The organism is Marinococcus luteus (assembly GCF_034497705.1).
Taxonomy (GTDB): Bacteria; Bacillota; Bacilli; order Bacillales; family Marinococcaceae; genus Marinococcus; species Marinococcus luteus_A.
Genome location: NZ_JAXRUV010000001.1, coordinates 1 through 461373 on the forward strand (window position 1 = coordinate 1; position 461373 = coordinate 461373).

The 461373-nt window shown below is 48.2% G+C and carries 456 protein-coding genes, 1 tRNA gene, 2 pseudogenes, 3 riboswitches and 2 other annotated features (1 of these 464 only partly in view); of the genes and pseudogenes, 348 read left to right on the forward strand and 111 right to left on the reverse strand.

The annotated features are described in order from the left end of the window. Positions 1 to 128: 128 nt before the first annotated feature. The 5 genes from Q9M42_RS00005 to Q9M42_RS00025 form a co-directional block, all read right to left on the reverse strand. On the reverse strand, positions 129 to 902 hold the full coding sequence (locus Q9M42_RS00005; RefSeq protein WP_322524495.1) for a Cof-type HAD-IIB family hydrolase: 774 nt from the start codon (positions 900 to 902) through the stop codon (positions 129 to 131). Between the two features lie 81 nt (positions 903 to 983). Then, a complete protein-coding gene (locus Q9M42_RS00010) occupies positions 984 to 1868 on the reverse strand; it encodes a YihY/virulence factor BrkB family protein (protein WP_322524496.1) in 885 nt (294 codons plus the stop codon). Positions 1869 to 1958: 90 nt separating this feature from the next. Then, positions 1959 to 3197, reverse strand: a complete 1239-nt coding sequence (locus Q9M42_RS00015) for a DUF1565 domain-containing protein (RefSeq protein ID WP_322524497.1) — start codon at positions 3195 to 3197, stop codon at positions 1959 to 1961. 163 nt (positions 3198 to 3360) lie between these two features. After that, on the reverse strand, positions 3361 to 4335 hold the full coding sequence (locus Q9M42_RS00020) for a DUF4003 family protein (protein WP_322524498.1): 975 nt from the start codon (positions 4333 to 4335) through the stop codon (positions 3361 to 3363). A gap of 59 nt (positions 4336 to 4394) precedes the next feature. Beyond that, on the reverse strand, positions 4395 to 5690 hold the full coding sequence (locus Q9M42_RS00025; protein ID WP_322524499.1) for a globin-coupled sensor protein: 1296 nt from the start codon (positions 5688 to 5690) through the stop codon (positions 4395 to 4397). A gap of 114 nt (positions 5691 to 5804) precedes the next feature. Here Q9M42_RS00025 and Q9M42_RS00030 point away from each other — a divergent pair, with 114 nt between their 5' ends. After that, positions 5805 to 6026 (forward strand): DUF5683 domain-containing protein, encoded by a 222-nt coding sequence (locus tag Q9M42_RS00030; protein WP_322524500.1) that lies wholly within the window; start codon positions 5805 to 5807, stop codon positions 6024 to 6026. Positions 6027 to 6098: 72 nt separating this feature from the next. On the opposite strand, the gene Q9M42_RS00035 is transcribed toward Q9M42_RS00030, so the two are convergent. Together Q9M42_RS00035 and Q9M42_RS00040 are read right to left on the reverse strand one after the other, a co-directional pair. Then, positions 6099 to 6584, reverse strand: coding sequence for a macro domain-containing protein (locus tag Q9M42_RS00035; protein ID WP_322524501.1), 486 nt, complete (start codon positions 6582 to 6584; stop codon positions 6099 to 6101). A gap of 85 nt (positions 6585 to 6669) precedes the next feature. Further along, the gene (locus tag Q9M42_RS00040; RefSeq protein ID WP_322524502.1) at positions 6670 to 8022 is read right to left on the reverse strand and encodes a 5'-deoxyadenosine deaminase; all 1353 of its coding nucleotides are present in this window, start codon (positions 8020 to 8022) and stop codon (positions 6670 to 6672) included. Between the two features lie 39 nt (positions 8023 to 8061). Beyond that, a riboswitch (purine riboswitch) is annotated at positions 8062 to 8159 on the reverse strand. Between the two features lie 231 nt (positions 8160 to 8390). On the opposite strand from Q9M42_RS00040, the gene Q9M42_RS00045 reads away from it, so the two are divergent. Next, positions 8391 to 9281 (forward strand): SDR family oxidoreductase, encoded by an 891-nt coding sequence (locus Q9M42_RS00045; RefSeq protein ID WP_322524503.1) that lies wholly within the window; start codon positions 8391 to 8393, stop codon positions 9279 to 9281. Positions 9282 to 9354: 73 nt separating this feature from the next. Beyond that, positions 9355 to 10182 (forward strand): STAS domain-containing protein, encoded by an 828-nt coding sequence (locus tag Q9M42_RS00050; protein ID WP_322524504.1) that lies wholly within the window; start codon positions 9355 to 9357, stop codon positions 10180 to 10182. Positions 10183 to 10256: 74 nt separating this feature from the next. Here Q9M42_RS00050 and Q9M42_RS00055 read toward each other — a convergent pair whose 3' ends face one another. Both Q9M42_RS00055 and Q9M42_RS00060 read right to left on the reverse strand, forming a co-directional pair. Beyond that, positions 10257 to 10622 carry an IDEAL domain-containing protein gene (locus tag Q9M42_RS00055; protein ID WP_322524505.1) on the reverse strand — a complete coding sequence of 122 codons (366 nt, stop codon included), beginning with the start codon at positions 10620 to 10622 and terminating at the stop codon, positions 10257 to 10259. A gap of 102 nt (positions 10623 to 10724) precedes the next feature. Further along, positions 10725 to 11135 (reverse strand): RrF2 family transcriptional regulator, encoded by a 411-nt coding sequence (locus Q9M42_RS00060; protein WP_322524506.1) that lies wholly within the window; start codon positions 11133 to 11135, stop codon positions 10725 to 10727. A gap of 238 nt (positions 11136 to 11373) precedes the next feature. On the opposite strand from Q9M42_RS00060, the gene Q9M42_RS00065 reads away from it, so the two are divergent. From Q9M42_RS00065 to trhO, 3 genes are all read left to right on the forward strand, one after another. Next, positions 11374 to 11640, forward strand: a complete 267-nt coding sequence (locus Q9M42_RS00065; RefSeq protein ID WP_322524507.1) for a hypothetical protein — start codon at positions 11374 to 11376, stop codon at positions 11638 to 11640. 164 nt (positions 11641 to 11804) lie between these two features. Continuing rightward, positions 11805 to 12065: a holin gene (locus Q9M42_RS00070; protein ID WP_322524509.1), complete on the forward strand. Its 261-nt coding sequence runs from the start codon at positions 11805 to 11807 to the stop codon at positions 12063 to 12065. A gap of 326 nt (positions 12066 to 12391) precedes the next feature. Beyond that, entirely contained in the window at positions 12392 to 13366 is a 975-nt protein-coding gene (gene trhO, locus Q9M42_RS00075; RefSeq protein WP_322524510.1) for an oxygen-dependent tRNA uridine(34) hydroxylase TrhO, read from the forward strand. 46 nt (positions 13367 to 13412) lie between these two features. Here trhO and Q9M42_RS00080 read toward each other — a convergent pair whose 3' ends face one another. The 3 genes from Q9M42_RS00080 to fdhF form a co-directional block, all read right to left on the reverse strand. Then, positions 13413 to 14108, reverse strand: a complete 696-nt coding sequence (locus Q9M42_RS00080) for a phosphatase PAP2 family protein (RefSeq protein WP_440972295.1) — start codon at positions 14106 to 14108, stop codon at positions 13413 to 13415. Between the two features lie 106 nt (positions 14109 to 14214). Then, a complete protein-coding gene (locus Q9M42_RS00085; protein WP_322524512.1) occupies positions 14215 to 14751 on the reverse strand; it encodes a DUF1641 domain-containing protein in 537 nt (178 codons plus the stop codon). After that, positions 14751 to 17705, reverse strand: a complete 2955-nt coding sequence (gene fdhF, locus Q9M42_RS00090; RefSeq protein WP_322524513.1) for a formate dehydrogenase subunit alpha — start codon at positions 17703 to 17705, stop codon at positions 14751 to 14753. The genes Q9M42_RS00085 and fdhF overlap by 1 nt, the downstream gene beginning before the upstream one ends. Before the next feature lie 308 nt (positions 17706 to 18013). On the opposite strand from fdhF, the gene Q9M42_RS00095 reads away from it, so the two are divergent. Both Q9M42_RS00095 and Q9M42_RS00100 read left to right on the forward strand, forming a co-directional pair. Beyond that, positions 18014 to 18466: a Na-translocating system protein MpsC family protein gene (locus Q9M42_RS00095; RefSeq protein ID WP_322524514.1), complete on the forward strand. Its 453-nt coding sequence runs from the start codon at positions 18014 to 18016 to the stop codon at positions 18464 to 18466. Further along, a complete protein-coding gene (locus tag Q9M42_RS00100; RefSeq protein WP_322524515.1) occupies positions 18460 to 18705 on the forward strand; it encodes a Na-translocating system protein MpsC family protein in 246 nt (81 codons plus the stop codon). Before Q9M42_RS00095 ends, Q9M42_RS00100 begins: the two co-directional genes overlap by 7 nt. Before the next feature lie 28 nt (positions 18706 to 18733). On the opposite strand, the gene Q9M42_RS00105 is transcribed toward Q9M42_RS00100, so the two are convergent. The 3 genes from Q9M42_RS00105 to Q9M42_RS00115 all read right to left on the reverse strand — a co-directional run bounded on the left by Q9M42_RS00105 (position 18734) and on the right by Q9M42_RS00115 (position 20042). Continuing rightward, complete coding sequence (locus Q9M42_RS00105; RefSeq protein ID WP_322524516.1) at positions 18734 to 18916, reverse strand: hypothetical protein; 183 nt, start codon at positions 18914 to 18916, stop codon at positions 18734 to 18736. A 215-nt stretch (positions 18917 to 19131) separates the two neighbouring features. Beyond that, positions 19132 to 19449, reverse strand: coding sequence for a hypothetical protein (locus Q9M42_RS00110; RefSeq protein WP_322524517.1), 318 nt, complete (start codon positions 19447 to 19449; stop codon positions 19132 to 19134). A 146-nt stretch (positions 19450 to 19595) separates the two neighbouring features. Next, positions 19596 to 20042 carry a hypothetical protein gene (locus Q9M42_RS00115; RefSeq protein WP_091610069.1) on the reverse strand — a complete coding sequence of 149 codons (447 nt, stop codon included), beginning with the start codon at positions 20040 to 20042 and terminating at the stop codon, positions 19596 to 19598. Between the two features lie 238 nt (positions 20043 to 20280). On the opposite strand from Q9M42_RS00115, the gene xylE reads away from it, so the two are divergent. After that, on the forward strand, positions 20281 to 21666 hold the full coding sequence (gene xylE, locus Q9M42_RS00120; protein ID WP_322524518.1) for a D-xylose transporter XylE: 1386 nt from the start codon (positions 20281 to 20283) through the stop codon (positions 21664 to 21666). Positions 21667 to 21713: 47 nt separating this feature from the next. Here xylE and Q9M42_RS00125 read toward each other — a convergent pair whose 3' ends face one another. Next, a complete protein-coding gene (locus Q9M42_RS00125; RefSeq protein WP_322524519.1) occupies positions 21714 to 23336 on the reverse strand; it encodes a glycoside hydrolase family 43 protein in 1623 nt (540 codons plus the stop codon). A 248-nt stretch (positions 23337 to 23584) separates the two neighbouring features. Here Q9M42_RS00125 and Q9M42_RS00130 point away from each other — a divergent pair, with 248 nt between their 5' ends. From Q9M42_RS00130 to Q9M42_RS00175, 10 genes are all read left to right on the forward strand, one after another. Next, positions 23585 to 24757, forward strand: a complete 1173-nt coding sequence (locus Q9M42_RS00130; protein WP_322524520.1) for an ROK family transcriptional regulator — start codon at positions 23585 to 23587, stop codon at positions 24755 to 24757. A gap of 24 nt (positions 24758 to 24781) precedes the next feature. Further along, positions 24782 to 25375: a YesL family protein gene (locus tag Q9M42_RS00135; RefSeq protein ID WP_322524521.1), complete on the forward strand. Its 594-nt coding sequence runs from the start codon at positions 24782 to 24784 to the stop codon at positions 25373 to 25375. Positions 25376 to 25440: 65 nt separating this feature from the next. Continuing rightward, entirely contained in the window at positions 25441 to 26760 is a 1320-nt protein-coding gene (locus Q9M42_RS00140) for an extracellular solute-binding protein (RefSeq protein ID WP_322524522.1), read from the forward strand. A 95-nt stretch (positions 26761 to 26855) separates the two neighbouring features. Further along, entirely contained in the window at positions 26856 to 27734 is an 879-nt protein-coding gene (locus Q9M42_RS00145; protein WP_322524523.1) for a carbohydrate ABC transporter permease, read from the forward strand. 19 nt (positions 27735 to 27753) lie between these two features. After that, entirely contained in the window at positions 27754 to 28575 is an 822-nt protein-coding gene (locus Q9M42_RS00150) for a carbohydrate ABC transporter permease (protein ID WP_322524524.1), read from the forward strand. A 44-nt stretch (positions 28576 to 28619) separates the two neighbouring features. Next, on the forward strand, positions 28620 to 29954 hold the full coding sequence (gene xylA / locus Q9M42_RS00155; RefSeq protein ID WP_322524525.1) for a xylose isomerase: 1335 nt from the start codon (positions 28620 to 28622) through the stop codon (positions 29952 to 29954). 16 nt (positions 29955 to 29970) lie between these two features. Next, entirely contained in the window at positions 29971 to 31449 is a 1479-nt protein-coding gene (gene xylB, locus Q9M42_RS00160) for a xylulokinase (protein ID WP_322524526.1), read from the forward strand. Positions 31450 to 31633: 184 nt separating this feature from the next. Next, the gene (locus Q9M42_RS00165) at positions 31634 to 32371 is read left to right on the forward strand and encodes a ThuA domain-containing protein (protein ID WP_322524527.1); all 738 of its coding nucleotides are present in this window, start codon (positions 31634 to 31636) and stop codon (positions 32369 to 32371) included. Beyond that, positions 32371 to 33426, forward strand: a complete 1056-nt coding sequence (locus Q9M42_RS00170) for a Gfo/Idh/MocA family protein (protein ID WP_322524528.1) — start codon at positions 32371 to 32373, stop codon at positions 33424 to 33426. The genes Q9M42_RS00165 and Q9M42_RS00170 overlap by 1 nt, the downstream gene beginning before the upstream one ends. 143 nt (positions 33427 to 33569) lie before the next feature. Further along, positions 33570 to 34835, forward strand: coding sequence for an L-lactate MFS transporter (locus Q9M42_RS00175; RefSeq protein WP_322524529.1), 1266 nt, complete (start codon positions 33570 to 33572; stop codon positions 34833 to 34835). A 45-nt stretch (positions 34836 to 34880) separates the two neighbouring features. Here the strand turns inward: Q9M42_RS00175 and Q9M42_RS00180 are convergent, their stop codons facing one another. Next, positions 34881 to 35798, reverse strand: a complete 918-nt coding sequence (locus Q9M42_RS00180) for an aldo/keto reductase (protein WP_322524530.1) — start codon at positions 35796 to 35798, stop codon at positions 34881 to 34883. A gap of 141 nt (positions 35799 to 35939) precedes the next feature. On the opposite strand from Q9M42_RS00180, the gene Q9M42_RS00185 reads away from it, so the two are divergent. From Q9M42_RS00185 to Q9M42_RS00195, 3 genes are all read left to right on the forward strand, one after another. Continuing rightward, the gene (locus Q9M42_RS00185; RefSeq protein WP_322524531.1) at positions 35940 to 36167 is read left to right on the forward strand and encodes a hypothetical protein; all 228 of its coding nucleotides are present in this window, start codon (positions 35940 to 35942) and stop codon (positions 36165 to 36167) included. Positions 36168 to 36615: 448 nt separating this feature from the next. Beyond that, positions 36616 to 37014, forward strand: a complete 399-nt coding sequence (locus Q9M42_RS00190) for a DUF3942 family protein (protein ID WP_322524532.1) — start codon at positions 36616 to 36618, stop codon at positions 37012 to 37014. Between the two features lie 117 nt (positions 37015 to 37131). Next, on the forward strand, positions 37132 to 37353 hold the full coding sequence (locus Q9M42_RS00195; RefSeq protein WP_322524533.1) for a hypothetical protein: 222 nt from the start codon (positions 37132 to 37134) through the stop codon (positions 37351 to 37353). Positions 37354 to 37390: 37 nt separating this feature from the next. Here Q9M42_RS00195 and Q9M42_RS00200 read toward each other — a convergent pair whose 3' ends face one another. From Q9M42_RS00200 to Q9M42_RS00210, 3 genes are all read right to left on the reverse strand, one after another. Further along, positions 37391 to 37702, reverse strand: a complete 312-nt coding sequence (locus Q9M42_RS00200) for a hypothetical protein (protein ID WP_322524534.1) — start codon at positions 37700 to 37702, stop codon at positions 37391 to 37393. A 235-nt stretch (positions 37703 to 37937) separates the two neighbouring features. Then, positions 37938 to 38013: transfer RNA gene (locus Q9M42_RS00205), tRNA-Val, on the reverse strand. Between the two features lie 241 nt (positions 38014 to 38254). Then, positions 38255 to 38518, reverse strand: a complete 264-nt coding sequence (locus Q9M42_RS00210; RefSeq protein ID WP_322524535.1) for a hypothetical protein — start codon at positions 38516 to 38518, stop codon at positions 38255 to 38257. Positions 38519 to 38686: 168 nt separating this feature from the next. Between Q9M42_RS00210 and Q9M42_RS00215 the strand changes: the two genes are divergently transcribed. The 3 genes from Q9M42_RS00215 to Q9M42_RS00225 all read left to right on the forward strand — a co-directional run bounded on the left by Q9M42_RS00215 (position 38687) and on the right by Q9M42_RS00225 (position 41651). Continuing rightward, positions 38687 to 39799 carry a mechanosensitive ion channel family protein gene (locus Q9M42_RS00215; protein ID WP_322524536.1) on the forward strand — a complete coding sequence of 371 codons (1113 nt, stop codon included), beginning with the start codon at positions 38687 to 38689 and terminating at the stop codon, positions 39797 to 39799. Positions 39800 to 39891: 92 nt separating this feature from the next. Beyond that, positions 39892 to 40287, forward strand: coding sequence for an HPr family phosphocarrier protein (locus Q9M42_RS00220; protein WP_322524537.1), 396 nt, complete (start codon positions 39892 to 39894; stop codon positions 40285 to 40287). Positions 40288 to 40472: 185 nt separating this feature from the next. Next, positions 40473 to 41651: an MFS transporter gene (locus Q9M42_RS00225; protein WP_322524538.1), complete on the forward strand. Its 1179-nt coding sequence runs from the start codon at positions 40473 to 40475 to the stop codon at positions 41649 to 41651. On the opposite strand, the gene rraA is transcribed toward Q9M42_RS00225, so the two are convergent. Then, positions 41648 to 42121 carry a ribonuclease E activity regulator RraA gene (gene rraA, locus Q9M42_RS00230; RefSeq protein WP_322524539.1) on the reverse strand — a complete coding sequence of 158 codons (474 nt, stop codon included), beginning with the start codon at positions 42119 to 42121 and terminating at the stop codon, positions 41648 to 41650. The genes Q9M42_RS00225 and rraA overlap by 4 nt on opposite strands. Positions 42122 to 42270: 149 nt before the next feature. On the opposite strand from rraA, the gene dapD reads away from it, so the two are divergent. The 3 genes from dapD to Q9M42_RS00245 all read left to right on the forward strand — a co-directional run bounded on the left by dapD (position 42271) and on the right by Q9M42_RS00245 (position 45405). Beyond that, entirely contained in the window at positions 42271 to 42984 is a 714-nt protein-coding gene (gene dapD, locus Q9M42_RS00235; protein WP_091610108.1) for a 2,3,4,5-tetrahydropyridine-2,6-dicarboxylate N-acetyltransferase, read from the forward strand. A 91-nt stretch (positions 42985 to 43075) separates the two neighbouring features. Then, entirely contained in the window at positions 43076 to 44287 is a 1212-nt protein-coding gene (locus tag Q9M42_RS00240; RefSeq protein WP_322524540.1) for an aspartate aminotransferase family protein, read from the forward strand. Then, on the forward strand, positions 44287 to 45405 hold the full coding sequence (locus Q9M42_RS00245; RefSeq protein WP_322524541.1) for an N-acetyldiaminopimelate deacetylase: 1119 nt from the start codon (positions 44287 to 44289) through the stop codon (positions 45403 to 45405). The genes Q9M42_RS00240 and Q9M42_RS00245 overlap by 1 nt, the downstream gene beginning before the upstream one ends. Positions 45406 to 45459: 54 nt before the next feature. Here the strand turns inward: Q9M42_RS00245 and Q9M42_RS00250 are convergent, their stop codons facing one another. Next, positions 45460 to 46284 carry a mechanosensitive ion channel family protein gene (locus Q9M42_RS00250; RefSeq protein WP_322525233.1) on the reverse strand — a complete coding sequence of 275 codons (825 nt, stop codon included), beginning with the start codon at positions 46282 to 46284 and terminating at the stop codon, positions 45460 to 45462. 203 nt (positions 46285 to 46487) lie between these two features. Here Q9M42_RS00250 and Q9M42_RS00255 point away from each other — a divergent pair, with 203 nt between their 5' ends. The 3 genes from Q9M42_RS00255 (at position 46488) to Q9M42_RS00265 (ending at position 49084) form a co-directional block, all read left to right on the forward strand. Further along, positions 46488 to 47039 carry a peroxiredoxin gene (locus Q9M42_RS00255; RefSeq protein ID WP_322524542.1) on the forward strand — a complete coding sequence of 184 codons (552 nt, stop codon included), beginning with the start codon at positions 46488 to 46490 and terminating at the stop codon, positions 47037 to 47039. Between the two features lie 70 nt (positions 47040 to 47109). Then, positions 47110 to 47775, forward strand: a complete 666-nt coding sequence (locus Q9M42_RS00260; RefSeq protein ID WP_322524543.1) for a potassium channel family protein — start codon at positions 47110 to 47112, stop codon at positions 47773 to 47775. A gap of 115 nt (positions 47776 to 47890) precedes the next feature. Next, complete coding sequence (locus Q9M42_RS00265) at positions 47891 to 49084, forward strand: cation:proton antiporter (protein ID WP_322524544.1); 1194 nt, start codon at positions 47891 to 47893, stop codon at positions 49082 to 49084. A 96-nt stretch (positions 49085 to 49180) separates the two neighbouring features. Here the strand turns inward: Q9M42_RS00265 and Q9M42_RS00270 are convergent, their stop codons facing one another. Continuing rightward, a complete protein-coding gene (locus Q9M42_RS00270; protein WP_322524545.1) occupies positions 49181 to 49618 on the reverse strand; it encodes an OsmC family protein in 438 nt (145 codons plus the stop codon). 148 nt (positions 49619 to 49766) lie between these two features. On the opposite strand from Q9M42_RS00270, the gene Q9M42_RS00275 reads away from it, so the two are divergent. After that, a complete protein-coding gene (locus tag Q9M42_RS00275; protein ID WP_322524546.1) occupies positions 49767 to 50252 on the forward strand; it encodes an SRPBCC family protein in 486 nt (161 codons plus the stop codon). A gap of 71 nt (positions 50253 to 50323) precedes the next feature. Next, positions 50324 to 51388 carry an undecaprenyldiphospho-muramoylpentapeptide beta-N-acetylglucosaminyltransferase gene (locus Q9M42_RS00280; protein ID WP_322524547.1) on the forward strand — a complete coding sequence of 355 codons (1065 nt, stop codon included), beginning with the start codon at positions 50324 to 50326 and terminating at the stop codon, positions 51386 to 51388. Positions 51389 to 51441: 53 nt separating this feature from the next. On the opposite strand, the gene Q9M42_RS00285 is transcribed toward Q9M42_RS00280, so the two are convergent. From Q9M42_RS00285 to def, 4 genes are all read right to left on the reverse strand, one after another. After that, on the reverse strand, positions 51442 to 52389 hold the full coding sequence (locus tag Q9M42_RS00285) for an ABC transporter substrate-binding protein (RefSeq protein WP_322524548.1): 948 nt from the start codon (positions 52387 to 52389) through the stop codon (positions 51442 to 51444). A 117-nt stretch (positions 52390 to 52506) separates the two neighbouring features. Then, positions 52507 to 54174: a ribonuclease J1 gene (gene rnjA, locus Q9M42_RS00290; RefSeq protein ID WP_322524549.1), complete on the reverse strand. Its 1668-nt coding sequence runs from the start codon at positions 54172 to 54174 to the stop codon at positions 52507 to 52509. 3 nt (positions 54175 to 54177) lie between these two features. After that, positions 54178 to 54387 (reverse strand): DNA-dependent RNA polymerase subunit epsilon, encoded by a 210-nt coding sequence (locus Q9M42_RS00295; RefSeq protein ID WP_322524550.1) that lies wholly within the window; start codon positions 54385 to 54387, stop codon positions 54178 to 54180. Between the two features lie 523 nt (positions 54388 to 54910). Next, positions 54911 to 55456 carry a peptide deformylase gene (def, locus tag Q9M42_RS00300; protein WP_322524551.1) on the reverse strand — a complete coding sequence of 182 codons (546 nt, stop codon included), beginning with the start codon at positions 55454 to 55456 and terminating at the stop codon, positions 54911 to 54913. 135 nt (positions 55457 to 55591) lie between these two features. On the opposite strand from def, the gene Q9M42_RS00305 reads away from it, so the two are divergent. From Q9M42_RS00305 to lpdA, 5 genes are all read left to right on the forward strand, one after another. Next, positions 55592 to 56242: a YkyA family protein gene (locus Q9M42_RS00305; RefSeq protein WP_322524552.1), complete on the forward strand. Its 651-nt coding sequence runs from the start codon at positions 55592 to 55594 to the stop codon at positions 56240 to 56242. Between the two features lie 481 nt (positions 56243 to 56723). Beyond that, positions 56724 to 57764 (forward strand): pyruvate dehydrogenase (acetyl-transferring) E1 component subunit alpha, encoded by a 1041-nt coding sequence (gene pdhA, locus Q9M42_RS00310; protein ID WP_322525234.1) that lies wholly within the window; start codon positions 56724 to 56726, stop codon positions 57762 to 57764. Positions 57765 to 57767: 3 nt separating this feature from the next. Next, positions 57768 to 58745 (forward strand): alpha-ketoacid dehydrogenase subunit beta, encoded by a 978-nt coding sequence (locus Q9M42_RS00315; protein ID WP_322524553.1) that lies wholly within the window; start codon positions 57768 to 57770, stop codon positions 58743 to 58745. 89 nt (positions 58746 to 58834) lie between these two features. Next, entirely contained in the window at positions 58835 to 60193 is a 1359-nt protein-coding gene (locus Q9M42_RS00320) for a dihydrolipoamide acetyltransferase family protein (protein ID WP_322524554.1), read from the forward strand. A 3-nt stretch (positions 60194 to 60196) separates the two neighbouring features. Beyond that, a complete protein-coding gene (gene lpdA / locus Q9M42_RS00325) occupies positions 60197 to 61612 on the forward strand; it encodes a dihydrolipoyl dehydrogenase (RefSeq protein ID WP_322524555.1) in 1416 nt (471 codons plus the stop codon). A 150-nt stretch (positions 61613 to 61762) separates the two neighbouring features. Here the strand turns inward: lpdA and Q9M42_RS00330 are convergent, their stop codons facing one another. After that, positions 61763 to 63364 carry a BCCT family transporter gene (locus Q9M42_RS00330; protein WP_322524556.1) on the reverse strand — a complete coding sequence of 534 codons (1602 nt, stop codon included), beginning with the start codon at positions 63362 to 63364 and terminating at the stop codon, positions 61763 to 61765. Positions 63365 to 63750: 386 nt separating this feature from the next. Here Q9M42_RS00330 and Q9M42_RS00335 point away from each other — a divergent pair, with 386 nt between their 5' ends. After that, positions 63751 to 64551: a polysaccharide deacetylase family protein gene (locus Q9M42_RS00335; protein ID WP_322525235.1), complete on the forward strand. Its 801-nt coding sequence runs from the start codon at positions 63751 to 63753 to the stop codon at positions 64549 to 64551. Positions 64552 to 64668: 117 nt separating this feature from the next. Then, complete coding sequence (locus Q9M42_RS00340) at positions 64669 to 65106, forward strand: hypothetical protein (protein ID WP_322524557.1); 438 nt, start codon at positions 64669 to 64671, stop codon at positions 65104 to 65106. Between the two features lie 27 nt (positions 65107 to 65133). Here Q9M42_RS00340 and Q9M42_RS00345 read toward each other — a convergent pair. Both Q9M42_RS00345 and Q9M42_RS00350 read right to left on the reverse strand, forming a co-directional pair. Beyond that, positions 65134 to 65757, reverse strand: a pseudogene (locus tag Q9M42_RS00345) (transposase); the annotation flags it as partial. Positions 65758 to 65966: 209 nt separating this feature from the next. Beyond that, the gene (locus tag Q9M42_RS00350) at positions 65967 to 67442 is read right to left on the reverse strand and encodes an aminotransferase class I/II-fold pyridoxal phosphate-dependent enzyme (RefSeq protein ID WP_322524558.1); all 1476 of its coding nucleotides are present in this window, start codon (positions 67440 to 67442) and stop codon (positions 65967 to 65969) included. A 122-nt stretch (positions 67443 to 67564) separates the two neighbouring features. Here Q9M42_RS00350 and Q9M42_RS00355 point away from each other — a divergent pair, with 122 nt between their 5' ends. After that, positions 67565 to 67855: a UPF0223 family protein gene (locus Q9M42_RS00355; protein ID WP_322524559.1), complete on the forward strand. Its 291-nt coding sequence runs from the start codon at positions 67565 to 67567 to the stop codon at positions 67853 to 67855. Positions 67856 to 67869: 14 nt separating this feature from the next. Here Q9M42_RS00355 and Q9M42_RS00360 read toward each other — a convergent pair whose 3' ends face one another. After that, a complete protein-coding gene (locus Q9M42_RS00360) occupies positions 67870 to 68496 on the reverse strand; it encodes a DUF1054 domain-containing protein (protein WP_322524560.1) in 627 nt (208 codons plus the stop codon). Positions 68497 to 68869: 373 nt separating this feature from the next. On the opposite strand from Q9M42_RS00360, the gene Q9M42_RS00365 reads away from it, so the two are divergent. Together Q9M42_RS00365 and Q9M42_RS00370 are read left to right on the forward strand one after the other, a co-directional pair. Next, on the forward strand, positions 68870 to 69058 hold the full coding sequence (locus Q9M42_RS00365; protein ID WP_022792649.1) for a hypothetical protein: 189 nt from the start codon (positions 68870 to 68872) through the stop codon (positions 69056 to 69058). A gap of 128 nt (positions 69059 to 69186) precedes the next feature. Continuing rightward, entirely contained in the window at positions 69187 to 69978 is a 792-nt protein-coding gene (locus tag Q9M42_RS00370; RefSeq protein WP_322524561.1) for an inositol monophosphatase family protein, read from the forward strand. 20 nt (positions 69979 to 69998) lie between these two features. Here Q9M42_RS00370 and Q9M42_RS00375 read toward each other — a convergent pair whose 3' ends face one another. Next, positions 69999 to 70172: a DUF5325 family protein gene (locus tag Q9M42_RS00375; RefSeq protein WP_322524562.1), complete on the reverse strand. Its 174-nt coding sequence runs from the start codon at positions 70170 to 70172 to the stop codon at positions 69999 to 70001. Between the two features lie 309 nt (positions 70173 to 70481). Here Q9M42_RS00375 and typA point away from each other — a divergent pair, with 309 nt between their 5' ends. Further along, complete coding sequence (typA, locus tag Q9M42_RS00380) at positions 70482 to 72317, forward strand: translational GTPase TypA (RefSeq protein WP_322524563.1); 1836 nt, start codon at positions 70482 to 70484, stop codon at positions 72315 to 72317. Positions 72318 to 72408: 91 nt separating this feature from the next. Here the strand turns inward: typA and Q9M42_RS00385 are convergent, their stop codons facing one another. Then, a complete protein-coding gene (locus Q9M42_RS00385; protein WP_322525236.1) occupies positions 72409 to 72609 on the reverse strand; it encodes a YlaI family protein in 201 nt (66 codons plus the stop codon). 185 nt (positions 72610 to 72794) lie between these two features. Between Q9M42_RS00385 and Q9M42_RS00390 the strand changes: the two genes are divergently transcribed. Together Q9M42_RS00390 and Q9M42_RS00395 are read left to right on the forward strand one after the other, a co-directional pair. After that, positions 72795 to 73067, forward strand: a complete 273-nt coding sequence (locus Q9M42_RS00390) for a pyridoxamine 5'-phosphate oxidase family protein (protein WP_322524564.1) — start codon at positions 72795 to 72797, stop codon at positions 73065 to 73067. Positions 73068 to 73296: 229 nt separating this feature from the next. Beyond that, positions 73297 to 74619: a PhoH family protein gene (locus tag Q9M42_RS00395; RefSeq protein ID WP_322524565.1), complete on the forward strand. Its 1323-nt coding sequence runs from the start codon at positions 73297 to 73299 to the stop codon at positions 74617 to 74619. Positions 74620 to 74658: 39 nt separating this feature from the next. On the opposite strand, the gene Q9M42_RS00400 is transcribed toward Q9M42_RS00395, so the two are convergent. Further along, entirely contained in the window at positions 74659 to 75171 is a 513-nt protein-coding gene (locus Q9M42_RS00400) for a peptidyl-prolyl cis-trans isomerase (protein ID WP_322524566.1), read from the reverse strand. A gap of 216 nt (positions 75172 to 75387) precedes the next feature. Between Q9M42_RS00400 and Q9M42_RS00405 the strand changes: the two genes are divergently transcribed. From Q9M42_RS00405 to Q9M42_RS00425, 5 genes are all read left to right on the forward strand, one after another. Next, entirely contained in the window at positions 75388 to 75663 is a 276-nt protein-coding gene (locus tag Q9M42_RS00405) for a YlaN family protein (RefSeq protein ID WP_094907905.1), read from the forward strand. A gap of 24 nt (positions 75664 to 75687) precedes the next feature. Next, on the forward strand, positions 75688 to 75894 hold the full coding sequence (locus tag Q9M42_RS00410; protein ID WP_322524567.1) for a hypothetical protein: 207 nt from the start codon (positions 75688 to 75690) through the stop codon (positions 75892 to 75894). 61 nt (positions 75895 to 75955) lie between these two features. After that, complete coding sequence (gene pyc / locus Q9M42_RS00415) at positions 75956 to 79402, forward strand: pyruvate carboxylase (RefSeq protein ID WP_322524568.1); 3447 nt, start codon at positions 75956 to 75958, stop codon at positions 79400 to 79402. Positions 79403 to 79608: 206 nt separating this feature from the next. Beyond that, a complete protein-coding gene (locus Q9M42_RS00420; protein ID WP_322524569.1) occupies positions 79609 to 81036 on the forward strand; it encodes a cryptochrome/photolyase family protein in 1428 nt (475 codons plus the stop codon). A 3-nt stretch (positions 81037 to 81039) separates the two neighbouring features. Then, positions 81040 to 82209, forward strand: a complete 1170-nt coding sequence (locus tag Q9M42_RS00425; RefSeq protein WP_322524570.1) for a GNAT family N-acetyltransferase — start codon at positions 81040 to 81042, stop codon at positions 82207 to 82209. Positions 82210 to 82227: 18 nt separating this feature from the next. Here Q9M42_RS00425 and Q9M42_RS00430 read toward each other — a convergent pair whose 3' ends face one another. Then, positions 82228 to 83127: a COX15/CtaA family protein gene (locus tag Q9M42_RS00430; RefSeq protein WP_322524571.1), complete on the reverse strand. Its 900-nt coding sequence runs from the start codon at positions 83125 to 83127 to the stop codon at positions 82228 to 82230. Between the two features lie 253 nt (positions 83128 to 83380). On the opposite strand from Q9M42_RS00430, the gene Q9M42_RS00435 reads away from it, so the two are divergent. Then, positions 83381 to 83935, forward strand: coding sequence for a DUF420 domain-containing protein (locus tag Q9M42_RS00435; RefSeq protein ID WP_322524572.1), 555 nt, complete (start codon positions 83381 to 83383; stop codon positions 83933 to 83935). Between the two features lie 32 nt (positions 83936 to 83967). On the opposite strand, the gene ytvI is transcribed toward Q9M42_RS00435, so the two are convergent. Then, positions 83968 to 85032, reverse strand: coding sequence for a sporulation integral membrane protein YtvI (gene ytvI, locus Q9M42_RS00440; protein WP_322524573.1), 1065 nt, complete (start codon positions 85030 to 85032; stop codon positions 83968 to 83970). A gap of 97 nt (positions 85033 to 85129) precedes the next feature. Next, the gene (locus Q9M42_RS00445) at positions 85130 to 85642 is read right to left on the reverse strand and encodes a PaaI family thioesterase (protein WP_322524574.1); all 513 of its coding nucleotides are present in this window, start codon (positions 85640 to 85642) and stop codon (positions 85130 to 85132) included. A gap of 128 nt (positions 85643 to 85770) precedes the next feature. Between Q9M42_RS00445 and Q9M42_RS00450 the strand changes: the two genes are divergently transcribed. Both Q9M42_RS00450 and Q9M42_RS00455 read left to right on the forward strand, forming a co-directional pair. Beyond that, positions 85771 to 86211, forward strand: a complete 441-nt coding sequence (locus tag Q9M42_RS00450; protein ID WP_322524575.1) for a YlbF family regulator — start codon at positions 85771 to 85773, stop codon at positions 86209 to 86211. Positions 86212 to 86267: 56 nt separating this feature from the next. Then, positions 86268 to 86723: an SRPBCC family protein gene (locus tag Q9M42_RS00455; protein ID WP_322524576.1), complete on the forward strand. Its 456-nt coding sequence runs from the start codon at positions 86268 to 86270 to the stop codon at positions 86721 to 86723. Between the two features lie 18 nt (positions 86724 to 86741). Here Q9M42_RS00455 and cbpB read toward each other — a convergent pair whose 3' ends face one another. Then, positions 86742 to 87188, reverse strand: a complete 447-nt coding sequence (gene cbpB, locus Q9M42_RS00460) for a cyclic-di-AMP-binding protein CbpB (protein ID WP_322525237.1) — start codon at positions 87186 to 87188, stop codon at positions 86742 to 86744. 206 nt (positions 87189 to 87394) lie between these two features. Continuing rightward, positions 87395 to 87703, reverse strand: coding sequence for a MerR family transcriptional regulator (locus Q9M42_RS00465; protein ID WP_022792668.1), 309 nt, complete (start codon positions 87701 to 87703; stop codon positions 87395 to 87397). Positions 87704 to 88104: 401 nt separating this feature from the next. On the opposite strand from Q9M42_RS00465, the gene Q9M42_RS00470 reads away from it, so the two are divergent. Then, positions 88105 to 89472, forward strand: coding sequence for an aspartate kinase (locus Q9M42_RS00470; RefSeq protein ID WP_322524577.1), 1368 nt, complete (start codon positions 88105 to 88107; stop codon positions 89470 to 89472). A gap of 47 nt (positions 89473 to 89519) precedes the next feature. On the opposite strand, the gene Q9M42_RS00475 is transcribed toward Q9M42_RS00470, so the two are convergent. Continuing rightward, positions 89520 to 90329 (reverse strand): ion transporter, encoded by an 810-nt coding sequence (locus tag Q9M42_RS00475; protein WP_322524578.1) that lies wholly within the window; start codon positions 90327 to 90329, stop codon positions 89520 to 89522. Positions 90330 to 90419: 90 nt separating this feature from the next. Between Q9M42_RS00475 and Q9M42_RS00480 the strand changes: the two genes are divergently transcribed. Further along, on the forward strand, positions 90420 to 91409 hold the full coding sequence (locus Q9M42_RS00480) for an NAD(P)/FAD-dependent oxidoreductase (protein ID WP_322524579.1): 990 nt from the start codon (positions 90420 to 90422) through the stop codon (positions 91407 to 91409). Between the two features lie 38 nt (positions 91410 to 91447). Here Q9M42_RS00480 and proC read toward each other — a convergent pair whose 3' ends face one another. The 3 genes from proC to proB are packed head-to-tail and all read right to left on the reverse strand — an operon-like array spanning position 91448 to position 94655. Beyond that, positions 91448 to 92278 carry a pyrroline-5-carboxylate reductase gene (gene proC, locus Q9M42_RS00485; RefSeq protein ID WP_322524580.1) on the reverse strand — a complete coding sequence of 277 codons (831 nt, stop codon included), beginning with the start codon at positions 92276 to 92278 and terminating at the stop codon, positions 91448 to 91450. Beyond that, positions 92275 to 93537, reverse strand: coding sequence for a glutamate-5-semialdehyde dehydrogenase (locus Q9M42_RS00490; RefSeq protein ID WP_322524581.1), 1263 nt, complete (start codon positions 93535 to 93537; stop codon positions 92275 to 92277). The genes proC and Q9M42_RS00490 overlap by 4 nt, the downstream gene beginning before the upstream one ends. A 2-nt stretch (positions 93538 to 93539) precedes the next feature. After that, complete coding sequence (proB, locus tag Q9M42_RS00495) at positions 93540 to 94655, reverse strand: glutamate 5-kinase (protein WP_440972305.1); 1116 nt, start codon at positions 94653 to 94655, stop codon at positions 93540 to 93542. Positions 94656 to 94708: 53 nt separating this feature from the next. Beyond that, positions 94709 to 94911 (reverse strand) — a binding site (T-box leader). Positions 94912 to 94993: 82 nt separating this feature from the next. On the opposite strand from proB, the gene Q9M42_RS00500 reads away from it, so the two are divergent. Beyond that, complete coding sequence (locus Q9M42_RS00500; RefSeq protein ID WP_322524583.1) at positions 94994 to 95764, forward strand: SDR family NAD(P)-dependent oxidoreductase; 771 nt, start codon at positions 94994 to 94996, stop codon at positions 95762 to 95764. Here Q9M42_RS00500 and Q9M42_RS00505 read toward each other — a convergent pair whose 3' ends face one another. After that, complete coding sequence (locus tag Q9M42_RS00505; RefSeq protein WP_322524584.1) at positions 95765 to 97261, reverse strand: phytoene desaturase family protein; 1497 nt, start codon at positions 97259 to 97261, stop codon at positions 95765 to 95767. Between the two features lie 81 nt (positions 97262 to 97342). Here Q9M42_RS00505 and Q9M42_RS00510 point away from each other — a divergent pair, with 81 nt between their 5' ends. From Q9M42_RS00510 to Q9M42_RS00530, 5 genes are all read left to right on the forward strand, one after another. After that, positions 97343 to 97615, forward strand: coding sequence for a YlbG family protein (locus tag Q9M42_RS00510; RefSeq protein ID WP_322524585.1), 273 nt, complete (start codon positions 97343 to 97345; stop codon positions 97613 to 97615). A gap of 73 nt (positions 97616 to 97688) precedes the next feature. Further along, positions 97689 to 98888, forward strand: coding sequence for an MFS transporter (locus Q9M42_RS00515; protein ID WP_322524586.1), 1200 nt, complete (start codon positions 97689 to 97691; stop codon positions 98886 to 98888). A 15-nt stretch (positions 98889 to 98903) separates the two neighbouring features. Continuing rightward, positions 98904 to 99476 (forward strand): 16S rRNA (guanine(966)-N(2))-methyltransferase RsmD, encoded by a 573-nt coding sequence (gene rsmD, locus Q9M42_RS00520; RefSeq protein ID WP_322524587.1) that lies wholly within the window; start codon positions 98904 to 98906, stop codon positions 99474 to 99476. After that, the gene (gene coaD / locus Q9M42_RS00525) at positions 99466 to 99960 is read left to right on the forward strand and encodes a pantetheine-phosphate adenylyltransferase (RefSeq protein WP_322524588.1); all 495 of its coding nucleotides are present in this window, start codon (positions 99466 to 99468) and stop codon (positions 99958 to 99960) included. The genes rsmD and coaD overlap by 11 nt, the downstream gene beginning before the upstream one ends. Before the next feature lie 73 nt (positions 99961 to 100033). Beyond that, the gene (locus Q9M42_RS00530) at positions 100034 to 101095 is read left to right on the forward strand and encodes a SepM family pheromone-processing serine protease (protein WP_322524589.1); all 1062 of its coding nucleotides are present in this window, start codon (positions 100034 to 100036) and stop codon (positions 101093 to 101095) included. Here the strand turns inward: Q9M42_RS00530 and Q9M42_RS00535 are convergent. Next, positions 101092 to 102288 (reverse strand): nucleotidyltransferase, encoded by a 1197-nt coding sequence (locus Q9M42_RS00535; RefSeq protein ID WP_322524590.1) that lies wholly within the window; start codon positions 102286 to 102288, stop codon positions 101092 to 101094. The genes Q9M42_RS00530 and Q9M42_RS00535 overlap by 4 nt on opposite strands. Before the next feature lie 169 nt (positions 102289 to 102457). On the opposite strand from Q9M42_RS00535, the gene Q9M42_RS00540 reads away from it, so the two are divergent. Both Q9M42_RS00540 and rpmF read left to right on the forward strand, forming a co-directional pair. Continuing rightward, positions 102458 to 103000, forward strand: coding sequence for a YceD family protein (locus Q9M42_RS00540; RefSeq protein ID WP_322524591.1), 543 nt, complete (start codon positions 102458 to 102460; stop codon positions 102998 to 103000). Between the two features lie 54 nt (positions 103001 to 103054). Then, on the forward strand, positions 103055 to 103228 hold the full coding sequence (gene rpmF / locus Q9M42_RS00545; protein ID WP_322524592.1) for a 50S ribosomal protein L32: 174 nt from the start codon (positions 103055 to 103057) through the stop codon (positions 103226 to 103228). 64 nt (positions 103229 to 103292) lie between these two features. On the opposite strand, the gene Q9M42_RS00550 is transcribed toward rpmF, so the two are convergent. Beyond that, a complete protein-coding gene (locus Q9M42_RS00550; RefSeq protein WP_322524593.1) occupies positions 103293 to 103811 on the reverse strand; it encodes an N-acetyltransferase in 519 nt (172 codons plus the stop codon). A gap of 222 nt (positions 103812 to 104033) precedes the next feature. On the opposite strand from Q9M42_RS00550, the gene Q9M42_RS00555 reads away from it, so the two are divergent. The 32 genes from Q9M42_RS00555 to pyrE all read left to right on the forward strand — a co-directional run bounded on the left by Q9M42_RS00555 (position 104034) and on the right by pyrE (position 139540). After that, entirely contained in the window at positions 104034 to 104417 is a 384-nt protein-coding gene (locus Q9M42_RS00555; RefSeq protein ID WP_322525238.1) for a DUF3397 domain-containing protein, read from the forward strand. 33 nt (positions 104418 to 104450) lie between these two features. Next, positions 104451 to 106073, forward strand: coding sequence for a bacillithiol biosynthesis cysteine-adding enzyme BshC (bshC, locus tag Q9M42_RS00560; protein WP_322524594.1), 1623 nt, complete (start codon positions 104451 to 104453; stop codon positions 106071 to 106073). Positions 106074 to 106222: 149 nt separating this feature from the next. Then, on the forward strand, positions 106223 to 106654 hold the full coding sequence (mraZ, locus tag Q9M42_RS00565) for a division/cell wall cluster transcriptional repressor MraZ (protein WP_322524595.1): 432 nt from the start codon (positions 106223 to 106225) through the stop codon (positions 106652 to 106654). Between the two features lie 36 nt (positions 106655 to 106690). Beyond that, a complete protein-coding gene (gene rsmH / locus Q9M42_RS00570) occupies positions 106691 to 107650 on the forward strand; it encodes a 16S rRNA (cytosine(1402)-N(4))-methyltransferase RsmH (protein WP_322524596.1) in 960 nt (319 codons plus the stop codon). Then, positions 107650 to 108018, forward strand: coding sequence for a cell division protein FtsL (gene ftsL, locus Q9M42_RS00575; protein ID WP_322524597.1), 369 nt, complete (start codon positions 107650 to 107652; stop codon positions 108016 to 108018). Before rsmH ends, ftsL begins: the two co-directional genes overlap by 1 nt. Before the next feature lie 106 nt (positions 108019 to 108124). Further along, positions 108125 to 110413, forward strand: a complete 2289-nt coding sequence (locus Q9M42_RS00580) for a penicillin-binding protein (RefSeq protein ID WP_322524598.1) — start codon at positions 108125 to 108127, stop codon at positions 110411 to 110413. 176 nt (positions 110414 to 110589) lie between these two features. Next, positions 110590 to 112059, forward strand: a complete 1470-nt coding sequence (locus Q9M42_RS00585; protein WP_322524599.1) for a UDP-N-acetylmuramoyl-L-alanyl-D-glutamate--2,6-diaminopimelate ligase — start codon at positions 110590 to 110592, stop codon at positions 112057 to 112059. Between the two features lie 27 nt (positions 112060 to 112086). Continuing rightward, positions 112087 to 113058 (forward strand): phospho-N-acetylmuramoyl-pentapeptide-transferase, encoded by a 972-nt coding sequence (gene mraY, locus Q9M42_RS00590; RefSeq protein WP_322524600.1) that lies wholly within the window; start codon positions 112087 to 112089, stop codon positions 113056 to 113058. Beyond that, positions 113058 to 114413 carry a UDP-N-acetylmuramoyl-L-alanine--D-glutamate ligase gene (gene murD, locus Q9M42_RS00595; protein ID WP_322524601.1) on the forward strand — a complete coding sequence of 452 codons (1356 nt, stop codon included), beginning with the start codon at positions 113058 to 113060 and terminating at the stop codon, positions 114411 to 114413. Before mraY ends, murD begins: the two co-directional genes overlap by 1 nt. A 166-nt stretch (positions 114414 to 114579) precedes the next feature. Then, positions 114580 to 115500, forward strand: coding sequence for a UDP-N-acetylmuramate dehydrogenase (gene murB / locus Q9M42_RS00600; RefSeq protein ID WP_322524602.1), 921 nt, complete (start codon positions 114580 to 114582; stop codon positions 115498 to 115500). A gap of 29 nt (positions 115501 to 115529) precedes the next feature. Then, the gene (locus tag Q9M42_RS00605; RefSeq protein ID WP_322524603.1) at positions 115530 to 116429 is read left to right on the forward strand and encodes a cell division protein FtsQ/DivIB; all 900 of its coding nucleotides are present in this window, start codon (positions 115530 to 115532) and stop codon (positions 116427 to 116429) included. Between the two features lie 211 nt (positions 116430 to 116640). After that, positions 116641 to 117969, forward strand: coding sequence for a cell division protein FtsA (gene ftsA / locus Q9M42_RS00610; RefSeq protein ID WP_322524604.1), 1329 nt, complete (start codon positions 116641 to 116643; stop codon positions 117967 to 117969). A 38-nt stretch (positions 117970 to 118007) separates the two neighbouring features. Further along, complete coding sequence (gene ftsZ / locus Q9M42_RS00615; RefSeq protein ID WP_322524605.1) at positions 118008 to 119183, forward strand: cell division protein FtsZ; 1176 nt, start codon at positions 118008 to 118010, stop codon at positions 119181 to 119183. A 119-nt stretch (positions 119184 to 119302) separates the two neighbouring features. After that, positions 119303 to 120112 (forward strand): peptidoglycan editing factor PgeF, encoded by an 810-nt coding sequence (gene pgeF, locus Q9M42_RS00620; protein WP_322524606.1) that lies wholly within the window; start codon positions 119303 to 119305, stop codon positions 120110 to 120112. Between the two features lie 19 nt (positions 120113 to 120131). Beyond that, positions 120132 to 120809 (forward strand): YggS family pyridoxal phosphate-dependent enzyme, encoded by a 678-nt coding sequence (locus Q9M42_RS00625; protein WP_322524607.1) that lies wholly within the window; start codon positions 120132 to 120134, stop codon positions 120807 to 120809. Between the two features lie 60 nt (positions 120810 to 120869). After that, positions 120870 to 121298, forward strand: coding sequence for a cell division protein SepF (locus Q9M42_RS00630; RefSeq protein ID WP_322524608.1), 429 nt, complete (start codon positions 120870 to 120872; stop codon positions 121296 to 121298). An 18-nt stretch (positions 121299 to 121316) separates the two neighbouring features. Continuing rightward, positions 121317 to 121589 carry a YggT family protein gene (locus tag Q9M42_RS00635; protein WP_322524609.1) on the forward strand — a complete coding sequence of 91 codons (273 nt, stop codon included), beginning with the start codon at positions 121317 to 121319 and terminating at the stop codon, positions 121587 to 121589. Positions 121590 to 121605: 16 nt separating this feature from the next. Further along, a complete protein-coding gene (locus Q9M42_RS00640) occupies positions 121606 to 122394 on the forward strand; it encodes an RNA-binding protein (protein WP_322524610.1) in 789 nt (262 codons plus the stop codon). A gap of 109 nt (positions 122395 to 122503) precedes the next feature. Further along, a complete protein-coding gene (locus tag Q9M42_RS00645) occupies positions 122504 to 123016 on the forward strand; it encodes a DivIVA domain-containing protein (RefSeq protein ID WP_322524611.1) in 513 nt (170 codons plus the stop codon). A gap of 37 nt (positions 123017 to 123053) precedes the next feature. Further along, positions 123054 to 123285, forward strand: a binding site (T-box leader). A gap of 53 nt (positions 123286 to 123338) precedes the next feature. Continuing rightward, complete coding sequence (ileS, locus tag Q9M42_RS00650; protein ID WP_322524612.1) at positions 123339 to 126113, forward strand: isoleucine--tRNA ligase; 2775 nt, start codon at positions 123339 to 123341, stop codon at positions 126111 to 126113. 149 nt (positions 126114 to 126262) lie between these two features. Then, a complete protein-coding gene (gene lspA / locus Q9M42_RS00655) occupies positions 126263 to 126760 on the forward strand; it encodes a signal peptidase II (protein ID WP_322524613.1) in 498 nt (165 codons plus the stop codon). Then, positions 126741 to 127643, forward strand: a complete 903-nt coding sequence (locus tag Q9M42_RS00660) for an RluA family pseudouridine synthase (RefSeq protein ID WP_322524614.1) — start codon at positions 126741 to 126743, stop codon at positions 127641 to 127643. The genes lspA and Q9M42_RS00660 overlap by 20 nt, the downstream gene beginning before the upstream one ends. 220 nt (positions 127644 to 127863) lie before the next feature. Then, positions 127864 to 128400: a bifunctional pyr operon transcriptional regulator/uracil phosphoribosyltransferase PyrR gene (gene pyrR / locus Q9M42_RS00665; RefSeq protein WP_322524615.1), complete on the forward strand. Its 537-nt coding sequence runs from the start codon at positions 127864 to 127866 to the stop codon at positions 128398 to 128400. Between the two features lie 92 nt (positions 128401 to 128492). Further along, entirely contained in the window at positions 128493 to 129824 is a 1332-nt protein-coding gene (locus Q9M42_RS00670; RefSeq protein ID WP_322524616.1) for a solute carrier family 23 protein, read from the forward strand. A gap of 176 nt (positions 129825 to 130000) precedes the next feature. Next, the gene (locus tag Q9M42_RS00675) at positions 130001 to 130924 is read left to right on the forward strand and encodes an aspartate carbamoyltransferase catalytic subunit (RefSeq protein WP_322525239.1); all 924 of its coding nucleotides are present in this window, start codon (positions 130001 to 130003) and stop codon (positions 130922 to 130924) included. After that, positions 130921 to 132204: a dihydroorotase gene (locus Q9M42_RS00680; RefSeq protein WP_322524617.1), complete on the forward strand. Its 1284-nt coding sequence runs from the start codon at positions 130921 to 130923 to the stop codon at positions 132202 to 132204. Before Q9M42_RS00675 ends, Q9M42_RS00680 begins: the two co-directional genes overlap by 4 nt. Then, positions 132201 to 133289, forward strand: a complete 1089-nt coding sequence (locus tag Q9M42_RS00685; protein WP_322524618.1) for a carbamoyl phosphate synthase small subunit — start codon at positions 132201 to 132203, stop codon at positions 133287 to 133289. Before Q9M42_RS00680 ends, Q9M42_RS00685 begins: the two co-directional genes overlap by 4 nt. A gap of 13 nt (positions 133290 to 133302) precedes the next feature. Continuing rightward, positions 133303 to 136518: a carbamoyl-phosphate synthase large subunit gene (gene carB / locus Q9M42_RS00690; protein WP_322524619.1), complete on the forward strand. Its 3216-nt coding sequence runs from the start codon at positions 133303 to 133305 to the stop codon at positions 136516 to 136518. Beyond that, a complete protein-coding gene (locus Q9M42_RS00695) occupies positions 136515 to 137297 on the forward strand; it encodes a dihydroorotate dehydrogenase electron transfer subunit (protein WP_322524620.1) in 783 nt (260 codons plus the stop codon). The genes carB and Q9M42_RS00695 overlap by 4 nt, the downstream gene beginning before the upstream one ends. After that, positions 137294 to 138205, forward strand: a complete 912-nt coding sequence (locus Q9M42_RS00700) for a dihydroorotate dehydrogenase (protein ID WP_322524621.1) — start codon at positions 137294 to 137296, stop codon at positions 138203 to 138205. The genes Q9M42_RS00695 and Q9M42_RS00700 overlap by 4 nt, the downstream gene beginning before the upstream one ends. Beyond that, positions 138202 to 138924 carry an orotidine-5'-phosphate decarboxylase gene (gene pyrF / locus Q9M42_RS00705; RefSeq protein ID WP_322524622.1) on the forward strand — a complete coding sequence of 241 codons (723 nt, stop codon included), beginning with the start codon at positions 138202 to 138204 and terminating at the stop codon, positions 138922 to 138924. Before Q9M42_RS00700 ends, pyrF begins: the two co-directional genes overlap by 4 nt. Then, entirely contained in the window at positions 138914 to 139540 is a 627-nt protein-coding gene (gene pyrE, locus Q9M42_RS00710; RefSeq protein WP_322524623.1) for an orotate phosphoribosyltransferase, read from the forward strand. Before pyrF ends, pyrE begins: the two co-directional genes overlap by 11 nt. Before the next feature lie 53 nt (positions 139541 to 139593). Here pyrE and Q9M42_RS00715 read toward each other — a convergent pair whose 3' ends face one another. Further along, positions 139594 to 141330, reverse strand: coding sequence for an Rqc2 family fibronectin-binding protein (locus Q9M42_RS00715; RefSeq protein ID WP_322524624.1), 1737 nt, complete (start codon positions 141328 to 141330; stop codon positions 139594 to 139596). A gap of 315 nt (positions 141331 to 141645) precedes the next feature. On the opposite strand from Q9M42_RS00715, the gene remA reads away from it, so the two are divergent. The 12 genes from remA (at position 141646) to rpe (ending at position 153457) form a co-directional block, all read left to right on the forward strand. After that, a complete protein-coding gene (remA, locus tag Q9M42_RS00720; RefSeq protein ID WP_022792719.1) occupies positions 141646 to 141909 on the forward strand; it encodes an extracellular matrix/biofilm regulator RemA in 264 nt (87 codons plus the stop codon). Between the two features lie 26 nt (positions 141910 to 141935). Further along, on the forward strand, positions 141936 to 142550 hold the full coding sequence (gmk, locus tag Q9M42_RS00725; RefSeq protein WP_322524625.1) for a guanylate kinase: 615 nt from the start codon (positions 141936 to 141938) through the stop codon (positions 142548 to 142550). Continuing rightward, positions 142550 to 142804 (forward strand): DNA-directed RNA polymerase subunit omega, encoded by a 255-nt coding sequence (gene rpoZ, locus Q9M42_RS00730; RefSeq protein ID WP_022792721.1) that lies wholly within the window; start codon positions 142550 to 142552, stop codon positions 142802 to 142804. The genes gmk and rpoZ overlap by 1 nt, the downstream gene beginning before the upstream one ends. A gap of 98 nt (positions 142805 to 142902) precedes the next feature. Continuing rightward, the gene (gene coaBC / locus Q9M42_RS00735; RefSeq protein ID WP_322524626.1) at positions 142903 to 144099 is read left to right on the forward strand and encodes a bifunctional phosphopantothenoylcysteine decarboxylase/phosphopantothenate--cysteine ligase CoaBC; all 1197 of its coding nucleotides are present in this window, start codon (positions 142903 to 142905) and stop codon (positions 144097 to 144099) included. Positions 144100 to 144101: 2 nt separating this feature from the next. Continuing rightward, positions 144102 to 146510 (forward strand): primosomal protein N', encoded by a 2409-nt coding sequence (gene priA / locus Q9M42_RS00740; RefSeq protein WP_322524627.1) that lies wholly within the window; start codon positions 144102 to 144104, stop codon positions 146508 to 146510. A 72-nt stretch (positions 146511 to 146582) separates the two neighbouring features. Beyond that, complete coding sequence (gene fmt, locus Q9M42_RS00745; RefSeq protein WP_322524628.1) at positions 146583 to 147521, forward strand: methionyl-tRNA formyltransferase; 939 nt, start codon at positions 146583 to 146585, stop codon at positions 147519 to 147521. Beyond that, positions 147514 to 148896 (forward strand): 16S rRNA (cytosine(967)-C(5))-methyltransferase RsmB, encoded by a 1383-nt coding sequence (gene rsmB, locus Q9M42_RS00750; protein ID WP_322524629.1) that lies wholly within the window; start codon positions 147514 to 147516, stop codon positions 148894 to 148896. The genes fmt and rsmB overlap by 8 nt, the downstream gene beginning before the upstream one ends. 2 nt (positions 148897 to 148898) lie before the next feature. Continuing rightward, positions 148899 to 149996 carry a 23S rRNA (adenine(2503)-C(2))-methyltransferase RlmN gene (gene rlmN / locus Q9M42_RS00755; protein ID WP_322524630.1) on the forward strand — a complete coding sequence of 366 codons (1098 nt, stop codon included), beginning with the start codon at positions 148899 to 148901 and terminating at the stop codon, positions 149994 to 149996. Positions 149997 to 150001: 5 nt separating this feature from the next. Continuing rightward, entirely contained in the window at positions 150002 to 150742 is a 741-nt protein-coding gene (locus tag Q9M42_RS00760) for a Stp1/IreP family PP2C-type Ser/Thr phosphatase (RefSeq protein WP_322524631.1), read from the forward strand. Continuing rightward, the gene (gene pknB / locus Q9M42_RS00765) at positions 150730 to 151950 is read left to right on the forward strand and encodes a Stk1 family PASTA domain-containing Ser/Thr kinase (protein ID WP_322524632.1); all 1221 of its coding nucleotides are present in this window, start codon (positions 150730 to 150732) and stop codon (positions 151948 to 151950) included. The genes Q9M42_RS00760 and pknB overlap by 13 nt, the downstream gene beginning before the upstream one ends. Beyond that, complete coding sequence (gene rsgA, locus Q9M42_RS00770) at positions 151929 to 152810, forward strand: ribosome small subunit-dependent GTPase A (RefSeq protein ID WP_322524633.1); 882 nt, start codon at positions 151929 to 151931, stop codon at positions 152808 to 152810. Before pknB ends, rsgA begins: the two co-directional genes overlap by 22 nt. Positions 152811 to 152812: 2 nt before the next feature. After that, positions 152813 to 153457, forward strand: a complete 645-nt coding sequence (gene rpe, locus Q9M42_RS00775; RefSeq protein WP_322524634.1) for a ribulose-phosphate 3-epimerase — start codon at positions 152813 to 152815, stop codon at positions 153455 to 153457. A gap of 63 nt (positions 153458 to 153520) precedes the next feature. Here rpe and rpmB read toward each other — a convergent pair whose 3' ends face one another. After that, complete coding sequence (gene rpmB, locus Q9M42_RS00780) at positions 153521 to 153709, reverse strand: 50S ribosomal protein L28 (protein ID WP_022792731.1); 189 nt, start codon at positions 153707 to 153709, stop codon at positions 153521 to 153523. 211 nt (positions 153710 to 153920) lie between these two features. Here rpmB and Q9M42_RS00785 point away from each other — a divergent pair, with 211 nt between their 5' ends. From Q9M42_RS00785 to rnc, 9 genes are all read left to right on the forward strand, one after another. Continuing rightward, positions 153921 to 154289, forward strand: coding sequence for an Asp23/Gls24 family envelope stress response protein (locus tag Q9M42_RS00785; protein ID WP_322524635.1), 369 nt, complete (start codon positions 153921 to 153923; stop codon positions 154287 to 154289). Positions 154290 to 154316: 27 nt separating this feature from the next. Beyond that, entirely contained in the window at positions 154317 to 155969 is a 1653-nt protein-coding gene (locus tag Q9M42_RS00790) for a DAK2 domain-containing protein (protein WP_322524636.1), read from the forward strand. Positions 155970 to 156101: 132 nt separating this feature from the next. Beyond that, positions 156102 to 158147, forward strand: a complete 2046-nt coding sequence (gene recG, locus Q9M42_RS00795; protein WP_322524637.1) for an ATP-dependent DNA helicase RecG — start codon at positions 156102 to 156104, stop codon at positions 158145 to 158147. 68 nt (positions 158148 to 158215) lie between these two features. Next, positions 158216 to 158788 carry a transcription factor FapR gene (gene fapR, locus Q9M42_RS00800; RefSeq protein WP_322524638.1) on the forward strand — a complete coding sequence of 191 codons (573 nt, stop codon included), beginning with the start codon at positions 158216 to 158218 and terminating at the stop codon, positions 158786 to 158788. Between the two features lie 12 nt (positions 158789 to 158800). Continuing rightward, complete coding sequence (gene plsX / locus Q9M42_RS00805; RefSeq protein WP_322524639.1) at positions 158801 to 159781, forward strand: phosphate acyltransferase PlsX; 981 nt, start codon at positions 158801 to 158803, stop codon at positions 159779 to 159781. A gap of 11 nt (positions 159782 to 159792) precedes the next feature. Next, positions 159793 to 160740 (forward strand): ACP S-malonyltransferase, encoded by a 948-nt coding sequence (gene fabD / locus Q9M42_RS00810; RefSeq protein WP_322524640.1) that lies wholly within the window; start codon positions 159793 to 159795, stop codon positions 160738 to 160740. Further along, positions 160737 to 161483, forward strand: coding sequence for a 3-oxoacyl-[acyl-carrier-protein] reductase (gene fabG / locus Q9M42_RS00815; protein WP_322524641.1), 747 nt, complete (start codon positions 160737 to 160739; stop codon positions 161481 to 161483). Before fabD ends, fabG begins: the two co-directional genes overlap by 4 nt. A gap of 88 nt (positions 161484 to 161571) precedes the next feature. Continuing rightward, complete coding sequence (gene acpP, locus Q9M42_RS00820; protein ID WP_027847178.1) at positions 161572 to 161802, forward strand: acyl carrier protein; 231 nt, start codon at positions 161572 to 161574, stop codon at positions 161800 to 161802. Between the two features lie 154 nt (positions 161803 to 161956). Then, positions 161957 to 162640, forward strand: coding sequence for a ribonuclease III (gene rnc, locus Q9M42_RS00825; RefSeq protein WP_322525240.1), 684 nt, complete (start codon positions 161957 to 161959; stop codon positions 162638 to 162640). A gap of 51 nt (positions 162641 to 162691) precedes the next feature. Here the strand turns inward: rnc and Q9M42_RS00830 are convergent, their stop codons facing one another. Then, positions 162692 to 162916 carry a DUF1128 domain-containing protein gene (locus tag Q9M42_RS00830; RefSeq protein ID WP_298784279.1) on the reverse strand — a complete coding sequence of 75 codons (225 nt, stop codon included), beginning with the start codon at positions 162914 to 162916 and terminating at the stop codon, positions 162692 to 162694. Between the two features lie 234 nt (positions 162917 to 163150). Between Q9M42_RS00830 and smc the strand changes: the two genes are divergently transcribed. The 103 genes from smc (at position 163151) to Q9M42_RS01345 (ending at position 268732) form a co-directional block, all read left to right on the forward strand. Then, positions 163151 to 166714 carry a chromosome segregation protein SMC gene (gene smc / locus Q9M42_RS00835; RefSeq protein WP_322524642.1) on the forward strand — a complete coding sequence of 1188 codons (3564 nt, stop codon included), beginning with the start codon at positions 163151 to 163153 and terminating at the stop codon, positions 166712 to 166714. A 12-nt stretch (positions 166715 to 166726) separates the two neighbouring features. Next, positions 166727 to 167806 (forward strand): signal recognition particle-docking protein FtsY, encoded by a 1080-nt coding sequence (ftsY, locus tag Q9M42_RS00840; RefSeq protein WP_322524643.1) that lies wholly within the window; start codon positions 166727 to 166729, stop codon positions 167804 to 167806. Between the two features lie 89 nt (positions 167807 to 167895). After that, positions 167896 to 168243 (forward strand): putative DNA-binding protein, encoded by a 348-nt coding sequence (locus Q9M42_RS00845; protein ID WP_322524644.1) that lies wholly within the window; start codon positions 167896 to 167898, stop codon positions 168241 to 168243. Next, positions 168243 to 169586: a signal recognition particle protein gene (ffh, locus tag Q9M42_RS00850; protein ID WP_322524645.1), complete on the forward strand. Its 1344-nt coding sequence runs from the start codon at positions 168243 to 168245 to the stop codon at positions 169584 to 169586. Before Q9M42_RS00845 ends, ffh begins: the two co-directional genes overlap by 1 nt. 90 nt (positions 169587 to 169676) lie before the next feature. After that, entirely contained in the window at positions 169677 to 169949 is a 273-nt protein-coding gene (gene rpsP / locus Q9M42_RS00855) for a 30S ribosomal protein S16 (protein WP_079476141.1), read from the forward strand. A 164-nt stretch (positions 169950 to 170113) separates the two neighbouring features. Continuing rightward, on the forward strand, positions 170114 to 170353 hold the full coding sequence (locus Q9M42_RS00860) for a KH domain-containing protein (RefSeq protein ID WP_322524646.1): 240 nt from the start codon (positions 170114 to 170116) through the stop codon (positions 170351 to 170353). A gap of 54 nt (positions 170354 to 170407) precedes the next feature. Continuing rightward, entirely contained in the window at positions 170408 to 170827 is a 420-nt protein-coding gene (locus Q9M42_RS00865; protein WP_322525241.1) for a YlqD family protein, read from the forward strand. After that, positions 170814 to 171338: a ribosome maturation factor RimM gene (rimM, locus tag Q9M42_RS00870; protein WP_322524647.1), complete on the forward strand. Its 525-nt coding sequence runs from the start codon at positions 170814 to 170816 to the stop codon at positions 171336 to 171338. The genes Q9M42_RS00865 and rimM overlap by 14 nt, the downstream gene beginning before the upstream one ends. Then, positions 171335 to 172033: a tRNA (guanosine(37)-N1)-methyltransferase TrmD gene (trmD, locus tag Q9M42_RS00875; RefSeq protein ID WP_322524648.1), complete on the forward strand. Its 699-nt coding sequence runs from the start codon at positions 171335 to 171337 to the stop codon at positions 172031 to 172033. Before rimM ends, trmD begins: the two co-directional genes overlap by 4 nt. Before the next feature lie 125 nt (positions 172034 to 172158). Continuing rightward, positions 172159 to 172503, forward strand: coding sequence for a 50S ribosomal protein L19 (gene rplS, locus Q9M42_RS00880; RefSeq protein ID WP_022792749.1), 345 nt, complete (start codon positions 172159 to 172161; stop codon positions 172501 to 172503). A gap of 85 nt (positions 172504 to 172588) precedes the next feature. Continuing rightward, a complete protein-coding gene (gene lepB / locus Q9M42_RS00885; RefSeq protein ID WP_322524649.1) occupies positions 172589 to 173149 on the forward strand; it encodes a signal peptidase I in 561 nt (186 codons plus the stop codon). 19 nt (positions 173150 to 173168) lie between these two features. Beyond that, the gene (gene ylqF / locus Q9M42_RS00890; protein WP_322524650.1) at positions 173169 to 174032 is read left to right on the forward strand and encodes a ribosome biogenesis GTPase YlqF; all 864 of its coding nucleotides are present in this window, start codon (positions 173169 to 173171) and stop codon (positions 174030 to 174032) included. Between the two features lie 13 nt (positions 174033 to 174045). After that, the gene (locus Q9M42_RS00895; RefSeq protein WP_322524651.1) at positions 174046 to 174828 is read left to right on the forward strand and encodes a ribonuclease HII; all 783 of its coding nucleotides are present in this window, start codon (positions 174046 to 174048) and stop codon (positions 174826 to 174828) included. A 15-nt stretch (positions 174829 to 174843) separates the two neighbouring features. After that, on the forward strand, positions 174844 to 176394 hold the full coding sequence (locus Q9M42_RS00900) for a hypothetical protein (RefSeq protein WP_322524652.1): 1551 nt from the start codon (positions 174844 to 174846) through the stop codon (positions 176392 to 176394). After that, positions 176391 to 176684, forward strand: coding sequence for an EscU/YscU/HrcU family type III secretion system export apparatus switch protein (locus Q9M42_RS00905; RefSeq protein WP_322524653.1), 294 nt, complete (start codon positions 176391 to 176393; stop codon positions 176682 to 176684). Before Q9M42_RS00900 ends, Q9M42_RS00905 begins: the two co-directional genes overlap by 4 nt. A gap of 178 nt (positions 176685 to 176862) precedes the next feature. Further along, positions 176863 to 178023, forward strand: coding sequence for an ADP-forming succinate--CoA ligase subunit beta (sucC, locus tag Q9M42_RS00910; protein ID WP_022792755.1), 1161 nt, complete (start codon positions 176863 to 176865; stop codon positions 178021 to 178023). A 21-nt stretch (positions 178024 to 178044) separates the two neighbouring features. Continuing rightward, positions 178045 to 178959, forward strand: a complete 915-nt coding sequence (gene sucD, locus Q9M42_RS00915; protein WP_322524654.1) for a succinate--CoA ligase subunit alpha — start codon at positions 178045 to 178047, stop codon at positions 178957 to 178959. Between the two features lie 102 nt (positions 178960 to 179061). After that, positions 179062 to 179937: a DNA-processing protein DprA gene (gene dprA / locus Q9M42_RS00920; protein WP_322524655.1), complete on the forward strand. Its 876-nt coding sequence runs from the start codon at positions 179062 to 179064 to the stop codon at positions 179935 to 179937. Positions 179938 to 180130: 193 nt separating this feature from the next. After that, complete coding sequence (gene topA / locus Q9M42_RS00925; RefSeq protein WP_322524656.1) at positions 180131 to 182206, forward strand: type I DNA topoisomerase; 2076 nt, start codon at positions 180131 to 180133, stop codon at positions 182204 to 182206. An 82-nt stretch (positions 182207 to 182288) separates the two neighbouring features. After that, positions 182289 to 183602, forward strand: a complete 1314-nt coding sequence (trmFO, locus tag Q9M42_RS00930) for an FADH(2)-oxidizing methylenetetrahydrofolate--tRNA-(uracil(54)-C(5))-methyltransferase TrmFO (RefSeq protein WP_322524657.1) — start codon at positions 182289 to 182291, stop codon at positions 183600 to 183602. Positions 183603 to 183706: 104 nt separating this feature from the next. After that, positions 183707 to 184624, forward strand: coding sequence for a tyrosine recombinase XerC (gene xerC / locus Q9M42_RS00935; protein WP_322524658.1), 918 nt, complete (start codon positions 183707 to 183709; stop codon positions 184622 to 184624). Positions 184625 to 184627: 3 nt separating this feature from the next. Next, on the forward strand, positions 184628 to 185176 hold the full coding sequence (gene hslV, locus Q9M42_RS00940; RefSeq protein ID WP_091610303.1) for an ATP-dependent protease subunit HslV: 549 nt from the start codon (positions 184628 to 184630) through the stop codon (positions 185174 to 185176). A 27-nt stretch (positions 185177 to 185203) separates the two neighbouring features. Next, complete coding sequence (hslU, locus tag Q9M42_RS00945; RefSeq protein ID WP_322524659.1) at positions 185204 to 186616, forward strand: ATP-dependent protease ATPase subunit HslU; 1413 nt, start codon at positions 185204 to 185206, stop codon at positions 186614 to 186616. A gap of 23 nt (positions 186617 to 186639) precedes the next feature. Next, entirely contained in the window at positions 186640 to 187422 is a 783-nt protein-coding gene (codY, locus tag Q9M42_RS00950; protein ID WP_322524660.1) for a GTP-sensing pleiotropic transcriptional regulator CodY, read from the forward strand. 295 nt (positions 187423 to 187717) lie between these two features. After that, positions 187718 to 188113, forward strand: a complete 396-nt coding sequence (gene flgB, locus Q9M42_RS00955) for a flagellar basal body rod protein FlgB (protein WP_322524661.1) — start codon at positions 187718 to 187720, stop codon at positions 188111 to 188113. A gap of 2 nt (positions 188114 to 188115) precedes the next feature. After that, positions 188116 to 188562, forward strand: a complete 447-nt coding sequence (gene flgC / locus Q9M42_RS00960; RefSeq protein ID WP_322524662.1) for a flagellar basal body rod protein FlgC — start codon at positions 188116 to 188118, stop codon at positions 188560 to 188562. Positions 188563 to 188582: 20 nt separating this feature from the next. After that, positions 188583 to 188879 (forward strand): flagellar hook-basal body complex protein FliE, encoded by a 297-nt coding sequence (gene fliE, locus Q9M42_RS00965; RefSeq protein WP_322524663.1) that lies wholly within the window; start codon positions 188583 to 188585, stop codon positions 188877 to 188879. A gap of 29 nt (positions 188880 to 188908) precedes the next feature. Next, a complete protein-coding gene (fliF, locus tag Q9M42_RS00970; protein WP_322524664.1) occupies positions 188909 to 190501 on the forward strand; it encodes a flagellar basal-body MS-ring/collar protein FliF in 1593 nt (530 codons plus the stop codon). A 15-nt stretch (positions 190502 to 190516) separates the two neighbouring features. Further along, the gene (gene fliG / locus Q9M42_RS00975; protein WP_322524665.1) at positions 190517 to 191530 is read left to right on the forward strand and encodes a flagellar motor switch protein FliG; all 1014 of its coding nucleotides are present in this window, start codon (positions 190517 to 190519) and stop codon (positions 191528 to 191530) included. After that, a complete protein-coding gene (gene fliH / locus Q9M42_RS00980) occupies positions 191523 to 192266 on the forward strand; it encodes a flagellar assembly protein FliH (protein WP_322524666.1) in 744 nt (247 codons plus the stop codon). Before fliG ends, fliH begins: the two co-directional genes overlap by 8 nt. Further along, positions 192263 to 193579 (forward strand): flagellar protein export ATPase FliI, encoded by a 1317-nt coding sequence (gene fliI, locus Q9M42_RS00985; protein ID WP_322524667.1) that lies wholly within the window; start codon positions 192263 to 192265, stop codon positions 193577 to 193579. Before fliH ends, fliI begins: the two co-directional genes overlap by 4 nt. After that, positions 193579 to 194037 (forward strand): flagellar export protein FliJ, encoded by a 459-nt coding sequence (fliJ, locus tag Q9M42_RS00990; protein WP_322524668.1) that lies wholly within the window; start codon positions 193579 to 193581, stop codon positions 194035 to 194037. Before fliI ends, fliJ begins: the two co-directional genes overlap by 1 nt. Next, positions 194030 to 194584 (forward strand): hypothetical protein, encoded by a 555-nt coding sequence (locus Q9M42_RS00995; protein ID WP_322524669.1) that lies wholly within the window; start codon positions 194030 to 194032, stop codon positions 194582 to 194584. The genes fliJ and Q9M42_RS00995 overlap by 8 nt, the downstream gene beginning before the upstream one ends. Positions 194585 to 194600: 16 nt before the next feature. Further along, positions 194601 to 196343, forward strand: coding sequence for a flagellar hook-length control protein FliK (locus tag Q9M42_RS01000; protein ID WP_322524670.1), 1743 nt, complete (start codon positions 194601 to 194603; stop codon positions 196341 to 196343). Between the two features lie 16 nt (positions 196344 to 196359). Next, on the forward strand, positions 196360 to 196842 hold the full coding sequence (locus tag Q9M42_RS01005; RefSeq protein ID WP_322524671.1) for a flagellar hook capping FlgD N-terminal domain-containing protein: 483 nt from the start codon (positions 196360 to 196362) through the stop codon (positions 196840 to 196842). Between the two features lie 18 nt (positions 196843 to 196860). Continuing rightward, positions 196861 to 197241, forward strand: coding sequence for a TIGR02530 family flagellar biosynthesis protein (locus Q9M42_RS01010; protein WP_322524672.1), 381 nt, complete (start codon positions 196861 to 196863; stop codon positions 197239 to 197241). A gap of 73 nt (positions 197242 to 197314) precedes the next feature. Then, complete coding sequence (flgG, locus tag Q9M42_RS01015) at positions 197315 to 198112, forward strand: flagellar basal body rod protein FlgG (RefSeq protein ID WP_322524673.1); 798 nt, start codon at positions 197315 to 197317, stop codon at positions 198110 to 198112. Positions 198113 to 198165: 53 nt separating this feature from the next. Continuing rightward, on the forward strand, positions 198166 to 198375 hold the full coding sequence (locus tag Q9M42_RS01020; protein ID WP_322524674.1) for a flagellar FlbD family protein: 210 nt from the start codon (positions 198166 to 198168) through the stop codon (positions 198373 to 198375). 30 nt (positions 198376 to 198405) lie between these two features. Continuing rightward, positions 198406 to 198834: a flagellar basal body-associated FliL family protein gene (locus tag Q9M42_RS01025; protein ID WP_322524675.1), complete on the forward strand. Its 429-nt coding sequence runs from the start codon at positions 198406 to 198408 to the stop codon at positions 198832 to 198834. A 43-nt stretch (positions 198835 to 198877) separates the two neighbouring features. Next, positions 198878 to 199873, forward strand: coding sequence for a flagellar motor switch protein FliM (fliM, locus tag Q9M42_RS01030; RefSeq protein ID WP_322524676.1), 996 nt, complete (start codon positions 198878 to 198880; stop codon positions 199871 to 199873). Continuing rightward, positions 199866 to 201026 carry a flagellar motor switch phosphatase FliY gene (gene fliY / locus Q9M42_RS01035; RefSeq protein WP_322524677.1) on the forward strand — a complete coding sequence of 387 codons (1161 nt, stop codon included), beginning with the start codon at positions 199866 to 199868 and terminating at the stop codon, positions 201024 to 201026. The genes fliM and fliY overlap by 8 nt, the downstream gene beginning before the upstream one ends. A 22-nt stretch (positions 201027 to 201048) precedes the next feature. Next, positions 201049 to 201411, forward strand: a complete 363-nt coding sequence (locus tag Q9M42_RS01040) for a response regulator (RefSeq protein ID WP_322524678.1) — start codon at positions 201049 to 201051, stop codon at positions 201409 to 201411. A 22-nt stretch (positions 201412 to 201433) separates the two neighbouring features. Further along, entirely contained in the window at positions 201434 to 202075 is a 642-nt protein-coding gene (locus tag Q9M42_RS01045) for a flagellar biosynthetic protein FliO (RefSeq protein WP_322524679.1), read from the forward strand. Further along, positions 202075 to 202761, forward strand: coding sequence for a flagellar type III secretion system pore protein FliP (gene fliP / locus Q9M42_RS01050; RefSeq protein ID WP_022792783.1), 687 nt, complete (start codon positions 202075 to 202077; stop codon positions 202759 to 202761). Before Q9M42_RS01045 ends, fliP begins: the two co-directional genes overlap by 1 nt. Before the next feature lie 25 nt (positions 202762 to 202786). Then, positions 202787 to 203056: a flagellar biosynthesis protein FliQ gene (gene fliQ / locus Q9M42_RS01055; protein ID WP_022792784.1), complete on the forward strand. Its 270-nt coding sequence runs from the start codon at positions 202787 to 202789 to the stop codon at positions 203054 to 203056. Between the two features lie 7 nt (positions 203057 to 203063). Continuing rightward, on the forward strand, positions 203064 to 203846 hold the full coding sequence (gene fliR, locus Q9M42_RS01060) for a flagellar biosynthetic protein FliR (protein ID WP_322524680.1): 783 nt from the start codon (positions 203064 to 203066) through the stop codon (positions 203844 to 203846). Continuing rightward, entirely contained in the window at positions 203843 to 204925 is a 1083-nt protein-coding gene (gene flhB / locus Q9M42_RS01065) for a flagellar biosynthesis protein FlhB (protein ID WP_322524681.1), read from the forward strand. Before fliR ends, flhB begins: the two co-directional genes overlap by 4 nt. A 15-nt stretch (positions 204926 to 204940) precedes the next feature. Further along, on the forward strand, positions 204941 to 206974 hold the full coding sequence (flhA, locus tag Q9M42_RS01070; protein WP_322524682.1) for a flagellar biosynthesis protein FlhA: 2034 nt from the start codon (positions 204941 to 204943) through the stop codon (positions 206972 to 206974). 2 nt (positions 206975 to 206976) lie between these two features. Further along, positions 206977 to 208047: a hypothetical protein gene (locus tag Q9M42_RS01075; protein WP_322524683.1), complete on the forward strand. Its 1071-nt coding sequence runs from the start codon at positions 206977 to 206979 to the stop codon at positions 208045 to 208047. Further along, positions 208037 to 208915: a MinD/ParA family protein gene (locus Q9M42_RS01080; RefSeq protein ID WP_322524684.1), complete on the forward strand. Its 879-nt coding sequence runs from the start codon at positions 208037 to 208039 to the stop codon at positions 208913 to 208915. The genes Q9M42_RS01075 and Q9M42_RS01080 overlap by 11 nt, the downstream gene beginning before the upstream one ends. Positions 208916 to 208931: 16 nt before the next feature. Further along, the gene (locus Q9M42_RS01085) at positions 208932 to 209561 is read left to right on the forward strand and encodes a CheB methylesterase domain-containing protein (protein WP_322524685.1); all 630 of its coding nucleotides are present in this window, start codon (positions 208932 to 208934) and stop codon (positions 209559 to 209561) included. After that, positions 209558 to 210187 (forward strand): chemotaxis protein CheC, encoded by a 630-nt coding sequence (locus tag Q9M42_RS01090; protein ID WP_322524686.1) that lies wholly within the window; start codon positions 209558 to 209560, stop codon positions 210185 to 210187. Before Q9M42_RS01085 ends, Q9M42_RS01090 begins: the two co-directional genes overlap by 4 nt. After that, positions 210184 to 210687: a chemotaxis protein CheD gene (locus Q9M42_RS01095; RefSeq protein ID WP_322524687.1), complete on the forward strand. Its 504-nt coding sequence runs from the start codon at positions 210184 to 210186 to the stop codon at positions 210685 to 210687. Before Q9M42_RS01090 ends, Q9M42_RS01095 begins: the two co-directional genes overlap by 4 nt. Positions 210688 to 210703: 16 nt before the next feature. Then, positions 210704 to 211477 carry a FliA/WhiG family RNA polymerase sigma factor gene (locus Q9M42_RS01100; protein ID WP_322524688.1) on the forward strand — a complete coding sequence of 258 codons (774 nt, stop codon included), beginning with the start codon at positions 210704 to 210706 and terminating at the stop codon, positions 211475 to 211477. 15 nt (positions 211478 to 211492) lie between these two features. Beyond that, positions 211493 to 211867 carry a DUF6115 domain-containing protein gene (locus tag Q9M42_RS01105; RefSeq protein WP_322524689.1) on the forward strand — a complete coding sequence of 125 codons (375 nt, stop codon included), beginning with the start codon at positions 211493 to 211495 and terminating at the stop codon, positions 211865 to 211867. A 155-nt stretch (positions 211868 to 212022) separates the two neighbouring features. Next, entirely contained in the window at positions 212023 to 212811 is a 789-nt protein-coding gene (rpsB, locus tag Q9M42_RS01110) for a 30S ribosomal protein S2 (protein WP_322524690.1), read from the forward strand. A gap of 132 nt (positions 212812 to 212943) precedes the next feature. Further along, positions 212944 to 213825, forward strand: a complete 882-nt coding sequence (gene tsf / locus Q9M42_RS01115; RefSeq protein WP_322524691.1) for a translation elongation factor Ts — start codon at positions 212944 to 212946, stop codon at positions 213823 to 213825. A gap of 123 nt (positions 213826 to 213948) precedes the next feature. After that, complete coding sequence (gene pyrH / locus Q9M42_RS01120; RefSeq protein ID WP_091610312.1) at positions 213949 to 214683, forward strand: UMP kinase; 735 nt, start codon at positions 213949 to 213951, stop codon at positions 214681 to 214683. After that, positions 214670 to 215227, forward strand: a complete 558-nt coding sequence (frr, locus tag Q9M42_RS01125; protein ID WP_322524692.1) for a ribosome recycling factor — start codon at positions 214670 to 214672, stop codon at positions 215225 to 215227. Before pyrH ends, frr begins: the two co-directional genes overlap by 14 nt. A 227-nt stretch (positions 215228 to 215454) precedes the next feature. Beyond that, the gene (locus tag Q9M42_RS01130) at positions 215455 to 216216 is read left to right on the forward strand and encodes an isoprenyl transferase (protein ID WP_322524693.1); all 762 of its coding nucleotides are present in this window, start codon (positions 215455 to 215457) and stop codon (positions 216214 to 216216) included. 21 nt (positions 216217 to 216237) lie between these two features. After that, on the forward strand, positions 216238 to 217038 hold the full coding sequence (locus Q9M42_RS01135; RefSeq protein WP_322524694.1) for a phosphatidate cytidylyltransferase: 801 nt from the start codon (positions 216238 to 216240) through the stop codon (positions 217036 to 217038). A gap of 40 nt (positions 217039 to 217078) precedes the next feature. Further along, complete coding sequence (locus tag Q9M42_RS01140; protein WP_322524695.1) at positions 217079 to 218224, forward strand: 1-deoxy-D-xylulose-5-phosphate reductoisomerase; 1146 nt, start codon at positions 217079 to 217081, stop codon at positions 218222 to 218224. Positions 218225 to 218284: 60 nt separating this feature from the next. Then, positions 218285 to 219553 (forward strand): RIP metalloprotease RseP, encoded by a 1269-nt coding sequence (gene rseP, locus Q9M42_RS01145; protein WP_322524696.1) that lies wholly within the window; start codon positions 218285 to 218287, stop codon positions 219551 to 219553. 102 nt (positions 219554 to 219655) lie between these two features. Then, complete coding sequence (locus tag Q9M42_RS01150; protein ID WP_322524697.1) at positions 219656 to 221368, forward strand: proline--tRNA ligase; 1713 nt, start codon at positions 219656 to 219658, stop codon at positions 221366 to 221368. 107 nt (positions 221369 to 221475) lie between these two features. Then, a complete protein-coding gene (locus Q9M42_RS01155) occupies positions 221476 to 225771 on the forward strand; it encodes a PolC-type DNA polymerase III (protein ID WP_322524698.1) in 4296 nt (1431 codons plus the stop codon). Positions 225772 to 225960: 189 nt separating this feature from the next. Further along, the gene (gene rimP / locus Q9M42_RS01160) at positions 225961 to 226431 is read left to right on the forward strand and encodes a ribosome maturation factor RimP (RefSeq protein ID WP_322524699.1); all 471 of its coding nucleotides are present in this window, start codon (positions 225961 to 225963) and stop codon (positions 226429 to 226431) included. Positions 226432 to 226471: 40 nt separating this feature from the next. After that, the gene (gene nusA / locus Q9M42_RS01165; RefSeq protein WP_322524700.1) at positions 226472 to 227587 is read left to right on the forward strand and encodes a transcription termination factor NusA; all 1116 of its coding nucleotides are present in this window, start codon (positions 226472 to 226474) and stop codon (positions 227585 to 227587) included. Between the two features lie 36 nt (positions 227588 to 227623). Then, positions 227624 to 227881, forward strand: coding sequence for an RNase P modulator RnpM (gene rnpM, locus Q9M42_RS01170; protein WP_322524701.1), 258 nt, complete (start codon positions 227624 to 227626; stop codon positions 227879 to 227881). Beyond that, on the forward strand, positions 227871 to 228182 hold the full coding sequence (locus Q9M42_RS01175; RefSeq protein ID WP_322524702.1) for a L7Ae/L30e/S12e/Gadd45 family ribosomal protein: 312 nt from the start codon (positions 227871 to 227873) through the stop codon (positions 228180 to 228182). The genes rnpM and Q9M42_RS01175 overlap by 11 nt, the downstream gene beginning before the upstream one ends. Before the next feature lie 72 nt (positions 228183 to 228254). Further along, positions 228255 to 230123, forward strand: coding sequence for a translation initiation factor IF-2 (gene infB / locus Q9M42_RS01180; RefSeq protein WP_322524703.1), 1869 nt, complete (start codon positions 228255 to 228257; stop codon positions 230121 to 230123). Further along, the gene (locus Q9M42_RS01185) at positions 230120 to 230395 is read left to right on the forward strand and encodes a DUF503 domain-containing protein (RefSeq protein ID WP_022792810.1); all 276 of its coding nucleotides are present in this window, start codon (positions 230120 to 230122) and stop codon (positions 230393 to 230395) included. The genes infB and Q9M42_RS01185 overlap by 4 nt, the downstream gene beginning before the upstream one ends. An 11-nt stretch (positions 230396 to 230406) precedes the next feature. Continuing rightward, the gene (rbfA, locus tag Q9M42_RS01190) at positions 230407 to 230757 is read left to right on the forward strand and encodes a 30S ribosome-binding factor RbfA (RefSeq protein WP_322524704.1); all 351 of its coding nucleotides are present in this window, start codon (positions 230407 to 230409) and stop codon (positions 230755 to 230757) included. 99 nt (positions 230758 to 230856) lie between these two features. Continuing rightward, entirely contained in the window at positions 230857 to 231759 is a 903-nt protein-coding gene (gene truB, locus Q9M42_RS01195; RefSeq protein ID WP_322524705.1) for a tRNA pseudouridine(55) synthase TruB, read from the forward strand. Between the two features lie 35 nt (positions 231760 to 231794). Continuing rightward, positions 231795 to 232751 (forward strand): bifunctional riboflavin kinase/FAD synthetase, encoded by a 957-nt coding sequence (locus Q9M42_RS01200; protein ID WP_322525242.1) that lies wholly within the window; start codon positions 231795 to 231797, stop codon positions 232749 to 232751. A gap of 136 nt (positions 232752 to 232887) precedes the next feature. Then, positions 232888 to 233157 carry a 30S ribosomal protein S15 gene (rpsO, locus tag Q9M42_RS01205; RefSeq protein ID WP_022792814.1) on the forward strand — a complete coding sequence of 90 codons (270 nt, stop codon included), beginning with the start codon at positions 232888 to 232890 and terminating at the stop codon, positions 233155 to 233157. 260 nt (positions 233158 to 233417) lie between these two features. Beyond that, positions 233418 to 235520, forward strand: a complete 2103-nt coding sequence (locus Q9M42_RS01210; RefSeq protein WP_322524706.1) for a polyribonucleotide nucleotidyltransferase — start codon at positions 233418 to 233420, stop codon at positions 235518 to 235520. A gap of 84 nt (positions 235521 to 235604) precedes the next feature. Continuing rightward, complete coding sequence (locus tag Q9M42_RS01215; RefSeq protein ID WP_322524707.1) at positions 235605 to 236882, forward strand: M16 family metallopeptidase; 1278 nt, start codon at positions 235605 to 235607, stop codon at positions 236880 to 236882. 98 nt (positions 236883 to 236980) lie between these two features. Further along, positions 236981 to 238027 (forward strand): aspartate-semialdehyde dehydrogenase, encoded by a 1047-nt coding sequence (gene asd / locus Q9M42_RS01220; RefSeq protein WP_322524708.1) that lies wholly within the window; start codon positions 236981 to 236983, stop codon positions 238025 to 238027. A gap of 20 nt (positions 238028 to 238047) precedes the next feature. Next, positions 238048 to 239292: an aspartate kinase gene (dapG, locus tag Q9M42_RS01225; RefSeq protein ID WP_322524709.1), complete on the forward strand. Its 1245-nt coding sequence runs from the start codon at positions 238048 to 238050 to the stop codon at positions 239290 to 239292. 64 nt (positions 239293 to 239356) lie between these two features. Then, a complete protein-coding gene (gene dapA, locus Q9M42_RS01230) occupies positions 239357 to 240229 on the forward strand; it encodes a 4-hydroxy-tetrahydrodipicolinate synthase (protein ID WP_322524710.1) in 873 nt (290 codons plus the stop codon). Positions 240230 to 240492: 263 nt separating this feature from the next. Beyond that, complete coding sequence (locus Q9M42_RS01235) at positions 240493 to 242157, forward strand: ribonuclease J (protein ID WP_322524711.1); 1665 nt, start codon at positions 240493 to 240495, stop codon at positions 242155 to 242157. A 104-nt stretch (positions 242158 to 242261) separates the two neighbouring features. Continuing rightward, positions 242262 to 244643, forward strand: a complete 2382-nt coding sequence (locus Q9M42_RS01240; protein ID WP_322524712.1) for an FtsK/SpoIIIE family DNA translocase — start codon at positions 242262 to 242264, stop codon at positions 244641 to 244643. Between the two features lie 11 nt (positions 244644 to 244654). Next, entirely contained in the window at positions 244655 to 245929 is a 1275-nt protein-coding gene (gene yfmF, locus Q9M42_RS01245; RefSeq protein WP_322524713.1) for an EF-P 5-aminopentanol modification-associated protein YfmF, read from the forward strand. After that, complete coding sequence (gene yfmH, locus Q9M42_RS01250; protein ID WP_322524714.1) at positions 245910 to 247205, forward strand: EF-P 5-aminopentanol modification-associated protein YfmH; 1296 nt, start codon at positions 245910 to 245912, stop codon at positions 247203 to 247205. The genes yfmF and yfmH overlap by 20 nt, the downstream gene beginning before the upstream one ends. Then, on the forward strand, positions 247198 to 247923 hold the full coding sequence (gene ymfI, locus Q9M42_RS01255; RefSeq protein WP_322524715.1) for an elongation factor P 5-aminopentanone reductase: 726 nt from the start codon (positions 247198 to 247200) through the stop codon (positions 247921 to 247923). Before yfmH ends, ymfI begins: the two co-directional genes overlap by 8 nt. 77 nt (positions 247924 to 248000) lie before the next feature. Beyond that, entirely contained in the window at positions 248001 to 248774 is a 774-nt protein-coding gene (locus tag Q9M42_RS01260; RefSeq protein WP_322524716.1) for a DUF3388 domain-containing protein, read from the forward strand. Between the two features lie 24 nt (positions 248775 to 248798). Next, the gene (locus Q9M42_RS01265) at positions 248799 to 249707 is read left to right on the forward strand and encodes a RodZ domain-containing protein (RefSeq protein ID WP_322524717.1); all 909 of its coding nucleotides are present in this window, start codon (positions 248799 to 248801) and stop codon (positions 249705 to 249707) included. 154 nt (positions 249708 to 249861) lie between these two features. Beyond that, positions 249862 to 250440 carry a CDP-diacylglycerol--glycerol-3-phosphate 3-phosphatidyltransferase gene (gene pgsA, locus Q9M42_RS01270; protein ID WP_322524718.1) on the forward strand — a complete coding sequence of 193 codons (579 nt, stop codon included), beginning with the start codon at positions 249862 to 249864 and terminating at the stop codon, positions 250438 to 250440. Positions 250441 to 250462: 22 nt separating this feature from the next. Next, complete coding sequence (locus Q9M42_RS01275; RefSeq protein WP_322524719.1) at positions 250463 to 251716, forward strand: competence/damage-inducible protein A; 1254 nt, start codon at positions 250463 to 250465, stop codon at positions 251714 to 251716. Next, complete coding sequence (locus Q9M42_RS01280; protein ID WP_322524720.1) at positions 251700 to 253307, forward strand: DEAD/DEAH box helicase; 1608 nt, start codon at positions 251700 to 251702, stop codon at positions 253305 to 253307. Before Q9M42_RS01275 ends, Q9M42_RS01280 begins: the two co-directional genes overlap by 17 nt. A gap of 259 nt (positions 253308 to 253566) precedes the next feature. After that, complete coding sequence (gene recA / locus Q9M42_RS01285) at positions 253567 to 254652, forward strand: recombinase RecA (RefSeq protein ID WP_322524721.1); 1086 nt, start codon at positions 253567 to 253569, stop codon at positions 254650 to 254652. Positions 254653 to 254998: 346 nt separating this feature from the next. Next, the gene (gene rny, locus Q9M42_RS01290) at positions 254999 to 256561 is read left to right on the forward strand and encodes a ribonuclease Y (RefSeq protein WP_322524722.1); all 1563 of its coding nucleotides are present in this window, start codon (positions 254999 to 255001) and stop codon (positions 256559 to 256561) included. A gap of 63 nt (positions 256562 to 256624) precedes the next feature. After that, positions 256625 to 257422, forward strand: a complete 798-nt coding sequence (locus Q9M42_RS01295) for a TIGR00282 family metallophosphoesterase (RefSeq protein WP_322524723.1) — start codon at positions 256625 to 256627, stop codon at positions 257420 to 257422. 100 nt (positions 257423 to 257522) lie between these two features. Next, positions 257523 to 257783, forward strand: coding sequence for a stage V sporulation protein S (locus Q9M42_RS01300; protein WP_022792833.1), 261 nt, complete (start codon positions 257523 to 257525; stop codon positions 257781 to 257783). Positions 257784 to 257915: 132 nt separating this feature from the next. Continuing rightward, positions 257916 to 259595 carry an ABC-ATPase domain-containing protein gene (locus tag Q9M42_RS01305; RefSeq protein ID WP_322524724.1) on the forward strand — a complete coding sequence of 560 codons (1680 nt, stop codon included), beginning with the start codon at positions 257916 to 257918 and terminating at the stop codon, positions 259593 to 259595. 30 nt (positions 259596 to 259625) lie between these two features. Continuing rightward, on the forward strand, positions 259626 to 261275 hold the full coding sequence (miaB, locus tag Q9M42_RS01310; RefSeq protein WP_322524725.1) for a tRNA (N6-isopentenyl adenosine(37)-C2)-methylthiotransferase MiaB: 1650 nt from the start codon (positions 259626 to 259628) through the stop codon (positions 261273 to 261275). A gap of 4 nt (positions 261276 to 261279) precedes the next feature. Then, on the forward strand, positions 261280 to 261648 hold the full coding sequence (locus Q9M42_RS01315; protein ID WP_322524726.1) for a RicAFT regulatory complex protein RicA family protein: 369 nt from the start codon (positions 261280 to 261282) through the stop codon (positions 261646 to 261648). 196 nt (positions 261649 to 261844) lie between these two features. After that, positions 261845 to 264430, forward strand: a complete 2586-nt coding sequence (mutS, locus tag Q9M42_RS01320; protein ID WP_322524727.1) for a DNA mismatch repair protein MutS — start codon at positions 261845 to 261847, stop codon at positions 264428 to 264430. A gap of 3 nt (positions 264431 to 264433) precedes the next feature. Continuing rightward, positions 264434 to 266302: a DNA mismatch repair endonuclease MutL gene (gene mutL / locus Q9M42_RS01325; RefSeq protein WP_322524728.1), complete on the forward strand. Its 1869-nt coding sequence runs from the start codon at positions 264434 to 264436 to the stop codon at positions 266300 to 266302. Positions 266303 to 266324: 22 nt separating this feature from the next. Next, entirely contained in the window at positions 266325 to 267107 is a 783-nt protein-coding gene (locus Q9M42_RS01330) for a class I SAM-dependent methyltransferase (RefSeq protein ID WP_322524729.1), read from the forward strand. Then, complete coding sequence (miaA, locus tag Q9M42_RS01335; RefSeq protein WP_322524730.1) at positions 267104 to 268042, forward strand: tRNA (adenosine(37)-N6)-dimethylallyltransferase MiaA; 939 nt, start codon at positions 267104 to 267106, stop codon at positions 268040 to 268042. Before Q9M42_RS01330 ends, miaA begins: the two co-directional genes overlap by 4 nt. Before the next feature lie 47 nt (positions 268043 to 268089). Continuing rightward, positions 268090 to 268329, forward strand: a complete 240-nt coding sequence (gene hfq, locus Q9M42_RS01340; RefSeq protein WP_022792841.1) for an RNA chaperone Hfq — start codon at positions 268090 to 268092, stop codon at positions 268327 to 268329. 97 nt (positions 268330 to 268426) lie between these two features. Continuing rightward, complete coding sequence (locus Q9M42_RS01345) at positions 268427 to 268732, forward strand: hypothetical protein (RefSeq protein WP_322524731.1); 306 nt, start codon at positions 268427 to 268429, stop codon at positions 268730 to 268732. Here Q9M42_RS01345 and Q9M42_RS01350 read toward each other — a convergent pair. Next, positions 268718 to 269932, reverse strand: coding sequence for a restriction endonuclease (locus Q9M42_RS01350; RefSeq protein WP_322525243.1), 1215 nt, complete (start codon positions 269930 to 269932; stop codon positions 268718 to 268720). The two genes, Q9M42_RS01345 and Q9M42_RS01350, sit on opposite strands and share 15 nt — an antisense overlap. 231 nt (positions 269933 to 270163) lie before the next feature. Here Q9M42_RS01350 and Q9M42_RS01355 point away from each other — a divergent pair, with 231 nt between their 5' ends. From Q9M42_RS01355 to Q9M42_RS01405, 11 genes are all read left to right on the forward strand, one after another. Continuing rightward, positions 270164 to 270757 carry a hypothetical protein gene (locus Q9M42_RS01355; protein ID WP_322524732.1) on the forward strand — a complete coding sequence of 198 codons (594 nt, stop codon included), beginning with the start codon at positions 270164 to 270166 and terminating at the stop codon, positions 270755 to 270757. Positions 270758 to 270867: 110 nt separating this feature from the next. After that, complete coding sequence (locus tag Q9M42_RS01360) at positions 270868 to 272112, forward strand: hypothetical protein (RefSeq protein ID WP_322524733.1); 1245 nt, start codon at positions 270868 to 270870, stop codon at positions 272110 to 272112. Between the two features lie 36 nt (positions 272113 to 272148). Further along, on the forward strand, positions 272149 to 272880 hold the full coding sequence (locus Q9M42_RS01365; RefSeq protein ID WP_322524734.1) for an HNH endonuclease: 732 nt from the start codon (positions 272149 to 272151) through the stop codon (positions 272878 to 272880). Positions 272881 to 272895: 15 nt separating this feature from the next. Further along, positions 272896 to 273903 carry a restriction endonuclease gene (locus Q9M42_RS01370; protein ID WP_322524735.1) on the forward strand — a complete coding sequence of 336 codons (1008 nt, stop codon included), beginning with the start codon at positions 272896 to 272898 and terminating at the stop codon, positions 273901 to 273903. A gap of 212 nt (positions 273904 to 274115) precedes the next feature. Further along, complete coding sequence (locus tag Q9M42_RS01375; protein WP_322524736.1) at positions 274116 to 275078, forward strand: hypothetical protein; 963 nt, start codon at positions 274116 to 274118, stop codon at positions 275076 to 275078. Then, a complete protein-coding gene (locus Q9M42_RS01380) occupies positions 275056 to 276555 on the forward strand; it encodes a hypothetical protein (protein ID WP_322524737.1) in 1500 nt (499 codons plus the stop codon). The genes Q9M42_RS01375 and Q9M42_RS01380 overlap by 23 nt, the downstream gene beginning before the upstream one ends. Before the next feature lie 10 nt (positions 276556 to 276565). Then, positions 276566 to 280126 carry a helicase-related protein gene (locus Q9M42_RS01385; RefSeq protein WP_322524738.1) on the forward strand — a complete coding sequence of 1187 codons (3561 nt, stop codon included), beginning with the start codon at positions 276566 to 276568 and terminating at the stop codon, positions 280124 to 280126. Next, entirely contained in the window at positions 280127 to 282007 is a 1881-nt protein-coding gene (locus tag Q9M42_RS01390) for a DUF1998 domain-containing protein (RefSeq protein WP_322524739.1), read from the forward strand. Between the two features lie 633 nt (positions 282008 to 282640). After that, positions 282641 to 284785: a DNA (cytosine-5-)-methyltransferase gene (gene dcm, locus Q9M42_RS01395; RefSeq protein ID WP_322524740.1), complete on the forward strand. Its 2145-nt coding sequence runs from the start codon at positions 282641 to 282643 to the stop codon at positions 284783 to 284785. Positions 284786 to 285248: 463 nt separating this feature from the next. Then, entirely contained in the window at positions 285249 to 286145 is an 897-nt protein-coding gene (locus Q9M42_RS01400) for a hypothetical protein (protein WP_322524741.1), read from the forward strand. Between the two features lie 91 nt (positions 286146 to 286236). Continuing rightward, entirely contained in the window at positions 286237 to 286656 is a 420-nt protein-coding gene (locus tag Q9M42_RS01405) for a very short patch repair endonuclease (RefSeq protein WP_322525244.1), read from the forward strand. Positions 286657 to 286718: 62 nt separating this feature from the next. On the opposite strand, the gene Q9M42_RS01410 is transcribed toward Q9M42_RS01405, so the two are convergent. Continuing rightward, positions 286719 to 287897, reverse strand: a complete 1179-nt coding sequence (locus tag Q9M42_RS01410) for a DNA cytosine methyltransferase (protein WP_322524742.1) — start codon at positions 287895 to 287897, stop codon at positions 286719 to 286721. A 295-nt stretch (positions 287898 to 288192) separates the two neighbouring features. Beyond that, positions 288193 to 288816 (reverse strand): LexA family protein, encoded by a 624-nt coding sequence (locus tag Q9M42_RS01415; RefSeq protein ID WP_322524743.1) that lies wholly within the window; start codon positions 288814 to 288816, stop codon positions 288193 to 288195. Positions 288817 to 289344: 528 nt separating this feature from the next. Here Q9M42_RS01415 and Q9M42_RS01420 point away from each other — a divergent pair. The 3 genes from Q9M42_RS01420 to Q9M42_RS01430 are packed head-to-tail and all read left to right on the forward strand — an operon-like array spanning position 289345 to position 293093. After that, entirely contained in the window at positions 289345 to 291408 is a 2064-nt protein-coding gene (locus Q9M42_RS01420; protein WP_440972296.1) for a BglG family transcription antiterminator, read from the forward strand. Positions 291409 to 291425: 17 nt separating this feature from the next. Then, entirely contained in the window at positions 291426 to 291692 is a 267-nt protein-coding gene (locus tag Q9M42_RS01425) for a PTS sugar transporter subunit IIB (protein ID WP_322524744.1), read from the forward strand. A 33-nt stretch (positions 291693 to 291725) separates the two neighbouring features. After that, entirely contained in the window at positions 291726 to 293093 is a 1368-nt protein-coding gene (locus Q9M42_RS01430; RefSeq protein WP_322524745.1) for a PTS ascorbate transporter subunit IIC, read from the forward strand. An 81-nt stretch (positions 293094 to 293174) separates the two neighbouring features. Here the strand turns inward: Q9M42_RS01430 and Q9M42_RS01435 are convergent, their stop codons facing one another. Further along, positions 293175 to 293873, reverse strand: coding sequence for a DUF4352 domain-containing protein (locus Q9M42_RS01435; RefSeq protein ID WP_322524746.1), 699 nt, complete (start codon positions 293871 to 293873; stop codon positions 293175 to 293177). Between the two features lie 395 nt (positions 293874 to 294268). Next, positions 294269 to 295240, reverse strand: a complete 972-nt coding sequence (locus tag Q9M42_RS01440) for a PD-(D/E)XK nuclease family protein (RefSeq protein WP_322524747.1) — start codon at positions 295238 to 295240, stop codon at positions 294269 to 294271. Between the two features lie 259 nt (positions 295241 to 295499). On the opposite strand from Q9M42_RS01440, the gene Q9M42_RS01445 reads away from it, so the two are divergent. After that, positions 295500 to 297389, forward strand: a complete 1890-nt coding sequence (locus tag Q9M42_RS01445) for a GmrSD restriction endonuclease domain-containing protein (RefSeq protein ID WP_322524748.1) — start codon at positions 295500 to 295502, stop codon at positions 297387 to 297389. Positions 297390 to 297510: 121 nt separating this feature from the next. Here the strand turns inward: Q9M42_RS01445 and Q9M42_RS01450 are convergent, their stop codons facing one another. The 3 genes from Q9M42_RS01450 to Q9M42_RS01460 all read right to left on the reverse strand — a co-directional run bounded on the left by Q9M42_RS01450 (position 297511) and on the right by Q9M42_RS01460 (position 301529). Next, on the reverse strand, positions 297511 to 298641 hold the full coding sequence (locus Q9M42_RS01450) for a DUF418 domain-containing protein (RefSeq protein ID WP_322524749.1): 1131 nt from the start codon (positions 298639 to 298641) through the stop codon (positions 297511 to 297513). A gap of 128 nt (positions 298642 to 298769) precedes the next feature. Beyond that, positions 298770 to 300488: a gamma-glutamyltransferase family protein gene (locus Q9M42_RS01455; RefSeq protein ID WP_322524750.1), complete on the reverse strand. Its 1719-nt coding sequence runs from the start codon at positions 300486 to 300488 to the stop codon at positions 298770 to 298772. Positions 300489 to 300755: 267 nt separating this feature from the next. Then, complete coding sequence (locus Q9M42_RS01460) at positions 300756 to 301529, reverse strand: MBL fold metallo-hydrolase (protein WP_322524751.1); 774 nt, start codon at positions 301527 to 301529, stop codon at positions 300756 to 300758. 165 nt (positions 301530 to 301694) lie between these two features. Between Q9M42_RS01460 and Q9M42_RS01465 the strand changes: the two genes are divergently transcribed. The 4 genes from Q9M42_RS01465 (at position 301695) to Q9M42_RS01480 (ending at position 305420) form a co-directional block, all read left to right on the forward strand. Beyond that, complete coding sequence (locus tag Q9M42_RS01465; protein WP_322524752.1) at positions 301695 to 302468, forward strand: SDR family NAD(P)-dependent oxidoreductase; 774 nt, start codon at positions 301695 to 301697, stop codon at positions 302466 to 302468. 231 nt (positions 302469 to 302699) lie between these two features. Further along, positions 302700 to 303737, forward strand: a complete 1038-nt coding sequence (locus Q9M42_RS01470) for a LytTR family transcriptional regulator DNA-binding domain-containing protein (RefSeq protein WP_322524753.1) — start codon at positions 302700 to 302702, stop codon at positions 303735 to 303737. A 124-nt stretch (positions 303738 to 303861) separates the two neighbouring features. Continuing rightward, positions 303862 to 304710 (forward strand): ABC transporter ATP-binding protein, encoded by an 849-nt coding sequence (locus Q9M42_RS01475; RefSeq protein WP_322524754.1) that lies wholly within the window; start codon positions 303862 to 303864, stop codon positions 304708 to 304710. Between the two features lie 20 nt (positions 304711 to 304730). Then, positions 304731 to 305420, forward strand: coding sequence for an ABC transporter permease (locus tag Q9M42_RS01480; RefSeq protein WP_322524755.1), 690 nt, complete (start codon positions 304731 to 304733; stop codon positions 305418 to 305420). Between the two features lie 85 nt (positions 305421 to 305505). Here the strand turns inward: Q9M42_RS01480 and mqo are convergent, their stop codons facing one another. Beyond that, positions 305506 to 307002 (reverse strand): malate dehydrogenase (quinone), encoded by a 1497-nt coding sequence (gene mqo, locus Q9M42_RS01485; protein WP_322524756.1) that lies wholly within the window; start codon positions 307000 to 307002, stop codon positions 305506 to 305508. 252 nt (positions 307003 to 307254) lie between these two features. On the opposite strand from mqo, the gene Q9M42_RS01490 reads away from it, so the two are divergent. The 3 genes from Q9M42_RS01490 to Q9M42_RS01500 all read left to right on the forward strand — a co-directional run bounded on the left by Q9M42_RS01490 (position 307255) and on the right by Q9M42_RS01500 (position 310423). After that, the gene (locus Q9M42_RS01490; RefSeq protein WP_322524757.1) at positions 307255 to 308475 is read left to right on the forward strand and encodes an MFS transporter; all 1221 of its coding nucleotides are present in this window, start codon (positions 307255 to 307257) and stop codon (positions 308473 to 308475) included. A gap of 232 nt (positions 308476 to 308707) precedes the next feature. Then, entirely contained in the window at positions 308708 to 309535 is an 828-nt protein-coding gene (locus tag Q9M42_RS01495; protein WP_322524758.1) for an STAS domain-containing protein, read from the forward strand. A 393-nt stretch (positions 309536 to 309928) separates the two neighbouring features. Beyond that, entirely contained in the window at positions 309929 to 310423 is a 495-nt protein-coding gene (locus tag Q9M42_RS01500; protein WP_322524759.1) for a universal stress protein, read from the forward strand. Between the two features lie 656 nt (positions 310424 to 311079). Here the strand turns inward: Q9M42_RS01500 and Q9M42_RS01505 are convergent. Beyond that, the gene (locus tag Q9M42_RS01505; protein WP_322524760.1) at positions 311080 to 311934 is read right to left on the reverse strand and encodes a DUF975 family protein; all 855 of its coding nucleotides are present in this window, start codon (positions 311932 to 311934) and stop codon (positions 311080 to 311082) included. Between the two features lie 741 nt (positions 311935 to 312675). Between Q9M42_RS01505 and Q9M42_RS01510 the strand changes: the two genes are divergently transcribed. Next, positions 312676 to 313020, forward strand: a complete 345-nt coding sequence (locus tag Q9M42_RS01510; protein WP_322524761.1) for a general stress protein — start codon at positions 312676 to 312678, stop codon at positions 313018 to 313020. Between the two features lie 151 nt (positions 313021 to 313171). On the opposite strand, the gene Q9M42_RS01515 is transcribed toward Q9M42_RS01510, so the two are convergent. Then, positions 313172 to 313351, reverse strand: a complete 180-nt coding sequence (locus tag Q9M42_RS01515) for a hypothetical protein (RefSeq protein ID WP_322524762.1) — start codon at positions 313349 to 313351, stop codon at positions 313172 to 313174. Between the two features lie 93 nt (positions 313352 to 313444). Between Q9M42_RS01515 and Q9M42_RS01520 the strand changes: the two genes are divergently transcribed. Together Q9M42_RS01520 and Q9M42_RS01525 are read left to right on the forward strand one after the other, a co-directional pair. Further along, entirely contained in the window at positions 313445 to 313633 is a 189-nt protein-coding gene (locus Q9M42_RS01520) for a hypothetical protein (protein ID WP_322524763.1), read from the forward strand. 72 nt (positions 313634 to 313705) lie between these two features. Next, positions 313706 to 314014, forward strand: coding sequence for a MazG-like family protein (locus Q9M42_RS01525; RefSeq protein WP_322524764.1), 309 nt, complete (start codon positions 313706 to 313708; stop codon positions 314012 to 314014). A 116-nt stretch (positions 314015 to 314130) separates the two neighbouring features. Here the strand turns inward: Q9M42_RS01525 and Q9M42_RS01530 are convergent, their stop codons facing one another. Together Q9M42_RS01530 and Q9M42_RS01535 are read right to left on the reverse strand one after the other, a co-directional pair. Next, positions 314131 to 314634 (reverse strand): hypothetical protein, encoded by a 504-nt coding sequence (locus Q9M42_RS01530; RefSeq protein ID WP_322524765.1) that lies wholly within the window; start codon positions 314632 to 314634, stop codon positions 314131 to 314133. A gap of 67 nt (positions 314635 to 314701) precedes the next feature. After that, on the reverse strand, positions 314702 to 314941 hold the full coding sequence (locus Q9M42_RS01535) for a hypothetical protein (RefSeq protein WP_322524766.1): 240 nt from the start codon (positions 314939 to 314941) through the stop codon (positions 314702 to 314704). A gap of 237 nt (positions 314942 to 315178) precedes the next feature. Here Q9M42_RS01535 and Q9M42_RS01540 point away from each other — a divergent pair, with 237 nt between their 5' ends. The 3 genes from Q9M42_RS01540 (at position 315179) to Q9M42_RS01550 (ending at position 316263) form a co-directional block, all read left to right on the forward strand. Next, positions 315179 to 315397 carry a hypothetical protein gene (locus Q9M42_RS01540; RefSeq protein WP_322524767.1) on the forward strand — a complete coding sequence of 73 codons (219 nt, stop codon included), beginning with the start codon at positions 315179 to 315181 and terminating at the stop codon, positions 315395 to 315397. Positions 315398 to 315429: 32 nt separating this feature from the next. Next, positions 315430 to 315675 (forward strand): hypothetical protein, encoded by a 246-nt coding sequence (locus tag Q9M42_RS01545; protein WP_322524768.1) that lies wholly within the window; start codon positions 315430 to 315432, stop codon positions 315673 to 315675. A gap of 66 nt (positions 315676 to 315741) precedes the next feature. Beyond that, positions 315742 to 316263, forward strand: coding sequence for a GNAT family N-acetyltransferase (locus tag Q9M42_RS01550; protein WP_322524769.1), 522 nt, complete (start codon positions 315742 to 315744; stop codon positions 316261 to 316263). Between the two features lie 111 nt (positions 316264 to 316374). Here Q9M42_RS01550 and Q9M42_RS01555 read toward each other — a convergent pair whose 3' ends face one another. From Q9M42_RS01555 to Q9M42_RS01580, 6 genes are all read right to left on the reverse strand, one after another. Next, on the reverse strand, positions 316375 to 317124 hold the full coding sequence (locus Q9M42_RS01555; protein ID WP_322524770.1) for an ABC transporter permease subunit: 750 nt from the start codon (positions 317122 to 317124) through the stop codon (positions 316375 to 316377). Then, positions 317121 to 317972: an ABC transporter ATP-binding protein gene (locus tag Q9M42_RS01560; protein WP_322524771.1), complete on the reverse strand. Its 852-nt coding sequence runs from the start codon at positions 317970 to 317972 to the stop codon at positions 317121 to 317123. The genes Q9M42_RS01555 and Q9M42_RS01560 overlap by 4 nt, the downstream gene beginning before the upstream one ends. A 174-nt stretch (positions 317973 to 318146) precedes the next feature. Next, positions 318147 to 319142 carry a LytTR family transcriptional regulator DNA-binding domain-containing protein gene (locus Q9M42_RS01565; protein ID WP_322524772.1) on the reverse strand — a complete coding sequence of 332 codons (996 nt, stop codon included), beginning with the start codon at positions 319140 to 319142 and terminating at the stop codon, positions 318147 to 318149. Positions 319143 to 319267: 125 nt separating this feature from the next. Beyond that, positions 319268 to 319615, reverse strand: coding sequence for a DUF4260 domain-containing protein (locus Q9M42_RS01570; RefSeq protein ID WP_322524773.1), 348 nt, complete (start codon positions 319613 to 319615; stop codon positions 319268 to 319270). A 135-nt stretch (positions 319616 to 319750) separates the two neighbouring features. Then, the gene (locus tag Q9M42_RS01575; protein ID WP_322524774.1) at positions 319751 to 320005 is read right to left on the reverse strand and encodes a hypothetical protein; all 255 of its coding nucleotides are present in this window, start codon (positions 320003 to 320005) and stop codon (positions 319751 to 319753) included. Between the two features lie 77 nt (positions 320006 to 320082). Further along, positions 320083 to 320583 (reverse strand): NUDIX hydrolase, encoded by a 501-nt coding sequence (locus Q9M42_RS01580; RefSeq protein WP_322524775.1) that lies wholly within the window; start codon positions 320581 to 320583, stop codon positions 320083 to 320085. A 307-nt stretch (positions 320584 to 320890) separates the two neighbouring features. Here Q9M42_RS01580 and Q9M42_RS01585 point away from each other — a divergent pair, with 307 nt between their 5' ends. Further along, positions 320891 to 321946 carry a zinc-binding dehydrogenase gene (locus tag Q9M42_RS01585; protein ID WP_322525246.1) on the forward strand — a complete coding sequence of 352 codons (1056 nt, stop codon included), beginning with the start codon at positions 320891 to 320893 and terminating at the stop codon, positions 321944 to 321946. Positions 321947 to 322087: 141 nt separating this feature from the next. Here the strand turns inward: Q9M42_RS01585 and Q9M42_RS01590 are convergent, their stop codons facing one another. The 7 genes from Q9M42_RS01590 to Q9M42_RS01620 form a co-directional block, all read right to left on the reverse strand. Beyond that, positions 322088 to 322564: a hypothetical protein gene (locus Q9M42_RS01590; RefSeq protein WP_322524776.1), complete on the reverse strand. Its 477-nt coding sequence runs from the start codon at positions 322562 to 322564 to the stop codon at positions 322088 to 322090. 99 nt (positions 322565 to 322663) lie between these two features. Then, positions 322664 to 323515 (reverse strand): glycosyltransferase family 8 protein, encoded by an 852-nt coding sequence (locus Q9M42_RS01595; protein ID WP_322524777.1) that lies wholly within the window; start codon positions 323513 to 323515, stop codon positions 322664 to 322666. A gap of 57 nt (positions 323516 to 323572) precedes the next feature. Beyond that, positions 323573 to 324028 (reverse strand): universal stress protein, encoded by a 456-nt coding sequence (locus Q9M42_RS01600; RefSeq protein WP_322524778.1) that lies wholly within the window; start codon positions 324026 to 324028, stop codon positions 323573 to 323575. 429 nt (positions 324029 to 324457) lie between these two features. Next, positions 324458 to 324769, reverse strand: coding sequence for a hypothetical protein (locus Q9M42_RS01605; RefSeq protein WP_322524779.1), 312 nt, complete (start codon positions 324767 to 324769; stop codon positions 324458 to 324460). Then, complete coding sequence (locus Q9M42_RS01610; protein ID WP_322524780.1) at positions 324753 to 325253, reverse strand: hypothetical protein; 501 nt, start codon at positions 325251 to 325253, stop codon at positions 324753 to 324755. Before Q9M42_RS01610 ends, Q9M42_RS01605 begins: the two co-directional genes overlap by 17 nt. A 521-nt stretch (positions 325254 to 325774) precedes the next feature. Continuing rightward, a complete protein-coding gene (locus Q9M42_RS01615) occupies positions 325775 to 326332 on the reverse strand; it encodes an NADPH-dependent FMN reductase (protein ID WP_322524781.1) in 558 nt (185 codons plus the stop codon). Between the two features lie 12 nt (positions 326333 to 326344). Continuing rightward, entirely contained in the window at positions 326345 to 327403 is a 1059-nt protein-coding gene (locus Q9M42_RS01620) for an LLM class flavin-dependent oxidoreductase (RefSeq protein ID WP_322524782.1), read from the reverse strand. A 376-nt stretch (positions 327404 to 327779) separates the two neighbouring features. Between Q9M42_RS01620 and Q9M42_RS01625 the strand changes: the two genes are divergently transcribed. From Q9M42_RS01625 to Q9M42_RS01635, 3 genes are read left to right on the forward strand one after another with little or no spacing between them, the layout of a single operon-like run. Next, a complete protein-coding gene (locus Q9M42_RS01625) occupies positions 327780 to 328337 on the forward strand; it encodes a dihydrofolate reductase family protein (RefSeq protein WP_322524783.1) in 558 nt (185 codons plus the stop codon). A gap of 4 nt (positions 328338 to 328341) precedes the next feature. After that, positions 328342 to 328533 carry a hypothetical protein gene (locus tag Q9M42_RS01630; protein WP_322524784.1) on the forward strand — a complete coding sequence of 64 codons (192 nt, stop codon included), beginning with the start codon at positions 328342 to 328344 and terminating at the stop codon, positions 328531 to 328533. Positions 328534 to 328559: 26 nt separating this feature from the next. Then, entirely contained in the window at positions 328560 to 329609 is a 1050-nt protein-coding gene (locus tag Q9M42_RS01635) for a homocysteine S-methyltransferase family protein (RefSeq protein WP_322524785.1), read from the forward strand. A gap of 63 nt (positions 329610 to 329672) precedes the next feature. On the opposite strand, the gene Q9M42_RS01640 is transcribed toward Q9M42_RS01635, so the two are convergent. Next, positions 329673 to 330422, reverse strand: a complete 750-nt coding sequence (locus tag Q9M42_RS01640) for a DeoR/GlpR family DNA-binding transcription regulator (protein ID WP_322524786.1) — start codon at positions 330420 to 330422, stop codon at positions 329673 to 329675. A gap of 163 nt (positions 330423 to 330585) precedes the next feature. Here Q9M42_RS01640 and Q9M42_RS01645 point away from each other — a divergent pair, with 163 nt between their 5' ends. The 5 genes from Q9M42_RS01645 to Q9M42_RS01665 are packed head-to-tail and all read left to right on the forward strand — an operon-like array spanning position 330586 to position 334941. Next, positions 330586 to 331305: a ribulose-phosphate 3-epimerase gene (locus Q9M42_RS01645; protein WP_322524787.1), complete on the forward strand. Its 720-nt coding sequence runs from the start codon at positions 330586 to 330588 to the stop codon at positions 331303 to 331305. After that, positions 331286 to 331846 carry a 6-phospho-3-hexuloisomerase gene (gene hxlB, locus Q9M42_RS01650; protein WP_322524788.1) on the forward strand — a complete coding sequence of 187 codons (561 nt, stop codon included), beginning with the start codon at positions 331286 to 331288 and terminating at the stop codon, positions 331844 to 331846. Before Q9M42_RS01645 ends, hxlB begins: the two co-directional genes overlap by 20 nt. Before the next feature lie 11 nt (positions 331847 to 331857). After that, positions 331858 to 333021: a mannitol-1-phosphate 5-dehydrogenase gene (locus Q9M42_RS01655; RefSeq protein WP_322524789.1), complete on the forward strand. Its 1164-nt coding sequence runs from the start codon at positions 331858 to 331860 to the stop codon at positions 333019 to 333021. Between the two features lie 12 nt (positions 333022 to 333033). After that, on the forward strand, positions 333034 to 333471 hold the full coding sequence (locus Q9M42_RS01660) for a PTS sugar transporter subunit IIA (protein ID WP_322524790.1): 438 nt from the start codon (positions 333034 to 333036) through the stop codon (positions 333469 to 333471). Positions 333472 to 333498: 27 nt separating this feature from the next. Continuing rightward, positions 333499 to 334941, forward strand: coding sequence for a PTS mannitol transporter subunit IICB (locus tag Q9M42_RS01665; protein ID WP_322524791.1), 1443 nt, complete (start codon positions 333499 to 333501; stop codon positions 334939 to 334941). 177 nt (positions 334942 to 335118) lie between these two features. Here the strand turns inward: Q9M42_RS01665 and Q9M42_RS01670 are convergent, their stop codons facing one another. Further along, on the reverse strand, positions 335119 to 335931 hold the full coding sequence (locus Q9M42_RS01670) for a hypothetical protein (protein ID WP_322524792.1): 813 nt from the start codon (positions 335929 to 335931) through the stop codon (positions 335119 to 335121). Between the two features lie 442 nt (positions 335932 to 336373). Between Q9M42_RS01670 and Q9M42_RS01675 the strand changes: the two genes are divergently transcribed. The 5 genes from Q9M42_RS01675 to Q9M42_RS01695 all read left to right on the forward strand — a co-directional run bounded on the left by Q9M42_RS01675 (position 336374) and on the right by Q9M42_RS01695 (position 341738). Then, entirely contained in the window at positions 336374 to 337231 is an 858-nt protein-coding gene (locus Q9M42_RS01675) for an alpha/beta fold hydrolase (protein WP_322524793.1), read from the forward strand. Between the two features lie 563 nt (positions 337232 to 337794). Beyond that, positions 337795 to 338046 (forward strand): hypothetical protein, encoded by a 252-nt coding sequence (locus Q9M42_RS01680; protein ID WP_322524794.1) that lies wholly within the window; start codon positions 337795 to 337797, stop codon positions 338044 to 338046. Positions 338047 to 338622: 576 nt separating this feature from the next. Continuing rightward, complete coding sequence (locus Q9M42_RS01685) at positions 338623 to 339855, forward strand: hypothetical protein (RefSeq protein WP_322524795.1); 1233 nt, start codon at positions 338623 to 338625, stop codon at positions 339853 to 339855. Positions 339856 to 340057: 202 nt separating this feature from the next. Beyond that, the gene (locus Q9M42_RS01690; protein ID WP_322524796.1) at positions 340058 to 340234 is read left to right on the forward strand and encodes a hypothetical protein; all 177 of its coding nucleotides are present in this window, start codon (positions 340058 to 340060) and stop codon (positions 340232 to 340234) included. A gap of 187 nt (positions 340235 to 340421) precedes the next feature. Continuing rightward, positions 340422 to 341738, forward strand: coding sequence for an MFS transporter (locus Q9M42_RS01695; protein WP_440972297.1), 1317 nt, complete (start codon positions 340422 to 340424; stop codon positions 341736 to 341738). A 202-nt stretch (positions 341739 to 341940) separates the two neighbouring features. Here Q9M42_RS01695 and Q9M42_RS01700 read toward each other — a convergent pair whose 3' ends face one another. Beyond that, positions 341941 to 342255: a hypothetical protein gene (locus Q9M42_RS01700; protein WP_322524798.1), complete on the reverse strand. Its 315-nt coding sequence runs from the start codon at positions 342253 to 342255 to the stop codon at positions 341941 to 341943. Between the two features lie 280 nt (positions 342256 to 342535). On the opposite strand from Q9M42_RS01700, the gene fadX reads away from it, so the two are divergent. The 12 genes from fadX (at position 342536) to Q9M42_RS01760 (ending at position 358156) form a co-directional block, all read left to right on the forward strand. Further along, positions 342536 to 344134, forward strand: coding sequence for a fatty acid degradation protein FadX (fadX, locus tag Q9M42_RS01705; protein ID WP_322524799.1), 1599 nt, complete (start codon positions 342536 to 342538; stop codon positions 344132 to 344134). After that, positions 344124 to 345647 (forward strand): long-chain-fatty-acid--CoA ligase FadD, encoded by a 1524-nt coding sequence (gene fadD / locus Q9M42_RS01710; protein ID WP_322524800.1) that lies wholly within the window; start codon positions 344124 to 344126, stop codon positions 345645 to 345647. Before fadX ends, fadD begins: the two co-directional genes overlap by 11 nt. 45 nt (positions 345648 to 345692) lie before the next feature. Beyond that, complete coding sequence (gene fadE, locus Q9M42_RS01715) at positions 345693 to 346898, forward strand: acyl-CoA dehydrogenase FadE (protein ID WP_322524801.1); 1206 nt, start codon at positions 345693 to 345695, stop codon at positions 346896 to 346898. A gap of 46 nt (positions 346899 to 346944) precedes the next feature. Beyond that, entirely contained in the window at positions 346945 to 349203 is a 2259-nt protein-coding gene (fadB, locus tag Q9M42_RS01720; RefSeq protein WP_322524802.1) for a 3-hydroxyacyl-CoA dehydrogenase/crotonase FadB, read from the forward strand. Positions 349204 to 349235: 32 nt separating this feature from the next. Further along, entirely contained in the window at positions 349236 to 350423 is a 1188-nt protein-coding gene (locus Q9M42_RS01725; RefSeq protein ID WP_322524803.1) for a thiolase family protein, read from the forward strand. A gap of 227 nt (positions 350424 to 350650) precedes the next feature. Next, the gene (locus Q9M42_RS01730) at positions 350651 to 351628 is read left to right on the forward strand and encodes an ABC transporter substrate-binding protein (RefSeq protein WP_322524804.1); all 978 of its coding nucleotides are present in this window, start codon (positions 350651 to 350653) and stop codon (positions 351626 to 351628) included. A gap of 21 nt (positions 351629 to 351649) precedes the next feature. Then, complete coding sequence (locus Q9M42_RS01735; RefSeq protein ID WP_322524805.1) at positions 351650 to 352663, forward strand: FecCD family ABC transporter permease; 1014 nt, start codon at positions 351650 to 351652, stop codon at positions 352661 to 352663. Next, a complete protein-coding gene (locus Q9M42_RS01740) occupies positions 352660 to 353697 on the forward strand; it encodes a FecCD family ABC transporter permease (protein ID WP_322524806.1) in 1038 nt (345 codons plus the stop codon). Before Q9M42_RS01735 ends, Q9M42_RS01740 begins: the two co-directional genes overlap by 4 nt. A gap of 14 nt (positions 353698 to 353711) precedes the next feature. Then, positions 353712 to 354530 (forward strand): ABC transporter ATP-binding protein, encoded by an 819-nt coding sequence (locus Q9M42_RS01745; protein WP_322524807.1) that lies wholly within the window; start codon positions 353712 to 353714, stop codon positions 354528 to 354530. Next, complete coding sequence (locus Q9M42_RS01750) at positions 354499 to 355197, forward strand: IucA/IucC family C-terminal-domain containing protein (RefSeq protein WP_322524808.1); 699 nt, start codon at positions 354499 to 354501, stop codon at positions 355195 to 355197. Before Q9M42_RS01745 ends, Q9M42_RS01750 begins: the two co-directional genes overlap by 32 nt. Positions 355198 to 355740: 543 nt before the next feature. Next, on the forward strand, positions 355741 to 357147 hold the full coding sequence (locus tag Q9M42_RS01755) for a hemolysin family protein (protein WP_322524809.1): 1407 nt from the start codon (positions 355741 to 355743) through the stop codon (positions 357145 to 357147). Next, positions 357140 to 358156: a hemolysin family protein gene (locus Q9M42_RS01760; protein WP_322524810.1), complete on the forward strand. Its 1017-nt coding sequence runs from the start codon at positions 357140 to 357142 to the stop codon at positions 358154 to 358156. The genes Q9M42_RS01755 and Q9M42_RS01760 overlap by 8 nt, the downstream gene beginning before the upstream one ends. Positions 358157 to 358431: 275 nt before the next feature. On the opposite strand, the gene Q9M42_RS01765 is transcribed toward Q9M42_RS01760, so the two are convergent. Further along, entirely contained in the window at positions 358432 to 359619 is a 1188-nt protein-coding gene (locus Q9M42_RS01765; RefSeq protein WP_322524811.1) for an AI-2E family transporter, read from the reverse strand. A gap of 867 nt (positions 359620 to 360486) precedes the next feature. On the opposite strand from Q9M42_RS01765, the gene Q9M42_RS01770 reads away from it, so the two are divergent. From Q9M42_RS01770 to Q9M42_RS01785, 4 genes are all read left to right on the forward strand, one after another. Further along, complete coding sequence (locus Q9M42_RS01770) at positions 360487 to 360687, forward strand: DUF6440 family protein (RefSeq protein WP_322524812.1); 201 nt, start codon at positions 360487 to 360489, stop codon at positions 360685 to 360687. 636 nt (positions 360688 to 361323) lie between these two features. Further along, entirely contained in the window at positions 361324 to 363840 is a 2517-nt protein-coding gene (locus Q9M42_RS01775) for a GH39 family glycosyl hydrolase (RefSeq protein WP_322524813.1), read from the forward strand. 167 nt (positions 363841 to 364007) lie between these two features. After that, on the forward strand, positions 364008 to 366785 hold the full coding sequence (locus Q9M42_RS01780) for a beta-glucosidase (protein WP_322524814.1): 2778 nt from the start codon (positions 364008 to 364010) through the stop codon (positions 366783 to 366785). Positions 366786 to 366812: 27 nt separating this feature from the next. Next, positions 366813 to 369155 carry a beta-glucosidase family protein gene (locus Q9M42_RS01785; protein WP_322524815.1) on the forward strand — a complete coding sequence of 781 codons (2343 nt, stop codon included), beginning with the start codon at positions 366813 to 366815 and terminating at the stop codon, positions 369153 to 369155. A gap of 532 nt (positions 369156 to 369687) precedes the next feature. Here the strand turns inward: Q9M42_RS01785 and Q9M42_RS01790 are convergent. Then, entirely contained in the window at positions 369688 to 370944 is a 1257-nt protein-coding gene (locus tag Q9M42_RS01790; RefSeq protein WP_322524816.1) for a cytochrome P450 family protein, read from the reverse strand. Positions 370945 to 371198: 254 nt separating this feature from the next. Between Q9M42_RS01790 and Q9M42_RS01795 the strand changes: the two genes are divergently transcribed. Further along, complete coding sequence (locus Q9M42_RS01795) at positions 371199 to 371699, forward strand: TetR/AcrR family transcriptional regulator (RefSeq protein WP_322524817.1); 501 nt, start codon at positions 371199 to 371201, stop codon at positions 371697 to 371699. Between the two features lie 627 nt (positions 371700 to 372326). On the opposite strand, the gene Q9M42_RS01800 is transcribed toward Q9M42_RS01795, so the two are convergent. After that, positions 372327 to 372713: a DUF2255 family protein gene (locus Q9M42_RS01800; RefSeq protein ID WP_322524818.1), complete on the reverse strand. Its 387-nt coding sequence runs from the start codon at positions 372711 to 372713 to the stop codon at positions 372327 to 372329. A gap of 336 nt (positions 372714 to 373049) precedes the next feature. On the opposite strand from Q9M42_RS01800, the gene Q9M42_RS01805 reads away from it, so the two are divergent. Further along, the gene (locus Q9M42_RS01805) at positions 373050 to 373241 is read left to right on the forward strand and encodes a DUF6440 family protein (RefSeq protein WP_322524819.1); all 192 of its coding nucleotides are present in this window, start codon (positions 373050 to 373052) and stop codon (positions 373239 to 373241) included. Between the two features lie 72 nt (positions 373242 to 373313). On the opposite strand, the gene Q9M42_RS01810 is transcribed toward Q9M42_RS01805, so the two are convergent. The 3 genes from Q9M42_RS01810 to Q9M42_RS01820 all read right to left on the reverse strand — a co-directional run bounded on the left by Q9M42_RS01810 (position 373314) and on the right by Q9M42_RS01820 (position 374722). Continuing rightward, on the reverse strand, positions 373314 to 373757 hold the full coding sequence (locus Q9M42_RS01810) for an Lrp/AsnC family transcriptional regulator (protein WP_322524820.1): 444 nt from the start codon (positions 373755 to 373757) through the stop codon (positions 373314 to 373316). A 506-nt stretch (positions 373758 to 374263) separates the two neighbouring features. After that, a complete protein-coding gene (locus Q9M42_RS01815) occupies positions 374264 to 374458 on the reverse strand; it encodes a hypothetical protein (protein ID WP_322524821.1) in 195 nt (64 codons plus the stop codon). A gap of 69 nt (positions 374459 to 374527) precedes the next feature. Then, the gene (locus tag Q9M42_RS01820) at positions 374528 to 374722 is read right to left on the reverse strand and encodes a hypothetical protein (RefSeq protein WP_322524822.1); all 195 of its coding nucleotides are present in this window, start codon (positions 374720 to 374722) and stop codon (positions 374528 to 374530) included. 142 nt (positions 374723 to 374864) lie between these two features. On the opposite strand from Q9M42_RS01820, the gene Q9M42_RS01825 reads away from it, so the two are divergent. Further along, positions 374865 to 375338 carry a peptide-methionine (S)-S-oxide reductase gene (locus Q9M42_RS01825; protein ID WP_322524823.1) on the forward strand — a complete coding sequence of 158 codons (474 nt, stop codon included), beginning with the start codon at positions 374865 to 374867 and terminating at the stop codon, positions 375336 to 375338. Positions 375339 to 375369: 31 nt separating this feature from the next. On the opposite strand, the gene Q9M42_RS01830 is transcribed toward Q9M42_RS01825, so the two are convergent. Then, a complete protein-coding gene (locus Q9M42_RS01830) occupies positions 375370 to 375957 on the reverse strand; it encodes a hypothetical protein (RefSeq protein ID WP_322524824.1) in 588 nt (195 codons plus the stop codon). A gap of 320 nt (positions 375958 to 376277) precedes the next feature. Here Q9M42_RS01830 and Q9M42_RS01835 point away from each other — a divergent pair, with 320 nt between their 5' ends. From Q9M42_RS01835 to Q9M42_RS01855, 5 genes are all read left to right on the forward strand, one after another. Then, positions 376278 to 376469, forward strand: coding sequence for a hypothetical protein (locus Q9M42_RS01835; protein ID WP_322524825.1), 192 nt, complete (start codon positions 376278 to 376280; stop codon positions 376467 to 376469). Between the two features lie 232 nt (positions 376470 to 376701). Further along, positions 376702 to 379056, forward strand: coding sequence for a glycoside hydrolase family 31 protein (locus tag Q9M42_RS01840; protein WP_322524826.1), 2355 nt, complete (start codon positions 376702 to 376704; stop codon positions 379054 to 379056). A gap of 36 nt (positions 379057 to 379092) precedes the next feature. Next, entirely contained in the window at positions 379093 to 380082 is a 990-nt protein-coding gene (locus Q9M42_RS01845; RefSeq protein WP_322524827.1) for a TRAP transporter substrate-binding protein, read from the forward strand. Between the two features lies 1 nt (position 380083). Continuing rightward, the gene (locus Q9M42_RS01850) at positions 380084 to 380578 is read left to right on the forward strand and encodes a TRAP transporter small permease (RefSeq protein WP_322524828.1); all 495 of its coding nucleotides are present in this window, start codon (positions 380084 to 380086) and stop codon (positions 380576 to 380578) included. Then, positions 380575 to 381873, forward strand: a complete 1299-nt coding sequence (locus tag Q9M42_RS01855) for a TRAP transporter large permease (protein ID WP_322524829.1) — start codon at positions 380575 to 380577, stop codon at positions 381871 to 381873. Before Q9M42_RS01850 ends, Q9M42_RS01855 begins: the two co-directional genes overlap by 4 nt. 8 nt (positions 381874 to 381881) lie before the next feature. Here the strand turns inward: Q9M42_RS01855 and Q9M42_RS01860 are convergent, their stop codons facing one another. Next, positions 381882 to 383054 (reverse strand): ROK family transcriptional regulator, encoded by a 1173-nt coding sequence (locus Q9M42_RS01860; protein WP_322524830.1) that lies wholly within the window; start codon positions 383052 to 383054, stop codon positions 381882 to 381884. Positions 383055 to 383167: 113 nt separating this feature from the next. Here Q9M42_RS01860 and uxaC point away from each other — a divergent pair, with 113 nt between their 5' ends. The 9 genes from uxaC (at position 383168) to Q9M42_RS01905 (ending at position 394087) form a co-directional block, all read left to right on the forward strand. Then, entirely contained in the window at positions 383168 to 384565 is a 1398-nt protein-coding gene (gene uxaC / locus Q9M42_RS01865) for a glucuronate isomerase (protein WP_322524831.1), read from the forward strand. A gap of 14 nt (positions 384566 to 384579) precedes the next feature. Next, positions 384580 to 385617, forward strand: coding sequence for a mannonate dehydratase (uxuA, locus tag Q9M42_RS01870; RefSeq protein WP_322524832.1), 1038 nt, complete (start codon positions 384580 to 384582; stop codon positions 385615 to 385617). A gap of 3 nt (positions 385618 to 385620) precedes the next feature. Further along, positions 385621 to 386466, forward strand: a complete 846-nt coding sequence (locus Q9M42_RS01875; protein WP_322524833.1) for an SDR family oxidoreductase — start codon at positions 385621 to 385623, stop codon at positions 386464 to 386466. Between the two features lie 11 nt (positions 386467 to 386477). Beyond that, positions 386478 to 387107: a bifunctional 2-keto-4-hydroxyglutarate aldolase/2-keto-3-deoxy-6-phosphogluconate aldolase gene (locus tag Q9M42_RS01880; protein ID WP_322524834.1), complete on the forward strand. Its 630-nt coding sequence runs from the start codon at positions 386478 to 386480 to the stop codon at positions 387105 to 387107. 3 nt (positions 387108 to 387110) lie between these two features. Further along, the gene (locus tag Q9M42_RS01885; RefSeq protein WP_322524835.1) at positions 387111 to 388115 is read left to right on the forward strand and encodes a sugar kinase; all 1005 of its coding nucleotides are present in this window, start codon (positions 387111 to 387113) and stop codon (positions 388113 to 388115) included. Positions 388116 to 388455: 340 nt separating this feature from the next. After that, positions 388456 to 390402 carry a BglG family transcription antiterminator gene (locus Q9M42_RS01890; RefSeq protein WP_322524836.1) on the forward strand — a complete coding sequence of 649 codons (1947 nt, stop codon included), beginning with the start codon at positions 388456 to 388458 and terminating at the stop codon, positions 390400 to 390402. 58 nt (positions 390403 to 390460) lie between these two features. Then, the gene (locus tag Q9M42_RS01895) at positions 390461 to 392413 is read left to right on the forward strand and encodes a PTS fructose transporter subunit IIABC (RefSeq protein WP_322524837.1); all 1953 of its coding nucleotides are present in this window, start codon (positions 390461 to 390463) and stop codon (positions 392411 to 392413) included. A 239-nt stretch (positions 392414 to 392652) separates the two neighbouring features. Beyond that, complete coding sequence (locus tag Q9M42_RS01900; RefSeq protein ID WP_322524838.1) at positions 392653 to 393489, forward strand: DUF4397 domain-containing protein; 837 nt, start codon at positions 392653 to 392655, stop codon at positions 393487 to 393489. Beyond that, the gene (locus Q9M42_RS01905; protein WP_322524839.1) at positions 393458 to 394087 is read left to right on the forward strand and encodes a class F sortase; all 630 of its coding nucleotides are present in this window, start codon (positions 393458 to 393460) and stop codon (positions 394085 to 394087) included. Before Q9M42_RS01900 ends, Q9M42_RS01905 begins: the two co-directional genes overlap by 32 nt. Before the next feature lie 186 nt (positions 394088 to 394273). Here the strand turns inward: Q9M42_RS01905 and Q9M42_RS01910 are convergent, their stop codons facing one another. After that, positions 394274 to 394399: a hypothetical protein gene (locus tag Q9M42_RS01910; RefSeq protein ID WP_322524840.1), complete on the reverse strand. Its 126-nt coding sequence runs from the start codon at positions 394397 to 394399 to the stop codon at positions 394274 to 394276. Between Q9M42_RS01910 and Q9M42_RS01915 the strand changes: the two genes are divergently transcribed. After that, positions 394389 to 395696, forward strand: coding sequence for a TrkH family potassium uptake protein (locus Q9M42_RS01915; protein WP_322524841.1), 1308 nt, complete (start codon positions 394389 to 394391; stop codon positions 395694 to 395696). The two genes, Q9M42_RS01910 and Q9M42_RS01915, sit on opposite strands and share 11 nt — an antisense overlap. 187 nt (positions 395697 to 395883) lie before the next feature. Beyond that, on the forward strand, positions 395884 to 396180 hold the full coding sequence (locus Q9M42_RS01920) for a DUF4282 domain-containing protein (RefSeq protein ID WP_322524842.1): 297 nt from the start codon (positions 395884 to 395886) through the stop codon (positions 396178 to 396180). 117 nt (positions 396181 to 396297) lie between these two features. Here Q9M42_RS01920 and Q9M42_RS01925 read toward each other — a convergent pair whose 3' ends face one another. Further along, positions 396298 to 396732 (reverse strand): VOC family protein, encoded by a 435-nt coding sequence (locus tag Q9M42_RS01925; protein WP_322524843.1) that lies wholly within the window; start codon positions 396730 to 396732, stop codon positions 396298 to 396300. A 263-nt stretch (positions 396733 to 396995) separates the two neighbouring features. Here Q9M42_RS01925 and Q9M42_RS01930 point away from each other — a divergent pair, with 263 nt between their 5' ends. Continuing rightward, positions 396996 to 397883, forward strand: coding sequence for an SDR family oxidoreductase (locus tag Q9M42_RS01930; protein ID WP_322524844.1), 888 nt, complete (start codon positions 396996 to 396998; stop codon positions 397881 to 397883). Positions 397884 to 397940: 57 nt separating this feature from the next. Here Q9M42_RS01930 and Q9M42_RS01935 read toward each other — a convergent pair whose 3' ends face one another. After that, positions 397941 to 398300, reverse strand: coding sequence for a winged helix-turn-helix transcriptional regulator (locus Q9M42_RS01935; RefSeq protein WP_094908374.1), 360 nt, complete (start codon positions 398298 to 398300; stop codon positions 397941 to 397943). 248 nt (positions 398301 to 398548) lie between these two features. Here Q9M42_RS01935 and Q9M42_RS01940 point away from each other — a divergent pair, with 248 nt between their 5' ends. From Q9M42_RS01940 to Q9M42_RS01950, 3 genes are all read left to right on the forward strand, one after another. After that, positions 398549 to 399184, forward strand: coding sequence for an FMN-dependent NADH-azoreductase (locus Q9M42_RS01940; protein ID WP_322524845.1), 636 nt, complete (start codon positions 398549 to 398551; stop codon positions 399182 to 399184). Positions 399185 to 399385: 201 nt separating this feature from the next. Then, positions 399386 to 399610, forward strand: a complete 225-nt coding sequence (locus tag Q9M42_RS01945; RefSeq protein WP_322524846.1) for a hypothetical protein — start codon at positions 399386 to 399388, stop codon at positions 399608 to 399610. A gap of 19 nt (positions 399611 to 399629) precedes the next feature. Further along, a complete protein-coding gene (locus Q9M42_RS01950) occupies positions 399630 to 399980 on the forward strand; it encodes a DUF4181 domain-containing protein (RefSeq protein ID WP_322524847.1) in 351 nt (116 codons plus the stop codon). A gap of 49 nt (positions 399981 to 400029) precedes the next feature. Here the strand turns inward: Q9M42_RS01950 and Q9M42_RS01955 are convergent, their stop codons facing one another. Continuing rightward, a complete protein-coding gene (locus tag Q9M42_RS01955; RefSeq protein WP_322524848.1) occupies positions 400030 to 400356 on the reverse strand; it encodes a hypothetical protein in 327 nt (108 codons plus the stop codon). 129 nt (positions 400357 to 400485) lie between these two features. On the opposite strand from Q9M42_RS01955, the gene Q9M42_RS01960 reads away from it, so the two are divergent. The 8 genes from Q9M42_RS01960 to Q9M42_RS01995 all read left to right on the forward strand — a co-directional run bounded on the left by Q9M42_RS01960 (position 400486) and on the right by Q9M42_RS01995 (position 404947). Next, the gene (locus Q9M42_RS01960; protein ID WP_322524849.1) at positions 400486 to 400668 is read left to right on the forward strand and encodes a hypothetical protein; all 183 of its coding nucleotides are present in this window, start codon (positions 400486 to 400488) and stop codon (positions 400666 to 400668) included. Beyond that, complete coding sequence (locus tag Q9M42_RS01965; RefSeq protein WP_322524850.1) at positions 400668 to 400934, forward strand: hypothetical protein; 267 nt, start codon at positions 400668 to 400670, stop codon at positions 400932 to 400934. The genes Q9M42_RS01960 and Q9M42_RS01965 overlap by 1 nt, the downstream gene beginning before the upstream one ends. 151 nt (positions 400935 to 401085) lie before the next feature. Continuing rightward, the gene (locus tag Q9M42_RS01970) at positions 401086 to 401421 is read left to right on the forward strand and encodes a hypothetical protein (RefSeq protein WP_322524851.1); all 336 of its coding nucleotides are present in this window, start codon (positions 401086 to 401088) and stop codon (positions 401419 to 401421) included. 139 nt (positions 401422 to 401560) lie between these two features. Then, a complete protein-coding gene (locus tag Q9M42_RS01975) occupies positions 401561 to 401998 on the forward strand; it encodes an Hsp20/alpha crystallin family protein (RefSeq protein ID WP_322524852.1) in 438 nt (145 codons plus the stop codon). A gap of 468 nt (positions 401999 to 402466) precedes the next feature. After that, positions 402467 to 403132, forward strand: coding sequence for a 3D domain-containing protein (locus Q9M42_RS01980; RefSeq protein WP_322524853.1), 666 nt, complete (start codon positions 402467 to 402469; stop codon positions 403130 to 403132). 157 nt (positions 403133 to 403289) lie between these two features. Continuing rightward, positions 403290 to 403796, forward strand: a complete 507-nt coding sequence (locus Q9M42_RS01985) for a GNAT family N-acetyltransferase (RefSeq protein WP_322524854.1) — start codon at positions 403290 to 403292, stop codon at positions 403794 to 403796. A gap of 47 nt (positions 403797 to 403843) precedes the next feature. Beyond that, positions 403844 to 403987 carry a hypothetical protein gene (locus tag Q9M42_RS01990; protein WP_322524855.1) on the forward strand — a complete coding sequence of 48 codons (144 nt, stop codon included), beginning with the start codon at positions 403844 to 403846 and terminating at the stop codon, positions 403985 to 403987. A gap of 87 nt (positions 403988 to 404074) precedes the next feature. After that, positions 404075 to 404947, forward strand: a complete 873-nt coding sequence (locus Q9M42_RS01995) for an SDR family oxidoreductase (RefSeq protein WP_322524856.1) — start codon at positions 404075 to 404077, stop codon at positions 404945 to 404947. Positions 404948 to 404960: 13 nt separating this feature from the next. Here the strand turns inward: Q9M42_RS01995 and Q9M42_RS02000 are convergent, their stop codons facing one another. Then, the gene (locus Q9M42_RS02000; RefSeq protein ID WP_322524857.1) at positions 404961 to 405863 is read right to left on the reverse strand and encodes a DMT family transporter; all 903 of its coding nucleotides are present in this window, start codon (positions 405861 to 405863) and stop codon (positions 404961 to 404963) included. Positions 405864 to 406047: 184 nt separating this feature from the next. On the opposite strand from Q9M42_RS02000, the gene Q9M42_RS02005 reads away from it, so the two are divergent. The 4 genes from Q9M42_RS02005 (at position 406048) to Q9M42_RS02020 (ending at position 408609) form a co-directional block, all read left to right on the forward strand. After that, complete coding sequence (locus Q9M42_RS02005; protein WP_322524858.1) at positions 406048 to 406503, forward strand: Lrp/AsnC family transcriptional regulator; 456 nt, start codon at positions 406048 to 406050, stop codon at positions 406501 to 406503. Positions 406504 to 406574: 71 nt separating this feature from the next. After that, positions 406575 to 407012, forward strand: coding sequence for a MarR family winged helix-turn-helix transcriptional regulator (locus tag Q9M42_RS02010; protein ID WP_322524859.1), 438 nt, complete (start codon positions 406575 to 406577; stop codon positions 407010 to 407012). A 116-nt stretch (positions 407013 to 407128) separates the two neighbouring features. Further along, a complete protein-coding gene (locus tag Q9M42_RS02015) occupies positions 407129 to 407995 on the forward strand; it encodes a pirin family protein (RefSeq protein WP_322524860.1) in 867 nt (288 codons plus the stop codon). 41 nt (positions 407996 to 408036) lie between these two features. Beyond that, the gene (locus Q9M42_RS02020) at positions 408037 to 408609 is read left to right on the forward strand and encodes a nitroreductase family protein (RefSeq protein WP_322524861.1); all 573 of its coding nucleotides are present in this window, start codon (positions 408037 to 408039) and stop codon (positions 408607 to 408609) included. Positions 408610 to 408660: 51 nt separating this feature from the next. Here Q9M42_RS02020 and Q9M42_RS02025 read toward each other — a convergent pair whose 3' ends face one another. After that, the gene (locus Q9M42_RS02025; protein WP_322524862.1) at positions 408661 to 408798 is read right to left on the reverse strand and encodes a hypothetical protein; all 138 of its coding nucleotides are present in this window, start codon (positions 408796 to 408798) and stop codon (positions 408661 to 408663) included. Between the two features lie 273 nt (positions 408799 to 409071). Here Q9M42_RS02025 and Q9M42_RS02030 point away from each other — a divergent pair, with 273 nt between their 5' ends. Further along, positions 409072 to 409554, forward strand: coding sequence for a universal stress protein (locus Q9M42_RS02030; protein ID WP_322524863.1), 483 nt, complete (start codon positions 409072 to 409074; stop codon positions 409552 to 409554). A 439-nt stretch (positions 409555 to 409993) separates the two neighbouring features. Here Q9M42_RS02030 and Q9M42_RS02035 read toward each other — a convergent pair whose 3' ends face one another. From Q9M42_RS02035 to Q9M42_RS02045, 3 genes are read right to left on the reverse strand one after another with little or no spacing between them, the layout of a single operon-like run. Further along, positions 409994 to 410134 (reverse strand): hypothetical protein, encoded by a 141-nt coding sequence (locus Q9M42_RS02035; protein WP_322524864.1) that lies wholly within the window; start codon positions 410132 to 410134, stop codon positions 409994 to 409996. A gap of 36 nt (positions 410135 to 410170) precedes the next feature. After that, positions 410171 to 411055 (reverse strand): L-serine ammonia-lyase, iron-sulfur-dependent, subunit alpha, encoded by an 885-nt coding sequence (gene sdaAA / locus Q9M42_RS02040; protein WP_322524865.1) that lies wholly within the window; start codon positions 411053 to 411055, stop codon positions 410171 to 410173. Further along, positions 411052 to 411549: a serine dehydratase beta chain gene (locus Q9M42_RS02045; RefSeq protein WP_322524866.1), complete on the reverse strand. Its 498-nt coding sequence runs from the start codon at positions 411547 to 411549 to the stop codon at positions 411052 to 411054. The genes sdaAA and Q9M42_RS02045 overlap by 4 nt, the downstream gene beginning before the upstream one ends. Before the next feature lie 78 nt (positions 411550 to 411627). Next, positions 411628 to 411705, reverse strand: a riboswitch (glycine riboswitch). A 3-nt stretch (positions 411706 to 411708) separates the two neighbouring features. After that, positions 411709 to 411815: riboswitch (glycine riboswitch) on the reverse strand. 153 nt (positions 411816 to 411968) lie between these two features. On the opposite strand from Q9M42_RS02045, the gene Q9M42_RS02050 reads away from it, so the two are divergent. The 7 genes from Q9M42_RS02050 to Q9M42_RS02080 all read left to right on the forward strand — a co-directional run bounded on the left by Q9M42_RS02050 (position 411969) and on the right by Q9M42_RS02080 (position 417589). Further along, on the forward strand, positions 411969 to 412481 hold the full coding sequence (locus tag Q9M42_RS02050) for a GNAT family N-acetyltransferase (RefSeq protein WP_322524867.1): 513 nt from the start codon (positions 411969 to 411971) through the stop codon (positions 412479 to 412481). A 113-nt stretch (positions 412482 to 412594) separates the two neighbouring features. Continuing rightward, the gene (locus Q9M42_RS02055) at positions 412595 to 412720 is read left to right on the forward strand and encodes a hypothetical protein (protein WP_322524868.1); all 126 of its coding nucleotides are present in this window, start codon (positions 412595 to 412597) and stop codon (positions 412718 to 412720) included. A gap of 8 nt (positions 412721 to 412728) precedes the next feature. After that, positions 412729 to 413025 carry an RDD family protein gene (locus Q9M42_RS02060; RefSeq protein ID WP_322524869.1) on the forward strand — a complete coding sequence of 99 codons (297 nt, stop codon included), beginning with the start codon at positions 412729 to 412731 and terminating at the stop codon, positions 413023 to 413025. A gap of 47 nt (positions 413026 to 413072) precedes the next feature. Next, the gene (locus Q9M42_RS02065; protein ID WP_322524870.1) at positions 413073 to 413639 is read left to right on the forward strand and encodes a hypothetical protein; all 567 of its coding nucleotides are present in this window, start codon (positions 413073 to 413075) and stop codon (positions 413637 to 413639) included. Positions 413640 to 413672: 33 nt separating this feature from the next. Next, positions 413673 to 413846 carry a hypothetical protein gene (locus Q9M42_RS02070; RefSeq protein ID WP_322524871.1) on the forward strand — a complete coding sequence of 58 codons (174 nt, stop codon included), beginning with the start codon at positions 413673 to 413675 and terminating at the stop codon, positions 413844 to 413846. Between the two features lie 164 nt (positions 413847 to 414010). Further along, the gene (locus Q9M42_RS02075; RefSeq protein WP_322524872.1) at positions 414011 to 415744 is read left to right on the forward strand and encodes a SulP family inorganic anion transporter; all 1734 of its coding nucleotides are present in this window, start codon (positions 414011 to 414013) and stop codon (positions 415742 to 415744) included. Positions 415745 to 415945: 201 nt separating this feature from the next. Further along, the gene (locus Q9M42_RS02080) at positions 415946 to 417589 is read left to right on the forward strand and encodes a catalase (protein WP_322524873.1); all 1644 of its coding nucleotides are present in this window, start codon (positions 415946 to 415948) and stop codon (positions 417587 to 417589) included. 79 nt (positions 417590 to 417668) lie between these two features. Here Q9M42_RS02080 and Q9M42_RS02085 read toward each other — a convergent pair whose 3' ends face one another. Next, the gene (locus tag Q9M42_RS02085; RefSeq protein WP_322524874.1) at positions 417669 to 417980 is read right to left on the reverse strand and encodes a hypothetical protein; all 312 of its coding nucleotides are present in this window, start codon (positions 417978 to 417980) and stop codon (positions 417669 to 417671) included. A 388-nt stretch (positions 417981 to 418368) separates the two neighbouring features. Here Q9M42_RS02085 and Q9M42_RS02090 point away from each other — a divergent pair, with 388 nt between their 5' ends. From Q9M42_RS02090 to gudD, 8 genes are all read left to right on the forward strand, one after another. Beyond that, positions 418369 to 419439, forward strand: a complete 1071-nt coding sequence (locus Q9M42_RS02090) for an aldo/keto reductase (RefSeq protein WP_322524875.1) — start codon at positions 418369 to 418371, stop codon at positions 419437 to 419439. Between the two features lie 214 nt (positions 419440 to 419653). After that, positions 419654 to 420364 (forward strand): FadR/GntR family transcriptional regulator, encoded by a 711-nt coding sequence (locus tag Q9M42_RS02095; protein ID WP_322524876.1) that lies wholly within the window; start codon positions 419654 to 419656, stop codon positions 420362 to 420364. 15 nt (positions 420365 to 420379) lie between these two features. Continuing rightward, a complete protein-coding gene (gene kdgD / locus Q9M42_RS02100) occupies positions 420380 to 421309 on the forward strand; it encodes a 5-dehydro-4-deoxyglucarate dehydratase (protein ID WP_322524877.1) in 930 nt (309 codons plus the stop codon). A 26-nt stretch (positions 421310 to 421335) separates the two neighbouring features. Next, a complete protein-coding gene (gucD, locus tag Q9M42_RS02105) occupies positions 421336 to 422796 on the forward strand; it encodes an alpha-ketoglutaric semialdehyde dehydrogenase GucD (protein ID WP_322524878.1) in 1461 nt (486 codons plus the stop codon). 69 nt (positions 422797 to 422865) lie between these two features. Next, the gene (locus Q9M42_RS02110) at positions 422866 to 423933 is read left to right on the forward strand and encodes a hypothetical protein (RefSeq protein WP_322524879.1); all 1068 of its coding nucleotides are present in this window, start codon (positions 422866 to 422868) and stop codon (positions 423931 to 423933) included. Between the two features lie 62 nt (positions 423934 to 423995). Then, positions 423996 to 424403: a tripartite tricarboxylate transporter TctB family protein gene (locus Q9M42_RS02115; RefSeq protein WP_322524880.1), complete on the forward strand. Its 408-nt coding sequence runs from the start codon at positions 423996 to 423998 to the stop codon at positions 424401 to 424403. A gap of 13 nt (positions 424404 to 424416) precedes the next feature. Next, positions 424417 to 425916: a tripartite tricarboxylate transporter permease gene (locus Q9M42_RS02120; RefSeq protein WP_322524881.1), complete on the forward strand. Its 1500-nt coding sequence runs from the start codon at positions 424417 to 424419 to the stop codon at positions 425914 to 425916. Positions 425917 to 425948: 32 nt separating this feature from the next. After that, on the forward strand, positions 425949 to 427301 hold the full coding sequence (gene gudD, locus Q9M42_RS02125; RefSeq protein WP_322524882.1) for a glucarate dehydratase: 1353 nt from the start codon (positions 425949 to 425951) through the stop codon (positions 427299 to 427301). A 111-nt stretch (positions 427302 to 427412) separates the two neighbouring features. Here gudD and Q9M42_RS02130 read toward each other — a convergent pair whose 3' ends face one another. The 4 genes from Q9M42_RS02130 to Q9M42_RS02145 are packed head-to-tail and all read right to left on the reverse strand — an operon-like array spanning position 427413 to position 431568. After that, positions 427413 to 428165: a PHP domain-containing protein gene (locus Q9M42_RS02130; RefSeq protein ID WP_322524883.1), complete on the reverse strand. Its 753-nt coding sequence runs from the start codon at positions 428163 to 428165 to the stop codon at positions 427413 to 427415. A 13-nt stretch (positions 428166 to 428178) separates the two neighbouring features. After that, positions 428179 to 429006 (reverse strand): energy-coupling factor transporter transmembrane component T family protein, encoded by an 828-nt coding sequence (locus Q9M42_RS02135; protein ID WP_322524884.1) that lies wholly within the window; start codon positions 429004 to 429006, stop codon positions 428179 to 428181. Then, a complete protein-coding gene (locus tag Q9M42_RS02140) occupies positions 428993 to 430696 on the reverse strand; it encodes an ABC transporter ATP-binding protein (RefSeq protein ID WP_322524885.1) in 1704 nt (567 codons plus the stop codon). The genes Q9M42_RS02135 and Q9M42_RS02140 overlap by 14 nt, the downstream gene beginning before the upstream one ends. Next, complete coding sequence (locus tag Q9M42_RS02145; protein WP_322524886.1) at positions 430693 to 431568, reverse strand: cell division protein FtsQ; 876 nt, start codon at positions 431566 to 431568, stop codon at positions 430693 to 430695. Before Q9M42_RS02145 ends, Q9M42_RS02140 begins: the two co-directional genes overlap by 4 nt. A 173-nt stretch (positions 431569 to 431741) precedes the next feature. Between Q9M42_RS02145 and Q9M42_RS02150 the strand changes: the two genes are divergently transcribed. From Q9M42_RS02150 to Q9M42_RS02200, 11 genes and pseudogenes are all read left to right on the forward strand, one after another. Beyond that, the gene (locus Q9M42_RS02150; protein WP_322524887.1) at positions 431742 to 432578 is read left to right on the forward strand and encodes a MurR/RpiR family transcriptional regulator; all 837 of its coding nucleotides are present in this window, start codon (positions 431742 to 431744) and stop codon (positions 432576 to 432578) included. Positions 432579 to 432741: 163 nt separating this feature from the next. After that, positions 432742 to 433491 carry a helix-turn-helix domain-containing protein gene (locus Q9M42_RS02155; protein ID WP_322524889.1) on the forward strand — a complete coding sequence of 250 codons (750 nt, stop codon included), beginning with the start codon at positions 432742 to 432744 and terminating at the stop codon, positions 433489 to 433491. Between the two features lie 77 nt (positions 433492 to 433568). After that, complete coding sequence (locus Q9M42_RS02160; RefSeq protein WP_322524890.1) at positions 433569 to 433841, forward strand: hypothetical protein; 273 nt, start codon at positions 433569 to 433571, stop codon at positions 433839 to 433841. A gap of 324 nt (positions 433842 to 434165) precedes the next feature. After that, a complete protein-coding gene (locus tag Q9M42_RS02165; protein WP_322524891.1) occupies positions 434166 to 434597 on the forward strand; it encodes a MerR family transcriptional regulator in 432 nt (143 codons plus the stop codon). A 72-nt stretch (positions 434598 to 434669) separates the two neighbouring features. Continuing rightward, positions 434670 to 435519: pseudogene (locus Q9M42_RS02170) on the forward strand (aldo/keto reductase). Positions 435520 to 435691: 172 nt separating this feature from the next. Continuing rightward, a complete protein-coding gene (locus tag Q9M42_RS02175) occupies positions 435692 to 436726 on the forward strand; it encodes a zinc-binding dehydrogenase (RefSeq protein WP_322524892.1) in 1035 nt (344 codons plus the stop codon). Positions 436727 to 437326: 600 nt separating this feature from the next. Then, entirely contained in the window at positions 437327 to 437539 is a 213-nt protein-coding gene (locus Q9M42_RS02180) for a hypothetical protein (protein ID WP_322524893.1), read from the forward strand. A gap of 39 nt (positions 437540 to 437578) precedes the next feature. Further along, positions 437579 to 437845, forward strand: a complete 267-nt coding sequence (locus tag Q9M42_RS02185; RefSeq protein ID WP_322524894.1) for a hypothetical protein — start codon at positions 437579 to 437581, stop codon at positions 437843 to 437845. Between the two features lie 438 nt (positions 437846 to 438283). Further along, positions 438284 to 438568 carry a hypothetical protein gene (locus Q9M42_RS02190; RefSeq protein WP_322524895.1) on the forward strand — a complete coding sequence of 95 codons (285 nt, stop codon included), beginning with the start codon at positions 438284 to 438286 and terminating at the stop codon, positions 438566 to 438568. Positions 438569 to 438950: 382 nt separating this feature from the next. Then, complete coding sequence (locus Q9M42_RS02195) at positions 438951 to 439322, forward strand: ArsR/SmtB family transcription factor (RefSeq protein ID WP_322524896.1); 372 nt, start codon at positions 438951 to 438953, stop codon at positions 439320 to 439322. Continuing rightward, the gene (locus Q9M42_RS02200) at positions 439312 to 441861 is read left to right on the forward strand and encodes a heavy metal translocating P-type ATPase (protein ID WP_322524897.1); all 2550 of its coding nucleotides are present in this window, start codon (positions 439312 to 439314) and stop codon (positions 441859 to 441861) included. The genes Q9M42_RS02195 and Q9M42_RS02200 overlap by 11 nt, the downstream gene beginning before the upstream one ends. A gap of 52 nt (positions 441862 to 441913) precedes the next feature. Here Q9M42_RS02200 and Q9M42_RS02205 read toward each other — a convergent pair whose 3' ends face one another. The 7 genes from Q9M42_RS02205 to Q9M42_RS02235 form a co-directional block, all read right to left on the reverse strand. After that, complete coding sequence (locus Q9M42_RS02205) at positions 441914 to 442918, reverse strand: metal ABC transporter solute-binding protein, Zn/Mn family (protein WP_322524898.1); 1005 nt, start codon at positions 442916 to 442918, stop codon at positions 441914 to 441916. Positions 442919 to 442961: 43 nt separating this feature from the next. After that, positions 442962 to 443801, reverse strand: a complete 840-nt coding sequence (locus Q9M42_RS02210; RefSeq protein WP_322524899.1) for a ZinT family metal-binding protein — start codon at positions 443799 to 443801, stop codon at positions 442962 to 442964. A gap of 61 nt (positions 443802 to 443862) precedes the next feature. Continuing rightward, complete coding sequence (locus Q9M42_RS02215) at positions 443863 to 445098, reverse strand: NAD(P)-binding domain-containing protein (protein ID WP_322524900.1); 1236 nt, start codon at positions 445096 to 445098, stop codon at positions 443863 to 443865. Then, on the reverse strand, positions 445028 to 446254 hold the full coding sequence (locus Q9M42_RS02220; protein ID WP_322524901.1) for a GTP-binding protein: 1227 nt from the start codon (positions 446252 to 446254) through the stop codon (positions 445028 to 445030). Before Q9M42_RS02220 ends, Q9M42_RS02215 begins: the two co-directional genes overlap by 71 nt. Before the next feature lie 204 nt (positions 446255 to 446458). Further along, entirely contained in the window at positions 446459 to 447361 is a 903-nt protein-coding gene (locus Q9M42_RS02225; protein ID WP_322524902.1) for a universal stress protein, read from the reverse strand. A gap of 52 nt (positions 447362 to 447413) precedes the next feature. Continuing rightward, positions 447414 to 447641, reverse strand: a complete 228-nt coding sequence (locus tag Q9M42_RS02230; protein WP_322524903.1) for a hypothetical protein — start codon at positions 447639 to 447641, stop codon at positions 447414 to 447416. 48 nt (positions 447642 to 447689) lie between these two features. Next, the gene (locus tag Q9M42_RS02235; protein WP_322524904.1) at positions 447690 to 448013 is read right to left on the reverse strand and encodes a hypothetical protein; all 324 of its coding nucleotides are present in this window, start codon (positions 448011 to 448013) and stop codon (positions 447690 to 447692) included. A gap of 391 nt (positions 448014 to 448404) precedes the next feature. Between Q9M42_RS02235 and Q9M42_RS02240 the strand changes: the two genes are divergently transcribed. After that, positions 448405 to 448818, forward strand: a complete 414-nt coding sequence (locus tag Q9M42_RS02240; RefSeq protein ID WP_322524905.1) for a hypothetical protein — start codon at positions 448405 to 448407, stop codon at positions 448816 to 448818. A 95-nt stretch (positions 448819 to 448913) separates the two neighbouring features. On the opposite strand, the gene cls is transcribed toward Q9M42_RS02240, so the two are convergent. From cls to Q9M42_RS02255, 3 genes are all read right to left on the reverse strand, one after another. Further along, positions 448914 to 450359, reverse strand: a complete 1446-nt coding sequence (gene cls / locus Q9M42_RS02245; RefSeq protein WP_322524906.1) for a cardiolipin synthase — start codon at positions 450357 to 450359, stop codon at positions 448914 to 448916. A gap of 29 nt (positions 450360 to 450388) precedes the next feature. Beyond that, positions 450389 to 450727 carry a YrhK family protein gene (locus tag Q9M42_RS02250; protein ID WP_440972298.1) on the reverse strand — a complete coding sequence of 113 codons (339 nt, stop codon included), beginning with the start codon at positions 450725 to 450727 and terminating at the stop codon, positions 450389 to 450391. A gap of 313 nt (positions 450728 to 451040) precedes the next feature. After that, positions 451041 to 451601 (reverse strand): general stress protein, encoded by a 561-nt coding sequence (locus tag Q9M42_RS02255; protein WP_322524907.1) that lies wholly within the window; start codon positions 451599 to 451601, stop codon positions 451041 to 451043. 1026 nt (positions 451602 to 452627) lie between these two features. Here Q9M42_RS02255 and Q9M42_RS02260 point away from each other — a divergent pair. The 3 genes from Q9M42_RS02260 (at position 452628) to Q9M42_RS02270 (ending at position 456420) form a co-directional block, all read left to right on the forward strand. Continuing rightward, complete coding sequence (locus tag Q9M42_RS02260) at positions 452628 to 453323, forward strand: DUF2294 domain-containing protein (protein WP_322524908.1); 696 nt, start codon at positions 452628 to 452630, stop codon at positions 453321 to 453323. Positions 453324 to 454257: 934 nt separating this feature from the next. Beyond that, positions 454258 to 455538 (forward strand): hypothetical protein, encoded by a 1281-nt coding sequence (locus Q9M42_RS02265; RefSeq protein WP_322524909.1) that lies wholly within the window; start codon positions 454258 to 454260, stop codon positions 455536 to 455538. Between the two features lie 63 nt (positions 455539 to 455601). After that, positions 455602 to 456420 carry an STAS domain-containing protein gene (locus Q9M42_RS02270; RefSeq protein ID WP_322524910.1) on the forward strand — a complete coding sequence of 273 codons (819 nt, stop codon included), beginning with the start codon at positions 455602 to 455604 and terminating at the stop codon, positions 456418 to 456420. A gap of 77 nt (positions 456421 to 456497) precedes the next feature. On the opposite strand, the gene Q9M42_RS02275 is transcribed toward Q9M42_RS02270, so the two are convergent. After that, positions 456498 to 457457 (reverse strand): tyrosine-type recombinase/integrase, encoded by a 960-nt coding sequence (locus Q9M42_RS02275; RefSeq protein WP_322524911.1) that lies wholly within the window; start codon positions 457455 to 457457, stop codon positions 456498 to 456500. A gap of 109 nt (positions 457458 to 457566) precedes the next feature. On the opposite strand from Q9M42_RS02275, the gene hflX reads away from it, so the two are divergent. The 4 genes from hflX to glnA all read left to right on the forward strand — a co-directional run. Beyond that, positions 457567 to 458856, forward strand: a complete 1290-nt coding sequence (hflX, locus tag Q9M42_RS02280) for a GTPase HflX (protein ID WP_322524912.1) — start codon at positions 457567 to 457569, stop codon at positions 458854 to 458856. Then, a complete protein-coding gene (locus tag Q9M42_RS02285; RefSeq protein ID WP_322524913.1) occupies positions 458853 to 460085 on the forward strand; it encodes a methionine gamma-lyase family protein in 1233 nt (410 codons plus the stop codon). Before hflX ends, Q9M42_RS02285 begins: the two co-directional genes overlap by 4 nt. A gap of 185 nt (positions 460086 to 460270) precedes the next feature. Next, the gene (locus tag Q9M42_RS02290) at positions 460271 to 460666 is read left to right on the forward strand and encodes a MerR family transcriptional regulator (protein ID WP_322524914.1); all 396 of its coding nucleotides are present in this window, start codon (positions 460271 to 460273) and stop codon (positions 460664 to 460666) included. A gap of 88 nt (positions 460667 to 460754) precedes the next feature. Next, positions 460755 to 461373 carry the beginning of a type I glutamate--ammonia ligase gene (glnA, locus tag Q9M42_RS02295; RefSeq protein ID WP_322524915.1) on the forward strand. 728 nt of this gene lie beyond the right edge of the window, so the window shows 619 of its 1347 coding nt (coding positions 1-619); its start codon is at positions 460755 to 460757; the stop codon falls past the right edge of the window.

Below are 461373 nucleotides of genomic sequence, written 5' to 3' on the forward strand. Positions count from 1 at the left end.
CTTTTTCCCTCAATGGCACAAACAAAGGCCTCCGAAAATGAATTTCGGAGGCCTTTGTCTACAATCTGAGCCACCTTTTTTTACAAAGGGGCTTCCTATCATTATTCGCTGTAAATAAATCCGGAACGTTATAGGAGTCCTACTTTTTCCAAACCGCGCGCGATGCCGTCATTTCCCACGTCAGCCGTAATATGGCGGGCGTAGCTTTTAACCTCATCAGGGGCGTTTCCCATGGCAACGCTGTTTGGCACATACTGAAGCATTTCCACATCGTTGTAATTATCCCCAAAGGCATAACAGTTCTCAAGCGCAATGCCGGCTTCAGCGATTAGGTTTTTGATTCCGTTTGCTTTCGACCCTCCAGGAGGAATAACGTCGAGTGAATAAGGGTGCCAGCGCACAAACCGCAGATCCTGCATCTGATCTACATAACGGTCTTCCTCGTCTTCGCGGGCAAACAGAAGGGCCTGATAAATATTGTTCTGTTCGGCAAACGTAGCATCAAATTCTGGATGCTCTACGCCGAGCGTCGTAATGCTGTCATGAATATCATGATGGAATTCAATATTAGCTTTCATGGCATTGCTGCCCATAAATACAATCGGATGCTCTTTTTCAGCAGCGAAGAACTGCAGAGACTGAAGTTTTGCGGTTGGAATAGTGTTTTGGTAAATAGCATTTCCATTATATTTCACAAATTGACCGTTAAACGAAATAAACGTGTGGATATCGAGTTCTTCCCGGAGATCGTCGAACAAATAAGGGGCTCTTCCAGTGGATATCGCGATTTCATGGCCTTTGCTCCGGAGCCTCTGAATAGCATCTCTGGTGGAAGCCGGCAACTGTTTATTTTCATCGTACAGCGTTCCGTCGATATCGAAAAAAATCATTTTTTTACTCATGTATGGGCTCTCCTTTTCTACACTTTTGCTCGTTTAGTATACTACAATCACTCACGTTGTACCAATGCACAGCAAGATAGGTTAATAGTAATCATGAAGCAGAGGAGCGGGATGTTTTCTTTTCCTCTCTCGGTAGATAAGAGCATTAATTTCTCCGCCGGTGACTAGAATCAGTCCCACAAGAAACAGCCACAGCATTAGCACAATGACGCCGCCAAGGCTGCCATACGTGGAGGCATAGTTGGCAAAGTTGTTGACATAAAAGGAAAACCCCAGCGAAATTACCTGCCAGAGTAGTGTAGCTGTCATTGCCCCCGGCAGAACAGACCAAAAGGGCATATTATTGTTTGGTGCAAGATGATAGAGCATGGCGAGAATGACGGAAGTGATCGAAATAGTAATAAGCCAGCGCAGAAGCTGCACAAGAAAAACAGTATCTTCCGGAACATAAATAAATGATTGCACCGCCGATAAAATCAAATTGCCGAAGACGGGCAAAAAGAGCGCGAGAATGACGGAAAGCATTAATCCAAAGGTCAAACCGACAGACAATAGCCGCACCTTGAAAAAGGACCGCGTTTCGATAACATCATAAGCCCCGTTCACCGCCTTGATAAAAGCATTCAGCCCGTTGGAGGCTGTCCATATTGTGCCAATGACCCCAATAGTAAGCAGCCCGTTGCTTGAGCTGTTTATCGTATCTTCAATCGTGTCCTGAAACAGAGAGGCAGCCTCTGCGGGAACGAACTGGTACAAAAGTGATACAGCCCGGTCGGCATCGATATTAAAGTAGGGAAGAAGTGATAGAAACAAAATAAGCAGCGGAAAAATGGATAAAAGGTAATAAAACGCCTGCTGAGCAGCAAGGCCCGCAGCGTTGTCCTTCATTAATTCTGAAAATAAATTTTGAATAAAAGCAGTTATCCTTTTGATACTATCACTCCTTCGGACGGTTCTTTCTATCATTATACAATAGGCTGGAAATAGAAAGAAAAAACCTGTGCACAGCTGCTGCACAGGTTTTGTACATTGGGTCCCCCGCAGCTGTCAGAGCCGCTACTCAGTTTCTTCAGAAGAGGAGGAGGGGGCGTCCTGTTCGATATATTGCTGGAATGTAACGAGATCCCTGAATTCACGCCCCTCCCATTTCCATTCAGCTCTGGAGGAAGAAGGGAAGGAATTATCCTTCAGGGTAACATAGTTACTAATGTCTTCAGTGGCATCAATATAAAATCCGTTGAATGTAGAGCCTTCAAAATCGTTATTGATGACGCTTAAATGTCGTATGGAGGACTGGATACGCAGCTGGGCGGAGTCCCGGCTGCCGTGCGCGTTTTTCCAAGTGTTCTCTGAAAAAGAGACGCGGCTGATTGGACGTTGAGCAGGTCCCTGAACAAGAGCCGTTCCGGCCGACGTTTGGTCCCGCCATACGTTATTTTTGAACGAGAGATCCTCTGTTTCTGCAAAGGAGGTATTACGGATGAATGTCCCAACAGACCCTCCGCTTATAGTGTTATGTGAAAAAGTGATCTCATCGGCCCCCTTGACTGCGACAGCTGGATCGGTACTTCTGTTCGAGGAATTAATAATATTGTTTTTCACAACACCTCCGGAAGGAGCTCGGCCGTTTACTTCTCCGGGCACTGCCTGAAGATCGAGAGATGTTCCGGAAGTTTTCTCAAAGCGGTTATGGGAAACTGTAAACGAAGCTATGTTGCCCTCCAGTGCAAAGCCTGGAGCATGCTTCCATCTTTCGACAGTGTTGCCGCTTATGATTGTATCCTCGTGGATGCTGTCTGCATCTGAACTAGCTATATGGATTGCTGACCCAGGCTCTTCTTCCGCTTTTTGAGACGATAAAAAACGGTTATCGAGTATTTGAAGGGCCCGGGTCTCTCCGGAGGAAGCAATCACAGAGGCCGTATTTTCCTGATGAAAGGTGAATTTTTTAATCGTTATGTATTCGGTGTCTTCTAAAGAGAAAAACGGCTTATCGCTAGCGGTTTTTAAATGAACGTTTTCATTTTCAAACGGACGGACGGTGATGGGAAGCTGTTCTTCACCCTGCTCGCTCACTTTCACATTTTCCTCATAAGTGCCTTCCCGTAAGTAAATAGTATCTCCGGCTTCCGCGGTATCAGCGGCCTTTTGAACAGACTGAAAAGGCGTATCGATAGTACCGTTTTGCTCATCATTTCCTGAAGGGGAAACGAATATTCCCTTATCGCTCTCGCCGGAATCAGCAGAAAAAGGAAGCATGCCGCAGCCGCTTATAAATAGCAAGAAAAAAAGCATTATAATAACAGAATAAAAACGCGGTATCTGAATCCCCTCCCTGTGAAATGATGTGACGTTGAATGTATGTAAATAAGCAGAAACTATCGTAGCACAATTGTAATAATTGCAACAGTTATAAATTGGAAGAAGACGCACGGGTAGTGTGCGCCTTCAGTTTGTTTTAAAGGGTTATCGCTGCTGAAGCAGAAGTTGAGGAATTCAGTGCCTGTAGAGCGACAGCCCGCTGCGCGTCGATTAATGCTGAAGGCAGACTGCCGACTTGCGGAGAAGCGCGATGAGCCACAGCAATCTGTATGGAGATATGAACCGCAAAATGCTGAAACCGCCGGAAGTCACTCTGCTCAGCCAGCATGGTATGAACGCTGCGGGCGTCATCAATAATGGAAGAAAAAGAAGCTGTAAATCCGAGCACTCCGAGGAGCGAGTAATAGAACGGACGTACGTGCCACTGTCCGGACTGCCAATAGCCAAGGATGTCGTCGAAACGTTCAAAGTATGCAGTTTCGTTTATACTTTCGAGATTCAGGGCAGCTAAAAAGGAAAGGTGCTGAAGTTGAGTTCCTTTTTTAAAGTCCCGCTCGAGCAGCTGGTGATGGGTGCTGTTCATATGCTCAATCATCTGTTCCTTGTTTCCGGGAAACTGATGAATATAAAGCGTGTGCAGAGGATAATAATCCGCACTAGTTAAATCCGGAAAGGATTCCTGCAGAAACTCGTACCAGGCAGTAAACGCCGGTACAGCAGAAAAGTCGTCCCGAAAGAAGGTGTAATATGATAAAGCGGCAGCGTACGTAGAGGTGCCGCGCCCCCAAGGTCCCTGAACCAACTGGCTGTATAGCTGCTTAAAACCGGTCCAGCTGTCTTCGGGGTTCTCAGCCAAACAGTCAAGCATACCAGCGATTGGAAAGCGCTGGTGAGACCGCAGCGGTGAAAACCAGCTGTTGTTCTTTTTAATCGTCTGCTGGAAACGGTCAAACCGCTCAATGTCAAACGACTTGTGGTGCAGGGAATACATCGATGCCATCAGCATGAACATACGGGCGTCCGAATGATGCCACGGATATTTTTTCTTTAACGCCTCATAGGTGTTCAAATACTGCTTTGTAATATCTGTAAGCTGTTCCTGAGTTTCCATCTGAGGGCCTCCTTTTCTCTGGCTATAGTGTAAGTATAGCATGAGACAAGGGGGGCTGATTATTCCTGGGTTAAATCATGGAGTGAGGAGACAGAGCTGCCTACCCGGGAAATGGCCTGTTCGACTTCACGCAGCTCCTGAATAAGTGAATGAACTTCTGTCTCAGTTTCATTGCTCTGCTTTCGGCTTTTTGCCATTTCCTGCACAATCCCGTCAAACATGCTGTTAATTTCATGGACCCGTTTTGTGCCATCACTAATCTGATTGTCCGCATTCTCAATGTGATTGCTCACAAGCTGGATCTGGTCATTTGTTTTCCGGACAAGTTCAGATACGGTGTCTACCGACTTTTTTGTTTCACCGGAAAGCTTACGGACTTCTGTGGCTACTACTGCGAATCCGCGGCCGTGCTCGCCGGCCCGGGCAGATTCAATGGAAGCATTCAGGGCCAAAAGATTCGTCTGCTCAGCAATCCCTGTGACGATGTTTGTGATATCATCAATTTTAGCGGCAATTGCTTTAAGTTCCCCTGTTTCCGTGCGCATAAAATCCATGAGCTCCTGGAGGCTTTTCATATGCTTTCCGTGCTGTTCGAGTTCGTGCTTGCCTTCCTCGGACTGGGAAGCGGCCCCGGAGCTGCTTTGAACATTTTCTTTTGAAATGGTAACGACCCTATTGGACGTCGCAGTAAGCGAAGCCAATGAGTTGTTTGTCTGGTTAAAAACCTCGCGGAGCGAGCAGGTGGTAACAGAAATTTGCTCATGCAGGTGATCCTTCACAGCCTGTTGTTCTTTGTGAAGCGTAAGGTGGGCCTCCTCGTAGGCTTCAAGCACAAGCTGCTGTTCGAGGTTAATGATTTTCGTAACTGCAAGAACCGCTGGAAGAAAATCAGCCCGGCTGGTAAGGTGCTGGTCGACAAAATGAAGGATGGACTGCTCCATGTCTTGAAACGAGGACATATACCATTTTGGCAGAAGGCCAATATGTAAATGAACCTGGGCAATCTTCAGCCTCTTTTGAATAAAAGTATCCTCTATCGTCCCTTGAAACATTTCCTGCACGTGGACAGCAAGCGTCCGACTCAGCCGTTCGACCGAGCTGTGCTTTTCAATGATAGCGCGCAGGCTTGGTTCATTCTTAAGGTTGCGGTAAAAGGCATCAACAATAGCTTCAATGTTTTCAGCAATGACCGGCTGAAGTGCGGATAGTATATAGAGGTCATTGTCGGTTAGATGAATCAGCTGTAGCTGACGGTGCAGATCGCTCCCGGGGGAAAGCCTGACCCGGCTGCCGGAATGGACGTCCCCTGGAAATTGTGAAGCTGGTGCAGATGATGATTTTGCTGAAAACAGCATATTAATAGCCTCCCGATGCAATAAAAGTATGGGTGATACAGTATTTCTTATATCGGCTGAAGAACTATTAATATTCATGAAGAATTAAAAATTTTTAGGAAGCAGGGATAGAATATGAGAAACAAAAAGATGTGGATAGCGGGGCTGTTGTCGCTTATCATTCCAGGGGCGGGACAGGTGTATGTAAAAAAATATCTCTGGGCGGTGTTGTTTTTTGTGCTGTACGTAAGTCTACTCGTTACGGTGTACGTGCCCTCCATTTTCGTGGCTGCCATTGCTGTCGTCCATGCAGTGCAGACTGCAGGCCGGCAGGAAGCAGAAAATACGGGGGAATAAAGGACAGGGAGCAGGTTTGAAAAAATTATTTGAAAGGCCCCGGGGTAAAAACCCCGGGGCCTTGTATCTATGCTATTCGGCTTGGAGCGCCTGAATGAACGTTTCGTCCATATCGACAGCGATAAATTGAATTTCCCGTATGTTGTGCAGCAGCTCCCGGTAGTAAATCGCGACGGTCTCGGGGTCAAGGCCGCCGGTGGCGGTGCCAAGCGCCGGGAGGGCGACCCGGTAGATGTGATGCTCCTGGCAGTAACGTATTAACGATTGCAGACAGGAATAAACCACGTCGTAGTTCGACTTTTCCTCCGGGGCTTCCATCGTCACTAAATGAAGGACGGCTTCATACGGTAGACTGGCAGCCGTGGTCGTGTAAAGCTCGCCACGCTTCGGTCCGTGCTTTTTGCAGTAGGCTTCTGCTTCCTGTTCAATAGTCTCTCCGCCAGCTTTTTTGATGGCAGCGGCAACGCCGCCGCCCATCGACCCCTGTCCGTTTGCAGCATTGCAAATATAATCGACATTGGTGACAGTGGTAATATCTCCTCGTTTTGCACTAAGCATATCTTCTCTTCCTTTCCTTCTGCGCTATTATTCCGTCATCAGCATATCAGAATTTCCAGCCGGCAGGGAGGAGATTGCTCATAATTTATGCAAAAGAATTAGACATATACCGGGAAGCCCGATGGAATAACTGCTTTGCTTCTTTGTTCGCATCACTAAGCACGTGGTTCTTATTCATGGTCTGCATATTGTGGTCTTCCATTACAATCCGGCCGTTTACGATGGTGGTTTCCACCTGGTCTTTGGAAGCAGCATACACAATACGGGAATATGGATCTGCTCCTTCGCTCGGATATGTATGAAAATCATAAAGGTTGAGGATAGACAAATCCGCTTTTTTGCCAATTTCGATACTGCCAATTTCCTGGTCAAGACCGACCGCTTTCGCCCCTTCGATGGTTGCCATGCGAAGAACCTGTCTGGCATTCATGGCGGTCGGACCATAGGAGGGTTTATGAATAAGGGCGGCCATCCTCATTTCCTGAAACATGTCGAGCGTGTTGTTGCACGGGGCTCCGTCGGCGCCGAGACTGACATTGTGGTGGTGGTCAAGCAGGTCCGGAATCTCCGCGAATCCGGAAGCAAGCTTCATATTGGAGCTTGGGCAGTGGCTAATATGGGCTCCCTTTTGTTTAATAATCTGCTTTTCATGGTCATCGAGCCAGACACAGTGGGCGAGAATAAGGCGCGGGTGTACAAGGCCAAGGTGATCGAGATATGTTACGTTGCGCATACCGGTATCAGCTTCAACAATTTCTATTTCTCCCTGGCTTTCTGAAGCGTGTGTATGCACATACGCTCCGTAATGAGTAGATAGCCGGGAAACTTCGCGCAGCAGTGGTTCAGAGCAGGAGACAACAAACCGGGGTGAAAATGCGTATCGTATTCTATCATTATCCCGACCGTTCCATTTTTCATACAAATCGGCGCTTTCCTGCACGGACTGGCTCGTGGTTTCAAGCAGGGGAGCAGGCAGTTCATCGCCCTTATCCATCATAACTTTGCCGGATAGAGCCCGGATGCCGGAAGCTTCTATGGCTTCGAAGGCAGCGTTTGTATGGTGGACTGTTTCCATGTCGACGATCGTTGTCGTGCCGCTCCGGATCAATTCGCCGATGCCGAGCATCGCTGAGGCATAGATAGAATCGGGAGTGTGGGCAGCTTCCATTGGCCATATGCGTTCCTTCAGCCAATCCATCAGCTCAAGGTCATCCGCCTGACTGCGAAACAGTGCCTGGCAAAGGTGAATATGGGTATGGATAAAGCCTGGAAGCACAGTTCGCCCCTGGGCTTCAATCACTTTTTCACCCGGATGAGGAGTTAAAGAAGGTCGGATTTCTTTAATGTATTCATTTTCAATTCGTATATCTCCGTGCACAATGTCATTGTTTTCGTTCATCGTCATGATTTCAGCCTGCCGTATTAAGATCGTGGTCATTGTAAACACTCCTTTGTATGCATAAAAAAACGAAGAACGCCCGCAAAAGGCGTTCTTCGTAGTTGGAAATTACGGTTTCCAGTAGAAACGTTCAACCCAATTGTTGAATATATACGAAGGGTAAGTGGTAATACCTGCATCGTACCGGGGAATGAAAAAAACTTCAATAGAGTTGGAAGATAATATGACAAAAGATTTACTGGGCAGTGTACGAGTTTGACTTGCTAGCTTCTATTTCTTTTACGAATGTTCCTGTTTATTTCAAATAGAAAAAGATTAATTTTCAGAAAATATACAGTGCAAAGAGTGAACAATAGCAGCAATGGGTATAGGAAAAGCAACAAAACTATTCCAGAGGAGAATAAATTATGGAGAAAACAGCCATCATTACCGGAGCAAACACCGGAATGGGATTCGAAACAGCGAAACAGCTTGCCGTGAAAGGATTTAATGTCATCATGGCCGTGCGGGACGAAAAGCGCGGAGGAGAAGCGATGAGGCAGATAAAGGCCAGCACCGGAGCTTCACGTGTGCGGGTGATGCGCTGTGATCTGTCCTCTCTTCAGGATATACATACCTTTGTGCGTCAACTCGAACAGATCGTCCCCTGTGTGGACGTACTGGTTAACAATGCCGGCGTGGTATCACTGAAAAGAGAGCTTACCGAAGATGGTTTTGAAAGCATGATCGGCGTGAATCATCTGGGGCACTTCGCCCTGACACTGCAGCTTCTGCCTCTTCTTGAATGTTCGGCAGAAGAGTCACGGGTCGTGAACGTTTCTTCAGGAGCTCACAAATACGGAAATATTCATTTTCCGGATCCTCATTTAACCAGGGGATATGGCACATGGAAAGGGTACGCCCAGTCAAAGCTGGCGAACGTTTTGTTTACATACGCCCTTGCTTCTCGTCTCGAAGGAACAGATATTCGCGTTAATGCCCTGCATCCAGGCGGGGTAAGTACTATGCTTGGAGTGGACCGGTCTACAGGCTTTGGGCGCCGTATTCATCAGGCTATCCGGCCGATGCTTCGCACAGCTGCAGAGGGTGCGGAAACATCGGTGTATCTTGCCGCTTCCCGTGAAGTGGAGGGCGTGCACGGCCGATACTTTATTGATTCTTTTGAAGAAGATACGGCTCCTCATGCCCGTGACAGAGAGCTTCAGGAAAAGGTATGGGAATGGAGCATGGACCAGACGAATGTGGAACGACTGCTTGAGGCGGAGTGGATTAATAGATTAAAGCGCGAAAATCAGTAAGACAGCTTTATTTTTTTGATTATGTATTTTAAAATATATTAAATATAGGAAATAGCAGAAAGGATTATTGGCGTTGAATAAACAACTGTACGAGTTCATGCTAAACCATGCCGAAGAGATCGTGACTACATGGATGGAAGATATTGAAGCACAATCGGAAGGTATCTACCCGAACGATACCGATCGAAGAGAGGCCTTCCGGGGAAGACTCAAAGGATTCATTCAGGAAACGGCAAAGGCAGTAATAGGAGAAGAACCATTACTTACTGATTGGGCTCAGCTTACGGCGATGGACGGGCTTGAAAACCAGGGGCCGAGGTTTTACTCGGTAGAGTTTTTCAGGGTCGGGCGTGTCGACCTTTGGAATCGTCTGTCCACCTATTTTAAAGAAAGGGAGGACGAGATTTCCCCGCTGCAGGTGGCCGAGTGGGCCGAGAAGATTCAGTCGGTGTTTGAAAAGGGACTGGAGCTTGTGAACCAATACTACTATCAGATGAACGAAGCCCAGCTGGAGGCGCAGCAGCAGATGATGGTGGAACTGAGTGTGCCGATCATTAAATTAATAGGTGATATTGGTGTCCTCCCGCTTGTCGGAGATATTGATACGCATCGGGCGAAGATGATTGAAGATGTGACCCTTTCAGAGGTGGCAAAGCTTGAACTCGATGTACTGATTATTGATATGTCCGGAGTGCCGATCATCGATACAATGGTGGCTCAGCAGCTGTTTAACCTGCATCACGGGCTGAGTTTAATCGGCACGGAAATCATCATTACCGGCATCCGTCCGGAAATTGCAGAAACGGCCGTTCGGCTTGGGATTGATTTCAGTAAAGTAAAAACCTTTGCTCATCTGCAGCAGGCCCTCGAACAGAAGATGAATATTCAAATTAAGGAATAACAAGTATATAGATGCAAAATAGCCCTTTGCAGTAAATCTGCAAAGGGCTATTGTAGTAAATATGCCGGAATTTCCTAGTACTCGCTGTAATTCGACAGCGCGTAGGAGGAATCGTTGGATGACCGGACATTTCCTTTATTATTCAATTCGGCAGTGAGTTCGAGAAACCATTGTTTATCATTGGTGACCAATGCAAGATCAATCAAGTCATACAATTCATCTTCTGAAACAGGCTGCACGGTATTCAATTTACTTACTTTATGGAGCAGCAGTTCAGCTGATTTTTCCATTATATCCTGATTATCAGAGGAGATGACTTTTACTTTAATTGTTTGGTAAGATTCTTCAATTGCTTCTACATAGCCTACAACCAATTCACCATAAATGGTGGTTCCTCGAACCCAATCTCCTACCGAAATAATATCGTTTGTTGGTAACATTCGCGTAACCTCCTAAGGATTACCTATTAATTAATAGTGTTGTAATCTGAATTATCTATAACTATACATTTCCCTGTTTTTGATTGCAAAAACATTGCTCAGTTAATTTGTGATACATTTTTTCAGCATGTCGGCAATAGTAAACTGATCAAGGTGTTCTCCAAAAACGTGTTCGCCCTCAGAAAAAACACTGCCCAGCACATGTTTCATGTTAGCCCCAACGGAGCAATCGGGGTTTTCATCCGGGCACCGGGGCTGCAGAGTGCCTTTGGATGTGACCTGGTATACATCCCACAATGTGATGGACTCTGGAAGGTGGGAAAGGACAAAGCCTCCGCCGGCGCCTTCCTTGGACTGAATCAAATCATGCTGCTTCAGCAGGCTTAACACCTTGCGGATCCGCACCGGATGCACAGAGGCACTTTCAGCAATGAAAGAGCTTGAGGCAGCTTTCTCCGGCTGGTGGGCGAGCAGCGTCAAGCTGTGTACAGCTAAAGAAAAGTGGCTGTTCATACGTATCTCTCCGGGTAAAAAGAATTGTTAATGTTTATACTGTAATTATAAATATTACAGTTTTGTTTGTCAACTTTTGATGCCTTCGGAAAATAGACGGAAGCTGCTCGACACGGAGAAATATTATCACAGTTCTGGCCAACTCGTTATGATTCATAAGCCTTTTCGTGTTATAATATACTTCTATTCATGTATTGTACTTTTCCGTGTCATTGATCCTATGAAAAGGAGTGAAGACATGAAAACATTTGAAGAGGTGGTCCGTACTTTAGCGGACATTGAAATGCAGTCTGTTGCTCAAACGAGATCAAGACACGAATTCCAGAACGAGCGCGAATACTATTCCCATTTTCTCCGTAATAAAGATCTTTCTTTTTATTTGGAAACTGTCGAAGAGATGTTTCCATTAGAGGCAAAGAAATACGGAGCAGAGGAAATTGTTCGTGGCATGGCTGAATATATCGAAGCAGGTGCCATGCCTGCGCAGGAACCGCTGACTGAATAAAGGGGAAGCGGAAGACAAAAAGCCAAATTAAATAGTATATACAAAGGGGCCGGTGGTACCGGGCCTTTTTTATTTTTTGTAAATTCAACTTAAAAAGACGGTTTAAAAACAGAGGCATACATGCCTTTTGCAGGGAGAATAAAAACAAAGGGGAGGCGGAGAAAATGGAAGTCAGTCCGGAATTTCTTCTGTACATGTCATTCATCGGTACGGCAAGTACGGCACTGATGCAGCTGTTAAAGCAGGCGCTCCCGCTGCCGAAAAAGTATATCCCCCTTCTCACGCTCGGGATCGGGGCCGCCCTGGCACTTGTTCCTTTTCCGTACACGAATGCTGTGCTGGCAGAACGGGTATGGGCAGGAGTGCTTGCTGGACTGGGAGGCGCCGGGATTTTTGAAAATGTGCAGAAAAGCAGAAAACAGTAAAATATTCTACTGAAAACTGAATGAGGACACAGATAGAAAAGGAAAAAAACCGATTCTCTCCTCTTGTTCAGAAAACTTTTTCATTTGCGGGGACAGGAAAATTTTTATATAATATGTCTGCGCACAACAAGAATCCCCCGCTTGCAGCAGGGGATTTTTATTGAGGCTTTGTTTTACGTTTTTAAATTACGTGGGCGCTGTGTGGGCGTTTTTCATAAAAATTTAAAGAAGTAGGAAACAAAATCCTTGTGTGACAAGGCTTCCTGATTGCAAGACAGGGAGTCAGGAATGTATCTTGCAAATATATTCCGGATAGGTGAGAACAAATGACAGAAGAAAATCAATCGTACCGGGTGTTATTGTATTACAATTACACGTACGTGGAAGACCCTGAGACCTTTGCTGCAGAGCATCTGGATTTCTGCAAGGAGCTTGGTCTGAAGGGACGGATTATTGTTGCAGAGGAAGGCATCAATGGTACTGTTTCCGGCACTGTAGAACAGACGGAGGCATACATGCAGGAGCTGACAGGCGATGAGCGGTTTAAAGATACCGAATTCAAGGTGGACGATGCCAATGGGCACGCATTCAAAAAAATGCACGTACGTCCGCGTTCAGAGCTGGTCTCACTGTATCTTGAAGATGACATTAATCCAAATGAACAGACTGGGGAACATCTGAGCCCGAAAGAGTTTTACGAAGCACTTCAAAGCGATGAAACTATCGTTCTTGATGCCCGGAATGACTATGAATATGACCTTGGGCATTTCCGGGGAGCGATCCGTCCGGACATTAATGCCTTCCGGGAGCTGCCGGACTGGGTCAGGGAAAACCGGGAACAGCTTGAAGGTAAAAAAATATTAACCTATTGTACCGGCGGTATCCGCTGTGAGAAGTTTTCCGGATTTTTGAAAGAAGAAGGGTTTGACGATGTGGCACAGCTGCATGGCGGCATCATTTCCTACGGTAAGGATCCTGAAGTAAAAGGGGAGCTGTGGGACGGAAAGTGCTATGTGTTTGACCAGCGTATCAGTGTGCCAATCAATCAGGTCGAGCATCGCGTAATCGGAAGGGACCACTTTGACGGGGAACCGTGTGAACGATACGTTAACTGTGCAGATCCTGACTGCAACAATCAAATTATCTGCTCCGAGGAAAATGAGCATAAATATATGAGAAGCTGCACAACGGAATGCATGACTCATCCAAGAAACCGGTATATGGAAGAGCATGGGTTGACGGCAAAAGACGTGCAGGAAAAAATCGAAGCGAGAAAAGCAGAACAGATGCAAAACGCATAAATGGATAATAAATGAAGCCTCCGGCCTGTTGGGCCGGAGGCTTCATTTAGGTTTGTCTGCGGTATTTGTTCCAAAGTGTAAGCTCCAGGGCGATGATGCAGATGAGCAGCCAAAATAAGCCCACTGAAACGCCTGCGAGCACATCTGTAAAATAATGAACGTCTAAGAACATACGGCTGACAGCGACAAGCATAGCAGCGAGCGACAGCAATGCTCCGAATACCCACTTCCATACAGTTGCCATTGTACTTCGGATAACCAGATAGGCAAGAAAGCCGTAAAAAGTAATGGCTCCAGTAGCGTGGCCACTCGGGAAGCTGTATCCGGTCCCGTCATAGGCTGCGAGCACTTCCGGGCGCTGCCGGGAGAAAAAGTTTTTTAAAACAGTGGTGATGATGCTGATGCCGATCATATTTAAGGTAAAATAAACAGCAGTCCATCTGCTGAAAGGTGAAAAAAACAACAGATAGATTGTGGTAATTGCGGCACCGATTGTCAGCCAGGTTACCGATCCCGCCTCCGTAATCAATCCCATCATAGACTGCAGGATATCAGCGTTGAGCGCTGATACAATATCTTGAGCTGTTTGATCGATTTTAAAAGTTTCCTGTTCGAGTACCTCTTCACCCATCTCCAAAAATAGAAAAGCTGTCGTAAACAGCGTGAGCAGGCCGGCAATGATAAGTATCCAGGAACTTTTTGGAACGTCGGACAGTTGAAGACTCTTGAAAGACAATGACATTTGCTCCCTTAGTTTATTTTCAAATCTATTCCCTTGAGGACAATGTTTTTAAACAAAAAGCTCCAGGCTGCGAGGGGGCAGCCTGGAGTGTATTGGGTAGTGCCTGTTAAACCTTCGTGTCTGGTTTCCTGTCCTGCTGTTCTTTTTCCATTTCGGGTTTGCCGGTTTCGCCCATGCCGCGCATAAAAGCAATGCCAAGCGAAAGCGTGTGATTTACTTCCGGGTCCCGGAGCAGCTTTAACAATTGGAAAATATTAACGTTTTGCTTTTCCTGCTCTTTTTCTTCTTCCATCTTCGCCACACGCTCAAGTCCTTTATTTAATTTCAACAGGAGCGGCTGCATGCTTTCAATATCGAGTTTGCCGGCTTCACCTGCGAGTAGAAGCAGGTTTTTGATCATATTAGTGCTGCCCTCGGTATTCATCGCGTTTACTGCAACGTTCAACACCTTATCACCTTCGCTTAGAAGTCCATTTGCCATATCAAGCAGGCCGGACTCATCAAGAAGGTTCGCGGTGCGCATCATCTTTTCCAGGCTTTCTTTGTTATTAAGCAGATGGGACTGGAGCTCTTCCATGTCCCGCTGTTTGATTTCTTCTTCGGAGAATTTCAGCTTCTCAATATGAGTTATGCGCTCAGCCATTAGCGGTTCTCCTTTCTAACCATGTCACCAGGGAAGATGTAATCATTACGTTTCCATTTCCGTTCAACTTCCACACCGTTCTGCGGATTAGGATTTCCGTAACGGAAATTGTTTTTCGGCATCGGTGCTTCGCCGTCCGTACTGAGTATTTCCATGAATACCTGCGTTTCCTTGTAGGCCGGTGTATCCGTATCCTTGTCAGCTTCGCTGCTCGTGAGGCGGTTGATGGCCGATTCGCCGGAATTATTCATTGGAATGTAAAGCTGTTTTTCTTTCACGCGGTCAGTGACAAGCGCCTGGATGCGTACAGCCCCGTACGGCGATTTCAAGCGAACAAGAGCTCCGCTTTCGAGTCCGCGTTCTTCGGCGAGTTCCGGAGAAATTTCCACGAAATTGTCCGGAGTTTTCAGCGTGATCCCTTCCGTTTTGTACGTCATATTGCCTTCGTGGAAGTGCTCAAGCATCCGTCCGTTGTTCACATGCAGGTCGTACTGCTCGCCGAAGGTTTGCGGTTCGGTCCAGTGAACCGGATGGAATCTTGCTTTTCCGTTCGGAAACTGGAAGCGGGATTCGTAAAGAAGCGGCTCATCCTTGCCTTCTTTTGTTACAGGCCATACGAGAGAGTTGTATCCTTCAAGCCGTTCGTAGGAGACTCCTTCGAAGAACGGGGAGAGCGAAGCAGCTTCTGCCATAATTTCAGACGGGTGGCTGTAGTTCCAGTCTGCGCCCATCCGGTTGGCCACAAGCTGAAGAATCTCCCAGTCCGGCTTGGAGTTACCGAGTGGATCAAGCGCCTTGTATAAACGCTGAAAACGGCGCTCGGTGTTTACAAACGTGCCGTCTTTTTCGAGACTTGGGCTTGCAGGAAGTACAACGTCCGCAAACTTGGCGGTTTCGGATAAGAAAATGTCCTGGACCACGAAGAAATCAAGTTTTTCAAAGCCCTGCTGTACATAGTTAATGTTAGAGTCTACAAGTGCCATTTCCTCGCCTTTCAAATACAGGCTTCGCAGTCGGCCTTCGTGCATGGCATCCACCATTTCGTGGTTGGTCATGCCGACTTCACTGGAGAGCTCTGTGTTCCAGCCCTGTTCAAACTTGCGGCGGACGTTTTCGTCTTCCACAGATTGATAGCCGGGAAGCAGATTCGGGGCGCTGCCGAAGTCTGTAGCACCCTGGACGTTATTATGTCCGCGAAGCGGGTAGGAGCCGGTGCCGTGACGACCATAGTTGCCGGAGACAAGCAGGAGGTTCGATATTGCAGTACTTGTATCCGCGCCCCCGGAGTGCTGGGTAACACCCATCGCCCACAGGGCACAGGTAGTATCTGCTTCGTGAATGCTTTCAGCAATGCCAATCAATTCTTCACGGGAGAGACCGGTCTGCTCTACAGCGTAATCGATGGTGTACATCTCGAGTTCTTTCACAAAGTCGTCGTAGTAATCCACGCGTTCATTAATAAACTCTGTGTCTTCCCAGCCCTGGTCGATAATGTATTTTGCTACTGCGTTCAGCCATACAAGGTCCGAGCCTGGTTTCGGCTGGATAAACATGTCCGAGCGTTCCGCCATTTCGTGTTTTCTGATGTCGGAGACGATCAGCTTCTGGTTGCGCAGCTTATGGGAGCTTTTAATCCGCGTGGCAAGAACCGGGTGGGATTCAGATGTATTTGTCCCGACGGTAATAATAAGCTCCGCGTTTTTAATATCTTCTATCGTTCCGGTGTCCCCGCCGTAGCCGACTGTGCGGAAGAGGCCCTGAGTAGCAGGAGTCTGGCAGTACCGGGAACAGTTATCAATGTTGTTCGTGCCCATGACGGCACGGGAGAGCTTCTGCATAAGATAGGACTCTTCGTTCGTTGTCTTGGAAGAGCTGATAAATGCAAGAGAGTCGTTGCCGCTTTCTTCTTTAATGGAAGTGAAGTTCTTCTGAATAACATCTAAAGCATGCTCCCACGTGGTTTCGACAAATTGGCCGTTTTCACGGACGAGCGGATTCTGCAGACGTTCTTCGCTGTTTACAAAATCCCAGCCGAATTTGCCCTTCACACAGGTGGAAATGCCGTTTGCAGGTGCTTCTGCCTGCGGCTCAATTTTAAGGATTTCACGATCCTTCGTCCAGACATCAAAGCTGCAGCCAACCCCGCAGTAAGTACAAACTGTTTTCGTTTTTTCAATACGGTCGTCGCGCATTTTGGATTCCATGTTGGAAAGGGCGAGAATCGAGCTGTATCCGGTTTCAACGTCCTTGGTGATATCGATCATCGGACGAAGGGTATCTTCTTTGATCCCGGTCATGTAGCCGGCTTCGCCTTCCATGTTTGTTTCGATTAAAGCGTTACATGGACAGACAGTGGAACAGTGGCCACAGGATACACAGGAGGATTCGCCAATAGGAACATCGTTGTCCCAGATGACGCGGGGGCGTTCACGTTCCCAATCGATGGAAAGGGTTTCAGTCACCTGAACGTCCTGACAGGCTTCCACACAGCGTCCGCAGAGGATGCACTGATCCGGGTCATAGCGGTAGTGAGGGTTCGTATAATCTTTTTCATACGGCTTAGTTTCAAAGGGAACACTCTGGTGTTCGACACGCATTGCTTCCACCGTATTATGAATTTCACAGCCGCCGTTATTGTAATCACATACGGTACAATACAGCTCGTGATTGTGCAGGATCCGGTCCATCGCAATTTTTTGTGCCTGATCGACGTCAGGGGTGAGGGTTTCGATGACATCATCTTCTTTAAATTCGGTGGAACAGGCACGGACAATTTCTCCGTTTACCTTCACCATACAGGTGTCACAGGTTTCAATTGCACCTAAGCTCGGATGATAACAGACGTTTGGGACTTCTTCATTGGTGCCGCGCGTGTAGTCGAGGATGGTAGAGTCATCCGATACTTTGCGCTCGGTGCCATTCATCGTTACTCGAATAATCGACAAAATAATCATCCTTCCATTTTGGAAATAAAGTTGGACTAAAGGAATAAAAAAGTAGTGGACGGTAGATGAATGCAGCACTCGCTTATGTAATAGACAAGGGAGTGCACCTTTATTCTAGGGATTACAGACGAAAATGTAAAAAACAATAAAGGTATACTTCCACACTTCCACGAAACTAGAAACTTAAAACAATATTTTAATAATGATCAGCCGCCCTGTTGACCCGGGTGGCATTTGTGATTAAATCAAAACTAGATTATAATGCTTTTGGATAGTAAATATGTGAATAATACTTAAATTAAAGGACACTGATAAACATGAGGCCAACAGAAAACGAAAAGGATATCGCAAGCTTTGCCGGCAGACTGCTTCGGGAGAGATTCGGCAAAGGCCCGGAAGCTGCCCATGTCGTAATGCAGGGACCGTTCATCACCATCTACCTGCGTCATTTCCTGAGCCCAATGGAGCGGGTTATTCTCGAGCAGGAAGGTGAACAGGCAATTTTCCGTCTGCGTGAAAGCATGATGCACAAAATTGTTCCGGAAATTAACGGATATGTGCAGTCGGTCACCGGTCAGGTGTATAAAAACTTTTACCACGACAGTGATTTTAATAAAGAATCCAGTATTTTTGTCGGAATCGACGAAAATGCGTATGATGGCGAAAATCCGTTTAAAGAATACCCAGGTAAAAAGAAGCTGGAGGAAAGGGTTCGGCAGGTCACTGCAGAAGCGGAAAAGAACCCGACAAAGTCTTTTCAGGCATGCTGAATAATAAGACTGTTCTCGTGATCCGGGAAGGACTGCTGATTAACATTGAAAAAGAGTTAGTGCAGCAGGGATATGAAGAACAACTGAAGGTAACTAAACGCAAGCTGGAAAAACGGCTGTTAACAGAAGGGAAGTCATTTACATCCATTGCGGGAATGAACATTGCTGATGTGTTTGTTGACTGGGATTTCGAACGGGACCGCAGCGTCATCGTCTTTATTATGAGCGGGTCCGGCTAGAACGAGGGAACCCCTCCAACCTTCTGTATCAGCCCGCATATGCCTGAAAACAGTGGACGCAGTAAGAGTAGTTCTTTTGAGTGAGTGACTGCAAAGCAGCTTCTTCCAGCAGGCTTTCCCAGTCTGAGGGCCTGCTGTTGGTCATACAGCGGTCATTAACAAATACCGACTTGTGAATTTTTTGGCCGTCGTGATCAATTAAAAATTTCATAAATTAAAAAGATACTCCTTTCATAAAACAAATAAAAAAAGCCAAAAAGATAAACAGGAGGCAGGTACCTCGTGTTTCTTTTTGGCTTATGGGAAATAGCGCCATTGTCTATCCATTTCCACCGTTTATTTAATTGCTCTTAAGTAATTGCTTTGTATGTACACCCTAAAGGATATGGCGTTTAATTGCAACCATGATAAAAACAGGCAGCAATGCTAATCGGTAGCCGGGGTGTCGACTAATCCAGTGAAGCGAAGGCGGAAAGACGTTTCGTCTTCATCAATATAGCCCCAGGCAATACGATCTTTTTTCCAAAAGATCTTAAACTGGTTACGGTCAACAATTTCAAAGCTGTCGCACTCTGAAATGATTCCAAGCGTCTCCAGTTCACGGCAGATTCTCTTTGTCTCTGATAAATACCACATATTCTCCCAGCGAGAGTGTTCAAAACGGCTTGTTATTTCTGCAATAACTTCAATAGAGCCATTTTGGAGAACACGGTACCGGCCGAAGGAAGCTGCTTGATATTCCATGTATTTCTCCCCATTCGTTTTTCTTTTATTATGCATGAAAAACTAGGTAATTTCTACTTAAAAAACTCCCGGCCGAAGCCGGAAGTAAAAAGTGTTGGAGAGAAAGTGATGCTCGAATTAAATTTTTGAATCAGTGAAAAGCTGTTTTATTTCCATTTCATGACGACCTTCAATTTGTTCTGCTCAAAGTAGTAGGAGTCTATTTTTCCATAAGGAACTTTTTTCATAGGCTCAAATACTTCCAGGTGAAAACCTGCCTGCTGCTCCTGAGCAGAGAAATAAGGCGGACGGTCGAAGATTTCCCTGAACACGTCGTCCGCTTCTAAAGGGGAGATGGATTTTAACGTAAAGTAAAGGGTCCGCTCTGAAGCGTGGGAAGGTTCAAGCAGCATGCTGAAGCGGCTCTGGCTGCTATCATTTTTAACGCCTTCAATACGCAGGACCTGGTCCTGGATATGAACGGCGGAAATATCCACATTGTCCATTTTTTTTACCTGAAGCACCTTTAAAAACATTTTTTCTGTTACTGGAATGGTTACTCCGTTTTCTTTTGCGTCAGTTACACGTTTTTTAATAGATGAAAAAAGACTCACTATTGATTTCCTCCTCATAAATTGGCTACTTATATACATTCCCGGATAAGACTCTGAAGGAACGTCTTTTTTAGTTCAGAATGAATTTTCATTTACTTAATCAAAAGAAACAATAAAAGTATTCCTGCAAAGCTGTGTTTTTATAAAGTTTATTGATTAAACAAACAAAGAATTTTACCCTAACTTGTGATCGCTTACATAAAGGAAGGGGGGAAGAGTAGCATGTCTACTCAAGTATATGAATTCTAAACGAACGATGTATGTAGTATTAGTTACAATGGTAGCTACGCTTGGCGGCTTATTGTTTGGTTACGATACGGCTGTGATTTCCGGAGCGGAAGGCTCACTCCAGACCTACTTTGCCGACAGTCTGAACCTAAGTCCGCTTATTCACGGTCTGACGGTTTCAAGCGCGCTTATCGGATGTATCATTGGCGGACTGATTTCCGGCTTTTTTGCAAATCGGGTAGGAAGAAAATTCACATTGATTATAGCAGCGGTTTTGTTTCTTCTTTCCGCATTGGGTTCAGCCTATCCGGAGTTTCTGTTTTTTGAAGCCGGGGATCCTTCTGTTGCCCTTTTAATTGTATTTAATATTTACCGGATTATCGGGGGTATCGGAGTAGGACTAGCCTCAGCGGTCGCACCTATGTATATTGGTGAAATGGCGCCGCCTAACATTAGGGGAAGACTTGTTTCTCTTAACCAGTTTGCGATTATTTTCGGTCAGTTTGTCGTGTACTTTGTCAACTGGGGGATTGCCCGCGGACAAACAGCGGAATGGGTCGATGCGCTCGGCTGGAGGTATATGTTTGCTTCAGAAGCTATACCAGCTGCTTTGTTTTTGCTTTTTATGTTCATGGTGCCTGAGACGCCGAGGTATCTGGTTTCCAAAAACCGGGATGACAAAGCCATGAAAATTCTCTCAAGAATCTACGACCAGACAATGGCCAAGGCTACGTTTTATGAAATTAATCAATCGTTTGATAAAAGTAAAGAAAAATTATTTGCTTACGGAAAATTGATTATTATTGTCGGTATTCTTTTGTCGGTTTTCCAGCAGTTTGTCGGCATTAACGTTGCCCTGTATTATGCCCCGAGAATATTTGAAAGCATGGGAGCGGCAAGAGACGCTTCTTTATTCCAGACCATTATTATGGGGGCCGTCAACTTAATATTTACAGCCATTGCGATTATGACGGTGGATAAATTCGGACGTAAACCGCTGCTTATTATTGGCTCTATTGGTATGACCATAGGCATGTTTGGTGTTTCGGCTCTTGCTTTTACCGGCACGATTGGTATATCAACACTCGTATTTATCATCATTTATACTGCTTCGTTTATGATGTCGTGGGGACCGGTGGTATGGGTGCTTTTATCTGAAATATTTCCGAACAAAATCCGTGGCCAGGCTCTCGCTATTGCGGTGGCAGCCCAGTGGGCAGCGAACTATTTTATTTCTTCCACGTATCCAGCCATGATCGAGTTCAGCGGCGGATTAACTTACGGATTTTACGGTCTCATGAGCATATTGTCCGCTCTGTTTGTATGGAAATTTGTTCCTGAAACGAAAGGGAAGACGCTTGAAGAAATAGAAATGGGATTAAAAAAAGTGAAGTGATTAAAAAAGAGGCCCGGCTGCACAAATGCAGCCGGGCCTTCTTAGTGTTATGCGTCGTTCTCTTCTTTAGGAGCGTAATGAAAATATTCAAAATCTGCAGGCTTGGAAGAAAAACTGTCCTGGCACTGCATACCGACAAAAGCGCCTGTGAAAAAGCCGTCGCCCTGGATATGGTCATCCGATAGTTTAGCGGAAGGAAAAGAAATATCCACTGTAGTCCAAGTGCTGCCATCAAAGGAGTAGGAAAACCAGTATTTGTCCATACGTACAGAGACTTTAAGATAAATCGTTTCTACATTGTGGTCAACCTCAATATCGCTGTCTCCAAGCGGCGTGTCAAACTGATAATGGTCATTAGTCAGAAGGGTTAAAATCCTTCCTTTACTTTCATCGTGGGTAATGTAAAAGTAAACCCAGTTTTGCGTATTGTAATAGCAGACCATGCCTGCGGACTGCTGAAAATGATCCGGATCAAATTGAATGGCGGTTTCAGCATCAAAATAAAAGTGCTGCCACCTTCTTGCGACAAATGCCTGGGTGAATTTAGAAGTCAGGGAGTCTTTACCGTACAGCCGCAAATAGCCTGGGCGGTCTTTAAGCGATAACGTATTTTCTTCTAAAGGGATCCGCAGTGTCTGGAAGCTTTTATCCAGATTACCGGTGTTAAAATGACTGTAAACAGGAGACGCTGATTGCTGTGGCTCTTCCGAAAGACCAGGGCCCTCCACGTATAGCGAAGGCTCATTGCCGCCGGCTATGTAAGGCCAATCTTTTTCCCAATAAACCTTTTGAATAGCAGTCTCCCGGCCGAGAGGGCAGAAGCCACGCGGATCCAACAAAGGTTTTTGCTCCTCTTTTAACGGACGACCGGTCAGATGCACAAAATACCAATCGCCGTTCTGCGTTTCCACAAGAGAGCCGTGCCCTGCTTTCTGCAGAGGGTTTCTCGGATAGGGCCAGGACGTAATAAACGGGTTTTCCGGGTGGACCTCGTAAGGGCCGAATAGTGATTTGGACCGTGCGATGGTAGCTGCGTGGTCAAAGGTAGTGCCCCCTTCTGCGGTAAGTAGATAATACCATCCATTAACTTTATATATATGTGGGCCCTCGGTCAGCTTGATATCTGTACCGGTGAAAATAATCTGCCGCTCACCGATCAGTTTTTCAGCTTTGGCGTCGTATTCCTGCAGAGCGATACCGTAAAAGCGGTGATTGCCCGGCCGGTAATCCCAGACCATATTCAGCAGGTATTTTCTGCCGTCATCGTCATGGTAAAGGGAAGGGTCAAAGCCTGAACTGTTCAAATACACAGGGTCGCTCCATTCACCGTCAATCGTATCGCAGGTGACGAGGTAATTATGGCCGTCCTTCCAAATGCCGTCGATTTGTTTAATATCTGAATAAATAAGCCAGAACTGGTTATCGTGCCAGGAGAGAGCGGGCGCCCAAACGCCGCCGGAGTCCGGATTGCCAGCCATATTCAGCTGGGAGATCCGCTCAAGAGGATGTTTGACGACTTCCCAGTTTTTTAAATCCTTTGAGTGATGAATCTGCACCCCGGGGAACCATTCAAACGTGGAGGTAGCGATATAATAATTCTCTCCAGCTCTGCAAATACTCGGGTCAGGGTTAAAACCAGTTAAAATTGGATTAGTAATTTGATCATTCACGAAAGTAGCCTCCTTAAATTGGTAACGCTTTCAAAATAGATTGTATAAGCAATAAACTAAATATAACTTAATTCCTGATTCTGCTCAACGGTCAATTTGTTTTAAAGCGAAAAAGTGGATGAAATCATAAATTATTGCATATAGATAACCTTAACTTTGTTTAATTAAAAAACTATATAATGACCAAAAGAAAATGTATGCTATTATGTACGTAAACCGATCAAAATTGAGACGTAGGAGAAGATAATATGCGCACAGGAGACCAAACTCTAGTAAAGCAAATAAATAAATCAATCGTGCTGACGACCGTTCAGCAGAAAAGCCCAATCTCGAGAGCCCAGATTTCAAAAGATACCGGGCTGAATAAAGCTACAGTTTCAAGTCTGGTAGCCGACCTTCTGGAGGGCAAACTCGTGGAGGAGATGGGGGCAGGGCTTTCCAATGGAGGAAGAAAGCCGACGATGCTTTTTTTTAATAATAAAGCCGGCTATGCTATTGGGATCGATCTTGGAGTAAATTATGTTCTTGGTATACTGACAGATCTGCAGGGATCGATCGTTGCTAAAATTAATGAACCGCTGATTTCTATCGATGAAGGAGCTGTGTTTAATAAGGTCGAGGAAGTCATTGAGGATCTTACGGAACAGGCGCCTAAAAGTGCCTATGGCATAGTAGGAATCGGCGTAGGTGTTCCGGGGCTGATCGATAACGAAGGTACCATTTTGTTCGCCCCGAACCTGGAATGGAAAAATGTGCATTTAAAACAGCATCTGGAAAGAAAATACGAACTGCCGGTATTCATTGAAAATGAAGCAAAGGCTGGTTCGCACGGTGAAAAACGTTATGGAGCTGGCCAGGGCGTTTCGAACTTTATCTATGTAAGTATCGGTATTGGTGTCGGCGCAGGTATTTTTATTAATGACCAATTATATAAGGGCGGCAGCGGTATTTCCGGAGAAGTCGGTCACTTCACCATTGAACCAAATGGAAGGAAATGCCGGTGCGGCAATAAAGGCTGCTGGGAGCTGTACAGCTCGGAAGGTGCCCTGGTGGAAAAAACAGCTCATCTCTTTTCGGACCGGGAAGAAGTAACGACCGAATGCCTGATCGCAAAGGCAAAGGAAAGAAACCTGGAAGTGCTGAACGCTTTTGATCAGGTGGGAGAATATATCGGTATTGGACTTACGAATATTATCAATATATTCAACCCAGAAAAAATCATTATAGGCAACCGTTTTGCAGAATTGGAGCAGTGGCTTCGCAATCCTATTGAAAGAGTGTTTCAGCAGCGACTTCACGAGGAATTTCGAGACTCTTTCACGTTATCCTTTTCCGAAAATAGCATTTATTCCTGCGCGCTGGGCTCTGCAGCTTTTTCAATTGAAACATTTTTTTCGACCAGCAGAGTAACGGTTGTATAAGTATGGAAAGGAGTTTGTCCGAAAATGAATAGTAAAATTTATCAAGCGCTTACATGGGTGATGAATTTTGCCTACGTGCAGGTGCTCTGGGTTTTTTTTACGCTGATGGGCGCTGTAGTGGCAGGTGTATTTCCGGCTACAAATGCTTTGTTTGCAGTAGTGCGTAAATGGGTGAGCGGAGAGAAGGATCTGCCAATTTTTTCTTATTTCTGGAAGGTATATAAACAGGAATTTATTCAGTCTAATAAACTGGGGGCCGTAGTTCTGGTTTTATTCGTGCTGGTTGTACTCGATATTCAGTTTATCGCAGCAAGTGACACGCTGAACTGGCTGCACATACCGTTATTTGTTTATATCCTGTTTGTGTTTATATTTCTGTTATTTCTGTTTCCGTCCTTTGCTCATTTTGATGATAAATTAAAAAATGTTTTTAAAAATGCATTTTTTATTATGCTGACTCATCCCGGTCACTTATTCTTTTTAATGTTAAGTTTATTTCTTCTAGGAATTATTTTTTACCTGGTTCCGGCGCTCGGTTTTATATTTGGTATAAGCGCCACAGCGTTTGTTGCTACCGTGGTCAATAAAAATATTTTAAGGAAAATTATAAAAACTTAGTTTGTTTACTGGACAAATGATGTAGGGGGTGTTACTTTAGTATTAAGAAAAGGGGGAGACAACAAATGAAAAAGATGAAAGCGGTTTCGTTTTTGGCGGCAGGTTGTGCAACGGCAATGGTGATGACAGGTTGTAACTCGGAATCTTCGGGGTCTGGCGATGGGGGCGGGGACGGGGATCAAAAAACGATTGAATTTATGCACTTATGGCCAGAAGGAAGTTCAAAGGATCATTATGATATTGTAAACGAAATCATAGCCGATTATGAAGAGCAGAATCCGGATACTAAAGTGGAGCTTGAAGTATTGAGTAATGAACAATATAAGGAAAAGCTGCAGGTAACTTCTACATCAGGTGAACTTCCGGATGTGGGCATGACCTGGCCGGGGGGATTTCTTGAGCCTTACGTTGACGGTGAAATGTTTGCACCACTCGATGATGTGCTTGATGAAGACGACCTGCGGGATTCATATGTGGAAGGCACCACGGAAGCATATGAGATGGGCGGAAGTACTTATGGACTGCCACTCGAACTGAACGTAGCCCAGGTTTTCTATAATAGTGCGATATTTGATGAATACAATTTAGAGGAACCAGAAACATATGAAGAACTTCAAGAAATTATTAGTACGCTTCAGGAAAACGACGTGGCTCCGATTGCATTAGGAAACCAGGACAGATGGACCGGTTCACTCTGGTACATGTATATGGCAGACCGGCTTGGTGAAGACAACCTATTAAATCAGGCAATCAATGGAGAAGCATCCTTTACGGAAGAGCCACTGGTGAATGCGGCGGAAAAAACACAGAACTTGGCTGAAAGCGGAGCTTTCACCGAAGGATTTAACGGTCTTTCCGACCAGGAAGCAAAAAGCATGTTTACGAGTGAACAGGCAGCAATGTATTTAATTGCTACATGGGATCTTCCGAACTATACAACCGATGAAACCGTGTCTCAGGACTTCCGTGATGCAGTTGACTACTTCGATTTCCCAACAGTGGAAGGTAAAGGCAGCCAGGAAAGTCTGGTAGGCGGTCCTGGCGTAGGGCTGTTTGTTTCTGAAGAGTCTGACGTAAAAGAAGAGTCTAAAGACTTTGTTAAGTACTTCTCTGAAGAGTGGGGCGAAAAATCCGTCAGTGATGCGGGCGTTATTCCAGCTACGAAAGTAAACACGGATAACGTGGATCTTCCGGATATGTACCTCGAAGTACTGGAGGACTTAAACAACGCAGAAAACCTGACATTGTTTGCAGACGTACAGATGAGCCCGGATGTTGCCGAGACTCACCTCTCAGCCATTCAATCTTTATTCGGTGGAGAAATTACGCCGGAGGAATTCGCTGAAATGCATGAAGAAGCAATAGAAGAAGAAGAAAACGAGTAAATAAAAATGAATAAAGGGCATTCCTTCAGGGTGTGCCCTTTATATCATTCATGAATGCATTATGGACGTAAATGCAGAGCTTGGGGGCAAGTGAAATGAATAAAGTTATGTCGAATAAACTCATGATTACGCTTTACATATTCCCAGCTTTATTTCTCATTGCCGTGCTTATTATAGTTCCGCTCATACTGACCGGCTATTACGGACTTATGGACTGGAACGGTATCGGCTCAATGACTTTTATTGGTATGGAAAACTACATCAATGCCATTCAGGATGTGGAGTTCTGGGACAGCGCATGGCATTCCCTGCTGCTGGCTTTATTTTCAACCTTAAGCTTAGTGGTTTACCTGGCGGTATCCATGATTTTGGCTTCCAAAATCAAAGGAGCGGATTTATTAAGAAAAATTTATTTGATTCCGATGCTTTTGTCTTCTGTCGCGATCGCACAGCTGTGGATTAAAGTGTACAATCCCGCGAACGGTATTCTGAATACGATACTCCGTGGTATTGGCATTGAAAATCCTCCATCGTGGCTGGCGAATCCGGATGTCGTGCTGTACGCCATATTCATACCGATTCTCTGGCAGTACGCAGGCTTTTATATCCTTATATACTATGCTGCGCTGAAAAACATCCCGGAATCCTTGATTGAATCGGCAAGAATTGACGGGGCTACCCCATTGCAGATTGCCTACAAAATAAAACTTCCTTTAATCATGGGCGTAGTAAAAGTAACCATCGTTCTGGCCATCGTCGGGTCGCTGAAATATTTCGACCTGATCTACGTGATGACCGGAGGCGGGCCTAGTGGTTCGAGTGAAGTAATGGCATCGTACATGTATGATCTTGCTTTTAGTACGAATAACTTCGGTTACGGCAGTGCCATCGGCTTTTTACTGCTGATTATCACACTCGTCGTTACGGTCGTCATCAGAAAATTAACTGCATCTAAGGAAGATATTCAGTACTAGTTGAAATGAGGTGAACGTTATGGGTCGAATTGGATATATTTTGTTGTACGTATGTTTGGCATTGGTAGCGGCATTCCAGATCTTTCCGCTGCTATGGCTGGTATTGTTTTCTCTTAAGGATAACGCTCAGATTTTTTCGGGCTCCCCGTTTGCACTGCCGAGTGATCCGCAGTGGGGGAATTACCTGAACGTCTGGCAGGGTGGTATAGGGCTGTATTTTTTCAACAGCGTCTGGATTACCGGTCTGGCTATTGTATTAACAGTACTTTTTGCCAGCATGGCGACATTTGCGATTACACGCATGAACTGGAAGCTGAATAAATTTGTGCTGGGGCTGTTCATGGTGGGACTAATGATTCCTATTCACTCTGCGCTGATTCCTTTGTTCAGTATGTTTCTCAGCGTGAACTTAATCGATAATCCATTATCAATTGTTCTCACATACACAACGTACAATCTACCGATTACGATTATGATTCTGCTCGGCTTCTACTATACGTTGCCGAGAGAAATTGAAGAAGCGGCAGTCATGGACGGCTCTTCGATTAACCGGTTGTTTTTCACGATCATCCTGCCGATGACAACACCGGTAATGGCTACAACAGTTATCATCAATATGATCTATAACTGGAACGAATTTGTATTTGTGAATACATTTATCAGCTCAGATGAATACAAGACACTGACCGTCGGAATTCAAAATTTCATCGGGCAGTACATGACAGACTGGGGTTCCATCGGAGCTACACTTGTTATCAGTATCATTCCAGTTCTTGTGGCTTTTCTGTTTTTCAGCAACAAAGTGGTGGAAGGCATATCGTCAAGCGCTGTTAAAGGCTGATACACCAAAGTAAAGATTTTAACTAACAATTAGGAGGATGCATAATGACTGTATTTAACAACGTACCAACTATCAACTTCGAGGGTGCCGCTTCGGCCAATGACTTTTCTTTTAAGCACTATGACAAGGACGCAACCGTCATGGGAAAATCGATGGACGAATGGCTTCGCTTTTCAGTAGCCTACTGGCATACACATACTTTCGGCGGGGAGGATCCTTTTGGCGGGCCGACAATGGAGCGTTCCTATCAGAAATACAGCGGCATGGATCTCGCAAAAGCACGGGTGGAAGCAAACTTTGAACTGCTGAATAAGCTGGGGATCACCCGTTTTGCATTCCATGATATCGATATTGCGCCGGAAGGTAATTCTTTAAAAGAAACATATCAAAATATTGATACCATCACAGCGATGCTGAAGGATAATATGAAAGAACATGGTATCGGCCTTTTATGGAATACGGCGAATATGTTTGTGGACCGCCGGTTTATGCACGGGGCAGCGACGACAAATAATGCGGATGTTTATGCCTACGCCGCAGCTAAAGTAAAGAAGCAGCTTGAGGTAGCGAAAGAGCTTGGCGCGCAAAACTACGTGTTCTGGGGCGGCCGCGAAGGGTACGAGACCCTGCTTAATACCGATATGAAGCGGGAAATGGATAACCTGGCACGTTTTTATCATATGGCCGTGGATTATGCGAAGGAAATAGGCTTTGAAGGGCAGATGCTGATCGAGCCAAAGCCACGTGAGCCGATGAAGCATCAGTACGACTTTGATGTCGCTACCGCCTATGCCTTCCTGCAAAAGTATGATCTCGACAGCCATTTTAAAATGAACATCGAATCCAACCACGCTACGCTCGCCGGCCATACGTTTGAACATGAACTCCGCTATGCGAGAGAAATGGGCATTCTCGGCTCGGTGGACGCAAACCAGGGCGACCTTTTGCTCGGCTGGGACACCGACGAGTTCCCAACTGACATTTACGATGCGACCCTTGCGATGTACGAAATTCTGAAAAACGATGGCCTCGGCAGCGGCGGCTTAAACTTTGATGCCAAGGTGCGGCGTCCATCTCATAAGCCGGAAGACCTGTTTCATGCACACATTGCAGGAATGGACACCTTTGCGTATGGATTAAAGGCAGCCTCCCAGCTAATCGAAGACCGTGTATTTGAAAACATTGTGGAGGAGCGCTACAGCAGCTTTGATAAAGGCGTGGGAAGCGACATTCTTGCCGGGAAAACAAACTTTAAAGAGCTCGAAGCCTATGCACTTGAACTCCAGGAGCCGATCGAACACCAGTCGGGTAAACAGGAGCTTATTAAGGCAAAGCTGAATCAGTATATTTTAAACGCCAACAATAAAGTAAAAGTTTAAGTAAAGAGGTGCTGGCATGACTTACGTAATAGGGGTCGATTTAGGAACGAGTGCAGTGAAATCCCTGCTTGTGAACCGGAATGGGGACGTGACAGCATCTGTATCAAAGTCGCTGTCTGTCCAGCAGCCTGCAGCAGGGCATTCTGAGCAGAATCCTGATGAATGGGTAGACCAGACGAAAGCATCGATTCAGGCACTGCTCGAGGAGACAGGAATAAAGGTAGAGGAAGTGGAAAGCCTCAGCTTCTCCGGGCAGATGCATGGCCTCGTGCTCCTGGACGACAGCGGCCAGCCGCTGCGTCCGGCTATACTCTGGAACGATACAAGAACCTCGGAGCAGTGCGAAACGATCCGCCGCACGATCGGGGAGAAAGAGCTGATTGAGGCAACGCAGAACACAGTTCTCGAAGGCTTTACTCTTCCGAAAATGCTCTGGGTGCAGGAAAATGAGCCGGAGGTTTGGAGCAGGGCAGCATCTTTTTTGCTGCCAAAAGACTACGTACGGTACAAGCTGACAGGCAGTATGCAGATGGAGCTATCCGATGCTGCCGGGACGCTTCTGCTGGACGTAAAAGGGAAAACATGGAGCCGTACGATGCGGGAAAGCTTCAATCTTTCCGCCTCGTTCTGCCCTCCGTTGATTGAGTCCCATGAAAGCGCGGGAACCCTGACGAAGGAGGCGGCAGCACAAACGGGGCTGCACGAAGGAGTGAACGTTATAGCCGGCGGGGCCGATAACGCCTGTGGTGCCTTAGGAAGCGGAATTACAGAACCGGGGGAAGGCCTTTTAAGTATAGGAACTTCCGGAGTGCTTCTGGTGCCGGATCACGGCGAAGCAGTGCCGGATGGACGCCTGCATTATTTTAATCACGCGTCAAAGGACCAGTATTATTATATGGGAGTCACTCTGTCCGCCGGGAACAGCCTGCAGTGGGTAAAGGACAACCTGTTTTTTGACGAAACGATTGAACAGCTCGTTGAACGGGCCTCCCAGGTGCCACCAGGGGCGGACCAATTGCTGTTCACCCCGTTTTTGACCGGTGAAAGAACGCCATATATGGACGCAGGAATCAGGGGCAGCTTTATAGGCCTCGATATCCGTCATACGAGAGGCCATATCGTCCGGGCCGTGATGGAAGGGATAACGTATTCTCTAAAGGAGTCTCACGAAATCATCCTTCAGCAGGGCTTTCAAATAGATTCCCTCGTATCGATTGGAGGGGGAGCAAAAAGCTCCTTCTGGCTTCAGATGCAGGCGGATGCTTTCGGATGCCCTGTGCGCAAGCTCGCTCATGAACAGGGTCCAGGGCTCGGGGCAGCAATGCTTGCAGCCTACGGCACAGGATGGTTCGCTTCGCTTGAAGAATGCAAAAAAACGTTTGTTAAAGAAAGCGAAACGTTTTATCCTGATCCTGACCAGTCGCTAATATATGAACACTCATTTCAGGCATATAAGAAAATTTATGGACAGACATCGCCGTTAAAGAGGTCCTGATTTACAGGCAAAAGCCGAAAAGGCTTTTGCCTGTTTTAATAAAAAGCAATTGAAGATTGCGATCCGAAACGTTTTGGATTACTATGAAATGGAAGCGGTTTAATAATCTCGAACCGGATGAAAAATATTTAAATATTTTTGGTAACGTATTCAGTAAGCGTTTAACGACTAAAGGAGGTACCGCATGAACATTACCGTATGGAACGAAAACAGGCACGAAAACAAAAACCCGGACGTCGCAAAGGTTTACCCAGATGGAATTCACGGCGCATTGGCTGACTTTCTGGGGGAAGAGGCAGACGTTGTACGCACAGCAACACTCGATGAGCCGGAGCATGGACTAACGGAGGAAGTGTTAAACAACACCGATGTGCTTTTATGGTGGGGCCATATTGCCCACGAAGAAGTAGAGGATGTCATTGTCAGACGCATTCAGGCTCGTGTGCTGGACGGGATGGGACTGATTGTGCTTCACTCCGGCCATTTGTCAAAGATATTTCGTACGTTGATGGGCACAGGCTGTGACCTGAAGTGGCGGGAAGCAGACGAGCGTGAACGTCTCTGGGTCGTAGAGCCCGGCCATCCGATTACAGAAGGACTCGGAGAGTATATCGAAATGCCGAAAGAGGAAATGTACGGCGAACACTTTGATATTCCTGCACCGGATGAACTCGTGTTTATCAGCTGGTTTGAAGGCGGAGAAGTATTTCGCAGTGGCGCAACATTCACCCGGGGAAGGGGAAAGATATTTTATTTCCGTCCGGGGCACGAAACGTATCCAACATACTATAATAAAGACATTCAAACGGTGATTAAAAACGCTGTCCGGTGGTCAACTCCGAAAAATACGCCAGTGCCTGTTTATGGTAATGCCAGTCCTTTGGAATCCATTTCGGGTAAAGATACGGAGGTATGTGACTAATGGGAAAACTGCAGATAGGCATTATTGGTGCAGGCGGCATTGCCCGGGGCAGACACCTCCCTGCTTTTCAGCAAATGGAAAACGCGCACGTAACCGCTGTTTTTGATACAGACCTCAGTAAAGCCGGAGCGGCTGCTGAAGCATTTGATATTCCGGCTGTATACAGCACTGTGGAAGAATTGCTCGCTCATGTTGAAGCAGTCATCATTTGTACACCGAATAAATTTCACGCAGAACTTGCCGTGCAGTCCCTGGAAGCAGGAGTGCACGTGCTCTGTGAAAAACCGATGGCGATGACCACCGCTGAATGCAGAGACATGATTGATGCCTCCAGGCGTTCAGGGGCTGTGTTAACGATTGGTTATCATTACCGTTATATGCAGGAGTCCCTTACAGCCAGACAGATGGTGCAGGAGGGAGAAATTGGTGATCCGCTGGTTGTACGCCTTCAGGCGATGAGAAGACGGAAGGTGCCCGGATGGGGCGTGTTTACGAATAAAGAACTTCAGGGCGGAGGCAGTCTGATTGATTACGGCTGTCATCTGCTGGATCTGGCTCTCTGGCTTTTGGATGATCCACAGCCGGTGGAAGTGAACGGAAGAACATACGACCGTCTGAGTAAAACCCCTGGCCAGATTAATGAATGGGGTGCCATCGATGCGGAAAGCTTTTCCGTGGAGGACCATGTGACGGGCTATATTACATTTGAAAATGGCATGACGCTGCTCCTAGAGTCATCCTGGGCAGCGAATATAAAAGAAGATAAGGAAGAATTAAGCATTTCCGGGGTGGATGGAGGACTCCAGGTCTTTCCGCTAGAGCTTTACCAGTCAAAATTCGGTTCGATGATGAGTACGGAGCCGCACTTAACAAACTCTGAGCGTGAGGACATACTGCAGGCGAAAAACTTTACTGAAGCTTGCCTAGGAAAAACGGCGGTCGTCGTTAAGCCCGAGCAGGCTTTGCGTGTAACCCGGATTATTGAAGCTATTTATGAAAGCAGCAGAACTGGAAAAAGCGTCCGTTTGGACAATGTATACGCCGACGAAGTATAAGCATCCACCCGGGTGCTTTTTTTCGTTATTTTAAAGCTATTCTTAATAGAGAATTTTTACAATTTTTTTGGGAATAGCCGTTTGAATGCACACACAGAGGGAATGAGAGGGTTGTATTATTACAGAAGGGGGATTTACTAATTATGGAAGCAGATCGAAATCGTTGGTTGATGGCTTTATCAGCTGTGGCGATTCATTTATCGATCGGTTCGGTTTATGCGTACAGTGTGTACCAGAACCCGCTGAATGAGTCACTTGGCTGGAACATTTCCGACGTAACACTCGCATTTACCATTGCAATTTTCTTCTTGGGGATGTCGGCCGCTTCACTAGGGTTCTTCGTGGAAAAATACGGGCCGAAAATCTCAGCGGCTATTGCGGCCGTGCTGTTTGGTGCCGGGACAATGGGGGCCGGACTTGCGGTCCAGCTTGAAAGTCTGCCATTATTTATTGGTTCTTATGGTGTTCTCGGCGGCATTGGTCTTGGTATCGGGTACATATCCCCGGTTTCTACACTCGTTATGTGGTTTCCAGACCGCAGAGGAATGGCTACTGGCATGGCAGTTTTGGGATTTGGTGCCGGGGCGCTGATTACGAGTCCCATAGCTGAATGGCTGATGAACGCAGTATCGATACCGGGAGCATTTTATATTCTGGGTGCTTCGTACTTCGTTCTTATGCTTGCCGGGGCAAGCTACATGAAGAAGCCGCCAAAAGACTGGATGCCTAAAGGTTATAACAAAGAAGACCTCAAAACGAACCAGAAAGGCGGGGACCTGGCACAGCTTTCAGCGAAAGAAGCACTCCGGACGATGCGTTTTTACCTGCTGTGGCTCGTGATGTTTATTAACATTTCTTCAGGTATCATGCTGCTCGCGGTGGCGTCGAACATGACCCAGTCCATTACCGGCACCAGTGCAGCAGTAGCCGCTACCATCGTCGGCGTAATGGGCTTTTTCAACGGAGGTGGAAGGATTGTCTGGGCGTCGCTCTCGGACTATCTTGGAAGAACAAATACGTTTACGCTGTTCTTTCTTATTCAAATCGTTGCTTTTTTCCTGCTCCCTTTAACGACTAATGTGGTATTGCTCGCAATTCTCTTATTCATTATTATCACCTGCTACGGTGGCGGCTTTGCCTGTCTGCCGGCGTATATCGGTGACCTGTTTGGCACGAGACAGCTTGGCGCTATTCACGGCTTTCTTTTAACCGCCTGGGCTCTTGCCGGGGTAGCCGGGCCGACAGCTGTTTCGAGTATCGTTTCGGCTACAGGAAGCTATACCTTATCGTTCTATCTGTTTAACATTCTTCTCGTAGTCGCCCTGGCAGCTATGATTGTAATGCGATTTAATATTAAAAAGATCAGAAAGAACACAGAAAAAGAAAGCACAGAAGCAGCGAAAGCATAAAGAAAGACCCCTTTTCCTTGAATAGAGGAAAAGGGGTTTTTATTGTTATGGAAGTTCATTGCCGGCGGTCTGATACAGGTCGTACCATTCTTCGCGTGTCAGAGTTATCTCAGAAGCTTCGGCGATACCTGCCAGTCGTTCTGGATTCATCGTTCCGACAATGGTTTGGATGCGGGCAGGGTGACGCAGAATCCAGGCTGCCGCTACCGCCGATTCAGTGACACGGTAGCGTCCGGCTAGTTCGCTGAGTTTTTTATTTACTTTCGGAAATTTGTCATTTCCGACAAAAACGCCTTCCATCATGCCGTACTGAAACGGAGACCAGGCCTGAACAGTCATATTGTTCAACTGGCTGTACTCAAGCAGCCCGCCTTCACGCATTACAGCAGCATCGTTTTTCATATTTACATTCAATCCCTGGTCTACCATGAGGGAGTGCATCAGCCCAAACTGCAGCTGATTAGCTATCAGGTCCTGCTTGACGTGCTGCTTTAAAAGCTCAATCTGCATTGGATTCTGGTTGCTGACACCAAAATGCCGGACTTTTCCAGAGTCTCGAAGACTGTCGAACGCTTCCGCTACTTCTTCAGGCTCCATGAGCGCATCGGGGCGATGAAGAAGCAGTACATCCAGATAATCTGTCTGAAGACGCTTCAGACTTTCATCGACGGTTTTTAGAATATGGGACTTGGAAAAATCGAAAGAATTCTCGCGAATGCCTGCTTTGGACTGTAGAATTACTTTTTCCCGCAGGTCATCGTTCATGCCGGCGGCCCTGGCGAAGATGTCTTCAGAATCGCCGCCGCCATATATGTCAGCATGATCAAAAAAGTTCACACCCGCTTCAAGAGCGGCACGGAAAACTTTTTCAGCATCATCGATGGATAGCTCATTCATGCGCATACACCCGAGTGCTATATTGGATACGTGAAGAGAACTGCTTCCTAACTGTATTTGTTTCATCTGAGCACCTCTTTTTTTCAGGATAAGATTAGTGTAACATGACGGATGTGCGACAGGGATGATAACGCTATCAAAAACATGAAAAATGACTTTCACACATAAATATGGTAATTTGTAGAAAAACGTTAAAGGATGTCAGAAATGAAACGAAGAACAATAAACAGTTATTTTATCCTATTCTGGCTTATTATCGGTATATGGAATATCGGCCTCGGTATAATTGTCGGCCTGGTATTGCAAAGCTATTTATGGGCGTTCATTCATGTACTGGCCGGAGCGCTATGCTTAACCATAACGGAAGCTATACGAAGAGGGAAATTACAGGTTAAACAGGAGAAAGAAAACCACATGCGTGAGGGCGACCAGTAGTTTTATTTCCCCATATTTAAAAGTTGTAATAATTTGATGATTACCCCGGAGACTTTTCGGAAATAGAATATCAATGATAAGTAAAGGGGTGAACATTATATTACAAACCAGAGGGGCAAAAACAATAAAAAATATCATTCAGGATAATGAAAAGCCACTGACTAATAAAGATGTCGCCGCTATATTAAAAGATAGAAACAGTATTGACAGTTCTTTTGCTTTGAAAACTATTGATTCGATGGTGGGCAATGGACAGTTGATGCTGATCCGATATGTTGACGCCGGGGTGTATGTAGTAGAAGTAAAATAAATTATGTTAACTGTTTTTATGAGCAGTTAACATAACTCTTTCTTATAAAAAATTTTTACATAATTTTTCCGCTGCAGTAGTGGAGAAGCCGTATAACCTGTAGAATGGGGAATTACTTTAAAGAAGAGGGTGATGGCAATGAGTTTTGAAGATGAGTTCGTAGCTAAAGCAAAAGAGTATTTAAAAGAGGATAAAGATGCAAATATTATGAACGAAGTAAACTGGGAAATTGCCAAGTACTTCAACAATTTGAATAAGGAAATCGGCGAAGTGAAAAACGATTCGTTTAGCAGCTATGGTTCGAAGCACCGCAGCTATATGACCATCGATAACCGCAAAGTAATTTTTGAAACTATTACAGAGGATGGGAATTATCACATTCAAGTCACTCAAGGCACCGATGATACCACGAGTGAGTTGGATATTATATATGTACAGGAAGGTAAAATGTACAGTCAAAAAGAGGAAAAAGAGTTCGATATGGATATCGTCCGGAACCATCTTCAAAGTACATTCGGTGATATACTGGGATTATAGAATAAAGAAGCGTCCACTGCGGCGCTTCTTTATTTTGAAAAAATATTAAATAAATAGCCGGGAAATAAGTCTTGATTCACCTCGAATGGGTATATTGTCATTAAGGGGGTATACGCCATGGGGGTAGTTTATATTGACCGGCATATTCGTCAGGTGCAGGTAATTATTTGTAGTGAAGGGCACATGCTGCATTGCCTTGTTTGGCCGGGGGAAGGGGGATGGGTCGCCGATATACACTCCATGCAGGACAGCGGTTTTCATCCGACGTTTGAGCGGGTTTATTTTCCTGAGAATGAAGAAATTATCCAGCTTGGGCGGCACATATACGTTCTGCGTTAAAAAGGCAGAAGCCAGCAGCTTTCTGCCTTTGCCTGTGCTAAAGAGTATTTGGGTCCGTATAGCCGATAGGCCCCCTTGATTCGGCATGCTCCACTACAGTAAGAATAAAACGCATAGGAACAAAGATGGTTCGGCTACCGCCGGAAGTGTTCCTGGCTTTTTCCTGATAGAAGTAGATTCCCGCTTCTTCAATACCGTAGTTCTCCGATGACACTACTGCTTTAACATAGCTGGAATGTTCTTCGAAGGTGCCCTCGCTCTGGAATCCATTCAGTTCAAAAAGCGGAATGGCGGAAGGGTCAAAATACACCTCGACGAAATTCGAACTGTCTATTGATGATGAATTCATCCGTATGCCTCCTTTCAGTATTTGTTTATCATAATATACCCTCGAACGTTTTAATAAAAGCAGAGGATACAGAAGAATGGCACAGGAATATACATAAATTTTATGGAGAGTACTAATTATTGTAAAATAATGGGTGGGGCAATAGATGTACCAAAGAAAGTGGTGGCGATAAACAGCCCGGGCTATGCAAATTAAAAAACAGAAGCCAAAGGCTCCTGCTGTAGTTTATTATTTATGGTGTCCCGTACTGGGCTCGAACCAGTGACCTCCACCCTGTCAAGGTGGCGCTCTCCCTACTGAGCTAACGGAACAAATGATATGGAATGAAGCGACAGAAATAATATACAATAGGAAAAGAATGGTGTCAATCCTTCTGCGACCAATTTAATCAGGGAAAGCAGGGGTTTATGCTGGCCATTCATTTTCCTCTGGGCGATGAAGCTTAAAGATCCTGCCGTATTCCTGTTTCTGCCGGATATATTAAAGACGTATAAGCAACTGCGGCAGAAACAGAAATCTTTATCGATCACGATATATCCATTAAAAAATGAATTACTTTTCCTTTTGCTGTTTTTCTTTCCGCTGCTGAAGGAATAGAAATAAGCAGAAGGCGAGCATGCCCAGACTGAGATTGGAAAGAATGAAGCCGATCGGGCCCTGGTTAAGAATGCCAAGCGACAGTGCTCCGAAAAAAGCAATGTAAGTGATACCCAGAAGCGGAAGACTTCGCCCGGAGACTTTTTGCATCAAACGGGCAAGCTGGTATATGAGCGTATTTACAGCAAAACCAATTAGCAGTAAAATAAGTAAATCCATGCGACTATCTAAACCTTCCTTTGTGATGATGTCTTTTTCCGACTTACATGCTACCATACCTTAGGTTTGAAAGATATCCACGAATGTGAAAAGTGGGAGTCCTGCAGTAAACTGCCTGGCGGCAGCATTAAAATATAGAGAGAACGGGACAAAGGTGGAGGGATGTTCATGCAGGCATATGCAGACTTTTGGATGGAATGGCAGACACGTATTGTAGAGCTGCCCTGGATTGATATAGGCGTAGCCGTTTTGATTGCACTTCTCGTGTTTGCTTTTCGGAAGCTTTTTACTAAATACATTTTCAGGTTCATTTTAAAAATGACTCACCAATCGAGATCTCAGCTGTTTACGAATGTTTTAGTATCATTTGAACGGCCGATCCGCATGTTTTTCGCCGTGTTCGGCATATACTTAGCGCTGTTGTATCTGCCTATACCGTGGGATTCCATGACAATCATCAACCGCCTGTACGGTTCAATTTTAATCGTACTCGTAGCATGGGGCACATACAAGCTTCTGAACACGTCTTCGATGCTCTTTAACCCGATGATTAAACGGCTCGAGGGAAAAGAAGATAATATGCTGGTACCTTTTCTTTCCCGGGTGCTGCGGATTATTATCGTGGCGCTTGCATTCACCATTATTCTCTCTTCCTGGGGCTTTAACATTAACGGCTTCGTGGCAGGTCTCGGCCTTGGCGGCCTGGCTTTTGCTCTCGCTGCCCAGGACATGGTGGCTAACTTCATCGGCGGAATAATTATTGTAGTGGAGCGCCCGTTTAAGCGGGGGGACTGGATTTATACGCCGACGGTGGAAGGAATCGTGGAGGATATTTCATTTCGGAGTACGAAGGTGCGTACCTTCGCTGACTCGATCGTCATCGTTCCAAACAACACACTTGCTCACGAAGCGATTACGAACTGGAGTGAAATGCGTAAGCGGGAAATAGATATGACGCTTGGCATTGAATATCAGACGCCGAGGGAGCAGGTGCTGCAGCTGCGAGAGCGTCTTGAGGAGATGCTGAATAACCGTGATGACATTGATAAAGAGCTGATTCTTGTGCAATTTAAAGAATTTAACAGCTCCTCGCTCGATCTGTGGGTTTACTGCTTTACTAAAACGACCGCATTTTTGGAATGGGCGGAAATAAAAGAAGAGCTGAATCTTGAAATCATTCGTATCCTTCAGGAGGAAGGCGTTCAGTTTGCCTATCCAACACAGTCTATTTATATTGAAAAATCGCCTGAAGAAAATTATCACATCTCCGACAATAATTAAGCGTGCTTTACGGTTGGAAACTGAAACGTACATGTTATAATAAGAATGTTTGTCAGAAGGAATATGTACGAAAAAAGGAGCCGATGCATTCGATGGAACGAGTGGAAACATTCGTGTTAACCCGTGGACTGAATGCCAGTCAAGTATTGTCATTTGTGCATGAGCTGGAAACGTTTAAAGCAGATGTGTTTTTTGAAAAGCGGAGAACCTCCGCAAACGGAAAAAGCGTACTCGGCATGATGTCTTTGTTTACAAGCATCAGACTCGGGGACAAAGTGGAACTCAGAGTACATGGAGAAGAAAAAAAGGCAGTCGCCAGAGTGGCAGCTGAATATCTTGGAGCAGCAGTTGAGCACGAGAATAGCAACGGCTATTGGGAAGACGAAGCAGCAGAGCATGTGGAACGGGCAATGGCCGGATGCATGACCCATTGGAATCCCAATGTACGAAATATTGCGCGCTCGTATCTGAAAACGACACGCAGTTAACAAGAAGACCCGACGCCGGAAAAAGCGTCCGGGTCTTCAGCTGTATCAGGAACGGTTTTTCTAAAACCCGGGTAATGCTCAGCATATAACGAGCCAAAACGGGTAAATAAAAAAAGAACGAATCATACATACTGGTTGTATAATACAAGCAGCAACGACGAATGAGACGGAAGGACGAATGCTTTATGATTGACCGGCATACTGGAACGTTTTGGCGGGCTTCCATTGCCCTAGGGCTTGCATCCCTGCTCATTTTTGCCAATATGTATTATCCGCAGCCTCTGCTTCCATTGTTTACCGGAGAATTCAATGTAAGCGAAGCGACAGCGAGCTTTGTCATTTCATTATCGCTGCTGATGCTTGGAGTAAGCTTCTTTTTTATCAGCGCGATTTCCGACGCAAAAGGGAGGAGAAAAATCATCGTGTATGCGATGATCTGGGGGACGATAGCTACGCTCCTCATTCCGTTTGCCGGCTCCTTCTGGCTGCTTTTGCTGATGCGGATGGTACAGGCAGTGGGGCTTGCCGGAATTCCCATTGCGGCTATGTCCTATATCGGGGAAGAATTCACGCCGAGGGCAATGACAGTAGCGATGGGATTTTACGTGAGTGCAAACAGTCTTGGGGGGATGGGTGGAAGAGTGATGAGCGGCGTGCTTGCTGATTGGTTTGACTGGCGGACGGCTTATTTTTTCATGGCCGGGGCAAGCGTACTGCTGGCCGTGCTCGTGATTCTTCTACTTCCGGCTTCGAAAAACTTCAAGCCAAAGCCTCTGGAGTGGAGCGATACTTGGAAAAATGCGCTGTTTCACCTTAAAGATCCAGTCCAGCGGCTCGCTTATATTATCGGCGGATTGAATTTCTTCGTGTTTATCGGCACGTTTAACTTTATTACGTACCGCCTGGACGGGGACCCTTTTTTCGTCAGCACGGCGGTCCTGGGCCTGCTATTTTTAACATACGGGGCGGGCACATTCAGCTCCAGCCTTGCCGGAGAATTGACACAGCGCTTTAAACAGACAGACTGTATGCAGACCGGCATTTTCATTATGGCCGGCGGTCTGATGCTGTCGCTTGTACCTCAGCTATGGGTGGTTATTGCATCGCTTGCAGTACTGAGTTTTGGCTTTTTCTTTGCGCATTCCACCTCAAGCTCATGGGTGACAAAAAACGCCAAAAAAGCCCGGGCGAGTGCCTCAGGACTTTATTTGACCTCTTATTATCTGGGCGGAAGTCTCAGCAGTATTTATTTTGGACTTCTTTGGCCTATAGCTGGCTGGATCGGTGTCATTGCAGGCGGTCTGCTTCTGTTAATAGTTACACTTACAAGCGTGCGCCGCCTCATGCCGGTGGAAGCGGGCTAGCTTTTGGCAGGCAGAAGCACAATACCGTCGCTGTCGGCATAGACGTAATCTCCGGGCGTCCAGGTAACGTCGGCAAAATCGACTGGAATGGAGCGCTCTCCGCGTCCTTCCTTGACGGACTTCCGCGGGTTGGTGAAACGGGAAAACACCCGGACATTCATTTCGCGCAATTCATCGCTGTCACGGATGGCCCCGTTCACGATAATGCCCGCGAGTCCGCGTTTAACAGCAATTTCTGCCAGGTTGTCCCCAAGGAGAGCGCGCCGGGATGAACCGCCTCCGTCAACTACAAGGACGCTGCCGGCGGGAATATCGCCAAGCGCCTGCTCAACAAGAACGTTATCCTCAAATACTCGTACTGTTTCTACCGGACCTTCGAAGGAAAGTACTGGTCCGTGCGATAAAAACGGTTCATTGGCGACAAAAACCTCGTTTCCGTATTCGTCACAGATGTCAGCTGTTCTACCCATATGTATGCCTCCTTTTGTTATTTTCATTGTAAGGCTTTCCCAGAAGAAAGAAAATAGCAGAAGAACAGAAAAAAGATGTCACTATCATTTTGCTTTCAAAGGGCGATATGATAATCTAGGAAAGAGAAATTTGAAGGAGGATGTAAAACATGAATCAAATGGACGCAAACGAAATTATCCAGTTCATTTCAGATAGTAAGAAATCCACTCCGGTTAAAGTACATATTACCGGCGAGTTGGACGCTATCGGATTTGGAAATGAAACGAAGCGGTTTATTACAGGAAACACCGGTGTATTGTTCGGTGAATGGGAAGATATTAAAGAGGGAATCGAAGCGAATGCAGACAAAATTGAAGATTTTGTCGTAGAAAATGATCGCAGAAATAGCGCGATCCCGATGCTTGACCTAAAAGACATTGAAGCACGTATTGAGCCGGGCGCGATTATCCGTGACCAGGTGGAAATTGGTAAAGGCGCCGTCATCATGATGGGTGCAAGCATCAACATTGGCTCCGTTGTCGGAGAAGGCACGATGATCGACATGAACGTTGTCATGGGAGGACGTGCCACCGTGGGTAACAACTGCCACATCGGTGCAGGATCAGTTCTCGCCGGCGTCATTGAGCCGCCGTCCGCACAGCCGGTCATTGTTGAAGACGGCGTTGTGGTTGGCGCCAACTGCGTAATCCTTGAAGGAGTCACTGTTGGTGAAGGCGCAGTCGTAGCTGCCGGCGCGGTAGTAACAGAAGACGTGCCGCCAAATACGGTCGTTGCAGGTACACCTGCACGCGTCATTAAAGAAATTGACGAGCAGACAAAAGGAAAAACAGAAATTAAACAGGAACTGCGCCGCTTAAAATAACAACGCGACAACGTAACGGTGAAAGGCTGCCTTTTGGGACGGGTTCCAAAAGGGGCCTTTCTTTTTCATTTATGCGAAAGGGGCAAACAGCATGAACTGGCTTGAAAAAGACCAGCACTATATAATGTCTACGTACCAGCGTCTTCCAATTGTAGTGGAAAAAGGGGAAGGCAATTACTTATATGACAGCGAACAAAACAAATATCTCGATTTATTTACCGGTCTGGCCGTCAATATTGTTGGCCATTCGCATCCTTATCTGCTCGATAAGCTGAAGGAGCAGGCAGACCAGTTTCTGCATATTTCCAATATGTTTATTAACAAACCGGCCGTCCGCCTGGCGGAACGGCTGATTGAACTCAGTATTCCGGGAAAGGTATTCTTTGCAAACTCCGGGGCGGAAGCCACTGAAGCAGCGGTCAAGCTAGTGCATAAATGGGGGAGCAGCCAGGAAATCCCCAAAAAAGGAATCGCCGTTCTGGAAAAAAGCTTCCACGGCCGGACGCTGGGCGTTATTCAGCTGACGCGCCAGCCCGGAATTTATCAGGATTTTCCGGCAGCGGACTATCCTGTATATGAAGTGGAAGCAGAAAACCTGGAGGCGTTGGAAGAAGTGCTTAAAACGAAGCAGCCGGCCGCATTTTTATTCGAGCCGGTATTAGGCTCAGGCGGTATTCAGCCGGTTTCTCCTTCTTTTATGGAAAAAGCAAAAGCTCTCTGTGAGAAATACAACGTGCTGTTTATCGTGGATGAAATTCAGACCGGCATTGGTCGCACAGGCACATTTTTCGCCTATGAGCGGGCGGATATTACGCCGGATGTTATTTTGTTTGCCAAAGGCATCGGCGGCGGCCTGCCGCTTGGAGGGATGATTGCAGGAGAGCATGTGCAGGAAGTATTTCACCCGGGCGATCACGGTACAACGTTTGGGCCTTCCCCGCTCAGTGCTGCGATGGGAAATGCAGTGCTTGACGTTCTGTATGATCAAAACGAATTGGAAAATGGGCGGAAACGTTCTGAATACTTGTGGTCCCGTCTGGAAGACTGGAAGAACGAAAGCGAAGGATTTGTGCAGGAAATCCGTGGACTCGGCATGATGATCGGTGTAGTGCTGGAGGCCGACGCTTCATTTGTCAAAGCACTGCAGGAGAGGCTGCTTGCGAAAGGGTTTATGTTTAATATTACCCAGCAGCGTATTATCCGCCTTCTGCCGCCGCTGACCCTTGAACGCGCTGAGGTGGATTCCTTTATTGAAACCCTTGCCCAAGAAATGAACGCCCTGAAAGAAAGGAGTGTGCAGTAATGACCTCCACTGATTTAACGAAATTCCGCCGTGATCTTCACCGCATTCCGGAGCCGGGGTTTCAAGAAGTCAAAACGCAGCAGTATCTGCTTGATGCGATTCGCGCTCTGCCTCAGGAACACCTGTCATGTAAAACATGGGAAACAGGTATTCTCGTTCGTATCGAAGGCTCTGACCCGGTAAAAACCGTTGGCTACCGGACGGATATGGACGGCCTGCCGGTTCCGGAGCAGTCAGGTCTGGAGTTTCCATCCGAGCACGAAGGAATGATGCACGCCTGTGGACACGACATGCACATGGCAATTGCGTTCGGCATACTGCAGAACCTTGCGGAGCACCGGCCGGTTCAAAACGTGGTGATGCTATTTCAGCCGGCAGAAGAAGGACCCGGGGGAGCAGAGCCTATGCTCCGCTCCGGGGAATTCAAGGCGTGGAAGCCGGACGAAATTTATGCGCTTCATATCGCTCCGGAGCACCCGGTGGGCACGGTTGCGACAAAACCGGGAGTACTGTTTGCTAATACCTCGGAATTGTTTATTAATCTCCGCGGCAAAGGCGGACACGCGGCACGTCCCCACCAGACAGAGGACATGGTAGTGGCTGCGAGCCACTTTGTGACTCAGCTTCAGTCAATCGTGGCAAGAAACATTGATCCACTCGATCCGGCCGTGGTAACCATCGGTACAATTGAAGCAGGCACGAAGCAGAACATTATTGCGGAATCCGCCCGGGTGGAAGGGACGATCCGCACCTTTTCGATGGACAACATGAAGCTGATTAAAGAGAGAATAACCGGAATGCTGAAAGGGGTGGAAGCTTCCTTCCATTGTGAAACAGATGTGGACTGGGGGGCGAATTACTGCCAGGTGTATAACGATGAAGCAAAAACAGCTGAGCTGGCTGCATTTGCAGAGAGTCACAGGGATGTTGACTTTGTGGAAAGCCGGGAAGCAATGACCGGGGAAGACTTTGGCTATTTTCTCCGGGACATCCCGGGGACGATGGTCTGGCTCGGGGTGGACACGCCGTACGGTCTGCATGACAACCGGATCAGCCCTTCCGAAAAAGCGATGGAGACTGCGGTAAAGTTTTTCACTGATTTTCTGCACAGCAGGTAATAAACGATAAAAGACGGCGGGGGCTCTGAAAGCCTCCGTCGTCTTTTTTTTGCTTTATGCTTCTTTGCTGATGTTCACCTGGTGCGGGTAAGGAATTTCGATATTATGGGCATCAAGGTCTTCTTTGCAGGCCTTCAGCAGCTCCCGCTGCATGGCCCATTGCATCATGTTCTCTGTTTTGGCGATAATACGAATCGTTACCTCCGAAGCACCAAGGGCGTTTACTCCTACAACATCAGGGCCTTCTTTGAAAATACCCTGCTCCTCAGCTACGCGGTTGCAGGCTCCCTGAATGACGGCAATCGCTTTATCCACATTCTCTTCATAAGCGATGCCGATATCGACAATGGCTTGCATGTTCCCGCGTGAATAATTGCTCACAACGCTGATTTCCCGGTTTGGTACGAAATGCAGCGTGCCGTCAAAGCTTCGCACCTGAGTTGTGCGCAGTCCGACCTCCTCGACAATCCCGTCTATTCCGGCAATCGCAATGTAGTCTTCAACGTCAATCTGCTTTTCAAGCAGAATAAAAAAGCCGGTAACGACGTCGCTGACAAGGCCCTGGGCCCCGAAACCTATCGCAAGCCCGACGATCCCGGCACTGGCGATCAGTGGAGCAATATCAAGATCAAACAAGCCCAAAGTAATGGTAATCACGATAAATAACAAAATGTAAGTAAAGATGCTTATAGCGAGCTTCGAAAGGGTTTTAACCCTGCCGGGGTGCATATTCCGCTGTTTTTCCATCCGGTTAAAGGCGCGATGAATGATTTTGCTCCCGATGGCGCGTATTATAATATAACCGATGAGCACACCAATTAGCTGCACCATTAAAATAATGGCAGCTGTCCAGAAAATTCCTTCATTAAACGATTCCATATCCAACTTATACCACTCCCCAGCCTATAGTTTCCATTTCAACCTGATTAGTATAACATAACCGATTGTGCCAAAAAATATGCAATAGTAATGAATCAAACTGCCGTAAAAACAGGAGCGGAGCGTTTCGTTGACTTTGAAATTGGCGGTCCATATAATGAAGGATAGAATGCAGGATCGTAATTATTAAAGGAGTGGAATGCATGAGTGAAAAGCGTATGGTAGCAAAGCAGGCTCCGCGCTTCGAGATGAATGCCGTCATGCCAGACACCTCGTTTGGCACGATCAGCCTTGAACAAATAATGAAGGAAGATAAATGGACGGTGCTCTTTTTCTATCCGATGGATTTCACCCACATCTGTCCGACAGAAATTACAACAATGAGTGACCATTATGAAGAGTTTGAAGAACTTGATACAGAAATTATCGGCGTCTCGACGGATACGATCCACTCGCATAAAGCATGGATCAATATGACACGGGAAGAGAACGGGCTCGAGCAGCTGAAGTTTCCGCTTGCAGCTGATACAAACCACCGGGTGAGCCGGGAGTACGGCGTGTTAATCGAAGAAGAGGGAGTGGCGCTGCGCGGTTTGTATATTATTAACCCGGACGGAGAACTGCAGTATTCAATGGTTCATCACAACGATGTCGGGCGCGATGTGGATGAGGTGCTTCGCGTACTCCAGGCTTTGCAGATGGGCGGAATGTGTCCGGCGAACTGGAAGCCGGGACAGGACACGCTGAACACGTGACCTTCCCTGGTTCCGGCTAAAGAGGATTGCCAAAAAGCTGAAGGACTCGAGAAGAATAGGGGAGAACGGAATGAAGAAACAGTTTGCAGTCATTGGCCTCGGCCGGTTCGGTGGAAGCATATGCAACGCTTTGGCCGACGAAGGAATGGACGTGCTTGCTATTGATTCCAATGAACACCGGGTCAATGAATTTGCCCAGGTCGTCGCCCAGGCGGTCATTGCGGATGGTATGGATGAAAAGGCGCTGCGCGGCCTTGGGATCCGTAATTTTGACAATGTCATTGTAGCGATCGGCGACAATATCCAGGCAAGCATTATGACGACCATCGTGCTTGATGAAATTGGCGTCAAGCACATTACGGTAAAAGCACAAAATGATTATCATGAAAAAGTACTGCGGCGCATCGGCGCCCATGAAGTTATCCACCCGGAGCGCGATATTGGAGTAAGAGTGGCGCACAGCATCGTGTCTAAAAGCGTGCTCGACTACCTGGAGCTTTCCGAGGATTACAGCATCGTAGAACTTGAAGCCGGTCAGCTGCTTGACGGGAAATCTCTTCTCGACTTAGATATACGTGAAACGTATGGATGTAACGTCCTCGCGATTAAACGAGGGGAGGACGTCCACGTGTCTCCGCGCCCGGAAGTGGATATCAGCGAAGGAGATATCTTGATTATTGTGGGTGCGGATGGGGACATTGCGAGACTCGAGGCCCGGTGGATAGATGATAACTGAAAATGGCCAAGGCTCTTCCGTATGATTCATGCGGAAGGGTTTTTTTAGTTTTTCAGTTTACAAAAAGGGTAAATAAGGATGTTGGCTGCATATATTATTACAGGAGGTGAATTAGTTGCTGCTGTATGCGTCATTACTCGTAACACTGTTGGCCATCGGGCTGATTGTTTATATATTTGATGTTAAAAGCAATTATTTCCCGGTGCCGATGGTGCTTTTGATTATTGGACTCGGGCTCTCCTTCATTCCCGTTTTCAGCAGGCTTGGTTTAAATCATGATATTATTTTTGATCTGCTGCTTCCGGCGATATTATTTGTCTCTGCCTATAGTTTTCCGATACGTTCATTAAAGAAAAACATCTGGCCGATTGCGACACTTGGAACACTTGGGCTAATGGCCACCGTTTTTTTAATGGCAGTGCTTATATATCTTGTAGGGGGTCCGGCTGTCGGTCTGTCTTTCGTGGCGGCATTTTTAATTGCTTCGATACTGACACCGACCGATCCGGTATCCGTAACGGCTATCCTTGAAAATGTGTTCGGAGATTCGGATATCCCGAAAGTAGTAGAAGGGGAATCGATGATCAATGACGGCACAAGCGTGGTATTGTTCGGGATAGCTTCATCCATGTTTTTGTATAATGAATCCTTTTCTATATTTTCGTTTCTGGGTGAATTTCTGCTCGTTTCGTTTGGCGGTGTTGCCGTCGGTACGGCCGGGGGATGGCTTGTCACAAAAGCGGTACACGTCATGCATAATCACGTGTACCAGGTGATGCTCAGTATAATTCTTGCCTACGGCGGCTTTTATATTGCTGAAGGCCTTGGAGCTTCCGGAGTTTTAGCAACAGTTTCCGCAGGTATAATGCTCTCCCGGGCCTTCCAGAAGTCAGAAAAGGAGGAGGAACTTCACTCCTATTTGGATGGCTTTTGGAAAGTGGTGGAGCCGGCTGTATTGTCACTTCTCTTTTTATTGATCGGTATTCAGTCAGCGGATTATCTTGCGTTCGGTCACTGGCTGCTTGCGATTGGGGTATTTATAATTTCGTTGATCGTCCGTTTCATTGTGTTGGGAGGTTTCCTGAAATTATCCCCGCATATCAAAGAACGGTTTCAGTGGTCATCCGTGTTTATGATGACCTGGTCAGGGCTGAAAGGAACTGTTTCTGTGGCTCTGCTGCTGAGCATTGAAACGCAGTCAGGCAGCAGTGCGGATCTAGTTGTTTCGCTGACGTTTGCAGCCATCCTGCTGTCGCTTGTGATTCAAAGCCTTGGGGTCTATCCACTGGCACAGAAATTTTCTTCCTAAGAGAGTATGGATGCACCAGGTGACATGAAAAGCAAGCAATATGTATAAGAAAAACACGTCCGGAGAAATACACCGGGCGTGTTTTGTGGTTTCCGATTAAGCTTTACTCCAGTCAGCATTCATTTCTACGCCGGCTGCGTGCAGAGTAGTAAATACCGGACAGCGGGCATCAACCTTCTCCTGAAGCTCCTGAACACGTTCATCGCTTTCAGATGTCCGGACCTTCGCTTTTACCGAAACAGTCTGAAAATACGGACGAACATCAGGATTGCCCATCATACCTTCTGAATCAATGTTGCCATTTACCTGAAATGAAATACCCTGCAGGTCAAAATCCATCTCCTTAGCCACGAAATTAGCTACAGCGTTTTCGCAGCCTGCCAGGGAAGAAAGAAGAGCGGATAAAGGATCCATACCCTGATTGCTTCCGCCAAGGTTTTCCGGCTCATCGATCGTAATTTCATGAGAACCTGTAGATAGATCAGTCTGAAAGTTTTTAGCGTTTCCTTCTACGTTAAATTCCATATTAGCCATATTTATTCACTCCTTTAGGTAGAACTACCGTACTATACCCATGCCCCTATTAAGTTAAACAAGAAGGACAGCCAATCCCCAAGTTGCGTTTTTTCAGCTATCGTTTAGGGAATGGGATAAAAAGCAAACTGTAAAGGAGAAATTGATTATGGCAAAGTACAGTAGAATTATCGCCCAGGCAGGGTGCCACATCCATCATGCAGAGCCTGCGCAGGTATATGAAGCCTGGACCAATCCTGAGCTGATGAAAACGTGGATGTTTCCGTCAGGTGGAGACAAAGAAGCAGAAGCGGAGGCTGATGTAACAGAAGGGGGAGCATGGAGCGTCGTGAACGAAGGCCAGGAGGAAGCGTACCGGGCTTACGGAAAATATCTGGAAATAGATCCGCCGGAACGAATCGAAAAAACGCTCATCCGTAAAGAGACAGGCGGGCAGGACGAAAAAATCACAGTAGAAATTAACTCAATTTTAAACGGGAGCCAGCTGATTGTAACCCAGGACGTAGTTTTTCTTCATCATGAACAGCTGGAGGGGAAAGTAGTCGAAGAGCATTTAAGAGAAGAAAGGCTCCGGACGGAAAAATATTGGCACGAAATGTTTTCGTTACTATCGAAACAACTTACACCTTCGTAAGCGTATGATATTATAAAAGGCGGGAGAATATTTCCCCAACAGACTTAACGACGTATAGGATGATGAGGAAAATGCAGAAAAAGATCGTATTTACCGGCGGTGGCTCCGCCGGTCACGTTACGCCGAATATTGCTGTGATTAATGAACTCGATCAAAGTGATTGGGACATTTATTATGTTGGCTCTAAAGAAGGTATTGAAAAAGAGCTGATCGAGCGCAGAGGCATACGGTACCACTCTATCAGTTCGGGTAAACTGCGCCGTTACATAGACTGGCAGAACATTACTGATATTTTCCGTGTGGCAAAAGGCTGTCTCGAAGCCCGTAAGTATTTAAAAAAGGTTAAACCGAATGTGGTATTTTCCAAGGGCGGCTTTGTCACTGTGCCGGTGATTATCGCAGCCAAAACATTGAATATTCCCGTTATTATTCATGAAAGTGACATTACGCCGGGACTTGCCAATAGAATAGCCCAGCGGTTTGCGACAAAAATATTCACTTCATTTGAGGAAGCGACAGCTCATTTTCCTTCCGGAAAAGCAAAAGCTCTCGGCTCACCGGTGCGAAAAGAAATTACACGTGGAGACAAAAGAAAAGGACTCGAATTCCTTCAATTCGGGGAATCCCGGCCGGTACTTACCGTTATGGGGGGAAGCCTCGGAGCAAAAAAAATTAATGAAACGGTACGGACGGCGCTTCCGTGGCTCACGGATAAATATCAAGTAGTGCACCTTTGTGGCAAAGGCCATACAGACGAGAGTCTGGAAGGTCAGCCAAACTACCGTCAGTTCGAATACGTCAATGAAGAGCTGCCGGATGTGTTGGCTGCCACAAACACAGTCATTACCCGTGGCGGTTCCAATTCTATTTTTGAATTTCTGACGCTGCATCTGCCAATGCTGATTGTGCCGTTAACACGTGCTCAAAGCAGAGGAGACCAGATCCTGAATGCTGAGTCATTTAAGGAAAAAGGATATGCAGCTGTCCTAGAAGAAGAACAGTTGAACGAAGAAACGCTGCGAGAAGCTCTACAGAACATTGAAGACAATCGGAACGATACGATCGCCCAGATGAAAACATATATGGCTGAAAATCCTTTGGATCTTATTATCAAAGAGCTGTATGTCTACCACTAAATAAAAGCCCCCGGCAGCGCCGGAGGGCTTTTTTAGATATGAAAGGCGGCTTATTATTCAGTGAGTTCATCGGCGATCAAATCGATTTGTTCATTCACAGAAATGGGATCATACGGATAGTAGGTGTCAAAATCAAGGAAATAAAATTGTTCATTTTGGACAGCGTCCAGATTGGCCCAGACATCGGAATCCTGAATCTTTTCCTTGCTTTCACCCGTGTCTTCGGGATCATAGGTAGTCATAAACATATGGTCAGCGGAGTATTCCTCGAGAACCTCCATTGAAATTTCCTGCGCATTTTCTCCCATAACTTCCTCCTGAATTTTTTCAGGAGCGTTTAAATCAAGGGCGTTATAAATAGCCTGGCCGCCGCGGCCGCCATTTGCACCGAAAACGTAAAGCTCGTCATTGTCGGTCAGTTCGTAAATTCCAAAGGTATCGTCTTCATCTATGGTCCCCTCAAGACGTTCTTTTGCATCTGCCGCGGTTTCCTCAATAGTGTCTTTAAAATCTTCAGCTGCTGCCTGGTTATTAGTTAATTCCCCAAAGGTATCAAGCGTTTCCTGTACATCTGTGTCCGGGTTGTATGGAATATGAACTGTTGGGGCGATCTCTGATAACTGCTCGTAATTATCATCGTACATTACAACAATTAAATCGGGATCGAGTTCGAGCACTTCTTCAGGATCAATCGGATCTCCAACATTTTTTGCACCGCTCAGCTGTTCTTCAAGAAAAGGGTTGGAAAAAGCGTCAGGACCGGAACCGGAAACATCTGCATCAACTGCAAGCAGCTCCCCGGCATAATAGTCTGTCACAATCGTTTCTGGTTCCGAGGGGATGGAGACCTCGCCTTTTTCTGTTTCGTATTCTCTGGTTTCCTCGCTGCTCTCTGTATTATCTGCTGAAGAGCTGCTTTCATCCCCACTGCTGCAGGAAGCGAGCAGGACCGTGCCAGCTGTAAAAACAGCAAATTGTCCAATTGTCGTATGTAAACGCATTAGAATCCCCCTATATTAATGATAATGATTTTCAATATCACCATTATAACCAAAGGAAAAAGAAAAATCTACATAAAAAAGCCTCCGCATGTATTGCGGAGGCAGAAGCAAAGTGGTTTACACTTCCATAATAATAGGGAGAATCATTGGGCGCCGCTTCGTGCGTTCGTATAGATAAGGCGCCAGGCTGTCTATAATTTCTGATTTAATTTCAGACCACTGACTGGTTTTACGTTTCATCACTTCATCAAGATGCCTGCTTAATGTTTTCTGGGCATCGTTAATCAAATCTCCGGATTCACGCATATAAACGAAGCCACGTGAAATTAAGTCCGGACCGGCTGAAACCTTAAAGTTTTTCATATCGATACTTACGACCACTACAACAAGCCCTTCTTCGGATAAAATGCGGCGGTCCCGAAGCACAATATTTCCAATGTCACCGATACCGTGACCGTCGACATAAACAGCACCGGAAGGCACCTTACCTACGACAGAAGCACTGTCCCGGGTCAGGGCGAGAACTTCACCGTTTTCCATAATAAAGGAATTTTCGAGAGGCACGCCGCAGTCCCGGGCAAGCCTCGAATGCATTTTCAGCATACGGTATTCGCCGTGAATTGGCATGAAATATTTCGGGCGCATTAAGCGCAGCATAAGCATCTGTTCCTGCTGACTCCCGTGACCGGAAGTATGAATGTTGTTAAGCGATCCGTGGATGACACGTGCACCTGCCCGGTAAAGCTGGTTAATGATTTTATGCACCGACGTGGTATTTCCGGGAATAGGAGAGCTCGAGAATACGACAGTGTCTCCGGGAATAATCTGAATTTGACGGTGGGTGCCGTGGGCTACCCGGGAGAGAGCCGCCATCGGTTCGCCCTGGCTCCCGGTACATAAAATGGCTGCCTGATCGTCCGGCAGTTTATTTAGTTGGGAGGGCTCCACGAACGTTCCTTTTGGTGCATTAATATATCCGAGCTCCTGGCCAATCGTAATGGATGATTCCATACTACGGCCAAATACGGCAATTTTGCGCCCGTCTTTTACAGCCGCATCAATGGCTTTTTGAAGACGGTATATATTGGAAGCAAATGTTGCAAAGATGATTCTTCCTTTGGCCTGGCGGAAGATGGAACGGATATTGTCCCCGACTTTTCGTTCGGATACAGTGAACCCTGGAACTTCCGCATTCGTGCTGTCCGAGAGCAGGCACAGAACGCCTTTTTCGCCGATGTCAGCCATTTTGGCTAAATTGGCCGGCTCTCCTACAGGAGTAAAGTCAAATTTGAAATCACCGGTATGGACAACATTCCCTTCAGGAGTGTGGACATTGATCCCGAGAGAATCAGGAATGCTGTGGGTGGTCCGGAAAAAATCCACTTTTAAATGGTTAAATGCAACAGGCTGGTCTTCCTGGATAGTATTTAATTTTGCTTTACGTAAAAGCCCGCGTTCTTCGAGCTTTCCTTTTAACAGACCAATAGCCAATGGGCCACCATAAATAGGGACATTTAATTCTTTCAGCAGAAACGGCACGCCGCCGATATGGTCTTCATGCCCGTGGGTGATAAAGACACCTTTAATTTTTTCTTTATTCCGCACCAGGTATGTGTAGTCGGGAATAACGTAGTCGATTCCAAGCAAATCATCTTCTGGGAACATGATCCCGGCATCGATGACTATAATTTCATCCTGGTATTGAACCACGTACGTATTTTTGCCGATTTCGCCTAACCCGCCCAGGGCAAAAACAGCAACTTGATTTTGGTTTATTTGTTTCATACGTTATAAATTCTCCACTTGGAAGTCTTCAGATCTTTTTTCGAATTCAAGCTGCTTATCAGTAAGCCCCTGAACGAATTCAATGTTAAATTGTTTGTCGGCGAGTTTGCGGCGGACTTCCCGCTCCGAATCTGCTTCTACATATAGTGAATGAGTGTTTTCCCGTACAGGGGCTTCTGTGAAATTGTTCTGGTAAAAAACTTTGTAAATCATCGTAAATATCTCTCCTTCTTGAAATGTAAATGCGGCGTTTATAGCTGATTTAGAAAAAAATGGTTTTTTGGCATAAACTAGTACTGTAAATAGAAAAAAGCAAAATAATGCAGGAAGGACAGGAAGTAATCGTTGCAACAGCCTGGCTGTTTAATCAAAAATGACTTCATATCCAGAGCGGTTCTACTCAGCTTCCGGCCAAAGAACTCAAGCTGAACAGCACCACAGTGTACGTACCAACCATTAATAATTCATATTATAAAGCATGAAACTGTTTTTTTCATCCTTTTAATCACTTCTGTCTAAAAATCATCCGGGTGCAGGGTAAGAAAAAGACAAAAGAAAGTAACTATACGGGTACTAAAGAACCATGATAGTATAGAAAAGGAATAATTTATCTATAAATACACAAAATTTATTTTATAGAAATTATTACCAAACAAAACAGGGAGAGAAAAATTCACAGAAAAATACTGATGAGATAAAAAAGCATTTTCCCGAAGGAAAACGCTTCTTTAGCAGGCTATAGCTTTGGCAGTTCCCGTTTGTACTCGTCCTCGTAATCTTCAATCCGGTCGTAAAACATAACCCCGTTCAGGTGATCAATCTCGTGCTGGGCAACAATAGCCGGCAGTCCCCGGAGACGCAGCTTCACTTCTTCGTTTTCAAGAGTCTGTGCCTTTAATGTGATACGCGAATATCTTGGAACGTTTCCAGGCACTTCCCGGTCTACCGAAAGGCATCCTTCTCCGCCCTCTAAATGAGTGGTTTCTACAGAATGGCTCAGAATTTTTGGGTTAATGAAGCCGTAGCTGTACAGCTCATCTTTATCGTCGGTCACATGCATGGCAAACATTCTTTTGTTAATGCCAAGCTGGGGTGCTGCTACACCGACGCCGGAACGGAGCTCATATTTTTCAGCGATTTCCTCGTCCTGGCTGTTTTTTAAGAAATCCAGCATTTCCTGCAGGGTATTCAGATCTTCAGCAGACGGAGGAACCGGGACTTCTTCAGATACTTTGCGGAGCGCAGGGCTTCCCTCACGCTTAATATCTTTCATTGTTAACATGAATCAACTGCCTCCAATCAAACTTACATATGATAATCGTTAATAACAGTTTATTAGTATAGCAAAAAAAATTCAGCTAAAACAGCTTTAAAGTGTGAAATGCAGTAAGAATATGAACATACGGGAGGAATACATATGTACAAAATGAACAAAAAGTTGACAGGAGCGGCAGTCGTTACATTATCGGTTTTCGTATTATCGGCATGCGGCTCCCCGGAGGGAAGCATCCAGAATCAGTGGAGTGAAGCGGCCGGGGTTGAAGAGGATTTTGCCGAAAAAGATGAAGAAATGACCGAACTGGCCCAGGCAGAACAAAAAGTATTTGAAAATTTAACCTCCTATGAAAGCGATGAACAGAACAAAATAGAGTCATCTGTGGAGGAAGCTGTAAGCTCGGTGAACGAGCGTAAAGAATTGATGGAAAAAGAACAGGAAGAGATCAATCAGGCTTACGACGAAACGGTGGAAGCGGGTGACCCTATTGAAAACCTGGAAAATAAAGAAATGACGGAAGAAGCAAAGAAGGCTCAACAGGCTATGGAAAAGAGGAACGAAGCATTTAACGGCGTTCACGATGCTTATATGGAAGCAGCGGATGAAGAAATTGATATGTACGAATCATTTAATGACGGGAATTTAGAGCTTGAAGCACTCGAGGAACAGCTTGACACTATTAACAGTTCCTATGAAGAGGTGGAGAATTACAGGGAAACATTCAATACAGAAACGGAAGTATTCAATGAAGCTAAAAATGCATTCGGGGAAATGACGGAAGAAGAGAGTTAATTCAGTTTTATAACAAGCCGGCGGGATGAGGAAGCTTATGGATAAAAACGGCTGAACTGTGTATATACGCATAGACCAATGATATATAACAGATTTGCTTATTTACAAAAAATAGAAGATGCCAAATGACAGGATAATCCTTTGAACAAAAAGGATTGACGTATCTTTTTCGTTTGGTATATTCTAACTATTGAAAAGTATTGTTTCATTGAAATGATATAATAAACTGAAACAGTTACTTATTTGTTCTTTGTTAAAATTATCCTTGATTACATTACGCTTGTGAAGGGTATTAAAAAATGATGTGGTCCTATAATCCGCATGCGTAAAATACTTTAGCAGCAGATGGGGAAATTCAGACGATAATTGAAGAACAGATAAAACACAACTACTGGATACAGCCGGTGTATTTTAAGAAGAGAGGAAGAGGTGAACATTTGTGGCGACCAAAACGATTGAACAAGTTGAAAGTCACTTTGAAATGTTTCAAATTTTAAATGAAAACGGAGAGGTAGTTAACAAGGACGCAATGCCTGACCTTTCCGATGAGCAGCTTCAGGAAATCATGCACCGCATGGTTTATACGCGCATCTGGGACCAGCGCGCAATTTCCCTGAACCGTCAGGGACGGCTCGGCTTCTACGCGCCAGTAGCAGGACAGGAAGCTTCCATGATCGGCTCCCACTATGCACTGGAAAAAGAAGACTGGATTCTTCCAGGCTACCGGGATGTACCACAGGTAGTATGGCACGGCCTTCCGTTGTATCAGGCGTTCCTTTATTCCCGCGGTCATTTCCACGGCGGCCAGATTCCGGAAGGCGTCAACATTCTCCCCCCTCAAATTATTATCGGGGCGCAGATTGTACAGGCAGCAGGCGTCGCGCTTGGTTTGAAGCGCCGTCATCAGGATAATGTTGCTATTACTTATACCGGGGACGGCGGCGCTTCCCAGGGCGACTTTTACGAAGGTATGAACTTCGCAGGTGCCTATGAAGCTCCAGCTATCTTTGTTGTTCAGAACAACCAGTTTGCCATCAGCGTGCCGGTAGAAGAACAGTCCGCAGCTAAAACAATTGCCCAAAAAGCAGTAGCTGCCGGGATTCACGGCGTACAGGTTGACGGTATGGATATCCTTGCCATGTACTCTGTTACGGAAACAGCCCGTAAGAATGCTTTAAACGGAGAACCTACCCTGATTGAGTCTGTTTGTTACCGTTACGGCCCGCACACAATGGCCGGTGATGATCCGACCCGTTACCGTACAGAAGAACTCGATAACGAATGGGAAAAGAAAGACCCGCTTATTCGTTTCCGGAAGTTTCTTGAGGATAAAGACCTTTGGAATGAAGATAAAGAAAACGAAGTAGTAGATCAGGCGAAAGCCGATATTAAAGCAGCGATTAAACAGGCGGACGATACACCGAAACAAAAAGCCTCCGATTTAATCGAAATTATGTATGAAAAGCTTCCGCAGAACCTGCAGGAACAGCTCGAAGAATACAGAGAGAAGGAGTCGAAGTAAGCCATGGCGCAAATGACGATGATTCAAGCAATTACAGATGCAATGCGTACGGAACTGAAAAATGACGAGAACGTCCTCGTCTATGGTGAAGACGTAGGCCAGAACGGCGGTGTCTTCCGTGCTACGGAAGGACTGCAGGACGAATTTGGTGAAGAGCGTGTATTTGATACTCCGCTCGCAGAATCTGGTATCGGGGGTTTAACGCTCGGTTTGGCTGTTACTGGCTTTCGTCCGGTAATGGAAATCCAGTTTTTCGGCTTCGTATTTGAAACAATGGACGAAGTTGTCGGCCAGATTGCCCGCCTGCGCTACCGCACAGGCGGTAAATACGGAGCACCGGTGACTATCCGTACACCTTACGGCGGCGGAGTGAAGACTCCGGAGCTTCACGCAGACAGCCTGGAAGGGCTGATTGCACAGTCCCCAGGCATCTCTGTCGTTATTCCGTCGACTCCTTATGATGCAAAAGGCTTGCTCATTTCTGCGATCCGCAGCAATGATCCGGTCTTTTACCTCGAGCACATGAAGCTGTACCGTTCTTTCCGGGAAGAAGTACCGGAAGAAGAATATACAGTGGAAATCGGCAAAGCGGATGTGAAGCGTGAGGGAAAAGACGTTACTCTGATTGCTTACGGCGCTATGGTCCATACATGCCTGAAAGCAGCTGATCAGCTTGCAGAGGAAGGATTCGAAGCAGAAGTAATCGATCTCCGTACTGTAAGCCCTATTGACATGGACACCATTGTTGAATCCGTGAAAAAGACCAACCGTGCTGTAATGGTGCAGGAAGCACAAAGACAGGCAGGTGTCGGCTCTAACGTTATGGCCGACCTGAATGAGCGTGCCATTCTGCACCTTGAGGCACCGGTACTTCGTGTAGCAGCTCCTGACACTGTTTTCCCATTTGCAGCAGCTGAAGACGTATGGCTGCCAAATGAGAATGACGTGATCGAAAAAGCGAAAGCTGTACTCAACTTCTAAATTTGTAAATGACTGCAACAGGTTGATGGCTGAAATCAACCTGTTTGCTACGCGTAATATCGAATGTAAACTAAAAGGAGGCATTTGTTTTGGCTTATGAATTTAAACTTCCCGATATTGGTGAGGGAATTCACGAAGGCGAGATCGTTTCATGGCAGGTTAAGCCCGGCGATGAAATCAAGGAAGACGACGTACTCTGCGAAGTACAAAACGATAAAGCAGTTGTGGAAATTCCTTCCCCTGTAGACGGAAAAGTTTTAGAGCTTAAAGTGGATGAGGGAACAACGACTACAGTCGGTGAAGTGATTCTCACTATCGATGATGGCAGTGGAGATGAGTCCTCTTCAGACGATTCCGCGGAAGAAGCTTCCGGGGATGAAAGCTCCGAAGGTAAATCAGAAAGAGACGAGCAGGAGCAGAATGATGCTCAGCCGGCTTCCACGGAAGCAGAGAAAGAAAGCCCGGCGCCGGCAGGCGGCGAGAGCGCCAGTACTTCAGGAGAAGCAGATGTAGACGAAAACGCACGCGTTATCGCTATGCCATCTGTACGCAAATATGCCCGCGAAAATGACGTAACGATTCAAAAAGTCAAAGGGACGGGCAAAAATGGACGTATTCTTCGTGAAGATATCGATGCATTCCTGAGCGGCGACCAGTCAGCGGAAGAAGAAACAACAGAAGCTGCTTCCGGTGCTGAAGAAAGCAAAACAGCAGCGAGCGCAGCAGCACCTTCCCAGGACCAGGGCGCTATGGAAGAACGCGTGCCGCTTAAAGGTATCCGTAAGGCTATCGCTCAAAAAATGGTACAATCAAAACAGACGGCTCCACACGTTACTCATATGGACGAAGTGGACGTCAGTGCGCTGGTTGACCACCGTAAAAAATTCAAGCCTATAGCTGCAGAGCAGGACACCAAGCTTACGTACCTGCCATACGTAGTAAAAGCTCTGACTTCTGCAATTCGTAAGTTCCCTGTACTGAATGCTTCTATCGATGATGAAGCTTCTGAAATCGTATATAAGCATTACTTCAATATCGGCATTGCAGCTGATACAGAGCAGGGACTTGTCGTACCGGTTGTTAAAGACACAGATCGCAAGCCAATCTTTACACTGGCTGACGAAATCAACGAGCTTGCTACAAAAGCAAGAGACGGAAAGCTTTCCTCAGCTGAAATGAGCGGAGGCTCTGCTACGATTTCGAACCTGGGCTCTGCAAAAGGTGCTTTCTTTACTCCGGTTATTAATCATCCGGAAGTAGCTATTCTTGGTATAGGCCGTATTGAAGAAAAAGCGGTAGTGCGCGACGGCGAAATTGTTGCTGCACCAATGCTTGCTCTTTCATTAAGCTATGACCACCGCCTAATCGATGGCATGACAGCACAGCACGCATTGAATCACATCAAACGCTTGTTAAATGAACCAGAACTAATCTCAATGGAGGGATAATTCATGGTAGTAGGAGATTTTGCAGAAGAAATTGACACGCTAGTTGTAGGTGCCGGTCCGGGTGGCTATGTTGCAGCCATCCGTGCCGCCCAGCTTGGACAAAAAGTAACGATCATAGAAAAAGGGAATCTGGGCGGAGTCTGCTTAAACGTAGGCTGCGTACCGTCCAAAGCATTAATCCAGGCGGGGCACCGTTTTCACGAAGCCAATGAAGGCGCAGAAAACATGGGTATCACCTCGAAGGGTGCCGACGTGGATTTCACAAAGGTACAGGAGTGGAAAGGGAGCGTTGTTGAAAAGCTTACTGGCGGTGTCGAATCCCTTCTAAAAGCAAACAAGGTAAACATTGTAAAAGGGGAAGCTTACTTCTCCGACAAGGATCAGGTAAAAGTTTCCACGGATGAATACAGCTCTCAGACGTATAAATTTAACAACTGCATCATTGCTACGGGCTCCCGTCCGGTGGAACTCAAGCCGCTTCCGTTCGGAAAACGTGTACTTGACTCCACTGGCGGCTTAAACCTCGAAGAAATTCCGAAAAGCATGATTGTGGTCGGCGGCGGCTACATCGGCATCGAGATGGCTGGTGCCTACGCAAACCTAGGTACAGAGGTTACGGTGCTTGAAGGCGAGAATCGTATTCTTTCCCAGGGCTTTGAAAAGCAGATGACTCAGCCGGTGCAGAAGAAATTAAAAGCACAGGGTGTTGATATTCAAACAGAAGCATTTGCGCAGGGCGTTGAAGAATCTGAGGACAGTGTAACCCTGACAGCTGAAGTAAAAGGTGAAGAAAAAACGTTTGAAGCAGAGTATGTACTCGTTGCTGTTGGACGCCGTCCAAATACAGAAGAACTTGGGCTTGAGCAGATTGGCGTAGAGATAGGCGAACGCGGCCTGATCCAGGTGGACGAGCAGTCCCGCACAAGTGTAGATAACATCTACGCCATCGGTGACATTGTACCTGGTCTCCCGCTTGCTCATAAAGCTTCCTACGAAGCGAAAGTAGCTGCAGAGGCTATAGCAGGAGAAGCAGCAGCAGTCGATTATCTCGGCATGCCAATGGTTGTTTTCTCAGATCCGGAGCTTGCAAGCGTTGGATATACAGAAGAAGATGCGAAAGAAGCAGGCTTTGATGTAAAATCTGCGAAGTTCCCGTTCCAGGCTAACGGACGGGCGTTGTCTCTGGATGTCTCTGAAGGCTTCATGAAGCTGATTACACGCAAGGATGATGGATTAGTCATCGGGGCCCAAATCGTTGGCCCTAACGCTTCTGACATGATTGCAGAAGCAGGCCTGGCAATTGAAGCAGGCATGACAGCAGAAGATGTGGCGATGACCGTTCATGCTCATCCAACGTTAGGTGAGATTACGATGGAAACGGCAGAAGCAGCACTTGGCATGCCAATTCACATCACTTAATAAAAATAAGAAGGCCGCGGCTTATCACAGCCGTGGCCTTCTTGTGTAAAGGAGAAGGGTATCTGCTCAAGGAAGCAGAATATTTCGTGCCTTCTCAGTATAATGAAATCCCCGGCGCAGAGGCCGGGGATTTCTTATTTTGTTTAGAAGCTACTCTTTGCCAGTCAGGTCTTTTTGAAGCTCTTCCTGTTCTTTGCGAAGCTGCTCACGTTCGCGACGGGAAAGTCCTGTTTCATCATCCTGACGAAGCTTGCGTTCTTTATTAAGAATGGTGCGGTCGGTCTGGAGAGCTTTCAGCAGTGATACACACATCAGTATCATTACCACCGTAAACGGCAGGGCTGCAATGGTCATAACGATCTGTACGCCTTCAATACCTCCGGAGGCAAGCAGCATCGCTGCAGAGCCGGAAATAACAAGTCCCCAGATGAATTTAATGGAAACCGGTGGATTCAGGCTCCCGTTTGTCGTCTGCATCCCCAACACAAACGTTGCCGAGTCTGCGGAAGTAATGAAAAAGCTCATAATCAAAAGAAGTGCTATAAACCCTGTGATTGCACCCAAAGGAAGGGTGTCAAGCAGGCCGAATAGAGCAATTTCATCACTCTGGCTCGTCATTAAGTCGTACAAACCGCCGTTTTGGGCATTGTCTTCAGCAATACCGGTAGTTGCAAAAACGGCAAACCACACAAATGAAAATAGTGATGGCACGAGCAGAACGCCGGTTATAAATTCACGGATAGTCCGGCCGCGGGATACGCGGGCAATAAAGGTACCAACAAATGGTGCCCACGCAATCCACCATGCCCAATAGAATATCGTCCATGAATCAAGCCATGCCCGATCCCCTGTATACTCATAAGTGGTAAAGCTTTGATCAGGAAACGTCTGCAAATAAGAACCAATACCGGTGGTAAAAGAGTTTAAAATACTTGCAGTTGGGCCGGCGAGAAGAACAAATAGCATCAAAAGCGCAGCTAATGCGATATTTGCCCAGCTTAAGTAACGAATACCTCTGTTTAAGCCGGTCGTAGCTGATGCAAGGTAAATAATAGTAAAGACAAGAATAATAATCAATTGTGTCGGAAGGTTAAGATTGATTCCTTCGAATATAAAGCTCAATCCGCCGTTTACCTGGGTGGCTCCATACCCGAGGGATTGGGCAACACCAAAAATAGTAGCGAACACAGCGATAAAGTTGATCAGTGTGCCCATCCACCCATCGACACGGTCGCCTAGAAGCGGGCGAAAGACTGAACTGATAATGCCGGGAGCATTATGTCGGAACTGAAAATAAGCCAGGCCTAGGGCCACTACGGAATAGATCGCCCACGGGTGAAGTCCCCAGTGGAAAAACGAAAGACGAATGGCATCCGCTGTCGCAGCCTGGGATTCAGGTTCAGATTCCGGACCACCGTAATAATGATAAAGAGGCTCAGCAACACCCCAGTATACTAGGCCGATCCCCATACCGGCTGTGAATAGAAATGAAAACCATGTTAAGTAACTGTACTCCGGACGCTCGTCCGGTTTTCCTAAACGGATTTTCCCGTATGGACTGAACACTAAGTAAATACAAAAGATAACAAAAGACGTTGCGGATATTAGATAAAACCATCCGAGATTAGTAACAATCCATCCCTGGATCTCACCGGTCACTGTATTTAAATTTCCTGGCGTGACAACACCCCAGATGATTACCGCAAGCGCCGCTATCAGGGTCACAAAAAAGACGCTTGTTAATTTTCTCATGACTTTTTACATTCCACCTTTCTTTTAGCGGGGTATTTGATTTTTAGGCAGCGGTACTCAGCAAAAGAGGGGATAGTTGCAATTTCAGCAAGCAGGTACATACCTATTTAATAAATGACAACGATGATTATTATAACACTCATATCTTCATACGCAACCAGGAGGCATGAATAATATATACCCTAAACCTAGGTCCCCAAACCCAGAAGGCTTTATATATAATTGTTAAAAAATACCTACGGGCAATAAGCAGCGTTAATATTTCCATACAAAAGTTATTATTAACATTTTATAGAAATTTTTTAGACTTTTAGCCCTGTCTTTGCAGGAATTTTGCTAAAATATAAAAGGGAATAATTAAACAGGGGGACTCGGGGTTGAAAAAAATGCTGATATTATCATCGCTGGCTGCACTTCTTGCAGCCTGTTCGAATGCAGGAGAAGGCAATGCAGATGCAGAAAAAAAGGAAAGAACAGATACCGCTGCGCATGAGGAAGCCCTGGAGAAATATGAGGAGAAAAAAGAAGACGAAAAAGCAGCGGTATCGAGGGAGGAAGAACTAATTTATAAAGTTAATGAAGCAAACTGGACGGTTCAGGCAGAAGAAAGCGAAGGCGAGGAAGTTCTTCTCACATTTGATGATGCTCCGGATGGAAATGCTGTAAAAATCGCGGATATTTTAGCAGAAAATGAAGTACCTGCCATCTTTTTTGTAAATGGTATGTTTTTAAAAGATGAAGAAGGCAGAAAGGCCCTGAAAAAAATACACGACATGGGGTTTGCGATAGGTAATCATACGACTACTCATTCTTCGCTTCCAAAGTTATCAGAAGATGAGCAGCTTGAAGAATTAAAAGAAACCGATGAACTTGTGAAAGAAATAACCGGAGAAGCACCCGCATTTTTCCGTGCTCCGTTTGGACAGAATACTTCATTTAGTGATGAATATGCTAAAGAACACGGTATGATAAAAATGAATTGGACGTATGGGTATGATTTTGAAGCAAAATACCAGGAAGCAGAAGCGCTCACGGATATTACGCTCAACACGGAACTGTTAACGGACGGCGCTAATATTCTTATGCATGACCGGGAATGGACGAAAGAAGCGCTCGGTCCAATTATTGAAGGATTTAATGAGAAAGGCTATTCGTTTATCGATCCCCAATATATAGAAAAAGAGTAGAAAAATGCGTGATATAAAAGCTTTTTATGTCGAATTTTGTTGAAAATTTTTAATAGGCACCATATTAATGCTATATTGATTAAAAATGAATAGGATTCACACGAAGGGGGAACATCTATGGACCATTCTGCACTCTATGATGAAATAAGGTTGCACGTAGGCCTTGCCCATGATTATTCCATAACGCCTGAAGGCTTCCTGCACGATGTTATGAATGCATTCCAAAAATACTGGCCGCATAAAGACCTGATTTCGCTGTATGTTAATAAATGGACGCATTTTGAATGGCAGGACGGGGACGTGCATCCGGTATTTACGAAGGAAATGGATATTCAAAACGGTCTTTTGCTTCTGGCTGATATAGAAAGAACAGTGTTTTGCTGCAGGGAAGAAGGAATGTATAACTGGATGCTTCCGTTTTATGAGAGTGAAGTATTTGTCGGGGGAATTATTGTTTCAAGAGAGGCAGGGATGAAAGAGCTGGAAAAAGAAGAAGTATGGCTTCTCGAAGAAATTATGTCTTTCATTAATGCCAAGCTGCCCTATTATATGTAAAAGCAAAAAAAGCAGCCTTGGCTGCTTTCAGATTGTAGACAAAGGCCTCCGAAATTCATTTTCGGAGGCCTTTGTTTGTGCTATTGAGGGAAAAAGAAGCATCCAACGGACGGCGCACGTCTGTCGCCACCGCCAGGTGGCGAGTTTTTTGAGGTTCATCACCGCATAAACAAGCATCGCCTGCGCGGTGTTTCGTGCCCCTCCGGCGAGGAGCGTCCAGCGCAAGCCATGCTTTTGTTTGAGATCCGCAAAAATCCGTTCGATGGTTTCTTTTCGTTCCGCATAGGTCCTCCGGTTCCACGGGGTGTGCCGAAGGTGTTCGGCTTCGTCCAGATCGTCCTGCCAGACGTGGCGGAGGATCACCTTCCGGTGATCCCGGCTTTGGGTACAGGTCTCGAGCAGCGGGCAGGACTGACAAAGGACGGGATCCGAGACATACTCCTGATAACCGTCCCGATTCGTGGTGCGGTAGCGCAGGGCCTGATGCTCGGGACAGAGATACGCGTCCAGGTAGGCATCATACACAAAGTCCTGTTTGCGCAAGCGTCCCGGCGGGCCCTTGGGACGGGTATAAGGCATAACCGGGCGAATGGCCTGCTCGCGAAGCAGATGAGCAATGGCCGGGGTTTTATAGCCGGCATCCACCGCGACCTCGATCTGGCGGACCAGGTGGTCCGCAGGCACTAACTGATCCAACTGAATGGTGGCTTCCCGGTAACGAGCTTCTTCCGTATCCCGCCTCATCATGCGCGATAACCCCTTTCCAGGCTATTTCTTTTTATCATAGCATAAAAAAACTGCCGACACGCTCTAAAATGAGAGCCATTGTCGACAGTCTGAAGCAGCCTTGGCTGCTTTTTTTATTGAATCGGCTTTTGCTCCTGGATAACACGTACAGTTTGAAGAGAAGGGTCTTCGGGGCCCTGGACTGGCAGTCCGGCTGCTGCGTTAGCCTGAATGTACGTTAAATTTTCTTCGGTAATAATTTCGCCAGGAAGAAGAACCGGGATGCCTGGCGGATAGATCATAATAAATTCTGCGATAATCCGGCCGGCACTTTCTGAAAGAGCGATGGTCTCTTTTTCGGCGTAAAATGCATCACGGGGAGCAATGGATAGGGTCGGGATAGACGGAAGCTTTAATACTGCCGGAGCCGTGTAGGAGTCAGGATCATAATACTCCCGGGCGAGATCCTTCATTGCCTGTACGAGAAGCGATGTTTCTTTTTTTGTATCACCAAAGCTGATGATGCATAGAATGTTATACAAATCGGAGAGCTCTACCTCAATACGATAATGCTCCCGCAGCCATTTTTCAGCTTCATAGCCATTAATGCCAAGCTGTTGAACAGAAATTAACAGCTTGGTCGGGTCCATGGCGGTGACAGTATTCTGTTTAAGCATTTCAGCGCCCGCACAGTAGAGGCCGTTAATAGAATTAATAAAGACTCTGGCTTCTTCAGCGATTTCAAGCGTATTTTCTATCAGCTTATGCCCCTTTAATGCAAGCTGCCTGCGTGCAGTATCGAGCGAGGCCAAAAGCGGATACGATGTAGATGTTGTTGTCAGCATGCTGAAGACTGCTTGGACGTGAGCAATGGAAACCCGGGTGCCCTGGACATTTAATACAGAGCTCTGGGTCATCGATCCCCCGAGCTTATGCACGCTTGTAGCAGCCATGTCAGCACCCGCCTCCATGGCTGAAGGAGGGAGGCTTTCGTGAAAATGAATGTGCACTCCGTGAGCTTCATCGACCAGGACTGGTACATCGTACTGGTGGGCGGTTTCTGCAATGGCACCAAGGTCGGAGGAAAAACCGAAATATGTCGGGTTAATCACGAGCAGCGCTTTCGCATCAGGGTGTCTGTCGAGAGCATGCTGTGCTGTTAAAGGTGTAATCCCATGTGATATGCCGAACTCTTCATCGAGCGCCGGATACATAAATATCGGGACGGCTCCTGAAAAAATGATCGCATTCATAATCGATTTGTGCACATTTCTTGGAACGAGAATTTTGTCTCCCGGAGCACAAACAGATAAGATCATTGTCATAATGGCACCGCTTGTTCCCTGAACGGAAAAAAAGGTATAGTCGGCACCGAAGGCTTCTGCGGCAAGCTTCTGTGCTTCATCAATAATGCCGGAAGGGTGATGCAGATCATCAAGCGGTTCGATATTAATCAAATCCATATTCAATATATTACTGCCAATAAATTCACGAAACTCTTCATCCATTCCGGTGCCGTTTTTATGCCCGGGGATGTGGAAAGGCACGGGCTGCGTCTGGATATGCTCTTTTAATTTAGTGAATATCGGAGTAAGCTGCTGTCTATTCATATGTGTCCCTCCATTACGTTCAAAAACATTCAAATTATAGCAGATTTCCTGCCGTCAATAAATAACTTTGTGAGACGTTCCGGCCGGGATTTGCTAGAATATTACCGAAGGGGGAAGCAGTCATGAAGGAAAATGTTAATATACCTATATCCATGGAGTGGTCCACACAGGAAATTATCGATGTGACCACGTTTTTTCAAGTGATTGAAACAGCGCACGGCAGGGCTGTGCCCAGGGAGGATATTTTAGGACTATATGGGAAATTTAAAGAAATCGTTCCGAGTAAAAGCGAGGAAAAGCAGATGTTCCGCCAGTTTGATGAGGATGCTGAAGTGAACTGCTGGAAAACCGTGCAGGAGGCCAGAAAAGCAGAAGCCGGGGAAAAAATTAATATGACCGGACGCTCAGGATAGAGCGTCCGGCATTTTTATGCCGTCTGCAATGACAGCTGATATAAAGGGAGGAGTTCTTTGAATGTACTGTAGATATAATCGTATGTTTCGTCATCGTTCCAGGAAGCAGCCGTTTCTGCATCAAACTGACGGCCGATCAGAAGTTCCGCTTTTTTTACATCCCTTACACGCTCGAGGGTGTGAATGACCTTATCCTTGTTTTCATGAATAAAAAATGCTTCCGGTTTCGTGTGGTCCGGGGAAATTTTATAGTCGCCCGGAAGGGAATTAAGCTGAGATAGGCGGTCAAGATACATTTTCCCAATATCGGTTTTTTCCGGTACTTCGTACATGTGAGTCAGCCAGACGAATAAATGGTCATCAAAAAGTCCAACCTGGAAATGAGGATGCTTTTTGTAGCCTCTTCTATCCGGGGCAATACCGAACCAGGTGCTTTCCGGGGGATGAACAGAACGTCTGGCATGTTTTGCAATATGAATAAACAATTCTTCGCCCGTATCTGCGGAAAGATCTTCAGCCAGCGGTTCTGCCAGGCGGGAAAAAACTGGTTGAATGTCATTCCGGATTTGATTCATGCGGTTTTCAAGACCTTCTGCCTGCATAATAGAAAAATCATTTTTGGTGAAATGCTGTCTGCTCATGTAATGAATGCTCCTTTTTCAATTGGTCTGTCATCAAGCATACTGAAAATCTGGGCCTCCGGCAACCAATTGAATCATAAAGAAAACGCAATAATTTAAAAATACTGAAAATTTTTGTGTGTTTTTCTTGCGTTTCCGGTAAAAAGGTTTTATAATTCCAATAATCCTTAAAGAATAACGATTGCTTAAATGTTGTCAGTATATCGTTAGATACACAGGAAACACAGTAGGGAGAGGCCGTCGCAAAATATAATTTCAGAACAACATCGATAGTTCTGCATCTTATATTTTCTGAACATTCTGAGAAGAACTTCCAGCGTAAGTTAACTTTCAGCTCGGGACATTATTATTCCATTTAAGGGGTGTGGGAAACTTGGAACAAGTAATTCAGGCGTTTAAACGTAGAGATGCAGAAGAACGAATCCCGGTACTGCGCTTAGAAATTGATTATGAACTGGTAACCCTTCATGACGCCATGGCAGAGGAAGATTTAACATCCATTCACGCCAGCAAATACCGCTTAGAGCAGCTACGCCAGGAGTGGATTCGGCTGGAAGTATAATATAAAGTAAGAAGATCCGGACTGCTGCACAGCAGTCCGGGCTTTTTTATGCGGAAATTGGTGCATAATTTTATTGTATTGAGGGAACAAGAACTCATATACATATGGAAGAAGCGGAGAGGATTATAATGGAAGAGAATTGGTCAGCAATGCAGCAGAAGGCTGTAAAATGGATACAGGAAGCCGGGGAGCTGCTTCGCGCTTCCCTGGAGGAAAGCTTAATTATAGAAACAAAATCGAATCCAAATGATTTAGTAACAGAAATGGATTTTAAAATTGAGCGGCTGTTAACAAAAAAGATCATGGAGGAATACCCCGGGCATCGTATTCTAGGAGAAGAAGAAGCCGGAGCAGATATTATGGATACCGACGACATTATCTGGATTATAGATCCAATAGATGGAACGACGAATTTTGTGCATCAACAGTTTAATTTTGCTGTATCCCTGGCCGTTTTTGAAAATGGCATCGGCAAGGTGGGCATTGTCTATGATGTTATGGCAGACGAATGGTTTACCGCACTGGAAGGAAGAGGTGCATACCGCAACGATGTCAAGCTGCCCAAGCTAAAGCCGGGAGAATTGAAAGAATCAATTGTAGGTATTAACGCCAGATGGATTAAAAACGAAAAAATTCCTTATGCCAGACAGATGCGTAATATTGTGGATGAATCAAGAAGCACCAGGGCCTATGGTTCTGCTGCAATTGAACTTTGCTATGTAGCATGCGGCCGCCTTGATTCCTATGTGAACCTTTGGCTTGCACCGTGGGATTTTGCCGGGGCGGAAGTGTTGTTAAGGGAAGTCGGGGCGGATATTTCGACGATCGATAATCAGCGGCCCTCGATGCTTGAAAAAGGGCCGTACCTGGCGGGACGTCCGGGTCTGCAGGAGAAAGTACGGGGGATGCTGAACAGCTGATCCCCCGTACTGGCTTTTGCCTACGTTGCAGAATTTGCTTTCAGCTTTCTGGCAAAATAAAAGGCTGAGCACGTTACAGCGATGGATATAACGGCAATAATAATGGAAGCTTCGGCAATAGCAATCCCGATAGAGGCGATGCCGAAAATAGCTAACGCTGCAAGCAGCAGGTATAACCACTGTACTTTTGTCATAGAGTCCCTTCTTCCTTTAAAATAATACTATAAGTATTTTATCGGCTTTGGAAAGAAAACTCAAATAAGTACAGCCGGCTTTGATTCAGGGATGGTTTATGTTATATTGAAGAAAGTAGTGTCTGTGATGGTAACTTGCCAGTCGGTGTTCCTTCATTGGAACCCGGCATATGTTATACTGACAATGTAAAATGTAAATGGTAGGAACTCAGATAAAAATGGCAATGAGAACCCTGGCTTTATGGAAGACGATCCCGTCGAGCGCCAGGGTTTGTTATGATTGCAGCAAGAGAATAGGAGAGATTTATAGTGACAGTTTTACGCAAAGATATTCGCAATATCGCGATTATTGCCCACGTTGACCACGGGAAAACAACCCTCGTCGACCAGCTTCTTCGTCAATCAGGAACATTTCGGGAAAATGAACAGGTAGACGAGCGGGCAATGGACACAAACGATATTGAAAAAGAACGCGGAATTACAATTCTGGCCAAAAACACAGCAGTGAAATACCATGATACGCGTATCAATATTCTTGATACTCCCGGCCACGCGGATTTTGGCGGGGAAGTAGAACGCATCATGAAAATGGTGGACGGCGTACTTCTTGTTGTAGACGCCTACGAGGGCTGCATGCCGCAGACGCGTTTTGTTTTGAAAAAAGCACTGGAGCAAAACTTAACTCCGGTGGTAGTAGTAAACAAAATCGACCGCGATATGGCCCGTCCGTCAGAAGTTGTGGATGAAGTGCTGGACCTGTTTATCGAGCTTGGAGCGAACGAAGACCAAATCGATTTTCCAGTTGTTTATGCTTCAGCTATTAACGGAACAGCAAGCGAAGATCCTGAACAACAGGACGAGGACATGGATGTTATTTTCCGCATGATTTCAGACAACGTGCCGGTTCCTTTTGATAACAGCGATGAGCCGTTCCAGTTCCAGATAGCGATGCTTGATTATAATGACTACCTTGGAAGAATCGGCGTAGGAAGAGTGTTCCGTGGGACACTCCGGACAGGTGATCATGCCGCACTGGTCAAGCTTGACGGTACGGTAAAAAAATTCCGGATTTCCAAAATGTTTGGTTTCTTCGGTCTCAAAAAGGAAGAAATCAGCGAAGCCAAGGCAGGGGATCTCGCAGCTATTTCTGGAGTGGAAGATATCATGGTCGGAGAAACAATATGCCCGGTCGATCATCAGGAAGCACTGCCGGTACTCCGTATTGATGAACCAACGCTTCAAATGACTATTCTTGTGAACAACAGCCCGTTTGCTGGACGCGAAGGCTCTAAAATTACGAGCCGTAAAATTGAAGAGCGGCTGCTCACGCAGCTCGAAACAGACGTAAGTCTCCGGGTCGATCCAACCGACAGCCCGGACGCATGGTTGATTTCCGGACGTGGTGAGCTTCACCTATCCATCTTAATTGAAAACCTGCGCCGCGAGGATTTTGAGCTCCAGGTATCCAAGCCGCAGGTAATCGTTAAAGAAGTGGACGGTGTGCTTTGTGAGCCGTATGAGCGTCTGCAGGTTGATGTGCCGGAAGATTATACTGGAGCAGTTATGGAGTCTCTCGGTGAGCGTAAAGGCGAAATGGAAAACATGGTCAATAAAGGCGATGGCCAGGTCCGGATCGATTTCATGATTCCATCCCGTGGTCTGGTTGGATATACGAACGAATTCCTATCCCAGACTAAAGGCTACGGCATCCTGAACCATACGTTTGAAGAATACCGTCCGTATATTAAAGAACAGATTGGTGGCCGCCGTCAGGGAGTGCTCGTTTCCATGGAAAATGGAAAAGCTACTCCGTATAGTATGATGCAGCTTGAAGATCGCGGTACAATGTTTGTTGAGCCCGGTACTGAAATTTATGAAGGCATGATCGTCGGCGAGCACAGCCGGGAAAATGATTTGGCTGTAAACGTGACAAAGGCGAAGCAGCAGACAAACGTGCGTTCAGCTAACAAAGATCAGACCGTAACGATGAAACGGCCGCGGATTCTTACACTTGAAGAAGCTCTTGAGTATTTAAACGCAGACGAGTACTGCGAAGTTACTCCGGATTCCATCCGTCTCAGAAAGAAAATTCTCCAAAAAGGCGAGCGCGAGCGCGAAGAAAAACGCCAGAGCGTTTCCAAATAATAAAAATTCCGGCTGCAGTTTTTACTGCAGCCGGAATTTTTATTTTAGTAAAACATTTGTTGAAAAGCCGGGAATCTTTAGGATTCCGCTATCACCAGTTATTATTTTTCACCGGATCCCGGTAAAGATGGAAATGGCCTGTAGCCTTTCGCTCATTTGTCCGGCTAGTAATGCGTTCATGGCATTCGGGGCACATATAAGTGTGAATCGGCCGGTTCCGAATTTTTTTTGCTTCTGGATTTTCATCGTCCAATTTATGAATTTCATCGCAGATTACGCACTTTACACGCATCATTTCGTTTCACCTCTGCTTTGCTCAGCCAAAAGATATGCATCAAGTATAACACGGCCGCTGCTTTGAGAACAGAACGAGCATTAGATGAAGGGAACAGGAAAAAATAAACGGAGAAATCCGAAAAAGATTGGACAAATTTTCTGATCAAAATGGTACTATTATACATATAAGGGGGGATACATATGGCTAGTCGAGTATTTGACGAACTACCCGAAGAAATCGTCCATTTATTAAAGCAGGAACAATATGTGACGGTTTCTACTATCGAACCGAAAAATTCCACCCCGGACGTTCACGCTGTTTCATGGGTTTATGCAGCTTCTCCAAGGATTCTACGGTTTGCTGTTGATGCCCGGGCGTCTGCTGTGAAAAACCTGCGGGAGACCCCTGGCATGGCAATGACTGTCATCGGCGGAGGCACTACGTATTCCATTGCAGGCCAAGGAAAATTTTAACAACCGAAGTAAGTGGAATTTCTTTTCCGCTTGCGATTATAGAAGTGGATGTTGTTGAAGTAAAGGACGTAATGTTCTATGGATCAAAAATGCTCTGCGGACCGGTGTTTGAAAAGACATATGATCCGGAAGCGGCGGAAGAATTAGACAATAAAGTACTTGAAGCTATGAGGAACATACACTGAATGCAAATATCCCGATAGAGATAAGATAGGGGGAAGCACCTGATATGAAAAAAATTTACGTTTTAGATACGAACGTACTGCTCCAAGATCCCCAGGCAATTTACCAGTTTGATGAACATCATGTCGTAATTCCAGCTGTAGTATTAGAAGAAATTGATTCCAAAAAACGATTAATGGATGAGCTTGGCAGGAATGCGAGAGAAACAGCAAGGATTCTGGACCGCTTCCGGGGAAAAGGCAGACTGCATGAAGGCGTGCCTCTTGGTTCAGGAGGCACACTGCGTGTGGAACTGAATCACCGTTCGTATGAGAGCATGAAAGATACCTTTATCGAGGTAACCAATGACAACCGTATTCTGGCAGTGGCTCAAAATTTAAAGGACGAATACGAGTTGATGGGAGATTACCATGTCGTCATTATCAGCAAAGATGCTCTTGTGCGCGTGAAAGCAGACGCACTCGGTATAACGGCCGAAGACTTTCTGAATGACCGCGTCACTCAGTACGACAATATTTACAAAGGGCATCAGACGCTGACGGTGGACCGGCCGCTGCTTGACGCTTTTTTCGAGGAAGGTTCCCTGGCCACTGAAGAAGTTTCGGAAGAAGGATTCTGTCCTCATGAATTCCTCATCTTAAGGGACGCCCTCAGCAGCTCATCGGCCCTTGCAAAAGTCGATGAATCCGGAAAAAGAATTCGCAAATTTACTTCCGATATCGACCATGTGTGGGGCATCCGCCCGAAAAATGTCGAACAAAAGATGGCACTTGAGCTGCTGCTCAGAGAAGACATCCCGCTTGTGACGTTAACCGGAAGAGCAGGAACTGGAAAGACGCTGTTAACTCTAGCAGCCGGTTTACTGCAGATCGAAGACATGGAGCGTTATCATAAGCTTTTGGTGGCAAGGCCTGTCGTTCCGCTTGGGAAGGATATAGGTTATCTTCCGGGGGAAAAGGATGAAAAACTGCGTCCCTGGATGCAGCCTATCTACGATAACCTGGAGTATTTATTTAATGCTAAAAAGCCCGGAGAGCTCGATTCCATTCTCGCCGGAATGGGCTCAATACAAGTGGAAGCTTTAACCTACATCCGCGGACGCAGCATTCCGGATCAGTATATTATTATTGATGAAGCCCAAAACCTGACAAAGCATGAAGTGAAAACGATACTGACAAGGGTGGGGGAAGGCAGTAAAATTGTTTTTCTCGGCGACCCAGCCCAGATCGACCATCCGTATCTTGATGAACTGAACAATGGACTCGCTTATGTGGTTGAAATGTTTAAAAACCAGGGCATCAGCGGGCATGTAAAACTGGAAAAAGGGGAACGCTCCGGCCTTGCCCAGCTTGCAGCAGATATATTATAAAAAAACGACAGCTGGGGTTGCTCCAGCTGTCGTTTTTGATTATTTTACCCGGAATCCTGTCACGTGCCTAATAGGAGCGGCTTTATTGGATCCGTCGCCGTAATATATGTGGACTGGGCCGTCTTCTTTCAAGGGGCTTCCTTTATGGGAAAAGGCCACAATGAAATTTTTCGCTTCCTCAAGAGAGACAAGATGAGTTTCCGCTTCAGTTTCCACAACGACGTGGCTGGCGTCTTCTTTCGGTTCGGCGTTCTCCAAAAATGGCTCGAATCTAATGCCAAAGGATCCATTAATGATAGCTTCTTTTTTGTTGCGTACCTTATTGGTTCGTCCCCGGCCAGGATCCGGATCCGGGGCGTTTGACCCTTCCTCGCGGTCTTTTGCAAACCGTCTGGCTGTGTGATCAGCTTCCGTGGAAGGCTGTGCTTCAGCGGAAGGATCGGTATCAAAATACGTATCGAGATCAATTTTACGGTCGTCAAAGATCCATGTAGTAGGATCGAGGGTGATTGGGAAATAAACATTTCCCTGAATCATTACAATGAAATTCATGAGGAACTCCTCCAATTTAATAGCTGCTGATTGGAACTAGTTTTTATGCTACCACAACCGGGTAATAGAGAAAAAGCAGAAGCTATTGCTACCCCCGGAAATTGTGGCATATAGTCTGAAGAATCAAGATTTTATACGCAAACCATCTTGCTTTTTTTTTAATGAACAGATAAGATGAATAGAAGGAGTCAGCTTGTAGGAGGGATTGCCTTGAGCATGAGGGCAGCAACAGAACATAGTGAGAAAGCATATGCTTTATTAAAAGCAGATGCTGAAAAAATTAGAAAGCTTATTGAAGTACAGATGGACAACCTGACAATGCCTCAATGCCCACTTTACGAAGAGGTGCTTGATACACAAATGTTTGGCCTTTCAAGAGAAATTGATTTTGCCATTCGTTTGAATCTCATCGACGAACATACCGGTAAACAAATTCTTTCTGAACTCGAACGGAAACTTGCTGCTTTTCATGAAGCAACAGTCGGTGGATGAGCCAAGCTATTCTAATTGAATAGCTTGGTTTTTTTACAAACAGGTGTAGTTTTAATTCCAAGTTTTATGCGTGTGAAAAACAGGGTAAAGAAACGTTACGCAGGAGCCGCCCATAATCAAAATAGGCATAAATTTTTAAAAAATGAGAATATTACTTTGACAGATGGCCTGGTTCTTGCGTATGATAATTTATATTTAGAATTATCAGTTATTGAAGGTAATTCTGATTGAACCTATCGGGATAAGATAGATACATCCTGCAGGAGATGCACCAGATAAGAGGAGGAGAAGGATGAACGGTCTAGAGAATATTAAAAAGGTATTAGTAGCAAACCGCGGTGAAATTGCTATACGCATATTTCGGGCGTGCACCGAATTACATATACGCACCGTGGCTATTTATTCCAATGAAGATGTAGGTGCATTTCACCGTTATAAAGCAGATGAAGCATACTTAGTTGGGGAAGGGCAGAAGCCAATCGATGCATATCTGGATATTGAAGATATTATCCGTACGGCAAAAGAGAATGGTGTCGATGCTATACACCCGGGCTACGGGTTTCTTTCTGAAAATATTGATTTTGCCAGAAGATGTGACGAAGAAGGTATTACCTTCATCGGACCTGAGACCCGTCATCTGGAAATGTTCGGTGATAAAGTTAAAGCAAGAGAAACAGCTATCGCTGCCGACCTTCCGGTTATTCCAGGAAGCGACGGGCCGGTAGACAGTGTGGAGGAAGTAAAGGATTTTACTGACAAGCACGGCTTCCCAATCATGATTAAAGCTTCCCTTGGCGGCGGCGGGCGCGGCATGCGTATCGTCCGCGACGCGGAATCACTGGAGGACGCTTACGACCGGGCGAAATCCGAAGCAAAATCTGCTTTCGGCAACGATATTGTTTATGTTGAAAAATTTGTGGAAAATCCAAAGCACATTGAAGTACAGGTGCTCGGTGATAAAGCAGGAAACGTTATACATTTATACGAGCGGGACTGCTCCATTCAACGCCGTCACCAGAAGGTAGTGGAGGTAGCGCCGAGTATTGCGCTCGACGAGTCGCTGCGGGAACGTATCTGCGATGCAGCTGTTAAGCTCGCCAGAAATATTGAATATGTTAACGCGGGTACGGTAGAGTTTCTCGTAAACGACCAGGGTGAGTTCTTCTTCATTGAAGTGAATCCGCGTGTTCAGGTGGAGCACACTATTACAGAAATGATTACCGGCGTGGACATTGTTCAGTCCCAGCTGAAAATTGCTGACGGCGGCACGCTGCACGACGCTTCCATAGATATTCCGGAGCAAAAGGATATTAAAACATTTGGGTATGCCATTCAGTCCCGGGTGACAACGGAGGATCCTGCGAATGATTTCATGCCGGATACGGGACGCATCATGGCTTATCGTTCAAGCGGTGGCTTTGGGGTGAGACTGGACGCCGGTAACGGTTTCCAGGGAGCGATCATTTCCCCGTATTACGATTCGCTGCTCGTGAAGGTATCCACATGGGCACGCACGTTTGAAGGAGCTTCTGAAAAAATGCTCCGGAACCTGCGGGAATTCCGGATCCGCGGTATTCGAACAAATATTCCGTTTCTGGAAAATGTTGTCCAGCACGATAAATTTATTAATGGGACCTACGACACCTCCTTTATTGATTCGAGTCCAGAGCTGTTTGTATTCCCGGTGCGTCAGGACCGGGGGACAAAAATGCTCACATTTATCGGTGAGACGATTGTAAACGGGTACCCAGGCCTTGAAAATACACCAAAGCCGACGCTCAACAAGCCGGTGGTGCCAAAGATCGATAAGAAAAAACCGATACCGAGAGGAACGAAGCAGATTCTCGATGAACAGGGGCCGGAGGGACTTGCGAACTGGGTTAAGGATCAAAACGAAGTGCTTTTGACCGATACCACGTTCCGCGATGCCCACCAGTCGCTGCTTGCTACCAGAGTCCGAAGCGACGATCTGAAGCGTATCGCAGAACCGACTTCCCGGATGCTCCCTAACTTATTCTCCTCGGAGATGTGGGGCGGTGCGACCTTTGATGTGGCCATGCGCTTTCTGCATGAAGATCCGTGGACCCGGCTGATTGAACTTCGTGAGCGTATGCCGAACACGCTTCTGCAGATGCTTTTCCGCTCGTCAAACGCTGTCGGCTACAAAAACTATCCGGATAACCTGATTAAAGAATTTGTTCATAAATCAGCACATGCCGGTATCGATGTGTTCCGTATCTTTGATTCTCTTAACTGGCTGAAGGGCATGACGCTTACGATTGATGAAGTGCGTCAGACAAACAAAATTGCTGAGGCAGCTATGTGTTATACAGGGGATATTCTCGATCCGAAGCGGGAGAAATATGACCTGAAATATTATAAAAATCTCGCAAAAGAGCTCGAAAACGCCGGCGCCCACATTCTGGGCATCAAAGATATGGCAGGCCTGTTAAAGCCGGAAGCCGCGTACCAGCTTGTTTCTGAACTTAAAGATTCGATTTCCATCCCGGTTCACCTGCATACGCATGATACGAGCGGCAATGGTATTTTCACATATGCCCGCGCCGTTGAAGCAGGAGTGGACATTGTGGATGTGGCTGAAAGCTCCATGGCAGGTCTTACTTCTCAGCCAAGCGCAGACGGCCTGTACTACGCCCTATCAGGTAATAAGCGCCAGCCGAAGATTGATGTTGGCGCCCTGCAGGAGCTTAGTGACTTCTGGGATACGACCCGTGAATACTACCAGGGATTTGAAAGCGGCATGCGTTCACCTGCACCTGAGGTATATGAACACGAAATGCCGGGTGGTCAGTACAGCAATCTGCAGCAGCAGGCTAAAGCTGTAGGCCTTGGCGACCGCTGGCGGGAAGTGAAAAAAATGTACCGCCGTGTGAATGACATGTTTGGAGATGTTGTAAAAGTAACACCGTCGTCGAAAATCGTCGGGGATATGGCACTGTATATGGTCCAAAATGACCTGACAGAAGAAGATGTTTACGATAACGGACAGAATCTCGACTTTCCGGATTCCGTAGTGGAATTCTTCCAGGGATATTTAGGACAGCCGCATCAGGGCTTCCCGGAAAAACTTCAAAAAATTATTTTGAAGGACCGTACCCCTATTACGAACCGTCCGGGTGAAAACCTCGAACCGGTCGACTTCAAAGCTATTGAAGAAGAGCTCTTTAATACACTCGACCGGCCAGTGACGAGCCATGATATGATTTCCTACGCGATGTATCCAAAAGTATACATGGAGTTTGAACAGTTCCGTCAAAGCTTCAGTGATGTGTCTGTGCTGGATACACCGACATTCTTCTACGGGCTGGAGCTCGGAGAGACAGTGGAAGTGGAAATTGAAAAAGGAAAGACGCTGATCGTGAAGCTAATCTCTGTATCAGAGCCGGACGAAACGGGTCATAGAAACGTGTATTTTGAATTGAACGGACAATCCCGCGAAGTAGTCGTGAAGGATAAAAACGCCAAGGTGGATGCCAGCGTGCGTCCGAAAGTAGACAAATCAAATCCTAACCAAATTGGAGCGACGATGCCTGGAACTGTGCTGAAAACCTCTGTAAAAGAAGGAGATGAAGTGGTTAAAGGCGACCAGCTCATGATTACAGAAGCAATGAAGATGGAAACGACCGTACAGGCGCCATTTGATGGAAAAATTAAAGGCGTGTATGTAGGAAATAATGAACCGATCGAATCGGGAGATCTTCTTATCGAATTTGAATAACAGGTAAAAAAGATCGGCCGGCGGGCCGGTCTTTTTTTATGATGAATATAAAAAAGTGAAAGTGACTTTTTCCCAGCCCTAAGAAAATATTTCTGAAAGGTAAAATTTGTTGAAAAGGATGTTTTCTTTAGGAAAAAGCGTAAAATAAACGGAAAAAAGGTATAGAATTGAAGAGGAAGCATTAGGGTGTAAAAGGAGCGGAGTGTATGACTGAAGTAAGTGCTTTATGGATGCGAAGGGATTTAAGGTTAACAGATAACCGGGCAATGCATGAAATGCAGCGATGGGTGGAAGCAGAAGGAGACAGGCAGTGGTTTTTAGTTTTTCATCTTGACCCAGACTTTTATGAGTATACGTGCCCTCATCATGATTATTTTTTTCAAAATCTAGAAAAATTTCGTGAAGAATGCGATGATCAACATATACAATTATATTTTCTGCACGGTCCAGCAAATGAAGCTTTCACGTACTTAAAAGAAAAAGTTCCGCAGCTTACGCATTTATTTTTTAATGAAGACGAGGCGCCGCAGGCGGCCCGGCGGGATAACCAGGTATTAAAAGAAATGGAGCAGAAAAGCGTAGAAGCACATGCTTATAAAGATGCTCATTTTCATCGTTCCGATGAAGTGAAGAAAAAGGACGGAGGATTCTATTCCGTCTACACTCCTTATTATCGTGCCTGGCGCCAGCTTGAAAAAGAACAGCCGTATGAATGCAGGCTCGATCACATTATCAGCCAGCAGGCCCGTCTGGAACTGCCGCAAAAGACTGCTTATAATAAACTATCTTCTTATTTGAACAATAACAAAAAGACGTGGGAGCGCACCGCGGAGAAAGACGGGCGGGAACGGCTGGAAATGTTTGTGGAGGAAATTGCCCCGGAGTATCATGAAACGAATAATGCCCTTTCGAGCGATGGAACGAGCCGGCTTTCTGCCTACTTAAAAACCGGCCGGCTGTCAGTTCGGACGATTTATCAAGCCCTTTCAGAGCAGCTTGAAGAGGGGGACCCGGGGGCTGAAGCTTTTGTCAGTGAACTTGCCTGGAGAGATTATTACAATATGATTCACGCCACGCGTCCTGAGCTGAAAAACAAGGAGCTAAAAGAGGCGTACCGGGATCTGCGGTGGGAGTATGATGAAAAAAGACTGCAGACGTGGAAGGAAGGCCGTACTGGCTATCCGATTGTAGATGCCTGTATGCGGCAGTTAAATGAAATAGGCTGGATGCATAACCGCGGAAGAATGATCGCTGCTTCCTTTCTAACTAAGGATTATTTGATTGACTGGAGAGAAGGGGAGAGGTATTTTGCTGAAAGGCTGATTGATTATGATCCTTCTTCCAATGCCGGGGGATGGCAGTGGGCTGCATCTACTGGTACAGATGCGGTGCCTTACTTCCGCGTCTTTTCTCCAGTGAGGCAGAGTGAACGTTTTGACCCGCAGGGCGATTATATTCGTGAATACGTGCCGGAGCTTCAGTCAGTTCCAAAAAAATATATTCATACTCCGTGGAAAATGAGTGAAAAGCAGCAGCGGGATTACGGCTGCATCCTCGGAGAGGACTACCCGGAGCCTGAGGTGGACCATTCGGTACAGCGAAAGAAAGCAATTGAAATGTTTAAAGGAGAGTAAGCCATGGACATTCGCCGTATGAAAAAATCAGAAATTGATCAGAGTCTGGATCTGGCCCAATATGCTTTTCAAATTCATTTAACCGAAGAACAGCGCCGGGAGAGGCGGCGGACTATCGTTCCCCAGGATAACTGGGTCGCGGTCGAACGGGGCAAGGTCCTCTCTAAAGTAGCTATTTTCCCCACGGTAGTTTACCTCGGAGACGTAAAAATGCCGATGGGAGGAATTTCCGGTGTGGCAACATGGCCGGAAAAGCGCCGGGGCAGCCTGGTGCGTTCATTGCTGAAAGAAGCGCTAGTGGATTTGAGGGACCGGGGGGTTCCGATCTCGATGCTTTATCCGTTTTCGACTTCATTTTACCGGAAATTCGGCTGGGAGGTGTTCTGTGATACAAAGCACTGGACGGTGACGAAAAACGAACTTCCGGATACTGGGGAGCCTGAAAAAGGCAGCATTCGCCGAATTTACCAGCAGGACTGGCAGATTCTCGACTATATCTATCAGAAATGGGCAAAACAGTATGCCGGCATGATTGCGCGCTCTGAACAGTGGTGGAAAAACCGGACGCTTCAGCGAAAAAAAGGCAATGCCGCTGTTTACACTGACGCGAATGGTTTTGACAGCGGGTACGTGCTGTATGAGGTAAAAGAGCAGCAGCTGACCGTGCATGAATTTGTGGCCTGGCATGAAGATGCCCGCAGAGAATTGTGGCGTTTTTTGGCGAATCATGATTCCATGATTGAAACCGCTAAAATTTCTCCAGTTATTGATGATCCCAGCCGTTATCTGCTGCCGGAGCCGAAAATTGAAGAAACGAGAAAAAGCTACTTTATGGCCAGGATTGTCGATGTATATCCATTTTTGCATCAGTACCCGTTGAATCTGCCGACCGAGGAGTCTCTCGTGCTGCATGTGGAGGATGACTTCTGTGATTGGAACAATACGAGCTGGCAGCTGTATAAATCGAAAGAGGGCCGGACAGAAATTAAAGAAGTTCTCTCAAACCGTACCGGCATCGAACTTTCCATTAATACCTTAACTGCTCTTGTTATGGGGTATATTACCGTACGTGAAGCTGAGCGCACGTCGCTGGTGAAAGGAAATAAACAGCAGCTCGAGCTGCTTAACCGTGCTCTCCCGGAATTCACTCCATTTATGTATGACTTTTTCTAATGCAAAAAAGCAGGCCTTTTAATGATGAAGGCCTGCTTCTTTCTGCTTGATGTTATTGGAGGTGCTGGTAAGCTCTGATGCTGAAAGGGCCGGACGCCTCGTAATAATCACGAGCATATAGGTCATAATAGTGAAAATAATGCTGATTGTCAGCGCATGAATAAGCACTGATGTTAAGTGAGGCGCCCCGAAAAGGAGAGCGATACCTGCGCCTGCCTGAACGAGCATTAAAACGAAGGTCATCACACTCATAGCAGCAAGGGAGGTGTAGGACCTGAATCGTTTCAGCGTCCAAATCATCAGAACCGCGACGACAATCATGAGGGCAACAGCAGCGCCGCGATGGATCCACCCGGCCATCTCTGATCCGCCGGAGTGCTTCACGTAGGCCCCGGTATAGATGACAGCGTAAGAATAGACGATAGTAGCGATCAGGTAACTACGGTAGCCTTTCGTTACTTTAGGCTGCAGCGCCGGCTTCTCGTTGTCCTCAAAGGCCAGTATTGTGAGCATGATAACTGTGGCAAGTGAAATGGCACTGATGCCGAAATGAAGCGCGAGCACGAGACTCGAGTTGCCCCAAATGACAGCGCCGGCTCCCATTAATCCCTGAAAGATAATAAATAATACAGCCATCAGCGCCATAAATTTTGTCTCCCGTAGGTGGGAAAGCTTCACGGACGACCAGATAGCAAGAATGATAACAAAAAGTCCCATCAGTCCCGACCAGAGCCGGTGGCTGTATTCAATGATAGTGGCGACGGCAGGGTTGGAAGGTACTACTTCCCCAAAGCAAAGCGGCCAGGTGGCACCGCAGCCTTCCCCGGACCCTGTGTTAGTCACCAGAGCTCCCTGCAGCAGTACAATGAGCATGCCGATGGAAGTAATGACGCCAAATATGCGTAGTCCCCAGTGCAAAATAAGTCACTCCTTCAATATAAATGCAATTAAAAATTCCACGTTTTTCTTACATAATTAATCGTAGATTTCCAGTCTGAAAAAGTCAATTTTTAATACTGGTCCGCCCGTGAACAAATAATGAAATGTGAAAAATATGTGAAAGCAGCAACGGCAAAGAAAAAACGTTCACTGGATTGTTAATTCAGGGTTCTGCAAAAAGCCGCATGATTTAGTATAATATAACCGCTACCAGAGAAGAGGAGGAATATACGTGTCGCATTTAAAAGCCGAAGAACAGAAGCGCACTAATCGTACGCACACGTGGATCGTGATACTGCTCAGCGTGATTATTAACGGGCTCGTCACGATTTTGATTTTTGTAGAAGGCGGCGGGCAGACATTTAACGGCTTCGATTTGACCATTCTGCCGATGATGAATGCAATATTTAACAGTTTTACGACTGTATTTTTACTCGGAGCTTTATACTTTATATTAAGAAAAAATATTAAGATGCATCGCCGGTTTATATACGGGGCATTCTCGACCACCGCTCTTTTTCTCGTGACGTATCTGGCGTACCACAGCCTTGCATCGAGCACGTCCTACGGCGGAGAAGGAATCATTCAATATGTGTATTACTTTATTTTGATCTCTCACATTATTTTGGCAGCATTGATCGTGCCGCTTTCAATCTATACTTTTTTGAAAGGCTTTACGTATCAGGTGCAGAAGCACCGTAAAATTGCCCGGTGGACGATGCCGCTGTGGCTGTATGTGAGCATTACCGGCGTGGTGGTTTATTTCATGATCGCACCGTACTATTAAGAAAAAGGAAAGCCCCGGCGGCTTTCCTTTTTCTATACTCTGAAATTTAATTTGATGAGCCCTGCTTCCCTTGCAGACGTAAAAGCAATAACTGCGAGTGGGCCGACGATAAAGCCTACTACGCCGAGAAGGGTAAGCCCGAGATACAGGCTGATTAATGTAGCAAGCGGGGAGAGTCCGATATGGTGTCCCATCACCTTTGGTTCGACCGTGCGGCGAATAATGAGCAGAACAATACCAAGCGCCAGCAGCTGTGTTCCAAGGACAAGATCGCCGCTGATATACATATAGATAGACCACGGGGCGAGGATGGCGATCGAGCCGATAATTGGAATGAAATCAATGGCCCAGATAATCAGACTCATCACAACCGCCACTTCCGGGGTGAAAATCATTAATCCGATAAACGTAACCGCGAGTATAATTAAGCTGACTAAAAATTGAGCTTTGAAGAAGCCGAGAATCACTTCAGCAAGCCGGTTGGTCATGAATTGAAATTTTTCACCAGTTTCAGGCTTTAAAAAGGAATAGAATTTGTCCGTCAGTCTTGGGAGATCGATCATGAACAAATACAGAGCGATCAAATACACTAAAAACATGATTAAATAACCTGGGATAGAAGCAACAACCGCCGTCGCCTGATTCAGCAGATCGTCGCTTGCGATATTTTCCTGGAGCCCGGTAAGCATTTCGGCAATCCGGCTGTTGATCTGGTCGATGGTGTCCTGTGGCAGATTCCACTGCTCATAGCGGTTGTTCAGTCCGGTTTGAACGTTTTCTACGGTATCCACAAGATTGCTAATATATGTAGGGAGATTTTTGGAGAAAGCCACCAGCTGGGTGATCACCTGCGTAATCAACAAATAGCCGAGTAAAATCAATAGTAATAGAAAAGCCGAGAAAACGATCATAACTGAAAACGGCCGCTTAATCTTAAGAGAACGCATAGCGAGGCGCACAGCCGGAGAAAGGGCCAGGGCTGTCAGCCACGCAAGAATAATAGGACCTGAGACTGGCAGAATAAAGTAAAGAGCGACAAGGGCAAGAACGATGCCGATAAACCGGAAGATATTTTTTTTTGTCAGCAGGGCGGTCACAGGGAAACTCCTTTCGTCAAAATGAAGCAGTATGTACGTACTTTATTCATTATAATGTATTTAGAAGGATAGTAGTACTAAATTAATGGACGCTGAGTCAGGAGCGGGCAGCCTGTTTTAAATAAAAGGTGCCGTCTGCTTTTGCAATAAGCCGGTTTTCTTCATCATAAACTGCGGCTTCGGCATAGGAGATCCGGCGGCCGACGGTGACTGGAGACGCTTTGCAGGTGAGCTGCCTGCCGGTGCCGGCTGAAATAAATTGTACGTGAATATCGATCGTTAAAATATCGCCGGGAACTGGAGACAGCTCTGAAAGAAGCACTCCCATGGAATTATCCATGATCGTCGTCAGTACACCACCGTGAACGATGCCGTGAGTGTTGTGCAGGCCGGAATGAACGGGAATCTGAGCGCAGAGCGTTTCTTCATTCTCCCAGTAGGTGGACGTATGCATCAAATGCTCCACGCCGCTTCTGGCGTCTGAAGTATCCCAGTCGTGCAGTAATTTAAGATAATGTCTGGTCAGCTCTTTGGCTTTCGGGGAGCCATCTGCCAGAATGCCTTCAAGCATCTCTTGTTCTGTGAGCTGAGGTGAATGTTTTTCCGTCATGTTTGTCATCCTCTCCGTAGTGCACTTCTTTTTATATTGTAGCAATAAGATAAAAAGCGAACAAATATGATGATTCGTTCTTCATAGAATGAAGGGATCCGTGATAAAATAAAAGTGGAGGTGAATGTATGTCTGTAATAGAAGCATCGACGTCTGTGGATATACTCGAGCAATCGGAACAGTTAGGACAGATGGTTGTAGAGTCTCATATATATATTGAATATAAGGAAGCCAAAAAAGCGATGAAGGAGGATCCGGAAGCCCAGGAAAAAATTAATAATTTTTTAAGCTGGAAGGATCAGTACGAAGAAGTACAGCGCTTTGGGGCATATCACCCGGACTATAAGACAACCGCCAAACAGGTGAGAGTCGTAAAGCGGGAAATGGATATGCATGAAACAGTCATCCGGTACCGTCAGGCAGAAAAAGCGCTTGATAATTTACTGACAGAAATATCCACTCTTGTGGCGGAATCCGTATCATCTTCCATCAAGGTGCCTACGGGCAATCCGTTTTATGATAACCAGTCGTGCGGCTGTTCGACCGGCGGAAGCTGCGGCTGCTCGTGATAAACATAAAACCTTCTCTTTTAGGGTATACCTCCTTGAAAGAGGAGGTTTTTGCTATGTTTAAAGGTGTGTTTGAAGCCCAAACCGTAGTGCCTGCGTCCAGAGAAGAAGTCTGGAATTACTTTCAGGACCCGGTGCAGCTTGAAGAGATGACGCAGTTTCCCGAGGTCGAGGTGGAAGCATCCGGTAAAGCTGAAGCAGGGGCGGAGATCCGGCTGTACCTTTATTTTGGTCTATGGAAAACGGTGTGGGATTCGGTTATTACTTACGTAGATGAACCGAGCTCGTTTCAGGATGAAGGAAAAAAACTGCCTTTTCCGTTTACGGCATGGAAGCATACTCATACTTTCCAGGAGCTCGGGCCGCTCACGGGAGTTCATGATTACATCGAATTTGAGTCAGTGGTGCCGGCATGGATGGTGAAGTGCTTTTTAGGCGGAATGTTTAAAAGCCGCAAAGCCTTTGTAGTAAAACAGTTCAGTCCGGAAAATAAAGGAAGCTCCGCTTTTTAATCAAAAGCGGAGCTTCCTTTAATCAGATTGAAATTCGCGGTGGACCATAACGAGAATAGCCCGCCGTGTAATGAGGCCGACAAATGCACCTTCATCATCTTCAATACATACAAATGGATGATTGATAGAAAGCGTCAATGCCTTCCCAAAGTTATCATCCACGTTCATTTTCGGAACTTTTTCCGACATGACCGTTTCCACAGTATGCTCATGGAGCTTATCCATTTCGATCCGTTCTGTACCGAGGATAGTATCAAGTACCTGGGCCTTGCTGATCTGGCCCTGAACACGGTAATGCGTATCTAACACCGGGACCGCAGTGTAACCGGATTTAATTAGTATTAAAAGCGCATGATCGAGGGGGTTGACTGCCTGTACATGGGCTACTTTTTCGTGGCCGATGATCAGCTCAGCTATTTCCTGATTCATAATATTTGTGTTTTTTAACTCATGAAGCACTGTCATCACATACTTTCATTGATTTCTCATAAAGCAAAAGAACGATAACTACAACAAAGAGATATAAAGACATGTTGAATAATAAAAGGATTTCAAGGTTTCGTCAAGTTCCAAAAAACGCAATTAATGGTAATCTGGGCGCTTTTAGGCAGACCAAAGACAGCTGTTGGTTCAAATTGACTCAACAGCTGTCTTTTGGAAGAAAATGGGCGTCAGCCTTTTCGCATATTGAATGCTGCGTTCAGCTGGCCGCGCAGCATTCTTTCCCGCAATTCTTTGTTTTTCATTTTCTTTTGTTCCATGCGGCGGATTTCAAATGTCTGCATACCGTCTTCCATTTTTTCTGCAATATCGAGGAGCCGCTCTACATCCAAAAAAGAATATTTCCTGGTCCCGCCGGAAGTGCGGTCAGGGTAAATCAGTTTACGTTCTTCATAGTAACGAATTTTTCTTTCGGAAAGGCCGGTTAATTCGCTCATAACTCCAATCGTAATTACCTTTTTATCTTTGTATGACGACATAGTTTGCTCCCCTTTTCATCTCTTTTGTAAGCTAATATACCATAATAAATATTTTATGTATGGTTATTTGTCAGATTACCTTACATAACAGAGGGGTGAAAATGTAAAATCAATGCTTAAACCTGTGAAAAGAGGGGAATTAATAGACAAATGACTACAGCCTACCAATTGAAAGTAATTGCTATGGATTACGAGTATACAACGGACCACGGGTTCTTTCACATAAGAATCGGTCCAAACGGGCTTTAACCATGTATATTACTGATTGTTGACGGATAAAACATGTGATAATCTATTAATTGTGAAATTTTTGAACAATTCACATCATAATAACAAAGCAGGAAATATACACGAATGATATTTATACAAAGACTGGAAATAATGACAGGAGTGACAGGAAAATGAAAGTAGCTAAATTTGGCGGAAGTTCTCTAGCAAGCGCGGAACAGATAAAAAAGGTCGCAGATATTGTAGCGACAGATGAAGACCGCAGGGTGGTAGTAGTATCCGCCCCTGGCAAACGAAGCAGTGAAGATACGAAAGTAACAGATTTATTAATCTCCCTTGCCGAAGCCTGCCTGGAGAATTCCGGGGTGGAAGAGGCCAAAAACAAAGTACTGGAACGCTTCCGTAGTATTACAGCCGAATTGAACTTATCAGACGATATTATTGCAACTATTGAAAGTGATATTGAATCCCGGATTCAGTTCAGCAAAAGTAACGAAGGGCGTTTCGTTGACCAGATGAAAGCCGGAGGCGAAGATAATAACGCTAAGGTGGTGGCAAGGTATCTTCAAAGCATCGGCACCGTGGCCGAGTATGTTAACCCAAATGATGCCGGCCTGTTTGTGAGCGACACTCCCGGAAATGCCCAGGTGCTGCACGAATCCTACGACCACATTTATAAGCTGCGAGAGCGCGAAGGAGTGGTAGTATTTCCAGGGTTCTTCGGTTATTCGAAAGAAGGGGATCTCGTTACCTTTTCCCGGGGGGGATCAGATATTACCGGCTCCATTCTGGCTGCGGGCGTACAGGCTGATCTTTACGAAAACTTCACAGATGTGGACTCGGTATTTGCGGCCAACCCGACAGTGGTGGACAGTCCTTGCGCAATTAAGCGGATGACCTATCGTGAAATGCGGGAGCTTTCCTATGCAGGATTCGCTGTTTTTCATGATGAAGCACTCATTCCGGCTTTTCGCAAAAAAATTCCGGTCTGCGTGAAAAACACAAATAATCCGCAGGGAAGCGGAACGATGATCATTTCCGAACGGGAATATTCATTGAATCCAATTATCGGCATTGCGGCAGATAAAGGATTTGAAACTATCTACGTGCGCAAATACTTAATGAACAGAGAAGTAGGCTTTGGCCGCCGGCTGCTTGCGATTATTGAAGACGAAGGAGTTTCGTATGAGCACATGCCGTCAGGGATCGACGACACGTCCATCATTATCGAAGAAGGTCAGATGTCCAAAGAAAAAGAAGAGCGTATCATTGAGCGGATCATGAATGAACTCGATGCAGACGACGCCTACATTGAAAAAGGATACGCGATGATTATGCTCGTAGGCGAAGGCATGCATGAGACAGTGGGTGTAGCTGCCCGCGCGACCCGTGCATTCTCTGAAAAAGGCATTAACATTGAAATGATCAACCAGGGTTCGTCTGAAGTGTCACTCAGTTTCGGGATTGCTGAAGGGCATGTTGATGAAGCCATCCGCGGTTTATATGAAGAATTTTTCAGCACGAAAGAAATACTGCAGTAAAAATAAAGAGGGCGGCCCCGGGGCTGCCCTCTTTTGTGCATAAAAAGCTAATCCTTTTGTTTTTCCTTTAGAAGCTGTTTAATATCGCGCAGCTCGCTCTCCATGTGATCGAGCTGCTTCTGCAGCTTGTCTTCACTTTCTTCGGCTTCCGCTTTTTCAACGTTGCTTACAATGACGCCGACAAATAGGTTAAATACAACAAACGTTCCGACGAGCACAAAGGAGACAAAATAAATCCAGCTTAATGGATTCGTTTCAGCTATTGGGCGCATGACTGCACTTGCCCACGACTCGAGGGTTACAACCTGAAACAGTGTCAGTAAGGACTGGAAAATGTCCCCGAAATACTCAGGGGCCGTGTCACGGTAAAGCATTGTGCCAATTACGGCATACACGTAAAAAATGATGCTCATCAGAATCATAATATTCCCTAACGAAGGGATGGTGCGGAGCAGAGCATCCACAAGCCGCCGCAGGGATGGGACAACTGTGATAGCCCGGAGGACCCGGAGTACACGAAGTATCCGGAGGACCGTAATAAAAGCTGAGCCGGCGAAAATGTGACCGGCTGCTACAATGAAGAAATCAAACCAATTCCAGGGAGACTTAAAAAAATGATAGGAGGGAAAAACACCTAATAATCGGATGATAACCTCAATGGTAAACAGCCAGAGAAGTATGTAATTCAGCACAGAAAACGTATTTTCATAGCGTTTGTACAAGGTTTCCGAGGTTTCAAGCCCTACGAGCAGCGCGTTAAATAAAATCAGTGTCGTTACAACAATAGTGAATACCGGTTGGTCCAAAATGACAGCTAAACGCTGCCGAAAACGGGTAAAGGTAGATATCTCGCTCATGGGTGGACTCCTTTAAAAAGATGTGAACCGTTTTGATTGTACAGAAAAAAATAGACAAAGAAAAGAAATAGCTGTGTGAGGAGGAATTATATGAACCCGGATGTCATTATTATCGGTGCCGGCCTTTCCGGTTGGAGCGCGAACCGTGAGCTTGAAAAGCACGGCCTTCGCACTGTGGTTGCAGAAAAAAGCAGAGGACTTGGCGGCAGAATGGCGACACGAAGATTGAATAACAGTCGTGCGGATCACGGGGCTCAGTTTTTCACTGCCAGAAGCCAATCGATGAAAGAGACAGTAAAAGAATGGGAAGCGGCGGGATACATACGTAATTGGAGCAATGGGTTTATTCAGCTCGAAAACCTTGAGCAAAAGCAGCATTTTCAGGGAGATGGTCACCCGAGGTACGTTGGGCGGGCCGGAATGGCCCCGCTGATGAAAAATTTATGGAAGGGAAAAACGATAGAGAAGGAAACAAAAATTACGACAATCGTGCCCGGGCAAGAAGGCTGGGTACTGCGTACAGATACTAATCAAATGGAAGCGCGGGCTGTACTTATAACATCCCCGGTGCCGCAGTCCCTGGATATGCTGCAAAACGTTCCCGGTGAGCGCAGGTGGGAAGAGGATCTTTCTTCTGTCCGCTATGACCCGTGTCTATCCGTGATGATCGAATATGACGGGGAGAGTCCTCTTATGGCCCCTGGAGGCATCCAGACCAGAGACCCGAGAATTCAGTTTGTCGGCTGTAATCTTCAGAAAGGCATTTCAGATTCCTGCGTTCTAACCGTACACGCTGAAGGTGAATGGTCAAGGGAGCACTGGGAAGATACCGATGAAGTTTTTGCCGAAGAATTGACCCGCATTGCCGGGCCGCTTTTGGACCGCAAAAAAATAATGAAGATTCACCCGAAGCGATGGCGTTACGCGAAGCCGGTACATATGTATCCGGATCGTTCAAGGAGCTATGATTCGCCGTATCCACTTGCATTTGCAGGAGATGCGTTTGGAGAAGGGAAAGTAGAAGGAGCTGTTTTAAGTGGAAAGGATGCAGCAGGGAAAATTATTTCGCTGCTACAATAAAAAAGCAGGAGCCGGGGCCCGGTTCCTGCTTTTTTTCATTAATCGCCAATGGAGCCGGATCGCTTCGAAGCCTCTTTCATGGCTTCTAAAAAATGCTTCTGGACTCTGTGTTTTTCAAGATGGGTAAAAGCCGCTTCTGTCACACCATTTGGACTCAGTACTTCCTGATACAGTTCATGCGGTTTTTTGTCAGCATCGAGGTAGCGAAAAGCCGCCCCTTCCATTGTGTGAGCGATAATATTTTTTGCTTCCTCCGGCTCAAAGCCGGATTCGGCCGCCATTTCCTCCATCGCTTCCAAAAAATAATAAAAATAGGCAGGGCCGCTTCCGGCAATCGCGGTGAAACCGTCGATGTCCTGCTCGGAAATCGTGTGCACGCTCCCGACTACCTGGAACAGCGATTCCGCAAGATCAAGGTCCTCGTCAGTGGCATAGGTGCCTGCGCATATAGCCGTTGTTGAGGCGCCGACGTGAGCGGAAGTGTTTGGCATCGAACGAACTACCGGCACCTCCTGTTCGACAAAGGATTCAAGATCACTTAAAGAAATGCCGGCCAGAACGCTGATCAAAAGCTTATCCTTTGTCAGTTCGCCGGCAAATGACTGGACGACCGCTTCAGCGTCTTTTGGTTTGACGGCAAGAACGACGATGTCCGCTGCTTTTACAGCTTCTTTATTATCCGTTTTGACCTGGATGCCGTACTGCTCCTGCAATCGCTTCTGTTTATCCTCAGACGATTTCACCGTTCCGAGCACGTTTGCCGGTTTTACCAGCTCATGGCGCAGAAGCCCTGAGAATATAGCTTCTGCCATCGAGCCGGAGCCGATAAATGCAATAGTTTTCTGCTGTAGGTTTGTTTTTGTCATCATTTGATCTGCCCATCTCCGTGAATTAAATATTTGTAGGAGGTGATTGCCTTCAGTCCCATTGGCCCGCGAGCATGCAGCTTCTGGGTGCTCACTCCAATCTCTGCCCCGAAGCCGAATTCAAATCCGTCGGTGAAGCGGGTGGACGCGTTATGATAAAGAGCTGCTGCATCAATCTGCTGGAAAAACTTCCGTTTATTTTCCGCGGATTCTGTAACAATTGCCTCAGAGTGATATGTCGTGAACGTATTGATGTGCTCTATGGCTTCTTCCGTATCCTGGACGGTTTTCACCGAAACGATCATATCCAGGTATTCGGTGTTCCAATCCTCATCAGTGGCGGACTCCACATCGCTGTGCAGCTTTTGTACGCCGGCGTCCCCGCGGATAGTCACTCCGTGGGCAAGCAGTGCATGCACCAGTGATTCACCGTGGGCATTAAGCCAGGACTGGTGAACAAGAATGGTTTCAGCTGCATTGCAGACAGAAGGGCGCTGCGTTTTGGCGTTAACGGCAATCTGGACCGCTTTGTCGGCTTCGGCGGTTTCATCAATAAAAATGTGACAGTTGCCGACGCCGGTTTCAAGCACCGGCACGGTGGACTGATTCACTACAGTTTTTATTAAATTAGCACCTCCGCGCGGAATCAGCACATCCAGATAATCATTCATCTGAAACATTGTCGTGGCAGCCTCTCTTGACGTGTCGGAGGCAAGCTGCACCGCTTCCTTCGGAAGGGAGGTTTTTGCCAGAGCCTCCCATATAGCGTCCATGACCGCCTGGTTTGACTGAAAAGCGGAAGAGCTTCCGCGTAAAAGAACGCCGTTGCCGGTTTTTAAAGCAAGAGCGGCTGCGTCAGCCGTCACATTTGGACGGGCTTCGTAAATCATGCCGATTACGCCCAGCGGCACCCGGATGCTTTCCATTTTCAGGCCGTTCGGCCGGGTCCAGGATTCAATGGTTTCACCGATAGGATCTTCAAGAGACGCGATCTGCCGGCAGCCGTCAGCCATGCCTGCGATGCGTCCCGAATCAAGCGTTAGGCGGTCAAGGAGGGCGGGGGATAATCCGTTTTTTCTCCCTGCTTCAAGGTCCTGGGCGTTCGCTTCCAGAATAAAAGCTTCCCGCGTTTCAAGTTCGTCGGCGATCAGTGCAAGTGCCTTGTTTTTTTCTTCGGTAGAAGCGACAGCGACACGTTTCGCTGCTTTTTTTGCTGCTTCTCCCTGCACCCGCATCTGGGTGCTGATTTGTGTTTGTTCCATGTTTATCTCTCCCTTACAGTAGTAATCCAGTTATCCCGGTGGATGACTTCTGATTTTGACGTTAATGTAAACGAGGCTGCTTCGGCCGAGGATTTCCCTTTAACAGCCTGCAGTTCCTTGGCACTCATGTTCACCTGCCCCCGTCCGAGCAGCTGGTCCTTCTGGTCATATACATCGACAACATTTCCGGGGGAAAAGTGGCCCTGGACATCGACGATCCCGGCAGGCAGCAGGCTTTTTCCCGAGCGAAGCAGCGCTTTTGCCGCTCCATCATCAACTGTTAAGGCACCGGCAGTAACAGAGTGGAGGCCGATCCACTGTTTTTTATTGTTTACCACATCGCCGCCGGGCACCCCTATATAGGTGCCGTCCCCTTTGCCGCTGAGGACGTCTTCGAGTCGGTGGCCGCTGCCGAGTCTGCCGACAAATACCCGGGTGCCGAGGCGGATGGCTGTGCCGGCTGCTTTTAGCTTAGACCGCATACCACCGGTACCGACAGAGGAGCTGGATTCACCGGCCTGCTCCATTAGGTCGCTCGTGATGGAGGGGATGAAATGATATTTTTTGGCTTCCGGATCTTCGTTTGGGTTCTTATCGTAAATACCGTTGATATCTGTTAATATCAGCAGTGTATCTGCATGCACAAGTCCCGCTACAAGTGCTGACAGCATGTCATTATCCCCAAACGTTAATTCATCAACAGCGATGGAGTCATTTTCGTTAATAATGGGAAGCACCTGGCGGTGAAGGAGCTCGGTAATAGTAGAATGAGCGTTCTGGTACTGGCTGTGGTTGGCGAAATTTTCACGGGTCAAAAGCAGCTGGCCGCAAGCGATATTTACTCTGCTGAATTCTTCATTATACGCCTGCATCAGCTGGCTCTGCCCGACAGCAGCGGCTGCCTGTTTACCGGCAGTCGTAACCGGACGGGAAGGATAGCCAAGGTCGTAAAAGCCGGCAGCTACTGCCCCGGAGCTGATCAAAATAACTTCGTTTCCTGCCTGGCGCAGCCGGATGATTTCATCTGCGTACTGCTTAAGCTTTTCCCTGCTCAAGCTCCCCTGCTGATTCGTTAAAGAGCTGCTCCCGATTTTAACTACGACCCGTTCTTTTTTCATTGGAACCACCTGTCTTATTCGTTCTGATTGCATATAAAAAACTCCTTCGCCTGTAAAAGGACGAAAGAGTTATCCGCGGTACCACCTTTAGTTGAAAAGACTGTGTCTTTTCCGCTCATGTCCATTAACGCAGGACTGCGTCCTAAAGGAAGCTCACGGACAGGTTCAGGCAAAACAAATTCCGGCATAGCTTTCAGCTCGTGGCTATGCTCTCTGTCGGTGCTTTGTCCTACTATTTCCGTTTCACAGCTTTTGCACTATTCAGCTTATTTGTGATTACTATTATGTAAAGTGCCGGGTAGTTTGTCAAGTTTTAATACGTCTGGGAGGAAGATTAATTGAAAACAATTATATTAACAGGAGCAAGCAGCGGTATTGGCAGAAGAACAGCAGAAAAGCTCGTGCAAAATGGAGAGAAAGTAATAGGTATCGGAAGAAACACAAAGCAGCTGCAGGCAGCAGAAGAAGAGTGGAAGGGGTATGCCGGAAAATTTGCAGCCTGGACGATGGATGTAGGGGTAACAGAAAATGCGGCAAAAGAAATGAAAAAAATCACTGGTATATACGGAAGCCCGGACGTCCTCATTAATAACGCCGGTACAGGGAAGTTTGGGGAACTGGAGCAGCTCTGCATAGAAGACTGGGAGCAGATGATAGATACAAATGTAAAAGGAAACATCGCCATCACTCAGGCGCTGCTTCCTGAATTAAAACAGACGGGAGGGCATATCGTTTTCACCGGATCGACCGCAGGTATTATAGGCACGCCCAAAGCGACTGTTTACGCCGCAAGCAAGCGTGCTGTGCTTGGATTCGCCGAAGCGCTGCGCCTGGAAACGGCCGGAACAGGGGTGCGGGTTTCGGTATTAAATACTGGGCCGGTGAAAACTGATTTTCATGACCGCGCGGATCCGAGCGGAAAGTATAAGCGTTCGGTGGAACAGATAGCCCTGTCCCCCGAAAAAGTAGCCGGACAGCTGGTGAAGCTGGTGGAAAGGCCGAAGCGCACCGTGTTTATGCCCCGGTGGATGAAAGTTCTCAGTACGCTTTACCAGTTGTGGCCTTCAGCAGTAGAAAAAATCGGACGCAGGCAGTTCCACCGCAAATGATTACCGCTGTCGTTCAAGAGCGGCAAAGGATAGGCCGCTGATCGATTCAAATACATGAATGCCGCTCATGGTCACGGCCATCGTGCTGGCACCCGGGAAAACGGAATCTCCGCAGAACCATACGTTTTCAAGCGGGCTCCGGTGGGATAATGGCTGAAAAAACGTGTTTTTCCTCGTCTGAGGGAATCCGCCAACCATCCCGCGGGGCCGTTTAATGTAGCGTTCCCAGGCGTGAGGGGCTCCGGGCAGGACCCGCTCCGGCTCGACAGGCAGGCCGGCTTCCTGAATCTTTTCCACAAGCGCCCTGGTGGCTTCTGACTTTTTTTCTTCATACAAGGACAAATCCTCCCAGTATTCGGGCGGTGTGTGAGTGGAGACGGTAAACGTACGCTCACCTTCGGGAGCCCGGAGGCGATCATCCGGCGCTGATAATGAATAAAATAAATGGCTTGAAATGCCGGGAAGCTTCTGGTCCCAGAGCAGCTGGTGAAATAGCGCTGCAGGCGACTCTGACGGCTTGCAGACGCCGTACATAGAAAAAGTACTCCAGATCGGCGTTTCGGATTTGGTCTGCCAGCGCCGGGTAAATTGTCTTCGCTCTTCAGACCGAAAGAGAGGCAGGGCGGCCTGGACAGGGATGTTTAACACCAGGTGATCGGCGCTGCTCTTCCGGTCCCGGTGATCAATAACTGTCCAGGTACCGTCATCATTCCTTTCTACAGCCTGAATGCGACGGCGCTTTTGCATAGAAGCCCCGTGACGCTCACCAGCTTCTTTTAACTGTTCGGCCATACGGTACAATCCACCGTATACATAGGAAGCACCCTGATGGTATAAATCGAGGGCGTACAGTCCAAGCAGGGCAGGAGCATGACGGCTGCTTGTCTGCAGGCTGTCCAGGAGCTGTCCGTCAATATACTGGTGCACCTCGGTATTCTGCAGATGGTAGTGCCGCAGCACATCCTCGGTGGAGGCAGCAAGCCAGCGGATAGCACCGAGGATGCCGGGCCGCAGCGCCCACACAGAACGAATAAAATCAGCGGGCTTTTGCATTGGAAGAACCGGGAGGTGGTGGATCAGCTTCCGGAGCTCTTGCCCCACCCGGAAAACATAGCGGTATAACGAGCGAATACTGGCTGCCGAGGACGGAAACAACCCACAGAGAGTATCGATATGCTTTTCCCGGGAAGAGTAAAGAGGCAGAGTAAAAGAAGGAGCGTGAACCTGCATAATGGTCTCCAGGCTCTCGTGTTTTGGAATCGGCTCTCCGAGGTGGTTGAAAACCCGGTGATGAAGCCCGTCCGGCTGCTGCAGACCGAGGCCTAGAGTGGCGCCGACAGGAAACAGGTGCGGCTTGTGTGTGAACTTACCGGCGCAGCCGCCCCATTCATTGGAGGCTTCAAACAAAGTGACGTCACAGTGGTGGCGGGCGAGCAGGGCGGCCGTTGTGAGCCCGCCGAAGCCTCCGCCGATAACAATTACAGATGGTCGGTTCATGTTACTCCTCCTAGACAGCATTGCCCTTTTTTCTTCTGACATGCTAGACTTAACGAAAATCACGCGAAAGGATGTGCTTTCATGCATCAGCCGAGAATTGGCATAGCCGTTTGGATTAAATCTGTCAAACAAGCGAGACAGCTGAGAAAGTACGGATTAGTGCACTACGTTTCCAAACAAATGAAATACGCGGTAATATATGTGGATCAGGAAAATGTGGATACGGCTATGAGCCAAATCGGAAATCTTGGCTTTGTGGAAAGGGTGGAACGTTCGGAAAAACCATTTATTCCGCTAGAATACCACAAGGTCGAAAAAGAAAGCCACCCGCAGGATGACAGCATAGGAATATAAATAAGCCACCTTTTATTGTCCGAAGGGAAACGCTGTTTTATAATAAGGGAGGCAGAAAGAAGGGACCTCTCTCATGGTAAGATGGAGAAAAAATTTATATATATTAATGGCAGCCCAATTTTTCGTAATGGCAGCCATGACGATGATCGTTCCATTCCTGCCGCTGTATCTGCAGGAGCTTGGAGTGACAGACCCTGGGCAGATAAGTATCTGGTCAGGTGTTATTTTTGGCGTCAATTTTTTAACGGCTTTTTTATTTGCCCCGCTCTGGGGTAAAATTGCAGACAGACAGGGCCGTAAGCTGATGGTGCTTCGTTCCGGCTTCGGTATGGCGATCGTAATGGTGCTGATGGGATTTGCCACCGGTCCGTGGAGTTTGTTTTTTCTGAGAATGCTGAACGGGACCATCAGCGGTTTTATTCCGGCTTCGATTGCGCTCGTGTCCACAAACACACCGAAGGAGTATGTGGGGCGTGCGCTCGGCATGCTGCAGTCGGGCACGGTGGCAGGAACGATCTGCGGTCCGCTGATCGGCGGCCTGTTGGCAGATACGTTTGGCTTCCGGGCTATATTTAATATTACCGGACTCGGCATCGCCGTGGCAGCGGTGGCCGTTTTGTTTTTAGTGAAGGAAGATTTCGAGAAGCCGGAGCAGACGGAAAAAACGAAAACGAGTGATGATTTCAAAAGGATTGCAGGCGTACAGCCTATGATCCCTTTGTATACCGTGATTTTTCTTGTGCAGTTCGCGCTGATCGGAGTGAATCCGCTCATTTCCGTGTTTGTTGGCGAGCTGAGTGGCAGAGAGGAAAATGCTTTTTACGCTGGTCTGGCTGTAGCCTCTCTCGGGGTGGCGAACATGCTTGCTTCACCAAAGCTTGGTAAACTCAGTGATATGAAAGGAGCGCAATATGTGCTGTTCGGTTCGTTAATCGGTGCAGTGCTCCTTTCTATACCGCAGGCCTTCGTAACAAACCTTTGGCAGCTGATTGCTGCACGTTTTTTTGTTGGTTTGTGTCTCGGCGGCCTTCTGCCGGCGGCTAACACGTTAATACGCCAGTTGTCCCCACAGGGGATGGAAAGCAGGGCATACGGATTTTCCAACAGCTTTTTGTTTCTTGGAAATATGCTTGGACCGGCCGCAGGAGGGCTGATCAGCGCCGCTCTTGGTATGCGCGGTTTGTTTTTAATCAGCGCCGCCATATTGGGGGCTGCTGTCTTTGTCATGTATACAAAAGTGATTCCAAAGCTGGCGCAGCGCACAGAATCATAGAGTGAGGCGAAACATATGAGAGTGATAGCAGGGGAACTTAAAGGACGGAGGCTGAAAGCTGTGCCGGGAATTGGCACAAGACCAACGTCAGATAAAGTAAAAGAGGCATTGTTTCATAAGCTGGGGCCTTTTTTTTCTGAGGAGGAAACGGTCCTCGATCTGTTTGCCGGAACCGGGAGCCTCGGAATTGAGGCGCTCAGCAGAGGCTGCAGTTCAGCTGTTTTTGTCGACAAAGCCCAGAACGCGGTCAGGACCATCCGGGCCAATATTGACGCTTTTGCGCTTGGAGCCCGCACAGAGGTTTACCGTTCAGAAGCATCTAAAGCCCTGGAACGTCTTGAGGCCGGGGAGCGGCAGTTCGATTTGATTTTTTTTGATCCTCCTTACGCAGAAGAAAAAGCAGGGCAGCTGGTGAAAAAGGTACTGGACTGCTCTGTGCTAAAAGAAAACGGCATGCTTATATGGGAGCATGCCACGACCAAATCGGCAGCATTTGACGAACGTCTGTCTGTGTTTGCAGAAAAAAATTATGGTGATACCACACTTACAATATTGCAGCTGACAGGAGGCTCTAAAAATGGCGAATAAAGCAATTTATCCAGGAAGCTTTGACCCGGTTACCAACGGCCATCTGGATATTATCGAACGGGCGTACAATGTATTTGACCATGTGGTAGTGGCAGTACTGCATAACCGAAAAAAAGAACCGTTTTTTTCCATTGACCAGCGGGTGAAGCTGATAGAAGAATCAGTCAAGCACATGCCAGGGGTGGAAGTGGATGCTTTTCACGGGCTTTTAGTGGATTATGTAAAAGAAATAAAAGCTGATACGATCGTAAGAGGTCTCCGGGCGGTTTCTGATTTTGAATATGAAATGCAGGCGGCTTCAATAAACAGAAAACTCGAGCCCGGCGTGGAAACGTTTTTTATGATGACAAATCACCAGTACTCTTATCTGAGTTCGAGTATTGTAAAAGAAGTAGCGGAATACGGAGCAGACGTGTCCGGGCTTGTGCCTGCACACGTGGAAGATGCGCTCAGAAAGCAGTTTGAGGAGAAAAACCGGGGGTAGAAGTGCGATTCATTGCAATCCCCCTCCCATCCTTCGTATGATGAATAATAATTGTTTATAAAGGATGAAGAACATGTATCGCACTGAAAGCAGAAAAATGCGGCGGATTATTACTGCAGCTGTCATAGCAGCTGTAGTGCTTATATTAACCCAGATGCCTCTGCCGTACTATTATATACAGCCAGGCTCGGCAGCCAGCTTGTCCCCGGTGGTCGAAGTGGAGCAGGGGGCGGAGGAGTCCGGCGAAATGTATTTAACAACTGTTTTTCAACAGGGAGCTACACCGGCACTTGCTTTATGGTCAGTATTTTCTCCTTACCGCGAGCTTTCTCCAAAAAATTCCTACCAATTCGAAGATGAAAGTGAGGAGGAATTTTTTGAACGCCAGCGCCAGGTGATGGAGAGCTCCCAGGAGTCTGCAGAAATAGCAGCGTATGAAGCAGCCGGGAAAACTGTCAATGTAGAGTACCGCGGAGTAAGGGCTTCGGACTTTATTGACGGAATGGATGCGGCAGAAAAGCTGGAGGAGGGCGACCTGATCCAGGAGGTCAATGGCACAGATATCCAGACGCTTGAAGAATTAAACAGTGAGATTGCAAACGTGGAAACCGGTGAAAAAGCAACCATCACTTTCCAACGCAATAATAAGCAGATGGAGGCGGAGGTTGCAGTGGAATCGTTTCCGAATTCGACCGGGGAGGAGGAAAACTCCGGTCTTGGAATATTGTACCCCTATACGGAAAGAACCGTCTCTCTTGAGCCGGAGGTTACGATCGACGCTGGGTCTATCGGAGGGCCTTCTGCGGGTTTGATGTTTGCGCTTGAAGTATACAATCAGCTCACAGAAGAAGATCTTACAGATGGAGAGAAAATAGCCGGTACCGGCACCATTGATGAGCAGGGCGGGGTCGGCCCGATTGGCGGAATAGATAAAAAAGTTGTTGCGGCGGATAATGAAAATATAGATGTCTTTTTTGCACCGGCTTCAGACATGGCTTCGCCGTCCAATTACGAAATTGCGAAGCAAACGGCGGAAAACATCGGCACTGACATGGAAATCGTGCCAGTAGAATCACTTGATGAAGCTGTAAACTATCTGAAAAACGATCTAAAAGTAGCTGAAAGCAAATCCTAAAAAAGCAGGAGAGGCGGAAGGTCATAATCCTTCCGCCATTCTTTCTGTCTTTCAGCAGGCGGAAGTAAAAGCGCGTAAGCGTTATCAGCCCGTTCGCCGAGGACCAGCTGCGGCGTTTTTTTACTGCTCATTTTTGTATAAAGAGGAACGGATATATTTTTTTTTGCCTGGTTTAAATAGAATCTTCCCTGTTCGTTCATGCCGAGAACCCGAATGTGGTCAACGTTTCGGCCGTCAGAGGCGGCAGAGGCTTCATCTTTTGTCAGGCCGGTTAATATATGCACAGCGGTGCGCTGAAGACGTGTCAAAGTATAACGCTTCGTTTTTACGAGGTGCAGCCACTGTTCAAAAGCGGCTGCTTCTTTCATCAGCCGCTTCATGCGGTTATGAAGGCCTTCGGACATATCATAGTGGGAAGCAAGCTCTGTGTCGGAGGCAGTAACCACTTTTGCCTGCAGCACAGAAAAATAATCCTCCCAAAACCGCAGGCGTGGGAGTTGGGTAAGAATGCGCCTGGAGGCTTCTGGGATAAACGACCTGATGTCTTCCCCGCGCTGAAGCATCTGCCGGAGGCTGGTGGCGCTTGCGATAGACGAGTCCTGTGGAGAAATATCGTGATAGGAAGCGCCTTTTCGTTTGACGGTGTCGATCCGGAGCTCCGGGTAAGCCTGTGCTGCAGCTTTTGTATAATGGAAGCCGAGAATATTGTTTGGCTGGCTTAAGTCCGGCAGGGAGCCGGGAGCCTCTAAGTCCCTGTAGGCCAGTTCGTTAGCTTTAGCATAGCTGCATCCTCCCTGAATATGAAAGCGGACGCGTTCATCAAAATGATCCCGGTGCGTGTAAAGAAAATCGACAAGCTTTATAAATGGAACGGATTCTCCGTGCTCGCTGCCGAAGTTTAAATCGGTAACACCGAGCTCTCTGCAGATGGAAACAGCCCCGGCAGCAAATATGTCAGCATGCTGGCAGGCAAACATATAAGGAAGCTCGATAACAAGATCGGCCCCGCTCGAGATCGCCATTTCCGCCCGTTCCCTTTTAGGAACGAGAGCGGGTTCACCCCTTTGTAGAAAAGGACCGCTCATAATACATACGATCACATCGGCCTTACTCTTGACCGCAGCCTGTTTGAGGTGATACAGGTGGCCGTTATGAAAAGGATTGTATTCGACAACCACTCCTAGAACGTTCATTATAAGTCCGCCTTTCAAGTAGGGTATTTCGGGAGATATCGCTTTTCACGTTTCTTTATTCATGATACGATGTTTTTCGAGAGTTCAAAAGGGTTTACTGTAAAGAAAAAATGTTGACAAAGAACGTTACGATGGATATAATTACTCTTGTTGTCTGGAGGTGGATCCGATGAAGTGGGGTATCCAGCAGTTACTTTCAAAGAAGCACGAACAGGCGTTTAACATCGAAGGTGACGCAGATGTTTCAGAGATGATTGAACGCGATAAAGAGTTACGGGATATCAGTGCCGTGCATGTGCAGGGCGAAGGGACAATCGTTGAAGAAACCTTTCATGTACACCTGCGGTTAACAGGAACAATGATACTTCCATGTGCGCGCACGCTCGCGGACGTCCATCATCCGTTTGATGTGGAAATGTTTGAAGCATTTCGGCTGGACGGAATGCCGGCGGACGAAGAAAACGTTAATGAACACGAGCCAGAAGATGGTTTTGTCGATCTTCTCCCATATATTAAAGAAAACATTTTCCTTGAAATGCCGTTCAGAGTCTTCGCGAAAGAGGGGGACGGTGAGCCGCTTGCTCCTCAGAGTGGAGACGACTGGCGGGTAATCTCGGAGGATGAATTAATAAAGGAACGGGAGCAGGAAGCTCCTAAAGTTGATCCGAGAATGGCTGATTTATCGAAGTATTTCGATAAAGGCTCCAGCTGATCCAAAATCATTCACTGGTTGAAATAATCTTTATCTTATAAGGAGGTGGGAATCATGGCAGTACCTTTTAGACGTACTTCTAAGACCCGTAAACGTATGCGCAGAGCTCATCATAAAGTAGCAGTACCAGGTATGGTAGAATGTGAACAATGTGGAGAGCAGAAACTATCTCACCGCGTGTGCAGAAATTGCGGTTCTTACAAAGGTGAAACAGTTGTAGAAAAGTAATAAAAAAAGCAGGGAGCCGGAAACGGCGCCCTGCTTTTTTATATAAGGACTGGAAAATCGGATATTACGAGTCGCTATCGGAAAGAGGTGGTTCGGCAGTTAATTCTTCTGCTTTTTGCGGCTGTACCCCTTTTGGATACCATACGTATGGATTTTCACCACGGTCTCTGACCGGGTTGTATTCTGCGGGTTCAAAGCCCATTTTCAGCCAGAAATCATCCGAACGCTGACGTGCGTTTGTTTTCACCGGCAGTTCAAAGCTTTTTGCATAGTTGACAAGCTCCTCACCAAAACCGCGTCCCCGGTAAGGCTCGAGTACTTCGAGCTTCCAAAGCTCAAGATAGTCCTGGGGAGGATCAAAGAAGCGGTCGTATTTGCCGGTGATTGTATATAAACACATGCGTGCCACGAGCCGGTCTCCGAAATAAATGCCGTAAAATGGAGAACGGCTGTCGTTTTCCATAATGTTTTCTTCGAGCTCTTCCTGCATGGAAAGCTCCTGAGCGCCAACTTCTTTGAAGTTTTGAAATTCTTCTAATGTCTTGTAGTTTATGAGTAATGGTACAACTTCTATTCCGCTCATGCGATTGGCCTCCTTCACTAATAACTTCCAACTTCATTATACACGAAAACGTTTTAAATCGAAAAGTGAAAAGTCGGTGTCCCTGATCGTTCAATGCTACTAGTCCGGAGAGTAGAGATATGCTAAAATGCTTGAGACATCTAAAATTCATCAATAATATTGGTGTTTAATATGATAAAGTTAAGAAAATACGAGCAAACTGGATGAGGGAAAGTGACAAATATGCTACAGCAGATATATGGATGGTTAATGGAAGCAGCTCTGGCCTTTCCGCCGGCTTTTTGGTACATAGCCTATCTGGTCACGGCAAAATTAACGAAAAGAAAAACATACGCCTTCCGGGCTGCCTGTGATTCCACTACATTGTTGTTCATCGCTTCGGTGCACAGATGGTCAAGTGATCTGTGGAACGAATCCTACCTGTGGGTTATATATTTAGTGATTCTGGCCAGTGCCATAGTGATCTCCATCATTCATTATCATTCCCGGGAGGAGCTGGAATTTTTTCGGGTGCTTAAGGGCATATGGAGATGCAGCTTTTTTATATTTACGGCAGGGTATGTCCTGTTAGCCGGATACTGGTTGTATCTGCAGTTTATGGCATAGAACGGAGCAAGGCATAAAGGATGGTAGTTTGATATGAAAGTGCTGTACGGTCAACCAACAGAAAACAATCATTTTTTGCATGACTATCAAAGAGGAGAACCCAGTGCCAGACAGCTCTTTCATTACGCTGGAAATACACAGGGGGTGCAGGACCGGCTTCGTTATTTAGACGACCGGTCTTTTGAACGCCAGCGTTTAAAGCAGCTTCTGCAGAACTATAATGACAGCCTGCAATACGGGGGGAGGGCGGTTACAGCCCTCGAAAAACTTGAAAACGAAGAAACCGTCATTGTAGTCGGCGGCCAGCAGGCGGGTATGCTTACCGGTCCGTCTATGGTTATATCCAAGGCTGTATCGGTAATCAAGCTTGCAGAGCATGAGCAAAAGAGGCTGGGGCGCCCTGTGCTTCCTTTGTTTTGGATCGCGGGCGAGGACCATGACTGGGAGGAAGTAAACCATGTTAATTTCCCGGGCGAAGGACATCTCAGTAAAACGAGATTTGAGGGCAACTTTCTGCCGAACGTACCTGTCTCAGAACAGCCATTTAATCCAGAGGAAGCGGAAGCATTTGTGGAAGAAGCCTTTTCAAAGCTCCGGGAGACTCCGCTGACAAATGAATTAAGAAACGAAGTGAATGTACTGGTGCATAGTTCAGCATCCTGGTCCCAGTTTTTCGCAGAAATGATGCGCTGGCTGTTTAAAGATACGGATCTCATCATGATGGACCCGCAGCAGCCGAAATGGAGAGAATTGGGAGCCCCGTTGCTTAAAAGCCTGCTCTCTGTACCGGAAAAAATAAAAGAAGCTGTTTACCAGGGTTCAGCTGAAAGAGCGGCAGCGGGCTACGGGGAGGTCAAAGGCATTAATTTTGACAGCGGCCACCTGTTTTATCATATAAATCATGTGCGGCACCTGCTTGAATATAAAGGTGGGATCTGGCGAAGCCGGAGATCGGGAGAAACAATGAAAACGGGGGAATTACTGGAAGAAGCAGTACACGCCCCCTTTCGTTTCAGTACTGATGTAGTGACCCGGCCGCTGATGCAGGAGCAGATGCTTCCAGTTCTTCATTTCGTAGCAGGCCCGGGAGAATTGCAGTACTGGTCCCTTTTGAAGCCTTTGTTTGAAACAATGGGCCTGCGGGTGCCAATTGTGCAAAAACGCATGGAAATACATTATGCCACCCGGCAGGTACAGCAGGCCGCTGAAAAAGAACACCTTCCCTTTAGGGAGCTGCTTAATTTACCGGTACTCGAACAAAAGCTTCAGGAGGTGAAACATGCTGCCCTTGAAGTGGACGGAAAAGCCAAAGCGGCACAGGTAATGGAAAAAATGAAAGAAGCGCATGCCGCTCTTGCCGACGAATGGATTCGGCAGTTCCCTTCACAGGAAAGTTTTGCAGAAGAAAACTGGCGGAGGATTGAAAAAGAAGTCCGTTATCTTGGCGACCGGCTGGATGCGGAACAGGAGCGTACCGTGCAGGTTCATTTGCGGCGGCTCGAATTGATTATCGGTCAGCTCTACCCGCGCCGGGAGCCGGCGGAACGGCAGGTGAACATTTTGTTTATGCTGAATGAATTCGGCGGCTGTCTTCCATCACAGGTTACAGCTAAAATAGAATGGAAAAGCGGCCGGCAGAACATTATATTACTGTAGCATCTTCGTGCTGATTTATACGATATCCGGCTGAAAGCTTCCCGAAATAGCGGGAAGTTTTTTTGTCAAAAAAATTTTCCGGAAAAAGTGGTACAAAGTGGGGGAATGTGGTAACTTAAATGTATGGAGTGGTGAAAGGTTGGGTCCATATGTTTATGGGAGAATATCAACATAATATGGACGACAAAGGAAGAATTATTATACCATCCCGTTTTCGGGAGAAGTTGGGAGATTCTTTCGTCGTTACCCGTGGTCTGGATGGATGCTTGTTTGTTTATCCATATGACGAATGGGAGCGAATTGAAACCAAATTAAAAGCTTTGCCTTTCACAAAAAAAGATGCAAGGGCATTCACCCGTTTTTTCTTTTCAGGAGCATCCGAATGTGAACTTGATAAGCAGGGACGTTCGATGATTCCTACCACCCTCCGCCAATATGCAGAATTAAAAAAAGAATGTATGATCATCGGGGTAAGCAGCCGAGTAGAAATATGGGATAAACACAAATGGGACGAATATTACACAGAATCAGAAGAAGTATTTCCGGATATTGCAGAGAACATGGCCGATTTGGATTTTTAAAGCAGCATCAAACACGTTTTTGCCGGAGGAATAGAAGTGCCGCCACAATTTGAGCATGAAACCGTATTGAAGAAAGCAGCAGTCCAGGGACTAAACATTCAGCCGCACGGTGTGTATGTTGATTGTACCCTCGGCGGCGGCGGACACAGTGAAGAAATTATGAAACAACTGTCTGCTGAAGGTTTTTTAATCGCCTTTGACCAGGATGAGGAAGCGATTGAGCATGCCCAGCAGCGGCTTTACGCTCATGGAGAAAATTTCAGGATCGTACATAGCAATTTCCAGTTTTTAAAGGAAGAGCTGCTTGAGCTTCAAGCCGGGCAGGTAAACGGGATATTATTCGATCTTGGAGTTTCATCGCCACAGTTTGATCGTCCGGAAAGAGGATTCAGCTACCGCTACAATGCTCCTCTTGATATGAGAATGGACAGGCACCGGCAGGAGCGTACAGCAGCGCACATCGTCAATGAAGCACCGTTTCAGGAAATCTGGCAGATCCTTTCGGAATACGGAGAAGAACGTTTTTCAAAGCAGATTGCCAGAAAAATCGAAAAAGCGCGTGAAGATTACCGTATTGAAACGACGGAAGAATTAGTGGAAATCATCAAAAGTGCAATACCTGCACCGGCCAGGAGAAAAGGCGGTCATCCGGCGAAGCGGACTTTTCAGGCTTTGCGAATTGCTGTAAATAATGAACTTGATGTGTTCAAAGAAGCGCTCGACGATGCGCTGACAATGTTAGCGCCGGGCGGAAGATTGTGCGTAATAACATTTCATTCGTTAGAAGACAGAATTTGTAAAAAGTTATTTAAACAGAAAAGTTCTCCACCTCCGCTTCCGAAGGGACTCCCGGTCGTGCCCGATGAAGCAGAACCAGATTTTAACCTGGTGACAAAGAAACCGATCCTGCCATCAGAAGATGAACTGACGCAAAATCCAAGGGCGGCTTCCGCGAAGCTTCGAATCATCGAAAAACGCGAGGAGGGGAAACAATAATGGAGAATTTGGCACAGCAGATTAAACGCCAGCAGGAAGACAAACAAATAGTACATAAAAAAGTCCAGTACCATGTTCGTGGTGGTATTACAAAGGGTGAAAAACTGATTATGACGGCTGTCATAATAGGGATTTTAATCGCATCCTTTTTCATCGTTTCAAACTTTGCTACGATACACGCCCAGGACCAGCAAATTGACCAGACTGCAACGCAGGTCCAGGAGCAGCAGCAGGTGAATCAAAACCTTGAGCTGCAGGTGGCTGAACTTAGTTCACCGGAGCGTATCATGGACTACGCAAAAAATGAACTGGATATGGAAATGAAAGACGAAAATATTCAAGTCGTAAACGGAACAGAACAGAACTGATGCAGAAGGGAGGGGAATCCGTGGAAACGCGGTAGTACTGCTCCCTTCTTGCAAGTTAACCTACGCCCCGTTACATGTAAAAACTCAGGTGGTGAACGTTCTCAGCATGAAGAAATTGAAAAGTACGAAAATGCGGGCGCTTTTGTTGGTTATTGCTGTAGCTGTTTTTTTCCTCGTTTTTACCGGCCGTATGGTGTATATCCAGGTGGGGAAATCAGTAGAGGGCAATGATCTTGCAAGTATGGCAGATTCAAGGTATACGTCGACCGAAACCGTTGAGGCAAAACGGGGCACTATTTATGACAAGCAGGGAGAGCCGCTGGCGGAACAGGTGCCCTCCTATTCTGTGTATGCTGTCCTTGATGAATCCTACGATGACCATGTGAAAAACCCGGGCAGAGTAGCAAAAGAGCTTGGGCCGCTGATCGGAATGGAAGCGGCAGAACTCGAGGACATGCTCGAACGTGACCAGTACCAGGTAGAGCTTGGTTCCGGCAGCAAATATTTAACATTGTCTGAAAGAGAAGAAATCGAACAGCTTGATCTGGCAGGCGTCCATTTTCGAGAGGAACCGAGCCGCTATTACCCGAACCAGACGTTTGCAAGCCATGTGCTTGGCTACACGAACCGGGACATGTCAGAAGCCCAGATGGGACTCGAAGCCGGCTTGAATGAAGAGCTGACCGGCGAGGATGGCACCAGGACGGAATCAGAGGAAAATGCTCTTCTCGAAGAAGATGAGACGACCACAAACACAGCCAAGGACGGCGAGGATGTTCACTTAACGCTTGATGGCAATATTCAAAGTGTACTCGAGCAGTCGATGTCCGAGGTTGAGGAAAACTACAGCCCAAATAAAATGACGGGCATCGTGGCTGATGCGGACAGTGGCGAGATTCTCGGTATGAGCAACCGGCCGAGCTTTAATCCAAACGAATACGAACAAATTGAAAATTACACAAACTATGCAGTCTCCGACCAGTTTGAGCCCGGGTCCACGATTAAGATGTTTACTCTCGCAGCTGCAATCGATGAAGGGGTTTACGAAGGGAAGGAAACCTATGAATCCGGCACATACGAAGTCTCCGGGGAAACGATGCGGGATCACAACAACGGAGAAGGCTGGGGAGAAATTACGTACAATGAAGGCCTCCGTCGTTCTTCAAACGTAGCATTCATGAGAATTGCGCTTGAAATTCTGCCGGAGGGTGCTCTTTTTGATTACCTGGAGGACTTCGGTTTCGGGCAGGAAACAGGTATTGATCTCCCGAATGAAGCGGATGGGGCGTTAGCAGAAGAAACCCCTTTAAATGAAGGGATTACTGCCTTTGGTCAGGCGTCAACGGTTACCCCGATTCAAATGATTCAGGGAGCCACTGCTATCGCTAATGATGGCAAAATGATGCAGCCTTATGTGATTGACCATATTGAGAATCCGAATAATAATGAAACAACTTATCAATCCGAACCAAAGGAAGCTGGAACACCGATCAGTAAAAGTGCGGCCCAGGAGACAAGAAATAAGCTGCAAACAGTCGTTGACGGGGAGAATGGCACAGGGGCCCCTTATCAAATTGACGGAGTTGATGTTGCTGGAAAAACGGGGACTGCTCAAATTCCCGATCCTGAAGGAGGAGGTTATCTGAGCGGGGAGAATCAAAATGTTTTCTCCTTCATCGGAATGGCGCCGGCGGACGATCCGGAAGTTATTGTCTACGTCATTGTTGACCGTCCGGATCTTGAAGCGACAGAAACAGGCTCAGATGCCGTGAGCGCTATTTTTAACCCGGTAATGCAACAAAGTCTTTCGTATATGAATTTAGAACCGTCGGACGTCGAAAATACGGAAGCCTATGAAGAGTCAGGCATTGAGTTTGAAGACTATACCGGGAAATCAGTAAATAAAGCTGAAAACGCCGCTAAGAATGCGGGGCTAGAGCCAGTGATAATTGGCAGCGGCAAGCAGGTGGAAAGTCAGGTTCCTACGAACACGGAACGGCTGATCGTAGGTGAAAAAGTAATCTTCCTTACAAATGGACAAAAAAGTATTCCTGATGTCAGCGGATGGTCCCTGCGGGAAATCCAGCGGCTCGAGGCGCTGCTTGAAATTGATATAGACACCAGCGGCTCCGGCTATGTGAGCTCCCAGTCGGTAGAGCCCGGCACGGCTGCAAATGCCGCCGGCAATATGGAAGTCGAGCTGGTGGCTCCGGACGAATTGCAGGAAGCTCAGACAGAGCAGGAGGAAACGGAAGAAAATAGCGCGGAAAATGAAAATGGGGAAGCGTCTCCGGAAGAGGCCGAAACAGAGGAATCTGAAGCCCAGGAAAATGAAACCCAGGAAAGCTCTGGCGAAGAGCAGCAAGAAGAAGGTGAAGCACCGGTAGAAAATTAATGACGATTGTCCCATGACATGTTTTATCGTTCGCATTAGAATGAGTGAGGTGTACGCAGAGAATGAACATAGTTCTCTGCGTGCATGTTCATTAAAAGACAGCCGGGAAGGACGAAACACATTTTTTTCTATAATTAGTGGTAAACACTTGCTCCGGATAGAAAAGAGGCACGGAAATGAAATATATTACAGACATCATTCCAAGTATAATGGTGCGGCTTGAGCGCGAAGACAAAGAAATAGAAAGCTTACATATGGATTCCAGGGGAGTGACCCCAAATGGTCTGTTTTTTTGTATTGAAGGAACCCAGGTAGACGGCCATGATTTTGCCGCCGATGCAGTAAGCAACGGAGCGGCGGCTGTGATAGCCGAACGGCACGTGGACGTTGAAGTCCCTGTGTGGATCGTGAAGGATACGCAGAAGGTAATGGCTTACGCAGCGGATCATTTCTACGAACATCCCACAAAGGATGTTCGCGTAATCGGTATTACCGGTACAAATGGTAAAACCACCACCAGCCATTTAGTTGAATCTATCCTGAACGAAGAGCAGACAAAGACAGGCTTAATCGGCACTATGTATGCAAAAATCGGAAATGAATCCGTAAAGACCAATAACACCACGCCTGAATCCCTGGATCTGCAGCAGCTGTTTGCGGATATGCGGGACAAAGAAGTGAAAAGCTGTGTGATGGAGGTTTCGTCTCACGCCCTGCAGATGGGGCGCGTACGGGGTGTCCAGTTCCGTACAGCAGTCTTTACAAACCTTTCACAGGATCATCTGGACTATCATGGATCGATGGAAAGCTACAGGAACGCTAAAAGCCTGCTGTTTTCCCAGCTGGGCAACAGCTTTGCAGGAGAACTGGGCACTGCGGTTATAAACGGAGACGACGAAGCCTCCGATTACTTTCAGGCCGTAACGACAGCTCCGGTACTCACTTATGGGATCAGTGACCATAACGATATCTATGCCGAAAACATAAAAACCACCGGCGGTAAAACATCGTTTACGCTGAATACCCCTTGGGGAAGCACGGTGGTGGAATATCCGCTGCTTGGAAGGTTCAATGTCTACAATGCGCTCGCAGCCATTACTGCCTGCATTGCGGAAAACGTTTCCGTCACAAGCATCGTTGACGGCCTAAAAAATGCTCCGGTCGTAAGCGGCAGATTTGAAGCTGTAGAAGCAGGGCAGAAAAGCACCATTGTCGTTGATTATGCCCACACTCCAGGCGGGTTGGAAAATGTAGCTCAAACAGCCTTTGATATGACAGAAGGACGTCTCTATACCGTGATAGGATGCGGCGGAGACAGAGACAAAGAAAAAAGGCCAAAAATGGCAGCTGCAGCAGAAAAATTCAGTGATCTGGTGATTCTCACCTCTGACAATCCGCGCTCGGAAGACCCGGTTAAAATATTGGAGCAGATGGAAACAGGGTTTACTGGTGCAAAATACGAAATCATTGAGGACCGCCGGAAGGCGATCGAGCGTGCCGTATTCCTTGCAGAGGCCGGGGACACAGTGCTTGTTGCAGGCAAAGGCCACGAGACGTACCAGGTAATAGGGGATCAAACGTTGGAATTCGATGACCGAGAAGTGGCAAAAGAGGCGGTCAGAAAAAAAAATAATAAACAGGCTTAGTGTTTCATACTGAAAGGAGCTCCCTTGATGGGTTTTGCAGCTTTAATAGTAACGATAGTTTCATTTATTCTATGTGCGGTTTCAGCACCGGTTCTTATTCCAGCCTTGAAACGGCTGAAATTCGGCCAGAGTATCCGGGAAACGGGACCGGAATCGCATCAGAAAAAAGACGGTACGCCAACAATGGGAGGCGTAATGATTATTGCCGGCCTTTTGATTACTGCTCTCATCGTACTGCCGCTTTTTGTTGGCTACACAACGGAAATATGGCTGCTCCTGCTTGTAACAGTAGGCTTTGGAATACTTGGGTTTTTGGATGATTTCATTAAAATTGTCATGAAACGAAATCTCGGTCTTACGAGTATCCAAAAGCTGGTGGGCCAGATCGTTATTGCATTTATCTTTTTTATTGTTTTGTATAATGGGACGTTTGACACGAGTGTAGCTGTGCCGGGAACAGAATGGTCACTCGAATTCGGATGGGCATATTTCTTTCTTATCATTGTTATGCTCGTCGGTGCTTCCAATGCGGTGAATTTGACGGATGGTCTGGATGGACTGCTCGCCGGTACGGGAACAATGGCGTTTGCCGCTTATGCCCTGGTCGCTTTTTCGCTCGGGTATATGGACATCGGGCTGTTTGCCTTTGCAGTGGTGGGCAGTCTGCTCGGCTTTTTAATCTTCAATAAATATCCGGCAAAGATTTTCATGGGAGATACCGGCTCCCTGGCGCTCGGGGGCGCAATTGCTGCTGTAGCTATTTTAACGAAAACCGAACTGACGTTGATTGTGATCGGCCTCGTATTTGTTCTGGAGACGCTGAGCGTCATTATTCAGGTGATTTCTTACAAATTAAGAGGGAAAAAAGTATTTAAAATGAGCCCGGTTCATCACCATTTTGAACTATCAGGCTGGTCGGAGTGGCAGGTCGTTACTGCTTTTTGGGTGGTAGGTGCCGCCGCCGGACTGTCCGGGGTCGCATTAGAGGTGTTTTTATAATGGATCGCTTAGAAGAATATAAGGGAAAAAAAGTGCTTATCATAGGTTTGGCTAAAAGTGGATTAGCGGCAGCGAAGCTGATGCACCGCTCTGGAGCGGAGGTGACCGTGAATGACGGAAAGGAAGCGGAAGAAGGAGACACAAAGATTCAGGAGCTTGAGGATCTCGGCATTCGGCTGATTACAGGAAGCCATCCGGCCTCCTTGCTCGAAGAATCGTTTTCGGTCATTGTAAAAAATCCGGGTATTCCCTACCACCACCCTTTTATCGAAAAAGCCCTGGAAAAACAATTTAATATTATTACGGAGATTGAGCTTGCCGCAGAACTGTGTGAAGGGACGATGATGGCTATTACCGGCTCGAACGGTAAAACCACTACTACCTCATTGATCCAGGCCATTTTCAAAAATGACCACAGAGAAGCCGCTGTGGCTGGTAATATTGGGAACGTGGCATGTGAAGTAGCTCCTCAGATTAAAAAAGACCAGATCATGGTTACAGAGGTTTCGAGCTTTCAATTGAAAGGGACACGCCAGTTCCGCCCGAAGGTTGGGGTGCTGTTAAACCTTTTCGATGCCCATCTGGATTACCATGGCTCGCGGAATGACTACGAGCACTCAAAAGCAAAGCTCTTTCAAAACATGAACGCAGAAGATACAGCAGTCTACAATTATGATCAAAAAGAGGTAAAACGAATTGCTGAAAGCTCAGGCGCCGCACTTGTGCCATTTTCCACAGAGACTGTCTGTGAAAACGGCGCCTATATTAAAGAAGGTATGTTTTATTATAAAACAGAGCCGGTGATGGCTGTCGAGCGTGCCTCTCTTCCCGGAGCACATAACAAGGAAAATATGCTAGCAGCAATTGCTGCAGCTAAAGTACTTGGTGCATCCAACAAAGCCATCGATTTGGCATTATCCGATTTCCACGGCATCGAACACCGGCTTCAATTCAGCGGGATTGTGAACGGGCGCAAAATTTACAACGATTCAAAAGCGACAAACATGCTTTCCACCCAAAAGGCGATCGAAGCTTTCGAAGAGCCGGTGGTGCTTTTGGCCGGAGGGCTTGACCGTGGAAACACCTTCGATGATTTGATTGAGTCTTTTCGGAAAATCAAAGCCATCGTTGCCTACGGCGAGACCCGGGACAAACTGGCGGCATCTGCTCAGGAAGCAGGGGTGAATGAAATCCATCGCACAGAATTTTTGGCGGATGCTGTAGACAAAGGCTTCCAGCTTTCTGAAAGCGGGGATGTGCTGCTGCTCTCTCCTGCCTGTGCGAGCTGGGATCAGTTCCGGACGTTTGAAGAACGGGGACGGACGTTTATGGAATATGTAGAAAAGTATAAATGATATGGGGCGCATTTTTGCTCCACTCCTGAAGCTACCTTTAATAGGTGGTTTCAGGAATGGATCGAATGATGCATTCTTTAAAGAGAGAGTACACAAAAACAAACAAAAAATGTAATGGAATCCAGGGAGTCTGAAATAAAAAAATGAATAAACAGGAGGGGATCGTATGGGACAAGAGGCGGAATCAGCATGGAAGTTCGAAGACTTTGGCAAAGTACTGAAAGATGAACCACTGGCGAAGCATACGACTTGGAAAATTGGCGGGCCGGCGGACTGGCTAATTGAGCCGACAAGCGTGGAAGAACTGGAAAACGCCATGAAATGGATTCAGGAAGAAAATCTTCCATGGCGCGCTATCGGCCGTGGATCAAATCTGCTGGTGGATGATGAGGGGATTGAAGGCGTAGTAATAAAATTTGGCACGAAGCTTGCCAATATGGAAAACGATAACGGTATAGTCACGGTGGAAGCGGGCTATCCATTAGTCCGGCTCGCTACGATTTTAAGCCGGGACGGATACGGAGGCATGGAGTTTGCCGGGGGCATTCCTGGGAGTGTCGGCGGTGCAGTATTTATGAATGCAGGCGCCCACGGCTCTGACATGTCAAAGGTATTGGTAGAAGCGTTAATTTTATTTCCGGATGGAACAATGGAGTGGATTCCTAACGAAGAAATGGGATTTGCCTACCGTACCTCCAGGCTCCAGTCGGATAAAGGCATCTGTGTTGCTGCCAGGCTCAAGCTTGAGCAGGGGGAAAAAGACGTCATTTTTAAAGAAATGCAGGAATACAAAGAGTACAGAAGAGAGACGCAGCCGTGGGCTCATCCCTGTGCCGGTAGTGTGTTCCGGAACCCTCTGCCTGACCATGCCGGTGAGCTTATAGAAAACCTCGGGTTAAAAGGTCACGTGATCGGCGGTGCGCAGATATCAGAGCTTCATGCAAACTTTATTGTTAACACAGGGGAAGCCAAAGCATCTGATGTGCTGGCATTAATTGAAAAAGCTCGTTCCTCCGTGAAAGAAGCTTATGGCATTGAGCTTGAGACCGAAGTGGAAATTGTAAACAAAAGATCAGCCGACAGCTGATAAGTGGGGAAACAGAGGAGGACTGCGGTGTGAGAAAGCCAAATGATGGCAAACTGGTCTCGCTCGAAGAGCATCACCCCAGTTTAAAGGAGCAGCGCCGACAAAAATCGCGGCGCCGGCTGTTTATCTATCTGGCTGTATTTTTTGTATTAATTGGACTGGTTATTTATTTTCAATCTCCGTTAAGTCATATCCGCAGTATTGAAACGAGCGGAGCCCAATTCACAGAAAAACAGGTTGTTAAAGAAGAAAGCGGGGCCCAGGTCGGAACAAATATCTGGGAAATGGACAGAAACGTGATTAAGAATAATGTAGAGAAGCTGCCAGAAATTCAAGAAGCAGAGGTGACGAGATCCTGGCCGGCGACGGTAAACATTGAGGTTACTGAGTATGAAAAAGTTGCTTATACGCAGGTTGAAGGCGCTTATGCCCCGGTGCTTGAAAACGGTCACGAGCTTACAGATAACGTAAGCAGCGAACTTCCGGCAGATGCGCCGCTTCTGCAGAATTTTGAGAAAGAAGAAAGACTTGAAGCGTTCGCAGCGGAACTTGGTAAATTAGGTGAAGGGGTGACCAACCGGATTTCAGAAGTATATTTCGATCCTTCTGAAAATGAGGAGGATAATATCACTCTTTACATGAACGACGGTCTTGAGGTCCGCAGTTCTGTTTCTGAATTCTCGGAGTATATGGGCTCGTACCCATCCATTGCAAGAAATATTGATGCCAGCCAAAACGGGGTGCTTTATATGATGAGGGCTCCGTATTTTGAAGCAGCAGAGCCGGAGGAAGGATCTGGGGAAGAAATGGAAGGCACGCAGGAAATGCCGGAGGAAAGCTTCATTGAAGGAAATGATACTCCTGAAGGGACAGAAAACGGAACTTCTGACACAGAAGAAAACGATAGTGCCAATGGAGCTGGACAATAAAAGAATGAATATTGTTTGAAAATTGCCTTTTCCATTGAAGATAGTTGTTGTAGACTGAAAAGAAGGCGTATTTTTCTTAACCTGAACAAAAATACTGCCGCATATTATTAATGGAAGCGCAATCGGAAAAATTCTGGTGCGTATGGAAATATAAAGGACAAAATAGCTGTAAAATCGAAACGAAAATAGATCTATAAGGGGGTGCCCAACCTTGAACAGTGAAAATTTGTATGTCAGTCTTGATGTCGGCACATCGTCTGTCCGAGCGATTATCGGAGATATGAGCGGTGGTGCCTTAAAAATTATCGGAGTCGGCCGGGCGCCGTCTATCGGCATGAGAAAAGGTGCGATCGTCGATATCGATGAAACGGTGAAAGCGATCAAAGAGGCCGTAGACCAGGCGGAACGAATGGTTGATTTAGAAGTAAAGCAGGTCATTGTAGGAATTAATGGTAATCAGGTGGAAATGCGGGCGTGTAATGGAATAGTGGCCGTATCAAGCACTGATCGTGAAATTCAGGATGAGGATGTAGAGAGAGTAATCGATGCGGCACATGTGATGAGTATTCCGCCAGACAGAGAAATTATTGATATTATTCCAGCCCAGTTTATTGTAGACGGTATGGATGGAATTAAAGATCCGCGCGGCATGCTCGGTACCCGTCTGGAGATGGAAGGCACTATTATTACAGGAGCCAAAACCGCTTTACATAACCTACTACGCTGTGTGGAGCGAGCAGGACTGGAAATTGCAGACATTGTCCTTCAGCCGTTGGCTTCAGGGAGTGTAGCTGTTTCAAAGGACGAGCGATCTCTTGGAGTAGCCTTAATTGATATTGGCGGCGGCTCGACGACGGTCTCTGTATTCCAGGAAGGCCAGCTGCAGACAATGTCCTTTCTTCCAATTGGCGGCAGCCATATATCAAACGATATTTCTGTCGGAATCAGAACGACCGCCGAAGAAGCAGAGCGCCTGAAGCTTGAGCATGGTCATGCCTTTATTGATGATGCTTCTGATGATTTGTCATTTTCCATTCAGACGCTTGGAAATAATGATCAGAAAAAATTCACGCAGCTTGAACTGGCAGAAATTATTGAACCGAGAATGGAAGAGATTCTTACATTAGTGCAGCAGGAAATCAACCGCATGGGTTATCATGATCTTCCGGGCGGGTATGTATTAACCGGAGGAGCGGTCATGATGCCGGGAACGCTCGAGCTTGCCCAGGACATTTGGAAGCAGCATGTCCGTCTTGCGATGCCGGACTACATTGGCGTACGTGAACCTACGTATACAGCCAGTATCGGTTTGATTGAATTTGCATATAAAAGCATGAAGGTTCATAGTGGAGAGGAGTCCGTTGTAGCAGCGGGACGCTCTGAGAAGTATGCAGAATCAGACCGCCCGGCTTCAGCAGGAGAAGCTAATTACCGCAATGGTTCAAACACGCGCCAGCAAAACCGGACGAAGGAAAAAGATCCGGAGGAGCCTGGATTTAAAGAGCGGATGCGAAGCGTATTTAAATCTTTCTTTGAATAAGTAACGAAGGATAAAACGACTATATAGGAGGACCACATATGTTGGAATTTGAAATGGATATGGACCAGCTAGCCCAGATTAAAGTCATCGGTGTCGGCGGTGGCGGTTCGAACGCTGTGAATCGTATGATTGAGAACGGTTTACAGGGAGTAGAATTTATTGCGGTAAACACAGACGCCCAGGCACTGAAATTATCAGAAGCAGAAACAAAGCTTCAATTAGGCGGAAAGCTGACAAGAGGCCTGGGGGCTGGAGCGAACCCGGAAATTGGTAAAAAAGCTGCAGAAGAAAGCAAAGAGCAGCTCGAAGAAGCTCTGACCGGTGCCGATATGGTATTTATTACAGCCGGTATGGGCGGCGGCACAGGCACAGGTGCAGCTCCCGTTATTGCTGAAGTAGCCAAAGAAATTGGAGCACTGACCGTAGGTGTCGTTACGCGCCCATTTACATTTGAAGGTAAAAAGCGTGCGGTGCAGTCCTCCAACGGGATTTCTTCTTTAAAGGAAAAAGTGGATACGCTGATTGTTATTCCAAACGACCGTCTGCTTGAAATTGTGGATAAAAGTACGCCGATGCTTGAAGCATTCCGTGAAGCGGATAATGTTCTTCGCCAGGGCGTCCAGGGCATTAGTGACCTGATCGCGGTACCGGGACTTATTAACCTCGACTTTGCCGACGTAAAAACGATCATGAGCGAAAAAGGTTCTGCGTTGATGGGTATTGGCATATCCACCGGAGAAAATCGTGCTGTGGAAGCGGCGAAAAAAGCGATATCAAGTCCGCTTCTTGAAACGTCCGTGGAGGGCGCTCAGGGCGTACTGATGAACATTACCGGCGGTTCCAACCTGAGCCTGTTTGAAGTGCACGAAGCAGCTGAGATTGTATCTGAAGCGTCGGACACGGATGTTAATATGATCTTTGGCTCAGTTATTAACGAGAACCTGAAGGACGAAATCGTAGTTACGGTAATTGCTACAGGGTTTCAGGATAGTGAAGATCAGCGGAGTGCGCAGGGATCGCGAGGCGGAGGCCGCCAGACTGTTTCCCGTCAGCAGCCGACAAGACAGCAGGCGCCGCAGCAGCCACAGCAGTCTGCGCCTCAGCAGGATTGGAAGGAAGAGCCTGTATCTGAAAACGAATCGTCCAGAGATGGACAGGAAGAAGATGAAGGACTCGATATTCCAACGTTCCTGCGCAACCGGCGCCGTCGTTAAGCGCGTGCAGGTGATAGAAGAAAAAAGCGGGCCGGATACGGCCCGCTTTTCTTCGCTAAGGCTGATGTAATCTATATGAAGCCCCATAATTGATCAATAAGCAGAAAGGTCGTGATGGCATGCAAACTGAGCCGTTTCACCTTCTAACAAACGGCATTCTCGAGCTGGAAATGAACAGCAAAGCAGCTGCCGCCGGCTTTACCACAAGATTAAACGGTTCGGGAAAGCCCCCCTACGAAAGCCGTAACACAGCTTTTCATGTAGGAGAGGACAGTAATATAACGATAAATAACCGTATGGTCACTGCCGAACATATCGGGCGGCCCCTTTCTACCTGGACTGCTGAAGAACAGGTGCACGGCAGCCGTATCGTAGAGGTCGGCCGCAGTGACGCCGGCAAAGGAAGTGAGCGGAGGGAAACCTCTGTGGCAGAAGCTGACGGCATGATTACTCAGTCGAAGGAAGTAACGCTTGTCAGTTTTTATGCTGACTGCGTTCCTCTGTTCTTTTATGCAGAAAGCTCCGGGGTTGTAGGGCTTGCCCACGCAGGATGGAAAGGAACTGCAGCCAGTATCGGAGCTGGAATGGTCCGGGCTTTTGCAGATAAAGGGATCCCGCCTGAACAAATATATACGGCCATTGGGCCGGCTATATCCGGAGCTAATTATGAAGTGGATGAAACAGTTCTCTCAGCGCTTAAGGATCAACAGAATTTTTCCAGCGGGGAGCCGTGGGTCCAAAAGGCAAGCGGGCGGTACGCGCTTGATTTAAAAACAGCTAACAAACTGCTGCTTGAACAGGCTGGCCTGCCGCCTGAACGTATTGCTGTCAGCGATTACTGTACTTATGCTGAAGAAAAACTGTTTTTCTCCCACCGGCGTGAAAACGGGAAAACTGGACGAATGATGAGTTATATCTATATTATATAGACAGGGAGGATGCTGCACTTTGAACACGGTGGAATCCAACTGGAAAGTGATAAAGCACAACATCAGCCTCGCCTGTGAAGCATCCGGCCGGGACCCGGAGGATGTAACATGCATTGCTGTTACAAAGTACGTGTCTCCGGAGCGGGCGGTAGAGGCAGTAGAAGCCGGAATAACCAATTTGGGGGAAAACCGTGTGGAAGGAGCTCTTGAAAAATACGAAGCTGTTTCCGGACGGGCGAACATTCATTTTATCGGCACCCTGCAGTCGAAAAAAGCGAAAAAGATTATCGGCAAATGTGCATACATTCATTCGCTGGACCGCTGGAGCCTGGCAGAGGAAATCAATAAACGTTCCGGGGAAACAGTCACCGAATGCTTTGTACAGGTGAATGCCTCCGGAGAAGAGAGTAAAGCAGGGCTTGGGCTTCAGGAAGTGGAACCGTTCATCGAATCACTGGTGAAACTTCCCGGCCTTCGGATCGTAGGATTAATGACCCTCGCTCCATTTGAAGAGGACGCTGAAAACACCCGGCCGGTTTTTCGTCAGATGAATGAGATGCGCAGGCGTATCCAGGAAAAAAACTGGGCGCATGCTCCCTGCGATTATTTGTCCATGGGAATGTCCAACGATTATATGGTAGCTGTTGAAGAAGGCGCTACTCATATTCGTCTCGGTACTTCGCTTGTAGGTGAATAAAAGAATCCGGCGTTAAGTAACAAAACAGCTGGTATCTTTGTGTAAAAAGGAGAGGAGAAGATGAGTTTGCGTTCGAAGTTCCGGCGTTTTTTTGAGATGGACGACGATGTGGTCGAACAGGAGGTTCCTCTTTCTGAAGAAGAACAATATGCCCAGTATGAAAACAGGCAGGGGGCAGCGCCGAGCAACGTGGTGAGCCTGCAGAGTGTACAGAAGTCCTCGAAGGTGATGCTTCTGGAGCCGCGCAGCTACGAAGAAGTGCAGGATATCGCCGATCACCTGTGCAGCCGGAAAGCAGTGATCATTAATTTGCAGCGGGTGCCGAGAGAGCAGGGACGGCGTATCGTTGATTTTTTAAGCGGCACTGTATATGCCATCGGCGGGGACATTCAGAAGGTTGGCAGCCAGATCTTTTTCTGCGCCCCCGATAATGTGGATATTTCGGGAGCTATTACAGATATCATGTCCGAACGGGACGAACATTATTAGAAGGAAAGGAGAGGGATTATGCAGCTTATAGGTTCTTTGCTGATTAGTTTAATCAGTATTTACCGGATTGTGTTAATAGTATATATTTTCATGTCCTGGTTCCCAAATGCGAGAGAAACTACGATCGGCCAGTTTATCGGTTCGATCTGTGAACCATATTTGGAGCCGTTCCGCCGTTTTATTCCGCCGCTCGGCCCGCTTGATATTTCGCCGATTGTGGCAATCATCGTACTCTTTTTTGCAGAATCCGGCATCCGGGCGCTGTTTTTCAATGCCGGGGCGTTGTTTTAATTGAGGTGAATACAACATGAATATGCTCGAACACTTCAGGCCGGAAGAAAGAGCCTGGGTGGAACAGGCGTCAGACTGGAAAGAAGCAGTCGAAACAAACTTCGAAAGACGGCTGACCGATTTTCTAGATCCGCGGGAGCGGGATATTTTAGCGTCAGTTATCGGAAAAGATGAAACTGTCCATTATGCTTTTGCCGGGGGAAACGATGATGCTGAGCGAAAGCGGGCGCTGATTTATCCATTTTACGAACAGCCGGAGCAGGAGGATTTTCAACTGATATTGTTTGAAATATCCTATCCGCAGAAATTCGCTTCTCTTGAACATAAGGATGTTCTCGGGGCCCTGATGGGCATCGGATTAAAACGGGAGAAGTTCGGTGATATTCTGGAAGGGGAGGGGTGCTTTCAATTCGTGGCGGCTGCCGAAGTCCGCAGCTATATTGAGCTGAACCTTCCAAAAATCGCCAACGTTTCCGTAACGCCGGTGGAAAAACCGTTTTCCGCTATGCTGCCGATAGAAGAGCAGTGGGTGGAACGCGAAACGACGGTTTCTTCGCTTCGGCTTGATACATTTATGGCAGAAGCATACCGGCTTTCAAGAAGCAAAACACTCCCATTCATAGAAAAAGCAAAGGTGCGCGTGAACTGGAAAAAGGTCGACCAGTCCTCCTATATGCTGCGTCCAGGGGATTATGTTTCGGTACGCGGGCTTGGCCGCTCCAAATTGATGGAGGTGCTCGGACGCACGAAAAAAGATAAGCAGCGGATTGTGTACGGAATTAAAGAGCAGAAAAGAAAAAAATAACCTTTTTTCTGTTGAAGGAAGGAACTGCCTTTTTCGCCGCGAATGCAGTAAAAGGCAGCAGGCTTTCGGGCCGGTATACATACTTGAATTGTAGAAAGGGTGAAGGACTTTGCCTTTAACACCACTGGATATTCATAATAAGGAATTCACAAGAGGTTTCCGGGGATACGACGAAGATGAAGTAAACGATTTTTTAAAGCAGCTCATTAAGGATTTTGAAGATGTGATTCGTGAACGTGACGAGCTGTATGACCGTACAAAAGAGCTTGAAGACCGGATTAATCATTTCTCGAGCATTGAAGAAACGCTGAACAAATCAATTTATGTAGCCCAGGAATCGGCAGAAGAAGTGCGGAAAAATGCAGAGAAGGAAGGGCAGCTGACGGTGAAGGAAGCGGAGAAAAATGCGGATCGGATTATCAACGATGCCCTGAACAAATCCCGCCGGATTGAGCTTGAAATTGAAGAGTTGAAAAAGCAGGCTTCAGTTTACCAGACCAAATTTAAAATGCTGCTCGAAGCCCAGATGGAAATGCTTCATTCGGATGAATGGCTGAATCTTTCCGAGGAAGAACCGGCGGAGGCGGACGTTTATACAGGCGACGGCGAACGTCTTGACTAACACCGGCAACTAGATTATACTTTTGCATTATCATATTCGATAAACGTTGAAGGGGAGCAGGCAGTAATGTACCGGTCTCAGCGATCTGCGGTTGGTGTAAGCGCAGAACCAGGGCATTTTTGTTATCACCCCGGAGTTCCTTAACTGAACAAAGCAGTAAGTTAAGGCGGCTTTGAAAAAGCCGTTATTGCTAATGAAGAGACAAGCAGGGAGCCGTATGGCCTCCTGCGCTCATCAGGGTGGTACCGCGAGTCATTCTCGCCCCTATGCACAGGGGCTCCGAATGGCTCTTTTTGTTGTAAGAAAAAAGGAGGATGCGGAAATGAGTTACAAAGAATCACTGTTAATGCCAAAAACCAAATTTCCAATGCGCGGCAATCTGCCAAATAAAGAACCGGAACGCCAGAAAACGTGGAATGAGCAGGACATCTATGAGCAGGTGCAGGCCCGCACTGAAGGCCGTCCGCTGTTCGTGCTGCACGACGGGCCGCCCTATGCCAACGGGGACATCCATATGGGGCATGCCCTGAATAAAGTGCTCAAGGACTTTATCGTCCGCTATAAATCAATGACAGGCTACCATGCGCCGTATGTGCCGGGCTGGGACGTTCACGGGCTTCCGATAGAAACGGCGCTTTCGAAAAACAAGAAAGTCGACCGGAAAAAAATGACGACAGCTGAGTTCCGTGCTGCGTGCGAAGAATATGCGGAAAAACAAATTGACCGGCAGCGGGAGCAGTTTAAACGTCTCGGAGTAAGAGGCGATTGGGAGAACCCGTATGTGACGATGCATCATGAGTACGAAGCCCAGCAGATCCAGGTATTCGGCGAAATGGCCAAGCGCGGTCATATTTATAAAGGCAAAAAACCGGTCTACTGGTCGCCATCCTCAGAGTCCGCCCTGGCAGAAGCAGAGATCGAATACCACGATATGCGCTCTCCGTCGATTTACGTGTCGTTTGCGGTTAAAGACGGCAAGGACGTTCTCGAGGGTGATGAAAAGTTTATCATCTGGACGACGACCCCGTGGACGATCCCGGCAAACCTGGCGATCACTGTTCATCCAGAGCTTGACTACGTTGTCGTGAAGGCGAAGGGAGAAAAGTATGTCGTAGCCGAGGGATTGCTCGAGGAGCTTGAACAAAAGCTTGACTGGGACGGCTATGAGATTACAAAGCGCATGAAGGGCAGCGACCTGGAATACGTGATGGCTGAGCACCCTATTTACGGCCGGGATTCCCTCGTCATTCTCGGCGATCACGTAACGCTCGATGCCGGTACCGGCTGCGTGCACACAGCGCCGGGCCACGGTGAGGAAGACTTTGTGGTAGGACAGCAGTACGGTTTGGAAACACTTTGCCCCGTTGATGATAAAGGAGTGTTTACTGACGAAGCCCCGGGCTTTGAAGGACTGTTTTACGATAAGGCGAATAAAGCGATCACGAACAACCTCGATCAGCTCGGGGCGCTGTTGCAGCTGAATTTCTTCAGCCACTCGTATCCGCATGACTGGAGAACGAAAAAGCCGGTGATTTACCGGGCGACTGACCAGTGGTTTGCTTCAATCGAAAACATCCGGGGCGAGCTTTTAGACGAAATCAGCCAGGTGACATGGACCCCGGCATGGGGAGAAACGCGACTGTACAATATGGTGCGTGACCGGGGCGACTGGTGTATTTCGAGACAGCGTGCCTGGGGTGTGCCGATTCCGGTCTTTTATGCAGAGGACGGCGAAGCGCTTATTAACGATGAAACCATCCAGCACGTATCCGAGCTGTTCCGCAGCCATGGCTCCAACGTATGGTTTGAATGGGAAACAGCCGATCTGCTGCCGGAAGGGTTTATGTCGGAGCACAGTCCAAACGGCATCTTTACGAGAGAAATGGATATTATGGACGTGTGGTTCGACAGCGGATCGTCCCATCAGTCAGTGCTTGAGGCATCTCCGCTTCTGCAGCGTCCGGCTGATATGTATCTTGAAGGCTCCGATCAGTACCGCGGCTGGTTTAACTCCTCTCTTACAACAAGTGTTGCGGTTACCGGAAAAGCGCCGTACCGTTCCGTACTGAGCCACGGCTTTACGATGGACGGAGAAGGCAAAAAAATGAGCAAATCGCTCGGTAATACAATTTCGCCCAACGACATCACAAAGCAGCTCGGCGCAGATATTCTAAGGCTCTGGGTGTCGAGTGTCGACTATCAGGCGGACCACCGGCTCTCGGACAACATTTTAAAGCAGATCGCTGAAGCGTACCGTAAGATCCGTAACACGTTCCGATTTATGCTCGGAAACCTGAGCGATTTTGATCCGGATAAGCACCGGGTTGAGCCAGCGGACTGGAGCGAGCTTGACCAGTATATGCATCTGCGCCTGCAGGATTTGATTGCAAAAATCCGTGCCGGCTATGAAGAATACCAGTTTGTGAATGTTTATCAAACGTTCCACAACTTCTGCACCGTAGATTTGAGCTCGTTTTATCTTGATATCGCCAAGGACACGCTCTACGTCGAGCATGAAGACGATGTCCGCCGCCGGGCTGTGCAGACGGTACTGTATGACACGTTAACAGCTCTTGTGCAGATGATCGCACCGATCATTCCGCATACGGCCGAAGAGGTATGGGAATTCATCCCTCAGACAGAAGCTGACAGCGTACAGCTGACGGATATGCCGCAGGCGGACCGCTCGACGGAGGACGAAGAGCTCCGCCGGAAGTGGGATCGTCTCATGGACGTCCGGGACGATGTATTAAAGGCTCTCGAAACAGCGAGAGGAGAAAAAGTGATTGGCAAGTCGCTTGAAGCCTCGGTAGATATTTACGCAGATGGGGAAGTAAAGGATATGCTGCAGAGCGTAACCCGTTTAAAAACGCTATTTATTGTGTCGAAGGCAGAAATTGCCGGCTCAGCGTCAGAGGCCCCGGCGGAAGCAGCGAAGCTTGACGAAGTAAGCGTTGTTGTAGGAGCAGCGGAAGGTGAACGCTGCGAACGCTGCTGGGAAGTGACCGAAACGGTGGGAGAAGACTCGGCGTATCCGGATCTATGCAGCCGCTGTGCCTCAGTCATGCATCAAAAAGAGAACGTCAGTCAGTCATAGCATGTAAGGAGCCCCTTTCCGGCAGGGGGCTCTTTTTTTACGGAAAGTGAGGCCTGGATGGATCGACCCGGGCGCTGTTCGCACCGGCGAATATATGCTAAAATGCTAAGGATGGAACGCACACCGCAAGAGAGGATGAAAGAGTCCGTATGAAAATCATTAAGTGGCATTACCTGCTGGCTGCGCTGATTATTATTTTTGATCAGGTAACCAAATACATAGTAGCTGCCTCCATGCGTATTGGAGAAAGCATTGAAGTGGTCCCGTCTTTTTTATATCTGACCTCTCACCGGAACGCAGGAGCAGCCTTTGGTATATTGCAGGGCCAGCGTTGGTTTTTCTTAATTATTACGATCGTCGTGATAGCAGTAGTGGTGTATTACATGCAGCAGTACGGCACGCTCTCGTTTACTTTTGGCATCCCGCTGGCCCTTGTTCTAGGAGGAGCTGTTGGAAATTTCATTGACCGTATGCTATTTGGCGAAGTTATAGACTTTGTTGATGTTTACCTGTTCGCCTATAATTATCCTATTTTCAATGTCGCAGATGCTGCCCTGACAGTAGGTGTAATCTGGTTGATTATTGGTATGTTTTTAGATGAAAGATCACGAAAGAAGGAAGAAGCAAATGAATCCACGAATTATTGATGAAGAAGAGCAGGGAACAAGAATCGACCGTCTGATGACAGACGAATTGGGAGAATCGCGTTCGATCGTTCAGCAATGGGTGAAAGAGGGCTGGGTCACAGTCAACGGTGGTCGTGTGAAAAATAATTACAAGCTTCAGGCCGGCGACCGGATCGATGTCACTATACCTGAAGATAATCATGAAGAGATGACGCCGGAAGAGCTGGAGCTTGATGTACGCTATGAGGATGACGACGTGGTGGTGATTTACAAACCAAGAGGCATGGTTGTGCATCCGGCGCCGGGGCATGCCCGCGGAACATTGATGAACGGGCTTTTGCACCGCTATCCATTATGGCAGAAACATCCCGAAGCCCGGGCAGGGCTGATTCACCGCCTGGATAAGGATACATCCGGACTCCTTATAGCGGCCAAGCATCCTGAGGCTTACGAGCAGTTATCCGCCCAGATGAAGGAGCGTAAAATTGAGCGGAAATATAAAGCAATTGTGCACGGAGAGGTACCGCACGAGACAGGGAAAATTGATATGCCGATCGGCCGTGATCCCCATGACCGTCAGAAAATGGCGGCGGTGCGTGAAAACTCGAAGCCGGCAGTGACCCATTTCCATGTGCTGCAGTGGTGGCATAAGTACTCGTTTGTGGAATGTGAGCTTGAAACCGGCCGGATGCACCAGATCCGTGTGCATTTTGCCGAGATCGGTCACCCGGTGGCCGCTGATCCGAAGTACGGGCGCCGGAAGACTCTTTCTCTTCCGGGCCAGGCGCTGCATGCGTACCGCCTCCGCTTTGAGCACCCTGTGAGCGGAAATTGGGTTGAAGTGGAAGCCGAACTGCCGGAGGAGATGCAGGCTGCTATTGATGAACTTAACAAAACTAGTTGACCGCACAGAAAAAGACTGTCATACTACGTAATAACGAAAAAAACGAATGCCTTTTTAACACAGTCCCGTGAGGCTGAGAAGAGGTGGTGACTGAGCGCAGAAGTATACCCAGGGCGGCGTATGTGTAATACCCGGCCTGCGGATGAATGTGCCCGGATCCGCAAGCTCTCATCCTTACGGGATGGGGGCTTTTTTTATGAAGTAAAGGAGGATGCTGCAGATGGAACGGGTGCTTTTGGATGAACAGGCAATCCGGAGAGCTCTGACAAGGGTATCGCACGAAATTATTGAAAGAAACAAAGGCGTGGAAGACTGTATCCTGGTCGGAATCAAAACGCGGGGCATTTACATTGCCAACCGGCTCGCAGAAAGTATCGAACGGATTGAAGGAAACGCGATTCCGATTGGCGAAGTGGACATTACGATGTACCGCGATGATTTATCCCACAACAATAACAGCCAGGAGCCGGAGCTGCGCGGGGCTGTGCTTCCCGGAGAGATTACCGGAAAGACAGTAATTCTGGTGGACGATGTGTTATATACCGGACGGACCGTGCGGGCAGCCATGGACGCCATGATGGACAGCGGCCGGCCGGCACAGATCCAGTTGGCCGTGCTCGTGGACCGTGGCCACCGGGAGCTTCCCGTTCGGCCGGACTACATCGGCAAAAACGTACCGACCTCCCGGGAAGAAATTATAGCTGTCAACATGACAGAAGAAGACGGCGAAGACCAGGTAAGTATCCATTCTGCGTAACAGGATTTCTCTTTAATTTGAACCAGTGAGTTCAAAAAGGGATGAGACGAAAGCGTTTCTTCCCTCCATGCCAATATTAGTGGAGGTTTATCATGAAAAATAACGAAGATATCCATATCCAGACCCGCCCGGCCCCGGCTACGTGGCTGATTCTGAGCCTGCAGCATCTGTTCGCCATGTTCGGGTCGACAATACTGGTGCCGGCGCTTACAGGACTCAGTCCGGCCGTAGCCCTTGTTTCCAGCGGTCTTGGAACACTTGCCTATCTGGCAATTACCAAAGGACAGATACCGGCTTATCTCGGCTCATCATTCGCATTTATTTTCCCGATTATTGCCGCTTTATCCATCGGAGGTCCTGGAGGCGTTATGCTCGGATCGCTCGCTGCAGGGCTTGTTTACGGCATCACGGCGCTGATTATCCGAAAAGCGGGTGTAGGTTGGCTGATGAACATTCTGCCCCCGGTAGTAGTCGGCCCGGTCATTATGGTTATCGGCCTTGGCCTTGCGACGACAGCAATCGAAATGTCGATGAACTACAACACAGACACCGGAAACTACAATGAACCGATGCGCCATATGAGCGTAGCCGCCGTAACACTTGCGATTGTCATCGTCGCGTCTGTATTTTTCCGCGGATTTTTCCGCATCATTCCCGTACTGTTTGGCATCATTGGCGGCTACTTGACGGCACTTGCTGCCGGGATGGTAAATACAGGTGCCATTGGAGAGGCTGCCTGGATTCAGGTGCCGGATTTCTCCGTGCCGTTTGCCACATACAGTCCGGATTGGAGCTGGAGCGTTATCGCGATCATGGCCCCGATTGCACTGGTGACCATTGCTGAACATATCGGCGACCAGCTTGTATTAAGCAAAGTAGCGGAAAAAAACTTCCTCAAGTCCCCGGGTCTGCACCGCTCCATCATGGGCGACGGGGTGGCAACCATGTTTGCCGCCGTGCTTGGGGGGCCGCCCAACACGACATACGGGGAAAACATCGGGGTGCTTGCCATCACCCGCGTATTCAGCGTCTACGTGATCGGCGGAGCCGCTGTGCTCGCCATCAGCTTTGGATTTATCGGAAAGGTGGAGGCCTTTATCGCAAGCATCCCCGGAGCCGTAATGGGAGGCGTTTCGATCCTGCTGTTTGGCATCATTGCCTCGAACGGCCTCCGGATGCTGATTGATAACAACATTGACCTCGGCATTAAGCGAAACCTGATTATCAGCTCCGTCATCCTGGTGACCGGAATCGGAGGAGCGTTCATCGAAATCGGGGAATACTTTGAAATATCGAGCATGGCGCTTGCCACAGTGATCGGCATGGTGCTGCACGCAGTGCTGCCGGGGAAGGAAGATTCCTACGGCAACCGGTCGATGTTTGAATCTGTAAGTACATCTACCTCAAAAAATAAGGCAGCTTGATCATCCTTTAAGGAAGTACAGAGAGACATCCAAGGTTGAACGGCATGAAAACACTTCCGTCAGTAGATTATCCTGCGCGGGGCGTTTCTTCATACCCGTACATCTGGAGTCTTTCCGACTCCGGGTTTTTTATATAGGATCGAAGCGCTTAAAAAGGAGCGGAAACGATGATGAATATGAAATCTTCAAAAACAGCAGCAGTCCAGCATGTGCTGACGATGGAGGAATGGGATGTGCGGCAGATTCATGAGCTGCTGGCGAGGGCGAATGCATTTGCAGACATGGAGCGGGAACGGAAAAACCTTCCGTTGTACGCAGCGAACTTATTTTTTGAGCCCAGCACCCGGACCAAGCTCAGCTTTGAAGCGGCCGAACAGAACCTCGGCCTCGGGATTCTTCACTTCGATGCTGCCACCTCAAGCGTAAAAAAGGGAGAGAGTCTGTACGATACGGTGCGCACGATCGAGAGCATTGGGGCTGACGTGGTCGTTATCCGTCACGAACAGGAACGGTACTTTGATGAACTGCGGGACTCTATCAGCATCCCTATTATTAATGGAGGGGACGGCTGCGGGCATCACCCCACCCAGTCGTTTCTGGACTTAATGACAATCCAGCAGGAGTTTGGTCGGTTTGCCGGAGTGAAGGTTGTCATTGCCGGCGATATCCGGCATAGCCGGGTCGCCCGTTCAAACGTGGAGGTATTGGAGCGTCTTGGAGCGAAGGTATATGTATCGGGGCCAAGAGAATGGATGGATGAAGCGATGAGCAGCCGCTTTATACCTATGGATGAAGCGGTGGAGGTGGCGGACGTTATGATGATGCTCCGCATTCAGCATGAACGGCATACTGTCCAGCTGATAGCCGGCCCGAACGATTATCACGAAGCATACGGGCTCACCATAGAGCGTGCGCAGCGCATGAACAATAAAAGCATTATTATGCACCCGGCCCCGATCAACCGGGGCGTGGAGATCGCGGACGAGCTCGTGGAGGGCAGCCGCTCAAGAATATTCAAGCAGATGACAAACGGTGTTTTTATCCGAATGGCTGTGCTTGACCATGTATTAAGACAGGCTAAAGGAGGAGATTGGAAATGAACGGATGGATTATCAATGCGCAGGTGTTCACCTCCGGGGAAACCATCGAACCACGGGATGTACTGATTGAAAATAGGCGTATCCAGGAAATAGGCCGGGCGCCGGAGGAGGCTGAAGTAGTACTCGATGCGAAAGGAAGGCTGCTCAGTCCGGGACTGGTTGATGTGCATGTGCATCTTCGTGAGCCGGGAGGCGAGCACAAAGAAACGATCTATTCAGGTACAAAGGCGGCCGCGAAAGGCGGATTCACCACCGTTTGTCCGATGCCCAACACGTACCCGGTGCCAGACTCCGCAGGAAAGCTTGATCTGCTGTATGAACGTATCGAAGCAACGGCTGTGGTTCGTGTCCTTCCTTACGCCTCCATTACGGAAAAGCAGCAGGGGGCCGAACGTACGAACATGAAAGCTCTGAAAGAGCACGGGGCCTTTGCTTTTACAGATGACGGAGTGGGTGTGCAGGACGCCTCTGTCATGTACGAGGCCATGCAGGAAGCCGCAGCGCTCGGTATGCCGGTGGTGGCGCACTGTGAGGAAAATACGCTCGTGTACGGGGGCAGCGTGCACGCCGGGAGGTTCGCGGAAAAAAACGAACTCAAGGGCATACCGGCGGTAGCTGAATCCGTTCATATCGCCCGTGACATTCTGCTCGCTGAAGCGGCCGGCTGTCACTATCACGTATGTCACGTGAGCACGAAGGAATCTGTGCGGCTGATCCGCGATGCGAAGCGTGCCGGCATCCATGTAACAGCCGAAGTCACACCGCATCATCTGCTACTAAGTGAAGACGACATACCGGAGGTGAATACGAACTATAAAATGAATCCGCCGCTTCGCTCCCGCGGCGACCGGCAGGCGCTGCTTGAAGCCTGGCTCGACGGCACCATTGATTTTATAGCGACCGACCACGCGCCTCATGCTGCTGAAGAAAAAGCACGGCCGATAGGCGAAGCTCCGTTTGGCATTACGGGATTTGAAACGGCCTTTCCGCTTTTATATAACGAATTGGTATTAAACGGAGTATGCACTCTGGAGTACCTGGTCGCATCAATGACGGGGCGTCCGGCCGGGGTGTTCGGACTTGCTGCCGGCGCGCTATCCACCGGAGCTGCTGCAGACCTGACGCTCATAGACCTGGAGCACGAGGAAACGGTCGATCCTACTCAGTTTGTGTCAAAAGGAAAAAACACCCCATTTACCGGCTGGAGGCTGAAGGGCTGGCCAGTGCTCACGATCGTAGACGGACAGATAGTGTATGAAAAGGAAGAGGTGCAGCAATGAAGCGGAAATTAATACTGGAAAATGGAGCAGTTTTTCACGGGGAAGGCATTGGAAGCGAACGGGAAACCGTAGGGGAAGTCGTATTTAACACCGGGATGACCGGTTATCAGGAAATTTTATCCGACCCGTCCTACTGCGATCAGCTGGTGACGCTGACGTACCCGCTGATCGGCAACTACGGCATTAACCGGGATGACTTCGAAACGATGCATCCCTCTGCCGGCGGACTGATCGTCAAGGAAGCAGCTTCGCATCCGAGCAATTTCCGAAGCATCGGCACGCTCAGCGAATGGCTTTACGAAAAGGATATTCCCGGCCTGTGCGGCATTGATACACGTCGCCTGACGAAAATGATCCGGACCGCCGGCACGCTGCGCGGCAGACTATGCGTAGAAGAAGCGGAAGAGGAGGCAATCGTCCGGGAGCTGCAGCAGTGGATTGATCCCCGGGATCAGGTGTCCCGGGTCAGTACGAAAAATGCCTACCATGCACCGGGCAACGGTAAACGCGTCGTTTTGATGGATTACGGGGCTAAACACGGCATCACTCGGAACCTGCTCAGTCGTGGCTGCGATGTGTTTGTGCTCCCGTACAACGCTACGGCGAAAGAAGTGCTTGCCCTGAACCCGGACGGAGTAATGCTCAGTAACGGCCCCGGAGACCCTGAAGACGTACCGGAGGCTGTGGAGACGCTCCGTAACCTGATCGGGGAAGTGCCAGTCTTTGGCATCTGCCTCGGGCACCAACTGCTGAGTCTTGCCTGCGGGGCTACATCCTCCAAGCTTAAATTTGGCCACCGTGGGGGAAATCATCCGGTCAAGCAGGTAAAAACCGGACGGGTGGACATAACCTCCCAGAATCACGGCTATACCGTGGACCGGGATTCGCTGATGGGCACTGACCTTATACTGACGCACGTCAACGTCAATGATGGCACGGTTGAAGGCGTCGAACACCGGGAATACCCTGCCTTCAGTGTTCAGTACCACCCGGAAGCATGCCCGGGACCGAGCGATGCCAACGACTTGTTCGACCAGTTTGTCCGGTTAATGAACCGCTACGAAAAAGTACCTACTCGAATATAAAAGGGGAGTCACCATGCCAAAACGTACAGATATCCAAAAAATATTAGTGATTGGCTCTGGTCCTATAGTGATCGGCCAGGCGGCGGAGTTTGACTACGCCGGCACGCAGGCGTGCCAGGCGTTAAAGGAAGAAGGATACGAGGTCATTCTAATCAATTCCAACCCGGCAACCATCATGACGGACACTAACATTGCCGATCAGGTGTACATGGAGCCGCTCACCCTAGAATTTGTCGACCGGGTAATCCGTAAAGAACGGCCCGACGCCATTCTGCCAACCCTTGGCGGCCAGACCGGGTTGAATATGGCGATGGAGCTGCACCGTCACGGGCTGCTCGAGCGGTATGATATTTCCCTTCTTGGCACCGAGCTCTCTGCCATTGAGCAGGCAGAGGACCGGGAGTCCTTCCGGAACCTCATGTACGAGCTGAACGAGCCGGTGCCAGAAAGCACCATCGTGCACAACCTTCAGGAGGCCGAAGCCTTTGTGGATGAAATCGGCTACCCGGTCATCGTCCGTCCGGCCTATACGCTCGGCGGTACCGGCGGCGGCCTGGTGGACAATCACGACGAACTGGTGGAAATTGTCGGCTCCGGACTTAAATACAGTCCAGTAACCCAGTGCCTGCTGGAAAAAAGTATCGCCGGATTTAAAGAGCTTGAATACGAAGTGATGCGCGACAGCTCAGGACAGGCAATTGTCGTCTGCAACATGGAAAATATCGACGCGGTAGGGGTTCATACCGGTGACTCGATCGTCACGGCCCCGAGCCAGACGCTTGCCGACCGGGAGTACCATATGCTCCGGGACTCGTCCCTGAAAATCATCCGTGCGCTCGAAATTGAAGGCGGCTGCAACGTGCAGTTTGCTCTCTCCCCGGACAGCTTTGAATACTATATCATTGAAGTCAACCCGCGCGTAAGCCGCTCCTCGGCACTTGCTTCCAAAGCCACCGGCTACCCGATCGCCAAGCTTGCAGCCAAGATTGCCTCGGGATATAAGCTCGATGAACTGAAGAACCCGATTACCGGTACGACCTACGCAAGCTTCGAGCCGGCCCTTGATTACGTAGTAACGAAAATTCCCCGCTGGCCGTTCGACAAATTTGAGGCAGCGAACCGCCGGCTCGGCACACAGATGAAGGCGACCGGGGAAGTAATGGCCATCGGACGTTCATTCGAGGAGTCCATTTTAAAAGGCATCCGGTCGCTCGAACTCGGACGCGCATTTCTGACACACCTGGACTACGCAGAGGCCTCTGAAGAGAAGCTTATAGACAAGCTTATTCGTGCGGATGATGAGCGGCTGTTTTATATTGGGGAAGCATTGAAGCGCGGCTACTCGCTTGAGCAGCTGCACAGCTGGACAAAAATTGATTTGTTTTTCCTTGAAAAATTCGCCGGTATCGTCAAGGTTGCGGAAATGGCACGTGCCTATCCAAATGATGAAGAAATACTGCGGATGGCTAAGACAACCGGCATGGCTGACGAAACACTTGCGGCCTACTGGAATACGACAGAGAAGCAGGTGCGCAGTCAGCGCCTCGATCTGGGAATTACGCCTGTGTATAAAATGGTCGACACGTGTGCCGCGGAATTTGAGTCCGAAACGCCGTATTACTATTCCTCCTATGAAGAAGAAAACGAAAGCAGCAAAACCGGGCGTCCGTCTGTTATCGTCCTCGGTTCCGGCCCGATACGGATCGGGCAGGGAGTTGAATTTGACTACGCGACGGTGCATACCGTCTGGGCACTACAGGAAGCGGGATACGAAGCGATTATTATCAACAACAACCCGGAAACGGTGTCGACAGACTTCAGCGTCTCCGACAAGCTGTACTTTGAGCCGCTTACAGTGGAAGATGTAATGCACGTAGTCGATGTAGAACAGCCGGAGGGTGTCATCGTTCAATTCGGCGGTCAGACCGCCATTAACCTGGCGGATGGTCTCGCTGAGCACGGCGTAAAGATTCTGGGCACTACACTCGAGGACATGGACCGGGCAGAGGACCGGGATAAATTTGAAGCGGCGCTGCAGTCGCTTCAAATTCCTCAGCCGCTCGGCCGTACAGCGGTCAGCACAGAAGAGGCACGGGTAGTGGCTGCTGATATCGGCTATCCGGTTCTGGTCCGCCCGTCGTACGTCCTGGGTGGACGGGCGATGGAAATCGTCGGCAGTGAAAAAGAACTGCTTAACTACATGGAGCGGGCCGTACGCGTCAACCGCAAGCACCCGGTTCTGATCGATCGTTATATGGTCGGAAAAGAAGTAGAGGTCGACGCGATTTCAGATGGAGAGACAGTGCTTATACCGGGGATCATGGAGCACATTGAACGCGCCGGGGTGCATTCGGGCGATTCGATTGCGGTCTATCCATCACAGACGCTCTCAGAGAAGACGAAACAAACACTTGCCGAGCGGACGATCGCTATCGGAAAAGGACTGAACATCAAAGGTCTGCTGAACATTCAGTTCGTCATACACGAAGATGAAGTGTATGTGCTTGAAGTGAATCCACGGGCGAGCCGCACCCTGCCGTTTTTAAGTAAAATTACCGGATGTCCAATTGCAAAGCTTGCCACCCGGGTAATGGTCGGCGAAAGCCTTGCTTCCCTTGGGTACGAAAGCGGTCTATTGCCGGAGGCGGAAGGCGTTTCGGTCAAGGTGCCGGTCTTTTCCTTCGCCAAGCTCCGCCAGGTGGAAATATCGCTCGGCCCGGAAATGAAATCGACCGGAGAAGTGATGGGCCGGGATCAGACGCTCGAGAAAGCATTGTATAAAGGACTGATCGCTTCCGGGATGAAAATTCCAAATCACGGCACCGTGCTGTTCACTATCGCTGATGAATGGAAAAAGGAGGCACTTGCGCTCGCCAGGAGGTTTCATGCGATCGGCTATACGATTACAGCGACCCAGGGAACCGCGGCGTGGCTGAACAAGGAAGGCATTCCGGCTTCCTCGGTCGCTAAGGTGGAAGAAGAGTCGCCAAATATTCTGGACTTTATACGGGAAGGCAAAGCCCAGTTTGTTATCAACACGATGGAAAAACAGAAAAAAGCGGCGGCGGACGGCTTCCGGATCCGGAGGGAAGCGGTGGAAAATGAAGTAGTATGTCTCACATCCCTCGACACGGCCGGAGCCCTGTTGAAGGTGCTTGAGATGATTACCTTTTCCACAGAAGCCATGCCTGCGATGAAAGAAGATCGTACAAACGAGGTGATGGCGTGATTCAAAAAGAATGGATGAGCGTCGTTTCTATCGACGAAATCGCAGCGTCGATTTTTGAAGTTGTACTCGAAGGCGATATGCCGGAGCGTATTCAGGCACCGGGACAATTTGTGCATGTGAAGACGTCACCGCATGTCGCCCCGCTACTGCGTCGTCCGGTCAGTATTAGTGAATACTGGCCTGACCAGCGGCGGATGGCGCTGGTTTTCCGGGCTGAAGGGGAAGGTACAAGCCGGATGGCAGCCTGGCGTACAGGCGACGAAGTGGATGTGCTCGGGCCGCTCGGCAACGGGTTTGATACGAGTGACGTGAACGAAGGAGAAAAGGCGCTGATTGTCGGAGGCGGTGTCGGCGTTCCGCCACTGCTCGGTCTCGCTAAACAGCTGGTGGGCCAGGGCATCCGGGTGCAGACCGTGCTCGGCTTTGCCGATGAATCCAGTGCATTCTTCCAGGAAAGATTCAGCGCACTCGGAGACTGCTTTGTGAGTACAATTGACGGAAGTATAGGGGAGGCTGGCTTTGTCACAGATGTGATTGACCGCCAGGGTCTTTCCTACGATGCTATTTACGCCTGTGGACCGCTGCCAATGCTTCGCGCGCTCGACAGCTCCTATGCGGCCGCAAAAGGGAAGCTTTCCCTTGAGGAACGTATGGGCTGCGGCATCGGCGCGTGCTTTGCCTGTGTGTGTCACACTACAGACGACCCTGACGGGACAAGCTACCGGAAGGTTTGCAGCGACGGCCCGGTCTTTCCGTGGGGAGAGGTGGTGCTGTCATGAAACTGCATGTAAGCCTGCCCGGGCTTGAAATGAAAAACCCTGTTATGCCGGCGAGCGGGTGCTTTGGCTTTGGAAAAGAATTTTCCCAACTGTATGACCTCAATAACCTCGGAGCCATTGCGATTAAAGCGACCACCGAAGAAGCACGGTTCGGCAATGAAACACCGAGGGTGGCAGAAACAGAAGCAGGCATGCTAAACGCTATCGGTCTGCAGAACCCGGGGCTTAAAGGAGTAATTGAACAGGAGCTGCCGTGGCTTCAGCAGTTGGACACGCCGGTTCTTGCAAATGTTGCGGGAACGAAAATGGAAGACTACGAAGCGGTGGCAGCCGGACTGTCGGAATCCGGAATGGTGGCAGCGCTGGAGCTCAATATTTCCTGCCCGAATGTGAAAGAAGGGGGCATTACGTTTGGCACCGACCCGAAGCTTGCGGCAGAGCTGACGAAAAGGGTGAAGCACGTGTCTGACGTGCCTGTTTATGTCAAGCTGTCTCCCAACGTGACGGATATCACTGAAATTGCCAAAGCGGTGGAACATGCCGGCGCGGACGGCCTGTCACTGATTAACACATTATCGGGGATGAAAATTGATCCGGTGACGCGCAAGCCGCTGCTCGCCAATGAAATCGGGGGGCTTTCGGGACCGGCCATTAAGCCGGTGGCCATCCGGATGGTATATCAGGTGCGGCAGGTAACAGAACTGCCTATTATCGGTATGGGCGGCATTATGGGCATGGAGGACGTGCTGGAGTTTATGATGGCTGGAGCTGATGCGGTCGCTGTCGGAACAGCAAACATCAGCAACCCGTTTGCCTGCCCGGAAATCATTCAGGGGCTGACAGACTGGGCCGGCACAGAGGCGGCTTTGGACTGGGCCAGCTGGAAACGGGGCGGGGTGAAAGCATGAAGGACCGTCCTCTGATTATTGCCATGGACGTGCCGGATAAACCGGAGGCGGCTGCCCTGCTCGCTTCATTCGGGCAGAAATCACTATTTTTAAAAGTCGGCATGGAATTATTTTATAAAGAAGGCCCAGCGCTTGTGGAGGAATGGAAAGCACAAGGACATCGGGTATTTCTTGACTTGAAGCTGCATGATATACCCAATACGGTCCAGCGGGCTGCCGCTCAGCTGGCCCGGCTGCAGGTGGATCTTGTTACGGTCCATGCCGCTGGCGGAAGCCGGATGATGGCGGGTGCTGTAGAAGGCCTGGAGCAGGGCACCCGGGCCGGGCAGAAGAGACCTGCCTGCATAGCAGTCACTCAGCTGACGAGCACCTCCGAAACGATGCTGAACGAGGAGCTTGGCATACCGCTTTTGATGAACGAAGCGGTGGCAGCTTACGCGGATCTTGCCGAACGGTCGGGACAGGACGGCGTTGTCTGTGCTGCCGGAGAAGTGCCGCTCATTAAAAGCTCCCGGAGCCGCTCTTTTATTACCGTGACACCGGGAATACGCGGGACCGGTGAAGAGGCGGGAGATCAGGCCAGGGTAGTAACACCGCGGGGCGCAGCAGATCTTGGCAGTGACGCGATCGTCGTCGGACGCAGCATTACAAAAGCTGCTGATCCGGCTTCGGCTTATGAACAAATGGAACAGGAATGGAGAATGCCCAATGCAGAATAAAGAACTTCTCAGCAGGGATCTGCTGACCATCGAAGCAGTGACACTGCGCCCGGATGAACCGTTCACCTGGTCTTCCGGTATCCGCTCCCCAATTTACTGCGACAACCGGCTGACGCTGTCTTACCCGGACGTACGGACCCGGGTGGCAGAAGGACTGGCGGAGCTGATCCGGAGTAATTACCCTGATGCTACGATCGTCGCCGGCACCGCGACGGCCGGGATCGCTCATGCGGCGCTTGCAGCGGACAGGCTCGGCCTGCCGATGTGCTACGTGCGCGGTTCTTCCAAATCCCACGGCAAAGGCAATCAGATTGAAGGCCGGGTTACTCCAGAGGATAAAGTCGTAATCGTTGAGGATTTAATCTCCACAGGTCAAAGCATGATTACAGTCCAGCAGGCGCTTCTGGACGCAGGAGCCGACGTACTCGGAGCGGCTGCGATTTTCACGTATGAGCTGGAGGAAGCCGGAAGGCAGCTTAAAGAAGCGCAGCTGCCGGCCAAAACACTGACCAATTACTCCGCGCTGATCCAGATTGCTGCTGAGGAAGGCTACGTGCAGGAAAACGACATCGAACGTCTGCAGGAATGGAAGCAGGCCCCGGCGTCCTGGGCGTAAATACGAAAAAAAGCTTTTTCCGGACAGCTGGGCTGTGCCGGAAGAAGCTTTTTTTATTTTGCAGCGGTCTGGGCCTTGGCCCGGTTTTTCATTTCAAGGACAAGGCTTTCCTCCGGAGTGACAAACAGGGTGGACTGCTGGTCATAGGTCACAAATCCGGGCTTGGCACCGTTTGGTTTTCGTACGTGCCGGATCAGGGTGTAGTCGACCGGCACCGAGGACGAGGAGCGCGCTTTGGAGAAATAGGCGGCCAGGACAGCCGCTTCCTTTAACGTTTCCTCGTCCACGTCTGTGGAGCGGATCACCACGTGGGAGCCGGGGATATCTTTAGTGTGCAGCCAGGTGTCTCCGGCGTTTGCGACCCGATTGGTGACGTATTCGTTCTGGCGGTTGTTTTTTCCAACGAGCAGAAGTGTGCCGGCCGAGGAAACATACTGTTCAACCTGCGGTTTCGTGTTTTTCTTCTGTTTTTTCTTTTGAACACGTTTTTTCAGATAGCCGCCGTCCGACAATTCTTCGCGTATGTCGTCAATGTCAGATGGGGCAGCCGTTTCCACCTGCTGAATCAGCCGGTCGAGGTAATCAATCTCGCGACGGGTCAGCTTGATCTGTTTTTTCGCTTCGGAAAGCGAGGTTTTGGCTTTATTATAGCGTTTAAAATACCGCTGGGCATTATCTGACGGCGAGAGCTCAGGCTCAAGCTCAATGGTAAGCGTGCCGCCTTCCGGATCGTAGTAATCTGTTACTTCGATTTCATTTTCACCACCGCGGAGCTGGTGCATGTGGGCGGTTAACAGCTCCCCGTATTTTTGGTAGACGAGGCGGTTTTCGGCCTGGGTAATCGTCTGGCGCAGCTTTTTCAGCTTGCGCTCGTTTTTTTCGCGTTCGTTCTGTAGAAACCGTTCGAGGTCATGGGCCTGCTGGTGCACGCGGTCACGTTCGGCTTTGCCGTTATGATAGCGGTCGAGCATGGCGCTCACCGAGTCAAAATTCTCCTTCGTGCCGTCCACATGAGTAAGGTCAATGGCGCTGTAATATTCTTTATTCGCTTCGGTGGTCACAATCTGCGGCTTAAAATTCCCGTTTTTAACGTCATGCATGAGCGAAGTAAACGTCTCGGCCAGTTTCTGCAGCGAACCGAGACCGGCACGGTGCGTGGCTTCTTTGGCACTCTGGGGAGAAATCCCTTCAAACGCCTGCATCAGCTGGCGGTCGAGCTTGCCCTGGTTGGCGTCGAGTGCTCTCAGCACGTCACCGGCTTCAGCTTTGAGGGGGTTCGCCTTATGCTGGGACGGTGGTCCGATATAGGCCTGGCCCGGGAGAATCGTGCGGACCGTGTTCTGGGCCGGGGAAATATGCTTCATGCTGTCGAGAATATGCGTACGGTCCTCATTAAGAAGCACGACATTACTGTGCTTGCCCATGATTTCCATGACCAGGGTCCGTTCCGTAAGATCACCGATTTCATCTTTGTTTTCAATGCGCAGCGAAACGATCCGCTCAAGTCCCTGTTGTGACACCTCCCGGACGAAGCCACCTTCTAGGTGCTTGCGAAGCAGCATGCAGAACATGGAAGGCTCCTTGGGATTCTGGTACTTTTCATCTGTTAGATGCATTCTCGACAGGGAAGGGTTCACCGACAGCAGGAGCTGGTGATTTTTGCGGTTCGCCCGCACTGAAATGACCAGGTCAGTTTTGTAGGGCTGGTGTATTTTTGTAATCCGGCCGTTTTGGAGCGTCTGCTGGACCTCCTGGACAACGGCCTGGGTCATGATTCCGTCAAAGCTCACGTTCGATCATCCTTTACTCGTACAAGCAGGAGAAATTCTTCTGCTGCTTGCGTTCTGTACGGTGGATTATAGCATAATGAAAAGCGCGCCGTCTTGTCTGCTGAATAAACATTGGTTGTGGGCTGAAGAGATATTGTTTACAATATAGAAGTACATAATGTTCGGGCCTCGCCGCGAAGCATCGTTTGTGACGCTTGAAATAATCGTGCTATACTGAGGCAGGAGAACAACTCGTCAGGAACCGCAGAAGAAAACATATATGAACCATTTTTTCAGGCAGCAGCTAGAGGGATGGTCCGACCAGGAGGGGTAGTTTTGAGCATTAAGCTAATCAACATTGGATTTGGAAATATTGTGTCGGCAAATCGGATTATTTCTATTGTCAGCCCGGAATCTGCACCAATCAAACGGATTATTCAGGAAGCCAGGGACCGTAACATGCTGATTGATGCCACCTACGGCAGAAGGACGAGAGCGGTTATCATTGCAGACAGCGACCATGTTGTGCTTTCTGCGGTTCAGCCGGAGACAGTCGCCCAGCGGCTGCATACAAAAGACGATGATTCATCGGACGAATAAGATTGTGAAATGAGGCGTGTCAACCTATGAAAGATGATAAAGGATTATTGATTGTGCTTTCCGGCCCGGCCGGTGTAGGAAAAGGTACGGTGTGCGGGGCGCTGCGCGAAGAGGATACGAACATTGAGTATTCCGTCTCCGCCACTACCCGGGCCCCGCGTCCGGGGGAGGAGCACGGAGTAAATTATTTCTTTCATTCGAAGGAAGAGTTTGAAAAAATGATTGAGCAAGGCCGTCTGCTGGAGTGGGCGCAGTATGTAGACAACTACTACGGGACCCCGCTTGATTATGTCGAGGAAACGATCGACCGCGGCAAGGACATCATTCTCGAGATTGAAGTGCAGGGCGCAGAAAAGGTGAAGGAGCGTTACCCGGAAGGCACGTTTATTTTCTTAATGCCTCCGAGTCTCGCCGAGCTCCGCAGCAGGATTGTCGGACGGGGCACGGAAACATCCGAGTTGATTGACAAACGGATGACTGTGGCCAAAAATGAAATTGACATGATGCAGATGTATGACTACGTAGTGGAAAATGATGAGATTGAAAAAGCGGTCTCGCGCATCCGCTCTATTGTCACTGCAGAACACTGCAAGCAGGAACGCCTGATTGAAAAATACAAAGAATTAGCGGAGGTGGAATAATGGCTTCAAACAGAAATGACGAAGGAATGCTGTATCCGTCCATTGACCAGCTGCTCGGTCATATCAATTCCAAATATACGCTAGTATCCGTATCGGCACGGCGCGCGAGAGACCTCGAAGAAATCGACGGGGCACTTCCGATGATCGATAACGCAAAATCCGTGAAGGCAGTAGGCATCGCTCTTGAAGAAATCCAGGCCGGCGTGCTCAGCTACCGGCAGGGCGACTACGAAGAACATGACTACGAAGAATAACGGAAAATGAACGGGCACCGGATAAGAAGAAGCAACCTATGGCATCACGTAGGTTGCTTTTTTTAGCCTGGAAGCGCCTGTAAAAGGAGGACATAGCTGTGAAAGGCAAAAAAATTGTACTCGGTGTCACGGGTGGAATAGCCGCCTTTAAAGCCGCGGCGCTTGCAAGTAAGCTGTACCAGGCGGGGGCAGAGCTGCGCATTATTATGACCCCGGAAGCCAAAGAGTTTATTACCCCGCTCACATTTCAGGCACTGACCCGGTCAAGAGTGTACGACGACACGTTTGCAGAAGCTGACCCTTCGGTCGTTTCCCATATTGATGTGGCGGACTGGGCGGACGTATTTATCGTAGCGCCTGCGTCGGCCAACACGCTCGGCAAGCTTGCGAACGGACTCGCAGATGATATGCTCACCACCACAATGATGGCGACACTTGCCAATGTCTACGTTGCACCGGCGATGAACGTAAACATGTATAATCATCCAAGCTTTCAGCGCAACAAGGAAACGTTAAAGCAGGACGGCTACCGTTTCATTGAACCCGGAGAGGGTTATCTTGCCTGCGGCTGGATTGGCAAAGGCCGGATGGCGGAGCCCGAGGACATTATGCAGTTTGTCCAGGATGCCGAAGATGTCGGCACTCCGCTTGCCGGCAAACGAGTGCTTGTTACGGCCGGTCCGACGCATGAGCATATTGATCCCTTCCGGGTCGTTACCAACCCGTCCAGCGGAAAAATGGGGTTTGCGATCGCTGAGGAAGCAGCCCGGCGGGGAGCAGAGGTGACGCTGGTTGCAGGGCCAGTGACGCTCTCCACGCCCGGCGGTGTCCAGACAAGAATCGACGTCGAAAGCGTGGAGGATATGCGCGAAGCCGTGCTCACCCACTACGATACGTCGGATGTGGTTATTAAAGCAGCTGCTGTGTCCGATTACAGGCCGGAGACCGTGTATGAAAAAAAGCAGAAGAAAAAGAACGACGGCCTTGAGGTGCCGATGGTGAAAACACCGGATATTCTCCAGGAGCTTGGAGAAAAAAAGAAGCATCAGCTTTTGATCGGCTTCGCTGCAGAATCGGAATACCTCGAGAAATACGCAGAAAGCAAGCGGCAGCGTAAGAACGCCGATTTAATTGTAGCCAATGAAATTGGAAAAGCGGGTTCGGGCTTTCGGGCCGATGAAAATACTATCACCTTCGTGGATAAAAACGGAGCTGTTTCTTTTCCCACCCAGTCGAAGCACGAGGCAGCGGCAGAAATTATGTCCTGGCTGCAGAAACGAATAGGAGACGCGTAACTATGTACGCCAAAGTAATTGTGGATATAGCGACCGGCCAGACGAACCGGGCTTTTGATTATCAGATTCCGGCTTCACTCGAGATGCTCGCACACCCCGGATCAAGAGTGACGGTGCCGTTTGGCGCCCGGAAAATTCAGGGATTTATCTGGCGGATCGAAGACAAAACAGAGCTTGCCCGGGTCAAGCCGATTACAGACGTGCTCGATCCTCATCCGGTGCTTACGCAGGAGCTGCTTGAGCTCGGAGAGTATCTGGCCATTGAAACAGTCTGTTTTTTGATTACGGCCTATCAGTCGATGATTCCGGCAGCTATCCGGGCAAAGCCAAAAAAGAAGATTGAACTGCTCGTGCCCACGGAGACACTGCCGCCGGTACTGCAGGTAGTGTTTCAGAAGCAGACGACGATCGACTGGAAGGACCTCCCGGACGACAAATCAGTGATGCAGCATGTGCAGGAAGCTGTTCGTAATGAACAGATCCGGATCGATTATCAGGTGAAGGATCAGACGAAAAAGCAGACGAAGCGGATGCTGCGGCTTCACCCGGAGCACCGGGCGCATGCAGCTTCTCTTACGGCGAAGGCGAAAAAACAGCTGGAGCTGTACGACTGGTTTCTTGCGATCGGAGACGAAGAAGCGGCTGTACCCGCGGCTCAGCTGCTGCATGAGCAGACGGCGAGCCGGGCGGTTATTCAGGGTCTAGTGGAAAAAAACATCCTTATGGAGCGGGACCAGGAATCGTACCGGGACCCGTTTGAAGACCGATCATTTGAAGCCACACCCCCGCAGGAGCTCACCCGGGACCAGCAGCGAGCACTTGATCCGATTACGGAAAAAACGTCGCGGCGCAGACACCATACGTTTTTGCTGCACGGGGTCACCGGAAGCGGAAAGACAGAAGTGTATCTGCAGGCTATTGACCGTGTGCTGCAGCAGGGACGGGAGGCGATTGTGCTCGTACCGGAAATTTCGCTTACCCCGCAAATGGTGGAACGTTTTAAAGGGCGGTTTGGAGACCAGGTGGCGGTGATGCACAGCGCTCTCTCAAGAGGCGAGCGTTATGACGAATGGCGCAGGGTGCACGCCGGAGACGCGAAAGTAGCGGTCGGCGCGCGGTCGGCGATTTTTGCCCCCTTCAAAAATGTCGGCCTGATTATCATTGATGAAGAGCACGAAGGCAGCTATAAGCAGGAGGATCATCCCCGGTATCACGCCCGGGAGGTAGCGATCTGGAGAGGTAGGTATCACGGGGCTCCGGTCGTATTAGGGAGCGCGACGCCGTCGCTCGAATCATATGCCCGGGCCGGTCGGGAGGTTTATCAGCTGCTGGAAATGCCGGAGAGAATTAACCAGAAACAGCTGCCCGCCATCGACGTGGTGGATATGAGGGACGAGCTTCATAAAGGCAACCGCTCGGTGTTTTCCGAAACGCTGCTTGAAAAGCTGAAGGACCGTCTGGAAAAAGGGGAGCAGAGTATTTTGTTTCTAAACCGGCGCGGCTACTCTTCGTTTGTCATGTGCCGTTCATGCGGCTATACTGCTGAATGCCCGCACTGTGAAATTACGCTCACATACCATCAGACAAAGCATCAGCTGAAGTGCCACTACTGCGGCTATGAAGAAGAGATGCCTGCAACGTGCCCGTCCTGCGAAAGTGAACAGATCCGCTACTTCGGTACAGGCACCCAGAAGGTCGAAGAAGAGCTGACGAAGGTGCTGCCGGAGGCCAGGATTATCCGGATGGATATGGACACCACCACGAAAAAAGGCTCTCATGAGCAGATGCTTCGCCGGTTTGGAAACGGAGAGGCGGACATTCTGCTCGGCACCCAGATGATTGCCAAAGGCCTGGACTTCCCTATGATTACGCTGGTCGGTGTACTGGCAGCGGACACGATGCTGCATCTGCCTGATTTCCGGGCGCCGGAACGGACCTTTCAGCTGCTTACTCAGGTGAGCGGCCGGGCCGGCCGGGACAAGCTGCAGGGCGAAGTAGTGATTCAATCCTACAGCCCCGATCATTACAGTATCCAGTTTGCTAAAAACCATGACTATCCATCGTTCAGCCGGCATGAAATGGGCCAGCGCAAGCGGGGCGGGTACCCGCCGTATTATTATTTAACGATGGTCAACGTTTCTCACGAAGAGATCGGCGTCGCGCTGAAAACCGCTGAAAAAGTGACGAGCCGGCTGCGGGAGGAATTATCCCCGCAGGCAAAAATTCTCGGGCCAACTGTTTCTCCGATTGCAAGGATCAAGGATAGATATCGGTACCAATGCATGATAAAATACAGGGATGAGCCTGAATTAACGAAAATCCTGAATGATATTGCTGTACATTATCAAAAAGAGACAGCTCAGGATAAGCTGTTTATTACGATTGATATGTACCCGCAGTTGTTTCTATAAGGTAAACACCAGCCCCGCTGCTTCGATAGTGACCGACGCACGGGGCTGTGTATTGTGAAAAGAGGGATAAATATGAACATTTTATTTATGGGGACACCGGACTTTTCGGTCCCGGTCCTTCGGCGTCTGCTTGAAGAGGGCTATCCGGTAACCGCGGTGGTCACTCAACCTGACCGCCCGAAGGGAAGAAAAAAAGAGCTGACCCCGCCGCCGGTCAAAGTTGAAGCCGAAGCGTGGAAGCTTCCTGTACTGCAGCCGGAAAAGCTGAAAAACGAAGCCTCCTTAAACGAAGTGCTGGCAGAGAAGCCGGATTTAATTATTACAGCGGCGTTCGGCCAGATTCTGCCGAAAAAGCTTCTCGAAGCCCCTTCCATTGCAGCGGTGAATGTGCACGCTTCCCTGCTTCCGGAATACCGTGGCGGCGCCCCTATTCACCAGGCGGTCATCGATGGCCGGGAGAAAACAGGCGTCACGATCATGGACATGGTTGCAAAACTGGACGCCGGCGACATCATCCGTCAGCAGGAGGTACCCATTGAATGGGAGGATACGGTCGGAGATGTGCATGACAAACTGAGCGCCGTTGGAGCAGATCTTTTGATCGAAACGCTGCCAGCAGTAATCGACGGCACGGCGGAACGGACTCCGCAGAATGAAAAGAAAGTAACGTTTGCATCCAATATCCAGCGCGGCCAGGAAAAGGTCGACTGGAAGCAGAACGGACGTTCGATCTATAACCAGATACGTGGAATGAATCCATGGCCGGTGGCCTATACAGAGAAAGACGGAAAGTCGATTAAGCTGTGGCGAGCCGAATGGGTGGACGCTTCCGCCAGTGCTGAAGCGGGTACTATTACTTCGATAACGGATGACTACATTGATGTGGCAGCCGGTGACGGCACAACGGTGCGGCTGTGGGAGATTCAGCCGGCTGGTAAAAAAAGAATGAAAACGGCCGAGTTTTTGCGGGGAAGCCACGGCTGGTCCAAAGGAGAGAGTTTTAATGAATAAAACGGAGCCTTCCTATTCCCTCCGGTATACAGCTGCTTCCCTGCTCGAGCGGGTGGAGACCGGCCAGGCTTTCAGCCACCTGCTGCTTCATCACGAGCTCGCCGGAAAAGCATGGTCGAGGGAGGATGCCGGCCTTCTGACCGAAATTGTTTACGGCACCCTCCGCCGCCAGAATACCCTCGACTACGTGCTTGGGGTTTTTGTGAACAAACCGCTAACGAAGCTTGACGCCTGGGTACGCGTGCTGCTGCGCATGAGTGTGTATCAGATGCGTTACCTTGACCGGGTGCCGGACCACGCCGTGGTGGATGAGGCGGTAAAAATTGCGAAGCAGCGAGGCAATAAAGGGGTGAGCGGTTTTGTGAACGGGGTGCTCCGCTCCTTGCAGCGCAAAGGATTTCCCGACACCACCGCTATCAAAAACACAGAGGAACGTCTGGCTGTCGACTACAGCCATCCGGCATGGATGCTTCGGGAATGGCAGGGGGCCTACGGGGAAGACACAGCCCTCCGTATCGCCGAAGCAAATAACGTCACGCCAAAAACGAACGTGCGGGTCTCCTCTGAGGCTGAACTCGGAGACGTGCAGGAAATGCTCGAACAGGAAGGGATTCAGACAACCCGCGGTATTATTGCAGAGAAAGCATTAATTGTAGAAAAAGGAAATGTTCTCGTCACTGAAACGTATCAGAACGGCTATATAACGGTGCAGGACGAAAGCTCCATGAAAGCCGGTGAAGCACTGATGGTTGAAGAAAATATGGACGTTCTCGACGCCTGCGCTGCCCCGGGCGGGAAATCAACGGACGCTGCCGAACGAACCGGCCCGGGCGGAAGCGTGGCAGCCCATGACCTGAGTGCAAAAAAGCTTGTCCAGATTGAAGAACAGGCGGCAAGACTTGGGCTTGAAAATATTGAAACCGCCGCCGGGGATGCACGTCAATTGACAACTACTTTTCCGGTGCGTACATTTGACCGGGTACTCGTCGATGCACCGTGCAGCGGACTTGGCGTTATCCGGAAAAAGCCCGAGCAGAAATGGGCCAAAAAAGCAGAGGATTTTGAACGCCTGCCGGAGATACAGCACGAAATATTGAATGAAGCTGTAAGTATGTTACGATTTAATGGAAGGATTGTGTACAGCACATGTACAATTCGTCCAGAGGAGAACGAACAGGTGTGGGAAGCATTTTTGCACCGGCATCCAGAACTATCACCAGACCATGAACTGACCGACAAACTAAAACTTTCAGAAATAGAGCATTTTTCCAGCGATTACGGATGGTGCACGATTCTTCCCCATGAATACGGCACAGACGGATTTTTCATTGCCGCGGCGGTAAAAAACAATCAGGAAGAAACGGAAGGAGCATAAGCATGCAGATTTTAAAAAAGGAGGCGCCTGCCCCGCAAACGGACAGCCCCTCCATGTACAGCTTGAAATACGAAGAACTTGAACAATGGTTAAAAGAAAACGGGGAGCCGGCATTCCGTGCAAAGCAGCTGTTTGAATGGATGTATCAAAAGCGCGTGACCTCATTTGAGGAAATGACCAACATCCCGAAAACGCTTCGCGAAAAGCTCGAAAGCACATTTACACTGACGACGTTAAAAGAGGTCATCCATCAGCAGTCCCAGGACGGCACCATTAAGATTTTGTTTGAACTGCAGGACGGCTATACGATCGAAACCGTGCTGATGAAGCACGACTACGGCTACAGCGTTTGTGTAACCACCCAGGTAGGCTGCCGGCTCGGCTGTACCTTTTGTGCTTCCACACTTGGCGGCCTGAAAAGAAATCTTGAAGGCGGCGAAATTACCGCTCAGGTGCTCGAATCCCAGCGTCTGCTTGATGAAAGAGGCGAACGTGTAAGCTCTATCGTGGTCATGGGCATCGGCGAGCCGTTCGATAATTACGACGGCCTGATGAATTTTCTGCGCGTAGTCAATCACGACGACGGTTTAAACATCGGTGCACGCCACATTACTGTTTCTACAAGCGGAGTCGTGCCGCGCATTTATGACTTTGCCAATGAAAACATGCAGATCAATTTCGCAGTATCTCTCCACGCAGCAAACACAGAAACCCGCAGTCGGCTGATGCCGATTAACCGCGCTTGGGATGTTTCGGAACTGATGGATTCGATCCGCTACTACCAGAAGAAAACGAATCGCAGAATCACGTTTGAATACGGCCTGTTCGGCCAGGTAAATGACCAGAAAGAGGACGCGGAAGAGCTCGCCGACCTAATCGGTGATTTGAAATGCCACGTCAATCTGATTCCTGTGAACGATGTGCCGGAAAGAAACTACGTTCGTACCACAAGAAACGACATTTTTGCGTTTGAAAAAGCATTAAAAGACCGCGGGGTGAACGTAACGATCCGGCGTGAGCAGGGGCATGATATCGATGCAGCCTGCGGACAGCTTCGTGCCAACCAGCGGAAAGAAGAAACGGAGGCTAATTCCCAGTGAACCATATGTTTTTAACAGACCGGGGGAAAATCCGTCCTCATAATGAAGATACCGGAGGCATCGTCACGCATGCTTCCGGCATTGTTTTAGCCGTCGTTGCCGATGGAATGGGCGGACATTCGGCCGGAGACGTGGCAAGCGCCATGGCTTATCAGACGTTAAAGGACGCGTGGGAGGAAAATCCGTCTGTCAATTCAATGGAAGAGGCGTCGGAGTGGCTGACTGACAACATGATGAAAGCAAATGAAGCCATCATCCGCCACGCCCATCATTATCCGGAGCATGCGGGAATGGGAACGACCCTTGTCGCAGCCATCTGCCACCCGTCGTTTACCGTCACCGGAAATATCGGTGACAGCCGAAGCTATATCTGGACGGACCGTACCATTCAGCAGCAGAGTGAAGATCACTCTCTCGTGCAGGAGCTGTATAATAAAGGACAAATTTCAGCACTCGAAGCGGAGTCGCATCCGCAGAAAAATATATTAACGAAAGCACTCGGCACGGACCGCGGCCTTTCCCCTGACATCTATACGTATGAATGGGGCGAAGGGGACGGCGTGCTTCTTTGTACCGACGGGCTGACGAATAAGCTCGGCGCTGAAGATATGGCCGGAATGCTTGCTTCCCACAGGCACCTTCGCGAAGGTGTGGAAGCGATGGTGCAGGCAGCCAACGACCGTGGAGGCGAAGATAATATAACGATTGCGGTGGTAATGCGGGAGGAAGAGGTATGGACCAACTGATCGGACGCCGTATCAGTGACCGTTATCATATTAAACGCCTCCTTGGGAGCGGCGGTATGGCGTACGTATATCTCGGAGAGGATATGATTTTGGAACGGCTGGTGGCAATTAAAATTCTTCAGCCGCAGTTTAACGGCGATGAGGAATTTTTGCAGCGGTTCCGCCGCGAGTCACGGGCAGCCACTATTTTGGGCCACAGAAACACGGTCAATATTTATGATGTTGGCGAAGAGCGGGAGCTGCATTATATCGTTATGGAATACGTGGAAGGCCAGACGGTGAAGGAAATGATCCGCCTGCATGGGCCGCTGCCGCTTGCACAGGCGGTACATATTACCAGGCAGCTGCTTGAGGCGCTGATGCAGGCGCACAGTCACGGCATCATCCACCGGGACATTAAGCCCCACAATCTTCTTTCCAACGACCGCGGGGAAATAAAAGTAGCTGATTTCGGCATTGCCCGCGCTGCGTCTGCTTCCACGATCACGCAGACTAATACGATGATGGGCTCCGTTCATTATATTTCGCCGGAGCAGGCGAGAGGCGGGGTGGTAAGTGCCCGCTCAGATATTTATGCTGCCGGTATCGTTTTGTTTGAAATGGTTACCGGGGTGATCCCCTACGATGCAGAATCCGCTGTAAGTATTGCTTTAAAACATATTCAGGAGCCGCTTCCGGACCCGATGCAGCTGCGACAGGGCCTGCCGCAGAGTCTGTCGAACGTTATCTTAAAAGCTGCGGCCAAAAGTCCGGATGACCGTTACGCGAGCGCCGAAGAAATGTATGAGGACATTCGTTCGGCGCTCTCGGACGAGAGAAGAAACGAACGCCCTTATTTCATCCAGGAGGGCTACACCAATGCCCGGGAGCGGGAATGGTCGGCCCCCCAGGTGGCTGAAGAGGACACGATGGTAGCAGCGCCGGCTGTTCAGGAAGACGAGCAGCAGGATTCTGGCCTGGAAACAAAGGGAGACCGGCAGCCGGAAAAAACTAAAAAATGGCCGTATGTTGTGGCCTGTATACTCGTATTTTCAGGAGCGGCAATTTTTTACTGGCTGCTTCCAGAAATGTTTGTCGTGAGTGGCTCAATGAAATTAATACCGCACGTATTTCCCGCAGCGCAGACAGCTGTGTGGGATGCAGCCTGGCCAGGAGAGGGCCAAATATTACAAGAAGGGGCGAAGATATGGCGACAGGTCGAATTGTAAAAGCAGTCAGCGGTTTCTATTATGTAGACAGTGAAGAAGGATATTTTCAATGTCGCGGGCGGGGGCTGTTCCGCAAACAGAAAATCAAACCGCTTGTAGGAGACCTTGTGCGGTTTGAAGCAGAAAATCATACAGACGGATACGTACTTGAAATTAAAGAACGAAGCAATGAGCTGGTGCGCCCGCCGGTCGCAAACATTGACCAGGCACTGCTCATATTTTCCGCTGTCGAGCCTGATTTTTCCACCTGGCTGCTCGACCGTTTTCTTGTGCATGTGGAAAACGAAGAAATTAAACCGGTGATTTTAGTGAGTAAATGGGACAAAGCAGATGAAGCAAAAAAAGAGACGCTTCGGGCCGCACAGAAGGATTATGAGCATATCGGTTATTCGTTCCATTTTTATTCGACGAAAACAGGCGAAGGCATCGATGAGGCCGCTGCTTATTTTCCGGAGAAGTATTCTCTTTTATCCGGACAGTCGGGAGTGGGGAAATCGTCGCTCCTGAACGCGGTGGCTCCTGATCTTGATCTCGAGACAGCGAACATTTCCGGGGCTCTCGGGCGCGGGAAGCATACGACAAGGCACGTAGAGTTCCTGCGGGTTAACGGCGGATGGGTGGCGGACACGCCCGGGTTCAGCTCGCTTGATTTTGGTTCGATTACAGCCGAAGATCTCGATATCTGCTTCCCGGAAATGCGGGCAAGAATGCCTGATTGCAAATTCCGAGGATGCTCCCACCGACAGGAGCCGGGCTGTGCCATAAGGCTCGACGTGGAGGAAGGACGGATCCCGTCTTATCGCTACGAGCATTACAAACAGTTCCACGAAGAAATTTCATCCACTCCGAGGAGGTATTAATGATGATAAAAATAGCGCCTTCCATTCTGGCAGCTGATTTTGCGGAATTGGGCCGGGCAGTGAAGGAAATTGACGAAGCCGGGGCGGATTATATACATATCGATGTCATGGACGGCCACTTCGTTCCGAATATCACGTTCGGGCTTCCGGTCATTGAGGCCATTCGCCCTTACAGCGATAAACCGTTTGATGTGCATTTAATGATTGAAAAGCCGGAACGCTACATTGAGGATTTTGCCCAGGCGGGAGCCGACATTATTTCGGTGCACGTGGAAGCGTGCCCTCATGTGCACCGTACGGTCCAGCAGATTAAAGAAGCCGGCTGTCGGGCGGGCGTAGTGTTAAACCCGGCGACTCCGGTGGAAATGATCACTCATATTCTGCCGGATGTTGACCTTGTGCTTTTAATGACTGTAAACCCGGGCTTTGGCGGCCAGGCGTTTATTCCGAATGTACTCGACAAGATCAGAGCAGTGAAAAAAGCGGCGGATGTCGTTAATCCGGAGCTCGAGATTGAAGTCGATGGCGGGGTCAGTCGGGAAACAGCCAAAGATTGTCTCGAAGCCGGGGCAAATGTGCTTGTGTCGGGCTCTGCCCTGTTTAAGCAGGAGGATAAAGCGAAGGCGATCGAAGAATTAAAGCAGTAAATAATATTATTATGTAAACAAAAAACACTCATAAAAAAAGCGGCTCTGTGGCCGCTTTTTGCTTTATACGCGTGTGACTTTACCAGATTTTAATGCTCTGGCGGAAACGTATACGCGTTTTGGCTTACCGTTTACAAGAATGCGGACTTTTTGCACGTTAGCTCCCCAACGGCGTTTCGTTGCATTGTTGGCGTGAGAACGATTATTTCCGGCTTTAGGGCCTTTCCCTGTTACATAGCACTTGCGGGACATATGCGGCACCTCCTTATTAATGTCAAACAAAATTACCCATACTCAAATATATTAGCACAGAGCCTGTACACACGCAATGTTGATTCGTCAAAAATACAATTATGCTTTTCATTTAAGGCAAACGTGGTTATAGTGATAATGGCATAGTTACTTTGAAAACAAGCTGGAGCGTCCGGATACAGCCGGCGTCCGGAAGGGAAGGAAGCGAGACATGAGTTTCGAAATATATTCGTCAAACGGTACAGTCGATATTACACTCGAAGTGCTTGCCACTGCCGTGGGAGCGGCAGCCATGGACTGCTATGGAATCGTAGGCATGGCGTCCAGGAAACATTTCAAGGACAATCTATCGGAACTGCTGCGAAGAGAAAATTATTCCCGTGGAGTAGTCGTCCGGGAAGAGGACGGTCTTATCCATATTGATATGTATATTATTGTAAGCTACGGTACGAAAATTTCGGAAGTGGCGCACAACGTGCAGCGGAAAGTGAAGTATCAGCTGCAGAAAATGCTAGGGCTGGACGTGTCCGCTGTGAATGTATATGTTCAGGGCGTCCAGATTGAATCGGCCTCACCATAGGAAGAGACGGATGAAGGAGAGAGAAAAATGGATCAATTAGTACGCGGTCCTGAACTGGGAAGGATGCTGAAGCAGGGAGCTTCCGCGCTGCAAAAACACAGCAAAGAGGTAGACGCATTGAATGTGTTTCCAGTTCCGGACGGGGATACAGGCACCAATATGAGTTTGACGATCCGTTCCGGCGTCGAACAGCTCAAGGAGAACCGGCATGCCGGAGAGACGGCCAAACACTTTTCCAAAGGATTGTTAATGGGAGCGCGTGGAAACTCCGGCGTTATTTTGTCGCAGCTGTTCCGGGGCTTTGCCAAATCCATGGAAAAAAAGTCTGAGCTCCGTACTTCTGACGTAGCAGAAGCTTTTGAACAAGGAGTGGACGCTGCCTACCGGGCAGTGATGAAGCCGGTGGAAGGAACGATTCTCACGGTGGCCAGGGAAGCATCCCTTGCTATGAAAAATGAACATAACGCCAGTGAGCTTGCGCTTGAAGAATGGATGCGGCGGTTTTTAAAAGCGGCAAAAGAAGCGCTTGCATATACGCCTGAGCAGCTCCCGGTCTTAAAGGAGGTTGGTGTAGTTGACTCCGGCGGCCAGGGGCTTGTGCACATATATGAAGGGATGCTGCACGCGCTAACCGGGCAGGAGGAAGAAGAAGGAGAATCTGTGCCTTCGCTTGACCAGCTTGTGAAGCTCGAGCACCATAAGGATCCGGCCGCCCAGGGGGGAGCCGAAGCTATTACGTACGGCTACTGTACTGAAGTGATGGTCCGATTTGCAGAAAGTGAGCCTTCCTTTCAGGAAGAAGCATTCCGGGAAGAGCTGTCGGCCCACGGGGATTCTCTTTTGGTGGTCTGTGATGAAGAACTGCTGAAGGTTCATATTCACGCCGAAGAACCAGGAAAAATTCTGGAAAAATCCCAGCGGTACGGAGAGCTGATTCATATAAAAATTGAAAATATGCGTGAGCAGAATCGTGCCCTGCAGCAGGAAGGATCGTCAGAAAGCCCTGAGGCTTCCGCATCTCTTGTGCCCTACGGCTTTGTGACCGTAACGACTGGTGACGGAGTAGCCTCGCTCTTTGAAAGCCTCGGAGTACAGGAGGTTGTCCACGGCGGCCAGTCAATGAACCCGAGTACCGAGGATCTTCTCGAGGCCGTCAGCCGGGTGCAGGCGGAGCATGTGTTTATACTGCCGAATAACGGCAACATTGTAATGGCTGCGGAGCAGGCAGCAGACATCAGCGACAAGCAGGTAACGGTCATTCCGACCAAAACGGTGCCGCAGGGTCTCGCCGGCATGCTTGCGTTTGACGACACAAAAGACGCTTTGACAAATGAAGAAGCAATGAAAGAAGCCACCCGGTACGTTAAATCCGGCCAGATCACCCATGCCGTAAGAGAAACGAGCATCGAAGGAAAGAAGATTCAGGAAGGCGATTTTATGGGCATCCTGGAAAAAGACATTGTTACCGTTCATGGGGAAATGAAACAGGCTTTTCAGGAACTGCTTGCACAGATGGTGGACAGCGAGAGCGAAATTATTACGCTGATCAGCGGTGAAGATGTGAGCGAAGAGATGGCGGATGAACTTGCCGCAGAGCTTGAGCAGGCATATCCGGAGGTGGAAATAGAAATGCATGCGGGCGGACAGCCGCTGTACCAATATATCGTTTCTGTGGAATAAGCTGCCCGGGGCAGCTTATTTTTTTGTTTAACGCGCAGGAGTATCTCTTTCGCGCGAAAAAGGAAACGTATATAATGAAAGGTGAACAACCGTTCGTATAATACAGCAAAAGCAGGAAGGAAGGGACGGTTTATGAATTCGACGCTTCAATCACCGGTCTCTGACTTAAAAGGTGTAGGAGAAGAAAAGCAGCGGGAGCTCGAACAGCTTGGTATTAAAACGATCGACGACCTGCTTCACCATTTCCCATATCGATATGAAAACCACGAAGTGGTTCCTATAGAAGAATTGAAGCATCAGGAAAAAGTAACGATTACCGGCGAAGTGCAGTCGGAGCCGTCTGTGCGCTTTTTCGGTAAAAAAAAGTCCCGTATGACCGTACGGATATTAATTGATCATTTACTGGTGACGGCGGTGTTTTTTAACCGGGCATTTTTAAAAAAGCAGATAGAAGTCGGCAGGCAGGTGACTATCACCGGAAAGTGGGACAAGCACCGCCTTACCATCTCGGTGCAGGATTTTCGTGCCGGCGCCCCCGACCCGGCGAAGCAGCTTGAGCCAATCTACAGCGTGACCGGGAGTCTGACAGTCAAGCAGATGCAGCGTATTCAGGCAGAAGCCGTAAAACACGTCTCGCAGGTAGTTCCTGAAAACCTGCCGGAAGAAATCCGTGAACGGTACCGCCTGCCGGGAAAACCCGAAACATTTCAGGCGCTTCACCAGCCGGAGAGCCGCGAACAGCTGAAGCATGCAAGAAGGCGCTACGTCTATGAAGAGCTGCTGTTTTTTCAGCTAAAAATGCAGATGTTTAAACGAATGGAGCGCCAGTCAGCCTCAGCGGTGCCGTTTGTGTATGATGCAGAGGCGACGGCGGATTTTGAAAAGCAGCTGCCGTTTCCGCTCACGAATGCGCAAAAAAGAGTAGTGCAGGAAATCCTTGAGGATATTGAGGCTCCGATCCGGATGAACCGGCTTTTGCAGGGGGATGTGGGCTCCGGAAAAACAGTGGTGGCCTCCATTGCCATGCAGGCCGTATTTACCGGAAACGCCCAGTCGGCGCTGATGGTGCCGACAGAAATTCTTGCCGAACAGCATTATGAGTCTCTTCAGGAGCTGTTTGCAGGAACAGAGGTGACTGTGGGCCTGCTGACCGGTTCGATACGGCAGAAGGAAAAGCGGAACGTCTATGAACGCATTACCGACGGCACCATCGATATTATCATCGGTACTCATGCCCTCATCCAGGAGCCGGTGCAGTTTAATAATCTGAAGCTTGTCATCACTGATGAGCAGCACCGGTTCGGGGTCGGCCAGCGCCGGATTCTTAAAGAAAAGGGGGAGGACCCGGACGTGTTATTTATGACGGCCACCCCGATCCCACGTACGCTTGCCATCAGCGTCTACGGTGATATGGACGTATCAGTGATTGACGAAATGCCGCCGGGCCGGAAACCGATTGAAACCTACTGGGCGAAGCCGCAGATGCTTGAGCGGGTACTTCGCTTTGTGCAGAAAGAAATCGATCAGGGGCGGCAGGCCTATGTCATCTGTCCGCTCATTGAAGAATCAGAAGCGCTCGATGTTCAAAACGCGATTGACGTGCATGCCCAGCTGATGCAGTTCTTCCCGGGATATCATGTCGGCCTGATGCACGGACGGCTTCCGGCAGAGGAAAAGGAGGACGTCATGCAGCGATTTGCCGGCCATGAGCTTGATATTCTCGTTTCGACGACGGTCGTAGAGGTCGGCGTGAACGTGCCAAACGCTACGATGATGGTGATCTATGACGCAGAACGCTTCGGCCTTTCCCAGCTGCATCAGCTGCGGGGCCGTGTCGGACGCGGAGAGCACCAGTCCTATTGTGTGCTTTTGGCCGACCCGAAATCCGAAACCGGCCAGGAGCGGATGAATATCATGCAGGAAACCGAGGATGGATTTGTCCTTTCGGAAAAAGACCTGGAGCTGCGCGGGCCGGGAGACTTTTTTGGAAAAAAGCAGAGCGGCCTGCCTGATTTTAAAATTGCGGACGTGGTTCATGATTTTAAAGCGCTTGAAACCGCACGGGACGATGCGGCTAAATTAATCCGTAGCGAAGTGTTCTGGAAGGATGAAAAATACCGGCCTCTCCGGGAATATCTTGAAGAAGCCGGAGCCTTTCAAAAAGATAAACTGGATTAGTGGTTGAAATGAAAGAAATCGGTCTATATACTACTATTAGTACCTACTCATAGAAGTGGATGATTATTATGGCCCGAAAAAATAAAAAGGCAAGACAGGAAGAACTTCAAACTGTTATTGCCTCTAATCCTTTTATTACCGACGAAGCACTTGCCCGGTCGTTTCAGGTGAGCGTCCAGACTGTCCGTCTGGACCGCCTGGAGCTCTCGATCCCGGAGCACCGGGAGAGAATCAAGCACGTTGCTAAAGAAAGGCTTGACGAAATCAAGGCGCTGCCGCTCGAAGAAGTGATCGGAGAGGTTATTGACCTTCATCTCGACCACGAAGCGATCAGCATGCTTGAAATTACGGAGGATCACGTATTCTCAAGGAACGGCATTGCGCGCGGGCATTATCTGTTTGCGCAGGCGAATTCCCTTGCAGTAGCTGTGATCAACGATGAACTAGCGCTTACGATGCGCTCCTCGCTTGAATTTAACCGGCAGGTGCTTCTCGGAGAACGAATTATTGCCAAAGCGGTCGTTACGAAAAAGACCGAAAGAAAAACATATGTTACGGTAACAAGCCGCGTGCAGGGGGAAGAAGTGTTTCAGGGCGAATTCGTCATGTACCGTTCCCACGCTGCTTCGGTGAACGAATAAGGAGACTAAAAAATGAGAATTGTAGTCGATGCAATGGGCGGCGATCATTCTCCTAAAGCCCAGGTGGCTGGAGCAATGGCTGCTGTTCAAGCTTTTAAGGATATCGAGATTACACTGGTGGGCTCTGAGCCCCAAATCAAAAAACATTTATCCAGTACAGAACGTATTGATATTTTGCATACTGATGAAGTGATCGATGGGGACGAGTCCCCGACCAAAGCTATTCGCCGCAAAAAGCAGTCCTCGATGGTTCTTTCCGTGCAGGAAGTGAAAGAGGGCCGGGCAGCGGCAGGTATTTCTTGCGGCAATACAGGGGCTTTTATGACGGCAGGTCTCCTGCATATCGGCAGAATACACGGCGTAGAGCGCCCGGCACTTGCTCCGACACTCCCGACAGTGGACGGCAGCGGTTTTCTGCTGCTTGACGCAGGAGCCAATATGGATGCAAAAGCGAATCATCTGTATCAGCACGCGATTTTGGGCAGTACATATATGCAGCTGGTACGAGGTATTGAAAACCCGCGGGTCGGACTTGTTAATATTGGTACGGAAAAGGGCAAGGGCAATAATTTAATGAAAGAGACGTACGAGATGCTCGAGCATGCCCCGATCAATTTCGTCGGAAACGTAGAATCAAGGGATCTGCTCGATGGTGTCTGTGACGTAGCGGTCTGCGACGGCTTCTCCGGAAACCTCGTGTTAAAATCCATCGAAGGCACCGCATCCACCCTGTTTTCGCTGCTGAAAAAAGAATTTATGGCAAGTCTGCGGACAAAGCTGGCTGCTGCCATGATGAAAACAGGCCTGATGCATCTGCGCGAGAAAATGAATTACTCCAATCACGGTGGGGCTACGCTTGTGGGGCTGCAGGCGCCGCTGATTAAGTGTCACGGGTCGTCCGACCATATTTCCGTCTATCACTCGATCCGTCAGGCCCGGCAGATGGCCCAGGAAAACGTGACACACCTTATGCAGAAGCACTTAGAAGAGTAGGAGGCATCACAATGGGAAAAACGGCTTTTATCTTTCCCGGTCAGGGATCCCAGTTTGTTGGAATGGGAAAAGAGTTATATGATAACGCTCCGACGGCCCGTACGGTCTTTCAGGAAGCAGATGAAGCGCTTGGATACAGCCTGACCGATATTATGTTTAACGGCCCGGAAGAAACATTAACCCAGACGGAATACACGCAGCCGGCAATGCTCACGATGAGCTCCGCCCTTCATGCGCTTGTGGAGGAAAAGGGCGTGCAGGCTGATTATACCGCCGGTCACAGCCTCGGGGAGTATTCGGCGCTAGTGGCTAATGGTGCGCTCAAATTCGCAGATGCCGCTGCTGTGGTGGCCAAACGGGGAAAATGGATGGCTGAAGCGGATCCCGATGGTAAAGGGACAATGGCCGCAGTCATGGGAATGGAACGTGAAGATCTGCAGGAGCTTGCGGATGAAGCGACAGAAGCCGCTGATAAAGTACAGCTGGCCAACCTGAATGCTCCCGGGCAGATTGTTATCTCCGGGAGCCGGGAAGGCGTGCGCTATGTAGAGGAGCACGCTCCGGAGCGCGGAGCGAAGAAAGTGGTGCCGCTGCAGGTGAGCGGTCCCTTTCACTCCTCGTTTATGAAGCCGGCGGAGGAAAAGCTGGCGGAGGCTCTGCAAAACGTTGAGATCCGCGGGCCACGTCGGCCGCTCATTGCGAATGTGGATGCCAAGGAAACCTCGGACCCATCCGCCATCCGTCAGCAGCTGACTGCCCAGGTAACCTCTCCGGTTCACTGGGAAGATTCTATACGCCGGCTGATTGACCTTGGTGTAACGGAATTTGTGGAAATTGGTCCTGGCAACGTACTGAGCGGAATGATCCGGAGGATTCAGCGTCGCGGTCTGGATGTACATGCAGTTCAGGACGAAGCATCGCTGGATAAATGGCTTGAAAAAAGGAGTGCATCGTCATGAATTTCGAAGGACAAAGCGTGCTTGTAACCGGAGCGTCAAGAGGTATCGGCAAAGCCATCGCCCTCGGCTTTGCCGCTCAGGGAGCGAACGTTGCGATCAACTACGCCGGCAGCCGGGAAAAAGCCGAGGATACCGCTTCGCAGTGCGGGGAGCACGGCGTGAAGACGCTTGTGATCCAGGCTGATGTGTCGAGTGAATCGGATGTCAAGGAAATGCTCAATCAGGTAACAGAGGAATTCGGCGGTATTGACGTGCTTGTAAATAACGCTGGTATCACGAAGGATAACCTGTTAATGCGCATGAAAGAAGATGAATGGGATGACGTCATTGATACAAATTTAAAAAGCGTATTTTTAACATCCCGGGCAGCGGCCCGTCCGATGATGAAAAAACGGGGCGGAACGATCATTAATATGGCTTCAGTCGTCGGAACGACCGGGAACCCCGGACAGGCGAATTATACGGCATCAAAAGCAGGAGTAGTCGGGCTCACGAAAACGCTCGCCCGCGAGCTTGCTTCAAGAAATATCCGGGTGAACGCTGTTGCGCCAGGATTTATCTCCACGGAGATGACCGATGAGCTCGAAGAAGGTACGAAGGAACAGATGATGCAGCAGATTCCGCTTCAAAAGCTCGGGGAGACGGAAGATGTAGCCAATACGGTATTATTTCTCGCTTCAAACAGCGCCAAATATATGACCGGCCAGACGCTTCATGTTGACGGCGGCATGGTAATGCCATAAAATATCGGTGACACAGCGGTTTCATTCGCGCTCAGAAGTGGAATGAATGGGATGAAGCCGAAACGATTCTTTAAAGGAGGTGAAAGGAATGGCAGACACGTTGGAACGTGTGAAAAAAATCGTTGCAGACCACCTCGGGGTGGATGAGGCGAACGTCAATAAAGACGCGACCTTTAAGGAAGATCTCGGCGCGGATTCTCTGGATGTAGTAGAATTAGTCATGGAACTGGAAGATGAATTTGATCTGGAAATTTCTGATGAAGAAGCAGAAAAAATTCAAACAGTCGGTGATGTAATCAATTACATAGAGAAGCAGTAGTAGAAAGCAAGCCCACGTCCTGTGCAAGCGGGCTGGGCTTTTCTATGTAATACCCCGAAATTATTTTAAGGGAGGTTCATTTTTGCCAAAACCTACATCGTCCAAAAGCCAATCCAGGGAGAAAGCAGTATTTACGGCCAGACAGCATGAACTTATGCAGTCCATTCTCCGGGAGCTGCAGGTTTCCTTTGCAGACGAACAGCTGCTGCGACAGGCTTTCACGCACTCTTCCTATGTAAATGAACATCGTATGAAGCACGTAAGGGATAACGAACGTTTGGAATTTCTCGGCGATGCTGTATTGGAGCTGGCGGTTTCCAATCATTTGTTCCGCGAATTCCCTTCCATGACGGAAGGTGATATGACAAAACTCCGCGCCGCAATGGTATGTGAAGCATCGCTAGCTAGCTTGGCCGAGGAATTGCAATTTGGAAACGTGGTCCTGATGGGTAAGGGCGAAGAAATGACCGGCGGCCGCACCCGGCCCGCGCTGCTCGCAGACGTATTCGAATCGTTTGTCGGAGCAATGTATCTTGATCAGGGGCTTTCAAACGTTGAACAGTTTTTGGAACGCTTCGTCTTTCCTAAGCTTGATGAAGGGGCGTTTTCTGTGACAGCCGATTACAAAAGCCAACTGCAGGAATTTGTTCAGAAGGAAAACTTGGGCGTGATTTCCTATGAAATCACCGATGAGCAGGGGCCGGCCCACAACAGGGAATTTCATTCGGCGGTCTCCTTAAACGAGGCGCGCGCCGGTACCGGTCGCGGACGGTCAAAAAAAGAAGCGGAGCAGCGGGCAGCCCAGGCTACCCTTGAACAGCTGCAGCGCCGTGAATAAACGAAATTAAAAAACAACCGCCAAACGCTGGCGGTTGTTTAAATGTGCGGATCAGCCTTTGCGCAGATGGCCGAGCTCGGAAACGATGGCCTGCATCTCGCTGACGCTGATATTATTTTTGGAATCCACCATGTCGTAGATTTCTTTAATCTCATGGTACTGATCGACATCATAATGCTCCGGCTGCATAACAGAAACATTGACGATCTGCAGCTTTTTCTGCAGCTCAGTAATCATGTAATCCAGGTTATCGCGGCTTGCTTGTTCTAAACTCATGCGAATTTCTTCTCCTCCACTCCGTCCAGTTTAAAAACCCGTGGTTCATCTCTTTAAAAGCTTTCACGGTGTTTTAATGACAACGTTAATATTATTGTAGTGGTTTTTCCCGCGTTTGACAAAGGGGGATTTAGGGCGAGTTCTGCCGGCGCGCGTGTTGTGATAAAATATAAACATCGGAGATCAGCGCCCGGCGCTGTCAGTACATACTATAAAATAAGAGGGGGCATACCTTTGTTCCTGAAACGAATAGAAATTAAAGGATTTAAATCGTTTGCCGACCGTTTACATATTGATTTTAACCCCGGCATTACGACCGTCGTCGGTCCGAACGGCAGCGGCAAAAGCAATATTTCCGACAGCATCCGCTGGGTACTCGGAGAACAGTCGGCCCGGTCGCTGCGCGGCGCCCGTATGGAAGACGTGATATTTTCCGGAAGCGACACCCGTCGTGGACTGAATATTGCGGAAGTCACGCTCGTGCTTGATAATGAAGACGGAAGCCTTCCATATGAATACAGCGAAATAAGCGTGACACGCCGTTTGTACCGCTCCGGAGAAAGCGAGTATCTGCTGAACCGGACAAAATGCCGCCGCAGGGATATTATTGATCTGTTTATGGATTCCGGCATGGGAAAAGAATCATTTTCGATCATTGGCCAGGGCCGGGTCGAAGAGGTGTTAAACAGCCGGCCTGAAGAGCGGCGGGCGATGTTTGAAGAAGCCTCCGGGGTATTGAAGTACAAGCAGCGCAAGCAGGAAGCTGAAAGAAAATTTGAATCAACAGAGGCGAACCTGCACCGGGTAAAAGACATTCTGCACGAATTGAATGAGCAGATGGAGCCATTGCAGATACAGGCATCCGAAGCGAAGGACTACCTCGCCAAGCGTGAAGAACTTGAAGCGTTAGAATCGGCTTTGCTCGTGCATGAAATTGAAGAGCTGCATTCCGATTGGAAAGCAGCTCAGGAGCAGGAGAAAAAAGAAGAGCAGCACAACAGGCGCTGGAAGCAGAAAAAAGAACAGACGGAAGCGGCCGCCCGTAAAGCCAGGGCTTTCGAAGCCCTGCTTGCCCGGTTTCACCAGCAGGTGCAGAGCGGCTATGTGGAAGTGGCCAGAAATCTCGAAAAGCGTGAAGGGGACCGTAACCTCTCAAATGAACAGGGAAAACATGCAGCCGAAAAGCTCGAAGCAGAAAAAAAGGCACTCGAGGAAGACGAGGCAAAGCTGAGCAGCGTAACAAACGCTTACCGGGAGCAAAAAGAACGGTATGAAAAAGAAAACGAAACGCTCACGAGCGGGATGAATGAACTGCGTTCGGTTCAAAAGCAGCTGCGCTCCTACCAGGAAATGAACGGAAAAGACCTTGAAGAAGAAAAAAGCGAATATATTGAAAAACTCAACGAACAGGCGTCTGTAGGGAACGAGACCCGATATGTGACAGACCAGAAAGCTTCTCTCGAGCGGCGTATGAAAGCATTGAAAGAGGATAATCAATCGTTTCTTGAAGAGCGCGGGAATTCCGCACAATTCGTTACAGAGCAGAAAAAAGAAGAAGAAGCGCTCTCCCGCCAAACGGAAAACGCACGCTCGGAAGCTGAAGCAGCCACCAAAGAAGAACAGCGCCTGGAAGAGAAATTAAAAGAACAGGAAGACAAGCTGTATAAAGCGTACCGGTACGTTGACGAAAAAAAATCAAAAATCCGTATGCTTGAAGAAATGCAGGAGGAGTATGCCGGCTATTACCAGGGGGCCAAAGAAATTTTAAAGGCCCGGGAACAAAAGCTTTCAGGCGTTATCGGATCGGTAGCCGAGCTGATGGATGTCCCGGGAGAATATGTGGAGGCAATGGAAACGGCGCTAGGCGCTTCACTGCAGCATATTGTAACGCAGACAGAAAAAGACGCACGCGAGGCAATTGCATATTTGCGCAAGCATCAGAAGGGCCGCGCGACGCTGCTCCCCTCCGAAACGGTACGTCCAAGACGGGCCGACCGGCCCAGCTATGAAAAAGCACAGACGTTTACCGGTTTTGTCGGTACGGCCGGGGAGCTTGTACATGTCCGCCAGGGATATGAGCATGTCCGTGACCAGCTGCTCGGCCATATTTTTGTGGTGGACCAGCTGGAAACCGCGAACCGCCTGGCGGCAGCGTGCAGCTATAAAATTCGCATAGTCACTCTTGAAGGAGATGTCGTAAACCCCGGGGGCTCGATGAGCGGAGGAAAAACGCAGAACCAGAAGGGCACACTTCTCGAAAAACAGCGTGAGCTTCGCGAGTTAAGAAATAATTTATCGGAAATAGAAGAAAAGACCGCAGCCTGGGAGAAAACAGTGGAAAACACGAAGCAGGCTGTAAAAAAGCAGAAAGCGACTGCCGGCGAAAAGCAGCAGAGAGCCCGGGAATATTCCGGACAGCTTGAGGAGAAAAAGGAAGCACGCCGTAAAAGTGAGCAGGAGCACGACCGCCTTGATTCCCGTCTTGGCATGTTTGACCGGGAATACTCCTCGCTTGAGGAAGAGAAAGAACGTCTTGATGAGCGTCTGCAGGTGCTTGAAGACAACCGGACGAGAGTCGAGAAAACCATCACAGAGCTGAAAGCATCGATCGACGCGCTCGAGCAGGAATATTCCAGGCGGGATGAGGAAGAAGCGCTGCTCCGGGAGCAGGAGACAGAAGCAAAAGTGCAGACGGCAGCGCTCCGGGAAAACGTCTCTGCACAGCATAAAGAAAAAGAACGGCTCCATAGGGAAAAAGAAGAACTTGAACAGGCAGTCGCGCGGCGCAAAGAGCGTGCAGCTGCCTGGGAAGAGCATTTAAATAACGATCATAGCAGCCAGGACTGGGATGAATTGGTCGAAGAAGCGAAAGCCGCTAAGGAAGAGATTGAGCGGCTGCAGGAGCAGCTGAATGAACAAAAGAATCGTGCAGCCCGCGCTGCAGAACAAATCGAAGCAACAGCCTCTGTTCAGAATGACCGCTTTCAGGAGAGCAGGGATCGTCTTCATGAAACGACGGTGCGCATGAACCGTCTCGATGTGACGCTCGAAAATAAAATCACCTACCTTCAGTCAGAATATGAATTGTCATTTGAACGGGCGAAAGAGAAGCATACGCTGTCTGTAAGCCCGGAGCAGGCAAAAGACGAGGTGCACCTGCTTCAGCTTGGCATCGAAGAGCTCGGAACTGTGAATCTCGGGGCGATTGAAGAATGCGAGCGGGTCACGGAGCGTCATCGCTTTTTAAGCAGCCAACAGGAGGATCTGATGGAGGCAAGACAGTCGCTGCAGGATGTGATCGATGAAATGGACAGAGAAGTGACGGAGCGTTTTGCCGCTACGTACCATGCGATCCGCGAAGAATTTCAGCACGTCTTTGCGAAGCTGTTCGGCGGCGGGGAAGCGGATCTGTTGCTTACGGATCCGGAGAATCTGCTTCATACGGGAGTGGATATTTCCGCCCGGCCGCCCGGCAAAAAAAGGCAGCACCTTTCTCTGCTATCCGGTGGGGAGAAGGCGCTGACAGCCATCGCGCTGCTGTTTGCCATTATTAAAGTAAAACCAGCCCCGTTCTGCGTACTGGACGAAGTTGAAGCCGCTCTTGATGAAGCGAACCTCGTACGCTTTGCGAAATACCTGCGCTCGTTCAGCGAAACGACCCAATTTATTGTGATCAGCCATCGCAAAGCAACCATGGAGGAAGCCGACGTACTTTACGGAATTACAATGGAAGAATCAGGCGTATCAAAAATGGTATCTGTCCGCCTGGAAGAAGCGGATGAACTACTGGAAGTGTAAGGAGTGAAAAGCATGAGTCTTTTTCAACGATTAAAAAAACGAATGGCCGGAGAAGCAGCGGAAGAAGAAGCCAGAGAAGAAGCGAAGCAGGAAGCAGAGAAATCAGGCAAAGAGGAGCCCGAAGAAGAACGGCGCGTCTCGCTTTCAAGCCGTTTCCGTGAAGGACTGGCGAAGACAAGGTCGTCGTTTTCCGAAGCGATGAATGAACTGTTCGCCCAGTACCGCGAAGTAAATGAAGATTTCTTTGAAGAACTCGAAGAAATTTTGATCAGCTCAGATGTCGGTGTGGAAACTGTGATGGAAATCATCGACGAGCTGCGAAACGAATCGCTCCTGAAAAATATCCGAACGACAGAAAAGCTGACTCCGCTTATCACGGAAAAAATGGCGGAAAAGCTGGATCGCACCGGAGAAGATTCCAAGCTGAACATGAATCCGGATGGAATGACTGTCATGCTTTTTGTCGGCGTGAACGGCGTCGGAAAAACGACAACGATCGGGAAAATGGCCCATCAAATGAAAGCAGAAGGAAAAAAAGTTGTTCTCGCAGCCGGGGACACGTTTCGTGCCGGGGCGATTGAGCAGCTTGAGGGCTGGGGAGAGCGTGCCGGAGTAGACGTTATCAAGCAGCAGGCCGGCAGTGACCCGGCGGCGGTCATTTATGATGCGATCAAGTCAGCCAAATCGAGACAGGCAGATGTGCTTCTCTGCGATACGGCAGGCCGTCTGCAGAACAAGGTCAATCTGATGAATGAGCTTGCGAAAGTAAAGCGTGTCATTACGCGGGAAATTCCCGAGGCACCTCACGAAGTGCTTCTCGTCCTGGACGCTACCACCGGCCAGAATGCCATGAGCCAGGCAAAAACATTCCGGGAGGCAACGGAGGTTTCCGGCATCATCTTAACGAAGCTTGACGGGACCGCGAAGGGCGGTATTGTAATGGCGATCCGAAACGAACTGAACATTCCGGTAAAAATGGTCGGTCTCGGGGAAAAGCTGGATGATCTGCAGCCTTTTGAAGCGGAGGATTTCGTTTACGGGCTGTTTAAGGATATGATTGAACAGACGCCGGCCGATGCAGAGGAGCGGTAGCATCCGGTTATGCAATTTCTTGACAAGAACCGCTGTGGTTCGTAAGATGAACTGTAAAGTAATTGCACTTAACGCCAGAGGTGGTCTGCATGCTCGAAAAAACAGTTCGGATGAATTCACTGTTTGATTTTTACCAGCCGCTGCTGACAAACAAGCAGCGGCTCTATTTGGAAAGGTATTATTTAGACGACTTTTCGCTGGGTGAAATTTCGGAGGAATTTAACGTCAGCCGCCAGGCGGTGTACGACAATATCCGGCGCACCGAAACGATGCTTGAGGAATATGAGGAAAAGCTTGGTTTATATAAAAAATACCAGGAGCGCCTGGCGCTGTACGAGCAGTTAAAAGCACTGGCTCCGGACGATTTCCCGGAAAGGAAGCAGCTGCTTGAAACGATAGAAACGCTGGAAAATTTAGAAGAGGAAGGGGTTTCGTAATGGCATTTGAAGGATTAGGCGAACGTCTGCAGTCCACGTTTGACCATATGAAGAGCCGTGGAAAGGTGACGGATGAAGACGTTAAAGCAATGATGCGCGAAGTAAGGCTCGCGCTGCTTGAAGCAGACGTCAACTACAAAGTCGTAAAGCAGTTCGTCAACAGCGTAAAAGACCGTGCGACCGGCCAGGAAGTAATGAAAAGCTTAACGCCCGGCCAGCAGGTGGTCAAGGTGGTCAGCGAAGAGCTGACCCAGCTGATGGGCGGCGAGCAGGCGGAAATTGCAAAGGCGGCTAAGGGCCCGACGGTAGTAATGATGGTCGGCCTGCAGGGCGCCGGGAAAACGACGACATCCGCGAAAATTGCAAATTATTTGCGGAAAAACAAAAACCGCCAGCCCCTGATGGCGGCCGCCGACGTCTACCGGCCGGCAGCGATTGATCAGCTCGAGACGCTCGGCCGGCAGCTGAACATGCCCGTCTTCTCTCTTGGAACCGAAGCGGACCCGGTTGATATTGCCAAACAGTCGCTCGCAAAAGCTAAAGAAGAGCATTACGATTATCTGTTTATTGATACAGCAGGACGTCTGCACGTGGATGATTCTTTGATGGATGAGCTGCAGCGTATGAAAGAAGCAGTCAATCCCGATGAAATCATGCTCGTGGTGGACTCGATGACCGGGCAGGACGCTGTCAACGTTGCAGAAAGCTTTAACGAACAGCTCGGCATTACCGGCGTGACGCTGACGAAGCTTGACGGGGACACCCGCGGTGGGGCAGCGCTGTCGGTTAAATCGGTGACGGATAAACCGATCAAATTCGCCGGTACCGGAGAGAAAATTGACGCCATTGAACCGTTTCACCCGGAACGGATGGCTTCAAGGATTCTCGGCATGGGCGATATGCTCTCTTTGATAGAAAAAGCGCAAACCAATGTGGATGAAGACAAGGCTAAAGAGCTTGAAAAGAAAATGCGGTCGCAGGATCTGACGTTTGACGACTTTCTCGAACAGCTCGGCCAGGTGCGTAACATGGGATCGATGGAAGATATTATGAGCATGATCCCGGGCGCCGGCAAAATGAAAGGTCTTAAAAATGTCCAGATGGATGACAATCAGATTACACGGGTGGAGGCAATCGTTCGCTCCATGACCAGAGAGGAACGCCAGCAGCCGTCTTTAATGAACGCAAGCCGCAAGCGCCGGATTGCTAAAGGAAGCGGAACGACGATCCAGGACGTAAACCGCCTGCTCAAGCAGTTTGAAGACATGAAAAAAATGATGAAGCAGATGACTTCGCAGCAGAAGGGTAAGAAAAAAGGCAATTTCTCGATGCCATTCATGTAAAATTTTTATATGGCAAGGAAAAACACTTTACAGCACGCAAAGAAGCTATTATAATAAGCAAATGTGAGAAAAAAATGGAGGTGTTTGCATATGGCAACGCGCATCAGATTAAAGCGCATGGGCTCGAACAAGCGTCCTTTCTACCGTTTGGTAGTAGCGGATTCCCGGGCACCACGTGATGGACGTTTTATCGAAGAAATCGGTACGTACAACCCGCTGACTAACCCTGCCGAGTTCCACGTGAACGAAGAGAAGGCTCTCAAGTGGATGCTCGACGGTGCTAAACCATCGGATACTGTTCGTAACCTGTTTTCGCAGGAAGGTCTTATGACCCGTCTGCACAACGAAAAGCACGCAAAGTAATAAGCTAAAAAGATCGTCTGTGCCCATCATTTCCTCACGGAATGAAGAGGGAGAGGCGGTCTTTTTTTATGTAACGGCATGCCTGTATATCTCCTGCCTGCGGAGAAAGACCCGGGGGCCGCTTGTTTGTGATAAAATAATACATATCAGGAAAGGATGAGTGGATGAAATCTTTTGCCTACATAATATTGGAGCGGATTGTGGATTATCCGGATGATATAAATATGACGGAATCGGAAGAGAACGGACGGGTGCTTATTGAAGTTAGGGTTCATCCGGAGGATGCAGGAAAAGTGATCGGCCGGCAGGGCAAAACGATTCAGGCAGTGAGGACGCTTCTGCAGGCGAAAGCCTCGGCTGAAGGAAAAAACGTCCGTCTTAACCTGTTGAACGATCAAAAATAGCTCCCTGTTTAGCTGCCGCTTCGGGGCCTTTGAAGAGGTGATAAATTGCGTGTAATGAAAAAAATGAACGTTCACCATATTCTGACAGAAACATTAAAGGAGGAGCTGCAGGAAAAATATGAGCAGCAGAAATCCCGGCTTCTCGAGGAAACGGAACAGCTTCGTTTTCAAAAACAAAAGCAGAACAAGGAACGGGAGACCGAGAACGGCCGCTGGTCGGCCATGGATAAATTCAACAAGGAAATTGAAAAACGAAAAGAGGAGCTGCAGCAGCTTTATTTTTTACAGAACCAGCTCGAGCATCTTCCGATCGGCTCGGAGCTGTCATTTGGAACGACGGAAGTGATGTTTGATATCGAGGTGGGGAGCGCGTGGCATGAAGGCGAGCACTGGGGGACCATTGTAGTGGAAGAGGGCATTGTAAAAGAAATCAGATCAAAACACAAAGCGAGTGACGAAGATGGAATGGTTTAATGTAGGTACGATTGTAAACACGCACGGCGTACGGGGGGAAGTCAGGGTGAAATCCGTCAGCGACTTTGAGGAGGACCGTTTTCAACCTGGGCAGAAGGTATACGTGGAGAAGCCGGAGGCAGAAACCGGCCATGAACCGCTGGTCATTAAAAGCTCCCGTCCGCATAAGCAGTTTATTCTGCTCACATTCGAAGGATTTCATTCGATTGATGACGTGGACTGGATGAAAAATGCGGCGCTTTTTGTACCGGAAACGGCGCTTGCCCCGCTTGAAGAAACGGAATATTATTTTCATGAAATCATCGATGCAGATGTCTATACGGAAGAAGGCATCCGTCTCGGTTATGTGAAAGAAATCCTGACCCCGGGAGCCAATGACGTGTGGGTGGTGGAGCCGGCAGAAGGGCGGCAGGATATTCTGCTTCCTTACATTGAAGAAGTCGTCCAGCATGTGGACGTCGCCGAAAAACGTATTACCGTAAGGGTAATGAAGGGAATGCTGCCGGAATGAGAATGGACTTTTTAACCTTGTTTCCGGGTATGTTTGAAAGTGTGTTCAGCCACTCCATTCTTGCCCGGGCCGCTGAAAGAGGGCACGTCTCCTTTCATACCCATGACATAAGGGACTATACAGACGACAAGCATAACAAGGTGGATGACTATCCGTACGGCGGGGGAGCTGGTCTCGTATTGAAGCCGCAGCCGGTATTTGACGCTGCCGCCCAGGTTAAAAGCGCAGGTGATGCTCCGCCGGACCGGGTGATTCTTCTCTGCCCTCAGGGAAAACCGTTTAAGCAGGAGGACGCCCGGGAGCTTGCCGGCGAGGACCGGCTGATGTTTATATGCGGTCATTATGAAGGCTATGACGAACGGATCCGCGAGCATCTAATCACGGATGAATACTCGATCGGCGATTTTGTACTGACCGGCGGCGAACTCGGCGCGATGGTTATGGCAGACAGCATTACGCGCCTTTTACCCGGAGTGCTCGGCAATGAACAGTCCGCTCACACAGATTCGTTTGAGGACGGGCTGCTGGAGTATCCGCAGTATACCCGTCCGGCGGACTTCCGCGGCATGACGGTGCCGGACATTCTGCTGTCCGGCGACCACGGAAAAATCGCTGAATGGCGGCAAAACCAGGCAATAAAGAGAACAAAAGAACGCCGGCCGGATCTTTGGGAAAAATATACCGATCAGACGTAAATCCGGCGGTTGATTCCACCCGTGGAATGTGCTATGATTCATTTTGTGACTAAATAGTCATCAATTACGGTGCTCCGCTGTTTTCATCGTGGACAAGAGCATGCGAGAGAAGGAGGCGAATACAAATGCAACAACTTATTCGCGACATAACGAAGGAACAGTTAAAATCGGATCTCCCGGACTTTCGCCCAGGTGACACTGTAGCAGTGCACTTGAAAGTTGTCGAGGGCTCCCGTGAACGTGTACAGGTGTTTCAGGGCGTCGTTATTAAACGTCGCGGCGGAGGCATCAGCGAGTCTTTCACCGTGCGTAAGGTTTCCTACGGAATTGGTGTGGAAAGAACTCTTCCGCTTCATTCCCCAAGAATCGACAAGATTGAAGTGAAACGCCGCGGTAAAGTACGTCAAGCTAGATTGTACTATCTCCGTAACCTGCGTGGAAAAGCTGCGCGTATCAAAGAACTTCGATAAGACACAGGAGAAAAAGCTGCAGCGGAGTATTCCGTCTGCAGCTTTTTTCATACGGATAAACTATACAAAGAAAGGAATCGACCGCATGAATGAACGCCGCTTTCCCATCAATTGGCTGCATCTTCTGACAGTAATTATGATTGCATTACTTATTGCATTGGCAGCACGCTGGCTGTTTGTAGCTCCAGTCGTTGTGAAAGGCGAATCAATGGAGCCGACCATTCATGATGAAGACCGGATGCTGTTGAATAAATCAAGCAAATGGCTGCATGAGTGGGACCGGTTTGATGTGGTCGTTTTCCGCGCCAACGATAAAGATGATTACATTAAACGGATCATCGGACTGCCGGGCGATACGCTCGAATACAGGAACGATACGCTTTTTATTAATGGGGAGCAGGTGGACGAGCCGTTTCTTGATAAAAAGACCCTGGCAGCAGGCCCTCCCCCGGCGACTACCGATTTCACACTGAAGGAGAAAACAGGACGGAGCCGTATTCCTGAGGGGCAGGTGTTTGTGATGGGCGACAACCGTCCGAACAGCTATGACTCCCGGGCTATCGGACTCGTAGAAGAAGAGGAGATTGTCGGGGAAGCGGTCATAACGTTCTGGCCGCTTACCCATATGTGGCCATCGCCATTTTAATTTGAAAGGAGGGAGACAAATGGACATTCAATGGTATCCCGGACATATGGACAAGGCGCAAAAGGAAGTGCAGAGCAAACTAAAGCAGGTGGATGTGGTTATCGAGCTTGCAGATGCAAGAATCCCCCGGTCCTCGCGGAACCCACTGCTTGAAACGATTATTCAGGATAAGCCATCGGTGATCGTATTAACCAAAGCCGACCTGGCCGATCCAAAAGTAACCGAGGAATGGAAGCAGTATTACCGCGATCAGGGAATTGAGGCCGTGGACGTGGATTCCAAGCACAAGAAGGGCCTGCATGTGATTAAAGAAGCGGCGCTTCAGCAGACGGAACGGCTCCAGGCCAGGTGGAAAAGAAAAGGCATTAAGCCAAGGGCTATACGGGCAATGATTATCGGCATCCCGAACGTCGGCAAATCGACGCTCATCAACCAGTGGATCGGAAAAAAGACGGCTAAAATCGGTGACCGTCCGGGAATTACGAAAAATCAACAGTGGCTGAAAATGGGCAAGGAAATGGATCTGCTCGACACCCCGGGCATTCTCTGGCCGAAGTTCGAAGACCCTTACGTTGGGGAACGTCTTGCAGCGACAGGTGCCATTAAAGACGAGCTGTTGGATCTGCAGGATATTGCGTATTTTATTATCGGTATCTGCCAGGAGTATTACCCCGAAAAGCTGCTTCAGCGTTTCGGACTTGAGGATAAGCCGAGGGAGACGTCGTTGGAATGGTTTGAAGACATCGGCCGTAAGCGGGGAGCGCTGCTTGCAGGAGCGGAAATCGATTACGAAAAAGCAGGTGAAATGGTCGTACGCGAGTTCCGCGGTGGGCTGCTCGGCCGCATCAGTCTCGAACGCCCGGACGATGACGTAAGCGAATAATTGTGCAGCAGAGGTGAAAATATTGGAGAAATGGACGATAATAGCTGTAAAGGAATATTTGCAGAGACACGAGGAGCCGGATGCAGAGCTTCTGGAGGCCTGGAAGGAAGACTCCCGGGCCGGCGTCCAGAAGGAAATGCAGCGGTACGTTAAACGACAGAAGCAGAAGCAGGAAAAGTACGAGGACTTCTGCCGCCGGCTTTCGTTTGAACAGGATTATTGGGACCGGGGTTTCGAGGCGGTCGCTGGAGTGGATGAAGTCGGGCGCGGGCCGCTGGCCGGGCCGGTGACTACGGCGGCTGTTGTGCTGCCAAAGGACGTCAGTCTGGTGGAAGTGAATGACTCCAAAATGCTCTCCGCCAAAAAACGTGAAGAGCTCGAAATAAAAATTAAAGAGGTGGCGGTCGCCTGGAGCGTTGTTCATATCGAGGCGGACGAAATCGATCGTCTGAATATTTACCAGGCAACCAAAAAAGCTATGCGGACGGCAGTGGCGGATCTTAAACCTGCTCCGGATGCCCTGCTGGTAGATGCGATGACTCTGCCATTACATATTGAACAGCAGTCGCTGGTGCAGGGAGACAGCCGGAGCGTGTCGATTGCAGCTGCCTCTATTCTGGCTAAGGTGGAACGAGACCGTTATATGCAGTATTATCATACGCTCTATCCGGACTATGATTTCGCCAGCAACAAGGGCTACGGTACCCAGAATCACCTGGACGGCTTAAATCGTCTCGGCGGGTGTGCCATCCACCGGTATTCGTTTCAGCCGGTGTCCGGGTACCGGCGTTCGTAAAAGGAGAGAGAATCGATGAAGCTGTCGCTGCCATCCGCGTATGCCGGAAACCGTACAGGACAAGCTGGAAATGAAGAAATTAAAGCCGGCCAGATTATTAAAGGCACTGTCAAACAGCTGTACCCCGGGCAGCAGGCGGCGGTTACCGTGCACGGGAGAGTGTATCACGCTTCCCTGGAAGCACCGGTGGAAACCGGTAAATCATATTATTTTCAGGTGAAAAATGAACACGGCCGGCAGGTATGGCAGGTGGCAGCAAACGGGGCTGCCGCTTCTTCCGGGGATAAAGGGCATGCGCTCCTGAAGCAGCTCGGCCTTCCTGCCGGAAAGCAGGAGCAGTACATATTCCGCATGTTCGAACAGATGCGTCTGCCCGTAACGAGAGAAACGCTGCAAAAAAGCGTGCAGATGCTAAAAGGAGAAGGCACCGTAAACAAGCAGGGGATGCAGACGATTCAATGGATGCTCGGCGCAGGCGCCCCTTTAAAAACATCCATCTTTCAAAGCGTCCACCAGGTGTTGCACGGCTCGTCGCCGGCCCAGTATTTAACCGTGTTGCTCGCCCGGCACCAGGCGTCTGACGCCGTTCATCAGTCCATCAGCAGTGCCGTGCTCACCCCGGGAAGCTTTAAAGGAGACATCGAAGCTCCGACAAAGCCGATGCAGCTGTTCGCCGCGGCAGCCGCAGCGGCTGTCATTGACAAAAACGGTCAGGCCGCACAGCTGATCCACCGGTTATTTGCGGGTCTTCAGCCTCCATTGAACGCTGAAGCCTTTCTGCAGCATCTCGGTCAGGGGGCCATAAGCAGCGGATTCGTGGAAAAATGGCTTCAGTCCCAGGTGGAAGACGCGGTAAAGCTGCACCAGACGATCCAGCAGCCGGGCAGCTCGCCGCAGCTGAGCGCAAAGGTTCTGATGAGAGCCTGGCACACGCTGGTCCCGGAAGCAGTGACGGTGCTTGCCAATACGCCGCAGATGGTGGAATGGCTGAAAAATTACACCGGCAGTTCGAGCTGGTCTTCCTGGGCGGCAAGCGGGAGTAAAGAAGCGATGCAGACGTCTTACAGGCATTTAGAGCAGGCTCAGGCGCATATTATGTCGAGAACTGAACTCTCACCCCAGCATGAACGGACCGTCGCCCATGTGGCTGGTCAGCAGCTTATGCAGCAGACCGATCAGGAGGCCTGGCTCCAGCAGCTCTCCCATCTTCCGGCAAAGTGGGGGGAAATGCTTTCGGATGCTGTGGTCCACTGGGAGGGAAAACGTACCGAAGACGGAAAGCTCGATCCGGATACGTGCCATATTTTATTTCAGCTTGAGATGGACCGGCTCGGCGCTTTAATCGCTGATGTGCAGATTTATAAACGAAACGTGACGGTAAATATCAGCAGTGAAAACCCGCGCCCGGAGCAGCCGCTGCATCTTTTCCAGCCCATGCTTAAAACGGCGATGGCTTCGTTAAACTACCATCTGGTGTCGCTTCAGTGGCATGAAGATCCGGCGCCGGCGGAGAGGCAGCATGGCCGGGAACCCGGACGGAAAGGAGCATTTGATATTCGGATATGACCTCCAACCAGAACTGGACCACGAAAAAAGCAGTGGCACTTAATTATAAGCAGGGCACCTCACAGGCGCCGGCCGTCAAAGCTAAGGGGCGGGGATGGACCGCGGAACGAATTATTGAAGCGGCCGCTGAGCAGGACGTGCCGGTGCATAAAGATGCCGGGCTTGTACATATGCTTCATGAGCTTGAATGGAATGAAGAAATTCCGGAAGAGCTGTATGAAGTGGTGGCGGAAATCTTCGCCTTTATCTACCGGATGGATAAAAAAACGGCCGGTAAAAATGAAAACTAAACCGCGCAGCAGAAACTTTCACGGAAATGTTGAATTTTTTTCTAAATTTCTATACGATAAAGGATGTGTGGGAGAGAGCGAGGCCATTTAGAGGCTTTCGTTCTGCCCAGATTCGATTTTGTAATCACTTACACAGTCGATAGAAGGATTCGTATTGTAACGGTGAGGGGGAAAAAGCATGAATATTCATGAGTACCAGGGAAAAGAGCTCCTTCGTAAATACGGAGTGGCAGTCCCTAACGGAAAAGTTGCATTTACGGTAGATGAAGCAGAAGCAGCTGCAAAAGAACTGGGTTCTGACGTAACAGTGGTAAAAGCCCAGATCCACGCAGGTGGAAGAGGGAAAGCCGGCGGGGTGAAGCTCGCTAAAAACCTCGATGACGTCCGCAAATATGCTGACGAAATCCTCGGCAAAACACTGGTTACCCACCAGACCGGCCCGGAAGGTAAAGAAGTGAAACGTCTTTACATCGAAGAGGGAAGCGACATTAAGAAGGAATACTACTTAGGTGTTGTGCTCGACCGTGTATCGTCCCGCATTGTGATGATGGGCTCTGAAGAAGGCGGAACAGAAATCGAAGAAGTAGCTGAAGAAAATCCGGAAAAAATCTTCCGTGAATATATTGATCCAGCTATCGGTATGCAGCCTTATCAGGCCCGTCGCATGGCATTTAACATGAATATCCCGACAGACCTTCTGAAAGAAGCAGTGAAGTTTATGCTTGGCCTGTCCAAGGTGTTTATCGACAACGACTGCTCTATCGCAGAAATTAACCCGCTCGTAACGACCGGGGACGGGAAAGTAATGGCCCTTGATGCGAAATTCAATTTCGATTCAAACGCACTTTACCGTCAAAAAGAAATACTTGATTACCGTGACCTTGATGAAGAGGATCCAAAGGAGATCGAAGCTTCCAAATATGACTTAAGCTACATTGCCCTCGACGGCAATATCGGCTGCATGGTCAATGGTGCCGGTCTTGCGATGGCTACGATGGATATCATTAAGCACTACAGCGGTGATCCGGCGAACTTCCTGGATGTTGGCGGCGGTGCGACGGCTGAAAAAGTAACGGAAGCATTTAAAATTATCCTTGAAGATGATGCTGTTAAAGGCATTTACGTTAACATCTTCGGTGGAATCATGAAGTGCGACGTCATCGCTGACGGGGTAGTGGAAGCTACGAAGCAGACTGGACTGGAGATTCCGCTTGTTGTACGTTTGGAAGGCACGAACGTAGAAAAAGGCAAAGAAATTCTGGAAAAATCCGGATTGAATATTACAGCAGCGGACTCTATGGCAGACGGTGCGCAAAAAATTGTTTCGTTAGTTCAATAGAAAGGCAGGGACCATCGACCTATGAGCATTTATATTAATCAGGATACAAAAGTAGTTGTTCAGGGAATTACAGGATCTACCGGCCTCTTTCACACTCAGCAGGCGTTAGAGTACGGTACGAAAATCGTCGGCGGCGTGACGCCGGGTAAAGGCGGCACGGAAGTTGAAGGTGTGCCGGTTTTCAACACGCTTGATGACGCAGTGGAAGCAACCGGTGCTACCGTGTCGGTTATTTACGTTCCGCCTGCTTTTGCAGCGGACGCGATCATAGAAGCAGTGGACGCAGACCTTGATCTTGCCATCTGCATAACTGAAGGCATCCCGGTTCTTGATATGATTAAAGTGAAACGTTTTATGGAAGGCAAGCGCACCCGCCTTGTCGGTCCAAACTGCCCGGGCGTTATTACACCGGACGAGTGCAAAATCGGCATTATGCCGGGCTACATTCATAAAAAAGGACACGTAGGTGTTGTTTCCCGTTCGGGTACCCTGACGTACGAAGCGGTAGACCAGCTTACGAAAGCAGGCATCGGCCAGTCGACAGCTGTCGGTATTGGCGGCGACCCGGTAAACGGTACCAGCTTTACCGACGTGCTGCAGGCCTTTAATGACGATCCGGACACAGAAGCCGTGATCATGATTGGTGAAATCGGCGGCACAGCTGAGGAAGAAGCAGCTGAATGGGTCAAGCAGAATATGACCAAGCCAGTAGTCGGCTTCATCGGCGGTGCGACAGCCCCTCCAGGAAAACGGATGGGCCACGCCGGCGCGATTATTTCCGGCGGTAAAGGCACCGCAGAGGAAAAAATCAAAACGTTAAACGAAAGCGGCGTGCAGGTAGCAGCGACACCGGCAGAAATCGGTGATACGATGATCAACGTTCTGAAAGAACGCGGTCTGCACGAAAAATGCCTCACCCACGAACCACAAGTATAAAATAACCGCCCTCCGCTGCCTCTTTCGGGCAGGCGGAGGTTTTCTTTTTCTCTCCTGTGTTTCCCCCTAAAACCATTAACCCCCTTGAAAGGACTATCCCTCATGCAAAATCTCTCCTTTAATGAACGACTTCTGGCTGTCCACGAATTTCCCTATTTTCAATGGAAGCACGTAACAGAGCTGCTGCGCCGCGACCGTGATTTACTTTTCCCCTTTACGCACCCTCATCTTCTGCCTGTAAACAGCGCCCATTTGACTGCCTGGCGAAAATATATGTCCCAGCTTGCCATGCAGCGGAGGCTCGCGTGGTACCGGGAGCAGGGCATCGGATGGATTACATATTTTGACGAACGCTATCCGTTGTCTTTAAAGTCAATATACGATGCGCCGTGGGTGCTTTACACGAAAGGGAACACAGAGCTGCTTCAAGAAGGCCCCCGGCTGGCGGTAGTCGGCTCCCGGAGCATGACTTCGTACGGCAGAGCAGCTGTGGAAGCATTTCTTTCGCACGGGCAGGTGCAGATTGTCAGCGGACTGGCAAGAGGCGTCGACGGCCACGCCCACCGGCAGGCATTAACAATGGGAGCCCCGGCTATTGCGGTGCTCGGCTCCGGGTTTGGTTGTATTTATCCGAGGGAGCATCTCGCTCTGGCAAAAAATATTGCTGCCGAGGGGATGCTTTTGAGCGAATATCCTCCGGACAGATCTCCAAAAAAGTGGCACTTTCCGGCCAGAAACCGTATTATCAGCGGCCTGTCCGATAAAATATTTGTGGTGGAAGCGGACGTAAACAGCGGATCCCTCATTACAGCATCCCTTGCGCTTGAACAGGGCAGGGAGGTCTGCGCACTGCCGGGGCCCGTGTTTTCCAGGCAGAGTGCGGGGACGAACCAGCTGATTTATGACGGTGCTCTCCCGGTCCTCAAGCCGGAGGATTTAAGCATATCCGGCAGCCGGACCACGTCTCATAACAGCTGACGGAATTGAAACGGAATTTTAAATTTTCCGTATGTTATGCTAGACACGTCCAGTAAACTGTGAAAGAATAATTGTGATTTCAAGCACAAAACGCACTGAAACGAGCAAGATTATAAAAGCATCACTATTTGACAGAGTAATTTATTCGAGTTAATAATGGTAATATTTCATTGAGACAAAGGGGAGAAGAGGAATGGCCGACTATTTAGTCATCGTGGAATCTCCCGCAAAAGCAAAAACAATCGAAAAGTATTTAGGGAAAAAATATGCGGTGAAAGCTTCAATGGGGCACGTAAGAGATCTGCCGAAAAGCCAAATGGGAGTCGACACTGAAAACAATTATGACCCGAAATATATAACGATACGCGGGAAAGGTCCAGTTTTAAAAGAATTAAAAACGGCTGCAAAAAAAGCGAAAAAAGTATATCTCGCAGCCGACCCTGACAGAGAGGGTGAAGCCATTGCCTGGCACCTGGCGCACAGCTTAAACATTGATGAAGATTCGGAATGCCGTGTTGTTTTTAACGAAATTACAAAAACGGCGGTGAAGGATGCGTTTAAGCACCCCCGATCCATCAATATGGATCTGGTGGACGCCCAGCAGGCCCGCCGGATACTTGACCGGCTCGTCGGCTACAACATCAGTCCATTACTATGGAAGAAAGTGAAAAAGGGACTGAGCGCCGGCCGGGTGCAGTCGATTGCTGTGAAGATGATTATTGACCGGGAAAAAGAAATTAAGGCGTTTATTCCGGAAGAATACTGGAGTATTAATGGAACGTTCTCGGACGGGGATGCGGAATTTGAGGCGAAATTTCACGGCACAGCGAAAGAAAAGCAGGCGCTTGCCTCCCGGGAAGACGTTGACGGCGTGCTTCAAAAGATGAAAGGCGATCAGTTTGAAGTAACAAAGGTTACGAGAAAAGAACGTAAACGTAATCCGGTGCAGCCGTTCACGACCTCGTCCCTGCAGCAGGAGGCAGCGAGAAAGCTGAATTTCCGTGCGAAAAAGACGATGATGGTGGCCCAACAGCTGTATGAAGGTATTGACCTGGGTAAACCGGCTGGCACTGTCGGTTTAATCACCTATATGCGGACAGACTCCACCAGGGTTTCCCAAACCGCCAAGGAAGAAGCCCGGACGTTTATTACGGAAAAGTACGGCGAAGAATACATCCGCCATGGCGAGCGAAAGAATACTAAAAGCAGCAACAGTCAGGATGCCCACGAGGCGATCCGGCCGACATCGATCATGTATGAACCAAAACAGGTGAAAAGCTCGCTTTCAAGAGACCAGTACCGGCTGTACAAGCTCATCTGGGAACGTCTGGTGGCTAGTGAAATGGCTCCGGCTGTTATGGACACCATGTCGGTGGACCTTGATAATGAAGGCGTGCTGTTCCGGGCGACCGGGTCCAAAGTGAAATTCCCCGGCTTTATGAAGGTGTACGTGGAAGGCCAGGATGACGGAAAAAAAGAAGAGGATAAAATGCTTCCGGATCTTCAGGAGGGCCAGATGGTCACCCGGACGGATATGGAAGAAAATCAGCATTTCACCCAGCCGCCGCCGCGTTACACAGAAGCCCGGCTCGTTCGCACGATGGAGGAAATGGGCATCGGCCGGCCGTCAACGTATGCCCCGACGCTCGACACTGTGCAGCGCCGGAACTACGTAGCGCTTGAAGAAAAGCGTTTCGTGCCGACTGAACTCGGTGAAATTGTCATGGATCTGGTTGTGGAATTTTTCCCGGAAATTCTCGATGTGGAATTTACCGCAAAGATGGAAAACGATCTTGACTACATTGAAGAAGGAAAACAAAATTGGATCGAGATTATCGATGAATTTTACCAGGGATTTGAGCCAAGGCTGAAAAAAGCCGAGGAAGAAATGGAAGAAGTCGAAATTAAAGATGAGCCGGCAGGCGAAGACTGCGAGCAGTGCGGACATCCGATGGTATATAAAATGGGCCGTTACGGAAAGTTTATGGCCTGCTCCAATTTCCCGGAATGCCGTAATACGAAAGCGATTGTCAAAGATATTGGCGTGAAATGCCCGAAATGTAAAGAGGGAAATGTCGTTGAACGCCGAAGTAAGAAAAAGCGGATCTTTTACGGCTGCGACCGGTACCCGGACTGCGAATTTGTTTCCTGGGATAAACCGATTGCCCGCCCGTGTCCGAAATGTGAAAATATGCTTGTAGAGAAAAAGACGAAAAAAGGCGTACACGTCCAGTGCTCTGAATGTGATTATAAGGAAGAACCAAATTAAAAATGACTGGTTACAGCGCAGGTCTGACTGCTTCCGAAAGGAATAGTTGCCTGCGCTTTCAAAAGGGAAAGGAGTTTTTATCATGAAAAGTACACCTGTTCACATCGTCGGTGCAGGGCTTGCCGGAAGCGAAGCGGCATGGCAGCTTGCAAAACAGGGCGTGCCGGTCAGGCTTCACGAAATGCGTCCGAACAAACAGACGGCCGCCCATCATACCGATAAATTTGCGGAGCTGGTCTGCAGTAATTCCCTTCGGGCCAACAACCTTACAAATGCCGTCGGCGTATTAAAGGAAGAAATGAGGAATCTCGACAGCGTGATTATCGAGGCGGCAGACGCGGCGTCGGTACCTGCAGGCGGCGCTCTTGCCGTAGACCGGCATGAATTTGCCGCGAAGGTCACGGAAAAAGTAAAAAATCACCCGCTCGTGGAAGTGGTATCGGAGGAAGTGACCCACATACCGGATGAACCGGCAATTATTGCCACAGGTCCGCTGACCACTGAGTCGCTCTCTGAGGATATTTTTAACCTGACCGGCGAAGAGCATTTGTACTTTTACGATGCAGCGGCACCGATTGTGGAAACAGACAGCATCGATATGGACAAAGCGTATGTAAAATCCCGGTACGATAAAGGGGAAGCAGCGTACATCAACTGTCCGATGACAGAAGAGGAATTTGACCGCTTCTACGATGCACTGGTGGAAGCAGAAGTTGTTCCGCTGCGTGAATTTGAGAAAAACATCTTTTTTGAAGGCTGTATGCCGGTCGAGGAAATTGCCCGCAGAGGCAAAAAGACCCTGCTGTTTGGCCCGATGAAGCCGGTCGGCCTGGAGCACCCGGAAACAGGGGAGCGCCCGCACGCCGTCGTGCAGCTGCGCCAGGACAACCAGGAAGGGACGCTCTTTAACATTGTCGGCTTCCAGACGCATCTCAAATGGGGACCGCAAAAGGAAGTAATCCGCTTAATCCCCGGGCTTGAAAATGCCGACATCGTCCGCTACGGCGTGATGCACCGGAATACATTTTTGAATTCCCCGAACTTCCTGAATCCGACCTATCAGACGAAAGCCCGCAGCGATTTGTTCTTCGCCGGACAGATTACCGGGGTGGAAGGCTACGTGGAATCAGCTGCTTCCGGGCTGGTCGCCGGATGGAATGCGGCTAAACAATATTTGCAGGAAGAAACGGACACCTTCCCGAAGGAAACGGTGATCGGGGCCATGAGTCACTATATTACGACGGCCGGCGCCAAAAACTTTCAGCCGATGAACGCCAACTTCGGCCTGCTGCCCGCCCCGGAGCAGAAAATCAAAAACAAGCGGGAACGCAATGAATACTACGCAGAACGGGCTCTGGATGCCATTCAGAATTTTAAGAAAAAAGTCCAAATATGATTGCTAGGCTGCAGGGTTTATGATACGATTTACTAGCTTTTGTCTTCATAAGACGGCAACAGAACCGCAGAAGGAAGACGAAAGCGCAAAGGAGCAAAAAGCTGATGAACCCGCTATTAACCTGGAGGGAAGAATTTTTCCGCTATCTGGAGCTTGAAAAAAACATTTCCTCTTATACGAAAACAGCTTACGAACAGGACTTGATTGAATTTGAAGCGTTTATGCAGCAGGAGGGCTGGAAGTACGTGGAGGAGGTTGATCCAACGCTCGTCCGCCTCTACTACAGCAGCATGTACGACCGCTCGTATGCAAGGGCGACAGTAGCGCGGAAAATCTCCGCGCTGCGTGCGTATTTCCGCTATCTGCAGCGTGAAGAATATATTGAACAAAATCCGTTCATCGGTGCGAGCCATCCGAAAAAAGAGCGGCCGCTTCCCCACTTTTTATATGAAGAAGAGATTGAATCGCTGTTTGCTTCATTTGATTTGAGCAAGCCGCTTGATATCAGGGATAAAGCCATTATGGAGCTGCTTTATGCGACAGGCATGCGCATCAGCGAATGCCAGCAGCTGCAGGCCGATGACCTCGATGACTATCTTGGCACCATTCTGGTGAAGGGAAAAGGCCGGAAGGAGAGGTACGTGCCGGTAGGAAGCTTTGCCCAGGAAGCCGTCGAGCTGTACAAAATGAACGTGCGTCCGGAGCTGGCAGCTAAAAGCAGCGCGCCGACCGGCCAGCTGTTTTTAAACGCCCGGGGCGGTCCTCTGACCGATCGCGGATTCCGCCATGTCATCAACGAACGGGTGAAAAAGGTCTCAAGCACGCTCCGTATTTCTCCTCATGATCTGAGGCATACGTTTGCGACACATCTGCTCAATCACGGGGCAGACCTGCGGGTCGTGCAGGATCTTCTCGGCCATGCCAATTTATCCACAACCCAGATTTATACTCATGTAACGAAAGAACGGCTTCAGGATGTGTATCGACATGCACATCCAAGAGCAGAAAGGAAGCGTGAATAACTAATGGAACCATCCTTTCACGCCACAACCATATACGCAGTCCATCACGACGGTAAAGGAGCGATGGCCGGTGACGGCCAGGTGACGCTCGGCCAGCAGGTGGTCATGAAGCATACGGCACGAAAAGTGAGACGGCTGTACAACGGGAAAGTTCTCGCCGGCTTTGCCGGATCGGTAGCTGACGCGTTTACACTGTTTGACTTGTTTGAAGAAAAACTCGAGCAGTGGAGCGGCAATCTGCAGCGTGCTGCCGTTGAGCTTGCCAAGGATTGGCGCAGCGATAAGACGCTGCGGCGTCTGGAAGCGATGCTCATTGTTATGGATAAATCCACCATGCTTTTGGTCGCGGGCACAGGAGAAGTAATAGAGCCTGATGATAATATGCTTGCGATCGGCTCCGGGGGCAATTTTGCGCTCAGTGCCGGACGGGCACTCAAAAAGCATGCCACGCACCTGACCGCCCGGGAAATGGCTGAGGCTTCGCTTGAGACAGCAGCAGATATATGTGTTTTCACCAACCATGAAATCATAGTTGAAGATTTGGAATCTTAAAACATAGTCCGCTAAGGGGGCTTATTAATGGAAATTTCGATGACACCCAAACAGATTGTAGAACGGCTCGATCAATATATTATTGGCCAGAATGAAGCGAAACGGTCTGTTGCGGTAGCTCTTCGCAACCGGTACCGCAGAAGCAAGCTGCCCGAACAGCTTCAGGAGGAAGTAACGCCGAAAAATATTCTGATGATCGGACCGACGGGCGTAGGTAAAACAGAAATTGCCCGCCGGATTGCGAAGCTTGTCGGCGCCCCGTTTTCAAAGGTGGAAGCCACAAAATTTACAGAAGTCGGCTATGTCGGCCGCGACGTGGAATCGATGATCCGGGATCTGGTGGAGGTTGCCGTACGGATTGTAAAGGAAGAAAAAACAGCCTCCGTACAGGAAAAAGCAGAAAAAGCTGCGAATAAAAAAATTGTCCGGCTGCTTGCCCCGAGAAAACGCAAAAATCGTCAGGCGGACAGCAACTCCGGCAATCCGTTCGGGATGCTTTTTCAGCAGAATGAGGACAACGAGGAAGAAGAAGAGACAGACACCGCGGATAACAGTGATCTTCGCGAGCAGCGCCGGCAGCTGCAGAAGCAGCTGGAAATGGGTGAGCTTGAAGACCGTAAAGTAACCATAGAGGTCGAACAGCAGTCCGGATCCATGGGTGACATGTTTCAGGGCGGCGGCATGGAGCAGATGGGTATGAACATGCAGGAGATGCTCGGGAACATGATGCCGAAGAAAACGAGCAGCCGCACCCTCCCCGTGCGCGAAGCACGAAAGGTGCTGACCGAGCAGGAAGCCCAGAAAATGATCGATATGGACGAGGTGAGCACGGAAGCTGTTTACCGGGCGGAGCAGCTGGGAATTGTGTTCCTGGATGAAATTGATAAAGTGACCGGTAAAAAGGAAAGCAGCAGTGCGGACGTTTCGCGCGAAGGCGTACAGCGGGACATTCTGCCGATTGTGGAAGGCTCGACGGTCAATACCAAGTACGGTCCGGTGCGCACCGACCATATGCTGTTTATCGCAGCCGGTGCTTTTCATACGGCCAAGCCTTCCGATTTAATTCCTGAGCTGCAAGGAAGATTTCCGGTGCGTGTCGAATTAGATAACTTAGGGGCAGCAGACTTTGCCCGGATCTTGCGGGAGCCGGACCAGGCTCTGACCAAGCAGTACCAGGCACTCATCCGCACCGAAGGTATTGAAGTGACGTTTACAGACGAAGCTGTCGATACTATTGCGGAATTAGCGGAAGCGGTCAATCAGCAGACAGAAAACATCGGCGCACGACGGCTGCACACGCTGCTTGAAAGACTGCTCGAAGATCTGTCCTTCGAGGCTCCGGAAATTACCATGGACGCTATCACCATTACGCCGGAGTACGTCAATGATAAACTGGCAACGATCGCCAGGGACCGGGACGTCAGCCGGTACATTTTGTAGCATAAATCAGGAGGAGAATCAGCATGGATTTGTTAACGAGAAGCAGAAGAATTAATGAAATGTTACAGAAAACACAGGGAGACCACGTCAATTTTAAAGATATGGCCGAAACCCTTCAGGAAATTATCGGAGCCAATGTGTTTGTGGTCAGCCGCCGTGGAAAGCTGCTCGGCTACTCGATCGAACAGGAAATCGAGCATGAAAAAATGCAGCGGATTTTAGAGGAGCGCCAGTTTCCACAGGAATACACCTCCGGTTTGTTCAGCATCAATGAAACCTCGCCGAATCTGGACGTACAAAGTGAATACACGGCATTTCCACAGGAAAGCGCTGAATTATTTGCGTCCGGCCTGACAACGATTGTACCGATCGTTGGCGGCGGCCAGCGTCTTGGCACGCTCGTTCTGGCCCGGTTAAGCGAAACGTTTGATGATGATGATCTGATCCTCGCCGAATACGGAGCGACTGTGGTCGGTATGGAAATCCTTCATGAAAAAACACAGGAAATTGAAGAGGAAGCAAGAAGTAAAGCCGTTGTGCAGATGGCTATCAGCTCTCTTTCCTACAGCGAACTCGAAGCGGTAGAGCATATTTTCGAAGAACTCGACGGCAAGGAAGGGCTGCTTGTAGCAAGTAAAATTGCCGACCGTGTCGGCATTACCCGCTCCGTGATCGTCAACGCCCTGCGTAAGCTTGAAAGCGCCGGCGTGATCGAATCAAGATCCCTCGGCATGAAGGGGACCTATATCAAAGTATTAAACAACAAGTTTTTGTATGAACTCGAGAAAATTAAAAATAACGATTAAATTTTTAGTGCGGTCCCTTTAAGGGGCCGCATTTTTTGGTTCTTAAACTAAAATGCAATAAACGGAGTGCGATTTATACTACTGAAAACGAAATACTATACAATAAATAAGCACAATAAAGATAAAAGAACTACTTAAAAATAGTTTATCTGCTTAGCCGGAAGTTACTGAAATGCTGAAAAAGAAATATTGATTAGACAAATGTACATTTTTTCTATACAATTTAGGAAGTAATGCTCATATAAAAGTAAATAACTAAACCTTTAGTATTAATTAAAAACCCAGAGGTGAGAAAATGGAACTGTTCCAATCCGGGGCATGGCAGAAATTACAGGCGGGTGTCGAAGGAGCATCGCTCAGACAGAAGGCAATCACGGATAATATAGCCAATATTGACACCCCGAACTATAAAGCAAAGGAAGTTTCCTTTCAGGACATGCTAAAAGAAGAAAGCAGCAGTCAAATGGAAGCTGTGCGGACAGACGCAAAACACTTCTCTTTTCAGAATAATCAAAATTCTCCAGGCGTGTACGAGCAGAAGGGCAATACATACAACAATAACGGAAACAATGTAGACATTGACAAAGAAATGACCGAGCTTTCGGAGAACCAACTGCATTATAACGCCATAATTGACCGTATTAACGGAAAATTTGGCGGTATTAAATCAGCTATCCGGGGAGGGTCATAATCATGTCTATTTTTAATGGGATTCAAGCCTCCGGTTCGGCCCTGACGGCTCAGCGTCTAAGAATGGATGTCGTGAGCTCCAACCTTGCGAATGCAGATTCCACAAGAGGCCGCCTCGTCGATGGGGAATGGCAGCCGTACCAGCGCAAAACCGTTTCCATGAGCCCAAAGCAGGAGAATTCCTTTCAGTCGAATTTAACGAAAGCATTAAATGATCAGGGCGGCGTGCGGGTGTCAGAAATAGGTGTAGATGATGCCCCTTTTGATGAGGTTTACCAGCCTGAGCATCCCGATGCCAATGAAGAAGGCTACGTACAGATGCCAAATGTGGACCCTTTAAAAGAAATGACGGATTTGACCTCGGCCTCACGCTCGTATGAGGCAAACGTTACGGCACTTAATGCCAATAAAAATATGATGATGAAAGCACTTGAAATCGGTAAAAACTAACCGAGGAGGGAGGAATACGGATGGAAATCCCAAATGTACAGGCCCCGGTAATGAAAGCAGCAAATGAGGCGGGCCAGGCATCGGTAAAAGAAACCGGTGATTCGTTTCAAAAAGCAATGAGCGAGGCGATGAGTAAAGTCAATGAAGCCCAGCTCGAGTCGGATCGGATGACAGAAAAACTGGTGACCGGCGAAGCTGATAATCTGCATGATGTAATGATTGCTGCGGAAAAAGGAAGTGTCTACATGCAGACGGCCACCGAGGTGAGAAACAAGGCGGTGGAAGCTTACAAAGAAATGATGCGGATGCAGGTGTAATCGTAAAGAGGAAGGTATGAAGCGGAGTTATGAAAGAAAAATGGAAAGAATACAGCCAAAAGGCGAAAACGTATTGGAGCAGCCGCAGTAAAAAACAAAAGAGAATATATATCTTTGGCACGACGGCGATCTTTCTTTTTCTCCTCATCAGCATAATGCTGTTTTCGCGGACAAACTTTGAGCCTCTTTACACCGATCTGGCACCGGAAACAGCAGGGAGCATCAAAGAAACGCTCGACACCCGCGGAGTGAAGTATGAAATATCGAACGAAGGGACTACCATCAGCGTACCGAAGGATCAGGTGGATACGTTAAAGGTGGACCTGGCGGCTGAGGGGCTTCCGCAGGACGGGGCGATCGACTACAGCTTTATTGAAGACCAGACCGGCTTTGGAATGACGGACAATGAATTTTCCGTCATGGAGCGGGCGGCGCTGCAGACCGAGCTTGAGGCGTTGATTTCCAACATGGACGCGGTGGAAAGCACCGATGTCATGATTAACATGCCGGAGGAGGCCACATGGGTAGCCGAGGAGGCAGAAGCAGCTACGGCATCGGTAACCGTTGATTTGAGCGGCACCGGAGAACTGGATCAGGAGCAGGTGAAAACCCTGTACAACCTTGTATCCAAAAGTGTGCCCGATCTGCCGGTGGAAAACATTGATATCAGTGATACAAGCATGAACTATTATACATATGAAGAAAACGGGTCCTCTGGTTCCGCTATGAATGAATACGAGGACCAGCGTGCGGTCCAGCAGGATATCGAAAAAGACATCCGCCGTGACGTACAGCAAATGCTCGGTACGGTAGCCGGCCAGAATAAAGTAATGGTATCAGTAACGACAGACATCGACTTTACGAAAGAAAACCGGGAGGAAGACCTGGTGGAGCCGGTGGATGAAGAAACGATGGAAGGCATTGCCGTGAGTGCCGAAGAAGTTGCGGAAGCCTACGAAGGTGTTGATCCGCTCGAAGAGGGCGAAGCAGGTGCGGGGGAGGAAGACGTAGCCAACTACCCTGCCGGTACAGAAGCAGCCGGTGACTCAGAGCGGACCGAAGAACGAATCAACTACGAAGTGAACCGTATACATAAAGAGATTCAGGAGAGTCCGTACAAGCTGCGCGACCTCGGTATTCAGGTCATGGTGGAGCCGCCGGATCCGGAGGACCCGAATTCTTTAGAGCCGGAAACGGTGGATAACATGCAGGCGATGCTTGAGACCGTCATCAGTACGAGCATCGATAAAGAATATCTTGAGGTGGAAGGCGAGGAGATGGATGTAGAAGAAAAAGTCTCTATTTCCTCCCAGACCTTCCTCGGCGCAGAAGAGATCGATCAGGAAGCAGGCGGCCTTCCGTGGTGGGCATATGCGTTAATGGCTGTCGGCGCTGCTGGTCTTATCGTATTAGTGGTATGGCTTGTACGTCGGAAAAAGCCAGCAGAAGCTAAAGAAGAAACCATTCAGGCTGTGGAATTTGAACAGCGCGACGTCCCTGACCTGGAAAGCAGCCGGGAAATGACCGAGGAAGAAATGAAACGAAACCAGCTCGAGAAGTTAGCAAAGGAAAAGCCGGAAGAATTTTCAAAGCTGCTTCGTTCCTGGCTGTCCGATGATTAAAAGGGGGAGCGGCAATTGCAGAAAAGAAAAGAAACGCTGACCGGGAAACAAAAGGCAGCTGTGCTGCTCATTTCATTGGGGCCGGACGTTTCAGCCGAAGTATATAAGCATTTACGGGAAGACGAGATTGAAAAGCTGACGCTTGAAATCGCGAACGTACGAAAAGTGGAGAGCTCGAAAAAAGAAGAGGTAATGAATGAATTTCATCAAATAGCCATTGCTCAGGATTACATTTCCCAGGGAGGCATCGGCTACGCCAAAAGCGTGCTTGAAAAAGCGCTTGGAGAAGAGGAAGCGATGCATATGATCAACCGCCTCACGTCATCGCTGCAGGTAAAGCCGTTTGATTTTGCCCGTAAAGCTGAGCCTTCCCAGGTGCTGAACTTCATTCAAAATGAGCATCCGCAGACAATCGCTCTTGTGCTTTCCTACTTAGAGCCGGGGCAGGCGGGCCAGATTTTGTCGGAGCTGCCTGAGACGCAGCAGACCGATGTGGCCCGCCGCATTGCAAAAATGGACCGGACTTCACCGGAGATCGTAAGCGAAGTGGAAGCAGTGCTTGAACAAAAGCTTTCCACGTCCGTCACCCAGGATTTCACCGAAGCGGGAGGCATTGAATCCGTCGTAGAAGTGCTGAACGGGGTGGACCGCAGCACGGAAAAGATTATTCTTGAATCCCTGGAACAGGAGGATCCGGAGCTGGCCGAAGAAATCAAAAAGCGGATGTTCGTGTTTGAAGACGTGGTGGCGCTTGATAACCGCTCGATTCAGCGGGTGGTACGCGACGTCAATAACGACGATCTGCAGCTTGCCCTTAAGGTGGCAAGCGAGCAGGTGAAAGAAGTCGTTTTCCAGAACATGTCCCAGCGGATGGCCGAAACGTTCCAGGAGGAAATGGAATTTATGGGGCCGGTAAGACTGCGTGATGTAGAAGAAGCACAGTCGAGAATTGTCGGTATTATCCGCAGACTTGAAGAAACGGGGGAAATTGTAATCGCCCGCGGCGGAGGAGATGATGTTATTGTCTAACGTATTTCGCACGCACGTCAGCGCAGAGCACCGAACCATTGCACCGAGAAAAATCGTGTATGAAGAAACGGCCCCGCAGATCGATGAGCATTTTCTCCAGCAGCGTCAGGCAGAACAGTTAAAAGAGCAGGCCAGGCGGCTGCATGAGCAGGCCGAACAGGTCTGGAAGGAAACCCAGGAAAAAATCACACAGGAAGAAAAAGGCGCTGAGGAGCGTATTGCTGCATGGGCCGAAGAGGCCAAGCAGCAAGGATATGCCGAGGGTTTTAAAAGTGGGGAGGAAAAAGGCTTCGAAGCGTGGCAGGAAAAGATTAGCCATGCCGGACGAATCATAGAATCTGCGGAACAGGCCTTTCATGAGCGCCTGAACGAAGCCGAACCGACAGCGATCGATATTGCGGTGCAGGCACTTGAAAAAATGCTGGGACCGGAATGGCTGCCGGATGAACACTGGCGGATGCAGCTCTCGACGGCAGTCAGCTCTCTTCGTGAGCAGGGCAACATCCGGGTGCTCGTCAGCGCGGAAGATTATGAAGAAGTGCGAATATATAAAGAAGAGCTGCAAAACGCGGCCGGAAGCGACCAGAAGGTGACCATTTATCCGGACGCGCAGATGAAAGAGCGGCAATGCGTGCTCGAAACGGACTTCGGAAAACTCGACGTTTCCCTTGACACTCAGCTCAAGGAATTAAAAAAACAGCTCCAGGCTGTTGTTAAAGAAGGCATGCCGGTATGAGAGCAGAGCATGCAGCGAAACAGGTGAAACAAATGTCTCTGTACCGTTCCTACGGAAGTGTGGAACGGGTGATTGGATTAATGGTGGAGTCGCGCGGACCGAAAACAAACGTTGGTGACATCTGCTACATATATGGCGTGGGAAGCGACAGTTCCACGGCCGCTGAAGTAGTTGGTTTCCGGCAGGAATACGTGCTGCTGATGCCGTTGGAGTCGTTAAAAAACATCAGCCCGGGTTGTACGGTCGAAGCCACCGGCAAGCCATTGAAAATCAAGGCAGGAGCAGGGCTGATCGGGCGCGTGCTAAATGGCATGGGAGAGCCGATGGATCATCAGGAGCTTCCGGAAGGGCTGGTCAGCGTTTCTTCGGAGGCAGCACCGCCTGCTCCGCTTGAGCGGCCAAGGATTAAAAACGTCATGCCGACTGGTGTAAGAGTGATTGACAGTCTGCTCACGATGGGCGAAGGCCAGCGGATAGGCATCTTTGCCGGAAGCGGTGTCGGAAAAAGCACCCTGCTTTCGATGATCACGCGCTACACGGAAGCCGACATTAATGTAATCGCGCTTATCGGAGAACGTGGGCGCGAGGTCCGGGATTTTATCGAACGCGACCTGGGAGAAGAGGGCATGGCCAGATCAGTGCTGATCGTAGCGACTTCGGACCAGCCCGCTTCGATGCGGATCCAGGGAGCCTACACGGCGACAGCCATTGCCGAATATTTTCGCTCCAAAGGAAAAAAGGTCAATTTCATGATGGACTCCATCACCCGGTTTGCGATGGCACGAAGAGAAATCGGCCTTGCGATTGGCGAGCCTCCTACGACAAAAGGATACCCGCCGTCAGTATTTGCTCTCCTGCCGGGACTGCTTGAGCGGACTGGCACAAGTAACGAAGGCTCGATTACCGCGTTTTATACGGTGCTTGTGGACGGGGACGACATGAACGAGCCAATTGCCGATGCCGTACGCGGTATTCTCGACGGTCACTTTGTACTCGAACGGTCGCTTGCCAACAAAAATCATTTTCCGGCCATCGACGTGCTTCAAAGCGTCAGTCGGGTGATGTCAGAAATTACGGATAAAGCTCATCAGGAGGCAGCCTCGAAAGTAAAAAGCTGGCTTGCGGCTTACCGGGAAGCAGAAGACCTTATACGAATCGGGGCCTACCGCAAAGGCAGCTCGCCCGAAACAGACGAGGCACTCGAAAAATTACCTGCCGTTGAAGCACTTATTCAGCAGCGGTCGATGGAAGCATCGACGATGGAACAGACGCTGCAAAAGCTGCAAAAAGTTATGGAGAAAGGAGCATCCTAATGTCCTACCAATTTTCTTTAGAACAGCTGCTGCAGCTGAGAGACCGCGAAAAAGACCAGAAGGTAAAATCCTACAATGAGGCAGTGGACGAGTTTGAGCAGAAAGCAGGCACCCTCTATGAAATGCTCCGTTCCAAAGAGCACGCAGAAGAAATAAACCGGGAGAAAATGACCCGGGGGGTGACGGTACGGGAGCTTCGTCAGCAGGAAAAAATGCTGCATATGTATGAACGGGAAGCAGCCGTTCTCGAAGAAGCGGTGAGCAAAGCTCGCTGGATGATGCAGCGTGAAGAAAAAGCGATGCAGGAAGCATGGCGTGAAAACCGGAAGCTTGAGCTGATAAAAGAAAAAGAAGAAGCAAAGCATATGGAAAAATTAAAGCGGAACGAGCGTATGGCCATGGATGACACAGCGGTGCAAATGTATCTCCAGAAGCAGACGGTGCAGCATTATGGCTGAAAAAGAAAAGAAAAAAGGCAGTTTTTTTCAATGGTTTTTCATGCTGTTTCTTATCCCGCTTCTTTTCGCCATTGTTCTGTCGGTGGCTGTTATGTCCTTTATGGGGATAAATGTCACTCAGCTCGGCCAGGACGTAGTGAAGTCGGTCACCGGCAGCGAAGAAAGTGCCGATGACGCCGGAGCTTCCGGTGAAGAACTCAAAGCCAAGGAAGAGGAAATCGTCGAACTGCAGCAGAGGCTTGATGAACGGGAGCGGGAGCTTGAAAGCGTGGAAGAAGAGCTTGAGGAACTGACGCTCGAATCAGAAACTGAAGAGAATGATGAAGAGGAAGAAAGCGGCGGGAACACCGGTTCAGCCCAGAAAATTTACGAGGAAATGAAGCCGGCAACTGCGGCAGCGGTGCTCGAACAGCAGGAAACTGAAGTTATTGTCCAGCATTTGTACACGCTGCAGCCGGAGGAACAGGCCGCCATACTCGAAGAGATGGATGAGGAGCTTGCTGCTTCCGTTGTCTCGGGGGTTGAAGGCCTCGACCTGGAACAGTAAAAGAAAGGAGACCGCTATGGAGACAGCAATTACCGGCCGGCCGGCGTCGCCAGGCCAGGCCGCTGCGCTCGTACCCGCTCAGACAGGAGGCGGTCCGTCAGCATTTGCCGCTCTGTTTGCCGGTGCCGCCGCATTAACGGGCAAACAGCCGGTTATGGAAAAAGGAACAGAAAATGCCGGGCCTTCTGCTGAGCAGATAATGGAAGCCATCGAAGCAGATCCGGAAACGATCAATGCGCTGATGGAACAGCATCCCGAATTTGAGGAAGCCGTGATGTTTATCGCTGAGCTCGTACGTAACGAACAGGGCGGTGAAGGACCAGTGAAGGAAGAAACGCCCGAAGAAATGCCGGCGGAAATGGAAAATATTTTCACAAAGCTTGCCGCTGTTCTTCATTCTCCAGATGGAGAAACAGCTGCAGGAAAAGATGGAGCTGGGAAAGCAGAATTGCCTGTGCTCGAACAGCTGGCAGCCCGGTTTAACGACCTTGCTCCTCGCAATCAGCAGGCTATACAGGTGGCAGCAGAAAAGCTGCAGGAGGCCGCCGGAGCACTGCTCTCCAAAGCCATGGAGGGGGAGGGAAAAAAACAGACAGAAGAAGTATTTACGAGCCGTCTGAATGAAATGGCTGCGCTTTTTTCAAAAGTTTTATCAGATAAAACAGAGGATGTGCTCCCAGAAGCTGCTCTTGCAGCATCGGCAGTGGCCGCCGGAGCACCGATAAAGGAAGACGGCCTCAAGGCAAAACAGAAGAATGGTCAGCCGGCAAGGGCGCTAGCGCAGAAGGAAATGTCCCCGATGGAAAAGATCGATATCCTGTTTCCGAGAAAAACGGCGGAGGTCCGGCAGCTGATTTCCTTTTTGGACCAGCAGGCCGACGCCAAAAGCAGCGCTGAGAAGCGGCCACAGTTACTGCCACAGGTGCCAGCCGGATGGATGAGCCCTGCTAACGGGAGGTCAGCGGTGGCAGACGCCGATATCCAGATGATAAAAAGAGACCTTCAGCAGTGGCAGAAATATCTCAGTGAACGGGAACAGCCAGGCACATGGGTGCCGAAAGCTCTTCAGCCATCCACTGGAGAACAGTCGGAAAGGCAGCTGACCGCGTTCATGCAAAGTCTTTCGGCTCTGGTGAAAAAGCAGCCGTCGGCGTCTTCAACCGCAGATGCGGGTTGGAATGAAGCGTTTACTAAGCAGCTTGAGCAGATTCTGCAGAGCATCCGCGGCGACTCAGGGAAAACTTCATACTCTCCAGCAGCAACAGCGGGAGTGGGAGAGGCGAGAGCGCTTCAGCTGAACACACCGCTTGTGATTCAGCTCCCGCCGGCGTCTGAAGGAAATAAGCGGCAGGCCGAATTTTTAAAGCAGTTTCAGCAGACGCTCGGGACGATGAACGCTGCCCAACTGAAAAACGGAGCTTCCTATACGATTCGTCTCCACCCTGAACATCTGGGCCGACTCGATGTGAAGCTCACGAAAATCGAAGGACAATGGACCGCCCAGCTGATTACAACCTCCAAAGGGGCGCAGGAGCTCGTGGAAGGCAGCGTGCATAAGTTGAGACATTCCTTCCTGCAACAGAATCTGCAGGTCGAACGCATCGAAGTAGCAGAGCACCCCGATTTCTATAAAGAAGAAGAACAGAAAGAAGAACCTGAAGAACAGCGGGAAGCGGTAAACATGCAGGAAGAGTCTTCAGAAGAAGAACGCTCGTTTGAAGATATTTTACAGCAGCTTTCGGTCAACGAACGAATTTAAAGGAGGTGAATAAACGGTGAGTACGATCACAGATAATATGCAGCTGAACAATGGTTCAAACAACAAATCGCCCTTTGCCGCTGAAAACAGCAACGGCAACATGGATAAAGATGATTTTTTAAAACTGCTTATCACCCAGCTGCAAAACCAGAACCCGCTTGAGCCGATGAACGACACTGAATACGTGTCGCAGATTGCCAACTTCAGTACGCTCGAGCAGATGAACAACATGAATAAGTCGATGGAGCAGTCGACGCAGTTTATGGCGCAGGATGCCCTGATGCAGCTGAGCGGCCTGATCGGCCAGGACGTAACGTGGCAGTCGCTCGTAAACGCCAATACACCAAATGAGGATGTGCAGACGGGGCGGAACGAAATTATGTCGGTAAAAAAAGATACGCAGGGAAACATAATGGTCGAGCTTGACTCCGGCCGCTGGATTGACGGCAGGCAGGTAGTGAACATCGGAGAGGACGAGGCGGCTGCAGAGGAAAGCTGATACGAAGGAAGGAACAGCATGGATTATTCAAAGATACATAACTATTCCAGCATGCCGGTTCCGTCCAATACAGCCAACACCCCACGACCGGAAAAGCAGCAGGCTGGTTCATTTGCCTCGCTGCTGCAGAACGAGCTCACAGCTCCTGATGTCAAAATCAGCAAGCACGCTGCCAAACGAATGGAAGAAAGAAATGTCCATATCCAAAGCGCAGACTGGGAGCAGATGCAGGTGAAGCTAGGCGAGGCAGCAGAAAAGGGTGTCAAGGAATCTGTAGTGGTGTTCCCGGAAGCGGCACTGGTCGTCAACGCAAAGAGCCGGACCGTTATTACAGCAATGTCAAAGCACGAAGCAGCAAACCACACGTTTACAAATATTGACGGTGTTATATTCATGTAAAAAGGCTTGACCGCAAGGAGGCCTGGGCTCCCGACAGACAGACGGGGCCCGCTTAAACTAAAGGAGGAATACGATGCTACGCTCTATGTATTCAGGAATCGCAGGAATGAAGAACTTTCAGCAGAAATTGGATGTTATCAGCAATAACATCTCAAACGTTAATACCCAGGGGTTCAAAAAAGGACGCCCGACATTTCAGGATATGATGAGTCAGCAGACCGGGTCGGCCGCTGCAGCTGAAGGTGGACGAGGCGGCGTGAACGCCAAACAGGTTGGTCTTGGAAGCGAGATGGGAAGCATTGATACGGTAGACACGCAGGGAAGTCTGCAAAACACCGGCCGTGAGCTTGATCTGGCTATTTCCGGATCCGGCTATTTCCGTCTGCAGAATCCGACCGAAGAGGGAGAAAGCTTTACGCGGGCCGGAAACTTCTATCTTGATGATAACGGAGACATGGTGAACTCTGAAGGATTGTATGTGCTGGACACGGAGGGAGACGTTATTAACATCGACGAAGAAGCCCGGAGCTTCAGTATCGATGCTGCTGGTAACGTTAATATTGTCAACCAGAACGAAGATACGGAAACGGTGGCACAGCTGGGGGTAGCGACATTTGCAAATCCGGGAGGACTTGAAAAATCAGGAGGCAACGTGTACCGGGCTTCGTTGAACTCAGGAGCTCCCAACAACCTTGAGCCGGGACAGGGCGGAGCCGGCGAAGTAGTAGCCGGAGCGCTTGAAATGTCCAACGTTGACCTGTCCGAGGAGTTCACGGAAATGATCACTGCTCAGCGCGGATTCCAGGCGAACACGCGTGGTATTACGACAGCAGATGAAGTGCTGCAGGAGCTGCTGAACATCAAGCGGTAACTAATGAATGAAATCGGGGGAGGCAGGGGCGAAGTGCTGCCCCTCAATTAACTATGATGGAATTAACAAAATTAAACGGACGCCCGTTTGTGCTGAACACTACATTGATTGAGCAGGTCGAAGCAGCGCCGGATACGACAATTACGCTGTTGAACGGCAACAAAATTGTTGTCCGGGAAAGCCTCAGTGAAGTGATGGATCGTGCCGAACGGTTTTACCGGCGGACATGGATGCCGGCCGGTCGAAAAGGGGAGAACGTCTGAGCTATGTTAAAAAGCAAAGCAGGAAAAATAATGATGATTATGCTTTTGACCCTTGTACTTATTGCCGGTGCGGCGGCTGCTGTGTATCAGTTTCTCGGCTCCTCTGAACAGGCAGAGGGCAGTGAAGAAGAAAAGGCCGAGGAATTAAGCGCTGAAGAACTGAGGGAGCTCACCTGGGACATGGACGAAATGACCACCAACCTTAAAGGCAATGACCGCTATATTAAAACAATGTTCAGCCTGCAGGCCGATAACGAAAAAGCCCGGGAAGAACTGGAGCAGAGAGACTATCAGATTAACAACATAATTATCCATGAACTGGCCCAGCTCGAACCCGGAGACATCGAAGGCTCGGAAGGGACCACCGAAATGGAAGGACGAATCAGGGAAAAAGTGAATGAGGTTATGACTGAAGGAAAAGTACAGCGGGTCTACACGACCGAACGCGTCATTCAGTAACCCAGGAGCCGCCCGAGAGAAGAGAAAGGGAGGTGAAAACCTCTTGTCAGATGTACTATCCCAGCATGAAATAGATGCCCTTTTGTCCGGATTGTCCACCGGAGAAATGGACGGCGAGCAGCTAAAAAAAGAAGAAAACGAACGCAAGGTCCGGTCCTACGATTTTAAACGCGCCCTGCGCTTTTCCAAAGAACAAATCCGGGGCCTGTCGAGAATTCATGAAAACTTTGCCAGGATTCTTACCACGGCGCTTTCAGGACAGCTGCGATCCTTTGTGGATATCAGCGTAGCCTCTGTGGATCAGGTGCCCTACGACGAATTTATCCGCTCCATTCCTAAGATGACGCTGCTGAATGTGTTTGAAGCACCGCCGCTTGAAGGGCGGATGCTCATGGAGGTCAACCCGCACGTCGGCTACGCCATGCTCGACCGGTTGCTTGGCGGCCAGGGGCAGAGCATGAACAAGGTTGAAAAGCTGACGGAAATTGAAACAAAGCTTTTGAGCTCATTTATGCAGATGATTCTCGAATCCTTTCAGAGTGCCTGGGAATCGGTGCTGAGTATTGAAACCATCGGCTCCGAAATTGAAGTGAATCCGCAGTTTCTCCAGATGGTATCTCCAAACGAAACCGTGGTGGTTATTTCTTTAACCACCACGATTGGAGAAACGTCGGGGATGATTAATCTGTGTCTGCCGCATATGGTGCTTGAAGAGATACTGCCCAAGCTCACCACCCACTACTGGATGCAGACGAAAGTAAAAGAGCGGAACCAGCAGGAAGTGGAGCATCTGAACGAGTGGCTGCTGCAGGGAAATATTTCCCTCCAGGCAATCCTCGGCACTTCCTCTATCACCATCGAAGAGCTTTTACATATGGAGCGTGGAGACATTTTAACACTCAAACAGCACATCCATGACCCGCTCGAGGTGCATATAGGCAGCAGAAAGAAATTTACAGCTCAGCCGGGGAAAAAGCGCAGCCATATGGCTGTACAGATTTTAGAAAAGATAGAGGAGGGAGAAGAACAGCATGAGTAATGACGATATGCTTTCGCAGGACGAAATTAACGAGCTGCTGAAAAACGTCGGTGCAGACGATGACGACGGCGGCGCTTCCTCCGGGGAGACGCCGGCCGAAGAGATTGCTTCTTCCACGGAAGATGAGGAACTCGAACATCTGCTTTCCACTGAAGAAAAGGATACACTCGGCGAAATCGGCAATATCAGCTTCAGCAGCGCAGCCACCGCCCTGTCGAGCCTGCTGAACCAAAAAGTGAGCATCACTATACCAGGGGTAAAAGCGGTGTCGACCAAAATGGTGGAAAAGTCATTTCCCCGTCCTCACGTAGCGGTAAATGTGGAATACACCGAAGGGTTTGAAGGCACGAACCTGTTTGTAATCAGCATGACGGACGCAAGCATTATTGCCAACCTGATGATGGGGGGCGACGGGCAGGTTGATGAGGCAGCTGGCATTGATGAAATGCAGCAAAGCGCGGTTCAGGAAGCGATGAATCAGATGATGGGCTCGGCCTCCACATCGATGAGCACCATTTTTAACAAACGGGTGGACATTTCTCCGCCGGGCGTCAATATTATGAACCTCGAAGAAGAAGAGTCGGCCCGCTACATTCCCGACGAAGATACGGTCGTACAGATCGCGTTCCGCATCCAGATAGGGGAGCTGATGGACTCCTACATTATGCAGCTCATCCCGCTTGGATTCGCAAAGAAAATGGTGGAGGAGCTGCTCGGGGCAAGCACTGAAGCTCCGCAGCCCGAATCGAAGCACCAGCCTGCCCCGGAGCCTTCCGAACGGCAGGAAGCCGAGCCGCAAAGGACTCGCGCCCAGGAAACGAAAGCAGCTCCGACAGTAAGCGGAGCCGCCTTTTCCGAACTTGAGGAGCCCGCGCACAGATATAATGACGGCGGCGGGAATCTGGATATGCTGATGGATATATCGCTTGATGTAACGGTGGAGCTTGGCAGATCGCGGCAGCCGATCAAAGATATTTTGTCGCTGTCGCAGGGCTCGGTGGTTGAGCTAGATAAGCTTGCCGGCGAACCTGTCGATGTACTGGTGAACCAAAAGCCGGTAGCTAAAGGGGAAGTCGTTGTCATCGATGAAAATTTTGGCGTACGCATTACGGAAATTCTCAGTCCGAGAGAACGGGTTGCGCAATTAAAATAACGACAAACAGGGAGTGGAAAGCATGGGATATTCAGTTTTAGTAGTAGACGACGCCGCATTCATGCGGATGATGATTAAAGATATTCTGGAGAAAAACGGCTTTAACGTAGTGGGGGAAGCAAAGGACGGAAACGAAGCAGTGGAAAAGTTCCAGGAAACGTCACCGGACCTGGTGACGCTTGATATTACGATGCCTGATAAAGACGGGATTGAAGCATTGAAGGAAATCAAGGCGGCGGATCCGAACGCTAAAGTGATCATGTGTTCAGCCATGGGCCAGCAGTCGATGGTAATTGATGCGATTCAGGCTGGGGCTAAAGATTTCATCGTAAAGCCGTTTCAGGCAGACCGTGTACTTGAAGCAATTAATAAAACGCTAGGCTGATGGCCTGCCGCGGGGGAAGAAAATGAACTGGAAATACGCAGTAATCATAGTTGTGATGATGACAGTAATTATTCTGGCAGGCGCTGATACAGCGCTTGCCAGCACTACTGTTAACGAGTCCCTGAATCCGCAGGAAAACCAGGAGGGCCCGGCACCCGGAAGTGAAGAAGCACCGGCAGACGGGGAGACCGCGCCGGCAGCGATGGATAACGGCAATCTCTGGCTGAACTTTGTAAAAATGATTGGAGCGCTGGCGGTTGTTCTCGGGCTGTTGTTCTGGCTGCTGAAATTTATCAACAAAAAAACAAGCAAATACCAGTCCACCCGCTCGCTTCAAAGCATTGGCGGCATTGGGCTTGGGCAGAATAAATCGATTCAGGTCGTTAAAGTTGGGGATAAAATGCTTGTGGTCGGAGTGGGGGACACGATTTCGCTGCTTCAGGAAATTGAGGATAAAGAAGAACAGGAGCGGATTACCGCCCAGGAACAGAATACATATACAGGTGTCCCGTCCTTGTTGGATAAGTGGAAAACACGCGGGAAAACAGAGGAAAAAAGCAGCCAGTCCTTTCAGTCGGTGCTCGAAGAACGGCTGAAAAAAGCACGTGGCGCGAAGCATCCGGAGACGCCGGATAGCCGGACGGAAGTGAAGGAGGAACGGTGATGATTATTAGTGCTCTTCCTGCGCTTGATTTCAGCGGACTGCTCGAAGGTGGCGGAGAAGGAGCGGCGACATCGGTCCAGCTTGTGCTGCTGCTTACTGTTTTATCTCTCGCTCCCGGTATTTTAGTGCTCATGACCTGCTTTACCAGAATCGTGGTCGTGCTGAGCTTTGTGCGGATGGGTCTTGCTACGCAGCAGACACCGCCAAATCAGGTGCTTATCGGCCTTGCCCTGTTTTTAACCTTCTTCATCATGGCACCGACGCTTTCGGAAGTAAACGAGCAGGCGTTCAGCCCTCTGATGGCAGGAGAAATCGACCAAAACGAAGCGCTGACCGAAGCGGTCGGCCCGATGAAGGAATTTATGTCCCGGTACACACGGGAAAAAGATCTGGCGTTGTTTATGGATTATGCGGGCGAAGAGCGCCCGGAATCGGTCGAAGATATTCCGCTCACATCACTAGTTCCGGCGTTTGCCATCAGCGAGCTGAAAACAGCTTTCCAGATGGGATTTCTCATTTTTGTGCCTTTTCTTGTTATTGACATGATTGTGGCAAGCGTACTGATGAGCATGGGGATGATGATGCTTCCGCCTGTCATGATCAGTCTGCCGTTTAAAATTTTACTGTTTGTGCTAGTGGACGGCTGGTATCTGATTGTAGAGTCGCTGCTCCTCAGCTACACCTAGCCGGGTTGAAGAAAGGAAGAAATGTATGTCAGCAGAACAGGTAATGCAGATCGCACAACAGGGAATATGGATGGTTTTTTTAATCGCGGGGCCGCTGCTTGTTATTGCGCTCGTGCTCGGCTTTGGGGTCGCAATATTTCAGGCGACCACCCAGATTCAGGAGCAGACGCTTGCATTTATACCAAAGATTCTTGGTGTTTTGGCCGCTATGCTCGTGCTCGGCCCGTGGATGCTGACACAGCTGGTGGAGTACACGAGAAACCTGTGGTATCACGCGCAGCAGTTCATCGGATGAACATACCATGGAAGCAATAATAGAGCAGCTCCCGGCTTTTTCCCTGGTGCTTGTGCGAGTGCTCGCTTTCTTTACGACGATGCCTCTTTTCTCTTATCGGACTATTCCGAATCAATTTAAAGTGGGTTTGGCATTTTTTCTCGCCCTGGCTATTTTCCCGGCACTGGATGCCCCGCTGATGACGGTGGATGGCGAGTATATCCTCCTTTTGCTAAAGGAGGTCATGCTCGGCCTTGCGATTGGACTTATTGCGACGATTATGCTTTATGCAGTGCAGACCGCCGGGATGTTTCTCGATATCTCCTTTGGCTTTCTGGTGGCAAACGTGGTGGATCCGCAGACAGGCGCGCAGAGTCCGCTGTTCGGGGGCTACTTTTACGCTTTTGCGCTCTTAATGCTTCTGACGGTGAACGGACATCATCTGCTGCTTGACGGCATTTACTACAGCTACAGCTTTGTGCCCATCGACCAGACGGGACTTGCGTTCGGCGACGAAGCGGTCGTCACGCACGTGGCGGAAGCGTTTAACCAGATGTTTATTCTTGCCTTTCAGCTGGCGTTTCCGCTCGTCGGCTCACTGTTTCTGGTCGATCTCGCTTTAGGGATTATGGCGCGTGCGGTTCCGCAGATGAACGTGTTTGTCGTCGGGCTGCCGCTGAAAATTGCAGCAGGGCTGCCGCTGCTTGTAGTGGCAATCCCGGGGATGTTTCTGGCAATTCAGTACTTGTATGAAGATATGTTTCACGTCTCGCGCGGACTGCTTGAACTTTTAGGGGAGGGACAGGAATGAAGTGGACACTTGAGCTGCAGTTTTTTTCACAGGAAAAAACCGAGCAGGCAACGCCTAAAAAGCGCCGGGACACGAGACAGAAGGGCCAGGTGCCCAAAAGTAACGATGTGAATACGGCAGTCATCCTGTTTTTAGTATTTGCGCTCTTCTATATGTACGGAGGCACCATTTTCAATCACTTACAGGCGTTAATGACACATACATACATAGAATACATGCAGTGGGAAATTACAAAAGCCAGTGTGCCGGCGATGCTGCAGGAAATTACGATCCAGTCTGTAATCATTATTCTGCCGGTGATGCTTGTGGCCATGGTGGCGGGAGTCGCCGCATCGCTCACGCAGGTAGGATTTTTGTTTACGGGCGAACCGATCAAAATGAAGCTGGAAAAGATTAACCCGCTCAGCGGCATCAAGCGGATTTTTTCGGCCCGGGCACTCGTAGAGCTCGCCAAGGCACTCTTGAAAATTACGCTCGTGGGCGGTGTCGTTTTTGCGATTCTCTGGCTGGCGCTCGACCGGCTGCTGTTTTTATCGCAAAAGGACGTAGGGGACGGCTTTATGGAAATTGCCCGCCTGACCGGACTCATGGGACTGATTGGGAGCCTGCTGCTGCTCGTGCTTTCGCTGCCTGACTATATTTATCAAAAGCATGACCATGAAAAGCAGATCCGTATGTCCAAGCACGACGTAAAGCAGGAAATGAAAAACATGGAGGGCGATCCGCTCATCCGTGGTAAACGAAAACAGAAGCAGCAGGAAATGGCGATGGGGCGGATGATGGAGGAAGTGCCGAAGGCAGACGTTGTTATTACGAACCCGACGCACTTTGCGGTGGCACTCCGCTATGAAGAAGGCGCGATGGGTGCGCCGAAGGTAATAGCCAAAGGGGCCGACCACCTGGCCCGGAAAATCAAAGAAAAAGCAGGTGAACATTCGATCCCGATGGTGGAAAACAAGCCGCTCGCCCGCGCGCTGTACGCCCAGTCCGACATTGATGATGAAATACCTGAAGATTTATTCAAAGCCGTGGCCGAGGTGCTTGCCTACGTGTACCGCATCAAAAGGAAAAACGGCTAGAAAAGGAGCAACGTTATGGGATTTAGAGAACTATCAGTGCTGCTCGGCGTTATATTGATTGTTATTATGCTGATCATCCCGCTGCCGACATTTATTTTAGACGTCTTAATCATGGCCAATATTTCCCTGGCGCTTCTGGTTATTCTCGTGGCGATGAATACGAAGGAGCCGCTCGAATTCAGCATCTTTCCTACACTGCTGCTGCTTGTGACGCTGTTCCGGCTCGGGCTGAATGTTTCAACGACCCGTTCCATTTTAAGCAATGCCGAAGCAGGCAACGTCATCGAGACGTTCGGAAGCTTTGTAGTGCAGGGGAGCGCCTTTGTCGGTCTGGTGGTTTTCGTGATTCTTGTTGTCATTCAATTTGTCGTTATTGTTAAAGGGGCGGAACGGGTGTCAGAGGTTGGGGCCCGCTTTACCCTCGACGCGATGCCGGGGAAGCAGATGAGCATCGATGCCGATCTGAATGCGGGAGTTATTTCCGAACAGCAGGCCAAAGCACGCCGGGAGAAAATCGAACAGGAAGCGGACTTTTACGGTTCGATGGACGGGGCGAGCAAGTTTGTAAAAGGGGATGCCATCGCAGGGATTGTTATTGTCATTATTAACGTTATTTTTGGCCTTGTGATCGGCATGACCGAGCACGGCATGGATATCGGCACCGCTGCGAACACTTTTACGCTCCTTACCGTCGGCGACGGCCTGGTCAGTCAGATACCTGCGCTGCTTATTTCCACGGCAACCGGTATTGTCGTGACGAGGGCAGCCTCAGAGGGTAACCTCGGCCACGATATTACAAAGCAGCTGTTTGCCTTTCCACCGATGCTGTTTGTGGCAGCGGGCGCCATCTTTTTACTGGGGGTGTTCACGCCGATCAATTTCTTTTTGACCACCTGCATTGCCGGCGCGATGGCTGCTATTGGCTTTACCATCAGGCAGACCGTGCTTCAGGAGGAGCAGGCAGCAGTGCATGAAACCGAAGAAGCGCAGGAGGAGGATCTGCGTTCACAGGACAGCGTGATGCAGCTGCTGGATGTGGATCCGATCGAGTTTGAATTCGGCTATAACCTCATTCCTCTTGCAGATGCGAAACAGGGCGGCGACCTGCTTGACCGGGTCGTGATGATCCGGCGCCAGCTGGCGCTCGAGCTCGGGATGGTCGTGCCGGTGATACGTATTCGTGACAATATCCAGCTGCAGCCGGGAGAGTACGTTGTGCGCATGCGAGGCAGCGAAATCGCCCGCGGCGAGCTGTACATGGACCATTACATGGCGATGGGCACCGGGGCTGAAGAACCGATCGACGGCATTGAAACGACAGAGCCGGCATTCGGGCTTCCCGCCCTCTGGATTCCGGAGGAAGAGCGCGATATTGCTGAAGACGCAGGCTACACGGTGGTGGATCCGCCGTCAGTCGTAAGCACGCATCTAACCGAAGTCATTAAAACGCACGCCCATGAGCTGCTCGGCCGCGAGGAGACAAAGCAGCTGATCGATCATTTGAAGGAAACGTACCCGACGCTTGTCGAAGAAGTAACGCCTTCAACGCTTACGATTGGGGATGTGCAGAAGGTACTGGCCAAGCTGCTCCGGGAAGGGGTATCCATCCGGAATATGCCGACTATTTTTGAAGCGCTGGCGGAATACGGCACAATGACCAGGGACATGGAGATTGTGACAGAGTATGTACGGCAGGCCCTGTCGAGACAGATATCGAAGCAGTATGCGGACGGAGAAGAGCTGTTGCAGGTCGTCACACTCAGCGGTGGCATTGAAAAGAAAATTGCCGATGCCCTGCAGCAGACCGAAAGCGGTAATTATCTGGCGATGGATCCAAACGAGTCCCAGCGGGTGGTTCAGCGTATCGGTGCAGAAGCCGAGCAGCTGATGAATATCGGAAAAACACCGGTCATTCTCTGTTCCCCTGCTGTGCGCATGCATGTGCGCCAGCTGATTGAGCGGTTCTTCCCGCAGATGCCGGTATTATCCTATAACGAACTGGAGCCTTCCATCGAAATCCAAAGCGTCGGGGTGGTGAATAATGAATGAGAATGAAAAAAATTACAGCGGATTCGATGCCGGAAGCGGTAGCGAAAGTGCGGAAGGACTTTGGGGATGAAGCGGTCATTCTGCATTCAAGGCCGGTGAAAGTCAGAAGATGGTTTGGACTTAAGTCCGTGAACAAGCTCGAAGTTTATGCAGGAATCGATGACGCCCCTCCACGCAAAAAAGAGCGCACGCCTCCGGCAGACGCCGTAAAGCCGGCCGCACCGAAAGAGGCTAAGGCTGTGGAGGCGCCGGAAAAAACACCGGGAGTGCTTCCGGCTTCAGCGCCGGCTCCTTTTCAGACCGTATCTGCAGCCCTGAAGGCACAGGAAGTAAACGAACGGGTGGAAGAAGAGCTGATGAACCGGTTTATGGAGAAATGGTACGCAGAAAAGGCGAGTCGGCCGAAAGCGGAGGTGCTAGAAGCCTGCATCGAAGAGTGGCTGGAGGACAGGCACCCCCGCGTGGAAGCAAAGCCATTCCGGATGATCCAGCTGGTCGGCCAGACCGGCGTCGGAAAAACGACGACGCTTGCCAAACTCGGCGCCCGGGAAATGCTCCGCAGAAAAAAGTCCATTGCCTTTTTTACGACAGACACCTTCCGCATGGGAGCAGTCGAACAGCTGAATACGTACGCCTCCATCATGGAAGCGCCGGTGCATGTTATTTACGACCAGGCAGATTACAGGGAGGCAGTAGCCCGGTCCGGGGAGCATGATTATGTGTTCATTGATTCAGCAGGAAGAAATTTTCTGCATGAACAGACGGTGGAAGACGCGCAACGGCTGCTGCCGGCAGGGGAGCCGATTAAAACCGTGCTCGTGCTGTCCCTGACGGCTAAATACAAGGACATGAAGGAAGTCGCTGAAAAGTTTCTTCCCTATATATCAAACGAAGTTATTATCACGAAAACAGACGAAACCACATCGTTTGGAGCGCTTCTGAATATTATTGATGAATTTTCGCTCCGCGTGGCATTTGTCACTACGGGTCAGGAAGTGCCGGAGGACATTGAGCCCGCGGACAACAAATGGCTCGCAGCAAAAATAGCAGGGGGGACACTCGGTGAAAAATGATCAGGCTGAAAGCCTGCGCGCTCAGATGCAGAAACGGGGCCGCAGGCAGACGAGAGTGTTGTCGGTCGTAAGCGGAAAAGGGGGCGTCGGTAAATCCAATGTCTCCCTAAACGTGGCCATTTCCCTGGCAGAAGCTGGCGCAGAGGTGCTGTTGATTGATATGGACACCGGCATGGCGAACCTCGATATTCTGCTCGGGTATACGCCCCTTCTGCCGTTTCAGGAAATGTTTACGGAAAATAAAAGTATTTTTGAATTGATTCAGTCCGGTCCCTCCGGTGTTCAGTGGATTGCGGGAGGCTCGGGCCTTTCCGGTGTCTTTCATATGGAAGAGGAGCATAAGCAGCGTTTTTACGAACAGCTGCAGCTGCTGGAAGGCGAATTTGATTTTATTATTTTTGATATGGGGGCAGGGCTGAACGAAAACCATATGCACCTGATTACGACGACCGAACGCGGAATTCTTGTAACAACCCCGGAGCCGACGGCGCTCATGGATGGCTACGCCATGATGAAATACATCCGCTCCCACAAAAGCGACTTTCCATTTGCGGCAGTCATTAACCGGGTGGAGCAGAAAAAAGACGGCCGGGCAGCCGCACAGAAATTAATCACTGTGAGTGAACGTTTTCTCGGCATGCAGCTCGCACTGCTGCCCATGGTGCCAAATGATCCTAAAGTGAGCAGGGCAGTCATGGAGCAGACACCGCTTGTCATTGCGTATCCCAACAGCCGTGCGGCCCAGAGCATGAAGCAGATTGCAGCAGGACTGTGGATGAAAGAACAGCCTGCAGAAACGGACGGTGCGCCGTTCCGGCATTTTATTACAGGGATGAAGCAGCGGTTGTTCGCTTCTGCCCGCACGTAGAACGGAGCCTGAGTATATGAACATTCAATCCCCCGGGAAGCCGGGACGCTGGGATCTGCTGGTGATCGGAACGTCCACAGGCGGGCCTGCAGCCTTGCATGAGCTTTTCCGTTCGATGCCGGAGACGGTCGAACTGCCGATTCTGATTGTGCAGCATATGCCGCCCGGGTTCACCAGGTCGCTTGCCGACAGGCTGAACCGCGACTACAGCTGGAGTGTAAAAGAAGCCGGGGACAGCGAAGCACTGCAGAAAGGAACCGTTTATATTGCTCCCGGAGGCCGGCAGCTTGAAATCCGGCGAAAAGGAGGACGGCTGGTAACAGCAGTTAGTGAAAGCAAATTGGGCGATCGTTATCATCCGTCGGTGGACATCCTGTTTGCTTCTATTGCCGAATTAGGAGGTCTGCGTGTACTCGCTGTTATTTTAACCGGAATGGGTAATGATGGTACATACGGATTACAAAAGCTAAAAGCAGGGACGGCACTTTATGCTGTCGCCGAATCAGAAGAAACAGCTGTTGTCTACGGGATGCCCCGGGCAGCGGTCCAGGCTGGTTTCATTGATGAAACCCTCCCGCTCCATACGATTGGAGAGCGGATCGGGCGGCTGGTACAAACTACTGCATATGAAGGAGAGATGAAATGATGGGCGCACGGGACGTAGAGCTCGATATATTAAAAGAAGTTGGAACCATCGGGGGCGGCAATGCTGCTACGGCACTGTCCTCCCTCCTGAAAACGCCAGTTCAGATCAGCGTCCCTTCAGTGCAGATGGTACCGTTTCCGGAGCTGCTTGAAGCAGCGGGAGGGGAAGAAAAAGTAGCGGCGGTTACGTTTCTCCGCATCGCGGGCCACATCAGCGGCAGCATATTTTTTGTGCTCGAGCCGGAGGAGATGCAGGCAGTGGGAAGGTCGCTTGTGCAAAGCTGGAATCTTCCGTACACGCCGGAAAATGAGCAGGAGCTGCTTGAGTCGGCAGTGTGCGAATTAACAAATATTTTGGCAGGATCTTATTTATCGGCACTCTCCGATTTCACCGGACTTTATATGATGCCGACGGTCCCTTCGTCTGCGGTAGATATGATTGGAGCGCTTTTGAGCGAGGGGCTTATCGAAGCGGGCCTTGAAGGGGACGAAGCGATCATGATCGATACGAACATGACAAAAGGAGAGAATCGCTCGCAGATGGCCGGCTGGTTTTTTATGATCCCGGATGCCCACTCGCTTCCGAAAATTTTTTCCTCTCTCGGAGTACAGGAGGACGGGGAATGAAAAACGCGGAAATTAAACAAGCGAAGATAAAGGTGGCAATGGCGGATATGCAGTGGGGAGAGGGCGGCGATACTCTCACTACTAGCGGACTTGGCTCCTGTGTAGGTATAGTCATTTATTCGCTCCGTCACCAGTATGCCTGCCTGATCCATGCAATGCTTCCGTCATCTTCCATGGCAAGAGAAGGCCAGCATATTAACGAAGCGAAGTACACCGATGCGGCTTTACAAAAAGCATTTGCCGGCTTTGAGGGACGGCATATTCCAATTGCTTCGCTCGAAGCAAAGCTTGCGGGGGGCGCAAGAATGTTTCAGTTTCAGACCGATCATCTGCATATTGGAAAACGAAATGTCGAAGCAGCAAAAGAAATGCTTGCCGGGCGGTCCGTGCCGCTTAAAGCAGAGGAAACAGGCGGCCACATTGGCAGAACGATAGAATTCGACGTGGCCACAGGAGTTCTCCGGATTAAGCCGACCGGGGGAGAACCAATAATAATATGAACAGGGGGAAACTTACATGAGTAGATCGACAGCGCATGCTCATCAGGAGATTTGGGAGAAATGGCTGGATAATTATGACGACACGGCGGCTGACCAATTAGTCGACATTTATATGCCCCTTGTTCATTATCACGTTCAACGCATCGCAGCGACGCTTCCGAAAAATGTGAACCGGGAGGATCTTGTGAGTCACGGACTGATGGGACTGTACGATGCGATGAAAAAATTCGATCTGTCGAGGGATTTGAAATTTGATACATACGCCTCTTTCCGGATCCGCGGAGCGATTATTGACGGCCTCCGGCAGGAAGACTGGATGCCGCGTTCCCTCCGGGAAAAAACGAAGAAAATTGAAGAAACAGCTGAATGGCTCGAACAGAAAAAGGGACGGTTTGTCTCGGACCGGGAGATCGGCGAAGAGCTTGATATGAAGTCCTCGGAAGTATCGAAGGTGATTGCCGAAAACTATTTCGTGCATATGCTTTCCATGGATGAGACGACGCCGGAGGGCGAGCGTGATGAAACGTATCGCGGGGCCATTGTGGATCACAACGCCCCGTCCCCGGAGGAAATGCTCACCGATCAGGCCTCCCTGCACGAGCTCGGCGAAGCAATAGCGAATCTGCCGGAAAAGGAGCAGAGGGTCGTTTCTCTTTTTTACCTGGAGGAAATGACGTTAACCGAAATCGGTCATATTTTGTCCCTGTCCACGTCAAGAATTTCACAAATCCATTCTAAAGCACTCTTCCGGCTGCGCCAGTATTTGAAACAGACGGAGGAAAGAACGTAAGAAAGGAGAGGGCCCATGTCTCTGATATTCAGTCTGCTTGCCCTCATGGCTGCCGGCGCTTTATGGATAAAGCACCAATTTGTCGTGCGTGAGCTGCAGGCGGTAAAAAATGATAAGAAGGAAATTGAGCAGCTTTTAATCTACTACACTGACGAAATGAAACGCGATAATGAACGTCTCCGCGCCGAGTGGGAGGGCGGGAAGCATCCAGCGGAAGAAGTGGAAACAGCTGAGCCGGTACCGGAGATGGAGGAAGCGGCGCCGAAGGAATCGATGATGAACCGTGTTATAATGTTATACAAAGACGGATGGAAGGAAAAGGATATCGCAAAGACGCTGTCGATCGGCCAGCGGGAGGTTCATCTGTTTTTGCAGATGCAGGAAAAATAAGCTTTAACATTGCGTCCTGTAGACACGTATGGTATATTACGTGTTGGTGTTAAAAACACACGCAACAGCTGATTTGTACAGAGGTGCTTTCCGTTTGGAAAGTTTTGTACAGATATGACGCTTGCGGTGGAAAAAACCTAAGGAGGAATTATTTTATGGCTGTTATTTCTATGAAACAGTTGCTTGAAGCAGGGGTGCACTTCGGTCACCAGACTCGTCGCTGGAACCCTAAAATGAGCCGTTATATTTTCACGGAGCGTAATGGTATTTATATCATTGACCTTCAAAAAACGGTGCGTAAAGTGGAAGAAGCGTACAAATATGTACGCAGCATTGCAGAAGACGGAGGCAAAATTCTTTTCGTCGGTACGAAAAAACAGGCGCAGGATTCTGTTCGCGATGAAGCGATCCGTTCGAACATGTACTACATTAACCAGCGTTGGTTAGGCGGTACGTTAACGAACTTCGCAACGATCCGTAAACGGATTGCCCGCTTGAAAGACCTTGAAAAAATGGAAGAAGACGGTACCTTTGACATTCTTCCGAAAAAAGAAGTTATGCTGTTAAACAAAGAAAAAGACCGTCTCGAAAAAGTACTTGGCGGCATTAAAGATATGAACAAGCTTCCGGATGCCCTGTTTATTATCGATCCACGTAAAGAGCGCATCGCGGTGGCAGAAGCTCACAAATTGAACATTCCGATCATCTCGATCGTAGACACTAACTGTGATCCAGACGAGATCGACAAGCTGATCCCGGGTAACGACGACGCTATCCGTGCCGTTCGTCTCCTTACAGGTAAAATGGCCGATGCTGTTATCGAAGCAACCCAGGGTGCAGAAGAAAAAGCCCGTGAGCAGGCAGCTGCCCAGGAAAAAGAACAGCAAGCAGCCGCAGCGGAAGAAGAAGGAAACACAGAAGAAGAGAGCGTTTCAAACCAGTAAGCTCTCTGCATAAATATAACGGGCCCAGGCCTGACGCGAAGGGTGGTAAAAGGGAAAAACCCTTTATCACCCTTTTTCTTGAAAAATAGCGCTTAAGCGTTTATGCATGGAAAAATCGAAGGAGGAATTTAAATGGCTGTAACAGCAAGCATGGTAAAAGAACTGCGTGAAAAAACAGGTGCAGGTATGATGGACTGCAAAAAAGCACTCAACGAAACAGACGGTAACATGGAAGAAGCGGTCAACTACCTGCGCGAAAAAGGTATTTCCAAAGCAGCGAAAAAATCTGACCGTGTAGCAGCAGAAGGCCTTACGTACGCAACGTATGAAGGAAACAAAGCAGTGATCGTGGAAGTAAACGCTGAAACAGATTTCGTCGCGAAAAACGAATTGTTTAAGCAGCTCGTCGCGGACGTTTCCACGTACCTGCTGAAAGAACAGCCGGCTGACGTTGACGCAGCACTTGCCGGGGAAATCGAAAGCGGAGTAACGCTTGAGCGTTACATTAACGACCAAATCGCCCGTATCGGGGAGAAAATTTCCCTGCGCCGTTTTCTGCTTGCAGAGAAAAACGACGGTGATGCATTCGGCGCTTATCTTCACATGGGCGGACGCATCGGTGTGCTGACGGTTCTTGAAAATACAGAAGACAGCGATCTTGCCAAAGACGTTGCGATGCACGTAGCGGCTATCAGCCCGAAATACGTTTCCCGCGAAGACGTTCCGAAGGAAGAAGCGGACAGTGAGCGTGAACTGTTGAAGCAGCAGGCGCTGAACGAAGGCAAGCCGGAAAACATCGTTGAAAAAATGGTGGAAGGCCGTATTGGCAAGTACTTTGAACAAATCTGCCTGCTCGATCAGGAATTTGTCAAGGATACTGACCAAAAAGTAGGCGACTACCTGAAAAGCAAGGGCGCTTCCGTCCGCACATTTGTCCGCTATGAAGTAGGCGAAGGCATGGAAAAACGCGACGAAAACTTTGCAGACGAAGTAATGAACCAGGTGAAGAAATAAATCGGCAGTATGGGAGAGTCCATATCGAATCCTCTAGGGTCCGTAGGCTCTCCTTTTTTCTGAAAGCAAAATAAGGGCAGAAGCCGCAGCGCTTCTGCGATACATAATATAAAGGCGGGGTTCATGACGATGGAGAGATACAATCGCGTTGTGTTGAAGTTGAGCGGAGAAGCATTAGCAGGCCAGCAGGGCTACGGTATTGATCCGGAAGTCATTCAGTCTATTGCTTCTCAAATTGGTGAGATAGTAGAATTGGGAACAGAGGTAGTGATTGTCGTCGGCGGGGGGAACATATGGAGAGGCATGGCCGGAAGCTCGAAAGGGATGGACCGGGCTACTGCTGACTATATGGGCATGCTCGCCACAGTCATGAATTCGCTTGCGCTCCAGGACAGCCTTGAAGATATTGAGATCCCTACAAGAGTGCAGACATCTATAGAAATGAGACAGGTGGCCGAGCCGTACATCCGCCGCAAGGCCATTCGCCATTTAGAGAAAAAACGGGTGGTCATTTTTGCGGCTGGGACCGGGAATCCGTACTTTTCGACCGATACGACTGCGGCACTTCGGGCTGCAGAGATTGAAGCTGACATCATTTTGATGGCTAAAAACAAAGTGGACGGGGTATATGACTCAGACCCATCCGCAAATGCGGACGCTAAAAAGTACCAGTCGCTCACTTATCTGGACATTTTAAATCATGACCTGAAAGTGATGGATTCGACGGCATCGACGCTTTGTATGGACAACAACATCCCGCTTCTCGTATTTTCGATTATGGAAGAAGGAAACATCAAGAAAGCAGTAATGGGAGAAGACATTGGAACAATTATAAGGAGGAACAATGATGGCTCATGATATAAAAGCAACAGAAGAGAAAATGAAAAAATCAGTGGAATCTTTAAGCCGCGAGCTTGCCACACTACGTACAGGAAGGGCAAACGCTTCCATGCTCGACCGGGTCGTAGTTGATTACTACGGTGCCGAGGTGCCGCTTCAGCAGCTCGCAACAATTACAGTGCCGGAAGGGCGCCTGCTTGTTGTGACTCCGTTTGACAAAAGCTCCATCAAGGACGTGGAAAAAGGGATCCAAAAGGCAGAGCTCGGCCTGAATCCGAGTAACGACGGCGAAGTGATCCGTATTCCGATTCCGGCGATGACGGAAGATCGCCGGAAAGAAATGACCAAGCTGATTAACAAGTATGCGGAAGAAGCACGGGTGGCTATCCGAAACATTCGCCGCGATGCCAACGATACGCTGAAAAAAGATGAAAAAAATAATGAAATCACCGAAGATGATTTGAAGCGTGAGCAGGAGCAGGTGCAAAAAGCAACCGATAAATACATCGGCCAGGTGGATCAGGCAGCAGAACAAAAAGAAAAAGAAGTTATGGAAGTTTGATGCGAATCGAGTTACAATAGGAACAGACTGGAACCCTCTGCACTCAAGAGGGTTTTTTTGTAAGAACAAAACCGGCAGGAGGCATGTGCACTGCCGGGAAGAAAACATAAACAGATATACTGCTTTCCGTTCTTCAACAATGCTGAGGCAGGAACGGTTTTTATATGGAATTGATTGAACACGCGCCATATAAAATAGACAAAGGGGAAAAGGCTGGTGCCCTCGTTATGAACGATCGACTATTTAATCAAATAAATCCATGGGCGGAGGCAAACACCACGGCAGTGAAAGTGAATACGCCTGACCATGTGGCTATTATTATGGATGGTAACGGCCGGTGGGCAAAAAAAAGAGGCCTGCCCCGTGTAGCCGGCCACCGCGAAGGTATGAAGGCGATCACGAAGGTCGTGGAAAAAGCGCACGAGCTCGGGATAAAGTATTTAACGCTCTACGCTTTTTCCACCGAAAACTGGAAGCGGCCGAAATCAGAAGTGAATTTTCTTATGCAGCTGCCGGAGCGGTTTTTGGCCAAGGAACTGCCCAAGCTGATGAAAAACAATGTCCAGGTGCGAATGATGGGGGATGCGGACAAGCTGCCGGATCATACGCTGCAGGCTGTGCAGGAGGCTGTGGATGCCACAGCCGAAAACACCGGCATTGTTTTAAACTTTGCCCTTAACTATGGTGGTCGGCACGAGCTTGTCCATGTCGTGCAGGAGCTCGCCCGGGACGTGGAAGAGGGGCGGATGAAAGCAGAGGCCATCGATGAAGAATTAATCACCAACCGGCTCTACACGAACCAGATCCCGGATCCTGACCTGCTGATTCGCACAAGCGGCGAAATCCGGCTGAGCAATTTTATGCTGTGGCAGTTAGCTTATGCGGAGTTTTGGTTTACCGAAACGCTCTGGCCGGACTTTAATGAAGACGGCCTGGCAGAGGCTGTCATAGAATATCAGCAGAGAAAACGCAGGTACGGGGGCGTTTAACGACTGAAGGGGAGGTCTTGTATGGGATTGCGGGCGATGACCGGTCTTATCGGAGCAGTACTCGTCTTGGCGATTGTATTTGTGGGCCGCGAATGGTTTACTCTTTTGATTGCTTTGCTTGCTTCTGTCGCCATGTTTGAAATAATGCGTATGAAACGGATCCCGCTGCTGTCCTTCCGGGGTTTAATCAGTATGGGTTTTATGTGGATACTGCTTGTGCCTACAGAATGGCTGGATTTTCCGTTTTTGCAGCATATAACGAAAACAGAGATTTTTTTAACGATGATTCTGGGCCTGCTTGCATTAACAGTAGTTACTAAAAACTCCTTCACCTTTGATGAAGCAGGATTCGTTATCTTATCCTCTGTGTACATAGGGTACGGGTTTCACAGTTTAATTATGATCCGCCAGGTGCCGGACATCGGCCTTGCCGTTGTCATTTTGATTTTATTTTTAATCTGGGCAACCGATTCCGGGGCATATTTTATTGGAAAGAATTTCGGGCGTCACCGGCCCTGGCCGGAGATCAGTCCGAAAAAAACGATCGAAGGATTTGTCGGGGGGCTTGTCGCGGCATTTATTGTCGGCTTCATCTTTGAGGCAGTGTACCCGGTATTCGAGTCCTACCTGATAATGAGCGCTTTTATCGTAGTGACATCCATCTTCGGCCAGCTCGGGGACCTGGTGGAATCAGCGCTTAAACGGCACTACGCTGTCAAGGATTCCGGTAATATTCTTCCCGGGCACGGCGGTATTTTGGACCGGTTCGACAGCCTGATTTTCGTTATGCCCCTGCTTCATTTTTTCTATTTTTTCGGTTAATGCCTCAGACGCAGGCTGCCAACCTAAAGGAGTTTAAACCATGAAACGAATAGCATTGCTTGGGTCCACCGGATCCATCGGTACACAGACGCTCGACGTTGTTCGTCTCCATCCGGAACGGTTCCGGATAACGGCGATTGCTGCCGGCAGAAACGTGGATCTCGTACGAAAGCAGATTGAAGAATTTTCACCTGAAATTGCGGCGGTCCATACAAAGGAAGATGCCGAAACGCTTCAGGCGGAATACGGCGGGCGCATGCGCATCGTCTGGGGCCACGACGGCCTCATAGAAATTGCGGGCAGCTCCTGTGACTTTCTGATGAACGCGGTCAGCGGCAGCATGGGACTTGAGCCGACGCTCCGGGCAATCGAAAACCGGGTGGATATCGGAATTGCCAATAAAGAAACGCTCGTTACTGCCGGCCACCTTGTAATGGAGAAAGCAAAAGAACACGGCGTACGTCTGCTGCCGGTCGACAGCGAGCATTCGGCGATCGCCCAGTGCCTGGAAGGAAACGAGCTAAAGGAAGTGAGCCGCCTGATTTTGACTGCTTCGGGAGGCAGCTTCCGGGACTATTCACGCAGCGATCTTGACGGAGTTACGGTGGAGGATGCCTTAAACCACCCGAACTGGAGCATGGGAGCCAAAATTACGATCGACTCGGCTACGATGATGAACAAAGGTTTTGAAGTGATCGAAGCCCATTGGCTGTTCGGTGTTCCTTACGACCGCATAGATGTGCTGCTTCATAAAGAAAGCATTATTCACTCGCTCGTCGAGTATCAGGATACAAGTGTGATTGCCCAGCTCGGGCTGCCGGACATGCGCGTGCCGATTCAGTACGCCATGACGTACCCGGAGCGGCTTGGCTATCCGGCCAAGGAATCGCTGAACCTTTGGGAAATAGGCACTCTTCATTTTCAGCCACCTGATTTTGAACGCTACCGCAGCCTCCGGCTGGCCTACGATGCCGGCAGAGCCGGCGGCTCCATGGGAACGGTGCTGAACGCAGCCAATGAACAGGCAGTAGCGATGTTTTTAAACAGCCAGTGTGCTTTTCTTGAAATTGAAACTGCTGTGGAAGAGGCACTTTTGCGCCACAAGCGCATCGAACATCCGGACCTCGACACGATTTTAGGCGTGGACCGGGAAACAAGAGAACACGTACAGACGCTTTTAACGTGACGTTCTTTCACAAACACTCTATAATGAGAAGAAAGAGCAAAAGAAGAAGGTGAATAAGCTTTGGATACGCTGATAGCGGTAATTGTCATGTTCGGCTTATTGGTGGCCATACACGAGTGGGGCCATTTGTATTTTGCCAAAAAAGTCGGCATTTTGTGCCGGGAGTTTGCGATTGGCTTCGGGCCGAAAATATTTTCGACGAAGCGCAATGAAACGGTTTATACTATCCGGCTGCTGCCGCTTGGCGGATACGTGCGAATGGCCGGGGACGATCCGGACCCGGTCAATATTAAACCAGGCTATGAAATCGGCCTGACGTTTAACGATGCAGGAAAAGTAAAAGAAATCATTGTAAACAATAAATCCAAGCACCCGGAAGCAAAGGTTGTATCCGTGGAATCGATTGATATGGAGCGGGAGCTTTATATTGAAGCGGTAGAGGATGAGGAAGAATCTGGAGTAAAGCGGTACGACATCGACCGGGCGTGCGATCTGATTGTCGACGAAAAGCGGGAACAGATTGCGCCTTGGGACCGGCAGTTCGGCTCCAAGCGTCCATGGAAAAAAGCAGTGGCCATCTTTGCCGGCCCGTTCATGAACTTTGTTCTTGCGTTCGTGCTTTTTGTCATTTACGCTCTCGCTAACGGACTTCCGCAGGACACCCCGGCCGTCGGCGGCATTGCCGGTGGTTCGCCGCTGGAAGAATCCGCGTTTGAAGAAGGCGATGTTATCACCTCCGTGGACGGCGAGTCCGTGAACTCGTGGGATGAAATGACCGGTGTGGTCCAGGAGCGTCCGGGAGAAGAAGTCACGGTTACTGCTGAACGCGGCGGAGAAACGATTGAAGACACAGTCACCATCGACGGCGTTCCGGTGCAGGAAGGCTCGAGTGAGGAAGTCGGCCAGATCGGCGTCTATGCCGAAACGGAACGGTCCCTCACGGAAGCGCTGCAGTACGGCGGCACTCAGCTGTATGAGGTGTCCACGCTGATTTTCCAGACGCTCGGCACGATTGTAACAGGGGAATTTTCCTTGGATGACCTGGCAGGCCCGGTAGGGATCTATGATGCGACGGATCAGGTGATCGCGACAGGGCTTCTCACCCTTATTGCGTGGTCCGCCATGATCAGCGTCAACCTTGGGATCGTTAACCTTCTTCCGCTGCCGGCGCTTGACGGAGGACGGCTGCTGTTTATCATTGCTGAAGCAGTCCGCGGCAAGCCGATCGAACCGCAGAAGGAAGGCATGATCCACCTGCTCGGCTTCGCGCTGCTGCTGCTGTTAATGATCGCAGTGACATGGAACGATATTAACCGCTTATTCACGTAATAAAAAAACGGTGACGGAGCCAAAGCCCCGTCACCGTTCTTATGTTAAAATAACCAAAGAGCTTACAGACGCAGATGTATAAGAGAAAGAGGTTGATATAGTATGCGACAACAATTTTTATTCAGTCCCACCCTCCGGGATGTGCCGCAGGGAGCGGACATTGCAAGCCACCAGCTGATGCTCCGGGCCGGTCTGATCCGCCAGAGTGCAGCCGGAGTCTATTCCTATCTTCCGCTCGGCCACAAGGTGCTCCGTAAGATCGAAAACATCGTCCGTGAGGAAATGGATGCTGCAAGCGGCCAGGAGGTATTGCTTCCCGCCATGCAGCCGGCAGAGGTATGGCAGGCCTCGGGTCGCTATGACAATTACGGACCGGCACTGATGCGCTTTAAAGACCGCCACCAGCGTGATTTTGTGCTCGGCCCTACGCATGAAGAAAACATTGCCGCCCTTGTAAAGGATGAAATGAATACATACAAACGCATGCCTGCGATTTTGTACCAGATTCAGACCAAATACCGCGATGAAGCGCGTCCGCGCTTCGGGGTGCTTCGCGCCCGCGAATTTATTATGAAGGATGCGTATTCGTTTGATACGTCCTACGAAGCGCAGAACGAAAGCTACTGGGCGATGTACCGCGCCTACGAACGGATCTTTACCCGTCTGGGACTGGACTACCGCGCGGTGCAGGCCGATGCCGGTGCGATGGGCGGTCAGGGCGAAACCCACGAATTCACCGTGCTTTCCGACGTCGGGGAGGACACGATCGTGTACTCCGACGAGAGCGATTTTGCTGCAAATATTGAAATAGCCGCCATACCGGACAATGTGTCAAAACCGGAGCCGATCTCAGAAGATATGTCCATGGTCGATACGCCGGAGGAGCGCACCATTGAAGAAGTGGCTGCAAAACTTGGGCTCAGGCATGATGAATGCCTGAAGACTGTCGTTTTTGATGCAGACGGCCGCCTGGTGGCTGTGCTTATGCGCGGCGATCATGACGTTAACGAAGTAAAAGTGGCAAACGCGGTGGGCGCTGAAGTGCTTGAACCCGCGTCCGCCGAGCGAATTGAAAAGGCGTTTGGAGCAGAGCCCGGCTTTATTGGTCCTGCCGGTCTGTCTGAAGACGTAGAGGTTCTTGCCGATTACGCGGTCCGCGGTATGGCAGGCGCCGTATGCGGAGCCAACGAAAACGGCCGGCACTATCAGAACGCGGTGCCGGAAAGGGACTTCCCGGTTGGACAGTACGCCGATCTGCGTTTCATTCAGGAAGGTGAACCGTCTCCAGACGGCCGGGGCATGGTCCGTTTCGCCAAGGGTATTGAGGTCGGGCACGTGTTTAAGCTGGGCACGAAGTACAGCGAAGCGCTCGGGGCGACGTTTTTGGATGAAAACGGCAAAGCCCGCCCGATCATTATGGGGAGCTACGGCGTCGGCGTAAGTCGGACGATTGCGGCCGTCATTGAGCAAAACCATGACGAGGGCGGCATCTGCTGGCCGAAAGCAGCCGCCCCGTTTGATCTGCATCTGCTGGTGCTCAATCCGAAGCAGGACGAGCAGCAGCAGCTTGGTGACGAGCTGTACGAAAGCCTGCAGAAAAGCGGGTGGTCCGTGCTGCTCGATGACCGGAAGGAGCGTCCGGGAGTGAAGTTTAAGGATGCGGATCTTTACGGGCTTCCGGTGCGTATCGCCTGCGGAAAAAAAGCAGGGGAGCAGATTGTGGAGGTGAAACCCCGCACAGCCGATGAAAACGTGGAAGTTGCCATCAGCGAGCTTCCGCAGTATCTCGAGAAGCTGTGGTCTGAAATCCATTAACCCTTTCTGGTGTCTCCAGGAGGGGTTTCCCTCTTCCATGCAACTGCCGGAAATGAATTTTTTTGATAAAATGAATTATAAAAGAACGAAGAAGTGAGGCGAGAAACGTGCAGACCGACCGTCACATTCAGCAGGAACGTTTTGAGTTGCTACTTGAGCAGATTGGCATGCCGGAAGAAGAAACCAATCGTTATTTTACAGAAGGCCGCCTCGAAAAGCTTGTTATTCATAAAGAAAAAAAGCAGTGGCATTTTCATCTGACGCTGGCAGCTCCGCTGCCATTTACGGTTTACGCGCTGCTGAAGGAAAAACTGCAGGCTGCATTTGAAAGCATCGCTGACATTGACTTTACGCTTCATTACGAAGAAGGCACCGCGGTGCCGGCGGACGCTATCCCGGATTACTGGCCGCTGATTATGCAGAAGCTCGAAAATTACGATCCCCATCTGCGCATGAGGCTGAACGGAGGAGCGCCGTTTCTGCGCGAGGGCGAGTTGATTTTTCCGTGTAAAAGCGATATCGAAATGAATTCGCTCGGACCGAAGCTGCAGCAGGCGATGAACGACGTTCTGCCATTGTTCGGGCTGCCGGCTGCCACGTTTACGATGGAAGCCAAAACGAGCGATGAAGAGAAGGAACAGTTCGAAGAAAAGAAAAAGCAGGAAGAGCACTCCAAAGTCATTGAAGCGATGATGGAGCGCAAGAAAAAGGAATCCGAAGCCGATTCCAAGCGTGCGTCCCAGTCAATTCAGATCGGCTACCCGATCAAGGACGAAGCCGTGCCGCTGAAGGAGATCCGCGAAGAAGAACGCCGCATCACGGTGGAGGGCTACATTTTCGAAGCGGAAACGAAGGAGCTCCGCAGCGGCCGGACGCTGCTGACGTTTAAAATTACCGACTACACCGATTCGATTATGATCAAAATGTTCTCCAAGGATAAAGAACAGGTGCCGCTGCTTGAAGCCGTGCAGAAAGGCATCTGGGTAAAGGCCCGTGGCGGCGTCCAGGATGATACGTTCGTCCGGGACCTGGTGATGATCGCAAACGACGTGATCCAGGTGCAGGGAACGTCGAAAACCGATGACGCTGAACAGAAGCGTGTCGAGCTGCATGCCCACACGAACATGAGTCAGATGGATGCGACCGTTTCTGCCGGGGAATACGTAGCCCGGGCAGCCGAATGGGGCCACCCGGCGGTCACGATTACGGACCACGGCGTCGTGCAGTCGTTTCCGGAGGCATACAATGCCGGCAAAAAGCACGACATCAAAGTGCTGTACGGTATGGAGGCTAACCTCGTGGATGACGGCGTTCCCATCGCCTACAACGAGGCGGACGTGGATCTGGAAACAGGAACCTATGTCGTTTTTGACGTGGAAACGACCGGCCTGTCGGTCGTGTACGACTCCATTATCGAGCTCGCAGCTGTGAAGGTAAAAGACGGCGAGATTATCGACAGGTTTGAACGCTTTTCGAACCCGCATGAAAAGCTGACCGACACCATTATTAACCTGACCGGCATCACGGACGACATGCTCGTCGATGCCCCGGAAATTGAGCCGGTGCTTGAAGACTTCTACGCTTTTTCCAAAGACTCGGTGCTGGTCGCCCATAACGCAAGCTTTGACATGGGCTTTCTCCGGGAGGGATACAAAAAAATCGGTAAAACGGCAGACATGCCGGTGATCGACACGCTCGAATTCGGCCGCTTTTTGTATCCGAATTTAAAAAACCACCGGCTGAATACACTATGTAAAACGTTTGATATCGAACTCGTAAGCCACCACCGGGCGATTTACGACGCGGAAGCGACCGGGTACCTGCTGTGGAAAATGATGAAGGATGCGCTTGCCCAGGACATCACGAACCATAAACAGTTGAATGACAACATGGGCCAGTCCGGCTTTCACCGCCTGCGCCCGTCGCACTGCACGCTGATTGCCCAGACGCAGGAGGGGCTAAAAAACCTGTATCATCTCGTCACGCTTTCGCATCTGGAGTATTTTTTCCGGACACCGAGAATTCCGCGTTCGAAGCTGCAGAAGTACCGCGAGGGCATACTCGTCGGCTCGGCGTGTGACAAAGGCGAAGTGTTTGAAACGATGATGCAGAAGTCGGAGGACGAAGCGAAAAAAGCCGCTGAATTTTACGACTACCTCGAGGTGCAGCCGCCGGAAAACTATGCGCACCTGGTGGAGAAGGAGCTTCTGAAAAGCTACGACGATGTCAAGGATGTGATTCAAAAAATCATCCGCACCGGTGAGGAACTGAATCTTCCGGTCGTTGCCACCGGTAACGCCCACTATATGGATGAGCACGACTACAGCTACCGGCAGATTCTGATTGCGTCGCAGGGCGGGGCGAACCCGCTGAACAATCAGACGCTTCCGCAGGTGCACTTTCGCACCACGGGGGAAATGCTCTCCTGCTTCGATTTTCTGGACGACCGCACCGCAGAAAAAATTGTGGTGGAAAACACCCAGGCGATCGCCGATCAGGTGGAATCAATTCATCCGGTACCAAGCGATCTGTACACCCCAAACATTGAAGGGTCGGATAAAGAAATAAGGGAAATGTGCTACCGCCGGGCGGAGAGCATTTACGGCGCGCCCATACCGGATCTCGTGAAGACGAGACTCGATAAAGAGCTCGACAGCATTATCGGCAACGGCTTTGACGTCATCTATCTGATTTCGCAGAAGCTCGTGAAAAAATCCCTCGAAGACGGCTATCTTGTCGGATCCCGGGGCTCGGTCGGCTCCTCGTTTGTTGCCACAATGACAGAAATTACCGAGGTGAATCCGTTGCCGCCGCACTACGTTTGCCCGGAATGCAAGCAGTCGACGTTTTTTGACGACGGCTCGGTCGGCTCCGGCTTCGATCTTCCGGACAAGCTGTGCGACAGCTGCGGTGTGGACATGATTAAAGACGGTCACGATATTCCGTTTGAGACATTTCTCGGTTTTAAAGGCGACAAGGTGCCCGATATTGACTTGAACTTTTCCGGCGACTACCAGCCGCGGGCCCACAATTACACGAAGGAGCTGTTCGGCGAGGAAAAAGTGTACCGGGCAGGAACGATCGGTACCGTGGCGGACAAAACGGCGTATGGATTTGTGAAGGGCTATCAGAGCGATCACGAGCTGCATCTGCGCGGAGCGGAAATCGACCGGCTCGTCAGCGGATGTACGGGCGTTAAACGGACAACCGGCCAGCATCCGGGCGGCATTATTGTCGTACCGGACGAGTATGACATACATGACTTCTCACCGATTCAGTTTCCGGCAGACGATAAAACGTCGGAATGGAAAACGACGCACTTTGACTTTCATTCCATTCACGACAACCTGCTGAAGCTTGACATCCTCGGCCACGATGATCCAACGGTTATACGTATGCTGCAGGATTTAAGCGGCATTGATCCGCAGACGATTCCGACCGATGATGCGGAAGTCATGAAAATCTTCGGTGGTCCCGAAGTGCTCGGAGTGACGCCGGAGCAGATCAACTGTAAAACGGGAACGTATGGCATTCCGGAGTTCGGTACCCGTTTTGTGCGCCAGATGCTTGAAGATACGAAGCCGTCGACGTTTTCCGAGCTGGTTCAGATTTCCGGGCTTTCCCACGGCGCGGACGTCTGGGTCGGTAACGCCCAGGAGCTGATCCAGAACGGCACGTGTGAACTGAAGGACGTTATCGGCTGCCGGGACGATATCATGGTGTATTTGATCTATAAAGGCATCGAGCATTCGCTCGCCTTTAAAATCATGGAATTCGTCCGCAAGGGGCGCGGGCTCGATCCGGAATGGATTGAAGAAATGAAAAACCACGGCGTACCGGAGTGGTACATCCAGTCGTGCCTGAAAATTAAATACATGTTCCCGAAGGCGCACGCCACCGCCTATGTGCTGATGGCAGTACGGATCGCCTACTTTAAAGTGCATCATCCGATCCTTTTTTACGCAGCGTACTTTACGGTCCGCGCGGATGACTTTGACCTGCCGACCATGATCAACGGCAGCACCTCGATCCGGGCGAAGCTTGATGAAATCCAGGCGAAGGGATTTGACGCCTCTCCAAAGGAGAAAAGCCTTGTGACCGTGCTTGAGCTTGCGCTTGAAATGACCGAGCGCGGCTACCGTTTCCAGAAGGTGGACCTGTACCGCTCAGAGGCGAGCGAATTTGTCGTCGACGGCGACGAGTTGATACCGCCGTTCAACGCTCTTGAAGGCGTAGGAACGAATGCAGCGGTCAACGTAGTGAAAGCGCGTGCCGATGGGGAGTTTTTATCCAAGGAAGACCTGCAGCAGCGCAGCAAGGCAACCAAAACAGTGATCGAGCATCTCGACCTGCACGGGTGCCTTGACGGACTGCCGGATACGAACCAACTTTCTCTGTTCTAAACGGCAGCGAGGCTTGCGAAAATGCACAAATCGTGCTATGATAATGGGCAGTGAGAGGTATATCGAGACGGCGAAAGAGTGGGTGGATACCCACTCTTTCATTTATGGTTGAAGCTTTCTGCATAAAATAAACTATATACTATCATTGGAAGAAATGAAGATGATGACAAAGCAGCAGGGAGGTACGTAATGAAAGAAAGTATTAAAGATATCGCAGCACGTCTGGCGCGGCCGATTGCGGAAGAACTGGACCTGGAACTTGTGGATACAGAGTATAAAAAAGAAGGAAAAAACTGGTACCTTCGGGTGTTTGTGGACAGCCCCTCCGGTGTGCATCTCGAAGACTGCGGGCGGGTGAGCGAACGGCTGAGTGAACAGCTCGACGCCATGGACCCGGTCCAGGAGGCTTATTATCTGGAGGTTTCTTCACCGGGCGCGGAGCGTCCGCTGAATAACGAAGCGGATATCCGCCGTTCAGTCGGAAAAAACGTGTACGTGACCACGTATGAACCCGTTGAAGGAGAAAAAGCGTTCGAGGGAAAGCTGAGTGACTTCAAAGACGGAGAGCTTTTGATTTCCACCAAACAAAAACAAAAGGAACGCACGGTGCATGTACCGTACAGCAAGGTAGCTAAAGCAAGGCTCGCCATCATTTTTTAAAGGTGCGGCGGGCCTCGAGAAAAAGGAGGATCTGAATTCCATGAATGCAGACTTTATGGAAGCATTGGACGTACTCGAAAAGGACAAGGGAATCGATAAAGAAATAGTACTCGAAGCAATCGAGGCCGCGTTGATTTCCGCCTATAAGCGGAATTTCAACCAGGCGCAGAACGTCCGGGTGGACGTCAACCGTGACACCGGCTCGATTCATGTATTTGCCCGGAAAGAAGTGGTTGAAGAGGTATTTGACCCGAGGCTTGAAATCTCTCAGGAGGAAGCACAGGCCATCAGCCCGTCATATGAGCTCGACGACGTAGTGGAAATGGAAGTCACCCCGAAAAACTTCGGGCGCATCGCTGCCCAGACGGCGAAGCAGGTCGTGACCCAGCGCGTGCGCGAAGCCGAGCGCGGCATTATCTATTCCGATTTCATCGACCGCGAAGAAGATATTATGACCGGCATCGTGCAGCGCCAGGACCACCGCTTTATCTATGTGGATCTCGGGAAGGTGGAGGCACTGCTCCCGCAGAGCGAACAGATGCAGAATGAAACGTACAACCATAATGACAGGCTGAAAGCATATATCACCAAAGTGGAAAAAACCACAAAGGGACCGCAAATCGTTATTTCCCGTACGCACCCGGGCCTTTTGAAGCGGCTGTTTGAGCTGGAGGTGCCGGAGATTTATGACGGCACGGTGGAAATTATTTCAGTGGCACGGGAAGCGGGCGACCGCTCGAAAATTTCGGTGTATGCGGACGATCCGGAAGTGGATCCTGTCGGTTCCTGCGTAGGGCCGAACGGCCAGCGCGTGCAGACGATCGTTAAAGAGCTGAAGGGCGAAAAAATTGATATCGTGCAGTGGTCGGATAATCCGGTGGAGTACGTGGCCAACTCGTTGAGTCCGGCGAAAGCCCTGGATGTTCAGGTGAATGAAGAGGAAAAAAGCACGCTCGTCGTAGTGCCGGACTACCAGCTTTCCCTGGCTATCGGCAAGCGCGGGCAGAATGCCCGTCTGGCCGCCAAGCTTACCGGCTGGAAAATCGACATTAAAAGTGAAACCGAAGCCGAAGATCTCGGTATCTTTTCGCCGGAGGATGCGGAAGAAATCCCGGTGACAAGCACAAGCATTGATTTAGACACAGAAGATTTGTAAAAATGAGGGTGAGCGGCTATGGTTAAAAAAATTCCCATGAGAAAATGCATTATTACTGGAGAAGAAAAGCCCAAGAAAGAATTGGTGCGAGTCGTTCGGGATCTGGATAACACCGTTTTTGTTGACCGCTCCGGCAAAAAGAACGGCCGGGGCGCGTATTTAACAGACAGTGATGATGTGTTTTTACAGGCGAAGGCAAAGGATTCGCTGAGCCGCCATCTGAAGGTGAAAGTCTCAAGCGAAGACTACGACCGTCTCCTCGAAGAGCGCAGAGGCGCGGGTCATGAACGATAAAGCATTGTCCTTTCTTGGCCTTGCCGCGCGGGCGGGAGAACTGAAAAGCGGCGATGACACCGTTCTTAAAACTGTGCAGACCAAAAAGGCACAGCTGGTCATCGTCGCTGCGGACGCTTCTGCCAATACGATTAAAAAGTTCACGGATAAAACGGCCTTTTATTCATGCCCTTTTCGGGTTGCCGGAACGAAAGCGGATCTCGGCGCGGCGATCGGAAAAGAATCGAGAACTATTTTATCCGTTACAGAACGCGGCTTTGCCAAAAAGCTGATAAAATTAATAGATGAAGAAATAAATTAAGAAGGACGTGTAGATGGAGGAAAAACGAACAATATTCAGGAACGATATCTTTGGAAGGAAAGTGATGTCACTATGAGTAAAGTGAGAAGCAATAAAACAAGAAACACCCAGCAGGGAAACAGAGGCCCAAGTAAGAAGAAGACCACCCAGAAGCGCCCGGGCGGCGGTCGGAAAGAGCAGCAGGCCACACCGGAAAAAATTACGTTTGCCGGCAGTCTTTCCGTCGGGGAACTGGCAGAAAAGCTGAATAAGGAAAGCTCTGAAATCATCAAAAAATTGATGAATCTCGGCGTGATGGCGACCATCAATGAAACGCTCGAGGCAGAGACCATTGAACTGATCGCCACCGATTACGGCGTAGCGGTGGAGCAGGAGGAAGTGGTGGATGAACTCGATATTGATAACTATGTCGAGCAGGACGACCCTGCAAAGCTGCAGGAGCGCCCGCCGGTAGTAACCATTATGGGACACGTCGACCACGGGAAAACGACGCTTCTCGACTCCATCCGCCATACAAAGGTGACCTCCGGGGAAGCCGGCGGCATTACCCAGCATATCGGCGCCTATCAGGTGGAAGAAAACAACAAGCTGATTACCTTCCTTGATACGCCTGGACACGCAGCGTTTACGACGATGCGTGCGCGCGGTGCAGAAGTAACCGATATTACGGTTCTGGTTGTCGCGGCGGACGACGGTGTTATGCCGCAGACAAGAGAAGCTATCAACCACGCCAAGGCGGCAAATGTGCCAATCATTGTCGCGGTAAACAAAATGGACAAGGAAGGCGCGAATCCGGACCGGGTCATGCAGGAGCTGATGGAATTTCAGTTAGTGCCGGAAGCATACGGCGGGGAAACGATCTTTGTAAACCTTTCTGCGATTAACGGAGAAGGCATTGATGAACTGCTCGAAATGATTCTGCTCGTCGCTGAAGTGGAAGACTTCAAAGCGAACCCGGACAAACGGGCACGCGGCAGCGTCGTAGAAGCAGAACTGGATAAAGGGCGCGGCCCGGTTGCCACTCTGCTCGTTCAAAACGGCACGCTGCACGTCGGCGAGCCGATTGTCGTCGGCAACGCCTTTGGCCGTATTCGGGCAATGGTGGATGATCTTGGCCGCCAGGTGAAAAGCGCGGGACCATCCAAGCCGGTGGAAATTATCGGCCTGAACGATGTACCGCAGGCAGGCGACCCGTTTGTCGTCTTTGAGGAAGAGAAAAAAGCCCGCCAGATTGCCGATGCGCGTAAGAGCCGGGCGAAGGACGCCGAGCGTGCCCAAACCTCGAAAATTAACCTTGACGATCTGTTCAGCCAGATTCAGGAAAACGACATGAAAGAAATCAACGTAATTGTGAAAGCGGACGTGCAGGGCTCGGTTGAAGCGCTTCGCGGCTCCCTTGAAAAAATAGAGGTGGAAGGCTGCAAGATCAATATCGTACACGCCGGTGCCGGCGCCATTGCAGAATCAGACGTTATCCTCGCCTCGGCCTCCAACGCGATCATTATCGGCTTTAACGTCCGTCCGGACGTAAACGCCAAGCGTACGGCGGACGCAGAAAATGTGGATCTTCGTCTCCACCAGGTTATATACAATGCGATTGAAGAAATTGAAACAGCCATGAAAGGTATGCTCGACCCAGTCTATGAAGAGCGCGTACTCGGACAGGTTGAGGTGCGTCAGCTGTTTAAAGTCTCCCGCGTTGGTACAATTGCCGGAAGCTATGTTCTCGAAGGCAAAATCACCCGGGACTCCAAAGTGCGTGTTGTGCGCGACGGCGTCGTAATTTTCGACGGCGGTATTAAGGACCTGAAGCGTTATAAAGACGACGCCAAGGAAGTCGCAGCCGGCTATGAGTGCGGTGTGACCCTCGAAAACTTTAACGACCTTAAAGAAGGCGACATTATGGAGCCATATATCATGGAGGAAGTTAAACGCACATGATCGGCGTCGTCCATGTAGAGTGCATGCTTTATGAAGCGAGTCATTTAAAGCAGAAACGAGCGGTGCTTCAGAGCGTAAAAACAAAGCTGAAGCAGCGCAACCTCTCCGTGGCGGAAACGGACTACCAGGAGCTTTGGCAGCGGGCAGCTCTTTCGATCGTCACCGTGCATAACGAAAAGGCCGGGGCGGAAAAAGAGCTGCAGCGTGCCATTCATATGATTGAAAGTTATACGGAATGGGAAATAACCTCCGTACACTATGAATGGTTATAGGAGGAACAGTGATGGTTAATATACGTGCTCAGCGTGTAGGAGAGCAGATTAAAAAAGAAGTATCAGATATTTTTGCGCGTGGAATCAAGGATCCGCGGGTGCAGTTTGTGACGGTGACTGACGTAGAGGTGACCGGAGATCTGCAGCAGGCAACGATTTTTGTAACGGTTCTCGGAGAAGAAAAAGATAAAGAGGAAGCGTTTCAGGGCCTCGAAAAAGCCCGGGGGTTCATCCGCAGTGAAATCGGAAAACGAATCCAGCTTCGCAAAACGCCGGAAATCTTCTTTTCCTTCGATGAATCGATCGAATACGGCAACCGTATTGAATCACTTCTGCGCGATTTAAATGAGCGGGAGAAGTAGAAGAAAGAAGCTGTTTTAAAGTTGGAAAGCTGTTGCTGACTTTGAAACAGCTTTTCCTATGTTTATGAATTCTGTAACGGAAGTGAGCGAAACAGCCCTATGATTGATGGAATCATTCCTTTGTGGAAAGAAGCAGGGGTTACGTCCCATGATTGTGTCGTGCGCGCACGCCGGCTGCTGAAAACAAAAAAAGTCGGCCATTCCGGCACGCTTGATCCATCGGTGACCGGGGTGCTCCCGCTTTGTGTCGGAAAAGCCACCAAGGCGGTGGACTACCTGCACGAAGCTCCAAAAGCGTATGAAGGAATTATCACTCTCGGGAAAACGACGACGACTGAAGACGCCGACGGGGAAACGGTGGCGACCCTTCCGGTGGAGAAAGCCCCGGCAAAGCAGAGCATCGAAACAGCGCTTGAAGCGCTGACCGGTGCGGTAACTCAGGTGCCGCCCATGTATTCAGCCGTTAAAGTCCGGGGGCGCAAGCTGTATGAGTATGCCCGGGAAGGCATAGAGGTCGAACGTCCCGTGCGGGAGGCCCAAATTTATGATTTCCGGCTGCTTGATATGGACGAAGCTCCGCAGGACGGAGAATTTTCCTTTAAAGTGCATGTAACCTGCAGTAAAGGAACCTACGTACGCACCCTGGCCGTCGACCTCGGAGAGAAGCTTGGGTATCCGGCGCACCTGCAGCAGCTCGTCCGAACGGCGTCCGGCGGGTTTGGTCCGGAGCACAGCTCCACGTGGGAGGAGCTCGAAGCCCTGCTTGCCGAAGACCGTATCGCAGACGCCGTCTACCCGGTGGACTGGGCCGTGGCCCACCTTCCCGCCATTACGGTGTCGGAAAAAACGGCAGAGCAGATCAGTCACGGACGCGTGCTGCCGGCAGAATGGTTTCAGGAGCAGACGATGGCAGTAAAGGCAGAGAGCGGAAAGCCACTGGCCGTATATACGGTGCATCCGGACAAGCCCGGCATTTTTAAACCAAAAACAATGCTTCTTTGATAGCGTGAATGAAAGAATATCGGCAGGTGAAAATAATGGAAGTTCATCATCTTGTACATCCACATACGTTAACGGCGTCGCTTTCAAAACCGAAAGTGATGGCACTGGGCTACTTCGACGGGGTGCACCGCGGCCACGCAGAAGTGATTGAAAAGGCCCGGCAGGCAGCAGAGGACAGGGAACTGCCGCTTGCTGTTATGACCTTCCATCCGCATCCGAAGGTGGTACTATCGAAGCAGACGGAAGAAGATATGTTCTATTTGACCCCGCTTAAGGAAAAACAGCGTGTGCTCGAGTCACTGGGGGTGGAAGAGTTGTACATCGTGCGGTTTGACCAGGATTTTGCGTCTCTCGATCCTCAGGCCTTTGTCGATGCCTACATCATTGATCTCGGCGTAAAGCATGCGGTGGCCGGGTTCGATTTTTCGTACGGAAAATTTGGCCGCGGCACGATGGAGACGCTCCCGTATCATTCAAGGGACGCCTTTACGTTTTCCACCGTATCGCCACATACCGAAGACGGAGAAAAGGTGAGCTCCACCTGGATCCGCCGGATGGTGGAAGAGGGGGAAATGGTCAAAGCCGCCCGCCTGCTCGGGCGCTGGTATACATTTGAAGGCACTGTCGTCGAAGGAGAGAAACGCGGACGGACGATTGGCTTTCCAACGGCCAACATCCAGTCCGAAGAGCCGTACCTGCTTCCAGATGACGGGGTGTATGCTGTGCGTGCACTGATTGATGGCCGCTGGTACCGCGGGATGTCCAACATCGGCTATAAGCCCACGTTTCACGACGAACGGGACGGGCCCCCTGAAATTGAAGTTCATCTATTTGAGTTCAGCGGAGACATTTACGGTAAAACGGTCCGCATTGAGTGGCGGGACCGGCTGCGCGGGGAAGTGAAATTTCCTTCCCTCGATGCGCTTGTTTCCCAGCTTCATGAAGACAAACAGTCCGCCGAGCAGGTGCTCAAGCAGGAAATCAGGGACTAAAACCTGTTTTCCCTTGCGTTTTTCCTGCTCAAAAGGTAAGATGGTTGATGTATGGAAACCACTTCTTGGCTTGCACGCGCCTCCTGCGGCTTGCGAGGAAATGGTTGAAACAAAATAACAAAAGGAGGTCGACTGAATGGCTTTAACACCAGAGCGTAAATCAGAGTTGATCGAAGAGTACAAAACACATGAAGGCGACACCGGTTCCCCGGAAGTGCAGATCGCTATTTTGACGGAGCAGATCGTTTCGTTGAACGAACACCTGCGTGAGCATAAAAAGGATCACCATTCCCGCCGCGGGCTTTTAAAAATGGTTGGTAAGCGCCGTAACCTGTTAACGTACGTTCGTAATCAGGACATTACACGCTACCGCGACATCATTAATAAACTCGGCTTGCGCCGTTAAGAATGACTGGGAAGCGGGAGGTATCTCCCGCTTTTTCTCTTACCTAAAAACAACCATGTGCATGACGTATGCGGCTGTGCGGTATAAAATGATCCCTTACGCACATCTCACAAGCTTAGCGCGTAAGCAGGCGGGGCTTCCGCGCTAAGCTTGTGCGCACGAAAGGGCTTCCACCCAGCAGGCAGTACCGGCGGGATGGAATATTTATACCCGGACAGTCAGACGTATACGTGAAAAAAACGTATAGGAGGTCCTGAAATTTGGAACAAGAAAAGAAAACCTACTCGATTGAATGGGCGGGGCAGACGCTGACCGTCGAAACAGGGCACATCGCGAAACAGGCAAACGGAGCGGTCATGATCCGCTACGGAGACACCGTGGTGCTCTCCACCGTTACGGCTTCAAAGGAACCGAAGGATCTTCCGTTCTTCCCGCTTACGGTAAATTACGAAGAGCGGCTGTACGCTGCAGGGAAAATTCCCGGCGGCTTTATTAAGCGCGAAGGACGACCGAGCGAAACAGCGGTTTTAACGAGCCGTCTGATTGACCGGCCGATCCGCCCGCTTTTCCCGGACGGCTTCCGTAACGACGTGCAGGTCATCAACATGGTGATGAGCGTGGACCAGTCCGCTTCCCCGGAGATTGCGGCCATGGTCGGTTCGTCACTTGCTCTCTCCCTGTCGGACATTCCGTTTTACGGCCCGGTTTCGGGTGCTGTTATCGGACGGGTCGACGGTGAATTTGTCGTCAATCCTTCGGAATCCGAAGCGGCGAGAAGCGACATTGAACTGACGGTTGCCGGTACAAAGGATGCCATCAACATGGTGGAAGCCGGAGCGAACGAAGTGCCGGAGGAAACGATGCTTGAAGGCATTATGTTCGGTCACGAAGAAATCAAGCGTCTGGTGGAGTTCCAGGAAGGCATCATCAGCGAGCTCGGCCAGGAGAAAATGGAAGTACAGCTGAAACAGACGGACAAGGATCTCGAAGAAACGATTCGCAGCCAGTTCCAGGACTCCGTGAAAGAAGCGGTCATGATTAACGATAAAAAAGAACGCGACGTGGCCATCCAGGAGCTGAAAACACAGATCTCCGAGCCGTATGAAGATGAGGAGCAGCATAGCGAAGTAAAAGATATCTTTGAAAAACTCGTTAAAGCAGAATTCCGCCGTCTGATTACCGAAGAGCATATCCGTCCGGACGGACGCGGCCCGGATGACATCCGCCAGCTCACATCCGAGGTGGACATTCTGCCGCGAACGCACGGCTCCGGACTGTTCACCCGCGGCCAGACGCAGGCGCTCAGCATCTGTACGCTTGGTGCTCTCGGAGAGGTGCAGATCATCGACGGCCTCGGCACCGAAACGTCGAAGCGGTTTTTGCATCACTATAACTTCCCGAACTTCAGTGTCGGGGAAACCGGTCCGATCCGCGGGCCGGGACGGCGGGAAATCGGCCACGGCGCTCTCGGCGAACGCGCCCTCGAAAAGGTCGTGCCTTCCGAAGAGGAATTCCCGTACACGATCCGCCTGGTGTCCGAAGTGCTTGAATCCAACGGCTCCACCTCTCAGGCTAGCATCTGCGCAAGTACGCTTGCTATGATGGACGCCGGTGTGCCGATCAAATCGCCGGTTGCCGGTATTGCGATGGGTCTTGTGAAGGAAGGCGACGACCTGGCCGTGTTAACCGACATCCAGGGCATGGAAGACGCCCTCGGCGACATGGACTTTAAAGTAGCTGGCACGGCAGACGGGGTAACAGCGCTGCAGATGGATATTAAACTCGCGGGCATTGACCGCGAAGTGCTTGAATTTGCTCTCAAACGGGCAAAAATCGCACGCATGAAAGTGCTCGAAAACATGCTCGCTACGATCAGCGAGACGCGCGGAGAGCTTTCCCCATATGCGCCGAAAATTATGTCCATGCACATCAAGCCGGATAAAATCCGTGACGTTATCGGCCCGAGCGGGAAAACGATCAATCAGATTATTGAAGATACCGGCGTAAAAATTGATATCGAGCAGGACGGTACGGTCTTTATTTCCTCGACTGAGCAGGATAAAAACGAGGAAGCGAAAAAAATCATTGAAGATTTAATTCGTGAAGTAGAGCCGGGCGAGACGTATTTAGGAAAGGTCAAACGCGTCGAGAAGTTTGGCGCCTTCGTAGAGCTGTTTAAAGGAAAAGAAGGCCTTGTCCACATTTCCCAGCTGAACCACGAGCGCGTAAACAAAGTGGAAGACGTTGTTTCCATCGGGGATGAAGTGATGGTCAAAGTAACAGAAATAGACAATCAGGGACGGATTAACCTGTCGAGAAAAGCGTTGCTTGCAAAAGAAAGCTCCGACACACCTTCTCAGTAATCCGATAATAGATCAGAAGGGACTTGGATTTCCAGGTCCTTTTTTTTATAAATACAGAGAGAATAAAAAAGGAGGACCAAGCAGATGGCGGAAACGAAATATCTTTCGAACGGAGTTCGGCTGGTCTCAGAGCACATTTCGCATGTACGTTCGGTGTCGCTCGGCCTGTGGATAGATGCAGGATCGAGGCAGGAACGGGCAGAGGAAAACGGAATGGCCCATTTTATTGAACATATGCTGTTTAAAGGGACATATGAACGGAGTGCAGCAGACATTGCCGGCTACTTTGACCGTATCGGCGGAGAAATGGAAGCTTTTACGGCAAAGGACACCACCTGCCTACAGGCCACCGTACTCGATGAACACGCGGAACAGACGGCGGAAGTGTTTGCCGATATGTTCTTTCATTCCTGTTTTGATCCGGTGGATGTGGAAAAAGAACGGAATGTAATTTTGGAGGAAATCAGCATGGTGGAGGACACGCCGGATGACATTATTCACGATATGCTCTGGAAGGCTTCCTACGGCAGCCATCCGCTGGCCCGTCCGATCCTTGGTACACGGCCGGTGATCCGTGAGATAACCCGGGAGCGCCTGCTTGATTTTTTCCATGATCATTATACGCCGGAGCGCCTTGTTATTTCGGCTGCCGGCAACGTGAGCGGGAAGCTTCTTGCCTGCCTTGAACGTTTATTTGACGGCTGGGGACACGGGCGCCGGGCGGAAAACCGGGAGGAAACAGCCGTGTTTGTTCCGGGAAGGGAGGTAAAACACAGGGAGACCGAACAGGCCCACCTGTGTCTGGGCTTTCCCGGTGTTTCCCGTTTTCATGACCATTATTTTGCGGAGGTGCTATGGAATAACCTGCTTGGCGGCTCCATGAGCAGCCGCCTGTTTCAGGAAGTGCGGGAGGAACGGGGGCTGGCATATTCCATCTTTTCTTCGTTTGAAGCCTTTGAACGTACCGGCTTTCATACGATTTACAGTGCAGCGGCGCCGGAGCGGGTGGAGGAGCTGATCAGGACAGTTGATGGGCTGTTTGAACGTTTGTCTGCTGGAAATATTAAAGAAGCGGAGATTGAAAACCACCGGTCGCAGCTGAAATCGGCTTTTGTGCTGGGACTGGAGTCGTCAGCTGCCCGCATGGCCCGGAACGCAAGAAACGAAATGCTGTTTGGCCGGCATCCCGGAATCGATGAAACCCTGGACAGGCTCAGCAGCGTGCAGCTCGAACACGTCGAAAAGCGGGGGCTTGCGATGATGCAGACGCCGCCGAGCGCTTCACTTATCCAGCCAGATGGCCGTGTGCCGGAGCTATTGAAGAAAAACAGCTCCAATTTCAGTGTGAGCATCGAAGAATAAGCCATAATTGCCCTTTTCAGTGCTGACAAGTGTGGTAAAATAAAGCAAAGTTTGTTTTAATAAATGTGAAATGGATGAACCAGAAAGGGAGAATGAATATGTCTAACGAAACATATACTGTAGCGGTCGTAGGCGCAACCGGCGCCGTTGGCCAGCAGATGCTGAAAACTTTAGAAAATAAAAATTTCCCTGTCGGAGACCTGAAGCTGTTATCCTCGAGCCGCTCCGCCGGTAAAAAAATGACGTTCAAGGGCCAGGAATATACGATTGAGGAAGCAACACCTGAATCGTTTGAAGGCGTGCAGATCGCGCTCTTTTCCGCCGGCGGATCCATATCCAAAGCGCTGGCTCCGGAAGCGGTTAAACGGGGTGCGATCGTCGTTGACAACACGAGCGCCTACCGGATGGACCCGGATACGCCGCTTGTTGTACCGGAAGTAAATGAAGAAGACCTCCGCAGCCACAATGGCATTATCGCGAACCCGAACTGCTCGACAATCCAGATGGCGGTGGCGCTTGAGCCGATCCGCCAGAAATACGGGCTGAAAAAAGTGATTGTCTCCACATATCAGGCCGTATCCGGTGCCGGGCTTGACGCGGTCGATGAAATGAACACCCAATCGACGGCCGTACTGAACGGTGAAGAAGCAGAAGCAAACCTTATGCCTGTCAGCGGTGACAAAAAGCACTACCAAATCGCTTTCAATGCGATCCCGCAGATCGACAAATTCCAGGACAACGGCTATACGTTTGAAGAGATGAAAATGATCAATGAAACTAAAAAGATCCTTCATATGGACGATCTCCCGGTAGCAGCAACATGTGTACGCCTTCCGGTCGCTACAGGCCACTCGGAGTCGGTATATATTGAAACAGAAACCGGCAACCCGGATGTCAAAGAGCTGCAGCAGACACTGGCCGAAGGCGAAGGCATTACCCTTCAGGACGATCCGTCCAACCAGGTGTATCCGATGGCTGTGAACAGCGTCGGCCTGCCGGATGTATTTGTCGGCCGTATCCGCCGTGACCTTGACCGCGAAAACGCGTACCATTTCTGGGTCGTATCGGATAATCTCTTGAAAGGCGCCGCGTATAACTCGGTACAGATTGCCGAAAGCCTGATCCGCCTTAATTTAATCAAATAACCTGTGAGGGAGCCGGACCGATGAATATAATCGTTCAAAAATTTGGCGGTACGTCTGTAAAAACGAAGGAGCTGCGCGAGCAGGCCGCCGGCCATATCGAAGACGCGGTGCGCGAAGGCTATAAAGTGGTGGTGGTCGTTTCTGCCATGGGCCGGAGCGGGGATCCTTACGCCACCGACACCCTTCTCAGCCTGATTGATGAAAGCGCGCCGGGAGAAGGCGGAGCCGAACGCGACCTGCTGGTATCGTGCGGGGAAACCATCTCCGCCGTGGTGTTTACGGAGCTTCTGCGCTCAAAGCAGCTGAAGGCCGCTGCCTTAAACGGGGCACAGGCCGGGTTTATTACCGACAGCAATCACGGCAACGCCAAAATCATTGATATGCGCACAGAAAAAGTGGAGGAGCTGCTTGCCACGCACGACGCTGTTGTCGTTACCGGCTTTCAGGGCGTCAGCGAGGACGGGATGGTTACGACGCTTGGACGCGGCGGAAGCGATACGTCAGCGACGGCGCTCGGCACGGCCTTAAAGGCCGAATGGGTGGATATTTTCACCGATGTTGAAGGCATGATGACGGCGGACCCGCGGGTCGTGGAGGACGCGAGGCTGCTTTCCACCGTCACCTATCAGGAAATCTGCAACATGGCGTACCAGGGGGCAAAGGTCATTCACCCCCGTGCGGTTGAAATTGCGATGCAGGGGAAGGTCCCGATCCGTATCCGGTCGACGTCGACCAAAGAGCCGGGCACGCTGATTACGTCCATGCTCGGCGGCGCCCCGGGCCGGGAAGTGGCTGAGCGCCTGATCACCGGCATCGCCCACATTCCGTCGCTCACCCAGATCAGCGTTACGGCGGATGCGGCACAGTCCGAAGACATGCATGCCCGCGTGTTTCAGCGGATGGAGAGTCTTGGTTTGAGCGTGGACTTTATTAATATAGGGCTTGAAAGCGCCGTGTTCACCGTTCCGGACCCGCATGCAAAAATAGCGGTTGATGCTCTTGAAGAGGACGGCTGGAGCCTTTCAGCGGTGCCTCATTGCGCTAAAGTCAGCGTAGTCGGCGCCGGTATGACCGGTGTTCCGGGTGTTGCTTCTAAAATTGTTACCGCGCTGTCAGAAGCCGGCGTTCCGATTTTACAGTCGGCGGATTCGCATACGACCATCTGGGCGCTTGTGCGGGAGCAGGATACAGATAAAGCTGTAGCTGCCCTTCACCGCGTATTTGATCTCGGACGTGCCGGTGTACGTCCCCCATCTGTTTCCTAGTAAGCTGCAGAGGCTCATCACGACCCGCACCAATTCCCTGCAGATGAGAGAAAGGAGCCGACCTATGGCTTTTGGACAGTTACTTACAGCAATGGTTACACCTTTTCATGAAAATGGCGACATTCACTGGGAGCAAGTCGAGCAGCTGACGGAGCATTTGATTGCGACAAAAAGCGACGGTGTTGTTGTAGCTGGTACCACTGGAGAATCCCCGACGCTCAGCAGTGATGAAAAACTGCAGCTGTTCCGGCGGGTGAAGGACATTGCCGGCGGCCGGATGGATGTGATCGGAGGCGTCGGTACGAACAATACGGCGTACTCCGCCGATCTGGCGAACGAAGCGACCAAGATCGGGATTGACGGCCTGATGGCAGTGACCCCGTATTACAACAAGCCGAACCAGGAAGGCATGTATCAGCACTTTCAGCGGATTGCCGCAGCCACGACGCTGCCCTTGATGATATATAATATTCCCGGGCGCTGCATCGTTAATCTGCTGCCGGAAACGCTCCTCCGGCTTGCGGAGATTTCCAACATTACGTCGGTAAAAGAGGCGTGCGGGAACCTTGATCAGATTTCGCACTTTCTTTCCTCCGCGCCGAAGGACTTCCAGCTTTTCAGCGGCGATGATTCGCTGACGCTCCCGACGCTTTCGGTCGGCGGCGACGGCGTGGTATCTGTAGCGGCGCACATTGCCGGGGAGGACCTGCAGCAGATGATGACGGATTTCTTTTCCGGAAACGTGCAGCGGGCTGCGGAAGCGCACCGGACGCTCCTTCCAAAGATGCGGGCCTGCTTTATGGCCCCGAACCCGTCTCCGGTAAAGGCGATGCTTGAACAGATGGGCATTACCGGCCGCTACACCCGTCTGCCGCTCGTGCCGCTCACGGATGCCGAAATCCGCCAGCTTGAGCAGTGGTTTACCGCCGCTTCCTAACGGTTATTTCTATCAGGACACCGACAGCCCAGCTGCCGGTGTCCCGTTTTATATACATAAAAAATACTGAAGGAATCGCCGGCGCGAGGCCGCTCAAAATGCCTTGGCGCAATAGTTTCTCTTGTATTTCAAAAACCGCCTGGGTTATACTGAGTATAAGTGATTTGTGCGGAAACCATTCACTCAAAGGGAAAAATGTTTCTTTTTGGGGCCGTAAATCGACGTCAGCAATAATTCATTTTTAATTTAGGAGGAAATATACTTTGGCCACACAAGCGAATGGTAACGTTCGTGTTTTTTCCCTTGGCGGTATCGGGGAAATCGGAAAAAATATGTACGTTATAGAATCAGAACAGGACATGATTGTCATAGACGCAGGACTAATGTTTCCAGAAGATGACATGCTCGGAATTGATATCGTCATTCCGGATATTTCATACTTAACACAGAACAAGGAAAAACTCCGCGGCATCTTTTTAACCCACGGACACGAAGACCATATCGGAGCTCTGACCTACATTCTCCGCCAGGTGCACGTGCCAATCTACGGCACCAAGCTTACGCTCGGCATCGTGGAGTCGTACGTGAAAGAAAAAGGTCTCCGCAAAAAGCCGGATTTCCGTGTGGTGCACGACAACAGTGTGATTCAGACCGGCCAGCTGAAGACAAGCTTCTTCCGGACGAACCACAGTATCCCGGACTCGGTCGGCATGGTCGTGCAAACGCCGGAAGGCATTATTGTCCATACCGGTGATTTCAAATTTGACCAGACGCCGGTCGACGGCCAGTACACGAGCCTTGATAAACTGACCGAGATCGGGAAGAAGGGCGTTCTATGCCTGCTTTCTGACAGCATTAACGCGGAAGTGCCGGGTGTGAGTCCGTCGGAAGCGATTGCCGGCAACGGAATCATGGATATCTTCCTGGAAACCGAAGGACGTATCGTGATTACAACCTTTGCGACGAACATCCACCGCATTCAGCAGGTGATCCAGGCAGCGGAGGAAAGTGGCCGCAAGATTGCCGTTAATGGCCAGGCAATGGAAAAAACGATTGAAATTTCGCGCCGGCTCGGCTATCTCGATGCCGAAGACGACATTTTCATTACGACCGACCAGGTCGAGGACATGGACCCGAAAAAAGTGGCTATTTTATGCACAGGCAGCCAGGGCGAGCCGGTCTCTGCGCTGATGAATATGGCGAAGGGCGAGGACGACAATTTAACCATTGAAGAAGGCGACATGGTTATTATCGCCGCCAACCCGGTAGCCGGCAACGAAAAAACGGTGTCGCAGACGATCGATTTTCTCTACCAGATCGGAGCAGAGGTCGTTATGGGCGAAAATGTGCACTCCTCCGGCCACGCCCGCCAGGAAGAGCTCAAAATGATGCTGAACCTGGTGAAGCCGCAGTACTTTATTCCAGTGCACGGCGAGTACCGGATGCAGTTCGTGCACGGGGAGCTTGCGGAAGAAACCGGCATGGATCCAAACAACGTCTTTCTGCTTGATAAAGGGGAAGTTGTGGAATTCAGCAAGGGCAAAGCCGTGAAATCCGGCAAAGTACCGGCCGGCAACGTCTTAATTGACGGCCTCGGCATCGGCGATGTGGGCAACATTGTCCTCCGCGACCGCCGCCTGCTGTCCGAAGACGGCATTCTCGTCGTCGTCGTGACGCTCAGCAAAAAATCCGGCACCATCGTAAGCGGTCCGGACATTATTTCCCGCGGCTTCGTTTACGTGCGCGAATCCGAAGAGCTGATGGAAAAAGCGCATAAAAAAGTATCCGAAACGCTGGAAAAATCGATCAGCGAAAATGTAAGCGAATGGTCGACGCTCAAAAGCAGCATCCGGGACTCCATGAGCCGTTTTCTGTTTGAAAAAACTAAACGGCGTCCGATGATTCTGCCGATTATTATGGAAATTTAAAAGCACGCGAAAAGCTTGCCATGACACACCCCTGCATTAGCCAGTTTGGCGGGCAGGGGGTGTTTTATTGAATAGAGTTTTTTCGGGGAGAAAGGAGCCAAACCATGGCAAAAACGGCGAAGCGGAAGAAAAAACGAACCTCGTCGAACAGAAGCAGGCAGCCGGCGTTTTCATGGCCGGCGCTTGCGGCAGCGCTGCTCGCCCTCGTATCGCTCGGCGGCTGGGGATGGGCCGGACAGCTGCTGCGCTCCGGTTCCCAGTGGCTTACTGGAGACCTCTGGTGGATATTGAACCTGTTTATACTCGCTTTTTCCACGGTCTGGATGATCAACCGGACCATCGTGAAGCAGTTTCCGGTGCGGTGGACAGGCGGCGCCCTTCTTTTCCTTGGGGTGCTTCTCTTTACGGAGGTTCGCTGGGCTTCGGGTTTCAATGATCCGGCGATTTCTGTTTTTATGGAAACGTTCGGCCGTGACGGCTGGCTCGACCGGTCCGGGGCAGCCTCTATCGGGGGCGGCACGATCGGAGCTCTTATCTACGATGCTGTTCATTTTCTGATTGGCACAGCCGGAGCTTATATTGTGTCCGTGCTTCTCATGATCGCAGGACTGTTTTTACTTATGCAGTGGTCTTTCCAACATACGATGCAGACAGGCGGGGCGTGGGTGGCCCGTGCCTCCAAACAGGGAGCGGCTCAGGCGGTCGAAAAAGGAAAACAGCGCCGGGCGGAGCGGAAAAAGCAAAAAGAAGCCCGGGGAAAAGAAACACCTGCACAGGCGGCGCCGAAGCAGAAGGAGACGCCTGAAGCACCTGTAGAAAAGTCGAAGGAAGGCGCTGAAAAGCCGAAAATCTTCTCGTTTACCGAACAGGCGTACCAGGAGCCGCCGGCGGCCAAAGAGGCACCAAAGCCGGAGGAGCCCGTACGCAAAAAAGAAGCGCCGGCAACGGAAGCAGTCGAGGCTCCGGCCGAATCCGGACCTGACGTGGACCGCTCGGATATGCTGAGCGTAACCGAGGGGGAAACGGAAAACAAAAATTATCAGCTGCCCGCACTTACGATGCTCTCAGCACCAAAAAATCAGAACCAGCAGCAGGAGCGTTCGCAGATTTCAGCCAACGCCAAAAAACTCGAGGAAACCCTGCAGAGCTTCGGGGTGAAGGCGAACGTCTCGGAGGTTCATTTAGGGCCTGCGGTGACCAAATATGAAATCCAGCCGGCCGTTGGGGTAAAGGTGAGCAAAATTGTGAACCTCTCCGATGATATCGCGCTCGCGCTCGCGGCACGGGATATCCGGATTGAAGCCCCGATTCCGGGCAAATCTGCCGTCGGCATTGAAGTGCCGAACCAGGAGGTGGCGATGGTGACGCTCCGGGAGGTGCTCGAGTCGCTTGAGAAAAAAGACGACCACGTGCTTGATGTCGCGCTCGGCCGGGACATTTCCGGTGAACCGATTCTTGCCTCCCTGCATAAAATGCCGCACCTGCTTGTCGCCGGGGCGACGGGAAGCGGAAAAAGTGTCTGCATCAACGGCATCATTACGAGTATTCTAATGCGAGCACGTCCGCATGAAGTGAAGCTGTTGATGATTGACCCAAAAATGGTGGAGCTGAACGTATATAATGGCATCCCCCATCTGATGGCTCCGGTCGTTACTGAACCGAAGAAGGCGGCCCAGGCGCTGAAAAAAGTAGTGGCCGAAATGGAACGCCGCTATGATCTGTTTTCGCACACCGGCACGAGAAACCTTGAAGGCTACAACGAATGGATCCGGAAGCAGAACGATAAAGGCGGGGCCAAGCAGCCCGAGCTTCCGTACATTGTCGTCATTGTCGACGAGCTCGCCGACCTGATGATGGTGGCCTCAAGTGAAGTGGAGGATGCGATTACGCGTCTCGCCCAGATGGCACGTGCGGCCGGCATTCATATGATTATTGCGACCCAGCGTCCGTCCGTGGACGTCATTACCGGGGTCATCAAAGCGAACATTCCGTCGCGGATTGCGTTCGGGGTATCGAGCCAGACGGACTCCCGGACAATTCTTGACAGCGGCGGAGCGGAAAAGCTGGTCGGGAAAGGCGATATGCTGTTTTCCCCGATCGGCTCCAACAAGTCGACCCGTGTGCAGGGGGCGTTTGTGTCCGACCATGAAGTGGAACAGGTGGTGGAGGCTGTCGTTGCCCAGCAGAAAGCCAAGTACCAGGAGGAAATGATCCCCGACGAGCAGCCGGCGCAGGCCGAACGGCCGAGCGACGAGCTGTTTGACGAAGCGGTGGATATGATTCTGCAGATGCAGAGTGCCTCGGTATCGATGCTGCAGCGCCGGTTCCGCATCGGTTATACGCGGGCAGCCCGCCTGATCGATGAAATGGAGGACCGCGGCATTGTCGGGCCATACGGCGGAAGCAAGCCGCGTGAAGTGCTCGGCGATACCCGCGGCGGAAGCGGCGAACCAGCCGAAGAAAAGGAAGATACGCACCATAGTTGAGGAGGATTTTGATGCAGCCAGTGACAACGAACACCAATATTCCGGTGCATTTATTTCAAACGAAGCAGTTTAAAACGACGGCTGTAATTATGCAGTGCCGCGCCCCGCTGTCCGAGCATACCGCAGCAGGACGGGCGCTGTTGGCCAGAGTACTGAAAAAAGGGAGCCTGCGCTACCCTTCGCAGTCCCATATAAAAGAAAAGCTCGACGACCTGTACGGCGCCACGTTCAGCGTGGACGTCGGCAAACGCGGCAATTACCATGTGATGAGCTTTCGCATGGAATTTGTCAACGAACAGTATTTGCCGGCGCAGGAGGACCTGTTTGCCGAAGCGACCGCCTTTTTAGCGGAGATGGTGCATGCACCGCTCGCAGAGAACCGCGCGTTCAATCCGAAAATTGTCGAGGAGGAGAAGCGGACGCTGCTGCAGAAAATCAATACGATTTATGATGAAAAGGACCGCTATGCCAACATGCGTCTCGTACAGGAAATGTGCAGCGCAGAAGCGTATTCGGTGCATCCGCTCGGCGATGCCCACCGGATGGAGGCGCTCGATGAGCAGAAGCTCTACGATGTATACGAGCAGTTTCTGGCGGAAGACGCCATTGATGTCTACGTAGTCGGCGACGTGGAGGCGTACGACGTCGAGGCGATTACAGGCCCGTTTCCGGAACGGAGCAGCCTCCCGCCGGTCGAAGACGGCGCAGAACGTCCGCCGCGTGTCCGCTACGTGGAAGAGTCGGATGACATTCATCAGGGCAAGCTGCAGCTCGGCTACCGGACGACGATTACTCAGGACGATCCGCAGTTTGCTGCGATGCAGGTAACAAACGGCCTGTTCGGCGGCTTTCCGCACTCGAAGCTGTTTCAGGAGGTGCGTGAAAAACGGAGCCTCGCCTATTACGCTGCTTCCCGCTACGAAAGCCAGAAGGGGCTGGTCATGGTGATGACCGGCATTGAAAAGGAGCAGTACGAGCAGGTAAAAGCAGTGATTGGCGAACAGCTGCAGGCGCTGCAGCAGGAGCCCGTTTCAGAGGAACTGCTGGCCCAGACGAAGGGGATGCTTATCAACCAGATCCGCGAGACCACCGACGCTCCGGGCGGGCTGGCTGCCCTTCATTTTCAGGGCAAAATGGCGGGCCGCGTCCGCCCTATTGAAACATGGATCGAGGAAATTGAGCAGGTGAGCGCAGACGATGTGCTTGCATGCGCGAATTCAATCGTACTTGATACCGTATTTTTCCTACACGGAAAGGAAGATGAAGATGCAGAAACAACAGTATGATCAGCTGCAGGAAACCGTCTACTCGGAGGTCATGCCAAATGGCCTCCGGGTGTACGTGCTTCCGAAGCAGGGATTCAGTAAAACGTTTGCCACCTTTACGACCGACTACGGCTCCATCGACAACGCCTTCGTGCCGATCGGACAGAAGCAGAGCGTGCAGGTGCCGGACGGCATCGCTCATTTTCTGGAGCATAAAATGTTTGAAGATGAAGAAGGCGACGTATTCGACACGTTTGGCAAACAGGGTGCTTCAGCCAATGCGTTTACGTCCTTCACGCGCACGGCGTATTTATTTTCAAGCACCGATGACACCGCGGTGAATCTGCATACGCTGCTCGACTTTGTGCAGCATCCGTATTTCACCGAGGAAAGCGTGGAGAAAGAAAAGGGCATTATCGGCCAGGAGATCAGCATGTACGACGATGATGCCGACTGGCGCCTGTTTTTCCAGCTGCTAGGTAATCTGTATCACCGTCACCCGGCGCGGATTGATATTGCCGGCACGGCCGAGTCCATCAGCCGGATCACAAAGGATGACCTGTATACGTGCTATCATACGTTTTACCATCCGGCGAACATGATTTTGTACGTGGCCGGCGCGGTGGAGCCGCAGGAGATTTTTGAGCTCGTGCGAAGCAACCAGGCGCAGAAGGAATTTACGCCGATGGATCATGTGGAGCGTATTGAAGTGGATGAGCCAGCGACGGCGCTTCATTCCAAGGCGGTTGAAAAGATGAGCATCCGACTGCCGAAGGTGCTGCTCGGCTACAAGCTGTCGCTGCACAGCGAAACGGACAACCTGCTGTATCAGGAAGCACGGCTCGAGCTGCTGCTTGAAACGCTGTTCGGGGAAGGCTCGGAGGCGTATGAAACGCTGTACTCTGAAGGGCTGATCGATGACAGCTTTTCAAGCGAGGCGATGATTGAGCGTTCGTTTTCACTCGCGGCGTTTGGCGGTAACACGCCGAAGCCGGAAGAAACCGAGGCCCGGATTCTCGACATTATCGAGCACGCGCAGACCGACGGTATGGATGAACGGCGCTTTGAACGGATGCGCAAAAAGCTGCTCGGCCAGCTAGTGAAGCAGCTGAATTCCACCGAGTTTCTCGCCACCGAAGGCACACGCTACGCGTTTCACGGAGCTTCGGTCATGGACGCGGTGGAGATTATGCAGCAGGTGACGTTTAACGATATTTCCAGCCTGCTGGAGAGCGAATTCCGCATCGACAACCGAACGACATCCATTATCGACCAGAAGGCGGAAGCAGATGCCTGACTGGACGCTCGTTACCGGAGCAAGCGGAGCGATTGGAGGAGCAACAGCCGAACGGCTCGCTGCCTCCGGCCGCCCGCTTTTGCTTCATTATTACAGGGAAAGTGAACGTGCAGAACAGACAGCGGAGCGCTGCCGCCAGAACGGACAGCAGGCAGAAGCAGTCTACGGCGATCTTGCCACCGAGGCAGGCCAGGAGGCGTTTATAGCCCGGCTGCCGAAAAATATTGATACTTATATTCATGCTGCAGGCATGGAGGAATACATACTGTTTCAGGAAACCACCTATGCGCACCGAAATGCCATTATTCAGACAAATGCGATGAGCGCGATGGCTGTCAGCCGTGCTCTTCTCCCGGAAATGCTCACCGCCAGGCGCGGCACGATCGTTTTCGTAAGCTCCGTCTGGGCCCGGGAAGGGGCGGCAATGGAATCCACCTATGCAGCGGCGAAGGGCATGATTGAATCCTTCACCCGGTCGCTCGCCAAAGAAACCGGCCCGTCCGGCGTGCGTGTAAATGCCGTAGCACCGGGGGCAGTCGCCTCTCCGATGCTCGGCCATTTAACGGAGGAAGAACAGCTGGACGTTGCCGGACGTGTATCGATCGGGCGGATCGGTACGCCGGAGGAAGTGGCCGGCGCAGTCGCTTTTTTATGCTCGAAGGATGCCGCTTATGTGCACGGGGAAGTGCTCCGCGTTGACGGTTTATTTCCGTCCTGAAACCCCCGTCGTTTTCTGTTCAAATGGGAAAAAATGACGTACAATAAAAGAAATAGAGACAAAGAGGGGGACGTCTGATGGCTGGCAACGAATGGTACGTGGAATACGAAATTCATCAAAACCGCCCCGGCCTGCTCGGGGATATTTCTTCGCTGCTCGGTATGCTTGCAATTAATATCGTAACCATCAACGGGGTGGAGGGCAACCGCCGGGGGCTGCTTCTGCGCTGTGACAGCTTTGACCGCATTCAGCGGCTTCGCGCCATCCTTGATACGATTCAGATCATTTCCGTACGAAAGGTCAAACAGCCAGGGCTCCGTGAACGGCTCGCTGTCCGGCACGGTCGCTACATTGAGCGCGATGCCGATGACCGGAAAACGTTCCGTTTCGTTCGTCCCGACCTCGGGCTCCTCGTCGATTTTATGGCCGAGCTGTTCAAAAAGGACCGTCATTATCTTGTCGGTATCCGCGGGATGCCCCGGGTCGGAAAGACCGAGTCCCTCGTGGCCGCGAGCGTATGTGCCAATAAACGCTGGACGTTTGTGTCGTCGACGCTTCTGCGCCAGACGATGCGTACCCAGCTCGGCGACGATGAACGGACGAACAGCCACGTGTTTATTATCGACGGGATTGTCACCACGATGCGTGCGGCGCGGAAACATCGCGACCTGGTGGAGGAGATTATGCGGCTGCCTGCGGTCAAAGTTGTGGAGCATCCGGATATTTTCATCCGCGAAACGTCGTATACGGCGGATGATTTTGACTGCATGATTGAGCTCAGAAATGATGAAAGCCAGGTGATCTCGTACGATACAGTGGATTCCGGCTTTTCGTCGTTTGATATTAGTTAACGTGAAAGAGGCAGGTGAGCCGTTATGGCAGAGTTAGGACCGTACCTTCGCGGTGAACGCGAGCGCCAGGGAGCAAGCCTCGAGCTGATGCAGCAGCGCACGAAAATCCAGCGAAGGTATTTGCAGGCGATTGAAACCGGTGATTACGGGGCGCTGCCGGGGGCTTTTTATGCCCGGGCGTTTATCCGCAGCTACGCCGAAGCGCTCGGCCTGGACGCCGAGAATGTTTTCCAGCAGTATGGCCATGAACTCCCGGCGCCAAAGCAGGAGCCGACAGAGATGCCGTCGCGGGCGTCAAGAAAGCAGACGCGAAGCAGAAGCCAGCAGAAGCGGCCGCAGCAGAAACAGAAAAAAACATCCTTCCTGCCCTTTATTTTTGCGCTTATTTTTCTTCTTATTATCGGGGCAGGCATCTGGGTGTTGTTTCAAAATGTAAACAGCGATACAGAGACCCAGCAGCAGAGCAACGAAGGGACCGGCGTCCAGTTTGAATCCGGGTCTCCGGAAGAAGACAGCGGAGCTGCAGAGGATAATGCAGAAAACGCCCCGGAAAATAACGGGGGCTCTGGCGGGGAAGAAGACGAAAATGCTGAAGAAGAGGAAACCCAGGACACCGATGTGCAGCTGGAGGAAACCTCCTCGGACGGGGACAACGCGTCATATGATGTGATCGGGGCAGAAACATTCGAGCTTACGATGAGCTTCAGCGGCAACTCCTACGTGGATATAACGGATGCAGACGGCGAGATGCTTGATATGTTTGCAGAGCAGGCAGAGGGCGATGAGCTCGAAGAAACGTATGAGGCAGAAGAAATCACCGTCAACGTCGGCAACACGAACAACATGGAGCTGACCGTCAACGGCCGGGACTTTTCTTACCCTTCAGATGGCACCCACCAGGTTATTACGTTTACGGCAGTGCCAGAAGAATAAATCCGGCCTTCGCTTCTGAAATGTTCAGAACGAAGGCTTTGCTTTGCCATAAACAAATTGTGCGTTTTGTTCCATGAGAAAAAAAGATATGTGATACAATATGAAAGACTGGAATGTGGACGGAATAGCACGATTTGCAAGTAGGAGGACGCAGATGAACTTACCCAATAAAATTACAATTGCCCGTGTGTTGATGATTCCGTTATTCGTGATCGCCGTTCTGGTGCCTTTCCCGTTTGGCACCTGGTCAGTCGGCAACGCCGAGCTTCCGGTGCATCATTTCATCGGTGCAGTCATCTTTGCGATCGCGGCCGGCTCTGACTGGCTCGACGGCTATATTGCAAGAAAGTACAGCCTGGTAACCTCGTTTGGCAAATTTCTGGACCCGCTTGCGGACAAGCTGCTCGTTACGGCGGCGCTGCTTGTGCTGATTGACATTTCCATGCTTGCGTCCTGGATGGCGATTATTATTTTAAGCCGTGAATTTGCGGTTACCGGTGTCCGACTGGTGGCTGCCGGGGAAGGAAACGTGATCGCAGCAAGCGGACTCGGAAAATGGAAAACCACATTCCAAATGGTTGCTATCGTGGTGCTCCTGCTTCATCACTTTCCATTTTCCTATGCCGGCTTTCCGGCGGGTGATGTCCTCATGTGGGTTGCCGTTATTTTAACTATCATATCCGGCGTCGATTATTTCTGGAAAAACCGCGCCGTGATTATGAAGACGATGTAAGCTGTATCGGAGGAACGTGTAAATGAACGCTGAAATTATTGCAGTAGGAACAGAGCTTCTGTTGGGCCAGATTGCCAACACGAACGGCCAGTATTTATCAAAGGAATTAGCTTCCCTCGGGGTGAATGTTTTCCGCCATACGGTGGTCGGGGACAATGAAGCCCGCATGCATGAAGCCATCGGGGAAGCCTCCGAACGGGCGGATATCGTCATCCTGACGGGCGGCCTCGGACCGACGCAGGACGATATTACGAAAGACGTGGTGGCCGGCTTTACCGGCCGGAAGCTGCTCGTGCACGAAGCATCAGCGCAAAAGATCAGGGACTATTACGAGCGCACGGGCCGGACGATGCCGGCGTCCAATATGCGCCAGGCGCACTACGCGGAGAACAGTACGGTGTTTTTTAACCAGAATGGCATGGCCTGCGGGATGGCGGTCGAAGAAAACGGCACGCATTACGTTTTAATCCCGGGCCCGCCCAGGGAAATGAAATCCATGTACAAGTATGACGTTGAGCCTTACGTGGCGGCGCTTGCCGGGAGCGACCGGCTCGTTTCGTCCCGGGTGCTCCGTTTTTACGGCATCGGGGAATCCTCGCTCGAGGAGGAGCTGCAGGATTTGATCGAAGCCCAGACGAATCCGACGATTGCGCCTCTGGCCGGCGACGGCGAAGTTACGCTCCGGCTGACGGCGGCTGCCGCGACGGAAGACGAAGCGGTACAGATGATTGCCGGCGTGGAGAAGCAGGTGCTTGGCCGTGTCGGGGAGCATTTTTACGGCTATGATGACGATTCGGTCTTTAACCATACGGTAGAAGTGCTGAAAGAGCGCGCTCAGACGATCGCTTCGGCAGAAAGCCTGACCGGCGGCTGGTTTGCGAAATCCATCGTGGACATATCGGGCGCCTCGAGCGTATTTCAGGGATCGGTCACGACGTATTCCAAAGCAGCCAAACAGCACATTCTCGGCATCGACCGGGCGCTTCTCGACGAGGAGGGCGCCGTGAGCGCGGCCTGCGCAGAAGCAATGGCCGAAAAAGTGAAGGAAAAATTCAACACCGACGTCGGTATTTCATTTACCGGTGTCGCCGGGCCGGACCGCGATGAAGGTAAGGAGCCCGGACTCGTCTGGATCGGAATATCTGGACCGCAGGGAACGATCTCAAAACAAATTCACATCGCCGGCACCAGGGATCGTGTCCGCTTTATGGCTTTATATGAAGGGTGCCGATTGTTATGGAAAGAAAAGGTGGTAGAAAATGACAACATTCAATGATTTTCAAATGAAGGACGAAATTAAACAGGCCGTACGGGAGATGGGCTTTGAAGAGCCGTCCCCGGTACAGGAAAAAGCGATTCCCGATGCCCTCGAGCAGAAGGATCTGATCGGACAGGCGCAGACCGGTACCGGTAAAACCGCAGCGTTTGGCATTCCGATTTTAAATAAAGTGACCGAGGAGCCGCACGTGCAGTCGATTATTATTACTCCGACCCGCGAGCTGGCCATTCAGGTATCGTCGGAAATCCAGAAGCTCTCCAAGCATTTAAACATCCGCTCGCTGCCGATTTACGGCGGCCAGTCGATCGGCCATCAGATTAAAGCGCTCAAGCAGGGTGTGCAGATTGTCATCGGTACGCCGGGCCGGGTGCAGGACCATCTTCGCCGCAAAACGCTGCAGCTCGACAAAGTTAATACTGTCGTGCTCGACGAAGCGGATGAAATGCTCGACATGGGCTTTGTGGAAGACATTGAAGCGATTTTAAAACAGGTAAACGTCGACCGGCAGACGCTGCTGTTTTCGGCGACGATGCCGCCGGCGATCCGTAAGCTGTCGAAAAAATACATGGTGGATCCGGTGACGGTTTCCATCAACAAAAGTGAAGTGACGGCGCCAAACATCGAGCAGTCGTACTTTAAGGTGCTCGAGCGCAACAAGCAGGATTCGCTCTGCCGGATTCTTGATGCGCGCGACCCGGACCTTGGCATTATTTTCTGTCGTACGAAAAAAGGTGTGGCTGACCTGACGGAAATTCTGCAGGCGCGGGGCTACCTCGCAGACGGGCTGCACGGGGATTTGACCCAGCAGCACCGCGACGCCGTGATGAACAAATTCCGCAACGGGGCGATCGAATTCCTTGTCGCCACTGATGTCGCCGCCCGCGGTATTGACGTGCAGAACGTCACGCACGTGATCAACTATGACATTCCTCAGGACCCGGAAAGCTACGTGCACCGCATCGGCCGCACAGGCAGAGCCGGGCGCAAGGGCGAAGCACTGACGCTTGTGACGCCTCGCGAAATGAAGCATCTGCGTTCGATCGAATCGGAAATCAAAATGTATATCCCGTCGCACCGGGTGCCGACCATCGAAGAAGTGGTGGAAAAGCAGCAGGAAGCATGGAAGCGCCAGATCGCCTCGCAGATGGAGGAGGAATCGGAGCTCAGCCTCTTTAATGAGATTACGGATGAGCTTCTTAACGAGTATGATCCGAAGGACGTCGTCCGCTCACTGATGAAGCTGAACTTTGCCGCCACGGTGAGCGAATCCGACGAAAGCAGCGGCTTCGGTGAAACCGGCGGAGCCCGCGGCATGACAAGATTCTTTATCAATGTCGGCCGCAATGTGAACATGACGCCGAAAATACTGATTGAAGAAATTTCGAACGCGGTCGGTATTCCCGGCAAGTCGATCGGCAAGATTGATATTTTTGATAAATTCACCTTTGTGGAAGTACCGCAGGACAGCGCGCCGTTTGTGTATGAAGCCCTCCGGCACGCACGCATTAACGGCACGCGCGTGAACCTCGAGCCGGCGAAGCCTCGTCCGGCCCGTCCGAACCGGAACACGCAGCGCCAGTCCCAGTAATCCGTTCGCTCTTCAGCGGCAGCCGCCGCTGAAGAGTTTTTTTACCGTCAGCCTGTCAGCGGCAAGGCTTTTCGGGTAAAAGAAAAAACACGAATAAATGTTCGCATATCTGTTGGCAAACCGAACAAAAAAAGATATAATGTAGAAAGCAGGAAAACAGCGGGAACGCTTCCTGAACAACAGCAGGCATGTATGGATACGTTCTTCGTGGGGAAGAGAGTATCTGTTTAATAGTATATATCCTTGAAGGAGAGATAAGATGAACGAAAGAAAAGCCGCATTGGATCAAGCACTGAGCCGCATCGAAAAACAGTTTGGTAAAGGGTCGATCATGAAGCTCGGCGATCAGACCGACCGCCGCATTTCCACCATATCCACCGGCGCCCTGGCCGTAGATATTGCCCTCGGAGTCGGCGGCTATCCGCGCGGACGTGTCGTGGAAATTTACGGCCCGGAATCCTCCGGTAAAACGACAGTGGCTCTGCACGCCATTGCCGCGGCCCAGCGCGACGGGGGCACAGCAGCCTTTATCGATGCGGAGCACGCTCTGGATCCAAGCTATGCCCGGGCTCTTGGTGTTAACATTGATGACCTGATTCTTTCCCAGCCGGACACAGGCGAACAGGCGCTTGAAATTGCCGAGGCGCTTGTACGAAGCGGCGCCATCGACATTCTCGTCATTGATTCCGTGGCGGCGCTCGTGCCGAAGGCGGAGATCGAAGGCGAAATGGGCGACAGCCACGTCGGCCTGCAGGCACGTCTGATGTCCCAGGCGCTGCGGAAGCTTTCCGGGGCGATCAGCAAATCGAACTCGATTGCCATGTTTATCAACCAGATCCGTGAGAAGGTCGGCGTCATGTTTGGCAGCCCGGAAACAACTCCCGGCGGCCGTGCGCTGAAATTCTACTCCTCGGTGCGTCTTGAAGTGCGCCGGGCAGAAACGCTCAAACAGGGCAACGAAATGGTCGGTAACAAAACGAGAATCAAAGTGGTGAAAAACAAAGTAGCACCGCCGTTCCGTCAGGCGGAAGTGGATATTATGTACGGCGAAGGCATTTCGCGCGAAGGTTCCATTCTCGATATCGGTGCTGATCTCGACATTGTGCTTAAAAGCGGTGCATGGTACTCCTACGAAGGCGAACGCCTTGGCCAGGGGCGGGAAAACTCGAAGCAGTTCCTGAAGGAAAATGAAGCAACGGCCGCGGCGATTGAACGGAAAATCCGCGACCATTACAAGCTCGACGACATCCAGTCCGAACCGGAAGAGCCGGAAGAAGAACCGGAGGCTCCGGCGGAATCCGGACTGCTTGCTGAAGAGGAAGAAACAGCAGATACGAACCGTTAAATCACCGCCGAGGCGCCGGAATTCCGGCGCCTTTTTTTCGTGCGGAAAAAGGTAAGGGGGAGACAGCAGCACACGAAACTCCTGCCGGGCGGGCAGAGAAAGCAGGAGGCTGTGAGGAAAGAAAACGGTGTCAATCCCTATAAAAACAGGGATTCCTGCCAGTGAGCTTTCTTGACAGCGCCATGCGGTAAAGATACAATAAAGAAGTGGAACGTTTGTTTTGTTCCGCACTTCGATGAGCGTATTAATTCGCAAGCAGAACAATGCGGACACGAAAAAGAATCATCAATGCAACTTTCGCAACAACCGAAAGTGAACAATCAGATAGCAAGAGGAGGTGACATGTATGAACACTGCAATCATCTCCATTTTGCTTGTTATCGGTGCATTGATAGTTGGTTTGATTGGATATTTTGTCCGAAAAGCGATTGCCGAAGCGAAATTCAAAAGCGCCGAGCACGAAGCCGGCCAGATTGTGAAAGAAGCTGAGCGGCAGGCAGAGACAATCTTAAAAGAATCGCGGTTGGAAGCTAAAGACGAAGCACATCAAATTCGGGCAGAAGCAGAGAGCACTCTGAATGAACGAAGAAATGAAGTTCAAAAACAAGAAAACCGCTTGATGCAGAAAGAAGAGACCCTTGACCGAAAAAGTGAGACGTTGGACAAAAAGGAAGAATCCTTGGAGCGTAGAGAGGAAGCTCTCTACGAAAAACAACAACAGGTTGAGGAAAATAACAGCAAAGTGGAGGAGATTCTCGCCAAACAACAGGAGGAACTTGAACGTGTTTCCGGAATGTCGCGGGAGGATGCCAGAGAGCTGATCCGCCGCGAGACCGAACAAGAGATGGAACACGAAACGGCGCTTCTGATCAAAGAACGGACAGAAGAGGCCAAACAAGAAGCCAACAAAAAAGCGAAGAATATTTTATCCCTCGCCCTGCAGCGCTGCGCTGCCGACCATGTCGCCGAAACGACGGTGTCTGTGGTGAACCTGCCAAACGATGAAATGAAAGGGCGGATCATCGGCCGTGAAGGACGCAACATCCGGGCGCTTGAAACGTTAACCGGTATTGATCTTATCATCGATGATACCCCGGAAGCTGTCATTCTCTCCGGCTTCGATCCGATCCGCCGCGAGGTGGCGCGCATTGCGCTTGAACGCCTCGTGCAGGACGGCCGCATTCATCCGGCACGTATCGAAGAGATGGTCGAAAAAGCACGCCGGGAAGTGGATGAGTTCATCCGCGAATACGGCGAAGAAGCAACGTTTGAAATGGGCATTCACGGGCTGCATCCGGATCTTATGAAAATTCTCGGACGCCTTCACTTCCGGACAAGCTACGGCCAGAACGTGCTGAAGCACTCGATGGAAGTGGCGCATTTGACCGCGCTGATGGCTGCCGAACTCGGGGAAGACGAACAGCTGGCCCGCCGCGCCGGACTGCTTCATGACCTCGGGAAGGCCATCGACCATGAAGTCGAAGGAAGCCACGTGGAAATCGGCGTCGAGCTCGCTAAGAAATACAAAGAGCACGAGGTCGTCGTCAACAGTATCGCCTCCCACCACGGGGATACTGAAGCAACCTCCGTGATTGCTTCCCTCGTCGCTGCTGCAGACGCGCTCTCCGCGGCGCGGCCGGGAGCACGCAGAGAGACGCTTGAAACGTACATCCGCCGTCTGGAACGGCTCGAAGAAATTTCGGAATCCTTCAAAGGGGTCGAGAAAACCTTCGCCATCCAGGCCGGACGCGAGGTGCGGATTATGGTGAAGCCGGACGTGGTGGACGATCAGCTGGCACCGCAGCTGGCACGCGACATCACGAAACGGATTGAAAGTGAGTTGGATTATCCGGGACATATCCGCGTAACGGTGATACGGGAGACCCGGGCAGTAGATTATGCAAAATAAAGCGGTGGCACTCACCGCTTTATTTTTTTATGCTTAGATGCACGAAGAAAGGAAGTCACAAATATGAAATTTTTATTTATCGGCGACATCGTCGGCGCCCCGGGACGGAAAATGGTGGAGGAATACCTGCCACGCCTGAAGCGCAGGTATCAGCCGACAGTCACCATCATGAACGGCGAAAACGCGGCGCACGGCAAAGGCATTACCGAAAAAATTTACAAGCAGCTGCTCGAAGCGGGGGCGCAGGTGATCACGATGGGCAATCATACGTGGGACAACCGGGATATTTTCGAGTTCATTGACGATGCCAAAATGATGATCCGTCCGGCCAACTATCCGGAGGGCGTGCCCGGCGAAGGCATCAAATACCTGCGCATCAACGACCAGGAGGTGGCAGTGATTAACCTGATCGGGCGGACGTTTATGGGCAATCCAAACGACGATCCGTTCCGGAAGGCCGACGAGCTTGTCACGGAGGCGTCCGCGCGCACCAACTTTATTTTCGTCGACTTTCACGCGGAAACGACGAGCGAGAAGCAGGCGATGGGCTGGTTTTTAAGCGGTCGGGTGAGCGCCGTTGTCGGCACCCACACCCACGTGCAGACAGCCGACGACCGGATTCTCGACGGCGGGACGGCCTTTTTGTGCGATGCGGGCATGACCGGGCCGAGCGACGGCATTCTCGGTATGGAGCGCGAAGCGATCATACGAAAGTTTCAGACGAACCTGCCCACCAAGTTTGAAGTGGCCGAAGGGCGGGAACAGTTAAATGGAGTAGTCGTGAAAGCGGATCCGAAAACCGGAAAAGCAACGACGATTGAACGCATCCGCATTGACGAATCCCACCCATTTTTCGAATAAAAAAGAATATTTAGAAAAAAGCAGGAATCTGGCCCTTCTTTCATGAATTATGCCTTATACAATGGCGTTACCATTGATCCTACGCAGGGAGGTACTAGAAATGGAAGTATTAAAAGTATCCGCTAAATCCACTCCAAATTCTGTCGCAGGTGCCTTAGCCGGAGTTATTCGTGAAAAAGGAGCCGCAGAAATCCAGGCGATCGGGGCCGGCGCGATCAACCAGTCCATCAAGGCGATAGCCATTGCCAGGGGGTTTGTGGCGCCGAGCGGTATCGACCTGGTCTGCATTCCCGCTTTTACCGATATTGAAATTGACGGCGAAGAACGAACGGCGATAAAATTAATTATTGAGCCCAGATAGACGTTTTTCACCGCATCCGGCAGCCGCCTGGCGTGCTGCCGGCAATTCTATACATATCACCGGCCGGTGGTACTTTGAGACGTCCATGCGGCGTCTTTTTGTATGCCGGCAGACCATGAGAGGAGCATATCAATGAAACAACTGATTCAAACGCTAAAACGCATCGACCGCAAAGGCTACAAAGCCTATAACGATATTAAAGGAAGCCACGAGTTTTCGGATTTCAAGCTGCATATGGATCACGTGCAGGCCGACCCGTTCGCCAGTCCATCGCGCGCCCGGGTGACGCTTTCACGCAAAGCGCTTGAGCTCGGCCCGGAGGTCGAGGAGAGTGACGCGCGCCGGGTGGCGGCCATCGACTTTTTTGCGCTCGCCGTGCAGCAGGAGCTCAGCAAACAGAAGGGCAAGCCCGGCATTATTATTGACGGTCCCGGCCAGGAAATGATCGACCGCACAGCCGTGAAGCTGTCGAAGGATCACCTTGAAATCCGGCTGTCGATCCATCTGCCGGCGAGAGGCCGTACGATTCAGGGGCAGGAGGCGATTGAGCGGCTCACGAAACAGCTGCCGGAGGCGGTCCAGCACGCCGTGCAGCAGTACTCCAGGCAGAAGCTGAACGCCCAGCTCGAGCTCGCCGACCAGCAGCAGGCAGTGCGCCGCTACCTGCAGGACAACGACTGCATCGCGTTTGTGGCCAACGGCTCGGTGCTTCCGCGCGCTAGCGGCGTCAGCAACCGCCCGATGAGCGGAAAGGAGGTCATCTCGTTTCAGTCACCGAAGGAGCGTGAAGTGACGATTGAGCTCCCGCACGGCGAACCGATTACCGGCATGGCGGTACCAAAGGGTGTGACGATCATTGTCGGCGGCGGCTACCACGGCAAAAGCACGCTGCTTGAATCGATTGAGCGCGGGGTGTACAACCACCGTGCCGGCGACGGACGCGAGTTTGTGATCGCCGATCCGAGCGCCGTGAAGGTGCGTGCCGAGGACGGCCGCTCGGTGACCGGGGTGAACATCAGCCCGTTTATCGCAAACCTGCCGGCTGATAAGGACACCTCGTTTTTCACGACCGAAAACGCGAGCGGCAGCACATCGCAGGCGGCCAACATTATGGAAGGCCTCGAGGCGGGCGCCGGGACGCTTCTGATCGATGAAGATACGAGCGCGACCAACTTTATGATCCGTGACGCCCGCATGCAGGCGCTTGTCGCGAAGCGCAAGGAGCCGATCACGCCGTTTATCGATAAAGTGCGCGCGCTTTATGACGATGAAGGCATTTCCACGATTCTCGTTGTCGGCGGAGCAGGAGATTATTTTGACGTGGCGGATTATGTTATCATGCTTGAGGAGTACGTGCCGTATGACGTGACGGAAGAAGCACGCCGGATTGCCAGCGAGCACCCGACGAACCGGGCGAAGGAAGCCGGGGAGGCGTTCGGGTCCCTGACCGGCTGCCGTATTGCGGTGAACCGCTTTGACGCTCGTAAGGGCAAAAAGGAAAAGGTGAGCGGCAAGGGCCGCGATACGGTCATGTACGGAGCGGAAACGATCGACCTGAGCGCTGTTGAGCAGCTGATTACCGGCAGCCAGACGAACGCGATTGCTGAAGCCATCCGCCACGCGAGCCGGCAGTTCGAAAAGCCGGCGCCGCTTCCGGAGGTGCTCGACTACATCGAGCAGACGATCGACAGTCAGTCGCTCGACGCGCTTTCGCCGTTTAAAAACCAGCATCCCGGGGACATGGCGCGTCCGCGGCGGTTTGAAATCGCGTCGGCCATTAACCGCTATCGTCCGCTCCGCGTCGAACGGTGATTTGAGTTTTAATGGTTTTCGGCTTATAATATGAAGCGACGACAAAAATCACGGGCGGCGCGTCCGCCCGTACCTATAGAGAAGGGAGAGACCACCGTGACTGATAAAAAGCAAACGGATACGTCTGAACAAACGACTCCGGCGGTCGATCCGGCATACGAAAAATACTTTGATTTTTCCAAAGCCGAAGTGGAAAGCAACGAGGACGGCAAACAATACATGAAAATTGGCGGCCGGTCGATCGTGATCAACGACCAGCCCGACCATAAAGCAGGACGCAAGCGGACGAAGCAGGACGCGTCGGTGCACTACGATTTTGACATACCCGAGGATATGCGCGGCATCGGCTACGGCAAAAAGTATCTGATCCGCACGTACGGCTGCCAGATGAACTACCACGATACCGAAAACATGGCCGGCATTCTCGAGGAGATGGGCTTTGCCGAAACGAAGGACACCGAAGAGGCGGATCTTATCTTTCTGAACACGTGCGCGATCCGCGAAAACGCGGAAAATAAAGTGTTCGGCGAGATCGGCCACCTAAAGGCGCTCAAGCGCGAGAAGCCGGAGCTCATGCTCGGCGTGTGCGGCTGTATGTCGCAGGAGGAAAATGTCGTGAACCGTATCATGCAGAAGCATCATCACATCGACATGATTTTTGGCACGCACAACATCCACCGCCTGCCGGAGCTTCTCCGCGACGCCATCCAGGGCAAGGAAATGGTGATTGAGGTCTGGTCCAAGGAAGGCGACGTCATCGAAAACATGCCGAAAAAACGCGCCGGCGGCACGCAGGCGTGGGTCAATATCATGTACGGCTGCGACAAATTCTGCACGTACTGCATCGTGCCGTATACGCGCGGCAAGGAGCGGAGCCGCCTGCCGGAGGACATTATCGCCGAGGTGCGTGACATCGCGCGCCAGGGCTACAAGGAAATTACGCTGCTCGGCCAGAACGTGAACGCCTACGGCAAGGACCTCGGGCTCGACTACGGGCTCGGCGAGCTCATGAACGAGCTGCATAAAATCGACATTCCGCGCATCCGGTTCACGACGAGCCACCCGCGCGACTTTGACGACTACCTGATTGATGTGCTCGCCCAGGGCGGCAACCTCGTCGAGCATATCCACCTGCCGGTGCAGTCCGGCAACAGCGACATGCTCAAGCTGATGGGGCGCAAATACACGCGCGAGGAATACGTCGAGCTCGCCCGCAAAATCAAAACGGCGATTCCGCACGCGTCGTTTACGACCGACATCATCGTCGGCTTCCCGAACGAAACAGAGGAGCAGTTTGAAGACACAATGTCCCTCATGCGTGAGATGGACTACGACAGCGCGTTCACCTACATTTACTCCCCGCGCGAGCATACGCCGGCGGCGAAGATGGAGGACAACGTGCCGATGGATGTGAAAAAAGAGCGGCTCGCACGTTTGAACGCTCTTATGGGCGACATTTCGAACCGCCGCAACAAAGAGCTCGAAGGCAGAGTGCTTGAGGTGCTCGTCGAAGGCGAAAGCCGCAAAAACGCCGACGTGCTCTCCGGACGGACGCGTACGAACAAGCTCGTGAACTTCCGGGCGCCGAAGGACGTTATCGGCGAAGTTATCTATGTTCAAATTGACGAAGCCAAAACGTGGTCGCTCGACGGCCATGTTGTGGAATTCGCGGAGGTGTAAGCAGATGGCCTACACGAAAGAAGAAGTGATGCAGGAAGCCGGGCGCCTCGCCGAACGGCTGAAGGAAACCGAGGAAGTGGACTTTTTCATCCGCGCCGAAACGCAGATTAACGACAACGTGCGGATCCAGAACCTGATCCAGGAAATCAAGGACAAGCAGAAGCAGGCGGTCAACTTCCAGCACTACGAAAAAACGGAGGCCAAACGCCAGGTGGAAGCGCAGATCAACGACCTGCACGAGGAGATTGAAAACATTCCGATCGTCGGGCAGTTCCGCCAGAGCCAGACCGAGGTCAACTACATTCTGCAGCTGATCAGCGACCAGATCACTGCCTCGATCTGGGAGAACGAAGACGACAACAGCAGCTCATAAAAAGAACCGCTTTCCGTTTCACGGGAGGCGGTTTTCTGCTTGTCGGACCTTTATAAATTTCACATACCATAATTTAGTTTCTCACCAAACAGTGGTATAATATGAGGGACAAATGACAGAACGCTTCCCGTTGGAGAAGCAGCCGGAACGAGGTACAATAAACACGCAGTGAAACAAACATAACGGAGGCTTTTTGATGCCAGAGACAGATACACCGATGATGAAACAGTATAAGGACATTAAAGCGGCCTACACGGACGCCTTTTTGTTTTACCGGCTCGGCGACTTTTACGAAATGTTCTTTGACGATGCGGAGCTTGCCGCCCGCGAGCTCGAAATCACACTCACGAAACGCGGCCAGAAAAACGAAAATGACATCCCTATGTGCGGGGTGCCGTATCACTCTGCCGAAGGGTATATTGCCACGCTGATCGAAAAAGGGTATAAAATTGCGATCTGCGAGCAGGTGGAGGACCCGGCTAGGGCAAAGGGGGTCGTCAAGCGCGAGGTGGTGCGCATGATTACCCCGGGAACAGTCATGGAAGGGCGTGCCCTCGACGAAACGGAAAACAACTTTCTCGTGGCCATGGTGCCAAACGGCACGGAAACGGCGTTTGTGAAGGCGGATCTTACGACCGGGGAGACGGCCGCGGCGCTTCTGTCCGATGATGTTGGCGAATGGCAGCGCGAAATGACGACCGCGCACCCGAAGGAAATCGTCGTTCCCGAGGAGCAGGAGGGGGTCATGGCCGATATTTACCGCGGGATGATTTCCACCGGATCGGTGCCAGAGCTGAAGCCGGAATGGGAGGAGCTCACCGGAGCCCTTGAGAGCAGCACGCTCCGGGACGGGGCAGCGCTTCTGCTCAGCTACGTGGAGCGCACCCAGCAGCGATCGCTCGGCCACCTGCAGCCGTTTACGGTGTACGAGCCGAACCGGACGATGCAGCTCGACATGCATTCAAGGCGCAACCTGGAGCTGACGGAAACGATGATGGGCAAAACGAAGGAGGGATCGCTTCTCGGCGTGCTTGATCGTACCGTCACCGCGATGGGCTGCCGCAAGCTGCGGCGCTGGATCGAGGAGCCGCTTCTTTCCCGCCTGGCGATCGAGGAGCGCTACGGCATGGTCGCCTCGTTTGCGGAAAACTTCTTCGCGCGTGAGGACCTGCGCGAGCATCTGCGCGACGTGTACGACATTGAACGGCTCGCCGGCAAGGCGGTCTACGGCAACATTAACGCCCGCGAGCTCGTCCAGCTTCGGCGGACACTGCAGGCGGTGCCGGCAATTGCCGACCTGCTCGGAGGCATGAACAATGCGGCCATCAACGATCGTCTCGTGGACGTGTCCGCCTTTCAGGAGCTCGAGGAGCTGCTCGACCGGAGCCTCGTCGACGATCCGCCGTTTGGCGTCCAGGAGGGCGGCATGTTCCGCGCCGGCTTTCACGAGGAGCTCGACCAGTACCGCGAAGCGGGCCAGAACGGCAAGCAGTGGATCGCGGAGCTTGAACAGAAGGAGCGGGCCGAGACCGGCATCAAGTCACTCAAGGTCGGCTACAACCGGGTATTCGGCTACTATATTGAAATTACGCGGGCCAATACCCACCTGATTCCGGATGGCCGCTACGAGCGCAAGCAGACGCTCACAAATGCCGAGCGCTACATCACGCCGGAGCTGAAGGAAAAGGAGGATCTGATCCTCGGCTCGGCGGACCGTGCCGTCCAGCTTGAGTACGAGCTGTTTCTCGACCTGCGCGAACGCGTCGCGGGCTACGTGCGTCCGCTCCAGGAGCTCGCGGATCTTTTGAGTGAAATGGATGTACTCCAGAACTTTGCCCATGTGAGCGAGCGGCTCGGCTACGTTCGCCCGGCCTTCAGCACGGACAAGACTTTGGCTGTCCGCGGCGGGCGCCATCCGGTCGTGGAGACAATGCTCACCGCCGGCGAATTTGTGGCAAACGACACCCATATGGACGAGCACGGAATGCTGTTGATCACGGGCCCGAACATGGCCGGGAAAAGCACGGTGATGCGCCAGGTGGCGCTGATTGCGATCATGGCGCAGATCGGCTGCTTCGTGCCCGCGGAGGAGGCGGAGCTGCCGCTGTTTGACCGGATTTTCACCCGTATTGGGGCGGCCGACGACTTAACGAGCGGCCAGAGCACGTTCATGGTGGAAATGAAGGAAACCCAGCAGGCGCTGTTGAACGCTTCGGCCGACAGCCTGATCCTGCTCGACGAAATCGGGCGCGGTACATCCACGTACGACGGCATGGCGCTCGCGCAGGCGATCATGGAATACATTCATGCAAACATCGGGGCCAAAACGCTTTTTTCCACGCACTACCACGAGCTGACCGTGATGGAGGACCACCTGCCGGCGCTTCGGAACGTGCACGTGCGGGCGGTGGAGGAGGAGGGGGAAATCATCTTCCTGCACAAGGTGGAGCCGGGCAAGGCCGACCGCAGCTACGGCATTTACGTGGCCAAGCTCGCCGGGCTGCCGCCGCAGGTGATTGAGCGCTCCGAAACGATTCTAAAAAGCTTTGAGCAGCAGAAAACTGCTGCCTACGCAGTACCCGAAGAACCCGCCCCGGAAACAACGGTCCGGGGACCGGAGGAGCCCGAGCAGCTCGCGCTCTTTTCGATCGATGACGGCAGCGCCCGGGCCAAGGAAATCATGAGCGAGCTGAAGCGGACCGACGTGCTCCGCATGAGCCCGATGGATGCGATTGAAAAGCTGTACCAGCTCCAGCAGTATGCGAACGAGGAGGAGGAATAAGCGGTGACGTATGTAAAAAAACTCCCGGACGGGCTCGCCAACAAAATTGCGGCCGGGGAAGTCGTCGAACGCCCCGCCTCGGTCGTGAAGGAACTGGTGGAAAACGCGATTGATGCCGGCGCCTCGACGATCCAGGTGGACGTCGAGGAGGGCGGGCTGTCGCTCATCCGTGTGACCGACAACGGCCGCGGCATGGACCAGGAGGACGCGGAGCTTGCCTTTGAGCGCCACGCGACGAGCAAGCTGTCCCGGGAAAAGGACCTGTTTCAGATTGAGACTCTCGGCTTCCGGGGCGAGGCGCTCCCAAGCATTGCGGCCGTCTCAAACGTTACGATGGAAACCGGGGACGGGCGCGATGCCGGCGTGCTTATCCGCTATCAGGGCGGCAAGCGCATCGCGTGCACGCCGTCCAAAAGCCGACAGGGCACCCAGGTGGAGGTGCGCGACCTGTTTTTTAACACGCCCGCACGGCTCAAATACGTTCGCACGATGAATACCGAGGTGGCAAACGTCGCGGATGTGATGAACCGGCAGGCGCTTGCGCACCCGGATGTCAGCTTCCGGCTGTACCACCACGGCAAGCAGCTGCTTCTCACGAACGGGAATGGCAGCCTGCAGCCGGTGCTCGCAGCCATTTACGGCCGGCAGACGGCGCGCGACATGCTGCACATCGAGGCGGAGACCGACGACTACCGGGTGAGCGGCTGGATCGCGAAGCCCGAGACGTACCGCGCCTCACGCCAGTACATGTCCACGTTTGTGAACCACCGCTACATCCGGCATTACCCGCTCACAAAAGCGATCGAAGCCGGCTACCATACGCTCCTTCCGATCGGCAAGCACCCGATTGCGGCGCTTCATATTGAAATGAACGTCGGGCTGATTGACGTGAACGTGCACCCATCCAAGCTCGACGTGCGCGTGAGCAAGGAGGAGGAGCTGCTGCAACTCGTCGAACAGGCGGTGCGCGACCGCCTCCAACAGGAGCGCCTTATTCCGGCCGGCGACCAGAAGCGGGCCAAATCGGCCCCCGCATCTGAGCAGATGAACCTGGCCTTTGCCGAGCCGGCACCAAAGCCGGCGACGGAGCCCAAACAGGACAAACCATCGGCCCCACAGGAGCCGGAGCCATCGCCCGTAGAGTACGCCTCCGCCCATGAGGCGTCGTTCAGTGACGCTCCCCCGGCCGAGGAACCGGAAGCGGAAACCGTGTTTGAGCATCCGGACACGTGGCCTGAGGAAAGGGAGGAGCCGGAGCCCGAAGCCCCGGCACCGGTCAGCACCGGCTCGGAGCTTCCGGAGCTGCGACCTATCGGCCAGTTTCACGGCACGTACATTCTGGCGGAAAACGAGGACGCGCTGTACATGATCGACCAGCACGCCGCCCAGGAGCGTATTTTTTACGAATACTTCCGGGTGAAAATCGGCGATGTGGACAAAGACGTGCAGCAGCTGCTCGTGCCGATTCTTCTGGAAGTAACGCAGGAGGAAGAAATGCTGATTACCGACCGCCAGCAGGATTTTGAAAACATCGGCATTTTTCTTGAGCCGTTCGGCGGCCAGACGTTCCGGGTGCACGCGCATCCGACGTGGCTGCCGGCCGGAGACGAGGAAAGCGTCATCCGTGAATGCATCGAAGAAGTGAAAAACAACAAGCGCATCAGCGTGCATGAGCTCCGCGAGGAAGCGGCCATTCTCATGTCGTGCAAGGCGGCGATCAAGGCGAACCGCTACCTGACGAAGGACGAAATCCAGGCGCTCGTCGATCGGCTGCGCACGTGCGAGAGCCCGTACACGTGCCCGCACGGCCGTCCAATCATCATTCACTTTTCCGACTACGACATGGAAAAGATGTTCAAGCGCATTATGTAGCTGCAGAGAAGGAGAGAGCGCCGTGATTATCACCACCGCCAAAAAGCCGGACCCAGCTGTCCATGCGGAAGCCTGGGCAAAGGCGCGGGCTTGGAACGCGCCGTACGTGCCGCGGGAGAAGCGATCGATCCGGCGCTGGCAGCAGGAAACGAACGAGGATATTTATATTGTGGCATCTGGTGGTGACACGTATTACCCGCTAGGTGAAGCTGCCGAGCCGCTCGTGTTTCACCCATCGATGGCGTGGCTGCGCGGTCTGCATGTCCACCGCGGCGGGAGCTACCCGCTGCTCGAGGCGGCAGACGTGCGCGAAGGCGACACGGTGCTCGACGCGACGCTCGGATTCGGGGCCGACAGCATCATGCTCGCCCTCGGTGCGGGAAATACCGGCACGGTGCTCGGCATCGAAAAGCAGCCGGTCGTGGCGTCGCTCGTCCGTAAAGGACTCCGGCTTCCGGGGGAGTATCCCGGCTGGTTTATTAACGCGATGCAGCGGATCACGGTCGTCCAGGGCGACAGTCTTCGTTTCCTGAGCCTGCTTCCCGAAAGCTCCATGGACGTTGTGTACCTGGATCCAATGTTTGCTGAAGCGGTGGACACAAGCCCGGCGATTGACCGGCTCCGCCCGGTAGCAGCCACTGACCCGCTGACAGACAAGTGGATTGAGGAGGCGCTGCGGGTGGCACGGCGCCGGATTGTGTTGAAAGACTATGCGGCCAGCCCGCATTTTAAGCAGTATCAGTTAACCCCGGCCGGGCGGCGGAGCGCCGCGGTCCGGTACGGATGGAAGGAGGCATACACGTGAAGCAACCGGTACTCGCCGTCGTCGGCCCGACGGCGGTCGGCAAAACGCGGCTCGGCATCGAACTGGCCCACAAATACAACGGCGAAATCATCAGCGGCGACTCGATGCAGGTGTATGAAGGCCTGACCATCGGCACCGCCAAGCCGACCCTTGAAGAACGCCGCGAGGCCCCGCACCATCTCGTAGACATGCTGTCGCCGGATACGCCGTATTCCGCCGCGGACTTTAAAGCACAGGCCGAGCCGATCATCGAGCGGCTGCATGGGGAGGGCAAGCTTCCGATCATCGTCGGCGGCACGGGCATGTACATCCGGGCGCTCCTGCACGATTATTCGTTTTATGATGCGAAGAAGCAGGAGGACGTGCGCGAGAAGTGGGAGCTGTACGCCCGCCAGTACGGAAGCGCCGCACTGCACGCCAATCTCGAGCGCCGCGACCCGGAGCGGGCGGCTTCGATTCACCCGAACAACGTGCGCAAGGTCGTGCGGGCGCTCGAAATTCTCGAAACGTCGGAAGAGGGCCCAACTTTATCCAAAAAAATGCAAAAAAAGCATTCGCCCTACGCCTCATTCATGATAGGATTAACAATGAACCGTCCGTATTTGTATGAGCGGATCGAGCGCCGGATCGACCGCATGATGGCCGACGGTCTCGAGCACGAGGCGCGCTGGCTGTACGAACGCTTCGGCGAGGAAGTCCAGGCCGCCCAGGCGATCGGCTACAAGGAATGGTTCCCGTATTTCCGCGGGGACGCCGACACCGACTGGGTCGCCGAGCGCATGAAGCGCAATTCCAGAAGATACGCCAAGCGCCAGCTCACCTGGTTCCGCAACAAAGAGGACGCACACTGGTATGATATTACCGATCGCTCCCGGCCGTTCGCCGACGAAGCGTTTGCTTCGATTCTGCGGCAGTTCGAGCGCGAGCATCGCTAATACATAAATCACTCAACTAAGCCCCGGCTGTGGAAGGAGATTCAAGCATGAAACAATCAGTGAACATTCAGGATCAGTTTTTGAACGTGGTACGCAAGGAAAAAATTCAGGTGACCGTCTTTCTGACGAACGGCTTTCAGCTGCGCGGCCTGATCAAAGCCTTTGACAACTTCACCGTCGTCCTCGACAGCGACGGCAAGCAGCAGCTCGTCTACAAGCACGCCATCAGCACCTTCGTCCCGCAGCGGACCGTCTCCCTGCAGACCGAAAGCGAGAGCGAAGAATAAAAAAAGAGCTTCCCCGAAAGGAAGCGCCCGAGACCGCCCGTTCCTGTGGAAGCAGGGGCGGGTGGTCTTTCTATGAATTAAAAAAGAAAGGAACTAAATGGAAATTGCCATGTTGAAAGAGAAGGCTAAAAAAATGGCTATGAATTATGAAAAATTGTATTTTATTGAAATTTTTATAAAAAATGAAATCGTTGAAAATACCGAAGGGTTAAAAAGTTTGTATTTTCATGAACTTATACCTTTATTAGACAGGGAAATTTATGAAGAAGAATTTAGAAAAAAACTATATAAGTTAATAAAAGTAAGAAATAAAATATGCCATATGAAAGATTTAGGCCAAGAAGACGAACTAGTATTAAACGACTGTTATAAAGAAATGATTAAGCGATTAAATAGTTGCTAAATAATTTTCAATATTATGGGTGTTAATATGATTGGAAACTAAAATGGTGACAATATCTATTCCAGAAATTATTAATATTGGATGTTTATCATCTTGAATTTCTTCATAAGCTTGTTTAGATATATAACTAGTAGTGACAAAAATGCCAAATTGCCGATGTCTTAACCTCGATATTAATCTTGAAGTATGCTTTATTACTACAGCTGTATCTGGATGAAATAGTTTAGCTTCTAAAGCGCAATCAACAATCAATTCTTCATTCGCATGTCCAATTCTATATTTGCCAATAGCATCTCTTCCACCATCTCTCCAAGGGCGAGTAATGTCAAATTCAATAAAATTACTATCCATTAATTGAACTAACGTTACCGCAAATTTTTCAAAATTGTAAGGAAATTCTTTGTAGTATTCATATATTTTATTTAAAATATTGAGATCATTTTCCTTAAATGGAATTTGGTCTGTTTTATTTCTTATTTTATTAATTTTGGGTGCTTTTAAAGGTTTTATAGAACTAATTCCATTTTCAACAAAGTCAATCCATGCCTTAGGAGCAAATTTTTTATTATCAGCATTGTTTAGTTTTAAGTCAGCCAACCATTTTTTCGAAATAGATTCAGTGCCGGTATCAATAATAGTAAAATAAGCTTCATAATTTTGAAACCTTTCACCATTTTTGGTTCTCCAAATAGCAACTAAAGTTTCATCAGAATTAATTTGTGGATGTCCAGGCACAGCAAGCCCAATGAAACGAACGCTTCTGCTGCTATTTTCAGTAATTTGTTTTTGGAATACCAATATGGCAGGTAATTTTTCGCGTTCTTCTTTACTAGCATAGGCTAAACCAAATATATGTTTAAGAAGTTTGTTCCCTCCTTTAGGAGTGTGATGAAGTTCATTCCCGGGTTCTCTATTGTCACCATAATAACGAAAATGCCCAGTCACTGTATCAAAAAAATCTGGCCACTCTGTTTCATTGCCAATGGTATATAAAGCCACAAAAGCACAATCTTCAGAATTAGCTTTTTTGGATTTTCGAAATCCCCCGCTATTTGATAAACCTGGTATTAATTTTGGTAAAGGCTCATCTTTTGTGTTGCCATGCCTCCCACCCTCATATATCGCGTCAATAATTAATGGTGCTTCCGAAAGTTCTTCAAATCTAAAAATTTTGATAAGGAGCCTCCTAATTTGGCGAATTTAATCGTTTTTTATTTTAATTAAGCAATTTAATTATTCTAAGCGTGTATATAAAATATGTAGCATAAAACAAATATATTATAACGATGTTACTCAGGATACTATTTTTTGAAGTTAATTTCCAAAAATTTTAAATTTTGCTTTAATTGTAGCTCATATGAACGATATAAGAACAGAAATAAAAAAATAAATACAAAAAGTTAATGGACTTAAAAAAGTCAGGAGTAAAGCATGAAGAAAATTATACTCATAATTGCTTACTTTTTGCTAGGTGTATTGAAATACGATTCTCATAAATTAGATGAAGTTATTGACTGTCTAAAGGCACAAAAAATAAATACTTTATCTGGAATTATTCATACTTCAATAACTGGGGCTACTAAAAACGCTGTAGGCACCCCCAATGTATTACCTCTAGCTAAATTAAGCAATTTAATTTTAAATACCCCCGTGATTGCTAAAAGAGTAGAAAAAACTCAAATTGAAAAAATACTTAACACTACTTTTGAAGAGAATCTTTTTATAAGCAGTAATACAGTAGATAAACTTTTTTCGAGGAAAGTAAATAAACTGGTAATATCAAAGTTTATTGAAACGCTAAATAATATTAATCAAAATAAAGTCACATATAAAACTAAGCCAATAAAGATTAATAAGTCATTGAAAATCCTAGAAGTACAAATTTTAAAAGACTGGAGAATATATATAATAAAAAAAGGCGGGAAAACTTATATTTGTGATATGGGACATAAAAATACCCAAAGTAAAGATATTAGAAAATTAATAAAAAAGTTTGGTGAAAACTTTCATGAATTAGGGGTTTAATAATTTAGAATAGTTAAAACATTATTTAGGTTCAAAGTTTTGCTGTATTTTAATTCATAGATTTAAATGTTTAGATTTTAGTTTATTTTAATAAAGAAATGAGGAGAAAAATGGACACTTTAGCTTATTTTGAAATACCTCTTGGTGATTTGAATACTAAATCTGCATACGGGGGTTCTCCTGAATTATTAGAAAAATTGTACCAACATTTAGAAGGTGCTAAAGAAATTCATATTTCTTTTTTTCTTTACAATAACCCTCATTTACATATTTTTTTAGAAAACCTTGTGAGTGAGAAAAAATGCAAAGTAGTAATATACACAATTCCTTTGGAGGGATATGATAGTCGCCCTGTAAAAATAACCCATAACAATGGCAGGGAGCGTAAACTTAGCAAACGGGAATACGCTAATAAAATAGCAAGCAGAATTTCCTCTTTTGAGGGAATGGAACTTCGCTTTATGCCTCACACAAATGTTTGGAACAAACAATATTTTTCTCGTGGCAGAGCTTCTTATGGGTTGCATAATAAATCAATAATGGTGATTAAAACAGAGGGAATTATTGAATGTTTGTCTACTTCTTCAAACCTCGCGTTAGGAGATCCGAGGCACAGTGAAAACGTATTTGTGTCAAAGCGCCTTCAAGAAGTAAAGATGTTTGAGCAATATTTTGAACTTCTGCGGCAACATTCTTTGACTGCAACAGAATACGATAGGTTTAGGGAGGAGCATGAAGATTTCCATTATGTGACGGATCCAATTAATTTGAAAGATGAATATGGTGACTGTTATTTTTCAGCTCCTTTTATTAAATATGAAGATCAGGGGAGCAATCATTATATTCAAAATAAAATTATTAATTTAATCGAAAATGTTAATAAAAGATTATATATATGTTCGCAGCATTTTAGCGACCTAAACTCTTTTGATAAAAATGCTCAAAGCATTGTGAATGCTATCGGAACAAAAGCTAGCCAAAGTTCTAATATCGATATTAAGATTTTAAAACAAACTAGAGCAAAAAATCAAAAGCAAGGAAAGCGAACTGCTGAAACAGAAAATTTTCTTCGCCAATTTAGTAATGTGCAACAAAAATACTGGGACCCTGTAATTCATGATAAATTCATTATAGCAGACAATAATCTGCTAATTACTACTGCCAATTTCACCTCGACCCAGTTTGCCTGGGCGTCTCCTCGGCTTATGGAATACGAGTTTAACAATGAAATACATAAAGTAAATAATACTTTCTCTGATATTAATAGTTTTCATTTCTTATATGAAGATCGATTGGCAGAAAAATATAATGAACATTTTCAAAGTCTTTGGGAACGCAGCACAACAGTTTTTTAATACGCTAAAATTATCTGATCAGGAGTGGTGTTTACTATGAAAAAAAATGCTTTTGAAAATTGGCTAGTAGAGAAAAAAAGGCTCAAGCCATCTTCTGTAAGACATTATGTTGGGGCAATTAACTCCTTGTCTAGAGCAAGTGGAGTAGATTTATTTAATACATCCGATGCTCAATTAATAGATGAATATTATGAACAGTATGGCTTTAAAGAAAAAGATGCTACAGGAAATAGAATGTATATTTCTGGGGTAAAGCACTTTAAAGAATTTTTAAAAGAAATTAATGTATCAAACGAATTGATTATAGAAAGCGTAAATTACGAAGCTAACGTAAAACATGAATTGAATAATATTGATAGCGTACCAAGATTATCTTATATACCTCAGTCACGACCAAAATACAAAAAAGTAAGCAAACAGAAAATTTGGGAACGTAATCCTAGGTTAGCTAGTGAAGTTATTCAAGCAATGAATTTTCGGTGCGAAGGAAATCCCGTTCATGATTTTTTTATTTCAAATAGAACTAAAAGAAATTATGTTGAAGCTCACCATCTAATACCTATGGAATACCAAGATGATTTTGAATATAGTTTAGACGTGCATGCTAATATAGTGTCTCTTTGTCCTGTGTGCCATAAAAAAGTACACCATGGAACATTCGAAGAGATAATAGAGCTAGTGGGCAATTTATATGCAGAAAGAAAAATACAGCTGCAAAAAAGCAATATTAATATTTCTTTTGATGAGTTATCTAGCCTTTATAAATAAAATAGGAGTGATAAGATGAGCAGATATTTTAAGTTTGTAGCTACTAGAGAAGCTGAAGAAGAATGGATGTTTGATGAGGCGCTAAAGGGAAGAGCAAGGTTCGGTTGGGGACCGCCAGGTTCTGATTTGAAAAAAATATCTTCAAAACCAAAAAACAAAAGAACGAGTGAAGAAAAAGTTGTATGGAAACAGGCGCAGTTTCTATTAAAAAGACTTGAAGTGGGAGACCGGCTAATTATTCAACATAAAAGACCTCTGAGAAAATTTTTAATAGCAGAAGTAACCGGAAATTATCATTCAACGAATACTGAGGAAGATTTTAATCACTACGTAGAATGTGAATTAATTTCCAAGGAATATATACCAATAGAGTCAGAAGTTGTATCCCAATCACTAAGACACCATTTAAGCAAAAGAGGAAGATACTACGAGATTTATGATGAAGGTGCTTCTGAAGAACTAAATCAAATAGTAGAACAAATAAAATTGGAAAACTCCAGAATATACAAAATTAATAAAAAGACAGAAAAAATGGACAAAGATCTAGAAAGCCTTGAAGAAGTTATTATAAAGGATATACGGACACGAATGGTCGCAAAATGGCCTAGCTTTAGTTTTGAAAATTTTGTAGCGGAAGTTATAGAAAATATGCCAGGAGTGGAAGTTAAACTCCATAAGGACAGCAAAAAAGGTTGGGATCTCACCATTAGAATTTTAGATCCTACGGATCCTAGTGGACAAACTATCCTTCATGACGATGTTCCAGTACAATGCAAGAACTATGAGGGGAAAGTTACAGATTTCACGCCAATAGATGACTTAGTAAGATGTGTCAAAAATACTGAATCAGATTTGGCTTACTTATTTATCATGGGGGAGTTGAGCAGCGAATTTAAAAATGAATTCGAAAGACGCATCCAAGAAACTAATGATGAACTTGAGAAAAATGTAGCATGGAGAATTGTAGACGAGGAACAAATGGCAAGAATGTATATAAATAAAATTAGCCATACTCAAAGATAAATTGAATAGTTCTTAAGCTCTTAGTCAATTGTGACTAGGAGCTTTTATATTACATTAAGGTATACATTTCTAAAAAATAAATCTTATTAAACTATCGTGTAATAAATGAAAGTTGTAGTATAATAGACTCAATTTAAAAATCTAATAACTGTAAAAGATAAAATATACTGTAAGTTATTTTAAATAAAAATGTTTTTAGAAAGGAGCTATAAATGGATCTAAATGAGTGGAAATATAGAAGCTCCAGTAAAGGAATGATCAATTTAGAAGAATGGATGAAATTTAGTATTTTATTAGCGAGATACTTAAAACAAACAGATAAGTGTTTGAAAATATACATTTCAGTACCATCGAATTTATTATTTTCATATTTCTTTGTGTTGGGAGCAATTGATCATGATTTTAAAAGTCCTTCTAAAGAAAAATTGTTGGATCAATATCTCAATTTAAAAAAAGGGCAGAGAATACTTTATAAATCAGGAGAATATTGGAAATCTCACTCGGTATTAGAATTAACTACTGTCCCAAATACGACTATTAGAGCAATAGCAGTTAAAGGACGTAACGGTTGTACTACTTATATACCTGAAACAAGATGGTTTGAATATGTAAGAATATTTGACCACAAAATATCTGAACTGAAAAATGATAGAAAAATGCAAAAAATAATTAATATAACTGATGATGAAAAATTAAAGAACCTATATTTCAAAGAAAATCTTAATTTGTTAATGAGCCAAAACATTCCAAAAACCTATCTTTATACTAACAAAAAAGAATGGAAAGAATGTTCATCTATCGTAAAACTTGAAATTGAAAAGGAAAGAGTAAATTTGGAGGATTTAATATATGAAAATAATAATAACACTTTTAAAAACTTAGAATTTATTGACCAAAACCAGCATGCAGTCACCTATGGGGATTCGACGATTGTATTTGTAGGAAGCAGTAAGGCGCTGAAAAAAATGGATTATTTCAAGCAAAAAAAATGTATATTTATTGCAGATCAGCATGAATCAGATGAAAATTATGAAACACTTAAGGTTAAAGTTGAAGAAGAGTTTTTAACAGGAGAAGGTAATTCTCATAATAGAAAAATAATAGAGTACGTGGATAATAATGAAGGTCAAATTCCAAAAGGGGTGGAGGTTTTTGCTTGGGTCCCGGAGAGCTGATTTAGAATTAGCAAATAATTTCTATTCTACGCCAATAAACGTAGAGTTTATAAATATCGAACAAGGTTATGTAGAAAAATTAATACGCGCATTAAAAGAATTAAAAAGTGAAGTTAGTACTTATTACGATGGAGACCTACTCCTTGTAGAAGAAACAGAAACATTCATTAAAGTGTGTAGAAACGTGGTAGGGACTTTAAGTAATTATAGTATTTACTTTCATGAACAAAATGAAATAATTGTAAGATACTTTACGTTATTACAAAAAAAGATTTATATTGATTTATTTAATAAAAAAATCGAACCTATAATCGCATTAATAAAAATACTTCGTAAATTGCAAAGCAATGCATATATTGACGCGTTATCAAAATTAATTAACGAAAGATCTTTTACTTTAGAAGAAACCTATATTTTAACTAAAAAAGAGCGGTTAAATAATTTTTTTAAACTTAAAGGAAGAGAATTAAAAAAATTATCAGCTAAAGAATTTATTGATTTAGGAATTTTTGCAGAAAATATTATATTCATAGGCACTCCTGGTTATTTTGACCGTAAATTTTCAGAAATATTTTATGGAAAAAATATTATTTTTTTAGGATATTCATGTTTTGAAAATCGAATAGTTAGAAATAATTCTTTTTCTGATTTAATAAATCAAGATTTCCAAATAAACACGATATATAAAGATGTGACTTTCGTTGGAGCCCATGCAGGGCTGGAATACGAAGAAATTTTTGTAATTGAGAATTCTGAAGAAGCTATAATTAGTAGATTCAAAAACAAAGAAGTACTTTTTGAAGATAAGATTGAAGTTAAACTTGCGACTATTTCTAATAAAAATTATGTATTTTTACCAGTACTAGATGAATTAAATATTATAGATAAGGAGACATTGAAAGTATCTCAAGTAAAAGTAGAAAATTTGACTATAGGAGATCTATTACTCTTCAGAAATTATAATGGTTCTAACTTAATAAAAGAAACTGCAAATAAAATTATGGCTTCAAAGGCAGAAGTATATCGAGAAAGCACAAGAAAATGGAAAGAAGAATTAAATTTAGGCGTCAAAAAATACGGAATTAAAAATTTTTCAAAAATATTAAAAGATGAATATAAAATTTCAATTGCTAATGAGCAAAATATAAAAAATTGGACGAGTAAGTATTCTATTAAACCTTCATGTTTAAAAGCACTATTAACAGCATTAAAATTTAGCGAGAAAGATAAAGAAGAAGTTTTAAATGCAACTGATGAAATTCTTAAAGCCCATATTTCAGCAGGACGTCTTATTTCGCAATCGTTAATGAATGAATTAAATGAAAATTTAGAAAGTTTAATTGAAGAAAATGGATTTTTTAAATTTAAATCTAAAGAGTTTAAAGGCGCTTATTTTAATATCGAAGAAATAATAAAAATTTCTAGTGAAACAATCTTTGTTTCTGAAAATGAAGTATTAAAAGTAATCAAAAAGTGAGGTTTTGGGTGTGAGCGAAGAATTACAAAAATCTTTAAATGATAGAAAGAATATTGTTCAAGCAGTAAAACAAGAAATAGTCGGTCCCAGTGATATAAAAAATACTGAAAAATCATTAGAGAAAGTGAAAAATTTAACATTTACTACCTTTGAAGACTTAAACAGTAACTATTATTGGAAGAAAGCCGGTTTGAAAGAGGAAATTATTCAAAAAGAGGAGCCTTCTAGAAGGTATGCTGCAGGAATGTTATATCCGATGGAGCCCAAAAATTCAGATTTAAATGAAGAAGAACTAATGATTGATATAGTGAATAATGAGAATATTACTGGTTTTTATGATGATAAACAATACGATAATGAAGAAATAGAAGAAAATTCAGGCTTAGATGATTTAGCTTTAAAACTTAAACAGAAAGATTCTCTCCCTTCAAGCATGGGTTTAACATTCTGTATAGCTAGAAACACAAAAAATTTGCAAATTAAATTTAAAGGCGGACTTTATGAAAAACATAAAATCCGTGCAGAAATTTTTAACCATGGTGAAAATTCAATTGAAGAAAAGGAATATAATTATGAACAGCAATGGTGGTGGCGAACTTCTATTTTTGCTGAAGAAGACATCGAATTGTCAAAGTTTTGTATTGGTAATAATAGTAGTGAAGAACAAATTCCACTTAGTGTTTTTGACAATAATAAAAAGAAAATTGAAAACGTTAAATTAAATATGCACATTCAATGCCGCACAAATGAGCAATATTTATTATTAACAGTTACAGTTATTAATGTGACAAAACCGCAAGGGAATTTTAATTTAAATGAACATACAGTTTTTCAATCAAATATAAATATTTCAGCTAAACCTGGCAGCTTTTTAAATTATCCTAAAGCGTTTGAACGCAATTTAGATTTAACTAAAGATGAGTGGAATAATGAGTTGTTGTATAAAAATAAAATTAATTATGCATTTGGCCACAATTGTTCAGTTACTTGGGATCAAAATTCCGAAATTGTATCTGAAATTAATTCTACATTTATCCCAAGTTATGAAACGGAAAGTATGACCCCTGACGTTACAGTGAAAATTGGAGAAGAAGAAATAAATTTAAAAGTTGAAATGCAAGCTTTAATGAACGTGGAAAGCTATAAAGATTTATTGGAAATTTTGCAACCTTTAATACTGGGTTATGAAGGATGGATAAGTGAGCGTAGAAATGAAGTGCAAAATCTTCAGAAAGAGCTTAAAGAAGCTGCAGAAACAAACTTGAAACTGTGTGAAGATAATCTAATAAGAATAAAAAGAGGGGTAGAACTTCTTAAAAAGCCTAAAGTTTTTCGTGCTTTTAAATTGGCAAACGAAGCTATTTTACTGCAACAAATTAATGGAAAGACTTCTCGCGAAGCTTATTATGAAAAAAATAATAATGGTTTAGAATTAAAAATTAAAGAAAAATCTCCTGAATCAATTACGAAGATGAAAGACCTAAACTCATGTAATAATAGTTGGCGTGTATTTCAGCTCGCGTTTTTTTTATTATCGATACAGTCTATAGTAGACAAAGATTCTGACGATCGCGATATAGTTGATTTAATTTGGTTTCCTACTGGGGGCGGAAAAACAGAAGCTTATTTGGGGGTAGCTGCTTTTCAAATGTTTTATCGGCGTTTACTAGATCCAAATGATGTAGGTGTTGATATCATTATGCGCTATACTTTACGACTATTAACAGCAGATCAGTTTCAAAGGGCATCTAGGTTAATCTGCGCAATGGAATATGTAAGAAGAAAATATGAAAAAGAACTAGGTAGCGATCAGTATTCGATTGGTATTTGGGTAGGTGCTAAAACGTCACCAAATACCAATAAAGAAGCTTTTAAAAAATATGAAGCTATGAGTAAGTCAAAAGGACCTGAAAATCTAGTTGTCACTAGGTGTCCTTGGTGCGGATGTGAAATCGGCAAAATTGAAGTAAAAGGCAGTAAGAATACAGAAAGCAAAATAATTGGTTTCAAAAAAATTAATGATAATCATTTAATCGTGGCTTGTCCAGATAAGGAATGTGATTTTCATGACGAACTGCCAGTTTATTTTGTAGATGAAACGATCTATAAAAAACAGCCAACTTTTTTAATAGGAACTATCGACAAATTCGTACAATTGACGTGGAAACCAGAAGCGAGAAAATTATTCGGTTTAAATGAACGTGGGGAACGTTTTGTGTCGCCTCCACAAATTATCGTGCAAGACGAGTTACATTTAATTTCTGGTCCTTTAGGAACTATGGCTGGTCTTTATGAAGTATTAATTGAGGAACTTTGTATAGATGATCGAGGACAGAAACCAGTCAAACCTAAAATAATTTCAGCCACAGCTACAATCAAGGAATATGAAGAACAAGTTAAATGTTTATTTGGAAGAACTAAGGCCAGTCTTTTTCCTACTCCTGGTATTGATATTGACGATTCTTTTTTTTCTAAAGTTGCTGTTGATAACAACGAAAAACCAATGCCAGGAAGAGAATATATAGGTGTATTTACATCTAGGGTTGGAGTTTTGATGGCTCAAGTAATGACGTATTCAGCAATCTTACAAAAAACCGAAATGTTGCCTGAAGAAAGAAAGGATCCATTTTGGACCTTGCTATCTTTTTACAATAGTTTGAGAGATTTGGGTGCTGGATTAAGTTTATTCAATAGCGATATACCTACTTATATTGATTCTTTAATAAAACGTGAAGGGCTAAAAAATAGAAGGTTTTTAGGCGCTCCGTTAGAATTAACTTCACGGAAACAAAGTAACGAAATTTCTAAAACAATAGATGATTTAAACGTTCCGTACAGTGTAAAAGACAACAAAAAGAGAACAAAAGCACTTAACTCGTGTTTAGCATCAAATATTATTGAGGTAGGTGTTGATATTGATCGCTTATCTCTGATGGGAATTATTGGCCAACCTAAAATGACGGCTCAATATATACAAGTTAGCGGTAGAGTTGGGAGGCGTCCTCAAGAGAGACCTGGGTTAATTGTAACGATTTATTCTAATCAAAATTCTCGGGACAAATCACACTTTGAACATTTTAACGAATATCATCAGAGACTCTATGGACAAGTAGAAACTACAAGCTTGACACCTTTCTCTACCGCTGCTTTAGAACGTGGGTTAACAGCGGTAATTATTGGTTTTTTTCGCCAACGTATGGATATGCAAATAGCAAATTCCCCCAATAATAAAGAAATTAGACGTGCGATAAACGATAGACGCTTTAAAGCTTTTAGTAATCGTTTTAAAAACCGGGTGGAATTGATAGATTCTTCACAGTTAGAAGTTTTTAAGACTCATTTTAAAACATTTATGGATGGAATTTTAAAGGGGCGCTATGAAGTTTGGCGTGTATCGGATACTGAACGTGGCCTAATGTATCAGGCAGGTAATTTAAGCGATGGAGAAAAATATCCCGGGAGCATTCCCGTAATTAATTCTTTAAGAAGTGTAGACGCAGAGAGTCTTGGTTCAATAATTTTAATAGAAAATGATGAAAAAGATTTATTTCAATGGGGGGAAGACGATTAAATGCGAAAATTACCCATGAGGCGTTCTAAATTAGTCGGGACAGAAGGACCAGGATCTTTAGTGATTAGTCCTGAAGGAGAAACAGCTGTTGTAGGGGCTTTGGACCTTTGGTTTAAAGACCATAAAGGAAACAAAGCAAAAAACATTGAAGAATTTGCAGTAAATGAACCGCGTTTAAAAGCAATTTTAAAAGTGGATAAATTTTATAAGCCGCCTGAATATAGAAGAAATTCGAGAAATGCTATGGAAATTATAGCTAACAGTAATCTAATAATCCCTTTAATGCGCTTTCCAAAATGGCATTATTGTAACGTATGTAAATCATTAAAGGAATTAGAACTTGATCAAACTTCAGTATATTTAGATTGTTTTCACTGTGGATCAAAAAGATATTTTAAACAAGTACCCTTTGTAGTCATTTGTGAAAATGGTCATTTGTCTGATTTTCCTTGGCAAAAATGGGTCCATGGCCATGAGAACAGTAGTTGTGAGGGAAACTTAAAAATTCGAATGGGTGGAGGTACAACACTTGATTCATGGAGAATAGAATGTGAAAAATGTAAAAGTATTCGAGGATTAAAAGGGGTAACTTCATCATACGATGGTAAAGATGGTAAAAATATGACAAGTAATTTAGGAGAATCGTTAAACCAAAAAAAACCTGATAAGTATACATGTGAAGGCGAAAGGCCATGGTGTGGAGAAGATAAAGAAGAATGTACTGCAGCTCCAGTAGCAATTCTGCGAAATTCAATAAGTGTATATATGGCAAAGAAAATCAGTGCCTTAGCAATACCAGGTGATTATAATGAAAATGTTGATCTAATCGTAGCAAAAGTTCTATCTCCAGCTAAGCATTTATTTCGAGAGAATCTTGCACTCATAGATAAGCTAGATAAAAAAATCGAATATATAAAATCAAATCTTAGATTTGAACTAAAAGAAGAGGTCACAGATGAAGATATACAAAAATCATTATGGTATATAGAATCTGGAGTAGAATACGAATATACAGATGAAGAATTAGAAAAACCTGATTCAATAATTAAACAAAAAGAATTTGATAAACTCATTTCCACGGTAAGTTCAGCAGAATTAAAAGTCAAGCCTGAATGGGAGTATTCAAAAGAAATTGCATTAGAAAATAGTTACTACAAACCGTATATAGAACGTTTATCTAGGGTTACGAGGTTAAAAGAAACAACAGCCTTATATGGGTTTGATCGTAAAGATTTTAAAGTTAATAATGATTTCAAAAGTTACTTTCCTTCTCTCTACAAGGATTATCAAAATTCTTATGAAAAGTGGCTGCCAGTAAACGAAGTATATGGAGAAGGAATTTTTTTGCAATTAAATCAAAAAAAAATAATGGAATGGGAAGAATCAGAAGAAGTTAAAAAATACTTTCAACGTTACCTCCGGCGTGTAGCCCATATCGACCATCGTAACGAGAAAATTCTTAAGCCAAGAAATATAATGCTTCACACTTTGTCCCATTTTCTAATTGAAGAGTTTGCAAATCTTTGTGGTTACAATAGTGCAGCAATTAAAGAAAGACTTTATTTAGATGAGGGTGAAGCAGGGGTATTAATTTATATCTCAGCCGGAGATTCAGAAGGGACTTTAGGAGGGCTAGTAAGGTTAGGGTTACAAGAAAAATTTTTTCCTATATTAGACAAAGCAAAAAATAAAGCAAGATGGTGCAGTTCTGATCCTGTTTGTACTGAGATCGGGAAAGACCATGGACAAGGCGTGAATAATCTCAATGGTTCTGCTTGCTATAATTGCTCTTATATTCCAGAAACCTCATGTGAATATTGGAATCTATATTTAGATAGAAATTTACTTATTGACCCAAGAGTTGGTTATTTTAAAGATTAATAAATGATTTTACAATAATAAACAAGAAATTCGCATATATTAAGTATGCGAATTTCTTGTTTAAGGTACAAATGGTAAAAGAGGATTGTTTATGAAATTTTCAAAATTACTATCTGTTCGTCTAGATTGATCCTATTATAATGAAAAGCCTAACTTGTTTATCAAGGTAATTTGATGAAGGTAATTGTATAAACAACCAGGAGTAATGTTAGCAGTTCCTTATTCTTAATGAAGTTGAAACAAATTATTAATGTTTTATTTTTCGCTAGAGAAAGTAGTACTTTTAGTAAAATCATAAAGACGTAAGTTTTTCTTTTTTGTAATAAATTGTTCAAATTAAATTTTTTATAAATAATAGGATGTTTTTACCTTGTTACTAAAATGTATATAATAAATAGATTATTAGAAAAACCTATTGCTAAAATCAAATGAACTTATTTCTAGTAACTTTTGTGGTATTATAATTAATGTGAGAAAGACTTTTGTTTTTAGATATTTTGGTCCTTCACATAAGGATTTTTTATATTTTAAACTTAACAGTGCACACTATTTGAACGAAGCGGTTTCTATAGTGATTATATAATATATCAGAATTGGGCACTTTTCGTGTGAAGCTGCTCGGGAGGTTTTATAGTGGTTAAAGTTGAAGAAAGAGGCAGAGGTAAGTTTAAGCCTGCGCCAGAATATAAACAAGAAGAAGTTAAGGCTGTCTTGCTCGACAGAATTAATAAAGAAAGAGAACTACATATTGAAGATGAACTAGATTATGATATTGAAAAATTAGAATATAAAAGTCAAAAAGCGAACGTGATTAGTCTTTTTAGTGGCGCAGGGGGACTAGATTTAGGCTTAGAATTGGCTGGTTTAGATGTTAAATTAGGTAAAGATGAAGTAAACCAGGTTTTTTCAAACAAGACTTTATTTGATGAAGTTAGGGAAGAGAGTGTCTTTAACCATGTTTATGCCAATGATTTATTTAAAGAAGCATTAGAGACCTACAATAAAAACTTCAATAAAGGCGTGTTTACGCATTATAAGGATATTAAAAAAGTGGCCAAAATACCAAATGCCGATATTATAGTCGGCGGTCCACCATGCCCAGGCTACTCTAGTGCTGGTCCAAGGTTGGTAGATGATCCGCGAAACTTTTTATATGTCCACTATATAAGAGCTTTAATGCAAGCTCAACCAAAGTTTTTCATCCTCGAAAATGTAAAGGGCATGCTAAATTTAGCAAAGGGAGAAGTATTTAAACAAATCAAAGAAGATTTCGAAGCAACTGGTTACAGAATTCATTATAAATTAGTTAATGCCAAAGATTACGGTATACCTCAGTCAAGAGAAAGAGTATTTCTAGTAGGAGTTCGGGAGGATATAGATTTTACCTATGAATTTCCAGAACCTACACATGGAGAAGGAATGCTTTTTAAGCCCTATGTTACATTAAGAGAGGCAATCAGTGACTTAGAAGACGACCCTGGTCAATACTTTGAAGGCTCGTACTCCACTATATTTATGAGTAGGAACAGAAAAAAATCCTGGGAAGAACCAAGTTTTACTATCCAAGCCTCTGGGAGGCAAGCTCCCCTTCATCCATCTGGAGAGCCTATGAAAAAAGTAGATAAAGATCAATGGATTTTCCCTGATGGTGAAGAAAATAATAGAAGATTATCAGTGAGGGAAATTGCCCGCATCCAAACATTCCCTGATTGGTTTGAATTTAGTCCTGAAGATACAGAAAAAAGCACTGCATTAGATAAAAAATATAAACAAATAGGAAATGCAGTACCAGTACAATTAGCTAGAGTAATTGCCGGTCCTATTGCAGAATGGTTTTATTATAATCAAATTGAGGAAAAAAGCAGTACACGAAACTCGGGGGTTCCGATAATGCCAGAAACAAACGTGCTATTAGCTCTGAAAAATATTCTTCAACAAAATATGATTTCCTTGGAAAACACTGCATATTTTAAAAATAAAAATAGAGCAAACTCATTAGGTGATTTGTTAGAGGCTTTCGTTAAAGATGCCTTTTGTGGAGAAAGCATAAATGTAACAGAAAAAAAAGAGAGAGAAAATATCCATAGACAGTATTTCAGTTATCTTGGGAATTCGAATAACCCGCCTGACTTTATAATTAGAGATGGTCCGGGTGTAGAAGTTAAAAAGATTGAAGATAGTTCAGAGACTAGGTCTTCTTATTCTCAAATCGCGTTAAATAGTTCGCATCCTAAAAAATTTCTTTATAGTGATGACTCAAGAATTACTAAAGAATGTAAAGAATGTGAAAAAGATAACGGCGGATGGGAAAAAAAAGAAATGATCTATGTTATAGGAAATGTTTATGAGGAGCAAATTTCGTCATTGTGGTTTGTATATGGGGATTGTTTTTGTGCGGAAAACTCTACTTATGAACAAATAACTGAACGTATTAAAAACGAAATTCGGCAAATAAATAATATAAATTTTGAAGATACTAATGAGTTAGGAAAAGTAAAGCAAATTGGTCCTTTGAATAATTCGGATTTAAGAATTAGAGGAATGTGGAATATTGAACATCCAGCAGAAACCTTTGGGGAAATTGTCGATGATCAGCCTGGTATCAATTTCTATGTATTGATGAGAAAAGATACTTTTAAAAAATTGGATATACCACCAGATCTTGAAGAATTTATAAAATCAGAAGCGTTAAATAGAAAAGAAGTAAAAATAAAAGAACCAGATGAGCCGAATGAGGAATTTGAAGCGGTATTATATAGTGCAGTTTTAAACAATTAATATATTTATACCAATGGAGATTCAGCTATTTGCGGATCTCCATTTTTCAATTCAAATAATAATTAACAAAACTATCCTTATATTTAAAAAAAATATATAAATTTATAATTAAAGTTTTAGAATAATCACAAGAAAATTAGGTGATTTATACTTGATATTATTTAAGTGCCTAGATATCGAAGATCACAACGGCTTTTGTCTCGAATAAAAAGCTACTAATTGTTTTTGAAAAATTTAGAAGTTATTGTTTATTTTGAGAATATCCGATTGTAAAATCAAGCTAGATAATGAAAAATCAATAGAATTAAATAAAAAAAATTTTTAACCGATAAACAATATAATGACATTGCAATATTTTTGCTAAGAAAACTAATATATAAAGAATAATTGCAATATGTTAAGTAGAGCTAGTGTGAATTTTGTTTAACACTTATTATATATCTCTTAAGGAAAGTGTGAATCTATGAAAGCCTACACAGAATTAGAAAAATATGTTGTTAATTTATTTTTGAAGGAAAAGTTCTTTATTTGGAAAGAAAAAAGATTTGAAGTGGATATAGTCGATAAGCCGCGCCCAAGAGGAAGCGGAGAATGTAAAACAGACGTATATGTAAGAGGTTTCAATAAATTTGAGGGGAATATCGAGTTGAAAATTTCTATAAAAAAAGAAAACAGCCAAGAATTTCAGGAGAATAAACTAACTCCTGAAGCAACAGAAAACTTACTTGGTGAAGATTGGGAAACTATCGTTAGAGATGCATCATACTCAATCAAAGAAAAATTTGAAAGTGTTCCTTTAATTTTCTTATCTCAACGTGGTCATACAGATAGAAATTCTGTAACTATGGGGTGGAAATTAGAAATAACATCTAAGCCGAGAAATCTTTCCAGTAAATTAAAATTGAGCGATGAAGATATCAAAGAGAGAGTCTATAAAGGCACTAAGTTACCAATTTCTAAAAAAGATTCAACAGTAAACGGTTCAGTAGTTTCAGGTAGCGGGATAGCTAATTATATGCTAATTACAGAAATTGATAAAATATCTACTGTACAAGATGTGCTTAATCAATTAATACTAATAGAGACTATGCCTATTGGTGACATGTATTTAGTTTTTACTGCAAACAATTGGAGAGTGGAAAAAGATAGCACTGATGGGCCGAGGTGCTTAGCTGTAAGGATAGAATGGGAAGAAAAAAATGGTCGCTTAATCCCTGCATTTATCTATGATCAACCTTTAAATTGTACTGGAAAAAAGAATAAAGAACATTTAAAGCTGATTTTTGACAAACTAGGCGTGCAATTACCTGATCAATTAAATGAAGGTATGGTAGACAGCAGATATATCTACAGCAAATAACAGTTTAAGAAGATTAGTGGCAGATTATATAGGGAAAATGATTAAGACCATTAAATGGTCTTAATCATTTTTTATTAAAGAAGGTGCTAACATAGAATTTAATACTAGCGATCAAAGAAGTAAAATAATGAAATCTATAAAATCACAATCGCAACTTGAAAATGTAGTAACTAAAGAATTATGGAAAAGAGGTTGGCGTTTTAGAAAAAATACAAAAATGTTTGGTAAACCTGATATTTCGATAAAAAAATATAAAGTTGTTATATTTATTGATTCTTGCTTTTGGCATTTTTGTCCAATCCATGGAAGATATCCTAAGAAAAATTTAGAATACTGGGTGCCAAAGCTTGATAAAAATATTAAAAGAGATAAAGAAGTTACCGATCACTACGTTGAAAATGGTTGGAATATCCTAAGAATTTGGGAACACGAAGTGAAAGATGATTTTCATAATACTTTAAATAAAATCGAGAACCATATTATAGAAGCAAAAAAACTGTTTAAACATTAAATCACATGGTGTTTAAACAGTTTTTTTGTCAATTTTAAATCCGCCAAGTTTTAATACTTCCTTTACCCCGAAATTTTAAGATAGTTAGCTATTGGAAGAGAAATAACTTTAGCTAGAGAAATTGGGACAGCATTACCTATTTGTTTATAAACCTTATCAATACGGCCATTTTTAGAAGTTTTTTTATTTTCCCCCATACTAAACTCAAACCAATCAGGAAAAGTTTGGATTCTTGCAACTTCTTTTATAGATAAGCGCCTGTGCTCATTTATACTATCAGGGAATTCCCATAAATCTTTATTAATCTTGCGCATAGGTTCTCCACTAGGGTGTAGTGGGGCTTGGCGCCCACTTGCTTGAATCGTAAAACTTTGCTCGTGCCAGCTCCTTTTACGGTTCCGGCTCATATACATGGAAGAATAACCGCCTTGATAAAAAAAGCCCGGGTCAGTTTCAATATCTCCTATGGCATCTTTAAGTGTTACATAAGGTTTTAATCCTGCTTTTGGTCCATGAGTAGGTTCAGGAAAAGAATAATGGAAATCTAAATCAGTACGAACGCCTACAATGATCACTCTTTCGCGTGTCTGGGGAACACCGAAATCTCTAGCGTTTAACAGTTTTGTTTTCACATTATAGCCTGCTGCTTCAAAATCTTCTTTAATTTGCTTAAAGACTTCCCCTCCGCCTAGTGTTAGCATCCCTTTAACATTTTCGGCAACGAAAAACTTGGGTTGTGTATCCATCAGGCACCTAATGAAGTGCAGGTACAAGAAATTCCTTTCATCATCAACTAATCTAGGGCCAGCCTCCGAGAAACCAGGACACGGGAATCCCCCTAGCACAATATCTGCTTTGGGAAATTCTTTTATTCTTTGAATGTTTTTAAGGTGGCAATAGGTAGAAGGGTGCATGTTAGATTTAAAAGTTTCTAAAGCTTCTGGAAAGATATCATTGGCGTAAATAGTACGAAATAAACTTTGGTCGCGAAATAATTGGTAATAGTTTTTAGACAAAAATGCTCTGGTCGCTGCTTTTTGTCCAAGTGTAGCTTCTATCCCAGCCAAGTCAAAGCCTAGGTCTAATCCACCTGCCCCAGAAAACAAGCTAACTATACTAAATTTAGTTTCACAAGAAGGTACTACTTTTGAATAGTTTATAGGAGATTGGGATTCGGCTTTTAAACGCGCTTCATAGGATTTCATTTGCAAAATATTTTTGATTTCATTTTGTTTTTTCATAATTTTTGCCCCTCTACCCGTAGTTATTATTCATACAGAAGTATTCATTGATTACTTCAAAGAACAATAAAGTTAATGTATTTAACTATAGTAGAGGGACATTCACAAATAGAATCTATATACATAAGCCAAAAAGTTATAAAGAAATTCTCTAGGGGTTAACTAAAGATTTCTTCGAATCACGAATACATTAACTTAAACCAAAAGATAAATTTTCATCAATAATTTTATATTAGTTTTAACTCTGTTAACTAAATCTATTTCAAGATTAATAACTTCCTCCTTCCATTGAAATTTATATGACATGAAGAAATATTTGCACTACCTTGCCACGTAAAATGATCTCTCTCCGGGGAATAGTTATAGGCCTGTGATAGGCGTTGTCGGCAATTAGCAACGCAATGGAAGAATTATCAGGGTAATATATTCGCCTCACGATCGCATTTTCTTGCTGAACATTTACAATAACGATATCCCCATCTTTAATGTTTTCATTTGGGGTTACAATCAAAGAATCTTCTTTTTGAATGCGGCTATATCCTTTCATAGCGTCATCTTGTGCAATAAAAACAAACGTGCTATCTGGAAGTAGGTCCACATCATCTGGCAGTTGCGTATACCGCATAACATAGTTTTCATTATCGGTGGAGACATCGTAAGGAAGCCTATTAAGAACCGGGATCGTCACTACCCCTTTAACCGAGTAAAAATCTATATGGGGGTCATAGCCAAGTAATTCATTGGGAGAGACAGAGAAGTATCTAGCCATTTTAATCAATCTATTTTGTCTGGGTTTTCGTTCACCTAGTTCATACGAGGCTATAGTGGCTTGGGATAAATCAAGGTCTCTGGCTAGTTCAGCTTGAGATAAGCCTTTGTTAAAGCGATAAACTTTTAAAAATTGTCCGAAGTTAGGCATAATTAAACCTCATTTCTTCAATCAAAACCAATCAATTAATTTTATTCGCTTGCTAACATTATACCACTTTAAGTAATAAAATTGAATTAATTACTTAAAGTAATTAAAAGATTTGCAGAAAGGATAAGAATACTTTTTCCCCCTTTTCTTGTAAAACAATTGTTTCTCAAATGAATACAATCTATTAACAAGCTTCTAGCAACTCGCTCTTTAGTACAGAGTAGGGTTGCTTTTTTATTTGGTCTATTGAATGGTTTATATACTTATAAGTTGTTTCGATACCTATATTTAATTTTAATTACTCATTTTTAAAAGAAATTAGCATTTCGAATCAAAAAATAAGTATCATTTTGCAAATTCCTATTCTACAAATTTGGAACATAGAAAGCCCTTACATAGTTGCGGTGGTTGTATTATAGTAACGGTATTCACTAGTGATGAGCAAATACATTTTGCAATTTGAAACAAAGAGGCGGGAGGTGAATTATCATCGTCCTGGATCAGCGCCGGACGGCGATTCTAAATTATGTGCTGCAGGCAGACACGGTGGTGGAAGTGGACCGGTTAACGAAGCAGTTCGGCATCTCGCAGCGCACCATCTATTACGACCTTCAGCAGATTGATGACTGGCTCGAGGAAAACAGGCTGACGCGCACCCAGCGGATCTACGGCAAGGGCATCTACCTGGACCCGGAGACAAAACGAAAACTGCAGGATGTTACCCACATCGACAGCGATTGGGATTACCGGTTCGACCAGTGGGAACGCATCTACCTGATCGTGCTGCACCTGCTGGTGGCGAAAGCGAACGTTCGGACGAACACGCTGCTTGACTGGATTAACGTGAGCCGTGGCTCGCTGTTCCGGGACATGAAAAAAGCCGCGGAATGGCTGGAGCCAAAACGCATCCGCATTAAAAACGGCAAGCACACCGGCTACTATTTTGACGGGAGCCGCGAAGACAAGCAGCAGCTGTTAAACACCATCATCAAAGACATCTTCTCGGAGCGCTTCTCGGACCGGATGGAGGAAAAAGCGCAGCAGATGCTGTCACCGCCGGCGCTGCCCCAGGAGGACCAGCTGTACACGCTGATTGAAAACGAAATCCGGCGTGTCGAAGCGATGCTTGAGGTGCAGTACAGCGATGAAATTATCCGCTCGCTCGTGCTGCAGCTGCTTCTTGCCGCCCAGCAGCCGGAAAGCGCCCCGGCCGTCGACATCGACGATGAGGAAAAAGAAATTATCCGGCAGACGAAGGCGTACCAGGCGGCGAAGGAAATCCAGCACAGTCTGGAGCAGCGAAAGCTGGTCGCTCTCGCGGAAGACGACGTTTATTACTTCGCGATGCATCTGCTCGGCTCCCGGGTTCAGCGAGAAACTGCGAAGCAGTCCAAAACGGAGGAAGAACACCAGCTGCGCATGATCATCACAAAGATTGTTAACGACTTTCAGGTGGTTGGCTGCCTCGTGTTCGATGAACGAAAGCAGCTCGAGGACAACCTGCTGGCGCATTTAAAGCCGGCCTATTACCGGATGAAGTACGACATGCCGATTGAGAACGACTACGTGGAGGAAGTAAAGAAAAATTATCCGGAGGTGCTGCACCTGACCCGGCGGTCCATCACCCATCTGGAATCCTATCTAGGTAAAATCGTTCCGGAAGAGGAGGCCGCCTACATTGCGATGCATTTCGGAGGCTGGTTGCACCGGGACGGAGTGCAGACGAATAAAAAGTATACTGCTGTGGTCATCTGCGAAAACGGGATTGCGGCGTCCGCGCTGCTCCGCGCCCAGCTCGAAGCGATGATGCCGGAGCTAATGGTCGAGGACATTTTGTCCCGGCAGGAATACGAGGCGGTGAACCGGCAGGTGGACATTGTGTTCAGCACGATTCCCGTACCGGAAACCGATACACCGGTGATCCTGCTGCCGCCGTTTTTAACCAACGAGGAGCGGGACAGCGTCCACGCCAGATTAAAAGAGGTGTTTGCTGACAGCAGCCCCGGCGCTTTCGAAGAAGAGGCGCTGCTGAACGCCATCAGCCAGCACGCGACGATCCATGAACGCGAGCAGCTGGCTGAAAAGCTCCGGCATTTCCTGAGGGGCGATATTTCAAAGGTAAAGGAGACAACCAAACCCATGCTGGAAGAACTGCTCAACGAAGACACTATCATAATGGAAGAATTCGCGGCGGATTGGCAGGATTCGATCCGCAAGGCTTCCACTCCGCTTACCGACAACGAGAGCGTGAACGCCTCATACATCGAGGCGATGATCCAAAACATTGAAGAACTAGGCCCTTATATTGTGATCGCGCCGGATATTGCGATTCCGCACGCACGCCCCGAATCAGGCGTCAACAGGCTCGGCATGAGCCTGTTGCACCTGCAGCAGCCGGTCCATTTTTCGGAGGAGGCCAAGCACCAGGCGTCGGTCGTGATTGTGCTCGCGGCTATTGATAACGAAACGCATCTGAAAGCGCTGTCGCAGCTGACCGAGCTGCTGTCGGAGCCGGAGGCAAAGGAGAAGCTGATAAACGCATCATCCAAGCAGGACATTATGCAGCTGGTCAGAACGTATTCGACCCAATAAAAATAGGAGTGAAGAAAATGAAAAAGATATTAGTAGTATGCGGCAATGGACTCGGAAGCTCGATGATGGTGGAAATGAACGTGAACAGCATTTTGAAGGAAATGAACGAGGAAGCGGACGTATCCCATACGGATCTGACGACCGCCAAAACGGAAAGCGCTGATTTGTACATCGGCTCGGCCGACATTCTTGGCAACCTCGACGACGGCACGCGCAACATTGCGCTTCTGAATAATCTGCTCGACAAGAAGGAGCTTCGGGACGCACTGGAAAAAAATCTGTAAAGCACCAAGGAAGTAAGAGGGGGAGGTTGAGTGATGGTAGATTTATTGATGAATGATTTGTTGGGTACACCGGAAATTCTGGTCGGGCTGTTTGCCTTTATCGGCCTGATGATTCAGCGGAAGGCAGCGTCGGATGTGGTGTCGGGCACGCTGAAAACGATACTCGGCTTTGTGATTTTAGGAGCGGGGGCTACGGTGATTACCGGCTCGCTCGACGAGTTCAGCGCTATGTTCAACCAGGCGTTTAACGTGGACGGGGTTATCCCGAACAACGAAGCGATCGTGGCAGTCGCCCAGGATTCGTTCGGGGGAGAGACAGCGATGATTATGCTGTTCGGCATGATCGTTAACATTATTCTCGCCAGAATTACACCGTTTCGCTACATTTTCCTGACCGGGCACCATATTATGTTTATGGCGTGCATGATCGCGGTGATTCTGACGACCGGCGGCATGACAGGTGTTCCGATGGTAGTGCTTGGCTCCATTATCCTCGGATCGCTTATGGTACTGCTGCCGGCGATGCTGCAGCCGTACACGCGTCAAATTACGCAGTCCGACGACATCGCGGTAGGTCACTTCGGATCCTTCGGCTACTTTGTTTCCGGCTTTCTTGCGAAGCGAATCGGAGACAAAAGCAAAAGCACCGAAGACATCAAGGTGCCAAAGTCGCTCGGGTTCCTGCGCGACACTACCGTATCCGTGTCACTGACGATGGTTATCCTGTTTGTAGTTGTGGCAATGTTCACCGGACCGGCATTTATTGAGTCAGAGGTGAGTGAAGGGCAGAACTTCTTGATCTTTGCACTTATGCAGGGGCTTACTTTTGCGGCCGGGGTTTACATCATTCTTGCCGGGGTGCGGATGCTATTGGGTGAAATCGTACCGGCATTTAAAGGAATCGCGGATAAAATTGTGCCGAATGCGAAACCCGCGCTCGACGCACCGGCCGTGTTCCCATTCGCGAACAACGCGGTTATCATCGGCTTCTTGTTCAGCTTTATCGCCGGTCTCGGCAGCATGTTAATCCTGCCGGTCCTTGGCCTGGCCGTCATCGTGCCGGGACTTGTACCGCACTTCTTTACCGGAGCGGCTGCCGGAGTCTTCGGCAACGCCACCGGCGGAAGAGTCGGAGCCATTGTCGGCGCCGTTGCAAACGGTGTCATGATCAGCTTCCTGCCGGCGCTTCTGCTGCCGCTGCTCGGCGATCTTGGCTTCCAGAACACAACGTTCGGCGACGCCGACTTCGGTGTCATCGGACTTGCACTCGGCAACCTGATCATGCTTGTCCAGTCCCAGTGGTTGTACTCGCTGATTATCCTGGCGGTACTTGCAGGCATCTTCCTGCTCAGCTGGAACCGAAACAAGGGAAAGAAAAACGAAGAAGAGAAAGCGGCTTAATTTAAGTGAAAACGGAAACCCCAGCGCAGCAAGCGCCGGGGTTTTTGTTTATATATTTAAGTTAATTAAAGTGATAAATTGTTATTTAAGACTGATCAGTTCGGTAGTAGTAGCAAAATCTCCAGCTTCAACTCTCATTTGCAGGTTATCAGATTCAGCAACCTCAGGTACAACTTCAAAAACAACATTACCTGTTAAAGTAGAACCAGGGTTAGCTTCATCAAGAATAAAAGAAGATTCACCGTCCATTTCGTCATTTGCAGAAATAATAGCATCGCCGTTTGGAGAATATTCTGTATCTCCATTAAAAAGTTTAAGAAATTCATATTCAATGAATTGTGCTTCTTTTGCATTGTTAGTGATACTTACATTGACGACTAAAAATGCTTCATCAGTAGTTTCGCTCATATATTCAGGTCCTACAGTATCTGTAGTTTTAACATCGTTAATAACATATTCTAATTTACCCACCTTAACTGAATCTCCAATAGTGTATTCTTGTTCAGAGGAGTTAGTTTGTGTTTCATCTTTAGTGCTGGTACTTTCATCGTCAGTTTCATTTGTTACTTCTTGTTTTTCGGCAGAAGTTTCATTAATTGGTTGAGGGGATTCTTCTTCAGAAAGTACGGACACAAAGCTAATAAATATCCAAACATAGAATAAACTAGCAATAATCATTTTCCATTTCTTTTTAGAACGATAACCAGGAATACGTTCATGCCATTTTATTTTAGAACGATAATCGGGAACGCGGTTATGCCATTTATTTTTGCTTTTCATTTTATACTCCCCCCAGGTTTTAAGTTAATTAATTTTACCAATAAAGACCTACAAAAACAATATAAATTAAAACTAAAGAATTAATTATTTTCTATTTTTTTCTAAATAATTAACTCGTACTTTTACGTAATATGTCATTTAAAAAAATTAAGCATGTATACGAGAAACTAAACTATAAAAGATTAATTACCCTCAAGTTTTAGATGAAATTTTAAGTGTAATTGGAAGTGTAGTGTAGAAAATTATTCTTTTATAGATGAAAAAATTCTGAAATAAGCAAAAAAGAATGAAAAAATTGATTTAATTAAACGAATAGAAGCAACACAAAAGCCCCCGGCACATGGATAGTGCCGGGGGGTTATATACCCAAATCTCAATTGCCAGGTAAGCAGAAATTAATCAGAGGCTGCATTTAGAGCTTTCAAAACATCACGGCCAAGTTGGGGTGTTTTTTTCTTTTTACCAGAAGGGCTATAAAGCTCAACGCCCAGGTCATACTCTTGATTTATCTGACGCAGGACGGGCTTAGCTATTTCCTTTTCCTGCAGGTCAGCGTTGTATACGATAATCATTCCACTCTGGAATTGCTGAATCTGATATCTGGTGCCGGCGGACGTAACCGTTACTTCCTGCCGGAGGCTTCCAGGATCGGCGGTACTGTTCGGTGTTTTGATTAACGCTTTTTGACTGTCCATAATATGCCGAATGAATGCTTTCAAAGTATGACGGACGTATTCGGAGATAGGTTCAATTTCGCCCCGGGCTTCTTTTTCAAGCATTAACCGAATGAGAGAAACAATCGAGAAGCCGTCGTTTCCGGTCCAGGTAAACCAGGCTTTGCGATGGGGAGTGATATCTTCTTCCCGCAAGGCCTCATACGCCTCCTGGAGCGGGCCATGAGAAGCTTCGGGAGTTAAGTAGATCATCGTCACTGCTGTTTCATGTTGCTCCTCAAAATCCTCCCGTACCGCAAAAAACTCGCGCCGTAGCTGATCCTTCGTTGCCGCCTGCGGGCGTATTTTATTTTCGATCAATACGCGGTGTGTTTCTACAACTTCTGCTTGTGAACCTGAAGAAGGGTGAGAGGAATAAAATCGCAGATCCAGATCGATAAACAATTTTCGTTCGTCCAGCTGATAGGGGCTTTCAAAAATAACTTCTGTTCCTGAAAGATAATCCTGCTCCAATACATTCGCAAACCGATCGTTTAAAGCCTCTGTCTCGTTCAACGCTTCGAGGAAGCTTTGAAGAAAAACATCGCCCAGGCCGTGAGGCTCATTCGGCGACAGTAAATACCCGAGCATTGCACTCATATTTTCTTCATTTAATTTTCCGTTGCCCATGCTTAATGCTTGAAAGATGTTCATCTCATACACCCCTCCTATGAATTGGTTTGTTTTTAAGCATACTCTAAACTTTCTTTTTTGCGAAAATTTAACTGATTATAGACTTGTAACAAAAAGCTATTCACGCTTTAGATTTCTTAAAGCTTCAGACTGCTGAGAGCTCTAATGTATAAAGTCATTGCCGGCAATTTTTGTGAATACTAAAAAATAAAGGTGCGTCATCGAAGTGTAAAATGGGCTCTTGACTAAGAGTGCAAAAAGTTAGGTTTTACCCCTACAAATGTCATGGACGAGAGCTTTAATTTCTGGAACAATAGGGCAGGAAGGAAAACTGTTTTTTGGTTTTCTATTTTTTACAAAGGAGTTTGCAAAATTGGCCAACTATGAAGTGAATAATTCCTCCGTAGACGCACTAATAAGCTGGATTGACCAAGATATTGTAGCCATACCTGAAATTCAACGTCCGTTTGTATGGAAAGCCTCTAAAGTCAGAGATTTATTGGATTCTTTATACAAAGATTATCCTGTCGGATACATAATTACATGGCAAAACCCTGATACGCGCTTAAAAGACGGCTCTTTTTCCCAGGGGAAACGAATACTGATTGACGGTCAGCAGCGTATAACAGCTATCATGGCAGCGATTAATGGTCAGGAAGTAGTGACGAAAGAATACGACAAAAAACCAATCAAAATTGCTTTTAACCCCATCGATGAAGTGTTTGAAGTTTCCAATACGGCAATTGAAAAAGATAAACGGTGGATATCAGATATCTCGCAAGTGTTTCGAAAGGATTTTGATCGATTTGACTTTATTTTCGCTTACTGTGAGCAGAATGAAGATATAAGTAAAAATCAACTAAACGACGTATTGCAAAAACTCGTCAATATTCGCCAGAGTTCAATCGGTATCATCGAACTCGCCCACACTTTAGACATTGAAGTGGTGACAGAGATATTTATTCGGATCAATTCGGCAGGTGTGAATTTAAGCCAGGCGGATTTTGCGATGTCGAAAATCACTGTAAATGACGATTACGACGGAGCACTTATCCGGAAAACGGTCGATTATTTCTGTCATATGATAAAAAGTCCGGCTATTTTCGAAAATATTGTGGAAAATGACCAAGATTTTACGGCCACGAGGGAATTTTCGGGAATAAAATGGGTCAAGGATTACCACACAAGTATTTACGAGCCAAGTTATTCAGATCTGCTGAGGGTGGCGTTTGCGTTTAAGTTTTTGCGCGGCAAGCTGTCGAATCTCGTGAGTCTGCTTTCAGGAAGAGATTTTGAAACCCGGGAGTATAAGAAGGAAATAATGGACACTTCTTTTGAAGAACTGCATGACGGAATAATGAAATTCATTAATGAAAACAATTTCAAAAAGTTTATTATTATTGTGAAATCAGCAGGAATTATTAAATCCAAATTGATTCGTTCCCAAAACGTTATTAATTTTGCCTACGCACTTTATTTGCTGTTACGTGAAAAGGGTGTGCAGGAAAGTATTATCAACCAGGCTGTACGTAAATGGCTGGTTGCTTCAGTACTTACTGAACGATACTCGAGTTCTCCTGAATCCATGTTTGACTATGACATTAAGCGTTTTGAAGCTTATGAGAATCCACTGGAATACATTCAGAGTGTGGAAGAAGGGGAACTTTCCGAAGCTTATTGGACCAATATTCTGCCATCTAATTTAGATACAGCAGTAGCTAGCAGCCCCTATTTCAACTTGTTTGTAATGGCACAAATTTATGATAGAGATTACGCATTCTTATCCAAGAGCGTTACGGTTCAGCAGTTAATTGAAGAGCGTGGAGATGTTCATCATATTTTCCCGAAAAAATATCTTCAGAAGGCTGGACTGGACAATAAAAAAGTATATAATCAAGTGGCAAACTACGCGTATACAGAGCAGGGAGTTAATTTAACGATTCGTGCACAGCCACCACAGGATTACATGGCACTTGTAAAGGAACAGATTGAAGAGCAGAACCTCCAACTCGGGGAAATAAAAAACGAAGCAGAATTAAAAGAAAACATGCAGATGAATTGTATCCCTGAAGATATTTTTGATATGGATGTTACGAATTATCAGGATTTTCTTGAAACAAGAAGACAGTTACTGGCAGACAAAATTCGCCGGTATTATGAGAGTTTATAAGTATATTTTAATCACAAATCCAGCGCCCGCCTGCTTATAACGATAAGCCGCGAACATACAAAAGGAGCTGTCCCGTTTTTGGGGCAGCTCCTGCTTTTATATTGGCTATTGTTATATTTCATTACGACCGCCTCCGAATCATCGGCACCCATTTCATATGCGTTCCGATCCGCCACACCCATTCCAGCGGGCCGTAGTAAAAGTATTTCAGCCACAGCGGGCTCGCTAGCAGCTGCGCGGCAAACACGAGCATGCCGATGGCAAACGCGAACACGTAGCCCGGCGGATCCCAGATGCCCATGCCGTCAAAAAACGTCCGCCCGCTCTCCCGGAACAGGCTCACGAAAATGACCGACTGCAGCAAATAGTGGGTAAATGTCAGCTTCCCGACGGCGGTAAACGGTATGAGAAACATGGAGATGCTTTTTTGGCTCGTGCCGGCGAGAAGCAGTCCGAGGCCGATCCCCAGGCTCACCAGAAACGCGTACACATCATCGAGATGAGCGACGAGGGGGCTGCCTGATCCAACGAACAGAGCGGCTTTTCCAAGAAGCCCAGCAAGAAGACAGAGCGTCACGAACCGCCATTTAAGATCGCGATCCTCCCGGGCCCGGGAAAAAATACCGCTTCGATAGGCGTACATCCCAAAGAAGAAATAGCCGAGATGATCGATCATCGTCGACCATTCAATCAAAAGGTATTCCACGCCGACCGGATATGTTTGATTTGGGGGCAGGGCGTCCTTCATCCACTGCTCCGAGTTCATCTGCACGGAGGTGTAGCCGTCCAGCAGGTCAACCCCGGTGGAATAGCCGAGCCAGAACAAAAACGCGAGCCCGAGCAGCCAGTTGGTTGGAAGCCGGAGGCAGCTGAGCAGCACGAGCCCTGCGGAGGCATACATCAGCAGGATGTCCCCTGCCCAGATAAAGAACCCGTGCAGACCGCCCACGAAAAACAGGATCACGAGCCGGCGAATAAGCGTAGGGTAGGGATTTGTACCTTTTTTATGCAGTTGGTCGAAAATGAGTACGAGGCTGATGCCAAACATCATCGCAAACAATGGCCGGGCACTGTCTTCGAAGATGATGGCGACGGCAGCTTCAATGGAGGAGCCCAGCCAGGTCGGATTGGCCGGGTTCACTAACGCGAGTCCGAAAATATTAACGACAAAAATCGCAAACAGAGCCACGCCCCGTATCTGATCAAGTATATTGATGCGCTGTCCTGGAATGTTTTCCTGGGGGGATGTCATGTAAAAACCTACTTTCTACAAAGGGAACTTCTTTTCGGATGTTAATCTTTGGTGCGGGAAAGAACCCTTATAGAGAATAAACGAAAACGACAGAAAAACTAAAGAGCTATTCGTACTACAGGCTTTATTCACTCTGCAGCACTGCTCTGCCAATCTGCTTCCCTGCGTGGGTCTCTCGCCCCGGAAAGCTCCCCGCTCTCCTGGTCAAGCGCCAATGCCTGGATCGAGCCGAAGTAGAGCGGCGTCGGCGGGTCGCTAATATCCTCGTACCCAATAGCAAGCAGCTCCTCGCGCTGCTCCGATGAAGGAGGCTCCTCCATAATCAGCTCGTCGCCGTCCAGGTGAAAGCGGGGTGCCTCGACGGCTTCCTCGAGACTCGCGTCATTTGCCACCCAGTCAGAAATCACCTGCGTCAGCATAATCGGAATCCGCTCGCCACCCGGACTACCGATACCAAGCACCGGTCCGTCTTCATTTGCGACAAGCATCGGGGAGGACCATGTGACCGAGCGCCGTCCCGGCTCGGGTTCGTTAACGTCACCTTCACCAATTTCGAACCGATCCATCTGGTTATTCAGAAAGTACCCGTCGGCATATTCCCCGGAGCCCCAGAAGTTGGTGAGTGTATTGGTCATCGACACAAATGTCCCGTCTTCATCAACGACGGAAATATGGGTCGTGTTGGGATCCCCGGTATAGGAGGATGCTTCTTCCTCAGAGATAAGGCTATCGTCGGGAATTTCCGCAGCCAGCTCCGCGTTCTGCTCCGGATCGGTCAGTTCATCCACGGGCACATCCACAAAATTCGGATCGCCGTAGTCCGTTTCAATAAACTGGGAGGCGAGCCGCCAGGACATGGCTGTATCGTGGATAAAGTCCGTGCTGTCGCGTCCTGCTTCCATGCTGTCGCGCTCCTCAAGCATCTGAAGCATCTGTATCACGCTGATGCCGGGAAGCGGCGGGGCGGCACCGATAATGTCATAGCCTGCATAGGTTCCGACAGACGGGTCGTTCTGGCTGATTTCAAAGGCTTCAAGCGAAGCGGTGTCGATGCCTTCGATTTGAGACGCAAGCGACTCTCCGGCCTCTCCTTCATACAAGGCGCTGCTTCCGTTGTCCCGGATAGTCCTAAGGGTGTCTGCGAGCTCCTCCTGCTCCACGGTACTTCCGGCTTCGAGAGGCTCGCCGTCCGGGTAGAAATGACTGAGTTCACTGACAGGCAGCCTGCTTTCTCCCGATTCGAGCTGTTCTGCGAGAAGTCCGGAAACCTCTGAGCTGTCAGCAAGCGCCACTGCTGGATCAAGCAGCTCCTCCCATTCCGCCGTACCGTGTTCGGCATGTAATTCGTTCATTCCGGCCGTGAAGCCGGGAACACCTATGTCGGATTCAGGAATGCCACCCTCGGGCACGACCTCGCGGTAGTCATATGCCTGCGGGTCTTCGCCCTGATTTTGAATTAACACCGAGCCGCCTCCGCCGATACCGGAAGCAAATGGCTCGACGACTGAGACCGCGTATGCGGCTGCGACAGCGGCATCGGCAGCATTTCCTCCATTATCGAGCACTTCCATGCCGGCCTCGACCGCTGCGGGATGACCGGCGCTCACACCGTAATCGGAAGGCTCACTGGGCGCTTCGGCTTCATTCTCCGTGGCTTCCTCATTTTCGCTGGTCTCATTTTCCTCTTCCTCTTCCGAAGGCTCGCTTTCATCATCGCTTTCTTCCTCCGAAGAGCATCCGCTTATCACAATTGCGGACAGTACGGCAGCAGCGGGGAGGAAGCGGCGGAGGTAAACCAAAGTGGGGGAGGGGGTTTTTTTCCGTACTCGTATCACCTTTTTGTTCATGCATCATTCTCCTTTCCCGGTTCTTACTTGATTCTGTATTACTCCGGCATTCCCCTGCCGGTATTTACAAAGAGGAAAAGAAATCAGACCGATGGACTGGCGGAAGGCAGAAATGAAATATGTATACAGCCAGAGGGGCGTGAAAACGCTCTTTTCCTCGTAATATCATTCCTATACCCCAAAACGACTGTATCAAAAGCCCCGGAATGTCAATTGGGAATTTGAATTGCTAATGGGCATTAACGGCAGAATTTTTATGAGTTTTTTCTAAAAACGATACGCTTCCCCATCATCCGGCACCAAAATATTCGACGAGATGCCTTTTTCTTCGGTGAACCTTTGTAATTCTTCCTTCGATAACGTCCAGTGGTTCACCGCTTCCATGTGCACGGCGACAATCTTCGCGCCGGGAGCGGCCTGCTGTAGCTCGTACACGTCCTCCTTGCCCATGACGAGCGAACCGCCTTCGGCGAACTGGTTGTCTCCGGCATTGACTACGATAACATGTGGCTGGTGAAGGTTTATCGCTTCCTGGACGCCCTCGTACCAGACGGTGTCACCGGCCACATACAATGTCTGCTCCGATTCGTGGCTGAACACCACGCCACATACCGGGCCGACAACGTCTAAAATCTCACCACGACCGTGCTCGCCCTTCGTTTTACTTAGCTGGATTTCTTCGAAGACAGTGTCTTCGTGCAGTACCTCTACGTGCTGAAAGCCTTCGTTCCGGATTGTCTCCGCTTCATCGGCATTCTGGGTAAACAAAGGAATATCCTTTGGGAGTGCTTCTTTCGCGGTCTTGTCCCAGTGATCCGGATGGGTATGCGTGACGATGACCGCATCAATGCCGGCGGTGATTTCCTCTAACGAAACTGGAAGATCGACAACCGGATTATTCTTGTCGCCGTCCGGGGCGTGGGGCGAAGGACTCGGCAGTGGGGGATACGCGCCTTTTTCCCCTAAATACGGGTCGACCAGAAATTTTTTGCCGGCATATTCGACAATAAGCGTGGCGTTACGGATCTGCTGGATATTCATTCGGCAAAGCTCCTTTTATACTGAAATATCATCGAGTTCTGTCAATTGTAACCGATACGGGCCTGGGACACACGTAGAACGATGTTTCGAATACAACTGTCTGGGAATGGGAACTACGTCTAAGCGTGGCAAAGTGTCTAATATATAATTAATGGAGGAATAAATATGAAGATTTTAATAACAGGAGCGACGGACGGCATCGGTATGGAAACGGCGAGGATGCTGAATAAAGAGGGCCATGAGGTGCTGCTGCACGGGCGCAGCGGGGAAAAGCTTGCGGACGTGGCCAAAAAGATTGGAAATGAAAACGCTGAGCAGTATGTGTCCGATTTATCCCAAATGGCGAATGTGAGAAGCTTCGCCGCAGCGGTGAAGGAGAAGCACGGGCATCTGGACGTGCTCATCAATAACGCAGGTGTGTACACTGCTTCGAGTGAAAAGACTGAAGACGGGCTCGACATCCGGTTTGCGGTGAATACGATGGCGCCGTATATCCTAACGAACGAGCTGCTGCCTCTTATGGATGAAACGGGCCGCATTGTGAATTTATCCTCGGCGGCGCAGAAGCCGGTGGAGGAGAAGGCGCTCGCGGGTCAGGCAGAGCTTCAGGACGGAGAAGCGTACGCCCAGAGTAAGCTCGCGCTCACGATGTGGACGGTGGAGCTGTCGAACCGTATCGATCCGGTTATCGTGGCAGTGAATCCGGGGTCCCTGCTCGGAAGTAAAATGGTAAAGACCGCGTTCGGAGTCGAAGGCAACGATATTACGATCGGGGCGAATATTCTGTATCAGGCGGCTCTATCGGATACGTTTGCTGATGCGTCCGGAAAGTATTTTGATAACGACAGCGGCGACTTCGGCGATCCTCATTCGGACGCCCTGGACCAGGAGAAGCGTACCGCGCTTATCAAGCAGATGGATGGCCTTATCGGAAAATAAAAAAGCATAGCTGAATACATGCAGAACTCCAGCGGACGGGGTTCTGCTTTTTTTGTATGCCCGCTTAAATTTACTGAACCCCGGGGGACACCGGAATTTATTTACATATTTCCGGGGTAATAAAATACGGGTCTCTGAAAAACCAAACGTATCGCCACTACCATTATCAGGGTAATTTTATGTATACTAAACAAAAAGAGGTAACGGAAAACTTCGAAAGGAGAACGTGAATTGGCTACACTATCACTTCAGCAATGGGAAAAACAAAACGAAGGAATCACGCTATTTCCCGCTTTTACAATGGAAGTGACCGAGCCATCAGTGCTTGCGGTCTATACACATACCCACATTAGGGAGGTACTGCTTCAGGCATTTCTCGGCAAATCTGTTCTTTCAGAAGGGGCGACGATCGTAAACGGCGACCCGCTTAAAAAGCGCCGGTCGTTTACCCGGGACGTTGGCGTGTGCCGGATCGAAGACGGATTGTATGAGCGTATCCGGGTCCGGGACCAGGTTCGTTTGTTTCAGCAGCTGTATGCTTCTTCCTGGTCGGTAAATGAAATGCTTTCAATAGTGAAGCTGCAGGAACGGGCGCATTTATCAGTAAAACAGCTGACATATTCGGAAAAGCAGCGGTTAAAGCTGGTGCGCCTGTGCGCACAGCGGGCGCCTCTCTGTGTGTTCGAAGAGCCGGATCAGAACGTTGACCTGGAAACGAGGCGCATCATCGCCCGTTTGTTTCAACGCCTGCAGGAGGAAGGCAGCACGGTGCTTGTGCTGACGGGGAATATGGAAAGTGCGGTTCTGCTGGCAGAAAACGTTTACCGCCTGGAATCCTCCGGGCTGCATTTGGTGGAGACGCAAACGGAAAACGAGGAAGGAGAGGAAAAGGAAGAACAGGCAGCCGTGGAGGAAAAAGAGCCGGGGCTGCCGTTTGATAAAATACCAAGCCGCGTAAATGAGAAATTAATTTTGTTTCATCCCACCGAGATCGACTTTATCGAAAGCGTGCAGGGCGAGGTGCACCTTCATGTCCAGGGAGAAACCTTCCCGGCGGTGTTCACGCTCACCGAGCTGGAGGAGCGGCTGCAGCCATTCGGCTTTTTTCGCTGCCACCGGTCGTATATCGTAAATCTGCAGAATGTGCGCGAAATTATGACCTGGACCCGCAACAGCTATACGCTCGTGTTAAACGATGCCTCCCAGGCAGAAATTCCGCTATCCAAAACGAAAATGGCCGCGTTAAAGGCGATGCTCGGCATCAAATAAGTGTTCCACTGAGCGCAGAATATGTATCATTGAGGGCCGAATATGCTCCATTGACCCAGAATATAATGCGCCAGACCGCGTTTCTTCGTATGCTGAAAGCAATCACATAAGAGGAGGCGCAATAATGGAACCGATTCTTCACCTTCAAGGTGTATCCAAGATGTACGGCAACCAGGTGGCCGTCAACGACCTGGATATCGACGTGCAGCCAGGCGAAATTTTCGGCTTTTTAGGTCCGAGCGGCTCTGGAAAAACAACCACTATTAAAATGATTACCAATCAGCTCGAGGCAACCGACGGCGAGGTGCGCGTCTTCGGCCGGTCTCTGCCGGTGCGGGCAACGAGCGACTTTTACCGGCGGTTTGGTGTGCTGACGGATAACAGCGGCCTGTATCAGCGACTGAGCATTGAGGAAAATCTCGCGCTTTATGCCAAGCTGTACGACGTGCCGAGACAGCGTATCCAGGACGTGCTGGAGCTTGTGAATCTGCAGGACGCACGCCGCAGGTCGGTGGCCAAATTGTCCAAGGGCATGAGGCAGCGCACGGTTCTCGCCCGGACACTGCTCCATGAGCCGGAACTGCTTGTGCTCGACGAGCCGACATCGGCACTTGATCCGGGCAACATGCAGCATATTCACCAGGGGCTTAGGGCATTAAACGAACGGGGAACAACGATTTTTCTTTCGACCCATGATATGCAGGAAGCGGAGACGCTCTGCGACCGGGTAGCCTTTATCCATGATGGGCGTCTGCAGCAGGTTGATACCCCGAAAAACCTGCGGCGGCGGTATTCCGAAGGCATGATCCAGGTAGAGCTGACGAATGGGGATGTGCATACGCTCGCGAACACCCCGGCGTATGCCAAACAGCTGTACGAATATATGGCTGAGGAACGGGTGGCCGCGATTCATTCCCAGGAACCGACCCTGGGAGACATTTTTGTCCGTTTAACGGGAAGGGAGCTGGTGTAACGATGATGGCCGTGCAGCGCATGTATGCTATTTTTATGAAGGATGTTAAAGATTTATCGAAAAACCTGTTTGTAACGACTACTGTGATAACGCCGGTTATCCTGGCTCTGTTTTACGGGCAGCAGGGCCAGCTGCCGATAGAAATTCATTACTTAACGTTTAACATCGCGCTGGTGCTTGTGGCGACATTTGTCCAGGCCGCTCTGATTGCCGAGGAAAAAGAAAAGCATACCCTGCGGGGGCTGATGCTGTCTCCGGCATCTCCGTGGGAAATTCTGGCCGGCAAAAATGTGTTAACCTTTCTATTCACAGCATTGACGCTATTCGTATGTGTCCTCCTCGCCGGTTATAATCCGGCTCACGCAGGCATTGTCGGGGCGGGGATGGTGCTGTCGATCGGTTTTTACCTGGCGCTCGGTACGCTACTCGGTCTTTTAGCAACCTCGGTCGTTCAGGCCTCTGTCGCTCTGCTGCCGATTATGTTTGTTTTCGGATTTTCGCAGATTATCGAAGAAATGGCCAACCGCTACGAGGCAGCAGGGGTGCTTGAATACCTGCCGAACGTCCAGCTGGTGGAGATTGCCCGCCAGGTGGAGCAGGGAGCGTCGTGGGTCGACGTGACGGCTCCGCTCTTATGGATTGTCGGCTGGACGGCGGTGATGTGGGGCGTCGTTTTCATCACCTACCAGCGTCGTCAGCTTGAGGATTAGGAAAAAGCTTTTTTAGATAAAAGGAAAGGAAGCACCGGGCGCCGTTTGGCACGTGGGTGCTTCCTTTTTCCTATGGCAGTATGGTTTACGCTTTGGATGCCGTAAGACCAAGAGTGCGTGACGTGGAATCGTGAACCATGTCCAGCAGCTCCGGGTTATCCTCGAGGGATTTGCCGTAGGATGGAATGATTTCCTTCAGCTTCGGCTCCCACGCTTCCAGATGCTCGGGAAAGCATTTGTTCAAAACCTCGAGCATAATGGACACCGATACGGAAGCTCCCGGGGATTCACCGAGGAGAGCCGCCATCGACTGATCGCTCGCGTGAATCAGCTTGGTGCCAAACTGCAGGGCGCCGCGGCCGCCTTCTTCGGTATCCTCAATCAGCTGCACGCGCTGGCCGGCGACAAGCAGCTCCCAGTCCTCGCTGGAGGCATTCGGCACGAAGTTTCGCAGCTCCTCCATTCGGTTCTCCTTCGTCATGCTCAGCTGCTGGGCTAGATATTTGAGCAGCGGCGTGTTCTTGGCACCTGCTGCGAGCATTGTCAGCACGTTCGTCGGCTTGACGGAGCCGAACAGGTCCAGCGGCGAGCCCTGTTTCAGGAACTTGGGCGTAAATCCGGCAAACGGGCCGTATAATAGCGTATCCCTTCCTTCGATATGGCGGCGGTCCAGGTGAGGCACCGTCATCGGCGGGGTGCCGGCGGGCTCTTTACCATACACCTTGGAATGATGCTTTTGGACGACCTCCGGATTATCACAGACGAGGAATTCACCGCTGATCGGAAAGCCTCCGATATATTTGCTTTCCGGGATGCCGGTTTTCTGCAGCAGCGGCAGGGCGCCGCCGCCGGCACCGATAAAGGCGAAGGAAGCCGTATGTTCTTCCAAAGTTTCCTTTTCATGGTTCTGTACCTTTATTTCCCACGAGCCGTCGTTTTTTTGATTAATATCATCGACGGAATGGCTGTAGCGGATCTCAATATTGTCCTGCTTCTCCAGGTTGGCCAGCATTTGACGGGTCAGTTCCCCGAAATTGATATCGGTGCCATGGTCAACCTTCGTGGCCGCTATCGGCTCGTCAGCGTCACGGCCCTCCATCATTAACGGAATCCACTGCCTGATTTGCTCAGGATCGTCGGAAAACTCCATGCCCTGAAACTGAGGATGACCGTCGAGAGCCTCAAACCGCTTTTTCAGAAAGTTCACGTGCTCCTCCCCGTAAACAAAGCTGATATGAGGGAGGGGACGGATAAACTCTTCAGGATTTTGAAGGTCTCCCTGGTCCACGAGATGAGCCCAGAGCTGTCTTGAGATCTGGAATTGTTCATTAATTTCTACCGCCCGTTCGATTTTAAGCGAACCGTCCGGCTGCTCGGGGGTGTAGTTCAGCTCACAGAGAGCCGCGTGTCCGGTGCCGGCGTTATTCCATTCATTCGAGCTCTCCTGGCCTGCGGAATCGAGCTTTTCGAACAGAGTAATGCGCCATTCCGGCTCGAGCTTGTGCAGGAGCGTGGCAAGCGTCGCACTCACAATACCGGCGCCAACAAGAATCACGTCTGTCGTGGTGTTACTATTGTTCATATTTATTCCTCCTTAAAAAGTGCATAAGTGTAAGCGTTTGCGATAAGTAGTATGGTCATCTGATGACTTGGAATTTATCATAACATATTCCGAAAAGGAAGGACAGACTGCCGGCAAAAAAGAAGCATTTATGTTAAATTGATTTAGCGTTGAATAGATAATAAACAAAACAGCCGTGAAGGTGTACTGGCTGGAAGATTCGGGAGTAATACATAGTATATAGAAGCAGCGTAGATTTACAGGAGGGCGCAGATGGCTGATTCATGGACTTCGTTACTAAAAAATAAAACGTTTGTGCTCGTATGGCTGTCGGGCATGACGGTGATGCTTGGCTTTTCGATCTTCTTTCTTTCCGTTTCCTGGTTCGTCGTCAATGAAATGCAGCAGCCGGCCATTCTCGGGGTCGTCATGATGACGATTGCGATTCCGCGTGTGGCAATGATGATTTACGGCGGGGTGCTTGCGGACAAAATCCAGAAATCGCGTATTATGTTTACGACGAATGCGCTGCAGGTGATCGTGATGATCGTGCTTGTGCTGCTCGTGCAGCAGGACGCTCTGCAGACGACTTCATTAATAATTTTGGCGTTTGTCTTTGGGTTTCTCGATGCGTTCTTTTTCCCGGCGGCTTCGGCGATGATTCCGAGTATTGTGCCGGTGAACCAATTACAGCAGGCCAACTCCTGGTACCAGGGCTCCACAGAGCTGATGTTTATTATCGGACCGGTGATGGGCGGCCTGTTATTAACCTTTGGGGATTTTGCCTTTGCGTTTTCCGCAGCGGCTGGCTTGATCGCTGTATCCACTGTTCTGATTTACCCGCCGCTGTTGAAAGACCCGGTGCCGGAGGCGAGAAGCGGGCGTCATACCGCCTGGATGGATCTGAAGGAGGGGCTTGCGTACGTACGTCAGTCAGGTATCCACCGGGCCGGGACGATGGTAATTATTACGATTAATTTACTGATGATCGGACCGCTGTTGATCAGCATCCCAATGCTTATCAGCGCCCTCGGAGGCGCTCCCTGGCAGCTGAGCCTGCTGGAGGGAGGATTTTCGACCGGTACCTTTTTATTGAGTGTACTGTTGGTTACGTGGTCGCTGAAGCAGCGGCGGGGTCTGTGGGTGTTAATTTCCCTCGGAGTAAGCTTTATTCTCCTCCTGGTGTTCAGCCAGGTGGAAGCGCTGCCTGTGCTGGTTGTTGTGATCACGCTGATGGGAGGGGCGGGGATGCTGGTGTACCTGCCGACGATTACGATGATCCAGGAAAAAACCGACAACAACAAGCTCGGACGGGTGATGAGCCTGGTCAACTTTGCCTCAAGCGGATTTGAGCCTATCGCCTTTGCGCTCATTTCGTTTCTGGTCGCGGCTTCCATCCCGATCCAGACGGTGCTCCTGTACACATCTGTCACCGGGCTTGTGCTGGCCGGATTGCTATTATGGCTCAGCCCGGAGTTCCGGCAGACCGATTAGTGTGGCCGAGGAAGCAATATGAACTAAGAGACGAGCTGAATGCTTGTCTCTTTTTTTAGGGAAAGCCGAAAATTCAAATTCGTTTCTATTCAAATCATATTAAGCATTTATTTTTTTGAAATAGGTATATATAATACAAATAATTCATACTTTTGTTTAAAAATAGTAAATATTTCATGATCGTGGAATGAGTAATAAATAATGGTGGCGAAAGGTCAGGAAGGAGAATACCGTGACGTATTCATTTAATGATGCCATGACGTTAAAGGATTTTTACACCCAAAATGCTCAATTATTCGAGCAAACGCTCATCGAAGAAGCCGCTACGGTCAAAAAAGACGTCCGGGATATACTGCAGCGGGGCAATATTAATTTGGTGGCGAACGCCCATCAGTTTGTTTCCCTGGCGTTTGATGAAAACGAAGAGGAGCTGAAAGCATTCGCTGAACAGGAGGGCATCGTCTGGGCGGCGCAGGATATTGAATTATCCTTCAGGCTGGAATGGGTGCATGCGCTGCGCCGGACGATCTGGCTGTTAATTGAAGCCTACCAGACGCACGCCGGGGAAAAAGAATTCCACGATTTTTTTCACTGGGAACGAAAAATAAATAACCAGGTAGATGCTTTTTTACATACGTTTTTGAAAAGTTATTCAAACTACAAGGAAACCCTTATACAAAATCAGGAGCAGTTAGTCGACTATCTTTCGACGCCGGTCATCCCGCTCGGGCGCTCGATCTGTGTACTGCCATTAATAGGACCGATTGACAGGCGGCGCCTGGGTCTGCTGGAGGAAAATGTACTGATGAAGGTGGCGGAGCAGAAAATTCAGGTGTTAATCATCGATTTGTCCGGCGCAGAGCTGATGGAGAAAGAGGAAATAAAAGACTTTATAAGAATCATTGACGGGGTCTCTTTGATGGGAAGTGAAATCGTGCTTACCGGGGTGCCGGGAAAACTGGCGATGGATCATGCTTTATTTCAGGAAGCCGGTAATTCCCGCATCAAAACCCTGGGCACGCTGCAAAGGGCGGTTAATGAATATTTTGTACGGAAGTAATCTGTCTTGTGTAAAATTCTACTTCCTCACGGGAGAACGCGTGACCCACTAGCGCTTATTTATGAGCAGGAAGGGAAAAGAAAACCAAACCGGCTGATCAGATAATTATGAGTTGTGGAACAATCAGTATGTTTTACCAGAAAATCTGTCGGGTAAATAAGTATCATAACGTCAAGAACCATAAAAGCTTTCATAGCGTTAAAAGTAAATAAGCGGCGGAAATGAATGGATACAAAAGCCAGTACATGAGCCAGGAAAAGGAGTGAAATCCTTTTTCTGGTTTTTTATTGTCAAAACACAGTCATAAAGCAACCTATGCCAAACGGATAATAATGACAGTCGGGAAAGCAGGATGTTTGGGAGCATAAATAATAACGAAAAAGGAAGGATAATATGTCCCATTATAACCGTGTATTAGTAGGCGTAGAAGTGCTTGAAGGAGCTTCTCATGACGCCTTTGAGGAAGCTTGTGACGTGGCAAAGGATCATGACGCGATGCTTGTGATTGCTTTCGTTTTGGATAAAAAAGGATATGCGTCGCTCGCCAGTATGGATCCCTATGGGTTTGAGCGGTTGAAGGAGCAGGCCGGGACAAGATTAAAGGCGTACCAGGCGGCTGCTCAGCAAAGAGGTGTCACCGGCGTACAAACTGCCTTGAAAATAGGCGTGCCGCGAAAAGAAATGGTGGAAGACTTATGTAAGGAATACAGCATTGATGTTGTCGTCATCGGGCAGTCCGGGGGCTCGAAAATCGATCGTCTCCTGCTGGGAAATACGGCGAAAGCCATTCAGAAAAAAGCGATATGCGATGTGAAAGTAGTAGGCGGACAAAGCCCCGCTTCAGAGAAAGAATATGCAGGCAGCGATTATACGCAGGAAAAACGATAGGGCAGATATTCGTTTAAATGGTTTTCCCCAGTTAAGCGTGAAGGAAAATAATGAGATTAAAGAAAGAGAGGAAATATAAACATGGAAATAGCAGCAGTAATTTTATATGGCGTGTTTGCGGCGCTTTTGGTAGTGAATCCAGCACAAAAGAGCAAAACGAAAAGCCAGTAACAGAAATAGATATGTAAATTCACGAGACACTACCAGTGAGAACAGTGATCTGGTGGTTTCGGTGGATTAAAGAAGTCGTTCGAAGGGGGATCCTGAAGCGTAAGTGCAAGGCCTGGCGATCGGGCTTCACTTCATCGGCGTCTCCTATAATTTATGGCTTGAAAATCACCATTTTCACATAAAAACCGGACGTATATTCTGGCAGATACTACACTGCCAGGCATCATCAGTGGCTCCATTGACCCGCCGTGCAATTTTTTGAGTGGATGCCGTGATATTTAACGTCCTCAGCAAATAGATGTCCACTGAATGAAATACGCATTTATACATGTTTTTAGGAGCGGAGGTCATCTGCGCTGTCGTGATCATTGCATTAACTACACGGCGGGTCTTATGAGCCACAGTAATAATAGTTTAATGAATAAGAAAAATCCGGGAGGTCATTCAAGTTGAATAACCTCCCGGATTTTTAACGTGAGGAATTATTATTTGATGGAGTCAGCGGTGGCCTGCCATTTTTCCCGTCGTCTCCTTTTTAACAATTCCCGGTAAAATGTTAAGCGCATCACTTCGTACAGCACCAGACAAAAAATGAGCCCAACGAAAATGAGGAGAGTTCCAAGAACCATTCCCACCCCCGTGAGGACAAAAAAGCCTAACAATACCCATCTGGAACCCTTCATAAGAGAGAAACTCTTTTTTATACTTGTGAAAATCCCGGTGTCAGGGTCGTCATACAGAATATACGAGACCTGCGATATACTTAAAAACAGCCATACAAAGATGCTGAACAAAAGAAAGTAAGCAAATGATATCAGGATGGACCCCACGTTCATAGCCGTGCCTAATAGAAATAAGCTGCCAATGGCCGCATATACGACCATCATGCCTATAGTGTATATCAGTAGGTTGGAAAGAACAAAGATGACCAGCCCTTTATATAACAGCTTCCAGTACCGGAAGGGATAGGTGCAGGCCCGGACGAACCGTTTCTTCATGGTGCGTTGGGTGTTGGTGATGTAATCGATCATCACGAAAAAAATCACGCTGTTCACAAAAGAAGCAATCAGTAGTGAGCGGAATGTCTCGCTGTTAAAAACAGCCACCGGCGAAAATTGAATCTGAAGGGTCCCCTGGACAGGCAAAGTGCCCGCTAGAAGCTTGATGAAATAGCATAAAATCACCATTCCAACAATTTTTAACCAGTTACCGTTAAGAAAATCAAATGCATCCTTGAAAGCTGTTCCTATAATAAATACGCACAACCTTACTTCATAATTTGCCGGGACGAACCTTGTGGGTCTTATAGTGATGATATGTAAATACATATAAAAAGACATAATGTTTTATAAAAATAACAAAGTATCATTGTAAAGAAAAAAACTTAGGAACGCAATATTAGAGCCATAGGGATAGCGGATAAAGAACCGGACAGTTACGGTTTTATTGAAATAGTGTTTGAGTACATATGGACCAGCTGATCATTGATCCATTTTTCTTTTTCGAACTGCATGGGGATGCTTTTTGCTACTTGCACAGAAGGTGTGTTGCGAGTCTGAATGAGAGCAATCATTTTATCAAGGCGCAGTTCCGTTTTTCCTAAATGAAAAAAACTTCTGTCTCCTCCAGGGTTTGGGTCGATCCGTTTCTAATATATTGTATCATTGCTGGGGAGGCGAGCATCCGGTGAAGAAAATTCAGCTCCTTATAAGTGTAATCCCGAAAAGCAAGCCGGGAGCTGGTCAAATAAAACAGGGAGCATCCCCTCCTTCGGTTTGTTTATTGACAAATTTTGTGCTTCCGGCAGGGTTGAAGCCACTTAATTATACAATTTTTATTGTATGTAGTAACAACATAAGGAGCAATGAAGGCCCGCACAAGCTTTCCTGTCGCAAACCTCCGGGGGCCGGAAATAAAACAGGGCGGAGAAAAGTTTGTATGCAGGCACGGCGGGGTATCATCATCTATGGCTTATTCTTCTAGGCCGTTCGTTTGGCGTTACTGGACAATCCCAAAAAACGAAAAACAGAAGACGTCTATTTAAAGACAAAATTTCGATAATACACGAGGAGGAATCAATCATGAAGCCGCAAGTTCAGGAATACACCAATGAAGATAACATCGAGCAGGACGTCCGGAAACTTACTAACAATGGTATCAGCCGTAACGATATTTATGTCATGAGTCACGACGACGATCGCACGGATCGGATCGCTGATAAGGCAGACACCAATGAGCCTACCGATGACGAATTCGGCATTGATTCCGAAAATCGTTTTTCGAAAAAGGGAGACGAATTACGATTTAAACTTCAGGAGCTGGGATTCACGGAGCAGGAAGCAGAAGATCTGGAGGACGACCTGGATGAAGGCAAAGTATTATTAATGGTTCAGGACGAAAAGAATCTGAGCGAATTGCTGAAATAATATCAGGCAAAACAGCTGGAGACCGATAGGTGTCCAGTTTTGTCTGTTTATACATAAAGGCGCTTCCGCTGGGGAGCGTCTTTGTTTGATCTGTTGGCTATCTCTGGTTAAAAATCTATTTTGACCATCTTCGCAATCACCAGGTAAGCAATCAGGAAGCCGGTGATGCCAAGGGAAACAGGAACAGCAGCCAGGGAAAAAGCGCAAGGGCTTCGTCGCCGTCGAAGGCTGAAATCACCTGGTAGTCCTCTTTCTTTAAAGGGGTGGAGACGAGACTGTGAATATCCTGATCATCTTCAACGAACAAAATTGCTTCATTTAATAAACTCATTCCTTTATATATATTCATTATTATCTGTTCAACTAATTGTTATAATGGAAAGAAAATACAATTAATGAATTTTGCTTTTAAGGGGAGTATAGCATGAGGGCATTTATTCTGTTTCACCGCACATTTAGCACCGTGGTTCTCTTTTTGGTGATTGTGGATTTAATTCAGCTGATTGAGTTGCCATCCTCGGTATTTATTGTCCTGATGAGTATGTTAGTCGCTTCTACGGCTGTCGTTTGGACGTACGAACGAAAACAGGCCAGATTAGAGCCGGGGCACTAGGCCGGTGACAGTAAGCTGGTCTTTATATGTTAGAGCATAAAAGAATAATTGTATGGAAGGAAGAAGGCAGCCATGAACGCATCTTTATGGGAACAGCTTCGGAAGCTGAGCTCTCAGGAGCCAAAAACCTTGGAACAGATGGCATTAAAGCTTTCGGAGGAATCGGGCGAGGTCGCCGAAGCGGTGCTGGCAGCATCGGAAGCGAGTGGAAGCGAGTACAAACAGGCGTCCCGGAATCACATCGATGAAGAGTGCATCGATGTGATACTGGTGGCAGCCGCTATGTTTTATCAGTCCGGTCATGATACCGCGCATATGGAACAGCTGCTGCAAAAGAAAATGGAGAAATGGCAGGAACATATGGCGAAAAGGGAAGACTAGTTTCATGGAAGGCATCTGCTGAAAACAGGGACGGAAACAGTGCCGGGCCCTGTTTTTTGCGCATTTCGATCCTAATCTAATCACCTCAGAAGGCTTACATATTACGTGTTTGGAAATTACGGGTTTCCGTTCCAAAAGGCATAAACCATAGCGGCAAGGAGAGCCGGCGAAATTCCTGCAGCTGATTCTTCCACGCGTATTTCCACCGAACCCCTCCAAAGGAAGCCAGTGCGCCTGTTTTCTCCGACGCATTCGTCTTTCACATAAATATGGCCTTGTCCATTCCACTGCAGTTGAATAGTTACTTCCGGCAGATGGTTCATGCCGCTCAGCGTCACCGCATATTTGTGTTTGAACGCATGCAGGCTAGTCATATCTGCGATGTGCATACGATTCTGAAAAACGCTCCAATTATGACCTTTATCGAATGTTTGCTGGACGATGGCGTAGCTATTATCTGCTTCCATAGTGATATTAACGTCGTGAACCGGATTTCGGGAAGGACGGTCGCCTGCATCATGAAACCAGCGCTGCATTGTTCCAATTTCTGCTTCACGATCATACACGGAAATGGGTTTCGTGGAGGCACCCCATAAAGGACAGGAATATGTTAGCAGCATGACGGGCTCTCTCCTTTGCTAAATGAGTATAGATAAAACGGCGTTTTGGGGTTGAACACCGCCGCTTCTAAAAATAAAAATAGTAACCCACAGTCATAAAAACGAAAAAGCTGTTAGCCATCAAAAACGTTGGAAGAAGCAGCCACCACAGCCGGCCTACTACAGCAAGCACAAAGCCAATGGCGCCGAATACCTGACCAAAGAGCCAATAGCTGAACCCGTAATTCCAAATAAAGTTGGGCATCCACGTAGTTACGCTCAGCAGCAGACATAAGACACTCCATTTACAAAGCGTGCGCCTGGGCATGAATAAACCTCCTCCCAAAGTTTTCATGGGTGAGTAAATTTTATTTTCGGGGTTATGGAAGAAAATTGCAAACTGAGGAGGAACAAGCTTAACTACAGTTGCAGTTTTAAAAGAAGAAATAGTACAATTTAAAATAAAAGGAATAATTTTACATTAATTGTTGCTTCATATGCCGGGTCGTATGAAATAGTAGGTGAGAGGACTAAAAGAATTGTTGTACATATGGGAGTAGGCCGCATGAAATTGCTTCAGGTAATAAAAGGGATACTGACGATATGGATTGCCATTCACAGTCTGAGTGTCATGATTTTATTGATACTACTGCTGCTTGCCGTTCCCGGTACTGATTTTCCCTTAAGCTCTATCGGCTTATTGATGGCGGGAATATTAGGGTATGCTGCTGTCGAGTATAAATTGAAGAAGAAAGAAGAAAATCAGGAAAAGGTGCGGGGATAATATTGAATTTTAGGAGCACCAGGGGGCGTTTTATGGGACAAAGCTGGAAAGAGCGAAAGCGAGATAACTTTTTATATAACATGTTTCTATTCGACTATGTAATTGCAGGCATTACAATTGTGCCATTCGTGCTTACCCTATATTTGTTTGGCGTATTACCGCTAAATGAAACGATGCGCTGGATTTTACCTGGTGCTTTCATCGTTTCACTGCTGGTTTTTATTTTTGAATTTAACGGCAGTTTCAAACGGCCTATTGATAGAAAAAAAGACCATTAGAAGAATGTAACGTGCTTCCAGGCTTAATTGAAAATAGTACTTTTGCTTACTGAAAGGGGAAGACTTATGAATATATACGAAAAAGAGGAAGGCATCATTGTTCGTCGATTTCGTGCTGAAGAAGATGATATTGATGTATTAACCACTCTGCTGCACCAGGCTTACCAGCCTTTAGCAGACCAGGGATTCCGCTATCTGGCGACTCACCAGAGCGCGAAAGTAACAAGGGAGAGGCTTGAGAAAGGTCAGGGATTTATCGCCTGGGACCGTGGAACACCAGTAGCGACGATTACCTACTACGGACCGGAGATACCTAAAGACGGGAATTGGTATAAACAGCCCGGTGTCGGTGTGGCCGGGCAATTCGGGGTTCGGCCGGATTATCAGTCCAACGGGTTGGGAAGCTTTCTTTTAGCAACCGTGGAACATGTGGCACGCGAGCAGGGGAGCACTGAACTGGCTCTGGATACGTCAGAGGGTGCGACTCATTTAAGGGTGTTTTATGAGCGGAGGGGGTACCGGTTTATTGAATACGCCGACTGGAACGTAACCAACTACAAAAGCGTCGTGCTGAGTAAAACGTTATAACGGTTTTAAAAAAACTCGTTCCACTATGCTCTCTAAGCGATAAAAAAGCAGAACGCTGCCGTTCTGCTTTTTTGTATGCGCAGAGGGTTCAAAAACGCCTCTCCCAGTTTATCATTCACTGTCCAGCCCATTTTTCTTATATACGTACATAAATATTCCCAACATGAGGAAAAGCCAACCGAGGAGAACACTGGTGTCTGTGATGTTCCACTGGTACTCCGCGGTGGAGGAGAGCGTTTCTGACAAATTGGCCAGCACTCCGCTATACGTGTATTTTAATATGTCCGCGAACGTCTCATTGAACACTTTGAGCACAGGGGTCGAAGTGAAAAGCACTAAAATGGGTGTGCTGACGAGGGTCGCCTGCGCCTGGTTTTTAGCGAATACGCCGATGATGAAGCCGATTACGATACTGATTAAGCTGGCTAAGGTGGTGATCACCAGATACGTCAGCAGCGGGACATCTCCCAGCGAAACGCCGCTTGCGGGCACGAGCAGAATGTTGGTGGCTACGAGAATCACGAGGATGGGAATCATGCTGCCGATAAAGTATTCGGGCCCTCTAACGGAGGAGGTCATCAACACGCGCAGGGTGTGTTTTTCTTTTTCTTCCGCGATCGGGGAGCTGCTCATAGAGATGCCGGCAATAGCGATATTAAATATCAGACCGAAGCTCAGCAGAAACCCTTCCGTAGAAAAGGCCATTCCCGTTTCGCCAGCTTCCACCTCCGGCATCAGGTTCCTCATCACAACGACAAAGATAATGGCAAAGATGGGGGTGAAAATAATGCTCATATTGCTAAGGATCAGTCGTAATTTCAATTGAAGCACCGCGCTGATTTTTCGAAACGATAGACTCACACTAGCTCCCTCCCCGTCACTTCAAGAAATACCCTTTCCAAATTTGGCTCATTGGAATGAATCGTTAAAACTTCGTCGTTGGTCAGCCAGTGGTTGAGCTGCTGGATCGCTTCGGCCGTATGAGTGAGCGTCACCTCTTCGCCGTTTCGCAACAGCACCTGGTACCGTTTATCCCGGTTGTACTTGAGCGTCAACGCCCTGGGCGAATCATGCTCGACAATCAGCCCGTCATTCAGGAGGGCCACATGATCACACAGCTTGGTCGCTTCGTTCATGTTGTGAGTGGTCAAAAATATGGCAGTGCCGTTATTTTTGATTTCCATCAGCAGGGCATGAATGGCTTCGGTGGTAACCGGGTCGAGCCCGCTGGTCGGCTCATCGAGAAAGAGCACCTTCGGCTGGTGAAGCATCGCTCTGGTCAGAACGAGGCGCTGCTTCATTCCCTTCGAGAGCTTGCTGGCCAGCTTGTTTTTCTCCTCATACAGACCGACCTTTTTAAGAAGAACATCAATGCGTTTTTTGTCCACATTCAGCAGCTTCGCGAACGTGCTCAAATTATGATACACGCTCAGTCTCTCATACACCCCGCTGTTATCGGTTACGATTCCGAGCTGTTCATAAATGCTTTCGTCGATGCGTTCCACGGGGTGCCCCAACACAAAAGCCTGACCGGAGGACTGGGCCAACTGCCCGGTCAATATTTTTATTGTCGTGGTTTTTCCTGACCCGGAAGGTCCTAAAAATCCGAAAATGTCACCCGCACGAACGGAGAAACTGATGTCTTTTAAGGCGGTTTCGCCTTTAAACTTTTTGGATAACTGCTTCACCTGAATGAATTCCTGTTCCATCTGTTTTCGCTCCTTCAATTATGATTCAAGAGGACTTTCGCTCTCCCTTCTCTTAAGCTTAACTTTACCGGAGCCCGGGAGAAATGTCGTAAATATCGGGTGAACAGTAACGGTCTAAAGCCCAAATGTACCAAAAAGAGGCTGAAATCATCTCATTTCAGCCCCAAACGTACGTTAAAATTCCATCAATGCTTTCATTTCCTCCAGCCTGTTCCGGGAAAGCGGCAGTTTGAGATTGGCATTTCCCTTTAACACAAGCGTATAGCTGTTTTTGGAATAGCTCACTAATTCCGATACCCGCTGCAGATTAACTAAATACGAGCGGTGGGACCGGAAGAAGCCGAAATTCGTTAATTTTGCCTCAAGTTCATTCATGGTCAAATCGGTGGGGAAGTGCTCCTCACCGATGCGAATCGTACTGACGCTGTTAATGCTTTCAATAAAATCAATTTCGTCCGGGCTAAAAAAAATCGTTTTGTCTGCCACTCTGCTGGATACTTTATAAACTTTGTTTGGTTTTGTTTCTGCATCGACTGTCTCTGTATGCGTGACTTTGCCCTTGTCGGCAAGATCCGTTTGTTCCAGGCGGGAATGTGGATTGTACCGGTAAACATCGTTGCTTAATAATAACAGCTCCTCCAGAAACGTAGAGGTGCAGAGTACCGCTATGTTATTGGAGCGAAGGTGATTCAGCGCCTGTAAATACAATTCGATGCCTTCGTCTGTTGCGTTATTTAAAGGACTTTGAATCAAAAGCAGGCTCGGGGAAAATAGGAACATCCGTAACAGGCTGATTCGTTTTTTCTGGTCTAGCGACAGTCGGCTGATTCTCGTATGCCATACATCGGACAATGAAAAAACACTGATAAACGATTCCAGAGGCTCCCTGAAATCAGCTAGCTTTTTAAAAATAAGCAAATAGCTGGCCACCGTCAGTCCTTCATACAGGGCGTCCTCTGTCAATTCCGTCACGATGTCACTGGTCTCTTTTTTTACATGGCCGCTCGAGGGGGCCAGCCCCCCGGATAGCAGTTCAAAAAACACAAGGCTTTCGTGGTGAGTCATTTTAATTCCTATTTGAGACGTTTCTTCAATCATTAAAGTCAGATTCTTTAAAACAGTCCGATCGTTCTCCTGCTTCATGACATTGTCGAGCGTTACTAAGGGCAAAAAGGCCACTCGCTTTCTTATTTGATTTAGAGATGCTTGGTGCAACTAATATGATAAAAGGAAACAAAGAAGAAAAGAATTGCACATATTATCCCGACTATTTACTCTGGGACTGTCACAATAAGCTAGAGCTTTTGAATGTGGGTATCCTTAAATCCGGAGATATACTTCAGGCCGTATCCAAGCATCCGGTCCAGGCCAATATGAACGATCCAGATGAGGCTGATGATCACCGGCCATTCGAGAGAAAAGAGGTAACCGGACAAGAGAAGTAATAGGGGAAGGATATACGTATGAGCAGCGTTATAGACGTAAGCGCCTGTCTTTGAATTGACCGCATACCCGATCATGGAGACGTCGGGAAGGAAAAGCAGCAGAAGGAAGAGAAGCCAGGAGTATCCATTGGAAAAATACAGTCCAGCACCCAGGGCAGCAATCATAAAGCCTTCCGTTTTAATCAGCCTTTGATTCATGCTTTTCGTCTCCTTTTTTAAATCCTCAGAGCGAATGTAGATAAACTTATCATATAACGATTTGTCCGAACAGCCAATTGGAGAATCACATAAAATTTTAATACGTACCTAAGACTGCTAAATTTCCTTGTTAAATTAATGCTTGGCCTTTTCTTTATTTGTTAATATGCTGGCAAGCATAAACAGAGCATTTAAAATAATGGAAACCTGAAAGCTCAAAAAGAAAGCGGTAAAGCTGGAGCTGAACCAGCGGGTATAGATGTAGCAGGCGCCGGCAGCTGCCCCCATAAGAACGGGGAGTAGTAGAGACAGGCGTGGCACCACTGTAGCGTTTCGAATAAGAAAGACAAGCCCGATAACGGTAAACAGTGCGAACATCAGCGTTAACATGAGAGCTTCCCCTTTCTCCTCTATGTACTTCAGCTATTAAAATCCGGGTAACTGTACGTATGAACGCATTGGCATCGCTAGTTGAAGACGGGCGAGTAACCATGGAGATGGGCCTGAAAAAGCGCAAAGCTTAATTCTCCGTCAGAAAGCGTATTGTTTTTGACTTTATGTATGCATTCGGTAATAGGGAGGAAATAAACCTGAATGCTTTCATGATCTTCGAGCTGCTGCTCTAGTTGATCGTTCAAGTCATCGGTAAAGAAAACGTGGGTACGGTCATTACTTCGCCAGGAGGCCGGGAGCATTGTTCCTAAATAATTTAAGAGCCCACAAGTGTAGCCTGTTTCTTCAGCCAGCTCTCTCCGGGCAGCTTGAACGAGTGTTTCGCCCGGTTCCACGCCGCCGCCCGGCAGTTGCACCACAACAGCATCGACCGCCGGGCGGTATTGTTTGATAAGAAGAAAAGCATCCTCTTTTTTGGCCAGAACGACGACGCCATCCGGTTCGTCTGACGTAACGTATTTTCTGCCCCGCTGATCCGAAATGACGTGCTCGCCCTGTGCCTGATCCTCATCCATGATAACTGCCCCCGTTTATTAGTTAGTGACGCGACGGTACATTTTATTGTAAAAAAGTATCATAGGAATAAATAAAAGTAAATTCAATAGCTAAAAATATGGCTTACATAAAACGATGCGGCTTAATTGCTGTCATTTAGCGCTATTTTAAATAAATGTAAATATATTACTTAAAAAGCATCTCCGGCTGAAAAGCGGAAATGCTTTTTTTGATTGGGGGCTGCAGCAATGGGTATAATAAAGCCAAACAATTAGCAGTGAAAGGCGGAGAAAAATAATGGAAGAAACAAAGCAGAACGGCAGCAAAATGAAAGCTGTACAGGTTACGGGCTATGGCGGCCTGGATAAGCTGGAGCTCGCAGAGGTGCCTGTTCCAGAACCTAAGGACGGGGAAGTACTGGTCAAAGTAAAGGCGTGTGCAATTAATAATACAGAAATCTGGATGAGGGAGGGTGCGTACGGAACCGGGAAAGATTCCGGCTGGCGGCCGGAAGGCGTCCAATTCCCGCGCACCCCCGGGTCGGATATCACTGGGGAGGTCGTTCAGGTGGGGGACAGGGAAAACGAAGGCCTGCTCGGCAAAAGGGTAGTGTTGTTTCCGTTCACCTCCAGCGGGGAGGCCGGTTATGAGCATATTTCAGAGGATATGTCTTTTTTAGGATCAGAATATGACGGAGGCTACGCCGAATACGTCGTGTGGCCGGCCGACCTGTGCTTTGATATGCCTTTATCCAGCTATTCAGACAGCGCTGCCTTTTCGGTGAGCGGACTGACGGCCTGGCATATGGCCCGGCAAATCGATATTCAGCCGGGGGAAACGGTTATGGTTACGGGAGCTAATGGTGGGGTCGGGTCGTTAAATGTGCAAATTGCCTCGAAGGTGTTTGGGGCCAGAGTGATCGCTCTCACAGGAGGTTTAGAACACGTGGAAAATCTTAAGGCGCTGGGCGCTTCCTGCGTGCTGTCTTACAAATCCGATCATCTTCAGGAAGAAATTCTGGAGTGGAACGGCGGGCCCGTCGATGCAGTTCTGGACGTAGTTGGGGATGCATTGTTTTCCCTGTCTCTTGAAGTGCTGAAAAAAGGAGGCCGGTTTTGTACCTCCGGGTCCGCCGGCGGGCAGGTAACAACGCTTGATTTACGAACACTGTATTTAAAGCATATTACCATGTATGGTTCTGTCCTGGGCACAAGAGCAGAATTTAAAGAATTGATGCAGGCGGTCTCCGAGGGGCTGATCAAGCCGGTCATCGACAGGTATTTTCCTCTGGAGGAAGCTAAAGAGGCCCAGAAATACTTTAAAAATAAAGGCAAAGCAGGAAAAATTGTTCTGCTTCCTGAAGCGACAGGTTCCCATGAATGATGTGTCCCTTGAGGATAATTGCCACTGTTGGCTAAATGGCAGAAAATTATTAAACTGGAGCCTGTATCTGTTGAAAGGAGACGTATTTGATAAAAGGCGGCATTGTTTATAACTCAAAAATATTTTATAATCTCGCTCGCTTTATTTTCTATAGTCGTAGTCTGAGTAGTGATTTTTAACGGAAGGAAGAAGAGTAATAAGCTGGATTAGGAGCCCGAGCAGAATGTAAAAGATGTGGAGAAAAACAACTTCTTTTATTAAATACATTTGAACAGTAATCCATACGATTAGGATAAATCCTATATACAATGAACTGTTCCATGCCCCGTGTGCTTCTTTATAAAGACTTAGCTTTCCCAGGATTTTAAATGGTTTTTCAGAAGCAAGGAAAACCGCCGTAACAAGTGGAAGAATGCCTAAGCACGTAAGCAAGATGATGCCCGGTATCAAAAAACTGTTAAAGGGAGTGTTTCTCAATATTTCTAACGGCATGGAAAACATAGAGCCATCAGGAGAAATAATTAGAAGCCCGCCACCAGCCAGGGCACCACTTCCAAGAAGAAGGTGAAAGAAAATTAACATGTAGCAGCCAGCAGTCTTCTGTTTTTTTACAACCATTGAGCTCACCTCCTGTTTATTACGACAATCGCCTTCGTACGAAGTTATCGACAGCCGGATCCCTATTTTTTTAATCCTGAAGGCCAGGGAAGGATGGTTTTACAGCGTCCGGGGGAGGGTCACCGCGGCCATGGTCCGGGCACGGTAATACTCATATTCGTATTTATATGGATGCGGACAGTAGGCATTCCATGGCTTCACGGATCCGGTAAAATGAGCAATGGCGGGATCGCTGATGGCTTCTATTATCTGCTGCCTATAAGGCCCGGCGGGAAGCGGGTCGGTGAACATTGCTGTCGTTGTGTTCCATCGGGGATGCAGGGAACGTCGCTGGTGGAAGAGCACGGCGTTCAGCGCATCCTGCAGACCGGAAACGTGGCTGCTTTTGTTTTTGTTCATGTGAGAAAACAACGTGTCGGACAGACGCTGCGCCCGCCATTTCCAGGCTTCGATCATCAGGACACCAACGTGAAACGGCCGGGAGGCGTCAAAGTTAGTCAACCCCGCAGCGGTACTGTCCACACGGTCGGCTGCTGCGACTATGGCATCGTCGAGGGGATCCTCCCATAAGAGAGTCACATCACTTCTAACCACTGTATCGGGATCTATATAGAGAAATCGGCGCACTGGAGTGTCCACCACATACGGGAGCAAAAGCCGGTAATAGTCGGGAGCTGCAAGCGGGCGGGAACGTACTGCATGGACCCAGGACATGGTTGGAAAAATGCCGGGAGTCGCCGCTATCAGATACAGTTCGGAGTGAAACTGCGCTGCAATTTGACGAAGAGACCATTTGTGCTGGTCGGACAGGCCCATGTCCATAATATAAAAAGCAAAGGCCTCTGGTTCGCTGGCATGGTGGAGCAGGGAGGTCATCATGACACTTAAGCTCTCTGCATCATGATGATTGGCTACTGAAGTGATGGTATACGTTTGGGTATTAGTCATCATTGTCCTTTCCGGCTGCCTGTGACGGAGCCATAACTTTTTTTCGAGCATGGTTGTTTATCACTGGTAGGGAGAATGGTTTCGTACGAGAAGAACATCACAACTAGCTTTTCGGGAGACGAGCTCTGATACACTCCCGAGGATAAACGATTGATCATGGCCCATACCGGAAGCGCCAGCGATGAGCAGATCTGTTACAAATGTATCCGCAATTGTCTCAGTTATGATCTCTTTTGGTGATCCTTCCTGGATGAAAACGCGGACATCATGAAGCCCGGCGTCTTCCGCCTGTTCTCTTCCGTGCGCGATGATATCCATGCCTTTTTGTAGCAGGGCATGAAGCATCAGATCCGGGTTCTGTTTTCGCAGCTCCTTGAGAGTATGGTCGTCCACGATATGGCAAAGGGCGAGCGTGCTGCCATGCTTCTGGGCGGTTTCAATGCCGATGGTCAGAGCGGTATCCGATTCTTTGGAGCCATCAAGGGCGACGAGTATCCGGCGATAGGGGGCGGGCATCCGCTTTCTGTCCTTTCTTCAACCGATCATTCAGGCAGGATGATACGGCTGCTGCTGTTTGGTCCAGGGGCCTTTATCCATATACATAGTAAGTTATCGTTCCAAGCGTGAGAGTTAGCTGCGTATGAGGAAGATAAAAGGTACAACACATGCAAGCGCCCTCATCATTAGTGTCCTCATAGACGTAAATAATGGTCCCCGTTAAGGTTTTTCGTGCAAAGCAATTAAGTGCTTCTCCCTCAGTAATAGCAAGCGTTTGCACTCCTTGAAAATGCCGGTCAATATAAACGGTACTCATTATAATCTCCTTTTTACTTTCAAATACTTACGACACCTCAAAACATTAAGGGAACCAGGGCAAAGGAACATCGTAATGTATTTCTCTTATAAGAATCTGCAAATAAAGGCAAAAGACTGTAATAAACAGGCTTACATGATAGGGAAATCAATGGAAGCTATGTAATACGTCATCACTTTTTCTACTGCCGGCGGCGTTTGTGGGCATGGAGGCAGAGGGTTGATTTCAATTGCTACCACCTTCAGCACCGCCTGCCGAAAATTGATTTCATCTCCCAATTCAAAGCAGACCTCCGTGTAATGATCGAGAGACAGTTCGTCCTGAAGTTCCATAGTGGTGCCGATGAACCACAATTCATTCGGCTGGGTGTCATCCACTGCGAGATACAGAAAGCGGATGATAGAGTATGGCTCCACTTGAAATGATTCAGTTGGATGATTCATTTTCATGGGCTCCATAGCAAGTCCCCTTTCCTGCGGCTGTAACGAACCACTCTCTGGACCGGGGGCGACTGGAGTCGGCCCGGCTTTCCAGAATACTGGCTTTTTGACGGAGCGACTGGTACTGCCGATGGATCCGGGAGGTCCATTCTTTCATAGAAACTGCAGTTGGATGTTTTTCCGGAAGAGGTGCAATGGCAGATGCTCCGTAAAAATACCGTTTGATTTTTTTACCGGCAGGGAGCCCGTGTGCCTCCAGGGCCACATGGGCAGCGTGATTCAAGGCAGAAGGGAGAGGATCCTCGGTAAAAAGAGTGTACTCCTGCCATTCCCGGGGGTAAAAGCAATACATATAAAACGGCAAAACAGCAGCGACTTCTTTGCTTTGATGAGCCGCTTCCGTCAAAGCTTCTGCTCCTAATGGGATGCATCCTCCTGTCACGTAAAACATTTCCTTAAATACGACGTGATTCATTTCGTATTCCATTATTAGTCTCCTTTTGCAGACGCGAATGTTTTAGATACTTTAATAAATATTTTAGTAATAAGATACTATATTACTTTGCGTTCAATCTACATCTTAAGTCATGACTTATTGCCATAATAGGTTAAAAAAAAGTAAAATACAACTATAAAAAGAATAGAGGACTTTACTCATGGATAAATATGCTTTAAAAATATTTATTTAACATAATGTTGCTTTAGATTGGTAAAGTAAGATAATGGAAAGACAAGGGCTCTCAAGTTATCCGCGAAGTATATGTTTGGCTGAAGAAAATATAGAAAAAATTTTATGAATTTGTTCAGCCGCTCATGAGCAGGTTTTCTATTTTATTAAGGCGCTTTTTTCATGTTGGTACCCCTTCAGAAAAAACTTCACTTTCCCTTTTTTTATCATTGTTTAAAGTTTCTAACCCGATGGATGTATAAAGAAAAAACCCGAATCATGCACGCTGCTTCTTTCGTGTCCATGGTTCGGGTTTTAGTTTATTTTTTCGTTACAGTCTGTTAAAAGTCATATTGATTGTCCCGTATTTGTTCAAAGGTCTGCGAAAGTACAACGGTATCCTCTGCGAGGCGGTCCAATCGGTCCAGCACATCGGTATTAATAATTTCTTTTTGGTGAAAGTCTTTTTCTTCAATGAATACATACGTCTGAACGATTTGGGCCTTCATATAGGATAAAATCGGCTTAAGCTGCAGATCGGCGACTAAATAATGCTTCGGCGACCCGGCAGTGACGAGCATGCTCACTGTTTTATCACGAAAGGCATCGACCGGCAGCAGATCGAATACGTTCTTTAACGCTCCCGGAATAGACGCCTGGAAAATCGGCATGCCAATAATAATGGCATCTGCTTCCATCAGCTGCTGGGTGACATAGCCGGTGTCTCCTTCGTAGTCGAGGTAATGGCGGCCGTCGCTGAACTGCATGTCGTATTCCGCCAGGTCAACGATGTCTGTTTCTATCTCAGGATATTTTTCATTTACTTTTTTGATTGCTTCGTCCATGGCCGTTCTCGTTTTCGAACCGACCGGTGAACCGGATAAGCCAATGAGTCTCATTTGGTACGCTCCTTATTTTTTTGCCGTATATTTTTTAACAGCCGGCAGAATGGTGTCGCCGATCAATTCGATATTCTTTCTGATTTTATCCATCGGCATTCCGCCGAAATCAATCTGGGCAATGTAGCGCTGGTGACCGAATACTTCATGCTGGTGCAGGATTTTTTCAATAATTTCCTGGGGGCTGCCCGTGTTCATTATATTATGAGGCTCGGCGCCCTGGGCAAACAGCTGCTTCGGGAAGCCGCCGCCGTTGGTGCGCTTCATGCCTTCGTTAATATGTGGGTACAGATCCTTCAGCGCCTGCTGGGTCGTTTCGGCTGCGTAAAAGAAGCCGGCTGTTGCCACTGGAAGCTGTGACGGATCATGGCCGCCAGCCCGGGCGGCATCTCTGTAAGCATCGATGGTTTGTTTAAAACGGTCCGACGATCCGCCTAAATGAGCCATAAACATCGGAACTCCGGCATACCCCGCTTTCATCGCACTGGCCGCGGTGCCGCCGACGGCACGCCAGATGGGAAGCGACCCTTCCGCAGGGCGGGGAAGCACCTGAGCATTTTTTAAGGGAGCCCGGAATTCCCCCTCCCAGTTGATCGTTTCCTGTTCATTAATCTGCCGGAGCAGATCAAATTTTTCCTCATACAGCGCCTCATAGTCCCGCACGTTATAGCCAAGCAGGTCAAATAACCCGATCCGGGAGGCGCGTCCTGCCACGAGCTCGGTGCGTCCTTTGGAAATGAGGTCAATTGTTGCGAAATTCTCGTAGACCCGGACAGGGTCAGAGGTGCTGATAATCGTGGAGGAGCTGCCGATTTTTATTCGATTAGTCGCCTGGGCAATGGCGGAAAGAACCACCGCGTGCGCCTGCGTCGCAAAATATTCCTGATGGCTTTCCCCGGCGCTGAAGAAATCCAGGCCCGCCTGTTCAGCAAGCCCGGCGTATTCGATTAATTCATGAATCCGCTCCTGGGCTGATATTCTCTCTCCCGTATGCGGATCGGGCAGATGGTCTCCGAGGGTATAAATGCCAAATTCCAGACCATTCTCCGGATGAATGCGATATTGTTCCATAGTGTAACGGCCACCTTTTTTTGTTTTGTCTAATGCTATTATAAGTACTCAACAACAAATTAGTAAGTACGTACTTCAAAGTGGCATAGTATAACAAAAGGTACTAAAGAGAAAAAGTCATTTGAAAATATCTTAAAGGGGCGGCGTTAACAAATAGGCACAACTCGTAACGTTCAACGACATGCGCGGGACAGCTTTTGCCTAGTAACAAAGCGCGAAATAAGGCGCGGTATGAATTTATAACGGGAGTTTGGGGATATAAACCTTCGGCTTTAATTTTTACTTTGAATGTTTAGTTTCTGAAAGGATTACCATAAGTCCAGAGAGAAAAAATAAACAACGATTGTTGCCGGCGCCGGTGACAAAAAAAGGAGGAATGAATGTGGGGAAAGTATGTTTAGGTATGATTTTATCGTTGGATGGGTATGTTAACGACCGGAACGGGGATATGGAAAAGCTTTATGCCAGCTTTGAGCCTGATGAGGTAATTCAGGCTGAGATGGCTAAAACGGGAGCTGTGGTGATGGGACGGAACAGCTTTGATGAAAGTGAAGACATGGATGCCTATGCGGATAACTATGAATTTCAAGTGCCGTTGTTTGTATTAACCCACCATCCTCCGGAGAGGCATCCAAAAGAAAATGAGAACCTTACAATCACCTTCGTGACAGATGGCATTGAGAGTGTGATTCGCCAGGCAAGGGAAGCGGCCGGAGAAAGAGATGTCGTGGTGCTCGGGGCGGATGTCGGCCAGCAGATGTTAAAAGCGAACCTGGCGGATGAACTGCAGGTCGCGTTCGCGCCCGTCATCCTTGGACAGGGGCTGCGGCTATTCGAGCACCTGGAGGAGCATGAGATACATCTGGAAAAACTGCGGACCATTGAGACCGCAAAACAAGTGGAAATATGGTATAAGGTTATCAAAGAGCAGTAAGTAAATGCCAGAATTGAAAATGAACAACAAACATTTATCAGAAATTATAAAACTTTCGCATATTCGGTTGACACCGAAAAAGCGACCTGCGTATATTGGATTTATCTCTATGGAATATACGGGCGTAGTTTTCGTATTAATAACTGAAAACACAAAAAAAGCGGTTGCCAGAGGGAGAGTAGTTGGGGTTTATTAATAGGAAGAGAAAAGGGTGGAGAATGAATGAAGCGAAGCTTACAGGAGCGTTTAGAGCAGGGACCGGTTATTGCCGGAGAAGGCTATTTATTTGAACTCGAGCGTCGGGGATATTTACAGGCTGGCACGTTTGTGCCGGAGGTTGCGCTGGAAAACCCCGAAGCCTTAAAACAGACGTACCGGGATTTTATGCGTGCCGGTTCGGATGTCATACTGGCGTTTACGTATAACGCCCACCGGGAGAAAATGCGCATCATCGGTAAAGAAGATCTGCTGGAGCCACTGAACCGTCAGGCTATCCGTCTGGCGAAAGAAGTGGCTCAGGAGCATCCGGAGGAAGAGGCACTGGTGGCGGGCAATATTTCCAACACCAATATTTTCAACCCGGATGATGAAGATTCCAAAACCGCTGTCCGCCAGATGTTTGCAGAAATGATCGGCTGGTGCAGCGAGGAAGGCGTCGATTACATTAAAGGGGAAACCTTCTATTATCACGAGGAAGCGCTGATCGCTCTTGAGGAAATTCAAAAGCAGGGCCTCCCGGCCGTTATTACACTTGGATTAATGGGCGAAAACATTCTGCGGGATGGATACACGGTAGAAGATTCCTGCCGCATTTTGTCCGAGAGCGGCGCTTTGGTCGTCGGCATGAACTGCTTCCGCGGCCCGAACACAATGCAGCCGTATCTGGAAAAGATCCGGGAATCGGTCCAGGGATATATAGCCGGACTGCCGGTCCCGTACCGGACCACAAATGAGCATCCAACCTTTTTTAATCTGCCGGATTCCGGGTGCAGCTGCCACACGCCTCTGGAAACAACGTTTCCTACCGCGCTCGAGCCGCTCTACCATAACCGGTACGAGCTGGCCGAATGGGCAAAGGAAGCCACAGATGGCGGCGTGAATTACATCGGACTGTGCTGCGGTGCTTCCCCGGCGATGCTGCGGTCAGTAGCTGAAGCAGCAGGCCTGCAGACGATCAGCTCAAAGTACTCCCCGAATATGGAAAAGCACTTCCTGTTTGGCCAGGATGAAACTCTTCAGGATCACAACACAAGCTACCGGACGAAGGCATAATAAATAACGAAGCTCTCCTGCTAACATTGCAGGAGAGTTTTTTTGTTATTATGACTACCTATATTAATCCAGGACGTGAATGCCTTCCTGTTCATATAAAGTTTTAATATCCGCAGGCATGGCCTCTGTAACTAAGTAAGTTAATTCCTTGGCAGGGGAAACAATGCAGTTAGAAATAGTATTTAATTTATCAGAAGTTGCCATCCCTATAACTTCGGTAGCAATGGAAGCCATTTCTCGTTTTACCAAAGCTTCCGATAGACTCGGAACACTTATCCCCGAATGGATATCCACTTTATAAATCCCCATTATGTACACATCCACCCTGAAATTGTTTAACGCCTGCACAGTATCCGTCCCTAAATTAACCATTGATTGTTTAAATAAAGTACCCCCGAGCATAATGACTTCAATATTTTCATGACTCGATAAAGCCATTGCTATTGGAGGACTATTTGTAATAATCGTGGCTTTAAACGATAAAGGAATTTGATTAACCATGTATAGATTGGTCGTTCCTCCATCGATGAGAATCACTGTGTCTTCCTTGATCAAATCCAGAACCGTATTGGCTAAACGAAGTTTGGTCTCATAAGAAATATTCTGTCTTATAGAAAAATCCACTACAGGCGGGCCTACTCGTAAAGCTCCGCTGTGTACTCGTTTTAACGACCCCTGGTTATCCAATTCTTTCAAATCTCTTCGAATAGTATCTTCAGAGACGTTTAAGCGTGTACTCAAATCTTTGGCAATAACCTTTTGTTCATCATTTAATATTTGTAAAATACGCTGCTGTCTCTCTTCTTTTAACATCGAAAACACCTCTTTTATTTTTGATTGTAGCACAGCTGTAATAATCATCCAAATAAACATGCAAATGTAAGTACAAACATGCAAATTAAAGCTTGACTCTTGCATGAAAACGCATTAATATATAATCAAACAAGCAAATAAATGCAAAAGGAGATGCATAAACGTGCAAAAAGATATCACAGTGGTTCCTTCTATTATGTGTGCAGATCTTTGTAATTTAGAAAGGAGTGTTCAGGAAATAGAAAATGCGGGCTTTGACACATTACACATCGATGTCATCGACGGCCATTTCAGTCCCAGCATGCCGCTTGGCATTGATACCATCAAACAATTACGCCAGGTTACTGAAATGAATTTTGACGTTCATATTATGGCTGACAAAAATGAATGGTTTATTGAAGAAATGATAGATGCCGGAGCCCAGCAAATTACTTTTCATCTAGAGACCAGCCGTCACGTGGACAGACTTATCAATCTTGTCAAAAAAAGCAATATAAAGGTCGGGGTGGCGTTAAACCCAGCCACTTCGCTGACGACCATCGATTACGTCGTGGATCAATGTGACACTGTTCTGCTCATGCTGATTAACCCGGGTTTTGCTACCGATAAAAATGAAAAGCAAGTGGCATACGCTCTGAGAAAAGTGAAAGAATTACATTCTTTGCTTCAGGAAAAAGGGCTTACGACAAACATTGAAGTCGATGGAAGAGTATCTTTGGAAACGATTCCCCAGCTGGTGAATGCCGGGGCTGACACGCTGGTTGCCGGAAGTACCAGTTTATTTATGAAAGGACACAGCCTGGTGGAAAATAAACAAAGACTGGAGCAAGGCATTTCAAAAGGTCTGAAAGGAGAGGTTTTTTATGATGAATTACTACGATAGTACCAACAGTATTATTAACGAACTGTCTAAATCTTTAAACAATATTAATGAAGAAGAGGTCCTCAGCTTATTCAATGAAATTCAAAAGGCAGACAAAGTATTTTTTGTAGGAGTAGGGCGTGTACTGCTTTCATTACAATCGGTAGCTAAACGGTTGGCTCATCTAGGTGTAAAAACGTACATCGTCGGCCAGGTAACAGAACCGGCTATTACGAAGAATGATTTGTTGATTGTCGGTTCAGGCAGCGGTGAGTCAGCGTTTCCGTTAACCATTGCCAAAAAAGCAAAACAATACGGAGCTAATGTAGCGCATATAGGAGCCAATAAAGAATGCTCGATGCAAAATTACTCGGATATTTTTATTAAAATACCTGTCAGCACTAAACTGCAGCTGCCGCAAGAAGTCACGTCTGTACAGCCTATGACGAGTTTATTCGAACAGAGCTTACTGCTGCTGGGAGACACTCTGGCACTAATGATGGTCAAAGATCAAAACATTAATATGACAGAGCTGTGGGAGCATCATGCCAATTTAGAATAGGGAGGCTTTTCATGCAGGCATTACATTTCGGCGCAGGGAATATCGGAAAAGGGTTTATTGGCAAAGTCTTAAATGATAACGGTTACAATATTTGCTTTGTAGATGTAGATGAGGCAAATATTAGAGCAATTAACCGGTATAATGAGTATATAGTAGAGTATCTTGATGAAAACCGCAGTCGGACAAAGGTAGCTTCAGTGGAGGCGTTAAACAGTCAAACACAAAAAAGTGAAGTAATTGAGGCTGTAATAAATGCTGACGTAATCACCACTTCAGTAGGAGCAGCCAATTTATCCAAAATTGCTGGGCTGCTGGGCCAAGGATTAATGGAGCGGGTGAACCGGAACCGGAATAAATTAGACGTTATAGCTAATGAAAATGCAATTAATGCTTCTTCAATATTAAGAACAGAGATCAGCAGGCATCTTTCTCATGAGCAGATGACCAAGCTTGAAGTCTTTGTTGGTTTTCCTAATACAGCTATTGACTGTTTAGCATTATCCAGAGAGGACGACAAAACAGTGCCGCTTATGGAACCATATTATGAATGGGTCATCAATGAGTCTGAAATGAAAAACAAACAGGCGTCCCCAAGCTCAAACGTTAAATATGTAAAGGACTTAAGGTATTTTATTGAACGAAAATTATTCATCGTAAATATGGGGCATGCAGCGGCTGCATATTTAGGCAGAGCCGCTCAAAAAACGACCATTCAAGATGCTTTAAAAAATTTCGAAACTAAACAATGCGTAAGAGATGCGATGAAGGAATCCTCCCAATACATTCAAAAAGAATTCTGCATTGGACCAGAAGAAGCTGAAGAATTCATCGAAGAAATACTTGAACGTTTTGAAAACCCCCGTGTCAAAGATGATGTGCTCAGAGTGGGAAGAAATCCGGTGAGAAAACTTGGGGAACATGAACGGTTAGTAAAACCCTTGCATGAGGTTTTAAAGCTTGGGGGCTCTGTTGAAAATTTGGCTGTAGTTATTGCAGCAGCTTTTATGTATTCTAATTCTAACGACGAAGAGGCAGTGAGATTACAGAGGGATGTAAAGGCTCATGGCGTAACAATAACTATTAAGAAATATACCAACATTCAAAATGAAAAAGTTATTCAAGAAATAGAAAAAGCTTATCACAAACTACAAATTAATAACGGAGTAATTACATGAGGAGGAGCCGGAATGTTAAGCGATTATTTGAAAACCAATATTCAATTTCTGGAAAATGTATCAACGTGGGAGGAGTCCATACAGATTGCTGCTGCACCTTTACTGGAAAAAAATAAAATCTCCACGGAATACGTTCAGGAAATGATTGACAATGTGCATGAAAATGGTCCATATATTGTCATCGTTCCCGGTATCGCAATGCCTCATGCTCAAAACAAAGGCAGCGTGCTGGAAACAGGAATTTCACTATTGAATTTGAAGGACCCTGTGCTTTATCCGGAAGATAAAGAAGTGAGTACGGTTATAGTGTTAGCAGCTGAAGACAGCGATGGACATCTGGAGCTTATTTCAGATCTATCTTCCATATTAATCGATGAGAGCACGATGAACGAGTTTAAGAACGCCCAAAGCGAGCATAAAATTCTCGAATTGTTAAACAGAGAAGAATAGGCATGCAAAATAAAGGAGGAATTTACATTGGCTAATCCGCAGATTGAAAGTCCTGCGAATTCGTCTCCCCGTTCTGCCAGGGCGAAAGTTCAAGCATTTGGCGGTTTTTTGACAAATATGGTCCTGCCCAATATTGGGGCGTTTATTGCATGGGGGATTTTAACAGCTTTATTTATCCCTACCGGCTGGATTCCCAATGAAAATTTTGAAAGTATTGTTGACCCCGCTATTAATTATCTATTACCACTGCTATTGGCTCATACAGGAGGGAAGCTTGTAGCCGGAAACCGTGGCGCTGTAATGGGAGCAATTGGCGCTATCGGCCTGATTGTAGGAGCGGACATTCCGATGTTTTTAGGAGCAATGATCGTTGGTCCTTTAGGCGGTCTGATTATTAAAAAGTTTGACCAGTTAGTGGAAAATAAAATACCGGCTGGATTTGAAATGATTGTAAACAATTTCTCGATAGGCATTTTAGGCTTCTTATTGATGATACTATCATTCAGTTTTATCGGCCCTGTTATTGAAGCAGTCAATAACTTAATTACCGTAGCTATTGAAGCATTAGTAGCAACAGGCTTTCTTCCATTGTTGTCCCTTATTAATGAACCTGCCAAAGTGTTGTTTTTGAATAATGTAATTGATCAGGGCATTTATTATCCACTAGGTTTTCAAAATGCTGCTGACGCTGGGAAATCGATTTTCTTTACCGTTGCTTCAAATCCTGGTCCGGGCCTTGGCTTGTTGTTAGCCTTTACGGTATTCGGTAAAAAAACAGCCAGGCAGACGGCGCCAGGCGCAGCAATTATTCACTTCTTTGGAGGCATACATGAGCTATATTTTCCGTATGTCTTAATGAAACCGATTACATTAATTGGTATGATTGCTGGAGCAATGACAGGTATTGTAGTGTTCAGCGTATTCGATGCCGGTCTGGTCGCAGGGCCGAGCCCGGGCTCCATCATTTCTTATTTGGCTTTAACTCCGAGAGGAAGCTATGTAGGGATTATACTTGGGGTTATCGCCGCAGCGGCAGTTACTTTTGTAGTCACTTCATTTTTCCTCAAGCTGGACAGAAAAAAAGATGATGATTTAGAGAGTTCCATAGAAAAATCAAAAGCGATGAAATCCGAGGGAAAGAAGGTATTAGACTTTTCTAACGAGAATGAAAGTAAAAATAAGATTGAAAAAATCTCGTTCGCTTGCGATGCGGGAGCAGGAAGCAGTGCTTTAGGAGCCACAACCTTCCGGAAGAAATTACAAAAGAGAGGGATCGATGGGATTGAAGTGAAGCACTATCGCATTGAAGAGGTTCCGGAAGATACAGACCTGATCGTGGTGCACAAAGATCTTTCAGATAGAGCGAGGCATGCAAATAGTCAAGCAGAGATTATAACAATCGAAAACTATATTAATGACGAAAACCTTGAAGAATTATTAAATGAATTAGAAAGTGAAAATCAGAAATAATAGAAATTGCTGTTAAGCCGGGCTAGTCCCGGCTCTTCCTTTATACAGAAAAAAGCCAATTTTATATTGAGATCACAACACGAGCTACCGGACGAAGGCATAATAAGCAACGAAGCTCTCCTGCTAAAATTGCAGGAGTGCTTTTTTTGTTTAACAGATTAAACAAAAAATTATCTTTTAGTTCATGGAATTTGTGATTTTTAAGGCTTCCACCGGCGGGAGACTGGTCCGCACCGCATAGACCATTTCTCCTTCCTGCCAACGGATATCCACGGTAACATCCTCACTGGCCGGGGCGTAATAAATATCGACGATCCCCTGCCTGGCAGAAGCGGGGAGGGGGTGATGCTTGAGGTATTCTGAGATCTGTTGGAGCACAGCTGTCTGATCGAGATTTTCCGAAGATGAGGAAGAGAGGCTCAACAGCCACTCTTCCTGCTGCCCGCTGTAATGGTACTGGTCTGCGCCTTCCTGCGCGTGTCCGGGTAATCCGTGCTGAAACTCCTTTACCCCCGGCCGGGAGGGATTGACAGTTTTGCCTTCCCGAAAATCTTCAATTTCACTGGCAGCTTCCTGGACCCCCATGTACTGGGCAGCTGTTACGTGTGCTAAAGGCTCTCCGGTACTAGTCTGGTACTGAACACTGTAGGTGGCTGAATTGTTGGAAGCCACTGATCCCTGGACCTGGCTGATTCGCTGACCGGGAAAGCTTTCAGGCAGTCTGATCAGTTTGTCGTTCATCAGAAGCTCCTCGTGTATTTTTTCAGCATTCTGGCCTGAAGGAGTGGGGGAGGACATATTTTCCCTTTGAGGCTTTGGGCTGGATAAAGTGTTTTCTTCTACATCCTTTTCTGGCAGGTCATCTTCCTCCTGAATGGAAGTTTCCTGGGCATTTAAGGTCTGAGGAGTTTCTTCTTCGCTTGTACAGCCAAACATAACTGTAATAAGCAGGGTTCCTGGCAGAATAAAAAACAGGCGCGGTTTTTTCAAACGGGTCCCTTCTTTCTGTATAGGGAATATCACCAGAATGGGTTGAAATTTTTTCCATAAACAAATAAAAAGCCAGAAAAAGAATTATGCTCTTTTCCTGGCTCATGGAGTGGCTGTAGTATCCCTCCATTGCTACCTTATATGTCGTTGTAAATTCCCCGCAGAGAAAGTAATAAAACCGGTACATTAAGAAGAAGAGTCAATAATCAAAAAATTATTAAATCTTTTACAGTATATCACCATGACAAAAATTTCTGAATAAACAATTTATAATTTTTTGGATAGGAAGGAGAAACTCCGCTGTAAGCTGGCTTACATTTAATAATATACATACGCGGGAATAGGAGAGAAGAATACGTTCACGGGAGGCTGGTTTGTCTAAAACTATCCGTACCTGAAACGTATTGAAAGCGGCAATTAGAATTCGTAAGGAGGCAAAGATATGCAGCCCAATAGAACGGTAACAGAAACAGAATTTAAACAACGCCAGCAATCGGTCACGCTTGAAGGAATTGTAGAGGAATCAGTGAAAGTAAACTATACAGATGTAGGCTCCGGGCCGCCGATCGTGCTGCTGCACGGTATACCAACCTGGTCGTACTTGTACCAGGCTGTTATCCCGCAGCTTGAAGAGGAGTACCGGGTGATTGTTCCTGATCTACTGGGATACGGCTATTCAGATCAACGGGACCGCTTCGACCGCTCGCTTCATGTGCAGGCGAAAATGGTAATAAAGCTGATGGAGCATCTGGAGCTCGAACAGGTGCATCTGGCAGCGCATGATATCGGGGGCGGCGTCGGATTGATCCTTGCGCTTGAGGAGCCGGATCGAATCAACAAGCTCGTCCTTTCCAACACCGTTGCCTATGACTCCTGGCCAATTGAAGAGATGCTGATGGTGGGCCATCCATCGTGGAAAAACAAATCCCTTCAGGACATGAAGGATTTTCTTTCGAAGGGATACAACGAAGTATTTGCTGAGCGGGAGCAGCTGACGGATACCTTTTTGGAAGGAATTACGGCCCCGTATTTGCATGAAGAAGGAAAGGTCAGCCTCGTCCGCAATGCTGCTGCCCTGAATACGAACCATACCACTGCGCTGACACCTAAGCTTTCGGATATTCAACATTCCGTGCTTCTGTTATGGGGGACCCAAGACCCGTGGCAGCCGGTGGAAACGGGGGAGATGCTGGAGAAGGATCTTCCAAACAGCGAGCTGGTCAGAATAAACCATTCGGCCCACTGGGTTCCCCAGGAAGCGCCGGACATGTTAGCCGCTGAAATTAAAAGGTTTATTTAGAGGAAATATTGCTCCTGCTTATTGGGAAGTAATTAATGAAGAGATCAGCCCGTGAGCTGGTCTCTTTTTGTTGAAGCGACATTTCCTGCATTTTTATTATTTCCTAAAGATCAGTAGTAAGTCCGTGACTCAGTTGAAGAAGAGAAGCCACCAGCAGCAGACTTATAGAGATCATTAGCTTTTTTTGCCTGCGTGTTTCTTTTGGTTTTCGGTATTCTATAAGCATTATTATGCCAGCGGCTGCACTAAGTAAAAAACAAACAGCGTAAACGCCTATGCTGATGCCACTCATCCTGTCGCTCCTTTATCAAATAGACTTCTACATTGCATTTTAAATGCGCTTCTATTAAATTACAATCATTTCCATGAGAACGTGTTCTTTAAACTTTTGTTTATTTGAATTTATTACATAATATGGGAAAATAGAAAAGGCAGTGTCCCGTTCCTATATAAAAGCATGAAGTAAATGCGCGAGCAGCAGGGCGGACTGACAAACGGTTTATTAGTATTTTGCAATGAAACAAATTCAGTGAAAATATGTATAAAGGAAAAGGGTGATTTTCTTGGTTAAATGGGGGCGGGATACGTATCAGGATCGCAAGCAGCGTCTCGAAGACCCACTGCAGCCTCGTAAAAGGGAGAACAAGGCCGATAAATTACCGATCGGTGCTTTTTTTCTTATTCTATTAGCCATCTTTGTCATTTACGGTTTCGTTTCTGCCGTTTTCGGCTACCATAATGAATTTATGGAACAGGCATTTCATTGGGTGACCACCGAACTGTTTACGGGAGGCGGAGATAACCTGGAGCTTTAACCGCAAAATTTCAGGCAGAGAGCTCTGTAACTGTATTTTATATGAGCTTTTCATCAAAATAATATTTAAATTGCAGGTGTCATAATGAAAGCTTTTATGTATATTTTCAGCATTATATTAATAGTATTTGGATTATGCGTTTTTGGAAGTACTTTTTTTCCATTTTTTGATGGCCGGAGCACCGTTATGTATAGAATCCTTGGGACGGTTATCGTTTTCGGCGGAGTGATAAGAATTGTTCGTTATGAAAAAAGAAAAAAATTCGTAAGAAATTGAAGATTTGTTTTGAACATCGGGCAGTCTGTTAATAGAGAGAGGATTTTAGGAGGTGCTTTTGGATAATATTTGAACGTTTACTGGGACTGTTTGTGGCCTTCGTCACCGTTTTAACAGTGCTTTTTCTCGATGCCTGGGCATCAATTCCTTTTGTTGTTCTATTGATGATAGCTATTACCACAGGCGTCATCGCCACGATCCTGGGGCATAGAGTCTTTCGTCGGAAAAAAGCTTAGCTGAAAAAATCAATAATGTTACAATAGAGAAATTATTTAAGCTGATTACCAGGGGGATAACAAATTGAAAAAAATGATACTGGGGGCGACTGGTCTGCTGCTGTTGTCTGCTTGTACGAATGGCGATATGACTTATGGAGTCGAAAATAAAGAAGCCGAAAATGAAGAGGATGCGCTGCTGGCCAATAATGCGTATCAGGTGACAGTGGACGATTCATTTGAGTTTGTTTCCAATTATGAGCGGGGGGACCAGGTTCATCGCATGTTTTTTTGGCAGGAATCAGCGGCTGATAATTTTGAGTACAATCTGGATACGACTAATGAATTGCTAAGAGAAGAAGTGCCCACAATAGATATTTATCCTGTAAATAAATACGAGTACATATACACGGAGGAATACCTCGATTTTGATATTACCGAAGAGGAAGCCGAAGAGAACAAAGAAGACGTTAAACAGGACGTAGAGAACAATGCTGCAGCGTATTTGGATGACATGAAGGATGATTACATAGAGCGGGTAGATGAAGATGTAGATGTGATTACCAACGAAGAAAACGATCTCGATCCTTTTACATATATGGTAAAGCATGAAACAGAAGGAAGCTTCACCCGTTATGAATTATTTGGCGAAGGGGATGCCGGAGACTATTTACGGGCTGCGTTAACGGTGCCGGACGGCGAGGACGAAGAGCTGTTTGAAACGATGCTCGATTCGCTTCAGACGATCACGTTCGATCCAGAGGAATTCGACGAAAATGCTGACATGGATGAGCCGGCGCGTTTAGCCTATGAGCCCTCGGAAAATCTCAAAGGGGATTATCCGGAGGTGGGGTATTCCTTTGAACGTCCGGAAAACGCCGAGTTTTTCCATTCCTATCCCGTTTATCATGTGTACCGCTATACGTTCGCCACCATGTATGAAAATTCGGGAGACATGGAAGACGCTGCCCCGGGACGTTCAGATTTGGTGGTTCGGGCAGAAAAACAGGAAAATGCTCCCAACCGGGAACAGGAATTAAGAAATAGAGCGGCAGAGGATTTTGTAACATTTCCGGATGATTATGCGCGTACGGTTGATTATCTGCACGAGGATGAAGGCTTTGATACAGGGGTATTTACGACGGCGGTACGTGTAGAATTCGGTGAATATGAAGAATACTGGTTTTTAAAGGAAGTGGATGGACACGTATATGAAGTAACTTTTAATGTTGCTTTTGAAGCGGAAAATTATGACGAATTGCTGGAGGACTATTTAAACGTTATCCGGTCGTTTGAGCTGACAGATGTGGAAGAATAGTTTGTTTTACACTTTCTTTGATCCTGCGCTGTTTCCGTTCGTAAATGTAGAGGCAATATAAAAGCCGCCGTTTACGATATGTGAAAGGAGACAGTTGGTTCTATGGTGGAGGATATTAAAAGAGGCGAAATGAGCCGTTCATATAACCGGGAAGGTAAGAGCGTTCACCACAATCCGGGATAGTGAAGAGGGGTAGTAGGACATGAAAATAGTGTTAAAGCGTATGGCATGGATTGTGTTAAGCGTGTACACGATTTTATTTATTGCTGCTGGAGTGAAGACGGGGGAGTGGAATATTCTCTTTTTTATCATAGGCTTTATTGTTATTGGCAGCGTTTTTTTAGGTTCTTATTATAAAAATTACCCGCCAAAGGTGTAAAAATAAATGTGTTACGCCAAACCTGTACTTCTATAAAATTGTAAGATAATATCTAAGACGAAATAAAAAAACATGCAGAAACCAATACGCCGGAAGTGCAGGAACCGGATAGATGGTCGATGCCGCTACGCGCATAGGGACGGGCAGTCGTTATTTTTATCGGAATGATCGAAAGACAGGTGAAGTTATGGGAGAGAGAAAAAGAAAGAAGGCAGAAGTCTTTAGGTTAAAGCTTCAGCGTTATATGGATTCTGAAGAGGAGCAGCACCGGCTGTATAAAAAAACGCTCCTCATTGTAATCATCTCACAAATATTCGGCGGGGCCGGACTGGCAGCTGGTATCACTGTCGGGGCTTTGCTCGCCCAGGATATGATGGGAACAGACAGCGTCACCGGACTGCCGACAGCCGTATTCACATTTGGTTCTGCAGGGGCTGCGCTTTTAGTCGGCCGCTTGTCCCAGCGGCTCGGCCGGCGTACAGGTCTGGCTGCCGGGTTTTTAACCGGCGGGATGGGCGCCGTCGGGGTAGTGTTGGCGGCAATTACCAATCACATCGGGCTGCTGTTTGTGGCCCTGTTAATCTACGGGGCCGGGACAGCGACGAATTTACAGGCCCGGTATGCAGGAACGGATCTGGCGTCCTCCACCCAGCGGGCGAAGGCGGTAAGCATGGCCATGATTTCCACGACTCTTGGAGCGGTAGCCGGCCCAAACCTGGTGGGACCGATGGGAGAGGTGGCGACCGCCATGGGCATACCTTCCCTTGCCGGCCCGTTTTTGCTGGCTGCCGCTGCCTACCTGGCAGCCGGTGCCTTCCTTTATCTGTTTCTCCGTCCTGACCCATTCCTTGTGGCGAAGGCGTTGGCCGAAGAACAAAAGAATAATAGGCTGCTGCATGACGAAGAGGAGCCGGTGGAAGCATCCACTGACCGGCGGGGCGTATTAGCTGGAGCTTCCGTGATGGTGAGCACCCAGTTTGTGATGGTAGCAGTGATGACCATGACCCCTATTTACATGGGAAATCATGGCTTCTCCCTGCAGGCGGTGGGAATGGTGATCGGCTTCCATATTGCCGGCATGTATCTGCCATCCTTAGTAACAGGCACTCTGGTGGAAAAGGCTGGACGAGCCCGGATGGCTGCGGCCTCCGCCGGTACCCTTTTGGCGGCAGGAGTGCTGGCTGCCGTGGGTCCGGCAGATTCTCTCGTATCGATAACAATTGCGCTGATCCTGCTCGGACTTGGCTGGAACTTTGGCTTAATCAGTGGCACGACCATTGTGGTTGACGCTGCATCACTGTCAACGAGAGCGAAGACCCAGGGGACCGTTGATGTCTGGATTGCTTTTTCAGGAGCAGTCGGCGGAGGATTGTCCGGCATCATAGTAGCTTATTCGAGCTTTGGCGTATTGGCCATCGCCGCGCCAGTGCTGTCGCTCCTGGCAATCCCCGTCATTCGGTGGGCGGGCGTCGGCAGGCCGCCAAAGACAGCTGAAGTGAAGTAAATAGTGACCGGCTGCATCTATGGGCTGGGAACCTTCTGCGAAGAATTCCCGATATCTCTTAAAATTTTAGGAGGTGTCGGGAGTTTTTGTCTCTACTGTGTTAGGAAGCGTGTGCGCGGATTTGGTGCTAAAATGCATACGAAAGAAATGAAGGAACAGGCGATAATAGCAGAATAAAAAGAGCGCTCAGATGCTGACAACATCAAGGCGCTCCTTTACCAAATATAACAATCTCAATTAAAGCTAAAATACCTACAACAATAAGAGAACTAAAAGATAATAAAACACCTAATGTTATCAATAAACGACCTCTTGCTATAACATCTTTAATTGCAATTGCAAATAAAACGGCAAAGATACCGCAAAAGAACGTGATCCCCACTGTAAGGACAAATCCGTACTCAATAAATGAAAAGTAATAAGAAAGCACTCCTGTAGAAATAAGAGCCCAATACATAATAAGAGTGTTTTTTATTTTTTTACCTAATTCTTCTGTCATCTCCTGCGTTTTATTCATTGCATTCACCCCTCTACATTCTTCCTTGATTTATGGTCTTTTTATACACATGCAGTATAATAAAAATCCCATAATTTGTAATATGCCGAAGAATAAAACGAAATTTTTTAGGGGGATAATCAATTTTTACATTATTTCCAGAAGAGAATCTATTACTATATGAAAGCGTTTACTTTTTTTGTATACAATGATAAAATTAAATATGTAAGATAAAGGAAAATAAGGGGGCAAATACATATGGGGAAGTTTTAGCAGGATAAATACATATGGAGGTTAAGACATGGATATTATTTCATACAAGGATTTAAAAAACATTGTTAAAACTGGAGATACTATTTCCATCGCAGCCTTATCTGTCGGAAATTTACCAGTAGAAATATTAAAAAATATAATTGATGAGTACGACGAAACTGGAGGTCCGGATAATCTTACTTTTATTATCGCAAATGATATAAGTGATTACGAGGACGGAATTGATCTTGATGCTTTTGTTAAGCGGGGTATGGTCAGACGGTTAATAACAAGTTTACTTACCGCTTCACCAGCTACTATTGATGCGATTAAAAATAACGCAATTGAGACGTACTTTTTTCCCCAGGGAATTCTTGCAGTACAATATCGAAATCAATCCTATTCTTCTCCGGGGATGATTACAAAAATAGGTTTAAATACAAGTGTCGATCCTAGAAATTTGGGTGGAAAGGCAAATGATATTACAACCGAGAATTTAGTTTCTATATTAGAAATTAAGGGAGAAGAATATTTACACTATGACTTTCCTGGCAACGATGTAGCTCTTCTCCGGGGAACTTATGCTGACGAAAAAGGAAATATTTTTATGACTCACGAGTCCCATTTAGGAGAAGGATATAGTGTAGCGGCTGCAACCCATAGAAATGGTGGTAAGGTGATTGTTCAAGTTAAAGAAATTGTTCAGAGCGGCAGTTTGCCTCCCCAAGACGTGTTTATACCAGGTGAACTTGTGGATTACGTTGTTATAAATGAAAATCCCAACTATCATAAGCAGGTGATGCAGACTTATTATGACCCTGCTCTATCAGGCCACTACCGGGTGAGTGATATACAAAAGCCGCCTATGAAGCTTAGCTCCCGTAAAATTATTTTAAGACGGGCAGCCCAGTTTTTAAGTGAAGGGGATGTAGTCAGTATTGGTTTTGGTATAAATAATGAACTGCCAAATGTATTGATAGAAGAACAAGCGGAGGATTTGGTTCAGCTTAATATTGATACCGGCATATTCGGAGGAATTATCGGCAGCAAAGACCGCTTTGGAATGAATTATAATTTGGACGCGAGAATGCGCCATGAGCTGACATGGGATTTTATCTACAATGGCGGCCATGATATAGCCTATCTCAGTTTTGCAGAAATCGACCGGTTGGGAAACGTAAATGTCTCCTGTTTTGGCAATAAAATGAGCGGAAGTGGCGGGTTTATAGACATAAGTCAAACTGTGAAAACTATTATTTTTTCGGGAACCCTGGTTGCGGGCAGCCAGTCTTCTTGTGAAAATAACCAGTTGATCATTGAACAGGAAGGCCACTCGTATAAATTTGTAAAAAATGTACAAAGTGTAGATTTCAACGCAGCGTATTCCAGAGAACTGAACCAACAGGTTTTTTATGTGACTGAACGCGCCGTATTCCAATTGGTGGAGGAAGGCTTAAAATTAATTGAAATCGGTCCGGGGCTGGATCTACAGAGGGATGTTCTTTCAAAGATGGATTTTGCTCCTATTATTTCTGAGGAGTTGAAAACTACGGACCAAAATATTTATCAAAAGGATTGGGGGGAGTTGAAGCAATCGATCCAACGTCGGAATCATATTGATAAAGGAGAAGATAAATATGAATTATGATTGGATTAAAACAAGATCAGATTTTGACAGAGTGAAAGCAGCGGTTATTGATCCGGGCAAGGGTACAGAATGGTCGTATCAGGATTTAAACATCCGTGCAGAGAATTTAGCGAATTATTTGCAGGACCAGGGAGTAAAACGCGGGGATGTAATCGGTATATTCGCACCAAACGACGTGGCGATACTGGACGTGCTGTTCGCCTCATTTAAACTGGGGGCCGTTTTCCTTCCTATTAACTGGCGGCTGAAATCTTTAGAGATTGAAAGCATTATTTCTGATTCTAATGCCAGGCTGATTTTTTACGCCTCCAACCATCTGGAGTCTCTGAGAGGAATCCCCCAGGAGCTAATCCATATGGATATCGATTCACCGGAGTATGATGACATTGTTCATCCTGAAAACCACCGCCCATTTAAAAGTGTCGATGTAGAAAGCGACGACCTTGCATCTTTAATATATACGAGTGGGACAACAGGATTACCAAAAGGGGTTATGTTCACCTACGAGTCGTTTGTCAATAACATGATCAATACCGCATTGACGTATAAAACACATGCCGGTTACACAACGATTGTATCAACTCCGATGTTTCATGTGCTGGGGTTTAATGATTTGTCACTGCCGTTATTAATGGCTGGCGGAACATTGATTCTGCATCGCTACTTTGACGGGAAGGAATTAAATGATCTGATGGTAAAATACCAGCCCGATTATTTAATGCTCATACCAACTATGTATTATGGGATGCTGGCAGCTGGCAACCTTGATATTCAGGGTTTCAAAAATATTGAGTTCTTAATACAGGGTGGCTCTTCACCGCTTCCAGCTGTACAGAAAAAATTTGAAAGTATGGGTTACACACTAGTCAACGGCTACGGTTTAACTGAAGCCCCACTTGTTATGGTTAATACACCTCATAATGCAATGAAAAAACCAATGAGTATTGGCAAACCTGTCATGTATATGAATGTGCGTCTGCTGGATGAAAATCATAACGATGTTGAAACTGGTGAAATTGGGGAATTGGCCATCCACGGTAAAAACGTTACCCCAGGTTATTGGAACAAACCCGAAGAAACAGAAAAATCATTTGCAGGCAGGTATTTCTTAACAGGTGATTTAGCCAGGCAGGATGAAGATGGAGATATCTTTATCATCAACCGGAAAAAGGAGCTCATTATTACTGGGGGTGAAAATGTTCTGCCTTCTGAAGTGGAAGGTGTACTATCAGAGCATCCGCTTGTGAGGCAAACGGTGGTAGTGGGATATGAAAGTCCTGAATTTGGAGAATCTGTTTCTGCAGTCGTGCAATTGAAAGAGGACGATCCGGATTTCGAAGCTAAACTGGACAAGCATGTGAGAGAGCATCTGGCAGGCTACAAAATACCGCGAATGTATTTGAAGGTGAAAGATATCCCATTAAACTCAACCGCAAAGCCTGACAGACTAGAATTACAAAAAATGGCGAATCAAAAAGCACAGGAGGAAAATCAAGAAAACGAATTACTTTAAGCGACTTTTTTGAAAGCGCTATCAGAATATACTGGAGGCTATACTATGGCTGAAAAACAAGCATTGATAAAAGAATTATATCCTGAAGATTTATTAAATATTTCTAAAGAATTAACTGAAGGAGAAGTACAGTTTTTAAAACAACTCAATGACTTGCTCGAAGAAAAATACCGGGATTCAATTAATGATCACTGGGCTAATGCAACAGTGCCTGAAGACTTTTTTAATGATATGGGCAAATTGAATTATTTCAATAACCCTTTGCTGTTTGAAGGGCGGGAGGGCGAACGGACTGCGAGTCAGCTGTTTCAGTTTTTCATGTTATATACAGTGGCAAGGTTTGATGTTTCCTTAGTTACTTTGATGGGAGTGCATCAAGGTTTAGGACACAATGCGTTCCTGTTTGGTGGAAGTAAAGAACAAGTGGCGTACTATGTGCCCAAATTACAATCTCACGAACTGAGGACCTGCTTTGCTTTAACCGAGCCTGAACACGGATCGGACGTAGCTGGCGGTTTAGCAACGACGGCTAAGCGTGAGGGTGATAAATGGGTAATAAACGGTGTGAAAAAATGGATAGGTGGCGCCACTCTTTCGGATGTCATACCAGTTTTTGCTACAGATGTGGAGACAGGTAAACCAAAGGGATTTATCATTAAGCCTGACCAGGACGGCGTGGATATAGATGTCATTGAAAATAAAATCGCTTTACGAATTGTCCCAAATGCCAATATTCACTTAAACAACGTTGTCGTCCAGGAAGAAGAGAGGCTGCAAAATATTAACGGCTTCAAAGACATTGCGAAAGTGCTGTACTCAACACGTGCTGGTGTGGCCCATATGGCGACAGGAGCGATAGCCGGAACCCTGCGGGCAACTCTGGACTATGTGACCGAACGTAAACAATTCGGCAAAGAGCTTAGTAAATACCAGTTGATTCAGGAGAAGCTGGCAATGATACAGGGAAACCTATCTCATGCAATGAGCCTGTCTGCACAGCTCGCCTGGATGCAGGGGAACGGGGAATATGATGAAGTGGCAACCTCAACCGCAAAAATGATGAACGCCTTAAGATTGAGAGAGTCTGTTGCAATGGGGCGGGGGATTACAGGAGGCAACGGTATTCTTGCCGAATATGATATCGCGAGGTTCTTCTCTGATGCTGAAGCCATTTACACCTACGAGGGTACTCATGAAATTAATGCCTTAGTTATTGGCAGAGCATTAACGGGGGACTCTGCATTTATCTGATTGCAGGGAATGGCTAAATAAATTTCAGAAATATGGAGGTTATTTCATGACGATGAGAAAAGCAACCGTTTTAGGCGCGGGGTTAATGGGCAGTCAAATTGCCGCCCTTCTGGTTAATGCAGGTTTAAAAGTAAAGCTGCTGGACATAGCAGTTGATGAGAGTGATCCAAATAAGATTTCCAAAAAATCCTATGATATGATTACTGATCCGAAACGGCCGCAATTATTTGATTTAAACTTCGCCTCTAATTTGACTTATGGCAATTTTACAGAGGATTTATCTGGGCAGGATGACTCGGATATTTTTATTGAAGCTGTAAAAGAAGAAGTGGAAATAAAGCATAACATTTGGGACCAGGTGAGACGTATTGCCAAAGATGATGCCTTGTTTGCCACAAATACCTCAGGCATTCCAATAAGGGCAATATCCCGAGTGTTTGATGATACGGAGCAGGAAAGATTTTTCGGCATGCACTTCTTCAACCCGCCCCGGGTCATGAAGCTGGTAGAAGTGATCCCTGGTCCTAATACGTCTCCTGAAGTAACAAATAAAGTTCAGGCTTTTGCTGCAGATGTGCTGGGCAAAGGTGTCATCATAGCAAATGATGTTCCTGCATTTGTTGCTAACCGGATAGGGACACAGACCATGAATGATGTGATGTATCGGGCAGAAGAAGGAGGCCTGTCCATTGCGGAGGTCGATGCACTCACGGGTCGTGGTATTGGAAGGCCAAGCCTGGGGACGTATGGGCTTGTTGATCTGGTAGGGCTTGATATTGCCACAACCGTGATCAAGGGTCTGCAGCAGGATCCGGAAGAAGAGAAATTTTTCCATGAGACACGTATTGCAGGAAAACTGATGGAAAACGGCGCGTTAGGGAGAAAAACCAAGCAGGGTTTCTATAAGAAGGACAAAAAATCACTGCTTGTTTTTGATCCTGAAAGCAATGAATATGTACAGCCGGAGCAGCCTGATTTTGAGCTGCTGAACAGCTTCAGTAAAGACTTGAAGTCAAATATGGACATCATTTACAACGCTGAAGATGAAGCAGGCAGGTTTTTGTGGGAAACTCTTAGAAACAATTTCTACTATAGTGCGCTGAATGTGCCGAAAGCGGCAACGGACTTTAAAGATATAGACCGTGCCGTAGTATGGGGATTCAACTGGAAAAAAGGGCCTTTCCAGCTGTGGGATCTGATGGGATTCGAACGCGTTAAGGAACGCATGCAGAGAGAGCTGGGGGCATTACCAGAATGGATAGAAAAACGCAGTACATCATTTTATGCTGAAGGTGAGTCGATTGAGCGTGTGACTCCTGTATCAGCGTTTACAGATAACGAACTATGGAACAGGGAAGATTCCAGTCTTTCTGTTGCTAATAGAGACCAGCTGTTACTGAAGCTGCAAAGTAAGAATAATATTATTACCGATGGCTTTGCTGATGATTTAATTGAGTCTATCGATCTTTTAGAAAACGAGGATTACTCGAGCATGGTCATCTATGCAGAAGGAAACAATTTCAGTGTCGGTGCCAACCTTTATCTGATGAAAAAAGCACATGAAGAAAACACAGTGGAAGAGACTGTGGGGCCTGCAATTGAAAAGCTGCACGAGAGCTTTAGCCGCCTTAAATATGCACTTAAGCCCGTCGTAACGGCTGTCCACGGGAAAGCTTTAGGCGGCGGTTGTGAATTGGTTCTTCATTCACCGGTTGTAGTAGCTGCAAGTGAAACGTACATGGGACTTGTGGAAGCAGGGGTGGGACTGCTTCCTAGCGGTGGCGGCCTTGCAGAAATGGCGGACCGGATTCTCGGCACGAGCCATAAGCACAACGATAAACAGGAATCGATGACGAAAGTATTGACGAATGTAGGGTTCGCAAAAGTATCAACGAACGCTTATGAAGCGCTCAGGTATGGTTATCTAAGGGAAACCGATACCATTATATTGAACACAGAGAAAAGAGTAGAAATAGCATTAAAACGAGCACAGTTTGAAGTGGAAACAAATTATGTCCCCCAACCGAAATTGACCTATTTTGCATTAGGCAGAGATTATAAAGCACTCGCTCAAGGCCAGTTGGAGGCCCAGCGTGTCGGAAACTTCATAAGTGATCATGATTATACAATCACTTTAAGTGTAGCCGATGTTTTATCAGGAGGAGACCTTCCACGTAACACCTATGTTAATCAAAAATACCTTCAAAAACTTGAAAAACAGAAATTCTTAATGCTGTTACAAAACGAAAAAACGTACGAGCGAATTACTCATATGCTGGCTACAGGCGGGCCTCTGCGAAATTAAAAATTGTGACAGCAAAGAAAGGGTGAAAGTTAGTGCAAGAAGCGTATATAGTAGCTTATGGGCGTTCTGCTTCAGCTAAAGGAAAATTAAGTGGTGCGATGGCTCACGAAAGACCTGATGAAGTGGCAGCACAGGTATTAAAAGGGGTGCTGGATAGAGTGGATGGTCAATTCCAACCGGATATGGTGCAGGATGTTATCGTTGGTAATGCTTTTCCTGAAGGTCTGCAGGGACAAAATATCGCACGTTCGATTGCGTTGATTGCCGGGCTGTCAGAAGACGTTCCGGCCCAGACTGTGAACCGTTATTGTTCTTCAGGGCTTCAAACAATCGCGATGGCGGCTAATCAGATTGTGTCTGGCCAGGCAGATATTATAGCAGCCGGCGGAGTTGAACTGATGAGTGCCGTTCCGATGGGGGGAAATGAGCCGGTCAACAGTCCAATACTCCAGGAGGAAGAGCCCGGAGTTTCCTATCCAATGGGGCTGACGGCCGAGATGGTAGCCGAAAAATACAACGTTTCACGAGAAGACCAGGACGCTTATGCTGTTCAAAGTCATCAGCGTGCTAAAAATGCCCAGGACTCGAGAAGGTTCGATGACGAGATTATTCCTATTAATGTAACTAAGGTCGCGTACAATAATGACGGTCCAGTGGTAACAAAAGATATATTTGATACGGACGAACTGGTGCGCCCTGATACCAATATGGAGGATTTAGCAAAGCTGCCTACGGTGTTCAAAGCCGATGGAACAGTAACAGCTGGTTCATCTGCCCCGCTTACAGACGGCTCAGGTTTTGTGGTTGTAATGTCGGGAGATAAAGTTAAAGAATTAGGTGTCACGCCTATTGCACGATTTGTGGGCTTCAAGGCAGCGGGTGTTGATCCAAAAATCATGGGGATTGGTCCGGCTTATGCCATTCCGGATGTGTTAAAATTAACTGACCTAACGGTTGATGATATGGATTTAATCGAACTAAATGAAGCATTTGCAGCACAAACGGTGGCCTCTATCAGACAGACAGGGTTAGATATGACTAAAACGAATGTTAATGGAGGCGCCATCTCATTAGGCCATCCTCTTGGGGCGTCAGGAGCGATGCTGACTGCAAAGCTGCTTGCTGAAATGAAAAAAAGACCAGATTCCAAGTATGGCATGGTGACCATGTGCATTGGGGGAGGCATGGGAGCCGCAGGCATATTTGAATATATCAGATAGTTGAGTGCTGTATTTTAATATGTTGTTTATCTATTTTGTCTAAATAATAACCAGGTATCCGTAAATATCCATGGGGCTGTCCTATTTTTGGGACAGCCCCACCTTTGTTTTAAAAAAATAAGCCTGTTATTCCTTTGTATCGAAAAAGTCTTGATGAAAATGATTATCAACGATACAATAACAGATAATGAAAATCATTATCAATTACATATGGGGGTCGAGAGGATATGAAGAAGAAAGCAGGTATTTCTACAGTTTTTGCTGCAACGATGGTGTTAACAGCATGCGGTGAAGGGGAAGAATCAAGCAGTAGTGAAGGAGAAGGAAGCGGGGATAATTCCTCACAAGAGGAAGAAACAAGAACGGTGGAGCATGAGATGGGGGAAACGGAAATCGAAGGCACACCGGAAAAAGTAGTCACGCTCTACCAGGGAGCTAATGACACAGCGGCGGCGCTGGATGCGGACCCTGTAGGCATTGTTGAATCGTGGACCCAGCAGCCGATTTATAAATACTTACGTGATGATCTTGAAGGAACGGAAACGGTCGGAGAGGAAATTCAGCCGAATCTGGAAAAAATAGCAGAGATGGATCCAGACGTAATCATTGCGAATAAATCCAGACATGAAGACATATATGATGATCTTTCCGACATTGCACCAACAGTTACTACAGATCAGGTTTACGAATGGAAGGATACGCTCGAGCTGACAGGAGAAGTTTTAAACAAGGAAGAAGAAGCCGATGAACTGCTCAGTGACTACGAAGCTCGGACCGAACATTTCCAGGAAGAAATGGGGGACAGGCTTCCGATCGAGGTAGCCATAACGAACTTCCGCGCGGACCATGCCCGGATTTTTTATATGGGATTTGCCGGCAGTATTTTACAGGACGCTGGATTTGACCGACCAGAAGGCCACGAAGATACCGACGAATGGGGCATCAAATTATCATCTAAAGAAAGCATTCCTGAAGCGGATGCTGAAATGATATTTAACTTTAATTCTGGAACAGAAACAGAACAAATTGAAGAGACCTATGAGGAATGGACTTCCCACCCACTTTGGCAGGAGCTTGAAGCGGTCGAAAATGACGAAGTTCATATGGTCGAAGAAGAAACATGGAATGCCGGCGGTGGTATTATGGCAGCGAATTTAATGCTTGATGACCTTTATGAGACTTTTGATATTGAAGAAGAAAAATAGGGACTGGAAGAGTGGACGGTTATGAAGAATCGAATGGCTCAGAAAAGGAGGAGGGGCCTGACTCTCTTCCTGATCTTTTTCTTATTTCTGCTTTCCTTTGCATCCAGTCTTTTATTTGGCCAGACGCCCATTACGGCTGCTGAAGTGTGGAAGTCTTTTTCGGCATTCAATGACGAAGCAACTACCCACATTGTGGTGCAATCAGACCGTCTGCCGCGTGCTGTCATAGCGACAGTGGTAGGTGCGAGTCTTGCGGTGGCAGGTACGCTCATGCAGGCACTGACGAAAAACCCGATGGCATCCCCAAGCATTTTTGGGATCAACCAGGGGGCCATCTTTTTTGTTGTCATCGGTGTTGTGTATTTATCTTTATCATCGCTTGTCTCTTTAATGGGCATGGCCTTTCTCGGAGCAGCGCTGGCTGCAGCCGTAGTCTATTTTCTCGGTTCGCTTGGCCGGGACGGGCTGACTCCAGTGAAAATCGTGCTCGCCGGTGCGGCGATCAGCGCGTTATTTCAATCATATACACAGGGAATTCTGGTGCTCGATGAGGCAGGGCTCCAGGACGTCATGTTCTGGCTCGCCGGGTCGGTAAGCGGAAGGACGCTCGAAATGCTGCTGCCAGTGCTGCCGTTTATGGCGATAGCTATGATAACGGCGCTGCTGCTCGGAAGGGCAATCAATTTATTCATTACCGGCGATGATATTGCCAAAGGGATGGGCCAGAAAACGCTTCTTCTGAAAGCCGTCATCGGTGTTATCGTGGTGCTGCTGGCAGGGAGTTCTGTCGCTGTAGTGGGCGCGGTAGGATTTATTGGGCTGGTGATTCCGCACGTTGCAAGATTTTTTGTTGGCCACGATTATCGCTGGGTCCTGCCATTTTCAGCAATGCTGGGGGCAGTGCTGCTCGTTTCGGCTGACGTGCTTGCCCGGCTGGTAATTATGCCGCAGGAGGTGCCGATTGGTGTAATGACTGCGCTTGTCGGAGGCCCATTCTTTATATATATCGCAAGAAGAGGGGTGTCGAATTTATGAAACGGCATACTACATGGCGCACCCGCTTCTTTTCGGTACAAATGGATAAGAGAGCGATGTGGAGAATGGGGATGCTTGCAATGGCGGTGCTGGCCGCCTGTGTGCTCGGCCCATCGTTAGGAAATACGATGCTTAGCCCCGTTACAGTTGTAGAAACGATGATGGGATACGGAAGCGGTGGGAATGAATTTATCGTCAATAACTCGCGGGTGCCCCGCACGCTGACAGCGCTTCTGACGGGCGGAGCTCTTGGAGTGTCAGGTCTTCTGCTCCAGGGAGTGGTCCGCAATCCGCTGGCTGCTCCCGACATTGTGGGAGTTACTGGAGGAGCCTCTGTAGCTGCAGTAGCATTCATGACATTTGGTGCCGGAGTGATCAGCATCCAATGGATTCCTCTCGCCGCCATTAGTGGGGCGCTTCTCGTATCTTCGCTCATCTATGCGTTGGCCTGGAAAAAAGGAGTCTCTCCGATCCGGCTGATTTTGATAGGGATAGGGATTTCAGCTATCATGAGTGCGGCAGTAACATTCATGATCATTGTAAGCTCCGCTGTTACCGCGACAGATGCTTATGTCTGGTTAACAGGAAGCATTTACGGAGCTTCATGGAGTGATATTTTCACAATCGCTCCTGTTCTCGCCGTGTGTCTGCCACTCGCTGTTGTTTTCTCAAGCAGCCTGAATGCCCAGCAGCTTGGAGATGATACTTCTGCTGGTTTGGGAGTAAGGATTCAGGTGGACAGGGTAGCAGTCGTCTTCCTGAGCGTTGTTTTAGCCGGTACGGCAGTAGCGGTAGCAGGAGCCATTGGCTTTATTGGATTGATTGCCCCTCACATTGCAAGGGCTCTTATTGGCCGCTCGTACGGGGCACTGGTCCCGGCTTCTGCATGCACCGGGGCAATCCTGCTTTTTGCTGCCGATCTCATCGCCCGCACAATTTTTTATCCGGTGGATGTGCCGGCCGGTGTATTTACGGCCGCCATTGGTGCTCCTTTTTTTCTGTATTTGTTGTTTCGAAACCGTAACCACTTTTAAGGAGGCGGAAGCATATGAGTGTCGAAGCGAAGAACCTAACCTTTTCCTACGAAAAAGAAAACGTGCTGCGCGATTTGTCTATTCGAGTGCCGGAAGGAGAAATCACCGTGTTTATTGGCGCGAACGGGTGCGGTAAATCCACCCTTCTGCGAACAATGGCAAGACTGATCCAGCCTGAAAAGGGAAATGTTCTGTTGAATGGGAAGAGCATTTCTGAATTAAAAACGAAAGAAATAGCCAAACAGTTGTCGATCCTGCCGCAGGGGCCTACCGCACCGGAGGGACTTACGGTAGAACAGCTTGTAAAACAAGGCCGGTACCCTCATCAATCCTGGTTAAGGCAATGGTCGCCCGAAGACGAAAAAATGGTTGAAAACGCGATGGAGGCAGCGGCAGTCACCTCCTTTCGCAACACCCCTGTTGATGATTTGTCCGGTGGCCAGCGTCAGCGTGCCTGGATAGCAATGACCCTGGCGCAGGGGGCAGATACCCTGCTGCTTGATGAGCCAACCACTTATCTTGATATGGCCCATCAGATCGATGTTCTCGATCTTTTGTATGAGCTGAACGAACAAGAAGGACGTACTATCGTGATGGTGCTGCATGATATCAACCTTGCCTGCAGGTATGCCGACCATCTTGTAGCACTGCAGGAGAAATCCGTGTTTGCCCAGGGACGCCCCGGCGATATTGTCACCAAAGAAATGGTCAGACAGGTATTTCACATGAATTGTCATATAGCGGAAGACCCAGTATTTCATACGCCGATGGTGATTCCATACGGAAAAGGGAGGAAACCGTATGGCGCTATCCCCGCTGCCGAAGCAGAATGAAATTATTTACGGAACAGAATTGATGAAAGAGGAAATCGCCCGGCCGTACCTGGAAAACGTAACTGCCATGATTAATACTTCGTCAGAGATGGTGGCTGCTTCCCAGTTTTCGAAAAGGTACGCCCGTTTTGTTACTGAGCCCGCCTTTAAGGCATTGACAATAGAGGGGAGGATGCTGGATTTATCGCCAGAGAACAGCATTCTCCATACGGATTTCTCCAAAGATAAATGGGCGCCGGAGTTTCGCATGTTGAAAACAGACGGCCTCATAGGAGGCAATTATCAGGAAAAGCGTGCGATCTTAACAGAGCAGGTATTCGCCGGACACCTGCAGCCGGTCTGGAAGCTCTTCTCCAGTATTACCCGTCTGCCGATGCCGATTTTATGGGAAAATACCGCTGTCCGCGTGTTTTCCCTGTATGAGAAAAAACTGCGAAATTCCGCCTCTCTTTTAGAGATTCAGCAGGTGAATGAGGATCTGCATTATCTCGTTTATGAAGCGCCTGGAGCACTATTTGGGGAGAAAAATAATCCATTTCGGCTTTTTCATAGAAAGCTTCAGGAAAACAAAGAAGGCGAGTGGATTCGGGAGCGCAAAACGTGCTGTTTTAACTATGCAGTGAACAACTGCGGCAGCTACTGTGCTGCCTGCCCTAAAAAACCATAAGACCTTATTTAAGCATCCCGTAAATACTTCGGAATGCTTTTTTGTTTAAGCTCTATAATACTTTTTGGGATGGAAATACAAAAAAATATGCAGACTCCAATACTCGTTATACTTGCGTCGACGAAAACCAAGCAGGATAGGAGTTGCGTGCATATGTATAGTAATATAACGATCCCGTTGCCCGGCCGGTGGCATGTAGACCCGCCGGCACCGATCACCGGGGACAGCGTTTCAACGAAAGAGCATAAAATCATTCATCAGAAAAGCACAGGCACCTGGAGAATAAAGATTTCGCAAGATAGCCGGATTACTTGTATTTTGCTTTCGTGTTGGGTATATTTTTCATGTATCTTGATGTAAAACATATAAAATAACTAGTGGAGGAACGATAATGACAAGGGCATGCATATCATCACGAACGAAGGGATGCCTAATGGGCGAAACTGAAGAGCCAGATTCAAGCAGGAGTCGGAACACGTCATCTTCCCGGGATGCGGATGCCTGGATACATGGTTATTGCAGTCATCAAGCGGAGGGTAGCTTATGTTGACAGCAGTACTGATACTTTTGCTCGGCTCTATCGTGATTTTTGCAATTATAGTTGCTAATGGATACTTTGTAGCGCAGGAGTTCGCATATATGTCGGTCGACCGCTCCCGGCTGGGGGCCCTGGCCGATGGAGGCGATAAAGCCGCTCAACGAGCTCTGAAGGTTACCAAACGGACCTCGTTTATGCTTTCAGGCGCCCAGCTGGGCATTACGGTTACGGGCCTGCTCGTTGGTTACGTAGCTGAACCCCTGGTTGGGCGAAGCCTGGGTGTGCTGCTCGGGGGCGTAGGCGTTCCGGATGCATTAGGCATCTCGGTGGGAACAGTATCGGCGTTGACGCTGGCGACAGTGGTACAAATGGTCTTTGGGGAATTATATCCAAAGAACCTGGCGATTGCCAATGCCGAACCGTTGGCCCGTCGGCTGGCCGCTTCGACACATATTTATCTCATCTTGTTTGGTTGGTTAATTACAGTTTTTGATAAGGCCGCCAACGGTTTTCTGCGGCTGTTGAAAATTGAGCCGGTACACGACATTGACAGCAGTGCTACTGCTCGTGATCTGGAGCATATTGTGGCCGACTCCCGGGAAAGCGGGGATTTGCCTAAAGAGCTTTCCATCATGATTGACCGTATACTGGATTTTCCGCAGCGTGATGTTGAGCACGCAATGGTGCCGCGTTCACGGGCAGATACGGTACCTCCGGAAATGACTATTAAAGACGTGCGGGCCCTGATGGCTGAATCCCATACCCGTTATCCAGTCATTAACAGTGACGATGAGCCTCTCGGGGTCGTTCATCTTGTCGACGTTCTTGCCTCCTCTCCGGAGAGCGGGGCTCCGGTTACAACGATTATGCATCCGCCTCTCGTCATTCCTACGTTGATGTCACTGCCGGAAGCCCGTAAGCGTATGCTCCATTCGCAAAATAAACTTGCTTGTGTTATTGATGAATATGGCGGCTTCACAGGCGTTCTGACGCTGGAAGATCTGGCCGAAGAAGTGGTCGGGGAGATTTCGGATGAACATGACGAGGAACCCCCGGGTGTTGTTGAAGCAAACGAGAAGGGCATATGGCAGATACGTGGAGATCTCCATGTGGATGAAGCTGAACGCGAAATCGGTTATGAACTGCCGCGTGGGGACTACGAAACGGTAGCCGGTATGCTGATTGCTCATTATGGTACTTTGCCGGAAGTCCAGGAAACAATCAGGGTGGAACTGCCCGAGGATCCGGGGGACCTCGTTCAGGATGAACCTGTCCGCCGGTACCTGGATGCGCAAATTATCGAGGTGGATCAGTGGGTGCCTACGCTGGTCTACTTGACCCTGAATGAATTCGAAGAGGACAGGGACACGGCAGTGGCCCAAGACCAGTATAGGAGGGGAAACCATGACTAACCCGTTGATTGTTCTAATTGCAACTATTGCACTTATTGTCCTTAGTGCGTTCTTCGTGATTATTGAGTTTGCCCTCCTGGGAGCCCGGCGCCACCGGCTTGAAGAAGCTGCAGTTACAAGCCGCGGGGCCCGTGCAGCCTTGAGGTCAGTGAATGAACTGACCGTCATGCTCGCTGGGGCGCAGCTCGGAATTACAGCCTGCACATTTGCGCTTGGGGCCGTGACCAAACCAGCCGTCGATGACTGGCTTTCCCCGGTTATCGCGGAGGTGGGGCTACCGTACTGGCTGGCTGACGGCACCTCCTTCTTCTTATCGTTGCTGCTTGTAACATTTCTGCATCTCGTGATCGGGGAGATGGCCCCGAAATCATGGGCTATCGCACACCCGGAGACTTCGGCTATTTTAATTGGATTGCCGGCACGCGGCTTCATTTGGGTTTTTCGGCCGCTGTTGTCCTGGGTCAATGCGATTGCCAACCGTCTCGTAAAGGCTTCTGGTGTGGAGCCAGTCGAAACAGCTGCCATTGGCGGCCAGGACGCTGCGACCATTCGCCATCTTGTAGAACATTCAGCGAATGTTGGTGCGATTGATACGTCGATCCGCCGCCCGATTTCCGGAGCGCTGGATCTCGAAAGCATGCGGGTGGCTGATCTCGTTACCCCTGGCGCTCCATTGACGACAGTGCCTTCGAATGCCACAGTTTACGATGTTCAGCAGGCAACCGAACGTTCCGGTCATAAGCGGATTCTTGTCAGGGATGAGCAGGAAGCCGTCACAGGCATCATCCATGTACGCGATACGCTGCTTGAGTCGGCAGACCAGCCGGTGCAAGACCTGGCGCGTCCGGCTTTTGTTCTATCATCCGAGACGCTCCTGCACGAAGCGCTTCTGACCATGAGAAGGGCCCGGGAGCAAATGGCAGTAGTTGTTGACGGCACCAGTTTTCTTGGTGTCATTACTATTAACGATGCTCTGGACAAAGTGCTGCCCCGCCTGGAGGAACACTAAGCCACCCCTTCCTGCAAACTAATAATTGGACGTCCATAAAAAAGACTTGAAGTTGGGCAAGGCCGCCATTCGCGAGATGCATGGCGGCCTTGTTTGTGTTGATGGGGCAATAATTTTTCAATATCATCGTTTTATGTAAAATCGACTATATTCTATCGTATATCACCCTCTGCCAAAAGAGTGTGGAAGTTGCTTATAGCTAATGCTTCATTTTTTGAGGCTGAAACCTTCTTCACAAAAAAGGAATGTTACAGGTACAGACGAGGGATAAGAGTTTATTCTTGATTTTTTTGATGATTCGTCTCTCTTTCGGGAAAAGAGATTTCGTATTGATTATCCGTAGAGGCAAACCGGTTAAATCGAAGCTGAAACAGACGATACAAATGAAGGATAACGACTTTGATCAGAGCATAGCTTGGAATGGCGAGAATAACCCCAATGACACCTAAAAGATGGGCGGCTGTGAGCAGGATAAAAATAACGGTCACTGGATGGACCCGCAGCCGTTTCCCCATAATCTGGGGGGAGATGAATTTGCCTTCCAATAATTGCACAACAGTCCAGACGATCAGGAGTTTAGCCAGCATGAAAAACGACGTGGTCATGGCAATAATCAGTGCGGGAAGAATCGCAATAGCCGGACCGAGGTATGGAACCACGGCTGTTACGCTGGCGATAGCGGCTAAAACTAACGCATAATCCAAGCCGATAATAAGAAAACCGATGTAGAGACTAATGCCGATACAGAAACTGACCAGCAATTGGCCTACGATATAAGAGCTGATCTGATGATCCATATCGCTAAAAATTTTCCGGGCATCGTTTCGAATCTTTGGGGGGAGGGTCCGGACGACAGCTTTTGGAAAGGCTTCCCCGTCTTTTAATAAATAATAGAGAATGAAGGGAAGGGTAATAATGGCTACAAGCACGTTCGTTACCTGGATCAATAGGGCAGCGATTCCAGTGAACGTATCACCGGCGTAACTTGAAACCGTTCCGGGAATATCCGACAGCCAGCCATTAATATTACTCGAGACATTGGCATACACGTCCTGAAAAATGGATGCCTGCAGCCATGCATCGATACTTGCCCCTATTTGCTCAGCATACGCGGGGAACTCTTGTGCCATACTGGTTATTTGTTTTTCTAAGAAAGGAACAATGAAAGAAAGAAGGAGTACCAAGCCCCCGAGAGCAAAAGCAAATATCAGTAAGATACTGGCGGTTCTTGGTATTCCTTTACGCTCGAACCACCGGACAATCGGGCGTAACAAATAATAAGCAATCACAGCTAAGATGAGAGGAAGTGCGATGGTTTCCACAATCACCACCAGCGGGTGAAAGATAAACGAAATATGGGAGTAAACAAGAATAATCATGCCAAGACTGAATATAAGCGCGAGAGTGTAAACAAGATTTTTGCCGCCAAGAAAACGGGCATAACTGGTAGAAAACTTAGGCATTAGTATCCCCTTTCAGAAAAGAAGCCGTTATAGATGTATTATACCGCAAATGGTTTCTGAAAGCTTGACGGTGCAGCATATCGAATGTTTGATTGCTATAATCCAGGGCCCATCCAATTATTATGGGTGTTTGCAATAAATTAATGTTGAAAAAAGCATATTGGCGAATGAAGATAATAGCGTATGTTAAAAAAAGAAACAATGATAGAGTATGCATTGAAGACAGTTTCAAAGGAAATTTCGTTATAAAATTGTTTTTGGCAAGGTTATCACGTGATAGTTGCTCGAAATTATACCGAACAATAAAAAAATAAGCATAAATGTCACGAAATATAAAGAATTATTAAGTCTTCATGAAGTCTTTATGAAGATCTTTTCTCAGGTGTAGTGGGAGGGCGGACAGCATGGTAATGTAATTGTTGGGAGCAATATCCCTCCCCATTACTCCCCTTGAGTAATGATACCCCGTTAGAACGCCGGCCGAAATGGCTGGCGTTCTTTCGTTAAAAGTGTCAATTTCAATGACTAACATTTGTGCCAAATATAGAAGCTTTTATTTGCGCCAGTTATGGAAGCAAATTTGATCATCATCCATTACTACATTGATTTATTTAATAAGATCTATTAATAAGAATACCTTTTAAACCTTATCCGGGATCAAGAATTTACGCTTATGCTTTTACCCAGTCTATCAATGAGACAGAGTGTTCATATTTCTTTTTTCGGGCGTACTGGAAGGGAAAACTCTAGCCGGTCACGAAAAACTGCTAAAGCAAAAAAAGCCTGGACGCTTACGAATGATAGGCAGAAAACCAGAACATTAAGGTAGTCAACCTGAGGTGGGGTAATTTTGGTTAAATATGGGGGGTGATTCGATTGTTCAAGAGGAATGAAGAGGGGAAAGAGCAGCGTTTTTACATCAAACAATCAGAAAGTTTGTCTAAGCTTGGGGAAGTTTTTATTATTGTCGATCGAAAGACGGGTATTAATTATATGTGTACAGTTGCGGGGACGGGGAGCAGTCTGACACCTTTACTCGACAGCGAAGGAAATCCTGTACGGGAATAATAAAAATATGATGAGATTTTCCATCCGGATCATTAAAGGAGGATCTTTTTCTTTTTGTGTATACGAAATGGGGAGGTTTCAGTAACGGACCAGCCCCATTTCATTTTTTATATTTTCTTTTTCCAGTAAAGCACTGTTAACAGAAAGAATTTATATGATTACGCTAAACGATAAGAGGGGAGGCAGACTCTTTCGTTATTGTTTTTAAAAATCTTCATCTATTACTGAAATTCCTGCCTGGTCAACTATAACAGTCCCCCCAAAAAAATTAGTCTTATTCAGCAAGTACAGAACCCCTTGATTTTTTCACAAAAAACTTGTTTTCTTCAATTGCTGCACATCAATTTAAGGACAATTCTGAAAAAATCTCTTTATTCATAGTAACGTAGAATTTCTATTTACCTTATGTTCCTATGCTTTACGTAAGAGTGATCTCCGAGAGTATTACATAATATAAGAAAAATTGAAGTAATGGTGCCATTCTTATCAGCAATAAAGGTTAAACTGAAAATTGGCAATTGATTCTCCACCGTGAAGAAATTTGAATTGCAGTGCTCAAACTTAAAACAAGCTAACAATAAAAGATAAACAATTAATGTTATGATGCAGATTAACCGTACTACTGGGGGGAGAAAAATGTATACATACGAATCGATTAATTACCAAAGTAACCTGCCAATAAATATATTTGCACAGACTATTGAACGTTATCCTTATCACTGGCATGAGGATCCCGAGTTACTATTCGTGCTGGAAGGGTCCCTGGAAATAAGAATAAATGAAAAAACCTACAATCTGAACGCCGGAGATTTGTTTTTTATCAACAGTAATGAACTGCACTTTCTTCATTCAGTCGGCCAAAGCAAAAAGCCGCACGTACTAGTGTTGCAGATCAAGAGTAATTACATGAAACAAAGAGGCATCAATGTAGAAGAACAACAATTTTTTCTTGATGCCTATCATGCATCTTCGGGCGAAGACGTTCACGTGCAACGCCTGAAACAGCTGTTAGCTTTCATTTTAGACTTACTGATAAACCAAAAGGATAGCTCTATTTTAAAAATCGAAAATCTTGTTCTGGAAATATTAATTATATTAAGAGAAAATTTCGCATATTCATATCAAAAATCCGATGAGCAATTGTTAGAGGACAATAGACTGTTTGAGATAATGAAATATATGAATAACCATTACGCCAATAGTTCTTTAAGCATCGAAGAAATCGCTAGTGAGTTTTCATTAAGTCCGCAGCATCTCTCAAGATATTTCAAGCTGAAGGCGGGGACTTCCCTAAAAACGAAGCTGGATACGATACGGATGGAGAAATCACTATTTGCATTGCAGACAACAAATAAAGCTGTAACAGAAATCGCGCTGGAGTTCGGCTTTCCTGACACTAAATCCTATTACAGGGTATTCAGAAAGCATATGCAGATGGCTCCTGGCGAATATCGCAGAAAGTACCAATTCAGCATAGATTACAGCATACCGAGAGATTATTTAAGCATTAACAGCCGCGAGTCGTTGAAGAAGTTATTTCAATACATGACTATAAAAACTACTCCAGGCCCTGCGGTGCAAGCTGCGAAGGAAAATATTGATTTTTCCCAATCCACGAGAGCAATAAATCATTCCTTCACCTCTTTAGCTACCTTTGGCGATGCTGCGCTCGGTTTACGGAAGGACTTTCATGATCAGCTTTTCCAGCTCCAGAAGGATATTGGCTTTCGCTATGTAAGGTTTCACAATATCTTTTCGGACCAGCTGGAGGTATACAATGAAAGGCCTGATGGCTCATGGTATGCCAATTTTTCACATATTGAAGCATTGATTGATCAATTGCTGGCAAATAACATTAAACCGTTTATAGAAATTGGATTTATGCCAGGCGGGCTTGCCGGCAAGTCCTACACCATTTTTGAGGGAAGGGCTTCGGTGTCAGCTCCCAAATCGATGGAACGGTGGCTGGAATTGCTGGATTCTTTTATCAGGCATCTATTCAACCGTTACGGGTCAAAAGAAGTAAAGAGCTGGTATTTTGAATTTTGGAATGAACCGGAAGTTGACTATTTCTGGCGTGAATCAAAAGAAGAATTCTTTTCCTTTTATGCTCAAAGCTCCCGGTGTATTAAAGCAATAGACCCGGATCTTTGCGTTGGCGGCTTCGGAAACATTGACTTTCATGGGAACGCTTCCTGGCTGAATGACTTTCATGAATTTGCCGTCAAGCAGCAGGTAGGCCTCGATTTCTTTTCGTTTCATGTCTACAATCTGATGACTAACAGGGAAAAGAAAAAAGAGAAACCTGCTATAAAAGTGGATAGCTTTAGTACTGTTACAGAATTTTTAAGTGAAGTCACTATGATTGGAGAGGAAGATAACTTCTCCGCCTCAATAGATAAAATAATCAACCATACAAAAAAGTACAGCACGCTGGATCAGGAAAAATGGATAACGGAATGGAACGCCAACAGTGATTACGGCGACCCTCTTCATGATACCTGTTACATGGCGGCTTTTATTGTCAAAAATGCCGTGGATAACTTTCAAAAAATAAGCGGCATGGGATATTGGACCTTCACGGATGTTTTCAGGGAATTCAGCAGAGAGCCCACTTTATACCACGGTGGTTTCGGTTTAATGACGTATAACGGGATTAAAAAAGCCAGCTACCACGCTTTTGCTTTTTTGAGTAAGCTGGGGGAGGAGCTTATCACCATAAAAGAGAATATGATTGTGACAAAGTCGGAGGACAGGCTTCAAATTCTGCTTTGGAATTACAGCCACCCAAACCGTTTATATAGATCGTTCGATTATTCCCAATTAACTCCTACCAGTCGCTACGGTGTATTTGAAAACAGTGCTGCCCAGTCCCTGCAATTTGAATTAAAAGGGCTGCAGGGAGACTATCGGATAAAAAAACATTTTGTTAATCAGAAACATGGCTCTTCCTATGATGCATGGGTGGAGCTCGGGGCGCCTGAGGTGATTGATCCTGAGCTGAAAAGATATCTTCAGGCAAAAGCAGAACCGGGTCTTCGAACAGATTATTTGAATGCTGAAAATCCGTGTTTGCTTCAAACGACTCTGGATGCCCATGAAATTCAATTGATTGAGCTTACAAAAGATCACAATAATTGGAATGAAAAATAAAGAAATTGGATTGGGGAATATACAATTTTAAAAATAGGTTCATATTTGGAAAAGCATTCCTTCTTAAATGGGAATGTTTTTTTTATTAGACATTTGTATACTGAGTGCAGTCAAGAGACATGTATAAATGTCAGCGCTTACAAATCAAGGGGGGAGGGTTCATAACAATGGACCGATCAGCATTTAAAGAGAAGGTTAAAGAACAGAAACAAGAAGCAAAGAGGAAAATTAAAGCACTAAGAGAAGAGAAAAAGAAACGAAAACCGCTTTCAAGAGAAGAAAAAAAGGATCTTCGAAGAGACGATAAAACGCAAATAAAGCAATGGAAGAAGGATATTAAAAGCACGGAGGATAAAAAAGAAAGGAAGGCGAAAAAGAAAGGATTTAAAAAATACAAAAAACTGAAGCGTCGTCCTTACATACTGAGCTCTTTATTACTGATTGTCCTATTGATAGGGGGAGGCCTGCTTAACTGGTATTTAAGCGCTACAGCGCCGTTAACCGATGAACAGGCGGAAGCCGCAGACGAATCACGGGAAGTGGCGGAGCAGGTAATGGAGGAAAGCATTGTGATGCTGAAAAATGACGATGTCCTTCCACTGGAAGATAAAAAAATAAACGTGTTTGGAACTGGTTCAGCACGACCGGTATTCAGCGGAGGCGGAGCCGGGTCCATTGATGACACGAAGGCTGACGGGTTATATACAGCGTTGGACGAGGCAGGAATAAACTATAATTCCACGCTTTATAACGTCTATAATAACTATGAAAAAGAAGAAGAAGCTACTACAGAAGATTTCGAACCGTCGGATCCGTCACTTATTCAGACCCTTCTTCCAAACGCGGTTGGCTTTTTGCCCTACAACCCGGAAGAAATGCCCGTCTCAGAGCTTCCCGGGGACACACTTGAAGAAGCGGTATCCTATTCTGATACAGCAGTATATACTATTTCGAGAGTAGGGTCTGAAGCGATAGACCTGTCCATCGAAGATACCCAGTTAAGAAAAGAAGAGGAAGAAACCATCGAAACATTAAACGAAAACTTTGAACATGTCATCATTCTGGCAAATACGTTCAATGCCTTTGAATTTGGGTTTATAGAGGAATACGAAAATGTTGACGCTCTTCTCTGGGTGGGGGGACCCGGGCAATACGGGACGCATGCAATTGCACGGGTGTTAAAGGGGGAAACCTCTCCGTCCGGAAGACTGCCGGATACGTACGCTTATAACGTCGAAAGCAACCCTGCCGTTGAAAATACCGGAGACTTTGAATATGTAAATGAAAATGGGGAGGAGACCGGCCGGCATTTTGTTAACAATGAGGAAGGCATTTACGTAGGCTACCGGTACTATGAAACCTTTCTGACAGACGAAGAATATGAGGAAACCGTTCAGTTTCCATTCGGATACGGTCTCTCCTATACAGAGTTTGACTGGAACGTTGAAGCAACAAATTTCACGGATACCGAAATTTCTTATGACATCAATGTAACGAACACAGGTGACGCAGCCGGCAAAGACGTCGTTCAAGTCTATTTTTCTCCTCCATATAATGAAGGCGGCCTGGAAAAAGCGGATAAGGAACTTGGGGGATACGCGAAAACCTCAGAACTGGATCCGGGTGAATCGGAGGTAGTGACTGTCAGCTTTCCGGTAAAGGATATGGCCACTTATGACCATGAGAATGAAGAAGCCTGGGTGCTGGAGGAAGGAGATTACGAGCTGGATGTTGCTTCTCATATCCGGGACAGCCAGGACACTTCCACGTTCACAGTGGAAGAAACAAACATTTACAATGAAGACGGCACAACTGGTACACCGATTCAAAATCGTTTCGAGGACGCTGAAGGTGATCTGACGTATTTGTCCCGGGAAAACCCGGAAGAAACTTATCCCGAGGGACCTTCGGAAGATGATTTCTTAATTCCGGATATCGTGGAGGAAACCGCGGATTACGAGCATGAAGCCACCACGGAAGAGACGCCTCCGACGAATGTGGATAACGGTATTGTGCTCGAGGATCTGCAGGGGCTCGATTATAATGATCCTCTCTGGGATGACTTTCTCGATCAATTTACTCCCGAGGAAATGATCAAATTAGCAGGCGATGGCGGCTACTGGTCCGTGCCAATCGAACGATTAGGCATTCCGGGGACCTCCATGTACGATGGGCCTTCTACGATTAAAAACTTCTTTGACTCGTGGTCATCGGTTGCTTTTCCAGCCGGGATCAATGTTGGAAGCACATGGAATAAATCGCTGGTTGAAAACATGGGTACGTCGATGGGAGAGGAAGCCAATGCTTTTGATGTGGAAGCGATCTACGCTCCTGCACTTAATATGCACCGCACGCCGCTTGGGGGCAGAAACTTTGAATATTACTCTGAGGACCCTCATCTTGTCGGGGAAACCGGTGCTGCTTATATCAGTGGATTAGAAAGCACCGATACGACCGCTGTAATGAAGCATTTTGTTGGAAATGACCAGGAAACGAACCGGGCGAGTAACGGATTATATGTATGGGCAAATGAACAGGCTTTGCGGGAAATTTACCTTCGTCCTTTTGAAAAAGCAGTAAAAGAAGGCGAGCCCCATGGAGCAATGTCCTCCTTTACAAGAGTAGGGCCTACATGGTCCGGCGGCAGCCAGGCATTACTGACCGATGTATTGCGCGAAGAGTGGGGATTTGAAGGCTTTGTCATTACAGATGCAGGAATAGGACCGCAGGGCGAGCACTTCGACGCGTTGCAGGCCATACATGCCGGAAACGACATGATGCTTGCTTTCCCTATCAATCTGCCTATGGCAAATAAATTTGAAGAAGAACTGGCAGAGCACCTGGAAGAAGACGAAACAGAAACGGTGGCAGGGCTTAGAAAAGCAGTCCATAATATCTGCTACTACATTCTTCAAACACAAGAAATGAAAAAAGAGGACGAATGATACGAATCCTACAAGGTGGTAAACACAATGCTGAAAAACCAAGAAATTATTGACCAGATGACGCTGGAAGAAAAAGCTTCGCTGATGTCCGGGAAAAACTTTTGGAACACGCAGGACATCGAGAGGTTGAATATTCCTTCGATCATGCTGACAGACGGGCCCCATGGGTTAAGAAAGCAGGGCGGAAAAGCCGATCATTTAGGGTTGAATAAAAGCATCCCTTCCACCTGCTTTCCTACCGCTGCCACGCTGGCGAACAGCTGGGATGAAAGCCTGCTGCACGATGTTGGTTATTATATTGGCAGCGAAGCGGTCGATGAAAATGTAAGTGTATTACTTGGACCTGGTTTAAATATTAAACGAAATCCGCTGGGCGGAAGGAATTTTGAATACTTTTCCGAAGACCCTTTTCTCAGCGGAAAATTAGCCGCAAGCATGACCAGAGGCATCCAGAGTAACGGTATATCTGCGTGCCCCAAGCATTTTGCTGTTAACAGTCAGGAACATTTAAGAATGACAATTGATGAAATCGTCGATGAACGGGCCCTGCATGAAATTTATTTAGAAGGCTTCCGCTTAGCCGTGGAAGAAGGAGAGCCGAAAACGTTGATGAGTGCCTACAATAAAGTAAACGGTGAATATGCCAATGAACATTTGTATCTAATGCAGGAAGTGCTTTATCATCAATGGAACTATGAGGGAGTTGTTGTTACTGACTGGGGAGGTAACAACGACCGCATCAAGGGACTGTTGGCCGGAAATCAGCTTGAAATGCCCTCGACCGGCGGTATCACGGATCAGGAGATCGTGCACGCAATAAAATCGAATGAGCTGGAGGAGGACGTTTTAGACCAAAGCGTGGACCGGCTGCTCACTTTAATCTTTGATACCCGGTCTGCTGATACGAAAAAGGCAGTTGAGACGAAGCATCACCACGAGGCAGCCGTGGAAGCGGCGAAGCGTTCAATGGTTCTGCTTAAAAATGAACAGGATATTCTTCCGCTGCAAAGCGGGCAGACGATCGCAATTATCGGTGATTTTGCAGATGTGCCAAGGTATCAGGGCGCAGGAAGTTCATTAGTTCAGCCCACCAGGTTACCCAGCCCGTGGGAAGCCCTGCAAAAGACATCGTTAACTCTCTCAGGCTATGCGAAGGGGTTTAAAAGGTTTGGGGGGAGCAGCACAAAATTGAAGCAGGAAGCCGCTGCGCTTGCCAAAGAATCAGACATTGTTCTGTTGTTTCTCGGTTTAGATGAAGGAAGTGAAGCGGAAGGCATAGACAGGTCAGATATGAAGCTTGGAAATAATCAGTTAGAGCTAGTGGAAGAGCTGACGAACATCCATGATAACGTGATCGTGATTCTTTCTGGCGGTTCTATAGTGGAAATGCCTTTTGCCTCAAAGGTTCAGGGAATTATCCATGCTTACCTTGGGGGCCAGGGCATGGGAGAAGCTTTGAGTGACATTCTGGAGGGTGGCTACAATCCAGGTGGAAAACTGGCTGAAACGTATCCTGTTCATTACAGCGATGTCCCTTCAGCTCCGTACTATCCTGGCCGGGAAGCAACCGCTGAGCATAGAGAGAGCATTTACATTGGCTACCGTTATTTTGATACTAAAGACATTCCTGTTCTTTTCCCCTTTGGGTACGGTCTGTCCTACACTAGTTTTGAATACAGCCAAATGCATGTCAGCAGCACACATATTTCATTGACGATAAAAAATACAGGTTCCCGGGCAGGGGAAGAGGTTGCCCAGCTTTACGTTGAACCATTGGATTCACACATCTTTCGGGCCCGAAAAGAACTGAAAGGGTTTGTGAAAGTGCATTTAGAGCCCGAAGAGGCCAAAGAAGTAACGATTCCATTTACTGAAAATCAAGCCGCCTACTATAACCCAGCCATGCAGGCGTGGTCCCTGGAAAGCGGCAGGTATACACTGAATATTGGAAGTTCTATTCAGGATATAAGATTGTCCCATACGATAACGATTGAAGGGGACGATCACGCTCCGCCCTATAATAAAGAAAAGCTGCCATCGTATTGCAAAGCAGATGTGCATCATATAAGAGACGAAGAATTTCATGCTCTTTTAGGCCACACGCCTCCTGCTTCCAAATGGAACAGAAAGAAGAACTTGGACCATAACGACACACTTGCCCAAATGAAGTATAAAAAAGGATTAGGGCAAATGATATATCTTTTAATTGTGTCGATAAAAAAAGGATTAATGGCTGCGAATAAGCCCTTACAGGCGAACAACACGATGTTTATTATGAATATGACCTTTCGGCAGATCCCACGGTTTACAAGCGGCAAAGTCAGTAAAAAAACGGTCAGCCGCGTATTAAAAATTATTAATTTAGGATAATAGCCAGGCGAAGTTACGTTGCTGCTTCATTCGATATTTTTCTTAATGAATATACATCCTTTCTCCAGATCAGCCTTTACGGCTGGTCTTTTTTTGGCTTTTGAATGAAAAAATTAAGCCCTCTGGATGATTATGAACATGATAATAGGGGAATTTAAAAAGGAGAAAATTTTAACCGTGGATGACGTAAAAACATCAATCTGTAAAGATCGTTAAAGTGCGCCATGGCAAGAATTTATAAAGGTGGAGAGAATACTAATGTTTTCGCTGACAGCTCTGGATATTTCAAGAACAATGTTAATAACCGACCTTATTTCTGCCCATGTATTTGGATTTCTGTTTGTCGTTTATATTTCCAGTCCGTTTACTAAAAATAATTTCCGTAAGAAGAAAAAATAGATTTTTTTGGAAGAGCGAATGATTTGCGTCATTAAGGGGGAGGGGGAAGAAATAAAAAAAACGTGAATCAAATGATCCACGATAAAAATGCGTGTTTTATTTTTTTAACAGATGAAAAGCCTGCCTGCTCTGATTAAAAAGTAACCGGCAGTGAATCCAGTCCCTGAGAAGACAGCGCGTAGTTCCATTCCACCTCGCCCCGGGAGTATTTCAGCTGAAGGTTCGGCATCCGCCGGAACAGATTTGAAAATGCCACATCTCCTTCCACCCGGGCAAGCGGGGCGCCCAAACACATGTGAAGCCCCTGTCCAAAGGCCAGATGACGATCAATGCTGCGTTCGATTTCCAGATCCTCCGCTTCAGTAAATTTTTCTTCGTCCCGGTTGGCCGCTTTAACGATGATCAGGATCATATCTCCCTTAGCGATCTGCTGCCCGGCAATTTCCGTATCCTGTGTTGCATAGCGCGGTCCGACGCTCGTGGACGGCCCGTTAAACCTCAGTAATTCCTCGACGGCTGAAGGCACCAAACCAGGGTCTTCCTTAACTTTCTCCAGCTCTTCCGGATGATCCAGCAGCTCCATTGTCCCGGTCGCAATTAAATTGGAGGTGGTTTCATGGCCGGCAAATATCAGCAGCGTGATCATCGAAATTAATTCCGATTCACTGAGACGGTCTTCCTCCTCTTCGATGGTGACTAAGCTGCTGATTAAATCATCCGCGGGACTTTCCCGCTTGCTGTCCACCAGCTGCTTCGTATATTCGCCAAATTGGTTCAGGTGTTCTGCCACTTCCGGATCCTGCCTTCCCCATCCCAGACCTTTGGCTATAGCCGAAGACCACATTTGAAGCTTTTCCCGATCTGCCTCCGGCACCCCAAGCATTTCCGAGATGACGTTAATCGGTAAAGGGTAGGCATAGTCTTTAACAAGATCCATTTCCCCGTTAGACTCGACTTTATCAAGCAGTTCGTCTGAAATTTCCTGCACACGCGGACGCAGGCTTTCCATGTATTTCGGTGTGAAGGCTTTAGACACTAAGGTGCGCAGGCGACGGTGGTCGAAACCGTCTACGAAAAGCATGGATTTTCCCGTAAAAAACGTGTCCGGAGAACTTGAGTCTTCGGTAACGGAAAGATTCTCCCGGACGCCTTCCGCCTCAATCGAAGCAGGATCGACCGTAAAACCCTTTTTATCTTTAAGCACCTGCACAGCTTCGTCCATCCGGGTAACCATCCACGCATTATGATCCTCACTCCCCATCGGATGCGGAATAGGGAGCACCGGTCCTTTCGCTCTTGCTTCGGCAAAAGCAGCAAAAGGGTCCTCCTCGCTTCTGCCGCTGAGTATACTTAACACTCTTGTCTGTACGGATTCGTGGGATTGATCCAAAGTGATCTTCCTTTCATGAACGCGTTATTTTAGCAGGATAGATTTCTTCCTGAGCATCAAGTATACTAACAATGTGTTTGATAATGAACATATTGTTCGATACCATTTTTTATATAACGAACAACTTCAGGGATGTATGTTCGTTAGTCATGAAAATGTCACATTTAGTAGGGAGACATATGAAATCCATTTCTAAAACCGACCGGAGAGTCAAGTATACAAAAATGGCTCTTAGACATAGTTTATTCGAATTAATGCACAAAAAACCCGTTAGTGCCATCACGGTCACGGAGCTTTGTAAGTATGCAGATATTAACCGGAACACCTTTTACGCTCATTATGAATCTCCCAGTGCTCTGCTTTCGAGTATTGAAGCGGAGTTTACCCAGACCTTTATTAACAAAGTCGAGCATTCCCTGGACAGTCATCAATACAATAATCTCATGTACAGGCTGTGTGCCTACCTCGAACAAAATCGGGATGCCTGCAGGGTGCTTGTTGTTCTGCAAAACAGCCAGGAGAACGTATTTACACGTATCCATAATTACTTTCGTCCGCGTATCACAGAAAGGTGGGCCCGGGAAAGCTCCCTGGACCACTCAAAAACAGAATCATTTTATGTATTCATTGCAGGGGGAAGCGCCTCACTCATCGAGGAGTGGGTTCAATCCGATTTTCAAAAAAGCCCGGAGGAGATCGCCAAAATGATAGAAGAGATCTTAATCACATTAAACAAGCATATGCTAAAAAATTAATAAGAGTGCCTGTGTACTCAAAATACAATTTGGAAATGAAAATACTTAAAGCCCCTGCAATTATTAGGGAAAGGACTACCACGTATAGAATCTTTTCTATACGGAATTCTACATCCTTTAAGCTGGAGGTATAACTCCATATGAGCACGGGATCAGCAGCTAAAACGACAATGAAATTACTCTAGCTGTTTGCCATTAATTCAGGATTAAACGTAAAAGGGTTAAAAGAATAAAGGCTGACAAAGCTCCAGAGCTGTTGAAGTTTGTTAAATGTTTATTAAGATCAGGAGGGAAGGGGCGTATCAGGCCATTATACGTGCTAAATTGTTTTTGGGAGCAATATCCCTCCCCATTACTCCCCTTGAGTAATGATACCCCGTTAGAACGCCGGCCGAAATGGCTGGCGTTCTTTCGTTATTTTACGCATTGCCCTGCCTTGGGGCACCGCAAGAGAAAAAATTTGCTATATTTAAATTTAAAGCTTATATAAAAGAAATGATTAATATTAATACCACGAGGCTTTCTGCACCACATAGAAAGCCTCGTGGTATGTGAAGAAAAGATATGCACGGTTAAAAACTTCAGATCAAGCTTTCATCGAGAGTATAAGTTTTCCAGACCAGTGCTTTAAGTCTCTCGGGGAAGAATTTGCATCGTTGCGCTGATAGGGCCCTCCTGCAGCATAGGAGGCATATAGCTACTGTCCCCATACTTTTCCCGGTAGGCCTGATCAATATTTTTCATAAGCTCTGGATCGTGGCTGACCGGGTGAAAAAGAACATTATACTCCTTGCCGGCAATTTGTATTTTCCCGGCCTGTTGTTCTGCCGCCGACTGATACCATCTGGAATGCTGGCCGTTATAAGCCCGGGCGTAAAGAGCATTATCCGCGACCACCGACCAGATCCATGTTGGAGTGCCCGGGGTTTTACCATCGCTGTAAAAGGGAGAAATGTATAAATCATCGGAACGGGCAAAAAGACTGAGCTGTTCCTGAGTCCAGATTGATGACATAAAGTGAACCTCCTTTTATATCGTATAATTAGTATTCTAGATCTTAATGTGTACTTCAAGTCAAGGAAAGCGAAGAGAAATAAACGTTTTGTGACTGTGCAGTAAATTTCATTTTTCTTTTATAGATGGGTATCTACGCTATTTATTGGTTCGATCATTAAGACAGAGTGTGTATATTTTTCGGGCGTACTGGAAGGGAAACTTCAGGTCGGTCGCGAAGAAACTGCTAAAGCAAAAATAAAAGTCTGGATGCTTACGAATGATAGGCAGAAACCCAGAACATTAAGGTAGTCAAACCAGGGTGGGATAATTTTGGTTAAATATAGGGGGATTCGATTGTTTAGAAAAAATGAACAGGAAAAAGAGAAGCGTTTTTACATCAAACAATCAGAGAGTTTGTCTAAGCTTGGAGAAGTTTTTATTATTGTTGATCATGAGACGGGCATTAATTATATGTGTACAGTTGCGGGTACGGGGAGCAGTTTGAGACCTTTACTCGACAGCGAAGGAAATCCTGCAAGGGAATAACAAAAATATTATGAAATTTTTCGCCGGAGAATATCAATGATTTTTATTATTCAACCATTCCTAGTTGCGTACTTAATAGGAAAAACTGTCTTTATATTGCTTGAGCTCTACGTTGACGTCGACATCTAAAATACCTTCAATTGCGGCTAAATCGGCGTTGATAAACGAAACCAATTCCTCATTGGTCGAAAAGTATGCCTGTATCATGAGGTCGTGATTACCAGAAAAGGCTCCTACGAAACGAACAGCTTCAAAGGTTTGGAGTTGAAGAGCAACATGCTGCTGCTGTCCTAGCCTGGTGTTAATACCGACAATGACCTGTACGTCCAAACCAATTTTTTTCGGGTCGGTATGAACAATAAAGTCAAAAACCCCGTCATCCAGCATTTTGCGGATCCGGGAGCGGATCGTTCCTTCACTTACATTCAATGTTCGTGCAATTGTGGAATATGATTCTTTGGCGTTGTGCTGCAAAGCCCGTAGAATGGCCCGGTCGGTTTGGTCGAGTGATGGCATGGTGGAGGGCCTCCTCATAATTATGTGCTTGAATGGTATCAGGGCACCTATAAAATACCTATATTATACAAGGAAAAAAATCTGGGAAGCAACGAATAATTTTTATGTTTTTGATTAATAGATATATTTGGATCTAACAACGAATATTAGGAGGGGATCCATGCAGAAATAGGAATGGTTAGCCGTTGCTTTAATTATTAATCTCGCACTAAGTGCCATTTTAACTTTTTTACTACGAGGTTAATAGTATACGGGCTTCGAGAGGGCGGCGGAACTTATGAAATGGGATGTTTATCAGCCCTGGGCTGGATGGTAGCTTTATTAATGACCCTATATACATTTTGGAGATAATCCACTACATGGTTTGTGCTCACAATTACGGTCGGTTAGGCTTTGCCGGTAATCTTCTTTTTTTACTTTTCATTAGTAATTTTACCTAAATAAAATAAAAAAACACTTGTGCTTAAAAATGCCAATACACCAAAGATACCCATTTATAGGCCCCCTCAATTTTTATAGTCGGTGGAAACGCCGGATGGTGTTCTTTGAAGGTAAAAGAAAATTCCAATAGAAATAGCCAGAATAAGCAATAATAATATAAATAACCAACCTGGCATATGAATAATATGGCGCAGGTCCATAAGAATTAAAGCAAACGATACAGTTCCAAACAATTTATAAAACAGTCTCAATATACTCATAATACCCCTCCTTAAACGATTAGCTTAAAACTCAGTAATAGATGGACTGGTATATGAAAATACTCCTTGCTAATTTCCAGAGCTTTCTTTATGTTTTCGCCAATAATTCAGCAGCCTATTCGATAGTATCGTTCCTAAAACGCTAATCACTAAAGCAACGAGTAGTTGAACAAGATAGGGACAGAAGGTTAAACTATCCACTAAAATAATACTGATTGTTGCCACAAAACCACTCAATGCGCCAATTTGCCATTCTTTCATCATAAATGTTTCTCCTTTATTCATTGAAAAAATGTAAAATAATTCCTTTTTATATTCTACTACTAGGTGCCAACAAGATAAATGGTTTTTGCCTTGCAGTGTTTAAAAAATGTAGTTCCAATCTTTTAAATAAAGGTGTGTTTATATGGAAACAATTTACCTTGCCGGCGGCTGTTTATGGGGCGTGCAGGCGTTTTTAAAAACGCTGCCTGGCGTGGAGTTCACAGAAGCGGGCAGAGCGAACGGAAGCAGTTATACTCTTGAAGGGGACTACGATGGCTACGCTGAATGCGTGAAAACGGAATTTGCCCCGGACGTGATAACCGTCAGCGGATTAATGGAATATTTATTTGAAATCATTGATCCATACAGCTTAAATCAGCAGGGGCCGGATATGGGGGAGAAATACAGAACCGGCGTATATAGTGAAAGCCTGGAGCATTTAGCAGAGGCGAAGGCGTTTCTCAGGGAGAGGGAGGATTACGGGGCTATAATGGTTGAGGTGCTGCCTCTTACCAATTACATTAAAAGTGCTGAAGAACATCAGGACAGGCTGGATAAATATCCCGACGATTATTGCCACATTCCAAAAGGGTTATTGTATAAATATAAGCGGTGAAGCCTTTTTTATCGGTCAGGCAGCGGGGAAGCTAGAACGCTGCGTAAAAGCCTCCCAGGAATAAAACTGTAACGACAGCAGCCATTACGGCAAAACATAAGTACGTGAAAGCGATCGTTAAGGATTTCGGTCTGCTCGTATTCGCTGCAACCTGGATTGTGCCGACGGCAACGACAAATATCCAAATAAATGAAAGCCCTTCGAGCACTCTGTAGATAAGCGTAAATAGTGTCGGAGTGTTTCCCTGTGCAAAGAACAGGAACAATCCAATAAGCGCAACCGGCAGCAAAAAGAGAGAAGGAATACTAGTTAAAATATTAACCCAAAAAGCTTTTTGATAGGAAAGAGAATGATCATGAATGCTGGCCGCGCCTTTCAAAATTATGGGTAAGATAAAAAACGAAATTCCACCAAACAGAGTCGTCAGCAGTAAAAACCAGAGTTCACCGGAAAGAATTGAAGATTGATTAGTTCCGCGAAAAATATACTCTGTAATAAACGTATGTAAAAGACTGAGGCTCAGAATAATAGCTGCCACCAAAGGAAGAGAGTAACGGGTTGTTAAAAGAGCGAATTGCTTCCGGGGCCGGAAGGGAAGCTGAAGTATGGATGTAAACATGTGAACTCCTCCTGCGACTTTTATGTAATTTAATTACATTTAAAACAATAATATACATACGTTGTAGGGGCAACCCTTTATTTTTTTACCTTTCTGTTTGAGCCTGTGGTTAACCAGGAAATAAATGTTGGGCCGCTACACCGGTTGTTTCTGAAGGTACAGATGATCTATTAACAGCATAAATCTTAACACTGGCAGGGTTTTCATAGTGACCGCTCCTTTCAGGTAAATTCTTTAATATACTTTATTTCTAAAGATTTACCAGCTGCGGGGCAGGGTACAGAAATGTGGCGGCAAAAAGTTACTAACGGAGGGGTTTTATGAAAAGTACAAAGTCCGTTCTTTATTTGTATGGAATATTTTTATTTATTTCGTGGAACCTGGTGCTTTTACTGGACCAGGCCCATTACGATGCAACGTACAGGATAGAAGGTATTTTGTTTATGACTGCGGTGGTGGCAGTGCTATTTCTATGTAATTTCTTTTATCACAGGAAACGAACAGAAGAGTAGCAGCACAGCATTCAGCAGTTTATGAAAATGGTTTCCCGGGACAGGCAGGGGAAGCCGTTTTTTGTTTTATCAGCGAAATCAGACAGTAAAGGAGGGCGGAGAAAGAATAAATTATCAAGTAAAATCGGGGTTGCGAAACGTTCAGGAAAGCCTTATCATAAAGTAAATAATTAATTTGTTTACACTACAAATTAATTATTGAACAAGTGATTAATCCAAAGAGGGTGAACATATGCTAACGATGAAAGACCAGTTTTATTTATCTGCCCAGAAGAACAATATGCTTTTTTTTGAATCCGATGTGCAGAAAATGTACTTTTGCGTTTATGTACTCGAAGAAAAATTGTTCCGCGTTACGCTGACGAAGGAACAGCCGGAGATGGATATACATACATGGGCTGTGGCCCCGGGAGACACGGAGATGCCGTTTGAAGGACTCGACCGGAATCGTATAACTGATTATTTTTCGCTCCCGGCCTATGAAACGTCAGAGCATCCTGAAGAATATGTAATTGAAACGGCTTCACTCAAGCTAGTAATCAATAAAACGAAGCTGCACTGCAGCTGGTTTGACAAAACAGCGGGAGAAGAGAAGCTGATTGCCGAAGACCGAAATACGCAGGCGTACGGATTTCAGGTTGCTGAAACGGCACCGACAGCCCACTACTTAAAACGAAATGAAGGGGAGCGTTACTACGGCCTCGGGGAAAAAACAGGAAATGTCAATAAGCACGGGGAGCGCTACCGCATGCTTAACATTGATGCGATGGGCTACGATGCCCAAAAAACGGACCCGCTTTATAAGCATATTCCGTACTATATTACGCATTCGCCGGAAACCGGAGTGGCTTACGGACTCTACTACGATGACTATAATGAATGCGCTTTCGATATGGGGCGGGAAAAAGACAACTACCACGGGAAGTACCGGTTTTTTCAATCCAGCTCTCATTTTCTGGACTGCTACTTTATTCTCGGGCCAACGGTGGCTGAGGTCACCCGCAGCTTTTCCTGGATGACCGGACGGCCGGCGCTTATGCCAAAATGGAGCATCGGCTATTCCGGTTCAACGATGACCTATACTGATGAAGAAAAATCTCAGGAGCGTCTGATGAACTTTGTGGAGGACTGCCAGAGACACGACATGCCATGCGAATCCTTTCACCTCTCCTCGGGATATACATCCATTGACCATAAGCGGTACGTCTTCAACTGGAACTATGAAAAATTCCCGGACCCAGTAAAATTTACTGAAGATTTTCATGCGAATGGCGTCCGCATCATTGCTAACATTAAGCCGAGCCTGTTGATCGATCACCCAAAGCATGAAGAAGTACTCAACAACGACTACATTATTCTCGACAACAAACATCGGCCGCTCCTGCAGCAGTTCTGGGACGATATGGGCGTCTACCTGGACTTTACCAACAAGCAGACCATCGAATGGTGGAAGGAAAACGTGAAAAAGGAACTGCTCGCAAACGGGATCGACGCGACCTGGAATGACAACAACGAGTTTGAAATCTGGGATCCGGAGGCAGTGATTCATTTGTTTGGCCAGGGTGGAAAATTTCAGGAGTACCGTGCGATTTTCCCGATGCTGATGACGAAAAGCTCGCTCGAGGCTCAGACCGAGTTTGACAGTGAAAAACGCCCGTACCTGATCAGCCGGGCAGGAAGCGCAGGCCTCAGCAGGTACGCCCAGACGTGGACAGGGGACAACTACTCCAATTGGGAAACGCTTCAGTATAACATTAAAATGGCGATTGGCTTAAGTCTTTCCGGCATTTACAATTTCGGGCATGACACGGGCGGCTTCTCCGGAGATGCGCCGGATTCAGAGCTGTTTCTGCGCTGGATTCAGAGCAACATTTATTATCCGCGGTTTACAATACATTCCTGGAACGATGACCAAACAGTGAACGAACCGTGGATGTATCCGGAGATTATCGATAAGGTCTCCGACACCATCCACTGGCACCAGAAGCTGTCCGGGTACATTTTCTCGCTTCTACACAAGTCATCGGCCAGCTACGAGCCGGTGATCAAGCCAACCTTCTTTGACTTTGGTGACGACGCAGCGACGCATGCCGAAAACGACGAATTCATGCTCGGCGAAGAGCTGCTAGTATGCACCATTGTACGTCCGGGAGAGCGCGAACGTGAATTGTATCTGCCCGATAATCCGCACGGGTGGTACGACATGTATACCGAACAATGGTACGCGGGAGGGCGTAAGGTGACGGTTCCGGCCCCGCTCGAGTATACGCCGGTGATGGTAAAAGGCGGCAGCCTGGTTCCTATTGAAAACAAAGTCGAGAACCGGATCGACATGCAATTGTATCCGGGCCGGAACGGTGAACAGACATCGTTTACGTATTACGACGACAACGACAAACGTCACGATGCTGATGTGCTTTCGATTACGTGCACCATGATGCCCGACGAAAGCGGCATTTATATTGATGTCCTTCAGCAAGGGTCGTACAGCAATGGCCTCACGGCTGTGCATTTCCAACTGCCGGAGGATGAAACGAGACAGGTTTTTATTAACGGAAAAGCAGACAAATGGTTTTCTTGGAAGTGAGCATCGCTGAACGTTAATTAAAGGAGGGAAACAACAGTGAAGAAATGGATAAGTCTTGCTACAATGACGGCCCTGATTGCTTTAACAGGCTGCCAGAGTGCAAGCGGTGAGGAAGAACAGACCTTCACGCTCGCACACAACCAACCGACGGACCATCCTGTGCATCAGTCGCTTGAACGATTTGCCGAGCTTGTAGATGAAAAATCGGATGGATCGATGAACATTAAAATTTACCCGAACGGGGAGCTTGGAAGCGAGCGGGAAGTAATTGAAGGGACCCAGACCGGCGCCGTGGATTTCAGCAAGGTGAGCGGGAGTGCCCTCGAAAGCTTTGAACCGGCGTATTCCGTCTTCAGCCTGCCGTATTTATTTGAAAGCCAGGAAAGCTTTAAGCGTGTTATGAACGATGAAGAAGTGACCAGCGATATTTACATGGAGTCTGCTGACAAAGGGTTCCGCGGACTGACGTATTATGATGCCGGCGTGCGCAACGTTTATACGAAAGATACGATGCTCGAGACAAGCGAGGATATGAGCGGTTTAAAAACAAGAGTGCAGCCGAGTCAAACGAGCGTGCAGATGATCGAAGCGATGGGAGGCACCCCGACGCCGATGAGCTACGGCGAAGTATATACTGCCCTGCAGTCAGGCGTCATTGATGCCGCTGAAAACAATGCGACGGCACTTACGAACAGCAACCACGGAGAAGTGGCTAAAAATTATTTCTACACCGAGCACGCTATCGTTCCCGATATGCTGATTGCTAATGAAAGTACGATGCAGGACCTCTCCGACAGTGAACAGCAGGTCATTGAAGAGGCTGCGGAGCAATCTACAAGCTATCATGAAGATCTTTGGAACGAGACAGTGGAAGAAGCCAAGGTTACAGCCGAAGAGGAAATGAACGTAGAGTTTTATGAAGTAGATAAACAATCGTTTATTGACGAGGTTCAGCCGCTTCATGAAGAATTCGAAAACGACCCGGACACCTCTGAGATTTACCGTAAAATAAAGGAGGCCGAGTAGAATGCAAAAGGTCAAAATGATTCTTGATCGTGCGCTTTTGATTGTGAATGCCGTTTTAATTACATGCATGGCACTTCTTTCGATCTGGCAGGTGTTTACCCGGTACGTCCTGGATGCGCCGAGTACCACTAGCGAAGAAATTATCCGCTTTATGCTCATTTGGTTTACGCTGCTCACGGCCGCTTACGTTTTCGGACAGAAAAAGCACATTGCCATTGTGTTTCTGGTGGAAAAGTTCCAGGAGCGTTCGCAGCGCCTGATTAATCTTGCAATCAATGTCTTATGGATATTTTTAGGGATAGTACCGATGATAATCGGCGGCATCATTCTGCTGACGTATACATACTTGGAAACGGCCCCGGCAACAGGAATGTCCATGCTGTTTGTCTACAGCGCCGTGCCGGTTTCAGGCGTATGTATCGTGCTGTACGCGCTGATTGATATGCTTCATGGCGGCAGCCGGATCGGCACTGCCAGTGAGGGGGAAAAAGGATGACAGTTACAGCTGGTATTTTATTATTTGCATCGCTCGGAATACTGCTCGTGTTCGGGGTGCCGATTGCGCTCGCGATTCTGCTGAGTGCAATGATTACCATTTCGCTCGTCATTCCGTTTGACGTCAGTATCATCATTACCGCCCAGCGACTTGCGACAGGCGTGGACAACTTTACCATTCTGGCGATTCCGCTGTTTGTGCTTGCAGGTATTATTATGAACAACGGCGGTATTGCCTTCCGGCTTATTAACCTGGCAAAAATTATTGTCGGCCGGCTGCCGGGGTCGCTCGCACACACTAACGTTGTCGGTAATATGCTGTTTGGCTCAATTTCGGGTTCAAGTGTCGCGGCGGCGGCTGCGATGGGTAAAATCATGACCCCGATGGAAATGAGGCAGAAATATTCCCTGAGCTACTCGGCCGCGACGAATATCGCGTCGGCACCGGCAGGACTTTTAATACCGCCAAGCTCGATGCTGATCGTGTATTCCCTGGTCAGTGGAGGAACCTCGATTGCAGCTCTGTTTATGGCTGGTTACATTCCAGGCATTTTGTGGGGTCTTTCTGTTATGGCGGTTGCTTACGTATATGCCAGGAAACATAAATACCCAGTATCCGAAAAAGTCAGCTGGAAGAATAAAATGTTTATCGTCTTCGACGCGATTCCAAGCCTGCTTTTGATCATCATCGTTATCGGCGGGATCGTCGCCGGTATTTTCACCGCGACGGAAGGCGCAGCGGTTGCCGTGATTTATGCCCTGCTGCTGTCACTTTTATACAAGCAGCTGAAAAAAGAACAATTTAAAAACATTTTTAAGGAAACGATCGAAATTACGGGCATGATTCTGCTTTTAATTACGGCATCGACCCTGTTTTCGCTCGTAATGAGCTATACCGAGATTCCGGCAGGAATCAGCAGCGCGCTGCTTTCGATCAGCGCGAATACGATCGTAATTCTTCTGCTGATCAACGTGATTCTGCTCGTAATGGGGACCTTTATGGACATTACGCCGGCGGTGCTTATTTTCACACCGATCTTCTTCCCGGTGGTGACCGAACTAGGCATCGACCCTGTCCACTTCGGCATTATTATCGCGTTTAACCTTTGTATCGGCAACATTACCCCTCCGGTGGGCAGCGTACTGTTTGTCGGTACAAGTGTAGCCAACGCGAGACTCGAAAGCGTCATCAAAACGCTGGTGCCATATTTCATCATCCTGATTGTTATGGTGCTTGCCATTACCTTCATCCCACAGCTCAGCCTGTTCCTGCCTCAGCTGTTTGATCTGATGTAGCTTTATATTTACTGCCCTCTGGTAAAGGAGGCGGAGTGGTCCACGTGGTGCACGCCGAGAAACTTTTTGAACGCAAGCGCCGCGGCGCCTAGGGCGCAGGCATCTTCGTTCAGGCTCGAGATCTTCAGCTGCTCGTAGTTATTGAACTTGGACTGCAGAGAAGCCTCGACCCTTTTTAGCAGTTCGGGTTTGGAGGCAAACAGTGGGCTGTTAATGATGATGCGCTCCGGGTTGAAAATGTTAATCACATTATTTACCCCGATTGACAGGTAGAAAATGTATTCGTTAATCACCCTTTCGGCATCGGTCGTCTCCAAATGCTTCTGCACCTGCTCCTGGGTATGGAACTCGTCGCCACTTTCGTGAAGCAGTTTAAAAAATGCCTTGTTGGAAGCGTACAGCTCCCAGCATCCGTGATTGCCGCAAGGACAGGGTTTGCCGTTTGGCTCGATAATCATATGGCCGATTTCACCCGCAAAGCCCTGATGCCCGCGGTAAATGACCGAATCCTTGACCATGCCAAGACCAATACCGGAATACAGGGTCAGGCAGAACAGATCCTGCACGTGTTCAACGTAAACGTGTTCGGCGTACACCGCGAGATTGGCGCTGTTATCCACGTGAACTGGGGCGTCAAATGCTTCTTCGAGCCGGGTCTTCACGTCGAGATCGACCCATTCCTGCTTCGGGGTGTAAACGATTTGGCTGTCGTTATTTACGATGCCGTGGATACCGATGCCGATTCCGGCAAGAGGGGCATCAAAGGTGCCGCTTCGGAATGCGTCGATTTCTGTCTGCAGCTGTTGAATTAATTCTTCAAGCATGCTTTCAAAATGATACGTGTCCAGATGCAGCTGCTTTTGATGAAGCCGGCGGCCCTTCAGGTCGCAAAAAATGATATTGGTGCTCTGTTCATCAATATCAATGCCGATCGTAAAGCCGGCGCGCTCGTTCATTTCAATAATAATCGGCTTCCGGCCGGGAGTATCCAGTGCTTCGGTTCTTGTTTCAATCACGAGCCCCTGCTCGAGCAGATCATGAATCTGTGTGGAAATGGTTGCTTTATTTAAGCCGGTAATTCTTGCGAGCTCACTCCGGGAAAGGGAAGCATTTTTCACAATTTCCTCAAGAATCAGCCGACGGTTTAAGTTTCGGATATAGTTCCAGTCACCTTTATGCAAGGTAGATCCCTCTTTCTATTCGTGCTGCGTATGGTAGTAATACGAATGCTGCTGTGTTAAAAGTATAAATTTAATAGTTTGCATAGTAAACAAATTAATTAGGAGATGACACTATGACTGCGTTTATTCACGAAGATTTTCTGCTTCAGTCACCAGTGGCACGCACGCTGTATCACGATTATGCGAAGCATCTGCCGCTCATCGACTATCACAATCACCTTCCGCCAGTCGAAATATTAAACGATAAAAACTTTAATAACCTGTCCGAGATCTGGCTGAGCGGCGACCACTACAAGTGGAGAGCCATGCGGGCGAACGGGATTGGTGAAGAATACATTACCGGAAACAAAAGCGACTACGAAAAGTTTCTGGCGTGGGCGGAAACGGTACCGAACACGCTTGGGAACCCGCTGTACCACTGGACGCACCTGGAGCTGTCGTCGTACTTTGGCATCCATACACTGTTAAACCGGGAGACGGCGGAAGGAATCTGGAACGAAACCCGGGAAAAGCTTCAGTCACCGGAGTTTTCTACCCGGTCGCTTCTCCAGAAGGACAACGTCGTATACCTGGGAACGACGGATGACCCGGCAGACGCGTTAACTACCCACGAGCAGCTGGGACGAAGCGATTTGCCGCTCGAGGTGTCGCCTTCCTACCGGCCGGACCAGGCGCTTCATCTGGAGAAGGACAGCTTCCCCGGCTGGGTCGGGCAGCTGGCTGATATGACGGGGAAAAGGATCTCCTCCTACGGCGAGCTTTTAGCCGCCCTTGATGAAAGAATCGACGCGTTTGATGCGCTCGGTACCCGCAGCTCCGATCACGGGCTGACTGAAATGGTGTATGAACCAGCGAGCGAAGCGGAAGCAGCGGCCGTTTTCCAAAAACGGATGAACGGAGAGGTGGTTACGGCGCAGGAGGCAGCCCAGTACAAAACGTATACGCTGCTGCATCTGGCTGAAAGGTATGCGGCAAAGGACTGGGTAATGCAGCTGCACCTGCATCCACTTCGCGATACGAATACCGCCATGTTTCAAAAGCTCGGCGGAGATTCGGGATTTGACGCGATTCATGACCAGCTGCCTGCCCGTCCGCTTGCTGCATTTCTTGATCAGCTTGAACAAAATGGATCTCTCCCGAAAACCGTGCTGTACAGCGTCAATGCCAATAATAACAACACGCTCGCGGCGATTGCCGGCAGCTTCCAAAACAGCGACATGCCCGGCAAGGTGCAGGTGGGCACCGCCTGGTGGTTCAATGACCACATTGACGGAATGGAAAGCCAGATGACCTCCCTTGCGAGCATTGGCCTGATCAGCAATTTCATCGGCATGCTCACCGATTCGAGAAGCTTTCTGTCATTTTCGCGGCACGAATATTTCCGGCGCATTCTATGCAATTTAATTGGCAGATGGGTGAAAGAAGGAAAAGCGCCGCACGACTTGAAGCTATTACGTACGTATGTCGAAAATATCTGCTACTACAACGCGAAAAGGTATTTTTCAATTTAAAGGAGGAATGACTGATGGAGATGAGCTTTCGCTGGTACGGGACCGAAGACCCCGTCAAGCTCGAACAAATTAAACAGATTCCTGCGATGAAGGGGATCGTCTCTGCGATATATGACCTGCCGCCGGGCGAAACGTGGCCGCGTGAAACCATCAGGAGCATGAAAGCCGAAATCGAGCAGCGCGGGCTCGTATGGAACGTGGTGGAAAGCGTGCCGGTGCATGAAGACATTAAAATGGGCAAAAGCACGAGAGACAGCTGGATTGAAAAGTACCAGGAAACGATCCGCAATCTCTCCCGGGAGGGCATCAAAACCATCTGCTACAATTTCATGCCGGTGTTTGACTGGACCCGCTCCAAGCTTGATGCACCGCTTCCCGACGGATCGCATTCCCTCATGTATGATGAGGACCTGATTCAGCAGATTGATCCGCTCGATGGGAGCCTGACGCTCCCCGGGTGGGATTTATCCTATCAGAAGGACGACCTGAGGGTCATTATGGAGGAATATAAAGAAATATCGAAAGAGGACCTGATGGAAAACCTGGTTTACTTTCTGGAGCGTATTATTCCGGTTGCGGAGGAAGAGGACGTACTTATGGCGATCCATCCGGATGATCCGCCCTGGGATATTTTCGGCCTGCCACGCATTATCACAAATGAAGCCAACGTCATGACGATGCTGAAGCGGGTCAACAGCAAAAACAACGGGATCACCTTCTGCACCGGATCCTACGGAGCGGACCAGAATAACGATTTAATCAGCATGATTGAGCATATGAAGGACCGCATTCATTTTGTGCACGCGAGAAACGTACGGTGGACGAGCGAAAAATCATTTCAGGAAACGTCCCATTCCGTGCATGACGGATCACTCGATATGGTCGGCATCATGCAAAAGCTGATCGAAGTGGGCTATGAAGGCCCGATCCGTCCGGATCACGGACGGATGATCTGGGGCGAGGAAGGCCGGCCGGGGTACGGCTTGTACGACCGCGCGCTCGGTGCGGTATATCTTAACGGCATTATCGATGCTGTGCGGGAAAGGAGATAAACGATGGAGACACCATTTCAGATTCCACTGGAGGATAAGGTTGTTGTTATCACAGGCGGAAGCGGGGTGCTCGGCTCTGTGATGGCGGAGGCCCTGGCTGCTAATGGAGCCAAGGTGGCGATCATTGCCCGAAACAAAGAAAAGGTCGAAGAGGTAGCCCGGCGCATCAGCGAAGACGGGGGAGAAGCTGCGGGCTACAGCGGCGATGTAACGGATAAGCAGGCGATGGAGGCCATTTACGAGGATGTAAAAAGCCGGTTCGGGCCGTGTGATATTCTCGTCAACGGAGCGGGCGGCAATAATCCGAAGGCTACGACCGGACAGGAATACTTTGATCCGGAAGCACCCGACAGCGGCGGCACCTTTTTTGACCTAGATCCTGCTGCGGTGGATCAGCTGTTTTCACTGAACTTTCTCGGGGCACTGATTCCGTCGCAGGTATTTACCCGCGACATGGTATATGACCGTCCGGGCTCGATCATTAACATTTCATCGATGAATGCGTACCGGCCGCTGACGAAAATCCCTGCCTACAGCGGGGCAAAGGCGGCTGTCAGTAACTTCACACAGTGGCTTGCCGTCTATTTTTCCAAGTCCGGCGTGCGGGTAAACGCCATGGCACCTGGCTTTTTCCTGACAGACCAGAACCGGGAGCTGATGTTTTCGGAAGAGGGTGTGCTGAGTGCGAGAGCGGAAAAAATCCTATCCCAGACGCCGCAGGAGCGCTTCGGGGAGCCGGAGGAGCTGGTGGGCACCCTGCTTTGGCTCGTGGATGAAAAATCCTCAGGCTTTGTGAACGGCATTGTTGTACCAATTGACGGCGGGTTTTCCGCTTATTCTGGAGTATAAAGGAGAAAACCATGAGAGCATTTCATATCCTGAATCAAATGATCGAAAACAGAGTGGCGGTAGTCGTTCGCGGCGACCGTCCGGACCAGGCGGTGAAGACGGCAGATGCCTGCGTGAAGGGCGGGGCCAAAACGCTCGAAGTCACATTTACCGTGCCGGAGGCGGATGAGGTGCTGAAGACGCTGGTGCAGAAGTATCCGGATGCCGTGGTCGGGGCGGGGACGGTGCTCGACAGTGAAACCGCCCGGCTCGCCATTATCCGGGGCGCGTCCTTTATTGTGAGCCCGTCCTTTGATCCGGAGGTCGCGAAGCTGTGCAACCGCTATGCGGTGCCGTATCTGCCCGGCATTATGACGGTCCGGGAAGCGACCGAAGCGCTCGCCTACGGGGCACAGGTGGTGAAGCTGTTTCCGGGAGAAATGTATGCGCCCTCGTTTATTAAAACGCTGCGCGGACCGCTCCCGCACGTGCAGCTAATGCCGACCGGCGGCGTAGATCTGGATAACGTTCAGGAGTGGCTGCAGGCCGGGGCCGTCATGGTCGGCGCCGGGGGATCGATTACCGGACCGGCCAAAACCGGTGATTACGACGAAGTTACCCGGCTCGCATCCGAATTTCAGCGGCTCGCAGAGGAGGTGTAGGCGATGGCGCGAATTCTGACGATGGGCGAAATCATGATGCGGCTGACTCCCCCGTCCCACCAGCGGCTGGTACAGACCAACGATTTTCACGTTTATTTTGGCGGGGCGGAGGCCAATGTAGCAATGAACATGAGCCAGTTCGGGCACGACGCCTCGTTTCTGACGGCACTGCCGGCAAATGCGATGGGCGAGGCCGCCAAACGCCGTCTCCGGACAGCCGGTGTCAACACGACGACGATTGTGGATCAGGGCAGGCGGCTCGGGCTGTACTACGTGGAAGCGGGCTATTCGGTCAAGCCGGCGGAAGTGATTTACGACCGGGCGGATTCATCCGTATGGGAGCTTGCAGAGGCTGATCTCGACTGGGAGCAGCTGCTTGCCGGGGTGGAGGTACTTCACGTGAGCGGCATTACGCCTGCGCTCGGCCCGGCTATGCATAACCTGACGATGACGGCGCTGAAGGAGGCTGCAAGCCGAGGGGTGCATGTGAGCTTTGACTGCAACTTCCGCGCGAAGCTGTGGTCGCAGGAGGAAGCGAAAGCCTCCTTTGAAGACATTCTGCCGTATGTGGATGTCTGCTTTATCGGGCATAAGGATTTTGTGTATCTGTTAGGGATGGACGGGGACGAAGCGTTTTCGCCGGAGCAGCTGGAGCGATTCTATGAAGAGGCCGCCCGTACGTATAATATTTCCCTGATGGCAAGCACCCACCGGACGGTAGAATCAGCCAGTTCGAACAGCCTGACTGGCTATTACTACAATGGAAGCGAGCTCCATGCCAGTGCCACGCATTCGTTTGATCTGCTGGAGCGGGTCGGCGGCGGCGACAGCTTTGCCTCCGGCATTCTGCACGGGATCCTGCAGGAGGACTGGGAGCCAAAGCAGATTGTTGAATTTGCCACCGCTTCAAGCGTGCTCAAGCACATGGTGTACGGCGACAGTAACCAGTTTGACGAGGCGTACGTGCTTCAGTTTGTGCAAAACCAGGAAAACGATGTGAAACGGTAAAAAAGCGGAAAAATAAACGGTGTACAGTTCTGCTGGTTTTTTAACGTAAAGTAGTTTACCGAGGTAAGCAGCTTTGAATCATAGCCTGTTCAGGATCCGGCCCGGCGCCGGACACTGGACAGGCTATTTTTTGTGACAGCCCCTGCTTTAAAACATCCATCGTCTTTAATATAGTGGTGCAGGGTACGGCTCCACAGCCTCTTTTTTAAAGACCGCCGGGGCGGTTCATGCCAAAAATAAATTAACCTGACTCCACCAAACAAAAAACTAAAGTTATAATGGATGATATATTAAGGATGGATGAACCTGAACAAAAAACAGATGAAGGGAGGACAAAGCGATGCTCAATGAAAGGCAGATAAAGCTTCTGCAGAAATTATTACTTCATTCGGAGACGTTTACGCATATTCAGACGATGGCAGAAGAGTTACACTGCTCGGAAAAAACCGTACGAAATGATTTGAAAACGCTGCACTATTTTCTCGGGGAGCACTCGGAGGCGGAGCTTCTGCGAAAACCCGGTCTCGGCGTTCAAGTAGCCATTACGGAGGAAGACAAACGTCATATTTTCAGCCTTTTACATAAAAGATCATCGCATGAGGAGACCGATCACCTGCTTGAAATAGGCTACCGCCTGCTCGTCGAAGAAAAACCCCAGACCATACAGGGACTGGCAAAAGAATTCTTTATGTCAGTCAAAGAAATTAAAGAGAGCATAGCGGTCATTTCGGACTGGCTGGCAACGTTTGAGCTTGAACTGATATCGAAACTGAGGCTCGGACTCACCATCGCGGGAGACGAATTGAAGCGACGAAGTGCTGTTGCTCATTTATCTGAGCTTGTAGCAAAGGATAAAACGGCTTCGGACTCGCTAGTCCGGCTTTTCCCTCAGCATGAGGTCAGCTTTATAAGAAAAGCAATTGCTGACAGGCTAAACGCATGGAGCTGGGAGATATCAGCCGAAAAACGGGAAAGCCTGATGATCCATGCGCTCATCATCATGAAGCGTGTGAGGCAGTCTTCGACAATTGTTATGAAGGAAAATGAGCGGAAAGAAGCCAGAGACGCCGAAGAATATAGAATGGCGGAAGAGCTCGCAGAGGTTATCAAAGACAAGTTGAAATTATCGCTTCCTGAATCGGAGAAGGTATATTTTACGCTTCATTTGATCAGCTGCTCGGATTCCTACTTTTTGCGGCAGAACAGCAATAAAGAAGCATTAATGAAAGACATTCTCGAACAGCTCACGACCCAGCTGCAAATTTTGACGATGACCAATTTTAAAGAGGATGTAATTCTTCTCGAGGGACTGAAGGTTCATCTGCCTTCGACCATTCATCGCGTTGTTCATGGATTTGCGATCAGAAATCCGATGCTTGAGGAAATAAAGAAAATGTACCCCTATATGTTCAGCATGATGGTGATGGCGCTGGAAGAAGTGAATGAGAGCTATGACATTTATATTCCGGAGGATGAAGCTGGCTATCTGGTGCTTCATTTTCAGGCATCTATTGAGCGGCTTCAGAAAAAGCGGGAGCAGAAAAAAAGAGCCCTGATCGTTTGTGAACTGGGAGTCGGCATGTCCCATCTGCTTGAAGCGAAGCTTGAACAGACCTATAAAGGCATGGAGGTGATCGGCTGCATCGCAGCGCCAAAGCTTGATAATATGCTCGAAACCCATTCGGTTGATCTCGTTTTATCCACGAGAGAACTGACGCAGCAGAAGGTACCCGTCCTGGTGATATCTCCATTGCTTCAGGCGGAGGATCGCAGGAAGCTGGACGCTTATCTGCAGTACGAGGAGCAGAAGCCGTTGTTTTCCAGTTCCATGGCGGATTGGCTGAAAAAGGGCGAAACAGCGATCGGTATAGAGCCGGTGCACCGGTACGAGCTGATCGAGAAGCTCGGCCGTGAGCTTGTCAGAAAGGGCACCGTGTCAGAGGACTTTCCGCAGCGGGCGGTCATGAGGGAAAGAACGTCCTCCACGTCGCTTGGCAACGGGATTGCGATTCCGCACGCCCCGCCGGAGGAGATCTACGAGTCATCGGTGTCTCTCGCCATTTTTAATAAACCAATTGAATGGGGAAGGGAACAGGTGACGATTGTTTTCCTGCTTGCGATTGCCGAAAAGGATCAGGGAAGCATACGCTCGCTTATGCATATGATCTCGAGAATGGGGACGGAAGCGAGCGTCCTCGAGCAACTGAACCAGGCACAAACGCTCGAAGAAGTAGAGAGCATCTTTAATAATCATTCGTATTACCGGAGCAGCGGTAAAAATGAATGATTATTTTTTGTAATTTCCGTTTTACGATGAAAACAGAAATTACAGAGGAGGGAAACGGATGAAGGTACTAGCGGTCACCGCCTGTCCGGTTGGCATTGCCCATACATATATGGCGGCTGAAAATCTACAAAAAGCCGGAAGCGAGCTTGGCATTGAAATCAAAGTGGAAACCCAGGGCTCCATCGGTGTGGAAAATGAACTGACAGAGCAGGACATTGCGGAAGCAGACGGCATTATTATTGCCAGTGACAAGGAGGTCTCCAGGGAACGTTTCGGCGGAAAGCCTTTGCTGGTCGTAGGCGTCCAGGACGGCATACGCCAGCCGAAGGACTTAATTGAGCGAATCATGGAAGATAATGTATCCGTTTACAAAGGCGCGATGCCAAACGCTGAAACAGTGAAAGCAGGAAAAAAAGATAAGGAAAACCCTGTGTATAAACACTTAATGAACGGGGTCTCCTATATGATTCCGTTCATCGTGGTCGGGGGACTGCTTATTGCTATTTCTCTAGCTTTAGGAGGCAACCAGACCCCGGAAGGGATACAGATTCCTGAAGATTCCTTCTGGAAACAAATTGAAAATCTCGGGGCAGCTTCATTCAGCTTCATGGTGCCTATACTGGCCGGCTTCATTGCTGTAAGCATTGCGGACCGGCCGGGGCTCGCGCCGGGTATTATCGGAGGCTACATTGCCGTCAATGGAAGCTTTTACGGAAGCGAAGCCGGAGCTGGCTTCATCGGCGGTATTATTGCTGGTTTTCTCGCCGGGTATATCGCTCTCGGTATTAAGAAAATCAAGGTGCCAAAGGCTGTGCAGCCGGTGATGCCGATTATTTTCATTCCGATCCTGGCTTCGCTCACGGTCGGCCTGCTGTTCATTTTCATTATCGGGGCGCCGGTTGCGAGCATTTTTGAAGGATTGACGCAGTGGCTTGAGGGCATGCAGGGAACCAGCTCCTTTGTACTTGCGCTGATTCTGGGTGGAATGATTGCCATAGATATGGGCGGACCGTTTAATAAAGTAGCATTTCTATTTGGAGCAGCCATGATTGGTGAAGGCAACTACGAAATCATGGGGGCCATTGCTGTAGCTATTTGTATTCCGCCGCTTGGCATGGGGCTTGCGACGTTTTTAAACAAAAGAAAATATCAGCAGGCAGAACGCGAAACAGGAAAAGCCTCGTTTACGATGGGTCTGTTTGGGATTACGGAAGGAGCTATTCCATTTGCGGCCCAGGATCCGCTTCGAGTGATACCGAGTATCGTTATCGGTTCGATGACTGGCTCTGTTATTGCGATGCTTTCCGGAGTCGGTGACCGGGTGGCCCACGGCGGTCCTATCGTTGCCGTGCTCGGTGCGGTGGATAACATAATCATGTTCTTTGTAGCCGCGATTGTCGGTACCATCGTGACGGCGCTTCTGATTAACACCCTGAAACGGGATGTAGCGTACGCCGGGCTCCCAGAGGAAAATGATACCACGGAGGTCGCTGAAAGAACTTCTACAGAAGCGGCTCCTGCTCCGGAAACGAATCATAATAAGGATAAGCAGATTACTCAGTTAAAAGATATAATGACGCCTGAGCTTGTAAATACAAACCTGCACGGCCAGACGCGAAATGAAGTAGTGGATGAAATGATACACATGCTCGACCGGCAGGGGATAGTGGAATCAAAGGAAATGTTCAAAAACGCGATTCTGGCAAGAGAGGAAGAAAGCAGCACAGGACTCGGAATGGGAATTGCTATACCTCACGGTAAATCGGATACTGTGAAGGAGCCCGCGGTAGCCTTTGGAAGGCAGACTCAGGGTGTGGACTGGGGCAGTGCGGATAAGACAGAAGCCAATCTCATATTTATGATTGCTGTCCCTGTAGAGAGACAGGGAGAGGACCATCTGAAAATACTTCAGATGCTGTCGAGAAAGCTGATGGATGATTCCTTCCGGGAGCAGTTATTAAATACTGACTCTGATCGTGAGGCCTATGAGCTGTTAAAAACGATCCAGTAATTTTAGGTGAATATGATTAAACGGAGAAAGCATCCTGGAAACAGGGGTGCTTTTTCCAGTTAATTGGAAGCCAGGGGCTGTTTTTTTATATTAGTTAGAAATATTTGTTTGAAAATTGTGAAATTAACGTTTGAAGCATAGCAGAAAAGGATATAGTAAAAATAACTATGCTTCTGATAATTGGTTGCATAGTACCCGCCCCGGAGAAACACATCCTATTTTGGAAAGAAGGCGGAGAAATGAAAAAGGTTGCTGGATCCATGTTAACTGGTGCGCTGGTGTTTAGTTTAGCTGGAGGAGGCACAGCGTTGGCCGACAGTCATGATACGGAGGAAGGCGCATCGGAAGACAGCGGGATGGTAAGAATTGTTCACGCCTCTCCTGATGCACCCGAGGTTGATGTTTACGTTGATGGAGAGGCTGTAGTCGAAGGGGCGGCCTTCAAGGATGCAACTGATTATTTGGAAGTACCGGAAGGTGAGCGCGAGGTAGAAATATTTGCTGCTGGTGAAGAAGGCGAAGGCGATCCCGTATTGTCCGGCACACTTGATGTGGAAGAGGGCGAAGCTTACACAGCAGCAGCCATAAACACGCTGGAGGATATTGAGCTGAGCGTGCTAGAGGACAATCAGGAAGCAGCAGAGGGAATGGCGAATGTAAGAGTCGCACACTTTTCTCCTGACGCTCCAAACGTTGATGTCGCGGTAACAGACGGAGACATTTTGTTTGAAGACGCTCCGTTCACCGGAGTGACGGATTATATGGAAGTGGAAGCCGGATCCTATGATCTCGAAGTACGTCCGACAGGAACCGAGGATGTAGTACTCGACCTTGCCGGCACAGAGCTTGAAGAAGGCATGAACTATTCCGTGCTTGCAGTTGGTTTTGCAGAGGGAGATCCGGAACTTGATGCGATTATACTGTCCACCCCTTCGAGTGAAAGTATGCCATCTGAAATGCCACAGACTGGAGCAGCTGGAACTGATAACATGATGATGTATGGATTGGCTGGCCTGTTGGCTGCTGGTCTTGGGGTTGGATACTATGCACGCCGCCGCGCGGGCGCTTCTTCATAGTATTCTCTTCGCTATCCTGATTCTTTTTTTAACCGGAAGCTCAGAGGAATTCACGGAAGCAGAAACAGCATATTCGGAAGCGTCGATAGAAGGGGCAGAGGCTTCGGAGATCGGGAAGCGGACAGAAACGCAAAAAGTTTCATCGTCGCAGTCGATTTCACCGGCAGAAATCAGAATAAGCTCAATTGATCTGGAAGCGGCAGTGGATAATATGGAATATACTGAAAACGGCGGTATGGAAGTACCGGATAACGGGGAGGAAACCGGCTGGTTTTCGCCGGGGTACAAACCGGGACAGCAGGGGAATGCGGTCATCGCAGGCCATGTGAATGACCGCTCCGGTCCTGCGGTATTTTACCATCTCGATAAGCTCAAAAAGGGAGACTTAATTGAAGTAACCGGTGATAACGGAGAAACGATTACGTTTGAAATGGAATCCGCCGCATCTTATCCGTATGACGATGCTCCCATTCAGCAGATTTTTGGTGCCTCCAGCGAACGGACGCTGCAGCTGATCACGTGCACTGGAGAGTTTGACAATGATGCCGGCACGCATCGGGAGAGATTGGTGGTCACCGCCTCGGTGGTGGATGAATAACGAAAGCCTGCTTTTGATTGAACAAAGCCTGAATCATGGACACAGTAACAGGTGTTCACGATTCGGGTTTTTTGTGTTTAACGACAGTTGCTCTGTTTTGGCAGGTTACATTCGGCCGGCAGGGATATGGGTAAGCGTCGAAGAGGAAGCAAAAGCAGATAAAAAAGATAGTTAAACGGGAAAGATTTATGTATGATAGAAAAAATAGGAGGAATATTTTTCAAGCCGGAAATAGTTGTTCACGAGCAGTACTACCTTTTGCAGAATCGAGCGATGTGTAATGACTTTTCTATCATGGTTAATGCGGTTCATGACGCCTCCGCAGATTCTTGCCTCCGGCTTTCTTGTTGTCATTACCCTGGGGACGGGACTGTTAATGCTTCCTGTATCCGTCACGAGCCCGATCAGCGTAATTGATGCGTTGTTTACAGCAGCGTCTGCCACGACCGTAACTGGCCTCGTGACGGTCAGTCCGGGAAACGGCTTTACGGTTTTTGGTCAGACTGTAATTATGGTCATGATCCAGCTAGGCGGGCTTGGGTTTATGGCGGTCACGGTTTTTATTGTGCTTCTGCTCGGTAAACGTATTGGTCTGCGCAGCCGGCTTCTCGTTCAGGAGTCACTGAATCAGCCGGCGATGGGTGGGGTCGTGAAGCTTGTGCAGATTCTCGTCATTTTTTCTTTGAGCGTGGAATCGCTCGCAGCCGCCGCACTCGCCACCCAGTGGGTGCCGGAGTACGGATGGGGTAGAGGCCTTTACTACAGCGTGTTTCACGCGGTCTCTGCCTTTAACAACGCTGGCTTTGCTCTCTGGGACAGCAACTTGATGCAGTACGCCGGCAATCCGGCGATAAATATTGCGATCTCCTCTTCATTTATTATCGGCGGCATCGGGTTCACGGTACTGTATGATGTGTGGGAAAAACGGAAATTCCGCACCCTGACGCTGCATTCGAAATTGATGATTGTCGGCACGCTGGTGCTGAATGCTGCAGCCGTGACTATTGTGTTTTTATTTGAGTATATTAATCCACAGACAACGACATCACTTTCGCTTGGGGAACAGCTGTGGACTTCCTACTTTCAGGCGGTGTCGCCGAGGACAGCCGGGTTTAATACCGTCAACATTGCCGATATGCAGATTCAGACAATCGTATTCATTATGATGCTTATGTTCATCGGTGCCGGCAGTGCTTCGACAGCAAGCGGGATTAAACTGACGACATTTCTGGTAATTATTCTGGCTGCAGTGAAATATATTAAACGCGAGGAAGATTTAACCGCCTTTCGCCGGCGTATCGCCCCGGCCATTATTGAACGGGCGCTTGCGATTACTGTACTCGGATTTGCTGTCGTTTTTTCGGGGATATTTATTTTGTCGCTGACCGAGCAGGCGCCTTTTGAATACATTGTATTCGAAGCCTTCTCGGCATTCGGCACGGTTGGCCTTACGCTGGGACTCACGGAGGATTTAAGCATGATCGGAAAAGTGGTAATTATCCTCATCATGTTTGTCGGCCGGGTAGGCTCAGTGACGCTGGCCTTTTCACTGGCCAAGCCGAAAAAAACGCACGTACGCTACCCGCAGGGCGATATTTTTACCGGATAAAACCAGTAGCCTGAAGATATAAAAAAGCAGCCGTGTCCCAAAAAGCGCCGGGAAGCGGCTGCTTGTGTGTATACCCGAATATCGGGACTATAGTTTGCATAAAAATTGCAGGGAAAACAGAAAAACATATAATATAAGGAACTTTTATGGTAATATAGTCATTCATTTATAAAAAGGAGGTGAAAAGATGTATAGCTTCTTAAACTTTAACAAAATGATTACACCGATGATTATTAAAATAATCTTTTTTATCGGGGTAGGGCTGTCTGTTCTAATTGGAATATTCCAAATCGGTGCGGGTGTTACCAGTGATTTTGGCGGAGGCTCCCAGGTGCTGCTTGGATTGATAACTCTTGTACTCGGGCCGTTATTTACCAGAATTTACTGTGAGCTGTTGATTGTTTTCTTCAAAATGCAGGAGTCGCTGTATGAAATTAATACAAAGCTGTCAAAATTTGAATCGAAGAATCCCGGGGACTTATAACATATTCATTTTATTATTCCTGTGAAAGATTGATATGTTAAAAAAACATGGAAAAACCGTGTCTAAAAAGACGCGGTTTTTTTGATGTCTGCAGAATAGCTGCTTAATAATAGTCTGTTAATTCGCCCGTTTTTCCTCCCAGAGCCGTTTGCGCTCCTCAATACTCACTTCCTCATACACCTGATGGAGCATCCATATATAGCCAAAGGAATCCATAAAAACAGCATTTGCTACGCCGTGGTCAGGCAGGTTCGTGACGGGCTGTACTTCACTGCAGCCAGCATTGATGGCTTTGTCGTAGGTCGCCTCGATGTCTGGAACCGTGATATTAAACCAGAGTGTTTTCGGGTCATCCGGGGTGGGAGCGGTTAAATGGAAGGCCGGGTTTTCATCCAACAGATGGAAAGGGACATCATACAAAGTGAAGAGGACTTCATTTTCACCCCGGGAAAAGTCGGAAACCTCCACCGTCTCAATATCAAATATTGTTTGATACAACTCCAGGGCTTTTAAACTGTCGGTAACCACCATATCGATTTCGACGCCGACCATAATACACACTCCCTTTCCAGGTTAATAAATATCCCCCAAACGAGTTAGTACAAGTGTATTACTGATTTCTACTCCTGGTATGAAATTTCCTTTTTTCTTCGAGTTATTCCTGAAACTCTCAATAGGATAACTATTTCACCCATTGTGTATAACGTAATGAATATTGATTTTTATATGAAAATATTTTTACATGTTTCAATTTGTCATGAAAAGGAAATGAAAAACCATGTAAATAAGTTATGTAAATAAAGGAGATTTTCAGGATGACACAGGATCCACGCAAACAGTATTATCATAATGACTATCCGAAGCAGTACCAGGATCCGCCTGGAGTGCAGAAATATATGAATCCACAGCCGGACTGCGGCGAAAGCAGCTATGAGGGCACCGGACAGCTGAAGGGACGAAAAGCGCTTGTTACCGGCGGCGATTCCGGTATCGGCCGGGCGGCAGCTATTGCGTACGCCCGCGAAGGCGCCGATGTGGCGATTAACTATCTGCCGGACGAGGAGCCGGACGCCCAGGACGTGAAGGAAATGATTGAACAGGCCGGGCGTAAAGCAGTGCTTCTGCCGGGAGACCTCAGAAGCGAAACGTTCTCCCGCGAACTCGTGCAGTCCGCAGTGGATGAACTCGGTGGCCTGGACATTCTGGCACTTGTCGCCGGCAAACAGCAGGCCGTAAAGGACATTGCGGACCTTACGACCGAACAGATCGTTTCCACGTTTGAAACGAATGTATTTTCCATGTACTGGATGACACAGGAAGCGCTCCCGCATATGCCGGAGGGCGGCTCGATCATAACAACGACTTCCGTTGAAGGCTACGATCCGTCGCCAATGCTTCTGGATTATGCAGCGACCAAAAGTACTATCATCGGGTTTACGAAAGCACTGGCCAAGCAGGTAGCCTCCCAGGGCATCCGGGTAAACTCGGTCGCGCCGGGGCCGTTCTGGTCTCCGCTCCAGATTTCCGGCGGCCAGCCGGCCGAAAACGTCCCTAAATTTGGAGAAGAGACGCCGGAGACGCCTCTTGGGCGTGCGGGTCAGCCGGCGGAGCTTTCCGGCATCTACGTATTCCTTGCCTCCGATCAGGCAAGCTATGTGACCGGTCACGTATACAGCGCGACCGGTGGCTTGAACGCCAATTAATTGAGACAGACAAAAAGCCCCCATCTCCCGTTAATCCGGGAAATGGGGGCTTAATTTTTAGGACAGCTTTTCTTCCTGTGCCTCGGGTTCCTCTGCCTGCTTGCGGGCAACGTGGGAGCTTCCCCACTCGTGCATTGCTTCGAGTATCGGCTCCAGGCTCCGGCCGTATTCAGTAATGGAATATTCTACCTTGGGCGGAATTTCCGGGTAAATGACGCGCTGGATAATATCCTCATCCTCGAGCTCGCGCAGCTGCTTGGTGAGCATACGCTGGGTGATGCCCGGCATTTTCCGTTTTAATACACTGAAGCGCTGTGTGCCGTCATTTAGCAGATGCACAAGGATGACAGGCTTCCATTTGCCGACAAGGATACCGAGCGCCTCCTGAAACTGACAGAATTCGACTTCTTTTTTCATTAATGCCACTCCTTAGTACGATTTTATAAAGCAGGTATGTAGTTATTTGCTTGCATGCAATTCAGTATGTACATACTACCACGTTCCACCTGTAAAACGAACTGTTTTGCTTACACTCTTCTAAAGCCGCCATTGGTACCCTCAAGGGAACTATACCACTTTTAAGTGCGTACTTGTTTTCACAGGCAGAGCGGCTAAAATAATAAGAGCAGAGAAAAATTAAACATTTAAGAAAAAGAGGGATAGCTGTGAACGTATTATTAGTAAAAGCAAATAACCGCCCGGATGGCATTTCCACGAAAATGTACGAAACGTTTCTGGAAAACGTCCAGAACGCGGGCGCATTGAACGTCGAGACCTACGACGTGTTTGAAGAGGATACGCCGTATTTTGGCCAGGACTTCTTTGACGCTTTCGGGCGTCTCGCGACAGACGGTAAGCCAACTGAAATGGACCGCCGGGTGCTTGCCGCCAAGCAGAAAGCAAAGGATGCCTTCAGCGCTGCTGATCTGGTTGTCTTCGCCTTCCCGCTGTGGAACCTCACAATTCCGGCCAAGCTGCAGACCTTTATTGACTATATCGCTGAAGCCGGCTACACGTTTAAATACAGCCCGGAAGGTGCACTGATTCCGCTGATGCCGGAGAAAAAAGTGATCTTTCTGAACGCCCGCGGCGGCGTGTATTCCGCTCCGGAAATGGCCGGCATGGATATGGCGCTTGCGTACATGCAGAACATTTTTGGCGGTCTGTACGGCATGGATATCGTGGACGAAGTAGTAATCGAAGGTCATAATGCCAACCCGGACCAGGCAGAGGAAATCATCGACGCTGGACTCAAGGAAGTTGCGGAAGCCGCTTCCCGCGTGGCCTACCAAAAAGTATAACGAACCAATCAATCCGCCCGGCAGGAAACTGCCGGCGGGTTTTTTAATGGGAAAATGTAGAAGAAGGGGACATAAAAGGATATTTCTGCTAAACTGCATTTGTAATATTTTAGGTAATATAGGGTAGAGGAAGAGCATGGCAGTGGGCCAGAATCGAATACGTACGACGCTGGTTTTCGTCTTAAACGGCTTGGTTTTTATGTGGGTTTTTATTCTCAATATTTTGGCAATCACGGGGCAGAGTTATGTGGGAAATACCGCCATGTTCTTCCAATTATTATTGATAGCCAACGTTTGGATCATATGGAATTAAACCGGGGGGCGAAGAAAAGCATCAACCAGGCGGAAGCGGTATGGTTAAGAATATTGGCGGCGCTTTTGCTTATGAGCACGATGAGCTTCGTGCTTGCGGAGATACTTAATTAATTAAAAGAAAGGTGATAGCGTGCCAGAATTTTTTTCTGTAGCAGGAATTGTCGGTATTCTGCTGATTTTTTTGCTGGAGTTATGGATCGTACCAAAAGGAGCAGTAACCCTTAAAAAAACTAAAGGAAAGTATTGGTCCAATGGGATTTTGGGAGCTGTAATTGTGATGGTAATTGTACTTCCTTTCACGACAGAGGTGTATTCACAGAACTATTTTCCGCTATTTGTAATTTCTTCTCTCGTGTTGGTCGGAGCGGCAAAAGCATGGCTGGAATGGTATTTTGCCAGAGAAGCAAAAGAATATATTGTAACTAGTATAACCATTCTGTATTTTATTGTTTCTTATCTTGCGCTGGAGCTTCTATTTTAGTTGAAACGTAGTCAGTACAGCATAAGGTCTGCGAGAGCGATGATGCCAATTAATGCGGAAACAATGCTAATAAAAAAGGAATGCCAGTGCTTGCGTTCCTCAGGGATATTGCGCTTTTCTCTATGCCGTCAAGCAGGGACAGAAGGGCAAAATGAAAACCCAGTGCCGGGAAAACCCATGCCGTTTTTTCGGTACCGATGAAAAGAATAAAAAGAAAAAGCGTAAAAACGGTGATATAAATCTTAGTTTCCAGAAACTTTTCCTCCTGCATCCGGTAGTTGTTTCTTCGGTAGGAAACCCGTATTTTCTTTCGCATTCTATTATCAACAATTAGTGTAAGAAGAAAAATAATGAGAATGATTAATGCTGTAGTCACGGCAGAATCTCCTTTTTGTTAGAAATCAACTGAAAAAAATTAATGCTGTTACAGATATACATGTTTCTTTTTAACCGTACGAAGGGTCAGTATAACTGGTCATTTATTTTCCTATAAGGAGGCTTTTCAATGAATGTCCGGCAAATAATACTTTTAGCTTCATTAATCATATCAATCACTGTAATTATGGGCATGAACTATTTTGAAAAGGAAAACCTGTTCACTATGATACCGCTCGCTATGGTGGCAGTAATAGGATCGGGATGGCTTACAGCTGATGTTATTAAAAATAAGCGGCTGCAGAAGAATTGATGAATCTGTTGGTGTTATTAATCCCCGTGGTGCTCGTATCCTTCGCTTTATATGCAGTGCTTGAGCCGGCGAACTGGAAAATACATTTGCTGTTTACATTCGGATATGTATTTGTTGCAGGGGTGGTCTCTCTAGTAAGTGCAGTTATTGCGGGGGCGCGAAGCGGGGCATTTGAGTTAGGAGATATCAATTATACATTTACTACAATTACTGTTTGCATGATCGTCGGCCTTGGCGGCTATTCGCTATTTCGAGAATATTTATAACGAAATGTTCCTGCTTTTAAAAATAAAGGGAAATATCCATATTTATGTGTAAATATAGAGGCAGAAAAAACATTTTATCGTGAAAATTTGTTTGAAATATTAATAGTTCGGAAAACATATATGTATGAGCGATTTATAGTCAGCAGAAATATTGATTCAGCGACAAACGACTGGAGCTGATGAAACGATTAAAGGAGATGATTACATGGCAGAGAAAAACGAAAATAATAAGGAAAATAAGGGATACGGCTGGGTGGCTACAGGCAGCCTGATTGGCGGATCACTTCCGCTTATTACACGTAAAATCAAAAAAGGCCTGACGCCGGACGGCGACGATAAAGGCAAGAAAAAAGATAAAAAGAAAAAATCGAAAAAACCGCGTTATATTTTAAACAAAAAGAAGAGTACACCGAAAAAATTGGCGAAGCAGAAAAAACTTCTGAAGAAAAAGGCAAAAGGCAAGCTGCCGAAAAAGCTGAAGAAATAGTAACTCTGAACCACCCTTCCCTGTCGACGGGAGGGGTGTTTTTTCTAAAATTTTTTTGCAAAAAATAGTTTAATATCCATAATGAGCGTATATAATTAATAATGAAAACACCATTACTTCGAACAAGGAGGAATGCATGATGGCAGATTTAACACCTAATCGCCGTAATCGAGGGTTTTTCCCGGACCTCTCCCGTGGTTTTGGATTTGGAGATTTGCTGAATGACCGGTTTTTGGAGCCTCTTCAGGACATGAACAAGTTTAAGCTGGACGTTCGTGAAGAAGATAAAGAATATGTAGTCGAAGCAGAGCTCCCTGGCTTTCGCAAGGAAGATATCCGGGTGGAATATGAAGCACCGGTGCTTTCGATAAGTGCGAAGCGCGAGGAAAAGCAGGACATCGACCATGATGACTACGTGCACAGAGAACGCAGCTACGGTGAATTCCGCCGGCGCCTAACACTTGAGAATGTTAAAGATGATGATATCCAGGCTTCTTTTGAAAATGGCGTATTGAAGCTGCAGCTGCCAAAAGAGGAAAAGCGGTCTGTAGATAAAAAACAAATCGACATTCAATAAGAATGTTACAGTCATACTGTAAATATTCGTATTTGCGCTTGAATGTGTTGAAAGTACTGGCAAAACCGCATGAAACGCTTTGAAGCAAGAGGAATTACCTGCGTTCATATAGAAGGCGGTAATCTCATTGTAATATTTCGTGACAAATTCTGGTGGGTAAACCGCTGTTTATATCTTTGCGAAGCTTTGAAGCAGGCCATAAGGCCTGCTTTTTTTACATAAAATGAAAGTTTATTAAGAGGAGATTACAACTAAATTAATGCTGTTGATATTTTTAGGTCCCCGCGTCATAATCGGAAGCGTTGTGTTTGAGAGAAAGCACATAAGTAATTCAGCAATCAACTACATTTAACAACCAACCTATCCACGAAGCAGTGACGTAAAGGTAAGTAATCATATAGGCAAACAGTTCATTGGGCATCGTCATCAGGACGAAAAAAATATCTTTACCTCGGAGGTTGAATCAATATGATGAAAAAAACATTATTTGGAACAGCAATTACAGCAGGCGTAGTATTCGGAGCACCACAGGCAGCGGACGCATCCATCAGCGACCACGGGCAGTTGGACAGAGGAGACGTTAACTCTTCCGTTGCAGAACTTCAGGATAAATTAAAAGAAGAAGGCTACTTTAGTGGAAACACCGGTTCCACATTCGGACCGGAAACAGAAAGCGCAGTTAAAGACTTTCAGGCAGACAACGGTATTTCTTCTTCTGCCGGCAGCTACTTCGGCGTAGCAGGTCCGGAAACACAGGGAGCTCTTGAAGGTTCTTCATCTGAATCTTCCAATGACAGCGGAGAAGTTCAGGGAGAATCAACTTCCGAAAGCAGCAATAGCGGCGGCGAATCCATGACAATGGAAGCCACAGCATACACGGCTGAATGTGCAGGCTGCAGCGGCATCACGGCAACTGGCAAAAACCTGAACAACGACCGTGACGCGAATGTCATCGCCGTAGATCCGGACGTGATCCCACTCGGCTCCACTGTAGAAGTGGAAGGCATGGGCACGTATAAAGCAGAAGATACGGGCGGCGCGATTAACGGTGACCGTATTGATGTGCACGTACCTAACACATCTGAAGCAAATTCCTTCGGCCGTCAGGACGTTGAAGTAACAGTAGTCGACTAATCAATAGCACGAAGCAAAAATCCTCTCCAGAGCTGGAGGGGATTTTTTTGTTTCTACATTTCACCTGGAACATATATTAAAAATCAGGAAAAACGTTTAGAATATGAAAGAGACCGAAGGAAAAGCTTTAATAAAATTGTTAGGCCGGAGGAAAAAGATGATACATATCGAACAGGCCGGACCGTCGCATGTTTCCGGCATTATTTCTGTCTGTACGAAAGCGACCTGGGCGACGTACCGGGGGCTGTGCAGTGATGATTATCTTGAGCGCGTGTGCCGGGAGTTTTATAATGAAGCCAGGGTGCTCGATGAGGTGAAGCATACAAGCCTCGACTGGGGAGGATATTTTACAGCCGTGGAAAACGAAGCAGTAATAGGAGCTGCGGGCGGCGGCATGACAGGGGAGAAGGAATCTGAACTGTACGTGCTGTATCTGGACCCGGATCGCCGGAACGAAGGTATAGGCACAATGCTGCTTGATATTGTGACAAGCCAGCAGCAGAAATGGGGGTCTGCGGAGCAGTGGGTGTCTGTGCAGAAGGGCAACCAGCTGGCGATTCCCTTTTATGAAGCCAAAGGATTTATGTACGAAGGAGAGCGTATCGGATATGCGAACACGGAAGACGAGGATTATGTATCGCTCCGGTACAGACGTGCTATTTAAGATAGAAGAAAAACAGCTGCGAACCGGGCAGCCCAAGGAGGAAGAACATGCTTATCATGCTCATGGTGCTGGGCTTCGCCGGTGTGTTGACAGCGGTCAGCTTTATTCCTAACAGCCGGGTGAGGAAAATCTCCATTTACAGCAGCTATGCGTTGTTTCTTACAGCGCTCGCGATTTTAACGCTGGGATAGCCTCGGCGAAATTATAAAACAGGCGTTTTGTTGTACTGCATGTAACTGTTTTGGTTATAATTGACAATAGAAACGGAGGAATGACAGATGAAAGCACTAGTAACCGGAGCAACAGGTAAATTAGGTTCCCAGGTGATGCAGTCGCTGCTGAAAAAGATGCCGGCGGAGCAGCTGGCCGTCAGCGTCCGGAATCCGGACAAGGCCCAGGAGCTGAAGGAAGCAGGGGTGGACGTGCGCCGCGGCGATTTTGACGATCCGGAAAGTCTAGACGAAGCGTTTGCCGGCGTGGACCGGCTGCTGATTATATCAACAGATGGAGACAACGACACAAGAATCCAACAGCATACGAACGCGGTAGAAGCTGCGGCGCGCGCGGGTGCTTCCTTTATTGCCTACACAAGCATCGGCCATGCTGAAAGCAGCACGATGTTTTTGGCTCCGCCGCATCGAGCTGCCGAAAATGCGATCATTGAAACCGGCATTCCGCATGCGTTTCTGCGCAACAACTGGTACCTCGAAAACGAAGTGCCGGGCATTCAGGGAGCCATGAACGGGGCGCCGTGGGTTACTGCTGCCGGGAACGGCCGGACAGGGTGGGCGCTGCAGCTCGATTACGCAGAAGCAGCAGCCGCCGCTCTCGCAGGAGAGGGAGAACAGCAGTCGGTATACGAGCTTTCCGGCCGCCCGTATACTCAGGACGAGCTAGTAAGCATACTTGGAGACGTGCTCGGAAAAGAGATTCCAGTGCAGCACGTGGACGACGATGAATATGCGGAGATCATGAAGGAAGCCGGCATGCCGGAGGCGGTGGTGCCAATGCTTGTAAGCATCCAGCAGGGCATCCGCAGCGGATCGCTCGACATTGAAAGCAATGATTTTGAAAAGCTGCTCGGCCGTCCGGCCACACCGATGCGTGACGCGCTTGAACATCTCGTGCGGACGCTTCCGGCCGAGTCTTAATTACGACAACGCCTCAAGCCGTACGCTTTTGGAGCGCGGGAGCTGATTGCAGCCTCCCGCGTTTTTTCGTGAAGAGGGAAAACGCGATGCATCCGCCGATGACGATGGCGCTGCCTGCCGCCTGCGGCCAGGTGAGGTGTTCGTCAAAAAGGGTAAAGGCAAGCAGGGCGGTAAACAGCGGATTAAAGTTTAAAAACAGCCCGGAGGTTGTCGCTCCCAGATGCTTCACGCCGATTCCCCACAGCACCATACAGATAATCGTGGCAATGATGCTTAAAAACAGCATTGACCCGATAAATGCGGCATCGATCTGATGGACCGGAGCCTGAAAGCCGTTGATCGGAAGCAGCAGGAGTAAGCCGAACAACCCGGAGTAGCAGACCGACATCATCGGAGATACCATGGTGGTCGCCCAGCGGCTGCAGATCGAGTAGAGCCCAAAAACCAACACCGCCGCAAGCATCCACACATCGCCGGAGGCAAAAGAGAAGCCAGCGAGGCTTCCGCCGCTCACGACGAGCAGTACGCCGGCGGTGGAAACGAGCATGGCCGTGATTTGTGCGCCGCGCAGCCGTTCACGGAGAAGAAGCGCTGAAAACAGGGCGATCGACAGTGTATTAATCGTCGAGATAATACTCACGCTGGTGGCATTGGATGAATCAAGCGCGGTGAACTGAAGAATATTAAATAGGGCGACGCCTGTGATTCCCATCAGAAGCAGCGGTACAATCGCTTTTCTGTTGGGAAGCAGGCGTTTTTCTGTGACCAGAATGATTGGCAGCAGGAAGAGAACGGCGATGCCGTAACGCAGAATCGTCAGTGTCACGGGTGAAGCGTAGGCGGTCAATCCCTCGCCGACGATAAAATTGCTTCCCCAGCATAGGCTTGCGAGCAGCAGCAGTGCGATGTATTTCATGCGTTTTCCCTCCCGTAGTGTTGTACGGAATAAATGTATCATGTAAAATGATTGTATAACATATTATTCTGTATAAATTAATTAATTCAAAATATTATTCTCCAATCAAAATTTATAAAGAATTTATTTTTGTTTAAGGGAAAGAAAACACGTGGAAAACGAATATTATTCGGGAGGGAAACGCATGCTCGATGAGGTGGATGTACATATTCTTGATTTACTGCAGACGGAAACGAGGCTCAGCAACCTGGAGCTTTCCCAGCGGGTGAACCTTTCCGCGCCGGCGACCCACGCACGGGTCAAACGGCTGGAGCAGGAAGGGTATATTGATTCGTATACGGCGATCCTCAACCAGGAAAAGCTCGGGTATGATCTTTTGTGCACGGTATTTATGAGCACGAGTATTCACCAGACGCAGGAGTTAAACGAGCTCGAACACCGTTTATCGGAAATGCCGGAGGTGATGGAGTGCTACTGCATGACCGGCTCGTTTGATTATATGCTGAAAACGATCCACCGCAGCCGCAAGGAGCTGGAGGCTTTTATCCGGGAGCTGAACCAGCTCGGCGTGTCCCAGCTTCAGACGAGCATCGTGCTGCGGGAGGTAAAGGCTTCGACGGTGCTGCCGCTGCGGAAATAAAGCATTTTTTAACGGACTTGATTAAAATAAAGTTCGTTGTCCAAAACCATCAGCCAACGGAGGAAATTCAGATGCATACCGAAGATTTTATCAGCATTATGATCCATCAGACCGATTTGAAATTAACAAGCTTTATTAAAGAAGAACTGCAGGAGTTTAATCTGACTCCGGAGCAGAACCTGATCATGATGCTTCTATGGGAAGAAGACGGCCGCACCCAGAATGATATCTCGCGCAAGCTGCAGAAGGATAAAACCAATGTCGCTCGGATGGCTGCACAGCTTGAAAAAAAGCAGTTCGTGCGGAGGGAGGCGGGGACCGAGGATCAGCGGGCCATGCAGCTGTTTGTGACAGAGGAAGGCAGGCAGCTGCAGAAAAAGGTACGCCCGGCAGCCGAGCGGTTCAATGCTGCCGTGACGAAGGGAATCAGTACAGAGGAGCTCAAAGCGCTTGAACAGACGCTTGTCAAAATAAATAAAAATGTTTCGGGAGCTCTCTGGGAGGAGTAGATTCTTTGCAGGAGCCGGAAAAATATGTTGTACTTAAGATGCAGATTAAATGAAGTGAATATATTTTTTAAGGCATTAGTTGCTATGCATACTAAATTGAAAGTGAGGGGTTGTGCATGGAGCATCAACAGCATTTGTTTCAGCGCCGGATTCGTGATAAATGGACGGTACAGTACGAGGAATTCGGTTTTCCTTCCATTCAGAAGGGATGGGTGCTGCCGGTGGACCGGTGGAAGGAGTTTGATCCGTTCATTTTAATGGCCGAGGACTGGTTCAAGAAGGGCACGTTCCCGGATCATCCGCACCGTGGCTTTCAAACCGTGACGTATGTGGTGGACGGACGGCTTGAGCATATTGACAACGGCGGCGGCCGCGACATTCTCGAGCCCGGCGACATGCAGTATATGAATGCCGGCTGGGCGGCCCGCCATGCGGAAGACGGGGTGGAAAATGATATCGCCCATACGCTTCAGCTGTGGCTGAACCTGCCGAAGAACCAGCGAAATACTGAAACTATTTACCAGAATGTGTACGGGGAAGAAGCGCCGATCGTCCAAATTGACGGCGGGTATTTAAAGGTTTTTTCCGGAACTATCGCCGGGGAAGAAGGACCCCTGAACTCGCTCGTTCCCATCACGCTGACCGAAATTAATTTATCGGAGGGCGCCGAATACGTACATCAACTGCCGGAAAACCATAATGCCTTTCTTTATACACTTTCCGGCAGTGCCGATGTAGCGGATGGGACCGTCAACAAGCATGACGTCGCGACGCTTACCTTCGAGGAGGACGGAGATACGGAAGCGCTCTCGACGCTCCGTATCAAAGCACACAAGCGGCGGACCAGACTGCTCGTGTATTCCGGCGAACCTATCCGTGAAGAGATTGTACCGTACGGTCCGTTTGTGATGAGTAGTATGGAAGAAATCAGGCAGGCGTACCGGGACTTTCACGAGGGAAAATTCGGACCGCCCGCAGAGTAGGCTGAACAGAGTGTCATTCAATATGAAGGAGATGGAGCAGAATGGATGTACTGACAGCAATTCATTCACGTCGCAGTAACGGACTAGTAGAACAAACCGAAGTACCCGAGGATGCCATCGCGCAGGTGCTCGAAGCCGGCACCTGGGCGCCCTCGCATCACAAAACGGAGCCGTGGCGGTATTTCGTCATGACCGGTGACGGGCGCAAGCAGCTCGGGGAAGCGATGGCCGCCATTGTCGCGGAGGGTATGACGCCGGAAGAAAAAATGGAAAAGCAAAAGAATCTTGAAAAGCAGAAGGAGAAGCCGATGCGTGCACCGGTCGTGATTGCAGTGGCGGCCGAGCCATCTGAGGAAGAGCGGGTGGATACCCTGGAAGAGTACGGCGCAGTATACGCCTCCATCCAGAATATGCTGCTCGCTGCACATGCCCTTGGGCTGGCGGCCTTCTGGCGCACCGGGGCGCACTGCTATCATCCGAAAATGAACGAATTGTTTGGACTGGGATGGCAGGGAAAAGTACTCGGACTGATTTATATCGGCTATCCGATGCGGGAGATGAAGGAAGGCCACCGGAAGCCGGTGGAACAGGTGACCACCTGGATAAGGGAATAGTAATGGCATATAAAAAGCAGACAGCGGTTTGGTCCCGCTGCCTGCTTTTTCTTATTTTTCATCGTGCTTTTTATTCAGCTGCTCGCGCAGGTTCAAACGCTGCTGCAAGTATTCCCGCAGGGAGATTTCTTTTTGGACCCATTGCTGTTTTAGAGCATTAAGCTGGTTTAAAAGATGATGTTTGTTCATACAATCCTCCTGCAACGATATTTCAATTGTATTGTATCCGCATAACAAATATTTAAAACCTTGAATTAAATGTGAAAATGAATGAAAATTATAAAAACGCAATATTTTAAGTTTGAGTATTGAGACTGACTGGGAATATGGTAATAAATACAAGCCAAAGCGGCGGAAATGTCGGGAATCCATAAGCCTGCAACATAAGCCAAAAAGTACCACGAGGGAAAACCTCTGTGCTTTTTGGCTTTTATTTTTATAAAAAATAAGAGGTGAAATGGATTGAAACAATATAATCATATCCTGGCAGCGCTTGATGTGCTCAGTAACCCTAATGTTGATGCCTTTGACGAAGCATGCCGTGTCGCGGTTAAACACGATGCCGACCTGACGCTTGCCTATGTGTTTCATTATAATGAATATTCCTCGCTTGGATGGATGGACCCGATCGGTATCAGACGACTGTATGCAGAAGCCGAATACCGGCTCGAAGCGTACCGGAAGAGGGGGGAAGAAAAAGGAGTACCGCGGGTAAAAACCGTCCTGGACAATGGAGTTCCGAAAAAACGCCTCGTGAACCAGCTCTGTGAAAAAGTTGATCCGGATCTTATCATTGTCGGGCAGTCCGGCGGCAACGCCCTCGGGCAGGCGATACAGGGAAACACCACCACAAAAACGGTGCTGAAGCATGCTCCCTGCGACGTTCATGTCGTTGACCCCGCGATCGCTTCGATCCAGCGAGCGCACACCGCACCGCTTCAGTAAATCAAAAGAGTCCCAGCGGAGTGACCCCACTGGGACTCTTTATGCGTCATTAAAGAGTGTATTGGTTTTTATCGTCCCATTTTTGTTTAATCACTGGAAGGTCACTGACGGTAGTGATGATAAGCTCTTCATTGCGAAACGAGTTTAAGCTGGCGAGCAGTTCATCCTCCGAACAAAAATAAACGGGCTCCTTGCTGCCGAAGCGTGAGCGGATATCGGCAGCTGTTCCTATGTATACCTGGTTTTTGGGGCGTTGAAGTACATATGCAAAATGGTCGATGACAATGACCTCCTTTAAAGGGACTTACAGTAAGAATAGCACTTCAGGGGTGAAAGGGAAAGCAGAAGGCCTGGAATTTGAATAGAATATGGATAGTAAAGAAAACGGCTTGAGCCTGGCGGAAGCCATATTTAAGCCGTTTTTGAATTGTACAAGGCTTTACGTTTCACCGGGTCTTGAAAAAATAAAACAGAAAATGCCTAAAAGAAGGGCGGAAACCGCTATAGCCCAGTACGTAAACAATAAGCTGACGAGAGTGAGAGTGCCGAACCAGATTTGAAAAAAACGGCGTTCGTTCATAGCTTCACCTCTTATGTGGAATTTAGAGCCCGGGGGTCATAAGCTGCAGGGCCGCTGAAACAGCCTCCGGGCGGCTTCTTTTCCCGTCGGGGTCTGAGCAAGCCCTCCTTCAGCGGTTTCTTTCAGGCTGCCGGGCATGTCGCGGCCGATGGCGTGCATCGTCTGAATCACTTCATCGCAGGGGATGCGGCTGGTAATGCCCGCTAAAGCCATATCGGCCGCTGAAAAAGCGATGGACGTGCCTATGACGTTTCTTTTCACGCATGGCACTTCGACGAGCCCGGCGACCGGATCACATACAAGGCCAAGGAGTGACTTCATCGCCATTGCAGTGGCGTGGGCTGCCTGCTCCGGGGAGCCATGCTGCAGCTCTGTGATTGTGCCGGCAGCCATGGCCGTAGCTGACCCGATTTCCGCCTGGCATCCACCGGCCGCGCCGGAAATAAAGGCGTGATTCGCAAACACGTATCCGATGGCGCTTGCTGTGAACAGTCCTAACGTGAGAGTGTCGTCACTAATGCCACGGTTATTCTGAAGAGAGACCAGAACACCCGGCAGAATACCTGCGGACCCTGCCGTCGGCGTTGCTACAATAAGCCCCATTTTAGCGTTGCTCTCGGAGGTCGCCATCGCGGCCTCCATCGCTGTGCTGATGACCGGTCCGGATAACGGGGCGGTGTTTTGATTATACTGATGCATCCGGTAAGCATCACCGCCCGAGAGCCTGCTTTCTGTTTCCATAATGTCACTCAATCCGTCCCGGACGGCCTGCTTCATCACGTGCAGCCGCTCCTGCATGCGTCCGAAAATCTGCTCCCGGGAAGAACCGGATCGCTCCACTTCGCGTCGCAGCATCCACTCGCCAATGGAAATGTCCTGAGCCGTGCATTCCTGCACAATGCTTTCCATAGTATCGTTCATATAAATGACGCCTCCTTTTTCGTGCGGGCTGCAATCGATGCAATATCCGGGCCCGTTCCCAAATTAATGCTGGTGTCATGACTGTTAATTTCATAAATGCAGGCTACTCCGCCGCCGATGGAGGCGCCGGATACGCGGACGGTTTCTGTGCCGGACGATGCCTGCAGAGCGACAGTGTTCGGGTGGCATCCGCCCGGAGTGCCCGGGCAGAACCGGAAGTCGTAGCGAAGCCTCTTGTCCTTTGCCAGTGCATAAGCACTCCGGACGTTGGTGTCGTGGGCGGATAATCCAAGCAGGCCGCTGAGTATGGCTTTATCCGATCCGTGCCCCTGATAGGTGGAGGCGAGAGAGCCGTAGAACGTGATTGTCACATCGGTGACATCTCCCAGCCAGTCGTGCACAAATTTCCCGATCGATACGACCCCGGCTGTATGAGAGCTCGAGGGGCCGACCATGATCGGGCCGATAATATCAAAACAGCTGTCAAAATCCATAACGATTCCTCCATATCTTAATTGAAAGCGATTACATTAATATAAAAAAAGACAGAGAAGCGGCCTGCATCGCCGTTTCTCTGTCTGGGTGCCTGAAAGATTTCATTCTTTAGCAGGAATTTTCTTCTTCGGCAGGTACGCATACCTTCTCCAGAGGTGCATCCTGTACTGGTCCTGGTACCTGAGAGTTTTTTCTCCCCGGCTGGTGGGAAGAATTGCTCCTTCGGTGCTGTAATATATTCTACAGGCTCTCCCAATACGTTCATCTGCAAAACCAATATTTTATTACTTTTAGTTTAAACATCCGGTATGGAAAAGTAAACCTATTTTTTGACAGCTGGCATGAGAACGATATACTGGATGCAGCCTATTAGTTAAGAACAATAAACCAATTTACCGAAGAAACGAGGAAGGCGACTATGAGCGAACAAATCATTCTGCGCCCCGTTGCCGCGGAAGATGAAAAAGACATTAATATTCTCCGGCGCCAGCCCTCTGTTATGCATTATACGCTCGGGCTTCCTTCAGAGCGAAGAGCCTCCAGCCAGTCGTTTATCGAAGGGCTGAAGGAAAACGACCACGTGATTGTCACCGAGTACGGCGGACGTGTCGTCGGTATCGGCTCCCTGGAGGTCCTGAGCGGTAAGCTTCATTACTACGGACTGACTGCCATGGCGGTGCACGATGAGTTTCAGCATCGGGGGATCGGCAGCCGTCTGCTTGATCATCTGCTGGACATTGCCGACAATTATTTAGGCTTATTGCGACTGGAGCTTGACGTGGTGGAAGGGAACGCGCGCGCAGTACAGCTGTATAAAAGCCGCGGGTTTGAACCAGAAGGTACGCTCCGTAAAGCCCATTTTGCCGGGGGCGCGTTTTACAATGTGCTGGTGATGGGCCGGCTGAACACTGAGTTGTTTCCCGGCGATTGAGAATTTCGCTGAAAAAACCAGCAATGATTGGAATTATAACTTCCAAAAATTAGCTTATTATGAAAAAATAGAAAATGAGCAGTTAAAGCTATATTGAATAAAGGAGTGTATGTATGCAACAGGAACCTGCCGGGTTTGGCAGCAGGCTGCTCGCTGTTATTATTGACGGCCTTCTGCTAGCTCTCCCCATCCTTCTCATTAGTATGCTGGCCATGTATGGATCGACCCCGATGAAGTGAATGTGAATGTGACTGTCGATATATTTTCCGGAGTCGGATCGCTTTTATATTCCATGATTCTGCCGATAGTATGGCAGGGCCAGACGGTCGGAAAGTATGTCATGGGCATTCAGATTGTGAAAACGGACGGAAGGAAGCTTGGCATCGGGGCAATGCTGATGCGTGTGCTCGTAGCTAATATTTTGTACGGAATTACTCTATACATACTGATGATCACGAGTATAATTATGGTGCTTGTCCGGAAGGACAAACGGGCGGTGCACGATTTTCTTGCGGGCACCCGGGTGGTGAAAAAAAGCTGGTAGCTTTACTGCTGGGACGGTAACGTCAATCATGCGAGCGGAGGAAATAGATGATGAAAAAGATCTTTTCTGCCGGAGCAGCCGGCATATTCATCCTTTTAAGCGCCTGTTCCGTCCCTTCTTACTATACGGAGGAAGAGGAGGAGGTCCCTGAAAATATAGAAATGGAATGGGGAGAAGAAGTTCCGCTTCCGTCTTTGAACGATGCGCCGGTTTCGAGGGCGCAGATTAACGAGGATGAAGAGGGGGAGCCCGAGGAAGTGGAGATTTGGTACAGCGAGGAAGAAGAGGACGAGCTTCTTCCTTATTTTCAGGATGCGGGTAACAGGCACCGGTATGAAGAGGACTACAGTACACGCCTTGTGTACGGCGTCAACAGCAACGACATTCACATTACTTTAAATTACGAAGCGGGCGACCAGATGGTCTTCGGCGCTCACGATGACGTGCTCAGTATTGGGGGACGTCCGGTGGGCCGGGACATTCAAAGCGGTCCTATTACCTATACATTTCACGCAAACGGGGGCACCTATTCCATTTCATACTCGGAAGAGGCAAGGGCGGACACTGACGTCCACCGCGAACAGATTAAAGCCTTTTTACAGAACAGCGGGTAGAAAGAAGTCACGTTGATCCGGGAGGGAAAACCAATGGCCATTTTTATAGATCTGTTGATCTTCGGCGCTCTCCTGATGATTGCCTTTAACATAAAAGTACTTGGCGAACGAATGAGCCGCGTAAACAGGGAGCAGATGGATGAACATGTGTACGAGCGGCTGAAGGCCGAAATTAGAGAAGAGCTGAAAAGTGAACGGAAGTATTAATAAGGGCAGGGACCTCCGGGTGTCTGCCTTTATGCTGCTGCCGGCGTTAGTCTGTTTTTACAAAAAGGTGCGGTGCGGGCTTTTCTTTTAAGCAGTTATGGTCCATGATTTATAAGAGAGAGATTGAACACTTTGTAAGTTCACGGAGAAAGAAGGAAGGATTTATGCGCCGGAGGATAAAAAACATATTAAGCATGCCGCAGGAGTACAATAATCAGTCACTGAAAAAGGATATGGCTGCGGGCTTTACGATTTTTATTATGATTGTGCCGCAGGGAATGGCCTACGCCGTTCTCGCCGGTCTGCCACCGGTGATGGGGCTGTACGCTTCGCTGCTTCCGCTTTTAATCTACGCCCTGTTCGGGGGATCGAAGCATCTGGCTATCGGGCCGGTGGCGATGGCGTCCATTCTTGTTTTTTCCGGCGTATCGCTGTATGCAGAGCCGGCGTCGCCAGATTACGTGGCGCTCGTGCTGCTGCTCACAGTCATGGTAGGGGTCATGCAGGTGGCACTCGGTCTGTTGAATGCCGCCGCATTTGTAAAATTTATTTCGCCGAATGTAATCAGCGGCTTTACGTCGGCAGTGGCAATTGCGATCGGCATGAGCCAGCTCGGGCAGTTTATGGGCATCAGCGTCGGGAGTCAGACGCAGATTATCCCGCTTTTACGGGATGTGATCGTCCATCTGCCGCAGGTACATATCCCGACCCTGCTCGTAGGAACCTTGAGCCTGCTGGTGCTGGTCGGGGGCCGGAAAGTAAAACGAAATCTTCCGGTTTCTCTCATTGTCGTCGTACTGAGCATTGCGGCAGTCGGGCTTTTCCGCCTCGACAACGAGGGAGTGAGCGTCGTCGGGGAAGTGCCACAGGGGCTTCCGGATTTCACCGTGCCGGGCTTTAACCTTGGGGACGTGCAGGTGTTGATTCCGACAGCGCTGACGATTGCGTTAATTGCGATGATGGAGACGCTTGCGATCACTAAAACACTGAGCGATAAAAACGATTTTGGAGTCAACCTGAACAAAGAGATCCGGGCGATCGGGTATGCAAATATTGCCGGCCCGTTTTTTTCCTCCTACGCGGTGACCGGAAGCTTTTCAAGAAGCGCCATCAGCTACCGTACAGGAGCAGCTTCGCAGGCAGCCATGATTATTACCGCTGCCGGCGTGCTGGTCACGCTTCTTTTTTTCACGTCTTTATTTTACTTTCTGCCGTACGCGGTGCTTGCAGCCATTATTCTCGTTTCGGTCACCGGGCTGATCAATATCCGGTCACTAAAGGACGCCTTCCGGGTGAAGCCGGAGGACGGATGGATATGGATCGTGACGTTTGCGGCGACGCTTCTTGTCGGCATTCAGTGGGGACTGTTAATCGGTATTGGCTTTTCCATCCTGCTGCTGCTGCGCCACATTTCCCGGCCGAATATTGTGGAGATCGGCTATGAGGAGGATACCCACAGCTATTTAGACTTGCAGCGGTTTCCAAATGCAAAGCGGGTGCCGGGCACGGTGCTCGTCCGGGCGGACACGCGCATTCATTTTTCAAACGTCGGCTATTTTGTGAAAATGGTGGAAAAAACGATTCAGGACCGCCGAAAAACAGAAACCGGCGGGCTGAAGGCCGCGATTGACATGTCCGGGGTGAACGACATTGACACAACCGGCATCGGTGCACTTGAGCAGATCATTGAAATGTTCCGCCGGGAGCCGGACGTGCAGATATGGTTTGTCGAGCTGAAGGGGCCTGTCCGGGATCTGCTGCTTCGGGCCGGATGGGATGAAAAATACGCCGAAGCGATTAAATACCAGACCCTCGAAGGCTTTCTGGAACACGAGGGCAACGTTCCGTTTAAAACTCCCGCAGAGCCGAAGCAGGACTCCTGGGACTACATGATTTAGCATGCGTAATGTTACAAAGCAGGCCGGAAGGGAGGCACCCGCCGGCCTGCTTTTGATTCGGGGCCTGTCAAATCCCCTTTGGAAGACCACTGTGTCGGGGTATATAGTTATATACCTTGAATTTAAAAAATTCGGAATAATCGTTTGAACCATAATGAACGCGGGTAATAATGAGTAGATTTCCTAAAGGAGGTATATACATTGAGTAAAGATCGCAATAATAATCATGAACACGACGAAGAAAAAAACGACGATAAGCAAAATACAAATGAAGACGGCACCCTGACGACGAGACAGGGGCATCCTGTCCGGGACAACCAAAATTCGAAAACCGTCGGCAATCGCGGGCCGACAACGCTTGAAAACTATGAATTTCTAGAAAAAATCAGCCATTTTGACCGCGAACGTGTACCGGAGCGGGTAGTGCACGCCCGGGGCGCAGGCGCACACGGCTATTTTGAAGCGTACGGTTCCTTTGGCGATGAGCCGATTTCCAAATATACACGCGCAAAAATCTTCCAGGAGGAAGGCAAACGGACACCTGCGTTTGTACGCTTTTCCACCGTTATCCACGGCGGGACTTCCCCGGAAACACTCCGCGATCCGCGCGGATTTGCCGTGAAATTTTATACCGAGGACGGCAACTGGGACCTCGTCGGCAATAACCTTAAGGTCTTTTTCATCCGGGACGCCATCAAATTTCCGGACGTCATTCACGCATTGAAGCCGGATCCGGTAACGAACGTGCAGGACAGCGAGCGGATCTTTGACTTTATGTCGCAGACACCTGAATCGATGCACATGCTGACGTTTTTATTCTCCCCGTGGGGCATTCCGGCCAACTACCGGCAGATGCAGGGCTCCGGAGTGAACACGTACAAATGGGTGAACGAAGACGGTGAAGCGGTGCTCGTGAAATATCACTTTGAACCAGTTCAGGGCATCCGCAACCTGACCCAGGAAGAAGCGGACAGCATCCAGAGCAAAAACTTCAACCATGCCACCCAGGATCTGTATGAAGCGATCGAGGAAGGCAATTATCCGGAATGGGAGCTTCGCGTGCAGGTAATGAGCGACGACGATCATCCGGAGCTCGACTTTGACCCGCTCGATGATACGAAGCTGTGGCCGAAGGAGCAGTTCCCGTGGATCCCGGTCGGCAAGCTCGTGCTTGACCGCAATCCGGAGGACTATTTCAACGAAGTGGAACAGGTCGCATTTGGTACAGGTGTCCTTGTCGACGGCATGGATTTCTCCGATGACAAAATGCTGCAGGGCCGTACGTTCTCGTACTCTGATACGCAGCGGTACCGCGTCGGCGCGAACTATCTGCAGCTGCCGATCAACCAGGCGAAGAAAAAAGTGGCGACCAACCAGCGCGGCGGACAGATGTCGTACAAAGTCGATAACGACGAAGGACAGAATCCGCACGTGAACTATGAGCCTTCCACGCTGAATAACCTGAAGGAAGCGGAGATGAGCGGGAAGCCGCACACTCCTTATACTGAAGGGGAAGTGAAAAAAGAAGCCATCGACCGCCAGAACCCTTACCGGCAGGCGGGAGAAACGTTCCGCAAGTTTAAGGAATGGGAAAAGGATGAATTAATCAAAAACCTCGTGGACAACCTGATTCCATGTAACAAGGAAATCCAGGAGGAAATGATTGCCCACTTTAAGAAATGTGATGAAGAATACGGCCGCCGGGTCGAAGAAGGGCTGAAAAACAGCAGCTCCGAAGATGGAGCAGACCAGGATGCTACGCACGGTGGTCCTGCAGGCGCCACCAAGACAGAAGAAGGCGTCAAGCAGGCGGAAGAGCACGGCATTCCGTCCGACCCTTATTAAGAGGGAAGATTGAAAACAATAAAAGAGCTGAAGCCGGAGATCATTCTCCGGCTTCAGCTCTTTATTAATTTCCCGTGGTTTATTCGAAAAGCGGCTGGCCGCTATCGCCGTCAAACGTATCGAAAGCAGGACGTATATGATGGAAGCATTGCGGCGTCTTCGTATTGTGGCTTAAATCATACGAGGCCCACGGGGCTTTCAACACACGGGCATCAGACAGAAAACATACAGGAGTCCCATTCACCGCAAACGGATGAAGCGCCTGAAATAATTTATCGATGCTTTCAAACATGTGTACCTCCTGGCCGTTCAGGTAAGGATCCAGGCTCACCGCTGTACCGACGAGCAGCTCCTGTTCATAAAACGTATAACCGAATACGATGGAAGACATAGTATAAATAACTCCTTTAATGCAGTGAAAAGTTTGTTCTAATCCATAGATGAAAACCTTCAAAAAGCATTTTTTCTTTTACCTGAATCATATGCAGAGAAAAACAAAAAGAATGAAGAGCATTCAGACAGCTGTAATCAATAAGTACTTTTATACAGGGGTTAATCCCCATAACTGAAGAAATACCCCTTTTTTATAATAATTACTCATGCCAAAAGTGCTAATTTAAAAATAAAGCAGACTGTAAACTTTTACTAAGTAGTTTAAAAAGTATTCGTTTACAAATGTTTGCAGAAAAAACATTCAAGGTATAAGAACAAAGTAACTGAAAGAACAGAAGGTGGCCGGACAGTCAGAGGAATTATTTAACACACAGGAGGCTTTAACTATGGAATATATTTATCTTGGAAACTCCGGCCTGCGCGTGCCGAAGTATATACTCGGAACTATTCCCTTCAGCGGCACGAATGGCTTTGAAGCGACCGGAAACATTGATGAAAAGGACGCCCGCCGCATCGTGGATATATCGCTCGAGGCAGGCATGAACATGTTTGATACCGCGAATCTGTATTCAAAGGGCGATGCCGAACGCGTTTTGGGATCTGCCATTAAAGACCGGCGTAACGAAGTGCTTCTGACGTCCAAAACCGGCTTCCATTTTGACAATGACCCCAACGCTTTCGGGGCATCCCGAAGCAACATTGAAGCGTCCATAGACCGGACGCTGGAACGGCTCGGCACCGATTATCTGGACGTGTATTTTGTCCACCTCTGGGACGGCCGCACGCCGGTGGAGGAAACCGTAGAAACAATGACCAATCTTGTGAAGTCCGGAAAAATCCGGTACTGGGGCGTCTCCAACTACAGCGGATGGGCGCTTGCAAGAATATTCTCCGTCGCAGAGCGTCCCGGCTACATTCCGCCGGTCACCCAGCAGATCTACTACACGCCGGAGGCGCGTGAAGCAGAATATGAGCTGCTGCCGGCAGGCCGGGAGCTTGGCGTGAGTTCGATGATCTGGAGTCCTCTTGGAGAAGGACTGCTGACGGGAAAAATCGGGCGGAACAAAAAAGCACCGGCGAATACCCGCCAGGGCGGCGGCTGGCCGGAGCCGTGGATTCAGGATGAAGAGCGCCTGTATCAGGTAATCGACGCGCTTGAAGAAGTGGCCGAAGGCCGGAACGCAACTGTTCCGCAAATTGCCTATGCATGGGTGAAGGACCGCCCGAACGTCGGTCCAATTGTCATTGCAGCCCGCAATGAAGAGCAGCTGCGCGAAAATCTGGCGTCGGCAGATATGTATTTAACGCAGGACGAGCATGACCGGATCGAATCTGTCGCGCGTCCGGCACCGATTTATCCGTTGTGGCACCGGACGATGGCCGGGTTTGAAATGGGGAGCCCGTCCGAAATGCCGTATTTGGAAGGATACAAAAAGTCGATGGGGATGGATGAATAAATTTCAAAAAGAAGCTTAGCTTTGTTAAGCAAAATTGGTTCATGAAGCCGCTTATATTCCTAAGCGGCTTTTTTTGATGCTTCTTACTAGTGAATAATTTAACCATTCAGAAAATTTATTTGTCTTACAATAAAATAATTTTACAAAATAGATTGACTTTTTTGTCTATTTGTCTTACATTAAAATCACGAAATGAACGAAAGGAGGGTAAACATTGAAAGAGAACGATCCATTACAAATAAAATCAGTAAAAAGAAAAACGTTAGCCAATCAGGTCATCGAACAAATTATTGATTTATTGTTAAGCGAGCAGTTAAAAGCGGGAGATAAGCTTCCTTCAGAAATGGAATTGATGGAAATGCTTCATGTCAGCAGACCGGTTCTCCGGGAAGCACTGAGCTCATTGGAAGCATTGGGGATCATCAATCGGAAAACGAAAGAAGGAACATTTTTTTCCACTAAAGTTGGAAGCGAGCCATTTAAGATTATGCTGGCTTTATCCGTAGGAGATATTGATAACGTCATAGAGATCCGCCTGACGCACGAGTTGGGGCTAGTTGGTCTGGCAGCTGAAAAAATATCAGAGCTGGAACTCAAAAAGCTCAATGAAAATATTGAAGAGATGGAACAAACAAATGAAGACTATACGGAAATTGACCGGGAATTTCACCGGATCATTGCCTACAGCGGCAGCAATTCATTAACAGAAGGCATGATTGACCCTATTCTTAATATGTACGATAAAACACTCGAAAACATTGCTTTAAAGGATCGGAGCAAATCAAAAACAGTCCAGCAGCATAAAGATATCTACCATGCATTGGTGAACCGTGATCCCATCGGGGCCTATAAAAGCATGTATAACCATCTTGATCACGTGCGGGACCGCGTAGGAAGATCGGTAGAAGACAGAAGAATTAACTAAAAGGGGGAAGAGAGTATGCCAACAGACCGAACACCACCGACTGGAATTTCAGGTTTTCCAGTTACACCTTATTTTGAAAGCGGTGCCATTGATGAACAGGCGCTGCAGGAAAACATAGAATTTTTGCTTGGAGAAGGGTTAGAGTCCATTTTTGTCGCCTGCGGGGCAGGAGAGATTACTAACTTAAACACTAAAGAGTTTGAGAGGGCAGCCCAATTAGCCGTTTCGACAGTGAATGGCCGGGTTCCGGTGTATACCGGCGTAGGCGGAAACCTGCTCGACGCAGTAGAAAAAGCGGAAATATCTAAACAGCTCGGTGCAGACGGCTATCTGGTCCTTCCTCCTTATTTGGTTGAAAGTGAGCAGGAAGGCCTTTATGAATATTATAAAGCAATCGTAACCAGTACAGACTTGAATGCTGTTTTGTATCAGCGTGCGAATGCTGTCGTAAAATTACACACTCTTCAGAAGCTAGTGGATTTTCCACAGGTAGTAGGCCTGAAAGATGGTGTCGGGGACATGGAGTTAAATGTGGAACTCACGCAGGAAATCGGCGATCGCCTCGGGTGGCTGAACGGGATGCCAATGGCAGAAGTAACGATGCCGGCTTATCTGCCGCTTGGATACAACTGCTATTCCTCCGCTATTTCGAACTACATTCCGCACATCTCCAGAAGATTTTATGATGCCCTTCTGGAAAAGGATGAGGCGACGGTGAATGATATCTACCATAATATTATTCTGCCGATTAACCGTGTAAGAAGAAAAAGAAAGGGCTACGCTGTTTCTTTAATCAAAGCTGGCATGGAGATTGTAGGCCTGCCTGTAAGGAACACGGTGCGTCCGCCAGTCGTGCCGGTAGAAGAAGAGCACTATGAAGAATTAAGGGAGATTTTAAAAACGGCACATGAAAAATATCCATCCAGCCGGAAAGTATCTATTTAATTTTCAAAAATGGAGGGGAAGCTTGTATGCAAACAGCAGCCAAAAACGCATTTTCGAATTACATCAACGGTGAATGGGTAAAAGCGAGCACCAATGAAGAGAGCACAAACAGAAACCCGGCCGACCTTAATGATGTTGTAGGCACCATTCAAAAATCAGGAGAAGAGGACCTCAATAAAGCTGTGGAAGCAGCGGATCAGGCCAAAAAATCCTGGGGCAAATTAGCTGGAGCCGAGCGCGGACAGTACTTATACAAAGTAGCGGAAAAAATTGAACAACGCAAGGATGAAATTGCCGAATGCATGACCCGCGAAATGGGAAAAACACTCCCCGAAGCGAAGGGAGAAACGGCGCGCGGAGTAGCTATTCTCAGATACTATGCCGGGGAAGGGATGAGAAAAGTCGGGGATGTAATTCCATCATCAGACAAAGACGCATTAATGTTTACTACACGCGCACCGCTTGGTGTTGTAGGAGTTATTACACCCTGGAATTTTCCAGTAGCCATTCCGATGTGGAAATCGGCACCGGCGCTCATTTACGGTAACACCGTAGTTATAAAACCAGCAACGGAAGCTGCCTTAACCTGCGCGAAGCTGATGGAATGCTTTGCAGAAGCGGGCCTGCCGAACGGCGTGATTAATATGGTGACCGGTCCGGGCTCTGTAATCGGGCAGGGAATTGCCGAGCACAGTAAAGTAAACGCACTGACATTTACGGGCTCGAATACCGTAGGGAAGAAACTCGGACAGATTGCTCTTTCCCGGGGTGCCAAGTATCAGCTGGAAATGGGCGGGAAAAACCCGGTTATCGTCGCAGAGGATGCGGATCTTGATTTAGCTGTGGACGCCACGATCAGCGGCGGCTTAAAATCCACTGGCCAAAAATGTACAGCCACGAGCCGAGTTATTGTTCAAAGCAGCGTTTATGAAACGTTTAAAGAAAAACTGCTCGAAAAGGTGAAAGAAATTACCGTTGGGGACGGGCTGAAGGACGGCATCTGGATGGGACCAAGTGCCAGCGAGGCGCAATTAAATACTGTGCTTTCCTATATTGAGAAAGGAAAAGAGGAGGGCGGAGAACTTCTTTGTGGAGGCAGCCGGATTAAAGAAAATGGCTTTGACCAGGGGTATTTTGTAGAACCGACCGTTTTTGACAATATTACTTCTGATATGACTATCGCCCAGGAGGAAATATTCGGTCCCGTGCTTGCCTTAATGAAAGTAGAAAACCTTGAAGAAGGCATCGAGCTTGCAAATAACGTGGAGTACGGACTAAGTGCATCGATTTTCACCTCTAATGTCCAAAAAATGCTTTCTTTTATCGATGATATGGACGCCGGACTCGTGCGGGTGAACGCTGAAAGTGCAGGCGTTGAACTGCAGGCTCCGTTTGGCGGCATGAAGCAGTCCAGCTCGCATACAAGAGAACAGGGAGAGGCAGCGAAGGAATTTTTCACCGCCGTGAAGACAGTGTTTATTAAATAAAAAGGGGTTTCTCCCCTTTTTTAAAGAATAATGAAAGCGTTTTAATAAAAATTTGAAGAGGTGAATGTGATGAAAAAAATGATAGCTTTAGTATCTGTTGGTTCGATGGGATTTATGATGGCAGCCTGCGGGACAGGAGATTCAGGAGGGGAAGGAGAACAAACCAGCGGCCAGGAGGGCAGCACAAGCGTAGACCCGAACCGGGTACGTACTGTGATTGGTTCTTCCTCAACGGGGGGCGATACGTATCAAATTGCAGACGCGACCACACGTAACGTAGAAGACACCTTAGAGACAAATATGCAAGTGGATGCTGTGGGAGCGGACCGGGCATTCAGTGAATTATCCAATGCCAAAGATGACGGCAGCACCGCTATGTTTTTCCACGATATGGCTTATCTGGGTGTAGAATACGGAAGTTTTAGTGAAGAATATGATTTGGACAACTGGACAATTGGACCAATGGTGGCTACCAACCCGGGTAACGCGTTTCTGACTTCCGGAGACGCTCCGTATGACACGATGGCAGAATCGGCTGAATGGCTGGAAGAAAACCCGGATGAAGAGGTTACAGTAGCCCTTGAGGAAGGTGGAGTGTCAGAAATCGTTTTTGACGGTTATTACCTCTGGGCGGAGGAAGAGTATGGCTCAGATGTGGCGGATCGGATTAAAGTATATGCTACCGGTTCCCAGGAGGATAAAAACCAGGCTTTATGGGACGGTAACGCTGACATTATCCACGGTTCTATTGGGGCCAACCAGGAATATACGGAAGATGATGTTGATGACAACGTTGAAATGAAATTTTTAGGGGTAACGACAGAAGAACGGGTCGATGGATATGATATTCCAACATTTGCGGAGCAGGGCATCAGTGTCGATGGAGAAGAATTTGTATTTGAAAAAGAATTTTTCTTCCTGCTTCCCAAAGACGTGGATGAAGATTACGTAAACGCATTAGATAACGGGGCCGCTGAACTTGCGGAAAGCGAAGAATTTGCCAACGACTTAGATAAAAATACGTACAACGTCAATCACATGCCGTCTGATGAAGCAGAAGAGCATCTTGTCGAGAAGAGAAAAGAGATGCAGGATATTATAGAAAAAGCTCCAGATATTAATGATTTGACTAAATAGTTCAAAATAGGGGGCTGTATTTAAAAACGATTACAGCCCCGTATTATAAAGGAGGCCTGTTCATGATCCCTGCATTTTTCACGATGAATATGTCGTTTGATGAATATCATTTAATTTTTCCACGAATTATTATCAGCCTACTGATCATTCTGGCGGTAGTCATAGTTATTCAAAAAATAATAAAAATGATAAGAAAGAAGGAGAAACGTTCCTTTTCGTTTCGTTTTTTTTCAGAAAATTATGATGCAATGAAATTTTATGGGACGCTGCTGTTGCTGTTGCTTTATCCACTAGCACTCGGGTTAATAGGCTTCCTGCCTGCCAGTATTTTGTTCATGTTTGCCATAACGGTATTGTATGCTGGTAATTTCAATAAAAAAACAATTATTGTATCTATATCAAATTCGCTCCTGGCTTCTATTGCGGTTTGGTATGTATTCGGCCGACTGTTTGAAATAACTTTACCTTAAGGAGGGGAGTGGCATGCTTGCTTTTGAAATAATCACCCCTACCACGATTCTGCTATGTTTTTTAGGTGTATTTATTGGAATTATTATGGGCGCGATTCCTGGCATGACAGCTACGATGGCTATTGCCATCTTTTTACCGCTCACTTATGTCCTGGAAATGGTCGACTCCATTGGTCTATTGATTGGGTTATATGTTGGCGGCATCAGTGGCGGTTTGGTCCCGGCCATCCTGCTGAACATACCTGGTACACCTTCTTCACTCTGTACTACGTTTGACGGTTACCCCATGACCCAAAAGGGAGAGGGAGAAAAAGCGCTAAAAATCGGCATTACGGCTTCTATCATTGGCGGTTTTTTTAGTTTAACCATACTATATTTATTTGCTCCTTTTCTTGCTTCAATTGCTATCGATTTTTCGTCTGTAGATAAGTTTTTAATTATCGTTTTTGCCTTGACCATCATTGCCTCAATTACCAAGGGAGGACTTCTTGCAGGTATTTTCAGCGGTATTTTAGGGATTTTTATCAGTTTGATCGGGCGGTTTCCCGACAATAACGAGATGCGCTTAATGCCTCCCGGATTAGAAGAGCAACTGGTGTACGGATTTTCTCTGCTCCCTGTATTGATCGGTCTGTTTGCTATAGGACAGATCCTGCAGGAAGCAGAAGACGGGATGAAGCCTGCTACGCACCAGAAGAAAGACCTTAATAAGCCAAAGCAGGGGAAAAAGTTCAGCTTGAAGATTTTTAACGGTCAATACATTAATATTATCCGTTCCTCCTTTCTCGGTACTTTTATCGGGATGCTCCCAGGGGTGGGAGGGAGCGCAGCTTCAATTACTGCATATTCGCAAACGAAAAGCTTTTCCAAACATCCTGAACGCATGGGAACAGGGGAGCCAGAAGGGATCATTTCAAGTGAATCGGCCAACAATGGATTAATCGGCGGAGCTTTAATTCCATTACTCACACTGGGGATCCCCGGCGATAGCACTACTGCTATTTTAATAGGGGCCTTTCTGCTGCAAGGAATTGAAATAGGCCCGTTGTTTATTTCCTCTAATCCGGATTTATGGAGTGGCATCATCATCTCCCTGGTCATTGCGAATATTGTGATGTTTGTCTTGATGTTTTTCTCAATAAAATATTTTGCAAAAATCGTGTTTATTCCAAAGCATATCATTTTCCCTATTATCATTATTATGTGTGTAGTTGGTTCCTATGCGATTAACAACGGGGTTATGTTTGATGTTTGGACCTTGTTGATCTTCGGTCTGTTAGGATACATTTTTCCTAAAATAGGCATTCAGATTGCTCCATTTTTGATAGGTTTTATCCTCGGCATGGAGGCCGAGAAATATTTCATCGACAGTTTGAAAGGAAGCGGTGGCGACCTTTCTGTATTCTTTACACAAGGCCCAATTGCAATTGTACTTTGGATCTTGATCATTGGTTCGCTGGCTTACGCAATTGTAGATAATCAGAAATCAAAGAAAAATCAGGCAAGCACGTAAATGACAAGATAAATTGATAGGAGTGGATACCAATGCATACGAAAAATGAAACGCAAACGCAGGCTCCAACGATCCAGGAAATACAGGTTTTTCCGGTCGCTGGCCGTGACAGCATGCTGCTTAACCTGAGCGGTGCTCACGGCCCGTTTTTCACAAGAAATATTGTTATTCTTAAAGACAGTAATGGCAACACTGGCGTTGGGGAAGTGCCTGGCGGAGAAAACATTACGCAGACGTTAAGAGATTCGGAGCAATTACTTTTAGGCGCCCCGATCGGGGACTACAAAAATATCCTGAAGCGGATCCAGGAATCTTTCGAGGACCGGGATTCCGGCGGCCGCGGGCTGCAAACCTTCGACTTACGGGTGACCATTCATGCTGTCACTGCTATAGAATCGGCGCTTCTGGACCTGCTCGGCCAATTTCTGCAGGTTCCGGTAGCTGCGCTGCTTGGTGAAGGCCAGCAGCGGGAAAGCGTACAGACCCTGGGATATTTATTTTATGTAGGGGACCGCAGAAAAACGAATATGCCCTACGTACATGAACAAAACGCCGAAGACGAATGGTTTCGCCTCCGCCGCGAGGAAGCGTTAACTCCGAAAGCGATTGTCCGTTTAGCTGAAGCAGCATACGAGAAGTACGGCTTTCAGGACTTCAAACTGAAAGGCGGAGTGTTGGAGGGCGCCGAAGAAATGGCAGCTGTTCAGGCGCTGGCAGAAAGATTTCCGGAAGCACGGATAACGCTGGATCCCAATGGGGCCTGGTCTCTGGAAGAAGCCATTCGGCTGTGCAAGGGGCAGCATGAAGTACTGGCTTACGCCGAGGACCCGTGCGGAGCAGAGGATGGTTTTTCTGCGAGGGAAGTGATGTCTGAATTCCGAACAGCTACCGGCCTGCCGACAGCGACGAACATGATAGCTACAGACTGGAGACAAATGGGACATGCCGTTCAATTAAAAGCTGTCGATATTCCATTGGCCGATCCCCATTTCTGGACGATGCAGGGCTCGGTTCGTGTAGCACAGATGTGTCGGGACTGGGGGCTGACATGGGGCTCCCACTCCAATAACCACTTTGACATCTCGCTTGCCATGTTTACTCACGTAGCTGCAGCTGCTCCTGGGACAATCACACCTATCGATACGCATTGGATATGGCAGGACGGCCAGGGACTGACAAAAAAGCCGTTTCAAATTGAAGACGGAAGAATCAAAGTACCGGAAAAACCCGGGCTGGGCGTAGAAATCGATATGGAAAAAATTATCGAAGGAAATGAGCTTTACGAGCAGCAGAACCTCGGTGGTCGCGACGATGCAGCTGCCATGCAGTTTTTAATTCCCGATTGGAGTTATGATCCGAAAAGGCCTTGTTTGGTGCGTGAATAGTCAACGGCAACTTAGAGAAAGTAACATATTAAAAAAGCTGGAAAGCATAAAAAAGGACATCCGGAATTAATCTGGACTGTCCTTTTTATGCTTAGGAGAGCTTAATTAGTTTTATGCCTGAGAATACTCAAGCTTGAGCATCTTCTTAATATATTTGGCTGCCCGGACCTTCGTCTGGAGAGCCGGGGAAAGCGTGACGTGAAAATTACGGGAAGAAAGTGCGGCTTTTAACTCTTTCACCGTGTCACATTCAGGAAATTCATTTACTACTGCGCCGTACTGGAAAAATTGGTGTGTGTCACTTCCGCCGACAGCGGGGGCGTGATAGCGGGCGGCAAAGTCCTCAACCTGTTGCTTCATCATTTCCCCGTATTTGTACAGATCCTTTCCGTTTATATCAAACGCGTCAAACTGATTTAATATTGCTTGTTCATGGTGCGTCCAGGGCGTTGAGACCCTGAATGGATGGGCGGCTATTTTAAGAACAGGGAGGTTTTTGAGAAAGTCTGTCAGCTCATGAACGGGGATAAACCGGCCTTCTTCTTTATGTCCGCCCAGTCTTTTGCGGATAAGCCGGATATGGTCGCGGTCAGCTATGACTAAAAAATGGCCGTTCTCTGCCACGTCAATTTCGATTCCGGGAAAAACCCTTACGCCATTCACAAGGTAGCAGTCCCCGGTATATGGAAAATGGGCGTCGAGCATATTATAAATCTCGTGAAAATTCACAGCGTTAAAGTGTTCGGTTAAAGCGATGGCATCAAGTCCGCTCTGTTTTGCTTCGTCCATTTTTTCAAGCAGCTCTTCAAGTGTCACCGCTATGGTTTTGGATAAATTTACATGCGTATGGAAATCAATTTTCATAGAAACCGCTCCTTTATAGTAAATAGTGCCAGTGGCCGCCGAGGTGAATCACGATGAGCAGCAGGGCGTTAATGCCAATGAAAAGATGCTCGCGGGACCCAAAGGTCAGATGGGAGAGCTTCTGTTTCTTTGCTTCGCTGCTATGAAGCGAGTAGGAAAAGCCGCGAACCTCTAGAGCCTCGACAGTAGTGCGTGTTCGTTTGGCTGTATTAAGCATCATCGGATAGAATGCTTTTACGACGATAACGGTATAGTAATAAATGATGCGCCACTTGAGAAAGCCATGACTCTGAGGCGCTTTTCCGCGCAGGCGGAACGACTGGATGATCTGCTGGTATTCATCCATCAGGATAGGAAGCATCCGGTAGCCGTATGATACGGCAAAGCTGAACTGGGCCGGGACGCCGAAGCTGAGCAGGGCATCACTCAGCTTTTCCGGATCCATGCTTGCGAATGCTGCGACGCTTGCTATAGACATAATGCTGATCTTAAATGTCAATATGAGAAGAGAGGTGTAAGCCTCCACATCCCCTCCCAAAAGAAAGACCACTAAAAAGATGTATCCCAGCTCACTGAGAATCCCAATGGACAATAAAAAGATAATCAGCGGGCTGACACGGGTGATAACCGCTAACACAGACGTGTAAAGCATGAGCCCGAGTAAAATAAATATATTAAAGGTAAACCAGGGCAAAAGACTGACGATGAAATACCAGATGATGACTGTACGTGGGTCCACCTGGCCCAGGTATGTTTCTTTTTTTCCATAAGCTGTTTTCAGCAGCTCCAGCTTAATCCATTCGATGTTATACGTTTTTTTTAATTTATCAATTAACTCCATGAGCAGCTTCTTCCTTTATCCAGTTTGTAAATTCACCAACAGAAAGAGGAGGCGGTTCGATGTCGAGTTCCAGCGCCAGCTGTACAATTTGAGGAGGGACGAGGCCCGCCTGCTTCCAAATGGTTTTATTTTTAAACAAATCTTTGGGATGGCCGTCGAAGATAAATGCTCCGTGGTCCATTACGATAACTCTGTCCGCCCATTCGGCGACCAGCTCCATATCGTGTGTCGCAATCATTACGGTCTTTACGGTATTCATTTGTTTGAGAATCCGCACGAGCTCCTTACGGCTCTGCACATCGAGGCTCGCCGTTGGTTCGTCGAGCATTAGAAGGAGGGGTTCGGATGCGAGTCCGACAGCCATGGAAGCTCTGCGCTGCTGGCCGCCGCTCAAAAGCCTTCCATCTTTGTCGAGCACTTCTTCCAGGCGAAATGACTGGATCAGCTGCTGGATAAAGGTATCATCGTTTCTCCCACGGGAGCGGTGATGAAAATGCAAATCATTATATATGGAATCCTGGATGAACATTTCCTCAGGGTTTTGAAATATATACGATACGGCTTCTGCGAGCTGCTCCAGGGATTTCTTTTGTACTGTATCAGCGTGAATATCCCAAACGCCGTCCGTTGGTTTAATCATTCCTGTAAAGCACTTCATTAATGTCGTTTTGCCGGCGCCGTTCGTGCCTACGAGCGCAATCCTTTCATCGGGATAAAAGGAAGCGGACAAGCTGCTTAAAATATCTTTCCTGCCGCTGCTTATCGTTTTGGCGGAATAAGAAAGCCGGTTCATCGTAATAAGCGGCTGCTTTTCAGGTATATTATGTTCCAATTGCACTTTGGGACGGAGCGGCGAATGGATTTTCTGTCTGAAATAGGCGCGCCCTTCACCGATTGTAATAGGAAAATTATTATTCACACCCGTATTCATATTTATGGCAGCCTGCGTCACCTGAGGAGGGAAAATATCTCTTGCCGTTAAATCATGAATCTGTAAAAGCCCCTCTTTTACCGGAAGATTCCATAGCACCCGTCCGTGATCGACGAGCAGCACCCTCGAGCAGAAATCGGCAATAAATTCGGTGTGGTGTTCGATGACGATAATGGTTTTATCGTAATCTGTCTGCAGCTTCTGCAGACGTTGATAAATGTCCCTGGCATGATGAGGATCTAGCTGGGCAGCGGGTTCATCAATAAGCAGAATGTCCGGATCGAGCGCGAGGACGCCGGCAATTGCCGTTAAATGCTTCTGGCCCCCGCTCAGCTGCCAGATGCTCTGGTCCCGGAGATGGTGGATTCCCAGGGCGTCGAGCGCCCATTCAGCCTTCTCCATAAACGCCGGGTCCCCGAAGTTTAAGGGGGCGAACGCTACGTCATCGAGCACGGTTGGCCGCATCAACTGATTTTCAAAATCCTGATAGACGTATCCGACAGTGTGGCTCATTTCAGATACCGTCGTTTGGGAAACTGGCTGACCGTCCACGGTGATTTCCCCGGAAAATGCGCCGGTATAGTAGTTGGGAATCAGGCCGTTGATGGTTTTGCAGAGTGTTGTTTTGCCGCTCCCGTTGCCGCCGATCACCGCGGTGAACTCTCCTTTTTCTATCGAAAAATCCGCGCCGTTTAATACGTACTCAGAGGCACCGGGATATTTAAAATGAACATTCACAGCCTCAATAATGGCACTCATGCACTTTTCCTCCCCTGCTGCTCTGTTTTAGCCCGTTTCAGCTGAAGGCCCAGAGAAACGACGCCGATCAACACAATCGCTGCTGCGGAGATAGGAAGCCAGATGTAGCCTTCCCCGAACTGTTCAAGAAATTCCGGCTGCCAAACGGCGAAGTTAATGTCCATTTCCGCCATGAATTCCGAGACAATAGCGACAAACATTAAAAATACGGAGAGAATGACAAAGCGTACGGAAATCCATTCGGTCATCGATGCCTGCACACGCCCTTGCCTCGGTTCAATGCCAAGGAGAGGCTCAATGCGTCCGTGCAGCTTCGGAATCAGATACATCACCGGAATGATGCCAAACAAAATTCCGGAAATAAGCATTTCGGTCACAAAGCTGACCCCCTCTATCGCCAGAATGGAAGCAGGCAATCCGGGAACGGCTTCCACTTCCTCAATACCAAACCATACCTTTCCGACATCGACTACTGTGCTTAGCATTTGGTCGATAAGAACACCTACACCGGCTGCGAGGGCGATCTGCTTTCGGCTGTTCAGGTTCGTAACAAGCAGGCCGGCCACATACATGGCAAGAGTGAATTCAATAAAGCCTTCGAGTTCCCCGAGCCCGCCAAAATCACCAAGCAGAAGGTCGCCGAAAATAATTTCTCCCACGGATGCCCCGAACGCGGCATACAGCGGATTAAAAAGCATCACCAGCGTTAAAGGGATAAAAGCTAAATACGAAATAGATAATTCGATGGGGCCAAACGTAAACTCCGGCAGTAATTCCGTAAACAGGTTCGCGAGGCCAAATAACGACATTGAAAGAATGAAAACCATCATTTTCTGGGACTGGGTGTACGCTGTACGTTTTTTTGCTTCCATATGTACAAATCCTCCTTGTTTTTGGTTAATTCTCATACTACTCATACAAGGTAAAGGACATTTAAGCGAAACGTGAAGACTGTGTAAAAAAATTAACTTTTTCTAAAGGTTGAAAGTTTTTTTACATCGGTGGATTACGAGCAGCTATACTCAGGTCGGGAGGTGGATGTGAAATGAAAGAGCTATTAAACATTGAAGAGTATCAGCTGACAGGCAAGCAGAAGCAGATCGTCGATGTTTTATGGAAACGGGGAGCGGCGGTAGCGTATATGACAGAGGAGGAGCTCGCTCAAGAGTCCGGGGTAAGCATCGCTTCTGTATCGAGGTTCTGGGCGTTAGCGGGGTATGCAAATTTTAAGGCATTTAAAGCAGCTGTAAGAGAAAAGATTGAAACGACACCGGAAAATAAAATGAAGAATTCGGTAAGGCAAACGAAGGACGATCCTCTTTTTGACCAGCTTGTAGACCAGCACTTCAAAAGCCTGGCACTTACCAGTCAGCAGTTCGACGAGCGGACATTTAAGGCGGCTATTTTAAAGATCCTGCAGGCATCGACGATATTTATTCATGCCCCGGCTTCGGCAGAAGGCCTGGGTACGCTGCTTGAGTTTCGCTTGAAGCGGTTTGGGTTTTCTATCGAACGAATTGCGAAAAGCGGGGCGGAAATATATGAATCTCTTATTCATATGAACGAGACAAGCACAGTAATTATTTTTCAGTTTGTGGAGCCGCTTCCGGAAACAAGGGTCCTTCTCGACTATGCCCAGAAGTGTGGATCCGGGACAGTGTTAATTACGGACCGTTTGGTGTCGGAAATGAACGAGTCAGTGGACCATCTGTTATACGTGTACCGGGGAGAACAGTGGGAATTTCACACGATGGTCACTCCTACCGTCATGCTCGAAGCACTCGTTATCGGAATAGGAAGTGAAATGGAGGAAAAGTCTCTCGAGCAGCTAAAGAAAATCAGCCATATCCGAAATCATTACAAGCATATAGTGCCGAAGTGAGCCATGAAGGTGAAAGAGCAAGTATTTTTTAAAAAAAATCCACTGTTTTTAACAGAAAAGATAAATTATTAATATATTATGAATTATAATTAATAGATTATGAACGTGAGATGTAGTATGTTATTAATGATAGAGGAATACATAAAGCAAAGGAACATCTGTGATGAGCATGAATTATGAACGCTTCCGTTCGCTGTACGGTCGGGAGATAGAGAAAATGGAACAGGCCGAAAATGAAGAGCTTGTGCAGCTGTATATGGCGCAGAACCGCTTTTTCGACTGCATCTTCCGCAGCCGTAAAAAAGAGGCCAAAAACGAACTGGCCACAATTTACCGGGTTATTTTGCTGGAACCAGAAGACGAAAAACGCCTGCTGGTGCTGAAACAGTATTATTTCTTTCTAATTGGCGGATTTTTGGACCGGTACACCCAGACATTTTCGTATAACAAAAAGGCACTTGCCGCCTCGGTAGCCCTGATCAATGTCATGGAAGAATGGGAGCGGGAAGAGGAATTTTATGAAGGAATCGACGTACTGGTCGACGGTATGCTTGATACGACCTGGAACGAGGATTTCCAGTCCTACAATAACCCGATCATTTCAAGGTTTATCACACTCGTAAATCAGCAGCTCTACAAGGAATTGAACACGGAGATACTGTCCAAACAGCTCGGCATCTCCCACAGTCATATTTCCCGGCTGGTCAACGAAGAACTGGGCACGTCCATTCCGAACTACGTGACCTATAAACGGGCCGAGGAGGCGGCATATCTTCTGAAGGCGACCACCCAGCCGGTGAAATCAATCGCTGAGCGGCTGCGATTTTCGAGCGCCAGCTATTTTGGGGTATGCTTTAAAAGCATTCATGGCTGCACGCCAAGGCAATATCGTATATTTACGGCCCAGCGGTAAAGATTAACGCAGCTATCGAGGATAAAGACAGCAGCGGTCAGCCGCTTCTGGTAAAGAAAGAGAAAGAGGGAAAATGAATGCGAACGCAGGATTTGAAACAGGCGGTCATCGCCTGCCTGGCAGCAAATGAGGATGAAATGGAAATGTCTGCGCTGGTGAGACAGGTAACCCGCATGCTGCCATTTCCAGTACACGCCAGAGAACTAGCCGATTGTGTCACTGGATTAGAGCAGGCAGGCGCTGTCAAAAAATTAAGAACTTCGTCAGGGTCAGTGGCGGTAGTTTTACGAAAAGAAGCATCCAGCGGCGCAGGTTATTTTATAGAAAGCATACATACGAGCCGTCTCTAACTGATAGAGGCGGCTTTTGCTTATTATTGTTATCTAAGTATATAAATTTCTAAGGAGGGACTCCTTTGTTTTATTATTGAATTGTTGGAAGCCCTATTCAATCATTTGTAGATTTGATAGGAAGGAATCTTTGCAGCATGCTTAACATGATTGTTATAAGAAGGAATCCGGATAATATTTTTTCACTCCGCCAGATGCAGTCTCCCCGATTTTTAATAGAATTTTGTTCGCAATACTCAGCGTAGTAGCAGAAAAATATAACAATTGTTGAATGCCATTACGCGATGTAAGATGAAATGGACAACTGCTAAGGAAGGCGATTATATGAACAGCAAACAAGCGGCGGAAATGTTTGACCTCTCGGTCGACACACTTCGGTATTATGAACGCATCGGTGTGATTCCTCCAGTGAATAGGGGTGAAAATGGGTACCGGGATTACCAGATCAATGATTTGAATTGGATTTTTCTGGCCAAGAGTCTTCGTTCAGCAGGAATCCCTATTGCATCTTTGATTGAATTTTCGGAGCTGGCCAGATTAAGTGAAACGCAGAATGTTGCCAGAGCCCAGAAGCAAATATTAGCGGACCAATTGAACGAGATAGACAATAAAATCAGCGAAATGAACGAAATACGCTCTATGTTGCAGTATAAGCTTGATACGTACGATGAGCATTTGGCTCAATTCAAAAATGGGGAACTGACGTCGGAAACTGTAGAAAAGTTATGGGAAATAAACCATTATACAAAAAACTGAGCAATGCTCTTGCCATGGAGTGCACTCCATAGTTTAAAGTGAAGAGGAATGAAATTATAAGGAGGCAATACGATGCAAACAGTTCAACTCAATAATGGGGTCGAGATTCCGATTTTAGGTTTTGGCGTATATCAAATTCCTGCTGAAGAAACGGAACAAGCGGTGGCAGATGCCATTGAGGCTGGCTACCGTCACATTGACACAGCACAAGCTTATAAAAACGAAACAGAAGTGGGTGCGGGAATTAAGAATTCCGGCATCGCACGCGAGGAATTTTTTATCACGACTAAGATCTGGATCGAAAATGTCACGTATGACGGTGTCATGAATTCGTTCCAGGGTTCACTTGACCGTCTTGGTTTGGACTATGTGGACCTGCCTGTTGATCCACCAGCCATATAATGATGTTTATGGTGCGTGGCGGGCAATGGAAGAGCTTCAAAAAGAAGGGAAAATCCGGGCGATTGGTGTCTCAAATTTCGCTGTTGATCGTGTTGTGGACTTGTCTCTGTTTAATGAAATAACTCCAGCGATTAACCAAATTGAAATCAATCCATTCAATCAGCAAACAGAAGCGATAGAAGCTTTAAAAGAGGAAGGAGTTGTGCCGGAAGCATGGGCTCCGTTCGCAGAAGGCAAAAACAACATTTTTCAAAATGAAATTCTCACTGAAATCGGGAATAAATACAACAAGTCTGTAGCTCAAGTCATTGGCCGCTGGCTCTTGGAACAAGATGTGGTGGTTTTAGCAAAATCAACAAAGCTTGAACGCATGAAGGAAAATATCGACGTTTTTGATTTCAATTTATCGGATGAAGATAAAAAAGCTATTGCCACGCTAAACATCGGAGAAAGCCAATTCTTCTCTCATTCGGATCCAAATATGATTAAAAGGCTTGCAGATGCTAAATTAAATCTCTAATTGATGAGATGTATCTCCCGGTGAAAGTGATGATCTTAGGAGATGCTGGTCAGCTCGGCAAAATGGTAACAGGTGATCTGTTAGCCCAGACGGATGTTAAGCTTGTTCTGTATGGACGTAATCCATGAAATTATCTCCAATTTAAATATTTATGACAAGGTGGGAATCAGCTATGAAAGCAAATATCATGTACGAAGCGGGCGATGTCCGTGTGGAAGACGTACCGAAGCCGCAAGTGCAGGAGCCGACGGACAGCGTGCTGAAGGTGGTCGCTGCCTGCATCTGCGGGAGTGATCTGCATCCGTACCGCCATATGCATGCCGATGAGCAGGGCGGAGGCGAACCGATGGGCCACGAAGTGATCGGACGCATCGAAGAGATGGGCTCCGGCGTGACGGACTTCAAGAAAGGAGATCTCGTCGTGGTGCCATTTGCATATGGGGATAATACATGCCCATACTGCCAGGAAGGGCTGCAGACGTCCTGTGTGAACGGCGGATTTATGAGCGGCTGCCAGGCGGAATATGTACGTATCCCGCAGGCTCAGGGGAGCATGTTTAAGCTGCCGGACCACATCGGTGACGATTCGCCGCTGCTTCCGTCCCTGTTAACGATTTCGGACGTTTATGGCACCGGCTATCATGCAGCTATTATGGGCGGTGTAAACGAAAACACGACCGTCACCGTAGTGGGTGACGGAGCTGTCGGATTGCTTGCTGTGCTGTCTGCGAAAAAACTCGGCGCTCCGAAAATTATTTTAATGGGACGCCACAAAGAACGCACCGACCTTGGAGTGGAATTCGGCGCCACGGACGTCGTTTCCGAGCGCGGCGAGGAAGGCATTGCCAAAGTCCGTAAGCTGACGAACGGCGAAGGAACCCACGTTGTGCTGGAGTGCGTCGGGCTGATGCCGGCCTATGACATGAGCGTGGGTGCTGTCCGCCCGGGCGGTGTGATCAGCCGTGTGGGCGCCCCGCAGTATGAGGAGGCGCCGGTAGGGTTTACGAGCCTTTTCCGGCACAATATTACATTGACGGGAGGTCCAGCTCCGACCCGTGCCTACATGGAGGAGCTGCTGCCGGACATTCTCGACGGCACCCTTGACCCGGGTCGCGTGTTTGACGTTACGATGGGAATCGAAGATGTGCCGGAGGGCTACCGGGCGATGAACGACCGTGAAGCACTTAAAGTGCTGGTGAAGCCGTAGGATAAGCGGAGAATTGGTTAAGGGAAAACGCATTTATTTGTGTTTTCCCTTTTTTATATTAATGTTAATAAATGCGCTTGGAAGCTATTCCAAATTATGGGATGATAAACGAAATGATGAATAAAGGAGAGGGGGGGTAACTTGTCTCCTAATACTACACTCTTATATTTTTTACTGCTGCTTTTTTCTATCATGATTGTCATGGGAGTGTTAGTTCCCTGGCTCGCCCGCAAGTGGTATATCAGGCGGAACGGCCGCCTACGGGAGCGCAGGCACGCCAATGATACGCACCGGAAATTAACGTTTGGAGCTATCGCAGTAACCATTTTCGTATCACTGTTTGCAAATATTTTTGATCTACTTCCAGAAGTTTTGGGGTTAATTCTGCTTCTTGGGTGCTTGTTCATTTATGTCACAGGAAGCACATATTTATGGAAAAAGAGAGCAACAATAAAGACGATTACCGCTACGAGCTCATGGTTAACGGGGGAGCAGTGATCGGGGGAGGCCTGCTTATACTGGTATGGGTCGTATTTATATTTTGACGGAGCTGTTTTACTTATATTATTAAACAGCTATCACCATTAAAGGAGCGTATGCATGGTTACGGTTATATTGCTCTGTATCGTGATTGCAGGAGTGGGGCTATGGATTCGCGGCCGAAGGAAAGGAGCACGAATGGAGGTATTTATCGGAGCCCTGGGCACAGTAGCTCCGCTGCTGTATTTGGGCGGAGGCGGAATGCTTCTGCCGCTGACGCCGCTGTTTGCGCTAGGGGCTGTCTATTGGCCGGGGAGCGCAGCCGGTAATTAGTGCCAATACCTCAAACTTTATAAAGAGGAGGCCTTTATAATGCTCGAGAAGCTGGCTTACGCTTTTTGTTGGCTGTTACTGCTTGCCGGATTTTCCTTTTACACACCGTGGATGCCTTTCGGATGGTCGATTTATGATGGCGGGATTGGGGCGTTCATTCTAATAGTAATTAATTTCTGCTTATTTGGAGTTTTTGCGTTCGCTCTGGCTCTTGCCCTGCAAAGCAGAGTGCTGATTATTCTCAGTATCTTGCTGCTTATCATGCCATTTATTACCGTTGGCATCTGGATGCTGCTAGGTATCTGATTAATCTATAACAAGCGTCCAGTTTACTGTATAAAAAATTTAATTATCCCATTTCCTGGTTCCATTCTTCCAATTTTTATCGGTTGCGGATATTTTCCAAGTGTGCATTATTGAAATCACCAATAAACCTGTGAGAGTATATAAAAATACTAAGCAGCCAAGCTTTTCATCCGGTATATTCTTCCAGTAAAATCCCTGCCTGGCGCTGAATAAACACGCCATCATAATTATCATGTTTACTTATATTCACCAGAGGTTATATATAAAGATATTAAAGTGAGCAGACAGTGGAATTGGAAGAAGAAGGAAGTTAAGCAGGCGCACATTATACAAATATGACGATGGGGAGCGGAGAAGACGTTACGTAAAAAGTAATGGAAAACAAGGAAGCATATGAATCGTGCTATAGCTTTGTGCTATGGAAAGGGGTATTTTTTTATGCAGGAGCAATGCGAAAATATCACGCTGGACGACATTATGTTAACGTGTGACGGATACTTGCATGTAGTAATGGAAGGGGAGCGGTCACTGCATTTGAAGGACAATGACGGCTTTCGTTATTACTACGATAAAAAAACGCAATGGATTTATGCAGATAACGGCCGGAGCGGCTGGAATTTCCTGAGCGTTGTTGAAAAACCACAAACCACCTCATATAGAAGCAACCTGCTCGAACGGGTGAAGCTGAGACTTAAAAAGTGGAAGTGGGCTTTTGATAATTAAGAAAAATGGAGCGCATTATTTAAATGAAGATTAATGAGGCAGAGGCTACCTCCCAGGGGCCTCTGCTTTTTATATGCGCAAAAAAGCGTCCCCCGTTTTGGAGGGCGCTTTCTGAAAAGCTGCGCTATTTCATTGCCTGCTGCATGGCGTCAAAGACTTCCGTGTTCTGTAGGTTTCCGGAGAACGCTTCTTCGCCCGGGCCTTCAGCATATACGGTATTATTAGTGTTTAAACTTCCTGTAAAGGAAATAATGAAAATATGTTAAAAAATTTACAAATGAAATTTATTGTTTCAATTAAACAGGTGTTTGACTGTTTGATTAAAGAAGTATAAGATTCAATTAAATAAACAATTAATTGTAAGAATGGAAGGAAGATTTGTATGGCTAAAACTAACGATCAGTGTGAAATATACTGCTTTGACCCGGAAAAGGTGGCCCGCGTCCAGGATCAGGTCGGGCAGGTGGATGCGCGCAGCGCTTCGCAGTGGTTTAAAGTGCTTGCCGACGAAACCCGGTACAAGGTAGCTTACGCCCTCAGCGTCGAAGGTGAGCTTTGCGGCTGTGACCTGGCTAATATTCTGGGAGCCTCAACGGCCACGGTTTCTCATCATCTGCGGATCCTCCGCCAGGCGGGCGCCGTCACCTACCGCCGGGAGGGAAAGCTGGTGTTCTATACACTCGCCGGAAATCAGATTACTCAACTGCTTGGAGGCATGGCACCGGGGATGGAGGAGAAGCCGCTTGGCATCTAAAGAGAAACCCCTTGAACGAAAATCAGCGGAGAAAGGATGCTCCTGCTGCAGCCGGGAAGAGACCGGCTCTGCTCCGGCATCAGAACGATCGTCCCGCAGCTTTTCGATCAATGTAACACCAGTCCAGGAAACGTCCTGCTGCAGTCCGGATCACGCGGGCGAAGAGGAAAGATGCTGCGAGCCGGAGGCACCCGCAAATCAAAAGGAGCCAGACAAAAAAGCTCCAGCGGACGAATACACCTTTCAGGTGGAGGGGATGGACTGTCCATCGTGCGCGTCTACGCTGCAAAAGGGCGTGTACCGTCTGCCCGGAGTGCAGGAGGCAAAGGTGCAGTACACGACCGGCAGCATGCAGGTGTCCACCGACGGGACGCTGGCTCCGGCAATGATCAAGCAAACGGTGCAGCGGCTCGGGTATGACACACAGCTGCCGGCAGCAGATGCTAGAGAAGCCTATAACATTTACGGCATGGACTGCGGCTCCTGCGCCGCGACCGTCAGCAAACACTTTGCGCAGCTCGAAGGCGTGCGGGACGTACAGGTGCAGTTTGCGACGGGAAAGATGACCCTCGATCACGAGCTGCCGCAGGAAACAGTCAAAGAGGAGGTCCGCCGGCTCGGATTTGAAGCGGAGCCAGTCGACGATCGCGGCTCGTCTGCCAGCCGGCCGGAGGCCTCTCCGCTCCGCGGAATGACAAATACGATCGTCTCCGGCGGACTTCTGCTGGCCGGTATTGCCAGCTCGCTGATGCCGGTCCCGGCGATCATTTCAATTATGCTGTATCTTTCTGTAATTGTCGTCGGGGGCTACAAGCCGGCGAAAAGCGCGTATTTTGCCATTAAAAGCCGGTCGCTTGATATGAACGTGCTCATGATAGGAGCTGCGATCGGCGCTCCGCTCATCGGGGAATACTTTGAAGGGGCGCTTGTCGTCTGGCTGTTTGCGCTCGGAAACGCTCTGCAGCAGTATTCGGTTGCTAAAACGCGCAAATCAATCAGCCATCTGATGGATCTGGCGCCGGCGGAGGCCTGGGTGAAAGCAGGGGACACATGGATCCGGCGTCCGGTGAAGGAGGTACGTCTTGGCCAGACGATGCTCATTAAGCCGGGAGAAAAGATTCCTCTGGACGGCACTATTCGCGAAGGACACTCGATGGTCGACCAGTCCCCAATCACCGGGGAATCACTCCCGATCGATAAAGAATCCGGAGATAAAGTATATGCCGGTACGCTGAATGACTTCGGCAGCCTGGAAGTCGAGGTGACCGCACGTCCGGAGGACACGACGCTTGCACGGATTATTCATTTAGTGGAAGAGGCGCAGGAGCAGCAGGCACCGACCCAGAGCTTCGTGGACCGGTTCGCCGCCGTGTACACGCCGATAGTGTTTGCCGCGGCGATCGCCGTGATTGTCGTACCACCGCTGATTGGCTTTGGCGGCTGGGCGGACTGGGTGTACCGCGGACTGGCGCTGCTTGTTGTGGCCTGCCCGTGTGCGCTCGTTATTTCGACGCCGGTGGCCATCGTGTCGGCGATCGGCAACGCGGCCAAGCAGGGCGTGCTGATTAAAGGCGGAGCCTTTCTTGAAGCCGCCGGCACCCTGAATGCCCTCGCCTTTGATAAGACGGGGACGCTCACTGAAGGGAAGCCTGTCGTGGAAAAAGTATACGCCAAAGACGGCGACGAGGACCGGCTGCTTTCGGTTGCGTCGACCCTGGAGGCATACTCCAACCACCCAATTGCCCGTGCGATTACAGCGTACGCCAGGGAACAGAAGGTGACTCCTCTTGAAGGGGTGAACTTCTACGCGGAGCCCGGAAAAGGCGTATCCGGTACGATCCAGGGTAAAGCGTATGCGGCTGGAAAGCCCGAGTGGCTGAAGGAAAAGGGCATTCAGACGGAGCAGATTCAGGAGGAAATCCAGAAGCTGCAGAATGAAGGCATGACCGTCGTTTTGATCGGAGACGGAGAGAGCATTTTGGGCTACGTAGGGGTCGCCGACAAAATCCGGCCGGTATCCTCGGAAGCGGTACAGTCGCTTCATAAAAACGGCATCCGTGAATTGACCGTCCTCACCGGCGACAATGAAGGCACCGCCGCGAAAATTGCGGGCCAGGCGAACATTGACCGGTACATGGCCGGGCTGCTCCCGGAGGACAAAGCAAAAGCAGTCTGTACGCTCCAGCAGGAAGGACGCCGTGTCGGCATGGTGGGTGACGGCATCAATGATGCGCCGGCGCTTGCCACCGCGGACATCGGCATTGCGATGGGAGGAGCCGGGGCAGACACATCGATGGAAGCGGCCGACATCGTTTTGATGGCGGACAATCTCGAAAAGCTGCCGTATACGATCCGGCTCAGCCGCAAGGCGCTTCGCATCATTAAGCAGAACATCTGGTTTGCGGTACTGATTAAAGTCGCCGCCCTGTTGCTGATTGTGCCGGACATGTTAACGCTCTGGATGGCAGTGCTCAGCGACACCGGAGCAGCACTCATTGTCGTGGCAAACAGCCTGAGGCTGTTCCGGCTGCGGGGATAAATGGTGGTAATATAGTATAAAAGCCAGACGGCGCCGCCTGGCTTTTTGCTGTTTACTGATTTAACGCCTGCTCGAGGCTTTCAATATTATCCTGCATTAACGATACATAGGTGGCTTCGTTTTCAATGTCTTCCTCCGTCACGGTCGAGAGGTTGTGCAGGTAGGCGACATCCGCGCCAATTTCGTCCTGCACGGTTTCGGCCGTTTTGGACGGGATGTTTTGCTCGAGGAGGACCGTGTGAATATCATTTTCTTCCGCCGTAGCCACAATGTCGTTAATTTCCTGGACGGACGGCTCGTCCTGGGCATTGATGCCGCTGACCGGTATTTGTTCGATGCCGTACCGCTCCTCCCAGTAGCCGTAGGCTGCATGGGACACGATAAACTGGTTGCTATCACTGGTTTCAGCGACGTCTGTGAATCCCTGGTCAATGTCTTCAAGATCGGACGCAAGTGCCTCATAGTTTTCCTCAAACGTTTCCTGCTGCTCCGGCATTTGCTCGACTAACTCGTTTTTAATACTTTCAGCAGCCTCCTGGGCACGTACCGGATCAAGCCATACGTGCGGGTCACTGCCGCTGTGACTGTGATCGTGGCCCTCGTCGCCATGGTCATGGCCCTCTTCCTCATGGCTGTGATCATGCTCATCGGACGCTTCCAACAGGTCCATGTTATTTGTGAGCTCCAGCACCTTCACATTTTCACCGTCTACAGTACTTTTCGCTTCATCAGCGAAGCCTTCCATTCCGCTTCCGGTCATAATAAACATATCACCTTCGGCAATGTCTGTTAGTGTCTGGGGCGTCGGATCAAAGGAATGGGCATTGGAGCCGGGAGGGACGACGTTTTCCACATTCACGTAGTCGCCTCCGATTTGTTTCGTAAAATCCTCCCAGGCAAACAGGGTAGTATAGACGTCCAGCTTGTCGTTTTCACTTGGCGGATTGTCATTACTATCGCCGGAGGTGTTTTGCTGGTTATCGTCACTGGTGCTGCAAGCCTGGAGCAGGAGAGCTCCGGCAACGATGGAGGCACCTAAAGCAGCTTGTTTTTTCATAGTATTCGTTCCTTTCATAAGTAGCATGCTGGTTGGGGAATGATTAATGCGAGATCATTTCATGCGTAATTTCTTCACCGTCCATGTCTGACGGATAATAGGTAGGCCAGTTGTCTACCTCCTCGAGCAGTTCATCGCTGTCATCGCCCCAGTAGAGGTGATAATGGCCGGCATCGGTCGGATTGATGCTGTGATCGCTGAACTGGATGTACTGTGGCATGCCACCGTCGCCTTCATCAAGTTCGAAGATGTACCGGACCCCGCGGTTGCCCGCTTCATACTCTAAAATTTCATGGCCGCCCGAAACGTATTCACCACTCATTTCTTCGCCGTCCTTTACAAAGGTAACGGTACCATCGTCTTCAATAGCAATTTCACTCACGTCGGTCTGATAGCCTTCCTCGTAGTAGTCCTTATATTCTTCCTCCGACATTTCTTCGTCTTCTTCCGCCTTATGGGCAAATACTTCATCCAGGGTGCCGTTCTCCAAATACGGGTAAACGGACTGCCAGTCGCCTTCCCAGTCGGATAAGGGCCGTTCCTCTACCTCGTCATTGTAAAAAAAGCCATCATAAATGCGCTCGTATTCAGCGTCATGGCCATGGCTGTGGCTTTCTTCCTCATCGTGGCTGTGGTCGTGGCTGTCACTTTCTTCGTCATGCCTGTGGTCATGCTCATGATCCTCGCTGTCTCCACTGCCTGCGTCCTCATCGTCACTCTGTTCATTGCTTTGTGATGCTTCGTCCGAGTTCTCCTGATTCTGCTCCTCGGACTCCGAAGCATTTTCACTTGCTGAGCCTTTCTCCGAGGCGTTGCCGCATCCTGTCACGATCATTGCGATGACGGTCAGGGCGCTTAACCCTTTTAATGGAAATTTTTGCATAAATACCTCTCCTTAAAGTAAATCGTAGTCATTACGATTTATTAATTAAAAAATATACAGTCTATATAAATGCGTTCCGGGTTTCCTGCTGAATGCAGGAGGCAGCCATACGGGCTCCGGAAATGTTCCGGGCTGTGGGGCCAATCGCAAAATCGGCAAGTGGTCCGCTTACGTAGAGTCCTTCCGCCCATGCGAGCGAATGTGCAGCAAGCGCCGGATAACCGCAGGGGGTGAGCGGCAGCCCATATGAATCGATAAGCCGGGCGAGAAGGGGACTATGGACCGGATGGTATTGATCGCCGGTGGCACAAAGAATGGCTCGGGCTTTCCAGGTTGTTTTTTCTCCGTGAATCAGCCAGGCTGCCGGCCCGGGGGTGACGTTTTGCACAGCTTCTTGCTTCACGTGAAGGTGTCCAAGATTTTGCTCCCGCCGAATCTGCCGGTACAGATTTTTCGTAATCGATCCCGGCCGGCGTGCCCGGCTAATGACGTTTTTTCGTTCGGAAAAAGTTAAAGCCCGCTTGCATGTCTGTTTATATTTGCCGCCCATCCATTCGGGGGCAGAATCGTATTCCCATACGCGGAGCGGGTGGCGAATAGCGAGAGTAGCCTGGCTCGGATAACGGTGTCCGAGCTCGAGAGCAGCCTGTACGCCGCTCATGCCACCGCCGATAATGGTGACAGGCGGAGCAACAGGGGTTAACTCCTGCTTTTGGTGAAGATGATAAGCACGTTGATCACCATTCGAAGGAAGCCATGACGGGAGCGAACAGTGCTCTTTCGTTCCCGTCGCGAGCACGACTCGCCTCGTGAAGATCGCTCCCTGATCGGTTTCGATTCGCCATCCATCCGTACAGCGGTCGATGTGAAAAGCAGAGGCCTGTTGAAAACAGAACGTGAGATTCATTTCTTCCACTACTTTCTCGCAATGCCGGCGAAAGACAGAGACTGAGGGCTTTTTGCTCGTATCGGAAAAATGGCTCAAATCATAATCATTACGTTTTGCGAAGCGAAATAAATCACTGGCCTCAGGATGCAGGTGGTGAACACCGGGCGAGCGCAAATATTTCATGCCTACCCGTGCGGTCAGCCTGTCCCAGGCCGCAAGCGGCGTGGCTTCTGAATCAATCAGCAACAGTCTGTTGTCACGTGTCAACGAAGGATCGGCATATGCCAGATGGGCGGCCGTCGTACATCCGTGGATACCGGCACCGATAATGACCCATTCAAGCATGAGGATGTTCACTCCCAGCATGTTCTTCATCGTGCAGAGAAACGAGCCAGGGGAAAGGATCATAAAAGGTGCTTGCGTCCAGCTGCTGTTCCTCTTTCGTTAACAAACACTCGGACAGCTCCCGGGTTATCTTCTGCCGATCCAGGTGCTGGCCGATAACCACCAGTTCGGTGCCCTTGTCACCGACGCCCGGATCCCAGTTGGCCTCGAGATCCGGCTGCTCCTTAAGTACGCGCTGCTGCTCGCCGGCAGGGAGGGAGGCTACCCAGTACGACACCGGCTCGAGCTGGATGGACGTGCCGGCCTGCGAAAGTAAAAGCGCTGTATCATTCCGGGTGACGCACCAGATAATGCCTTTGGCCCGTATCACATGTTGGGGAAAGGCTTCCAAATATTCCAGCAGCCGTTCGGAATGAAAAGGGATCCGGCTCTGGAAAACGAAGGAAGAGATATGATATTCCTCCGTTTCCGGCTCATGCTCCTTTTCGAGTTCCTGCAGCCAGCCCGGGGCCTGAAGAGCTTCATCAAATGAAAATGCCCCTGTCCCGAGCACCATGGAGGGCTCGACGCGGCCATACGCCGTTTCAATGATGGCTGCTTTCGGCTGAAGCGCCCGCAGCACACCTGTTAAATGCTGGATCTGCTCCCGGGAGAGCAAGTCTGTTTTGTTTAAAACCAATACATCGCAAAATTCGATCTGCTCAATCAGCAGGTCAGCAATTTCGCGCTCATCATCGTCTCCCGCGCTCTGCTTGCGCTCCTGCAGCGTCTCACCCGAAGTATAATCGGCCCAAAAGCGGGCGGCATCGACCATGGTGACCATCGTGTCGAGCCGGCAGCTGCCGGTAAGGTCGATCCCCGACGCCTCATCCTGATATGTAAACGTCTGGGCGACAGGAATAGGCTCGCTGATGCCGGTGGATTCGATCAAAATATAATCCACGCCCACGCGTTCCGCAATCCGGTGAACCTCCTGAAGCAGGTCATCCCGAAGCGTGCAACAGATGCAGCCGTTCGACATTTCCACCAGGTTTTCTTCTGTGCGCGAAAGAGAGCTGCCTCGTTCAATCAGACCAGCATCGATATTAATTTCGCTCATATCGTTGACGATTACGGCTACTTTCCAATCCGACTGTTCGTGAAGCAGGTGATTCAACAGGGTCGTTTTGCCTGAGCCCAAATAGCCGCTCAGAACAGTAACCGGGATGGGTGAAGACATAGCTGACTCCTCCTTATTTGGAACATAAATCGTAATTGTTACGATTTGTACGCTTCAATTACTTTATAAAATATTTTTCATACTGTCAACGGCTGTTTATGCATTTTTTACAGAAGACTACCAGGGCAAAAAGAAAAAACCCCTGTACAAAAGGGGTTTACCAAGGCGGTTTCAGGATCAAATTTTTAGTGAATAGAGAGTTCATCATTCTGGATAATGCTGATTCCGCACGACTAAAACATCACAGGAAGCCCGGCGGACGGTGCTTTCAGACACGCTGCCGAGGATAAACCGCTGCGTGCGTCCCATACCTGAAGCCCCGACGACAATCAGGTCCGCCTGATATTTCCCGGCAGCATCTCTGGGAATCACTGTTTTCGGTGTCCCGTGTTCGACGGAGTAGTGCACGGATTGGAGACCGTGGTTTTCTGCGTCGCTTAACACCTGATATTCCTGCAGCAGTTCATCGGCCCGCGTTTTATACTCGCTGATGATATCTTTGGTATAGGGCTCAAGCGATGAGAGGGACTGGGTATTCAGCACATAAATGACCTGCATTTGGCTCTGGTGTTCCTGTGCCATATGCAATCCGGCATAAAAGGCATTTTTAGACACGTCGGAGCCGTCGACGGCAATTAAGACCGAACGGTATACCGCGGAAGTATCGCTGTTTTTTACGATCCATACATCACAGGAAGCACGCCGGACGATGCCGGCGGACACGCTGCCGAACCGCTTTTTTTCAGAGCTGCCGGCACCCGAGCCGCCGGAGATGATGAGGTCCGGCTGAAACGACTTTGCAATGTCCCCGGCGATGACCGTTTTGGGTATGCCTTCTTTTATAAAGATACGCACATTTTCAATCCCTGCGTTTTCGGCTGTTTCCTTCCCCTCGGTGATGATCGCACTTCCATGCTTATTAAGGGCATGAAGCATTAAATCCGGGTACTGCTTCCGCAGTTCTTTGATGCTGTGGTAGTCGACGATATGACAGAGGGCGAGCGCGCTGCCATAGGCGAGGGCAGTCTCAATGCCTTTGGCGAGGCCAGCTTTCGATTCCTCCGAGCCGTCAAGAGCGACAAGTATTCGCTGGTAAGGGAGGGGCATAAGGCTTCTTCCTTTCTTGCATCCATCATTTGTGAATTGGTGGAAAGGCTGCTTATTTTCCGTTCCTGTCGGCACACATTTTGCGAAAGGTAGTGTAAAGAATGTAAATGAAGGAGGTGAGGGCAGTGCTCTGTATAAAACAAAGCCTGGAGCGGAGGGGCCGTGCGTAAACAATACCGGTCCAGAGACCGATCGCAAACAGACATATTTTTAACACGCCAAAATCCAAAACAGAATACGTGCGGGCGGCATTATGCACACGTTCGATCAGCTGTTTCATTATTCTCCCCCTTTTTCAAAGTGTAGAGAAGCATTGACGCTGGTTAAATCACATGAGAGGAAAATCCTCCGAGGCGAGATAGTACGTAATCAATTTTTCATCCGCCGAGTATGACGGACAGGAGGAAAGGGCCACGGCTTCAATAGCCACCACGCGCATCACCAGCTGCCGGAAGCGAATTTCCTCTCCCAATTCGAAGCTGACCTCTGTGTAATGCTCGAGAAAAAGCTCCTCCTGCAATTCAAGGGCGCTGCCTATAAACCACAGTTTATTCGGCTGTTCTGCATTTTCTGCAAGATAGACGAACCGGACGAGCGAGTACCGTTCTGCCTGAAAAGGCTCAGGCGGATGTTTTTGTTCCGAGAGATTCATGCGAAGTACTCCTTCCGGGGGTTGATTAGCGGCTTAAACGAGCCAGGGTAAAAAATCATATAGGTTATGTAAAAAGCAGTAGTAAGTGCCAGGGTCTTAATACCTTTGTAATTACCAGTATACACTGAAAATAGGGAATTGCATCGTTAAAAAGTCCTTCAGCAATTACTCACGACTAAATGCACAGATAAAATAATTACTTTACCAAAGTTATGCTTTAATGCAAAGGTGAATTTTATCCAGCGACTGCCCGTGGCAAAAGAAATAATAAGAAGTTATGACACCGGAGGCGTCTAATAAAGACTGGGTTTCGTGTAAAAATAATGACTGTATAATACAGTTGAGTATCCTTGCGTTAAAGTGAAAGATTGAAATGGAAAGGGGGAAGAGGATGCCGCCTGAAGCATCATTCAGTTTAAAAATACTGATTCTGGCTGTAGTTGTAACGATTGCAGTCATTGGAGCGATTGAATGGCTGAGCCGGAAATGGTACATCAAGCGAAATGGCGGCCTGAGAAAAAATAAGTACGCGAACAGGATGCACGTTGTCATCAGATACATCTTCTCCGCTTTATTTTTGGCAGGAACCCTCCTGGTAAATGTCTTTCAGGAGTTTTTTGAGCCTTCCATTTTTATCATCTTATTATTGTTTTATGCCATTTATACTGGGATAAGCGTACGTATGTGGAAGCGGGAAAGCGATAATCCCAATGATTACCGGTACGAGTGGTTCGTGCACGGAGGGACACTGGCCGTCGCAGCCATTGGTCTTACTGTGGTCCTGCTGATATTGGAGTACGTGTAAAAACGAAGCGCGAAAAAAAGAAAGCCCGGCCATGATAAAATCCGCCAGAGCTTTCATAGGCTGAATGGGGCTTTCTTGAATATAGTAGTCTCTTTTTAAAGCAAAGGAGCCAGCAGCCGTGAGAAATTTTCCTTCATCCGGACCGCCGCCGAGCGTTTCTGGTATTCGTCCCAGGTTAATTCCCGGCAGACGGCCTGATCGGATTCAAATACGGATTTCATCTTGTGGGCAGTCGGCTGGTCATACATAAATGCATTTAGCTCAAAATTAATGCGAAGGCTCCGGATATCCATATTTGCCGTGCCAAGCGTACTCACATGGTCATCAATGACCATCGTTTTGGCATGTAGAAAGCCATCTTCATACATGTAGACAGAAGCTCCCTCCCGAAGCAGTTCGCCGACAAAAAACGAGGTCGCCCAGTAGACAAACAGGTGATCCGGTTTGTTTGGAATCATGATCCGCACGTCCCGGCCGCTTAATACCGCAATCCGAAGGCTTTCCAGCAGGCTGAGATCGGGTATGAAATAGGGGGTCTGAATGTAAATGTAGTCATCAGCCTCCTGAATCATTTTTAAAAAGCCGCCTTTAATCTGACTCCGGGGCATATCGGGACCGCTCTGAACGAGCTGCATGGCAACGCCGTTTTCCTGACGGATTTTGGGAAGCGTGGTATCTGCAGAAAGAGAGGAGGAGGGGCCGCCCTTATTCCAGTCAGAGATGAAATAGTCCTGCAGCAAATAAACGGAACCTCCTCGCAGCCGTAAATGGGAGTCCCGCCAGTAACCGAATTTTTTCGTTTTTTTCACGTACTGTCTGCCTATATTGAACCCGCCCATATACCCAGTAGTCTGGTCGATAATTACGAGCTTCCGGTGATTCCGGTGATTGAGAGAAGCTTTAAATAGGGCGGAACGCAGCGGGAAAAAGGGCTCGGCCCAGCCACCCGCCTGTCTTAATGGCTCAAGCAGCTGCTTCGTTAATTTGATGGACCCTAAGCCGTCATATAATAAAAATACGTCCAGCCCTTCATCAGCTTTTTTTGTCAGCAGCTCGATGAGCGGGCGTCCAATCTCGTCCGGGGCGATGCTGTAGTATTGAATATACACAGAATGGCGGGCTGCCTGTATATCTTCGTATAATTGATCAAATTTTGCTTTTCCATCGGTAATCAGCTCAACCTGATTGTCTTCAGTCAGCGGAGAATAGTTGGCATGCAGAAGCATATGGACCAGCTCCTGCTTTTGTCTGCTGCCCTGGCTGTGCTGGAATAATTGCCCTTGACTGAGAGAATTCTGCTGCATATCCATTAAAAGCTGAGTGCGCGGGGCATCTGCCGAATTCCAGCGCTCGCTTTTTAATTCCCGTCCAAATAACAGATACAGCATGAGCCCTGCCAGTGGAAGAGTAAGCATGACTAATATCCAGGCCCAGGTAGCCGTTGCACTTTTTCGGCCACGCAAAATAATCAGCAGTACACACCCAATATTAAACAGTAGAATAATGTAGCCGACCGATTCCCACCATTCTAAGTTTGTCATCAGTGGTCATTGTCCCCTTTGGCTTTGTTTTAAGACTCCTGTTCCTCTGTGCCGTAATGCCGGTCGTATTCTCTGCCGTAATGCCGGCGGGCATGGAATTCATGAACGAGCCGGATTGTTGGACGGATAAGAAACTGAAAGCTCGCTACGACGAAAAGCGTTACCCCAAGAACGCGCCAGGGACCTTCAAAATAAAAGCAGATACTGCCGATAAAAAACCATAGCCCTAATAAAAAATCATTGATGGTATAAAGCGTGTGATAAACCTTTTTGAAAAAGGGAGTATGGCTCTGCATCCGGTTTTCAATATAAGCATCCCTGGAGGAGTTCCCCTGATTATTACGTTTATCAGCTACTCTGGCATTCATTCGACTTCCTCCTTTCGACACTTTTGTAGTATTTCACATGCCTATTAACGTAATTTGCTGCTGTGAAACTTAATTATTTACAGAGCAGGAAAAGATAACCTCTGAAAAATTCCTGACCCAATAAAAATAGAGTGGTTAACTGAAATATAATGAATGGCGGCAACTGGAGGAGTAAAAACCTGCTAGTAAACCGGAAGACGGGACTTTGTCTGTTTTCCGACTTTTTTTTATGTACTTCTGCCCTTTACTATTGTGTTATTTGTTGAAAAAAGAGGGCAGCCAGGGCCGTTAAGCAGCCCTGGCAGCACGTACATTAGCTTTGATCGTTATTGTGCCTAACCCCTTCAGGATACATCCCTGCATTGGCAGTGTTGTGTGTCGTGAAGATTTTATACACGTTGTCCTGCTGGTTTTCGTCTGCTTCTACAAGGAGGACGATGTTTCCCTGTTCCAGATATTTTTCGTACTCATCAGCATCTTCCTTTGACACTCCGGCTCCTGTTAGAGCTCCGGCAATCCCTCCGCTGGCCGCGCCGAGCGTTCCGCCTTGAATAGCCGCTGCTAACGGACCAGCCGCCGCAATAGGACCAGCTCCAGGAATAGCGAGCAGGCCAAGGCCAATAGCACCCCCGAGGACTACCCCGCTGCCGGCCCCGATACCGGCGCCTTTACCGGCATCCTTGCCATTGCTGCTTTGATCTTTATCACCGGAAGTATTTATATCAGTTTCCTCTGAAAGATGATCGGCAATCTCCTTGTTTTTTACAAAAACAGAAATATCGTCTTTTTTATGACCGCTTCTTTCTAGAGAGTGAATGGCATTCACCGCGTCTTCTTCGTTTTTAAATACTCCACCGATAAGCTTCATTTCCATGATAAGACCTTCCTTTCTAAATAATAATTGAAGTTTTATTTTATTAATAATAGCAGGTTAGATGCTTTTTACTTTCAACTCCTGTGCCGGGGTCGGGGATAACGTTCATTCACTCATTTATCGCCTCCTTATAAAAAATAAAAAGCCAGAAAAAGGAGGTATCTCCCTTCTCTGGCTTATAACACAGCATTGTTTCTGGTTATTATCACCAAGTAGTATTTATTCTATTTATAATTTAACCAGAGAGAAGCAGAGCTAAACATAATGTAAACAAATTTTCTTTTTAGGGATGATTTTTCAGGGGATTTAAAATTTAAAGAACAAAAACACTGTTTAACGTAAATGAATTGGCTGGAAAGAACGGCAGACGGCTAAAAATATAATTGATTACTTTCATATTTTTAAACAGGGAAGCCAGAGAGGTTTTCTTAATGCAGAGGTCTCGTTATTAAAGAAGGGCTAAACTCCTTTCCTGGAGGCTTTATTGATGAATGCACAGTCCGTTTGTCTTAAATAAATGCTCATGTTAGGGTAAACCTAACGCGTAGCCCCTCGTCTCCGCTAATCATGCACGGGGGCAACAATGGTGCCACCAGGAGGGCACATTGGGGACAACAGGGCCTGCAATGCCCTGCTCCGGCAGCGTTGTTGCTTGTTTGTTTGAAATTTCATGAGGGGATCCCAGGCGAAACAAGGCAAAAGCCTGCGGAGAAAGGAATCAGGCCAGGAGGCTGCTTCCCCGTTTTTTGGTGCATCTTAGGGGCAGACGATCGGTATCTATTAATCTGACAGGGTACCGGCAGGTAAAATTATCAGACGGACAGCGCTGAGGAATAAGCTGCAGGGATGTTATTTCTCTGGGTTTTTTTGTATTTTTCAACTCCATAGAAAAAGTTGCTGCGCGTTTTCCAAAGAAACAGCGGGAAAGGAGGGACGAGCTGAACTAAATACACAAAAATTGACGGATGAATGAGAAGAGCCGTTCTCCTGGGACACTTTAACTGGATCGTCCATAGGAGCGAGAAAATGGAAGAGACACGAACCGAACACGGAGAAATTGCCGGCTACATGGGCAAATTGATCCGGGACAACTTTGGCAAAGGGCCGACGTCGGTGTACGTCACCCTCGAGGATCCGTTTTTAGTCATTCACCTGCGGGATTTTTTAGCGCCGATGGAAGCCATATTGATGGATCAGGGCGAATATAAGCGGGTGGAGGAGACAAGAGACTTATTGTTTGAGCAGCTCCAGACAGAGATGCGCGCTCGTATAGAAGTAATAGCGGGAATTACGATCCGGGAAATGTATTTTGACTGGGATCTTCAGCAGAAGCGGGGCGTCATTCTTGGCGTTATGTCGGAGGATACGGCAGCTTGTGAGGCTCAGTGGCCGGCTCATTTAAATCACCAAAAGTTTAACGATAAAGTCATTGAACTGAGCGAGTGGGGTCAGAAGGTACCGGCGGTGACGGAATCCTTCTGGCTGAATGACCGTACGATTATGATCAAACGGACCGGAGTGTTCGTGGAAATCGAAAAAGAATTGATCCGGGCGGGGTATACAAATGAACTCAAGGAAGTAAAGAAGCCATTGGAGCTTCGGATGATTCACGGGGCGAGCCTGGAGTCCCTGATTGACAGTAAGATTACTGAAACGTTTGTTTTCTGGCATTTCACAGGAGACAAAGGGTATGCAGTGCTCATCATGCAGCCGAAAAAGTAATACCCTGATAAAGCAGGGTGAAAAACAGCGAGCGCCTACCGGCACAGCCGGTGGGCGCTTTTTGACGAGGGAAAGCGAGGGCTGTGCTCGCGAGCAATGCTAGGTTGATTTTCATTATTTTTGCCGGAGTGGCAGCCGTTTCCCGGGACGAAATGGCACTTCATATTGGATAGCGATAAGTCTTAGAGTGTAAAAGGAGGAATCGACACCGTCTGCACGTGGGCTTCGGAGTCCTGTACTCCCAGGGAGTATGATGAATGCCGATTTCGATCAAACTATTTTTTACCGGAGACCAGGCATAACAGCGTTCAAGCAGCCAGTGATCAAGCGTGCCCTCCAGGGGGGCAGTAAGCCTCGGAGATCGCCTGGTAAGTGCTTTCAAAATAAAAAGCCGCTTTTCTCCGGCATCCTCCTCAAGGGTGTCTCAAGACTCGAGGGAAGATATTGGTTTACTTTTTCGGCACGCACCTGGCGATGCAGAAACAGCATATCGCTCCGCCGCTGGCTCATTACCCAAGGTCCTTCCGGGATGCTCGTGCGCCGGTGGTATTTAAAATGTTTTCGTACACAAATTCTTTCCTTTTTAACATCAGTAACAAATGAACCTACATGTACTACACGCTATTCACGATACTATGAATCGAAAACATTCGGTGTTTAAAAAAAGGCCGGGGGGGGCGGTTAAGGCCCGTAAGCCGGCACGGAGAGACCCAGGGCAAACGTTTAAAGCCGATAAAGCATGGGAACGTATTAATTAGACAGATAATTTGAAGTAAAACCTTAATTGTAACCAGGCGGCTTTCACGAAGCCCATCTATACGACTTTGGCAGTAATTAGAGGATAAACGCCTACTAATAAGCCGGGAAGGAGAGTAGTCTCTTTTTCGGCTTATTTTTTTATGATATACATCATACACCATAGGAGGTAAATATCATGTCACCACCCAACGAGCGGGCAGATAATGTAAAAAAACCGGAAGATGAATCTTCGCAGGATGCCTCTGAACATGCCGCAGAGCCCTCTCTTGTTGTAGGGCTCGTGCCGGCGCCGGGGGCTGCTTCCGAAACGATCGACGTGCTGTATCCCGAGCTTGCCGAATTGTTTTCACGTGAAGTGGATGACGAGTATGCGTGGGATATCAAGGTAGTGGTGGATCCGTTAACGGGCTCTGCCGAAGAAGCGGCCTCCATTCTCGAAGAAGCGCAAACGCTCAAGGACAAGCGTGGCTGGGATTATGTGATCTGTCTGACGGACCTACCGCTATTCCGGGATGAAGACTTTCTCGTCGCCGAAGCCAACGTGGAGCGAAGAATTGCCCAGCTGTCCATCCCGACGCTCGGGGCGCTGCCGATCATGCGCCGCGTACGCGAAGCGCTTCTTCAGCTGACGAGCGAGATGCATTACGGAAGCTCTGACGAAGCCCGGGAACGTCAGGAAGAAAAGCATTCTTCGATGGGGAGCAGGCAGGGAAAATACGTGCGTAACAATGGCGCCAGACAGCTTCTCGGGGACAGCCTGGTCGAGCGGATCGCCCCGGTGTATCGCATTCGGCCGGATGAAAGTAACGATACGTCAGATACGCGGTACGTGGCACGGCCCAATATCAACGGGTATTCCCGGGTGGTCACCGGGATGGCGCGGGCGAATAATCCGGTAAAGGTGTTTACCGCGTTTAAAAGTGTGATTGCTATCGCCTTTGCCACCGGGGCCTATGCATTAATATTTCCCACGCTCTGGCAGATGGGAGCAGCGTACGGACCGGGGCGCTCCATTACCTTAATGGCCGTTGCCTTAACCTCGTTAACTGTGTGGATGCTTCTCGCTCACGGGCTTATAGAAAGACCTTCGAAAAACCGGTCAAAAAGCATCAGGCGATTGTACAACTCAGCCACGGTGCTTACGATTGGGTTCGGGGTAATATGCTACTACTGCATTCTGTTTCTGCTGTTTTTTCTTGCCGTATTTTTGTTTATCCCGACGTCGATGCTGCAGTCTAATTTAGGAGTAGGCCAAAACGTCGAACTCCCGTACTATCTGTCGCTTGCCTGGCTGGCAGCGTCGCTTGCGACATGCATCGGGGCGCTCGGCGCAGGACTTGAAAACGAGGAAACGGTGCTTACCGGAACCTACGGGCACCGGCAGCTGCAGCGGAAAAAAGAAGTTCAGCGGGAAAGAGAGAAGGAGAAGGAAAAGGAGCAGCACTACGAGAAATAAATGGCCTGGAGGTAAGGCGCGGCTCGGGGATTGACAATATTAATATAACGGGGGCGATGACACATGAACTATAGCTTTCACTCTTCGATGTCGCTTCGAACATTTTTCAAAGAAAACGACCAAATGTTTGAGCAGACATTATTGTCTGAAGCTGAAAAAATAAAAGAAGAAATTCGACAGATTTTACAGAACGGCTCCATCGATCTTATTTATAACGCCCGCCAGGTTATGGCTTATGCCATTGACAATGAAAAGGATAAAATGAAGACTTTTGCCTGGAACGAAGGGAAAATGTGGGCGGAGCATACGATTGATTTGTCCTTTAAGCTGGAGTGGATTCACGCCCTTCGCCGCACTGTATGGATCTTTGTGGAAACGTATCATACAATGCTCCAGAGTAGAGAACTGACGGATTTTTTTCGGTGGGAGCGGGAGGTCAATAACTGTATCGATCTCTTTTTAAATACGTTTGTTGAAAGCTATACTACCTATAAAGAAGATTTACTGCGGGAGCAGAAGCAGCTGGTGGAAACGCTGTCGGTACCGGTCATTCCAATAAACAATACCGTCAGTGTGCTCCCTCTTGTTGGAGCGATGGAAGAAAACCGCCTCGACTTCTTAAAAGAAAAAGTGTTGGAAACTATAGCAGAAAGGAAAATTCATACATTAGTGGTGGACCTTTCAGGAATTGAACGTATGAGAGGAGAGGCCGTAACCACCTTCAACTATATGATCGATGGCATCTCTTTAATGGGATGCGAAACAGTGATCACAGGGATCCCTTCGACGCTTGCACTGGAAACCATCAAATCATCCGTGAATTGGCAATCTAATGTAAAAACGCTTGGCACTTTGCAGCAGGCGTTGAATGAATATTTATAAGCGGGTTGTAACTGTAGGTGCAGAAAATACAGTGGAGGAAACGCTTGTCAGTGAATTAATGCGAAGAAGCTGCCAGCTCAGCCGGCAGCTTCTTCGTTGACGTAGCGGATGTATTTGGTGAGGGTCAGCATGGACTGCAGCCCGAGCCGGTCCATCAGTGCTTCCGGCGTGACACCGTTTTCGAGCTCACGCACGATGTAGCTGTTGCGAAAATGGGTAGCGGAAATCGCCCGTTCGATGCCGGCGCGCTTTCGTTCCTCGCGGATCATTTTCTGGATCGCGACCTCGGTTAAATTTTTCGGCTGATCGTTTTCATAGCTCCAGCGGTACGTCTGGCGCTGAAAGTCGAACGCGACAAACAGCGGCTCCCCGTCAAACGACGGCCGCACCGCCTGCGGAATCACGTCGAGGTAATAGTACAGCTGCTTCTGCAGCTCCTTCGTCAGCTTGAGCGTCCGCGGGTTGCCCTCGGTAATGTCGAGCTCCCCGCGGGTCAGGTGCAGGTGCTCGATCCGGATCGAGGCAAGCTCATGCATGCGGAGGCCGTAGTCGTAAAACAGCCTTAAAATCACGATGTTTCGCGGGGCGAGCATCGGGCGCACGGCCTGCTGCTTATCAGACAGCCCGGAATCGGACTCGAGCGTGTCCATGAGTCGCTTCATTTCCTTCGGCGCAATCAGCTCTTCCTCCTTTAACACGTTCCAGACGCTGTCATCGACCGGAAGCTCTGCCATCGGGTTGGAGGCTATCCGTTTCGTATCACGGAGAAAGCGGAAGTAGCGGACGAGCACAGTCTGGATGCGCTTCAGCGTCCGGAGCTGGTAATGGCGCTCCTCGGCCAGTATATGAAAATAAGTGGTAATGTCGTCGGGTTTGACGGCCGCTTCCTCGCCGTCGAGCACCACATCGATGAATCGGTGAAAATCGGCGAGGTCGTATTCGTAGCGCTTCAGCGTGCTCGGCTTGCGCCCCCGGGACTGCAGGAAGGAAAGAAAGGCCTGCATGCCGTCCGGAAGAAGCTCGGGTTGCAAATTCATCATCATTCCTCCTGCTTTGTCTGTCGATCAAGCATCGCGGCTTGTTTGTTTGGCACTTAACCCATATTATAGTATGTAGAGGACAGGAAAAACAGGAGGATCTAAACTATTGCAGGAATTTGAGAACCAACAGGTAGATAAAGAACGGGTTGTACTAATTGCCGTCCATAAGGATGATACCGATCAGGAAACGTTTGAAGCGTCCCTCACCGAGCTTGAACAGCTGGTGGAAACGGCGGGGGGAACTGTCACGGCTGTGCTGACGCAGAACCGGCGTTCGCTCGATTCGAAAACGTACGTCGGCAAAGGCAAGCTCGAGGAAGCAGTGGAGACGGCGGAGGAATATGAGGCGGATCTGCTGATTTTTAACGATGAGCTCTCGCCCGGCCAGATTTCCACGATTACAAACCAGACCGGATTATACATTATTGACCGCACCCAGCTGATACTCGATATTTTCGCCGGACGTGCGGCATCGAACGAAGGGAAAATGCAGGTAGAGCTTGCCCAGCTGAACTACATGCTGCCGCGCATCCGCGGGCAGGGCGAATCGCTCTCCCGGCTCGGCGGCGGGATCGGTACACGCGGACCGGGGGAGACGAAGCTTGAGACCGACCGGCGTCACATTCAGAAGCGCATGGATGACGTGCGAAGCAAGCTCAAGCAGGTGAAAAACCGCCGCGAGCAGTACCGTGAACGACGCAAGGAAAAGAACGTCCTGCAGTTTGCGCTCGTCGGCTACACGAACGCCGGCAAATCCACGATTTTAAACGCGCTCACCGAAGCGGATACGCTCGAGGAAAACGCGCTGTTCGCCACGCTTGACCCGTTAACGCGCCGGGTGGAGCTGCCGTCCGGCCTGGAGGTGCTCGTCACCGATACGGTCGGGTTCATTCAGGATCTTCCGACGGCGCTGATTGCGGCGTTTCAGGCGACCCTTGAGGAAGTAAAGGAAGCAGACGTGCTGCTGCATGTGATTGACGGCTCGCACCCGAGGGCGGCAGAGCAGGCCGCCACGGTGCGCCAGCTATTAAAGGAGCTTGAGGCAAGCCATATTCCGGCGCTTACGGTCGTCAACAAGCGCGACGCCGCCCAGGACGGACCGGTCGTCGCGGTGGACAAGCCGTCGATCTCCATTTCGGCCCGCAAGGACGAAGACGTGGAGCTGCTGCGGGAGTCGATGGAGAGCGTGCTGCTCGAGCAGCTTCAGCCGTACCACGTGGAAATTCCGCTCGCCGACGGCCACGTAATGCAGCGGTTCAAGCATGAAACCGTCGTGCGCGAGGAAACGCTCGATGAAGAAAACGAAAGCTGGATTCTCTCCGGGTACGTGCAGAGCGACCAGGCGATCCACAGGGAGATCAAGCAGTATGCTAAAGGAGATGCCGGGGCGAAATGACACGCGATACGATGGAACAAAAGCAGCTGCAGCAGGCCGAGCGCCGGATTGCGCCGCAGCTTGAAGCAATTGCGGAACGCGAGCTTGTGAACCAGCAGCGGGTGCTCGATATTTTCCGCACGCACAACGTGTCGGCGTTTCATTTTCAGCACTCGACCGGTTACGGCTATGACGATACCGGGCGTGAGGTGCTTGACCGGGTGTATGCCGATGTGTTCGGCACCGAAGCAGCTATGGTGCGCCAGCAGTTTATTTCCGGCACGCATGCGATCAGCACGGCACTGTTTGCGGCGCTCCGTCCGGGCGGACGGCTTTTGTATGCGACTGGCACGCCGTACGACACGCTGAACACGGTGATCGGCCTCGACGGCAGCGAAGCAGGGACGATGAACGAATGGGGCATCGGCTGTGACGTGGTGCCGCTCACCGGCGGCCGGGTGGACATGGGCGCCGTGCACGAGGCGGTGACGCCGGACACGCAGGTGATTGCGTTTCAGCGCTCGCGCGGCTATGACGATCGTCCGTCGATCGGCCTGGAGGAAATGAAGGAGTACATGGCAGAGCTTAAAGCGGCGTACCCTGACGTTGTGCTGTTTGTAGACAACTGCTACGGCGAGTTTGTGGAAACGACCGAGCCGGGCCATATCGGCGCGGATCTGATGGCAGGGTCTCTCATTAAAAACCCGGGCGGCGGGATTACCCGTACCGGCGGCTACATTGCCGGTAGAAGCGACTTGATTGAAAGGGCGGGCGCAAGCTTTGCCGCGCCCGGCATTGGCCTTGAAGGCGGCGCGACGCTCGGCATGCTCCAGGAAATGTTTCAGGGGCTGTTTCTCGCGCCGCACGTCGTAGCGGAGGCCCACAAGGGAGCGGTGCTGACCGCAGCGCTGATGGAGGACGCCGGCCTGCAGGCGTCACCGGCCTCCGGGGAGGAGCGGACCGATTTGATCCAGTCCGTGCAGTTTGGGGACCGGGAGAAAATGATCCGGTTTTGCCAGGCGGTTCAGCAGTATTCCCCGGTCGACTCCGGGGTAACGCCGCAGCCGAGCGCCATGCCCGGCTACAGCGATGAAGTGATCATGGCTGCCGGAGCCTTTATTCAGGGCTCGAGTATCGAGCTTTCCGCTGACGGCCCGATCCGGCCGCCGTATACGGCCTTCGTTCAGGGCGGATTAACGTATACGCACGTGAAAATTGCCGTAAGCGAAGCGTTAAAAGCGATACAATAACGATAGAAGGACAGGCTCTCCGTGAGAGGGCCTGTTTTTTCTGTACATTTGCCGGAAAATAGGCGAAAATATAAAAGATACAATAAGTTCTGAAAATTTTGATGTAAAAATAGCTTACATGAACTTGACGGAAAAGCTTACATCATGTAGGATATACTTAGTTTCAATGAAAGGGGGCGTAACGCATGAATGATCATGTACGCCGAAATACCCCTTTATTTCCGATTGGTATCGTCCAGAAACTGACGGAACTCACCCCAAGGCAGATTCGTTACTACGAAGAGCACGGCCTGGTGTTTCCGACACGGACTGAAGGCAACCAGCGGTTGTTTTCCTTCCGCGACGTGGACCGTCTGCTTGAAATCAAAGCGATGATGGAGCGGGGCGTAAACCTTTCAGGCATCAAGGAAATCTATGAGTTAAAAACGTATTCAGAGGAACCGAAGCAGCCCTCAGCACCTAGAAATCACGATATGACCGACCGTGAACTGCGCAAGCACCTCCGCAAGGAAGTGATGATGGCAGGCAAATACTCACGGCCGTCCATGATTCAGGGACAGCTGTCGCGGTTTTTCGACTAACAGCAGGATTAACTTTTTCCCGGCTGCGGCCGGGGGAAAGATATAATAATTCACTATTCTAGTTTTTTAGAGAGGAGTCACAATTAACATGGCAAACACGAGAAAAGACATTTTAAAGTTTGCAGAAGAGGAAAACGTTAAGTTTATCCGTCTTCAGTTTACTGACTTGCAAGGAATTATTAAAAACGTAGAGATTCCGGTGGACCAGCTTGATAAAGCCCTGGACAACCTGATGATGTTCGACGGTTCTTCCATCGAAGGTTTTGTTCGTATTGAAGAATCCGACATGTACCTCTTTCCGGATCTTGATACCTGGATCGTCTTCCCATGGACCCCGGAAAAAGGCAAAGTCGCACGTTTAATTTGTGACATATATGAGCCGGGCAAGCCTGGTGAAGATCCAACACCATTTGCGGGTGACCCGCGCGGTATTTTGAAGCGTGTACTTAAAGACGCAGAGAAATTAGGCTTCAACGCCTTCAATATTGGACCGGAGCCTGAATTCTTCCTTTTCAAAAACGATGAAAAAGGCGAGCCGACCACAACCCTGAACGACAAAGGCGGTTACTTTGACCTTGCGCCGACAGACCTCGGTGAAAACTGCCGCCGCGACATCGTGCTTGAGCTTGAAGACATGGGATTTGAAATCGAAGCTTCCCACCACGAAGTGGCGCCGGGACAGCACGAAATCGACTTCAAATACGCAG

Excerpts from the sequence above, each read along its gene's own strand:
- Q9M42_RS00760 (WP_322524631.1), top strand. The coding sequence starts at position 150,002 with ATGTTTTTAACAGACCGGGGGAAAATCCGTCCTCATAATGAAGATACC.
- Q9M42_RS00180 (WP_322524530.1), bottom strand. The coding sequence starts at position 35,798 with ATGAAACAAATACAGTTAGGAAGCAGTTCTCTTCACGTATCCAATATA.
- Q9M42_RS01240 (WP_322524712.1), top strand. The coding sequence starts at position 242,262 with ATGGCAAAAACGGCGAAGCGGAAGAAAAAACGAACCTCGTCGAACAGA.
- Q9M42_RS01535 (WP_322524766.1), bottom strand. The coding sequence starts at position 314,941 with ATGCCCAGGCGCACGCTTTGTAAATGGAGTGTCTTATGTCTGCTGCTG.
- truB (WP_322524705.1), top strand. The coding sequence starts at position 230,857 with ATGATTGATGGAATCATTCCTTTGTGGAAAGAAGCAGGGGTTACGTCC.
- xylE (WP_322524518.1), top strand. The coding sequence starts at position 20,281 with ATGAATTCTAAACGAACGATGTATGTAGTATTAGTTACAATGGTAGCT.
- Q9M42_RS00200 (WP_322524534.1), bottom strand. The coding sequence starts at position 37,702 with ATGAATTCATCATCAATAGACAGTTCGAATTTCGTCGAGGTGTATTTT.
- Q9M42_RS01590 (WP_322524776.1), bottom strand. The coding sequence starts at position 322,564 with ATGGTTGTAAAAAAACAGAAGACTGCTGGCTGCTACATGTTAATTTTC.
- Q9M42_RS01475 (WP_322524754.1), top strand. The coding sequence starts at position 303,862 with ATGGAACCGATTCTTCACCTTCAAGGTGTATCCAAGATGTACGGCAAC.
- Q9M42_RS01315 (WP_322524726.1), top strand. The coding sequence starts at position 261,280 with ATGGCCTACACGAAAGAAGAAGTGATGCAGGAAGCCGGGCGCCTCGCC.
- Q9M42_RS00790 (WP_322524636.1), top strand. The coding sequence starts at position 154,317 with ATGGATCAATTAGTACGCGGTCCTGAACTGGGAAGGATGCTGAAGCAG.
- Q9M42_RS00240 (WP_322524540.1), top strand. The coding sequence starts at position 43,076 with ATGAACTGGCTTGAAAAAGACCAGCACTATATAATGTCTACGTACCAG.
- Q9M42_RS01600 (WP_322524778.1), bottom strand. The coding sequence starts at position 324,028 with ATGCCCGCCCCCTATCGCCGGATACTCGTCGCCCTTGATGGCTCCAAA.
- Q9M42_RS02260 (WP_322524908.1), top strand. The coding sequence starts at position 452,628 with ATGGAAGAGACACGAACCGAACACGGAGAAATTGCCGGCTACATGGGC.
- Q9M42_RS01130 (WP_322524693.1), top strand. The coding sequence starts at position 215,455 with ATGAACGATCGACTATTTAATCAAATAAATCCATGGGCGGAGGCAAAC.
- Q9M42_RS00100 (WP_322524515.1), top strand. The coding sequence starts at position 18,460 with ATGCTGAATAATAAGACTGTTCTCGTGATCCGGGAAGGACTGCTGATT.
- fadD (WP_322524800.1), top strand. The coding sequence starts at position 344,124 with ATGAATTATGATTGGATTAAAACAAGATCAGATTTTGACAGAGTGAAA.
- Q9M42_RS00165 (WP_322524527.1), top strand. The coding sequence starts at position 31,634 with ATGAACATTACCGTATGGAACGAAAACAGGCACGAAAACAAAAACCCG.
- codY (WP_322524660.1), top strand. The coding sequence starts at position 186,640 with ATGGATTTGTTAACGAGAAGCAGAAGAATTAATGAAATGTTACAGAAA.
- rny (WP_322524722.1), top strand. The coding sequence starts at position 254,999 with ATGAACACTGCAATCATCTCCATTTTGCTTGTTATCGGTGCATTGATA.
- Q9M42_RS01545 (WP_322524768.1), top strand. The coding sequence starts at position 315,430 with ATGGGACAAAGCTGGAAAGAGCGAAAGCGAGATAACTTTTTATATAAC.
- Q9M42_RS02065 (WP_322524870.1), top strand. The coding sequence starts at position 413,073 with ATGATGAAAAAGATCTTTTCTGCCGGAGCAGCCGGCATATTCATCCTT.
- Q9M42_RS00390 (WP_322524564.1), top strand. The coding sequence starts at position 72,795 with ATGGCTAGTCGAGTATTTGACGAACTACCCGAAGAAATCGTCCATTTA.
- sdaAA (WP_322524865.1), bottom strand. The coding sequence starts at position 411,055 with ATGAACGATACTATGGAAAGCATTGTGCAGGAATGCACGGCTCAGGAC.
- Q9M42_RS01630 (WP_322524784.1), top strand. The coding sequence starts at position 328,342 with ATGCCAGAATTGAAAATGAACAACAAACATTTATCAGAAATTATAAAA.
- Q9M42_RS00040 (WP_322524502.1), bottom strand. The coding sequence starts at position 8,022 with ATGACCACGATCTTAATACGGCAGGCTGAAATCATGACGATGAACGAA.
- hxlB (WP_322524788.1), top strand. The coding sequence starts at position 331,286 with ATGATGAATTACTACGATAGTACCAACAGTATTATTAACGAACTGTCT.
- Q9M42_RS01625 (WP_322524783.1), top strand. The coding sequence starts at position 327,780 with ATGAATGTGGGGAAAGTATGTTTAGGTATGATTTTATCGTTGGATGGG.
- ileS (WP_322524612.1), top strand. The coding sequence starts at position 123,339 with ATGAGTTACAAAGAATCACTGTTAATGCCAAAAACCAAATTTCCAATG.
- xerC (WP_322524658.1), top strand. The coding sequence starts at position 183,707 with ATGAACCCGCTATTAACCTGGAGGGAAGAATTTTTCCGCTATCTGGAG.
- hfq (WP_022792841.1), top strand. The coding sequence starts at position 268,090 with ATGAAACAATCAGTGAACATTCAGGATCAGTTTTTGAACGTGGTACGC.
- Q9M42_RS00995 (WP_322524669.1), top strand. The coding sequence starts at position 194,030 with ATGGCTGAAAAAGAAAAGAAAAAAGGCAGTTTTTTTCAATGGTTTTTC.
- ftsL (WP_322524597.1), top strand. The coding sequence starts at position 107,650 with ATGGAGAATTTGGCACAGCAGATTAAACGCCAGCAGGAAGACAAACAA.
- dapD (WP_091610108.1), top strand. The coding sequence starts at position 42,271 with ATGAATCAAATGGACGCAAACGAAATTATCCAGTTCATTTCAGATAGT.
- Q9M42_RS00185 (WP_322524531.1), top strand. The coding sequence starts at position 35,940 with ATGAAACGAAGAACAATAAACAGTTATTTTATCCTATTCTGGCTTATT.
- topA (WP_322524656.1), top strand. The coding sequence starts at position 180,131 with ATGGCCGACTATTTAGTCATCGTGGAATCTCCCGCAAAAGCAAAAACA.
- Q9M42_RS02230 (WP_322524903.1), bottom strand. The coding sequence starts at position 447,641 with ATGAAACAGCTGATCGAACGTGTGCATAATGCCGCCCGCACGTATTCT.
- murD (WP_322524601.1), top strand. The coding sequence starts at position 113,058 with ATGGATCGCTTAGAAGAATATAAGGGAAAAAAAGTGCTTATCATAGGT.
- def (WP_322524551.1), bottom strand. The coding sequence starts at position 55,456 with ATGTTAACAATGAAAGATATTAAGCGTGAGGGAAGCCCTGCGCTCCGC.
- Q9M42_RS00030 (WP_322524500.1), top strand. The coding sequence starts at position 5,805 with ATGAGAAACAAAAAGATGTGGATAGCGGGGCTGTTGTCGCTTATCATT.
- Q9M42_RS01075 (WP_322524683.1), top strand. The coding sequence starts at position 206,977 with ATGAAAAAAATTACAGCGGATTCGATGCCGGAAGCGGTAGCGAAAGTG.
- Q9M42_RS00385 (WP_322525236.1), bottom strand. The coding sequence starts at position 72,609 with ATGCGTGTAAAGTGCGTAATCTGCGATGAAATTCATAAATTGGACGAT.
- Q9M42_RS00475 (WP_322524578.1), bottom strand. The coding sequence starts at position 90,329 with ATGAGCGAGATATCTACCTTTACCCGTTTTCGGCAGCGTTTAGCTGTC.
- rpsB (WP_322524690.1), top strand. The coding sequence starts at position 212,023 with ATGGCTGTTATTTCTATGAAACAGTTGCTTGAAGCAGGGGTGCACTTC.
- flhB (WP_322524681.1), top strand. The coding sequence starts at position 203,843 with ATGAAGTGGACACTTGAGCTGCAGTTTTTTTCACAGGAAAAAACCGAG.
- rimM (WP_322524647.1), top strand. The coding sequence starts at position 170,814 with ATGGAATGGTTTAATGTAGGTACGATTGTAAACACGCACGGCGTACGG.
- Q9M42_RS01875 (WP_322524833.1), top strand. The coding sequence starts at position 385,621 with ATGGAGACACCATTTCAGATTCCACTGGAGGATAAGGTTGTTGTTATC.
- sucC (WP_022792755.1), top strand. The coding sequence starts at position 176,863 with ATGAATATTCATGAGTACCAGGGAAAAGAGCTCCTTCGTAAATACGGA.
- Q9M42_RS02115 (WP_322524880.1), top strand. The coding sequence starts at position 423,996 with ATGATCCCTGCATTTTTCACGATGAATATGTCGTTTGATGAATATCAT.
- Q9M42_RS00360 (WP_322524560.1), bottom strand. The coding sequence starts at position 68,496 with ATGAGCAGACAGCATTTCACCAAAAATGATTTTTCTATTATGCAGGCA.
- fliE (WP_322524663.1), top strand. The coding sequence starts at position 188,583 with ATGGAAATCCCAAATGTACAGGCCCCGGTAATGAAAGCAGCAAATGAG.
- Q9M42_RS01085 (WP_322524685.1), top strand. The coding sequence starts at position 208,932 with ATGAACATTCAATCCCCCGGGAAGCCGGGACGCTGGGATCTGCTGGTG.
- Q9M42_RS01615 (WP_322524781.1), bottom strand. The coding sequence starts at position 326,332 with ATGAGACTCATTGGCTTATCCGGTTCACCGGTCGGTTCGAAAACGAGA.
- Q9M42_RS00215 (WP_322524536.1), top strand. The coding sequence starts at position 38,687 with ATGCAGGCATATGCAGACTTTTGGATGGAATGGCAGACACGTATTGTA.
- Q9M42_RS01835 (WP_322524825.1), top strand. The coding sequence starts at position 376,278 with ATGAAAAGTACAAAGTCCGTTCTTTATTTGTATGGAATATTTTTATTT.
- Q9M42_RS00405 (WP_094907905.1), top strand. The coding sequence starts at position 75,388 with ATGAGGGCAGCAACAGAACATAGTGAGAAAGCATATGCTTTATTAAAA.
- Q9M42_RS00025 (WP_322524499.1), bottom strand. The coding sequence starts at position 5,690 with ATGCTGTTTTCAGCAAAATCATCATCTGCACCAGCTTCACAATTTCCA.
- Q9M42_RS01815 (WP_322524821.1), bottom strand. The coding sequence starts at position 374,458 with ATGAGTATATTGAGACTGTTTTATAAATTGTTTGGAACTGTATCGTTT.
- Q9M42_RS02195 (WP_322524896.1), top strand. The coding sequence starts at position 438,951 with ATGGCTAAAACTAACGATCAGTGTGAAATATACTGCTTTGACCCGGAA.
- Q9M42_RS01010 (WP_322524672.1), top strand. The coding sequence starts at position 196,861 with ATGGATTATTCAAAGATACATAACTATTCCAGCATGCCGGTTCCGTCC.
- fapR (WP_322524638.1), top strand. The coding sequence starts at position 158,216 with ATGGCCCGAAAAAATAAAAAGGCAAGACAGGAAGAACTTCAAACTGTT.
- mutS (WP_322524727.1), top strand. The coding sequence starts at position 261,845 with ATGCCAGAGACAGATACACCGATGATGAAACAGTATAAGGACATTAAA.
- bshC (WP_322524594.1), top strand. The coding sequence starts at position 104,451 with ATGAAAGTGCTGTACGGTCAACCAACAGAAAACAATCATTTTTTGCAT.
- Q9M42_RS00190 (WP_322524532.1), top strand. The coding sequence starts at position 36,616 with ATGAGTTTTGAAGATGAGTTCGTAGCTAAAGCAAAAGAGTATTTAAAA.
- fadE (WP_322524801.1), top strand. The coding sequence starts at position 345,693 with ATGGCTGAAAAACAAGCATTGATAAAAGAATTATATCCTGAAGATTTA.
- Q9M42_RS00685 (WP_322524618.1), top strand. The coding sequence starts at position 132,201 with ATGAAGCGGAAATTAATACTGGAAAATGGAGCAGTTTTTCACGGGGAA.
- Q9M42_RS01610 (WP_322524780.1), bottom strand. The coding sequence starts at position 325,253 with ATGGAATACGAAATGAATCACGTCGTATTTAAGGAAATGTTTTACGTG.
- Q9M42_RS00010 (WP_322524496.1), bottom strand. The coding sequence starts at position 1,868 with ATGATAGAAAGAACCGTCCGAAGGAGTGATAGTATCAAAAGGATAACT.
- Q9M42_RS01355 (WP_322524732.1), top strand. The coding sequence starts at position 270,164 with ATGAAGAAAATTATACTCATAATTGCTTACTTTTTGCTAGGTGTATTG.
- Q9M42_RS00640 (WP_322524610.1), top strand. The coding sequence starts at position 121,606 with ATGAATATGCTCGAACACTTCAGGCCGGAAGAAAGAGCCTGGGTGGAA.
- rpoZ (WP_022792721.1), top strand. The coding sequence starts at position 142,550 with ATGGCTTCAAACAGAAATGACGAAGGAATGCTGTATCCGTCCATTGAC.
- Q9M42_RS01580 (WP_322524775.1), bottom strand. The coding sequence starts at position 320,583 with ATGGATGAGGATCAGGCACAGGGCGAGCACGTCATTTCGGATCAGCGG.
- Q9M42_RS01780 (WP_322524814.1), top strand. The coding sequence starts at position 364,008 with ATGGACCGATCAGCATTTAAAGAGAAGGTTAAAGAACAGAAACAAGAA.
- Q9M42_RS00275 (WP_322524546.1), top strand. The coding sequence starts at position 49,767 with ATGGCAAAGTACAGTAGAATTATCGCCCAGGCAGGGTGCCACATCCAT.
- Q9M42_RS01810 (WP_322524820.1), bottom strand. The coding sequence starts at position 373,757 with ATGCCATCACTCGACCAAACCGACCGGGCCATTCTACGGGCTTTGCAG.
- Q9M42_RS01775 (WP_322524813.1), top strand. The coding sequence starts at position 361,324 with ATGTATACATACGAATCGATTAATTACCAAAGTAACCTGCCAATAAAT.
- flgC (WP_322524662.1), top strand. The coding sequence starts at position 188,116 with ATGTCTATTTTTAATGGGATTCAAGCCTCCGGTTCGGCCCTGACGGCT.
- rsmD (WP_322524587.1), top strand. The coding sequence starts at position 98,904 with ATGAGAGTGATAGCAGGGGAACTTAAAGGACGGAGGCTGAAAGCTGTG.
- Q9M42_RS00110 (WP_322524517.1), bottom strand. The coding sequence starts at position 19,449 with ATGGAATATCAAGCAGCTTCCTTCGGCCGGTACCGTGTTCTCCAAAAT.
- Q9M42_RS00130 (WP_322524520.1), top strand. The coding sequence starts at position 23,585 with ATGCGCACAGGAGACCAAACTCTAGTAAAGCAAATAAATAAATCAATC.
- fabG (WP_322524641.1), top strand. The coding sequence starts at position 160,737 with ATGAATTTCGAAGGACAAAGCGTGCTTGTAACCGGAGCGTCAAGAGGT.
- Q9M42_RS02240 (WP_322524905.1), top strand. The coding sequence starts at position 448,405 with ATGCCGCCTGAAGCATCATTCAGTTTAAAAATACTGATTCTGGCTGTA.
- Q9M42_RS01575 (WP_322524774.1), bottom strand. The coding sequence starts at position 320,005 with ATGTTAACGCTGATGTTCGCACTGTTTACCGTTATCGGGCTTGTCTTT.
- Q9M42_RS02190 (WP_322524895.1), top strand. The coding sequence starts at position 438,284 with ATGCAGGAGCAATGCGAAAATATCACGCTGGACGACATTATGTTAACG.
- acpP (WP_027847178.1), top strand. The coding sequence starts at position 161,572 with ATGGCAGACACGTTGGAACGTGTGAAAAAAATCGTTGCAGACCACCTC.
- xylB (WP_322524526.1), top strand. The coding sequence starts at position 29,971 with ATGACTTACGTAATAGGGGTCGATTTAGGAACGAGTGCAGTGAAATCC.
- mqo (WP_322524756.1), bottom strand. The coding sequence starts at position 307,002 with ATGAACAATAGTAACACCACGACAGACGTGATTCTTGTTGGCGCCGGT.
- flgG (WP_322524673.1), top strand. The coding sequence starts at position 197,315 with ATGCTACGCTCTATGTATTCAGGAATCGCAGGAATGAAGAACTTTCAG.
- rpsO (WP_022792814.1), top strand. The coding sequence starts at position 232,888 with ATGGCTTTAACACCAGAGCGTAAATCAGAGTTGATCGAAGAGTACAAA.
- rlmN (WP_322524630.1), top strand. The coding sequence starts at position 148,899 with ATGCAGATTTTAAAAAAGGAGGCGCCTGCCCCGCAAACGGACAGCCCC.
- Q9M42_RS01135 (WP_322524694.1), top strand. The coding sequence starts at position 216,238 with ATGGGATTGCGGGCGATGACCGGTCTTATCGGAGCAGTACTCGTCTTG.
- miaB (WP_322524725.1), top strand. The coding sequence starts at position 259,626 with ATGAAGCGACGACAAAAATCACGGGCGGCGCGTCCGCCCGTACCTATA.
- Q9M42_RS01275 (WP_322524719.1), top strand. The coding sequence starts at position 250,463 with ATGAACGCTGAAATTATTGCAGTAGGAACAGAGCTTCTGTTGGGCCAG.
- Q9M42_RS01090 (WP_322524686.1), top strand. The coding sequence starts at position 209,558 with ATGATGGGCGCACGGGACGTAGAGCTCGATATATTAAAAGAAGTTGGA.
- ymfI (WP_322524715.1), top strand. The coding sequence starts at position 247,198 with ATGCCTGACTGGACGCTCGTTACCGGAGCAAGCGGAGCGATTGGAGGA.
- pgsA (WP_322524718.1), top strand. The coding sequence starts at position 249,862 with ATGAACTTACCCAATAAAATTACAATTGCCCGTGTGTTGATGATTCCG.
- fliF (WP_322524664.1), top strand. The coding sequence starts at position 188,909 with ATGAAAGAAAAATGGAAAGAATACAGCCAAAAGGCGAAAACGTATTGG.
- Q9M42_RS01520 (WP_322524763.1), top strand. The coding sequence starts at position 313,445 with ATGAGGGCATTTATTCTGTTTCACCGCACATTTAGCACCGTGGTTCTC.
- Q9M42_RS00450 (WP_322524575.1), top strand. The coding sequence starts at position 85,771 with ATGTCTGTAATAGAAGCATCGACGTCTGTGGATATACTCGAGCAATCG.
- Q9M42_RS01660 (WP_322524790.1), top strand. The coding sequence starts at position 333,034 with ATGTTAAGCGATTATTTGAAAACCAATATTCAATTTCTGGAAAATGTA.
- fliJ (WP_322524668.1), top strand. The coding sequence starts at position 193,579 with ATGTCCTACCAATTTTCTTTAGAACAGCTGCTGCAGCTGAGAGACCGC.
- uxaC (WP_322524831.1), top strand. The coding sequence starts at position 383,168 with ATGACTGCGTTTATTCACGAAGATTTTCTGCTTCAGTCACCAGTGGCA.
- xylA (WP_322524525.1), top strand. The coding sequence starts at position 28,620 with ATGACTGTATTTAACAACGTACCAACTATCAACTTCGAGGGTGCCGCT.
- Q9M42_RS01150 (WP_322524697.1), top strand. The coding sequence starts at position 219,656 with ATGCGACAACAATTTTTATTCAGTCCCACCCTCCGGGATGTGCCGCAG.
- Q9M42_RS01995 (WP_322524856.1), top strand. The coding sequence starts at position 404,075 with ATGAAAGCACTAGTAACCGGAGCAACAGGTAAATTAGGTTCCCAGGTG.
- Q9M42_RS01105 (WP_322524689.1), top strand. The coding sequence starts at position 211,493 with ATGTCTCTGATATTCAGTCTGCTTGCCCTCATGGCTGCCGGCGCTTTA.
- Q9M42_RS01735 (WP_322524805.1), top strand. The coding sequence starts at position 351,650 with ATGAAGAATCGAATGGCTCAGAAAAGGAGGAGGGGCCTGACTCTCTTC.
- rnc (WP_322525240.1), top strand. The coding sequence starts at position 161,957 with ATGCAGTCCATTCTCCGGGAGCTGCAGGTTTCCTTTGCAGACGAACAG.
- dapA (WP_322524710.1), top strand. The coding sequence starts at position 239,357 with ATGGCTTTTGGACAGTTACTTACAGCAATGGTTACACCTTTTCATGAA.
- Q9M42_RS02155 (WP_322524889.1), top strand. The coding sequence starts at position 432,742 with ATGAGCATGAATTATGAACGCTTCCGTTCGCTGTACGGTCGGGAGATA.
- recA (WP_322524721.1), top strand. The coding sequence starts at position 253,567 with ATGAACGAAAGAAAAGCCGCATTGGATCAAGCACTGAGCCGCATCGAA.
- Q9M42_RS02210 (WP_322524899.1), bottom strand. The coding sequence starts at position 443,801 with ATGCAAAAATTTCCATTAAAAGGGTTAAGCGCCCTGACCGTCATCGCA.
- Q9M42_RS01800 (WP_322524818.1), bottom strand. The coding sequence starts at position 372,713 with ATGTCATCAATCTGGACTCAGGAACAGCTCAGTCTTTTTGCCCGTTCC.
- proC (WP_322524580.1), bottom strand. The coding sequence starts at position 92,278 with ATGATGACAAAAACAAACCTACAGCAGAAAACTATTGCATTTATCGGC.
- rnjA (WP_322524549.1), bottom strand. The coding sequence starts at position 54,174 with ATGAAACAAATAAACCAAAATCAAGTTGCTGTTTTTGCCCTGGGCGGG.
- Q9M42_RS02010 (WP_322524859.1), top strand. The coding sequence starts at position 406,575 with ATGCATACCGAAGATTTTATCAGCATTATGATCCATCAGACCGATTTG.
- pyrR (WP_322524615.1), top strand. The coding sequence starts at position 127,864 with ATGGAACGGGTGCTTTTGGATGAACAGGCAATCCGGAGAGCTCTGACA.
- Q9M42_RS01620 (WP_322524782.1), bottom strand. The coding sequence starts at position 327,403 with ATGGAACAATATCGCATTCATCCGGAGAATGGTCTGGAATTTGGCATT.
- Q9M42_RS00550 (WP_322524593.1), bottom strand. The coding sequence starts at position 103,811 with ATGAGCGGAATAGAAGTTGTACCATTACTCATAAACTACAAGACATTA.
- Q9M42_RS00285 (WP_322524548.1), bottom strand. The coding sequence starts at position 52,389 with ATGCGTTTACATACGACAATTGGACAATTTGCTGTTTTTACAGCTGGC.
- fliI (WP_322524667.1), top strand. The coding sequence starts at position 192,263 with ATGAGAGCAGAGCATGCAGCGAAACAGGTGAAACAAATGTCTCTGTAC.
- Q9M42_RS01985 (WP_322524854.1), top strand. The coding sequence starts at position 403,290 with ATGATACATATCGAACAGGCCGGACCGTCGCATGTTTCCGGCATTATT.
- Q9M42_RS00245 (WP_322524541.1), top strand. The coding sequence starts at position 44,287 with ATGACCTCCACTGATTTAACGAAATTCCGCCGTGATCTTCACCGCATT.
- Q9M42_RS00035 (WP_322524501.1), bottom strand. The coding sequence starts at position 6,584 with ATGCTTAGTGCAAAACGAGGAGATATTACCACTGTCACCAATGTCGAT.
- Q9M42_RS00630 (WP_322524608.1), top strand. The coding sequence starts at position 120,870 with ATGAGTTTGCGTTCGAAGTTCCGGCGTTTTTTTGAGATGGACGACGAT.
- Q9M42_RS00905 (WP_322524653.1), top strand. The coding sequence starts at position 176,391 with ATGACCTCCAACCAGAACTGGACCACGAAAAAAGCAGTGGCACTTAAT.
- Q9M42_RS02135 (WP_322524884.1), bottom strand. The coding sequence starts at position 429,006 with ATGGAGTTAATTGATAAATTAAAAAAAACGTATAACATCGAATGGATT.
- Q9M42_RS02025 (WP_322524862.1), bottom strand. The coding sequence starts at position 408,798 with ATGAACAAACATCATCTTTTAAACCAGCTTAATGCTCTAAAACAGCAA.
- Q9M42_RS00400 (WP_322524566.1), bottom strand. The coding sequence starts at position 75,171 with ATGAATTTCATTGTAATGATTCAGGGAAATGTTTATTTCCCAATCACC.
- pyrF (WP_322524622.1), top strand. The coding sequence starts at position 138,202 with ATGAAGGACCGTCCTCTGATTATTGCCATGGACGTGCCGGATAAACCG.
- Q9M42_RS01025 (WP_322524675.1), top strand. The coding sequence starts at position 198,406 with ATGATGATTATGCTTTTGACCCTTGTACTTATTGCCGGTGCGGCGGCT.
- Q9M42_RS01850 (WP_322524828.1), top strand. The coding sequence starts at position 380,084 with ATGCAAAAGGTCAAAATGATTCTTGATCGTGCGCTTTTGATTGTGAAT.
- Q9M42_RS02215 (WP_322524900.1), bottom strand. The coding sequence starts at position 445,098 with ATGATCCTTTCCCCTGGCTCGTTTCTCTGCACGATGAAGAACATGCTG.
- Q9M42_RS00535 (WP_322524590.1), bottom strand. The coding sequence starts at position 102,288 with ATGAACGTTCTAGGAGTGGTTGTCGAATACAATCCTTTTCATAACGGC.
- Q9M42_RS02205 (WP_322524898.1), bottom strand. The coding sequence starts at position 442,918 with ATGAAAAAACAAGCTGCTTTAGGTGCCTCCATCGTTGCCGGAGCTCTC.
- Q9M42_RS00540 (WP_322524591.1), top strand. The coding sequence starts at position 102,458 with ATGAAGTGGGGTATCCAGCAGTTACTTTCAAAGAAGCACGAACAGGCG.
- Q9M42_RS01265 (WP_322524717.1), top strand. The coding sequence starts at position 248,799 with ATGGCAGAGTTAGGACCGTACCTTCGCGGTGAACGCGAGCGCCAGGGA.
- Q9M42_RS00280 (WP_322524547.1), top strand. The coding sequence starts at position 50,324 with ATGCAGAAAAAGATCGTATTTACCGGCGGTGGCTCCGCCGGTCACGTT.
- coaD (WP_322524588.1), top strand. The coding sequence starts at position 99,466 with ATGGCGAATAAAGCAATTTATCCAGGAAGCTTTGACCCGGTTACCAAC.
- dapG (WP_322524709.1), top strand. The coding sequence starts at position 238,048 with ATGAATATAATCGTTCAAAAATTTGGCGGTACGTCTGTAAAAACGAAG.
- Q9M42_RS01175 (WP_322524702.1), top strand. The coding sequence starts at position 227,871 with ATGAACGATAAAGCATTGTCCTTTCTTGGCCTTGCCGCGCGGGCGGGA.
- Q9M42_RS01960 (WP_322524849.1), top strand. The coding sequence starts at position 400,486 with ATGAATGTCCGGCAAATAATACTTTTAGCTTCATTAATCATATCAATC.
- Q9M42_RS01345 (WP_322524731.1), top strand. The coding sequence starts at position 268,427 with ATGGAAATTGCCATGTTGAAAGAGAAGGCTAAAAAAATGGCTATGAAT.
- pyrH (WP_091610312.1), top strand. The coding sequence starts at position 213,949 with ATGACGATGGAGAGATACAATCGCGTTGTGTTGAAGTTGAGCGGAGAA.
- Q9M42_RS02285 (WP_322524913.1), top strand. The coding sequence starts at position 458,853 with ATGACACGCGATACGATGGAACAAAAGCAGCTGCAGCAGGCCGAGCGC.
- Q9M42_RS00425 (WP_322524570.1), top strand. The coding sequence starts at position 81,040 with ATGGACATTCGCCGTATGAAAAAATCAGAAATTGATCAGAGTCTGGAT.
- Q9M42_RS01510 (WP_322524761.1), top strand. The coding sequence starts at position 312,676 with ATGAAGCCGCAAGTTCAGGAATACACCAATGAAGATAACATCGAGCAG.
- lspA (WP_322524613.1), top strand. The coding sequence starts at position 126,263 with ATGAAAATCATTAAGTGGCATTACCTGCTGGCTGCGCTGATTATTATT.
- Q9M42_RS01640 (WP_322524786.1), bottom strand. The coding sequence starts at position 330,422 with ATGTTAAAAGAAGAGAGACAGCAGCGTATTTTACAAATATTAAATGAT.
- Q9M42_RS01450 (WP_322524749.1), bottom strand. The coding sequence starts at position 298,641 with ATGACATCCCCCCAGGAAAACATTCCAGGACAGCGCATCAATATACTT.
- Q9M42_RS01925 (WP_322524843.1), bottom strand. The coding sequence starts at position 396,732 with ATGGTCGGCGTCGAAATCGATATGGTGGTTACCGACAGTTTAAAAGCC.
- Q9M42_RS00135 (WP_322524521.1), top strand. The coding sequence starts at position 24,782 with ATGAATAGTAAAATTTATCAAGCGCTTACATGGGTGATGAATTTTGCC.
- Q9M42_RS00070 (WP_322524509.1), top strand. The coding sequence starts at position 11,805 with ATGGAAGTCAGTCCGGAATTTCTTCTGTACATGTCATTCATCGGTACG.
- Q9M42_RS00505 (WP_322524584.1), bottom strand. The coding sequence starts at position 97,261 with ATGAACCGACCATCTGTAATTGTTATCGGCGGAGGCTTCGGCGGGCTC.
- Q9M42_RS02070 (WP_322524871.1), top strand. The coding sequence starts at position 413,673 with ATGGCCATTTTTATAGATCTGTTGATCTTCGGCGCTCTCCTGATGATT.
- Q9M42_RS01490 (WP_322524757.1), top strand. The coding sequence starts at position 307,255 with ATGGCTGATTCATGGACTTCGTTACTAAAAAATAAAACGTTTGTGCTC.
- fabD (WP_322524640.1), top strand. The coding sequence starts at position 159,793 with ATGGGAAAAACGGCTTTTATCTTTCCCGGTCAGGGATCCCAGTTTGTT.
- Q9M42_RS01880 (WP_322524834.1), top strand. The coding sequence starts at position 386,478 with ATGAGAGCATTTCATATCCTGAATCAAATGATCGAAAACAGAGTGGCG.
- Q9M42_RS00530 (WP_322524589.1), top strand. The coding sequence starts at position 100,034 with ATGTATCGCACTGAAAGCAGAAAAATGCGGCGGATTATTACTGCAGCT.
- Q9M42_RS01595 (WP_322524777.1), bottom strand. The coding sequence starts at position 323,515 with ATGATGACTAATACCCAAACGTATACCATCACTTCAGTAGCCAATCAT.
- Q9M42_RS00225 (WP_322524538.1), top strand. The coding sequence starts at position 40,473 with ATGATTGACCGGCATACTGGAACGTTTTGGCGGGCTTCCATTGCCCTA.
- Q9M42_RS01885 (WP_322524835.1), top strand. The coding sequence starts at position 387,111 with ATGGCGCGAATTCTGACGATGGGCGAAATCATGATGCGGCTGACTCCC.
- Q9M42_RS01435 (WP_322524746.1), bottom strand. The coding sequence starts at position 293,873 with ATGAAAAGCAAAAATAAATGGCATAACCGCGTTCCCGATTATCGTTCT.
- gmk (WP_322524625.1), top strand. The coding sequence starts at position 141,936 with ATGAAAGATGATAAAGGATTATTGATTGTGCTTTCCGGCCCGGCCGGT.
- mraY (WP_322524600.1), top strand. The coding sequence starts at position 112,087 with ATGGGTTTTGCAGCTTTAATAGTAACGATAGTTTCATTTATTCTATGT.
- Q9M42_RS00515 (WP_322524586.1), top strand. The coding sequence starts at position 97,689 with ATGGTAAGATGGAGAAAAAATTTATATATATTAATGGCAGCCCAATTT.
- Q9M42_RS00145 (WP_322524523.1), top strand. The coding sequence starts at position 26,856 with ATGAATAAAGTTATGTCGAATAAACTCATGATTACGCTTTACATATTC.
- Q9M42_RS00150 (WP_322524524.1), top strand. The coding sequence starts at position 27,754 with ATGGGTCGAATTGGATATATTTTGTTGTACGTATGTTTGGCATTGGTA.
- Q9M42_RS00370 (WP_322524561.1), top strand. The coding sequence starts at position 69,187 with ATGGAAGAGAATTGGTCAGCAATGCAGCAGAAGGCTGTAAAATGGATA.
- Q9M42_RS00585 (WP_322524599.1), top strand. The coding sequence starts at position 110,590 with ATGAAATATATTACAGACATCATTCCAAGTATAATGGTGCGGCTTGAG.
- fadX (WP_322524799.1), top strand. The coding sequence starts at position 342,536 with ATGGATATTATTTCATACAAGGATTTAAAAAACATTGTTAAAACTGGA.
- tsf (WP_322524691.1), top strand. The coding sequence starts at position 212,944 with ATGGCTGTAACAGCAAGCATGGTAAAAGAACTGCGTGAAAAAACAGGT.
- Q9M42_RS00045 (WP_322524503.1), top strand. The coding sequence starts at position 8,391 with ATGGAGAAAACAGCCATCATTACCGGAGCAAACACCGGAATGGGATTC.
- Q9M42_RS01185 (WP_022792810.1), top strand. The coding sequence starts at position 230,120 with ATGATCGGCGTCGTCCATGTAGAGTGCATGCTTTATGAAGCGAGTCAT.
- Q9M42_RS01895 (WP_322524837.1), top strand. The coding sequence starts at position 390,461 with ATGAAGGTACTAGCGGTCACCGCCTGTCCGGTTGGCATTGCCCATACA.
- fmt (WP_322524628.1), top strand. The coding sequence starts at position 146,583 with ATGAACATTTTATTTATGGGGACACCGGACTTTTCGGTCCCGGTCCTT.
- yfmF (WP_322524713.1), top strand. The coding sequence starts at position 244,655 with ATGCAGCCAGTGACAACGAACACCAATATTCCGGTGCATTTATTTCAA.
- Q9M42_RS00355 (WP_322524559.1), top strand. The coding sequence starts at position 67,565 with ATGAAGGAAAATGTTAATATACCTATATCCATGGAGTGGTCCACACAG.
- yfmH (WP_322524714.1), top strand. The coding sequence starts at position 245,910 with ATGCAGAAACAACAGTATGATCAGCTGCAGGAAACCGTCTACTCGGAG.
- Q9M42_RS01370 (WP_322524735.1), top strand. The coding sequence starts at position 272,896 with ATGAGCAGATATTTTAAGTTTGTAGCTACTAGAGAAGCTGAAGAAGAA.
- Q9M42_RS02130 (WP_322524883.1), bottom strand. The coding sequence starts at position 428,165 with ATGAAAATTGATTTCCATACGCATGTAAATTTATCCAAAACCATAGCG.
- Q9M42_RS00015 (WP_322524497.1), bottom strand. The coding sequence starts at position 3,197 with ATGCTTTTTTTCTTGCTATTTATAAGCGGCTGCGGCATGCTTCCTTTT.
- Q9M42_RS01140 (WP_322524695.1), top strand. The coding sequence starts at position 217,079 with ATGAAACGAATAGCATTGCTTGGGTCCACCGGATCCATCGGTACACAG.
- Q9M42_RS01750 (WP_322524808.1), top strand. The coding sequence starts at position 354,499 with ATGGCGCTATCCCCGCTGCCGAAGCAGAATGAAATTATTTACGGAACA.
- Q9M42_RS00105 (WP_322524516.1), bottom strand. The coding sequence starts at position 18,916 with ATGAAATTTTTAATTGATCACGACGGCCAAAAAATTCACAAGTCGGTA.
- Q9M42_RS01585 (WP_322525246.1), top strand. The coding sequence starts at position 320,891 with ATGAAAGCTGTACAGGTTACGGGCTATGGCGGCCTGGATAAGCTGGAG.
- Q9M42_RS01390 (WP_322524739.1), top strand. The coding sequence starts at position 280,127 with ATGCGAAAATTACCCATGAGGCGTTCTAAATTAGTCGGGACAGAAGGA.
- Q9M42_RS01215 (WP_322524707.1), top strand. The coding sequence starts at position 235,605 with ATGGCGGAAACGAAATATCTTTCGAACGGAGTTCGGCTGGTCTCAGAG.
- Q9M42_RS01515 (WP_322524762.1), bottom strand. The coding sequence starts at position 313,351 with ATGAGTTTATTAAATGAAGCAATTTTGTTCGTTGAAGATGATCAGGAT.
- Q9M42_RS00220 (WP_322524537.1), top strand. The coding sequence starts at position 39,892 with ATGGAACGAGTGGAAACATTCGTGTTAACCCGTGGACTGAATGCCAGT.
- Q9M42_RS01635 (WP_322524785.1), top strand. The coding sequence starts at position 328,560 with ATGAAGCGAAGCTTACAGGAGCGTTTAGAGCAGGGACCGGTTATTGCC.
- rbfA (WP_322524704.1), top strand. The coding sequence starts at position 230,407 with ATGGTTAATATACGTGCTCAGCGTGTAGGAGAGCAGATTAAAAAAGAA.
- gucD (WP_322524878.1), top strand. The coding sequence starts at position 421,336 with ATGCAAACAGCAGCCAAAAACGCATTTTCGAATTACATCAACGGTGAA.
- Q9M42_RS00330 (WP_322524556.1), bottom strand. The coding sequence starts at position 63,364 with ATGAGAAAATTAACAAGCGTCTTTTTTGTGACCCTGATAGCGGCGCTT.
- rraA (WP_322524539.1), bottom strand. The coding sequence starts at position 42,121 with ATGGGTAGAACAGCTGACATCTGTGACGAATACGGAAACGAGGTTTTT.
- Q9M42_RS00260 (WP_322524543.1), top strand. The coding sequence starts at position 47,110 with ATGAAGAAACAGTTTGCAGTCATTGGCCTCGGCCGGTTCGGTGGAAGC.
- pdhA (WP_322525234.1), top strand. The coding sequence starts at position 56,724 with ATGTTTCAAATTTTAAATGAAAACGGAGAGGTAGTTAACAAGGACGCA.
- Q9M42_RS01915 (WP_322524841.1), top strand. The coding sequence starts at position 394,389 with ATGCGGTTCATGACGCCTCCGCAGATTCTTGCCTCCGGCTTTCTTGTT.
- nusA (WP_322524700.1), top strand. The coding sequence starts at position 226,472 with ATGAATGCAGACTTTATGGAAGCATTGGACGTACTCGAAAAGGACAAG.
- murB (WP_322524602.1), top strand. The coding sequence starts at position 114,580 with ATGGGACAAGAGGCGGAATCAGCATGGAAGTTCGAAGACTTTGGCAAA.
- Q9M42_RS00085 (WP_322524512.1), bottom strand. The coding sequence starts at position 14,751 with ATGGCTGAGCGCATAACTCATATTGAGAAGCTGAAATTCTCCGAAGAA.
- Q9M42_RS00170 (WP_322524528.1), top strand. The coding sequence starts at position 32,371 with ATGGGAAAACTGCAGATAGGCATTATTGGTGCAGGCGGCATTGCCCGG.
- Q9M42_RS00195 (WP_322524533.1), top strand. The coding sequence starts at position 37,132 with ATGGGGGTAGTTTATATTGACCGGCATATTCGTCAGGTGCAGGTAATT.
- Q9M42_RS01745 (WP_322524807.1), top strand. The coding sequence starts at position 353,712 with ATGAGTGTCGAAGCGAAGAACCTAACCTTTTCCTACGAAAAAGAAAAC.
- Q9M42_RS02265 (WP_322524909.1), top strand. The coding sequence starts at position 454,258 with ATGTCACCACCCAACGAGCGGGCAGATAATGTAAAAAAACCGGAAGAT.
- Q9M42_RS00340 (WP_322524557.1), top strand. The coding sequence starts at position 64,669 with ATGGACCATTCTGCACTCTATGATGAAATAAGGTTGCACGTAGGCCTT.
- Q9M42_RS00315 (WP_322524553.1), top strand. The coding sequence starts at position 57,768 with ATGGCGCAAATGACGATGATTCAAGCAATTACAGATGCAATGCGTACG.
- Q9M42_RS01445 (WP_322524748.1), top strand. The coding sequence starts at position 295,500 with ATGTCATGGACGAGAGCTTTAATTTCTGGAACAATAGGGCAGGAAGGA.
- Q9M42_RS00175 (WP_322524529.1), top strand. The coding sequence starts at position 33,570 with ATGGAAGCAGATCGAAATCGTTGGTTGATGGCTTTATCAGCTGTGGCG.
- Q9M42_RS01000 (WP_322524670.1), top strand. The coding sequence starts at position 194,601 with ATGGAGACAGCAATTACCGGCCGGCCGGCGTCGCCAGGCCAGGCCGCT.
- Q9M42_RS02000 (WP_322524857.1), bottom strand. The coding sequence starts at position 405,863 with ATGAAATACATCGCACTGCTGCTGCTCGCAAGCCTATGCTGGGGAAGC.
- Q9M42_RS00005 (WP_322524495.1), bottom strand. The coding sequence starts at position 902 with ATGAGTAAAAAAATGATTTTTTTCGATATCGACGGAACGCTGTACGAT.
- Q9M42_RS00580 (WP_322524598.1), top strand. The coding sequence starts at position 108,125 with ATGAAGAAATTGAAAAGTACGAAAATGCGGGCGCTTTTGTTGGTTATT.
- Q9M42_RS01415 (WP_322524743.1), bottom strand. The coding sequence starts at position 288,816 with ATGCCTAACTTCGGACAATTTTTAAAAGTTTATCGCTTTAACAAAGGC.
- Q9M42_RS00675 (WP_322525239.1), top strand. The coding sequence starts at position 130,001 with ATGAAATCTTCAAAAACAGCAGCAGTCCAGCATGTGCTGACGATGGAG.
- Q9M42_RS02120 (WP_322524881.1), top strand. The coding sequence starts at position 424,417 with ATGCTTGCTTTTGAAATAATCACCCCTACCACGATTCTGCTATGTTTT.
- Q9M42_RS00555 (WP_322525238.1), top strand. The coding sequence starts at position 104,034 with ATGCTACAGCAGATATATGGATGGTTAATGGAAGCAGCTCTGGCCTTT.
- Q9M42_RS01740 (WP_322524806.1), top strand. The coding sequence starts at position 352,660 with ATGAAACGGCATACTACATGGCGCACCCGCTTCTTTTCGGTACAAATG.
- Q9M42_RS01455 (WP_322524750.1), bottom strand. The coding sequence starts at position 300,488 with ATGAACAAAAAGGTGATACGAGTACGGAAAAAAACCCCCTCCCCCACT.
- ffh (WP_322524645.1), top strand. The coding sequence starts at position 168,243 with ATGGCATTTGAAGGATTAGGCGAACGTCTGCAGTCCACGTTTGACCAT.
- fdhF (WP_322524513.1), bottom strand. The coding sequence starts at position 17,705 with ATGATTATTTTGTCGATTATTCGAGTAACGATGAATGGCACCGAGCGC.
- Q9M42_RS02045 (WP_322524866.1), bottom strand. The coding sequence starts at position 411,549 with ATGGATTTTGACAGCTGTTTTGATATTATCGGCCCGATCATGGTCGGC.
- Q9M42_RS01480 (WP_322524755.1), top strand. The coding sequence starts at position 304,731 with ATGTATGCTATTTTTATGAAGGATGTTAAAGATTTATCGAAAAACCTG.
- Q9M42_RS01460 (WP_322524751.1), bottom strand. The coding sequence starts at position 301,529 with ATGAATATCCAGCAGATCCGTAACGCCACGCTTATTGTCGAATATGCC.
- Q9M42_RS01550 (WP_322524769.1), top strand. The coding sequence starts at position 315,742 with ATGAATATATACGAAAAAGAGGAAGGCATCATTGTTCGTCGATTTCGT.
- Q9M42_RS01935 (WP_094908374.1), bottom strand. The coding sequence starts at position 398,300 with ATGAAAAAAGAAGTCGAATTCTGTCAGTTTCAGGAGGCGCTCGGTATC.
- Q9M42_RS00020 (WP_322524498.1), bottom strand. The coding sequence starts at position 4,335 with ATGGAAACTCAGGAACAGCTTACAGATATTACAAAGCAGTATTTGAAC.
- Q9M42_RS01755 (WP_322524809.1), top strand. The coding sequence starts at position 355,741 with ATGTTGACAGCAGTACTGATACTTTTGCTCGGCTCTATCGTGATTTTT.
- Q9M42_RS02165 (WP_322524891.1), top strand. The coding sequence starts at position 434,166 with ATGAACAGCAAACAAGCGGCGGAAATGTTTGACCTCTCGGTCGACACA.
- frr (WP_322524692.1), top strand. The coding sequence starts at position 214,670 with ATGATGGCTCATGATATAAAAGCAACAGAAGAGAAAATGAAAAAATCA.
- fliY (WP_322524677.1), top strand. The coding sequence starts at position 199,866 with ATGAGTAATGACGATATGCTTTCGCAGGACGAAATTAACGAGCTGCTG.
- Q9M42_RS00490 (WP_322524581.1), bottom strand. The coding sequence starts at position 93,537 with ATGGAACAAACACAAATCAGCACCCAGATGCGGGTGCAGGGAGAAGCA.
- proB (WP_440972305.1), bottom strand. The coding sequence starts at position 94,655 with ATGAAAAAAGAACGGGTCGTAGTTAAAATCGGGAGCAGCTCTTTAACG.
- Q9M42_RS01540 (WP_322524767.1), top strand. The coding sequence starts at position 315,179 with ATGAAATTGCTTCAGGTAATAAAAGGGATACTGACGATATGGATTGCC.
- fliQ (WP_022792784.1), top strand. The coding sequence starts at position 202,787 with ATGTCAGCAGAACAGGTAATGCAGATCGCACAACAGGGAATATGGATG.
- trmD (WP_322524648.1), top strand. The coding sequence starts at position 171,335 with ATGAGAATGGACTTTTTAACCTTGTTTCCGGGTATGTTTGAAAGTGTG.
- trmFO (WP_322524657.1), top strand. The coding sequence starts at position 182,289 with ATGAAAAGTACACCTGTTCACATCGTCGGTGCAGGGCTTGCCGGAAGC.
- Q9M42_RS00255 (WP_322524542.1), top strand. The coding sequence starts at position 46,488 with ATGAGTGAAAAGCGTATGGTAGCAAAGCAGGCTCCGCGCTTCGAGATG.
- rpsP (WP_079476141.1), top strand. The coding sequence starts at position 169,677 with ATGGCAACGCGCATCAGATTAAAGCGCATGGGCTCGAACAAGCGTCCT.
- Q9M42_RS01440 (WP_322524747.1), bottom strand. The coding sequence starts at position 295,240 with ATGAACATCTTTCAAGCATTAAGCATGGGCAACGGAAAATTAAATGAA.
- Q9M42_RS01700 (WP_322524798.1), bottom strand. The coding sequence starts at position 342,255 with ATGAATAAAACGCAGGAGATGACAGAAGAATTAGGTAAAAAAATAAAA.
- Q9M42_RS00680 (WP_322524617.1), top strand. The coding sequence starts at position 130,921 with ATGAACGGATGGATTATCAATGCGCAGGTGTTCACCTCCGGGGAAACC.
- rplS (WP_022792749.1), top strand. The coding sequence starts at position 172,159 with ATGCAACAACTTATTCGCGACATAACGAAGGAACAGTTAAAATCGGAT.
- Q9M42_RS01910 (WP_322524840.1), bottom strand. The coding sequence starts at position 394,399 with ATGAACCGCATTAACCATGATAGAAAAGTCATTACACATCGCTCGATT.
- asd (WP_322524708.1), top strand. The coding sequence starts at position 236,981 with ATGTCTAACGAAACATATACTGTAGCGGTCGTAGGCGCAACCGGCGCC.
- Q9M42_RS00660 (WP_322524614.1), top strand. The coding sequence starts at position 126,741 with ATGAATCCACGAATTATTGATGAAGAAGAGCAGGGAACAAGAATCGAC.
- Q9M42_RS00785 (WP_322524635.1), top strand. The coding sequence starts at position 153,921 with ATGAGTTTCGAAATATATTCGTCAAACGGTACAGTCGATATTACACTC.
- rpmF (WP_322524592.1), top strand. The coding sequence starts at position 103,055 with ATGGCAGTACCTTTTAGACGTACTTCTAAGACCCGTAAACGTATGCGC.
- sucD (WP_322524654.1), top strand. The coding sequence starts at position 178,045 with ATGAGCATTTATATTAATCAGGATACAAAAGTAGTTGTTCAGGGAATT.
- ylqF (WP_322524650.1), top strand. The coding sequence starts at position 173,169 with ATGGACATTCAATGGTATCCCGGACATATGGACAAGGCGCAAAAGGAA.
- Q9M42_RS01465 (WP_322524752.1), top strand. The coding sequence starts at position 301,695 with ATGAAGATTTTAATAACAGGAGCGACGGACGGCATCGGTATGGAAACG.
- fliP (WP_022792783.1), top strand. The coding sequence starts at position 202,075 with ATGATTATTAGTGCTCTTCCTGCGCTTGATTTCAGCGGACTGCTCGAA.
- lepB (WP_322524649.1), top strand. The coding sequence starts at position 172,589 with ATGAATGAACGCCGCTTTCCCATCAATTGGCTGCATCTTCTGACAGTA.
- Q9M42_RS01920 (WP_322524842.1), top strand. The coding sequence starts at position 395,884 with ATGTATAGCTTCTTAAACTTTAACAAAATGATTACACCGATGATTATT.
- Q9M42_RS01795 (WP_322524817.1), top strand. The coding sequence starts at position 371,199 with ATGCACAAAAAACCCGTTAGTGCCATCACGGTCACGGAGCTTTGTAAG.
- Q9M42_RS00375 (WP_322524562.1), bottom strand. The coding sequence starts at position 70,172 with ATGACAAAAGTACAGTGGTTATACCTGCTGCTTGCAGCGTTAGCTATT.
- Q9M42_RS02255 (WP_322524907.1), bottom strand. The coding sequence starts at position 451,601 with ATGGAAATGAAGCTTATCGGTGGAGTATTTAAAAACGAAGAAGACGCG.
- Q9M42_RS01260 (WP_322524716.1), top strand. The coding sequence starts at position 248,001 with ATGGCTGGCAACGAATGGTACGTGGAATACGAAATTCATCAAAACCGC.
- Q9M42_RS01560 (WP_322524771.1), bottom strand. The coding sequence starts at position 317,972 with ATGGAACAGGAATTCATTCAGGTGAAGCAGTTATCCAAAAAGTTTAAA.
- pyrE (WP_322524623.1), top strand. The coding sequence starts at position 138,914 with ATGCAGAATAAAGAACTTCTCAGCAGGGATCTGCTGACCATCGAAGCA.
- Q9M42_RS02050 (WP_322524867.1), top strand. The coding sequence starts at position 411,969 with ATGAGCGAACAAATCATTCTGCGCCCCGTTGCCGCGGAAGATGAAAAA.
- Q9M42_RS01570 (WP_322524773.1), bottom strand. The coding sequence starts at position 319,615 with ATGAATCAAAGGCTGATTAAAACGGAAGGCTTTATGATTGCTGCCCTG.
- Q9M42_RS01200 (WP_322525242.1), top strand. The coding sequence starts at position 231,795 with ATGGAAGTTCATCATCTTGTACATCCACATACGTTAACGGCGTCGCTT.
- dprA (WP_322524655.1), top strand. The coding sequence starts at position 179,062 with ATGCAAAATCTCTCCTTTAATGAACGACTTCTGGCTGTCCACGAATTT.
- flhA (WP_322524682.1), top strand. The coding sequence starts at position 204,941 with ATGGGATTTAGAGAACTATCAGTGCTGCTCGGCGTTATATTGATTGTT.
- Q9M42_RS01525 (WP_322524764.1), top strand. The coding sequence starts at position 313,706 with ATGAACGCATCTTTATGGGAACAGCTTCGGAAGCTGAGCTCTCAGGAG.
- rpmB (WP_022792731.1), bottom strand. The coding sequence starts at position 153,709 with ATGTCCCGCAAGTGCTATGTAACAGGGAAAGGCCCTAAAGCCGGAAAT.
- Q9M42_RS01825 (WP_322524823.1), top strand. The coding sequence starts at position 374,865 with ATGGAAACAATTTACCTTGCCGGCGGCTGTTTATGGGGCGTGCAGGCG.
- Q9M42_RS02175 (WP_322524892.1), top strand. The coding sequence starts at position 435,692 with ATGAAAGCAAATATCATGTACGAAGCGGGCGATGTCCGTGTGGAAGAC.
- Q9M42_RS02235 (WP_322524904.1), bottom strand. The coding sequence starts at position 448,013 with ATGAATCTCTCGGAACAAAAACATCCGCCTGAGCCTTTTCAGGCAGAA.
- infB (WP_322524703.1), top strand. The coding sequence starts at position 228,255 with ATGAGTAAAGTGAGAAGCAATAAAACAAGAAACACCCAGCAGGGAAAC.
- Q9M42_RS00670 (WP_322524616.1), top strand. The coding sequence starts at position 128,493 with ATGAAAAATAACGAAGATATCCATATCCAGACCCGCCCGGCCCCGGCT.
- Q9M42_RS01975 (WP_322524852.1), top strand. The coding sequence starts at position 401,561 with ATGGCAGATTTAACACCTAATCGCCGTAATCGAGGGTTTTTCCCGGAC.
- Q9M42_RS01305 (WP_322524724.1), top strand. The coding sequence starts at position 257,916 with ATGAAACAACTGATTCAAACGCTAAAACGCATCGACCGCAAAGGCTAC.
- Q9M42_RS01410 (WP_322524742.1), bottom strand. The coding sequence starts at position 287,897 with ATGAAAAAACAAAATGAAATCAAAAATATTTTGCAAATGAAATCCTAT.
- Q9M42_RS02275 (WP_322524911.1), bottom strand. The coding sequence starts at position 457,457 with ATGAATTTGCAACCCGAGCTTCTTCCGGACGGCATGCAGGCCTTTCTT.
- Q9M42_RS02250 (WP_440972298.1), bottom strand. The coding sequence starts at position 450,727 with ATGAATGCCAGAGTAGCTGATAAACGTAATAATCAGGGGAACTCCTCC.
- rsgA (WP_322524633.1), top strand. The coding sequence starts at position 151,929 with ATGGCGACAGGTCGAATTGTAAAAGCAGTCAGCGGTTTCTATTATGTA.
- ftsZ (WP_322524605.1), top strand. The coding sequence starts at position 118,008 with ATGTTGGAATTTGAAATGGATATGGACCAGCTAGCCCAGATTAAAGTC.
- hslU (WP_322524659.1), top strand. The coding sequence starts at position 185,204 with ATGGAAATTTCGATGACACCCAAACAGATTGTAGAACGGCTCGATCAA.
- Q9M42_RS01890 (WP_322524836.1), top strand. The coding sequence starts at position 388,456 with ATGCTCAATGAAAGGCAGATAAAGCTTCTGCAGAAATTATTACTTCAT.
- Q9M42_RS01295 (WP_322524723.1), top strand. The coding sequence starts at position 256,625 with ATGAAATTTTTATTTATCGGCGACATCGTCGGCGCCCCGGGACGGAAA.
- Q9M42_RS01280 (WP_322524720.1), top strand. The coding sequence starts at position 251,700 with ATGACAACATTCAATGATTTTCAAATGAAGGACGAAATTAAACAGGCC.
- Q9M42_RS00295 (WP_322524550.1), bottom strand. The coding sequence starts at position 54,387 with ATGATTTACAAAGTTTTTTACCAGAACAATTTCACAGAAGCCCCTGTA.
- Q9M42_RS02035 (WP_322524864.1), bottom strand. The coding sequence starts at position 410,134 with ATGAACGAACGCCGTTTTTTTCAAATCTGGTTCGGCACTCTCACTCTC.
- Q9M42_RS01095 (WP_322524687.1), top strand. The coding sequence starts at position 210,184 with ATGAAAAACGCGGAAATTAAACAAGCGAAGATAAAGGTGGCAATGGCG.
- pyc (WP_322524568.1), top strand. The coding sequence starts at position 75,956 with ATGAACGGTCTAGAGAATATTAAAAAGGTATTAGTAGCAAACCGCGGT.
- Q9M42_RS00065 (WP_322524507.1), top strand. The coding sequence starts at position 11,374 with ATGAAAACATTTGAAGAGGTGGTCCGTACTTTAGCGGACATTGAAATG.
- carB (WP_322524619.1), top strand. The coding sequence starts at position 133,303 with ATGCCAAAACGTACAGATATCCAAAAAATATTAGTGATTGGCTCTGGT.
- Q9M42_RS02160 (WP_322524890.1), top strand. The coding sequence starts at position 433,569 with ATGCGAACGCAGGATTTGAAACAGGCGGTCATCGCCTGCCTGGCAGCA.
- Q9M42_RS01765 (WP_322524811.1), bottom strand. The coding sequence starts at position 359,619 with ATGCCTAAGTTTTCTACCAGTTATGCCCGTTTTCTTGGCGGCAAAAAT.
- Q9M42_RS01930 (WP_322524844.1), top strand. The coding sequence starts at position 396,996 with ATGACACAGGATCCACGCAAACAGTATTATCATAATGACTATCCGAAG.
- Q9M42_RS02110 (WP_322524879.1), top strand. The coding sequence starts at position 422,866 with ATGAAAAAAATGATAGCTTTAGTATCTGTTGGTTCGATGGGATTTATG.
- Q9M42_RS01360 (WP_322524733.1), top strand. The coding sequence starts at position 270,868 with ATGGACACTTTAGCTTATTTTGAAATACCTCTTGGTGATTTGAATACT.
- recG (WP_322524637.1), top strand. The coding sequence starts at position 156,102 with ATGAATTCGACGCTTCAATCACCGGTCTCTGACTTAAAAGGTGTAGGA.
- rpe (WP_322524634.1), top strand. The coding sequence starts at position 152,813 with ATGATAAAAATAGCGCCTTCCATTCTGGCAGCTGATTTTGCGGAATTG.
- ftsY (WP_322524643.1), top strand. The coding sequence starts at position 166,727 with ATGAGTCTTTTTCAACGATTAAAAAAACGAATGGCCGGAGAAGCAGCG.
- Q9M42_RS00865 (WP_322525241.1), top strand. The coding sequence starts at position 170,408 with ATGAAAAAAATGAACGTTCACCATATTCTGACAGAAACATTAAAGGAG.
- Q9M42_RS02220 (WP_322524901.1), bottom strand. The coding sequence starts at position 446,254 with ATGTCTTCACCCATCCCGGTTACTGTTCTGAGCGGCTATTTGGGCTCA.
- rnpM (WP_322524701.1), top strand. The coding sequence starts at position 227,624 with ATGAGAAAATGCATTATTACTGGAGAAGAAAAGCCCAAGAAAGAATTG.
- Q9M42_RS02020 (WP_322524861.1), top strand. The coding sequence starts at position 408,037 with ATGGATGTACTGACAGCAATTCATTCACGTCGCAGTAACGGACTAGTA.
- Q9M42_RS01430 (WP_322524745.1), top strand. The coding sequence starts at position 291,726 with ATGGTAGATTTATTGATGAATGATTTGTTGGGTACACCGGAAATTCTG.
- Q9M42_RS01980 (WP_322524853.1), top strand. The coding sequence starts at position 402,467 with ATGATGAAAAAAACATTATTTGGAACAGCAATTACAGCAGGCGTAGTA.
- pknB (WP_322524632.1), top strand. The coding sequence starts at position 150,730 with ATGGACCAACTGATCGGACGCCGTATCAGTGACCGTTATCATATTAAA.
- flgB (WP_322524661.1), top strand. The coding sequence starts at position 187,718 with ATGGAACTGTTCCAATCCGGGGCATGGCAGAAATTACAGGCGGGTGTC.
- Q9M42_RS01365 (WP_322524734.1), top strand. The coding sequence starts at position 272,149 with ATGAAAAAAAATGCTTTTGAAAATTGGCTAGTAGAGAAAAAAAGGCTC.
- Q9M42_RS02150 (WP_322524887.1), top strand. The coding sequence starts at position 431,742 with ATGAAAGAGCTATTAAACATTGAAGAGTATCAGCTGACAGGCAAGCAG.
- fliR (WP_322524680.1), top strand. The coding sequence starts at position 203,064 with ATGGAAGCAATAATAGAGCAGCTCCCGGCTTTTTCCCTGGTGCTTGTG.
- Q9M42_RS01840 (WP_322524826.1), top strand. The coding sequence starts at position 376,702 with ATGCTAACGATGAAAGACCAGTTTTATTTATCTGCCCAGAAGAACAAT.
- Q9M42_RS01530 (WP_322524765.1), bottom strand. The coding sequence starts at position 314,634 with ATGCTGCTAACATATTCCTGTCCTTTATGGGGTGCCTCCACGAAACCC.
- Q9M42_RS01375 (WP_322524736.1), top strand. The coding sequence starts at position 274,116 with ATGGATCTAAATGAGTGGAAATATAGAAGCTCCAGTAAAGGAATGATC.
- Q9M42_RS02145 (WP_322524886.1), bottom strand. The coding sequence starts at position 431,568 with ATGGAAGCAAAAAAACGTACAGCGTACACCCAGTCCCAGAAAATGATG.
- Q9M42_RS01760 (WP_322524810.1), top strand. The coding sequence starts at position 357,140 with ATGACTAACCCGTTGATTGTTCTAATTGCAACTATTGCACTTATTGTC.
- Q9M42_RS00335 (WP_322525235.1), top strand. The coding sequence starts at position 63,751 with ATGCTGATATTATCATCGCTGGCTGCACTTCTTGCAGCCTGTTCGAAT.
- Q9M42_RS01400 (WP_322524741.1), top strand. The coding sequence starts at position 285,249 with ATGAAAGCCTACACAGAATTAGAAAAATATGTTGTTAATTTATTTTTG.
- Q9M42_RS00445 (WP_322524574.1), bottom strand. The coding sequence starts at position 85,642 with ATGACGGAAAAACATTCACCTCAGCTCACAGAACAAGAGATGCTTGAA.
- Q9M42_RS01990 (WP_322524855.1), top strand. The coding sequence starts at position 403,844 with ATGCTTATCATGCTCATGGTGCTGGGCTTCGCCGGTGTGTTGACAGCG.
- Q9M42_RS01675 (WP_322524793.1), top strand. The coding sequence starts at position 336,374 with ATGCAGCCCAATAGAACGGTAACAGAAACAGAATTTAAACAACGCCAG.
- Q9M42_RS02225 (WP_322524902.1), bottom strand. The coding sequence starts at position 447,361 with ATGCCCCTCCCTTACCAGCGAATACTTGTCGCTCTTGACGGCTCGGAG.
- trhO (WP_322524510.1), top strand. The coding sequence starts at position 12,392 with ATGACAGAAGAAAATCAATCGTACCGGGTGTTATTGTATTACAATTAC.
- gudD (WP_322524882.1), top strand. The coding sequence starts at position 425,949 with ATGCATACGAAAAATGAAACGCAAACGCAGGCTCCAACGATCCAGGAA.
- Q9M42_RS00210 (WP_322524535.1), bottom strand. The coding sequence starts at position 38,518 with ATGGATTTACTTATTTTACTGCTAATTGGTTTTGCTGTAAATACGCTC.
- hslV (WP_091610303.1), top strand. The coding sequence starts at position 184,628 with ATGGAACCATCCTTTCACGCCACAACCATATACGCAGTCCATCACGAC.
- Q9M42_RS00420 (WP_322524569.1), top strand. The coding sequence starts at position 79,609 with ATGACTGAAGTAAGTGCTTTATGGATGCGAAGGGATTTAAGGTTAACA.
- Q9M42_RS00480 (WP_322524579.1), top strand. The coding sequence starts at position 90,420 with ATGAACCCGGATGTCATTATTATCGGTGCCGGCCTTTCCGGTTGGAGC.
- Q9M42_RS01425 (WP_322524744.1), top strand. The coding sequence starts at position 291,426 with ATGAAAAAGATATTAGTAGTATGCGGCAATGGACTCGGAAGCTCGATG.
- Q9M42_RS01045 (WP_322524679.1), top strand. The coding sequence starts at position 201,434 with ATGAACTGGAAATACGCAGTAATCATAGTTGTGATGATGACAGTAATT.
- Q9M42_RS02075 (WP_322524872.1), top strand. The coding sequence starts at position 414,011 with ATGCGCCGGAGGATAAAAAACATATTAAGCATGCCGCAGGAGTACAAT.
- Q9M42_RS01900 (WP_322524838.1), top strand. The coding sequence starts at position 392,653 with ATGAAAAAGGTTGCTGGATCCATGTTAACTGGTGCGCTGGTGTTTAGT.
- Q9M42_RS01100 (WP_322524688.1), top strand. The coding sequence starts at position 210,704 with ATGAGTAGATCGACAGCGCATGCTCATCAGGAGATTTGGGAGAAATGG.
- rsmB (WP_322524629.1), top strand. The coding sequence starts at position 147,514 with ATGAATAAAACGGAGCCTTCCTATTCCCTCCGGTATACAGCTGCTTCC.
- uxuA (WP_322524832.1), top strand. The coding sequence starts at position 384,580 with ATGGAGATGAGCTTTCGCTGGTACGGGACCGAAGACCCCGTCAAGCTC.
- Q9M42_RS01020 (WP_322524674.1), top strand. The coding sequence starts at position 198,166 with ATGATGGAATTAACAAAATTAAACGGACGCCCGTTTGTGCTGAACACT.
- Q9M42_RS01300 (WP_022792833.1), top strand. The coding sequence starts at position 257,523 with ATGGAAGTATTAAAAGTATCCGCTAAATCCACTCCAAATTCTGTCGCA.
- Q9M42_RS00830 (WP_298784279.1), bottom strand. The coding sequence starts at position 162,916 with ATGAGTTTAGAACAAGCAAGCCGCGATAACCTGGATTACATGATTACT.
- Q9M42_RS01820 (WP_322524822.1), bottom strand. The coding sequence starts at position 374,722 with ATGATGAAAGAATGGCAAATTGGCGCATTGAGTGGTTTTGTGGCAACA.
- Q9M42_RS00140 (WP_322524522.1), top strand. The coding sequence starts at position 25,441 with ATGAAAAAGATGAAAGCGGTTTCGTTTTTGGCGGCAGGTTGTGCAACG.
- Q9M42_RS02085 (WP_322524874.1), bottom strand. The coding sequence starts at position 417,980 with ATGTCTTCCATCGTATTCGGTTATACGTTTTATGAACAGGAGCTGCTC.
- Q9M42_RS02270 (WP_322524910.1), top strand. The coding sequence starts at position 455,602 with ATGAACTATAGCTTTCACTCTTCGATGTCGCTTCGAACATTTTTCAAA.
- lpdA (WP_322524555.1), top strand. The coding sequence starts at position 60,197 with ATGGTAGTAGGAGATTTTGCAGAAGAAATTGACACGCTAGTTGTAGGT.
- kdgD (WP_322524877.1), top strand. The coding sequence starts at position 420,380 with ATGCCAACAGACCGAACACCACCGACTGGAATTTCAGGTTTTCCAGTT.
- Q9M42_RS02180 (WP_322524893.1), top strand. The coding sequence starts at position 437,327 with ATGGTTACGGTTATATTGCTCTGTATCGTGATTGCAGGAGTGGGGCTA.
- Q9M42_RS02015 (WP_322524860.1), top strand. The coding sequence starts at position 407,129 with ATGGAGCATCAACAGCATTTGTTTCAGCGCCGGATTCGTGATAAATGG.
- pgeF (WP_322524606.1), top strand. The coding sequence starts at position 119,303 with ATGCAAACTGAGCCGTTTCACCTTCTAACAAACGGCATTCTCGAGCTG.
- Q9M42_RS02055 (WP_322524868.1), top strand. The coding sequence starts at position 412,595 with ATGCAACAGGAACCTGCCGGGTTTGGCAGCAGGCTGCTCGCTGTTATT.
- Q9M42_RS02140 (WP_322524885.1), bottom strand. The coding sequence starts at position 430,696 with ATGAGTGCCATTATTGAGGCTGTGAATGTTCATTTTAAATATCCCGGT.
- Q9M42_RS02290 (WP_322524914.1), top strand. The coding sequence starts at position 460,271 with ATGAATGATCATGTACGCCGAAATACCCCTTTATTTCCGATTGGTATC.
- Q9M42_RS01830 (WP_322524824.1), bottom strand. The coding sequence starts at position 375,957 with ATGTTTACATCCATACTTCAGCTTCCCTTCCGGCCCCGGAAGCAATTC.
- rimP (WP_322524699.1), top strand. The coding sequence starts at position 225,961 with ATGAAAGAAAGTATTAAAGATATCGCAGCACGTCTGGCGCGGCCGATT.
- Q9M42_RS00845 (WP_322524644.1), top strand. The coding sequence starts at position 167,896 with ATGCTCGAAAAAACAGTTCGGATGAATTCACTGTTTGATTTTTACCAG.
- Q9M42_RS00455 (WP_322524576.1), top strand. The coding sequence starts at position 86,268 with ATGTTTAAAGGTGTGTTTGAAGCCCAAACCGTAGTGCCTGCGTCCAGA.
- Q9M42_RS00700 (WP_322524621.1), top strand. The coding sequence starts at position 137,294 with ATGAAACTGCATGTAAGCCTGCCCGGGCTTGAAATGAAAAACCCTGTT.
- Q9M42_RS00470 (WP_322524577.1), top strand. The coding sequence starts at position 88,105 with ATGAAAGTAGCTAAATTTGGCGGAAGTTCTCTAGCAAGCGCGGAACAG.
- priA (WP_322524627.1), top strand. The coding sequence starts at position 144,102 with ATGTACGCCAAAGTAATTGTGGATATAGCGACCGGCCAGACGAACCGG.
- Q9M42_RS01855 (WP_322524829.1), top strand. The coding sequence starts at position 380,575 with ATGACAGTTACAGCTGGTATTTTATTATTTGCATCGCTCGGAATACTG.
- Q9M42_RS00055 (WP_322524505.1), bottom strand. The coding sequence starts at position 10,622 with ATGTTACCAACAAACGATATTATTTCGGTAGGAGATTGGGTTCGAGGA.
- Q9M42_RS00350 (WP_322524558.1), bottom strand. The coding sequence starts at position 67,442 with ATGAATAGACAGCAGCTTACTCCGATATTCACTAAATTAAAAGAGCAT.
- Q9M42_RS00270 (WP_322524545.1), bottom strand. The coding sequence starts at position 49,618 with ATGGCTAATATGGAATTTAACGTAGAAGGAAACGCTAAAAACTTTCAG.
- mraZ (WP_322524595.1), top strand. The coding sequence starts at position 106,223 with ATGTTTATGGGAGAATATCAACATAATATGGACGACAAAGGAAGAATT.
- Q9M42_RS01605 (WP_322524779.1), bottom strand. The coding sequence starts at position 324,769 with ATGAATCATCCAACTGAATCATTTCAAGTGGAGCCATACTCTATCATC.
- Q9M42_RS00250 (WP_322525233.1), bottom strand. The coding sequence starts at position 46,284 with ATGGAATCGTTTAATGAAGGAATTTTCTGGACAGCTGCCATTATTTTA.
- Q9M42_RS00635 (WP_322524609.1), top strand. The coding sequence starts at position 121,317 with ATGCAGCTTATAGGTTCTTTGCTGATTAGTTTAATCAGTATTTACCGG.
- Q9M42_RS00095 (WP_322524514.1), top strand. The coding sequence starts at position 18,014 with ATGAGGCCAACAGAAAACGAAAAGGATATCGCAAGCTTTGCCGGCAGA.
- Q9M42_RS02090 (WP_322524875.1), top strand. The coding sequence starts at position 418,369 with ATGGAATATATTTATCTTGGAAACTCCGGCCTGCGCGTGCCGAAGTAT.
- Q9M42_RS00080 (WP_440972295.1), bottom strand. The coding sequence starts at position 14,108 with ATGTCATTGTCTTTCAAGAGTCTTCAACTGTCCGACGTTCCAAAAAGT.
- fadB (WP_322524802.1), top strand. The coding sequence starts at position 346,945 with ATGACGATGAGAAAAGCAACCGTTTTAGGCGCGGGGTTAATGGGCAGT.
- Q9M42_RS00860 (WP_322524646.1), top strand. The coding sequence starts at position 170,114 with ATGAAATCTTTTGCCTACATAATATTGGAGCGGATTGTGGATTATCCG.
- Q9M42_RS01785 (WP_322524815.1), top strand. The coding sequence starts at position 366,813 with ATGCTGAAAAACCAAGAAATTATTGACCAGATGACGCTGGAAGAAAAA.
- Q9M42_RS01040 (WP_322524678.1), top strand. The coding sequence starts at position 201,049 with ATGGGATATTCAGTTTTAGTAGTAGACGACGCCGCATTCATGCGGATG.
- Q9M42_RS00465 (WP_022792668.1), bottom strand. The coding sequence starts at position 87,703 with ATGTCGTCATACAAAGATAAAAAGGTAATTACGATTGGAGTTATGAGC.
- Q9M42_RS01690 (WP_322524796.1), top strand. The coding sequence starts at position 340,058 with ATGAAAATAGTGTTAAAGCGTATGGCATGGATTGTGTTAAGCGTGTAC.
- Q9M42_RS01730 (WP_322524804.1), top strand. The coding sequence starts at position 350,651 with ATGAAGAAGAAAGCAGGTATTTCTACAGTTTTTGCTGCAACGATGGTG.
- Q9M42_RS01965 (WP_322524850.1), top strand. The coding sequence starts at position 400,668 with ATGAATCTGTTGGTGTTATTAATCCCCGTGGTGCTCGTATCCTTCGCT.
- cbpB (WP_322525237.1), bottom strand. The coding sequence starts at position 87,188 with ATGACAGTGCTTCATGAGTTAAAAAACACAAATATTATGAATCAGGAA.
- cls (WP_322524906.1), bottom strand. The coding sequence starts at position 450,359 with ATGACAAACTTAGAATGGTGGGAATCGGTCGGCTACATTATTCTACTG.
- Q9M42_RS01695 (WP_440972297.1), top strand. The coding sequence starts at position 340,422 with ATGGGAGAGAGAAAAAGAAAGAAGGCAGAAGTCTTTAGGTTAAAGCTT.
- Q9M42_RS00900 (WP_322524652.1), top strand. The coding sequence starts at position 174,844 with ATGAAGCTGTCGCTGCCATCCGCGTATGCCGGAAACCGTACAGGACAA.
- plsX (WP_322524639.1), top strand. The coding sequence starts at position 158,801 with ATGAGAATTGTAGTCGATGCAATGGGCGGCGATCATTCTCCTAAAGCC.
- Q9M42_RS01500 (WP_322524759.1), top strand. The coding sequence starts at position 309,929 with ATGTCCCATTATAACCGTGTATTAGTAGGCGTAGAAGTGCTTGAAGGA.
- Q9M42_RS00305 (WP_322524552.1), top strand. The coding sequence starts at position 55,592 with ATGTACAAAATGAACAAAAAGTTGACAGGAGCGGCAGTCGTTACATTA.
- Q9M42_RS01505 (WP_322524760.1), bottom strand. The coding sequence starts at position 311,934 with ATGTCTTTTTATATGTATTTACATATCATCACTATAAGACCCACAAGG.
- Q9M42_RS02005 (WP_322524858.1), top strand. The coding sequence starts at position 406,048 with ATGCTCGATGAGGTGGATGTACATATTCTTGATTTACTGCAGACGGAA.
- Q9M42_RS00060 (WP_322524506.1), bottom strand. The coding sequence starts at position 11,135 with ATGAACAGCCACTTTTCTTTAGCTGTACACAGCTTGACGCTGCTCGCC.
- Q9M42_RS01905 (WP_322524839.1), top strand. The coding sequence starts at position 393,458 with ATGCACGCCGCCGCGCGGGCGCTTCTTCATAGTATTCTCTTCGCTATC.
- Q9M42_RS02185 (WP_322524894.1), top strand. The coding sequence starts at position 437,579 with ATGCTCGAGAAGCTGGCTTACGCTTTTTGTTGGCTGTTACTGCTTGCC.
- Q9M42_RS00510 (WP_322524585.1), top strand. The coding sequence starts at position 97,343 with ATGCATCAGCCGAGAATTGGCATAGCCGTTTGGATTAAATCTGTCAAA.
- Q9M42_RS01655 (WP_322524789.1), top strand. The coding sequence starts at position 331,858 with ATGCAGGCATTACATTTCGGCGCAGGGAATATCGGAAAAGGGTTTATT.
- Q9M42_RS00395 (WP_322524565.1), top strand. The coding sequence starts at position 73,297 with ATGAAAAAAATTTACGTTTTAGATACGAACGTACTGCTCCAAGATCCC.